The organism is Streptomyces sp. NPDC051180 (assembly GCF_040689545.1).
Taxonomy (GTDB): Bacteria; Actinomycetota; Actinomycetes; order Streptomycetales; family Streptomycetaceae; genus Streptomyces.
On the sequence record NZ_JBFBBC010000002.1, the window covers coordinates 336,479 to 704,502 of the forward strand.

Sequence of the window (368,024 nt, forward strand, 5' to 3'; positions counted from 1 at the left end):
GGATCGGCCTCGTCACCAAGTGCCGGCGATCCACGGGGCACCCCGCCGTTCTGCGGAATGACCATATTTTCTGCTGTGGTCCGACTTGCTTCGCGACGTTACCCGAGCTTCGGGCGGACGCCGAGTACCGCCGTACCGACGCGTACGTGTGTCGCCCCGGCCGCGACGGCGTCCTCGAGGTCCGCACTCATCCCTGCTGACACCATGTTCGCAGCCGGACGGGTCGCGCGCAGGGCAGTCGACAAATCCATGAGCCGGTCGAAAGCGGCACGTTGCCGCCCCGCGTACGGACCGGCGAGCGGGGCGACGGTCATCAGTCCGCCGAGCCGCAGTCCGGGGGCGGCATCGACCGCCGCCGCCAACTCCTCGATCCCGTCCGGCGAGACGCCGCCGCGGTCGCCGCGCTCCCCGGACTCCGCGTCGAGAGCGACCTGGATCAGACAGCCGAGCTCGCGCCCCTCCTTCTCCGCGGCCGCGGAGAGCGAGGAAACGAGCTTCGGACGGTCGACCGACTGCACCACATCGGCATAACCCACCACGGAACGGACTTTGTTGGTCTGCAACTGGCCCACGAAGTGCCAGGCCAGATCGAGGTCCGCGCAGGCGGCGGCCTTCGGGGCGGCGTCCTGGTCACGGTTCTCGGCGACGTCGCGCACCCCGAGCCCGTGGAGGATCCTGACGTCGCTCGCGGGGTAGGTCTTGGTGACCACGATGAGCGTCACCTCCTCGCGCGCGCGCCCGGCGGCCGCGCAGGCGGCGGCGATGCGCGCCTCCACCCGGGCCAGGTTCTCGGCCAGTTCCGAGGTGCGGTCCGTCATCGGTTCTTTCCTGCCGGGGATCCGGGGGTCTCCCCCGGGGCGGACACGGTGTCCAGCCAGACATATCCCGCGAGTCGCCCCGTGGTGCGGTCGCGGCGGTACGAGTAGTGGTCGCCTGATTCCCGGGTGCAGACCGCGTCGGCCTGCAGGTCCTCGACGCCGAGCCGTTCGAGCTGGGCGTGGACTCCGGCGGTGACGTCGACGGCCGGGGTTCCCCAGCTCGTCTCGGCCCAGGCGGCGGGTTCGATCTCGGCGACCTCGGCCCGCATGGCCTCCGGCACCTCGTAGCAGCGCCCGCAGACGGCGGGGCCGGTGCGGGCGACGATGCGGGCGGGGACGGCGCCGAGCCGGATCATGGCCTCGACCGCGGCCGGGACGACTCCCGCGACCATTCCGGGACGTCCGGCGTGGGCGGCGGCCACGACCCCGGCGACCGGGTCGGCGAGGAGGACCGGCACGCAGTCCGCGGTGAGGACGGCGAGACCGAGGCCGGGCCGGGTGGTGACGAGGGCGTCGACCGAGGGGACCGGGGCGGCGCCCCACGGCCCGTCGACCTCCGCGACGTCGGCGCCGTGGACCTGGTTCATCCAGACGACCCGCGCCGGGTCGAGCCCGAGGGCCCCGGCGGCGCGCGCCCGGTTGGTACGCACCGCCTCGGGGTCGTCCCCCACCGCTCCGCCGAGGTTGAGCTCCTCGTACGGAACGGCGCTCACCCCGCCCCACCGGTCGGTGAAGGCGAAGTGCGCGCCGTTCGCGTCGAAGCGATGTCCTATCACTTCAGGAAGTCCGGGACGTCCAGCTCCTCGGCCTGGCTGTCCGCGTACGGACGGGCCGGGGGGACGACCGGCTGAGCGGGCGTCAGCGGGACCTCGTTGACCGCCGGGGCGGGCTCGACGGGGGCGGCGACGGGCTCCTCGCGGGGGGCCACGGTGCCGAGTCCGCCGAGCGGGCGGGAGGACTCGACGTGGCGGGGGGCCGGGGCCGGCTCCTCGCGCTTGGCCGAGACCGAGCCGATGATGTTGTCCCGGCGGGCCGGCGGCTGGCCGCCGTCGAAGCCGGCCGCGATGACGGTGACGCGGACCTCGTCGCCCAGGGCGTCGTCGATGACGGCGCCGAAGATGATGTTGGCCTCGGGGTGGGCCGCCTCGCTGACCAGCTGCGCGGCCTCGTTGATCTCGAAGAGACCGAGGTCGCTGCCGCCGGAGATGGAGAGCAGCACGCCGCGGGCGCCGTCGATGGACGCCTCCAGGAGCGGCGAGGAGATCGCCATCTCCGCGGCGGCCACCGCGCGGTCGTCGCCGCGAGCGGAGCCGATGCCCATGAGCGCCGAGCCGGCCTCGGACATGACCGACTTGACGTCGGCGAAGTCGAGGTTGATCAGACCCGGGGTGGTGATGAGGTCGGTGATGCCCTGGACGCCGCTCAGCAGCACCTGGTCGGCCGACTTGAACGCGTCGAGCACGGAGACCTGGCGGTCCGAGATCGAGAGCAGTCGGTCGTTCGGGATGACGATGAGGGTGTCGACCTCTTCGCGGAGCTCGGCGATGCCGTCCTCCGCCTGGTTGGCGCGACGGCGTCCCTCGAAGGTGAACGGCCGGGTGACCACACCGATCGTCAGGGCGCCGAGCGAGCGCGCGATGTTGGCGACGACGGGTGCGCCGCCGGTGCCGGTGCCGCCGCCTTCGCCGGCGGTGACGAAGACCATGTCGGCCCCCTTGAGGACCTCCTCGATCTCCTCACGGTGGTCCTCTGCCGCCTTGCGACCGACGGCCGGGTTGGCCCCGGCGCCCAGGCCACGGGTGAGTTCACGACCGACGTCGAGCTTGACGTCGGCGTCGCTCATCAACAGCGCTTGCGCGTCGGTGTTGATCGCGATGAACTCGACGCCCTTGAGGCCGACCTCGATCATTCGGTTGATGGCATTGACACCACCGCCGCCGACACCGATGACCTTGATGACTGCGAGGTAGTTCTGCGGTGCTGCCACGTCGAAGGCCTCTCGCCTCGAGTTACGTGTCGTCGCCGCGCGTTGCTCGCGCCGCTCCGACGGATGCCGATTGGGACGGTCCGAAACGCCGACCCGAACCCTAACGTTGAAGTTTAGGGTTACCAGTGTCTCTGTTCGCTGGACTCTTCCGAACAGGACACTAAGTCGACAAGTGGCGCACGTTCAACGAACACGCCGAACCTCCCGTTTTTCTTTTCACCCTATGTGATCACCCGTAGCGCTGGCCAACCAGGGTGCTGGCCAGCGGTGATGCCCGTCAACTCCCGGACGAGGCAGGCGCCGTGGGGGCACTTACGTCGAAGTGCCCCGCTTTGGGCGTCGCCTTCATGAGAGCGTTCAGGACCCGGGCTTTCACGGGGCCGTGCTCGGCACTGCCCCAGAAGACGGTGCGCCCCTTGGTCAGCTCCAGAGTGACGGAGTCGTACGAGGTGACGCGCACGACACGAGTGTCCCGGGCGATTTCGGCCGGGAGTTCACCCCGGACGCGGACCGCCTCCCGGAGGAGACGGTCGGCGCCGAAGCGGCGCAGGCTCGGCGAGGCGGCTGCGTCGAGGACCAGGCGGGGCACCCCGCGCGGGGCGGTGTCGACCGTGGCGAACCGCAGCCCGGTCGCGTCCACTTCGATGAACTTTCCGCCCTTTTCGACGAGCAGGACGGGCTGCCGTTCCGTCACTTTCAGCCCGATTCCGTGCGGCCAGGACCGGACGACGTCGATCGACTCGATCCGGGGATAGGCGCCCCGGAGCCGGGCCTCGATCGCCTCGGTGTCGACGGAGACGAGCGGGGCCCCCAGCGGTACGGCGGCGGTCGCCTCGATCTCGCCGGCGGTCAGGACCCGGACGCCGGAAGTCTTCACACGTTCCACACGGAACCAGGTCGACCCGTAGAGCGCCCAGACGCCGCCGGCCGCGAGTGCGAGCAGTCCGAGCGCGACGAGGAGCAGCCGGGGTGCCGGCACCCGGAACCGACGGTTCCGGTCACCGGCACCGGAGGACCGGCCCGACGACCCCTTCGACTTGCTGGTGCCGCTCTTCTCCGCGGTCGTCGGTCCGGCTGCCACCTGGCGCTCCTGCCTCTCGCCGCCGCGCTACGCCTGTCGGCGGGCGGCGATCGCCTCGTACACCATGCCGACGAGCAGGTCGTCGGCGTCCCGGCGGCCGAACTCGGCCGCGGCCCGGGACATCTCGTACAACCGGTGCGGATCGGCCAGTACGGGCAGGACGTTGGCCTGCACCCACTGCGGCGTCAGCTCCGCGTCGTCGACGAGGAGTCCGCCGCCGGCCTTGACCACCGGCTGGGCGTTGAGCCGCTGTTCGCCGTTGCCGATGGGCAGCGGCACGTACGCGGCGGGCAGCCCGACGGCGGAGAGCTCGGCGACGGTCATGGCGCCCGCGCGGCAGAGCATCATGTCGGCCGCGGCGTACGCCAGATCCATCCGGTCCACGTACGGTACCGGTACGTACGGCGGCATACCGGGCATGTTGTCGACGCGCGGCATCTCGTTCTTCGGGCCGACCGCGTGCAGGATCTGGATGCCGGAGCGCTGGAGCACCGGGGCGATCTGCTGGACGACCTCGTTGAGCCGCCGGGCGCCCTGCGAGCCGCCGGAGACCAGCAGCGTCGGCAGGTTGGGGTCGAGGCCGAAGGCGGCGCGCGCCTCGGGCCGCACCCGCGCCCGGTCGAGGGTCGCGATCGTGTACCGCAACGGGATGCCGATGTAGCGCGCGTTGCGGAGCTTGCTGTCCGGGGTGGCCACGGCGACCCCGGCCGCGTACCGCGAACCGATCTTGTTGGCCAGGCCGGGCCGGGCGTTGGCCTCGTGGACCACGATCGGCACCCCGAGGCGCTTGGCCGCGAGGTAGCCGGGCAGGGCCACGTAGCCGCCGAAGCCGACCACGCAGTCCGCCTTGGTGCGCTCCAGGACCTGCTCGGCGGCCTTGATCGTGCCGCGCAGCCGCCCGGGGACGGTGATCAGCTCGGGGGTGGGCTTGCGGGGCAGCGGCACGGCCGGGATGAGCGCCAACTCGTAACCCCGCTCGGGTACGAGCCGGGTCTCCAGACCCTTCTCCGTGCCCAGCGCCGTGATCCCCACGCTGGGGTCCTGCCTGCGCAGGGCGTCCGCGAGGGCGAGCGCCGGCTCGATGTGGCCGGCGGTCCCCCCGCCGGCGAGTACGACATGCACCGAAATTCACCGCTCTCCGGACGGGCGCTTCTTGACGCGCCGTCGCATCGACTTCCATCTCACCCCGGCCCGCTTGCCCCAACCGGGGCGGCGCATGGCCAGGGCCGCTTTCGCGGCGGGTTCCTGTCGCGCGAAGGCGATGAGGAGCCCGACGGCGAACATGGTCGGCAGCAGGGCCGACCCTCCGTAGGAGAACAGCGGGAGGGGGACACCGGCGATCGGCAGCAGACCGAGCACCGCACCGATGTTGATCACGGCCTGCGCCGTGATCCAGGTGGTCACACCTCCCGCGGCGAACCTCACGAAGGGGTCCTCCGTGCCTCCGGCCACGCGGATACCCGCATAGCCTAGAGCCGCGAACAGGGCGAGTACCGACAGCGTCCCCGCGAGACCCAGTTCCTCACCGGTGACCGCGAAGATGAAGTCGGTGTGCGCCTCGGGGAGTTGCCCCCATTTCTCCACACTGGCGCCCAGTCCGGATCCGAACCATCCTCCGGACGCCAGGGCATAGATTCCGTGTGCCGCCTGCAGGCAGGGGGCACCCTCGCCGCCGGGGTCGGTCGCTCCGATGCAGTCGAAGCGCTTCATCCGGTTCGAGCTGGTCTTGATCAGGAGCACGCCGATCGCGCCGGCCACCGTGAGCACCCCGACGAAGAGCCGGGTGGGCGCTCCGGCCGTCCACAGCAGGCCGAAGAGGATCGCCGCGAGGATGATCGAGGTGCCCATGTCACCGCCGAGCATGATCAGACCGAGCAGCATGAAGGCGCCCGGGACCAGCGGCACCAGCATGTGCTTCCACTGGGTCAGCAGCCGCATGTCGTGCTTGCGGGCGAGCAGGTCGGCCCCCCACAGGATCAGCGCCAGCTTGCCGAACTCGCTGGGCTGGAGCTGGAAGGGGCCGCCGAGGGAGATCCAGTTCTGGTTGCCGTTGACCGCGTGCCCTATCCCGGGGATCTGCACCAGGATCATCAGGAACACCGCGCCGACCAGGATCGGGTAGGCGAGGGCCCGGTGGAGCTTCACCGGCATCCGCGAGGCGGCCAGCAGCAGCCCGGTGCCGAGGAGCGCGGCGAAGAACTGCTTCCGGAAGAAGTACGACGGCACCAGGTCGTAGGTGAGGGCCGTGATCATGGAGGCGGAGTAGACCATCACGAGGCCGAGCGTGGTGATGAGCATCCCCGCGCCGATGATCACGTAGTAGGCCGTGAGGGGGCGGTCCCATGCCTTCTGGGCCCGCTCGTAGAGCCCTCGGACGCCTCCGCCCCGGGGTCGCCGCGGGGATGCGGGGGCCCGCCCCCCGCCGCGTGCGGCGGAGGGCCGGCGTGCCCCGGCGATCTTGCTCGGCATGGTCGCTGCCCCCTCCAGTCGTGCCCGGTCCGGCCGGACCCTCCCGCTGGTCAGGTCAGGCGTCCCCGGTGGCGGCGAGGGCGCGGACCGCGTCCGCGAATGCCTCGCCCCGCTTGTTGTAGTTGGTGAACATGTCCATCGAGGCGCAGGCCGGGGCGAGGAGGACCGTGTCCCCCGGGCGGGCGAGCCGGGCCGCCTCGCGGACCGCCTCGGACATCGCCCCAGTGTCGGTCCGGTCGAGGTCCACCACCGGGACTTCCGGGGCGTGTCGCGCCAGGGCTTCGCGGATCAGCGCGCGGTCGGCGCCCATCAGGACGGCGCCGCGCAGGCGCTTCGCCGACGCGGCGACGAGGTCGTCGAACTCCGCGCCCTTGGCGAGGCCGCCGGCGATCCAGACGATCGGCTCGTAGGCGGCCAACGAGGCTTCCGCGGCGTGGGTGTTGGTGGCCTTGGAGTCGTCGATGTACGTGACCCCCTGGACCTCCTCGACCAGTTCGATGCGGTGCGGGTCGGGCCTGAAGGCCCGCAGTCCGTCCCGTACGGCCTTGGCGTCGACGCCGAAGGCGCGGGCCAGGGCGGCCGCGGCGAGCGCGTTGGCGATGTTGTGCGGGGCCGGCGGCTGGACGTCGGCGACCTCGGCGAGCTCCTGGGCGTTCTTCTGCCGGTTCTCGACGAAGGCGCGGTCGACGAGGATGCCCTCGACGACGCCGAGCTGGGACGGGCCGGGGGTGCCGAGGGTGAAGCCGATCGCCCGGCAGCCCTCCTCGACGTCGGCCTCGCGGACCAGGTCCTCGGTCACCCGGTCGGCGACGTTGTAGACGCAGGCGATCCGGTTGCCCTCGTAGATGCGGCCCTTGTCGGCGGCGTACGCCTCCATGGAGCCGTGCCAGTCGAGGTGGTCGGGCGCCAGGTTGAGCACGGCGGCCGAGTGGACGCGGAGGGAGGGCGCCCAGTGGAGCTGGTAACTGGAGAGCTCGACGGCGAGGACGTCGTACTCCTCCTCGCCGAGGACGGCGTCGAGGAGCGAGACGCCGATGTTGCCGACGGCGGCGGTCCTCAGACCGGCCGCCTCCAGGATGGAGGCGAGCATCCGCACGGTCGTGGTCTTGCCGTTGGTGCCGGTGACCGCGAGCCAGGGCGCGGCCCCGGGGCCGCGCAGCCGCCAGGCCAGCTCGACGTCGCCCCAGATCTCCACGCCCGCCTCGGCGGCGGCCGTGAAGAGCGGCTTGTCGGGCCGCCAGCCGGGGGTGGTGACGATCAGCTCGGTGCCGGTCGGCAGGGTGGCCCCGTCGCCGAGGCGGACGGTGATGCCCTCCGCCTCCAGCTCGGCCGCCTGGGCCCGGGAGCGCTCGTCGTCGCCGTCGTTGACGACGGTCACGAGCGCGCCGCGGGCGGCCAGGACGCGGGCCGCCGGGATGCCGGACACCCCGAGCCCCGCGACGGTGACCTTCTTGCCGTTCCAGTCGAGCTGTTCCGTCACTTTTCCGCTGCCCATCCCGCGTAGAAGAGGCCCAGGCCCACGATCACGCACATGCCCTGGATGATCCAGAACCGGACGACGACCAGGACCTCCGACCACCCCTTGAGTTCGAAGTGGTGCTGGAGGGGGGCCATCCGGAAGACGCGCTTGCCCGTCATCTTGAACGAACCGACCTGGATGACCACGGACATCGTGATCAGCACGAACAGGCCGCCGAGCAGGGCGAGCAGGAGCTCCGTACGGGAGCAGATGGCGAGACCGGCGAGCGCGCCGCCGAGGGCCAGCGAACCGGTGTCGCCCATGAAGATCTTGGCCGGTGAGGTGTTCCACCACAGGAAGCCGAAGCAGGAGCCCATCAGCGCGGAGGCCACGACCGCGAGGTCGAGCGGGTCGCGCACCTCGAAACAGGCGTTGGGGTTGGTGAGGGTCATGGCGTTCGCACAGGACTCCTGGAACTGCCAGAGCCCGATGAAGGTGTACGCGCCGAAGACCATCACCGACGCACCGGTGGCCAGGCCGTCCAGACCGTCCGTCAGGTTCACGCCGTTGGACATGGCGAGAATCATGAAGAGCGCCCAGACCACGAAGAGCACCGGGCCGATGGCCCAGCCGAAGTCCGTGATGAAGGAGAGCTTCGTGGAGGCCGGGGTCAGCCCGCGCAGGTCGGCGAACTGCAGCGACAGCACGGCGAAGGCGATGCCGACGATGAGCTGGCCGGCCATCTTCGCCTTGGCCCGCAGGCCCAGCGACCGCTGCTTGACGATCTTGATGTAGTCGTCGAGGAAGCCGACCAGGCCCATGCCGGCCATCAGGAACAGCACCAGGGCGCCCGAGTACGTCGGGTCCTCGCCGGTGATGACCTTGGCCAGGGCGTACGCGATGAGCGTCGCCAGGATGAAGGAGATGCCGCCCATGGTGGGCGTGCCCTTCTTCCCGGCGTGGCCGCGCGGGCCGTCGTCCCGGATGAACTGCCCGTACCCCTTGCGGGCAAGGAGCTTGATGAGCAGCGGCGTGCCGATCAGGGTCAGGAAGAGCCCGATGGCCCCCGCGAAGAGGATCTGCCTCATCGGCCGGTGACCTCGCCCTCGGTGTCGAGCAGTGCCAGGGCGACCTGTTCGAGACCGACCGACCTGGAAGCCTTCACAAGGACGACATCCCCCGGGCGCAGCTCACTGCGCAACAGGTCGACAGCCGCCTGCGCGTCGGACACGTGCACCGACTCCTCACCCCACGAACCCTCGTTATATGCGCCCAGTTGCAGCCAGGACGCTTCCCTGTCCCCGACCGCCACGAGCTTGCTGACGTTGAGTCGGACGGCGAGCCGTCCGACCGCGTCGTGCTCGACGAGCGATGCGTCACCGAGCTCGGCCATCTTGCCGAGCACCGCCCACGTGCGACCCCCTCGGGCCTGTGCGGCCCGGCCCATGGCCGCGAGCGCGCGCAGGGCGGCTCGCATGGACTCGGGGTTCGCGTTGTAGGCGTCGTTGACGACCGTCACGCCGTCCGGACGCTCGGTGACCTCCATGCGCCAGCGCGACAGGGTTCCCGCTTCGGAGAGCGCGGTGGCGATCTCTTCGACGGGCATGCCCAGCTCGTGCGCGACGGCGGCCGCTGCGAGCGCGTTCGACACGTGGTGCTCACCGTACAGGCGCAAGGTCACGTCGCTGCACCCGGTGGGTGTGTGAAGACGGAAAGAAGGCTGTCCGCCTTCTGTGAGGTGGACGTTCTCGGCACGTACGGCCGCTTCGTCCGCTTCGCCGAAGAGGACGACGCGGGCCTTGGTGCGGCTCGCCATCGCGCGGACGAGGGGGTCGTCGGCGTTGAGGACGGCGATGCCGCCCTCCTCGGCGGTCGGCAGGGACTCGACGAGCTCGCCCTTGGCCACGGCGATCTGCTCCCGGCCGCCGAACTCGCCGATGTGGGCGGTGCCGACGTTGAGGACGAGGCCGATGCGGGGCGGGGTGAGGCCGGTGAGGTAGCGGATGTGCCCGATGCCGCGGGCGCCCATCTCCAGGACCAGGTGCCGGGTCTCGTCGCTCGCGCGGAGCGCCGTGAGCGGCAGGCCGATCTCGTTGTTGAGCGAGCCGGGCGTCCACACGGTGGGCGCGTGCCGGTCGAGGACCTGGGCGATCAGGTCCTTGGTGGAGGTCTTGCCGGCGGACCCGGTGAGGGCGACGACGTCGGTGCCGAGCCGTTCCACGACCTCGCGGGCGAGGGCCCCGAGCGCGGCCTGGACGTCGTCGACGACGATGGCGGGGACGCCGACGGGCCGGGCGGCCAGCACGGCCGCCGCACCCGCCTCGACGGCGCGCGCGGCGTAGTCGTGGCCGTCGACGCGTTCACCGGCGAAGGCCACGAAGAGGCTGCCGTCCCGCACTTCGCGGGAGTCGATGACGACGGGCCCGGTGATCCGGGCGGCCGGATCCGGTATGTCGTGCGCCTGCCCGCCGACGATTTCGGCGACCTCGGCGAGGGAGAGGGCGATCACTGCTTCATCCCTGACTGTTCTGGTGGCTGTCTGTTCCGCCCGGCACGGGTGCCTGGGCGTCCTGCCGGGCGGCGATCGCCGCGCGCAGCACCTGGCGGTCGTCGAAGGGGCGTACCACTCCGGCGATCTCCTGGCCCTGTTCGTGTCCCTTGCCCGCGACGAGGACGGTGTCGCCGGGTCGTGCGCGGGCGACGGCCGCCGCGACCGCGGCGGCGCGGTCGGCGAGGACGAGCACCTCGCCGCGCTCCTCCGCGGGGACCTCGGCGGCGCCCGCGAGCATGGCGGCGAGGATCTTGAGCGGGTCCTCGGAGCGGGGGTTGTCGGAGGTCAGGACGGCCGTGTCGGCGAGCCGGGCCGCGGCGGCGCCCATCGGGCCCCGCTTCGTGGTGTCCCGGTCGCCGCCGCAGCCGATGACCACGTGGAGGCTGCCCTCGGTGACCTCGCGCAGGGAGCGCAGGACGGACTCGACGGCGTCCGTCTTGTGCGCGTAGTCGACGACCGCGAGGTACGGCTGGCCCGCGTCGACGCGCTCCAGCCGGCCGGGCACGCCCGGGACGGCGGCGACGCCGTCGGCGGCGGCCCGGGGGTCGAGGCCCGCGGTGGCGAGGGTGGCGATCGCGGCGAGGGTGTTGGCGACGTTGAAGGGGCCGGGCAGCGGGGCGGTGGCGGGGATCCGCACGCCCTCCGGGCCGACCGCGGTGAACGTCGAGTCGTGGGAGCCGAGGACGAGGTCCTCGGCGCGCCAGTCGGCGTCGGCGCGGCCCTCGGCGGAGAAGGTGACGACCGGGACGGTGGCCTCCTTGGTCAGCCGGCGGCCGTACTCGTCGTCGAGGTTGACCACGCCCAGGCGGCTGCGCTCGGGCGTGAAGAGCCCGGCCTTGGCCTGGAAGTAGTCCTCCATGTCGGAGTGGAACTCCATGTGCTCGGGACTCAGGTTGTTGAAGACGGCGACGTCGAAGACGCAGCCGTCGACCCGGCCGAGCACGAGGGCGTGGCTGGAGACCTCCATGGCGACGGCCTCGACGCCCCGCTCGCGCATGACGGCGAAGAGCGCCTGGAGGTCGGTGGCCTCGGGGGTGGTCCGCTCGGACTTGATGCGCTCGTCGCCGATGCGCATCTCGACGGTGCCGACGAGGCCGGTCCTCCGTCCCGAGCCGCGCAGTCCGCCTTCGACGAGGTACGCGGTGGTGGTCTTGCCGGAGGTGCCGGTGATGCCGATCTGCAGCAGGCCGGCACCGGGCCGGCCGTAGATCTCGGCGGCGAGTTCGCCCATCCGGCCGCGCGGGTTCTCGACGACCAGGACCGGCAGGCCGGTCGCGGCGGCGCGCTCCGCGCCCGCCGGGTCGGTGAGGATCGCGGCGGCGCCGAGGCCGGCGGCCTGGGCGACGAAGTCGGCGCCGTGCGTACGGGCGCCGGGCAGGGCCGCGTAGACGTCGCCGGGACGCACCGCCCGCGAGTCGTGGGTGATGCCCGAGATCTCGGCGTCACCGGGGGTGTCGACCCCCAGGTGTGCGGCCAGGTCGCCCAGGGGTGTCGGGCGGGCCTGCTCCGGCCGGGGCGGGGTGGTTCGGTACTGATCAGCGTGTGGCACGGCGGTGAGCGTACCGGGCGCACCCTCTGGGGGGCCAAAAGACCCCGGGGCGTCGTCGGAGTTCGATTTCCGGTTCCCGGAATGGGGGGTGATCGTTGTCACTGGTGCTCCCGGAGGGTCACGGGGTGCCGTCGGCGAAGACCGGCAGTCGGGCGGGTGCGCTGCCCGTAGGGGCGACGTGGAGGGTCTTGAGGGCGAACTCCATGACCTTCTTGTAGATGGGTCCGCAGATCTGGCCGCCGAAGTAGTTCCCCTTGGTGGGGTTCTGGATGGCGCAGTAGACGGTGATCCGCGGGTCGTCGGCCGGGGCGAAGCCGGCGAAGGAGGCGGTGTACCCCTTGTAGCGGCCGAGTTCGGGGTCGACGCGGTTGGCGGTGCCGGTCTTGCCGGCGACGCGGTAGCCGGGGATGGCCGCCTTGGCTCCGGTGCCCTCCCGGTCGTCGACGACGGATTCCAGCATCGTGGCGAGGGTCCGGGCCGTCTCCTCGCTGACGACCCGGGACTCCGCGGGCCGGGGAGCCGGGGCGAAGCGCCCGTCGGGCCCCTTGGTGCCGCGGACGAGGGTGGGTTCGATGCGTACGCCCTTGTTGGCGATGGTCGAGTAGACCGAGGCGGCCTGCATGGCGTTGATCGACAGGCCCTGGCCGAAGGGGATCGTGTACTGCTGCGAGGTGGACCAGTCCTCGGGCTTGGCGAGGATGCCGGCGGTCTCGCCCGGGTAGTCCAGGCCGGTGGGGCTGCCGATGCCGAACTTGCGCAGGTAGGAGTGGAGGATCCGGTTGGACTCGGGCTGGGTGGCGCCGAGCTGGCCGGTGGCGAGGATGGTGCCGATGTTGCTGGACTTGGCGAGGACGCCGTTGAGCGTCAGGTACCAGGTCTTGTGGTCGATGTCGTCCTTGAAGAGGCGGTCGCCGCGGTGGAGCCGGTTGGGGACGGTGACGTGGGTGTCGGGGGTCGCCTTGCCCTCCTCCAGGACGGCGGCCATGGACATGACCTTGCTGGTGGAGCCGGGCTCGTAGGCGTCCTGGAGGGCGGCGTTGCCCATGGCGGCCGCGTTGGCGGCGGAGAGGTCGTTGGGGTCGAAGCCGGGGGCGTTGGCCATGGCGAGGACCTCGCCGGTCCTGGTGTCCTGGACGATCACGTAGCCGCGGTCGGCCTTCGACTTCTTCACCTGGTCGGTGATGGCCTGCTGGGCCGCCCACTGGATGTCCCGGTCGATGGTGAGCTCGATGTCGGAGCCGGGGACGGCGGGGGTGCCCTGGGAGCCGGCGGTCGGTACCTGGCGGCCGCCGGACTGGGTGAAGCGGATCGTGCCGTCCCGGCCGGCCAGCTCGGGGTCGAGCATGGACTCGACGCCGCCGGCGCCGCGGCCCTCGGCGTTGACGTAGCCCAGTATCCCGGCGGCGAGCTCGCCGTTGGGGTACACGCGCTTGGTGCTGGGCTCGCTGAGGACGCCGCCGAGGAGGTTGACGCCGTTGCCGCCGGCGGAGCGCTGCGCCTTCTGCCCGTAGGCCCGCTTGAGGTCCTTGATCTGGTTCCAGACCTGCGGGGTCTGCTTGCGGGCGAGCAGGGTGTAGCGGGACTTGGGGGTGCGGAGCTTCTTGGCCAGCTCCGCGGGCTCCTTGCCCAGCAGGGGGGCGAGAAGCGCGGCGGCCTGCTCGGGGGCGTCGGGGAGCCTGGACTCCGCGGGCGTGAACAGCTTGGGGTCGGCGGTGATGTCGTACGCGTCGACGCTCGCGGCCAGCGCGATGCCGTTGCGGTCGGTGATCTCGCCCCGCTCGGCGGAGAGCGTGTACTCCTGGAAGCGGTACTTGTCGGCCTTGGCCGCGTACGCGGAGGCGTCTACCGCCTGGACCTGGAGGAGCCGCACCACGAAGGCAAGCATGACCAGGGTCAGGCCGAGGGCGACCAGGCGCAGTCGGGGCCGGGGGCTGCCGAGCCGGATGGTGCGGGGCCGGCGGGCCGGCGGCCGGGGCGGGGTGCGTTTCGCTGCCGGCCTCGGGGCGGGCCGGGAGGGGCGTGCCGTGGCTCCGGCCCGGGCCCCGGCTCCGGCGCGGGCTCCGGCACTCGCGCCGGCTCTGGCCCCGGCTCCGGCGGAGGCGGGCCGGGGGCGGGCGGGCCGTGCGGGTCCGGGGACGCGGCGGCGCGGGGGCTCCTTGGGGGGCACTGCTCGGTCACCTGCCCGGGGTCGGTGGGGTGGGGTCAGTCGCCGTGGACGCGGGCGCGCTCCGGGTCGGGCCGGCGCCGGAGGGGGTCGTGGTCGCCGGCTCCGGCGGGTTCTGCGCCCGGGTGCCGGTGGGGCCCTGAGCGGCGGTGGCCGAGGCGGTCGGGCCTGGCTCGGAGGTGCGGGGCCCGGGGGTGCCGGTCGGCTTCGGGGTCGGCTTGGGGGCGACGGCGACCGAGGGCTCGCCGAGGACCTTGCCGTCGGGACCGAGGAAGGCGGGGCTGCCGCCGGGGACCATGCCGAGTTCCCTGGCCCGCCGCTCCAGCGCGTCGGGCGCCGCGTAGTCGTCGACGTCCCGCTGGAGCGCCTGCTCCTCGTCGGTCAGCTCGGTGGTCCGGTTCTTGAGCTCGTTCAGCTGGAAGGAGCCCTGGTTGAGGGCCGAGTTCAGCAGCAGCAGGGAGATCAGGCCGCCGCCGAGGAGCACGACGACGAGCAGCACGAAGGGGGTCCGGGCGGCCGAGCTCGGCCCCGACGGCATGAGCCGTCCGAGCCGCGCGGCCCGCCCTTTGAGCGGCCCCTTCGCCGTGCTCACAGCACGTCCTCCCGGATGCGTTCGGCGCCCCGGAGCCGGGCGGGGGCGGCGCGCCGGTTCTCGGCGACCTCCTCCTCGGTGGGCAGCTCGGCGCCCCGGGTGAGCAGCTTCAGGCGGGGCTGGTACTTCTCCGGGACGACCGGCAGGCCGGGCGGCGCGGTGGTGGCCGCGCCGGCCGCGAAGACCTGCTTGACGATGCGGTCCTCCAGCGACTGGTAGGAGAGGACGGCGACGCGTCCGCCGACGGCGAGGGCCTTCACGGCCGCGGGGATCGCCTTCTCGACGCTGTCGAGCTCGTGGTTGACCTCGATGCGCAGGGCCTGGAAGGTGCGCTTGGCCGGGTTGCCGCCGGTGCGCTTGGCCGCCTGGGGCAGGGCGTCGCGGATCAGCTCGACGAGCCGGGCGCTGTGGGAGAACGGCTCCTTCTCGCGCTCGCGCACCACCGCGGAGACGATCCGCTTGGCCTGCTTCTCCTCGCCGTAGGCGCGGAGGATGCGGACCAGCTCGCCGGCCGGGTAGGTGTTGAGGACCTCGGCCGCGCTGATGCCGGTCGTCTGGTCCATGCGCATGTCGAGCGGGGCGTCCTGCGCGTAGGCGAAGCCGCGGTCGGCCTCGTCCAGCTGCATGGAGGAGACGCCCAGGTCGAAGAGGACGCCGTCCACCGCGGGGATGCCGAGCCGGTCGAGGACCTCGGGCAGCTCGTCGTAGACCGCGTGGACGAGGGTGGCCCGCTCGCCGTACGGGGCGAGCCGCTCGCCGGAGAGGCGCAGCGCCTCCTTGTCCCGGTCGAGGGCGACGAGCCGCACCTCGGGGAACCGCTTGAGCAGGGCCTCGCTGTGGCCGCCGAGGCCCAGGGTGCAGTCGACGACGACCGCGCCGGGGCGCTCCAGGGCGGGGGCCAACATGTCCAGGCACCGCTGGAGCATCACCGGGACGTGTCGGTCGTTGCTCAATGCGCCCTCTCAGAGCCGGCGCGGAGGCACGTACCGCGGGACGAGGCCGAGCCGGAGTACCGCCGCACACACGGGGAGAAACCGCGGAATCCGCTCGATGTCTCCGTTAACTTCGCGTCACTTTAGTCCACCGGACGCGCCGGTCAATCAACCGACTGGCGCGTCGCACGGCGCCGGCGGGCCTGGCGGACATTCCGGACGGCTCACTCGTTCGGGGTGTCCCCACCCCCACCTGTGGGGTAGCTCACAGGGCGGCTCATTGACGCTCTTTGTCCCGTCTCACAGCAGGCCCGGGCGCCGTGTGACCGTTAACGTCGGAATCATGTCGACCTCCGCGCACCCCCCTGCCGACGCCCTGGTCCCCGACGTCACGGTCGCCGACGCCACGGTCACCGACCGTCTCGTCGAGGCCAACGAGCGCTACGCCGCGGACTTCCGCGACCCCGGGATGGACGCCCGCCCCGTGCAGCGCGTCGCCGTCGTCGCCTGCATGGACGCCCGCCTCGACCTCCACGCGGCCCTCGGCCTCCACCTCGGCGACTGCCACACCATCCGCAATGCGGGCGGCGTGGTCACCGACGACGTGATCCGCTCCCTCACCATCAGCCAGCGGGCCCTGGGCACCCGCAGCGTGATGCTGGTGCACCACACGAACTGTGGCCTGGAATCGCTCACCGAGGACTTCCGGCACGAGCTGGAGGACGAGGTGGGCCAGCGTCCGGCCTGGGCCGTCGAGGCGTTCCGCGACGTCGACCAGGACGTACGGCAGTCGATGCAGCGGGTGCGGACCTCTCCCTTCCTGCTGCACTCCGACGACGTGCGGGGCTTCGTCTTCGACGTGACGACCGGCCTGCTGCGCGAGATCGACCCGGCTTAAACGTCGAAATCCCGGCATTTCCCCCGCACTTGTCCGCCCGCAAGTGACACGACCCGGCCACGCCAACAACAATGCTCGGGTGACACCCCCCGGCAGATCCCCTCGGGGGCAGGTGTCCGTGTTCCGGAAGGCCGAGGAGGGCCGGGTGACGACCTATGACGATCGAGCGAGCCTCACTGATCTGACCACCACCGCGGAGCGGGTCCGCAGGTCGGTGGAGAGCGTGATCGAGGGCAAGCCCGAGGTCGTACGGCTTTCGCTGACCGTGCTGCTCGCCGAGGGACACCTCCTGATCGAGGATGTCCCCGGCGTCGGCAAGACCATGCTGGCCAAGACGCTGGCCCGCTCCATCGACTGCTCGGTGCGCCGGATCCAGTTCACCCCCGACCTGCTCCCCTCGGACGTCACCGGCGTGTCGATCTTCGACCAGCAGCGCCGGGAGTTCGAGTTCAAGCCGGGCGCGATCTTCGCCCAGATCGTGATCGGCGACGAGATCAACCGCGCCTCGCCGAAGACCCAGTCCGCGCTCCTGGAGTCCATGGAGGAGCGCCAGGTCACCGTGGACGGCCAGACCTACGAGCTGCCCAGCCCGTTCATGGTCGTCGCCACCCAGAACCCGGTCGAGATGGAGGGCACCTACCCGCTGCCCGAGGCCCAGCGCGACCGCTTCATGGCCCGGGTCTCCATCGGCTACCCGAGCGCCGAGGCCGAGCTGCAGATGCTCGACGTCCACGGCTCGGCCTCCCCGCTGGACGACCTCCAGCCCGTCGCCCACGCCCACGACGTGATGAAGCTGATCGAGGCCGTCCGCGCCGTCCACGTGGCCGACGCCGTGCGCCGGTACGCGGTCGACGTCGTCGCCGCCACCCGCACCCACCCCGACCTGCGGCTCGGCGCCTCCCCGCGGGCCACGCTCCACCTGCTGCGGGCGGCCAAGGCGTCCGCCGCGCTGAGCGGCCGCGAGTACGTCCTGCCCGACGACCTCCAGGCCCTCGCCGCCCCCGTCCTCGCCCACCGGCTGCTGCCGACGGCGCAGGCACAGCTGAACCGGCGCACCGCCGAGCAGGTCGTCCAGGACATCCTGCAGCGCACCCCCGTCCCGGCGTCGGCACCGCCCGCCGGACCGCTCTACGGCCAGCAGCAGCCCGGCGCCCGGCGGCTGTGATGGGGGCCGCTCCCGGGCCGGACGGACAGTGGGGCGAGGACGACCGGGGCGGTCTGCGGGCCGCCTTCGGCGGTCTCACCACCCGCGGCCGGTCCTTCCTCGCCGCCGGCGTGGCCGCCGCGATCTGCGCGTACGTCCTCGGCCAGGCCGACCTGCTGCGCGTCGGACTGCTGCTCGCCGCCCTCCCGCTGATCTGCGTCCTCGCGCTGCACCGCACCCGCTACCGGGTCGCGGCCTCGCGCCGGCTCACCCCCCAGCGGGTGGCCGCGGGCGCCGAGGCCCGGGTGCAGCTGCGGATGGAGAACGTCTCCAAGCTCCCCACCGGGCTGCTGATGCTCCAGGACCACGTGCCGTACATGCTCGGCCCCCGCCCCCGCTTCGTCCTCGACCGGGTCGAGGCCGGCGGGCGGCGCGAGGTGTCCTACCGGGTCCGGTCCGACCTGCGCGGCCGTTTCCCGCTCGGCCCCCTCCAGCTGCGGCTCAACGACCCCTTCGGGATGTGCGAGCTGACCCGCTCCTTCAGCGCGTACGACACCCTGACCGTCATCCCCCGCACCGTGCCCCTGCCCCCGGTGAAGCTCACCGGCGAGGCCGCCGGATACGGCGACGGCCACCAGCGCTCCCTCGCCCTCACCGGCGACGACGACGTCATCCCGCGCACCTACCGGCACGGCGACGACCTGCGCCGGGTGCACTGGCGCTCCACCGCCCGCTACGGCGAGCTGATGGTCCGCCGGGAGGAGCAGCCGCAGCGGGCCCGCTGCACCGTCCTCCTCGACACCCGCAGGGTCGCCTACCAGGGCTCGGGCCCCGACTCCGCCTTCGAATGGGCGGTCTCCGGAGCCGCCTCCACCCTGGTGCACATGCTGGAGCGCGGCTACGCGGTCCGGCTGCTCACCGACACCGGCAGCGTGGTGCCCGGCGAGGGCTCCGAGGGCTTCGCCGGCTCGACCCAGGACGCGGCCGACTCGGCCGGCCTCCTCATGGACACCCTCGCGGTCGTCGACCACTCCGAGGGCGGCGGCTTCTCCCGCGCCTCCGACGTGCTGCGCGGCGGCAACGAAGGGCTGCTCATCGCCTTCGTCGGCGACCTCGACGAGGAGCAGACGGCCCTCGCCGCCCGGATGCGCGGACGCGGCGGCGGCGCCGTCGCCTTCGTCCTGGACTCCGGCACCTGGCTCACCGGCGGCGCCGTCGCCGGTCCCGTCGAGGACCGGGTACGCCGGCTCCGGGAGGCGGGCTGGACGGCCCTGGCCGTACCGGCCGGCGCCCGGCTCGCCGACCTGTGGCAGCAGGCTGCCGGAACCCGCGCGGAATCCGCCGCCGACACCTACGGAGGCTGGTCATGAGCGGCCGCGCACGGCTGACACTCGCCGCCTGGGGCGCCACCCTGATGGCCTCCGGAGCCCTGCTCCCCCTGGTGAAGCCGGCGACCTGGATCTTCACCGCAGCCTTCGTCCTCGCCCTGGTCAGCGGCGTCGGCACCCTGGCCCGACGGGTCCCGCTGGCCCGCCCGCTGACCTTCCTCGCCCAGACCGCCGTCGCGCTGCTCGCGCTGACCGTGATCTTCGCGCGCGAGCAGGCGGTCCTCTGGCTGATCCCCGGCCCGCAGGCCCTCACCCACGCCACCGAACTCTTCCGGGCCGGCGCCGACGACGTCAGCCGGTACGCCGTCCCCGCGCCGGACACCGAGGGCATCCGGCTCATGCTGGTCGGCGGCGTCGTCGCGATCGGCCTCCTCGTCGACACCCTCGCCGTCACCTTCCGGCGGGCGGCCCCGGCCGGTCTGCCGCTGCTCGCCCTGTACTCGGTCGCGGCCGGGCTCTCCGGCGGCGGCGCGGGCTGGCTGTGGTTCCTCCTCGCCGCCACCGGCTACCTGCTGCTGCTCCTCTCCGAGAGCCGCGACCGGCTCGCCGCCTGGGGGCGCGTCTTCGGCGGCGCCCAGCGGTCCGGCCGGCCCGGCTCCTCCGTGGCGGCCGGCGGCACGGCCGTCTCCGCCCCCGCCCGCACCGGACGCCGCATCGGCGTGATGGCCATGGGCATCGCGATGGTGGTGCCGCTCGCCCTGCCCGGCCTCGGCGGCGGGCTGTTCGGCGGCGGCGACGGGGAAGGCGGCGCGGGCGGCGGCAAGGGCGGCACGATCTCCGCCGTGAACCCGCTGGTCTCCCTCCAGGACAACCTGCGCCAGCCGGAGGACCGCGAGGTCCTGCGCTACCGCACCAACTCCCGCGACACCGGCGACCTCTACCTGCGGCTCGTCTCCCTCGACCAGTTCGACGGCACCTCCTGGAAGTCCTCGGTCCGCCCGATCGAGGACGTGCCCAAGCAGCTGCCGTGGCCGCAGGGACTGTCCCAGAGCGTCAAGATCACCGAGGTGACCAGCAACTTCGTCGCCTCCCAGGGATACGTGCAGAAGTGGCTGCCGATGCCCTACCCGGCCGGCCGGGTCGACATCAGCGGACGCTGGCGGTACGAGCCCGCCGGACGGATGATCGTCGGCGACGACAAGCAGTCCACCCAGGGCGCCCGCTACCAGGTCACCAGCCTGGACGTGCAGCCCACCGCGGACCAGCTGGCCGGTGCCGGGGCCGTCCCCGAGAAGCTCCGCAGCGAGTACACCAAGGTCCCCTCGTCGCTCCCCGAGGACGTGCGCGCCACCGCCCTGAAGGTGACCAAGGGCGCCCGCAACGACTACGAGCGCGCCGTGAAGCTCCAGGACTGGTTCGCCCGCGACGGCGGCTTCCGCTACGACGTCGACGTGGAGTCCGGCACCGGCGTCCAGGCCATCTCCCGCTTCCTCAAGGACAAGCAGGGCTTCTGCGTCCACTTCTCCTTCTCCATGGCGGCGATGGCCCGCTCCCTCGGTGTCCCCGCCCGCGTCGCCGTCGGCTTCACGCCCGGCACCACCCAGACCGACGGCTCGCTCTCCGTCGGCATCCGCGACGCCCACGCCTGGCCCGAGCTGTACTTCGAAGGGGTCGGCTGGACCCGCTTCGAACCCACGCCCTCGCGCGGCAGCACCCCCTCCTACACCCGGGAGAACACCCCGTCGGGCACCGCCACCGGGCCCGCACAGCCCGAGCAGAGCGCCTCGGCGCAGCCGTCCGCCGCGCCCAGCGCCTCGGAGAGCTGCACCCCCCAGATGCGGCGGCTCGGCGACTGCGGCCCCGACGCCGCCGTCGGCGACCTCGCGTCGGACGGTTCCGGACCCGACCCGCTGACCGTGGGCCTCGTCTCCCTGGCGGTGCTCGCCGCGCTCGTCGTACCGCTGCTCCCGCTGCTCTGGCGCACCCGGGTACGCGCCCGCCGGCTCGGCTCCGACGGCGGCCGCGGCCCCTCCGAGACGGCCGCGCGGACGCTCGCCGTCTGGCAGGAGATCACCGACACCGCCTGGGACTACGGCGTCGAACCCGACGAGTCCCGGACGCCCCGGAAGACGGCGGCCCGCATCGTCCTCCTGGGCGAGCTGCACGGCGAGTCCGCGGACGCGGTGCACCGGGTCGCGCGGGCGGTCGAAGAGGTCCTCTACGCACCCCGGCCCACCCCGGCCGCGGGTCTCGCCGACGAGGCCGGCCGGGTCCGTGCCGGATTCCACGCGGGCGCCGACCGCGCCACGCGGCTCCGCGCCCTCCTCGCGCCCCGCTCCGCGCTCCGCGTCCGCTGGGCCGTCTCCGCGTGGTCGTCCACCCTCGCCGCCCGCTGGGCCCACCACCGCCACACCCTCACCACCCGCCTCCGCCCGCGCAACACCCCCTGACGAACCGGGCCACCGCCCGCGTCCGGGCAGTGGGCCCGGGCCCACCAGTGCGGGCTCGCGCCCGGCCCGGGCGCGCCCCCCCGTGTGGGCAATCGTCCCGCTGGGGCGGGACGGGTGGGCACACGGGGACGGCGCGCCTGGCCGCGCCTCGCCCCCTTGTGCCTGGACCCGCGCCAGCGGGTGCGCCGCGCATGGGGTGCGGGCCCCGGGCGCGGAAGCCTAGGCCCGGCAGGGGCGCCGTTCCGTTGTGCCCACCCGTTCCGCCCCAGCGGAACGATTGCCCACAACGGGGCGGCACCGCCCGGGCGCGGGGGTGGGCATCGCCCCAGCGGAACGATTGCCCACAACGGGGGGGGAGCCGCCCCGGCGGAACAGTTGCCCGCAAGGCGGGTGGCAAGGCCGCGGGCTCATGGGGCGGCAGGCGCCGCGGGGCGGGAACGCGCGCGAGCCCCGCAGGGTGTGCGGGGCTCGGGGGCTAGGGGGGCGGGGCTGCCGCTCGGGGGGCCGTCAGTGGCCGCCGCCCTGCTGTTCGTCGCGGCGGCGCTGCCACCGGTCTTCGATGCGGTTCATCATGGAGCGTCGCTGCCGGGCCTGACGGCCTGCGGCAGCCGTCCCGCCCCGGGCCTGCTGCTCACCCGGCTTGGGCGCTTTGCGCCATCCAGTGACGGCCAGGACCGCGCAGCCCAGCATGACGAGGAATCCCACCACGCTGATCCAGATCTGCTGTGCGACCATTCCGGCCATGAGGAGCGCGATACCCACCAGGAAGCCGGCGACTGCTTGGTAGACCCGTCGTCGGGTGTACGTACGCAGTCCGCTTCCCTCGAGCGCTGTCGCGAACTTGGGATCTTCGGCGTACAGCGCTCGCTCCATCTGCTCGAGCATTCGCTGCTCGTGCTCCGAGAGCGGCACGGAGTCCTCCTAGTCGTCGGTCGCGGGGGCGACCGGTTTGCGGCCCTTTCAGGATAGGCAGGGAATCGCCCCCGTGAAACCCGCCCACAATGCCGAATAGCCAATCCGGGCCGCCATGCGGATCGGTTGCTGAGGCGTTGATTCCCCAGCCCCTCGTCCGTCATGCCGGATGGTGTCCCCCGATCATACGGGGCGGAACCGCTCACCGGGCGGGCTGTGGCGTACTCCATGGGGTGCCACGGCCCGCACCGCCGAACGGGTGGCCGTCCTGTTCAGGCCCGCTTCTCGCCCAGGAGGTGCAGCTGGGTGGCGATGGCCTGGAACGAGGGCAGCTCGGCCGCGGCGGCCTCCAGCTTGAGGAGGGCCTCCGCGGCGCCGGGCTCGGTGTCGACGAGGGCGCCGGGGACGAGGTCGGCGAAGACCCGGACCCCGTGCACGGCACCGACCCGGAGTCCGGCCTCGTCGGCCAGCTCGGCGAGCTGCTCGGCGCTGAAGCGGCGGGGGACCGGGTCGCCGGCGCCCCAGCGGCCCGCCGGGTCGGAGAGGGCGTGCCGGGCCTCGGTGAAGTGACCGGCGAGGGCGCGGGCGAGGACGGCGCCGCCGAGTCCGGCGGCGAGGAGGCTGAGGCTGCCGGCTGGGCGGAGCGCGGCGACCGCGTTCCGCACGCCTTCGGCCGGGTCGTCGACGTACTCCAGGACGCCGTGGCAGAGCACGGCGTCGAAGCCTTCGCGGGCGACCACGTCGAAGAGGCCCCGGATGTCGCCCTGGACGCCGGTGACGAGGTCGGCGACCCCGGCTTCGGCGGCCCGGCGCTCCAGCGCGAAGAGCGCGTTGGGGCTGGGGTCGACGACGGTGACGCGGTGGCCGAGGCGGGCCACCGGCACCGCGAAGTTGCCGGAGCCGCCGCCCGTGTCGAGGACGTCGAGGCTGTCCTTCCCGGTGGCCTCGATCCGGCGGTCGAGGGCGTCTTTGAGGACGTCCCAGACGACGGCGGTACGCAGGGAGGCGCGCGACGGACGCGACGACGCCTCTCGACCGAAGACAGGGGAAGGGTCCGGCACGGCTGTTGACTCCTCGGTGACGGGTACGGACGCTCCCCACCCTATGGCCTCGGTCCCGCCTTTCGGATCATCCTCCGGACTCACCGCTCACGGGCCGGCGGGGCTGGACCGGCTGGAGGACGAGGAGCCGCTCGACCAGGCGCAGGAAGAGCGCGGCGTCCCTCAGCAGGTCGTCGGCCTCGCGCCGGGTGGCGGCGCCGGCGATGCCGGCCTCCGCGCGGGCCCGGCGCGGGGCTCCGGCGGCGAAGAGGGCGCTCCACTCGGTCAGCTCGGGGGCCAGTTCGGCGAGGAGCTCCCAGGCGCTCCGTATCCGCTGCCGTCGGCGGGGGCCGGTCTCGGGTCTGGCGCGGGCGGCGAGGACGGCGGCCGCGGCACGGAGGGCGGCCAGGTGTGCGGCGGCGTACCGCTCGTGGGGGCGGTCGAGGGAGGCGGCCTCGACGAGGCCGGCCCGGGCCTTGGCGAGGAGGTCGAGGGCGGCGGGAGGGGCGGCGGAGCGGCGCGGGACGGGGTGGATGTCGGACGCGGGTCCGGACTGTGCGGGGGCGGGACGGCCTGCGGGGTGGCGCCGGGGCGCGGCGGATGAGGAAGGGCTGGCCATGACGAACCTCCTGTCGTCGCGTGACGGCTCCGTGGCCGTCTGTGTTCATCGTGCCCGCCCCCACTGACAATCACGCTGACCTGGGGTTTTGCCTGAAGCCCAACTCGGGGGTAACTTTTGAACTGACTGGTCAGTTTAAAAATGGGGAATGGGGGTGAGTCCGTGGGCACGGAAGCCGAGGAGCAGCCGCACGGCGCCGCCGTCGTCGCGGACGGCTTCGGACTGAAGGGTCCGCGCGGCTGGGTGTTCCGGGAGGTGTCCTTCCGGGCGGAGCCGGGGGCGCTGGTGGCGATCGAGGGGCCGTCCGGTTCGGGCCGCACCTGTCTGCTGCTCGCCCTCACCGGTCGGATGAAGTCCCACGAGGGCGGTGCCGAGGTGGGCGGTCTCCCGCTGCCCCGGAAGATGGCCGGTGTGCGCCGGATCAGCGGGCTCGGACAGGTCCCCGGCGTCAGCGAGCTCGATCCCGCCTTCACGGTCGCCGAGCACCTGCGCGAGCGGGCCCTGCTCCAGCGCCGGTACGACGGCTCCGTGCGGGCCCTCCTGCGGCGGCCCGCCGAGCGGGCGGCGACGTCCCGGGCCCGGATCGAGGAGGCCGTCGCGGCCGCGGGGCTGGACCTCGACGCCCTGCCGAAGGGCGAGCGGACCTCCGTGCGGGACCTGGAACGGCTGGAGGCCCTGCGACTCTCGATCGCGCTGGCGCTGATCGGCCGCCCCCGGCTGCTGGCCGTCGACGACACCGACCTGAAGCTCTCGGACGCCGACCGGGCCGAGGCGTGGGCACTGCTGCGCTCCGTGGCCGCGTCCGGGACGACCGTCCTCGCCGTGTGCAGCGAGGCACCCGCCGACGCCCTCCGCCTCACCACGCGCGCGGGCGGGACGCAGCCCGCCGAGACTCACGACGCCACGCAAGCCGGCAAGGCCCCCGAGGCCGGGACGACCACCGACGCGGACGCCGAATCGGACAGCGACCCGGACGCCGAAGCCGAGCCGGACACCACCACCACCGCATCCACGACCGAGGAGGGGGCGGCCGATGCGCTCGCCGAAACTGGCCGCGCTTGAGCTGAGGCGCTTCGGCAGGGGAAAGCTGCCGCGCGCCGCGCTCGTCGCGATCCTGCTGCTGCCGCTGCTCTACGGCGCCCTGTACCTGTACTCGTTCTGGGACCCGTACAGCAGGCTCGACAAGATCCCCGTCGCCCTGGTGAACGAGGACCGGGGGGCCACCGCCGGCGGCAAGCCGATCCACGCGGGTGACGACCTGACCGAGGGGCTGCTGAAGAGCAACACGTTCGCGTGGCACCGGGTGAGCGACGCCGAGGCACGCGAGGGCGTGGAGAACGGGACGTACTACCTGTCCCTGACCATGCCCGCCGACTTCAGCTCGCGGATCGCCTCCAGCTCCGGGGACTCCCCCGAGACCGGGGCGCTGCGGGTCCGGACCAACGACGCCAACAACTACATCGTCGGGCAGATCTCCCGGACGGTCTTCTCCGAGGTCCGCACCGCCGCCTCGACCAAGTCCTCCCGGACGTTCCTCGACAAGATCTTCATCTCGTTCTCCGACATCCACGACGCCACGGCGAAGGCCGCGAAGGGCGCCGACGACCTCAAGCAGGGCGCGGACAAGGCCAAGAAGGGCTCGAAGGAGCTGTCCGACGGTCTGAAGACGGCCAAGAACGGCAGCGGGGACCTGGCGGCCGGCCTGAAGAAGCTCGACAAGGGCGCCAAGGACCTGGAGAGCGGTTCGCGGAAGGTCGCGAACGGCACGCAGACCCTCGCCGACAAGGTGAACGGCACCGCCGACAAGGTCCGCCCCTACCTGGCGAACAACGGCAAGTCGATCCGCGACACCGCCCGTCTGGTCTCCGACTCCGCCACGGCGGTCCGGCACGACCTGGACGACCTGGTCCGGCGCGCGCCGCTGGTCCGCTCCGCCGCCCACAAGGCCGACGACGGCCTCGCCAAGCTCCACCGCGAGGCGTGCGTGGTCGCCCCGGCCCCCGACGCCAAGGTCTGCGAGGTGCTCAAGGAGGCGTCGGTCACCGCCGACGACGTGGCCACGATCGCCGACGACGTGCACGAGCTGACCAAGGGCCAGACCGCCGACCTGAAGACGCTGGACGCGCGCCTGGCCAAGCTCACCCGGCAGGCCGACGAGCTGGCGGCCCGCGCCCCGCACCTCGACGAGGACGTCGAGGGCGCGATCAGGAAGATCAACGAGCTCAACGCGGGCGCGAAGAAGGTCGCCGCGGGCGCGGACCGGCTGCACACCGGCATCACCGAGGCCAAGGCCGGCTCCGTGAGCCTGGACAGCGGCGTCGGCAGGCTCAAGAAGGGCGCGGGCGCGCTCGACGGCGGCCTGTTCAAGCTGGCGGACGGCTCGGGCCGGCTGGCCGGCGGTCTGCACGACGGCGTGGAGCAGATCCCGGACTACGACAAGCAGGACCGCGACCGGCGTACGGAGGTCATGGCCGACCCGGTGCAACTGGCCTCGCAGTCGCTGCACAAGGCGCCGAACTACGGCACCGGCTTCGCCCCGTACTTCATCCCGCTCTCCCTCTGGGTCGGCGCGATGGTGGCCTACATGATCATCCAGCCGCTGAACCGGCGGGCGCTCGCCGCCGGTGGCTCCGCCTGGCGGATCGCGCTGGCGGGCTGGCTGCCGGTGGCGGTGATCGGCGTCCTCCAGGTCGCGGCCCTGATGTCGGTCCTGCACTGGGGCCTCGGCCTCCAGATGGCCAGGGCCGCCGGAACGGTCGGTTTCCTCGCCCTGGTGACCTGCTGCTTCGCGGCGATCATCCAGTGGCTCAACGCCCGCTTCGGCGCGGCCGGCCGGATCCTGGTCCTCGCGGTCCTCATGCTCCAGCTGACCTCGGCGGGCGGCACCTACCCCGTCCAGACCAGCCCGGGCTTCTTCAACGCCGTCCACCCGTTCCTGCCGATGAGCTACGTGGTCGAGGCGCTGCGCCGGCTGATCACCGGCGGCGGGATCGGCCCCGTGTGGCAGGCGTGCGCGGTCCTGACCGCGTTCACCGTGGGCGCGCTGGCCCTGACCGCCGTCTCGGCCCGCAAGCGCCAGGTCTGGACGCTCGACCGGCTCCACCCCGAACTGACCCTGTGAGACGGGGCCGGTGACACCCGCGACACCTGTGAGAATCGACCCCATGGACAGCAGCAGCACCCGACGCCAGGCCACGCGCGCGAAGCTCTACGAGGCAGCGGTCACGCTCATCGCGGAGCAGGGCTTCTCGGCGACCACGGTGGACGAGATCGCCGAGCGGGCGGGCGTGGCCAAGGGCACGGTCTACTACAACTTCAAGAGCAAGACCGAGCTCTTCGAGGAGCTGCTGCGCCACGGGGTGTCGCTGCTCACCGCCTCCCTGCGCACGGCGGCCGAGGAGACCGCCGAGCGCGGCGGCAGCCGGGTCGACGCGCTCGACGCGATGATCCGGGCGGGCCTGGTCTTCATCGACCGCTACCCGGCCTTCACCCAGCTGTACGTGGCGGAGCTGTGGCGCACCAACCGGGCCTGGAACTCGACCCTCCTGGTGGTCCGCCAGGAGGCCGTCGCGGTGGTCGAGGGGGTGCTGCGGGAGGGTGTCGCGGCGGGTGAGCTGAGCGAGGAGATCGACGTGCAGCTGACGGCGGCGGCGCTGGTCGGCATGGTGCTGGTGGCCGCGCTGGACTGGCAGGCGTTCCAGAGCGAGCGGTCGCTCGACGACGTGCACGCGGCGCTCTCCCGGCTGCTGCACGGCCGCGTCGGGGGCCGCTGACGGCCTCGGGCACGCGCGCGGGGCGAAGGACGGCGTACGGCGGAAAGACCGGTGCGGCGAGGCTCGATCCCCCCGAGCCTCGCCGCACCGGCTTTCCTCACTCCCCCGTGACGTCAGGTGCACGACCCCGTTCCGCAGCCCCGTGCCGGCGGTGCCGGAGTCGCGCCCCTTCCGTGGACTCCACTCTTCCGTCCGGCGGGCCCCGGTCCCATCCGTGCCGCTACTCATCTCGCCCTCTAGGTACGCGTACTCAGTCCTGGTTACGATCGCGGGCGTGTCGGTACTCCCCCTGGTGTTCACCAGCGGCTGGGCGAGCGGGATCAACGCGTACGCGGTGGTCCTGCTGTTCGGCGTCTTCGGCGCGGCCGGGCTGACCGACGAGGTCCCCGAGTCGCTGCAGCGCACCGATGTCCTCGTCGTCGCCGGCGTGCTGTTCCTGTGCGAGGCGGTGGCGGACAAGATCCCGTACGTCGACTCGATATGGGACTCCGTCCACACCGTGATCCGGCCGATCGCGGGGGCCGTCGTCGGCGCCCTGCTGGCCGGGCAGAACGGTTCGCTGCCCGAGCTGGCGGCCGGTGCGGTGGGCGGCTCGACGGCCCTGCTGAGCCACTTCGTCAAGGCGGGGACGAGGATGGCGGTCAACACCTCGCCGGAGCCGTTCTCCAACGTCGCGCTGAGTCTGGCGGAGGACCTGGCGGTGGCGGGGATCGTCACCTTCGCGCTCTTCCATCCGGTGACGGCCGCCGTCATCGCGGGCGTGCTGCTGGTGCTCGGGCTGGCGATACTCGTCTTCCTGGCCCAGCGCATCCGCCGCTTCCTGCGCCGCAGGTCCCAGCGCCGCGAGGAGAAGCGGCTCGCCGAGGCGGGGGCCCGCACCCGGGTCCGTCCGCCGCCGGACGACGACGGGTCGGCGCACTTCTGACGTCCCGCGACCCGGACGCCGACCGGGCCCCGGGCGGTGTCCGACCGGCCGGATAGGCTCCCCGACATGGCACGGATTGTGGTGATCGGCGCGGGACTCGGCGCCATGGCGACGGCGGCCCGGCTGGCCGTGGCGGGCCACCGGGTGACGGTGTACGAGCGGGGGGCGACGTACGGCGGCGCGGTCGGCCGCTTCGCACGCGACGGGTTCGCCTTCGACACCGGGCCGGGGCTGCTGCACCTGCCCGCGGTCTACCGGGACCTGTTCGTGAAGACGGGCAAGGAGCCGCTGGAGGAGTGCGTCACGCTGACGCAGGTCGATCCGGCGAGCCGTCACGTCTTCGCCGACGGCACCCGCGTCGACCTGCCGAACGCCTCCCGGGCCGGCACGGTCTCCGCCCTGGACGCGGCGCTCGGCGCCGGCGCGGGCGAGCGGTGGGGCGACTTCCTGGTGCGGGCCCGTGACGCCTGGGACCGGACCCGGCGCCCGCTCCTGGAGGAGCCTCAGCCGGACGACCCGTCCCCGCTGGGCCGCGAGCCGTACCCGGCGCTCAGGGCGGGCCTGCTGCGCCGCCCGACGACGACGCTCGCCCAGGTCGGCGCGCGGGAGCTGCGCGACCCCCGGCTCGCCGCCCTGCTGGACGCGTACGCGTGGTCGTACGGCTTCGACCCGGCCACCGCCCCGGCCTCGGCCGTGGTCCTGCCGTACATGGAGCAGACGTTCGGCAGCTGGTACGTGGGCGGGGGGCTGCGGGCGCTGGCGGACGCGGTGTACGAGCGGTGCCGGCGGCGGCGGGTGGAGTTCGTCTTCGACGCGCCGGTCGAGGACGTGCGGGAGAAGGACGGCCGGGCGGTCGGCGTCCGGCTGGCCGACGGCACGATCGTCGAGGCCGACCACGTCGTCTCCGGCGCCCCCGTGCCCTCGCTCTACCGCGACCACGTCGTGGCATGGGAGCGGGAGGACGACCGGCCGCACCACCAGGCGACGGGGACGAGCCGGGTGACGGTCTGTCTGGCCCTGCGCGGCCCCCGTGAGGCGGGGGCGGTGCACCGGACCGTCGTGCACGCACAGGGCGGGCGCCCGACCGTGACCGTGCTGCGGCCGGACGACCCGGCGCTGCGGCCGGACGCCGACCACGAGTCGGTGACGGTGACGGCGACCGTGCGCACCTTTGGGGAGGAGGGCGGGGAGTCGTTCGCCGAGCGGATGACCGAGGCCGCCGGGCAGGCCGTGCCGGGCCTGGCGGAGCGGCTGCTGTGGCGGCACGTGCGCACTCCGGAGGACGTGCTGCGGGACACCGGGTCCGCCGAGGTGCCGGGGCCCGCGCTGGCCGGCGCCGGGGGCCTGCTGCTGCCGGCCGCCAACCGCTCTCCGCTGCCGGGGCTCTGGTTCGCCGGCGGCTGGTCCCATCCGGGCGGCGGGCTCGCCCACGCGGGCATGTCCGGCGCCCTGGTGGCGGGCCTGATCGTGGAGGGCGACGGCTTCCGCGGCTCCCGGTGAGGGGGGGACACGCGGCCGCGGGCCCCGGTCGGGGCCCGCGGGGCGGTCAGTACCGGTACTGCTGCTGGTCGTCCGGGTGCGGCTCGTAGCCGTAGGGGCCCGGGGCCTGCGGCTGCTGGTGGGGGTCCGGCTCGGTGTCCCGCTGCTGCGGCACCCAGACCCCGCCGGGCGGGGTGTCGTAGGTGTACGAGGGGGCGTAGGGGTCGGTGTAGTACGGGGCGTACTGCTGGCCGTCGGTGCCCGGGCCGATGTACGGGTCGGAGTAGGGGGCGTACTGCTGCTGTCCCGCGGCGGCGCCGTAGTCGTAGGCCGGCTGCTGCTCGTAGCCGGGCACGCCGTACGCGGACGGGTCGTAGCCGGTCTGGTCGTAACCGGACGCGTAGGAGTCGTATCCCGCCGGGTGGCCCGCGCCGGCGGCCTGGCCCGCGTCGTAGACCCCGTACTGGCCCGTGTCCTCGGGGAGCGGCTCGGGCTCGTAGACCGCGGCGGTGCCGATGTCGGTGGGCCGGGACGCGCCCGTGTCGTCCCCGTCGGTGAAGCCGGTGGCGTCGTCGCCGTAGGACAGCTCGGTGACCTCCAGGGTGGGTCCGGCCTGGACCGGCGCCCCGGACCTGCGGCGGCGGCTGGCCCCCGGGTTCCCGCCGATCGCCCAGCCGGTGGAGAAGCCGCGGCGGAAGGAGAGCGTCACATAGGTCTGGCCGACGGCGAAGGCGACGGCTCCGGCGACGATGACCGCGACCGAGGGCAGCAGGACGCCGAGGACCACGCCGAGGAAGCCGCAGAAGGCGAGCACGCGCCAGCGCAGCCGCGCCTTGTACTGGAGGAGGACCTCCCCCAGCAGCCAGAGCGCGACCACGCCGAACGCGATGTAGAGGACCGTCCACCCCATGCCCCGCCGCCCCTCTCCACGGTCACCGCCGCGGGTCGGGGCGGGTACGACCGGTCACGACTGCTGGTGCAGTCCGAGATTCTCGTAGATCTCGAGCGTCGCGGTGGAGTTGTTCAGCGTGATGAAGTGCAGTCCGGGGACACCCTCGGAGAGCAGACGCGCGCAGAACTCCGTCGCGAACTCGATACCGATGGAGCGTACAGCGGCGGGATCGTCCTTGACGGCGAGGATGCGGTCTTTCACATCCGCGGGGAAGGCGGCGTTGCTCAGCTGGGGCAGCCGGTCGAGGGTCCGCACGTTCACGACGGGCATGACCTCGGGGATGATCGGGGTCTCGCAGCCCGCCTTCACGACGCTGTCCCGCAGGCGCAGGTAGTTCTCCGGGTCGAAGAACATCTGGGTGATGGCGTAGTCGGCGCCCGCGCGGCACTTGTCCACGAAGTGCCGGATGTCCGCGTCCCAGTCGGTGGAGCGGGGGTGCATCTCGGGGAAGGCCGCGACGCCGACGCAGAAGTCGCCCGACTCCTTGATCAGCCGGACCAGGTCGGCGGCGTACTTCACGCCCTCCGGGTGCTCGACCCACTCCCCCAGCGGGTCGCCCGGCGGGTCGCCGCGGACGGCGAGCATGTTCCGGATGCCGGCGTCGGCGTACTGGCCGAGGATGTTGCGCAGTTCGGCCACGGAGTGGTCGACGGCCGTGAGGTGCGCGACGGGGGTGAGCGTGGTGTCGGAGGCGATCTTCTGGGTGGCCTTGACGGTGCCGCCGCGGGTGGTGCCGCCGGCGCCGTAGGTCACGGAGACGAAGCTCGGGCCCACCGCCTCGACCCTGCGCATGGCGTTCCAGAGGACCTGCTCACCCTTCTCGGTCCGGGGCGCGTAGAACTCGAAGGAGTAGGACGTGCCGCCGGAGGCGAGGATCTCGCGCACCGTGCGCGCGCGGTCCGATCGGACGGAAGCGGTACCTAGGGCCATACCGGCAGGTTAGACGTGGTGCGGTGGGCCGCGTATACGGCGTCCGAGTGGTGGACACCTTTTCGGACACCCGGGCAGGCGGGTCAGCCCTCCGCGCGCTCGCGGACCCGCTTGGCCAGGGCGGCGGTCGCGGCGGCCGGGTCGTCGGCCTCGGTGATCGCCCGGACGACGACGATACGGCGGGCACCGGCGTCCAGGACCTCTTCGAGGTTGGTCTCGTCGATGCCGCCGATGGCGAACCAGGGGCGGTCCTGGCGCAGGCCGGCGGCGTACCGCACGAGGTCGAGCCCCGGCGCGTACCGCCCGGGCTTGGTGGGGGTGGGCCAGCAGGGGCCGGTGCAGAAGTAGTCGACGCCGGGTTCGGAGGCGGCCGCGGCCACCTCGCTCTCGGCGTGGCAGGAACGGCCGATAAGGACCCCGTCGCCGAGGATCGCGCGGGCGGCGGGCACGGGCAGGTCGCCCTGGCCGAGGTGGAGCACGTCGGAGCCGATGGCGTGGGCGACGTCGGCCCGGTCGTTCACGGCGAGGAGCCGGCCGTGGCGGCGGGCGGCCTCGGCGAGGACGGCGAGGTGCTCCAGCTCCTCGCCGGCCTCCATGCCCTTGTCGCGGAGCTGGACGACGTCCACGCCGGAGGAGAGGACGGCGTCGAGGAACTCCGGCAGGTCGCCCTCGCGCTTCCGGGCGTCGGTGCACAGGTAGAGCCGGGCGTCGGCGAGCCGCTCACGAGGCGTGGGCATGGGTGGGTTCCCCCCGTTCGTGCGCCGGCGCCGCGGCGCCCGGCCCGCGAGGGGGCCGGGCGCCGCGACACCCGCGGGTGGTGTCTTCGGTGCGTCCGTACGCACCTCGGTGTGTGTGCGTCAGAGAGCGAGCGCCTGGGCGCGGCGCTTCACCTCCGTGCCGCGATTCTCGTTGAGCGCCTGCGCGGGCGTGCCCGGCAGGCTCTCGTCAGGAGTGAAGAGCCACTCCAGCATCTCCTCGTCGGTGAAGCCGTCGTCCCGCAGGACGGTCAGGAGTCCGACGAGGCCCTTGACGATCTTGTCGCCCTGGATGAAGGCGGCGGGAATCTGCAGGGCGTTGTTCTCACCGCGGCGCACGGCGATCAGCTGGCCTTCCTTGATCAGCTGTCGCACGCGCGTCACCTCGACATCGAGCATCTCCGCGATGTCGGGCACGTAGAGCCAGGCGGGGACGAGCGCATCGATCTTTACGTCAATCTCGGTCACGGGACAAGCCTGCCATCCCGGACCGACACCCGATAGCCGGGCCCTACCGGACTGCCGCCTTCAGGGGGACGGACGGGTCCGCGGCGCGGGCCGGGTCGACCGGCGTGGCGGCCTCGATGAGCCTGCGGCCCTGGGCCAGGTCGCGGGGTCGGCCGACGGCGAGCAGGGCCACCGGGGCGCCGTCGCGCAGCCAGAGCACGGACCACGCCTCGTCCGCCGGGTCGCCGCGCCAGAGCAGTTCGTCGGCTCCGGCGTGGTGTCCCGCGTACTGGACGAAGCGGCCGAACTGCTCGGACCAGAAGTAGGGCACGGGGTCGTACGGCCCGGGGTCGGCCCCGGCGATCGTCGTGGCGACCGTGCGGGGGCCCTGGAGCGCGTTGTCCCAGTGGTGGACGAGGAGCCGTTCGCCGTAGCGGGCGGAGGGGAAGGAGGCGCAGTCGCCGACGGCGTACACGTCGGGCAGGGAGGTGCGCAGCCGGTCGTCTGCGGTGACGGCGCCGCTCGGGTCCAGGGCGATGCCGGAGCCGGCGAGCCAGCCGGTGGCGGGGCGGGCGCCGATGCCGACGACGACGGCGTCGGCGGGCAGGGAGCGGCCGTCGGCGAGGACGACCCGGCCGGGTTCGACGGCGTCCACGCGCGCGTGGGTGAGGAGTTCGGCGCCGTGGGCGGCGTACCACCCGGCCATGGGGGCGGCGACCTCGTCGGGCAGGGCGCCGGTGAGGGGGAGTCCGGCCGCCTCGACGACGGTGACGGCGCAGCCGGCCTCGCGCGCGGCGGTGGCGAACTCGGCGCCGATCCATCCGGCGCCGACGACCACGACGGTGTGCCGCCGCTCCAGGACGGGCCCGAGGCGCACGGCGTCGTCGAGGGTCCGCAGCAGGTGGACGCCGGGGACGCCCTCGGTGCCGGGCAGGGTGACGGGGTGGGCGCCGGTGGCGACGACCAGGGTGTCGTATCCGACGGGTCCCGCCTCGGTGTCGACCTCGTGGTCGGCGGCGCGCAGGCCGGTGACGTCGAGGCCGAGGCGGAGTTCGATGCCGAGTTCCTCGAAGTCGACGTCGAAGGCCGAGCCCTCGGCCTTGCCGAGGAGGATCGCCTTGGACAGCGGGGGCCGGTCGTAGGGCTGGTGGGGTTCGGCCCCGATGAGGGTCACGGGGCCGGTGAAGCCCTGTTCCCGCAGGGCGACGGCGGTCTGGACACCCGCCATTCCCGCCCCCACGATCACGACGCGCTGCTGGGCCTGCTCTTGCTCGCTCACCCGACCACCTTACGTATCTGACGGACCATCAGGAAGGAGGGGTCTGTGACCCCTTCCACGGCGGAAGCTAGTCTGGCGGGCGTAAAGCACTCGCGGGAGCCCGGACGACCGGGCTGAGAGGGAGGCTGGAGCGGCCTCCGACCGTACGAACCTGATCCGGGTCATGCCGGCGAAGGGAGGGGCTGGACGCCCATGCGTTCTTCCGATGTCCTCGTGGTCGGGGGCGGCATCATCGGCCTGGTCACGGCCTGGCGGGCCGCGCAGCGCGGACTGCGCACCGCCGTCGTCGACCAGGACCCGGGCGGCGGGGCCGCGCGGGTCGCCGCCGGGATGCTCGCCGCCGTCACCGAACTCCACTACGGCGAGGAGACCCTGCTCGGGCTCAACCTCGCCTCCGCCGAGCGCTATCCCGCGTTCGTCGCCGAACTCGCCGAGGCCACCGGCCACGACGTCGGCCACCGCGCCTGCGGCACCCTCGCCGTCGCCCTGGACGCCGACGACCGGGCCCATCTGCGCGAACTGCACGCCCTCCAGACCCGCTGCGGCCTCACCTCCGAGTGGCTCAGCGGGCGCGACTGCCGCCGTCTCGAACCGATGCTCGCCCCCGGGGTGCGCGGCGGACTGCGGGTGGACGGCGACCACCAGGTCGACCCGCGCCGGCTCGCCGCCGCGCTGCTCGTCGCCTGCGAACGGGCCGGGGTGGTCTTCCACCGCACCCTCGCCGAACGGCTGACGGTGGTACGGGACCGGGCCCGCGGCGCCGTGCTCGGCGGCGGCGAGGAAGTGACGGCCGACCAGGTCGTCCTCGCCGCGGGCAGCCTCAGCGGGCGGCTGGCGGGCGTGCCGCCCGAGGCGGTGCCGCCCGTGCGCCCGGTGAAGGGCCAGGTGCTGCGGCTGCGGGTGCCGCCCGCGTACGCCCCCTTCCTCTCCCGGACCGTCCGGGCCGTCGTCCGCGGCAGCCACGTCTACCTGGTGCCCCGCGAGAACGGCGAGCTGGTCGTCGGCGCCACCAGCGAGGAGCTGGGCTGGGACACGACGGTGACGGCGGGCGGGGTGTACGAGCTGCTGCGCGACGCGCACGAGCTGGTCCCCGGCATCACCGAGCTGCCGCTCACCGAGACCCGGGCCGGCCTGCGCCCCGCGTCGCCGGACAACGCGCCCCTGCTCGGCCCCACCGTCCTGCCCGGCCTCCACCTGGCCACCGGCCACTACCGCAACGGGGTCCTCCTCACCCCCGTCACCGGCGACGTCATGGCCGAGGTCCTCACCACGGGCGTCCTCCCCGACCAGGCCCGCCCCTTCACCCCCCGCCGTTTCTCCTCCGTACGTCTGGAGCAGCCCGCATGAGCGTGCCCGTCACCGTGTCCGTCAACGGAGAACCCCGCGAGCTCTCCGGTCCCGTCTCCCTCGACGTCCTCGTCGCGAGTCTGAGCACCGCGCCCACCGGGGTCGCGGCGGCCGTCAACGAGACGGTCGTCCCCCGCGGCGAGTGGGCGGCGACGCTGCTCGGCGACGGCGACCGGGTGGAGGTCCTGACCGCGGTGCAGGGGGGCTGAGTGCGATGTCCGACGACGTGTTCCTGCTCGGCGGCGCCGAGTTCTCCTCCCGCCTGATCATGGGCACCGGCGGCGCCCCCAGCCTCGACGTCCTCGAACGCTCCCTGGTCGCCAGCGGCACCGAGCTCACGACCGTCGCGATGCGGCGCCTCGACCCGACCGTCCAGGGCTCGGTCCTCTCCGTCCTCGACCGGCTCGGCATCCGGGTCCTGCCCAACACGGCCGGCTGCTTCACCGCCGGAGAGGCCGTCCTGACCGCCCGGCTCGCCCGGGAGGCGCTCGGCACCGACTGGATCAAGCTGGAGGTCGTCGCCGACGAGCGGACCCTGCTGCCGGACGGGGAGGAGCTGCTGAACGCGGCGGAGACCCTGGTCGACGACGGCTTCACGGTCCTGCCGTACACCAACGACGACCCCGTCCTCGCCCGGAAGCTGGAGGACGTGGGGTGCGCGGCGATCATGCCGCTCGGCTCCCCGATCGGCTCCGGCCTCGGCATCCGCAACCCGCACAACTTCCGGCTGATCACCGAGCGGGCGGGGGTGCCGGTCATCCTCGACGCGGGCGCGGGCACCGCGTCGGACGCGGCGCTCGCCATGGAGCTGGGCTGCGCGGCGGTGATGCTGGCGTCGGCGGTGACCCGGGCGCAGGAGCCGGTCCTCATGGCCTCGGCGATGCGGCACGCGGTCGAGGCGGGCCGGCTGGCGCACCGGGCCGGCCGCATCCCCCGCCGCCACTTCGCGGAGGCGTCCTCCCCCGCGGAGGGCCGCGCCCACCTGGACCCGGAGCGTCCCGCGTTCTGAGCCGCGGCGGCTGCGGCGCTCGTCACAGCTGCGCTGCAGTACCGGCCCGTGGGCACGGGGGCCGTGTCCACGGCTCGTAGACTCGACGCCGTGGACACGACCCTTCAGGACCCCCTCGTCGGGCGGCTGCTCGACGGCCGCTACCGCGTCGACGCGCGCATCGCCGTCGGCGGGATGGCCACGGTCTACCGGGCCGTCGACACCCGCCTCGACCGGGTGCTCGCGCTCAAGGTGATGCATCCGGCCCTCGCGGCCGACGCCGTCTTCGTCGAGCGCTTCATCCGCGAGGCCAAGTCCGTCGCCCGGCTCGCCCACCCCAACGTCGTGGGCGTCTTCGACCAGGGCGCCGAGGGCGCCTACGTCTACCTGGCCATGGAGTACGTCGCCGGCTGCACGCTCCGCGACGTCCTGCGCGAGCGCGGCGCCCTCTCGCCCCGTGCCGCGCTCGACATCCTGGAGCCGGTGCTCGCCGCGCTCGGCGCCGCGCACCGGGCCGGGTTCGTGCACCGGGACATGAAGCCGGAGAACGTCCTGATAGGGGACGACGGCCGGGTCAAGGTCGCCGACTTCGGTCTCGTGCGGGCCGTGGGCTCGGCGACCGCCACCACCGGTTCGGTCCTCGGCACCGTCTCGTACCTGGCCCCTGAGCAGATCGAGCACGGCACCGCCGACACCCGCGCCGACGTGTACGCCTGCGGTGTGGTGCTGTACGAGATGCTGACCGGCGCCAAGCCGCACTCCGGCGACACCCCCGCACAGGTGCTCTACCAGCACCTCAACACCGACGTGCCCGCCCCCTCGGCCGCCGTGCCGGGCCTCGCCCTGGAGCTGGACGAGCTGGTCGCGGCCGCCACCGCCCGCACCCCCGACGTCCGCCCGCACGACGCCGTGGCCCTGCTCGCCCTGCTCCGGGAGGCCCGCGCCGCGCTCGGCGAGGACCAGCTCGACGCCGAGCCCCCGCAGTCCCGCTCCGCGGACCGGGACACCGCGGAGGACCGGACCAGCGTGATCGCCCGGCCGGTGCCCGCCGAGGGCGACGTCCGGCAGGTGCAGCACACGAACCGGCTGCCGGTCCCCGAGCCCCCCGCCACCCGCCGGCGACCGCCGCGCGGTCCCCTGCTCGCCGTGGTCGCCGTGCTGCTCGCGCTCGGCCTGGGCGGCGGGGTCTGGTACATCAACTCCGGCCAGTTCACGCGTGTCCCGGCCGTCCTCGGGCAGACCGAGGCCGCCGCGACCAAGCGGCTCGCCGAGGCCGGCCTGGACGTCGGCTCGACCGGGCGGGCGTTCAGCGACGCCTACGAGCGCGGCACCGTCATGGCCGTCGACCCGGCGCCCGGCGAGCGCGTCCGGGGCGCCGGCCCGGTCACCCTGACGCTCTCCCGCGGTCCCAGGATCGTGAAGGTGCCCAACGTCAGGAACAAGCCGCTCGCCGAGGCCAAGCGCCTTCTGGAGCGGGAGGGCCTGGTGCCCGGGGTGGTCACCACCGAGTTCAGCGACTCCGTGGCACAGGGCGCCGTGATCGGCTCGGACCCGGAGCCCGGCACCGACCGCTCCCCGGACTCCGCCGTCGCCCTGGTCGTCAGCAAGGGTTCCCCGGTCGACGTGCCCGACGTCACCGGCGAGACCGTCGCCGACGCCACGGCCGCGCTGGAGGAGGCGGGGCTCACCGTGCGGGTCGCCCCGGAGCGGGTCCACTCCCCCGAGGACGCGGGCGCCGTCGCGGCGCAGTCCCTCGCCGAGGGCAGCCGCGCCGCCGAGGGCGACACCATCACCCTCACCGTCTCCAAGGGCCCGAAGCTCGTCCCGGTCCCCGACGTCACGGGCGAGACCACCGCGGACGCGCGCGCGGCCCTGGAGGACGCGGGCTTCGAGGTGAAGGTCGAGAAGTCCTTCCCCTATCTCGGCGACACGGTGGCGGGCCAGTCCGTGAAGGGCGGCGCGACCGCCCCCGAGGGCTCCACCGTCACGATCACGATCAAGGGACTGTAGGAACACCTGATGCGCAACCCCGTCGGCGGCCATGTCCCCGTGGCCGGTGGCCTCGCCACGACCGGCCTCGGCTACGCCCGTGAACTCGGCGCCGAGGCCGTCCAGGTCTTCGTCGCCAACCCGCGCGGCTGGGCCACCCCGGTCGGCAATCCGGCCCAGGACGAGAAGTTCCGGGCCGGCTGCGAGGCGGAGTCGCTGTCGGTCTGGGTCCACGCCCCGTATCTGATCAACTTCGGCTCCCACACCGAGGCCACCGTCGAGAAGTCGGTGGAGTCGATGCGGCACTCCCTGCGGCGGGGCCGGGAGATCGGCGCCAAGGGCGTGGTCGTGCACACCGGCTCGGCCACCGGCGGCCGCCCGCGCGCGGAGGCGCTGGCCCAGGTGCGGGAGCGGATGCTGCCGCTGCTCGACGAGCTGACGCACGAGGACGACCCGTACCTCCTGCTGGAGTCGACGGCGGGCCAGGGCTTCTCGCTCTGCTCGCGCGCGGAGGACTTCGGGCCGTACTTCGACGCCCTCGACCGGCACCCCAAGCTCGGGATCTGCCTCGACACGTGCCACATCTTCGCCGCGGGGCACGACCTCGCGGAGCCGGGCGGGGCCGTGCGGACCCTGGACGAGCTGGTGGCGACCGTCGGGGAGGGGCGGCTCAAGCTCATCCACGCCAACGACTCCAAGGACGTCGTCGGCGCCCACAAGGACCGGCACGCGAACATCGGCGCCGGGCACATCGGCGAGGACGCCTTCCGCGCGCTGCTGCGGCACCCCGAGACCGACGGCGTGCCGCTGGTGATCGAGACTCCGGGCGGCAGGGAGGGTCACGTCGCCGACGTCGAGCTCCTGAAGAAGCTGCGGGGCTGATCCGGGCTCCCCCTACCCGTTGAGGAATACCCCAGGGGGGTATACGGTTGTTGTCATCGGCAGGAACCGCTACCCGACCTTGGGGGCAGCCATGCAGCACGAAGCGGGCCACCACACCGGCCACCAGGCACACACCGGCCACGAAGCGCACACGGGCCACCACGGGCACACCGGAGCCCCCCAGGGCCACGGCGAGGGCGGGGTCTCCTGGGCCATGGCCGCCAAGGCCACGCTGCACTGCCTCACCGGCTGTGCCATCGGCGAGGTCCTGGGCATGATCATCGGCACCGCGCTCGGGTGGAGCAACCTGCAGACGATGATCCTGGCGATCGTCCTGGCCTTCTTCTTCGGCTACGCGCTCACCCTGCGCGGCATCCTCGCCGCCGGCGTCGACTTCCGGACGGCCTTCAAGGTCGCCCTCGCCGCCGACACCCTCTCCATCGCGGTGATGGAGGTCATCGACAACGGCGTGATCGCCCTCTGGCCGGGCGCCATGGACGCGCACCTGTCCGAGCCGCTCTTCTGGATCGTGCTCGCCATCGCGCTCGCCGCGGCCTTCGTGATCACCACACCGGTCAACAAGTGGATGATCGGCCGCGGCAAGGGCCACGCGGTGGTGCACCGGTACCACCACTGAGCGGACGCACCCCGAGGCGGTCCGGAGCGGTCACAGCTCCGGGCCGTCTCCCGGTTCCTCCTGGTACGAGTAGCGCTGCTCCGTCCACGGGTCGCCGAGGTTGTGGTAGCCCCGCTCCTCCCAGAAGCCCCGGCGGTCGGCCGCCATGTACTCCACGCCCCGGACCCACTTGGGCCCCTTCCAGGCGTACAGGTGCGGGACGACGAGGCGCAGCGGGAAGCCGTGCTCGGCGGTGAGCAGCTCGCCGTCCTTGTGGGTGGCGAAGATGGTGCCGTCGGCGGCGAAGTCGGAGAGCCGCATGTTGGCGCTGTAGCCGTACTCGGCCCAGACCATCACATGGGTCACCGAGGGGGCGGGCGGGGCGAGCTCCAGGACCGTGCGGGCGGCGACCCCGCCCCATTCGGACCCCAGCATGCTGAACTTCGTGACGCAGTGGAGATCGGCCACGACCGTGGAGAACGGGAGAGCGGAGAACGCCTCGTGGTTCCAGCAGCGCTTGTCGCCGTCGGCCGTCGCCCCGAAGACGCGGAACTCCCAGCGGTCCGGCTTGAACTTCGGGACGGGTCCGTAATGGGTCACCGGCCAGCCGCGCTGGAGCCGCTGGCCCGGCGGAAGGTCCGGCGAACGATCCGGCTGCCCCGCTTCCCGGTGTACTCCGCTCTCCGGCTGAACCATGTCATCCATGGTGACAGACGGCGAGGGGTGGTCATGACCAGCCGACCTTCACCGCGATCCGATTCGGGCAACTGCCACTAAGCCTGCACTTACTGGACGCCCCCCATTCGGGGTGCGAGGATGCGGCCATCCTGCCCAGTGACGGCGTATACACACAGCGTGGAAGTGGAAGGAGCCTCTGCGATGCAGGGCGACCCCGAGGTCCTCGAGTTCCTCAACGAGCAGCTGACCGGCGAGCTGACGGCCATCAACCAGTACTGGCTGCACTACCGCATCCAGGACAACAAGGGCTGGACGAAGCTCGCCAAGTACACCCGCGAAGAGTCCATCGACGAGATGAAGCACGCGGACAAGCTGACCGAGCGCATCCTGATGCTCGACGGCCTGCCCAACTACCAGCGGCTCTTCCACGTGCGGGTCGGCCAGACGATCACCGAGATGTTCCAGGCGGACCGGCAGGTCGAGGTGGAGGCCATCGACCGGCTGCGGCGCGGGATCGAGGTCATGCGCGCCAAGGGGGACGTCACGTCCGCCAACCTCTTCGAGGAGATCCTCGCCGACGAGGAGCACCACATCGACTACCTGGACACCCAGCTGGAGCTGATCGAGTCCCTGGGCGAGGCGCTCTACATCTCGACGCTGATCGAGCAGCCCAGCTAGCCCCGAGGGCCCGCTACGCCGCTTCCCCGAGCTCCGCGACGGTCTCACTCTCGGAGACCAGGGCCGGCATGCCCTGGTCCAGGAGTTCGCGTCGCGGGCAGTTGCCGCGCCCGAGAATGGCCTGAATGCGACGGACGCAGGAACCGCAGTCCGTGCCGGCCTTGCAGGCGGAGGCGATCTGGCGGGGCGTGCAGGCGCCCGCGTCCGCGTGCTCCTTGACCTGCTTCTCCGTGACACCGAAGCATGAGCAGACGTACACGCGGTTCACCTCCCGCCGAGATCGATAAGGCTAACCTAACCTTACCCGGCGGGTGGGAGCCTCAAAAGCCCCGGCCACGACGTTGGGGCGCGGATCACATGGATCCGCGCCCCATCGTCGTAGGTACCTACTTACTGATCGCGGTACATCTCCGCCACCAGGAAGGCCAGGTCGAGCGACTGGCTCCGGTTGAGGCGCGGGTCGCAGGCCGTCTCGTAGCGCTGGTGCAGGTCGTCGACGAAGATCTCGTCGCCGCCGCCCACGCACTCGGTGACGTCGTCACCGGTGAGCTCGACGTGGATGCCGCCCGGGTGGGTGCCGAGCGCCTTGTGGACCTCGAAGAAGCCCTTGACCTCGTCCAGCACGTCGTCGAAGCGGCGCGTCTTGTGGCCGGAGGCGGCCTCGAAGGTGTTGCCGTGCATCGGGTCGGTGACCCAGGCCACGACCGCACCCGACGCGGTGACCTTCTCGACCAGCTCGGGGAGCTTGTCGCGGACCTTGTCGGCGCCCATGCGGACGATGAAGGTCAGCCGGCCCGGCTCGCGGTCCGGGTCGAGGCGGTCGATGTACGTCAGCGCCTCGTCCACCGAGGTGGTCGGGCCCAGCTTGATGCCGATCGGGTTCGCGATCCGCGAGGCGAACTCGATGTGCGCGTGGTCGAGCTGGCGGGTGCGCTCACCGATCCAGACCATGTGGCCGGAGGTGTCGTACAGCTTGCCGGTGCGCGAGTCCGTGCGGGTCAGGGCACCCTCGTAGTCGAGCAGCAGCGCCTCGTGGGAGGCGTAGAACTCGACGGCCTTGAACTCGGCCGGGTCGGTGCCGCACGCCTTCATGAAGTTCAGCGCGTTGTCGATCTCACGGGCGAGCGCCTCGTAGCGCTGGCCCGAGGGGGACGACTTCACGAAGTCCTGGTTCCAGGCGTGCACCTGGCGCAGGTCGGCGTAGCCACCGGTGGTGAAGGCGCGCACCAGGTTGAGCGTGGAGGCGGACGCGTTGTACATCCGCTTCAGGCGCTCGGGGTCCGGGATGCGGGCCTTCTCGTTGAAGTCGAAGCCGTTGACCGAGTCGCCGCGGTAGGTCGGCAGGGTCACGCCGTCACGGGTCTCGGTGCCCTTGGAGCGGGGCTTCGAGTACTGCCCGGCGATGCGGCCGACCTTCACCACGGGCACGGAGGCCGCATAGGTGAGGACGGCACTCATCTGGAGCAGCGTCTTGAGCTTGGCCCTGATGTGGTCGGCGGACACGGCGTCGAATGCCTCGGCGCAGTCGCCGCCCTGGAGCAGGAACGCCTCGCCACGGGCGACGGCTCCCATCCGGGCACGCAGCTGGTCGCACTCGCCGGCGAAGACGAGCGGAGGATACGACTCGAGGTCCGCGATCACATCGCGCAGAGCCTCGGCATCGGGGTACTCGGGCTGCTGCGCCGCGGGCAGGTCTCGCCAGGTCGCCTTGGCGACGGCGTGGGAATCAGCGTTCACGGTCACGTGCACCACAGTACGGGGTTCTTCGTCCGGTCCTGTCCCCCTGCCCAGTGACTGAGACACGCGCCCGAAATGTCACCCGGTGACATTCACCCGTTCGAGTGGTGTTACCCTCTGGCCCGTTTCACAAAAACACACTCAAAACCACAGGGGTGGGCGTGACCCAGAGGCACCGCAGGGACCGCAGGAAGAAACGTCTCCTGTACGGAGCGGCGGCCGCCGCCGTCGCCACCGCCACGATCGGCACCCTCGCGGTCGCCTCGCCGGGTCTTCTCGGATCGGGCGACGGCACGTCCGGGGGCGACCCTTCCCTCCAGGCGCAGTTCGCAAACGCGGCGCGCGAGTTCGACGTACCGCAGAGCGTGCTGATGGCGGTGTCGTACCAGCAGACCCGGTGGGAGTCGCACGACGGCGACCCCAGCACCACCGGCGCGTACAACGTCATGGGCCTGACGAAGGTCGACCCGGGCGACGTGGCCCAGCAGGTCACCGAAGAGCAGATCGAGCACTTCAACGGCAGCGGCCGCCCCGAGATCGAGAAGAACTTCGACCCCGCGAAGGTCCGGAGCATCCTGGAGAAGGCGGTCGTCGACACCGACGACCCCCGCCTCCACACCCTGGACAAGGCCGCCGAGCTGATCGACAGCTCGACCGACGCGGTCCAGAACGACACCACCGCCTCGATCCGGGCGGGTGCGGCGCTGCTCGCCGAGTACCAGAAGCAGGCGGGCGCCGAGCTGTCCGAGGAGCCGGGCGACTGGTACCCGGCCGTGGCCCGCTACAGCCAGTCTCCCGAGAAGAAGGGCGCCGACCTCTTCGCGAAGCGCGTCTTCGAGTCGATCAAGACCGGCGAGCGCGAGCTCACCCTGGACGGCGAGCAGGTCGCGCTGCCGGCCGACCCGTCGGTCGACCCGGTCAAGCCGGCGAACGTGCCGCTCGCCGCCACCTTCGCGAGCACGACGGAGACCACGCTCCCCGAGTGCCCCGCCGTCCTGAGCTGCAACGTCAAGCTGAGCGTCCCCTCGTCCACGGGCAAGAAGAACTACACCGCGGGCGACCGCCCCAACCAGGGCGTGGACATCCGGCAGATCGTCATCCACGACACCGAGGGCGGCTACGACGGCTCGCTCAAGGTGCTCACCGACCCGAACGGTGCGGGCAGCGCCCACTACCTGATCCGGGCCCAGGACGGTCTGGTCACCCAGATGCTCGAGAACAAGAACCTGGCGTGGCACGCGGGCAACTGGACCCACAACATGCACGCCATCGGCGTGGAGCACGAGGGCTACGCCATCAAGGAGGGCAGCTGGTACACCGAGTCCCAGTACCGCTCCTCCGCGGAGCTGGTGAAGTTCCTGGCGAACAAGTACGGCGTGCCGATCGACCGTGAGCACATCATCGGCCACGACGAGGTGGCGCTCCAGACGGACGGCAACGTCGCCAATCTCCACTGGGACGCCGGCCCGTACTGGGACTGGAACTACTACATGTCGCTCCTGGGCGCCCCGCAGGGCGACAAGGGCGCCGGCGGCCTCCTCCAGGCCGGCCAGGTCGTGCGCGTCGTGCCGCCCTTCACCACGGCGAACCAGCCGAAGCTGACGACCGGTGGCACCGCCGTCTCGGCGCGTCCGTCCAACTTCGGCTACCTGTACACGTCGCCTTCGTCGAGCGCGACGACGCTGAAGGACCCCTACTTCACCTCGGGCACGACCGAGGGCTCGAACTACGGGAACAAGGTCCGGGCCGGCGGTCTCTACGTCGTCGCCGGGGCGCTCAACGACTGGACGGCGATCTGGTACGCGGGCGAGAAGGCGTGGTTCTACAACCCGGGCGGCCAGTACACGGTGCCGGTGACCAACGCCACGACGGTGAAGCTGAGGTCGGACCTGGCCTCGACCAAGGTCTTCGGCCGCTCCTTCCCCGAGACCGCCGCCTACACGGCAGCCGGTCTCGAGGCGCCGGGCGACGAGAACGCCCCGCTGTCGAAGTTCGACTTCGCCGCCGGCCAGTCGTACGTGAAGGCCGGTCCCGCGGTGAAGGGGGACGACTGGTTCGGCAGCGCCCAGAAGAACGTCGTCGGCTCCACGCTGTTCGTGCCGATCCGCTTCCACCACAAGATCACCTGGGTGAAGCAGAGCGACATCGTGGAGGCGCCCGCGGCCGCGCCCGTCACGACGACCAACCGCTACAACCTCCTCGCCCGGGACACCGCCGGTGTGCTGTGGCAGTACCAGGGCACGGGGAGCGCGACGGCGCCGTTCCTGACGCGGTACCGGATCGGCGCGGGGTGGAACACGTACAACGCGGTGACGCCGATGACGGCGCTGCGGGCGGACGGCACGGGTGACCTGCTGGCGCGGGACACGACCGGTGTGACCTGGTACTTCCCGGGCAGCGGCAACCCGTCGATGCCGTGGAAGCCGCGCATCATGGTGAGCGGCGGCTGGCAGATCTACGACCGGATCTCGGGCGTCCGCGACATCACGGGCGACGGCAAGGCGGACCTGCTGGCGCGCGAGAAGTCGGGCGTGATGTGGCTCTTCAAGGGCACGGGCACGCCGTCGACGCCGTTCGCGCCGCGGGTGAAGATCAGCGCCGGCTGGAACATCTACAACGAGGTGATCGGCACCGGCGACCTGACCGGTGACGGCAAGCCCGACGTGATGGCCCGGGAGACCTCCGGCGCCATGTGGATCTTCAAGGGCACCGGCACCGCCTCGCTCTTCTCGCCGCGGGCGAAGATCAGCAACGGCTGGCAGGTGCACAACGCCATCGTCGGTCCGAGCGATCTGACCCGCGACGGCCGGGTGGACCTGACCACCCGTGACACCGCCGGTGTGCTGTGGACGTTCCCGGGCACGGGGACGAGCTCGCTCTTCACCCCCCGGGTGAAGGTCGGCGGCGGCTGGCAGATCTACAACATGATCTTCTGATCGGATGCCTCTCGGGGGCCCGGCTCGCACCGTCCACGGTGCGGACCGGGCCCCTTTCCGCGCCCGGCTGGGTTACAGTGCTCGCATGTTCGCGCCTCAGATCCAGAACTGGTGGTGGACCGCTCATCCGGCGGCCCACTGATCGCGCGTACACCGAACGCACACAGGCCGCCCCGAGGGGCGGCCTTCCTCGTATCCGGGGCCGTTCCTCTCCGCACTCCACCGGAAGGAACGACGCACCCCATGGACCTCTCCCGTCTCCTCGACGACTCCTGCCCTCCCTTCGCCCTGCTGCGCCGGCGCACCCCGGGCCGTGACCACGACACCGTCGAGGTGCTGATCGGCCCGGTCCACGAGGCCGAGCGGCTCGCGGAGCTGCCGGTGGGCCCGCTGCCGACGCTCGCGCTCGTGCCCTTCCGGCAGATCAGGGAGCGCGGCTTCGACGTGCGCGACGACGGCACCCCGCTCTCCGTGCTCGTCGCCGAGGAGACCTGCGAGCTGCCGCTCGCCGAGGCCCTCGAAGCGCTGCCCGCGCACGACGTGACGGTCGAGGGCGGCCGGTTCGACGTCTCCGACGAGGAGTACGCCGGGACCGTGCGCCGGGTCATCGACGAGGAGATCGGCTCGGGCGAGGGCGCCAACTTCGTCATCCGGCGGACGTACACCGGGGAGATCCCCGGCTTCGGACGGGCGGACGCGCTGGCCCTGTTCCGGCGGCTGCTGGCGGGCGAGCGGGGAGCGTACTGGACCTTCGTCGTGCACACCGGCGACCGGACGCTCGTGGGCGCGAGCCCCGAGGTGCACGTGCGGATGTCGGGCGGGACGGTCGTCATGAACCCGATCAGCGGCACGTACCGCTACCCGGCCGGCGCCGCCCCGACCACCGAGGGGCTCCTCGCCTTCCTCGCCGACCGCAAGGAGACCGAGGAGCTCTCCATGGTGGTCGACGAGGAGCTGAAGATGATGTGCACGGTCGGCGACCGGGGCGGGGTGGTGATCGGCCCGCGCCTCAAGGAGATGGCCCACCTCGCGCACACCGAGTACGAGCTGCGGGGCCGCTCCTCGCTGGACGTGCGGGAGGTGCTGCGGGAGACGATGTTCGCGGCGACCGTGACCGGTTCGCCGGTGCAGAACGCCTGCCGGGTGATCGAGCGTCACGAGACCGGCGGGCGGGGCTACTACGCGGGCGCGCTCGCCCTGCTCGGCACGGACGAGAGCGGCGCCCAGACGCTGGACTCGCCCATCCTCATCCGTACCGCCGACATCGACGCGTCGGGCGGGCTCCGGGTGCCGGTGGGCGCGACGCTGGTGCGGCACTCGGACCCGGCCGGCGAGGTCGCGGAGACCCACGCCAAGGCGGCCGGCGTCCTCACCGCGCTCGGGGTCAGGGAGGGCCGGCCCGTCGACGCCTCCGCCCCGGTGCCGCCCCGGCTCGCCGACGACCCGCGGGTCCGGGCCGCGCTGGACGCGCGCCGCGCGGACCTCGCGCCGTTCTGGCTGAAGATGCAGGTCCGGTCGGCGGAGCTGTCCGGGCACGCGCTGGTGATCGACGCCGAGGACACCTTCACGGCGATGCTGGCGCACGTGCTGCGCTCCTCGGGCCTCGGGGTGTCGGTGCTCCGCTACGACGAGCCGGGGCTGCGGGAGCTGGCCCTCGCCCACGAGGGGCCCGTCGTCCTCGGGCCCGGGCCCGGGAACCCCTCGGACGCCGCCGACCCGAAGATGCGCTTCCTGCGGGGCCTGACGGCCGAGCTGGTGCGGGACCACCGGCACGGACTGCTCGGGGTCTGCCTCGGGCACGAGCTGATCGCCGCCGAACTGGGGCTGGAGATCGTCCGCAAGCGGACCCCCTTCCAGGGGGCCCAGCTGCGGATCGACCTCTTCGGGCAGGAGCGGACGGTCGGCTTCTACAACAGCTTCACCGCCCGCTGCGACGACCGCGCCGCGACGGAACTCGCCCTCCACCGCATCGAGGTGAGCCGGGACGCGGAGACCGGCGAGGTGCACGCCCTGCGCGGGCCGGGCTTCGCGGGCGTCCAGTTCCACCCCGAGTCGGTGCTGACGCTGGACGGCGCCGCGCTGACCGCCTCGCTGCTCGCCGGGGTGCTGGTCTAGCGGACGGCCCTGGGGACCAGGACGTTCTCGCTGCGCCGCCCGGCGGTGTAGTCGAGGACGTTCTGGACGGTGGTGGCGATGATCTGGCCGACGGCGTCCGTGGTGTAGTACGCCTGGTGCGAGGTGACCACGACGTTCGGGAAGGTGACGAGCCGGGCGAGGGTGTCGTCCTCGACGACCTCCAGGGACCGGTCGAGAAAGAAGAGCCCGGCCTCCGCCTCGTAGACGTCCAGGCCGACGCCGGTGAAGCGGCCGGCCCGCAGTTCTCCGACCAGGGCCTCGGTGTCGACGAGTCCGCCGCGGCTGGAGTTCACCAGGATCGCGTCGTCCTTCATCGCCCTCAGGGCGGTGGCGTCGATGAGGTGGTGGGTCGACGGGAGCAGCGGCACGTGGAGGCTGATGAGGTCGGCCTCGGCGAAGAGGCGCTCCTTCTCGACGTACGTCATGCCGAGCGCGGTGCAGACCGGGTTCTCGGCGACGTCCCAGCCGAGCAGTTCCATGCCGAAGCCGTGGGCGATCCGGGTGAACGCCTCGCCGATCTTGCCGGTGCCGAGGACGCCGACGGTACGGCCCCGCAGGTCGCGCCCCATCAGCCCGTCGAGGCGGAAGTCGAAGTCGCGGGTGCGGTTGGAGGCGCGGACGATCCGCCGGTTGACGGCCATCGCGAGGGTCCAGGCGAACTCCGCGACGGAGTACGGCGAGTAGGACGAGACCCGGGCGACGGTGAGGCCGAGGCGTTCGGCCACCTCCAGGTCGATGTTGTTGAAGCCCGTGGAGCGCTGGGCGATCATCTGGGTTCCGCCGGCCGCGAGGGTCTGCAGGACGCGGTGGTCGAGGCTGGCGTTGACGCTGGTGGAGATCACCTCGTAGCCGGCGGCGATGGGGGCGGTGTCCTCGGTGAGGAAGACGTCCAGGCAGCGCACGTCGTGGTGCCCCTCGAACGCCTTCTCCATGAGGGGCTTCTCGTCCGCCTGCACGCCGAACGCCAGGATTTCCACGGGGTTCCCCTCGCCGTCTGATTGGGCCGCATATGCGTCGATAGCGCGAATATACGGCCCGTCGTCCGGCCCGGCCGCCTCACACGTCGTCGAGACCGCGCTCGATCGCGTACCGCACGAGCTCGACCCGGTTGTGCAGCTGGAGCTTGCCGAGGGTGTTCTGGACGTGGTTCTGGACCGTGCGGTGCGAGATCACCAGACGCTCGGCGATCTGCTTGTAGCTCAGCCCCTTGGCGACGAGCCGCAGGACCTCCGTCTCGCGTTCGGTGAGCTGCGGCGCCTTCGGCTCGTCGGCGCCGGCCGCCGGGGCGGGCTCGGAGGCGAGCCGGCGGTACTCGCCGAGGACCAGGCCGGCCAGCCCGGGGGTGAAGACGGGGTCGCCGACGGCGGTCCGCCGCACGGCGTCGGTCAGCTCCTCCGTACTGGCCGACTTGAGGAGGTAGCCGGTCGCGCCGGACTTCACCGCCTCCAGGACGTCGGCGTGCTCACCGCTCGCGGAGAGGACGAGGACCCGCAGCGCCGGCCGGGCGCCGACCAGCTCCTTGCAGACCTGCACGCCGGGCTTGACCGGCAGGTTCAGGTCCAGGACGAGGACGTCCGGCCCCGCCGCCGTGGCCCGGCGCACCGCCTGCTCGCCGTCGCCCGCCGTGGCGACCACGTCGAACCCCGCCTCGGTCAGGTCGCGGGCCACCGCGTCCCGCCACATCGGGTGGTCGTCGACGACCATCACCTTGATCCGGCGCTCGGCCTGCTGCTCGCTCACTTCTCCCCTGCCTTCCCCCGTGGGACCTTCAACTCGACTTCCGTGCCCTGGCCCGGGACCGAGATCAGCTCGGCCGTGCCGCCCAGATCCCGCAGTCTCCCCCGGATGGAGAGGGCGACGCCCATCCGGCCCTCGCCCTCGGCCTGCGTGAGACGGCCCTCGGGGATGCCGGGCCCGTCGTCCCGGACGGTGACGATCACCTCGTCCGTCCAGTCCTCGACCAGGATCCACGCGCGGGCGTCCTCGCCCGCGTGCACCCGCACATTGTCCAGGGCTGCGCCGACGGCCGCCGCCAGCTCCCGGGCCGCGGGGGCCGCCAGCAGCACCGGCGCGCCGGGCTCGGAGAGGGTGACGCGGGCCCCGGCGCGCGGGGCGAGCAGCAGGCGCAGGTCGACGGGGGTGTCGTCGTCGGGCTCCTCGTCGACCTCGACGACCCGGACCACCGCCCCCTCGGACTCGGCCTCGGAGACGAGGCTGGGGCGGGCGAGGCCGCCGGCGACGAGGGTGCGCAGCGCCACCTCCTGCTCCCCCGCCATCCGGCCCAGTTCGGCGGCCTCGCCGCCGAGGGCCGTGCCGCGCCGCTGCACCATGGCGAGGACCTGGAGGACGCTGTCGTGGATGTCGCGGGCGAGCCGCTCCCTCTCCCGGGTCGCGGCCTCGATCTCCAGGGCGCGGGCGAGGGTGCGCTCGGAGGCGCGGGCCACCTCGACGACGTAGCCGATGGCGATGGAGGCCACCCAGACGAGGAGCACGTTGTGGAGGGTGTCCCGGCTGGGGTGGCCTCGCTCGACGATGTTGGCGACGGCCACGAGGGAGGAGGCGAAGCCGGCCCACCGCCAGCCGCCCTTGATCGCGTACGCAAGGACGGATCCGGCGGTCCATATCGAGGGCAGGGTGGGGCCGTCGACCGACTGGGCCTGGGCGTCGGCGAGGGGGGTGAGCAGGATGCCGACGACGGCGACGGTGAGGTCGGCGCCGAGGAAGCGCTTGGTGCAGCTGGCCGCGCCGGCCACCCTGGGCAGGGTGGCGAGGGTCCAGACGCACATCACCGCCAGGTAGCCGACGGCGATCCACGGCCGTTCGTACGCCTCCCGGGAGGAGACGAACAACAGGACCGCGTACACCATGGTCAGGACGCGGTAGCCGGTCAGCGCCCGCCACAGCGGCTGCTCGACCGACATGCGCACGACACGCTCGCGCTTGGCCATCTCCCCCACCCCCGAACGCGTCCCTCGCGGGACCGCGCCGCTACGCTCCGGACTCTTCCCGGGCCGCGATCTCGGCCTTGACGGCCTCCTTGGCCGCCTTCTCCGCGTCCGCGATCTGCCGCTTGGCGGCGGTCGCGTAGATGTCGACGTACTCCTGGCCCGACAGCTTCATGATCTCGTACATGACCTCGTCGGTCACCGAGCGGAGGATGAAGCGGTCCCCCTCCATGCCCTGGTAGCGGGTGAAGTCCAGCGGCTTGCCGATGCGGATCCCCGGGCGCATGAGCTTGGGGACGAGCTTGCCGGGCGGCTGGATCTTCTCGGTGTCGATCATGGCGACCGGGATCACCGGCGCGCCGGTCGCCAGGGCGACCCGGGCCAGACCGCCGGGCTTGCCGCGGTAGAGGCGGCCGTCGGGCGACCGGGTGCCCTCGGGGTAGATCCCGAAGAGGCCGCCGCCCTCGATGACCTCGATGCCGGCCTTGATGGCCGCCTCGCCGGCGCCGCGGGCGCCCGAACGGTCCACCGGGAGCTGGCCGACGCCCTTGAAGAAGGCCGCGGTGAGCTTGCCCTTCACGCCGGGCGTCGTGAAGTACTCCGCCTTGGCGATGAAGGTGACCTTGCGGTCCAGGACGGCGGGGAGGAAGAAGGAGTCGGAGAACGACAGGTGGTTGCTCGCCAGGATCGCCGGGCCTTCGGCGGGAATGTTCTCCAGTCCCTCCACCCACGGCCGGAAGGCAAGCTTCAGAGACCCTCCGAGGGAGAACTTCATTGCGCCGTAGATCAACTCGCCATGCCTTCCGTGTGCCGTCGCCCAGACTTTATCCCGTACCGACGTACGCCCCCCGCTACGGCCCTGGTCGGTGTCGGTGCGGTCGCGTACCGTGAAGGTCCTTCACCGTTTTCCGTCGCTCCGGCCCACCCGAGGACGCCGGAGTCGCAACCGAACAGGAGACCCCGGTGCCGGTCCTTCCCGGAGCCGAGCCGTACCGCCATGACGGCGGAGAGGTCGGCGTCCTTCTCTGTCACGGATTCACCGGTTCCCCGCAGTCGATGCGTCCGTGGGCCGAGTATCTGGCCGAGCGCGGCCTGACCGTGGCGGTGCCGCTGCTGCCCGGCCACGGCACCCGCTGGGAGGACATGCAGCTCACCACCTGGCACGACTGGTACGCCGAGGTGGACCGGGCGCTGCGCGAGCTCCTGGAGCGGTGCTCGACCGTCTTCGTCTTCGGCCTGTCGATGGGCGGCGCGCTGACCCTGCGGCTCGCCGCGCGGTACGGGGACGCGGTGCGCGGCATCGTCCTGGTCAACCCGGGCAACAAGGTGCACGGCCTGGCGGCGCACGCCCTGCCGGTCGTCCGGCACCTGGTCCCCTCGACCAAGGGCATCGCGAGCGACATCGCCAAGGAGGGCGTGGCGGAGGTCGGCTACGACCGGGTGCCGCTGCACGCGGCCCACTCCCTGCGCGAGTTCTTCAGGACCGTCGACGGGGAGCTTCCGCAGGTCACGCAGCCGGTGGTACTGCTGCACAGCCCCCAGGACCACGTCGTCCCGCCCGTCGACTCGGCCCGGATCCTCTCCCGCATCTCCTCCACCGACGTGCGGGAGATCCTGCTGGAACAGAGCTACCACGTGGCGACGTTGGACCATGACGCGGAGCGCATCTTCGACGAGAGCCTGGCCTTCGTCGAGCGCCTCGCGCCGGGGCTGGTCGACGGAAAGGGGAGCAGGAGCGGTGGCTGAGCAGCAGGACGGCGGCGAGCGGGAGCCGCAGCCCATCGACGAGGAGGCGGCCTGGGCCGCGATCGTCGCCGGGTACGGCAAGGAGCCCGTGGACCCGCCGGGGGCCCAGCCGTTCCGGCCGATCGAGAACCTGGAGCTGCCGGAGCCCGAGGACGAGGCCGACGGCGGGGACGACGGGCCGGAGGGTTCCGCCGGGGAGACCCGGCCCGGGAAGCCGGGGCCGACGCTCGGCGAGGCCACGCCCTGGAAGCCGAGGCCGGCGGCCCGGGAGCCGCGGGCGGAGGACTCCGACGGGGCCGACGACGCCGGTGACTCCGACCCGGACGGGGAGCCGGAGGCCGGTCCCGAGCGGCCCGCGCTGGGCAGCTCGATCGTCTTCGCGCCGGGGGTGCGGCCCGCCGGTCCCCGGGACTACTCCCCCACCGAGCCCGACGACGGCCCGGGCGGCGCGGACGAGGGGCACTTCGTGCCGCCGGAGCCGCCGCCGCTGCCCGAGGCGGACGTGACGACCAGGTTCGCCTGGCTCGCCGTGGTCGGCGGCCCGGTCCTCATGCTGGTGGCCGTCCTGCTCCAGTGGGACATGACCTGGTGGCTGACGACGCTCTGCATCGGCGGCTTCCTGGGCGGCTTCGCCACCCTGGTGGGGCGGATGAAGCACGACGACGACGATGACGACGGCTTCGACGACCCGGGCCGCGGCGCGGTCGTCTAGCGGTCCTGGCTCCCGGCGCCCCTCCTCCTGTCGGGAGGCGGCGCCTCCCGGGGCCGTCACCGTCCCTCCGGCGCCGGACCCCGACCAGGGGTCCGGCGCTGGTGCGCTCCCCCGCCGTGAGCGGCCGCGGTGTCCGCCGGAACGGGGCGCGGGGACGGCACTCAGCCGGGCGCGGGGACGCGGACGGCCGCCAGCACCGGGAGGTGGTCGGTGGCGGCCCGCAGGTCCGCGGGGTCGGGCGTCGGAGGGACGCCGCAGCCGAGGAAGGCGACGCCCGGGGTCGCGAGGATCGCGTCGATCCGTCCCGTCGGTGCGGCGGCCGGAAAGGTGTGCTCGCCGCCCCAGGGGGCGGCCTCCCAGCCGTCCCGGAGCCGCCCGGTGAGCCGGGTGAAGGCGGGGCCGCCGGGGCGTTCGTTGAGGTCGCCGGCGACGAGGACGTACGGGGTGCCCAGGGCGGCGACCCGGTCCAGGACCATCCCGGCCTGCGCGTACCGCTCGTCGGCGCGCAGTCCCAGGTGGCAGCTGATCAGCCCGACGCGGACGCCCGCGAAGCGGACGACCGCGGTCGCCAGGCCGCGGCGGTGGAGCCCGGGGGTGAGCGGCAGGAGCACGTCCTCGGTGCGTTCGACGGCGGCGCGCAGGGAGCAGAGCAGCAGGGGCCCGGCCGCGGGGGCGCCGCCGCCGAGGAGGACGAGCTCGCTCCGGGCCGCGAGCCGGGCGGCGTGCTTGCGCCAGCGGAAGAAGCGCGGGGCCTCCTGGACGAGGACGACGTCCGGCGCGCAGGCGCGGATGACCCGGGCCAGGGCCTCCTCGTCGTCGCGCATCGAGCGGACGTTGTAGCTCATGACCCGGAGGACGACCGAGCCGTCGTCCTCGGTGCGGGAGTCGGGCAGCTCGCTGATCGCCATGCGGGGCAACATACGCCGACCGCCCGCCGGGTCCGGGAGGACGCGGCGGGCGGTCGGCGTGTGCTTCGTGCGGCGGTCAGCCCTGGCGTGCCAGGTCCGCGGCTCCGACGAGGCCGGCCTTGTTGCCGAGCTGGGCGGCGAGGACCTGGGCGTGCGGACGCCACTGTCCGCCGATCAGCCAGCGCCGGAAGGACTTGCGGATCGGGTCGAGGACGAGGTCTCCCTCGTCCGAGACGCCGCCGCCGACGATGAAGGCCGAGGGGTCGAAGAGCGAGGCGAGGTCGGCGAGACCGGCGCCCGCCCAGCGGGCCAGCTCGCGGAAGGAGTCGACGGCGACCGCGTCGCCGGCGCGGGCGGCCTGGCTGACGTGCTTGCCCTCGATGCCTTCCGGGGTGCCGTCGCCGAGTCCGAGCAGGATCTCCGCCCGCTCCGGGGTGGCGTTGGCGCGCTGCCGCGCGTAGCGGACGAGCGCGCGGCCGGAGGCGTACTGCTCCCAGCAGCCCTGGCTGCCGCAGCCGCACAGCAGGCCGTCCGGGACGACCCGGATGTGGCCGAACTCGGCGGCGACGCCGAAGCGACCGCGGCGCAGCTTGTTGCCGATGATGATGCCGCCGCCGAGGCCGGTGCCGAGGGTGATGCAGATGACGTCCTCGTGGCCCTGGCCGGCGCCGAACCGGTACTCGCCCCAGGCCGCCGCGTTGGCGTCGTTCTCCACGACGACGGGGAGGCCGACGCGCTGCTCGACCTTGTCCTTGAGCGGCTCGTGCCGCCAGTCGATGTTCGGCGCGAAGAGGACGGTGGCGCGCTTGTCGTCGACGTAGCCCGCGGCGCCGATGCCGACGGCCTCGATCGAGTGGCCCTTGCCGGCCTCGGAGACGGCCGCGCTGATCGCGTCGACGATTCCCTCGGGGGTCGGCGGGGTGGGCACCTTGTGGGTGTCGAGGATCTTGCCCTCTTCGTCGACCACGCCGGCCGCGATCTTCGTGCCGCCGATGTCGACGCCGATGGTGAGTCCCATGTGTCCCTCAGTTTTCGGTCGAGCCCCGCTAAGGCCCACCGTACCCGAGGGGGAGGTGCCTACTGATCAGTCAAGGTCGATGTGCTGGCCGGATCCAGGCCCTTCGTCGTCCTTCCGGGGCTCGTCGGCGTCCCGGCGCGGGTCGTCCTCGGCGACCGGTCCGCCCCGGGTCCAGCGGCTCTCGTGGCCCTCGACGGCGGAGCGGTAGGCGGCGAGCAGTTCGCTGCCGGCGGCGGCGAGGTGGTCGAAGACCTGCGGGTTGCGCTCGATGACGGGCTCGACGGCGGCCTTCGCCTGGTTGACGAGGTGCTGCACGGTCTGCGCGGCCTGGCCGGCGAGGAGGGGGTTCCCGAGTCCGCCGGAGACCTTGTCGGCGACGGCCTCGAAGAGCTTGCGGAACTCCTCGGCGGGAGAGCCCGGCTCGGTCCCGCGCTGCGCCCGGCGGCGGGCCTTCTCCGCCTCCAGGTCCTCGGCGCACGCCTTGGCCCAGGCGTCCGAATCGCTCATGGCGCACTCCTCACTGGCTGGTACTTCGACGGTACACGGACTCAGGGGGTGCGGGGCCAGAGTCCGGGGTCGGGGGTGAAGCGCACGCGGAGGTCGCCGTCGACGAGTCCGGCGCCGGTCACGGTGCAGCGGCGCAGGGCCCCGGGCAGGGGGACGTTGCGGCGGAACGGGCCGACGGCGAGGAGCAGTTCGTCGCCGCGGCGGACGAGGGACAGCTCTTCCTTGACGGCGCCGGGCAGGGCGATGTGCCAGACGAGGACGCCGTCCTCCTCCCGCCGGTCCTCGATGGGCCAGTGCGGCGCGGGGACGGGGTCGGTCCCGGGTCGGACGGGCGCGAGGAGGGCCAGGTCCTCGGTGCCGCGCGGGTCGCGGCCGAGGTGCGGCAGCTCGTACAGGACGCCGTCGGCCGCGGCGCGGAGTCCGGTCAGGTGCCGGTGCTGCTCGGCGGTGAGCCCGGCGAGCCAGGGGTCCTGCGAGTCGGCGGGGAGCAGCCGGTTGGCGACGACGGCGTCGAGGGTCAGGCGCTGGAGGGCGAGGCCGAGCCGGGCGGTGCGCAGGGCCCGGTCGGCGGCGGGGCCGGGTTCGAGGACGAGGCGGACGGTGGTGCCGGGGCTTTCGACGACGTCCTGGACGGCGGCGAGCTCGGCCTCCCAGCGGGCGGTCGTCTCGTACAGCCACTGGGCGGGCATGGGGACGCCGGCGAGTTGGGCCAGCATGGGGCGCAGGGCCCGGGCGGCCTGTCGTTCGGGCGGCAGGAGGCGGCGCAGGTAGCGGCGGAGCTGCTCGGGCAGGGCGAGGACGGCGAGCGCCTCGGTGAGCGGCGGCAGGTCGACGACGGCGAGGTCGTGGTCGCCGGCGGCGGTGTCGCGGAGGGCGCGCAGCAGGGCGAAGGTGCGGCTGCCGGGGAGCTCGGTCAGCTCGGCGTCCTCGAACGGCGCGGCGCCGAGCAGGTCGAAGGCGGCCGAGGAGCGGGCCTGGAGGGCGAGGAACTCGCGGCGGAAGTCGGCGGCGGCGTCGGGGCGCAGCACGCGCAGGCCGTCGGCGGCCGGGAGCGGGCCGGCGTCCTCGGTGACGAGCAGGACCCGGCGGCCGGCCCGCGCCTCGGCGAGGGCGGTCGCGGCGGCGACGGTGGTGCGTCCGGCGCCGCCGGGGCCGGTGACAAGGATGATCCGCATGGCCAGGACGTTACCTCCGCCCCGGTCGGGGTCACGCGCCGGATTCGACGCGCTTCTTCAGGCCGGCCAGGGCGCGGTCGATGATGACCTTCTCGGCCTTGCGCTTGATCATGCCGAGCATGGGGATCTTGACGTCGACGGTCAGTTGGTAGGTGACCTGGGTGCGGTCGCCGTCGAGCGGGGCGAGCCGGTAGGAGCCGTCGAGGGAGCGGAGCATCTGGGACTTGACCAGGGTCCAGCTGACCTCGTCGGCGCCGGTCCAGGTGTAGGCGAGGGTGTGGTCGTCCTTGATGGCGCCGGCGTCGAGGAGGAGGCGGACCTTCTCCGCGCGGCCGGAGGCGTCGGTCTCCAGGACCTCGGCCTCCTTCACCTCGCCCGTCCACTCGGGGTAGCGGGCGAAGTCGGCGATCACGCCCATGACGTCGGCCGGCGCCGCCTCGATGGTGATGCTCGAGCTGGTGTGTTCGGCCATCGCGGTGGCTCCTCCACGGTGCGTTCCGGCGGAAGTAGAAGGGCACGGACGTGCCGATGGCAGGCTATCGCGCCGCGGCTGCGCGCCCGTCACCACTCCAGGGCGAAGGGCTTGCCGGTCGAGGCGAAGTGGCCGACGTTCACGCACTCGGTCGAGCCGATCCGCATCCGGCGGACCAGCGGCTGGTGGACGTGGCCGAAGAGCGCGTAGCGGGGCCGGACGCGGTGGATCGCGTCGAGGAGGGCCCGGCTGCCGCGCTCGAAGCGGCGGGCGACCGTGTCGTAGGTCAGTTCCGGGACGTCCGGCGGGATGTGGGAGCAGAGGACGTCGACCTCGCCGAGTGCCTCGACCTTCGCCGCGTACTCCTCGTCGGAGATCTCGTACGGGGTGCGCATGGGGGTGCGCAGGCCGCCGCCGACGAAGCCGACGGTGAGGCCGCCGAGCTCGATCCGGGCGCCGTCGAGGACGGTCGTGCCCGGTCCGGCGAACTCCGACCAGAGCCGGGGGATGTCGACGTTGCCGAAGGTGGCGTAGGTGGGGGTGGGGAAGGCGGCGAAGAGTTCGGCGTACTGGCGGCGCACGGCGGCCTCGATGGCGGTGTCGCGGTCGACGTCGAGCCCGGCCCAGAGGCGTCGCCCCAGGTCACGGGCCTCGTCGAAGCGGCGGGCGGTGCGCAGCTCGACCAGCCGGTCGGCGTTCTCGGTGCCGAAGAGGTCGGGGAAGATCCCGCGGCTGTGGTCGGCGTAGTCGAGGAAGAGGACCAGGTCTCCCAGGCATATCAGGGCGTCGGCGCCCTCTCCGGCCCGGGCGAGGTCGCCGGAGTTGCCGTGCACGTCACTGACCACATGGACTCGCATGAGCCCACCTTAGGGGGTGTCACCTGCGGTTACTTGGGAGTCGGGAAACCGGTGGATTACTGTGCGGAGAGCACCGTCATATATGTGTGACGCACGGAACATCTGGCCGGGACCCCCTATCGGGAACCGTGTACTGGTGGGTAACGTCCGGGCAGTCCAGTCGTGCTCACCCCCACTGAGCACCTGCCCGATCATGGACTTCACCGGTGCATCACACAGAGCCGTGGCGCCGGCGCCCGATGAGGAGCAGCAGTCTTGCGCGAGTTCAGCCTTCCGGCCCTGTACGAGGTCCCCGCGGACGGCAACCTGACGGATCTCATCCGCCGCAACGCCTCCCAGCACCCAGACGTCGCCGTCATGGGGCGCAAGGTCGACGGTGCCTGGACCGACGTGACCGCCACGCAGTTCCTCGCGGAGGTCCGCGGGGCCGCCAAGGGCCTGATCGCCGCGGGCGTCGAGCCGGGCGACCGGGTCGCGCTGCTGTCCCGGACGCGGTACGAGTGGGTCCTCCTCGACTTCGCGATCTGGAGCGCCGGCGGCGTGACCGTGCCGGTGTACGAGACCAGCTCGCCGGAGCAGATCCAGTGGATCCTCGGCGACTCGGGCGCGACGCTCGCGCTGGTCGAGAGCGCGGCGCACCAGGCGTCGGTGGAGTCCGTGCGGGCGAACCTGCCGGGCCTCAAGGGCGTCCGCCAGATCGAGGACGACGCGGTCGCGCGGCTCACGGCCGAGGGCGCGGACGTCTCGGACGAGCTGCTCGACCAGCGGATGTCGGCGGCGAACGCGGACGACCCGGCGACGATCGTCTACACCTCGGGCACGACCGGCCGCCCCAAGGGCTGCGTCCTGACCCACCGGGCGTTCTTCGCCGAGTGCGGCAACGTGGTGGAGCGGCTGAAGCCCCTCTTCCGCACCGGCGAGTGTTCGGTGCTGCTCTTCCTCCCGGCCGCGCACGTCTTCGGGCGGCTGGTCGAGGTCGCGTCCGTGATGGCGCCGATCCGGCTGGGCTGCGTCCCGGACATCAAGAACCTCACCGACGAGCTGGCCTCGTTCCGGCCGACGCTGATCCTGGGCGTGCCGCGGGTCTTCGAGAAGGTCTACAACTCCGCGCGGGCCAAGGCCCAGGCCGACGGCAAGGGCAAGATCTTCGACAAGGCCGCCCACACCGCGATCGCGTACAGCCGGGCGATCGGCACCCCGCAGGGTCCCTCCCTCGGTCTCAAGCTCAAGCACAAGCTCTTCGACAAGCTGGTCTTCAGCAAGCTGCGGGCGGTGCTCGGCGGGCGCGGCGAGTACGCGATCTCGGGCGGGGCACCGCTGGGCGAGCGCCTCGGCCACTTCTTCCGGGGCATCGGCTTCACGGTCCTGGAGGGGTACGGCCTGACGGAGTCGTGCGCGGCGACCGCCTTCAACCCGTGGGACCGGCAGAAGATCGGCACGGTCGGCCAGCCGCTGCCCGGCTCGGTGGTGCGGATCGCCGACGACGGCGAGGTGCTGCTCCACGGCGAGCACATCTTCTCGCGGTACTGGAACAACGAGGCGGCGACGGCCGAGGCGCTGGCGGACGGCTGGTTCCACACCGGCGACATCGGCACCCTCGACGAGGACGGCTACCTCGCGATCACCGGCCGCAAGAAGGAGATCCTGGTGACGGCGGGCGGCAAGAACGTCGCCCCGGCGGTCATCGAGGACCGGATCCGGGCGCACGCGCTGGTCGCGGAGTGCATGGTGGTCGGCGACGGGCGTCCCTTCGTGGGCGCGCTGGTCACCATCGACGAGGAGTTCCTGGGCCGCTGGGCCTCCGAGCACGGCAAGCCGGCGGGTTCGACGGCGGCCTCCCTCCGTGACGACGCGGAGCTCGTGGCCGAGGTGCAGCGGGCGATCGACGACGGCAACGCGGCGGTCTCCAAGGCCGAGTCGGTGCGCAAGTTCCGCATCCTCCCCGCCCAGTTCACCGAGGAGGCGGGCCACATCACCCCGTCCCTGAAGCTGAAGCGGAACGTCGTGGCGAAGGACTTCGCGGACGAGATCGAGGCGATCTACCAGCACTGAGCCGGTGACGGCACGACGAAGGGGCCCCGGGCGATCGCACCGCCCGGGGCCCCTTTCGTCGTGCCGTCGCCCGGAGTCCCCGTCAGAGCAGCTCGCGCAGCCGCTCGGCCAGGAGGTCCCAGCGCCACTTCTCCTCGACCCAGGCGCGGCCCCGCTCGCCCATGCGGGCACGGAGCTCGGGGTCGAGCAGGAGGGTGGTGACGCGGTCGGCGGTGTCCTCGGCGGACTCCCCGCGGACGACCCAGCCGGTCTCGCCGTCGAGGACGGCGTCGGGGGCGCCGCCGGAGTCGCCGGCCACGACCGGGAGGCCGGTCGCGGACGCCTCCAGGTAGACGATGCCGAGGCCCTCGACGTCGAGGCCGCCCCGGCGGGTGCGGCAGGGCATGGCGAAGACGTCGCCGGCCCCGTAGTGCGCGGGCAGCTCCGACCACGGGACGGCGCCGGTGAAGCGCACGGATCCGGCCACGCCGGTCTCCTCGGCGAGACGGCGCAGGTCCTTCTCGTACGGGCCGCCGCCGACGATCAGCAGGACCGCGTCCGGCACCCGGCGCAGGATCCGCGGCATCGCCCTGATCAGGGTGTCCTGCCCCTTGCGCGGGACGAGCCGGGAGACGCAGACGACGACGGGCCGGTCGCTGAGCCCGAGGCGGGCGCGGACCTCGGCGCCGCCGGAGTCGGGGTGGAAGGTCTTCTCGTCCACGCCGGGCGGGAGCTGGACCATCCGGTCCGCGGCGGCGGGCGTGAGGGCGGCCGCGATCCGGGAGCGGGTGTACTCGCCGAGGTAGGTGATCGTGTCCGTGCCCTCGCCGATGCGGCGCAGCAGCTGCCGGGAGGCGGGGAGCTGGGCCCAGCCGGCCTCGTGCCCGTGGGTGGTGGCGACGAGCCGCCGGGCGCCCGCCCTGCGCAGCGCGGGGGCCATCAGACCGAGCGGCGCGGCCGCGCCGAACCACACGGACTCGCAGCCGTGCTCGCGCAGCAGCGCGGTGGCACGGGCGGTGACCCGAGGAGTGGGCAGCAGCATGGTGGTGCGATCCCGGACGACCGTGAAAGGCTGCTCGGCGTCGAACGCGGCCGTCGCCTCGACGCCCTCGCGGCTGCGCTTCCACGTGGAGGCGTAGACGACGATCCGATCGGGATCCAGGCGGAGCGCCATGTTGTGCAGGAAGGCCTGGATTCCGCCGGGACGCGGCGGGAAGTCGTTGGTTACGATCAGGGTCTTGTGCATCGTGGCCGACAGTACGCGATCGCCACCACCGCCCGGCAACACCACTCCCCCGCTCCCGCGGGCCCGACAGGACAAGGACGAGACAGTGACGACGGGTGCGGTGGGAAAGTGGTCACGCGCGAGCCTGCGGCTTCCGCTGAGTCTCTGGGGTCTGACCCGCGTCCTCCTGCTGCTGTGCGTCTTCAAGGTCGTGGTGATCCCCGGCCCGGACATCACCTTCGACGTCTCGAACATCTACCAGGGCTGGTACGAGGTCCTGCGGACGGGCACCTACCCGCTGGACGACGTCACCTGGCAGTACCCGCCGGCGGCGGCGCTCGCGATCCTCGCCCCCGCGCTGCTGCCGTTCCTCGGCTACGCGTCCGCGTTCTTCGTCCTCGCCTTCCTCTGTGACGCGCTGGTCTTCGGGCTCCTGGTGTACACGGGCCGCCGCGCGGGCCGGTCGGCGCACGGCGCCTGGCTCTGGCTCGCGGGCGTCCCGCTGCTCGGCCCGACCGCGTACGCCCGGTACGACGTGATGGTGACCGCCGTCGCAGTGGCCGCGCTGCTGGCGGCCGGCCGGAGCCCGCGCGTCCTGGGCGCCCTCGCCGGGTTCGGCGCGGTCCTGAAGGTGTGGCCCGTGCTGGTGCTGGCGGGCACTCCGAGGGGGCGTGCGACCTTCCGCTCCTGGACGACGGCGGCGGGCGCGGCGGCCGCGGTGCTGCTGCTGTGCGTGCTGTGGATGCCGGGGGCGCTGGCCTTCCTGGGCTTCCAGCGCGACCGGGGCACGGAGGTCGAGTCGCTGGGCTCCATGGTCTTCCACGTCGTCCGGCACTTCGGCTGGGAGGGCGAGGCGCGGATGAACTACGGCTCGATCGAGTTCCTCGGGCCGTACGTGTCGACGGTCTCCACGGCCGCGATGGTGCTCACGATCGCGGCGTTCGGCTGGCTGCTCGTGTGGCGGCTGAAGGCGCGCCTGTTCACCTCGTCGACGGCGGCGGACGCCGCGTTCGTGGCGGTGCTGCTGTTCACGGCGACGAGCCGGGTGCTGTCCCCGCAGTACATGCTGTGGCTGGTGGGTCTGGCGGCGGTCTGCATGGCGTTCCGGGCGAGCCGGATGCGGCGGCCCGCGCACCTGGTCATCTGGGCGACGGCGGTGACGCAGTTCGAGTTCCCGGTGTGGTTCTCGCACGTGACGCGGAGCGATCCGCTGGGTGTGGCGGTGCTGTTCACCCGGAACGGTCTGCTCATAGCCGCCGCGGTGATCGCCTGCCGCATCCTGTGGCGCCAGACGGTGACCGAGCCTCGGCTCGCGGAGCTCGCGGCGGAGGCCGCGACCGCTCAGCCGGAGCGCGAGAAGGCCCTGTCGGGTTCCTTCTGAAAAGTGACGACGGTCCGGCGGTGGAGCAGGCCGAGCGCCGCGCACTGGGCGGCCATGGCGAGCGCCATGGCCAGGCAGATCCCGCCGAGGCCCTGTCCTGAGAAGGCGTACGCCAGCGGGAGCTGGACCAGCACGCCGGCGATGGTGATCCGGGCGAGCCGCGGGCTCGCCCCGGTGCCCTCGAAGACCCCCGCGACCGCGATGTAGCCGGCCATGAGCAGCAGGTAGGGGCCGAGGCAGCGCAGGAAGAGCGCACCGGCCGCCGCCACGTCGGGCTCGGCTCCGAAGGCGCGCATGACGGGGCCGGCCGCGACGAGCAGCAGGGCGGCGGCGCCCGCGCCGATGACACAGCCGAGGAGCAGGGCCTGGCGGGCGACGGCCCGCCGTTCGTCCCGTCCCGCGCCGAGGAGGTGGGCGCTGTGGATGGCCGCGGCCTGCCGGACGGCGTAGAAGGCCATGGTGGCGACGTACATGGCCTTGGTGGCGATGCCGTAGGCGGCGATCTCGGTGACGCCGATCCGGGCGACCACGGAGACGAGCGCGAGGGCGCCGGCCATCCGGACCGTGAAGTCGACGGCCATCGGGAGTCCGGTGGCGGCGGTCCGGCGCAGGGCGGCGGCCGTGGGCAGGGCGGCGCGGGCCGCCCGCGCGGCCTTCAGCAGCGGGTCGCGGCGCAGGGCGAGCAGGCCGGCGGCGAGGGCGACGGAGCGTCCGACGACGGTAGCGAGGGCGGCGCCCCGCACTCCGTGGGCGTGGATGAGCAGCGGGTCGAGGACGAGGATCAGTCCGTTGGCGAGGAAGGCGAGCCGCATGGGGGTGCGGGTGTCGCCCGCGCCCTTGAGGACGCCGTCCAGGACGTGGGTGGCGAAGAAGACGGCCGTGCCGGGGAGCGCGATCGCGAAGTAGGCGGTGGCGAGGGCGTGGGCCGGGTGGTCCGGGCCGCCGAGCAGGAGGGCGGCGAGCGGATCGCGCAGCAGGTACCCGCCGACGGCGACGGGCGGCACGAGCAGCGCGCAGAGGGCGGCCCCGCCGCGGACGGCGGCGCGGACGGCTCCGGGGTCGTCGGCCCCGCGGGCCCGGGCGACGAGGACGGTGGTGCCGGAGCCGGCCATGAGGACGATGCCGAGGAGCAGGTTCTCGACGTTGGTGGCGACGGCGACGGCGGCGACGGCGTCCCCGCCGAGCGGGGCGACCCAGACCATGTTGACGACTCCGGCGGCGACACCGGCGAGCAGTTCGAGATAGACCGGGCGGGCGAGCCGGACGAGCGTCCGGCGGTGTGAGGACATGCGACGGTTCCCCCTCTTTTCGAGATACCTCGATTAGAGGCATCTCGAAAAGAGGTAGCATGACGACCGCTCCCCCGACAAGCGCGAAGGAGACCCGACCGGTGCTGGAACTGTCGATCCTGGGCTTCCTGTACGAGAAGCCGCTGCACGGGTACGAGCTGAAGGAGCGCATCCACGGACTCAGCGGGCACGTCCGTCCGGTCAGCGACGGAGCCCTCTACCCGGCCATCACCCGGCTGGTGCGCAACGGCCTGGTCGACAGCCGTACGGAGCCGGGCGCGAGCGCGGCCCCGCGCCGCACGCTCTCGCTCACCCCGGACGGACGCCGGGAGCTGCTGGCGCGGCTGCGCACCCCCAAGGACGCCGAGATCAGCGACGGCCAGCGGTTCTTCACCCTGCTCGCCTTCCTCGGCCACCTCCCCGACCCGGCCGACCAGGCCGCGGTGCTCCGCCGCCGCCAGGAGTTCCTCTCCGCCCCCGCCAGCTTCTTCTACGAGGGCGGCAGCCCCGTCACCGTCGAACGGGAGCCCGACCTCTTCCGGCAGGGCATGCTGCGGATCGCCCGCGCGACGGGCACGGCCGAGAAAGCCTGGCTGACGGAGGCCCTGCGGGAGCTCGACGCGGCGCCGAGCGCCCCGAACGGGGACGGGACGGCCTAGCCGAGCCGCTGCCCCACGTAGGCGCGCCAGTCGGCGGTGAACTGCTCGGGGGTGGTGCCCAGGACGTCGTGGAGCGCCTTCTCCAGCGCGCCCTCCCGGGCCGGGTGGGCGCCCACCGCCCGGTAGAACCCGGTCAGCGCCGGCGCGCCCCAGCGGTCCGCGATCATCTCGCAGGCGAGCCAGCCGCCCTCGTAGGCCCGGGCCAGCGCGTCCGCGTCGCCGCCGAAGCCGAAGTCGGCGTCCTCGGGGAGCCCGGCCGGCAGGTCGCCCGCGCGGACGGCGCGGGCGAGCTCGGGCGCGGCCTGGGCGGCGGTGCGGCCCGAGCCCCGGTAGGCGACCCAGTCGGCGAAGCCCTCCGAGAGCCAGACCGGGGTGGCCGCCGTGGTCCGGATCCGGGTGGCGACATGGGTGGTCTCGTGGGTGAGGACCATCTGCCGGCCGAACGCCCCGAGGACGGCGTACGCGTCCGGGTTCACGATCACCCGGTCGGCGGGGGCCTGCGGGCCGCCGCCCGCCTGCCCGGTGGTGACGGCGGCGATGCCCCGGTAGGAGGCGGCCGGGCCGCCGAGGAGGCGGCCCATCGCCTCGACCGAGGCGGGGACGAGGACCACGATCCGGCCCGCCCAGCTCCCGTTCCACGCCCGGCCGACCGCCGGCACCGCCCGGTCCGCCGCGGCCGCGATCTCCCGCAGCCGCTCCTCGCTCTGCCCGACCCCGAGGACGAGGCTGCGCCGGCCGGTCACCGACTCCACCGCGCCCTGCTGCCACAGCTGCTGCGGGGCCCCCTCGGCGGCGCGGTCGCCGGTGACGTACCAGCGGCCGTCCCGCTCGGCGAGGTCCAGGACCCGCGCGGTGGTGGAGGGCCCGGAGTCGTAGCCCTTGATCCGGTACCCGAGCTCGGCCTCGACGGTGGCCCGGCCCTCGCCGGCCGGGTCGACGTCGGTGACCCGGTAGTCCACCCCGCCCAGCGGGACCTTCGCGAGCCGGTCGAACTCGGTGCGGGCGGCCGGCGCGAGCGCGGGGTCCAGGGCCGCCAGATAGCCGGCCTCGTCCCGGTCGAGCAGGGCCTTGGCGTGGCCGTCCAGGAGGTTCTGGACCTCCTTGGACGACGGGCCGGCCGGGCCCGGCGGTCCGGCGGACGTGCAGCCGGTGAGGGCCGACAGGGCGGCCAGCAGGCACACGGCCGCGCCGCGCGCCACTCCACCGCTCCGACCTGCCACGCCCTCGATCGTACGGGCGCGGTGGCCGGACCGCGTCAGACCCGGGTGACCGTCACGTGCGACATCATGTTCACCGGGTCGTAGCGGACCCGGGCGCCCGGATAGGGGGCGTGGATGACCTGCCCGTTGCCGGCGTAGATCGCGACGTGGCTGGCGTCGCCCCGGTAGGTGACGAGGTCCCCGGGCTGCGCCTGCGACAGCGGCACCCGGCGGCCCGCGTTCCGCTGCGCCGAGGAGGTGCGCGGCAGGCTGATGCCGGCCTGCCGGTACGACCAGACCATCAGGCCCGAGCAGTCGAAGGCGGACGGCCCGGTCGCCCCCCACACGTACGGCTTGCCGATCGCACTGCGGGCGGCGATCACCGCGGCGGAGGCCCGTGAGGAGGCCGGGCCGAGGTCGGCGAGGGGCGGCAGCTCCTCGGCGGGGCCGCCGTCGCGTCCGCCACCGCGGGACGCGCGGTCGAAGTCGGCGCGCTCCTCGGCGGTGAGCGAGGCGAGCACCCGGCGGGCCTCGGCGAGCTTGCGCTCGACCGTGCGCTTGTGGCGGGCGACCTCGGCCCGGCTGCGCTCCAGCTCGACGAGGGCGGTCCTGGCCTCGGACCGCTTCTGGTCCAGCCGGCGCTGCTCCCGCCGCAGTTCGCCGAGCGCGGCGCCCTGCCGGACGGTGGCCCGGTCGAGCGCGGAGGCGCGGTCGAGGTAGCTGTCGGGGTCGGAGGAGAGCAGCAGCGCGAGGGCGGGGTCCATGCCGCCGGAGCGGTACTGGGCCCCGGCGACCGAGCCGAGCGCGCCCCGCATGCGGTTGATGCGCTCCTGGCCGCGGGCGAGGCCGTCTCGGGCCTCGGCGACCGTCCGGCGCAGCGCGTCGGCCTTCTCGTCCGCGCTGTTGTACCCCTCGGTGGCCTTCTCGGCCTCCTCGAAGAGGCGGTCGACGGTGGCGCGGGTGGCCGCGGTACCGGCGCCGGGGTCGGCGCTCGCGGGGACGGCCCCGAGGGACGCCGCCGCGGTCGCCGCGGCGGCGGCGGTGAGGACGGTGACCCTGGCGGGTCGGCGGTGGGACGCCACGGATCGCGCTCCGTTCGGCTCGACGCAGACTGGCGCGGCAGACAGTAGCCGCTGATCACTCCGCGTCCAACGAAGGCACCGGGCACACAAAGTGACGCCCCGCCGGAGAACACAGGTCACCGGCGGGGCGTCAGGTCAGCGCGCGTCGTGGCGAACCACCCGTTCGGGCGGCATGCCGCAGCGGGTCGCGGGGGGGCGTCAGCCCGCCACGCGGACTCCGAACTGGAAGCTGCCCAGGGTGTTCATCGACTCGTAGCGGACGTAGGCGCCCGAGTAGGGGGCGTGCAGGACGGTGTTGTTGCCCGCGTACAGGCCGACGTGCTGCAGGCCGTTGAAGAAGACCAGGTCGCCCGGCTTGAGCTGGCTGCGGCCGATCTTCGTGCCGTCGTTCTGCTGGGTGTACGTGGTGCGGGTGAGGTCGATGCCCGCCTTGCCGTAGGCCCACTGGGTCAGACCGGAGCAGTCGAACGAGCCGGGGCCCTCGTGGCCGGAGGCGTACGGCATGCCGACACGGGTGTCGGCGGCGGCGAGCGCCGCGGCGCCGAAGCCGTTCGCGGGGACCTCGTTGCCCAGGTCGACGCGCTCGCCGGCGTCGCGGCTGGCCCGCTGCTCCTTCTCCTGGATCTCGGCCTTCTCGGCCGCGGTCAGGGTGTTGAGGAGCTTCTGGGCCTCCGCCAGCTTGCCCAGGTACTTCTTCTTCTTGGCGGCGAGCGTCTTGCGGACGTCCTCGAGGTCGGCCAGCTTCGTGGTGGCCTCGGTCCGCTGCTGCGCGAGGGTGCGCTGCTTGGCCTGGATCGAGGTGAGCACGTCGGCCTGCTGGGCGCTCAGCTGGTCGATCGCGGACGCCTTGTCGAGGTAGGTGTCCGGGTCGGCGGAGAGGAAGAGCTGGAGCGCCGGGTCGATGCCGCCGGAGCGGTACTGGGCGCTGGCGACCGAACCGATCTGGTCGCGCAGGGCGTTGAGCTCCTGCTGACCGCGGGCCACCTTGTCCTGGAGGTTGCCGATCTCCGTCTGCAGCTTGCCGCGGCGCTCGTCGGCGAGGTTGTACTGCTCCGTGGCCTCTTCGGCCTCGTGGTGCAGCTTGTCGACCTTCGACTTGACCTCGTCGATCTTGGGCTGGGCGGGGGCCGCCTGCGCGCCGGACTGGGCGGTGAACGCCACGGCGGCGGCCGCGGTCACGGTGAGCACGGTCACACGGGCGCGGCTCGGCTGCTTGGGTCGACGGTGGGACGCCACGAAGGCGATCTCCTTCTTCCTCAGAGCCGCCCAACCGGTAAGGGGCAGGCGGTTCCTCCGCCGCCACCCCGGATGGGTGATCAACCGCGCGAAGGTTCGATGCCTGACCCTAGTGACCAACTTGTGATCAGTTCAAATCCCACCGGCAAAAATATCGCTCGCACGGCACTTTGTTCACACGCAGCACACGGGCAGTGATGGCCACTTGACCGTCCGCCCACCACAATTCGGTCATACGGCCCATGAGTTGCGATGCGCTACGAGAGGCGCGAAAGCCGCTTCAGCAACAAGACGGACGCGACCGGACGCGCACCCGCCTTGGCCACCCCGTCGGCCACCTCGCGGTCGGTCGAGACCACCACGACGGGACGCCCCGGCGGCTCGGCCCGCACCAGCTGGCGGATCAACTCGTCGGCGGTGACACCGGGCTTGGAGAACAGCACCCGCACCCCGCGCGGCGGCGCGAGCAGCACCGGCGCCGCCAGCTCCGCCCCGTCGAAGACGCAGGTGACCTCGGCGCCCGACCGGGCCGCCAGGGCCGAGAGGCCGCCCAGCAGCCGCAGCCGCTGCTTCTCCAGCGGCATCGTCGGATAGCCGGTCTTGGTGACGTTGTAGCCGTCCACGACCAGATGGGCCTGGGGCAGCGCGAGCAACTGGTCGAGGAGCGCCGGGTCGGTCTCCGACAGCGCCCGCGCCGCGATGTCCTTCGGCGACATCCGCCCCGGCTCCACCGCGTCGACGGTGTCCGCCGGGTGCACGGAGACGGGGGGCAGCGCCAGTTCGCGGCGCAGGCCCTGGGCGGCGTCGAGCACCGTGTCCAGGAGCAGCCGCAGCCGCATGTCCTCCACCGAGCGCCCCTCGCGGGCGGTCCTGCGGCTCGCCTCCAGGGCCGCCTCGACCTCGCCGAGCCGGGCCTTGAGCCGCCGGGTCTCGCTCTCGGCCGCCGACAACTGGGCGGCCCCCTCGGCCCGTACGGCGTCGATCTCGCCCTGGACGCGCCGCAGCGCGGCCTCGCCGCGCTTCACGTCGCTCTGGGCGCTGCGCAGCTTGCGGTGAAGCGATTCCGCTTCCTTGCGGGCCGCCTCCAGATCGTGCCGGAGCTGCTCGGTCTCGCCGCGGGAGCGGTCCCGGGCGCCGGCGAGCTCCTCGCGGAGCCGCTCCAGCTCCCGCCGCCCGGCCTCGTCGGCGCGCTCGGCGTCGGCCCGCTGGGCCTCCTCGCCCGCGGCGGCCACGAGCTTGACCCAGCCGGGCGGGCGCAGCACGTAGGCGGCCGCCGCCACGTCGACCGGGTCGGCGGCGGCGGGCGGGGTGCCGGTCTCCACGGCCCCCGCGAGCTCGGGCTCGGCCTGCTTGAACCGCTCGCCGATGCGCTGCCGGAACAGCGGGTCGCTCTCCAGGGCCGCCGCCATGGCGTTGCCGGCGAACTTGGCCCGCCGGCTCGCGGTGAAGCGCGCGTACTGGCGCAGGGGCGCGGGGAGCTCCGCGACGGTCAGTCCGCCGAAGGCGTCCGCGACCAGCGCGACGACCCTCCGCCGGACGCCTTCCGGCAGTGGGTGGTCGAGCGTCTCGGCAGCGTCACCTGCCGCGCCGGCCGGCTCTCCACCGTGCGCGGGCTGCTCCACGATCCGTCACCCCTATGTCGTCCGCGCCGTCCCTCAGGAGGCGGCGCCCGGCCTGTCCACCAGTTCGATCTGGTCCACCGCGTTGCACCAGCGGCAGCGGACCGACTCGATGGTCTCACTGACCACCTGCCGTTCCTCGACCGTCGGGTCGCCCGCGAGGTCCAGATGGACGTACTCGACGACCTTCGAGGAGCGCGTCACGTCGAAGCGGGTCAGGTTGCCGCAGAGGGTGCAGCGCCAGCGGGTCTCGGCGGTCGGCAGGGGAACCGTCGTCATCGAGCCGTCCTTCTTCCTGTTGCGTGGTACCAGGTGCGGGAGCCGCGGTGCGCCGTCGAACTGCGGTCGTCGTGCCCGTAACACTACGGCCTCCCCGGTACCCGGGGGCACGGCGAGGCACTCTGTCCACTTCGACCCCGGTACGCCATGATCTGTCCATGATCGACTGGCGAGGAGCGGGTCGCGGCGCCTGGCGGGGCGCGCGCAGGGGACCCACGGTGACGTACGGACTGATCGCCGCCTGCGTCCTCCTCTTCGTGGTCAGCCCCGTCTCCGGGCTCAACCCGGCCCACGGCACCGGGGATCAGCTCCTGGCGGCGCAGGGGGCGTACTTCCGCCGCTGGGGCGTCGTCCCCGCCGAGCTGACCGTCGGCGAGCCGCACGCCCTGCTCACCCCGCTGACCGCCCTCTTCGTCCACGGCAGCTGGCTCCATCTGCTGGGCAACATGCTGTTCCTCTACGTCTTCGGCGCCATGGCCGAGGAGCGCATGGGCCCGGCCGGATTCGCCCTCTTCTACCTGAGCACGGGCTATCTGGCGCTGCTCGGGTACGCGGTGGCGCACGCGGACAGCGAGCAGACCCTGGTGGGGGCGTCCGGGGCGATCTCCGGGGTGCTCGGGGCCTTCCTCTTCCTCTTCCCGCGCGCCCGGGTCACCAGTCTCTTCCCCTTCCTCCTCTTCCTGCCGCTGCGCTTCCCCGCCTGGATCGTGCTGATCTTCTGGTTCGTCCTCCAGTGGCTGGCCGCGCGCGCGGCGGGGCCGGGTCCGGGCGTCGCCTACCTCGCCCACGTCGTGGGCTTCTCGGCCGGCTTCCTGTACGCCTGGGGGTGCTACCGGGGTGGGGATAGAGTGAAGGCTCCAGCCGCGGCGACCGAGGGAGAAAGCCAGCCGTGATCACCGCGATCGTGCTCATCAAGACCAGCGTGGACCGGATCCCCGAGATCGCCGAGTCGATCGCCGCGCTCGACAGCGTCAGCGAGGTCTTCTCGGTGACCGGCACCTACGACCTCATCGCCATGGTCCGGGTCCCCCGCCACGACGACCTGGCGGACGTCATCCCCGGCCGCATCAGCAAGATCCCGGGCGTCGAGGCCACGGACACCCACGTGGCGTTCCGCACGTACTCCCAGCACGATCTGGAGGCGGCCTTCGCCATCGGCCTGGAGTCCTGAGACCCCAGGACCGCGAGACACAGGAAGGGGGCCTCCCGCCGGGGAGGCCCCCTTCACCCGTACGAGTGACCGATCAGCCGCGGTCGGGGACGCAGCGGCCGTCCTCGGTGCGGTACTTCCACTGAGCGCCGTCCCGGACGAGCTCCTTCACCGCGCGGACGAACCGCTCGACGTGCTCGTCCGGCGTGCCGGCGCCGAAGCTCACCCGGATGGCGTTGAGCGAGCGCTCGCCGGGCGCGGCCTCCGGGGCGCCGCACTCCCCCGGGTCCTGCGGGTCGCTGCCGAGCAGCGTGCGGACGAGCGGGTGGGCGCAGAACAGACCGTCGCGGACGCCGATGCCGTACTCGGCGGAGAGCGCGGCCGCGAAGTGGGAGCTGTTCCAGCCGTCCACGACGAAGGAGATGACGCCGACCCGGGGCGCGTCGTCGCCGAACAGCGACAGCACCCGCACCTCGGGTACCTCGGCGAGGCCCGCGCGGACGGTGTCGACGAGGTGCTGCTCGCGGGCGACGAGTCCCTCGAAGCCGGCCTCGGTGAGGGCCTTGCAGGCGGAGGCGATGGAGTAGACGCCGATGACGTTCGGGGAGCCGGCCTCGTGCCGGGCCGCCGTGGTGTGCCACTCGACGTCCACCCCGCCGTCGGCGCGGCGCGCCACCTTGCGGGAGGCGCCGCCGCCCGCGAGGTAGGGCTCGGCTTCCTGGAGCCAGTCGGAGCGGCCGGCGAGGACGCCGGAGCCGAAGGGCGCGTACAGCTTGTGGCCGGAGAAGGCGACCCAGTCCACGTCCAACTCCCTCACGGAGACGGGGTGGTGGGGCGCGAGCTGGGCGGCGTCGAGCACGATCCGGGCGCCGTGGGCGTGCGCGGCGGCGGCGAGCTCCTTCACCGGCCACAGCTCGCCGGTGACGTTGGAGGCTCCGGTGACGCAGACCAGCGCGGGGCCGTGGGGGTCCCGGTCGGCGAGGGCGCGCTCCAGGGTGGCGACGGCCTGCGCGGGGGTGCGCGGCGCGTTGAGGTAGGTGACGCGGGCGTCCCGCCAGGGCAGCAGCGAGGCGTGGTGTTCGGTCTCGAAGACGAAGACCTCGCAGCCGGCGGGCACGACCTGGGCGAGCAGGTTGAGCGAGTCGGTGGTGGAGCGGGTGAAGACGACCTGGTCGCCGGGGCGGCAGTCGAGGAACTCGGCGACGGTGACGCGGCTGTTCTCGAAGAGGTCGGTGGAGAGCTGGGAGAGGTAGCCGGCGCCGCGGTGGACGCTGCCGTAGTAGGGGGCGTACGCGGCGACGTCGTCCCAGACCCGCTGGAGGGCCGGCGCGCTGGCCGCGTAGTCGAGCGCCGCGTAGGTCACCTCGCCGCCGGTGACGAGCGGGACGGTGACGTCCCGGCCGAGCACGGGCAGCGGGGCGGCGCAGCAGGGGTCGGCGGACTCGTCGGCGACGGTGGCGGTGGCGGCGTTCGGGCGTGCGGACATGGCGGTATCTCCCGGCGGGCGGTGCGGATGGCTTCGGTGATCCCGTACGCGGCCGGACACGGCGGGGTACGGGTGATGCCTCGGAGGCGACGGGGGACGTCCGCGGGTGTGCGGGTACGCCGAAGTGACCCTGTTCCGAGGGTGAAGAAGGGGCGGATTCGCCCTATCGCATTCGCTTGCTCACGGAAAAAGCTCCTCGAGAGACCAGGACCCCTGGTGTTCGAGGGGTCCGCGCTTGCCGTAGACCTCGCTGCCTACGGCCTGGTCATCACCCGGGGCACCCCGCCACGGACGGAGGGTTGCCGGACAGCAAGCCGGGGCCAAAACGCTGTCACTCGTGACCTGTAGAGCATCCTGCCACATGATCGACGAAGCGCAAGACCCCGGTCCGGATGGTGGACCGGGGTCGTGCTCGGGATCGGGTGGAGGTCAGGCGTTGCTGGCGGCGATCCAGCCTTCCAGGGACCGCAGGGCCGCGCCGGAGTCGAGGGACTCGGCCGCTCTCGCGATGCCCGCGGCCAGCTGCTCCGCGAGGGTGCCCGTGCCGGGCTCCAGGGCGGTGAGCGCCGCCGCCGCGTTGAGCAGCACCGCGTCCCGTACCGGACCGGTCTCCCCGGCGAGCAGCCGCCGGGCGACGTCGGCGTTGTACGAGGCGTCCGCGCCGCGCAGCGCCTCCAGGGGGACGAGTGCGATGCCGACGTCGCGGGGGTCGAAGCGCTCCTCGGTCACCCGGCCGTCCCTGACCACCCACACCCGGGAGGTGGCGGTGGTCGTCAGTTCGTCCAGCCCGTCGTCGCCGCGGAAGACCAGGGCGGAGTTGCCCCGCTCGGCGAGGACTCCGGCCACGATCGGCGCCATGCGCGGGTCGGCGACGCCGACCGCCTGGGCCTTCACCTTGGCCGGGTTGGTGAGCGGGCCCAGGACGTTGAACGTCGTCCGGATGCCGAGCTGGCCGCGGGCCGCGGCCACGTGCCGCAGCGAGGGGTGGAACTTCACCGCGAAGCAGATGGTGATGCCGGCTTCCTCGGCGACCTCGGCGACCCGTCGCGGCGTCAGGTTGAGGTTGATGCCGAGCTTCTCCAGGACGTCGGAGGAGCCGGAGGCGGAGGAGGCGGCGCGGTTGCCGTGCTTGACGACCTTCGTGCCCGTGCCGGCGACCACGATCGACGCCATCGTGGAGATGTTCACCGTCTTGGCGCCGTCGCCGCCGGTGCCGACGATGTCGACGGCGGGGCCCGGCACGTCGATCACGTTGGCGTGCGCGTACATGGTCCGCACGAGGCCGGCGATCTCCTGCACGGTCTCGCCCTTGGCCCGCAGGGCCACCATGAAGCCGGCGATCTGGGCGTCGGTCGCCTCGCCGCTCATGATCAGGTCCATCGCCCAGGCCGTGTCGTCGGCGGAGAGGTCCTTGCCGTCCAGCAGACCGTTCAGCAGGACGGGCCAGGAGCGGCCCGCCGACGTAGGTCCTCCAGCGGGGGTCGCAGCGCTCATGGCAGCTCCTGGTGATCGTGACGGATACGCACCCACCCTATCGACCCCGGGGGACGGCAAAGAGCCCCGTCCATCGAATGGACGGGGCTCTCGCCGTGGCGACTCTCAGGAAGTCAGGAGTTCAGGGTGATCAGTGGTGGCCGTGGCCGCTCTGGATCTCCTTGTACTCCTCGACCGTGGGCTTGGCGATCTGGCTGTCGCCGCCGTAGTAGCCCTTGTTCAGCTTGACCCGGAGCTTCTCCAGTGCGCCGACCTTGCGCTCCACACCGTTCTCGTCGACGGCCGGCGGAAGCTCCGCGGCGTCGTACTGCTCGTGAGCGGTGAGGCGGTGCAGCTCGCCCTGGCTGAGCGGCTCGTGGACCTCGACGAACTCACCGTGCGGCAGGCGCTTGATGATGCCGGACTCGCGTCCGTGCAGCACCTTGTCCTTGTCGCGGCGCTGGAGGCCGAGGCAGATCCGCTTGGTGGCGATGAACGCGATGACCGGGCCCAGGAAGAAGAAGATCCGGACGAACCAGGTGATCGAGTTCAGCGAGAGGTGGAAGTGGGTCGCCCAGAGGTCGTTTCCACCACCGATGAGCATGACCATGTACGCGGTGATCCAGGCGACACCGAAGGCGGTGCGCGTCGGAGCGTTGCGCGGGCGCTGCGCGATGTGGTGCTCGCGCTTGTCGCCGGTGATCCAGGACTCGATGAACGGGTAGATCCCCATCGCGACCAGGACGGCCGGGAAGAGCACCAGCGGGATCATCACGCCCAGGACGAGCGTGTGGCCCCAGAGGTTGATCTCCCAGCCCGGCATGACACGGATCAGACCCTCGGCGAAGCCCATGTACCAGTCGGGCTGGGCACCGGTGGACACCTGGTCCGGGCGGTACGGGCCGATGGCCCAGATCGGGTTGATCGAGGCGATCGCCGCGATGATCGCGATGACGCCGAAGACCAGGAAGAAGAAGCCTCCGGCCTTGGCCATGTAGACCGGCAGCAGCGGCATGCCCACGACGTTCTTGTTCGTGCGGCCGGGGCCGGCGAACTGCGTGTGCTTGTGGAAGAACACCAGGATGAGGTGGGCCACCACGAGGCCGAGCATGATGCCGGGCAGCAGGAGCACGTGGGCCGAGTAGAACCGGGCCACGAAGTCGCCGCCGGGGAACTCGCCGCCGAACAGGAACATCGACAGGTACGTGCCGATGACCGGCACGGACAGGATCGCGCCCTGCATGAAGCGGACACCGGTGCCGGAGAGCAGGTCGTCCGGGAGCGAGTAACCGGTGAAGCCGGTGAACATGCCCAGGAAGAACAGCAGGAAGCCGAACAGCCAGTTGATCTCACGCGGCTTGCGGAAGGCGCCCGTGAAGAAGACGCGCATCATGTGCACGAACATGCCGGCGAGGAAGATCAGCGCCGCCCAGTGGTGGATCTGCCGGATGAGCAGACCACCGCGGACCTCGAACGAGATGTGCATCGTCGAGTTGAACGCCTCGGACATCAGCTGTCCCTGGAGCGGGACGTACGGTCCGACGTACTCCACCTCGTTCATCGACGGGTGGAAGAACAGCGTCAGGTAGACGCCCGTCAGGATGATGATGAGGAAGCTGTAGAGGCAGATCTCGCCCAGCATGAAGGACCAGTGGTCCGGGAAGATCTTCCGCATGTTGGCCTTGGCCAGCGTGTAGATCCCCAGGCGGCCGTCGGCCCAGTCGGCGACCCGCTCACCGGCGGGGGCTTTCTTCGTATCGGTCACGGTGCTCATCCGCGCTCCCAGAAGGCAGGACCGACGGGCTCGTCGAAGTCGCCGAGCGCCTCCAGGAAGCCCTTGGCGTTCACGCCGATCCGCAGCTGCGGAAGGGCGTGGCCGGCCGGGCCGAAGATGACGCGGGCGCCGTCGGAGAGGTCGAAGGTGGACTGGTGGCACGGGCAGAGCACGTGGTGCGTCTGCTGCTCGTACAGGGAGATCGGGCAGCCCACGTGGGTGCAGATCTTCGAGAAGGCGACGATGCCCTCGTGCGACCACTCCAGCTCGCGCTTGTCCTTGATGTCCTCCGGCTGGATCCGGACGATCATCAGGGCGGCCTTGGCGATCTGGGTCTGGAACTCGTGGTCGTGCTCCGAGAGGCCCTCGGGCATCGCGAACGTGAGCGAACCGACGGCGACGTCCTCGGGACGCAGCGGCTCGTTCGTGTTCATGTTGATGAGCTGCAGCCCCTTGGCCCACATGGTGGACCGGAGCTTCTTCTCGGGCAGCGGGCCCATGTCACGCAGCAGCACGAGGCCGGAGAGCGGGACGAGCGACAGCGCGCCGAACATCGTGTTGCGGATGAGCTTGCGGCGGCCCATGCCCGACTCGGCGGCACCGGCCGCGAAGTCCGACATGACCTTCGCCTTGGTCTCGGCGTCGGCCTCGATCGGGTGACGCTCGTCCGCGATCTCGACGTCGGACATCAGGGTACGGGCCCAGTGGACCGCGCCCGCGCCGATGAAGAAGAGCGCGAGACCCAGCGACCAGCCCAGGGCGAAGTTGAGCGCGGACACCCGGCCGAACGGCCAGATGTACACGATCTTGTCGACCGGGAAGATCACGTACGACGCGATGAAGCCGACGGTGGCCAGCATCGACAGCGTGAACATGAAGGCGACCGCGCGCTCGGACCGACGGGCGGCCCGCTCGTCGATGTCCTGGATGCGCGGCTTGTGGGGCGGAAGGCCCGGGTCGGCGAACGGGTCGCCGGCGACCTTCACCGCGCCGTGCGCGGTGTCCTGCCCTGCCGGCAGGTTCTCTTCTGGAATCTCTTGGCTACTCATGACTTCTTGGCCTTAGCGGTGTGGGCCGCGACCCAGATGGCAACTGCGATCAGCGCACCCAGACCGAAGACCCAGGCGAACAGACCCTCGCTGACGGGGCCGAGGCCACCGAGCTTGAGACCGCCCGGGTTGTCGGCCTTGTCGCTGTTGACGGCCTGGACGTACGCGATGATGTCCTTCTTCTCCTTCTCCGGCATGGTCGTGTCCGGGAAGGAGGGCATGTTCTGCGGGCCGGTCTGCATGGCCTCGTAGAGGTGCTTCGGGCTCACGCCTTCGAGGTTCGGGGCGTACTTGCCGTAGGTCAGCGCGCCACCCTCACCGGTGAAGTTGTGGCACTGGGCACAGTTGGTGCGGAACAGCTCGCCACCCTTGGCGATGTCCGCACCCTCGGGGCTGTACTGGCCCTCGGTCGGCGTGATCGGGCCGGCACCGAGAGAGGCGACGTACGCCGCGAGCTGATCGATCTCAGCCTGCGAGTAGATGACCTTCTTCTTCGGGACCTGGGCGCCCGGCTGCTGGGCCGGCATGCGACCCGTGCCGACCTGGAAGTCGACCGCGGCCGAGCCGACGCCGACGAGGGACGGGCCGTCAGAGGTGCCCTGACCGCCGGTTCCGTGGCAGCTGGCGCAGCCGACGGAGTAGAGCTTCTTGCCCTCCTCGATGGCGAGGGACTGGGCGGTTTCATCGGCCTTCGCCGTGCCCGCGGGCGCGAACGCGGCGTACAGCCCCCCCGTGGCCGCCAGCGCGAGAAGTAGGACGACGACCGCCGCCAGCGGATGGCGTCGTCGTGCGGAGAGCTTTTTCACGGATTACCCCGGTGTCAGGATCTTCTGCGTCGATGCTTGCTGGATGTCTCGGTCCGCCGTGTCGGCGGGACCGATTACTTGATCATGTAGATCGTGGCGAAGAGGCCGATCCAGACGACATCGACGAAGTGCCAGTAGTAGGACACGACGATGGCGGCGGTTGCCTGCTCGTGAGTGAACCTCTTGGCGGCGTACGTCCGGCCGAGGACCAGCAGGAAGGCGATGAGACCGCCCGTCACGTGCAGGCCGTGGAAGCCGGTGGTCAGGTAGAACACGGAGCCGTACGGGTCCGACGAGAGCGAGAGGCCCTCGTGCTTCACCAGCTCGGTGTACTCGAAGACCTGGCCGCCGATGAAGATCGAACCCATCACGAACGTGATGATGAACCACGTCCGGAGCTTCTTCACGTCGCCCCGCTCGGCGGCGAACACGCCGAGCTGACAGGTGAGGGAGGAGAGCACCAGGATCGTGGTGTTGGTCGCCGAGAACGGGAAGTTCAAGGCCGAAGCCTGTTCCGCCCAGAACTCGGCACCCGTCACCGATCGCAGGGTGAAGTACATCGCGAAGAGGGCCGCGAAGAACATCAGCTCGGAACTCAACCAGATGATGGTTCCGACGCTGGTGAGGTTCGGTCGATTGACCGACGGGTGCGCGTGCCCTGTTTCTACTGTCGTTACTGTCGCCACGACCGACATTATGTCGGTCGCTTATCCCGCCCTCACTCCGGGGGGTGCCGTTCGGAGTGTCCGGGGGCCGTGTCCAGCCCGAACGGCCCAGTGGAAGCGCCCCGGAGCACCCTTCGAACAGGTGTTGAACGGGTGTTGACGGGGTGTGGACCGGAGTAGCATCCGGCGCATCGATCGACGACCATCCCACGGACTTCCACGCGGAGGAACGATGCAGTCGAGTGCCACGGTCCTGCTCTACAGCGACGACGCGAACACCCGGGCGCAGGTACGCCTCGCGGCCGGGCGCAGGCCGGCGGCCGACGTTCCCCCGGTCGAGTTCGTGGAGTGCGCGACGCTGCCCGCCGTGCTCAAGCGCCTGGACGAGGGCGGCATCGACGTGTGCGTGCTCGACGGCGAGGCGGTGCCCGCCGGAGGCATGGGCGTCTGCCGCCAGATCAAGGACGAGGTCTTCCGGTGCCCGCCCGTGCTGCTGCTCATCGGGCGCCCGCAGGACGCCTGGCTGGCCACCTGGAGCCGCGCGGACGCCGCGATCACCCTTCCGGTGGAACCGGTGGAGTTCGCGGCGTCCCTGGCCTCGCTGCTGCGCGCCCGCCTGTCGATCGACGTGTGAGCTGATCAGATCGACGGCCTGAGGCGGGCCTTCTCGGTGGGGGCGACCGGGCTTCCGGCCGCTTCCACCAGCGCGCTGCCCTCGCGCCACTTGTCCCAGGACAGGTTCCAGTCGCCGAAGCCGTTGCCGAAGGTGTCCATCGTGTCGCCGATGCTGTTGACGACGCGGACGACGTCGCCGGCGCGGACGGTCTCGTAGAACCAGGCCGCGTTGCCGGTCGACATGCCGACACAGCCGTGGCTGACGTTCGCCACGCCCTGCGAGCCCACCGACCAGGGCGCGGCGTGGACGTACTCGCCGCTCCAGGTCACCCGGGTGGCGTAGTAGACGGGCAGGTCGTACGACTCGGAACTGCCCTCGGCTATGCCGATGCTGGTCCCCCGCATGCGGACGTAGTACTCCTTGCCGAGGATGACTTTGACCCCGTTTCGGGTGGAGAAGCCCGGTTTGCCGGTGGTCACCGGAATGGTATTGATCACTTCTCCGTTGCGCTTCACGGTCATGTAGTGGGACCCGGCGTCGGCGACGGCCTCGATCCGGTCGCCGATGGTGAGCTTCAGGGGCTTGGAGGCGCCGCCGTAGAGCTTGTCGCCGACCTTGAGGCCGTCCAGGTTGCCGGTGACCGTGACGAGCGCTCCGGCCGGCCAGTACTCCTTCGGACGGAAGTGCAGCTTCTTGTCGTCGACCCAGTACCAGGAGCCCTCGACGGCGGGGGTGGAGCGGACCTTGAGGGCCCGTTCGACGACGGAGCGGGCCTGCCGGTCCTTGACGGGGAGGCTGAGCTCCGCCGTGATGGGCTGTCCGACGCCGTAGGTGCCCGCCTCCGGCCCGAAGGTGGCGGTGAGCGCACGTTTGGCCGGAGCCGTCTCGAACGTGAACTCACGGGCTCCTGGAGCGCCGTCCTCGTCCTCGGTGGCCACCCGGACGGTGTAGCGGACGCCGGCCGCCAGGGCGGCCGTGGAGCGCCAGCGTCTGCCGTCCGCGGTGAGCTCGCCCGCGAGGTGGTGCCCGGCGGCGTCCGTGGCGGTGACGTCGGTGATCCGTCCGTCGTCGCCCTTGGCGGTGATCTCCAGCGGCTTCTCCGGGTCCACCCGGCCGCCGTCGGCGGGGGTGCTGACCGCGAGCTGGTCCGCCGCGTCGTACGCCTTCGCGGACAGCGGATGACCGTCGGAGCCCGCACACGACGTGGCGGCTGCGGTGACGGTGACGGCCAGAAGAGTGCAGCTCAGAACAGTCCGAATGCGCGGCGTGTCGTTCATGACTTCACGCTAAGGACACTCCTCGCGGACAGCGCGCCGAGTGCGGCAAAAGAGGGGCCCGGACACTTCGGTGACGAAGTGTCCGGGCCCCTCTGCGTGCTCCGGTGCGGAGCGGGGTACCGCTACTGGTTCTGGTTCTCGCCGCGGTAGAACTCGAAGACCCAGCCGAAGAGGCCGACCAGGATCAGCGGGGCGGAGAAGTACAGGATCCACCAGCCCATCGCGATGGCGAGGAAGGCGAGCGCGCCGCCGACCGCCAGCGAGAGCGGCTGCCAGCTGTGGGGGGCGAAGAAGCCCACCTCGCCGGCCTCGTCCGCGACGTCGGCCTCCTTGTCGTCCTGCGCCATCGCGTCGACACGCTTGGCCGTGAAGGCCAGGTAGTAGCCGATCATGATGGACAGGCCGAAGGCCAGGAAGAGCGCCGTCGTACCGACCGGCTCCTTGGACCAGACGCCATAGAGGATCGCCATGCCAAGGATGAAGACGCTCAGCCAGATGAACATCTTGCCCTGGATCTTCACTTGCCGGCCTCCTTGGCGCCCGTGAGGGCCTCGACCTCGTGGCCCTTGTTCTCGAGCTGGTCGAGAGCGGCGATCTCAGGGTGGTGCAGGTCGAACGCCGGGGACTCGGAACGGATCCGCGGCAGGGTGAGGAAGTTGTGCCGCGGCGGCGGGCAGGACGTCGCCCACTCGAGCGAGCGGCCGTAGCCCCACGGGTCGTCGACCTCGATCTTCTTGCCGTACTTGGCGGTCTTCCAGACGTTGTAGAGGAACGGCAGGATCGACAGACCGAGCAGGAAGGAGGAGATCGTCGAGATCGTGTTCAGCGCGGTGAAGCCGTCGGCGTCGAGGTAGTCCGCGTAACGACGCGGCATGCCCTCGGCACCGAGCCAGTGCTGCACGAGGAAGGTGCCGTGGAAGCCGATGAACAGCGTCCAGAACGTCATCTTGCCGAGCCGCTCGTCCAGCATCTTGCCCGTGAACTTCGGCCACCAGAAGTGGAACCCGGCGAACATCGCGAAGACCACGGTGCCGAAGACGACGTAGTGGAAGTGCGCGACGACGAAGTACGAGTCGGAGACGTGGAAGTCCATCGGCGGCGAGGCCAGGATGACACCGGTCAGACCACCGAAGGTGAAGGTGATCAGGAAGCCGATCGTCCAGAGCATCGGTGTCTCGAAGGACAACGAGCCCTTCCACATCGTTCCGATCCAGTTGAAGAACTTCACACCGGTCGGTACGGCGATGAGGAACGTCATGAAGGAGAAGAACGGCAGAAGCACGCCGCCTGTGACGTACATGTGGTGCGCCCACACCGTCACGGACAGACCGGCGATCGCGATGGTCGCGGCCACCAGACCGATGTAGCCGAACATCGGCTTGCGGCTGAAGACCGGGATGACCTCGGAGACGATGCCGAAGAATGGCAGCGCGATGATGTACACCTCTGGGTGTCCGAAGAACCAGAAGAGGTGTTGCCACAGCAGGGCGCCACCGTTGGCGGCGTCGAACACATGGGCACCGAACTTGCGGTCCGCCTCCAGGGCGAACAGCGCGGCCGCCAGGACCGGGAACGCGAGCAGGACCAGGACACCGGTCAGCAGCACGTTCCAGGTGAAGATCGGCATACGGAACATCGTCATGCCCGGAGCGCGCATGCAGATGATCGTGGTGATGAAGTTGACCGAACCGAGGATCGTGCCGAAGCCGGAGAAGGCCAGACCCATGATCCACATGTCGGCGCCGACACCCGGCGAGCGGACGGCGTCCGACAGCGGGGAGTAGGCGAACCAGCCGAAGTCGGCCGCACCCTGCGGGGTGAGGAAGCCGGCCACCGCGATGATCGAGCCGAACAGGTAGAGCCAGTAGGCGAACATGTTCAGCCGCGGGAACGCCACGTCGGGCGCGCCGATCTGCAGCGGCATGATCCAGTTCGCGAAACCGGCGAACAGCGGCGTCGCGAACATCAGCAGCATGATCGTGCCGTGCATCGTGAACGCCTGGTTGAACTGCTCGTTCGACATGATCTGCGTACCCGGACGGGCCAGCTCGGCGCGCATGAAGAGCGCCATGAGTCCGCCGATGCAGAAGAAGACGAACGACGTGACCAGGTACATCGTCCCGATCGTCTTGTGGTCCGTGGTGGTCAGCCACTTGATCACGACGTTACCGGGCTGCTTGCGCCGTACGGGCAGCTCGTTCTCGTACGAGTCCTCAGCTGCGGCGGCACCCTGGGTTTCGTTGGGGATGCTCACAGTTGGTTCTTCTCCGCATTCCTGGCCGGGTCCGTCTGCTCGATGCCAGACGGGATGTAGCCGGTCTGCCCCTTCTCGGCCAGCTCCTTCAGGTGCTGCTGGTAGCGCTCCGGGGAGACCACCTTGACGTTGAAGAGCATCCGGGAGTGGTCGACACCGCACAGCTCGGCGCACTTGCCGAGGAAGGTGCCTTCCTGCGTCGGGATCACCTCGAAGGAGTTGGTGTGACCCGGGATGACGTCCTGCTTCATGAGGAAGGGGACCACCCAGAAGGAGTGGATGACGTCACGGGAGGTCAGGACGAACCGGACCTTCTCGCCCTTCGGCAGCCACAGGGTCGGACCCGGGTTGCCGGTCTGCGGGTTACGGTCGCCGGGGATGCCGGCGTCGTAGACGCCACCCGCGTTCTCCGGGAAGTCCGCGAGGAACTTGTCCGGAATCGACGCGAGGTTCTTGTCCGTCTTGGCGTCACCCGTCACACCGGGCACGTTCTCGACGTAGTTGAAGCCCCAGCTCCACTGGTAGCCGACCACGTTGACCGTGTGAGCCGGCTTCGGGGTGAGCTCGAGGAGCTTCGACTCGTCACGCGCGGTGAAGTAGAAGAGCACCGAGACGATGATGAGCGGGGTGACCGTGTACAGCGCCTCGATGGGCATGTTGTAACGGGTCTGCGGAGGTACCTCGACCTTGGTCCGGCTGCGCCGGTGGAAGATGACGGCCCAGAGGATCAGGCCCCACACCAGGATTCCGGTGATGAGCGCGGCGGCCCAGGAGCCCTGCCACAGGGAGAGGATCCGAGGAGCCTCTTCCGTGACGGGGGTGGGCATGCCAAGGCGGGGGAAGTCTTCCCAGTTGTACGAGCAGCCCGTGGCTGTCGCCAGGATCAGGCCCGCAGTCAGCACCTGCGGCAGCTTCCGCCGCATCGGGCGCCGCGACGAGCGGTCGGAGCCGTTGGGACTCACGTAGCGCCTTCCCGAGAGTCTCGGCCCGCAGTGGTCGGCCACGGCCGTCCGTCTCGCTGGTCGGTCGCCGCCCCGGCCGCGGGCAGGGGTTTGGATGTTTATGCGGACCAAACCCTACTGGACGCTATTTGGGGTCGCGCGGGGAGGGTGCCCAACGCGCCGTCCGAGTCCCCGAAGGGGTGGACTCCGGCGTTCCGCAGGGGGGGCGGACGCGTCCGTTCGGCCGTCTGCCGGTGCGTCCCACCCCCCTCCTGACGCACCCTCATCCGCCTCGGGCCCCGGACTCCCGGAGGGGTGGCCGGAGGCTGTTCGGGGGCGGTGGACGGCGGCCGGGGAGAGGTGAGGAGAGAGGGGCGGGGGGGGAGTCGGTGGCCGGGGGGATCCGGCCGGGCGGCGGAGCGGCGGCCCGAGCCAGGTCGGTCGGGTCGGGTCGGGTGGCGAGCGGGACACGGGGCAGGTCGGGCGGTGGACGGGCCCGCGGCAAGGCGGGCGGCGGGTGGGGCCCGGGCCGGTGGAAGGGGACGGAGACGCCCGGGCGCGGGTGGGGCGGGGAGGAGGGCGGGGGCAGGGCCTACCGTGGGCGGATGCCGTACTTCGACGCCGCGTCCGCCGCTCCTCTGCACCCCGTCGCCCGCCAGGCGCTGCTGGCCTCCCTCGACGAGGGGTGGGCGGACCCGGCCCGGCTCTACCGGGAGGGGCGGCGGGCCCGGCTGCTGCTCGACGCGGCCCGGGAGGCCGCGGCGGACGCCGTGGGCTGCCGTCCGGACGAGCTCGTATTCACTCCTTCGGGGACACGCGCGGTTCACGCGGGGGTCTCAGGCGCGCTCGCCGGGCGTCGGCGTGTCGGGGACCGGCTCGTGGTGTCCGCGGTCGAACACTCCTCCGTCCTGCACGCCGGCGAGGTCCACGCGGCCGCCGGCGGCACGGTCGCGGAGGTGCCCGTGGACCGGTCGGGAGCGGTGGACCCGGCCGTCTTCGCCGCCGCCCTCGCCCCCGGCACCGCCCTGGCCTGCCTCCAGTCGGCCAACCACGAGGTGGGAACCGCGCAGCCGGTGGCCGAGGTGGCCGAGGCGTGCCGGGCCGCGGGCGTCCCCCTGCTCGTGGACGCGGCCCAGTCCCTCGGCTGGGGGCCCGTGGAAGGCGGCTGGTCCCTCCTCGCCGCGAGCGCGCACAAGTGGGGCGGGCCCGCCGGGGTCGGGCTGCTCGCCGTGCGCAAGGGAGTCCGGTTCGCGCCCCAAGGACCCACCGACGAACGGGAGTCGGGCCGGGCGCCGGGCTTCGAGAACCTCCCCGCCGTCGTCGCGGCCGCCGCCTCGCTCCGGGCCGTCCGCGCCGAGGCCGAGGCCGAGGGCGCCCGCCTGCGCGGTCTCGTCGACCGCATCCGGACGCGGGTGCCCGAGCTCGTCCCGGACGTCGAGGTGGTGGGCGACCCGGTGCGCCGGCTCCCCCACCTCGTCACCTTCTCCTGCCTCTACGTCGACGGCGAGACGCTGCTCCACGAACTCGACCGCGAAGGTTTCTCCGTTTCGTCCGGCTCCTCGTGCACCAGCTCCACCCTGACGCCCAGCCACGTGCTGCGCGCGATGGGCGTCCTGAGCGAGGGGAACGTCCGGGTCTCCCTCCCCGTCGGCACACCCGCCGAGGACGTCGACCGCTTCCTCGACGTCCTGCCCCGCGTCGTCGCCGCCGTCCGCGACCGCCTCGGCGCCCCCGCCGCGCCCTCCCCGGCCGCCGCCCCCGCCGCCGGCCCCCTCGTCGTCGACGCGCTCGGCCGCCGCTGCCCCATCCCCGTCATCGAGCTCGCCAAGATCTTTCCCACCGTCCCCCTCGGCGCCACCGTCACCGTCCTCTCCGACGACGAGGCCGCACGGCTCGACATCCCCGCGTGGTGCGAGATGCGGGGCCAGGAGTACGTGGGCGAGCGCGTCTCTCCGGGGGGCGGGGTCGCGTACGTCGTACGGCGCGTGGCCTGAGGGGGGGGCGGGGCGTTCGGCCTGCGGCTGGGGTGGGCGGGACCGCGCTCGCGCCTCGCCCTGTGCGCCCGCGCCCTTGGTGCGGGGATGGGGATGGCGGCGGCAGGTCGGGCCGGGGCTCTCCCCCGTGTGGGCAATCGTCCCGCTGGGGCGGGACGGGTGGGCACACGGGACGGCGCCCTTGGCGGGCGCCTCCGCCACCTGTGCCCCGGCCCGCACACATAGTGCCACGCGCATCCGGTGCGGGTCCAGGCGCGGAAGCCTAGGCCCGGCACGGGGCGCCGTCCGTTGTGCCCACCCGTTCCGCCCCAGCGGAACGATTGCCCACAACGGGGGGGACCCCGGTGTCCGGGGCCCCGTGGGGGGTATCTTACGGGAGGTGGGGGTGGATTTCGGCGGCGGCGGGGTGGCCGTATGCCTTGGTGAAGCGGTCGAGGAAGTTGGCGCGGGCGAGCGCGTACTCCTGCGTGCCGAGCGTCTCGATGACGAGCGTGGCGAGCATGCAGCCGACCTGGGCCGCGCGCTCCAGACCGACGCCCCAGGAGAGGCCGGTGAGGAAGCCGGCGCGGAAGGCGTCGCCGACGCCGGTGGGGTCGACCTTGGCGTTCTCCTCGGCGCAGCCGACCTCGATGGGGGTCTCGCCGACGCGCTCGATGAGGACGCCGCGCGAGCCGAGGGTGGTGATGCGGTGGCCGACGCGGGAGAGGATCTCGGCGTCGGTCCAGCCGGTCTTGGACTCGATGAGCCCCTTCTCGTACTCGTTGGAGAAGAGGTAGGTGGCGCCGTCCAGGAGGGTGCGGATCTCCTCGCCGTCCATGCGGGCGATCTGCTGGGAGAAGTCGGCGGCGAAGGGGATGGACCGGGTGCGGCACTCCTCGGTGTGGCGGAGCATCGCCTCGGGGTCGTCGGCGCCGATGAGGACCAGGTCGAGGCCGCCCACGCGGTCGGCGACGGCCTTGAGCTCGATCAGCCGGGCCTCGCTCATCGCACCGGTGTAGAAGGAGCCGATCTGGTTGTGGTCCTTGTCGGTGGTGCAGACGAAGCGCGCGGTGTGCAGGACCTCGGAGATGCGGACCGAGGTGGTGTCGACGCCGTGCCGGTCGAGCCAGGCGCGGTACTCGTCGAAGTCGAAGCCGGCGGCGCCGACCAGGAGGGGGCGGCTGCCGAGCTGGCCCATGCCGAAGCAGATGTTGGCGGCGACGCCTCCCCGGCGCACGTCCAGGTTGTCCACGAGGAAGGACAGGGACACCGTGTGGAGCTGGTCGGCCACGAGCTGGTCGGCGAACCGGCCGGGGAAGGTCATGAGGTGGTCGGTGGCGATGGAGCCGGTGACTGCGATACGCACGGCGGGGCGCTCCTGCGGGAAGGCGGTAATGACAGTTCACGCTACCCGCTGGGGCGGCGCCTGCCGAACAGTGGAAACTACCCCAGAGTAGGTCTTTTCTCCGGAGTGGTGCGGTGCATACGGTGCGCCCATGACCACGTACCCCGCTCCTCGCGAGCGACACGAGTCCGAGCTGAGCCTCGCGCAGCTGTGCGGAGACGGCGCCCGGATGGCCCCGCACTGGGTCGCTCCGGTCTCCCCCGTACCCGCGCCGGTCTCTCCCGCGTTGATCCACGGGGTGGTCGTGCCGGCCGCTTCGGCACGGCTGATCGCCGCCACCGCGGAGTACGGCGGCTGACGGACGGAACCGTCCGCGCGCCCGCTCCGTCCCACCCCTGTCCGATCGAGACGAGGGAGCGTTGCGGTGAGCGGTACGGAGAACGTACGGAGGCGACGGAACGTCCTCGCCGCCTCGGTGGCGGCGGGAGTGCTGATCGCCGGTGGCGGCGGGGTCTACCTCGCGGTGGCCGCGACGGCGGACGGCGTGGCGTCGCCGGACGCCGTGGCCGGCCGGTCCGGCGAGGCGGGCGCCCCGCCACCGCCGCTGCGGCTGGACGGCGAGAGCGGCGGTACGGGTGGCGGTGCCGGGATCGCACCCGGTGAGCCGGACCCGCACGGCGGCCCGAACGGGACCGTCTACACAGCCAAGGGCCCCCTCCCCCAAGGGCCCTCCTCGGCCGCGGTCCACCGGCCCGAGGGCCTGGTCACCTCGGCGGAGGTGACCAGGCTGGCCGAAGCGCTGGGCATCTCCGGCCGCCCCTCCCTGGAGGGGCAGGTGTGGACGATCCGGCCCGAGAAGGACGCTTCGGGGCCGCGGCTGGACGTGGCGCGCAAGGCACCGGGGAACTGGACCTACTCCTGGTACGACGGCGGCCCGGTCGGCGACTCCTGCCTGAAGGGCAAGGCGTGTCCGCCGCCCGGGGAGGCGAAGCCGTCGCGCGGCGGCACACCCCTGAGCGAGGCGGCGGCGAAGGCGGCGGCCGCCCCGGTCCTGAAGGCGCTCGGCCAGGACGACGCGAAGCTGACCGCCACCCAGGTGATGAACGGTTCCGTGCGGGTGGTCAACGCCGACCCGGTGGTCGGCGGGCTGCCGACGTACGGCTGGTCGACGGGGCTGCACATCGGCCCGGACGGGGTGCCGGTCGCGGGCAGCGGCATGCTCAAGGAGCCGGCCGAGGGGGCCACGTATCCGGTGGTGGGGGCGGCGAAGGCGCTCGCCCTGCTGAACGAGGACTCGAAGGGCACCGGTCCGATCGGTATCGGCGGCTGCGCGACCGATCCACCGGCCTCGGTCGACGGCAGCGGCAGGGTCGAGCCGCCGGTCGACGGGGGCGGGAAGCCCGACCCGGCCGTGCCGTGTCAGACGATCGTGGAGCGGGCGGCGCCGACGCAGGTCCCCGTGACGGGGGCGGTCTTCGGCCTGTCGGCCCGTGACGTGGCGGGCGAGCGGGTGCTCGTGCCGGCGTGGCTGTTCACGGCGGACCCGGTGGACGGGGCGCCGTACACGGTGGCGGAGGTCGCGGTGGCGCCGGAGCGGCTGGCGCCGCCGGAGCGGCCGTCGCCGCCGGACGAGGGCACGTCGCCGGCCCGCCAGGTGGAGTCGTACCGGACCGGGGACGACGGCCGGAAGCTGACGGTCACGTTCTGGGGCGGGGTGTGCAGCACGTACACGGTGACGGCGAAGGAGACCCCGGAGCGGGTGACGGTCCGGATCACGGAGGCGCCGACCGATCCCGACCGGGTCTGCGTCGCCATGGCGGTGGAGGTCACGAAGACGGTGTCGCTGGACTCCCCGCTGGACGCGCGGCCGGTGGTCGACGCGGCGAGCGGACAGCCGGTGCCGCGGCGCTGACGTCCCCCGCGCACGCGTGAGGGCGGCGGCCCGGGAGGTGATCCCGGGCCGCCGCCCTCATGCGCGTGCGGTCCTAGCTGAACGAGTCGCCGCAGGCGCAGGAGCCCGTGGCGTTCGGGTTGTCGATCGTGAAGCCCTGCTTCTCGATGGTGTCGACGAAGTCGATCGAGGCACCGCCGAGGTACGGGGCGCTCATGCGGTCGGTGACGACCTTGACGCCGTCGAAGTCCTTCACGACATCGCCGTCGAGCGAACGCTCGTCGAAGAACAGCTGGTAACGCAGGCCGGAGCAGCCGCCGGGCTGAACGGCGACGCGCAGGGCCAGGTCCTCGCGGCCTTCCTGGTCGAGGAGGGCCTTGACCTTGGCCGCGGCGGCGTCGGACAGGAGGATGCCGTCGCTGACAGTGGTCTTCTCGTCCGATACGGACATCTGCTTCTCTCCCGGTGTGTACGGAGACTGCTTGCCGACGGTTGCAACCGGCGGTGTCCCGGATTCATTCCGGGGCGAGCGTGGTCTTTCTCCTTTCATGCTCGCACACCATGTCCACGAGTGCGGACGGCGAATTCGTCACATCGACACTATGGACATCGTCAACGTGACGTGAAGCGGTTATGATAGATAGCGTCATTTAGACGAAAAGGTTTCCCCCGAAGACCCGAATGAAAGGGTGCGTGACGTGACCACCGCCCAGCCCCTGGATGTGCAGCCGACGCCGCTCGCCCTGCTCCTGCTCGGCCGCGAGGCCGACCCGAAGAGCGAGCGCGGCGTGGAGTGTCCCGGCGATCTGCCGTCCCCCTCCGACCCGGACCTGGTGGAACGCGCCCGCGCGGCCAAGGAGAAGCTCGGGGACAAGGTCTTCGTGCTCGGCCACCACTACCAGCGCGACGAGGTCATCCAGTTCGCCGACGTCACCGGCGACTCCTTCAAGCTCGCCCGCGACGCGGCCGCCAAGCCGGAGGCCGAGTACATCGTCTTCTGCGGTGTGCACTTCATGGCGGAGTCGGCCGACATCCTCACCGGCGACGACCAGAAGGTCGTCCTGCCCGACCTGGCCGCCGGCTGCTCCATGGCCGACATGGCCACCGCCGAGCAGGTCGCCGAGTGCTGGGACGTGCTGACCGAGGCCGGCGTGGCCGACCAGGTCGTGCCCGTCTCGTACATGAACTCCTCGGCCGACATCAAGGCGTTCACCGGCAAGCACGGGGGCACGATCTGCACCTCGTCCAACGCCGAGCGCGCCCTGGACTGGGCCTTCGAGCAGGGCGAGAAGGTGCTGTTCCTGCCGGACCAGCACCTCGGCCGCAACACCGCGGTCCGCGACATGGGCATGTCCCTGGACGACTGCGTGCTCTACAACCCGCACAAGCCGAACGGCGGGCTGACCGTCGAGGAGCTGCGCGCCGCCAAGATGATCCTGTGGCGCGGGCACTGCTCGGTGCACGGCCGGTTCTCGCTGGACTCGGTGAACGACGTCCGTGAGCGCATCCCGGGCGTGAACGTGCTGGTCCACCCCGAGTGCCGCCACGAGGTCGTCGCGGCCGCGGACTACGTGGGCTCGACCGAGTACATCATCAACACCCTGGAGGCCGCCCCGGCCGGTTCCAAGTGGGCGATCGGCACGGAGCTGAACCTCGTCCGACGGCTGGCGAACCGGTTCGCCGACCAGGACAAGGAGATCGTCTTCCTCGACAAGACGGTCTGCTTCTGCTCGACGATGAACCGCATCGACCTGCCGCACCTGGTCTGGACGCTGGAGTCGCTGGCCGAGGGCAACCTCGTCAACCAGATCCGGGTCGACGAGGAGACGGAGAGCTTCGCCAAGCTCGCGCTGGAGCGGATGCTGGCGCTGCCGTAACGGTTCTCCCCCGAACGACGCCGAAGGGCGCCCCGCACGGAGCGGGGCGCCCTTCGGCGTACGGACGGCGGGCCGGGCCGTCTCCTGCTGATCCCGCCCGGCCCGCGGGGGACGGCCTAGACGTCCAGGGCGTCCAGCAGGGACGTGTCCGTGTCGGTGTTCGCGTCGGTCGGCTGCTCGGGGATCTCCGCGCCGTCCCTCTTCGCCGCCTTCTTCCTCGCGCGGCGCTCCTTGCGGAGCTCCACCATCGCGTAGAGCGTCGGGACGAGCAGCAGGGTCAGCAGCGTCGAGGTGACCAGACCGCCGATCACCACCACGGCCAGCGGCTGGGCGATGAAGCCGCCCTCGCCGGTGATGCCGAGGGCCATCGGCAGCAGGGCGAAGATGGTCGCCAGGGCGGTCATCAGGATCGGGCGCAGCCGGTGCCGGCCGCCCTCGATCACCGCTTCGACGACCCCGAGCCCCTGTGCCCGGTACTGGTTGATCAGGTCGATCAGGACGATCGCGTTGGTGACGACGATGCCGATGAGCATCAGCATGCCGATCATCGCCGGGACGCCCATCGCCGTGCCCGTGAGCACCAGCAGGCCGAGGGCGCCGGTCGCGGCGAACGGGATCGAGACCAGCAGGATCAGCGGCTGGACCAGCGACCGGAAGGTCGCCACCAGCAGCATGAAGACGATCGCGACGGCCGCGAGCATCGCCAGGAACAGGTTGAGGAATGCCTCGCTCTGGTCCTCGGAGACGCCGCCGATGGTGGCGGTGGCGCCCTCGGGCAGGTCCAGCGCGGCGATCTCCGACTGGAGCGAGGCGCTCACGGCACCGGTGTTGTCGCCGACCGGCTTGGCCGTGATCGTGGCGGCGCGCGCGCCGTCGATCCGGGTCATGGAGACCGGGCCGGGGACCAGCTCGACGGTGGCGATGTCGCCCAGCCTGACCGGGCCCAGCGGCAGCGCCTTCAGCTCGGCCAGCGTGGTGGCCGGCCTGGCCGAGGTGATGAGGACGTCCCGCTCGCTGTCGTCGAGGATCGCCTTGGCGGCCGGGGTGCCGCGCACGGCCTGGGCGACGACCATGCCGAGCGAGCCGGAGTCGAAGCCGGCGTCGGCCGCCCGCTCGTTGGCCCGGACGGAGATGCGCGGGACGGACTGGGAGAGGTCGCTCTGGACGTCGGTGACGTCCTTCATGCCGGCGATCGCCGCGCGGACCTGCTCGGACGCCTTCTTGAGGACCTGCGCGTCGGCGGCCTTGACGACCACGCTCAGGTCCTGGCTGCCGAAGCCGTCGCCGGCGGCGATGGTGGTGTCGCCGATGCCGTCGAGGGCGCCGAGCGCCTTCTCGATGGCGTCGCGGGTCCTCTCGTAGGTGTCGGCGTTCTCCAGGCTGACCTTGTACGACGCCTGGTTGGAGCCGGTGCCGCCGCCGAAGGCCGCCATGAAGCCGGAGGAGCCGACGGTGACCTGGTAGTCCTTGACGCCCTCGGTCTCCGCGAGGACCTTCTCGATCTTCTTCGCGGCCTCGTCGGAGGCGCTCAGGCTCGTGCCGGGCGCCAGCTCCTGCTGGATGCTCAGCACCTCCTGCTCGCCCTGGTCGAAGAAGTTCGTCTTCAGGAGCGGGGCCATGCCGAAGGTGACGACCAGGACGACGAACGCGATGGCCAGGCTGGTGAGGCGGCGGCGGGTCGCGAAGCGCAGGACCGGCACGTACATCCGCTGGAGCCGGCTCTTCTCCTCCTTCTCCTCGGCCAGCCTGCGGGCCTCCGCCAGGTCGTCGGGCGTGCCCTTGGGGGCGCGCAGGAACCAGTACGACAGCACCGGGACGACGGTCAGGGAGACGAGGAGGGAGGCCAGCAGGGCCGCCGTGACCGTCAGCGAGAAGGAGCCGAACAGCTCGCCGATCATGCCGCCGGTCAGGCCGATCGGCAGGAAGACGGCGACGGTGGTGAGGGTGGAGGAGGTGACGGCTCCCGCCACCTCGCGGACCGCGGTGATGATCGCGCTCTGGCGCTCCTCGCCGTAGCCCAGGTGCCGCTTGATGTTCTCCAGGACCACGATCGAGTCGTCGACGACCCGGCCGATGGCGATGGTGAGCGCGCCGAGCGTCAGCATGTTCAGCGAGAGGTCGCGGGTCCAGAGCACGATCAGGGCCAGGACGACCGAGAGCGGGATGGAGACGGCGGTCACCAGGGTCGAGCGGATCGACGCGAGGAAGACGAGGATCACCAGGACGGCCATGACCAGGCCGAGCGCGCCCTCCGTGGTGAGGCCGGAGACGGCCTTGGCGACGGCCGGGCCCTGGTCGGAGACGACGGTCAGCTCGGCGCCCGCGCCGAGGTCGCGGCGCAGCTCGGGCAGCTTCTCCTCGACGGCGTCGGAGATCGCGACGGCGCTGCCGTCCTTGTCCATGGTGGCCATGACGGCCAGGCTGGCCTTGCCGTTGGTGCGGGTGAGGGAGACGCGGGGCGACTCCTCCTGCCGGACGGTGGCGACGTCGCCCAGGCGGACCGCCCTGCCCTTGCCGGGAACGGCCGCGGGGATGCGCAGGTCCTCGATCTGGCGCAGCGAGGTGTAGCCGCCGCCGACCTGGATCGTGCGGCTCTTGCCCGCCTCGGAGAAGGAGCCGGCCGGGACGGTGGCACCGCCGGAGCGGAGGACCTCGGCGAGCTTCATGGAGCTGAGGCCGGCCGCGGCGAGCTTGCGCTCGTCGGGGACGACGGAGACCTGGAGGTCCTGGACGCCGCTGACGGAGACCTGGCCGACGCCCTCGATGCCTTCGAGGGCGGGGACGACGGTCCGTTCCAGCTGGTCGGCCAGGGCCTGCGGGTCCTTGTCGGACGCGGCGGCCAGGACGACGGTCGGGATGTCGTCGGTGGAACCGGCGATCACCTGCGGGTCCACGGAGTCGGGCAGCTGCGCGCGGGCGCGGTTCACGGCCTGCTGGACGTCGGCCACGAGCTGCTTGGTCGACTCGTCGCCGTAGTCGAAGGAGGCCATGACGACGGCCATGCCCTCGGAGGCGGTGGAGGTGACCGACTTCAGGCCGTCGACGGCCTTGAGGTTGCTCTCCAGCGGCTCGACGACCTGCTTCTCGACCACATCGGGAGAGGCGCCCTGGTAGGGGGCGAGGACCGAGACCACGGGCAGCTCGATCGAGGGGAACAACTGCTGCTTCAGCTGCGGGATCGCGATCGCCCCGAACACGATCGCGACGATGGACATCAGCCCGATCAGGGCCCTTTGCGCGAGGCTGAATCTCGACAGCCAGGACATGGGGTCTCTCTTCTGTGGCGTACTCGTCGTCAGGCGGGAGCAGCCGAGACCCCGGCCCGGATCCGCCGGATCGGCCGGAGGCGCCCCCCGCCTATACGATCTGCCATCCGCGGCCGGAAGTCCTCGGCCCCCGGGTCCACATCCTTACGCGGCGCATACCGCGTCTGGAGTACGCCGGAGCGTCCGCTCACTCCACCCTCGGACGTACCAGTCCCGATTCGTAGGCCGTGACCACCAGCTGGGCCCGGTCGCGGGCGCCCAGCTTCGCCATGGCCCGGTTGACGTGGGTCTTCACGGTGAGGGGGCTGACGTCGAGCCGCTCGGCGATCTCGTCGTTCGACAGGCCGCCCGCGACGAGGACCAGGACCTCGCGCTCGCGGGCGGTCAGGGCGGCGAGGCGCTCGGAGCGGGCCCGGCCGCCCTCGCCGCCGGGATCCGCGCCGACGCCCGCGCCCTGCGCGAGGAAGCTGGCGATCAGCCCCTTGGTGGCGGCCGGGGAGAGGAGGGCCTCGCCGGCGTGCGCGATCCGGATCGCGCCGAGCAGCTCCTCCGGCTCCGCGCCCTTGCCGAGGAAGCCCGAGGCGCCGGCGCGCAGCGACTGCACGACGTACTCGTCGACCTCGAAGGTGGTCAGCATGACGATCCGCACGTCGGCGAGCGCGGGATCGGCGGTGATCATGCGGGTGGCGGCGAGTCCGTCCGTACCCGGCATGCGGATGTCCATCAGGACGACGTCGGCGCGCTCGGAGCGGGCGAGGGCGACGGCCTGGGCGCCGTCGGCCGCCTCGCCGACGACCTCCATGTCCGGCTCGGAGTTCACCAGGACCTTGAAGGCGCTGCGCAGCAGGGCCTGGTCGTCGGCGAGCAGTACCCGGATCGTCATGTGTCCTCCCCCGTGCGGGACGTCACCGGCAGTATCGCCTGCACGCGGAAGCCGCCGCCGTACCGGGGTGCGGCGGTCAGGGTGCCGCCGAGCGCGCCGACCCGCTCGCGCATGCCGAGCAGGCCGTGGCCGCCGGACGCGTCGGGGGTGCCGGACGGCGGGGCGCCGTTGTCGAGGACGGTGATCTCGACGGTCCGGCCGACCCGGACGACGCTCACCTCGGCCTCGGCGTCGGGGCCCGCGTGCTTGCGGACGTTGGTCAGGGCCTCCTGGACGATGCGGTACGCGGCCAGGTCGACGGTGGCGGGCAGCGGCTTCTCGCCGTCGGCGCGGGCGAGGGCGACCGGGAGGCCCGCCTTGCGGAAGCTGTCGAGCAGCCCGTCGAGGACGGCGAGGCCCGGGGCGGGCTCGGTGGGCGCCTCGGGGTCGCCGGACTGGCGCAGCAGGCCGACGGTGGCGCGCAGCTCGTCGAGGGCGGAGCGGCTCGCCTCGCGGACGTAGGAGAGGGCCTCCTTGGCCTGGTCGGGGCGCTTGTCCATGACGTGGGCGGCGACGCCCGCCTGCACGTTCACCAGGGCGATGTGGTGAGCGACGACGTCGTGGAGGTCGCGGGCGATCCGCAGCCGCTCCTCGGCGACCCGGCGGCCCGCCTCCTCCTCGCGGGTGCGTTCGGCGCGCTCGGCCCTCTCCCGTATCGCGTCGACGAAGGCCCGGCGGCTGCGGACGGCGTCCCCGGCCGCGGCGGCCATGCCGGTCCAGGCGAAGACGCCCAGGTTGTCCTGGGCGTACCAGTGCGTCGGGCCGAAGGCCATGGCGGCGGCGGTGAGCACGGCCATGGTGACGAGGCCGACCCGCCAGGTGGTGGGGCGGTCGGTGCGGGCGGCGACCGTGAAGAGCGCGACGACGGCGCTCATGGCGATCGGTGCCGGCCGGTTGTCGCTGACCAGTTCGAAGAGGCTGATCGTGACCGTGAAGCAGAGCACGGCGAACGGGTTGCGGCGGCGCAGCACCAGCGAGGCCGCCCCGAAGACCATGATCAGGACGCTCCACAGGTCCGGCGAGTGGTCGCCGAAGGTCGGTCCGTCCGGACTTCCGTGGGGGTCGGTGAACGATCCGGCGATCATGGAGACGAGCACGCCGAGGGCGAGCACGGCGTCGAAGGCCAGGGGGTGCGCGCGGAACCCGTCACGGACGCGGACGTACGGGGTCCCGGTGGCGGAGCCGGTGGGGGTCACGGGGCACCACGGTACGGGGCGCGCGGCGACGGGGGTACGGGGCCCGGAGGCACGCGCCCGCGGGCGCCGGACCGGCGGCCGCCGGGGACGCGGCGGCCCCGTCACCTCGGAGGGTGGCGGGGCCGGCGGGGCGGAGGGCGGGGCGCGAAGGGGTCAGCCCGGGATGAGGCCGTCGTCGGAGAGCATCTCCCGGACCTCCTCCAGGCTCGCGTCCGGAGCCGGGAGGATCAGCTCCGAGGGTTCGAGGGCGTCGTCCGGGAGTGGCTCGCCGAGCCGCCGCACGGCGTCGAGCAGGGCTCCCAGCGTGCGCCGGAAACCCTCCGTGTCCCCCGACTCCATCTCGGTCAGCAGCTCGTCGTCGAGCTTGTTCAGCTCGGCGAGTCGACTGTCGGCCAGCTTCCACTGGCCCTCCCCCATGATCCGTACGATCATGACGCGTCCTGTCTGTCGCCGTCGGCGGTCGCTACTTCTCGAAGCGCGGGTGGGACTGCTGGGTGCGGTCCTGCGGAGCGGCGGCGCCGCCGCCCTCGATGGCCTGCTGCTGCGCCGACGGGCCGCCGGCCAGCTCGGCCTTCATGCGCTGGAGCTCCAGCTCGACGTCCGTGCCGCCGGAGAGGCGGTCGAGCTCGGCCTGGATGTCGTCCTTGGCGAGCCCGGACTGGTCGTCCAGGGCGCCCGAGGCGAGCAGCTCGTCGATCGCGCCGGCGCGCGCCTGGAGCTGTGCGGTCTTGTCCTCGGCCCGCTGGATCGCCAGGCCGACGTCGCTCATCTCCTCCGAGATGCCGGAGAAGGACTCGGCGATCCGGGTCTGTGCCTGGGCCGCCGTGTACGTCGCCTTGATCGTCTCCTTCTTGGTGCGGAAGGCGTCGACCTTGGCCTGGAGGCGCTGGGCGGCGAGGGTGAGCTTCTCCTCCTCGCCCTGCAGCGTCTGGTGCTGCACCTCAAGGTCGCTGACCTGCTGCTGGAGCGCGGCGCGGCGGGACAGTGCCTCGCGCGCCAGGTCCTCGCGGCCGAGGGCGAGGGCCTTGCGGCCCTGGTCCTCCAGCTTGGCGGACTGGCCCTGCAGCTGGTTCAGCTGGAGTTCGAGCCGCTTGCGGGAGGTGGCGACGTCGGCGACGCCGCGCCGCACCTTCTGCAGCAGCTCCAGCTGCTTCTGGTAGGAGTAATCGAGCGTCTCGCGCGGATCCTCGGCCCGGTCAAGGGCCTTGTTCGCCTTCGCGCGGAAGATCATCCCCATACGCTTCATGACACCGCTCATGGGCTTCGCGCGCCCCCTTCTGACGGACTTCGGCTCCAGCTCTCCAACAGGATCCACAGTACGGGCCCTGTCTCCATTACCGCACTGTTCGGAGCGGGATGCGCTCCTCCCCAAGGACGACTGCGCCCGGTGTTCCTCAGGCCCAGGGTGGAGACGGATCTCGGGGGAGACCCTCTTCGTCCTCCGTACGTACCCCCCAGGACGCAGTCCGTTAGCGGATCGTTCCCGCCCGAGCTGGGGTCCATGCCCACCACCCCGTACCCTTGGGTTTTGTGTTCCGTAGCCGTTCGAAGGACGAGAAGGCCCCCACCGACAAGGTGACGGCGGACCTCTCCACCAAGCAGCCCCGCGACCCCGAGGCCCCCAAGGGCCGCCCGACCCCGAAGCGGAGTGACGCGCAGACCCAGCGCCGACGCGCCGCGTCGGTGCCGACCGACCGCAAGGAGGCCGCCAAGCGCCAGCGCGAGGCACGCCGCTCCGACCTGGCCCGTCAGCGCGAGGCGCTGGCCAGTGGCGACGAGCGTTACCTGCCGGCCCGCGACAAGGGTCCGGTCCGCCGCTTCGTGCGCGACTTCGTCGACTCCCGGTTCGCGATCGCCGAGTTCTTCCTGCCGATGGCCGTGGTGATCCTCGTGCTGTCGCTCTTCGGCAACGCCAACCGCGGTCTCCAGAACATCTCCCTGCTGCTCTGGCTCGGTGTGATCGTCCTGATCGTCATCGACTCGGTCGGCATCTGGATCCGGCTGCGCAAGCAGCTGAACGAGCGCTTCCCGAACGAGCCGAAGCGCGGCGCGATCGCCTACGGCCTCATGCGGACGCTTCAGATGCGCCGCCTGCGACTTCCGAAGCCGCAGGTCAAGCGCGGAGAGCGGCCCTGAGCGCCGACAGCTCGGAGCACGGCGGAACCACCCTCGGCGAGGGTGGTTCCGCCGTGGTGACCTGGCAGGCGGGCGGCCCGGTGCTGCCCGCCGTCGCCCAGCCCACCGGGCTCGGCGGCCTGCGCGACACCATCCGCCAGGAGATCGTCGCCCGCCAGCTCGACGAGCAGATATCCGGCCGCTACCCGGTGGGTCAACGGCTGAGGATCCTCGACGCGGGCATGGGGCAGGGCGCACAGGCGCTGCGCCTCGCCCGGGCCGGGCACACCGTGACCGGTCTGGAGGCCGACCCCGAGCTCCTCAAGGCGGCCCGCGAGTCGCTGGCGACGGAACCCGCGGGCATCCGCGAGCGGGTCCGGATGATCGAGGGCGACGGGCGCGAGACCGGCGTCCACTTCCTGCCCGGCAGTTTCGACGTGGTCCTCTGCCACGGCGTCCTCATGTACGCGGACGAGCCGGACGCGCTGCTCGCGGGGCTGGCCCGGATGCTGGCTCCCGGCGGTCTGCTCTCCCTGGTGGTCCGCAACGCCGAGGCCCTCGCCATGCGCCCGGGCCTCGCGGGTGACTGGTCGGGGGCCCTCGCGGGCTTCGACAGCGATGTCATGACCGACGACAACGGCGTGAAGACGCGGGCAGACCGGCTCGACGCGCTGACGGCGACGCTCGCGGGGATCGCGGCGCCGCTGCACGCCTGGTACGGCGTGCGGGTCTTCACCGACGGCCTCCCCGCCGGGGCGGGCCTGCCGGCCGCCGAGGAGCTGGAGCGGCTGCTCGCCGCCGAGGACCGGGCCGGGCGCACCGAACCGTACCGACGCATCGCGGCGCTGCTGCACCTCTGCGGGGTGCGGCGGGGCTAGGGGGTGTCTTGTCGAAGCCCGGTCCGAGCACTTCGGACGGGGCTTCTTCTCGTCGTGCGGACGGGGATTCCTCCCGTCGTGCGGACCGGGCTTCTTCCCGTCGTGTCCGCGGACGGCGCCCGCACCACGGTCCGCGACAGGGGGCGCGGGCTTCCCCGGCCCCCCGCCGGCCTCCGGGCGCTCGGGCCCGTCCGTTCCGGGTCGTGCCCGAAGCGGAGGGACTTCTAGCCTTCCGCGTCCAGGGGCATGGGGCCGTAGATCTTGGTGCCGTCCTCGGAGAGGGTCACCTGGTCGGCGCCGCCGCCGAGGAGGTCACGCCAGTGCTCGCCGATCCAGCTCTCGGCGTCGCCCTGGGTGGTGAACTCCTCGGGGGTCACCACCGGCTCGACCTGTGTGCCGTCGGACTTCTCGAACCGCCACGTCCATGCCATGTCCGCCTCCTGGAGCTCACCGGATGATCGGTTTCCTGCCCGCAGCGTAGCCGGGCGCGCACGCCTCGCGGCGGCGCGGGAGGATCTGAGGGTGGAACTGACTCTGCTCGGCACCGGAGCCCCGCTCGGGCTCCCCCGCCCCGAATGCCCCTGCGCGGTGTGCGCGCTCTCCCGCGGTACCCGTGCGCGGGCCGCGACCGCGCTGCTGGTGGACGGGGCTCTGCTGCTCGACCTGACCCCGGGGGCCGCGCTGGCGGCGGCCCGCTCGGGGCACTCGCTCGTGGGCGTGCGACAGGTCCTGCTCTCGCATCCGCACGACGGGCCGGCGGTGGAGGTGCCCGCGGGGCTGCCGACGGCGGGCCGGGTGCCGGACGGACGGGAGTTGACGCTGATCAGCGGACACACCGTGCGGGCGGTGTCGATGGACTCGCCCGGCACCGGGTACGAGGTGACGTCGGCGGACGGCGAGCGGCTGCTGTACCTGCCGCCCGGCGGCGCTCCGGCGGGCCTCCCGGAGGACCACCGGGTGCCGTACGACATGGTGATCGGCGATGTGACGGGGCGCCCGGACGCGCTGGCCCGGCTCCGGGCGACCGGGGCGGTCGGGCCGGCCACCGAGGTGATCGCGGCCCACCTGGACCACGACGTCCCGACCGGGGCCGAGCTGGACCGGCGGCTCGCGGCGGCCGGGGCGCGGGCGGTGCCGGACGGGACGACGCTGTACGTGGGCGACTACCACGAGGTGCCGGACGTGCCGCGGCGGACGCTGGTGACCGGCGGGGCCCGGTCGGGCAAGTCGGTCGAGGCCGAGCGGCGCCTGGAGACCTTTCCCGAGGTGCTGTACGTGGCGACCGGCGGGACACGCGAGGGCGACGCGGAGTGGGCCCAGCGGGTCGGGCTGCACCGGGAGCGGCGGCCCGGTTCCTGGCGTACCGCCGAGACCTGCGACCTCGTCCCGCTGCTGGCCGGGGAGGGGCCCGCGCTGCTGGTCGACTGCCTGTCGCTGTGGCTGACGGACGCCATGGACCGGGTGGACGCCTGGGACGACGAGCGGTGGGCGTCGGGCGGGCAGACGTCGCTGCGGGAGAGGACGGCGGAGCTGGTGGCGGCGGTGCGGGCGACGCGCCGCACGGTCGTCGCGGTGACGAACGAGGTGGGGTCGGGGGTGGTGCCGGGCACCGCGTCGGGGCGTCGCTTCCGGGACGAACTGGGGCGGCTGAACGCGGCCTTCGCCGACGAGTGCGAGCAGGTCGTCCTGGTGGTCGCCGGTCAGCCCCTGGTGCTGCGCGGGTAGGGTGCGATCACCGATGGCCACCGGCCTGGCCCCAGCTGATTGCCCCGAGGCGGACACCCGTGAACCTGGACGACTTCTCCGATCTGATCGAGCGCCCCGACGGCGGGATCCGGCGTGACGCCGAGGAGCGCCGGGAGCGGCTGAGCGTGCCGCCCGGCGCGCTGGGACGCCTGGACGAGCTGGGCGAGTGGCTGGCGGCGGCGCAGGCGACGGTCAAGGTGCGGGCGATCGAGCAGCCGCGGGTGGTGCTCTTCGCGGGCGACCACGGGGTGGCCTCGCTCGACGTCTCCGGGCGCGCCGCGGGGACCGCGCACGAGCTGGTGCGGGCGGTCCTGGACGGGGCGAGCCCACTGGCCGTGCTCGCCCGCTCGATGGACGTGCCGGTGCGGGTCGTGGACGCCGGTCTGGACTGCGAGCCGGAGCTGCTGCCCGCCGAGGTGGTGCGCCACCGGGTTCGGCGCGGCAGCGGCCGGATCGACGTGGAGAACGCGCTGACGGCGGAGGAGACCGAGGCGGCGGTCCGGCTCGGCATCGCGATCGCCGACGAGGAGGCGGACTCGGGCACCGACCTGGTGGTGCTCGGCGACCTGAGCGTCGGCGGGACGACGGCGGCCTCGACGCTGATCGCGGCCCTGTGCGGGACGGACGCCTCGGTGGTGACGGGCCGCGGCGGCGCGGGGATCGACGACCTGGCGTGGATGCGCAAGTGCGCGGCGATCCGCGACGCGCTGCGGCGGGCCCGGCCGGTCCTGGGCGACCAGCTGGAGCTGCTGGCCGCGGTCGGCGGGGCGGACCTGGCGGCGATGACCGGTTTCCTGCTCCAGGCGTCGGTGCGGCGGATGCCGGTGATCCTGGACGGTGTGGTGGGCGCGGCCTGCGCGCTGGTGGCGCAGCGGGCGGCGTTCCGGGCGCCGGACTGGTGGCTGGCGGGGCAGGTCAGCGGTGAGCCCGCGCAGACGAAGGCGCTGGACCGGATGGCACTCAACCCCCTGCTCGACCACGGCGTCCATGTGGGTGAGGGAACCGGTGCCCTGCTCGCACTTCCCCTCGTCCGGGCCGCGGCCGCGTTCGCCGCGGAGCTGCCCGAGCGTCCGGATCCGGCCGGGTCGGGCGCGGCGGACGAGGAGCACTGAGGAAGACGGACCGACCTGCTCCGGGGCGGCCGCGCGCCACGCACGCGTGGCCGCCCCGGCGTCTCGGCAGGGGAAGCGGTGCCCCATATGATCGCTTTTCATGGGAGAGGTCCGTTTGTCCACCGAAGCAGCGCCCCGGGGCAGCACCGTCCGCTCGCGGCGCAGCGCCGCGTTCGCCGTCTGGTACCTGCGCGTCGTCACGTTCATCAATTTCCTGAGCGCCGTCTGGGTCTCCTTCGGGCAGGACCTTCGACGGCACAACGAGGACGACTACTTCACTCCGTACATGCTCACCGCGGGCTTCGCCTCGGGGGTCTTCACCCTCTTCCTGGCGATCACCATGCGGCGGCGCAAGCGGGCGGCGTGGATCCTCAACATGGTCCTCGGCGGGCTGTTCCTGCTGCTCTTCGCACTGGTGATGATCTTCCCGGAGATCCGCGGGCACGCGCAGAACTGGGTCTCGCTCGCGCTGACCGCAGCCTTCGTGGTGGCGCTGCTGCTGGGCCGCAAGGAGTTCTACGCGAAGGGCGACCGCTCCAACCCGCTGCTCGCCGCGGCCGTGGCGGTCGGGGGTCTGCTCGTCACCTCGCTGCTCGCCGCCGTCCTGGTCACCGTCACCAACACGGCCACCGCCCACTCCACCTTCCTGGAGCGCTGGCGGTACGGCGTGATGCGGCTGATCACCCTGGCCGCCGACGACTCGCGCCTGCCGAACATCTCCACCCCGGGCTGGGTCGACGTCACCATCAACGTCCTGTCCACGCTGCTCCTGTTCGCCGTGCTGTTCGCGGCCTTCCGCTCCCGGCGGGCCACCGACCCGCTGACCGAGGAGGACGAGGAGCGCCTTCGGGCCCTGCTGGACAAGCAGGGGGACCGCGACTCGCTGGGCTACTTCGCGCTGCGCCGCGAGAAGAGCGTCGTGTGGTCGCCGAGCGAGAAGGCCGCCGTCACCTACCGGGTGGTGGGCGGGGTCTCCCTCGCCTCCGGCGACCCGATCGGCGACCCCGAGGCATGGCCCGGGGCCATCGAGCCCTGGCTCGCCGAGGCCCGCGCGCACGGCTGGATCCCGGCGGTGATGGGGGCGAGCGAGGAGGCCGGCACCGTCTACGCCCGGCACGGCATGGACGCCCTGGAGCTGGGCGACGAGGCGATCGTGGAGACCGACGAGTTCACCCTGGACGGCCGGGCGATGCGCACCGTCCGGCAGGCGTACAACCGGGTCAAGCGGGCCGGGTACGAGGTCCGGATCCGGCGCCACGAGGACATCCCGGCCGACGAGATGGCCGAACTGCTGCGCAAGGCCGACGACTGGCGGGACGGGGCCACCGAGCGGGGCTTCTCGATGGCGCTCGGCCGGCTCGGCGATCCGTGCGACGGCCGCTGCGTGATGCTGGAGTGCACCGACGACCAGGGCGAGCTGCGGGCGGTGCTGTCCTTCGTCCCCTGGGGCCCGAAGGGGCTCTCGCTCGACCTGATGCGCCGTGACCGGGAGTCGGAGAACGGCCTGATGGAGTTCATGGTCATCGAACTCCTCCAGCGCGCCAAGGAGATCGGGATCACTCAGGTCTCGCTGAACTTCGCCATGTTCCGCTCCGTCTTCGAACGTGGCTCGAAGCTCGGGGCGGGACCCGTGCTGCGCATGTGGCGTTCCCTGCTCAGCTTCTTCTCCCGCTGGTGGCAGATCGAGTCGCTGTACCGCGCCAACGCCAAGTACCGACCGATCTGGGAGCCCCGATACATGCTCTTCGAGAAGAGTGCGGACCTGCTGCGCATCGGCCTCGCGGCCGGGCGGGCCGAGGGCTTCCTGGAGGCCCCCGGCCTGCCCAGGTGGATGCACCGCAGACATCTGGCGAGCGGTCGTTGAACGAGCGCCTGAAGGACTTCGCCCGCCGCGAGTGGGGGCCGCTGTCCACCACCCTGCGGACCCGGCTGGCGACCGCGCGGTGGCGGGCGGTGCCGATGACGCTGGCGGCCGTCTGCCTCACCGCCGTGTTCCAGGTCGTCCAGAACCAGGACTGGGGGTACCGGCCGGTCCAGGACATCGGATTCGTGCGCGCCGAGGACCCGGTGTGGCTCGCGCTGCTGCGGACCCCGCTCTCGCTCTTCGTCCCCGCGCTCGACCTGCCCGTCTGGGGCGCCCTCGCCCAGGTGCTGCTGGTCTTCGGGATCGCCGAGATCTGCATCGGCCGGTGGCGGACGCTCGGCGTCGCCTACCTGGCGACGCTGGCCGGCACGCTCTACGCGCGCGTGGGCATCGCGATCGGACCGGACAGCCCGTTCGGGCTGCCCGCCTCCGACGCGCGGGTGGTGGACACCGGCCCCTCGGCGGCCGTGGTGGGCCTCGCCGTCTACGTCTGCTGGCGGTACGGGGCCCGGTGGACGGGCGCGGCCGTCGTGGTGGCGATGGTGGTCGAGGTGATCGTCAAGCCGAACCTGGCGGGCAAGGAGCACCTCGCGGCGATCGCCGCCGTCCTCGTCCTGATCGCGGTCCAGGCGCGGCGCGAGCGGGTCAGGAGGGCGGCGCGCCCCGTCCCGGCACCCGCTCCTGGAAGCCGCCGATGACGTCCTGGAACCGGCGCCGGACCTTGGTCCAGCGCTTGTCGTGGCGGTACGCGCGGAGCGCGGAGCGGGCCCTGGCCTTGTGGCGGCGCGCGTAGAGGTGCCGCGACCACCAGGAGCCGGGGCGGGCCAGCCGGACGGCGCCGACGATCGCCACGAACGGGATCAGGGTCCCGATCACCGCCAGCCGGACCTTCCCCTTCACCAGGGTGACCAGGACCAGGCCGAAGTTGAGCACGAGCGTCAGGATGAAGCTGGCCCGGTCCTGGCGCTCGTCCGCCGTCATGTCGTTGACGCCCAGCGGTGAGAAGCCGCTGAGCGCGAGTCCGACGAGCGCGGCGGTGAGGACGACCACCTCGACGCTCTGACGGCCCTCGTCCGTCCAGTAGACGTCGTCCAGGTGCAGGATGAGCGCGAACTCGTCCAGGACGAGTCCGGCGCCGACCCCGAAGACGACCGCGAAGACGGCCGCTCCCAGACCGTGCCGGTCGCTGGCCACCGCGCCGAATCCGCCGATGACCGTGAGGACGACGCCGGGCACGACGTGATGGATGTGGAGCCCTCCGGAGGAGACGTTCCGGAAGGGCCCCTTCCCCGCCCGGATGAGCCGGGTGACGGTGCGGGTGACCAGGAATGTCAGGACGAAGGAGGTCAGAGCGAGCAGCATCGGGACCTTGCCCGGCTCGACGAAGTTGCGGGAGAACCAGTGACCCATGCCACCCCGTTCCGATTTGCGCGATATGCGCAATCTACCGTTCGAGGGCGGCGATTACCCTGCCCGGATGGACGGCCTGCGTTTCGCCTTCGGCACCCTCACGGTGTTCCCCGCCCGCATCACCCGCTGGGACCGGGACGCGGCGCGCGCCGGCATGCTCTGCGCCCCGGTGGCCGGACTGGTCGTCGGCGTCTCCGCGGCCGCGTTCGGCGGAACGTTCCTGCTGCTCGGTTCCGGCCCGCTGCTCGCCGCCGTCGCCACCACCGCCGTCCCCGCCGTGCTCACCCGCGGCCTTCACCTCGACGGCCTCGCCGACACCGCGGACGGGCTCGGCAGTGCCAAGCCGGCCGAGGACGCGCTGCGCATCATGAAGCAGTCGGACATCGGGCCGTTCGGCGTCATCTCCATCGTCCTCGTCCTGCTCGCCCAGGTCGCCGCGCTCCACCGGCTGTACGAGGAGAGCTGGGCGCACGGCACGGTCGGCGCCGCGCTCGCCGCCACCGTCGCCCGCCTCGCCCTCACCCACGCCTCCCGCATCGGCGTCCCCGCGGCCCGCCCCGAGGGCCTCGGGGCGATCGTCGCCGAGACCGTCCCGGTCCGCTCCGCGACCCTCACCACCGCCGCCGTCCTGGTCGCCGCCGCCGGGGCCGGACTCCTCTCCTCCCCCCTCGACGCGGTCCGCAACGTGCTCGCGGCCGGCGCCGCCCTCGGCGCGGCGGCCCTGCTGCTGCGCCGCTGCGTACGCAGGTTCGGCGGCGTGACGGGCGACGTGTTCGGCGCGGTCGAGGAGACGGCGGCGACGGTGGCCCTGGCCGCGCTGACCCTGGGGTGACCGATCCGTGACCGGGGGGAGGGCAACCTTCCGCTCCCCCGCCCGGTCTTGGCACCGTGATCAGACATCTCGTCCGTACCTCCGCCGTGCTCGCGGCCGCGGTCCTGTCGCTCGCCGCGTGCGGCGGCGGTGACACCGCGAGCAAGGGCACCGCGCCCCACCCGGTCTTCTCCGAGCCACTGGCCCGGCAGGTCAACCTCGCCCTGCGGCACAGCCAGGAGACCGGCGGCGCCGACTTCCGGCAGACCGTCACCTTCGGCGCGGGCAAGGACACGGCCGTCCAGGACGTCACCGGGCGGCTGGACTTCGCGGGCTCGCGGGGCGAGGCGGCGCACCGCTGGAGCCTCACCCCCGGATTCCCCGAGGCGGCCCGGGAGACCCTCCTGGGCACCCTGCCCGGCCGTGCCACCGGCGACGCCGCCGGCCGCTACACCGTGGACACCCACGTCATCCACTACCGCGCCGAGTCCGCCGGCTACTGGCTCCGGTACGAGGGCGACATCAAGCCGCTGTGGGGCATCGACTCGATCAGCCATCTGCGGGGCACCGAGGGCGCGATCGGCGGCACGCTCCTGGAGGTGCTGAGCGGCGTACGGCCCGCCGCCGGGCGGCCGACGGCCGACGGCGGCCGGTCCTACCGGGCCGACATCGCGCTCGGCACGGCCCTGGACCTCTTCCCGTACGACCTGCGCACGGAGTTCGTCCCCCGCCCCCTGTACGCGACGGCGTCGAGCCCGCCGGTACCGGTCACGGTGGACGTCGACCGCGAGGGCCGGATCGTCCGCGCCCGGGCCGACCTCTCCTCGCTGCTCTCCCACGAGGAGGAGAGCCTGCTCGCCGGGGTGACCACGCTCCGCGCCGACCTGACCCTCGGCCGCTTCGGCGCGCCGAAGCCGGCGGTCCCGGCCGCCCCCGACGGCCGGGTCCTGGACGCCGCCGACACCGTCCGCCTCAGCTACGACCTCGCGGCCGGGGAGTGCATGGACTTCAACACCGGCATGCGGCACAGCCGCCTGGTGATCCGTGTGTCCTGCGCCGGCCCCCACGACGGGAAGGTGCTCGGACAGCACCCGCTCCGCGGTGCCTACCCCGGCGCCGAGGAGGCCATGGACCGGGCCGAGCGGGCGTGCGGGCGGTCCACGGGCGGCTCCCACTGGTACACCTGGTCGACCCGGGACGAGTGGTCGGACCGGGGTTCGGGCCGCGCCACCTGCTACACGGTCACCGCCCGACGCTCGACCGCCTGACCCGTTCGCCCGGCCGGGAGGGGACGGTCAGCACGCCTGGCGCCACACCCCCAGCTCGTAGCGCTTGCGCATCGAGCTGAGGCCCAGTTTCCGGGCCTGGGCGCAGAACCGGGAGGGCGCCAGCTCGTACTCGACGTGGAAGACCGCCTTGCCCGCCGCGACGAAGGGGGCGAGGCGGCCGCACTCGTCGTACTCGGCGCACTGCTCGTTGACCGCGAAGTCGAAGTCGGCGAGGAGCCCGGGGATCTGGTCCAGGTCGTTCTTGAGGCCGACGGCGAGGCCGCGGTCGTGGGCGAGGCGGGCGATCAGCCGGTTGTAGCGGAGCTGGTCGGCGGCGGTCAGGGGGAAGCCCGTGGTGTTGCGGTAGCCGTCCATGTTGTCGGGCTCGACGGCGTCGAAGCCCTTGTCGCGGCACATGTCGAGGCGGGCCGCCATGAGGGGTTCGAGGAGGTCGGTGCGGCGGATGTCGAGCCAGCGCTCGCCCTCCCAGCCGTTGCCCTTGCCGAGGAGCGACCGGGGGAACGTCGCCGCGTCCGGCCGGAAGTCCTCCCAGGCGCCGGTGGAGAGGTAGCAGATGACCTTCCGCCCGCGCGCGTGCAGGTCCTTCACGGTGGCCGCGGGGTGGTCGAAGCCGTCGATGTCGTACACGGGCACGTCGACGGACGGATCGAGGCGGCCGCTGAGCTGCCACTGCCAGGCGAGGCCGGGCTTCGGCCGCCAGCGGTCGTCCGCGGTCTTGGCGTCGTCCTGGCCGGGGGCCGACGTGCAGGCGGTGGCGAGCAGCAGCAGCCCCGCGAGCAGGGGAAGGAGGCGCCGCTTCGGGCGGGCGGGTCTCATCGGGCGGGCTCCAGGAGATGCGGAAGGGTGCCCCAGGGGTGCGCACCCGCGCCGGGGACGGCGCAGTGCACCGGGGTGGCCGGGCTGACCCCGGGCGGGGCCGCGTAGACGAGGTGGCAGTAGTGGGCGGCGACCGGCAGGTCGAGCGTCCGGTACGTGTCCCAGGGGCCCTCGAAGGTGACGAGGAGGTCGGCCTGGGCCTCGTAGCCGGGGTCCGGGTGGGCGCCGTGGTTGAAGACGAGGGTGGCGGCACCGGCGGCCCGTGCCGCCACCGCGATCCGCCGGTAGTGGGCGAGGGAGTCGGGAGCGGTCGTCACCTGGTCGAGGAAGGCCCCGTCGGCGCCGTACCAGTCGCGGTGCCGGAGCAGCTCGGTGACGACCTCGATGTGCGGGCGGCGGGCGTAGGCGGTGTCGACGTAGCCGAGGACCCGCACCCCGGCGGCCCGCAGCTGCCCGGCGGCGTCGATGAACGCCGGGTCGGGCGCCTGGCCGGCGCCGCTCGCCGGGTTGAGGACCACCCCGTAGAGGGAGGGGGCCGCGGCGACGAGCGCGGCCCACTCCTCGGGGCGTTCGGCGGGGTGCTCGTAGTACGGCACCAGCAGGGAGCGAGTCGTCACGGTCTCCCCCTAGACGCGGTGGACGGTCGGTCGTACCAGCAGAACACAGCTGAGGACGGTCAGCAGCGCCGCCGCTCCCCCGGCCGCCACCGGTCCGGCCGCCGGCACCGCCGTCTGGGCCGCCGCCGCGAGCAGGCAGACGGTCGCCGCGCTGACCACCGAGCCGAACGCCTGGAGCAGCAGCCCCAGCCAGAGGACGGTGCCGATCAGGAGCAGGCCCGTCAGGTGCGGGAGCGCCGGCCAGGGCGCGCCGGGCCACACCAGGGCGGCCGCGAGGGTGAGGCCGAGGAGGACGGTGAGGTACCCGCCGAGGCAGAGGACGAGGGTCCCGGTGACCGCCCGGCGGAACGCGCGGGCGGTGGTGAGGGTCCGCAGCCGGGTCAGGCTCTCGTCCCGGAAGCGGTGCAGCAGCCACTCGGCCGGCCCCATGGACAGGGTGAGCGCCATCACCGCCCCCACCCCGCCGACCAGGCTGTCGCCGACGCCGGCCCGGAGGACGAGCAGCCCGCTGCCGAGGCCGAACAGGCCGTACGGGAGGGAGACCGCGCGCGGTGGCCCGCCGCGGCCGGCGGCGCCGCGGGCCGTGCCCGGCCCGAGCACGAGCGCGGCGCAGCCGACGGACGCGGCGAGCGAGGCGAGGAGGAGGCCGGCCCGGAGCGGGTCGGGGAGGTCCCAGCGGAACGCGGGGAGCGCACCGGCGAGCGGCGACAGGGCGGCGATCAGGGCCCGTTCGCGGCCGAGGACCAGCAGGACGGTCGCGGCGGCGAGGTAGAGCGACTGGCCGGCGGCGAACACGGCGGCCGCGGCCTCGCCGGGCCCGGCGGCGGCGTACGCGACGGCCGTCCCGGCCAGTGCGCCGGCGGGGGCGCCGACGAGCAGGGCGCGGGCGGCGGCGGGCCGGTCCCCGAGCCCGAGCCAGGTGTACGCGCGGTGCGACAGCGCCTGGTTCCACACCCAGCCGGTGACCGCGCCGGCGAGGAGCGGGACCGTCCCCGGGGGGAGCCCGGCCCGGCCGTGCCCCCCGGCGAGGAGCGGCGCGGCCAGGACGTACGCCAGGCCCGGCAGCGCGAAGACGAGACCGCGCAGCAGACAGCCGGCGAGCCCGCTGAGCCAGACGCCGCCGGACCGTGCCTCCGGTTCGGGGTGGCGCCGCTCCACGCGCGCGTAGAGGTCCTCGGCGAGGGTGAAGGAGTCGGCCCGGCCGTAGGTGAGCCGGATGTGGTCGTCGGTCATCCCGTCGGACTCGAGGATCGCGGCGATCTCGTCGGGGTGCACGGCCGCGGCGACGAACCCGTCCAGCCGTTCGGCGAGTTCGTCCATCGGGTCGTCCGCGAGGGCGACGGCGGCGGGGGCCGGGGGTGTGGCGCGGGCCGCCGGCCGCTCGCGGCGGGGCCGCGGGATCGCGGGAAGGGTGGCGGGGCCGGTGGCCGGAGGCTTCAGCCAGAGGGAGCCGCTCATACCGGGGTGCCTCCGGGGACGAGGGTCGGGGAGGTGCGACGGGGGGACGGGATGCTGAGGCGGAGCGGGACGGGGGCGACGGCGGGGACCGGGCGCGCCGGACGGGCGCCGCCCAGTTCGAGGTAGATCTGGCGGAAGCCGTCCACGGAGCGGTTGAGGGTGAACCGGTCGACGACCCGCTGCCGTGCCCGGCGGCCGAGTTCGGCGCGCCGGGCCCCGTCCCGCAGGAGGGCGGTGACGGCGGCGGCCATGACGGCCGGTTCGCGGGGCGGGACGACGATGCCGGTCTCGCCGACGGCCTCGCGGACGCCGCCGACGTCCGTGGAGACGGTGGCGCGGCCGCAGGACATGGCCTCGATGAGGGAGAAGGGGAACCCCTCGCTGATGGAGGAGAGCATGACGACGCTGCCGGCCGCGTAGGCGGCGGGGACGTCGGAGACCCGTCCCTCGAAGGACACCCCGTCGGCGACGCCCAGTTCGGCGGCGAGCTTCTCCAGGCGGGTGCGGTAGTCCTCGTTGCCGGCCGGGACGGGGCCGAACAACCGCAGCCGCAGCTCGGGGAGTTCGGCGCGGCAGATCGCGTACGCCCGGACCAGGGTCTCCAGGTCCTTGATGGGGTCGACGCGGCCGCACCAGCTGAGGGTGGGCGTCTCGGGTTCGGGCCCGGCCTCGGGGAAGAGGGCCGGGTCGACGCCGTTGTAGACGGTGCGGATGCGTTCGACGGGGGCGCCGCCGCGCTCCTCCCAGCGCCGGTTGTACTGGTTGCAGGGGGTGATGAGGTCGGCCTTGCGGTACCCGAGGGTGTTGAGTTCGCGGTAGAAGCCGAGCATCAGGGCCTTGACGGGCCAGCGTTGGGCCTCGGTGCGGTAGCCGAGGTAGCGCTCGCGGAGGTAGATGCCGTGTTCGGTGAGCAGGAAGGGCACCCCTTCGAAGTGCTGCGCGGCGAGTGCGGGCAGGGTGGCGAGACCGCTGGAGACGGCGTGGGCCACGCTGCCGTCGGCTATCCGGGCGGCGAGCGGCCGCAGGGCGTGTTCCAGGAGGTCGGTGGCGGTGAGGGCGTCGTGGACGGTGGGCCCGGCCGCGACCGTCGGCAGGTGCGGCATGGTCCAGATCCACATGAGGGAGCGCAGGGCCGGTTCGGAGCGCAGGGCGGCGGTCAGCCGCCCCTGCCGGGCGAGGGCGGCCAGCGCATACAGGCTCGCGCCGAAGTCGCGGCCCGCCTCGGGGTCGAGGAGGGCGAGCAGGAGTCCTTCGTACGCGTCGAGGAAGGCCCGGCGTTCGCGCCCTCGCAGGGGCCGGCGCGCGCGGACGGGCGCCGGCCCCTGCGGAAGTCCCCAGAGGGGGTACGCGGTGTGCCGGGTGACGTTGGACGGCAGCTCCCAGGTGACGGGTTCGCGGCCGCTGCCGGTGAGGGCGAGGATCTCGAAGTCGACCTCGGGCATGCCGCGGACGAGCTGGTCGCACCAGGTGCTGACGCCTCCGTGGACATGCGGATAGGTGCCTTCGGTGAGCATGGTGACGTGGCGGCCACGGCTCGACATGTGCGTTCCCCCCGGAACGTGCTGGTCAGGCGCTCGGGAGCGTGAGGGTGACGGTGGTCTGGAGCGGTTCGGGCGCGGTCCAGGCGGAGCGGGTGCCGGCGTAGGGCGAGCCGAAGGCGGCGGTGCCGAGGACGAGGCGCTTGCGGGTGCCCTCGGGGGCGGTGAGGGGCACGGCGACGCCGGAGGGGGCCTTGACGGTGACCGCGGTGCCGATCCGGTAGGCGGTGACCTTGCCGGCGGCGAGGGCCTGGTCCCAGGCGGCGCGGCGGGTCAGCTCGGCGCCGGCGTCCCGCTGGGCGGGGTTGACCAGGGGCGCGGAGGGGGCGAACAGGGCGCGGTAGTCGGCCAGTACGCGGTCGAGGACGGGGTAGAGGAGCCGTTCCTCGGCGAGGTTGGACTGGTGCACGTAGTGCGGGCGGGGGTCGTTGGCCATCACGTGGGAGAGGGCGGTGCGCGCCTCCTGCGGGACGATCCGCGCGGCGTAGCCGGTGGCGGTGTCGAGGGGGGCGGGCAGGCAGGTGGAGGCCGGGTCGGACTCGCAGATGCCGCTGCCGCCGTCGGCGCGGGAGGTGTAGATCCAGTTGTACTCGTCGGTCATCTCGGCGGCGGTGCCCACGTTGTAGTACACGTTCATGGGGTGGCGGGGCACGGTCTTCGCGGCGCCGGAGCCGGTGCCGACGGCCCGCTGCTGCGGCTCGCGGGAGTTGTCGCTGCCGGTCCACTTCACCCCGTTGTCGGCGAGGGCGCCGGCCAGGTGGGGGTTGTCGACGGGCTGCTGGGGCAGGGTCCTGAGCCCGGAGTGCTCGCCGGTGACGAGTTCGCTCCGGTCGACGGGGATGCCCTTGGCCACGGCCCAGTTGTGGTTGTCGCGGATCTGGGCGGAGAGCTCGGAGCGGCCGACCCACAGGGTGTTCCCCGCGGTGTCCTGGGCGCACCGCCAGGGGACGACGGTGTTGTCCTGGACGCAGCCGAGGAAGGGGTGCGTGTAGGTGTGGTTGATCCAGCGGTACTGGGCGCGGTCGGCGACCAGCCGGTCGGTGAGCGGGTCGGTGCCGCCGTGCTCGGTCTTCCACTGCTCGCCCTGGCCGCCGTTGTAGACCATGTCGAGGGTGAAGCCGGACGCCTTCTGCCAGGCGGCGGCGTACTGCGCGTCGGCGACCGTCATGCGGATCGGGTCGGCGCCCTCGCCGTCGTCGCCGACGCAGTCGAAGTCGCCGGGGGTGCAGTTGCGGGCGGTGTCCCAGCGGGCGTCGGGGGCGAAGACGTCGTCGACGTGGACGGAGAGGTAGTTGCGGCTCTGGCCGAGGTGGACGCCCTGGGTGAGCCAGTCGACGATGCCGCGGGCCAGTGCCCGGAACTGCCGCTGGTAGCGGTTGTAGGCGAAGGTGACGACGAGTTCGCGGCGCCCGTCGGCGGCGTACTCGCCGACAAGGCTGGCCCGGCCGCCGCCGTCGACGGGCATGTCGAGGTAGCTGGTGTAGCCGGCCCTGGGGCGGCCCGCGTAGCCGTAGCTCTCGGCGACGGAGGCGTCGTTGTCCTCGAAGGCGAGCGCCCCGGCCAGGTAGCGGAAGGGGCCGGCCCGTCCGGCGGCGGTGACCCCGGCGGTGGCTCCGTCGAGGACGCCGGCGTAGCCGCCCGCGTCCGTGTAGTCGAGGCCGACGCCGGGATGGGACCAGGTGGAGGCGTCGACCTGCGGGATGCCGAAGGTCTTCTCGTAACTCAGGAGGGCGGTGTGCTCGGCGGAGTCGGGGCCGAAGGCGCTCTCGTGGGGCAGGACGACGCCCTGGTACTTGGCGCGGGGGCGGCCGTCGACGGTGTCGCTGAGGAAGGCCGCGTCGAGGACCGGCCGGTTCGGGTCGTCGAGGTCGATCCTGCGGAACGGGACGCCGGAACCCTTCAGCTCGTCGGCGATCGCCTCGACGGCGCTCCCGCCGTCGTCGACGACGAGGACGGTGAGGTCGATCCGGGGCACCGGGGCGGTCGCCGCCTGCGCCGACGGCATGACGGTCGCGAGGAGCGCGGCGGCCGCCAGGACCGCGAGCCGGGCGGTGCGGGGCGCGGTTTCGGGCGTACGGATTCGGTCGGAGTCCAAGGCTGGTGTCCCCCCTCGACGGGCGCCGGCCGGACAGGCGGGACCCGTGGAGATGTCGCAGATGAGGCGAAGGACGGTGTGTCGTCCTTGCGCGATTGAGGCGAGTGTGGCGGGGACGTGGAGGCCGAAACGGTAAACATGAAAGAGACACCACGGATGAGTGAACCAACGCCGCCGTGAGCGAACCGGGCGAGCGAGCGTAGGCTCGTTCTCGGCGCTCTCCGGGCCGAAATACGATGCGGCGGGCACGGTCGGCCCATCCCTCGACCGCCACAGAACTCAATGGAAGCGAGATTTCACCACCGTGACTGCTCTCACTCTCAGCACTGCCGGCGCGGCGACGCTGCGCGCCGACGTCCTCGTCGTCGGCGTCGCGAAGTCCGGCAAGGCGCTCGTCGTCGCCCCGGGCGCCGAGGCCGTCGACACGGCCTTCGACGGCCGGCTCGCCGCCGTCCTGGAGACCCTGGGCGCCTCGGGTGCCGAGGGTGAGGCGACGAAGCTGCCCGCCCCCGCCGGTCTCAAGGCCCCCGTCGTCCTGGCCGTCGGTCTGGGCGCGGCCCCCGAGGACGGCGAGTCCTTCGGCGCGGAGACCCTGCGCCGCGCCGCCGGCACCGCCGCCCGCGTCCTGACCGGCTCGAAGAAGGCCGCGTTCGCGCTGCCGATCGCCTCGCCCGAGGACGCCTCCGCCATCGCCGAGGGCGCCCTGCTCGGCGCGTACGCCTACACCGCGTACCAGGAGACCGGCAAGGACGCGAAGAAGCCCCTCGCCGAGGTGGCCCTGCTCGGCGCCAAGCCCCGCGACAAGGCGTTCAAGGCCGCCGCGGAGCGCGCCCAGGCCGTGGCCGAGGAGATCAACCGCGCCCGCGATCTGATCAACATGCCGCCGAACGACCTGACCCCGGCCGCCTTCGCCGCCGCCGCCCAGGCCGCCGGCAAGGAGCACGGCCTCAAGGTCCAGGTCCTCGACGAGAAGGCGCTCGCCAAGGGCGGCTACGGCGGCATCCTCGGCGTCGGCGTCGGTTCCGTGAACCCGCCGCGGCTGGTCCGGATCGCCTACACCCACCCGAAGGCGGAGAAGACCCTCGCCCTGGTCGGCAAGGGCATCACCTACGACTCGGGCGGCATCTCCCTGAAGCCGGCCGGCCACAACGAGACGATGAAGTGCGACATGAGCGGCGCCGCCGCCGTGTTCTCCACCGTCGTCGCCGCGGCCCGCCTCGGCCTCGAGGTCAACGTCACCGGCTGGCTCGCCCTCGCGGAGAACATGCCGTCGGGCTCCGCCACCCGCCCGGGTGACGTCCTGCGCATGTACAGCGGCAAGACCGTCGAGGTCCTGAACACCGACGCCGAGGGCCGGCTCGTCCTCGCCGACGCGCTGACCCGCGCCTCCGAGGAGCACCCGGACGCGATCGTCGACGTGGCGACCCTGACCGGAGCGATGGTCCTGGCGCTCGGCGACCGCACCTTCGGCATCATGGCCAACGACGACGACTACCGGACCGCGATCCACGAGATCGCCGAGGAGGTCGGCGAGCAGTCCTGGCCGATGCCGCTCCCCGCGGACCTGCGCAAGACCATGGACTCCCCCACCGCCGACATGGCCAACATGGGCGTCCGGATGGGCGGCGGCCTGGTCGCCGGTCTCTTCCTCCAGGAGTTCGTGGGCGAGGGCATCGCCTGGGCCCACCTGGACATCGCGGGCCCCGCCTTCCACGAGGGCGCCCCGTACGGCTACACCCCCAAGGGCGGCACCGGCTCCTCGGTGCGCACCCTGGTGCGGCTGGCCGAGCGCACGGCGGCCGGCGAGCTCTGACCGCCCCGCGAGGGGGACGGCCCCGGGCTTACCGCCCGGGGCCGTCCCCCTGCCCGGGCCGGTGGTCCCCACGACGGAATCCGTGGCTTCACACGCCGCGGCGATCCCTCCGTAAGGACGATCGGCCGTCTCAGAGCACGGCCCCGCGTCCCGTCAGCCGTCAACAAGTGCGAAGATGGGTTCTCGGCAGGACAGGGCCCCCACCACAGGGCCGAAATAAAGCGGCCGAACACCAGCCGCCGCCCGGTCATCGAAGACCGGCGACGAGCGCACATGCATGGAGGACGTGACGTGGCGAACGACGCCAGCACCGTTTTCGACCTAGTGATCCTCGGCGGCGGTAGCGGCGGTTACGCCGCGGCGCTGCGCGGAGCGCAGCTGGGCCTGGACGTCGCACTGATCGAGAAGAACAAGCTCGGCGGCACCTGCCTGCACAACGGCTGCATCCCGACGAAGGCCCTGCTCCACGCCGGCGAGGTCGCCGACCAGGCGCGCGAGGCGGAGCAGTTCGGTGTCAGGGCCTCCTTCGAGGGCATCGACATCAAGGGTGTCCACAAGTACAAGGACGACGTGATCTCGGGCCTGTACAAGGGTCTGCAGGGTCTCGTCGCCTCCCGCAAGGTGACCTACATCGAGGGCACCGGCCACCTGTCCTCCCCGACCTCCGTCGACGTCGACGGCCGTCGCGTCGAGGGCCGTCACGTCCTCCTCGCCACCGGCTCCGTGCCGAAGTCGCTCCCCGGCCTGGAGATCGACGGCAACCGGATCATCACCTCGGACCACGCGCTGACCCTGGACCGGGTCCCGGAGTCCGCGATCATCCTGGGCGGCGGCGTCATCGGCGTCGAGTTCGCCTCCGCGTGGAAGTCCTTCGGCACCGACGTCACGGTCATCGAGGGCATGAAGCACCTCGTCCCCGTCGAGGACGAGAACAGCTCGAAGCTTCTTGAGCGCGCTTTCCGCAAGCGCGGCATCAAGTTCAACCTCGGCACCTTCTTCCAGTCCGCCGAGTACACCGACAGCGGCGTCAAGGTCACCCTGGCCGACGGCAAGACCTTCGAGGCCGAGGTGCTCCTGGTCGCCATCGGCCGCGGCCCGGTCTCCGCCGGTCTGGGCTACGAGGAGCAGGGCGTCGCGATGGACCGCGGCTACGTCCTGGTCGACGAGTACATGCGCACCAACGTGCCGACGATCTCGGCCGTGGGCGACCTCGTCCCGACGCTCCAGCTCGCGCACGTCGGCTTCGCCGAGGGCATCCTCGTCGCGGAGCGCCTGGCCGGCCTGAAGGCCGTCCCGATCGACTACGACGGCGTGCCCCGGGTGACGTACTGCCACCCCGAGGTCGCCTCCGTCGGCATCACCGAGGCCAAGGCCAAGGAGATCTACGGCGCGGACAAGGTCGTCGCCCTGAAGTACAACCTCGCGGGCAACGGCAAGAGCAAGATCCTCAAGACCGCGGGCGAGATCAAGCTCGTCCAGGTCAAGGACGGTGCCGTGGTCGGCGTCCACATGGTCGGTGACCGCATGGGCGAGCAGGTCGGCGAAGCACAGCTGATCTACAACTGGGAGGCGCTGCCGGCCGAGGTCGCGCAGCTCATCCACGCCCACCCGACGCAGAACGAGGCGCTCGGCGAGGCCCACCTGGCCCTGGCCGGCAAGCCTCTGCACTCCCACGACTGACGCTCACGTCATCACAGGGCGCGACGACCACTTTCCGCAATTCGTTAGGAGCAACTGAAACCATGTCGGTTTCCGTAACCCTGCCGGCGCTCGGCGAGAGCGTCACCGAGGGCACCGTCACCCGCTGGCTCAAGGCCGAGGGTGAGCGTGTCGAGGCCGACGAGCCGCTGCTCGAGGTCTCGACCGACAAGGTCGACACCGAGATCCCCGCCCCCGCCTCGGGCATCCTGGCCTCCATCAAGGTCGCCGAGGACGAGACGGTCGAGGTCGGCGCCGAGCTGGCCATCATCGACGACGGCTCGGGCGCCCCCGCCGCGGCTCCGGCCCCCGCCGCCGAGGCCGCTCCGGCCCCGGCCGCCGAGCCCGCTCCGGCCCCCGTGGCCGAGGCCCCGGCCGCCCCGGCGCCGGTCGCCGAGGCCCCCGCCGAGGCTCCGGCTGCCGGTGGCGCCTCCGGTACGGACGTCGTGCTGCCCGCGCTGGGCGAGTCCGTCACCGAGGGCACCGTCACCCGCTGGCTGAAGTCGGTCGGCGAGACCGTCGAGGCCGACGAGCCGCTGCTCGAGGTCTCCACGGACAAGGTCGACACCGAGATCCCGGCCCCGGTCTCCGGCGTCCTCCTGGAGATCGTCGTCGCCGAGGACGAGTCCGCCGAGGTCGGCGCGAAGCTGGCCGTCATCGGTGCCGCGGGTGCCGCTCCGGCCCCCGCCGCGGCTCCGGCCCCGGCCGCCCCCGCCGCGGCTCCGGCCGCTCCGGCCGCTCCGGCTCCGGCCCCGGCCGCTCCGGCCCCCGCCCCGGCCCCGGTGGCGCCCGCCGCTCCCGTGGCCGCTCCGGCCCCGGTCGCCCCCGCCGCCCCGTCGATCGCTCCGGCCGTCGTGACGCCGGTTCCGGCCGCCCCCGCCGCGGCTCCGGCCGAGGACGGCGCGTACGTGACCCCGCTGGTCCGCAAGCTCGCCACCGAGAACGGTGTCGACCTGGCGGCCGTCAAGGGCTCGGGCGTCGGCGGTCGCATCCGCAAGCAGGACGTCCTCGCGGCCGCCGAGGCCAAGAAGGCCGCTCCGGCCCCCGTCGCCGCCGCCGCTCCGGCCGCCGCCGCGAAGGCCCCGGCCCTGGAGGTCTCCCCGCTGCGCGGTCAGACCGTCAAGATGACCCGCATGCGCAAGGTCATCGGCGACAACATGATGAAGGCGCTGCACGGCCAGGCCCAGCTGACCTCGGTCGTCGAGGTCGACATCACCAAGCTGATGAAGCTGCGCGCCCGTGCCAAGGACGCCTTCGCCGCCCGTGAGGGCGTCAAGCTCTCCCCGATGCCGTTCTTCGTGAAGGCGGCGGCCCAGGCGCTGAAGGCGTTCCCGGTCATCAACGCCCGGATCAACGAGGACGAGGGCACGATCACCTACTTCGACACCGAGAACATCGGTATCGCGGTGGACTCCGAGAAGGGTCTGATGACCCCGGTCATCAAGGGTGCGGGCGACCTCAACATCGCCGGCATCTCGAAGAAGACCGCGGAGCTGGCCGGCGCCGTGCGCGCCAGCAAGATCACGCCGGACGACCTGGCCGGTGCGACCTTCACCATCTCCAACACCGGTTCGCGCGGCGCGCTGTTCGACACGATCATCGTGCCCCCGAACCAGGTCGCCATCCTGGGCATCGGCGCCACCGTGCGCCGTCCGGTCGTCATCGACCACCCGGACCTGGGTGAGACGATCGCGATCCGCGACATGACGTACGTCGCGCTCTCCTACGACCACCGTCTGGTGGACGGCGCGGACGCCGCCCGTTACCTGACGGCCGTCAAGGCGATCCTGGAGGCCGGCGAGTTCGAGGTCGACCTCGGCCTCTGAGGCTTCGGCCTCCGAGGCTTCGGCCGACGAGGCGACACGGGGCCCGCACGGGCCCCGTGGAGGCCGTGTGAGGGCCGTCCGCCGGCCTGCAACGTAACGAGCCTCACCTGCGGCGCCCCCGTCCGGAAGTGTTTCCGGACGGGGGCGCCGCCGTATTGTCTAAGGGTCAACACTCCCCGAGGAGCCTTCATGACCGTCCCCGTCGTCCACTCGCTGCGCGAACAGATCCGCGAGCACATCGTGGAGGGGATCGTCAGCGGCCGCTGGAAGCCGGGCGAGCGGATCGTGGAGCGCCGGATCGCCACCGAGCTGGAGGTCAGCCAGACCCCGGTCCGCGAGGCGCTGCGCGAGCTGGAGTCGCTGCGGCTGATCGAGTCGGCGCCCAACAAGGGCGTACGGGTCCGCAATCTCACCGCCGCGGACCTGGAGGAGAGTTACCCGGTGCGGGCCGGTCTGGAGCAGATCGCGGCCGAACTGGCGGCGGGCCGGCTCGCGGCGGACTGCTCGGCCCTGGAGCCGCACGTCTCGGCGCTGTACGAGGCGGACGCGACGTCCGACGGGACGGCCCAGGTGCGGCACACGGTGGCCTTCCACCGGGAGCTGGTGAAGGCGGCGGGCAACGCCGTCCTGCTGCACACCTGGGAGACGCTCGGCATCGAGGTCTTCACGGCCCTGTCGATCCGCTGGCTCGGCACGGTCCAGAAGTCGTACGCCGAGGAGCACCAGGAGCTGGTGGAGGCGTTCCGCCGGGGCGACCCGAACATCGGCGCGCTGGTGAAGGCGCACGTCCTCGGCTGCGCGCCGCGCGCCTGACTTCTCCCGTCCCACACCTTTCGCGCATCGCGCCGGACGGCTGCCGTCCGGCGCTGCGCACTTGAACGGGCCCGCTTGAACGGGCCCGCTCATTCGTGCGTGCACCTCCTCAGAAAGTCGGTCCGACCTGCGAAAACGGCCCGAAACCGAGGCACCGGGTGCCCTTTTGCCTGGCACCCTGTGCCGACTTTCTCGATCTGAAGAGGTTTTCCCCTTCAACCCTTTGATCGATCATCGATCGTCGGTTTACAGTCTTCGGCGGGCCACACCCGGCCCTTCGCCCTGTCCTGCCAGACAAGGCCATCTCCACCCCACCTGTCCGGAAGGCGGCGATCATGACCGATCCCGTAGGCAAGATTCCGAGTGAGCTCGACCAGCTCCCGGACCGTGACACCGAGGAGACCGCCGAATGGGCGGCCTCCCTGGACGCCGTCACCAAGGCCGCCGGCCCTCACCGGGCCGCCTACCTGATGCGCCGCACGCTCCAGCACGCCGAGGGCGCGGGCCTGGCCCTGCCCAAGCTGCTGGAGACCGACTACGTCAACACCATCCCCACCTCCGCGGAGCCCTCCATCGGCGCCGCGGGCGGCGACGAGGAGATGGAGCGGAGGATCACCGCGTGGAACCGCTGGAACGCGGCCGCGATGGTCACCCGCGGTTCCAAGTACGGAGTCGGCGGCCACATCGCCACCTTCGCGTCGGCGGCCTGGCTCTACGAGACCGGCTTCAACCACTTCTTCCAGGGCAAGGAAGCCGACGGTTCCGGCGACCAGCTCTTCATCCAGGGCCACGCCTCCCCCGGCATCTACGCCCGCGCCTTCCTCGACGGCCGCCTCACCGAGGCGCACCTCGACAAGTTCCGCCAGGAGTCCGGCGGCGACGGCCTGCCGTCCTACCCGCACCCGCGCCGGCTGCCCTGGCTGTGGGAGTTCCCCACCGTCTCCATGGGCCTGGGCCCGCTCTCCGCGATCTACCAGGCGCGCTTCAACCGCTACCTGACGAACCGCTCCATCAAGGACGTCTCCGCGTCCCACGTGTGGGCGTTCCTCGGCGACGGCGAGATGGACGAGCCCGAGGCCACGGCGGCACTCGCACTGGCCGCCCGCGAGGGCCTGGACAACCTGACCTTCGTCGTCAACTGCAACCTGCAGCGCCTCGACGGCCCGGTCCGCGCCAACTTCAAGATCGTGCAGGAGCTGGAGGCCCAGTTCCGCGGCGCCGGCTGGAACGTCGTGAAGTCGCTGTGGGGCAACGCCTGGGACGAGCTGTTCGCGCTCGACACCACCGGCGCCCTCGTCCGCCGCCTCCGCGAGGTGCCGGACGCGCAGGTCCAGACGTACCAGACCCGCGACGCCGCCTACATCCGCCAGGACTTCTTCGGCAAGGACCCGGCGCTCGTCGCGATGGCGCAGCTGCTGAGCGACGACAAGATCCTGGAGTGCTTCCACCTCTCCCGCGGCGGCCACGAGCCCCGCAAGGTCTACGCCGCGTACAAGGCCGCCGTGGAGTTCAAGGGCGCGCCGACGGTCATCCTCGCGCAGACCGTCAAGGGCTTCACCCTCGGTGAGGGCTTCGCGTCGAAGAACGCGAACCACCAGATGAAGAAGCTCACGACCGACGAGTTCAAGAACATGCGTGACCTCCTCGAACTGCCGATCTCCGACTCGCAGTTCGTCGACGGCCAGGTGCCCTACGGCCACCCCGGAGCCGACGCCCCCGAGGTCCGCTACCTCCAGGAGCGCCGCGCGGCGCTCGGCGGTCCGGCCCCGGCCCGCCGCACCCACGCGCTGGCGCCGCTGCCGGCCCCGGCCGACAAGTCGTTCGCCGCGTTCGACAAGGGCTCCGGCTCGCAGTCGATGGCCACGACGATGGCGTTCGTCCGCCTCGTCAAGGACCTGGTCCGCGACAAGGAGACCGGCAAGCGCTGGGTCCCGATCGTCCCGGACGAGGCCCGTACCTTCGGTATGGAGTCGCTCTTCCCGTCGCTCGGCATCTACTCGCCGAAGGGCCAGACGTACGAGCCGGTCGACCGCGACCAGCTGATGTACTACAAGGAGGCCAAGAACGGCCAGATCCTCAACGAGGGGATCACCGAGGCCGGTTCGATGGCCGACTTCATCGCCGCGTCCACCGCGTACTCCACGCACGGTGAGGCGATGATCCCGTTCTACATCTTCTACTCGATGTTCGGCTGGCAGCGGACCGCCGACCAGATGTGGCAGCTCGGCGACCAGCTCGGCCGCGGCTTCCTCGTCGGCGCCACCGCCGGACGCACCACCCTGACCGGTGAGGGCCTCCAGCACGCCGACGGCCACTCGCCGGTGATCGCGGCCACCAACCCGGCGGCGCTCACCTACGACCCGGCGTTCGCCTACGAGGTCGCGGCCATCGTCAAGGAGGGTCTGCGCCGGATGTACGGCGAGGCCGCCGAGGGCGAGGACCAGAACGTCTTCTACTACCTCACGGTCTACAACGAGCCGATGCCGCAGCCGGCCAAGCCCGCCGGGATCGACGAGGGCATCGTCAAGGGTCTCTACCGCTTCAACACGGCCGAGTCCGCCGGTCTCGACGTGCCGGCGAACGCCTCGCGCATCCAGCTGCTCTCCTCCGGTACGGCCATCCACTGGGCCCTGGAGGCGCAGAAGCTGCTCGCCGCCGAGTGGGGCGTGGCCGCCGACGTGTGGTCCGCGACCTCCTGGACGGAGCTGCGCCGCGACGCACTGGAGGCCGACGCGGCCCTCCTGCGCGGCGAGGAGCAGGTGCCGTACATCCGCACGGCCCTGGAGGGCGTCGACTCGCCGGTCCTCGCCGTCTCCGACTACATGCGCCAGGTCCCCGACCAGATCGCGCAGTGGGTCGAGCAGGACTGGTCCTCGCTGGGCGCCGACGGCTTCGGCCTCTCGGACACCCGTGACGCGGCACGCCGCCACTTCGGCGTCGACCCCCAGTCGATCGTCGTCGCCGCCCTCGCGCAGCTGGCCCGCCGCGGCGCGGTCCGCGCGACGGCCGTGAAGGAGGCGCGCGAGCGCTACGGCCTGTAGGCCGGTGGGCCGCCGAGGCCCCGGTGTCGGTGCGGGCACGCATGATGGGTTCATGCGTGCCGCCCGGCTGATCAAGATGGTCCTTCTGCTCCAGTCCCGTCCGTCGATGACGGCGGCCGAACTGGCCGCGGAGCTGGAGGTGTCGGAACGGACCGTCACCCGCGATGCCCTCGCCCTCTCGGAGGCGGGGGTTCCGGTCTATGCGGAGCGGGGCAGGTCCGGCGGGTACCGGCTCGTCGGCGGCTACCGCACGCGCCTGACCGGTCTGGCGCGCGGCGAGGCCGAGGCGCTGTTCCTCTCCGGGCTGCCGGGCGCGCTGCGGGACATGGGGCTGGAGGACGCGGCCTCGGCGGCCCGTCTGAAGGTCTCGGCCGCGCTCCTTCCCTCGCTGCGCGACGCCCCCGAGTCGGCGGCGCGGCGCTTCCTGCTCGACGCCCCCGGCTGGTACCAGGAGCCGGAGACGCCGGAGTTCCTGCCGCCGGTCGCCGAGGCCGTCTGGGACGACCGGAGGGTCGCCGCCCGCTACCGCCGGGGCGACCGTGAGGTGGAGCGCGACCTCGCCCCGTACGGCCTCGTCCTGAAGGCGGGCGTCTGGTACCTGTGCGCGCGCTCGGGCACGGCCTTCCGCACCTACCGGATGGACCGCTTCACCGCCGTCGCCCTCGCCGACGAGCGCTTCGTCCGGGACGAGTCCTTCGACCTCGCCGCCTTCTGGGCCGAGCGCTCCGCCGAGTTCGCCCGCTCGATCCTGCGCGCCCAGGTCGTCGTCCGGCTCACCGAGGCGGGCGCCCGCCGCCTTCCGCACGTCACGGACCGCGCCGCCGCCGAGGAGGCCCTGGCCGCGGCCGCCTGCGACCCCGAGGGCCGGGTCACCGCGACCCTCCCGGTCGAGAGCGAGGACGTCGCCCTCTCGCAGCTCCTCACCCTCGGCGCGGACGCCGAGATCCTCTCCCCCGCCTCCCTCCGCACCCGGTTCGCCGACGCCGCCCGCGACCTGGCGGCGCTGTACGCCTGACCGAGGGTGCCCCGGACCTCTCCGGTGCCGAGGACCACCGGTCCGGTCGGAGCCCTCCCCGGCTCCGGACTCCGACCGGCCCCGGGGCTACCGGTAGTCGGCCGGGTCGGGCTTGCCGGTCTCGCCCGCGACGATGAACCCCCAGGCGTCGGGGCGGGAGCCGTCGGCGTCGGTGAAGTCGTACGCGCGTGCGAGCTGTCCGCTGGAGAGCGAGGCGCCGTTCCACCGGTGCCGGTCGGGGTCGGCGGCGAGGGCGGCGACGGCCCGGCCGACGTAGACCGGGGACTCGGAGACGGCGAAGTCGGGAGTGGCGGCGAGGGCGTCGCGCCAGTTCTCCTCGGTGACGCCGAAGGCGGCGAGCATCTGTTCGGACCGCAGCCAGCCGGGGGTGAGGGCGACCGCCGTGCCGCCGTACTCCGCCAGCTCCTTGCCGAGGCCGAAGGCCATCCGGAGGGGGGCGTTCTTGGCGAGGTCGTAGAAGAGGTTCTCGCGGAAGCGGGTGCCGTTGTACGCGGTGGTGCCGTCGGTGACCTCGACCACGAGGCCGCCCGGGTGGCGGATGAGCAGCGGCAGCGCGGTGTGCGAGGTGATGGCGTGCGTCCGTACGCCGAGTTCGAGCATCCGCAGCCCGCCGGTGAGGTCGTTCTCCCAGGTCTTGCGGCCGAAGGCCAGCAGGTGCTCGCCGCCCCACACGTCGTTGACGAGGACGTCGAGCCGGCCGCGCTCGCGGTCGACGCGCTCGACGAGGGCGCGGACCTGGTCCGGTTCCAGGTGGTCGGTGGGGACGGCGACGCCCTCGCCGCCGGCGGCCGTCACCAGTTCGGCGGTCTCCTCGATGGTCTCCGTGGCCCGGCCGACCTCGCTGATCCGGTCACGGGTGGTGCGCCCGGTGACGTACACGGTGGCTCCGGCGGCCCCGAGCTGGACGGCGATGGCCCGTCCGGCGCCCCGGGTGGCCCCGGCGACCAGGCAGATCCGTCCCCGCAGCGGTGTGGTCTCAGTCGTCATGACGCTCAGGCTGCCAGGAATGCCGGACACCTTCTGTCCGGATTCAATTCGGTCTTTCCGGGTGCGTCGGCCTCGCCGGGGCAGGATGCTGGTCCCGTGATGGACGAGACCGAGTTCTGGGAGATCATCGACGCCACCCGCGGGGAAGCCGAGGGCGACCCCGAGGAGCAGGCCGATCTGCTCGTGGAACGTCTGACGAAGCTGGACCCCGACTCCGTGCTCGACTACGCGCGCCATTTCGAGGCCCGCTTCAACCGCGCGTACCTGTGGGAGCTGTGGGGCGCGGCCGCCGTGCTCTTCGACGGGGCGGGCGACGAGGTCTTCGACTCGTTCCGGTGCTGGCTGATCGGCCAGGGCCGGGAGGTGTTCGAGGGGGCCGTGCACGATCCGGACGCGCTGGCGGAGCTCCTCGACGACTTCGACGTGGAGATCGACGGGGACGGCGAGGAGATCGGCTTCGCCGCGGACGAGGCGTACGAGGCGCTGACCGGCGCCGAGACGCCGGACCTCGGCATCCCGATGCCGGGCGGGGAGCCGCTGGGCGCCCCCTTCGACCTGGCGGACGACGACGTCCTCGCGGCCCGCTTCCCCCGGCTGTGGGAGCGCTTCGGGTCGACGTAGGGGCCATGCCCTCCGGGACGCGCGCGGACCCCGGGGCGGGTGCCCAGGGGTCCGCGCGCGTCCCGGGCGCAGGTGCCGCCGGGGCCGCGGAGCTCCGTCAGAAGTGGGTGCCGCCGTCGATGCGGACCTCGGTGCCCGTGATGAACTTCCCGTCCTCGCTCGCGAGCATGGCGACGACGCCGGCGACGGTCTCGGGGCCGGCGAAGCCCTGGCCGAGGGCGGGGGCCAGCTTCATGAAGAGGGAGAGGTCGGCGTCCTCGGGGAGGCCGGGGCCGACGCTCCGGCGGCTGGCGCCGGAGCCGTCGGTCATGCCGGAGGAGATGGAGCCGGGCTGCACGGCGGTGAAGCGGATGCCCCGGCCGGCGTACTCGGCGGCGAGCGCGTGGGTCATGGACTGGATGCCGCCCTTGCTGGCCGCGTAGGCCGACATGTAGGGGTGGGCGAACATCGCGGAGGTCGAGGAGAAGTTCACGACCGCGGAGCCGTCGCCCTCCAGGAGGGCGGGTATCGCCTCGCGGATCACGAGGAACGTGCCGGTGAGGTTGATCCGGATGACCTGCTCGAAGAAGTCCAGGCTCGTGTCGTGGGTGTGCGAGGAGCGCAGGATGCCGGCCGCGTTGACCAGCACGTCCAGGCCGCCGAGGGCCTCGACGGCGGCGGCGACCCCGGCCCGTACGGAGCCCTCGTCGGCGACGTCGAGGACGACGGTGGTGAGCCGGTCGGCGGCGTCGCCGGCCTTGGCGACCGTGTCCTTGAGGCCGTCCTCGCTGATGTCGGCGGCGACGACCCGGCCGCCCTCGGCGAGCACGCGCAGGACGGTGGCCTGGCCGATGCCGGAGCCGCCGCCGGTGATCAGGGCGCGGCGTCCTTCGTAACGGGTCAGGTGGTTCATGGCGGCAACCTCTCGAAGTCAAGCTTTCCGTGGAACGCTGCCACCGTACGCCCGGATGGCACGTTTTGCCATATGTGCATGTCGTGCATACCCGGCACCCGCGGGCGTAGGCTTCCTACGGTGAGCACCAAGCCCCCCTCCCCTTCGCTGACGGAGCGCCGCAAGGCCGCCACCCAGCTGGACATCGCCCGCGCCGCCGCCGAGCTCTTCACCGCACACGGACCCGACGGCACCACGGCCGAGGACATCGCCCAGCGGGCCGGGGTCGCCCTGCGCACCTTCTACCGGTACTTCCGCTCCAAGCAGGACGCCGTGGCCCCGCTCCTCGCGGGGGGCGCCGACCGCTGGCGGGAACAGCTCGCGGCGGCCGGCCCGGAGACCGGGACCGGCCTCGCCCGGGTCCTCGAACGCTCCGTCGCCGCCTCCCTGACCCCCGCGGACGAGGCCACCGCCGAGGGACTGCGCTGGACCCGCGGGCTGCTGCGCGCCGCCGCCGAGGACCCCGCCCTCCGCGCCGTCTGGTACCGGGTCAACCAGGAGTCGGAGGAGCGGCTCCGCGAGGTCGTCGCCGGACTCGCCGGGCCCGAGGCCGACCCCCTGGAGGTCCGGCTCGCCGCCGCTGCGGCCACGGACGCCATCCGGGTCGCCCTGGAGAGCTGGGCCGAGACGGACGCCCCCGCACACGGCGAGGGCGCACCGGCCGACCTCGCCGTCCGCTGCCTGCGCGAACTGACGGGCGGCCTGCGGCTGCTGCGCGACTCAGCCGAGTAGCGGACGCCCCATCAGGACGTCGTCCACGGCCGCCCCGTCCAGCACGAACTCCCCCGGCAGGACTCCCTCCACGACGAAGCCCTCCGCGGCGTAGAGCGCGCGGGCCGGCGCGTTGTGGCCGAGCACCCGCAGCGTGATCCGGGTGGCGCCGTCCTGCCGCGCCCGGTCCATCGCGGCCCGCAGCAGCGTCCTCGCGACGCCCCGCCCCCGTGCGGACTCGGCCACGACCAGGCCCTGGATCTGGCGGACATGGGCGTTGGCGGCCAGCGGCGTCGCCGGCACCACCCGCACGTATCCGACGAGCACGCCCCCGCGCACCGCGACGAGGTAGTCCTCCGGCCGGTGACGCTCGTCGAAGAAGGGCGGGTACGGCTCCTCCGGCGCGGGCAGCACCGCGTGCAGGGTCGACCAGGCGGCCCGGTCCAGGGCGCCCAGCGCGTCCGCGTCGTCGGGCCCGGCGGTACGTGTCTGCGTCTGCGGCACGATCATGCCCGCCACTGTGCCACCCGGGCGCCCCGGAAGGGCAGGATGGTGCCCATGCAGCGTTCCGCCACCCGCAAGCGTGTCGCCGTCACCGGCGCCTCCGGGCTCATCGGCTCCGCCCTCGTCCGCTCCCTGCGCGCCGACGGCCACGACGTCCTCCGCCTCGTCCGCCACCCGGCCAGGACCGCCGACGAGGTCGAATGGGACCCCAAGCGGCTGTACGTCGACGCCGCCGGGCTCGTCGGCGTCGACGCCGTCGTCCATCTGGCGGGCGCCGGCGTCGGCGAACGCCGCTGGACCGAGGCGTACAAGCGGGAGATCCGCGACAGCCGCGTCCTCGGCACCCGCGCCGTCGCCGAGGCCCTCGCCTCCCTCGCCCACCCCCCGGAGGCCCTCGTCTGCGGCACCGCCCTCGGCTGGTACGGCGACACCGGCGACCGCGCCGTCGACGAGAGCGCCCCCGCCGGCACCGGCTTCCTCCCCTCCGTCTGCGTCGAGTGGGAGGCCGCCGCCGCCCCCGCCGAGGCGGCCGGCATCCGCGTCACCTACGCCCGCACCGGCCTCGTCGTCGCCCGCGAAGGCGGCGCCTGGGGCCGCCTCTTCCCCGTCTTCCGCGCCGGCCTCGGCGGCCGCATGGGCGACGGACGCCAGTACTGGTCCCACATCTCCCTCCACGACGAGGTCGCCGCCCTGCGCCACCTGGTCGACACCTCCGGCCTCTCCGGCCCCGTCAACCTCACCGCCCCCGAACCCGTCACCAACCGCGAGGTCACCGCCGCCATGGGCCGCGTCCTCCACCGCCCCGCCCTCCTCGCCGTCCCCGCACCCGCCCTCCGGCTCGTCCTCGGCGACTTCGCCCAGGACGTCCTCGGCAGTCAGCGCGTCCTTCCCTCCCGACTCCTCGAATCCGGCTTCGACTTCGCCTTCCCCACCATCGACGACGCGATCCGCGCGGCGGCCCGCTGACGGGACGGCGCGGTCCTCCGCACCCCTGTGCTCCCCCGTGCCGCAGCCACCCCGGTACGCGCTGCTGGCACCGGTGGGAGCGCTGCCTAGGCTCGACCCGAACGGCGAACTCGGGCATTCCGGAGGCTCGTTGGGGGCATAGGCATCCCACCGGCCGCGCCGACCTGGGGAGGGGCACGTGCTCAGCAGCGCAGACAGCGCAAGGACCGCACAGCGTACGGACGTCGTGGAGAACGTCGACGTCGTGATCGTGGGAGCCGGGATCGCGGGGCTCGCGGCCGCCCACCGGCTGACCGGCACCGGAGTCTCCGTCGCCGTCCTGGAAGCGGAGCCGCGGATCGGGGGCCGGATGGCGACCGACTCCGTCGACGGCTTCCTCCTCGACCGGGTGGGGCCGCTGCTCACCCTGTCGCACGAGGAACTGCGGGCCCTGCCGGGCCTCGACGGCCTCGCCCTGCGGCCCTTCGGGCCCGGGGTGCTCGTGCACACCGACGGCCGGTACGCGCGCTGGGGCGCGCCGCACCCGCGGCGGGCCCCCGGCGTGCCCCGGGGCGGAGGCCACCGGAGCGTGGGGGGAGCGTTCAGCGTGGCACGCGCCCTCGCGAGCGCCCCCCGGCATCCGGCCGCCTCACTGGACCAGGCCCGGCTGAGCGCGTCCCTCGTCCGGCTCGCCGCGACGACGACCCAGCGGCTCCTCGCCCGCCCCGAGCGGACCGCCCGCGAGGCCCTCACCGCCCGGCTGCCCGCCCGGACCGTCCAGGGGGTGCTGCGCCCCCTGCTCGCGGCCCTCCTCGCCGACCCCGACCTCGGCACGTCGAGCCGTCAGGCGGACCTGGTGCTCCGCGCGTTCGCCCGCGGCCGGCTCTCCGCCCCCGAGGGCGGCTCGGCGGCGCTGCCCGAACGGCTCGCCGCGTCGCTGCCGCCGGGCACGGTCCGCACCGGCGTACGGGTCACGGAGGCGTCCGTCTCCCGGGTCACCACGGCCGAGCACGGCGTGATCGGCTGCCGCTCGATGATCCTCGCCACCGGCGCGCGGTCGGCGGCCGAGCTCCTGCCGGGTCTGCGCGTGCCGGCCTTCCACCCCGTGACCGTCCTCCACCACACGGCCCCGGCCGCCCCCACCACCGACCCCACGCTGCTCCTGGAGTCCGACCCCGGCGGGCCCGTGGCCCACACCGCCGTCATGAGCGCCGTCGACCCCGGCCGCGCCCCGGCCGGCCGGACCCTCATCACCTCGACGGTGCTGGGCGCCCCGCCCGACGACACCGAACGACGGGTCCGCAAGCACCTCGCCACGCTGTACGGCACGTCCACCGACGAGTGGGAACTGCTGGCCCTCCACCACACCCGCGACGCCGTGCCCGTCATGGCTCCCCCGCACGACGCCCGCCGCTCCGTCCGCCTCCTCGCGGGGCTCTACGTCTGCGGCGACCACCGCGCCACCAGTACCCCCTACGGCGCGCTGACCTCCGGTCACCGGGCCGCCGCGGCCGTCCTCTCCGACCTCGGCCTCACCCCGTCCCTCCCCACCCCCTCCACCGAATCCGCCGCCTGACCCTCCTCGCCCCGCCGCCCCACCGTCGCGGGCTCGGTGCCCCCGCACCGGATCTGGCCCCTGGCCGTGTGGGCAATCGTCCCGCTGGGGCGGGACGGGTGGGCACACGGGACGGCGCGCTCGGCCGCGCCTGCGCCGCCTTCGGCCTGACCCGCACCCACAGGGCGGTGCACAACGGGTGCGGGTCAGGGCGCGGAAGCCTGGGCCCGGCAAGGGGCGCCGTTCCGTTGTGCCCACCCGTTCCGCCCAGCGGAACAGTTGCCCACAACGGCGCGGCACCGGGCCCGCGCGGGAACACGGGGTGTCAGGTGAGGGTGGCTACGCGGTCTCGGTAGGTGCGGGCGGCGGCCGCGTCACGATAGGGCTCGAGGCGCCGCTCGAAGTCGCGGACGTACTCGACGGCCCGGGCGGACCGCATCTCGGACGCCTGCTGGGCGGCCTCCGCACCGAGCGCGCACGCCTGGTCGAGCTCGCCGAGGGCGAGGCGGGAGGTGGCGAGGACGACCCGGCAGAAGAGGCGGCTGCGGGCGTAGCCGGGGGCGCGGAGCTGGAGGGCGCGCTCGGCGTGCTGGGCGGCGGGCCGGTACTGCTGGAGGTCGCGGTGGCAGTGGCCGAGCTCGTCGGCGAGCTGGGCCTCGTCGAACATGCGGGCCCAGTAGGGCACGTCGTCGCCGGGGCGGGCGGCTTCGAGGGCGCGTTCGGCCCGGACGAGGGAGGCGCTGCACACCCGGGCCTCGCCGAGGACGGCGTGTCCGCGGGCCTCGATGGCGTGGAGCATGGCCTGGACGACGGGCGGCGCGGCGGGGCCGACGCCCTGCTGGGCGACCCGGGCGAGCTGGACGGCCTCGCGACCGTGGCCGAGGTAGACGGCCTGGCAGCTCATGGTGAGGAGCACGTACGAGCCGTAGGCGCGGTCGCCTGCGGCCTGGGCGAGGCGGAGGGCCTGGACGAAGTAACGCTGGGCGAGGCCGTGGGCGGCGATGTCGTAGGAGGTCCAGCCGGCGAGCCGGGTGAGGTCGGCGGCGGCGGCGAAGAGGCGGCGGCCGACGGACTCCCCGTAGGTGCCGCGCAGCATGGGCTCGGCCTCGTGCTCCAGGTAGCGGACGAGGGCCTGGCGGGCGTGGCCGCCGCCGTAGGCGTGGTCGAGGGTGCGGAAGAGTTCGCCGACGGAGCGGAGCGCGGCGATGTCGCCGGTGGACACCCGCTGGCCGGGCCCCCGGTCCGTGCCGCGCTGGCGTGGGACGGAGAAGCGGCCCTGGGCCGGGACGCGGGGGTCCTGCGGCGGTGCGGCGGTCGGCCGGTTCGCGCCGGGGGCGGGTTCGCCGCGGGCGACGCGGTCGTCGGCGCGGCCGATGAGCCAGTCGCGGCTGGGGACGACGAGGCCCGCCGGGGTGAAGGCGATCTTGCGGAGTTCGGCGTGGCTGCCGGAGTCCTTGCGCCAGAGGCCGCTGACGATGTCGACGGCCTCCTCGGGGGTGGCCGCGAACTCCAGGCCCGCGTAGACCGGGGCGCAGGCGTCGAGGCCGAGGTCCTGGGCGGAGAGCCGGCGGCCGAGGCGGCGGGTGAAGACCTCGGCGATGAGGGCGGGGGTGGTGCCGCGCGGCTGCTGGCCGCGGAGCCAGCGGGTCACGGAGGTCTTGTCGTACCGCAGGTCGAGGCCGTGTTCGAGACCGAGCTGGTCGACCCGTCTGGCGAGGCCCGCGTTGGAGAACCCGGCTTCCGCGATCAGTGCGGCGAGCTGGCGGTTCGGGATGCGCTGCGGTGGTCGTTCCGTCATCAGCTGTGCGGTCTCCTGCCTTCCGGGTCCCGGCGGCAGCCCCGTCGGACCCTCATGGAACGGCGTGAATTTAGCGGTCCGGACGGCCCGTACCGCCACCTTCGCCCCACATTCATCCGATCGTGTGAGGATTGATGGCATCGCTGACGTAGGCGCCCCCGGTCACCTGCCGGAGGTGCGCCCCGCCCGCCGCCGTACAGTGGCATGGGCGCGAATGACGCATGGTGCCGTACCGGCCCGGGATGATCCCCGGTCCCCGGTCCCGGCACTCAGGAGGAGGCATGGCCGTGAGTGAGCTGCGATTCGTCCGCCTGGGGTTCGGCGCGGACGCCGTCGAGTACCAGGTGGCCTGGGACAGGCAGCGCGAGGTGCACGCCGCGCGGTTCGCCGACGAGATCGACGACACCTGTCTGCTCCTGGAGCACCCGCCGGTCTACACTGCCGGCCGGCGCACGGCGGAGAACGAGCGCCCCCTCGACGGGACGCCGGTGGTGGACGTGGACCGCGGCGGCAAGATCACCTGGCACGGTCCGGGCCAGCTCGTCGGCTACCCGATCATGAAGCTGCCCCGCCCGGTGGATGTCGTCGCGCACGTCCGCCGTCTGGAGGACGCCCTGATCCGCACGGCCGCCGAGTTCGGCGTGGCGACGACGCGGGTCGAGGGACGCAGCGGGGTCTGGGTCCTCGGCGACCCGGTCGAGCAGCGGCCGTCGCTCGGCGGGCTGTCGCTCGACTTCGACCCGCGGCTGCACGACGAGGAGTTCGACCCGCGCCTGAACGGGCCCGAGTACGCCCCGTCCAACGCCGGCCAGCGCCGCGAGGACCGCAAGCTGGCCGCCATCGGCATCCGGGTCGCCAAGGGCGTCACCATGCACGGCTTCGCCCTGAACGTGAACCCGGACAACGCCTGGTTCGACCGGATCATCCCGTGCGGCATCCGCGACGCGGGCGTCACCTCGCTCGCCAACGAGCTGGGCCGCGACCTGTCGATCGAGGAGGTGCTCCCGGTCGTGGAGCGCCATCTGCGGGAGGTCCTGGAGCAGGCGGAGCTGAAGCCGCGCGAGATCGAGCGTCCGGTGGAACCGGCCTCGGCCTGAGGAGGGCCCTGAGGAATGCAGGGCCCTGGCCAGAGGTTGGCCAGACGTAGTAAGGCATGGGAAGCAACGGCGTACCCTGGTGTGCGCCGAAGAATCGAAGCTACAGGAGCCGATGTGTCCGCAGTCGCCCCCGACGGACGCAAGATGCTGCGCCTGGAGGTCCGGAACGCCCAGACCCCCATCGAGCGCAAGCCCGAGTGGATCAAGACCCGCGCCAAGATGGGTCCGGAGTACACGAAGATGCAGGGCCTCGTGAAGAGCGAGGGTCTGCACACGGTCTGCCAGGAGGCGGGCTGTCCCAACATCTTCGAGTGCTGGGAGGACCGCGAGGCCACCTTCCTCATCGGCGGTGACCAGTGCACCCGGCGCTGCGACTTCTGCCAGATCGACACGGGCAAGCCCGAGGCGCTGGACCGTGACGAGCCGCGCCGCGTCGGCGAGTCGGTCGTCACGATGGACCTGAACTACGCCACCATCACCGGCGTCGCGCGCGACGACCTGGAGGACGGCGGCGCCTGGCTGTACGCGGAGACCGTGCGCCAGATCCACCAGCAGACGGCGGACCGCGCCGACGGCCGCACCAAGGTCGAGCTGCTGGCCCCCGACTTCAACGCGGTGCCGGAGCTCCTGGCGGAGGTCTTCGCCTCCCGCCCCGAGGTCTTCGCGCACAACGTCGAGACGGTGCCGCGGATCTTCAAGCGGATCCGTCCCGGCTTCCGCTACGAGCGCTCCCTGGACGTCATCACCCAGGCCCGGGACTACGGTCTGGTCACGAAGTCGAACCTGATCCTCGGCATGGGCGAGACCCGCGAGGAGGTCAGCGAGGCGCTGCAGCAGCTGCACGACGCGGGCTGCGAGCTCATCACCATCACCCAGTACCTGCGCCCCTCCGTCCGGCACCACCCCGTCGAGCGCTGGGTGAAGCCGCAGGAGTTCGTGGAGCTGAAGGAGGAGGCCGACGAGATCGGCTTCTCCGGTGTGATGTCGGGCCCGCTGGTCCGCTCCTCGTACCGCGCCGGCCGCCTGTTCCAGCAGGCGATCGAGAAGCGCGGCGCCGTGGACAACGCCACGCAGGCCGTCTGAGACGGCGCGCGGTGCGCGCGGCGTCCGTGTGAATCCGCGCACAAGTAGTTACCGGTCAGTAGTGGCCGAATCCGATGCGGCCCGTACGGCCCCGCAGCTCAGCGGGGGCGTACGGGCCGCACCGGCGTTCCGGCACTCGCCCGACCGGGCTCATCAACGTTTCATCAGTGTTTGACCACCGGGTCACGCCCTGGTAACACCGATCTGTGAGCCTGGATTCACTCACCGCCACCACCCGCTCACACCCCCACCTCGTCTCACCCGCAATCGAGGGAGGACCCCGCATGCCGGCCGCATCGACGCATGTCCGCGTCACCGCGATCCCGTCCGTCACCGACGCCCTGAAGGCCGTGGAGGCGCTGCTCCTGGGCGCCGGGCAGCGCACCGCACGGCGCAACGCCTGGAACTCCGTCCTGGAGGACCGCCGCCGCGCCAAGGACCGGGTCGAGGCACACCATGTGATGGAGGCCGCGTCCGGGCGCACCTCGCGAGCCACGTAAACTTCAGGACATGGCGAGGAAGGCAAACACGGGCAGCGCTGACGCTGCGAACGCAGGGCGACTGAAGCAGATCGCCCTCACGTACCAGATGACCCGGAAGGCCGACCCGAAGGTCGGTCTGGTCGTCGCGGGCGTGGGCATCGTGGTACTCGGTGTCCTCCTCGGGATCGGCTTCCTCATCGGTCATCCGGTCTATCTGGGAATCCTGGGCTTCGTCCTGGCGCTCCTGGCGGCGGCCATCGTGTTCGGGCGGCGCGCGGAGCGCGCGGCCTTCGGGCAGATGGAAGGCCAGCCGGGCGCGGCCGCGGCGGTGCTCCAGAACGTCGGTCGGGGCTGGACCACGACCCCCGCGGTCGCGATGAACCGCAGCCAGGACGTCGTGCACCGCGCGGTCGGCCGGGCGGGCATCGTGCTGGTGGCGGAGGGCAACCCGAACCGGGTCAAGACCCTGCTCGCGGCCGAGAAGAAGCGGATGAACCGCGTCGTGGTGGACGTGCCGGTGCACGACATCATCGTCGGCGACGGCGAGGGCCAGGTGCCGCTGAAGAAGGTCCGTACGACCATGCTCAAGCTGCCCCGGGTGCTCACCGGCCCCCAGGTGACCGCCGCCAACGACCGGCTGCGGGCGATGGGCGACCTCATGAGCAACATGCCGCTGCCCAAGGGTCCGATGCCGAAGGGCATGCGGATGCCGCGCGGCGGAAAGACGCGCTGATCCCACACATCCCACGAGGAAGGCCCCGGACCGACGGTCCGGGGCCTTCCTCGTGTCCCCGTGCCGCCGGCGGCACGGGGGGCGGGTCAGATGCGGACCTGGACGGCGCCGGAGAGACGGTCGTGGAGGCCGCGGCCGTCGCGGTCCCAGATGAGGGCCGGCAGGGCGAGGCAGACCAGCACGGAGCGGACGGCGACCCGCGCCAGGCCCAGCCGGCCGCCGTTCACGGAGACGACCCGCAGCCCGAAGAGGCGCTTGCCGGGCGTCGAGCCGACCGTGCCGACCGTCAGCACGCTCAGGACCAGCAGGATGCCGAGGGCCCAGTTGCCCGTCGCCTGGTCATAGCCGTCGGTGATCAGGCCGTATGCGATCAGCATGCAGAGGGCCCAGTCCACGGCGAGCGCGCCGAGCCGCCGTCCGGGGCGGGCGATCGAACCGGGGCCCTCCTCGGGCAGCCCCAGCTGCTCGCCGCGGTAGCCGAAGTCGACGCCTGCGTCCTCGGCCGCCGCGCGGGGGCCGGAGAGCCAAGATCCGAGTGCTTGCCTGTTGTCCACCCGACCACGGTACTGTGCCCGTTTTTGATCAGTTCGGCCCGGGTACACGTACGGCGGCACCGCTCGCCCGGGGTGCGCCGCGGCACCCACCCCGGTTAACTTCGACGAAACAATTGGGTCACGCTTGAGAAATCCCGTCTGCCTATGGTCGGGTCCAGCGTGTGCCACCGCACTGGCCGCACGACCGAGCTGCAAACCCCGCCCCTCCCCGGGCCGGGAGTAGGAGGAGTTGGATGTCCGAGAAGCACGGGTTCCAGAACGCCGACGAGGTCCAGAAGTTCATCAAGGACAACGACGTCAAGATGGTCGACGTCCGCTTCTGCGACCTCCCGGGCGTGATGCAGCACTTCACGATCCCGGCGACGGCCTTCGACCCGGCGGAGGAGCTCGCCTTCGACGGCTCGTCGATCCGCGGCTTCCAGGCGATCCACGAGTCCGACATGGCGCTCCGCGCCGACCTGTCGACGGCCCGCGTGGACCCCTTCCGCCGCGACAAGACGCTGAACATCAACTTCTTCATCCACGACCCGATCACGGGCGAGCAGTACAGCCGTGACCCGCGCAACATCGCGAAGAAGGCCGAGGCGTACCTCGCCTCCACCGGCATCGCCGACACCGCGTACTTCGGCCCCGAGGCGGAGTTCTACGTCTTCGACTCGGTCCGCTTCGAGACCTCGGCGAACCAGGGCTTCTACCACATCGACTCCGAGGCCGGCGCCTGGAACACCGGCTCGGAGGAGAACAACCGCGGCTACAAGGTCCGCTACAAGGGCGGCTACTTCCCGGCCCCGCCGGTCGACCACTTCGCCGACCTGCGCTCCGAGATCTCCCTGGAGCTGGAGAACGTCGGCCTGCAGGTCGAGCGCCAGCACCACGAGGTCGGCACCGCCGGCCAGGCCGAGATCAACTACAAGTTCAACACGCTGCTCGCCGCGGCCGACGACCTGATGCTCTTCAAGTACATCGTGAAGAACGTCGCCTGGCGCAACAACAAGACCGCGACCTTCATGCCGAAGCCGATCTTCGGCGACAACGGCTCGGGCATGCACGTCCACCAGTCGCTCTGGGCCAACGGCGACCCGCTGTTCTACGACGAGACCGGCTACGCGGGCCTCTCGGACACCGCCCGCTACTACATCGGCGGCATCCTCAAGCACGCCCCGTCGCTGCTCGCCTTCACCAACCCGACGGTGAACTCGTACCACCGCCTGGTCCCCGGCTTCGAGGCCCCGGTCAACATGGTGTACTCGCAGCGCAACCGCTCCGCCGCCATGCGCATCCCGATCACGGGCTCGAACCCGAAGGCCAAGCGCGTCGAGTTCCGCGCGCCGGACCCGTCCTCGAACCCGTACCTCGCCTTCTCCGCCCTGCTCCTCGCGGGCCTCGACGGCATCAAGAACAAGATCGAGCCGGCCGAGCCGATCGACAAGGACCTGTACGAGCTCGCTCCCGAGGAGCACGCCAACGTCCAGCAGGTCCCGACCAACCTGGAGGCCGTCCTCCACGCGCTCGAGGACGACAACGAGTACCTCCAGGCCGGCGGTGTCTTCACCTCCGACCTCATCGAGACCTGGATCGACTACAAGCGCACCCACGAGATCGCCCCGATCCAGCTCCGCCCGCACCCCCACGAGTTCGAGCTCTACTTCGACCTCTAAGCCGTACCCCCCGGCCACCTCGGCCGGACACCGCACCACAGAGGGCCGCCGCCCCCGGATTCCCGGGAGCGGCGGCCCTCGCCGTCGTCGTGCGGCCGGAGACGGCCCCCGGCTCAGCGGCCGTAGCGGATGAGGGCGCGGACCATGCGGCAGGTGGTGTCGGAGGGCGGGTGGATGCCGATGGACTCGGCGGTGGTGCGTATGGTCGCGTTGGTCGCCTTCGACGGGAGGTAGACGCCCGCGTCGAGGAGGGCGATGGCGAGGCGCATGGCCTTGAGTCGGCGGTTGTGCGTCACGTACCACTCGCGGGGGCGGCCCGCGGGAAGCGGCCTCCTCTGGAGGGGCTTCCAGGGTTCGATGGACGGCGTCCGGATCGCGGCGAGAGCCATGGGCTACCTCCTGACGAACAGTGGGATGGGGGCCCTCCCCGGGACCCTCACCTTCACCCCTCATTTTAGTGGCCCCCACTGACAATCGCCCCTGGCCAGACAGGGTTTGGGGGGTGGTGGAGGGGGGCGTGGGGGGTACCGTGTGGGGTATGGAGATCTGGATCAATCCCGCCTGTTCCAAGTGCCGCGGCGCCCTCACCCTGCTCGACGCCGAGGGGGCCGACTACACGGTGCGGCGCTACCTGGAGGACGTGCCGTCGACCGACGAGATCCGCCAGGTCCTCGACCGCCTCGGCCTGGAGCCGTGGGACATCACCCGGACCCAGGAGGCCGACGCCAAGGAGCTCGGGCTGAAGGAGTGGCCCCGGGACGCGGAGCACCGCGACCGGTGGATCGAGGCGCTCGCCGGGCACCCCCGGCTCATCCAGCGGCCCATCATCACGGCGGAGGACGGCACCGCGGTCGTGGCCCGTTCCGAGGAAGCCGTGCGCGACGCGCTGTCCCGCTGAGACGGCGGGAAGGGGGAAGGGGGGCGCGGTGAGCGGGGTGGAGGACGCGGCGGCCGGCGTGCTCGGGGTCGATCTGCATCTGGAGCAGGCCGCGGTCGGAAGCCGGCGGGCGGCGTTGACCGAGGCACTGCGCGAGGCGGTCCGGAGCGGGCGGCTGGCTCCCGGAACGCGGCTGCCGCCGTACCGGTCGCTCGCGGCCGATCTCGGGGTCGCCCGCAACACGGCCGCAGACGCGTACGCCGAGCTGGTCGCCGAGGGGTGGCTGACCGCCCGCCAGGGATCGGGCACCCTCGTGGCCGACCGGGTCGCCGCGCCCGCCCCGGGGCCGGCGCGCACGGCCGCGCCGCCGCCTCCGCCGTACGACCTCGTCCAGGGCAAGCCGGATCCCGGCGCCTTCCCCCGCGGGGCCTGGCTGGCGGCGGCCCGGCGGGCCCTGACGGCGGCGCCGCACGAGGCGTTCGGCATCGGCGATCCACGCGGCCGCGTCGAACTGCGCCTGGCGCTCTCCGCCTACCTCGCCCGGGTCCGGGGGGTGCGGACCGACCCCGACCGGATCGTCGTCTGTTCCGGCGCCGCGCACGCGCTGCGGCTGCTGGCCCGGGTCGTCGGGGCGGGACCGTGGGCGGTCGAGGCGTACGGACTGCCGTTCCACCGGGGCCTCCTCGCCGAGGCCGGGGTCGGCACCCTGCCGGTCACGGTCGACGGGGACGGGGCCCGGGTCGCCGAGATCCCGTCCGGGGCGGCCGCGGTCCTGCTCACCCCCGCCCACCAGTTCCCCACCGGCGGGCCCCTGCACCCGGAGCGGCGCGCGGGCGTCCTGGAGTGGGCGCGGCGGTCCGGCGGGCTCGTGGTGGAGGACGACTACGACGGGGAGTTCCGCTACGACCGGCGGCCGGTGGGCGCCGTCCAGGGCCTCGATCCCGAGCGGACCGTCCTCGTCGGCTCCGTCAGCAAGAGCCTCTCCCCCGTCCTTCGGATCGGCTGGATGTGCCTGCCGGCCGCGCTCGTGGACGACGTCGTCGCGGCGAAGGGGGAACGGGAGCCGTACTCCTCGGCCACCGACCAGCTCACCCTCGCCGAACTCCTCGCCTCCGGCGGCTACGACCGGCACGTCCGACGCATGCGCCGGCGGCACCGGGGCCGCCGGGACCGGCTGACGGCGGCGCTGGCCGAGCGTGTGCCGGGGGTGCGGGTGACGGGCATCTCCGCGGGGCTGCACGCCGTCCTGGAACTGCCGCCCGGCACCGAGCCGGCCGCCCTCGCCGCGGCCGCCCGGCACGGGGTCGCGGTCGAGGCCCTGTCCTCCTACCGCCACCCCGACGCGCCCGGCCCCGCCCACCGGGACGGCCTGGTCGTCGGCTACGCCACCCCGCCGGAGCGCCTGTACGGGGCGGCGCTGAGCGCCTTGTGCGCCGCGCTGGCCGAGAGCGTCGGCGGGCTGCCGGGCGGGGCTACGGCCGAGGCCGCGCCGCCCGGGCCCTGGTTTCCGCCTCCGTCAGGATCTCGGTGAGGCGCAGGCCGAAGCGGGCGTCGCAGGGGTGGGGCGTGCCGGTGCGGGCCGCCGCGACGAGGGCGTCGACGGCCGCGCCGAACGCGCCCACCGCGCCGTCCCACGACGGCATCCCGGCGCGGCCGCCGGTGCCGTACAGGGTGAGGGCCGCCTCCGCCGCCTCCGGTGGGGCGCCGAGGGTGAGGGTGGCCGTGCTGCTCGCGCCCGACGCGTGCCGCAGGACCAGGTGGTGGGTGTCGCCCGGGCCGGGGGCGGCCGTGATCGCCGTGACGTCGCCGAGGACGGGCAGGTAGACCGAGAGGACGTGCGGGCCGACGTCCCAGAGGCCGCCCTTCTCGCGCCGCCAGGGGGAGGCCGCGTAGTCGCTGGCGGAGCCGGGGCCGTAGAGCGATCCCAGCCAGTGCGCCTCGCCGAGGAACCAGCCGCCCTCCGCCGCCCGCTCCTCGATCCAGCGCGCCGTCGGCTCCGCGAACCTCAGCGTGCAGAAGACGACGGAGGCGACCCCCGCGGCCTCGACCGCCTCGGCCACCGCGCGGGCGCCGTCCACCGTCGTGGCGACCGGCTTGTCCAGGAGGACGTGGCAGCCGGCCTCGGCGGCCCGCACCGCGAGGGGGGCCTGCACGTCCGGCGGGAGCGCCAGGGCGACGGCGTCGCTCGCCGCGAGGAGGGCGTCCACGTCGTCGTACGCGCGCGTGCCCGACTCGGCGGCGAGTGCGGCCGCCGCGTCGGGGCGCCTCCCCCACACGCCGCTGAACTCGACGCCGGCGTGTCCGGCGAGCGCCGGCGCGTGCGTCCGGGCGGCCCAGGGGCCGGTGCCGAGGAGACCGATACGGGGCTTCGCGCCCAGCTGCTTCGCCATGGGGCCAGTCTGCCAAGCGCCACCGACAGCCGGTCCGGGCGTCCGGCGGGCGGACCGGACGGCGCACCCGGCGCTTGACGAAATGCGCTGGCGGGGCTCCCCCACCCCGGTGTTAGCGTTCCGGGGCCGGCCGCGGGACTCCGGTGCGACTTCCGGAACCTGCCTCTGAAGCAACGTCTTCGCTGTTCGCGCCCTCATTCCCCGGCCGGCACCCAGGGGGAGGGAGAGGACCGTGTCCGAACGGGTCGCGGCAGAGGACGTGCTGCTCTTCGTGAACGCGGCCGTGACCGCCACCGGGCAGCGGGAGTTCCGCTCCTCGGCCGCGGAGCAGGGCTTCTCGCTGGCCTTCGTCCACGCGTACGTACGGATCAACTACCGGCCGGTGTACGCGGCGGCGCTCGCCCTGGACATCAACCACCACAACGCGGCGCTGATCGTCGAGTGGCTGCTGCGCACCGCGGACGAGGCCGGCGGGCCCGAGGAGAAGCGGGCCGAGGGCCGGCTGATCGCTGCACGGCTGGCGCTGCTGCCGCCGCAGCGGGTGTACCGGCTGTTCCGCGCGCTGCGGGCCGCCGGGGTCAACAACCGGCGGACACGCGCGATCGTGCGCGGGTGGCTCGCGGCGCGCCCCGATCCGGCGCTGGACGCGGTGAAGTACCGGACGGGCCTGAAGACGGCCGTGCGGCACGTCCACGCCCCACCGGCCGACCCCGAGACGGGCGACTTCCTCTTCGCGCCGGGCCGCCGGGTCCGGTACGACAGCCCGACGCTGGACGCGCACCGGAGGGCGCACTACGAGCAGTCCGCGCTGTACGAGCTGCCGTTCACGGTCGCCGAGGGGTTCGCGGCGAAGCACCGGGTGCCGCGCGCGCTCTTCCTGGAGCGGATCGCGCCCCGCATGACCCGGCTCGAACGGCTGCGGACGGAGCGGGCGGCGGGCGCGGGGGCCGATCTGTCGGTGATGCCGCTGACCCGGCTCGCGCTGTACGTCCTGGCGCTGCCGTTCGCCGAGCGGGTCGCGCGGCGGGCCGAGCTCACGCGGGCGCTGCGCGCCGCGGCGCGGCGGGCGGCGGGGCCGTACGCCGGGAGCTGGGGCCGGGTGGCGGCCGTGCTCGACGACAGCTTCTCCTCGTCCGGTTCGGCGGTGAAGCGGCGCCGTCCGCTGGCCGTGGCGCTGGGGTGCCACTTCCTCCTTGAGGCCCTCGCGGATCCGGGGGCGTTCACCGGGCTGTGGACCTCGGGCGGGGACGATCCGCTGATGGTGCGGCCGTCCGGGCCGACGCCGCTCGGGGCACGGATCCTGGACGCGCTGGAGACGGGGCCCGAGCGGCTGGTGGTCGTCTCGGACGGCTGGGACAACGCGCCGCCGGGGCTGGCGGGCGAGGTGCTGCGGGTGTGGCGGACGCGGCTCGATCCGGAGCGGCGGACGAGCGTGGTCCACCTCAACCCCGTATACGACGCCGGGGGCTTCGACGTGCGCCGGCTGGCGCCGAGCGTGCCGACGGCCGGCATCCGGGACGCGGAGGATCTCCCGGCGCTGGTGGAGCTGGCGCAGTTCGCGGAGGGGCGGACGGGCTTCGCCGAGCTGCGGGCGTACCTGGACCGCCGGGTGGAGCTGTTCCTGAAGGGGGCCGGGGCATGACCCGGATCGATCCGACCGGTCTCGACACGCGTCCGGCGCAGGTGTGGGGCGGGGTGCGACTCGTGCCGCTGGTGCGGTCGGAGCCGGTGGCCGGCCTGCGGCTGCACCGGGAGGTGTACGGGGGGTACGGCCCGGCGACGGTGGACCTGGGGGACCGGACGGTCTACACCTCGTACGTGCCGCACGGCTTCGTCGCCGACTGGACGGGCACCGGGAAGGGCGCCGAGCAGGCGGCGTACGGGACGCGGCTCGGCGTCGAGGGGGCGCCGCCGGGCGTGCCCGTGCGCCGGCTGCACCGGATGGCGAAGCGGCGCCAGGGCGAGCGGCGGCTGCGGTTCCTGCCGCTCCACCTCGCGCTGGAGGGGTATCTCGCGCTGCACTTCGGCGGGCCGTCCGTGGTCTGGGACGACTGGTCGCGGGAGGCGGTGCGACGCGGTCTTTCGCCGCGGGCGGAGGCGGCGTACGCCGGGTGGGCGGTGCCGGGGCTCGGCGAGGCGCTGCGGATCTTCGAGCTCCACCCGGGGCAGTGCGGGCTGCTGCTCTACGTGGCGGACGCGCTGGCCGCGGCCTTCGTGGTGCCGCACCCGGAGGACTACCGGCGGCTGCACCCGACGCTGGTGGAGGACCTGTACGGGGAGCTGGTGCACCAGTACGCGCACTACGGCGCGCCGGTGCCGGAGTTCACGGCGCGGATCCGGGACGGGGCCGGCGGCATCCGCAGCCTCGCGGACCTGCGGGCGGCGGCGCGGGAGCAGGAGCGGGCCTGGTCGGCGGCGCACGACGGGCTGATGGCACGGGACCTCCTGGAGACGCCGTACGCCTTCTCGCGCGTGCAGCGGATGGGGTCGTTCGCCCTGTACCGGTTCCTGCCGCCGTTCCTGCGCGGCGGGCAGGAGCAGCACATCGGGGAGCTGATCACCGACCACAAGGGGCGGACGGCGTACCTGAAGACGTTCCGGCTGTCGGAGAACCAGATCCGCAAGGGGTACCTGCTGCGGCGGCTCGACGCGCACGACTGGCACCTGGGGCGTACGGCGGAGGCGCTCGGCACCTCGTACGAGGAGGTCGTGCGCCGGATCCGGTCGGCGGGGCTCGGCGGGCTGCTCGACGCGCACGTGGTCGCACGGCGGGTGCGCGAAGATCGGGAAAGCTGAGTAACACGGGGTTCACAAACGGGCAACCGACGGGAAATCCCGTGTTGCGAAGCTGCGGTCGAACACAAACAGCGCAGTCAGCGCAGAGACCGCAGCTTCTCGCAGTGCCGCGAGCCGCAGCGGAACCCCGCAGCAGCACGCCAAAGGATGAGGCCCCGTGACCTTCAAGGCTGAGTACATCTGGATCGACGGCACCGAGCCGACCGCGAAGCTTCGCTCCAAGACGAAGATCATCGCCGGCGAGGGCCTCGCGCTCGACGAGCTGCCGATCTGGGGCTTCGACGGTTCCAGCACGAACCAGGCCAAGGGCCACGCCTCGGACCGCGTCCTCAAGCCGGTCTTCGTCTGCCCGGACCCGATCCGCGGCGGCAACGACGTCCTGGTCCTGTGCGAGGTCCTCAACACGGACATGACGCCGCACGAGTCGAACACGCGCGCCGCGCTGGCCGAGGTCGCCGCGACCTACGGCGCGCAGGAGCCGATCTTCGGCATCGAGCAGGAGTACACCTTCTTCGAGGGCACCCGCCCGCTCGGCTTCCCGGTCAACGGCTTCCCGGCCCCGCAGGGCGGTTACTACTGCGGCGTCGGCGTGGACGAGATCCACGGCCGCCCGATCGTCGAGGCGCACCTGGAGAACTGCCTGAAGGCCGGTCTCGGCATCTCCGGCATCAACGCCGAGGTCATGCCCGGCCAGTGGGAGTTCCAGGTCGGCCCGCTGTCCCCGCTGGAGGTCTCCGACCAGCTGTGGGTGGCCCGCTGGCTGCTCTACCGCACGTCCGAGGACTTCAACGTCTCCGCGACCCTCGACCCGAAGCCGGTCAAGGGCGACTGGAACGGCGCGGGCGCGCACACCAACTTCTCCACCAAGGCGATGCGCGAGGGCTACGACGCCATCATCACCGCCTGCGAGTCCCTCGGCCAGGGCTCGAAGCCGCTCGACCACGTCAAGAACTACGGCGCGGGCATCGACGAGCGCCTCACCGGCCTCCACGAGACCGCCCCGTGGGACGAGTACTCCTACGGCGTCTCGGACCGCGGCGCCTCGGTCCGCATCCCGTGGCAGGTCGAGCAGGACCGCAAGGGCTACATCGAGGACCGCCGCCCCAACGCGAACGTCGACCCCTACGTCGTGACCCGCCTCATCGTGGACACCTGCTGCGAGGCCCTCGCCAAGGCCGGCCAGGTCTGATCCGCGGATCCCGCGGCCGATCGGCGGCGGATCCGTCGACGGCCCGCCGCTGACGCGCCGTCGACCCGCGCACTGACGGAAGAGGCGCCCACCGTTCCACACGGTGGGCGCCTCTTCCGTCATGTGGGACGGATGACACGTGCTTCCGCAGTCGAAAGGCTCGTCGGGGGCATTCCCTTCTGGTTCAATAGGGATATGGCCAACACGAAGAACGACACCGCGACGGGTCGCCACGACCTCGAGCCGTTCTGGCCCTCCCGGCAGCATCACGACTTCGACCGGGTGTGTTGCCGCGCGATGAACGCGTCGGCCCTCTAAAGCCCCCGATCGGTACGGTCCGATCCGCGGCCTTCGGCCCACGCGCACGACGACTGACGCACGACGCCTGTCCGTCCTCCTCCTCGCGCGAAAGAGCTGAACTCCCATGGTGCACACCCAGACCGCCTCCGCCGCCCCCTCCCTGACCGCCGTCCGTCCGGGCCGGCACCGACTGCGGGCCGTCGATCCGAACGAGGTCGTCGACCTCTCCCACGTGGCGAGCTTCCTGCCGCCGGGCGCGACGCTGCTGCCGGCGCCGCAGCACACCCTGCCGACCCTGCCGGGCCGGCCGCCGATGGTCGGCTACCTGGTGCTCGTACCGGCCGACCAGCAGGCGCACCTGCCCGTGGCGCCCGTCCCCGCGCCGGCCGCGCCGGCGGCGGAGGAGCAGGGGCCGGTGAGCATCGACGACGTGCAGAGGGTCGCCGTCGTGGACGGGCAGGCGCTGGACCTGACGTACTTGGAGTTCGAGCTGCTGGCCCATCTGGTGGCACACCCCCACCGGGTGCACACCCGCGACCAGTTGGTCACCACGGTGTGGGGGTACGGCCACGTCGGTGACGGGCGCACGGTGGACGTGCACGTGGCCCGGCTGCGGCGCAAGCTGGGCGCCGAGCACCGCCACACGATCCAGACCGTGCGGCGGGTCGGCTACAAGTACACGCCCTGAGCCGGGCGTCCGTCAGACCGTACGGCCGGCCCTGGCCCTCACCTTCGCCACCGCGGCGAGGGTGAGGTCCACCGCGAGGAACAGCAGCAGGCTGAGACCGAGCAGCGGGACGAACCAGCCGACGACGGCCGTGGCCGCCGCGAGCGGCAGCATCAGGGTCACCGGGACCCTGCGCCACGCGCCGCGGGCCACCGGGCGGCCCGGACGGCGCAGCCACCACATGCGGTAGCCCCAGAGGATCAGCAGGATCAGGGCGAGCGCCAGGGCGGCGAGGGCCAGTTGGTTGAACAGGCCCAGGAAGACTCCGGTGTGGGCGTCGATGCCGACGCGGGTGAGTCGGGCGAGCAGCGGGTAGTCGGCGAAGGCGAGGCGGTCGAGCACGGCGCCGTCCGCCGGGTTCACGGCCACCGAGTCCAGCTGGACCGGGAACTGCGTGTCGGTCTCCTTGACCACGTAGCCCTTGCCCTCGGAGGGCAGGACGACCGAGATCCGCGGGCTGTCGATGCCGGCCTCGCGGGCCGCCGCCACCGCCGCGTCGAGGCCGATGTCGGTGCCGGGGGCGGTGCCGCCGGCGGTGTGGCCGGCGCCGTGGCCCTCGTGGCCGGTCGACGCGCCGGAGCCGCCGTCGAGCGTCGCCGAGAGCACGGGGGTCGCGCCGCCGAGACCGTCCTGGACGGTGCCGATGTTCTCGCCCGCGTACCGCGACCAGGTCAGGCCGGTCGCGGAGAGCAGGACCAGACCGGTGACCGCCCACAGCCCGACGGAGCCGTGCCAGGAGAGCGTGCGGCGGCGGGACTTCGGGCCCCGCTCGGGCAGGACCAGGGCGCGGCGGCCGGTGCGGCGGCGGCCGAGCCAGAGGAGCAGGCCGCCGAGGGCTATCACCCACAGCCAGCTGGCGGCGAGTTCGCTGTAGTTGCGGCCGAACTCGCCGAGGTGCAGATCGCGGTGGAGCTCGTCCAGCCAGGTGCGCAGCGGCAGGGCGCCCGAGCCGCCGTAGCTGGGCAGCTGTCCGCGGACCTCACCGGTGTACGGGTCGACGAAGACGGCCATCGAGGCGTCCTCGGGGACGTCCGGGTCGGCCATGAGGACGCGGGTGGTCGCGCCGGGTTCCGCGCCGGGCCAGACGGCGGTGACGGTGCCGTTCGGGTTGGCCGCGCGGGCGGCCTCCGCCTGCCGCGCGAGCGGCAGGACGTGGTCGCCGACGGGAACCTCCAGCTCGTGCGCGTAGTAGACCTTCTCCGCCTGGAAGGACAGCGCGTAGAGCAGGCCGCTGGCGGCGGCGACGAGGAGGAAGGGGGCGACGAGCACGCCCGCGTAGAAGTGGAGGCGGAGCAGGAGGGGCCGCAGGGCGCTCCAGGTGCCGGGCCGGCTCTGCGGGGTGGCGGCGGGAACGGGCGCCGGGGGCGTCGTCGCCGGGGGTGCTTCGGGGGTTTCGGGGCGTACGGGATCGTCGACGGTCATGGCGTGGCTGTCCTCGGAGTTCGGTGCAGACAGGGGAAGGGGACCCCCGGTCAGACGTGCGCTCCGAGGGCCGTGGCGCGGGGTGCGGACAGCCGGGGCGGGCCGCGCCGGGACAGGGTGTGCGCGAGGGCGACGGTGTGCGGGCGCGGGGCGTCGCGGCGCGCCCGGCGGACCGGAGGGCGGGGGGCGTCGGGGACCAGGACGCGCGCGAACCGTGCGCGCAGCGGCGTGAAGGCGTACGCGAGGGCCGCGCGGGCCACCGTGAAGAACGCGGCCTCTCCGTGTGCCAGCCAGAGCCCGCAGAGGAGCGCGGCCAGGAGGTGGACGGCGAGCATGCCGGCACCGGAACCCATGGTGACGGCGTCCAGGACGCCGGGCCCCATGGCGTCGAAGCCCATGACGTCGACGCCCGTGGTGTCCGCGCCCATGGTGGTGGCGTCCATCGCGGAGTGGCCCGTGGCAGAGGACCCCATGGAGTGATCCATGGGCATCGCCGCGCCGACCATGCCCTTCATGCCCGGCATGTCCTCCATGCCGTCGGAGCCCGGCACGGTGTGCCCGCCGTGGGCCCCGGTGGCCGAGAAGGCCAGGTGGAGCGCGCCCTGAAGGAGCAGCAGGGAACCCGCGACGGCCGGGGTACCCCTGCGGCGCCCGGCGGCGGTCCAGGCCAGGCCGGACGTCACGGCGAAGGTGACGAGCAGCGTGGACGCCGGAAGTCCGTGCGCAGACATGGACGAATGCCCCACCGCGGCCAAGGTCACGCACACCACCGCGAAAAGCGCGGCTCGGAGGGCGCGCAGGGGCGACCGGACGTCCGTCATCGCCGCCATGGTGTCATCTCGGCCGGATGGCCGAACACACCGGCCCGGACCGTACGGTTCCGGCACCGTTCCTCCCCTGGCGGAATCCTCCGGGAGCGGAACCGCTTCGCTCCGGCGGCCCCCGCCGGGCAGGCTTCGGATCATGAAGATGCTGATGCTCGGAGGTACGGAGTTCGTCGGTCGCGCGATCGTCGAGGAGGCGCTCGGCCGGGGCTGGGAGGTGACGGTCTTCCACCGGGGACGCCACACGCCCCCCGAGGGAGCGGCCTCGCTCCTGGGAGACCGCACCACCCCGGACGGGCTCGCCGCCCTGGCCACCGGGACGTGGGACGTCGTCGTGGACACCTGGTCGGCGGCGCCGTCCGCGGTGCGGGACGTGGCCCGGCTGCTCGCCGACCGCGTCGGGCGGTACGCGTACGTGTCGAGCCGTTCCGTGTACACCTGGCCCCCGGCAGCCGGACTCGCGGAGGACGGCCCGCTGGTGGAGGGATCGGCCGACGACGGGGACGTGCCGTACGCGGAGGCGAAGCGGGGCGGTGAGCTGGCCGCCACGGCCGCCTTCGGGGCGGACCGGACGCTGCACGTCCGCGCGGGCCTGATCATCGGCCCGTACGAGAACGTGGGCCGGCTGCCCTGGTGGCTGGACCGGATCGCGCGCGGCGGGCCGGTCCTGGCCCCGGGCCCGCGCGACCTGCCGCTCCAGTACGTCGACGCCCGCGACCTGGCCGTGTGGACGCTGGACGCGGTGGCGGCCGGCCTGTCGGGGCCGTACAACCTCATCTCGCCGGCCGGGCACACCACCATGGGCGGACTCCTCGACGCCTGCGTGCGGGTCACCGGGTCGGACGCCGAGCTGCGCTGGACCTCTCCGGAGGTGCTCGTCGCCGCGGGCGTGGAGCCCTGGTCGGAGCTGCCGGTGTGGGTGCCGCCGGGCGAGATGTACGACGCGCTGCACGCGGCCGACGTCTCCCGGGCGGTCGCCGCGGGGCTGCGCTGCCGGCCCGTGGAGGAGACGGTCGCCGACACCTGGGCCTGGCTGCGGTCGCTCGGCGGGGTCGCCCCGCAGCGCCCCGACCGGCCGCGGCTCGGCCTCGCGCCCGAGCGGGAGGCGGCCCTGCTGGCCGAGTTGCACGCGCCCGCGAAGTGATCCCTCCGGGCGGGAGCCGCCCGCGCCCGCGGACCGACTCCTCCCGACGGCGCCGTGCGCGTCGCCCGGAGGCGGTCCTCCGGGCCCGGGCGCGCCGCCCGAACGGACTCCTCCCGATCTCCCCCGGGCGGGGTGATCGCTTACGGTCGGCAGGAACGTGTACGAACCGGAGGAGTCGACGCCATGCCCGCCATCCCCGCCACCTCCGTCGCCAACCTCCGTGACCTCGGCGGTCTGCCGCTCGGCGGCGGGCGCTCGGTGCGGGCCGGTCTGGTGCTGCGCTCGGCCCAGCTCGACCGGCTCGACCCGCAGGAGCCGGCGGTGGCGGAGCTGGGCATCCGCACGGTCGTGGACCTGCGGACGGACCGGGAGCGCGGGGAGCGGCCGGACCGGCTGCCCGACGGTGCGCGGCTGCTCGTCGCGGACGTGCTCTCCGACCAGCTGGCGGGCAGCGGTCTGCCGCCGGCCGCCCGTCTGAAGACGCTGCTGGCCGATCCGGCGCTCGCGGAGGAGCACCTGGGCGGGGGCAGGATGCGGGCGGCGTTCGGGCGGACGTACCGGGCCTTCGTCTCGGGCGACTCCGCCCGCGCCTCGTACCGCGCGCTGCTCGGCGAGCTGGGCACGCCGGGGGCCGGACCGCTGCTCTTCCACTGCTCGGCGGGGAAGGACCGCACGGGCTGGGCGGCGACGGTCGTGCTGTCGCTGCTCGGGGCCGACGAGGAGACGGTGCGGGCCGAGTACCTGTCGGTGAACTCGGCGGTGCGGCAGGCGTTCGCGCCGATGATCGAGGGGTTCACGGCCCAGGGGGGCGACCCGCAACTGGCGCTCGACCTGATCGGGGTCCTGCCGGAGTACCTGGACGCGGCGCTCGACGAGGTGGCGGTGCGGCACGGTTCGATGGAGAAGTACGTACGGGAGGGGCTCGGCGTCCCGGACGAGGTGACGCGGCTGATCCGCGAGCGGCTGACGGTCACGGCGGCCTGAGGGTCCCCCCGGACCGGGACCGGCAGCACCCGGCGGCTGCGTGGCGGCGTCCTCGCGGCCCCGGACGCGCGCCTTCCGGGACCCGTGCCGCCCCGCGGGCCCGGGGTGACCATCGGAAGAATCGCTCGTTCTGCTGAACGTGAGCACCCAGGATCTCGTTCCCTCGCCCGTGGGCCCCGTCGACGTCGAGCAGGCCGAGGCCGCGCTCGTCGAGCGCTATCCGCGCCTCGTCCGCATCGCCTATCTCGTGCTGCCGCCGTCGCTGGGCCGCAACCGGCGGGTGCTGACCGCGCACGCGCTCGTGCAGCGCTCGCTGCCGCGCCGCCGGGTGCCGGGCCCCGCCGCCGTGCCGGAGCCGCGGCGCACCGAGGACGCGGTCGACCCCGGGTACGCGTACGTCCGGGCCGAGGTGCTGCGGCAGGCGCTCGTCGCCGGGCTCCCGCTGCGCCGGTTCGCGGTGCCGCGCCGGGCGCAGTTCCCACCGCTGCTGCCGCACGTGTGGGGGCTGCGGCTGTTCCCCCGGGTCGGCGGCGCCGACGAACTCGCCCTGGACCAGCGCCTGTCCCGGCTCTCCGGCCCCGGCCGGGCGGCCTACGTCCTGCGGGGCCTGGAGCGGCAGGGCGACCCCGAGGTGTCGCGCGTCCTCGCCGCCGTCGGTGTGGCCGACCCGGCGGGGGCCCTGGCCGAGGCGGACGCGGTGGACACGCCGGACGGGCCGGACGCGCAGGACGCGGACGGGACCGACGACCTGCCCGATGCCACGGGGCGGGGCAGGGTCAGCGGCGCCGCGCTCCTGGAGTCGGACGAGTTCGATCCGTGCGCGCTGCAGGCGCGGCCGACGGATCTGATGCGGCGGCGGCAGCACGGGCGGGCGGCGCTGGTGGCGGTGGCGGCGCTGACGGTGTGCGGGCTGCTGCTGGGACTGCCGGGGGACGGCTGGGGAAGAAACGGTGCTGCGGCGCCGTCGTACGCGCGCAATCCGGCGGCCCAGGCGGCGCTGGACCCGGCGGCCGTCAAGCGGGTGGCGCCGGCCGCGTGGCCGGCCTCGACGCGCCGGGACTTCTCGGTGTGGCCGGCGCGCGGCGGTCTGGTCGGGGACCGCGGGCTGGTGCGGCGGGCGCTGGCGGTGTGGGCGCGGCCCGGGCTCTCGGTGCGGTCGTCGGCGACGCCGGGGACGCCGGTGGGACCGCCGATGGGGCCGCCGCAGCTGCTGTTCGCGGGCGTGGTGGACGGCCTGCGGGTGGTGCTCCTCCACGACGGGCTGCGGGTGGTGCGGTACGCGGAGCCCCGGGAGGGCGCGGCCGGGGCGGCGCTGGACTTCGCGCGGACGGACGGGGCCGACGCGGTCGGTTCGGCGGCCCTGGTCGTCTCCAGGTCCTCGGGCAACGTCCGCTATCTGACGGCCCCCTGGGTGCAGGAGACGGCGGTGCGCGACCTGCTGGCGCCCGCGAAGGAGCCCTGGCCGCTGGCCAGGGACGCGTACGGGGTGACCGAGCCGATGCCGAGTCCGGCGGAGGCGAAGGGGTGCGTCCGCTGGAACACCCTCCAGGTGCGGGAGGGTTCGGGGGTGCGGCTCCTCACGGACCTCGGCGAGCTGGCGCCCGCGCGGCTGCTGTGGGGCGCGCCGGCGGCGCCGGGGGACGTGACGGGGACCGAGGCGCGGGAGGCGTGGGCGCGGACGGCGTGCGGGCTGGCGGCGGTGCGGGCGCACGGGGTGCGGTCGGTGAACGCCTGGCGGTTCGCACGGCAGCCGCTGCCGGAGGACGCGGGGCGGGGCACGTGGCTGTGCACGCGCGCGGAGACCTGGCGGGGTACGGGGAGCCGGGTCCTCGCCCAGTTCCTGGTCCCGTCGGCGAAGGTCCCGGCGGCGCTCGCGGCACGGTCCGAGGGGTCCCCCGCCTGCGGCGTGCGCGACCCCCGGGTGCTCGCCGGGGTGCTGTGGCGGGCGCCGGGCGGCGACTGGTACGTCCTGGCGGCGGGCAGCGCGGAGTTCACCTCGGTGGAGGTGTCCGGCGGGGTGAAGGGCCGGTCGGACGGCCCGGTGCTGGCGGTCCGCGCGAAGCCGGGGGCGCGGGCGGATCTGGACGGCACGCTGGCGGACGGGACCCGGCGGGGAGCGCTGCGCTGACCGGGTGGGGCGGGGGCGGGCGCGGGGCCGGAAAAAGGCGGCGCAAGGGCCTGTTGTCAGACCCCTACCCCTCAGTACATTGACGGCATGTCTAATACGCAGCCTGCACCGGTGGCGTCGGAACACGTCGAGCTCAAGGCGCGGAAGGTCTCCTTCGACTGGGAGGAGACCCCGCTCCACTGGGTTCCCGGCGACCCCTTCACCACGCACACGATCAACGTGCTGCACCTGCTGCTCCCCGCCGGCGAACGCTGGTTCGTCCACGTGTACAAGCAGGCGCTGCCGTACATCACCGACGACCGGCTGCGCGAGGACGTCATCGGCTTCATCGGCCAGGAGGCCATCCACTCCCAGGCCCACGACGACGTCCTCCCCCACCTGAGGAAGCTGGGCCTCGACCCCACGCCGTACACCGCGCAGGTCGACTGGTTCTTCGAGAAGCTCCTCGGGGACCGGACCCTGCCGCCCGGCCGGCCGCGCCGCTGGTGGCTGATGGAGCGGGTCGCGATGATCGCCGCGATCGAGCACTACACCGCCTTCCTCGGCAACTGGGTGCTCAACGCCGACGAGCTCGACCGGGTCGGCGCCGACCCGGTCATGCTCGACCTGCTGCGCTGGCACGGGGCGGAGGAGGTCGAGCACCGCTCGGTCGCCTTCGAGCTGTTCATGCACCTCGACGGCGGCTACCGGCGGCGCGCCCGCACCTGGGCGCTGGCCTTCTCCGCGCTGGTCTTCCTCTGGCAGCGGGGCGTCCGCTTCTTCATGGAGAACGACCCGGGCCTGCTCGACCCGAAGGCGTCGTTCGCGGACTTCGTCCGCCGGGGCCGGCGGGGCGTGCTGCCCTCCACCCCGGACATGCTGCGCTCGATCCCCCGCTACCTCTCCCGCTCGTACCACCCCTCTCAGGAGGGCGACACGGCGCAGGCGATGGCCTATCTGGCCTCCTCCCCCGGCGCCAACGGAGGCCGCTGATGCCCCGGTTCACCACCGTCGCCCTGGTCGCCGGGGCGGCGCTGCTGGTCCGCCGCGCCGTCCGCAGCCGGATGACCACGGCCCCGCTGTGGCCGATGCCCGCCCTCGACGTCCCCGTCTCCGGCTACGGCCGCGGCAACACGGTCCCGCGCAGGGTCCTCGTGGCCGCGCGGACCACCCCCGCCGAGGGCGTCGTCGAACTGCGCCTGGAGGGTGAGGGACTTCCCGCCTGGCAGCCCGGCGCCCACGTCGACCTGGTCCTGCCGTCGGGGCTCGTCCGGCAGTACTCGCTCTGCGGCGACCCGGCCGACACCGGGGCGTACACCGTCGCGACGCGGCTGATCGACGAGGCGCAGGGCGGCCGGGGCGGTTCGCGCGAGGTCCACGAGCAGCTGCACGCGGGCGCGGAGATCGGGATACGCGGCCCCCGCAACCGGTTCCCGCTGGTCGACGCCCCCGCGTACGTCTTCGTCGCCGGCGGCATCGGCATCACCCCGGTCCTGCCGATGGTCCGCGCCGCCGAGGCGGCGGGGGCGCAGTGGCGGCTCGTGTACGGCGGGCGCAGCCGGGAGACCATGCCGTACCTGGAGGAGCTCGGGCGGCTCGGCGGCGACCGGGTGACGGTCGTCCCCGAGGACGAGGCCGGCCACCCCGACCTCGCCTTCCTCGGCCTGCTGCCGGAGGAGACGGTCGTCTACTGCTGCGGCCCCGACGGGCTGATGGACGCGGTGGGCGCGGCGATGCCGGCGGGCCGGACGCCGCGGTACGAGCGCTTCTCCGCGGCGGCGACGACCGGCGGCACCGCCTTCGAGGTCGAACTGCGCCGCTCCGGGCGGACGGTGACGGTCGCGGCCGACCAGTCGGTCCTCGACGCGGTCCGCCGGGAGCTGCCGGACCTCACGTACTCCTGCCGGCAGGGCTTCTGCGGCACCTGCCAACAGCGGGTCCTCGAAGGAGAGGTCGAGCACCGGGACGAGCTGCTCACCGACGCCGAGCGGGACAACTCGATGCTGATCTGCGTCTCCCGCTGCGCGGGCGAGCGGCTCGTCCTGGACCTCTAGGGCCTGTCGTCACAATCCCCTCGTTGCCCGAAGGGCGGCCCTGCGGCGTCTGGTGCGTGCTCTCGGTGTGCCGGGTGGAAGTGCTCGTACGGGGCGTACTCGCGCTTTCGCCCGGTGCGGCGAGAGCGCGTGCCAGGCGTCGCGGGGCAGAGGGGAATGTGACGACAGGCCCTAGCGAGCAGGCGCTACGGCAGGATCAGCCAGTCGAAGGCGAGGGCGGAGGCGAGGCCGCCGACCAGGAGCCAGGTGGCCAGGCGGGTACGGCCGTTGCGGGAGAGTTCGATCACGACCCCGCAGAGGATCATCGCGAGGCCGTAGACGCCGACGACCAGGACGGACGTGCGGCTCGCGAGGCGGACGACCAGGACGACGGCGAGGGCGACGAGCAGGACGGAGGCGGCGGCGACGCGGAGCCGGCGCGCCTGCTTGGGGGTGAGCCCCGCCCCGGAGCCCTCGTCGTCCTCGTCGTCCTCGTCCTCCGGGTCCTCGTCGTCCTCCTCGTACGCGCCGTCTTCCTCGTCGTCGTCCTCGTCGTCGTCCTCGTCCGCGGACTCCCCGTCGTCCTCCCCGGGCCGGCCGGTGGGTTCGCCGTCCGCGGCCGGGCCGTCGAGGGCGTCGGCCGCGTCGAGTTCGCCGGTCTCGCCGGTCGCGGGAGCCTCGTCGGTCTGCGTGGCCGCGGGGGCCTTGGCCACCGGGGTGTCCTGGTCGGAAGCGCTCATGGAGCAGGAGCGTAACGGACCCCGTTAGGCTGTTCGTATGACGACCGGGGTACGCCGCAGGATGGGCGTCGAGGAGCGCAAGCAGCAGTTGATCGGGGTCGCCCTCGAACTCTTCAGCAACCGCTCTCCCGACGACGTGTCCATCGACGAGATCGCCGCGGCCGCGGGAATCTCGCGCCCGCTGGTCTACCACTACTTCCCGGGCAAGCAGAGCCTGTACGAGGCGGCGCTGCGGCGTGCGGCGGACGAGTTGGCGGCCCGGTTCGTGGAGCCGCCGCAGGGCCCGCTGGGGGCGCGGCTGCTGCGGGTGATGGGCCGCTTCTTCGACTTCGTGGACGACCACGGCCCCGGGTTCGCGGCGCTGATGCGGGGCGGACCTGCCGTGGGCTCCTCGACGACGAACGCGATGATCGACGAGGTGCGGCAGGCCGCCTACGAGCAGATCCTGGCGCATCTGGAGGTCCGGGAGCCCTCGGCCCGGCTGGAGTTGGTCGTCCGGTCGTGGGTGTCGCTCGCCGAGTCGACGGCGCTGCTCTGGCTGGACGGCCGCCGGGTCCCGCGCGCGGAGCTGGAGTTGCAGCTCGTGCACGACTTCGCGGCGCTCGCGGCGGTGAGCGCCGCCTACGACCCGGACATGGCCGAGGTGCTGGTCGGCATCCTCGCCGACGAGCCGGCCGACGGCCCCTTCGGGGAGCTGGTGGCACGGCTCGTCGGGCTGGTCCCCACCCTGCCCGGGGCGCCCTCGGTACCCGATCAGCGCTTGCGGTAGGACGCCTCCAGCTCACGGACCTCGGCGAAGAGCAGGACGCCGTCGGTGGTCTTGAGGTGGTGCGGCAGCAGGTCGAGGACGGCCTCGGCGAGCCGCGCCTTGGCCTCCTCGGTGCGGCCGGGCAGCAGGGCGATCTCGACGTGGACGCTCGCGGTCCCGGCGGCGCCGTCGCCGGTGACGGTCTCCTCGATTTCGCGGAAGCGGGTCTTGCAGGCTTCGACCTGCGTGTCGACGGTCTCCGCGACGAGCGGGTGGAGCGCGAGCGCGAAGCCGCGCCGGTCGAGGGGCGCGGAGTAGTCGACGGTGATCTGCGGCATGGGGGTCACTCCCGGTGGGACGGTTGTCTGGCCACACCTTTACGGTGTGGCCCATGGACGCACAAGTGACCTTCCGGCAGGCGGACGAACGCGATCTGGACCTCTTGGTGGAGCTGTTCGACGGGGTGGCGCGCTGGATGGTGTCCGGCGGCATCGAGCAGTGGAAGCCGGGCGCGCGCGGGGCCGGCCACTTCCGGGCCCGGATCGCCGAGGGCGAGGTGTGGCTCGCCGCGCGGGAGGGCCGGACCCTGGGCGCGTACGAGCTGTGGTGGGAGGACCGGGAGGTCTGGGGGGAGCAGCCGCCGGTGGCCGGCTACGTGCACCGGCTGATGACCGACCGGGAGGCGGCGCCCGCCGGGACGGGCCGGCTGCTGCTCGCCCACGCGGAGGGGCGGATCGCGGCCGGGGGCCGGACGCTGGCCCGGCTCGACTGCGAGGAGCGCAACCCGCGGCTGGGGACGTACTACCGGGCGGCGGGGTACGCGGCCGTCGCCCCGCCGCTGGTGAAGACGGGCGCGGACGGCCGGACGTACGCGGTGACGCGGATGGAGAAGGCCGTGGGGTGACGGGCGGGCCCCGGCACCGGGTGGATCCCGGTGCCGGGGCCCGTGGTCACTTCGCGGCCTTGAAGACCGCGACCGTGCGCGCGGGGACCGCGAAGGTGCCGGAGGCGGTCTCGTAGGAGGCGGTCTTCACCACGGCGTCCGAGCCGGCGGCCTGGACGGGGTGCAGGGCGTAGCCCCGGCCCGCCAGGTCGGCGACCTTCTGCGCGGTGCGCTGCGGGGTGGCGTTGAGGACGACGACGAGGTCGCCGAGGCGCATGGTGATCACGCCCGGGGTCTCGTCGGTGCCGGAGAGCGGGAAGCCCAGGGCCGACTGGACCTGTCCCGCGGTGCCGAGGGAGAACACCGGCTCGGTGGTGCGGATCCGCTGGAGGTCCCGGTAGGCGGCGGAGGAGCCGTCGATCTGCTCGCAGCCGACCGTGAGGGCCGGGTTCACGAGCAGCGGCTTGCCGTAGGACCACTTGGCCTTGTTGTCGGCGGCCGGGGGCAGGCCGCGGCCGAAGCCGTTGCCGTCGCGGCAGTCCCAGTGGATCGCGTTGAACCAGTCGCCGCTGTCGAAGGAGTTGCGGTCCAGGGACTTGGAGCGCAGCAGGTCGGAGCCGGCCTGGGAGAGCGCCGGGCCCTGCGAGAGGGTCGCCGTCGCCATGGCGAGGACCTGCATCCTGGCCCGGTCCGCCGGGCTGGTGCCCGCCGGCAGCTTGAAGGCGAGCGCGTCGTAGAGGGACTCGTTGTCGTGGGCGTCGACGTAGGCGAGGGCGTCGCCGGGTGCGGCGGCGTAGCCGGCCGGGGCGCCGTTGTAGTCGACCTCGGAGCCCTTGACCGTGCGCCCGGAGGTGTCGGTGAAGGTGTACGAGGCGAGGTTGCCGGTGAGGCCGACCTTGATGAGGTCCTGGTAGTGCAGGAGGCGGGCCTTCTGCTGCTCCGGGGTGCCGTTGGCGGTGGAGGTGTTGGGGTCGGTGAAGAGGCCGGAGGCGAAGCCCTGCACGCCGGGGTCCTCGTCGAAGGGGCCGCCGCCGCGGACGGCGTCGCGGGCCCGGTCGGAGAAGGTGGCGATGCCGGTGCCGGCCATGTTCCGCTGGGTGGCCTGGACGAAGCGGGCGTCGTCGGCGACCTCGCCGAAGTTCCAGCCCTCGCCGTAGAGGACGATCGCCTTGCCGTCGACGCCGTCGCGGGCGACGGTCAGCTCGTCCAGGGCCTTGCGCACGGCCAGGATGTTGGCCTTGGGGTGGTGGCCCATGAGGTCGAAGCGGAAGCCGTCGACCTTGTACTCCTTGGCCCAGGTGACGACCGAGTCCACGACGAGCTTGCCCATCATGGCGTTCTCGGTGGCGGTGTTGGCGCAGCAGGTGGAGGTGGCAACGGAGCCGTCGGCCTGGAGGCGCTGGTAGTAGCCGGGGACGATCCGGTCGAGGACCGACTTGTCGGCCTGGCCGGCGGCGACGGTGTGGTTGTAGACGACGTCCATGACGGTCCGCAGTCCGTCGCCGTTGAGGGCCTGGACCATCTGCCGGAACTCGACCGTGCGGCGGGTGCCTTCGGGGTCGGTGGCGTAGGAACCCTCGGGGACGGTGTAGTGCAGGGGGTCGTAGCCCCAGTTGTAGCCGTCCGCGGCGGCGGCCGCGGCGACGCATGCCTGCTGCTCCTCGGAGTCGGGGGCGTAGACCGACAGGTCGCAGGCGGGGGTCTTCCGGTCGGACTTCTTCTCGGGGACGGTCCCGAGGTCGAAGGCGGGCAGGAGGTGGACGTAGGAGGTGCCGGAGGCGGCGAGGGCCTTGAGGTGCTGCGAGCCCTTGCTGTCCTTGTCGGTGAAGGCGAGGTAGGTGCCCCGGTGGCCGGCCTGGGCCGTCGGGTCCGCGATGGAGAAGTCGCGGATGTGGAGTTCCTGGATCTGGGCGTCCCGCAGCGGTACGGCGGCGGGCTTCCTCAGGTTCTGCCAGCCCCGGGGGGCGAGCTTCGGGTCGGCGAGGTCGACGGCGAGGCTGCGGGCGGAGTCGGTGGTGAGGGCGGTGGAGTAGGGGTCGGTGACCCTGTTGACCACGACCTTCTGGACGGTGGGCGCCCAGACCTTCACCACGTAGCGGTACGCCTTGCCGGTCCAGGACTTCGGGCCGCTGACGGACCAGACGCCGGTGGCGTCGTCGCGCCGCATGGGCACGGTCCGGCCGTCGAGTTCGAGGGCGACCGACTGGGCGGTGGGGGCCCAGACGGAGAGGGTGGTGCGGCCGCCGCGGAAGGTCGGGCCGAGGTCCGCGCCGGTCGCCCTGGCCGCGTAGAGGTCGTCGAGGACGCCGGCGGTCTGGACGCCGGTGGCGGCGAGGAGGGCGCCGTTGGCGGCGCGCTGGGTGGCGATCAGCTGGCCGCGCAGGGAGTCGCGGACGCGGTCGGCGTCCCGCGGGTCGACGGTGAAGGCCGGGTACGCCGACAGGTGCGGGTACTTCGCCTTCTGGGCGTCGGTGAGCGCGGCGGGGGCGAGCCGGAGCCACTGGCCCTCGGTGTTCAGGGCCCCGTCGGTGACGGTGATGCCGCCGTCCTTCGCGTACACCAGCTGCTGGCTGGTGGCGTCGGTGGTCTTCACCTTCCAGACGACGGTGTCGCGGTCGATCCACTGGGCCTCGGCCTTGGCGAGGTCGAGCGCGGGGGTGCCTCCGACGGTCGGGAGGAGGTACTTCTGCTCTCCGGAGAGCGCCCAGATCTCGTGGCCGTAGGTGGCGAGGTCGAGGGACTGGTCGGTGGGCAGGTCCTTCTGGTCTCCCTTGTGGAGGATGTACGACAGGGAGGTCGCGCCCTGGGTGAGCGGCACCTCGTAGACGGCGCCGTAGGCGTCGAAGCGCGCCGGCATCAGGGGCTTGGACCAGTCGGTGGGCTGGGCGGCGCCGGTCCAGGTGTGCAGGCCCCAGCCGTCGTAGTTCCCGTCGGGGCGCTGGTAGTGGAGGACGGCCTTGGTGGTGTCCTGCGGGGTGGAGGCGGGGGCGGTGTCGGACTGGCCGTCCTGGCCCTGGGTGATCCAGACCTCGCCGGTGCGGCCGAGGACGACGCTGCGCTGCGGGCCGTCGGCGGTGCCGTTCCTCTCGACGGTGTAGGCGACGGTGGAGGCGCCCTCGGGGACCTTGACCCAGGCGAAGGCGCCGTGGGCGTCGCGGCCGGTGAAGGCGGCTTCCTGGCCGGCGGCCTTCAGGGTCCAGCCGTCGTAGTCGCCGTCCTCGCGCCGGTAGTGCACGACGGCGTGGGTGCGTTCGACGGCGACCGGCTTCTCGGGCGCCGGGGGCGCTCCGGCCGTGGTGGCGGCGGTGGCGCTCGCGGTGCGTCCGGCGCTGTCGACGACGACGGCCTTGTAGCGCAGGGCGGTGCCGGCGGGGGCGGTGACGTGCTGGGTGACCCGGTAGGGGGCGTGGTCGGCGGTGCCGAGGGTCTGCCAGGGGCCGTTGCCGACCTGGGCGGCGAAGACGACCCGGTTCAGCTGTCCGCCGGTGACGTCGGCACGGAGCTCGACGGTGCCGGTGGCTCCGGCGGCCGGGGCCTTGAGGACGAGGTCCGGGCGGGTGGCGGGGGCGGGGAGCGACCGGTCGGCCTTGAGGACGAGCGAGGAGAGGGCGGGGACGGTGACGGTGACGGTCCCGTTCTTCGCTACGACGGTGCCCTGACCCCCGTACAGGGTGCGGAAGTTCGCGGAGTCGACGGGGAGGGTGACGGTCCGGGGGGTGGTGGCGCCGTTGGCGGCGACGAGGTACTCGGTGCGGGCCGCGGCGTCGGTGCGGGAGAAGGCGTAGACGGAGCCCTCGGCGTACCGCTCCTGCTGGACGCCGTCGCGGAGGGCCGGGTTCTCGCGGGTCAGCTTCGAGAGCGCGGCGATCGACCGGTACACCGGGTGGGTGGTGTCGTAGGCGTCGCTCGCGTGGGTGCGGGCGGTGCCGATCTGGTCGTCGTCGAGGTAGTCGGCGGCCTGGGAGGCGAAGAGGGGCTGGCGGGCGTCCTTGTCGCCGCCGGCGCCGGTGTAGCCCTGCTCGTCGCCGGAGTAGACGACGGGGTTTCCGCGGGAGAGGAACATCAGCTCGTTGGCGAGCCGGGTCCGGTCGAGGAGTTCGGCGTCGGTGGCGTTCGGGTGGTCCTGCTTGAGGAAGCCTCCGAAGCGGCCCATGTCGTGGTTGCCGAGGAAGGTCACCTGCTCGTAGGCGTTGGCCTTGTCGGTGGTGTACCGGTAGTCCTCGGCGAAGACCTTGGCGAGGCGGTCGGCGCCGGCGCCCTGGGAGGCGAAGGCGCGGGCCGCGTCCTGGAAGGGGAAGTCGAGGGTGGCGTCGAGCCGGCCGCGGGTGACGTAGGGGGCGGTGACGGCGGTGTCGGCGGAGTAGACCTCGCCGAACATGAAGAAGTCCTCGCGGCCGCGCTTCCTGGCGTAGGCGTCGAGGGCCGTGGCCCACTGGGTCCAGAAGTCGAGGTCGACGTGTTTGACGGTGTCGATGCGGAAGCCGTCGATCTTGAAGTCGCGGACCCACTTCTCGTAGATCCGCTTCATGCCCTCGACGACCTCGGGGCGTTCGGTCCACAGGTCGTCCAGGCCGACGAAGTCGCCGTACTCGGCGGACTCCCCGGCCCAGGTGGAGTCGCCGCGGTTGTGGTACATCGTGGGGTCGTTGAGCCAGGCGGGGACCTTGGTGTCCGCCTTCTCGACGGGGGTGTACGGGAAGGAGTCGGCGTCGACGCGGCCGATCGCGTCGCGGTCGTCGAAGGGACGGCCGTCCTTGTCGAGGTAGGGGTAGGCGCCCTTGGGGCGGTAGCCGTACTTCTTCTCGGCGTAGTCGACGGTGTCGGCGGTGTGGTTGGTGATGACGTCGAAGAAGACCTTCATGCCCTTGGCGTGGGCGGCCGCGATGAGCTTCTCCAGGTCCTCGTTGGTCCCGAAGTGCGGGTCGACCTGGGTGAAGTCGGTGATCCAGTAGCCGTGGTAGCCGGCCGACGCGTCCTTGCCGGTGCCCTGGACGGGCCGGTTCTTGAAGATCGGCGCCATCCAGATGGCGGTGGTGCCCAGGCCCTTGATGTAGTCGAGCCGCTGGGTGAGGCCCTTGAGGTCGCCGCCCTGGTAGAAGCCCTTGTCCGTGGGGTCGAAGCCGGTCTCCGTGCGGCTGCCGACGAGGCCGCCCCGGTCGTTGGACGCGTCGCCGTTGGCGAAACGGTCCGGCAGCACGAAGTAGAACTGCTCGCGGGTGAGGTCCTGACGGGCGGGCTGCGCGGCGAGCGAGCGGTCCGACGGCGGGGCGGGGGGCCGGGGCGCGGCGGCCGCGGGGACGGCGGGCACGAGGGTCGCGCACAGGGCGGCGGCGATGGCCACCGCCGTTCTCTTGCGTGTCACGGAGTGCTCCCTGGAGGAGGGCGGGACGGGGGTACGGGTGGGAGGGCCGCCCCGGGTGGGGCGGCCCTGGCGGGGAGGAGGGGTCAGCTGCGGAAGGTGTCGTTCAGGACGACCTGGCCCGAGGCGGGCACGGTCGCGGTGCGGTTGGCACCGGACTCCCAGGTGACGTTCCCGGCCGCGTCCTTGCGGATGTACTTGTACTCGAAGGACGTTCCGGCGGGCAGGGAGACGGTCAGCTTCCACACCGGGTAGGCGGCGGGGTCGAGCTTGAGGGCGGAGGCCGGGGCCCAGTTGCCGAGCTCGGCGCGGTTGCCGGTGACGTAGATGTCCTGGCCGACGACCGTGGTGGCGTTGACGTTGAACGAGGCGCCCGCGGTGGCGGGCGGGGTCGTCGTCGGCGGCGTGGTGGGGGTGGTGCCGCCGCAGGTGGTGGCGTTCACGTGCAGGGCCAGGGCCGTGTTGGCGGCGAGGGTGGCCGTGAACTGGCCGGACGAGTTGACCGTCACGGCACTGCCGGACTGCACGTCGCAGTAGGAGCCGGCGGGCAGCGAGGTCTGGAAGGTGCGGGTGAGCGCCGAGGACTCGTGGTTGAGGGCCACGTACGCCTTGGAGCCGCGGCCGAACGCGATCGCGTTGCCGGCGTTGTCCCACCAGTTCGTGACGGCCTGTCCGCGCGCGGTGTTGCGGAAGGCGACCATGGAGGAGATCTCGCGCCAGGCGTGCTGGCACTTCCAGCCGTTGCTGTAACAGGCGTTCACCTGGCCGCCGTTGGGCGGTCCGGCATCCTTGTCGGTCCACTCGTAGCCGGAGTGGACGTCCGGGGAGCCGTAGGGCCAGGCGAGCATGAAGACGGAGGCGAGCGTGTAGGAGGCGCCGTCCTTGTAGGACAGGGTGTCGCCGCCGCGCTCGGTGTCGTGGTTGTCGACGAAGACGCCGGACTGGCCGGAGGGCATGTAGCCCCACGCCTCGCCGAAGTTCTTCAGGTAGGAGAGCTTCTCGTTCTGCAGCACGCGCTTGAGGTCGCGGGCGTAGCGGAACTCCTGGACGTCGCCGGTGCCGAGGTACTCGCTCGGGGAGACGGCCTCGCCCGCGCCGTGGATGGCCTCCTGCTTCCAGTAGACCCCGGGGTTGGTCAGCCGGGACTTGATGTTGGCGAGGTCGGCGGCCGGCATGTGCTTGGCGGCGTCGATGCGCAGTCCGTCGACGCCCAGGGAGAGCAGGTCGTTGAGGTAGCCGGCTATCTTGCCGCGGACGTAGTCCTCGCCGGTGTCGAGGTCGGGGAGCTGGACCAGTTCGCAGTTCTGGACGTTGGCGCGGTCCTGGTAGTTGGAGATCGAGGAGCGGCAGTCGTCCATGTCGGAGCCGGAGTAGAGGCCCGGGTAGTCGTACTTGGAGAACGGGGTCCCGCCCGTTCCCGTACCGGACCCGTTCGCCATGTGGTTGATGACGGAGTCGGCGACGACCTTGACGCCGGCCGCGTGGCAGGTGTCGATCATGTTCTTGAAGGCGGTGCGGTCGCCGAGACGTCCGGCGATCTTGTAGCTGACCGGCTGGTACGAGGTCCACCACTGGCCGCCCTGGAGGTGTTCCTGGGGCGGGGAGACCTGGACGTATCCGTAACCGGCGGGGCCGAGGCGCTCGGTGCACTCACGGGCCACCGAGGCGAAGTTCCATTCGAACATCACCGCGGTGACGTCCTTCTCGCCGGGCGGTGTGGCCTGCGCCGGGGCGTTTCCCGTGACGGCCACAGCGGCAGCTCCCGCCACGAGGGCGAGTGCAGCGGCCACGGTTCTTCTGGCCATGCTTCCTCCTGTACGACATCAGTGTCGCAAGAAGTTGCCGAAAACTTCAGCAACTGTTTTCAGCCGTGACCGTACGAGCGCCCCGACGCCCGGTCAACCCTCCGGACGCCCCTCCGCAACTTGTTACGAAAGGACTTGCGGAAACACCGCCGAAACCCTGGCGGGCGGCTGCGCCGTGGAGCCCCGGACCACCAGCTCCGGCTGGAAGACGAACTCCGTGCGCTGCACCGGGTTTCCCTCGATCTCCTCCAGGAGCGCGCCGACGGCGGCGGTCGCCATCGCCTGCACCGGCTGGCGCACGGTGGACAGCGGCGGGCTGGTGAAGGCGATCAGCGGGGAGTCGTCGAAGCCCACGACGGAGACGTCGTCGGGCACCTCCAGACCGCGTGCGCGGACCGCGCGGATCACACCGAGCGCCATCAGGTCGGAGGCGCAGACGATCCCCGTGCACCCCTCGCCCAGCAGGATCTCGGCGGCCGCGTGGCCGCCCTCGACACCGAAGAGCGTGGGTCTGATGAACCGTTCGGCGTCGGCCCGCTCCACGCCGAGGAGCTCGTACAGCTCGGCGGCGAAGCCCTCGGCCTTGCGGCGCGAGGGCACGTAGCGGGTGGGTCCGATGGCGAGGCCGATCCGCTCGTGGCCGAGCTCGACCAGGTGCCGGACGGCCATCCGGGCCGCGGCCCGGTCGTCGGGCGAGACGAAGTTGGCGTCGATGTGCTCGTTGTAGCCGTTGATGAGGACGAACGGCACGCCCCGGGCGGCCAGCCGGGCGTAGCGCGCCGGGTCGGCGGTCGCGTCCGCGTGCAGCCCGGAGAGGAAGACGATGCCGGCCACCCCGCGCTCCACGAGCTGCTCGACGAGTTCGTCCTCGGTGGCGCCGCCGGGCATCTGGGTGCAGAGCACCGGCGTGTAGCCGTGCCCGGCGAGGACCTGTTCGACGACCTGCGCGAAGGCCGGGAAGATCGGGTTGGTCAGCTCGGGCACGACGAGCCCGACGAGGCCCGCGCTGCGGCGTTTGAGCCGTACGGGACGCTCGTAGCCGAGCACGTCGAGCGCCGCGAGCACCTTGTGCCGGGTCGCGCCGGCCACCCCCGCCTTGCCGTTGAGGACGCGGCTGACCGTGGCCTCGCTGACCCCGGACTGGGCCGCGATGTCCGCGAGCCGCGGAGCGCCGTGTCCGGCGCCCCGCGGCAGGGGGATCGTCACACCGCCCACCAGACGGTGGTGTCGGCGGGGATCTCCGCTTCGTCGTCGACGACGCGGATCTCCTCGCTGGACAGGAGGTACCGGCCGGGCAGCGGGACGGTGATGGCCCGGCCGGTGGTGTTGGCGGTGCAGACGAAACCGTCGCGGCGGAAGGAGAGCACACCCTCGGGTGCCTCCAGCCACTCGACGGTCTCGCCCGCACCGAGTTCGGGGCGCTCGCGGCGCACGGCGAGCGCGCTGCGGTACAGCTCCAGGGTGGAGCCGGGGTCGCCGGCCTGGGCCTCGACGCTCAGCCCGCCCCAGGTGGCGGGCTGCGGCAGCCAGGAGCCGCCGTCGCCGAAGCCGTACGAGGAGCCCTCGACGGTCCACGGGATCGGCACCCGGCAGCCGTCGCGGAAGCCGTCCTGGCCGCTGGCGCGCCAGAAGGAGGGGTCCTGGCGGACCTCGTCGGGCAGGTCGGTGACGTCCGGCAGGCCGAGCTCCTCGCCCTGGTAGACGTACGCGGAGCCGGGCAGGGCCAGCATCAGCAGCGACGCGGCACGGGCCCGGCGCAGGCCGAGCTCTCGGTCGCCGGCGTCGCGGAGCTGGGTGCCGAGGCCCGCCGGGTTGGCGAAGCGGGTGGCGTGCCGGGTGACGTCGTGGTTGGACAGCACCCAGGTGGTGGGGGCGCCGACCGGGCGCATCGCGTCCAGCGAGGCGTCGATCACCGTGCGCAGCTCCGCCGCGTCCCAGTGGGTGCCCAGGTACTGGAAGTTGAACGCCTGGTGCATCTCGTCGGGGCGCACGTAGTGGGCGGTGCGGTCGACGGTGGGGGTCCACGCCTCGGCGACGAGGATCCGCTCGCCGTCGTACTCGGCGAGGACGGTGCGCCAGGTGCGGTAGATCTCGTGGACGCCGTCCTGGTCGAAGAAGGGCATGACGTCGTTGCCGAGCAGCTTCAGCTGGTCGTGGGCGCCGATGTCGGGCAGGCCGGCGGCCTTGACCAGGCCGTGGGCGACGTCCACGCGGAAGCCGTCGACGCCCATGTCGAGCCAGAAGCGCAGGATCGAGCGGAACTCGTCGCGGACGGCCGGGTGCTCCCAGTTGAAGTCGGGCTGCTCCGGGGCGAAGAGGTGGAGGTACCAGTCGCCGGGCGTGCCGTCCGGGTTCTCGGTGCGCGTCCAGGCCGGGCCGCCGAAGATGGACTCCCAGTCGTTGGGCGGCAGTTCGCCGTTCCCGCCCTTGCCGGCACGGAAGTGGTAGCGCTCGCGCAGCGGCGAACCGGGGCCCTCGCGCAGGGCGCGCTGGAACCACTCGTGCTGGTCGGAGGAGTGGTTGGGCACCAGGTCGACGATGATGCGCAGGCCCAGTTCGTGGGCCTCGCGGATCACCGCGTCGGCGTCGAGGAGCGAGCCGAACATCGGGTCGATGGCCCGGTAGTCGGCGACGTCGTAGCCGGCGTCGGCCTGCGGCGAGGCGTAGAACGGCGAGAGCCAGACGGCGTCGACGCCCAGGTCCCTGAGGTACGGCAGCCGGCTGCGGATGCCCTCCAGGTCGCCCATGCCGTCGCCGTTGCCGTCGGCGAAGCTGCGCGGGTAGACCTGGTAGATCACCGCGTCTCTCCACCAGCCCGTGTGCGTGCCGGTGGTGGGGGCGTCGGCCGGGGTGGCGAGGTGCTGGGTCATGTCTTCCCTGGGAGGTAAGGAGGTGCGTTCGGGCGGGGTGCTCAGGGCCGTCAGCCCTTGACGGCACCGGCCGACATGCCGGTGACCAGGTGCCGCTGGGCGAAGAGGAACACCAGGGCGGCGGGGACGGCGATCAGCACGGAGGCCGCGGCCATCGGGCCCCACTGCGCCCCGTACTGGTTGACGAACTTCTGCAGTCCGCCGGCGAGCGTCAGGTTCTCGTCTCCGACCATGAAGGCGGAGGCGTAGGCCACCTCGCCCCAGGCGGTGATGAAGGAGTAGAACGCGGTGACGGCGATGCCCGGCTTGGCCAGCGGCAGGATCAGCCGCCAGAAGGTGCCGAAGGGGGTGAGGCCGTCGACGTATCCGGACTCGTCGATCTCGCGCGGGATGGTGTCGAAGAAGCCCTTCATCATCCACGCGCAGAACGGGACGGCGATCGTCAGGTAGGTGACGACCAGGCCGACCGGCTGGTTGAGCAGGCCCATCGACGCCATGATGTTGTAGATCGGCACGATGAGGACGGCGACCGGGAACATCTGGGTGACGAGCAGGGTCCACATCAGTCCGCGCTTGCCGGGGAAGCGGAAGCGGCTGACGGCGTAGCCCGTGGTGGCGGAGACGAAGACGCCGATGACGGTGGTGAGTCCGGCGACGAGGAGCGAGTTCCCGAACCAGGTGAGGAACGGGGTGTCCCTCAGCAGGTTCGTGTAGTTCTCGAACGTCGTCTCCTTGAAGAAGTCCGTGGTGATCGCGTACTTCGCGGGCTTCAGCGAGGTCAGCAGCACCCACAGCACCGGGAAGACGGCGATGACGGACGCCGTGATCAGCGTGACGTGCAGCGCGACCGAGGCCAGCGGCGAGCGGCGGCCTCGGATCGGGGTGTTGGCGGGCGCGGCGTGACGGGCGGGGGTCGTGGTGGTCACCAGACTTCTCCCTGCTTGCGGAGGACTCGCCGGTAGACCGCGGCGAAGAGCATCAGGAGGACCAGGATGAGCACGCCCCAGGTCGACGACTGGGCGAAGTCGCGCGGACTGACCTCGAAGGAGAACTTGTACGCCTGGGTGACGAGGATCTGGGTCGCCTCGCCGGGCCCGCCCCGGGTGAGCAGGAAGATCACCGGGAACATGTTGAAGGTCCAGATGGTGGAGAGCAGGACCACCGTCGTCGACACCGAGCTGAGCCCGGGCATGGTGATGTGACGGAAGCGCTGCCAGGCGTTGGCGCCGTCCATCTCGGCGGCCTCGTACAGCTCGCCGGGGATGGACTGGAGCCCGCCGAGGAGGGCGACCATCATGAACGGGACGCCGAGCCAGACGTTGGTCGCGATGACCGAGACCTTGGCCCAGGTGGGGTCGTTCAGCCACGGCACGGCGTCGATGCCGCCGCCCGCGAGGATCTTGTTGAGGAGACCGTTGTCCTGGTTGTAGAGGAAGCGCCAGGCGAAGACGGAGACGAAGCCGGGTACCGCCCACGGCAGGATGAGCATCAGGCGGTAGGCGGAGCGGCCGGCGATCTTCCGGTTGAGGATGTTGGCCAGGGCGAGGCCCAGGGCGAAGGTCAGCGACACACAGGACACCGTCCACACCAGCGTCCAGCCCAGGGTGGAGAGGAACTGGCCGCCCGTCAGCGCGTCGGCGTAGTTGTCCAGGCCGACGAACTCGTAGCTGGACGGGATGTGGTTCACGCCGATGGAGCGCTCGACGTTCCGCTCGTTGGCGTCGGTCAGCGACAGGAAGATGCCGCGGACCAGCGGATAGCCGATGATCACGGCGATCACGACGGACACCGGGGCGACCATCGCCCAGGCGTACCAGTGGGTGGAGAGGGAGCGCTTCGCCCCGCCCCGGGGCTTACCAGTTCCGCGGCTCCGGCCGCGGGCGCTGTCGCCCGCGGCCTTCACCACCGACTGGCTGGGGGTGTCCACAGCCATCAGCCGGCCTGCCTTCCTTCCTCTTCCTGCTACTTCCAGTCCTTCAGGAGCTTGCGGTAGCCGTCACCGGTGGTCTTGGCACCCGCCTCGGGGGTGGTCTGGCCGGTCAGGACCTTGGTGTACTCGGTGACGAGCGGCGCGAAGAGGCTGCCGGTCTCCGGGATCCAGGGGCGCTCGACGGCCTTGTCGACGACCGGCTTGAAGAAGGTGATCATCTCGTTGGTCGCGACGTCCGGCTTGATGTAGACGGACTGACGGGTCGGGAGGAGGCTGAGCTCCTTCGCGATCGTCGCCTGGGTCTCGACCGAGGTCATGTACTCGGCGAAGGCGTAGGACGCGTCGAGGTTCTTCGAACCGGCGTAGACGGCGAGGTTGTGACCGCCCTGCGGGGCGCCCTGTCCGGCGGAACCGGCCGGGACCGGGGCGATGCCCAGGTTCGCCTTGTCCGCGAACTCCTTGCCGGCGTAGGTGTCGGAGACGGCCCACGGGCCGTTGATCATCATGGCGACCTTGCCGTCCTTGAAGGCCGTCTGCATGTTGTTCCAGCCGTCGGTCGCGTCCGTCTTGGCCGCGCCGGAGTCCACCAGGTCCTTGACCGTCTTGAACGCCTTCACGCCGGCGGGGCTGTCGACGGTGACCGTCTTCTTCTCGGCGTCGACGAGGTCGCCGCCCTCGCCGTAGAGGAAGGAGAGGAACCAGTAGGCGTCGTCGCCGCGCAGGTAGAGGCCGGTCTTGCCGGTCTTCTTCTTGATCGTGGCGGAGACGGTCTTCAGGTCGGCGATGGTCTTGGGGACCTCGACGCCGGCCTCCTTGAAGATCTTCTTGTTGTAGAAGATGCCCATGGAGTCGATGACCTGCGGGACGGCGTAGGTCTTGCCCTTGTACTGGGTGGAGGCCGACGCCTGCTTGAGGAAGTCGTCCGCGTCCTTGAGGGCGGGGGTGCCGTCGAGGGGGGCGAGGTAGCCGAGGTCCGCGAACTCGGGGGTCCAGGCGACCTCGGAGCGGATGACGTCGGGGGCGCCGGAGCCGGACTGCGCGGCGTTCTTGAACTTGTTCTGCGCCTCACCGAAGGGCACGTTGACGTACTTGACGGTGACCTTGGGGTGCTTCTTCTTGAAGTCCTCGGCGACCTTCTTGAAGACCTTGTCCTCGGAGCCGACCGTGGACGTGTCCCACCAGGTCACGGTGCCGGAGAGCTCGCCCGAGCCCTTCGCGCCGCCGTCGTTGGAACCGCCGTCACTACCGCACGCCGCCAGGGTCACGCCCAGGGCCGCGACCAGCGCGGTGGCCGCTATGCCACGCCGCATGTGAACTCCTTCGATGATCCCGGGGAGACGAGGGGCTGGAACCTTCCTCATGCGACCGCTCCCTCGCGGCGCTCCGGGTTGCCAGGAACGTAACAGGGATGAAAACGAGCCGAAAGAGCTTGCGTGGATTTTCTGCAAGGAACGGCGATCGTTACATCCGCGTGTCCCGAAGGTTGCCGACGGGCCGCTTGACAGGGTCCGTATCGGGCATCTCGCACGCGAATCGACCTCACTCGCCCCGGTCGCCCCCTCGAAAGGCACCCGCAAACCCTGCAAGACCTTGCGCAAAGGCTCGAACCTTGCGGTCGGGTCCGGGTGCGGGGAACCGGTGGGAAATACGCGCTGTGACCGGTACAGTCCTTTCCCATGACCGCGCGGCTCTCCGACATCGCAGCCCAGGCGGGGGTCAGTGAAGCCACGGTCAGCCGCGTGCTCAACGGCAAGCCCGGCGTGGCGGCGGCCACCCGCGAATCCGTCCTCGCCGCGCTCGACGTGCTCGGCTACGAGCGTCCCGTACGCCTCCGCCAGCGCAGCGCCGGCCTCGTCGGCCTGATCACCCCCGAACTGGACAACCCGATCTTCCCCGCGCTCGCGCAGGTGATCGGGCAGGCCCTGACCCGGCAGGGGTACACGCCGGTCCTCGCCACCCAGACCCCCGGCGGGTCCACCGAGGACGAGCTCACCGACATGCTGGTGGAGCGCGGCGTCGCCGGCATCATCTTCGTCTCCGGGCTGCACGCCGACACCACCGCCGACATGACGCGCTACGACCAGCTGCGCGGCAAGGGCGTCCCGTACGTCCTCCTCAACGGCTTCTCCCCCAAGGTCCAGGCGCCCTTCGTGTCGCCCGACGACCGGGCGGCGATGCGGCTCGCGGTGACGCACCTGGCGGCGCTCGGCCACACCCGGATCGGGCTGGCCGTCGGACCGAAGCGGTTCGTGCCGGTGCTGCGCAAGATAGAGGGCTTCCAGAAGGGCATGGAGGAGCGGTTCGGCCTCGGCCCGGAGGAGTCCGAGCAGCTGATCCAGCACTCCCTCTACACCCTGGAGGGCGGCCAGGCGGCCGCCGGAGCGCTCATCTCCCGCAGCTGCACGGCGATCGTCTGCGCGAGCGACATGATGGCGCTCGGCGCGATCCGGGCCGCCCGGCAGCAGGGGCTCGACGTGCCGAGGGACGTCTCCGTCGTCGGCTTCGACGACTCTCCGCTCATAGCCTTCACCGACCCGCCGCTGACCACCATCCGCCAGCCCGTGCAGGCGATGGGCCAGGCCGCGGTCCGGGCGCTGCTGGAGGAGGTCGGGGGCACCCCGGCCCCGCACTCCGAGTTCGTCTTCATGCCTGAGCTGGTCGTTCGCGGTTCGACGGCCTCAGCGCCGTCCCCCGCGCGCACTCCTTCCTGAGACGGAGGGGGTGCGCCCCGCACCCGACCGAGGGATGATCAGTCGGGGGGTGGGGATCTGGCAGACTCTCTCCCTATGGGTGAAACGACCGTGAAGAGTTTGGACGACCGGACGACCCCGTCGTCACCCATGGTGGCCGACGGCAGGCTGTCGCGCCTGCGCGCGCGCACGCCCCGGCGCCCCACGATCTGGTTCGAGATCCTGCTGATCGCGGTGAGCTACTGGACCTACTCCCTCATCCGCAACGCGGTGCCGGAGCAGAAGGCCCAGGCGCTCAGGAACGCCGACTGGATCTGGCGGGCGGAGGAGTCCCTCGGGCTCGCCTTCGAGCACGCCGTGAACCACGCCGTGAACTCGGTGACCTGGCTCATCGTCTCGATGAACTACTACTACGCGACGCTGCACTTCATCGTGACCATCGGTGTGCTGGTCTGGCTGTACCGGTGGCACCCGGGCCGCTACTCGGCGTTCCGGACCGTCCTGTTCGCCACCACCGGTGTGGCCCTGGTCGGTTACTACCTGTATCCGCTCGCGCCGCCCCGGCTCATGAACGGCCAGGACTTCGTCGACACGGTGCTCGTCCACCACACCTGGGGCTCGATGGCCTCGGGCAACCTGAAGCACGTCTCCAACCAGTACGCGGCGATGCCGTCGATGCACATCGGCTGGTCGCTCTGGTGCGGAGTGACGATCTTCCTGCTGGCCAAGGCGCCCTGGGCGAAGATCCTCGGCCTGCTCTACCCGGCGGCCACCCTCGTCGTGATCGTGTCGACGGCCAACCACTTCTGGCTGGACGCGGTCGGCGGCATGATCTGCCTGGCCTTCGGCTTCGGCGTCTCCTACTGCTGGTACGGCTCCCGGCCGCACCGGCTGCCGCGGCTGGTGGAGCCGGCCGGTCCCGTCCTGCGGGGCGGTCCGCCCCCGGCGGGGACGGACCGCGGGAGCGACGCCGAGCGGCAGGTCAGCTCCGGTAAGTGACGCGGCCGCCGGCGACGGTGAGGCGGATCGGGGCCTGGCCGGCCTCGTCCGCCGGGGCCTCGACCGGGTCCACCGTGAAGGCGGTGAGGTCGGCCCGGAAGCCGGGGGCGATCCGGCCGGCGAGCGTCTCCTCCCCCGCGGCGAGCGCCGCGTGCGTGGTCATCCCCTCCAGCGCCATCAGGCCGGTCAGTCCGTGGCGGGCCGAGGCGGCGCCGCGCGGGGCGCGGGCGGTGGCGAGGACCTGCCGGGCGTCGTAGTGGGCGATGGGCCAGTCGGAGCCGAGCGCGAGGTGCGCGCCGGCGTCCCGCAGGTCGCGGCAGCGCCAGGCGCGGGCGGCCCGCTCCTCGCCGAGGCGCCGTGACCACTCGTCGGTGTGGTCGGCGCGCGTGTACGCGGTGTGCGGGGGCTGCATCGAGGCGACGACGCCGAGCGCGGCGAAGCGGCCGAGCTGGTCGTCGGGGACGGTCTCGATGTGCTCGATCCGGTGGCGGGGGCCGCCCGTGCCGAGTCCCTCGACGGTGTCGAGGACGTGGCGGACGGCGGCGTCGCCGATGGCGTGGGTGGCGGTGCCGACGCCGGCGCGGTGGAGCCGGCCCACGGCGGCGGAGTACGTCTCGGGGTCCGGCCAGAAGGCGGCGGTGCCCTGTCCGTGGCAGTCGGCGTGCTCCAGCCAGGCGGTGCCGCCCTCGACGGTGCCGTCCATGAAGAACTTCACGCCGCCGACCCTCCACATGCGGCCGGCCCGCTCCTGGAGCCGTACCAGGGCGTCCAGCTCCTCCGCGGTCGCGCCGGGCATGCACCAGGGGGCCAGCCGGAGGCGCAGCGGCAGGTCGCCGTCCTCCTCCAGGGCGCCGAGCAGGCCGGGGACGTCGTGTCCGCCGAGGTCCATGACGTGGGCGGAGGTGAGGCCGGTGGCGGCCATGCCGGCGAGCAGTCCGAGGAGCCGGGCCCGGCGCTCGGCGTACGGCTGGGCGGGCAGGACCGGGGTCATCAGGTCCATGGCCGCGTGCTCGACGAGGTGCCCGGTGGGGCGGCCGTCGGGGCCGCAGACGATCTCGGAGTGCTGGGCGAAGGCGCGGGGGCCCTCGATGCCGGCGGCCTTGAGGGCGTTCGCGCTGGCGAGGACGGAGTGGCCGTCGTAGAGCCGCAGGTGGGCGGGGGCGCCGTCGAGGACGTCGTCGATCAGTTCGTGGTGGACGGGGCGTCCGCCGAAGGCGTTGTGGTCGAGGCCGAAGCCGAGGACCCAGCCCTCGTGGCGTTCCGCGGTGCGCAGGGCCGCCCGGAGTCCTTCGAGGTCGGCGACGCCGGACAGGTCGGTGCCGGTGAACATCTCCAGGCCCCACACGGGGTGGCTGTGGGCGTCGGTGAGGCCGGGGGTGAGGGTGGCGCCGGCCAGGTCGACGGTCTCGGTGCCGGGTCCGGCCCAGGCGCGGGCCTCGGCGTCGGTGCCGACGGCGGTGATCACTCCGCCATGGACGGCGACGGCGGTGTGGCCGGTGGGCCCGGGATCGCGGACGCGGGCGTTGACGAGGACGAGGTCGGGTGCGGACACGAGGGGTCTGCTCCTTCGGTGGCGGGTTCGGCGGCGAAGCGGGCGTAGGTCTCGGGGCGGGTGCGGCGGAGCCGGTGCGCGAGGACCAGGCCCAGGAGGAAGACGGCGGGGACGAGGGAGACGAGCACGGTGTTGACCGTGGTCGAGGCCCCGGTGAACAGGTCGACGTTGGCGGTGACCAGGCCGATCGCCCCGGCGAGCAGGACGAAGGCGACGACCGGGGCGACGACGGTGCGCAGGGCGCCCTCCCGGTGGTCGATCCGCCGGAAGAAGCAGGGCACGGCGAGCGCGGCGAGCAGCTGGAGGACCATCAGGCCGATCATGCCGGGGGTGTTCACCCAGAGCAGGAGCTGCTGGTAGGGGTCGGCGCCGGCCAGGGCGAAGGCGAGGACGACGGCGGCCCCGAGGACGGTCTGGAGGGCTCCGGCCACGTACGGGGAGCGGTGGCGGGGGTGGATCCGGCCGAGCGCCGGGGGCAGCACGCCCTCCTCGGCGAGGGAGAGGGTGTAGCGGTTGATGGCGTTGTGGAAGGCGAGGAGCGAGGCGAGGACGCTGGTGATGATGAGCAGGTGCATCAGGTCGGCGGCCCAGGCTCCGACGTAGGTGGTGATGGCGGCGAAGAAGAGGCCGCCAGGGTCGTCGGCCGCCGCCTGGACGACCTTGTCCTCGCCGAACGCCTGGATCACGGTCCAGACGACGAAGGCGTAGAAGAGGCCGAGGAAGGCGACCGCGATGTAGGTGGCGCGGGGGATGGTGCGCTCGGGGTTCCGGGCCTCGCGCCGGTATATGACGGTGGACTCGAAGCCGGTGAAGGCGGCGAAGGCGCAGGCCAGGACCGCGGCGGTGCCGCCGGTGAGGACGTGCCCGGGGGCGAGGCCGGCGAGGGAGAGGCCGTGGGCTCCGCCGTCGAGGAGGACGCCGCCGGCGAGGAGCACGAGGATGCCGGTCTCGGCGACGAGGAGGACGCCGAGGACCTTGGCGCCGAAGTCGATGGAGCGGTAGCCGCCGTACCAGACGAGCAGCAGGCCGGCGAGGGAGACGGGCAGCCAGGGGACGTCGTGGCCGAGGGAGGCGGCGGTGTCCGAGGTGGCGGAGCCGAGCAGGCCGTAGACGCCGATCTCCATGCCGTTGTAGCCGAGCATGGCGACGAGGGCGGCGGCGATCCCGATCGGGGTTCCGAGGCCGCGGGTGATGTACGCGTAGAACGCGCCGGCGCTGCGGACGTGGCGGCTCATGGTGGTGAAGCCGACGGCGAAGACGGTGAGGGTGAGGCCGGCGAGGAGGTAGCCGACGGGGGCGCCGATGCCGCCGAGCAGGATCGCGACGGGCGCGACGCCGGCCATGACGGTGAGCGGTGCGGCGGCGGAGACGACGAAGAAGGAGATGTCGGCGGTGGTGAGGGTGCCGGTTCTCAGCCCCGGGGGCTCGTCGGGGGTGGGTGTGGACATGGCGGGGGAAGCCTTTCCGCGACAGGAAACCTAAAGGCTTTCGGTTTGCGCAATGTAGCCTCGCGTTCATCGATTCGGGAAGACCTGGACAGGGAGTGACGCTTCATGGGCCGGCCGCGCAGACCCCTCCTCGACCGGGAGCGCATCGCCACGACGGCGCTCGACATCGTCGACGAGCAGGGCGAGTTCAGCGTCCCGCAGATCGCCCGCCGCCTCGGGGTGCAGACCGCCTCCGTCTACCACCACGTGGACGGCCGGGACGGGATCGTGGAGCTGCTGCGCGAGCGGGTGGCCGCCGGCATCGACGACGCCTCCCTCGACGCGGAGCCCTGGGACGCCGCCCTCACCGCCTGGGCCCGCTCCTACCGGGCCGCCTTCGCCGCGCACCCGCGCGCGATCCCGCTGCTCACCACCTCGCCGGTCCGCGCCCCGAAGGTCCTCCGCCAGTACGAGAAGGCCGTCCGCCGGCTGCTCGACACCGGGTTCGCGCTGCCGGACGTCATGCCCGTCATCATCGCCCTGGAGAACCTCGTCCTCGGCTCGGCCCTCGACCTGGCCGCCCCCGAGGCGATGTGGGAACTCCCCGACGAGACCGCCACCCCCCACCTCGCCCGGGCCCTCGGCGCGGTCCCCGAGGGCCGCGCCGACCAGGCGTTCGAGCTGGCGCTCACGGGATACCTGGCGCACGTCCGGACCCTGCTCGACGGCGCGTAGCCGACGGCGCCGCACCACCTCCCGGCGGCGGCTCCCCGCCCGGGCCGTGCACGTGCCCGGCCCGGGCGGCGGGCCTATCCTGGGGCTGTGCGGCCTCCCGGGCGCCTCGCCGATCACGCAGCGCAAGGGCACCGCACAGGACTCCGCACGGCTCCGGCCGCACCCGCAGGCACTCCTCACCCGGAGCGGGAGGCACAGGATGCGATTCCACCGGACAGGGGCGTCCGCCCTCGGCGCCGCGGTCCTCCTGGCACTCGGCGCCTCCACCGCCACCGCGGCACCGGCCGTCCCCGGCCCCGGAGTTCTCGTCGCCGGCTACGCGCCCGCCGAGACGGCGCCGGATCTGACGGAGCAGCGGTTCCTGGAGCGCAACGAGGTCCTCGAAGGCGCGGCCGCCCACGCGAACGCCCTCATCGGACTCCCCCGCGACGTACCGGTGACGGCCCAGAGCTGCGGCGAGATCAACGCCTTCTACGACCCCCGGAGTCAGGGCATCGCCTTCTGCTACGAACTCGTCGGCCACTACCGGGGGATCTTCGACGCGCAGAACACGGCCGGCACCGAGGCCCAGCGGAGCCGGGCCACCGAGGACGACCTCATCGGCATCTCCAACAGCGTCGTCTTCCACGAGTTCGCGCACGCCCTGATCGACATCTACGACCTGCCGGCCACCGGCCGCGAGGAGGACGCGGCCGACCAGCTCGCCACCCTCCTCCTCGCCGGCGACCCCGTGCACCAGGGGTACGCGGTGAGCGCCATCGAGGCATGGGGCGCCCTCGCCGCGAGCAGTTCGCAGGGCGAGCTCGGTGCGCAACTCCCCGACGAGCACTCGCTCGACGCCCAGCGGTACTACAACGCCATCTGCTGGCTGTACGGCTCCGACCCGGCCGCCTTCCAGGGCGCGGTGCGCACCGACGCCAACCCCGACGGTCCGCTCCCGCAGAGCCGGGCCGCCGGGTGCCCGGAGGAGTTCGCCAAGATCGACCGGGCCTGGAGCACCCTGCTCCAGCCCTATCTGAAGGGCTGAAGCGGTGCCCGGGGCCCGGGGCTACGCGCCGTAGAACAGCTCCTCGACGACGGCCCTGGCCCGGCGGGTGATGCGCCGGTAGTCGTCGACCATCTCGCCGACATGCCCGGGTGCATACCCCAAGTACCTTCCGACCGCCGCGAGTTCGCGCGGTTCGGAGGGGAAGGTGTCGCCGGGCCGGCCGCGCACCAGCATCACCGCGTTGCGGACACGGGTGGCGAGCACCCATGCCTCGTCCAGCGTCTGCGCCTCCTCGGTCGGGATCAGACCGGCCGCGTGCGCGGCGGCGAGGGCCTCGCGGGTGCGGGTCGTCCGCAGTCCGGGCTCCGCCCAGCCGTGCCGCATCTGGAGCAGCTGGACCGTCCACTCGACGTCGCTGAGGCCGCCGCGGCCGAGCTTGGCGTGGAGCGTCGGGTCGGCGCCGCGCGGCAGCCGCTCGGACTCCATCCGGGCCTTGAGCCGACGGATCTCGCGGACCGCGTCCTCGCCGAGGCCCTCCGCGGGATAGCGCAGCGGGTCGACGAGGTCGACGAAGCGGGCGGCGAGGTCCATGTCGCCCGCCATGGGAGCGGCGCGCAGCAGGGCCTGGCTCTCCCAGACCAGGGACCAGCGGCGGTAGTACGCCGCGTACGACTTCAGGGTGCGGACCAGGGGGCCGCTCTTGCCCTCCGGCCTGAGGTCCGCGTCGATGAGCAGCGGCGGGTCGGTGGTGGGGAGCTGGAGCAGCCGGCGCATCTCGGCGACCACCCGGTTCGCCGCCCGGGCCGCCTCCTGCTCGTCGACGCCCTCGCGCGGCTCGTGCACGAACAGGACGTCGGCGTCGGAGCCGTAGCCCAGCTCGTGGCCGCCGAAGCGGCCCATGCCGATGACCGCGAACCGGGTCGGCAGCGTCTCGCCCCACTCGGCGCGGACGGCGGCCCGCAGGGCGCCGGCGATGGTCGCCGCGTTGAGGTCGGTGACGGCCTCCCCCACCCGGTCGACCAGGGCGCCCGGGTCGGGTTCGCGGGGGCTGTCCTCGGTGCCGTACGAGCCGATGAGGTCGGCCGCGGCCGTGCGGAAGAGCTCCCTGCGGCGCACCCCGCGGGCCGCCGCGACGGCCTGTTCGGCGTCGTCCGCGCGACCCACCGCGGCCAGCACCTCCTGCTCCAGGTGGTCCCGGCCGCGCGGCTTCAGCCCCTCCGGGTCGCCGAGGAGCGCGACCGCCTCGGGGGCGCGCAGCAGCAGGTCGGGGGCGAGGCGGCCGGCGGAGAGCACCCGGGCGAGGTTCTCCGCGGCGGCGCCCTCGTCCCGGAGGAGCCGGAGGTACCAGGGCGTCTTGCCGAGGGCGTCCGAGACGCGGCGGAAGCCGAGCAGTCCGGCGTCCGGGTCGGCCGAGTCGGCGAACCAGCCGAGCAGCACCGGGAGCAGCGTCCGCTGGATGGCGGCCTTGCGGCTGACCCCGGAGGCCAGGGCCTCCAGGTGGCGCAGCGCGGCGGCGGGGTCCTGGTACCCGAGGGCTTCGAGGCGCTGGCCGGCCGCCTTCGTGCTGAGCCGGATCTCGCCGGGGGCGAGCTGGGCGAACGCGTCGAGCAGCGGCCGGTAGAAGAGCTTCTCGTGCAGCCGGCGGACGACGGCGGCGTGCCGCTTCCACTCCTTGTTCAGCTCGGCGACCGGGTCGGTGCGCAGGCCGAGGGAGCGGCCGAGGCGGCGCAGGTCGGACTCGTCCTCGGGCACCAGGTGGGTGCGGCGCAGCCGGTAGAGCTGGATGCGGTGCTCCATGGCGCGCAGGAAGCGGTACGCCTCGTCGAGCTGGGCCGCGTCGGCCCGGCCGACGTAGCCGCCGGCGGCGAGCGCGGCCAGCGCGTCGAGGGTGGTGCCGCTGTGCAGGGTGGCGTCGCTGCGGCCGTGCACCAGCTGGAGGAGCTGGACGGCGAACTCGACGTCCCGCAGACCGCCGGGGCCGAGCTTCAGCTCGCGCTCGACGTGGGCGACGGGGATGTTGTCGACGACCCGCCGGCGCATCTTCTGGACGTCGGGGACGAAGTTGTCGCGCTCGGCCGCCTGCCAGACGAGCGGTGAGACGGCGTCGATGTACTGGGCGCCCAGCTCCGGGTCGCCGGCCACCGCGCGGGCCTTCAGGAGGGCCTGGAACTCCCAGGTCTTCGCCCAGCGCTGGTAGTAGGCCAGGTGGGAGGAGAGCGTGCGGACGAGGGGACCGTTGCGGCCCTCGGGGCGGAGGTTGGCGTCGACCGGCCAGATGGTTCCCTCGACCGTGGTCTCCGAGCAGATCCGCATCAGGTGGGAGGCGAGCCGGGTCGCGGCCTGGATCGCCTTGCCCTCGTCGGCCCCGTCGACGGGCTCCCCGACGAAGATCACGTCCACGTCGGAGACGTAGTTGAGCTCGTGGCCGCCGCACTTGCCCATGGCGATCACGGCGAGCCGGCACTGGGCGGCGTCGGCGGGCGCGGCGGACCGGGCGATGGCGAGCGCGGCCCGCAGGGTCGCCGTCGCCAGGTCGGCGAGTTCGGCGGCGGCCTGGGCGACGTCGGTGGTGCCGCACACGTCACGGGCCGCTATGGCCAGCAGGCAGCGGCGGTAGGAGACGCGCAGCGACACCGCGTCGTCGGCGTCGGCGAGGCCCTGCTCGAACTCGGCGATGCCCGGGTGCAGGTCGACCGCCTCGTAGGTGACGAGGGACTCCCAGTCGCGGGGGTGCCGGGCCAGGTGGTCGGCGAGGGCTTCGGAGGCGCCGAGGACGCCGAGGAGCCGGTCGCGGAACGGCTTGGCCGAGAGCAGCGTGGTCGTGAAGGTCTGCCGCTCGGTCTCGGGCTGCGCCTCGGCCAGCCGGACCAGGCCGCGCAGGGCGAGGTCCGGGTCGGCGGTGGCCCCGAGGGAGTCGAGGAGGACGGAGTCGTCGCGCAGTGCGGAGAGCTCCGGCGCGTCGAGGAGCTCCTCGGCTCCCGAAGGGTCGGTGAACCCGTGCCGCAGCAGACGTGAGAACGTACTGCTCCTGCGTCCCGGCACCGTCATTCCGCCGCTCCCTCCGAGCAGGTCAGCCCCGAGGACCGAGCCTATCCGGCGCGGGGGCCGCGGGCGTCCCCGACCGACGGTCACCTCGCGTCGGAGTCCGGCCGGTCGGGCGCGGACGTGGCGCACGCCACGGCGTCCCACGCGTGAGATCGCGCACAAAGATCTCTTTCCGGGCGAATGAACCGTAAGTCTAGAAGGTCCGTCTTGCTGCACGCGGGAGCCTCCCGCCCTCGACGCGGGGTGTTCCCGTCGAGGCAGGCGGGACCACGCCTCGCCCAGCCCAGCCTCGCCCCGCCCCGCCCCGCCCCGCCCGTCAGTGAAAGCGCCGCCGCACATGTCTGTCCGCCCCCGCCGCCCCTCCCGCCGCAGAATCGTTTCTGCGGCCGTCGCCACCACGCTCGTCGGCGGCACCTTCGCCGGTCTCCTCTCGGTGACGACGGCGAAGCCGGAGGGACCCTCGGCGCCGCCCCCGGCCCACGAGGCCAAGGCGCCCGCCGCACCGGCGCGGACCCCGCAGCCCGCCACCTCCGTCGTCCAGATCGTCGCCCACCCCGACGACGACCTGTTCTTCATGAACCCGGACATCGCCCAGTCCCTCCACTCCGGCAGCCCCCTGGCCTCCGTCTACCTCACCGCGGGCGAGTCCGACGGCGTCAACGCCCGCCCCGTCGACGCCGCCGGCGCCGCCCCCGACAAGGCCGGCTACGCCGAAGCCCGGCAGAACGGCATACGCGCCGCCTACGCCGAGATGGCCACCGGAAGCCGCACCGCCGTCTGGGACCGGACCGCGATACCCACGGCCGGAGGCGCCACCGCCGAGCTGGACACCCTGCGCGCGCAGCCCCAGGTCAAGCTGGTCTGGCTCCAGCTCCGCGAGGCCGGCTCCATCAGCGACGACCGCCCGGAGAGCCTCAACGGCCTCTGGCACGGCCGGATCGACGCGCTCGCCTCCCAGCGCGCCGCGGGCACCCCCGTCACGGCCGACTTCACGTACACGAAGGACCAGGTCGTCGCCACCGTCGCCGGGCTCCTCCAGCGTTTCCGGCCGACCTTCGTCCGCATGCAGGACCCCACCCCCGGCACCTGGCCCGGGACCCGGGGCAAGCTCCGCGACCACCAGGACCACCTGTACGGGGCGCGGTTCGTCCAGGCCGCGCTGGCCCGGTACGCGGACACCCCCGGGCACCCCCACGTCGGCGTCCAGAACTACCTGGGCTACCCGACCAGCACCCTGCCGCACACCCTTGACCCCGAGACGGCCGGGGCGAAGCTGCGGACCCTGGAGACCTACGCCTGGACGGACGGCGTCAACGACTGCGGGACCACCGCCGGATGCGGCGACCTGAAGGTGGCCGCACGGCCCGGCGGACGGGGCTGGACCCAGACCGTCCGCTACGCCCGGTCCACCTCCACCTCCTGGGTGCAGCGCGACCCCGACGGCGGGCTCCACGCCTTCGCGGTCCTCGACGGACGCCTCGCCGCCTGGCGCAAGCCGGCCGGCGTCGGCGCCTGGCGCGGACCGGAGCTGCTGCCCGGCGACGGCCTCGACAGCGGCGTCACCTCCGTCGCCCTTCCCGACGGCCGTACGGCGGTCTTCGCCACCCGCACCACGCTCGGCGGCAGCGCCTCCGCCTACCAGCGCGAGGTCGTGACCGCCGAGCAGGGCGCCCCCGGCGGCGCCTTCGGCCCCTGGCGCTCCCTCGGCACCCCCGAGCACGACGACGCGGACGGCACCTCGGACATCAGCGCGCCCGCGGTCACCGTCGGCACCGACGGCCGGGCCACCCTGCTCCTGCGCGACAGCGACCACCGCCTCACCGCCCGCGAGCAGCGCGCCGACGGCGGCTGGGGTCCGTGGCGGACGCTCGGCGGCACCGAGGTCTACGGCGACCCGGTGGCGGCGACCGACGCCACGGGACGCGGGTACGTCTTCGCCAGCACCCCCGACACCGTGCTGACCTGGGCGCAGCAGCGGCCCGGCGGCCCCCTGACCGGACCGGTGCGGACGGGACTCCCGCCGACCACCCTGGCGCTGAGCGCGAGCCCCGCACCGGACGGCGACGGCGTTCGGCTCTGGTTCCGCAAGCCGGCCTCCGGCGACCTGCGCAGCGCCGACTTCTCCGGCGCCGGCCCGATCTCCCCGGTCACCGAGCTGCCCGGCTCCGGCGTCGCGGGCTTCGGCCCCGTCAGCGGCGGCGACGGCCTGCTCGCGGTCCGCTCCCGCACCGGCTTCCTGGCGACCGCCCCGCACGGCCGCGCCGCGGGCGCCCCTCCCGAGTGGACGCTGGAGAAGTTCCTCTTCGCCGGCGCGCCCGACGCGGGCACCGACGGGGTCGCCGCCATCGGCCTCGACGGCCGCCTCCACTGGACGCCCGCCGTCCGCTGACCCGTTCCGGGTGCGGACCGCCGTCCCGTGCGGGAGGGTGGCCCCCATGAACTGGACCCTGGAAGTCGTGCCCGTCCCCGTCACCGACCTGGACCGCGCCAAGGAGTTCTACGGCGGGAAGTGCGGCTTCACCATCGACCTGGACGACGAGGTCGCCCCCGGCGTCCGCATCGTCCAGGCCACGCCGCCGGGCTCCCGCTGCTCCGTCGCGCTGCTCGGCGGCATGCCTCCCATGCCCGGCACCAAGGAGATGGCGCCCGGCACCCTCCACGGCCTCCAGCTCTGCGTCACCGACATCGACGCCGCCCGCACCGAGCTCGTCGGCCGCGGCGTCGACGTCTCCCCCGTCATGCACGTCGGCGCCACGGGCTGGGAGGAGGGCAAGGGCGGCACCTGGAACTCCTTCATGACCTTCGAGGACCCCGACGGCAACGGCTGGGTCGTCCAGGAGGCCCCGACGGAGCTGTCCGAGCGCTGAGGGGGGCTTCTAGAACGCTCGGTAGAAGTGGCGCAGCGTCTCGGACACCGCGACACACGGCATCCCGGCGGCCTCCATCACCCGGTGCGAGGCCGCGTTGTCCAGGTCGGCGTCCCCCTTCACCCCGGCGACGCCGGCCACCCGGGCCACTTCGAGCAGCGCCCGCAGCGCCTCCGAGGCGTACCCCTTGCCCCGGGCCGCGGGCAGCAGGCCGTACCCGACCGTGACGACCCCGGTCGCGTCCGGCGGCCCGTGGAACCCGATCCCCCCGACGGTCACCCCGTCGACCCGTATCTCGTACGGCCGGAACACCCCCGGGTCACCCCGCTCGGCCACTCCCCGCAGGAACCCGGTGGCCGACCGCACGTCCCCGTCCCCCGGGTACCCCTCCGCCCACCGGTCCTCTCCCCCCGCCTCGCGGGCGACGACACGCTCCGCCCCCTCGACGCTCAGCGGACACAACAGGAGCCGCACCGTGGCGACAGACGCGATCTTCACGCCCGCAGTCTGAACGGCCCCCACCAGCGGGGCAACGCAATTCCCGCCGACGGCACTCCCCCACTCCGGTCCGGCCCTACGGCACCGGCCCTTGACGCACACTGATCGCATGACGCAGACCCAACACCCGGCCCTCCGGCGCATGGGACCTTTGGCTGTCCTGACGAAGGGCCGACGGTCCGCGACCGTCGGCCCTGAGTCTCGGTTCCGGGTTCTGCCCGGTCCGACCTGCGCTTACAGCACCGGCAGGTTCTTGCGGAGTTCGAAGGCGGTGACCTCGGAGCGGTACTCCTCCCACTCCTGCTTCTTGTTGCGGAGGAAGAAGTCGAAGACGTGCTCGCCGAGGGTCTCGGCGACGAGTTCGCTCTTCTCCATGAGGGAGATGGCCTCGCCGAGGTTCTGGGGGAGGGGTTCGATGCCCATGGCGCGGCGCTCGGAGTCGGAGAGGGCCCAGACGTCGTCGTCGGCGCCGGCGGGGAGTTCGTAGCCCTCCTCGATGCCCTTCAGGCCGGCGGCGAGGAGGACGGCGTAGGTGAGGTAGGGGTTGGCGCCGGAGTCGATGGAGCGGACCTCGACGCGGGAGGAACCGGTCTTGCCGGGCTTGTACATGGGGACGCGGATCAGCGCGGAGCGGTTGTTGTGGCCCCAGCAGATGTAGGAGGGGGCCTCGCCGCCCGAGCCGGCGGTGCGGGAGGAGCCGCCCCAGATGCGCTTGTAGGAGTTGACCCACTGGTTGGTGACGGCGGAGATCTCGCCCGCGTGCTTCAGGAGGCCCGCGATGAAGGAGCGGCCGACCTTGGAGAGCTGGTACTCGGCGCCCGACTCGTAGAAGGCGTTCCGGTCGCCCTCGAAGAGGGAGAGGTGGGTGTGCATGCCCGAGCCGGGGTAGTCGGAGAACGGCTTGGGCATGAACGTGGCCTGCACACCCTGCTCCAGGGCCACCTGCTTCATGACCAGGCGGAAGGTCATGATGTTGTCGGCGGTGGAGAGGGCGTCCGCGTAGCGCAGGTCGATCTCCTGCTGGCCGGGCGCGCCTTCGTGGTGGGAGAACTCCACCGAGATGCCCATCGACTCCAGCATGGTGATGGCCTGTCGGCGGAAGTCCATGCCGACGTTCTGCGGGGTGTGGTCGAAGTAGCCCGAGTTGTCGGCCGGAGTGGGCCGGCTGCCGTCGAGCGGCTTGTCCTTCAGGAGGAAGAACTCGATCTCGGGGTGGGTGTAGAAGGTGAAGCCGAGGTCGGAGGTCTTGGCCAGGGCCCGCTTGAGGACGTAGCGCGGGTCGGCGAAGGACGGCGAGCCGTCGGGCATGAGGATGTCGCAGAACATGCGGGCCGTGCCCGGGGCCTCGGCGCGCCACGGCAGGATCTGGAAGGTGCCCGGATCCGGCTTGGCGATCATGTCCGATTCGTATACGCGGGCGAAGCCCTCGATCGCGGAGCCGTCGAAGCCGATGCCCTCGTCGAATGCCTGCTCAAGCTCCGCGGGGGCCACGGCCACCGACTTGAGGAAGCCGAGCACGTCGGTGAACCAGAGGCGCACGAAGCGGATGTCGCGCTCCTCGAGCGTACGGAGCACGAATTCCTGCTGCTTGTCCATTTCCACACCCATCCTCGCTGGTCAGGCCGCCTGCTCCCACCGCCTCGGCTACATCGGGGGGCACCTGAGCATCCCACCACATGGTTTCGCGCACGTTGCACACCCATACTGCCCGCTCGGGTGTGACACAGGTAACGGGGAAAGGCCGAATGCGGGTCCCCGTTCCCCCGTCCGGTGCTCGGGGTGCGCTGCCCGGTGGTACCCCGTTCGGCCCACGGCGGCCCCGCGCCCACTACGATCTGCGCCCATGGGGGCCCCACGGCTCGTACGCCTGTCCCACGACGCGCGTCCCATGGCACTGGCGAGTGCCGTGGCGACGCTCCTCGCCGCGCTCTTCCTCTGTCTGGGGACGGGGCCGGACCGGGAGGCGGCCCACCACGAGGGCAACGGGACCCCGCGGGCGACGACGGTCGTGGGCGAGTACGTCTGCCCGTACGACCGCGGTGGCTGCTCCCTCTTCCCCTCCCTCTCCCCCGCGGTGCTCAGCGCGCCCCCGCTCGATCCGCCGCTGCAGGCGGAGGGCGGGCTCCCTCGCCTCACGCCGTTCGCGGGCGAGGGCCCCGCGCTCCGTTCCGGCGCCCAGCCGCGCGCTCCGGACCTGCACGTCCTTCAAGTTCTCCGGACGTGACGGCGGCGGGCGCACCGCCCCCGCACGTCACGTGCACCCCCGAACTCCACCCCACCCCTGAAGAAGGACGACACCACCATGGCCGCCACCCGCTCCTCCAACGCCGACCGCCGCGCCCGAATAGAGGAGATGCGCCGCGCCGAGCAGGCCCGTGAGCGCCGCAACCGCTTCGTCACCATCGGCGTCTCCGGCGTCGTCGTCCTCGGCCTGGTCGGCTTCGGCACGTTCGTGCTGATGAAGAAGTCCGACGAGCAGGACGCCAAGGACGCGGCCGCCAAGGCCCCCATCGCGGCCGAGAAGACCTGGGACGCGAAGAAGCTGGGCCGCAACCACGTCGAGACGGCCGTGAAGTACGACATGAAGCCGCCGGTCGGCGGTGACCACAACCCGGTCTGGATGAACTGCGACGGCGTGGTCTACAAGGAGAAGGTCGCCGACGTGAACGCCGTGCACTCGCTGGAGCACGGCGCCGTCTGGGTGACCTACAACAAGTCGGCCTCCCAGGCCGACGTGAAGAAGCTCGCCGACAAGGTCGGCAAGACGAAGTACACGCTGATGAGCCCGGTGGACGACCAGGCCGGCGCGATCATGCTGTCCGCCTGGGGCAAGCAGGTGACCGTGGACGGCGCCGACGACCCGCGGGTCGACGCGTTCTTCACGAAGTACGTACAGGGTCCGCAGACCCCCGAGCCGGGCGCGGCCTGCACGGGCGGCATCGGTGCGGACGGCCAGGGCGGTGCGGGGATGGGCCAGTGAGGCTCAACCGCACGCAGGGCGCGGCGGTCAGCGCCGTCGCCCTGGCGCTGCTGTTCGCCGGGGGCGCCGTCACCGTCGCCTCCGCCGACCGCGAGGAGGCGCCCCGCACGCCGGACGCCGCCTCGGCGGACGCCGGCTTCGCACGGGACATGTCGGTCCACCACCAGCAGGCCGTCGAGATGTCGTTCATCGTCCGGGACCGGACGAAGGACGAGGAGGTCCGCAGGCTGGCGTACGACATCGCCAACACCCAGGCCAACCAGCGGGGCATGATGCTCGGCTGGCTGGACATGTGGGGGCTGCCGAAGGTGCAGTCCGGCGTGGAGCCGATGACCTGGATGGGCATGGGCGGTTCCGGTGACACGGGCCCGCTGGACGGCGCGCTGATGCCCGGCATGGCGACCAACGCCGACCTGGACCGCCTGCGCAGGGCGAGCGGCCGGGAGGCGGAGGTCCTGTACCTGAAGCTCATGACCGAGCACCACAGGGGCGGTGTCCACATGGCCGAGGGCTGTGTGGAGAAGTGCACCGTGGACGTCGAGCGCGGTCTCGCGCAGGGCATGGTCGACGCCCAGAAGTCCGAGATGGCGCTGATGGCGGACATGCTGAGGAAGCGCGGGGCCTGACCCCGGGCGGTGCCACGGCCCCCGCGACCCGTTGCGGTCGCGGGGGCCGTGGCGTCCGCCGACAATGGGTGGGCTCGGGGACTTCGTACGACGACGTTCGACGAAAGGTACGACCCCATGACCACGGCGAAGGACATCATGCATCCCGGGGCCCAGTGGATCCCGGCACACGAGACGCTCGACCGTGCCGCGCAACTGATGCGCAACCTGAACGTGGGCGCCCTGCCCATCGCCGACGAGGACGAACGGCTCTGCGGCATCATCACGGACCGCGACATCGTCGTCGGCTGTGTGGCCATGGGCCATGACCCGTCCAAGATCACCTGTGGCGAGATGGCCAAGGGCACGCCGCGCTGGGTCGAGGCGGGCGCGGACGTGGGCGCGGTCCTGGAGGAGATGCAGAGCCACCAGATCCGGCGGCTGCCCGTCATCGAGGGCAAGCGGCTCGTCGGCATGATCAGCGAGGCCGACCTGGCCCAGCACCTGTCGGACGAGCAGATCAAGTCCTTCTGCGCGAGCGTCTACGCCGCTTCCTGACCGATGCCGAGCACCGCCCGGGCGACCGCGTCCGGGCGGTCCCGCATGACCAGGTGTCCCGCGTGCGCGACCACTTCGAGGACCCGGGCGGTGTACGCGAGCGCGCCGAGCCCGAGCAGGGCAGCGGCGCGCGTGTCACTCCGGGGCATGCCGGGTCGAACGCCGGGGGGGGGAAGGTTCCCAGCGGTCGGGATGGATCCGTCCGGGTTTGCGGCGGGTGAGGCGCGCGCAGGGGACGAGCAGGCGTGCGCGGGGTCGCGAGGCGGGTCACGGAGGGATGTCGACTGACCCTCGCGGGCCGGAAAATCGCTGGCCAGAGCCTCACGTTCGGCTAACGTCGGTCCTTCGGATCAGCTCGGAGGACCCCGCATGACCACGCCCGCAGACCAGCCCGCCACGGACCCCTGGGCTCCGCCGTCCACGGACGCCTCCGGGGGACCGGAGGCCGCCGGGGCGCCGGCGCACGGACCGGACGCGCTCCCCGGGCCGGACGCGCTCCCGGGGGCCGGGACGTGGTCGGGCGCGGGCACGCCCCCGACTCCCCCGTACACCGCGACGCCCCCGTACCCCGCGACGCCCGTCCGCACCGGGCTCGGGGTCGGCGCGCTCGTCATCGGCGTCGTGGGGCTGGTGTTCGCGGTGATCCCGTTCCTCTTCTGGCTCGGCGGGATCATGGGCGTCCTGGCGCTGGTCCTCGGCATCGTCGGGTACGGACGCGCCTCCAGGGGCGAGGCGACCGACCGGGGCCAGGCGGTCGCCGGCATCGCGCTGGGCACGGTGGCGCTCGTCGTCGCGGTGGCGTGGACGACGGCCCTGTTCTTCCTGGTGTGGACGGTGGACGACGACGAGCGCCCCACCGACCCCCTCTTCTCCGCCTCGCCGGAGTACGCGGAGCCCACGCCGGGGCCGACGACGCCGTCGCCGACGCCGACGACCCCGGCGCCGCTGGCGTTCGGCCGGACGCACACGTACCCGGACGGGGTGAAGGTCACCGTCTCGGTGCCCGCGCCCTACCGTCCGGACGGGTTCGCCGCCGGGTACGAGAAGGGCGACACCGCGCTCCGGGTGACGATCACGATCGTCAACGGCAGCGACCGGCCGCTCGACGTCACGACGGCGCTGCCGGACGCGCGCGACGCGGAGGGCGCCCAGGCGAGCACGATCTTCGACGGCAGCAGGGGGACGGAGATGTTCCGGGGCACGGTCCTCCCGGGCAGGCAGGCCAAGGCGGGCTACGCGTTCTCGCTGCCGGCGGACGCGGACGAGGAGCTCCAGCTGGAACTGGCGCCCAAGCTCCTGGAGTACGACCCGGTGATCTGGACCGGTCCGGTGAAGTAGGGCGGCGGCCGGTTGCCACGGACTCCCCGCCCCGGTTCCCAGGACATAGCGTCGGTCTGACGATTACACTGGGCGGGTGCCTCAACTACGCCTCGCCCTGAATCAGATCGACTCGACCGTCGGAGACCTCGCCGGGAACGCCGAGGCGATCGTGCACTGGACCCGGCACGCCGCCGGGCAGGGCGCGCATCTCGTCGCGTTCCCCGAGATGGCGCTGACCGGATACCCCGTCGAGGACCTCGCCCTGCGCTCCTCCTTCGTCGAGGCGTCCCGGGAGGCCCTGCGCGGGCTCGCCCGGCGCCTGGCGGACGAGGGCTTCGGGGAGCTGCCGGTCGTCGTCGGCTACCTGGACCGCTCGGAGCGCGCCGCGCCGAGGCTCGGCAGGCCGGCCGGTTCGCCGGAGAACGCGGCAGCCGTCCTGTACGGCGGCGAGGTGGCGCTGCGCTTCGCCAAGCACCACCTGCCCAACTACGGCGTCTTCGACGAGTACCGCTACTTCGTGCCGGGCGACACGCTGCCGGTCGTCCGGGTCCACGGCGTCGACGTGGCCCTGGCGATCTGCGAGGACCTCTGGCAGGACGGCGGACGGGTCCCCGCGGCGCGCGCCGCGCGGGCCGGGCTGCTGCTGTCGGTGAACGCCTCGCCGTACGAGCGGAACAAGGACGACACCCGGCTCGAACTGGTCCGCTCGCGGGCCCGCGAGGCGGGGTGCGTCACCGCGTACCTGGCGACGACGGGCGGCCAGGACGAGCTGGTCTTCGACGGCGACTCGATCGTCGTGGACGCGGCCGGCGAGGTCGTCGCGCGGGCGCCGCAGTTCGTCGAGGGCAGCGTGATCCTCGACCTGGAGCTGCCGGCGGCCGACGCCGACGCGCCCGAGGGCGTGGTCGACGACGGGCTGCGGATCGACCGGGTGGTCCTCTCCGGGGAGCCGCTGCCGGCGTACGAGCCGGAGCTGGCGGGCGGCAGCGCGCACCGGCTCGACGACGACGAGGAGGTGTACTCGGCGCTGGTGATCGGGCTGCGGGCCTATCTCGCGAAGAACGGTTTCCGCTCGGTCCTGGTCGGCCTGTCGGGCGGCATCGACTCGGCGCTCGTCGCCTCCATCGCCTGCGACGCGCTCGGCGCGGACCAGGTGTACGGGGTGTCGATGCCGTCGAAGTACTCGTCCGACCACTCGCGCGGCGACGCGGCCGAGCTGGCCCGCCGCACCGGTCTCCACTTCCGCACGGTCTCCATCGAGCCGATGTTCGACGCCTACATGGGCGCGCTCGGGCTCACCGGGCTCGCCGAGGAGAACCTCCAGTCGCGGCTGCGCGGGACGACCCTGATGGCGCTCTCCAACCAGGAGGGCCACCTCGTCCTCGCGCCGGGCAACAAGTCGGAGCTGGCGGTGGGGTACTCGACGCTGTACGGCGACTCCGTGGGCGCGTTCGGGCCCATCAAGGACGTCTACAAGTCGGACGTCTTCCGGCTCGCGCGCTGGCGCAACCGGGCCGCCGAGGACCGCGGCCAGGTCCCGCCGATCCCGGAGAACTCGATCACCAAGCCGCCCAGCGCAGAGCTGCGCCCGGGCCAGGTCGACACGGACTCGCTGCCGGACTACGAGGTCCTGGACGCGATCCTCGCCCTGTACGTGGACCAGGACCGGGGCCGGGAGGAGATCGTGGCGGCCGGCTTCGACGACGAGCTGGTGACGCGGACGCTGCGGATGGTGGACACGGCGGAGTACAAGCGGCGCCAGTACCCGCCGGGCACCAAGATCTCGGCGAAGGGCTTCGGCAAGGACCGGCGGCTGCCGGTCACGAACCGCTGGCGGGAGTCGACGACCGGCTGACCTCCGGCACGGCGCTCGTACGGGGGCCTCCGGCCACGACGCGGGAGGCCCCCTCCGCCGTGCCGCCGGTGCGGTCCAGCAGCCCGGCGACGGCCGCGATCACCAGGCCGACGACGGTGAGGCCCGCTCCGACCAGGGCCGGGGAGGTCCACCCCCAGCCGGCGGCGACCGCCGCCCCGCCCGCCCAGGCGCCCCCGGCGTTGGCGAGGTTGAAGGCGGAGTGGTTGGAGGCGGAGGCGAGCGTGGGGGCGTCCTTCGCCTTGTTCATCACCAGCATCTGGAGCGGGGTGGTCGTCATGAAGCCGACCGCGCCGAGGACGACGACCGTGACCAGGGCCAGCCAGGGCACGTGGACGGTGAAGCGGAAGGCGACCAGGGCGAGGACGAGGGCCGCGAGCGAGCCGTACAGGGTGGGGCGCAGCGCCCGGTCGGTCAGCGGGCCCGCGGCGAGCGCCCCGCCGGTCATGCCGAGGCCGAAGAGGGCGAGGACGATCGTGACGGTGGAGTCGCCGAAGCCCATCACCTCGGTCGTCATCGACGCCAGGTACGAGTAGACGGCGAAGACGCCGGCGAAGCCGAAGACGGCGGTGAGCAGCCCCAGCAGCACCTGCGGCCGGCCGAGGGCGCGCAGCTCGCGGCCGAGGCCCTGGCGTTCGTCGACGGGCACGACCGGGACGAGGCGGGCGAGCGCGGCCATGGCGAGCAGGCCGATCGCGGAGACCACGAGGAAGGTGGCCCGCCAGCCGAGGTGCTGGCCGAGCAGCGTGGCGGCCGGTACGCCGAGGATGTTGGCGACGGTGAGGCCGAGGAACATGGTGGCGACCGCGCGCGCCTGCCGGTCCTCGCGCACGAGCCGGGCGGCGACGACCGCGCCGAGGCCGAAGAAGGCGCCGTGCGGGAGGCCGGCGAGGACCCGGCCGGCGACGAGCCAGCCGAAGCCGGGAGCGAGCGCGGAGGCGAGGTTGCCGACCGTGAAGAGGGCCATGAGCAGGAGCAGCATCCGCTTGCGCGGGATGCGGGAGCCGAGGGCGGTGAGCAGCGGGGCTCCGACGACGACCCCGATCGCGTACGCCGAGACGAGGTACCCGGCGGTGGGGACGGAGGTGCCGAGATCGTCGGCGACCTGGGGCAGCAGGCCCATCATCACGAACTCGGTGGTGCCGATGCCGAAGGCGGAGACGGCGAGCGCGAGCAGCGCCAGGGGCATGGGGAGAGCCTTTCCAGAAGATAGTTCTTCGACGGAACAAAGGCTCTCAGGTGATTTCTTCCCGGTGGTCGCCGGGGGATGAAGGGAAGGTTTCGGCCGGGCGCCCTGGGCCGGCGGCCGTCAGAGCCTGACGCGGGCGGCGATCGGCAGGTGGTCGCTCTCCGTCGCCGGCAGGGCCCAGGAGGAGACGGGCTCGACGCCCTTCACCATGATCTGGTCGATCCGGGCCATCGGGAAGGACGCCGGCCAGCTGAAGCCGAAGCCGTCGCCCGCGGCGCCCTGGGTGGAGCGCAGCTGCGAGGTGACGGCGTTGAGTGCGCGGTCGTTCATGGTGCCGTTGAGGTCGCCGAGGAGGACGATCCGCTGGTGGGGGTCGTGGGAGATGGCCTCGCCGAGCGCGTTGGCGCTGGTGTCGCGCTGGTTGGCGGTGAAGCCGGCGTTCAGCTTGACCCGGACGGACGGCAGGTGGGCGACGTACACGGCCACCTCGCCCTTCGGGGTCACGACGGTGGCCCGCATGGCGCGGGTCCAGCCCATCCGGATGTCGACGGGCTGCGCGGCGCGCAGCGGCAGCTTGCTCCACAGTCCGACGGTGCCCTGCACGGAGTGGTACGGGTAGCTCTCCGCGAGGCCCCGCTCGTAGGTGTCGACCATGTCGCCCTTGAGCTCCTCCAGGGCGATCACGTCGGCGCCGGAGGCGGCCAGCTCGCGGGCGGTGCCCGCGGGGTCGGGGTTGTCGGCGTTCACGTTGTGGGTGGCGACGGTCAGGTCGCCGCCGTCGACCGACTTGTCGGCGACGAGGCCGCCGAAGAGGTTGAGCCACACCACGGTCGGCAGCAGCAGGGCGATCAGGGCGGTGGCGGAGCGGCGCACCAGGGCGAGGACCAGCAGCAGGGGCAGGAAGAGACCGAGCCAGGGCAGGAAGGTCTCGGTGAGGCTGCCGAGGTTGCCGATCTTGTTGGGCATCTCGGCGTGGAACACCATCAGGAGGGTGAGCGCCAGCGCCGCGAGGGCGAGCAGGATGCCGCGGCGCCAGATGCCCGGGTCGCGGCGGAGCCGGTCGAGGGCGGCCCTGAAACGGGACCCGGAGCGGTCGTTCCCCGCGCCGTCGAGTTCGGTCTCCGTCATGTCCACCCGCGCCATCGCACTGTCCTCACTGCTGCCTTGCCGTCTTGCGTGACCCGGTGTCGACACTAGGCGATCCCGGGTCCGTCGTACTCCCCCAGGGACGACGGAGGCGCGTGGCGGGTTCCTGCCGGTGGCGCGGGCGTCGACCCTGTGACAGAACGCGCACATTCGTACGGGTCGGTGCCGCTGTGCGACGGTCCGGTCTCAGACGCGGGGGCGCAGGCCCTCCATGACCGCGTCGACGACCCGTTCGGCCAGTCCGGGCTCCAGGGTGGCGCCGGGGCGGATCACGGTGCGCAGCAGCAGGGGGCCGGTGAGGAGGTCGTTGACGAACTCGACGTCGAGGTCGGCGCGGATCTCGCCCCGCTCCATGCCGCGGCGCACGGCGTCCAGGCCGATGCGGCGCCGCGGCTCGATCACGGTGTGGTGGTAGGCGTCCCAGAGCTTGGGGTAGCCCTGCATCTGCGCGAAGACGTGGTGGAGCACCGCCGAGCTGCGCTTGGCGAGACCGCGCCGGCGCAGCGACTCCAGGAGGGCGACGAGGTCGTCCCGGACCGAGGTGCCGGGGAGCACCGGGTCGGGGGGCTCCACCGAGCGCACCAGGTCGATCAGGAGCTCCTCCTTGCCGGCCCAGCGGCGGTAGATGGTCGCCTTGCCGACGCCGGCGGTGCGGGCGATCCGCTCGACGGACAGGTCCGCGAGCGGCACCCCCTCGGCGAGGAGGCCGGCGGCCGCGTCGAAGATCGCCTGCTCGACGGCCTCGCTCCGCGGCCGCCCCCGCCGGACGGGCTCGGCGGCGGATCCGGGCGGAGCGGGCGCGGCGGGGGTTCCCGCCGCGTCCGCCGCTCCGGCCTCCGGGCCCGTGCCGGGCCCCCCGTCGGCGCCGGGGCGCGGGCGCCCGGCGTCGTGGGGGTCCGGGGTTCCGCCGTCCTGCAGCGACACGTGCTCCGCCTCTCGTCCGGGTGCTGCCACCTGGCTATCGTCGGGCCGATTCTCCCGCCTCGCCGCCGGTCGCGGGGACCGCGGTCCGGGGGGCGCCGTCGGCCGGCCCCTCGCCGGGGGCGGCCGGGGTGCGGCCGGGGAGGAAGGCGGCGACGACGGCCGCGCCGGCCACGGCGATCGCCGCGGAGGCGACGGCGGTGACGTGCATGGCACCGAGGAAGGCGTCGTACGCGGGGGCGACGAGGTCCCGGCCCGCCGGGCCGAGCTTCTCGGCGACGGCGAGGGTGGCCTCGACGGACTCGCCCGCCGTGGCGCGCAGGGCGGCCGGGACGGCGCCGAGGTGGCCCTCGATCTCGCCGCGGTAGGTGGAGGAGAGCACCGAGCCGAGGACGGCCACCCCGAGGGCGCCGCCGACCTGGCGGAAGGTGTTGTTGATCGCCGAGCCGGAGCCGGCCTTCTCGCGGGGCAGCGTCTGCATGATCGCGACGGTGACCGGCGGCATGATGTGGGCCATGCCGGCGCCCTGGAGGAAGAACACGACCTCCAGGACCCACACCGGCGTCGAGGCGTCGAAGAGGGCGAAGGCGGCGAGGCCGAGGGCGACGAGGAGCATGCCCGCGGTGCAGACGGCCTTGGCGCCGAAGCGGTCGACGACGAGCCGGGCCCGGGGCGAGAAGACCATCTGCGCGACGGCGAGCGGCAGGATGAGCAGTCCGGACTGCAGGGCGCTGTAGCCGCGGACGCTCTGCAGGTAGAAGGCGGAGAAGAAGGTCACGCCCATGAGCGCGAAGAAGACGAGCGCGATCGCGGCGACGGCGGCGGCGAAGGCGGGCTTCTTGAAGTAGGTCATGTCGATGGCCGGGTGGTCGCTGCGCCGCTCGTGGAGCACGAAGCCGACGAGGACCGCGAGGCCGCCGAGGACGGGGGCGAGGACGGTGACGTCGGTGAAGTCGGCCAGTTCGCCGCCGCGGATGATCCCGTACACGAGGAGGACGAGGCCGACGACGGAGAGCAGCACGCCGGGGACGTCGACGCGGCCGGGGCGGGGGTCCCGCGAGTCGGGCACGAGCCAGGTCATCAGGGCGAGGGCGAGGATCACCACCGGCACGTTGACGAGGAAGATCGATCCCCACCAGAAGTGTTCGAGCAGGATGCCGCCAGTGATGGGGCCTATCGCGATGGCGAGGCCGACGCTGCCGGCCCAGATGCCGATGGCCTTGGGCTGCTCGTCGCGCTCGAAGACGTTCATGAGGACGGCGAGGGTGGCGGGCATGACGAACGCGGCGCCGAGGCCCATCACGGCCCGGTAGGCGATGAGCTCGCCCGGGGTGGCGGAGAAGGCGGCGAGGGCGGAGCCGATGCCGAAGACGGTGATGCCGAAGAGGAGCACCTTCTTGCGGCCGAGCCGGTCGCCGAGCAGTCCGGAGGTGAAGAGGAGTCCGGCGAAGACGAGCGTGTAGGAGTTGATCGACCACTCCAGCTCGCTCTGGGTGGCGCCGATGCCGGTGGGCGCGGGGGCGGCGATCGTCCTGACCGCCACGTTCAGGATCGAGTTGTCCAGGACGACGATCAGCAGGCTGAGCATGAGGACGCCGAGGACGGCCCAGCGGCGCCGGTGGACGGCTTCGGGCACGCGGGGCGGGGCGGGGGCGACGGACTGCGGTGACATACGGACCACCGTAGGGCCATTTTCGATACGAGACCGTCTCGTATCGAAAACCTGACCGAGGCTTTACGTTGCCGGGGTGTGAACAGCGCCACTCCGGCCCACTTCCCCGCCCGCCCGGCGAAGTGCCACCATGGATGTGGTCCGGGGACGCCGTGAGGGCGCCTCGAGATGACACAACAAGGAGCCGTTCACCATGACGCTTCAGGCTGCCCAGACGTCCGCCGACAGCAGCAAGGCGCTGTACGGCGGCAAGGGCACTCGCCGCATCACCGTCCACGACATCGCCGCCGCCAAGGTCCGCGGCGAGAAGTGGCCCATGCTCACCGCCTACGACGCGATGACCGCCTCCGTCTTCGACGAGGCCGGCATCCCGGTGATCCTCGTCGGCGACTCGATGGGCAACTGCCACCTCGGCTACGACACCACCGTGCCCGTCACGATGGACGAGATGACGTTCCTGTCCGCCGCCGTCGTCCGGGGCACCCGGCGCGCCCTCGTCGTCGGCGACCTCCCCTTCGGCTCGTACCAGGAAGGGCCCGTCCAGGCCCTGCGCAACGCCACCCGGCTGGTCAAGGACGCGGGCGTCCACGCGGTGAAGCTGGAGGGCGGCGAGCGCTCGCTGCCGCAGACCGAGCTGCTCGTCCAGGCCGGCATCCCCGTCATGTCCCACCTGGGCCTCACGCCGCAGTCCGTGAACACCATGGGCTACCGGGTGCAGGGCCGCAGCGACGAGGCCGCCCACCGGCTGCTCGGCGACGCCAAGGCGGCACAGGACGCGGGCGCCTTCGCCGTCGTCCTGGAGCTCGTCCCGGCCGAGCTGGCCGCCGAGGTCACCCGCTCCCTGCACATCCCGACCGTCGGCATCGGCGCCGGCGCCGCCACCGACGCCCAGGTGCTCGTCTGGACCGACATGGCCGGCCTGACCGGCGGCAAGGTCCCGCGCTTCACCAAGCAGTACGCGAACCTCCGCGAGACGCTCGGCGACGCCGCCCGCGCCTTCGCCGAGGACGTCTCCGGCGGGGCGTTCCCCGCCGAGGAACACACGTTCCACTAGCCCCGCCCCGGTCCGTCCGGCCCGGAAAGCCCCAGGGCCGGACGAACCGGCACAAGCCACTGCGGCACCACCTACAGCCCGCCGACATCCCCCATCGGCGGGCTGTAGGCCGCCTGTAGGGGAATTGTCGGTGGCCCCTGGTCTAGTAGCGACCATGACGCGATCACACACCAACGCCGTCGAGGTCCGGGGCCTCGTGAAGCACTTCGGCGAGACGAAGGCCCTCGACGGGGTCGACCTCGACGTACGGGAGGGCACGGTCCTCGGGGTCCTCGGCCCCAACGGCGCCGGGAAGACCACCCTCGTCCGCTGTCTCTCCACCCTCCTCGCCCCGGACGCCGGGACCGCCGTCGTCGCCGGCTTCGACGTGGTGAAGCAGCCCCGGCAGCTCCGCCGCACCATCGGCCTCACCGGCCAGTACGCCTCGGTCGACGAGAAGCTGTCCGGGTTCGAGAACCTCTACATGATCGGGCGCCTGCTCGACCTGTCCCGCAAGGACGCCCGGAGCCGCGCCGACGAGCTCCTGGAGCGCTTCTCCCTCACCGAGGCCGCCAAGCGGGCCGCGATGACCTACTCCGGCGGCATGCGGCGCAGGCTCGACCTCGCCGCCTCGATGATCGGCAAGCCCGCCGTCCTCTACCTGGACGAGCCGACGACCGGTCTCGACCCGCGCACCCGCAACGAGGTCTGGGACGAGGTCCAGCGGATGGTCTCCGAGGGCGTCACCGTCCTCCTCACCACCCAGTACATGGAGGAGGCGGAGCAGCTCGCGAACGAGCTGACCGTCATCGACCGCGGCCACGTCATCGCCAACGGCAAGGTCGACGAGCTGAAGGCCAAGGTCGGCGGCCGCACCCTGAAGATCCGCGCCGTGGACCCGGCCGACCTGCCGGCCATGGCGTCGGCGCTGCGCGAGACCGGGCTGGACGGTGTCGCCGGCTCGACCGTCGTGCCCGACGAGGGCGCGCTGTACGTGCCGATCCTCACCGACCAGCAGCTGACCGCCGTCGTCGGCCTGCTCGGCGCGCGCGGCTTCGGCATCGCCCACATCGGCACCCACCTGCCCAGCCTGGACGAGGTGTTCCTCGCGATCACCGGCCAGAAGTCGACCGCGTCCGACGCGCTTCCCGAGGAGGTCGCCGCATGAGCGCCACCACGACCACCACCCAGCTGTCCAAGTCCCCCGCCGACGAGGCCCCGGGTCCCGACCGGTCCCCGGCACGTCCGGCCGGCGGCGAGGGCCGGATCGGCGTGCGGGCCAACATCCGCCACATCGGCGCGCTGGCCCGCCGCAACGCCCTCCAGATCAAGCAGGACCCGGAGTCGATGTTCGACGCGGTCCTGATGCCGATCATCTTCATCCTGCTCTTCGTCTACGTCTTCGGCGGCGCGATCGCGGGCAAGGGCAACAACGACGCGTACGTCAACTACGTGACCCCCGGCCTGATGGCGATGATGGGCATGAACATCGCCATGGGCGTCGGGGTCGGCATCAACGACGACTTCAAGAAGGGGGTGATGGACCGGTTCCGGACGATGCCGATCGCCCGCTCCTCGGTCCTCATCGCCAAGATCGTCGTCGAGGTCGGCCGGATGATGATCGCCACCGCGATCCTGCTCGGCACGGGCTTCCTGCTCGGCCTGGAGATCAAGACCTCGTTCATCGAGCTGCTCGCCGCGATCGGCCTCGCGGTGGTCTTCGGCGCCTCGCTGATGTGGATCTTCATCCTGCTCGGCCTGACCATGAAGACGGCCCAGGCCGTCCAGGGCATGGCCATGCTCGTCCTGATGCCGCTCCAGTTCGGCTCCTCGATCTTCGCCCCGCCGACCTCGATGCCCGGCTGGCTGGAGACCTTCACCGACTACAACCCGCTGTCGAACCTCGCCGACGCGGCCCGCGGCCTCATCAACGGCGGTCCGATCGCCCACTCCGTGTGGATGACCCTCGGCTGGGCGCTGGCGATCACCGTCGTCACCGCGCCGCTCGCGGTCTCCAAGTTCCGCAAGAAGACCTGACCGGAGCGGGGGCTCAGGACTCGGCGCGCTCTCTGATCGCGTCGGCGGCGCGACCGAGCAGGGCGGCGGCCTCTCCCAGGGAGAGGCCGTCGCCTTCCGCGTGCGCCGCGGCGAACGCGTCCACGCCGAGCACGGCCCCGACGGCCTCCGTCGCCCGCTCCAGGTTCTGCCGCTCCAGCGGCGGCGCCAGATGCCCCGGCGGCACCAGTCGCTCCCGGGCACCGAGCAGCACCGCCCCGGTCCGCGCCGACGCACCGCCCAGCCCTCCCAGCGCCCAGGCCGCCGTGACCAGATGGACCGCCGGCATCTGCGGGGCGACCATCATCGACAGCGCACCGAGGGACCTCTCGTACGCCTCCGCCGCGTACTCCAGCGCGGACGCGTAGTCCCCGTCCAGGTTGTCCAGCCAGCCCAGGCTGCCGAGCGTGAAGCCCCCGAAGATGGAGAGCGTCTCGGAGTCGAACTCGCGCAGCAGGCGCTCGAGGTGCTCCCTCGCCTCGGCCGTCCGTCCGCTGCGGCCGAGTGCCAGCGCGAGGAACAGCCGTGCCCCGAGCAGGGGTTCGTGGCTCCAGGTGTGCCCGCCGTCCGCCAGGATCCCGCGCAGGATCGCCACCCCCTCGTCGAGCCGTCCCGTCTCCACGAGGATGTCCGCGTACCGGGCCCGCAGCAGCGCCATCTGCGACTGGGCGCCGATCCGCTCCGCGTAGCCGATGGCGGCCTCGAAGTCCTCGGCGGCCCCCTCGAACTCCAGCCGCCGCTCCCGGGCCTCGGCGCGGGAGGAGAGCGCCTCGGCCGCGCCCCAGGCGTCACCGAGGCGGACGAAGATCTCCAGGCTCTCCTCGGCGTCTGCGCCCGCCTCGTCGGCCCAGTCGGACCGGTTGGCGAACATGTTGGCGCGCATCTGGAGGGCGTTGGCCAACTCCCAGTCGTAGCCGTGACGGCGGCAGGCGTCGACGGTCGTGTCGAGGACTTCGCGCAGCCGGCCGGCTTCGCCGATGAGGAGGACGGCGAAGACGGCGAAGGAGCCGGGGAGCCGGCAGGTCTGGGGCAGCCCCGGCTCGTAGACGGCGGTCATCTCCCGGAGCCGGTGGACTCCGCTCGCGCTGGTCCAGCGCCCCGTCTCGTGGTCCATGTTCAGCAGTTCCACCAGCCGCACCCCGCGCCGCGCCTCCCAGCGCTGCTCCTCGGAGAGCGGCGGCGGCAGCGCGGTGCACGGCTCGTGCAGGGCGACGACGGGGGCGGCGGGCGGCGTGAACGGGTCGGGGCCGAGGGCGGCCGCGGCCCGCGCCCACTGCAGCGCGTCGACGCGCAGGTCGCGCATCTGCCAGTACCAGAGCAGCGAGTGGACGAGGACGAGCGCCTCGTCCTCGTCGCGGGCGGCGACGGCCCTGCGCAGCGCCGTGCGGAGGTTGCCGTACTCGGCCCCGAAGCGGGCGACGGCGCCGACCTGCCCGGCGCCCCGCAGCTCGGGGTCCAGACGGCGGGCCAGCTCGCGGTAGTACGTCAGGTGCCCGCGCTCGGTCGCCTCGCGCTCCCCCGCCTCGTCGAGCCGCTCCCCCGCGTACTCCGCGACGGTCTCCAGGAGCCGGTAGCGCATCCCCGCGTCGCCCGGCGCCGACACGACGAGCGACTTGTCGACCAGCGAGCCGAGCACGTCGAGGACGTCGGCATCGGCGTCGGGGTCGGCGCACACCGCTTCGGCCGCCTCCAGGTCGCTGCCGCCGGTGAACACCGACAGACGGCGCAGGACGGCCCGTTCGGGGGCGTCGAGGAGGTCCCAGGACCAGTCGACGACGGCGCGGAGGGTCTGCTGGCGCGGCAGGACGGTGCGGGCCCCGGAGGTCAGCAGCCGGAACCGGTCGTCGAGCCGGTCCGCGATCTGGCGCAGGGTCAGCATCCGCAGCCGGGCCGCGGCCAGCTCGATCGCCAGCGGCAGGCCGTCCAGCCGCCGCACGATCTCCGCCGCCGCCTCCGCGTCCTCCTCCGTCCGGAACCCCGGGCGGACGGCCGCGCCCCGCTCCCCGAAGAGCCGCAGCGCGGTCCGCGCGGGCAGCGGCCCGAGCGGGCGCAGCACCTCGCCCGGCACCCCGAGGGGCTCCCGGCTGGTCGCGAGGACCCGGAGGCCGGGGCAGCGGGCGAGGAGGGTCTCGGCCAGGGAAGCCGCGGCCGCCACCAGGTGCTCGCAGTTGTCGAGGAGCAGCAGCATCCGGCGGCCCGCGCAGTGCTCGACGAGCCGGGCGAGCGGGTCGTCGCCGGCCCGCAGCTCCTCGGCGCCGGCTCCGCGCAGGACGGTCTCGCGGGCGCCGACGGCCGCCAGGACGGCCTCGGGCACGGCCTCCGGGTCGCGTACGGCGGCGAGTTCGGCCACCCAGACGCCGTCCGGCCACGCCTCGGCCCCTCGCTCGGCGGCCTCCTGCGACAGCCGGGTCTTGCCGGCCCCGCCGGTGCCGAGGAGGGTGACGAGGCGGGCGCCCCGCAGGTCCTCCCGGAGCGCGGCGATCTCGTCGTCGCGTCCGACGAAGCTGGTCAGCCGGGCGCGGAGGTTGCCGGGGGTGCGCGGCCCCGCCGTGGCCCGGCCGGTCCCGGGCGGGGCGGGGGCGGGGGCGGGCTCCGGCGCCTGTTCCGGCGCGGGGGCCAGCAGTTCGGCGTGGAGCGCGCGCAGGGCCGGCGAGGGGTCGGTGCCGAGGCGGTTGGCGAGGGCGCGGCGGACCGACTCGTACGCGGCGAGCGCCTCGGCGGCCCGGCCGGTGTCCCGCAGGGCCCGGATCCGCAGGGCCTGGAGGGGTTCGTCCAGCGGGTGGGCCGCGCACAGCGAGGTCAGCTCGGGCAGGGCGGCGGGCGCCTTGCCGAGGGCGAGGGCGGCGTCGAGCCGGGCGCGGCGGGCGTCGAGCCGGCGGGCCTCCCAGCGGACGGCCTCCGCGTCCCGGTCGGGGAGGTCGGCGAGGGCGGGCCCGCGCCAGAGCGCGAGGGCGTCGTCGAGGACGGCGGCGGCGCGGACCGGATCGCCGGCGCCGAGCGCGGCGACCCCCTCGGCGGCGAGGCGCTCGAAGCACCGGGCGTCGACGTCCTCGGGGCGGGCGTCGAGCCGGTAGCCGCCGTCGGCGGAGACCACCCGGTCGCGGCCGACGGCCTTGCGCAGCCGTCCGACGAGGGCCTGGAGCGCGGCGACGGCGTCGACGGGCGGCTCGTCGCCGTGCCACACCTCGTCGACGAGGTCGGGCACGGGCACGGTCCGGCCGGCCCGCAGGGCGAGCACGGTCAGCAGCGCGCGGACCCGCGGGCCGCCGACGGTGACGTCGGTGCCGTCGGGCGCGTGGGCGAGGGTCGGGCCGAGCACGGAGTAGCGCACGGGTCCCATTCTCCGTGAGACGGTGCCCGGCGCAGGAACTCGCCCCGTCCCCCGGTACGTTTCCCCCGCACCAGTCCTCCGTCCCTGGGAGTTCCCGCGATGACCACGGCCACCACCCGGCGCCACGAACGGCGGATCAGCCCCGTCTTCCTGGCGATCCTCGCCGTCATGGCCGTCACCGGCTGGGCGGTGTGGACGGACTTCGCCGCCTCGACCGGCCTGGCGGTCTTCCTGTTCGTGACGTCGGCGTGGGTGGTGTCGCTCTGCCTGCACGAGTACGCGCACGCCAGGACGGCGCTGCACGGCGGGGACATCACGGTCGGCGCGAAGGGCTATCTGACCCTGAACCCGCTCGCCTACACGCACGCGGTGCTGAGCGTCGTCCTGCCGGTGCTGTTCGTGATCATGGGCGGGATCGGCCTGCCGGGCGGCGCGGTCTTCATCGAGCAGGGCCGGATCAAGGGCCGCTGGAAGCACAGCCTGATCTCGGCGGCGGGCCCGCTGGCGAACGTCCTGTTCGCGCTGGTCTGCACGGCGCCCTTCTGGCTGGGCGCCCTGGACGGCGTGCCGGTGGCCTTCCGGTACGCGCTGGCCTTCCTGGCGTTCCTCCAGGTCACGGCCGCGCTCCTGAACCTCCTGCCGGTGCCGGGGCTCGACGGGTACGGCGTGGTGGAGCCCTGGCTCTCGTACAAGGTGAAGCGGCAGATCGAGCCCTACGCGCCGTACGGCTTCTTCGTCGTGATCGCGCTGCTGTTCGTGCCGTCGATCAACGACGCCTTCTTCGACGCCATCGACGCGCTGATGCGGTCGCTCGGGGTGCCGGAGCTGAGCCGCTACTGCGGTTCGCAGCTGTTCCGCTTCTGGGAGGAGACCCCGGAGTTCTGCGGGGTCTAGGCGTCAGGCAGCGGGGCGCGGGCGTCAGGCGTCGGCGGCGGGCGCGGCGGCCTTCTCGGCGCGGGCGCGGCGGATGTAGTACCAGGCCATGTTCGAGGAGAGGCCCGCGAGGAGGACCCAGACCACGCCCAGGAAGTTGCCCTGGACGAAGGAGACGACGGCCGCGGCGACGGCCAGGGCGCAGACCACGAGGGCGTAGAGGGCGAGGCGGGGCATGGGGGACGGCTCCTGTCCGGGTACGGCCGATGTGCCCGTCCAGTGTCCCCCATGCCCGGATGCGTCCGGTCTCCGGCTCCGTCGCCCGGCCGGGGGGCGGCTCAGACGTCGGTGACCCGCAGCCCCGCGTGGGCCTTGTAGCGGCGGTTGACCGAGATCAGGTTGGCGACGAGCGACTCGACCTGGTGGGCGTTGCGCAGCCGGCCGGCGAAGACGCCGCGCATGCCGGGGATGCGGCCGGCGAGGGCCTGGACGAGCTCGACGTCGGCGCGCTCCTCGCCGAGGACCATCACGTCCGTGTCGATCTCCTCCAGGGCGGTGTCCTGGAGGAGGACGGCGGAGAGGTGGTGGAAGGCGGCGGTGACCCGGGACTCCGGGAGCAGCGCGGCGGCCTGCTCGGCGGCGGAGCCCTCCTCGGGCTTGAGGGCGTAGGCGCCCTTCTTGTCGAAGCCGAGCGGGTTGACGCAGTCGACGACGAGCTTGCCCGCGAGCTCCGTCCGCAGGGACTCCAGGGTCTTGGCGTGGCCGTCCCACGGCACGGCGACGATCACGATGTCGCTGCGGCGGGCGACCTCCGCGTTGTCGGCGCCCTCGACGCCGTGGCCGATCCCCGCGGCCACGTCCTGCGCCCGCTCGGCGGCCCGGGAGCCGATGACGACCCGCTGCCCGGCCTTGGCGAGCCGGTAGGCGAGGCCGCGGCCCTGGTCGCCGGTGCCGCCGAGCACGCCGACGACGAGGCCGGACACGTCGGGGAGGTCCCACGGGTCCTTGGGTGCGGCCTTCGGGGCGGCGGCGGGGTCCTGGGGTGCGCTGGTGGAAGTCATGGCCCCGACATTACCGACCGGTCGGGCCGGGAGGCTCCCGTACGGGTGGAACCCGGGCAACCGGCCACGCGGTGGGCGCGGCCGGGGCAGGATGCGGGGCATGGATGCCGTACGGGTCGCGTTGCTGCGGGAAGTGCTCGCCGGGACGGAGTGGCCGGCGGCGGCCCGCCGGTTCGCGGGGGCGCTGCGGTCCTCGGTCGTGCCGCACCGGGGCGGCCTGCTGCTGGTGGGCACCGCGGCGTACGAGCCCTGGCACCTGGCGGCCCACCTCGTCGACGAGGCCGCCTGGTCGGGGCTGGCCGAGCTGGCGCCGACGCTGGTGCGGCACCGGGTGCGGCCGGGCGATCCGGCGCACCTCGCGGTCGGCCTCGGGCGCCTGGAGGCGGCGGGGCGCGGGGCGACGCTGCTGATGGTGGCGCCGGAGCGGCCGGACCCGGGGCTGCTCCAGCGGGTGCACGACGCCCGGCGCGCGGGGGCGACGGTGTTCTCGCTCGACGGCGGCGACCCGGAGGTCCGGGGGCTGGCCCACGAGACGCTGGCGGTGACGGAGGGGGCGGGGGTGGACCTGGACACGGTCCAGCACCTGGTGAGCGCGGCGGCCGGGGAGAACAGCCTGCCGTCCCCGCGCGGGAGCCGTCGCCTCCGCGACCGGCTCTCGGGGCTCGCGGACCGGCTGACGGCCCCGCCGCCGGCCCGCTGGTGAGGCCGGTCGTTCCCTGTCGGACCGGCGGCGCGGCCGGTCGGCGGTGACGCGGGGCCGGCCTCCCGCCGACGGCTCGGGGCGCCCGACCGCTCCGTAATCCGGTTGCCTCGGGCACCTCGTCGACGGAACATGTCCCCTCGTGTCCTCCCCCCTCCTTTCCAGGCTCTCCGACCTGCTGCCCGACACGGCGCCGTGGCGGTCGTCCCGCGACTTCCGGCTCCTGTGGGTGCAGGGGCTCGTCACGTACTTCAGCAGCGCGATGGCGATGATCGCCCTGCCGCTGCAGATCAAGGAGCTGACGGGCTCGCCGCTGGCGGTCGGCGCGATGGGCGCGGTCGAGCTGGTGCCGCTGGTGGTGTTCGGCCTGTACGGCGGGGCGCTCGCGGACGCGGTGGACCGGCGGAAGGTGATCCTGGGGACGGAGGCGGGGCTCGGGCTGCTGGCCGGACTGCTGCTGCTCAACGCGCTGCTGCCGGAGCCGATGCTGTGGCCGCTGTACGTGGTGGCGGCCGGTGTCTCCGCGCTCGCGGGGCTCCAGCGCCCGGCGCTGGACTCGCTGCTCGCCCGGATCGTGCCGCACGAGCAGCAGACGGCGGCGGCCGCGCTGAACTCGCTGCGCTGGCAGATGGGCTCGATCGCGGGTCCGGCGATCGCGGGCCTCGTCGTCGCGTGGGCGGGCCACGCGCCCGCGTACGGGGTGACGATCGCCGGCTTCGCGGTCTCGGTGCTGATGTGCGTCCGGCTCTCCCCGGCACCGGCCGCGCAGGACGCGGAGAAGCCCTCGCTGCGGGGCATCGCCGAGGGAGCCCGGTACGCCTGGTCGAGGCCGGTGCTGCTGGGCACGTACGCGGTCGACCTGGCGGCGATGTTCTTCGCCTTCCCGAACACGATCTTCCCGTTCCTCGCGGACGAACTGGACGCCGACTGGTCGCTCGGCCTGATGTACGCGGCGGGCTCGGTCGGCTCGCTGGTCCTCGGGCTGACGAGCGGCTGGACCTCGAAGGTGCGGCGGCACGGGCTGCTCGTGGTCGGGGGCGCGGCCGGCTGGGGCCTGGCGATCGCGGCGGCGGGCTGGTTCGGGAACGTCTGGCTGGTGCTGCTCTGCCTGGCCTTCGCGGGCGCGGGCGACATGCTGAGCGGGCTCGGCCGGGCGACCATCTGGAACCAGACGATCCCGGAGGAGCTGCGCGGCCGGCTCGCCGGCATCGAGGTGCTGTCCTACAGCGTCGGCCCCCAGCTAGGCCAGGTCCGGGCGGGTCTGATGGCCGGCTGGACCGGCACCCGCGCGGCGGTCTGGTCGGGCGGCGTGGCCTGCGTCGCCTCGGTCGGACTGCTCTGTCTGGCCCTGCCGAAGCTCCTCACGTACGACTCCGCCACCGACGAGGACTCCCTGCGCCGCAAGGCCCAGCAGGAGGAGGCCCGGCGGGCCGCGGACGGACCGTGCGAGGACGGCCGGCGGGAGGCCGCCGGAGCCGCCTGAGCGGCCCCGGCGTGCCCCGGTCGTGCGCCGGCCGCGCCCCGGGCGGGGGCGCGCCCCTCAGTCGCCCGGGGTGTCGTTCTTCCCCGGGCCGTCGTGCCAGCGCGGGTCGGTCTCCCACTCCAGGTTCCGCTCGCGGGCGGACTCCATGGCGTGGGCGGCCTCCTCACGGCTGGCGTACGGGCCGAACCGGTTCTTCGCGGGGCACTCGGGGCCCTCCTCGACCTTCTTGTGCTCCAGGCAGTAGTACCACTCGCCCGGTTTGCCCACCGTGCGCTTCTTGAACAGGGCCATCGTCGTCGGCTCCTTCCTCCGAGACCATGCTGCCCCACACCCGGTCGTTAGACTCGCTGGCATGTCTGGCCAGTCGCTTCTCGTACCGGGGGAGCTCTCCCCCCACCGTTCCGTTCCGGGCTCCATCCGCCGCCCCGAGTACGTCGGGAAGCCCGCACCGGCTCCGTACACCGGACCCGAGGTGCAGGATTCCGACACCATCGAACGGATGCGGATCGCCGGCCGCATCGCCGCCCGGGCGATGGAGGAGGCCGCCAAGCACATCGCCCCGGGCGTCACCACCGACGAGCTCGACCGGGTCGCGCACGAGTACATGTGCGACCACGGCGCCTACCCCTCGACCCTCGGCTACCGCGGCTTCCCGAAGTCGCTCTGCGCGTCGATCAACGAGGTCATCTGCCACGGCATCCCGGACTCCACGGTGCTGCGGGACGGCGACATCGTGAACCTGGACGTCACGGCGTTCATCGACGGCGTCCACGGCGACAACAACGCGACCTACCTCTGCGGCGACGTCGACGAGGAGTCGAGGCTCCTCGTCGAGCGGACCCGCGAGTCCCTGAACCGGGCGATCAAGGCCGTGCGGCCGGGACGTCAGATCAACATCATCGGACGGGTGATCGAGTCCTACGCCAAGCGCTTCGGCTACGGCGTCGTCCGCGACTTCACCGGTCACGGCATCAACTCGTCGTTCCACTCCGGCCTGATCGTCCCGCACTACGACTCCCCCCACCACACCACCGAGATCAAGACCGGCATGACCTTCACCATCGAGCCGATGCTCACGCTCGGCACCCACGACTACGACATGTGGGACGACGGCTGGACCGTGGTGACCAAGGACCGCAAGCGGACCGCGCAGTTCGAGCACACCCTCGTCGTGACCGAGAACGGGGCCGAAATCCTTACGTTGCCCTGACCCCCCGACGGGGTAGCTTCTTTACCGACAGGACGTCGGGAACCAGTTGACTTAGGCAAGCCTAACTTGGCAGGATCGTCACTGGTTCCCGTCCCATCGGTCCCGGAGGCACGCCTTGGACACGCCCTTCTCCACGTTGATCCGTACGGCTTCGCACGAGCAGCACACGGAGGCGGAGACGTCGTCCTTCATGGGCGACCTGCTGGGCGGACGGCTGGGCGTCGACGCCTACGCGCGCTACACGGAGCAGCTCTGGTTCGTGTACCAGGCCCTGGAGGCGGGAGCCGAGGCGCTGCGCGAGGACCCGGTCGCCGGGCCCTTCATACAGCCCGAGCTCTTCCGCACGGCCGCCCTGGAGCAGGACCTCGCCCACCTGCGGGGCGCGGAGTGGCGCGCCGGCGTCTCCCCGCTCCCCGCCACCGTCGCGTACGCCGAGCGGGTCGCCGAGTGCGCCCGCGACTGGCCCGCCGGTTACGTGGCCCACCACTACACGCGCTACCTGGGCGACCTGTCGGGCGGTCAGATCATCCGCGACAAGGCGGAGCGCACCTGGGGATTCGACCGCAAGGGCGACGGCGTGCGGTTCTACGTCTTCGAGGAGATCGGCAACCCGGCCGCCTTCAAGCGGACCTACCGGGAGCTGCTGGACGGGGTGAACGCCGACGACCTGGAGAAGCAGCGGATCGTCGACGAGTGCAAGCGCGCCTTCGCCTTCAACAGCGCGGTCTTCCACCAGCTGGGCGGCGAGTTCCCGCTGAGCGCCTGACGCCCGCCTGCCTGCCTTCGGACCGCTCACCCGAACGGCCCGGAAGGACCGAAGGCCGAACCCATCCGAACGCGCCGGCGCCCTCGCGCCCGGCGCGTCCGGCGTTCCGTGTCCGGCCCTCGCGCCGTACCGTCCCCCGGGCCGTCGCTCAGAGGGTGAGCGTGCCCTCCAGACGGACCCGTCCGCCCAGCTCCACGATGCCGTCCGGGCCGGGCGCGGTCAGCAGCTGCGATCCCCGGCCCTGCGTGATGTTCAGGGCACGGCCCAGCTCGGCCGTGAGGAGCAGCGCGGCGGCGCCGGTCGCCTCGTCCTCGTCGATGCCGTCGCCGCGCCCCGGGAAGCCCCGCGCCCTGACCCGGCCGGCGGCCTCCTCCTCCCAGGCCCAGGCATAGATCCACTCGCCCGGCTCGGGCACGTCGAGCGCCTCCACCTCGGCGGCGGAGCCGTACTGGCGCAGCGTCCGGGGCAGCGCCCACTCGGCGCGCGCCTCGATCCAGGTGAACTCCCCGTCCCCGCGCACCCACACCTCGCCCGCCGGAGGGTGGACGACCTCCAGGTCGAGCAGCCAGGCGGCGCCGACGAGGGGGTGACCGGCGAAGGGCAGCCGGAGGCCGGGGGTGTAGATGTCGACGATCCCGCGCTCGGGGTCGTCCACGAACACCGTCTCGCTGAAGCCGAGTTCCTTGGCGAGCGCCTGCCGGGTGGACTCGTCGGGGTGCGTACGGGCGTCCCGTACGACTCCGAGCGCGTTGCCGTGCCGGCCGTCGCCCGCACAGAAGACCCGGAGGACGTCGATGTCAGTGGCCGTCGTGTTCATGCCGGAATTGAACCACCCGCGCGGGGACGGCGGCAGGGCCGCACCCGTGGATCGGGTGCGGCCCTGCCCTTTCGGGGGGGGGTGGCGGATCAGGAGTCCATGGCGCGGCGGCGCACGGCGACGACGACCGCCGCGCCCGCGGCGGCGGTCAGACCGGAGGCGGCGAGCAGGAGGCCGGTGGGGGCGCCCGAGCCGGTGGCGGCGAGCGCGGCGGACCCGCCGGCGGTGCCGGCGCCGCCGACCGTGGCGCCGCCGAACGAGCCGCCGGCGGTGGTGCCGGTGGCGCCGCCCGTCGTGCCGCCGGTGGTGGAGGGGGAGCCCGGGGCAGACGGGAGCGTGGTGTCCGCGTCGGAGGAGAGGACGAGGGTGACCGGGTCGACGGCCGTGCCGGGCCGGTAGAAGCTCGCGCCGTCGGGACCGGCGAACTGGGCGGCGCCGTCCGCGGTGAGCCGGGCCGGGATCGCGGCGAGGGTGACGACGCCCTTCTTCGCGGTCCAGTCGGCCTTCGACAGGTCCAGGTCGGCGAAGGCCACGTCGTCGCGGGTGCCGCCGGCGGTGGTGACGTCGGCGGTGGTGACGTCGGCGGTGAGCGTGCCGGTGGTGCCGTCGACCGTCACCTTGAGGTCGCCGATGGTCCAGTCGATGCCGTGGGCGGCGCAGCTGAAGGCGAGCTTTCCGGAGAACGCGGCCTCGGCCTTGCGGGCGTCGGCGTCGAGGTCGGCCTTGGCGAAGCCGAAGTCGTAGGAGGAGCCGTTCCTCCTCGCGCCGCCGGAGGGGGTGACCGTGCCGCCGCAGGTCTCGGCGACGTACGTCCGCCAGCTCTGCTTCACGGCCCAGGTGAGCCTGCCGTTCACGACGGCCACGGGGTCGGTCGTCGGAGCTGTTGTCGTGGGCGCCGTGGTGGGCGGGTTCGTGGTGGGCGGGGCGGTGGTCGGCGGGTTCGTGGTCGGGGGCGCCGTGGTGGGCGGGGCGGTGGTCGGCGGGTTCGTGGTCGGAGGCGCCGTGGTGGGGGGCACGGTGGTCGGCGGGGCCGTGGGCCTGCTGCCCGCCTTCACGGTGAGCGTGGCGGCGTCGAGGGCGTCGCCCTCCTTGTAGAAGCCGGCGAACGCCGCCGCGCCGTCCTTGGTCAGCTTCGCCGGTATGTCCTTGAAGACCATCGCGCCGCCCTCGCCCTGACCGGGCCGGACACCGGTCATGTCGAGCGCGGCGAAGACGATGTCGTCGCGGGTGGTGAAGGTGCCGTCCTTCTCCTTGGTGACGACGTCGGCGGTGATGGCGCCGGTCGGCGCGGCGGTGCCCGCCGTCGTCAGCCGGACGTCGGAGATCCGGATGTCGAGGACGCCCTCGTGGGCCTCGAAGTGGACGCCGCCCTTGAAGGAGTTGGCGGTGGCGTGGCTGCCGGTGTCGTAGGTGCCCGTGCCGTCGACGAAGGTGAAGACGCCGTTGCCCGCCGCCTGCCGTGCGCCGCCCTCGACGGTGGTCTTCCCGTGGGCGAAGGGCTGGGCGAGGTACGAGCGGAACGACTGCTATGCCCCAGTCCAGAGTGCCGTCCACGAGTGCCGTCGGCGGCGCGGCCGCGTCGGCCGCGGCGGCCGGCAGGGCGAGGACGACGGCGCCCGTGCCGAGGGCGGCGGCCGTGGCGACGGCGGCTGCCAGGGTGACGGAACGGCGCAAGGGGGTGGCCATGGCGGGTCTCTCCTAGGTGAGGCACGGGGGGGGGGTGCGCGGGGGTGCGCGGGAGCCGGCGCGGGGGGACGCGCCCGGGCGGGGAAGTCGGGGGTGGGGGTGCGGGAGGCACGGGTGGGATCGGCGGGACGCCGGGCGGGGAGGTCGGGGAGGCCGGCGGGCCGCGCCGGGGTCAGGGCGCGGTCGGTCCCGAGCGGCGGCGGCGTACGACGAGAAGGACCGCGGCGACGGCGACGAGCAGGGCCCCGGCGCCGACGGCGGTCCAGGTGCCGGCGGAGGAGTCGGCCGAGGCGACGGCCGGCGCGGGGGCCGTCGACGCCGGCGCGGGGGCCGCCGACTCGGGGGCGGCGGTGGCCGGCGGCGTGGACGTCGCCTCGCTGCCGAGGTCCGGGAGGGCGGGCAGCCGGGCCCCGGCGTCGACGGCGACCGCGAGCGAGACCGGGTCCATCGCCGTCCCCGCCTTGTACATGCCGCCGAAGGCGCGGGCGCCGCCCTCGGTGAGGGTGGCGGGGGCCTCGGAGACGGCGGCGAGGCCGTTCGCCGGGGTGAGTCCGGGGGCGGCGAAGGTCACGAGCGGGACGGCCTTCGTGGTCGTCCCGGCGCCGGTGACGTCGGCGCTGAGGGTGCCGGTGCCGCCGGTCACGCGCACCGCGACCCCGGCGATGGTGAGGTCGAGGTGGGCGCCGGTGAAGCGGACGCTGCCGGCGAAGGCCGCGTCGAGGGTGCCGGTCCTCCCGTCGTACGTGCCCGTGCCGCGGGGGAAGCGGAAGAGCGCTCCGCCGTCCTGGGCTCCGCCGGCGAGCGTCCAACGGCCCTGGGCGACGGAGCCGGTGACGTACTCGCGGAAGGTGCGGCGGACGCCCCAGTCGACGGCGGCGGTGGTGAAGCCGTCGGTGCGCGCGCGCTCGGCGGACGGACTCGCCGTGGCCGTCGGGCCCGGCGTCGCGGACGCGGTGGGGCGGGTGGTGTCGGTGGTCTTCCTCGGCGTGCGGACGTCGACGGTGAGGCTGACGGGGTCGAGCGGGGTGCCGGCCCGGTAGTAGCCGGCGAAGGCGGCGGCTCCCTGCGTGGTGAGGGTGGCGGGCACGCCGGTGAGGGAGAGGGGACTGCCGCCGCCGCGCATGTCGACGCCGCGGAGGTCGAGGGCGGCGAGCGGCACCTGGGAGGAGACGGTCGTCCGCCCGCTGCCCTTGGCCTTGCTCGTCATGTCGGCGTAGAGGGTGCCGCGTCCGCCCTGGACGCGGATGCGGGGGCGGCTGACGGTGAGGTCGAGTGCGTGGGTGCCGTTCGCGGCGCGGTGGCCGGTGAAGCGGACGCCGCCCGCGAAGGCGGCCTCGAAGGCGCCGGTCGCCGGGTCGTAGGAGCCCTGCGCGGAGTGGAAGCGGAACTGGCTGCCGCCGACCGTGGCGGCGCCGCCGGTGAGGCTCCAACCGCCCTGGGCGATGGGCCCGGTGACGTAGCTCTGGAAGGAGGTCTTGATGCCCCAGTCGAGCCGTCCGCCCTGCACCGCGCGGCTCTCCGCGTGGGCGGCGGAGACCGGGAGCAGGGCACCGAGCAGGGCCGTGAACAGGGTCACGGCGAGCGCGCGGGCGGGTCTGGACAGCAGCATGGAGCCCCTCCGAGGGCTAGTAACTAAGGTAAGGCTAACCTAAGCTACATCCCGTCCGGCCGGAACCCCGACCGCCGCCGGCACGGCAGAACGAACGACGGAACGAACGACAGGACGGTGTCCGGTGCGCAGAACCCGCCTCGTGGGAGCGCTGACAGCAGCACTCGCCCTCGCCCTCACGGCGACCGGCTGCGGCGGTACGGGCGGAGCCGGTGCCGCCGCCCCCGCCGCGAAGACGGCCGCCGCCCCCGACCGGGTCGAGCCGCTCGCCGCCCCGGCCGCCCCCCGACTGCCCGTCACCGTCCGCTCGGCCGACGGGCGGACGGTCACCGTCGCCTCCACGGAGCGGATCGTCCCGCTCAGCGGCTCCCTCAGCGAGATCGTCTTCACCCTCGGCCTGGGCGACCGGGTCGTCGCCCGGGACATCACCGCCACCTTCGAACAGGCCGCGGACCTCCCGGTGGTGACCCGGGCCCACGACGTCTCGGCCGAGAGCGTCCTCTCGCTGCGGCCGACCCTCGTCCTGGCCGAGGCCACCACCGGACCGGCGGAGGCCGTCGCCCAGATCCGGGACGCGGGGATCCCGCTCGTCGTCGTGGCGCCCGCGCGGGAACTCCCCGACGTCGACGCCCGCATCGACGCGGTGGCCGCCGCCCTCGGCGTCCCCGGCTCCGGCACCGAGCTGCGCCGGCGCACCCAGGAGCGGATCGCCGCGGTCCGCGAGGGCGTCCCGGCCGGCGGCGCCAGGCCCCGGGTGGCCTTCCTCTACGTCCGCGGATCGGCCGCCGTCTACCTGCTCGGCGGGGCCGAGTCCGGCGCGAGCTCGCTGCTGGAGGCGGCCGGCGCGATCGACGCCGGCAAGGAGTCGGGTCTGACGAAGGACTTCACCCCGATCACCAGCGAGGCCCTCGCGCAGGCCGCGCCCGACGCGCTCCTCGTCATGAGCAAGGGCCTCGCCTCCGTCGGCGGGATCGACGGCCTGGTGAAGATCCCCGGCGTCGCCGAGACCCCGGCCGGAGCAGCCCGCCGGGTCGTCACCGTCGACGACGGCGTGCTCCTCAACTACGGCCCGCGCACCGATCGCGTCCTGGCCTCGCTCGTCGACCAGCTCCACGGGGAGGAACGGTGACGGCGCCCCCGAAGACCCGGGAGGCGCGGGGCGACGCCCCGGCCCCCTCGGCCGTGGACGGTCCGCCCACCCCCGCGCGGCCCCCGCGCCCGGCGCGCGGCCGGGCCGCCACCCTGACCGCCGGCCTGCTCGCCGCCCTGCTCCTGCTCTGCCTGGTGTCCGCCGGGACCGGGGCGTACGGGATCCCGCTCGGCGACGTCCTCGCCTCCGCGCAGCACCGGATCGGGCTCGGCGGCCACGCGCTCGACCGCACGGCGGAGAGCGTCCTGTGGAACATCCGGCTTCCCCGGGTCGTCCTCGCCGTCCTCGTCGGCGCCTCCCTCGGCTGCGCGGGCGCACTCATGCAGGGCGTGTTCGGCAATCCGCTCGCCGAACCCGGCGTCATCGGCATCTCGGCGGGCGCGGCCGTCGGCGCGGTGGGGGCCATCGCGCTCGGCCTGACCTTCCTCGGGAACTGGACGGTGACGGTCTGCGCCTTCGTCGCCGGCCTGGCGACGGTGCTGCTGGTGTACGCGATGTCCCGCTCCGGCGGCCGGACGGAGGTGGTGACGCTGATCCTCACGGGCATCGCGGTCAACGCCTTCGCGGGCGCCCTGATCGGCCTCTTCCTCTTCTTCGCCGACAACGCGCAGGTCACCCAGATCACCTTCTGGCAGCTCGGTTCGCTCGCCCAGGCCACCTGGCCCAAGGTCCTCGCGGTGCTGCCCTGCGCGCTCCTCGGCCTGGCCGTCGCCCCGCTCCACTCCCGCCGGCTCGACCTGCTCGCCCTCGGCGAGCGGCCCGCCCGCCATCTGGGCGTGGACGTGGAGCGGCTGCGGGTCGCCCTGATCCTCGTGGTGGCGCTGCTGACCGCGGCCGCGGTCGCGGTGGCCGGGATCATCACCTTCGTCGGCCTGCTCGTGCCGCATCTGCTGCGGATGGCGAACGGCCCCGGACACCGCTTCCTGGTGCCGGGCAGCGCGCTGGGCGGAGCCGTCGTCCTCGCGGCCGGCGACCTGGCGGCCCGCACGGCCGCGGCCCCGGCGGAACTCCCCCTGGGCGTCCTCACCGCCCTCATCGGCAGCCCCTTCTTCTTCTGGCTGCTGCGCAGGACCCGTCGCAAGCAAGGTGGTTGGGCATGACATCCGTACGGCTCCGGGGGCTGCTGCCGCACCGGCGCGCCCGCGCGCTCCCCTCCCCCGCCGCGCCGGGCGCGCTCGTCGCCGAGGCCGTCGGCGTGACGATCGCCCGGGGCCGCCGGGCGGTGCTCGACGGGGCCCGAGTCGAGGTGCGGGCCGGGGAGGTCCTCGCCCTGGTGGGGCCCAACGGGGCCGGGAAGTCGACCCTGCTCGCCGCCCTCGCCGCCGATCTCGCCCCGGACGCAGGGGAGGTGCGGATCGACGGACGGGCGGCCGGCGACTGGCCGGCCGACGAACTCGCCCTGCGCCGCGCGGTGCTGCCGCAGGACGCGGCGCTCTCCTTCCCCTTCCCCGTGGCCGAGGTGGTGCGGATGGGCCGGGCCCCGTGGGCGGGGACCGCGCGGGAGGACGAGGACGACGACGCGGTCGCGGAGGCGCTGGCGGCCACCGAGGTCACGGAGTTCGCCGCGCGGCCGTTCTCCGCGCTGTCCGGCGGCGAGCGGGCGCGGGTCGCACTGGCCCGCGTGCTGGCCCAGCGGACCGGCCTGCTGCTGCTCGACGAGCCGACCGCCGCACTCGACCTGCGCCACCAGGAACTGGTCCTGGGGGTCTGCCGGGAGCGCGCGGCGGCCGGGGACGCGGTGGTGCTCGTGCTGCACGACCTCGGGCTCGCCGCCGCGCACGCGGACCGGATCGCCGTGCTGCACGAGGGGCGGATCGCGGCGGACGGCGCTCCCGGGGAGGTGCTCGGCGCCGAGTTGCTCAGCCGGGTCTACCGGCAGCCGGTGGAGGTCTTCCCGCACCCGCGCACGGGCGTCCCCCTCGTCGTACCCACCCGCACGGGCTCCGGGGCCCGTTCGGATACCGGAGAGTAAACCGAAACAGGACAATCCACCCCGCTTGACCTGCGCTTGACCAAGCCATGAGAACCCCATGGAGACCCCGTGATCCCGCCGTGTCCGGCCCGCCGGACCTGAGAGCTGAATCACTGGACGGGTGGGTATGGCTGAGGTAAGCCTCGGTTAAGTTAGGTCCGCCTCACCCACGTCCCCGCGTTCCTGGAGCCCTCATGCGAGCAGTCCGCCTCTCCGTCGTCACCGCCGCCGCGACCGCGGCCGCTCTGACCGCCGTCACGGGCTGCACCGAGAAGAGCGACGCCAAGGCCGACGACGGCACCATCACCGTCGTCGCCAAGGACGACTCCTGCGAGGTCTCCAAGAAGGAGTTCCCGGCCGGTCACGTGAAGCTGGCCGTCGAGAACCGCGGCTCCAAGGTCACCGAGGTCTACGTCCTCTACCCGGACGACCGGATCGTCACCGAGCGCGAGAACATCGGCCCCGGCACCAAGGCCACCGTCACCGCCGAGATCAAGGCCGGCGACTACGCCATCGTCTGCAAGCCGGGCATGACCGGCGCGGGCCTGCGCCAGCCGGTCAAGGTCGCCGGCGCCGGCGCCGCGACCGCCAAGCGCTCCCCCGAGATGGACGCCGCCGTCGCCGCCTACCGCCAGTACGTCCAGGCGCAGGCCGACGCGACCCTGCCCAAGGTGAAGGTCTTCACCGACGCCGTCCGCGCCGGTGACGTCGAGGCCGCGAAGAAGGCGTACGCCGAGTCCCGCATCGGCTGGGAGCGCACCGAGCCCGTCGCCGAGTCCTTCGGCGACATCGACCCCAAGGTCGACGTCCGCGAGGACGGCCTGGAGGAGGGCCAGGACCCCGCCAAGGACTGGACCGGCTGGCACCGCCTGGAGAAGGCCCTCTGGCAGGACAAGAAGATCGGCGCCGCGGAGAAGACCCTCGCCGACACCCTCGACGAGGACCTCGCGGACTGGGTGAAGCGCGTCGGCAAGGCCGAGATCACCCCCACCTCGATGGCCAACGGCGCCAAGGAGCTCCTCGACGAGGTCGCCAGCGGCAAGGTCACCGGCGAGGAGGAGCGCTACTCCCACACCGACCTCGTCGACTTCAAGGCGAACGTCGAGGGCGCGCAGAAGTCCTTCGAGCTGCTCAAGCCGGTCGCCTCGAAGAACGACGCCAAGCTCGTCGCCGAGCTGGACAAGCAGTTCGCCGCGCTCAACACGCTGCTCGACAAGTACCGCGCCGACAAGAGCAGCTACGTCTTCACCTCGTACGACAAGGTCGGCAAGCCCGAGCGCAAGGAGCTCTCCGACGGCGTCAACGCGCTCGCCGAGCCGCTCTCCAAGCTCGCCGCCGCGGTCGTCAAGTAGTCGTCGGATCGGCAGGGACGGGGACAGGGACATGCCCGAGGAGATACAGGAGCAGCCGGCGGCCGAGGCCGCCGCGCCCTCCCGCCGCACGGTCATCGGCTGGGGCGGAGCCGGGCTCGCGCTCGGTGCCGCCGCGGCCGGCGGCGCCGCCGCCGTGCTCACCCGCGACGGGGACTCCACCGTCCCCGTCGCCGACACCGGCGCGGCCGTCCCCTTCCACGGGGCGCACCAGGCCGGCATCGCCACCGCCGTGCAGGACCGCCTGCACTTCGCCTCCTTCGACGTGAAGACGAAGGACCGCGAGGAGCTGGTGCAGCTCCTCAAGGACTGGACGCGGGCGGCCGAGCGGATGACCGCCGGCGCCGAGGTCGGCGAGGGCGCCTACGGCGGCCTGCCGGAGGCGCCGCCGGACGACACCGGCGAGGCGCTGGGCCTCAAGCCCTCCCGTCTCACCCTCACCATCGGCTTCGGCCCCTCGCTCTTCGACGGGCGCTTCGGGCTGAAGGACAGGCGGCCCGGGGCCCTGGTGGACCTGCCCAGGTTCCCGGGCGACAACCTGGATCCGGCGCGCAGCGGCGGCGACATCTGCGTGCAGGCATGCGCGGACGACCCCCAGGTCGCCGTCCACGCCATCCGCAACCTCGCGCGGATCGGCTTCGGCAAGGTCGCGGTGCGCTGGTCCCAGCTGGGCTTCGGCAAGACGTCCTCGACGACCCCGGACGCCCAGACCCCGCGCAACCTCTTCGGCTTCAAGGACGGCACCCGCAACATCGCCGGCACCGAGACCGAGCGGCTCGCCCGGCACGTGTGGGTCTCCGGCAAGGACGCCGAGGGCGGCGCCGCCTGGCTGGACGGCGGCTCCTACCTGGTCGCCCGCCGCATCCGCATGAACGTCGAGACCTGGGACCGCACTCCGCTCGCCGAGCAGGAGGACATCTTCGGGCGCGACAAGCGCGAGGGTGCGCCGGTCGGCAAGGCCAAGGAGCACGACGAGCCGTTCCTCAAGGCGATGAAGCCCGACGCGCACGTCCGGCTCGCCCACCCGGACAGCAACCACGGGGCGACCCTGCTGCGCCGCGGCTACTCCTTCACGGACGGCACGGACGGCCTCGGCCGTCTGGAGGCCGGCCTGTTCTTCCTGGCGTACCAGAAGGACGTCCGCACCGGCTTCATCCCGGTGCAGACGTCACTGGCGTCCGACGCCCTCAACGAATACATCCAGCACGTGGGTTCGGCGCTGTTCGCGATCCCGCCGGGCGTCCGGGACAAGGACGACTGGTGGGGCAGGACGCTGTTCTCCTGACGGAGCTGACGGAGAAGGAGCACCGACGTGTTCGGTAACTATCTGATCGGCCTGCGCGAGGGCCTCGAGGCCAGCCTGGTCGTCTGCATCCTCATCGCCTATCTGGTGAAGACCGGCCGGCGGGACGCGCTGAAGCCGATCTGGATCGGCATCGGCGTGGCCGTCGGCGTCGCCCTGGCCTTCGGCGCCGGCCTGGAGTTCGGCTCCCAGGAGCTGACGTTCGAGGCGCAGGAGCTGCTCGGCGGCTCGCTGTCCATCGTCGCCGTGGTCCTGGTGACCTGGATGGTCTTCTGGATGCGGCGCACCGCGCGGCACCTCAAGGCGGAGCTCCACGGGAAGCTGGACGCGGCCCTGCAGATGGGCACGGGCGCGCTGGTCGCCACCGCCTTCCTGGCGGTGGGCCGCGAGGGCCTGGAGACGGCGCTGTTCGTCTGGGCGTCGGTGCGGGCCTCGTCCGACGGCACGTACGCGCCGCTGACCGGGGTGCTGCTCGGTCTGCTGACGGCGGTGCTGCTCGGCTGGCTGTTCTACCGGGGCGCGCTGAGGATCAACCTGGCGAAGTTCTTCACCTGGACCGGCGGCATGCTGGTCGTGGTGGCGGCGGGCGTCCTCGCGTACGGCGTGCACGACCTGCAGGAGGCGCGCTTCCTCGGCGGCCTCGCGGACAAGGCGTTCGACATCTCCGCGACGATCCCCCCGGACAGCTGGTACGGCACCCTCCTCAAGGGCGTCTTCAACTTCCAGCCGGACCCGACGGTCCTTCAGGTCACGGTGTGGGCGCTGTATCTGGTCCCGACGCTCGCGCTGTTCCTCGCCCCGATAGGGTCGGGTCCGTCCGTGCGGGTGAAGAAGCAGAAGGCGACCGATGACAAGGCTGAGGCTGCGGCGAGCGCCGAGACGGCCGGTTGAGCGACCGGCGGTACGACCGGCGAGGCTGCTCGCGGCGACGGCGGCGGCGACCGTCCTGACGCTGACGGCGAGCGGCTGTGTGACGGTGCACGGCGAGACCGCCCTGCTGCCGCCCGCGACGAAGGCCGAGGCCGCGCAGGCCGTCGCGGACTTCACCGCCGCGTACAACCGCGCCGACAAGGCGTACGACCCGGCCCTCGACGCGGGCCGGGTCACCGGTCCGCTCGGCGAGGTCAACCAGGCGGGGCTGCGCGCACGGTCGATCACCACGCCCGGCGGCAACAAGGACCACCGGCCCCTGGAGCTGACGGACACCCGGTTCACGCTGCCCCGCAAGGCGGGCTGGCCCCGCTGGTTCGTCGCGGACGCCGACCCCAACCGGGACGTCGACGGGGGCGCCGGCGACCAGCGCTGGCTCCTGGTCTTCGTGCGCAACGGACCGCAGCAGCTGTGGGAGGTCGCCTACCTCGGCATCCTCGACGCCGGCCGGGTACCGGAGTTCGCCGAGGAGGAGGGGTACGCGGTGCCGGTCGCCGCGGACTCGGACGCCCTCGCGGTCGCGCCCGGTGATCTCGGCAGGCGGTACGTCTCCTACCTGAAGGACGGGCAGCCGGGGCCGTTCGCGGCGGGCTCGCACACCACCGGCTGGCGGGCGGACCGGCAGAAGGCCGCCAAGCGGCCGGGCCTCGCCACCCAGTACCTCGACCAGGTCACCGACCAGGGCGACTTCGCACCCCTGGGGCTGCGCACCCGCGACGGCGGCGCGCTGGTCTTCTTCGCGACCCGGTACTTCGAGCGGCAGACCGCGGCGCCGGGCTACCGGCCCAAGGTCAACGCCGACGTCAAGGCGCTCATGACCGGCGAGATCAAGAACACCGTCACCCGCGAGTGGGTCTCCAGCCAGGCGGTCCTGGTGAAGCCGGCGGGCACGGACCGCGACGGCGTCTCGTTCCTCAGCCGCCTCCAGGGCGTGGTGTCCGCGGAGGGCTCCTAGGAGACCGCCCGGCGTGATCGGCGAGACGCCTCCCCGGGGAGTCGCCCGCCACCGGCGGGCCCGCGCCTCCCGGCGGAGGTCAGCGGGTCAGCGGCCAGGCGATCTCGTGGGCGGTGTGCTCGCCGTCGCCGTCGGCCCCCAGCGCGGCCGCGTGACGCGCGCAGGCGTCCTGGAGGGTCTCCAGGAGGTTCAGCGGGTCGGGCAGCGGGTGCTCGGGGCCGCGGACCCAGGCGACGACGGGATGGGCGTCCTCGTCCCCGGGGAGGCGGGCCGGCGGGACGAGGACGTAGCTGCCGCGGCAGTGCCAGCGGAGCCCGGGGTGCTCGTCCATGGTCTCGGGGTGGCAGTCCAGCTCACAGGGCCACCACTCGTCCTCGTCCTCGGGGGTGCCGCGGGTGGCGGTGAAGAAGAGCATCCGGCCGCCCACGGTGTCGACGTCGGCGGACTCGGCGACCGGCCCGACCTCCACGCCCTCGGCGAGGAGGCGGTCCAAGGCGGCGCGGCCGGCGGCGAAGGGGACGTCGAGGACGTCGTGGACCATGCCGGTGGCGGTGACGAAGTTCGCCGCGGGCTCGTTCCTGGCCCAGCGCTCGATCTGCGCGCGGTCGGTGGTCGACTGCGTCTGCCAGGCGAAGGAGACGGGGTGCCGGGCGGGGGTGGGACAGCCGATCCGCTCACAGGAGCAGCTGTAACCCACGGGGGACGCGGCGGGGGCCAGGGGCAGCCCTGCGGCGGCGGCGGCCAGGAGCAGCGACTCGCGTTCGTTCCCGTCGTCGGCCGCGGTGCGTTTGGGGCGCCTGCGCAGCCACTGTGCGAGCCTGCTCTCCGTGCCGCGGTAGCGGCCGATGCCGTCGCCCATCTATCCCCTCACACCTCATGCTCGCCCGTTCGGCTCTGCCCATGGTCCCACCATCCTGCGCCTCGGGTGACCGGAGTGCGGAACCGGGGTCCCCGGGGGCGGTTCCGGCGGGTGGTCGCGGCCGGTCAGCTCCTCGGCGCGAGACCGCGCAGGGCCAGGTCGACGAGGGCGTCGGCGTAGCCGTGGGTGAGCGGCAGGGTGCGGTGGAGCCAGCGGTGGTGGAGGGGTCCGACGAGGAGCTCCACGGCGAGGCGGGGGTCGGCGTCCGGGTCGGCGTCGCCCGCCGCCTGGGCGGCCTCGATGCGGCGGACGTAGAGCTGGAGCTGGGGTTCGAGCAGGGCCTCGGTGAAGCGGGCGCCGAGGTCGGCGTCGACGATCCCCTCGGCGGCGAGGGCGCGGGTGGGGGCGTCGAAGGCGGGGTCGTTCATCTCGTCGACGGTGGCGCGGAGCACGTACCGGAGGTCGGCGGCGAGGTCCCCGGTGTCGGGGATCTCACTCCGGGCGTCGCCGCCGAGGGCCTCGTTGGCGCGGGCGGCGAGGTCGAGGAAGGCGTCGAGGAGGACGGCCGCCTTGGAGGGCCACCAGCGGTAGATGGTCTGCTTGCCGACCCCGGCGCGGGCGGCGATGCCCTCGACGGTGGTCTTCGCGTAGCCGGCCTCGGAGACGAGGGCGAGGGCGGCGTCGAAGATGGCGCGGCGGGAGCGTTCGCTGCGGCGGGAGGCGTCGGGGGCGGCCTTCGCGGGCCTGGGCTCGGACATGGCCCCAATCTAGCAGCCGGACGAGACGTCGCGTCTCGTCGAGTCGGGTGGCATCGAACCACCCGAACGGTCCACTGCGCGAAGGGCCCCGAGGGCGGACCATGGGGTCCACCGATCTTCGGTTCTTCCGCCCACCCGTCCGTGAGGAGCCCTCTTTGCGCCCCACTCCGCGCGCGTCCTCGCCCCGCCGTTACCTGATGTGCCCACCCGCGCACTTCTCGGTGACGTACTCCATCAACCCCTGGATGGACCCCACCAAACCGGTCGACCTGCCGCTCGCCCTCGCCCAGTGGGAGGACCTGCGCGACCGCTACCGCTCGCTCGGCCACACCGTCGAGCTGCTGGAGCCCGACCCGGCGCTGCCGGACATGGTCTTCGCGGCGAACGGCGCCACGGTCGTCGACGGCCGGGTCCTCGGGGCGAAGTTCGCCCATCCGGAGCGTGCGCGCGAGGCCGACGCCCATCTGGCCTGGTTCCGCCGGAACGGCTGGACGGACGACGCCCTGGCGGAGCCGGAGCACGTGAACGAGGGGGAGGGCGACTTCGCCGTCACCGCCTCCTGGATCCTCGCCGGCCGCGGCTTCCGCTCCAGCCCGCTCTCCCACGACGAGGCGCAGGAGTTCTTCGGCCGCCCGGTCATCGGCCTGGAGCTGGTGGACCCCCGCTACTACCACCTGGACACGGCGTTCTGCGTCCTGGACGACGCCCGTGACGAGGTCATGTACTTCCCGGACGCCTTCTCACCCGGCAGCCGGGCGGTGCTCGCGCGGCTCTTCCCCGACGCCCTGATCGCCACCGCGGAGGACGCGGCGGCCCTCGGGCTCAACGCGGTCAGCGACGGCCTGCACGTCCTGCTGCCGCAGGCGGCGGTGGGCCTCTTCGAGCCGCTGCGCCGCCGCGGCTTCGAACCGGTCGGCATGGACCTCGGCGAACTCCTCAAGGGCGGCGGCAGCGTGAAGTGCTGCACCCAGGAGCTGCGGCCCTAGGGGGTGTCCCCGGGGGTTGCCTCGGGCGGCCACGGGTCGCCCCACTCCACGTCACGGGCCCGCTTGTACAGGGGCCCGTGCCGCTTGGTGACCGTGTCGCGGACCAGGCCGTCGGGGCCGCACAGGTCGAGCAGCACCTGACCCTTGCGGATCTGGGGCCTGCGGGTGACCCGGGAGACCGCGGGCGTCACCGGGAACCGGGTCGCGGCGACGTAGGCGTACTTCTCGTCCTCGTAGGGCAGCGAGCCGCCCTTGACCTGGCGGTGCAGCGAGGAGCGGCTCACCCGCGCCGAGAAGTGGCACCAGTCCTCGCCCGGCACGATCGGGCACGCCCCGCTGTGCGGGCAGGGCGCGGCGACGGTGAAGCCGGCCTCGACGAGCAGGGTGCGGGCCGCGATGATCCGCTCGTAGCCGTCGGGGGTGCCGGGCTCGACGATCACCACCGCCTGCGCCGCGCGCGCGGCCTCGGACACGAGCGCCGCCCGGTCGACTTCGGTCAGCTCCTTGAGCACGTACGAGACGGTGACCAGGTCCGCGTCCGCGAGCCGGAGCGCGGAGCCGATCCGGGCGGTGCGCCACTCTGCGTCCAGCGTCCCCGCCGCCAGCTCGCGGCCGAGCGCCAGCGCGGGCTCGGCCCAGTCCAGGACGGTGGTGTGCGGCGCCACGTCGGCCCACGCCTCGGCGACGGCCCAGCTCGCCGCACCGGTGCCGCCGCCCACGTCGGTGTGCGTCCCCGGCTCCCAGTCGGGCGCCGCGTCCCGCAGGGCGTACAGCGCGCCCCGTACCGCCTCGAAGGTCGCCGGCATCCGGTACGCGGCGTACGCGGCGACGTCGGAGCGGTCGCGCAGCACGGGGGCGTCGGTCGGGGTGGTGCCCCGGTAGTTGGCGATCAGCCGCTCGACGGCCTTGGCCGCCTGGCTGGGCGGCAGCCCGTCGAGGAGTCCGGCGAGGGCCGCGCGCAGGGACTCGGCGGAGGGAGGGGAGGCGTTCACCGCGACATTCTAGGCGGCGGTGCGGAGGGTCCCCTCCGGCCCGGCGCGCCCGCCGGGGTCACCGCGCGTGGACCGCCCTCCAGGCGTCGATGGAGCGGTCCCACTGTTCGCCGGTCAGCTCGGTCAGGGAGGCCGGGAAGAGGCCGTCCTCCTCCTTGGCGATGTGGTCGTGGAGTTCGTCGACGGCCCGGACGAACTCCGCCCGCCGGGCCTCGGAGGCGAGGTCGAGTCCGGCCAGGAAGGCGGCGAGCTCCCGGTGCTCGCGGGCGAGGGCGTCGACGTACGCCGTGTACTCCGGGTTCTCGCGCATCACGGCGAACAGGCCGCGCTCCTCGCCGGCCCAGTGGTCGAGCAGCAGCACGGCCATCCGCTCCACGAGCTCCCGCGCCCGCTCGTGGTCGCCCGAGTCGAGCGCGCGCACGGCGTCCCCGGCGACGTCGGTCACCGCCTCGTGCTCGGCGATGAACTCCTTGATCAGGGGGATCTCACGGCAGCCGCAGTAGTGACACATGCCGCAGATCGTCACATCACGGGCGCCCGGGCGGCCGGTGCCACACCGCCCGCCCGGCCGACTAGACGTCCGCCCGGGGGTTCCGCCAGGGGCGGCAGAGTCCGAGGAAGCAGGTGAGGGCGAGGACGGCGCAGCAGACCTGGACGACGGCCATGGGGACGGCGGTGTGCTCGCCCGCGACGCCGACGAGCGGCGAGGCGACCGCGCCGACGAGGAAGGAGGAGGTGCCGAGCAGGGCGGAGGCCGAACCGGCGGCGTGCGGGGTGCGCATCAGCGCCAGGGCGTTGGTGTTCGGCAGGGCGAGGCCCATCGCCGACATCAGGACGAAGAGCCCGGCGGCGATCGGGAACAGGCCGACCTCCCCGAAGGCTCCGGCGGTCATCAGGAGCAGCGCGGTCGAGGCGACGAGGATCGTCCCGAGGCCGATTCCGAGCACCTTGTCGAGGCGGACGCGGCCGACGAGGAGCTTGCCGTTGACCTGGCCGAGGGCGACGAGACCGATGGAGTTGAGGCCGAAGAGCAGGCTGAAGGTCTGGGGCGAGGCGCCGTAGATCTCCTGGACCACGAACGGGGAGGCGGAGATGTACGCGAAGAGGGCGGCGAAGCCGAACCCGCCGGCCAGCATGTACCCGGCGAAGACCCGGTCGGCCAGGAGGCCGCGCATGGTGCGCAGGGCCGCGCCCACACCGCCCTGCTGACGGCGCTCGGCCGGCAGCGTCTCGTCGAGGAACCGCCAGACGACGGCGGTGAGCAGGACGCCGATGGCGGTGAGGACGAGGAAGACCCCCCGCCAGTCGGTGACGCGCAGGATCTGGCCGCCGATGAGCGGGGCGACGATCGGCGCGGCTCCGGAGATGAGCATCAGGGTGGAGAAGAAGCGGGCCATCTCGACGCCGTCGTACAGGTCGCGGACGACGGCGCGGGCGATGACGATGCCGGCGGCGCCGGCGAGGCCCTGGAGGAGCCGGCAGCCGATGAGGAGTCCGGCGGTGGGCGCGAGGGCGCAGGCGGCGGTGGCGAGGACGTACACGACCATGCCGACGAGCAGCGGGCGGCGGCGGCCCCACTTGTCGCTCATGGGGCCGACGACCAGCTGCCCGAGGGCCATGCCGGCGAGGCAGGCGGTGAGGGTGAGCTGGACGGTCGCGGCGGGCGCGTGCAGCGCGCCGGTGACCTCCGGAAGGGCCGGGAGGTACATGTCCATGGAGAGCGGGGGCAGCGCCGTCAGGCCGCCCAGGACCAGGGTGACGAGCAGCCCCGCGCGCCGGGCGGCGACGACGGGGGCGGTTTCGGTTATGTGCCCTTGTGTTGTTGTCCGGCCGCTCTCGGGCATCGACTGCTCCATTTCGTTGAATCCTTGCCTATGCTCTCAGCTCGATCGGCATGGTCGAGACCTCTGTGGGACGGGTGGGCAACATGGGACAGACGGTGCGCTGGGGAATCCTGGCGACGGGCGGCATAGCGGAGCGGTTCACCACGGACCTCACGACGCTCGACGGCGCCGAGGTCGTCGCGGTGGCCTCCCGCACGGAGGCGTCCGCGAGGAAGTTCGCCGACCGGTTCGGCATCCCGCGGGCGTACGGCTCGTGGGACGGGCTCTTCGCCGACGACGATGTCGACGTGGTGTACGTGGCGACCCCGCACCACGCCCACCGGGAGGCCGCGGGCCTCGCCCTGCGGGCGGGCAAGGCGGTGCTCTGCGAGAAGGCTCTCACGCTCAACGCCCGGGAGGCGGAGGAACTCGTCGCCCTCGCCCGGGACCGCGGCCTCTTCCTCATGGAGGCCATGTGGACGTACTGCAGCCCGCTCGTCCGGCGGCTCGCGGAGCTGGTCCGCGACGGGGCGATCGGCGAGGTCCGCTCCGTCCAGGCCGACTTCGGCATCGCCGGCCCCTTCGACCCCGGCCACCGGCTGCGCGACCCGGCCGTGGGCGGCGGCGCGCTGCTCGACCTGGGGGTGTACCCGGTCTCCTTCGCGCAGCTGCTGCTCGGCGAGCCGGACACCGTCCACGCGCACGCGATGATCTCGCCGGAGGGCGTCGACCTGAACACCGGCATGCTGCTGGGCTGGGCGTCGGGCGCCTCGGCCCTGCTGTCCTGCTCGCTGGAGGCCGACACCCCGATGACCGCGTCCGTGACGGGCACGCTCGGCCGGATCGACGTCCCCCGCGGCTTCTTCGCCCCCGAGCGGTTCACCCTGCACCGGCACGACCACGAGCCGGAGGAGTTCGTGACGACGGACGCCCCCCACTCCCTCCGGCACGAGGCCGCCGAGGTGATGCGCTGTCTGCGGGCGGGCCTGACCGAGTCCCCGCTCGTCCCCCTCGACGGCTCGCTCGCCGTGATGCGGACGCTCGACGCCGTACGGAAGCGCGTCGGCGTCCGCTATCCGCAGGAGACGGGGCTCACGCCGGCGTGAGGCCCTGGTCGCCCACCTGCGTGACGAAGGAGGCGGCCGTGGTGACGGGGGCGCCCGGCCGCGTCACGTAGGGCACCGTGCGGAAGTCGGCGCGGGCGCTCTCCGTCCCCAGGGCGACCTTCACGTACCCGCGCCGGCCGTTGAAGAACTTCAGGTGCGGGTTGGCTCCCATGAGCTGGTCGTGATTGGACAGGCGGTCGGCTCCGTCCCGGCCGCTGGCGATCGAGGTGGCGACGATCTCGGTGCCCAGGGTCCGGGAGGAGGGGTCGCGGAAGTCGGCCTTGATGTCGAAGGCGTGGCCGACGTGGACGTCCCCGGTGAGCACCATCAGGTTCTCCACCCCGGCGGCCCGCGCCCCGGCGAGGATCCGCTGCCGGGCGGCGGGGTAGCCGTCCCAGGAGTCCATGGACAGCTTGAAGTCGGCGGTGGCGCGGTCGCGGCGCTCGGAGAGGACGACCTGCTGCGGGAGGACGTTCCAGCGGGCGCCCGAGGACCGCCAGCCGTCGAGCAGCCAGCGTTCCTGGGTCGCCCCGGTCATCGTCCGGGCCGGGTTCTCCGACTCGGGACCGGGGACCCGCCAGCCGTCGCCGTACGCCTGGTCGGAGCGGTACTGCCGGGTGTCCAGGATGTCGAACTGGGCGAGCCGCCCGAACCGCAGCCGCCGGTACAGCCGCATGTCGGGGCCGACGGGACGCTGGGGCGCGCGCAGCGGCTGGTGCTCCCAGTAGGCGCGGTAGGCGGCGGCCCGGCGGAGCAGGAACTCCTCCGGCGGGACGCCGTTCTCGGGGGTGTCGCCCGCGTAGTTGTTCTCGGTCTCGTGGTCGTCCCAGGTGACGACGAACGGGTGCGCGGCGTGGGCCGCGCGCAGATCGGGGTCCGACTTGTAGAGCGCGTAGCGCAGCCGGTAGTCCTCCAGGCTCAGCGTCTCCCGGTCGAAGAGCGCCGGCAGGACGCGGTCGGTGTAGGCCCGGGCGCCGCCGGTGGCGTTCACGGCGTACTCGTACAGGTAGTCGCCGAGGTGGAAGACGACGTCGACGTCCTCGGCGGCGAGGTGCCGGTAGGCGGTGAAGTAGCCGTCGTGGTACGCCTGGCAGGAGACCGCGGCGAGCGTGAGGGCCGTGTTGTGGGCGCCGGGGGCCGGGGCGGTGCGGGTCCGGCCGACGGGGCTGGTCCACGCGCCGACCCGGAAGCGGTAGAAGAACCCGCGGCCGGCGTCGAGGTGGTCGACCTCGACGTGGACGGTGTGCCGGAACTCGGGGTGCGCGGTGACGGTGCCGTGCCGCACCGGCCGGGTGAATCGCTCGTCGCGGGCGAGTTCCCAGTACACGGTGACGCGGTTGGCGGGCAGTCCGCCATCGGGTTCGAAGGGGCGGGGCGCGAGCCGGGTCCACAGGACCACGGAGCCGGGCAGCGGGTCGCCCGATGCCACCCCCAGGGTGAACGGGTACTCGCTCAGGCGCCGCCCGTCCAGCTGGGCGGCGGCCGCGGCGCCGGCGGCGGGAAGCTGGGTGGCGAAGGCGAGCGCGGCGGCGGCGCCGGTCGCCGTGAGGAACCGGCGGCGGCCGAAGTGGCGTGCGGCAGCGCGGAGTTCCTCGGAGTGCTCGTGTATGCGGTCCATGTGCCCCTCCCCAGACGGATGCTGTCCTTCCGTCATTCGAAGGGGGCGGGGCGACATCCCCTTGTCGAGTACAGAACATCCACGTGTCGGACGGATGAGTTCATGGGGCACGCGTCTCGCGTACGCTGCGCGCCCATGAGCATCGCAGTGGTGACGGGAGCGGGATCGGGCATCGGCCGGAGCGTGGCGCTGGCCCTCGCGGAGGCCGGCTGGTCGGTGGCCCTGGCGGGCCGCCGGGCGGACGCCCTGGCGGAGACGGCCGCGACCCTCCCCTCGGGCGACTTCCTGCCCCTCCCCACGGACGTGACCTCCGAGCGGGAGGTCGCCGCCCTCTTCGCCGCGGTCCGGGAGCACTACGGCCGCGTCGACCTGCTCTTCAACAACGCCGGCACCTTCGCCGGCGGGGGCGTCCCCGTCGAGGACCTCGACCCCGACACCTGGCGCGCCGTCGTCGACGTCAACCTGACCGGCGCCTTCCTCTGCGCCCAGGCGGCCTTCCGCGCCATGAAGGAACAGGACCCCCGGGGCGGCCGCATCATCAACAACGGCTCCATCTCCGCCCACGTGCCGCGCCCGCACTCCATCGCGTACACCGCGACCAAGCACGCGATGACCGGCCTGACGAAGTCCCTCTCCCTCGACGGCCGCCCCTACCGCATCGCCTGCGGCCAGCTCGACATCGGCAACGCCGCCACCGAGATGACCGCCCGCATGCAGACCGGCATCCTCCAGGCCGACGGCCGGCTGGCGGCGGAGCCCGTGATGGACGCGGCGGACGTCGCCGCCACGGTGGTCCACATGGCGGCCCTCCCGCTGGAGGCGAACGTCCAGTTCGCGACGGTCATGGCGACGGCCATGCCGTACATCGGCCGGGGCTGAGCCCCGGCCGACACGGCGGGGCGGCCGGGGGCCCGGAACGCGGCGCCGTCCGCCCGCGGACCGGGCGGGACGTTCCGGACGCCCCTACGCCTGGCCGGTCTCGAAGCGGGCCACCTTGCCGCCCTCGACGGTGAACTGCCACTTGGTGCGCATCTCGCCCCAGGTGTCGTTGCGGAAGCGGGCGACGAGCGCCAGCCCGTCGCCCTTCTCGGACTCGATCTCCATGTGCCCCCGCGAGGAGAACACCTCCTTCTCCGTCCACGCCTCCAGGTCGCGCTCCGACCCGTCGTCGGACATCGTGGCCCCCGGCGCGAGCGTCCCCCGGAACGCCTCCTCGTCGTTGGCGTTGAGAGCCGTCACGAACGCGCGCACGGCCGGGTCACTGAGCTGGTTCACGGAAATCGTCATGTCCCAGCCGTACACCCGGGGGGCGGCCCTCCCCGGGCGCCCCGGCCGTGAGGTCCCCCCGACAGCGGTCCCGATGCCCCTCAGGACCAGTCGCACGCCTTGCCGTCGCCGTCACGGTCGAGGCCCGAGCGGTAGCCGGGCTGGCCCCGGTAAATGGGGGCCCTGCCCGCGGCGCGGACGGCGTCGCAGTTCTTGTAGTAGGCCGATCCGCCGCCGGAGCCGCCCGAGCCCGAGCCGGAGCCGGAGCCGGAGCCCGAGCCCGATCCGGAGCCTCCGGAACCGTGGCGGTCCGGGTCGGGGTCGGGGTGCAGACGGGCGAAGTCCTCGGAGGGGCAGGAGAGACCGGGCCGGGCGAGGGAGAGCCGCACGGACAGGGACGCGGGCCGCTCGACGTCCTCGCCGGCCGCCGGGTCCTGGAAGCAGATCCGCCAGTCGTCGTGGTCGGCGGCCAGGTCGACGTCCGTGTGGACGGCGGCACCCCGGATCCGGGTCAGACCCGCCTTCCGGAGCTCGTCGGAGCCCCTCGCGAAGGTCTTCCCGACGACGTTCGGGACCTTGGGGAACACGACGGCCGCGCCGTCGCGCGCCGGGCAGGGGCTCTCCTTCTCGACGACCGCGAACTCCAGGCGGCCGCGCCGCCCTTCCTCGGCCGTGGTCGTCGTCCCGGCGGCCGGCTCCTGGAAGCACACCTTCCAGTTGCCGTCCACGAACTGCGCCTTGTCGTCCTCGGTCGCGTCGTGCGACCGCGTCCGGAACCCGGCGTCGTAGGCGGCCCGCGACGCCGTCTCCAGATTCTGGCCGGTGTAGTCGGCCACGACCCGCTTCACCAGCGGGGTCGGCGTGGGCGTGGGCGGGGTGTACGGCGCGAAGGCGGTCGGCAGCCCGGCGGTCCGGGGAACGGCGTCGGCCGCCGCGGGCTTCTCCGGCGGGTCGCTCGTCCCCACCGCCACGAACCAGACCGCGGACAGCACGGTGGCGAGCACCTTGCGGCCCGGCGACCACCGGGTCCGCCAGGCGAGCACCATGCCCGCCGGCGGCATGAGGACCAGGCAGAGGACGACGAACCCGGGCCGCCTCCACCATCGTTCCGCTTCCCGCGCCGGTCCCGGCGCGGACGGTGCCGTCGCGGCCCCGCCCGACGACACGCCGGGGCGGTCCTGCCCCCGGCCGCCGGGGCGCGCGCCCCGACCCTGATCGCGCTCGCGCGCGTACTCGTGCTCCATGGCGTGCGGAACCTTCCCTCCCCAGGCTGCATCCCACCGCCACACAGCCTATGACCTGCGTGTTCCCTGGCCCACCCCCGGGGTGACGGGGCACGATCGCCTCACTGTCGTACTCAGCCCGGGAGGATGCATGTCGGACATCGGCACGGTCGTGAAGCTGTACGCGAAGGGCGCACCGGTCGGCGTCGAGGAAGGGGCCCTGGTGGGCTTCCTCGTGGACCAGGGGCGGGCGGGCGAATGGCTGGTGACCCGGGCGCGCGGAGGATTCCGGTTCACCGCGAAGGGCACCGAGGAGACGATCGCCTCCGACGGCACCGACCGCGCGCCGGCCGTCGTCCGCCCCGACGACTCCGCCGCGTCCGTGTGGCGGATCCAGCGCGTCGACGGCGAGGGCACCACCACCGTCGTCTCCCTCGCCGACCTCCGCACCGGGACCCATGTGATCGACCAGCACGGCCTGGCCCTGGGCCGCGACCTGTTCGAGGACCGCTCCCTGCTCCCCAAGCGCGTCTTCGTCCGCACCGACGACCGCGACCCGCAGTGGACGATCGAGGTCCTCGACTGACCGCGCGGACCCGTCCCGGCCCCGGCCGGCACGGCGGAGAGGACCTCGCCCTCCGCGGTGCCGGCGGGAGCGCCGCCGGGAGCCGGGCCCCCGGGGAGCCGTGACCTCCGCGTCCGAATGCCGCCAGCGGACGCCCGGCCGCCCGCGCCACCCTGGCCCCATGGACACCGACACCCGCACGACCCGGTACCCCGCCCTGCCCATCCCGGCCGACGCCCTGGCCCGGCTCCGCGTCTCCGACGACGCCGGCCTGACGCGTACCCCGCACACCGCCACGGACGGCGGCGACCCCCTCCGCTGCTGCCTGCGCCCGTCCCTCCCCGGCGAGCGGATCGCCCTCGTCACGTACGCGCCCCTGCGGCGCTGGGCCGCCGCCACCGGAGCGGAGCCCGGGGCCTACGACGAGCAGGGCCCGGTGTTCGTCCACGCCGACTCGTGCGAGGGGCCCGCGCCCTCGACGGGCCACCCCTTCGCCCGCCCCGGGGCCCTGCGCGTCCTGCGTCGTTACGACGCCGGCGGCCGCATCGTCGGCGGCCGGCTCCTGGAACTGCCCGACGCCGCCGACGAAGCCCTCGACGACGCGTTCGCCGACGCCTTCGCGGACCCCGCCGTCGCCCTCGTCCACGTCCGCGCCGTCGAGTACGGCTGCTTCCAGTTCGAGGTCCGGCGCCCCGCGCCCTGACCCCTCCGGGAACGGGGAAGGGCCCCCGCACCGGCGCGAACCGGTGCGGGGGCCCTTCCCACGCGGGCCGACAGACGAGCCGGGCTGTACGCCGGGTTCTGTACCCCGGGACCTCGCGGTCGTCGGGGTGACGGCCATCCATCTAGGGCCGGCGTTGCCGCCGGCCTCGTGCGGTCTACCCGCGGACTCGGGCGAGCAGCCCTCGAACATCCGCGCAGGGACACCGAGGTGTCCCCTCTTGACCTTGCTCCGAGTGGGGTTTACCTAGCCGCCTGAGTCACCTCAGGCGCTGGTGGTCTCTTACACCACCGTTTCACCCTTACCGGGAACCGAAGTCCCCGGCGGTCTGTTTTCTGTGGCACTGTCCCGCGGGTCACCCCGGGTGGCCGTTAGCCACCACCCTGCTCTGTGGAGCCCGGACGTTCCTCGGGAAGATCCGAGGATCTCCACGCGGCCGCCCGCCCGGCTCGTCTGCCGTGCCGACCATGCTACCCGCCGACGCCGAGGCCGCTTGACCTTGTCGCAGCGTCAGGGTTTCTACTGGGCGCATGCGTATCGGCGAGATCGCCGCGCTGGTCGGGGTGACCCCTCGGGCGGTGCGGCACTACCACCGGACGGGGCTGCTGCCCGAGCCGGCGAGACGGGCGAACGGCTACCGCGTGTACGGGGTCCGCGACGCCGTGCTGCTGGCGCGGATCCGGCGGCTGACGGAGCTGGGGCTCGGACTGGACGAGGTGCGGGGAGTGCTGTCGGACGACGAGGGGCGGGGGCTGGTGGAGGTGCTGGAGGAGCTGGCCGAGGACCTGGCGCGCCAGGAGGCGGTGATCCGGGAGCGGCGGGGGCGGCTCGCGGTGCTGCTGACCGAGGCGCGGACGGGCCGGCTGCCCGCCGAGGGCCCGGTGTCCCCGGAGGCGGCGGCGCTCCTCGCGGGTCTGGGCGAGCTGCCGGATTCGCCGATGGCGACGAAGGACCGGGAGATCCTGGCGCTGCTCGACGTCGTCGTGCCCGACGGGGACCGGGCCCGGCTGATGGGGCTGATGGAGGAGTCGGCGGAGCACGCGCGCGAGGTGTACCCGCTGCTCGACGCCCTCGCCGACGCGGAGCCGGACGATCCCCGGGTCGCGGAGGCGGCGGTGGTGCTCGCGGCCTGTCTGCCGGACGGGCTGGGGGTGGACATCCCGGCCGCGGGGGCGGGCGACGGCTCCTCCGACGCCTCGCTGGCCGACACGTTCTTCGCGGAGCTCGCCCCGGCCCAGTCGGCGGCGGTCCGTCTGGCCGTCCGTCTGGTGCGGGACCGCGGACGCGGCGGGGAGCGGGAGCTGTGAGCGCTCGGCCTGCCGCCGGGGGCCGCACCCGTCTCACGCGGCTCCTGCGTCCCCTGGCCTACGTGGTGCTGCCCGCCGAGGTCGTCCTGGCCGTGCTGGTCGTCGGCGGGGTGCGGGTACCCGCGGCCGTGGGGGCGGTGGGCGAGACCCTGGTGCTCGGGCTGCTGCTCGCGGAGGGAGTGGCGTACCGGGGGCTCCGGCGACGGGGGTTCTCGCGCCGGGAGGCCCTGGCCGAGCTGGTGCCCGAACCGGTGCTGCGGCTGATGGGGCACGAGCTGCGGCTGATGGGGAGTCTGGGCCGGTGGGTGGCGCGGCGGCCGCACGGGGTGGCCGGGGCCGACGGGGTCTTCCCGCACGCCCGGGACCAGGCGGCGCTGATGTACGGCTTCGCGTTCGTGTGCGTGGTCGAGACCGTCGGGATGTCGTATCTGCTCGCCGGCCTGCCGACCCTGCACGCGGTGGTCCTCGTCCTGGACGTGTACACGGTGCTGTTCGTGCTCGGGCTGCACGCCGCCTCGGCGACCCGGCCGCACACGCTCGGCGGGGACGTGGTCCGGCTGCGGCAGGCCGCGCACGTGGACGTACGGGTCCCGCTGGACCGGATCGCGGCGGTCCGCCACGAGTCGCGGTTCTCGCACGAGAAGGCCGACGGCGAGCTGAACCTCGCCGTCGGCTCGCAGACCTCCGTCACGATCGAGCTGGCCGGGCCGGTCGACGTGCCCCGGCTGTTCGGCGCGCCCCGGCCGGTGACCGTTTTGCGCGTCCACGCCGACGACCCCCGGGAGTTCGTCCGCGCGCTCACGCGGGCGCGAACAGCACCTTCGACGACCCAGGGTCCGCCTCCGCGAGCCTGACCCGCAGCCACTCGCCCAGCGGCAGGCGGGAGGTGCCGCCCTGGATGCGGGCGACGACGGCCGGGTCGTCCAGGTGGACGGTGCCGACGGCGGGTTCGCGCTCCTTCACGTCGATGACGTACGCGTCGAAGATCTCGCCGACCCGGCCGCTCAGGAGCGCCGCCTCGACGATGTCGACGCTCTCGCGCTCGACGGTGTTGGCGCGGCGCGAGCCGGCGGCCATCTCGTCGGGGAGGGCGGGCAGGGCGGCCCGTACCCATTCGGGCGGCTCGTTCCCCGCGACGGCGGAGACGCAGAGCTCGCCCGCGTACCGGTCGACGAGCCGGCGCAGGGGCGCGGTGCAGTGGGTGTACTCGTCGGCGACGGCGGCGTGCACGGCCGGGGTGGGGACGTGGCCGTCGGTGAAGACGGTGTACCCGGCGCCGCGCAGGAGGGTGGTGCACTCCTGGAGGAAGGCGGCGTGGCGCGGCTCGGCCGGGTCGGCGGAGCGGACGACGTCGGCGTACGAGACGTGGTGGGGCCAGCGGACGCCGAGGGCCTGCGCGGAGCGGCGCAGCCGGGCGACGGCGCCGTCGGGGGCGGTGGGGAGGGTGCGCAGGATGCCGGTGCCGGCGGCGGTCATGAGGTCGGCGGCGGCCATGCCGGTGAGCAGGGAGATCTGGGCGTTCCAGGCGTCGGCGGGGAGCGGGGCCCGGTAGGCGAGGGAGTAGGTGTGGTCGGTCTCGACGATCTCCTGCTCGGGGACGTTGAGGGAGATCCCGCCGCGTTCGGCTTCGAGGGCCTCGCGGAGCCGCCCGATGTCCCGGAGCAGGGCCACCGGCTCCTCGGCGGTGCCGTCGTCGATCTGCCGCTGGACGGTCGCGTAGTCGAGTTTGGCGCGGCTGCGGACGAGGGCGCGGCGGACGTCGGTGGCGACCCGGCGGCCCTGGGCGTCGAGGTCGATGCGCCAGAGCAGGGCGGGGCGGGGTTCGCCGGGCAGGAGGCTGGCGGCGCCCTCGGAGAGGACGGCGGGGTGGAGGGGGACCTTGCCGTCGGGGAAGTAGAGGGTGAGGACCCGCCGGTGGGCCTCGGCGTCCAGCGCGCCGCCGGGGGTGACGAAGGCGGCGACGTCGGCGATGGCGTAGTGGACGCGGTAGCCGCCGTCGGCCCTGCGGGCCAGGTGCATGGCCTGGTCGAGGTCGGTGGAGGTGGGCGGGTCGATCGTGAAGAAGGGCAGGTCGGTGGCGTCGTGGGCGGGGAGCCTGGGGGCCTTCGCGGCGGCCTCGGCCTCGGCCAGGACGGCGGGCGGGAACTCCTCCGGGACGGCGAGCTCGGTCCGCAGGGCGCGCAGGGCGGCCCGCAGGGGAGCCTCGGCTGCGCCGGTCACGTGGATGTGGCGGCGGGGCATGGTCCCGAGCGTAGGGCCGGGTCCGGGGTGCGGCACGTCGGGCGCGCGGGGTGCCGGCCGGGAAGCGCGGGACGGGGCGGGGCCGCGCACCTCGTACGCTGGACGGCCGGGGCCGCACCCCCGTTTCCGTACGTACGAAGGAGAACCGCCGTGCTCGTGCTGTTGCCGCCCTCCGAAGGCAAGGCGTCCTCGGGGCGCGGGGCGCCGCTCAAGCCGGAGTCGTTGTCCCTGCCGGGGCTCGCGGAGGCGCGGGCGGCGGTCCTGGACGAGCTGGTCGAGCTGTGCGCCGCCGACGAGGAGAAGGCGCGCGAGGTGCTGGGCCTGAGCGAGGGGCTGCGCGGCGAGGTCGCGAAGAACGTGGAGCTGCGGACGGCCGGCGCGCGGCCGGCCGGGGAGATCTACACGGGCGTGCTGTACGACGCGCTGGGCCTGGCGACCCTGGACGCGGCGGCCCGCCGGCGGGCCGGGCGGTCGCTGCTGGTCTTCTCCGGGTTGTGGGGCGCGGTGCGGGTCACGGACCGCATCCCCTCGTACCGCTGCTCGATGGGGGTCAAGCTGCCGGGCCTGGGCGCGCTGGGCGCGCACTGGCGGGGCGCGATGGCGTCGGTGCTGCCCGAGGCGGCCGGTGCCGGTCTGGTCCTCGACCTGCGCTCGTCGGCGTACGCGTCGGCGTGGAAGCCGAAGGGCGAGGTGGCGTCGCGGACCGCGACGGTGCGGGTGCTGCACGCGCCGACCCGGAAGGTCGTCAGCCACTTCAACAAGGCGACGAAGGGCCGGATCGTGCGGAGCCTCCTGGAGGCGGGCGCGGAGCCGGGTTCGCCGGCGGAGCTGGTGGAGGTCCTGCGGGGGCTGGGGTACGTGGTGGAGGACGGGGGGAAGGCGGGGGCGCTGGACGTCCTGGTGGACGAGATCCACTGACCCCGACCCGCTTGCGTTGCGCAGGGCGCAACGCTCATTGCGACTGACGCTCACCCTGGGCAGGATGTGCCCATGACGAGCGTGTTCGACCTTGCCCCGGAATCCCCCGTCGTCCCCGTGGTGGTGATCGAGGACGCCGCCGACGCCGTTCCCCTGGCGCGCGCCCTCGTCGCGGGCGGGCTGCCGCTCATCGAGGTCACCCTGCGCACCCCGGCCGCGCTCGACGCCGTCCGGGCGATCGCCCAGGAGGTGCCGGAGGCGGTCGTCGGCGCGGGCACCGTCGTGTCGCCCGGCGGGGTCGCGGACGCGGTCGGCGCCGGGGCCCGGTTCCTGGTCAGCCCGGGGTGGACGGGGCGGCTGCTCGGCGCGATGCGGGAGTCGGGGGTGCCGTTCCTGCCCGGGGTCTCGACCACCTCGGAGGTCGTGGCCCTGCTCGAAGAGGGCGTGGAGGCGATGAAGTTCTTCCCCGCCGAGGCGGCGGGCGGCGTCCCGTACCTCAGGTCGCTCGCCGGACCGCTCCCCCGTGCCCGCTTCTGCCCCACGGGCGGCGTCTCCCTCGCCTCCGCCCCCGCCTACCTGGCCCTGCCGAACGTCGGCTGTGTCGGAGGTACCTGGATGCTCCCGCCGGACGCCCTCGCGGCCCGCGACTGGCCCCGGGTCGAGGCGCTGGCCCGCGAGGCGGCGGGGCTGCGCGGCGCACCGGCCGCCTGAGCCGCGCGCGACGGGTCACCCTGTGGGGGGATCGAACTCCACGCCGAGGTGGTCGGTCACCGGGCGGTAGCCCAGGCGCCGATAGAGGGCGTTGCTGGTGGGGTTGGAGAGGTCGGTGAAGAGGAGGACGTGGGCGGCGCCGGCGTCCAGGGCGGCGCGGCCGGCGGCGGCGGTGACTCCGGCGGCGTATCCCCGGCGGCGGTCGGCGGTCGGGGTGTGGACGAGGTGGACGCGGGCCTGGCCCTCCAGGGTGCGCGAGACGGCGGCCATCGAGACCGGGCGGCCCTCGGGCGTCTCCCAGAGCAGGAGGCGGCCCTCGGAGATCCGCTCGGTGACGAAGCCGGTGTGGTCCTCGTCGGGATCCTCTCCGACGGCCGCGGCGAACTCGCCCGCCCAGGCGGCGACGAGCGGGACGTCCGCCTCGGTGGCGACCCGGGACCGGCCGGCCGGAGCGGGGTCCGGCGGGGTCGGCGCGCCGAGCCGGAAGAGCCGCATCCGGACCGTGGGCGCCCACGGGCGGCCGGACGCCTCCGCGTACGCCTCGACGGCGGCCGTCTCGCCCCGCAGTGCGACCGGCTCCTGCCCGGCCGGGAACTCCAGGGCACGGGCCGCCTCGACCGTCACCGCCCCGAAGGCGGGCACGCGCGGCGGGGACACCGCCAGGACCCCGGTGACGCGGCCGTCGGGCTCGGTCCACCAGGCGAGCCGGTCGGCCCGGTCCATCAGGGTCAGCACGGCGGTGTTGCGGGCGGGCTCGGCGGCGAGGTGCCGCGCGGCCGCGGTGCGGAACGCGGTGGCGTCCCCGGTGAAGTGCCACGTCATGACGGGATGGTGGTACGGGGACGGGACCCCGCGCCACCGCTTTCTCGGCGTCAGCTCCGCAGGTGGGAGGTGTCGTTGAGAAGGCGCACGGAGGCGTTGCCGTCGGCGTAGTAGGCGACGGCCGAGATCGAGGCCGCCGCCAGCTCCATGCGGAACAGGGACTCCGGCGGTGCGCCGAGCGCGAGCCGGACCAGCGTCTTGATCGGCGTGACGTGGGTGACGAGGAGGACGGTCCGGCCCGCGTACGCGGCGGTGAGCCGGTCCCGGGTCGCCGCCACGCGCCGGGCGACCGTCGCGAAGCTCTCGCCCCCGCCGGTCGGCGCGGCCTTCGGCGAGGCGAGCCAGGCGTCGAGGTCGGCGGGGTACCGCTCGCGGACCTCTCCGAAGGTGAGTCCCTCCCACGCGCCGAAGTCCGTCTCGCGCAGCCCCTGCTCGATCCGCACGTCGAGCCCGAGCCGGGCGGCGACGGCGCCGGCGGTCTGCCGGCAGCGGGTGAGCGGGGAGCTGACGACCCCCTGGATCGTGCCCCGGGCGGCCAGCGCGTCGGCGACGGCGGCGGCCTGCCGCAGGCCGGCCGCGGAGAGCTCCGGGTCGGTGCCGCCGCTGCCGGAGAACCGCTTCTCGGGCGTGAGCGCCGTCTCGCCGTGCCGCAGCAGCACGAACGTCGCCGGTGCCCCCATGTCGGGCGCGCCCGGCGTCTGCCGCGGTGCGGAGGCGGGGGTCTCGGGGGCGACGGTCGCGGCGGCCGGCTCGGGGGCCTCGACGCCGGTCGCGGCGGCCGACGGGGCGGCCCCCGACGCCGTCGCGAGCGCGGCCCGGGCGCGGGCCGCGCCGGCGGTCGCGTCCCCGGGAGGTCCCGCCGGGGGCGGGGCCGCGGCGTTGCGGGCGGCCGAGGCGTCGAGGCCGGCGGTCGACGCGGCGGGTTCCCACGCGCGGCCGAGCTTGCCGGCGTCCATGGCCTCGTTGGCGAGGCGGTCGGCGTGCTTGTTGCGCTCGCGCGGGATCCACTCGTAGCGGACCCGGCCGGCCGGGAAGACGCGTCCGGCCTCGGCCGCGAGCGGCTTCATGTCCGGGTGCTTGATCTTCCAGCGGCCGGACATCTGCTCGACGACCAGCTTGGAGTCCATGCGGACGTGGACGGTGGCGTCCGGGAAGAGCTCCCGGGCGACCTTGAGGCCGGCCACCAGGCCCTTGTACTCGGCGACGTTGTTCGTGGCCACGCCGATGTACTCGGCCGCCTCCGCGAGCGTCTCGCCGGTGGCGGGGTCCAGGACGACCGCACCGTAGCCGGCGGGTCCCGGGTTTCCCCGGGAACCGCCGTCCGCCTCGACGATCAGCTCGCGCGAAGACGTCATTACAGCCCGGACTCCGCGGTGCGGACGAGGATGCGGCGGCAGTTCTCGCACCGGACGACCGTGTCCTTGGCGGCGGCGCGGACCTCGTTGAGCTCGGTGATGTTGAGCTCGATGTGGCAGCCCTCGCACTTGCGCTGGTAGAGCCGGGCAGCGCCGACGCCGCCCTGCTGCTCGCGCAGCTTCTCGTAGAGCTTCAGGAGGTCGGCCGGGACGGAGCCCGCGACGAGCTCGCGCTCCTTGGCGACCGTGGCGGACTCGGCGTCCAGCTCGCCCTGGGCCGTGTCGCGGCGGGTGGTGGCGTCGTCGCTCTTGGCCTGCACGGCGGAGACGCGCTCGGTCAGCTCGCCGACGCGCTCCTGGAGGGACTCGCGGCGCTCCATGACCTCCAGGACGATCTCCTCGAGGTCGCCCTGGCGCTTGGCGAGCGAGACGATCTCGCGCTGGAGGTTCTCCAGGTCCTTCGGGGAGGAGACGGCCCCGGAGTCGAGCCGCTGCTGGTCGCGGGCGGCCCGCTGGCGGACCTGGTCGACGTCCTGCTCGGCCTTGGTCTGCTCGCGGCCGCAGTCGCTCTCCTCGGTCTGCGCGGCGACGAGCAGGTCGCGCAGCTGGGTGAGGTCCTTGGTCAGCGACTCGATCTCGGCGTGCTCGGGCAGCGAGCGGCGCTTGTGGGCGAGCTGCTGGAGGCGCACGTCCAGGGCCTGGACGTCGAGGAGGCGGATCTGGTCGGCGGGCGCGGCGTTCAGTTGGGGGCTCCAGGAGAGGTGTGGTGGGAGGACCAGGGGTCGGTGACCGTCGTCGAGACGTGGACGCGCAGGTCCCAGCCGTGGCGGTCGGAAATCTCGTCGAGCTGGGCGGCGGCCTGCTCGCACCAGGGCCATTCGGTGGCCCAGTGGGCCGCGTCGACCAGGCCCAGCGGCCCGGACCGTGCCGCGCGCTGGGTGGCCTCGGAGACCGGGTGGTGGCGCAGGTCGGCGGTGAGGTAGGCGTCGACGCCCGCGGCCCGTACGGCGTCGAAGAGGCTGTCGCCCGAGCCGCCGCTGACGGCGACCCGGCGCAGGATCATGTCGGGGTCGCCGGCGACCCGGATGCCCTGCGCGGTGGCGGGCAGCCGCGCGGCGGCGCGGGCGGCGAACTCGGCGAGGGTCTCGGGGCGGTCGAGTTCGCAGATCCGGCCGAGGTTGTTCTCGGCGACGAGGGGGCCGGTGACCCGGAGGTCGAGCGCGCCGGCGAGGGCGTCGGAGACGCCGGGGTCGGCGGTGTCGGCGTTGGTGTGCGCGACGTGCAGGGCGATGTCGTGCTTGATCAGGCCGTGCACGACGCGGCCCTTGAAGTGGCCGGCCGCGACCGTCGTCGTCCCGCGCAGATAGAGCGGGTGGTGGGTGACGAGCAGGTCGGCGCCGAGGGCGATCGCCTCGTCGGCGATCTCCTGGACGGGGTCGACGGCGAACAGCACACGGGAGACCTCGGCGTCGGGGTCGCCGCAGACGGTGCCGACGGCGTCCCACGACTCGGCCCGCTCGGGCGGCCAGAGGGCGTCGAGCTCGGCGATGACTTCAGACAGACGGGGCACGGAGGAAAGGCTACCTGCCCTCCGTGCCCCCTTGCTCTGGCCGGAGTCCCGGCCTGTGGACAACCTCGTCCGGGCCTACTTGACCAGGTCCTCGCGCAGGTCGTCGAGGACGCTGTTCGCCGCCGTCACGCCGAGGCCGAGGTACCAGGTCTCGTCCGGGACGTCCTTCGCCCGGCCGGCCTTGACGGCCTTGAGGTTCTTCCAGAGCGGGTTGGTCTGGGCGGTGTCCTTCTTGGTGGCCTTGGCGTCGCCGTAGACGCCGGTGAAGATCCAGTCGGCGTCGGCCTCGTCGATCTTCTCGGGGCTGATCTCGGCCGCGAGCTCGTCGATCTGCTGGTTCTTCGGCCGGGGCAGGCCGGCGTCCTCCAGGATGGTGCCGATGAAGGACGCCTTGGCGTAGAGGCGGATCTTGCCGGGGAGGTAGCGGACCATCGAGACGGTCGGCTTGGCCGGGCCGACGTCCGTGCCGAGCCGCTTCGCCTTCGCCTCGTACGCGGCGAGCTTCGCCTTCGCCTCCGCGGTCCTGTCCAGCGCGGCGGCGTTGAGGAGGTAGTTCTCCTTCCAGGTGAAGCCCGGGCGGATGGAGAACACGGTCGGCGCGATCTTCGACAGCTCGTCGTACTTGTCGGCGGCGCGGAGCTGGCTGCCGAGGATGAGGTCGGGCCGGAGCTCGGCGATGGCCTCCAGGTTGAGGTTGTTGATGGTGCCGACGGACTTCGGGGTGCCGGCGTCCTTCGCGAGGTAGCCCGGGATGCCGTCGTCGCCCTCCGAGGGGGCGTAGCCGACGGGCTTCACCCCGAGGGAGACGACGTTGTCGAGCTCGCCGACGTCGAGCACGACGACCCGCTGGGGGGCGGCCTTGATCTCGGTCTTCCCGAGGGCGTGGGTCAGGGTGCGGGGGAACCGGCCCGGCTGCGCGTCGGTGCCCATGGCCGCGGTCTTGGCGGCGGCGTCGCCGAAGTCCTTGCCGCCGGTGGCGACGTCCTTCTTCTTCGCCGTGTCCTCCTTGGCGGCGGGCGAGCCCGTGTCGGAGCCTCCGCCCCCTCCGCAGGCCGCGAGCGAGAGCGCGGCGGCGAGTGCGACGGCGGCGGCGGTGCCGCGGCGGCGGAGGGACATGAGAAGGCTCCTGTACGGGTCGTCCTGGCGGGGACACGGGGCTGCCCGGCGGAGCCCGAGACTCCGCTTAGGGTCGCCTTACCTTACTCACCGTGCGCCACTCCAGCACAACCGCCCCCTTCCTCCCTGCCGAACCACCGCACGACCACCCTTATGTGTGAAGTGACCCGGCTCGTGTTGTTCGGCTGGAAGTGCGAAAACTAGCTTCGTGGCCGGAGGTGACGAGTCGATGACAGCGTGTGCCATCGAGACCGCGGCCGAGGACGACGGCCGCGACCGGGAACGCGGCGGAGACGCCGCGTGGCCGACGGGGTTCACGATCACGGCGAACGGCGCGTACGCGGCCAGGCTCGCGGGCGCCGGGAACGGCCTGTACGTCGAGCGGTGGACCCTCGACGGCCCGGAGCCGTACGCCGTGCCGCTCCCCCTCGGCCAGCCCGAGGAGGCGGGCACCCAGCTGCTGCCCCTCGCGGACGGCCGGGTGCTCGTCGCCCGCCGGGTGGACGGGCGGCGGAACACCTTCTCGCTGCTCTATCCCACGGGCCCGGCCACCGGCGAGCTCCCCCTCGGCGCGGTCGAGGCGCCCGGCTCCGAGCGGCTGGTCCTGCTGCCGCCCGCCCCCGACGGCATCCGGGCGTACGCGATGTGCGTGGGCCCCGACACGACCACGCTGTGGCTCGTGGCGGGCGGCGCCTTCGGCCCCGAACGGGTCGCCGAGGTCAAGGGCGGCTGCTCGGGCGGGGTGTGGCTCGACCGGGCGGGCCGGATGCTCGCCCTGGACCGGCGGATCGACGGCGGCCCCGTGAAGGCGGTCGCCGTCGACCTGGAACGGGGCGGGGAGGTCACGCCGCTGCTCCAGATCGCCGAGGAGAGCGACGACCGGCTGCTCCTCGCGGACCCCGACAGCGGGCTGCTCCTGATCCGCTCCGACGCCCCCTCCCCGGGGCACGACCGGCTCGGCTGGGGCGTGCTCGGCAGCCTGCTGCCGGTGCGGTTCCCCGAGTGCCTGCGGCTCGACGACGCGGCGGTGACGCCCTTCGCCGTCCAGCCCGGCCAGGTGCTGGTGCCGGAGAGCTGCTCGGTGGCGCTGCGGATCGACGCGGCGGCCGGAAGCTGGGTGGGCACGTGGCGGCCCTCGTCCCGCCGGATGGGCCAACTGGCCGCACCCGCGGGCTGGCTGCCCGGTGCCGGGCTGTGGACGACCGGGGGGCTGCTGCGGCTGCCGTACGCGACGGCCGAGGTGCCGTGCGGGCTGGCCGGCCTGGAACCGCCGCCGGAACCCGAGCCCGCGCCGGTGGCCGTCGACGCTCCGCGGGTGTGCCGCCCCGTGCCGCTCCAGCAGGCACCGCTCACGGACCGCAGGCCCGCTGACTAGAATCACGGGCCGCACGACAAGACCGATTCGTACGGGGTGAGTTCCATCATGGCCGAAGCAAGCACGGAGGGGCAGGAGCCGAACGGCTCCGGAAGGCATCGCGGCGAGGCGTCGCCGGCGGAGGACTCCGCGTCCTCGCCGCACGGGCGTCACCGGCGCGAACCCGACGGGCAGTGACCGGTTCGCACACAGGATGACGAAGGGCCCCGGGGTCGCCCCCGGGGCCCTTCGCCGTCCCCACCTCCGCCGTCCCGCCCCCACCGGGCGAGCGGCGTCGGTCCTTCCCCGCCCCCGCTCCGGGTCAGTCCTTCCTCAACCCCAGCACCTCCGCCGCCGCGAAGGTCTCGCCCGCCGGACGGGCCGCGTAGTGCGGGGTCAGCACGGCGTCCAGCTCCTCGTACGTGAACGCCTCCTTGGCCGTGTCGAACTTGGCCGAGACACGCGGCCTCTCCACGACCGCCACCATCCCGCCGTGCACGACGAGCAGCTGGCCGTTGACCCCGGCCGCCGCCGGCGAGGCGAGGTAGCCGACGAGCGGGGCCACGTGCTCCGGGGACAGCGGGTCGAGCTCGCCCTCCCCCGGCTCCCCGAACCCCGCGAAGACGTCCTCCGTCATCCGGGTCCTGGCCCGCGGGCAGATGGCGTTGGCGGTCACCCCGTACCGGGCGAGGGCGAGCGCCGTCGAGGTGGTGAGGCCGACGATGCCGCCCTTCGCCGCCGCGTAGTTGGGCTGACCGGCCGAACCGGCGAGGAACGCCTCGGAGGAGGTGTTGACGATCCGGCCGTACACCCCGGCCTCCCCCGCCTTCGCGCGTCCCCGCCAGTGGACCGCGGCGAAGTGGGTGGTGTTGAAGTGGCCCTTGAGGTGAACCCGTACGACGGAGTCCCACTCGTCCTCGGTCATCGAGAAGACCATCCGGTCGCGCAGGATGCCCGCGTTGTTGACGAGCACGTCCAGCTTGCCGAACTCGGTCACCGCCAGGTCCACCAGCGACCGTGCCGTCTCGAAGTCGGAGACGTCGCCGAGGTGGGCGACGGCCCGCCCGCCGGCCGCGCGGATCTCCGCGGCGACCTCCTCGGCGGGCGCGGCGGAGGCCGCGCCCGAGCCGTCCCGGCCGGGCTGCCCGTAGTCGTTGACGACGACGGCCGCACCGAGCCGGGCCAGTTCCAGCGCCTCGGCACGGCCGAGGCCGCGTCCGGCGCCGGTGACGATCGCGCTCAGCCCTTCCAGGGGGAGTGACATCTCGCGGGGGTCCTCTCGGATCTCGGGGCGGGTCTGCCTGCGGGGCGGGTCAGATCTCGATGCACGTGCGGAGGGCGACGCCGGTGCGCATCTGCTCCAGCGCCTCGTTGATGCCGGCCAGCGGCACGCGGTGGGTGATGAGCGACTCCAGGTCGATGCGGCCCGCCCGCCAGAGCGCGATGGCCCGCTCGTACGAACGGAGCACGTCCCCGCCGCCGTACATCGAGGGCAGGATCCGCTTCTCGTCGAAGAACAGCTCGAACATGCTGAGCTGGAGGTGGTCGTCGAGGGCGCCCGCTCCGACGACGCAGAGGGTGCCGCCGCGCCGGGTCGTCTCGTAGGCGGTGCGGGCCGTGGCGGACCTGCCGACGACCTCGAAGACGTAGTCGAAGCCCTCGCCGCCGGTGACGCGCTGCTTGGCGTCGGCGAGCGCGTCCGGGGCGACCGCCTCGGTGGCGCCGAAGCGGAGCGCGGCCTCGCGCCGGGACTCGACGGGGTCGACGGCGACGATCTGGGCGGCGCCCTGGAGCCTGGCGCCCTGGATGGCGGAGATGCCGACGCCGCCGCAGCCGATGACGGCGACGGACGAACCGGCCTCCACATTCGCGGTGTTGATGGCCGCGCCGAGGCCGGTGGTGACGCCGCAGCCGATGAGGGCGGCGATGTCGAAGGGCACGTCGTCCGGGATGGGCACGGCGCAGCCCGCGTCGACGACGACCTCCTCGGTGAAGGTGCCGGTGCCGGCGAAGCCGAAGACGTCGCCGCCGGGGCGCTTGAAGTTGGGCACGCCGGCGTTCATGAAGCCGGCCAGGCACAGCTGGGTCTGGCCGCGCTTGCAGGAGGGACAGCTGCCGCAGGCGGGCAGCCAGCAGAGCAGCACGCGCTGCCCCTGCGCGAGGCCGGTGACGCCGTCGCCGATGTCGAGGATCTCCCCCGCGCCCTCGTGGCCGGGGATGAAGGGGGCGGGCTGCGGCAGGACCCCGCTCATCGCGGAGACGTCGGAGTGGCACAGGCCGGTGGCCCTGACCCGGATCCGCACCTTGCCGGGGCCGAAGCCCACCGCCTCGACGTCGTCGACGACCTCGAGTTTGTCCTGGCCGATCTCGTGCAGTACGGCTGCGCGCATGGTGCGGATCCCCTCAGGAGTACGGATGGTGCGGGAGTGGGCGTCGGAGGTGTCAGGAGTGCTCGACGACGGTGTCGGCGAGCACGGGGGCGTCGTCGCGTTCGACGGCGGTGACCGTCACCTGGACGGAGCCCTCGCCGGCCCACATCCGGACGCGCAGGGTCTCGCCGGGGAAGACCACGCCGGCGAAGCGGGTGCGGTAGGCGCGGACCCGGGTGACGTCGCCGTCGAGCAGGGTGTCGACGACGGCCTTGAGGGTCATGCCGTACGAGCACAGGCCGTGCAGGATCGGCCGGTCGAAGCCGGCGAGCTTGGCGAACTCGGGGTCGGCGTGGAGCGGGTTCCAGTCGCCGGAGAGCCGGTAGAGCAATGCCTGTTCCTCGCGGACGGGCCGTTCGACGGTGGTGTCGGGCGCCCGCTCCGGGACGGGGAGGCGCTCGGAGGGCCCGCGGTCGCCGCCCCAGCCGCCCTCGCCGCGGACGAAGATCTGGGCGTCGCTGGTCCACAGCGGGCCGTCGTCGTCCGCGGCCTCGGTGCGCAGCACGAGGACGGCGGCCTTGCCCTTGTCGTGGACGGCGGCGACGCGCGAGGTCGAGACGGCCCGGCCGCTGGTGGGGACGGGGCGGTGGAGGGTGATCGACTGCCCGCCGTGCAGGACGGCGGCGAGGTCGATGTCGATGCCGGGGGCGGACAGCCCGCCGACGACCCCCATGCCGGCGCCCGCGACGGTGGCGAAGCTGGGCAGGACGTGGAGCCTGGACTCCAGGGTGTAGCGGAGCTCGTCGGGGTCGGTGGCCGGGCTGGGCTTGCCCTGGAACGAGCCGGCGCCGAGGCCGAGGTGGTAGAGCTGGACGTCCTTGTGGTCCCAGGTGATCTCGGCGCTGCGGGGTTCGGCGGCGACGGCCTTGGCGGGGTCGATGGGCATCGGGCTGCGGCTCCTCGTGGCGGTGAAAGACCTCGGCGCGACCGTCCGCACCGTCGGTCGCACCGAGGCCGTGCGGGACCGTCCCGGAACGCGGCCGTTCTAGAACGCGTTCCAGTTCGGTGGATCCCATGTATAGCCCAGGCGGCAGGAGTTGGGAACCCTCCCGGCGAGGCTCCCTGACGGTACGTCAGAACGTGGACTCCGCGCGGGACCCGGGACATTTGTCACGGCCGGCCGCGTACATCCACGCCTGCCGGGACCCCGCCCCGGACTCGTAGCGTCGTCCCCATGACGACAGACACCCCGCACGACCCGGCGGTCGCGTTCGAGGCCGCGACCAGGACGTTCGGCGCCGTCCGCGCCCTCGACGGCCTCGACCTCACCGTCCGGCGGGGCGAGACCGTGGCCCTCCTCGGCCGCAACGGCGCCGGCAAGTCCACCGCCATCGGCCTCCTCCTCGGCCTCGACACACCCGACGGCGGCCGGGTCTCGCTCTTCGGTGGCGCCCCGGACCGGGCCGTGGCCGCCGGCCTGGTCGGCGCGATGCTCCAGGAGGGCCGGCCCGTCCCCCGGGTCACCGTACGGGAGCTCGTCGGCTTCGTCGCCCGGACCTACCCCTCCCCCATGCCGGTCGCCGAGGCCCTGGCGCTCGCCGGACTGACCGACCTGGCGGGCCGCCGCGTCGACCGGCTCTCCGGCGGACAGGTCCAGCGGGTCCGCTTCGCCGTCGCCCTCTCGGGCAACCCGCGGCTGGTCGTCCTCGACGAACCGACCGCCGCCCTCGACGTCGAGGCCCGCAAGGAGTTCTGGGACTCCCTGCGCGGCTACGCGCACCGCGGCAACACCGTCCTGTTCTCCACCCACTACCTGGAGGAGGCCGACGCCCACGCCGACCGGATCGTCGTCCTCGACTCCGGCCGCGTCCTCGCCGACGGCACGAGCGAGGAGCTCAAGCGGGCCGCCGGCGGCGGCCTCGTCTCCTTCGACCTGGCCGGCGGCCCCACCGACCGGCTCGGCCTGCTGCCCGGCGTCACCTCCTACGAGATCCGCGGCGACCGCGCCCGGCTGCGGACCGGGGACTCCGACGCCACCGTCCGCGCCCTCGCCGCACAGGACGCCGTCCGCGGCCTGGAGGTCTCCCGGGTCACCCTCGACGACGCCTTCCTCGCCCTCACCCACAAGCCGCGCACCGCGCCCGAGGCCCTGGAGGCCACGCGATGATCACCGCGTACGTACGCCTCGAAGTCCGCCGCACCCTCCGCGACCCCGGATTCGCGATCTCCACCGTCGGCGTCCCGGTCATGATGTACCTCCTCTTCACCAACCTGGGCGGGGACGACAGCGGGTACAGGACGGCCGCCATGGTCGGCATGGCCGCGTACGGAGCGCTGGGCGCCGCCCTCTCGCTCGGTACCGGCGTCGCCGAGGACAAGTCCACCGGCTGGCTCCGGCAGCTGCGGATCACCCCCATGACGCCCCGCCAGGTCGTCACCGGACGCGCCCTGACCGGATCGGTCGTCGTCCTTCCCGCCATCGCCGGCGTCCTCCTCGCGGGCGGCCTCGCCAACGGTGTGCGGATGGCGGCGTGGCAGTGGCCGGTCGTCGCGCTCACCCTCTGGCTCGGCTCCCTCCCCTTCACCCTGCTCGGCATCGGCAACGGCTACCGGCTCACCGCCCAGACGACCGGCGTGGTCAACGTCGCCTGCAACCTCGGGCTCGCGGTCGTGGGCGGCCTCTGGTTCCCCGTCGTCCTCTTCCCCGACTGGCTGCGGACGCTCTCGTCGTACACCCCCACCAACCGGTTCGCCGAGCTGGGCGTGTCCGTGACCGACGGCACGGCCCCGGGCGCGGCGGCCCTGACGGTGATCGCCGTGTGGGCCGCGCTGTTCGGTGCGTACGCGGCGGTCTCGTACCGGCGTGCGGCGAGGACGGTGTAGGAAATGAGCATGACGAACGGGTGGCGCGGACGGCTCGGGGGCGCGCGGGAGCGGGCACGGGGACGCTCGGACCGGGGCCCGACCGGGCTGAGCCTCCTCCCCTGGCTGCTGATGGGGCTCGGCGCGCTCTCCCACCTCGTCGGCGGCGAGGCGCCGAACCCCTGGATCGGCGGCCTCGGCCTGCTCGCCTTCAACTCCCTCTACATCGCCGTCGTCTTCCGCGCCTTCCACCCGTGCGCCCGGGAGGCCCCCCTGACCTGGGTGCTCCTCGGCGCCCTCGGTGCGCTGACCTTCGCGCTCGCCATCGGCTACGGCCGGGAGTGGCTGCTCTTCTTCCCCCTCCTGGGCCTCGCCGTCGGCGCGGTGGTCCGCCGCGGCCGGCTCCTGATGAGGATCGCCGTCCCGCTGGTCGTGGCCGCCGGTCTGGTGACCTTCTGGCGGGACGGCTGGGACTCCTTCGGCATCGTGTACGGCACGTTCATCTCGGTCATGGTCACCGCGACGATCCTCGCCCTCGACGAGACGGTCCGGCAGCTGCGGGCGACCCGCGAGGAACTGGCCCGGACGGCCGTCGAGAAGGAGCGGCTGCGGTTCTCCCGCGACCTGCACGACCTGCTCGGCCACACCCTCTCGGTGATCGTGGTCAAGTCGGAGGTCGTCCGCCGGCTCGCCCCGCGGGACCTCGACGCCGCGCTCGACCAGGTCCGCGACATCGAGTCGGTGGGCCGCCAGGCCCTCACCGAGATCAGGGAGGCCGTCACCGGCTACCGCGAGGGCAGCCTCGCCACCGAACTGGACCGCGCCCGCGACGCGCTGACGTCCGCCGGCATCGAGCCCGTCGTCCGCCGCTCCGGTCCCCTCCTCGCCCCGCATACGGAGGCCCTCCTCGGCTGGGTCGTCCGCGAGTCCGCCACCAACGCCGTCCGCCACAGCGGCGCCTCCCGCTGCGTCATCGCCCTCGACGGCGGCCCCGACCGCGTCCGCCTCACCGTCACCGACGACGGCCGCGGGCCCGCCGCCGGTCCCGGCGAACCGGGCAGCGGCCTGCGCGGGCTGCGCGAGCGGGTCGCCGCCGCAGGCGGCACTCTTGATTCGGGACCGGCCCCCCGGGGCGGCTTCCAGGTCACCGCGGAACTCCCCGCGGAGACCTCCGACCCGCACCAGGGAGAGCCGACGCCATGATCAGAGTCCTGCTCGCGGAGGACCAGGGCATGATGCGCGGAGCCCTGGCGCTGCTGCTGGGGATGGAGCCGGACATCGAGGTCGTGGCGCAGGTCGCCCGCGGCGACGAGATCGTCGACGCGGCGCTGCTGTCCCGGCCCGACGTGGCGCTGCTCGACATCGAGCTGCCCGGGCGCTCCGGCCTCGACGCGGCGGCCGACCTGCGGACCGAGGCACCGGACTGCCGGGTCCTGATCCTCACGACCTTCGGCCGCCCCGGCTATCTGCGCCGGGCGATGGAGGCGGGCGCCGCCGGCTTCCTGGTGAAGGACGGCCCCGTCGAGGAGCTCGCCGAGGCCGTCCGCAAGGCCCTGCGCGGCGAGACCGTCATCGACCCCGCCCTCGCGGCCGCCGCTCTCGGCGCCGGCCCCAACCCCCTCACCGCCCGCGAGCGCGACGCCCTCGCCGCCTCCGTCGACGGCGCGACGATCGCCGACATCGCCGCCGGCCTGCACCTCTCCGAGTCCACCGTCCGCAACTACCTCTCCTCCGCCATCGGCAAGACGGGCACCCGCAACCGCATGGAGGCGGTCCGCGCGGCCCGGCAGCAGGGCTGGCTGTAGTCGGCGGGGGCCGTCAGAGCCCTTCGGCCAGCGCCGCCGCGCGCTGGGCCTCGAAGTTCCGCACGTAGGCGGCGAAGACCGAGGTGTCCTGGTTGTCCTCGTACTTGAGCAGCGCCTCGTCGTTGTACCGGAGCGCCGTCACCGTGTAGGTGTGGCTGCCCGTGAAGACGATCTTCTTGTCGACGCCGCCCAGGTACGTGCCTTCGATCAGCAGGTACTTCGTGTGCGAGTCGGTGCCGCCGCGGCCGTCGTTGTCCAGCTGGTGCAGGAGGATGCGGCCCTTGCCGGTCACCGGCCTGGTCAGCCAGTTGGCCACCTGCGACATGGGCTGGCCGTCGGCCGTCCAGTTGTCGAGCGACCGGTAGACGATCTCGACGTGGCAGCCGGCCTGGGCGAGTTCCCACAGCTGCCGGGCCACCTCGGGGCGGGTGATGTGGCCCTGGGCGATGCGGATCCTCGTACGGCCGTCGGAGGTGCCGAATCCGGGGCTGTTGCCCTGGCAGGGGGTGGCCGTGCCGGCCGGCGCGACCGTCTTGAGGATGTTGACGATCGTGTCGCTGCCCGCCTTCGGGAAGAAGTAGACCTTCGCCTTGCCGGCCTGGGTGTCCGGCCCGTACTCGGCGACCTGCGGCGCCTGGCCCGCCGCCGCGGCGGCCTGGGTCGTGAAGTACGCGGTGTAGGCGGCGGCGAGTTCCTTGTTGCCGGCGACCGTCAGGGCGTCGTTCCACCAACCGAAGTCCTGGCCGGTGAGGTTCCCCGAGGACTGCACCACCACGTCGTCCACGGGGACCGTGCCCTTGCCCCTGGTACGGGAGAACACGAAGAACTTGTTGTGGTTGACGTTGTCGTACCAGCCGTCGGGGTCCGCCGCTCCGGTGCCCGGGTCCAGGGCCAGGCACGCCTCCCGGTTCCCGCAGCTCCGCACCCAGGAGTCCGGGGCACCCGGCGCCGCCAGCTGGCTCGCCAGGCTGTCGGCCCCCGTGGACTTGCTGTCGTGGTCCAGGACCACCTGGACGGTGACGCCCCTGCGGTGCGCGGCGCCGAGCTTGTCGGCCAGGTACTGCGACTGGAACAGGTACAGCGAGATCCGGATGGACGAGCCCGGCTCCGCGCCGTCGACGAGGTCCGCCAGGTGGAAGAGGATCCCTCCCCTGGCGGCGGACTCCGCGCTGGCCGGGTCGTTGAAGACCGCTCCGGTGGTCACGGCGAGCACCGGTTCCGCCGACGCCGAAGGGGCGATGGTCAGCGCGGCACCCACGGCGAGTGCGGTCACGCCCGTCCTGAACTTGCTCTTGATCGATATCACTTGGGCATTCTCACCCACGGCCCCGTAGGCCCTGGGCGAGACCTAGGAGGCGCCGTCGGCGTCCCTCCGCAGGAGGGTGACGACCGCGGCGCCGCCCAGGCCGATGTTGTGGGCGAGGCCGACGCGGGCGCCGGGGACCTGGCGGGCGCCGGCCTCGCCGCGGAGTTGCCAGACCAGTTCGGCGGTCTGGGCGAGGCCGGTGGCGCCGAGGGGGTGGCCCTTGGAGATGAGGCCGCCGGAGGGGTTCACGACCCAGCGGCCGCCGTAGGTGGTGGCGCCGGACTCGACGAGTTTGCCGGAGGCGCCCTCCTCGCACATGCCGAGCGCCTCGTAGGTGAGCAGCTCGTTGACGGAGAAGCAGTCGTGGAGTTCGACGACGTCGACGTCCTCGATGCCGAGCCCGGAGCCCTCGTACGCCCGGCGGGCGGCGGAGCGGGACACGGGGCGGCCGACGGCGTCGATGCAGGAGCCGGAGGCGAAGGACTCCTCGGTGTCGGTGGCCATGGCCTGTCCGGCGATCTCCACCGCCCGCCCCCGCAGCCCGTGCGTGTCGACGAAGCGCTCGGAGACGACGAGCGCGGCCGCGGCGCCGTCGGAGGTGGGCGAGCACTGGAGCTTGGTGAGCGGGCGGTGGACGGTCTTCGCGGCGAGGATCTCGTCGACGGTGTAGACGTCCTGGAACTGGGCGTAGGGGTTGTTCGACGAGTGCCGGTGGTTCTTGGCGCCGACGGCGGCGAGCTGGACCTCCGTGGTGCCGTACCGCTCCATGTGCTCGCGGGCCGCGTTGCCGAAGATCTGGGCGGTGGGCGGGGACATCTCGAAGCCGTGCGCGGCGGCCATGATCCCGTAGTGGCGGGCGACGGGCGAGGTGCTGAAGTCGCCGGCGCCCGATCCGCCGCCGAGGGCGCCCCGGGTCATCTTCTCGAAGCCGACGGCGAGGACGCAGTCGGCGACGCCGCCCTCGACGAACTGGCGCGCGGTCATGAGGGCGGTGGAGCCGGTCGCGCAGTTGTTGTTGAGGTTGTAGACCGGGATGCCGGTGAGGCCGAGTTCGTACACGGCGCGCTGTCCGGCGGTGGACGCCTGGAAGCAGTAGCCGACGGCGGCCTGCTCCACGCGCGCGTAGGGGACGCCGGCGTCGGAGAGCGCCGCCGTGCCGGCCTCCCGGACCATGTCCCAGTACTGCCAGTCCCGGGTCTCGGGCTTCTCGAACTTCGTCATCCCGACACCGACGACGTACGCCTTGCCCATCTTCGGGTCCCCCTCAGTCTCTCGGCAGGCCGAGCAGGCGCTCGGCGACGACATTGAGCTGTACCTGTGTGGTGCCGCCCGCGATGGTGAGGCAGCGGGACATGAGCAGTCCGTGGACGGCCCGTTCGCCGGGTCCCTCGCGCACCGCGCCCTCGGGTCCGAGGAGTTCGAGGGTGAGTTCGGCGACCTTCTGCTGGTGGAGGGTCTGGACGAGCTTGCGGACGCTGGCGCCCGCGCCCGGTTCGAGTCCGGACACCTGCAGGAGGGTGGTGCGCAGGCCGATGCACGCGAGCGCGTGGGCCTCGGCGAGCAGGGCCCCGACCCGGGCGCGGACGGAGCCGTCCTGTCCCGCGGCGCGTTCGATGAGCGCTTCGAGGCCGGTGTCGAAGGCGACCTGGTCGGCCATGTGGACGCGCTCGTTGCCGAGGGTGTTGCGGGCGACGCGCCAGCCGTCGTCCACCTCGCCGACGACGGCGTCGGCCGGGAGGATCACGTCGTCGAACCAGACCTCGTTGAAGAGGGAGTCCCCGGTGATCTCCTTCAGCGGCCGGACGTCGATCCCCGGCGTGTTCCGCATGTCGACGAGGAAGTACGTGAGGCCCCGGTGCTTGGGGGCCGCGGGGTCGGTGCGGGCGAGCAGGATGCCGTGGTGGGCCCACTGGGCGGCGCTCGTCCACACCTTCTGGCCGTTGATCCGCCAGCGGCCGTCCTCCGTGCGTTCGGCGCGGGTCCGCAGGGAGGCGAGGTCGGAGCCGGCGCCGGGCTCGGAGAAGAGCTGGCACCAGAGGCGTTCGCCGCGCAGGGTCGGGCCGAGGTGTTCGGCCTGCTGCTCCGGGGTGCCGTGGGCGAGGAGCGAGGGGACGACCCAGGTGGCGATCCCCAGACCGGCGACGGTGATCCCGGCCTCGTCCAGCTCCCGCTGCACGGCGAGCTGCTGCACGGGGCCCGCGCCGAGGCCGTACGGCTCCGGGAGGTGCGGGGCCGCGTAGCCGGTGGGCGCGAGGGCGCGCCGGGCCGCGGCCGGGTCGAGTCCGACAGCGGGGGCGACGGCCTCGCGGGCGGCCGTCCGGTACGCGTCGGCCTCGGGCGGCAGGTCGAGGCGCAGGCCCCGCCGCACGCCGGCGGCCGCGTGCCGCAGGGCGGCGAGGCGGTGCCCGTCGCCGGTGCCGAGGAGCTGGCGGGCCACGAGGGCGCGCCGGAGCAGCAGATGGGCGTCGTGCTCCCAGGTGAAGCCGGTGCCGCCGAGGACCTGGATGCAGTCCTTGGCGCAGGTGAAGGCGGCGTCGAGGGCGGTGGCGGCGGCGAGCGAGGCGGTGAGCGGGAGGGCCTCGTCGCGGGCGGCGGCGGCGCGGGCGGCGTCCCAGGTGAGGGCGCGGGCCTGTTCGAGCCGGACGAGCATGTCTGCGCAGAGGTGTTTGACGCCCTGGAACCGTCCGATGGGGCGGCCGAACTGTTCGCGGGTACGGGCGTGTTCGGCCGCCGTGTCGACGGCGCGGGCGGCGGTGCCGCAGGCGTCGGCGGCGAACAGGACGGCGGCGAGGTCGTGGACGAGAGCGGTGGCGGACGCGGCGCCGTCCGAGGCGCCCCCGAGGGCGAGTTCCCGCGCGGCGGGGACGTGGACGGCGCGGGCGGTGACCTCGGCGGTGGGGCGGGTCGGGTCGGCGCTCTCGTGGGGCCGGACGGTGAGCCCGTCGGTGTCCACGGCGAGCCAGACGCTGCCGTCGGCGGTGGCCGCCCGCAGGACGATCAGATCCGCCTGGGCGCCGCCGAGGACCGGCGGCGCGGTGCCGTCGAGGAGGTGGCCGCCCGCCGTGCGCACGGCGGTCAGGGTGCCGGTCCCGCCGAGGGCGACGGCCGCGACGCGCTCCCCGCGGGCGATCTCGCCGGCCCGCTCCTCCCGGCCGGCGCGGTGGAGGATCTCGGCGGCGAGCACGGACGGCAGGTAGGGGCCCGGCAGCAGCGCCCGCGCCGCCTCCTCGACGACGACGGCCAGGTCCCCGAGTCCGCCGCCCCCGCCTCCGTGCTCCTCGGGGAGGTGCGGCCCGAGGAGTCCCTGTGCGGCGACGGTGTCCCAGTACGCGGGTCGGCCGGTGGCGGTGTCGGGGACGTCCAGGTGCTTGCGGACCGCCTCGGGCGGTACGGCGCGGGTGAGCAGGCCCCGGACGGATCGGGCGAGCTCCCGCTCTTCGTGCGTGATGGCGATGCCCATGCGGCGCAGACTAGAACACGTTCCAATCTGACGGAAGGTCAGAAACGAGACGAGAAAAATCTGCATGACGCAGGGGAATGGGCGGTAAGGTCTTCTGCGTGGCGCAGAGAATTCGTCGCACAGTCACCATGAACGGGGAATCCCATGCTCACCGTCGCCGTCACCGGGGCCACCGGCGCCCAGGGCGGAGCCACCGCCCGCAGCCTGCTCGCCGCCGGCCACCGCGTGCGCGCCCTCACCCGCCGCCCCGACTCCCCCGCCGCCGACGCCCTGCGCGCCCTGGGGGCCGAGGTGCGGTACGCGGACTTCGACGACCGACCCTCGCTCGACTCCGCCCTCGCGGGCGCCGACTCCCTCTTCGCCGTCACCGCCATCGAGGCCGGCGGCGAGGCCGAGGTCCGCCAGGGCACCGCGCTCGTCGACGCGGCGGCGGACGCCCGCCTGGGACACGTCGTCCTCACCTCCGTCGCCCACGCCGACCGTGACACCGGCATCCCGCACTACGACAGCAAGCGCGCCGTCGAGGACCGCCTCCGCGCCTCGGGCACCCCGTGGACGGTGATCGGACCCGCGGCGTTCATGGACAACTACGCCGGCGGCTGGACCGCCGACGGCCTGCGCGAGGGCACCTTCGCCTGGCCGATGCCGGCCGACCGGCCGCTCGCCCTCGTCTCCTCCCGGGACATAGGCGCCTTCGCGGCGCTCGCGCTCGGGCGCCGCGCCGACTTCACCGGGCGGCGCGTCGACATCGCCTCCGACGAGCGCACTCCGGGTGGCATGACCGCCGTCCTCGCCGCCGCCCTCGGCCGCCCGGTCTCCTACCGGGAGGTCCCGCTCGCCTTCGTGCGCGCCCGGTCCACGGATCTGGCCGCCATGTTCGCGTACTTCACCACGACCGGACTCGACGTCGACGTCACCGGGCTGCGCCGCGAGTTCCCCGGGGTCGGCTGGCAGGATTTCGGCGACTGGGCACGGGCCCAGGACTGGACGACGATACTGGCGGCCGGACCCGCACCGGCCGCGCACTGACCACCGACGCCACCGACGCCACCGACGCCACCGACGCCACCGACGCCACCGACGCCACCGACGCCACCGACGCCACCGACGGAGAGTCTCGTATGGAGCCCACGTCCAAGCCCATCGGCTACCTGCTCAACCGCACCGACGAGGCACTCACCCGGGTCATGGACGGCACGCTCGGGGAGTTCGGACTCACCCGCGTCGCCTGGCAGGTCCTCAACGTCGTCCGCGACGGTGACGGGGCCACGGACGCCGAGGTCCTGTCGACCCTCTCGGCCAACGCCGGCCCCACCGTCCTGACGGCCGCGGTCGACACCGTCCTCGCCGACGGCTGGGCGTCCCGCCCGGCCCCGGGGCGGCTCGCTCTCACCCCCGACGGCACCCGCCGTCTGGACGAGGTCGCCGCACACGTCGCGGCCTTCCGCAGAAGGTCCGTCGACGGCATCTCGACGGACGAGTACGGCACCGCCGTCCGCGTCCTGGAGCGCATGATCGCGAACCTCGAAGGGCCCGGCCGGCCCTGAACGGCACGGGCGGCCAGGAGGACCCGAAGGCCGTTGTCAGTGGCGGCTGCCACGCTGTCGGCACAGCAGAGCACGTGACCGAGAGAGCGAGTACGCCATGGGCACCTGGGACATCGGCCCCTTCGACAACGACACCGCGGCCGACTTCTCCTACCGCGTGGACGAGGCCCCCGAGGGGAAGCGGGCCGAAGTACTGCTCGCGGCCTTCCGCGAGGTGACCTCGACGGGCGAGGAGTACCTCGACGCGGACCTCGCGGTGGAGGCGATCGCGTCGGCCGCCCTGGTCGCGGCCCAGTGTCCGGGCGGCGATCCGGTCACCACCTCCTACGGCCCGAAGAAGCCGCTGCCCGTACTGCCGCCGGAGGCCCGCCCGCTGGCCGCCCGGGCCCTGGACCGGATCCTGGTCGAGCCCTCCGAACTCCTGGAGCTCTGGGAGGAGTCGGACGGCGAGGAGTGGAAGGCCGGGGTGCGCAGGCTCCGGGCGGTCCTGACGGGCGCGGGAGGCTGAACGACCCGGCGACGGGCGGGGACTCGGAGCGGAGCCCGAGGAGCGGTGGGCGCGGACCCCGGATCAGGAGCGCCGGCCCGCGGGTTCCGCGAGGTCGGCGTCGATCACGGCGCGCCCGCGGCGGCGCCTCGCCCCCGCCGCGGCCGCGGCCGCCCGCGCCACGCGAGAACGACGCTCGTGACGGTCGCCGCCACGGCGGTCGCCCCCAGCACGAGCAGCCCCGGGTTGACCCACCACGGCACGACCTCGAACCCGCGGCACACCAGACTCACGGGCAGCGCATTGCTGGAGTCCGGGTAGGTCTTCATCCCCGCCGCGAACCAGCACGCGTCCCCGGGGAAGAGGAACGGCAGGTACGACAGGCCGTACACGTGCAGTGCCCCGCCCGCGAGGTACGCGAGCCCCGCGATCCACGCCGCCTTCTTCGCGGGTGTCCGGCGCGGACGGGCCCGGGGCGGCAGACCGTCGCCCCGGCGCGCCCGCACCAGCCCGACGAACGTGATCCCCGCCCAGGCCGGCAGCACGACGGCGAGGATCGCCATCCCGATGAGGGTCGCCATGGTCAGCGGCCGGTACGGGCCTCGACGCGGTTGCCGCCCGCGTCGGGTCCGCAGGAGGGTCGGCGCCGCTGCGCGTCGACCGGGTTCGCGTCGCTCCCCATGACGTTCCCCTCACGTGCGGCGTCGGTTCCACGGAATCCTCCACGGACGGGCGGCGCGCCCGCAAGGCCGGGTGAGGCGGCGGGGCCTCCATCGGCGTCGCGGGACGGCCGTGGGGTGCCGGGCGACGGGGTCTCCCCCTGTGGTTCACGTGCGGCCGGTAGGGCACGATGGGCGCTCGATATCCGCGTACCCGCCAGTAGGAGTCAGCCATGTCCGTGCCCGAGCCCGAGATCCTTGCCGCCTTCGAGGCCGCGAAGGGCTTCATGCCCGTCGGGGAGGGGCTGGCGCTGTACGCGGCCGCCGCCGGTGCGGCCGAGCTGGGGCTGCCGCTGCTGGAGGTCGGGACGTACTGCGGGCGGTCGACGATCCTGCTGGCCGACGTGGCGCGGCGGGCGGGGACGGTCGCGGTGACGGTGGACCACCACCGGGGCAGCGAGGAGCAGCAGCCCGGCTGGGAGTACCACGACCCGACGGTGGTCGACCCCGAGGTGGGTCTCATGGACACGCTGCCGACGTTCCGCCGGACGCTGCGCAAGGCGGGCCTGGAGGAGCACGTGGTGGCCGTGGTCGGCCGGTCGCCGCAGGTGGCGAAAGTGTGGGGCGGGCAGCTCGGCCTGGTCTTCATCGACGGCGGACACACCGACGAGCACGCCACGAACGACTACGAGGGCTGGGCCCCCAAGGTGGCACCCGGCGGCGTGCTGGTCATCCACGACGTCTTCCCCGACCCCGAGGACGGCGGCCAGGCCCCGTACCGGATCTACCTGCGGGCCCTGGAATCGGGCGACTTCGAGGAGATCTCGGTCACCGACTCGCTGCGGGTGCTCCGCCGGCTGGGCTGAGCGGGCCGGCGGCCGCCACCGCGAGGGTTGACGGCCGCCGGTCGGGACGCGTGGCGCCGGGTCAGAACCCGGAGGTCACGTAGAGGCAGTTGGTGTAGCTGTAGCCGGGTTCGATCTTGGCCTTGCTCGACTTGGTGTCCCCGGACGTCGAGGTGCCGGTGGACGCACGCTTCTGGAGGAAGTGGTAGTCGCCGGCGGGCAGCAGCAGGGTCGCCTTGGGGTACTTCGAGGACGGCCCGGTGCAGGCTTTGACCTTCTGGTCGTTGGAGAAGATCGGGCTCGGGTACTTGGTGCAGGTGCCGCATGCCTTGAGGGTGACCTTGCCGGTCATCGGGCCGGTGTAGAGCAGCTCGACCTCGCCGGGGCCGTCGTTGCTGACCACCATGACCATCCGGCTGCCTCCGGGGACCTCCGCCGGGGGCAGGTTCTTGCCGGCGGCGGGCTCCTCGTCGGCGATCTCGGCGGCGATGGCGATCGAGCGGGCGTGCGCGGCCTGCGGGCTGGACGGGTACGCCGTGGCGTACTCGGTCATGGTCGTGATCGCGGCCGTGAAGTCCTTGCCCTTGAACTGGGAGGTGCCGCAGGCGAAGTGCCCCCTCTGGACCGCGTCGGCAGCCTCCTTCGCGGCGCCCTGGAGCGAGGGGTCCTTCATGTTGTCGAGGGAGGAGTCGAGCGCGCGGAGCTCCTCGGTGGTGTCGCAGGGCGCGGAGCCGCCGTCGAGGGCGGTCGTCCGGGTCTTGATCGCCGCGCGGACGGCCGGTTCGACCTGGGCGGCCTGGCCGGACTTCGGGAACGTGTCGAGGAGCTCGTTGAGGCTCTCGCTGGCGGTCGGGTCGGCGGTCCGCACCCCGAGGGCCGCCGTGCCGCACTCGTAGAGGGACTCGGCGAGCGGCTCGTCGGTCTTGGCGGGCCGGGAGCCGAGGAGTTCCTTGTCGACCGTGCCGGGCAACCCCCGCAGGTGCTTCAACGGCGGGACGGCCTCGCAGTACCGCTTCTGCGCGTACGGGGCGGAGACCGTCGCGTAGTAGGCGTCGAGCCGTTCGGGCACCAGCTTCCCGGCCCGGGAGCCCGCGTGCCGGGTGCCGAGGTCCTGGTAGGTGGCGAGGGCCTTGCGGAAGGTCGGCTCGGCCTTGTCGAAGGCGAGGCCGTCGGCGGACTTGACGAGCCCGTCCGCCGCGGCGAGCCGGTCGAGCAGCGCCTGCTCCCTCGCCTCGTCGCGGGCGGCCCCGTACGCGAGCGAACCGCCCGCGGGCACGGCCAGGAGGACGACGGCGAGCGGCAGCGCGAGGCGCCGGAGGGAGGCGCCGACCCGGAGCGTGGCGCGGAGCCCGCGCCGGGCGCCGTCGGCGGCCGCGGCGAGCAGGAAGACGCCGTAGCCGACGAGGACGCCGACGGGCACCCCGTCGACGTCGGCGGGGAGTGCGAGCACGAGCAGGGCGACGGTGGCGAGCCAGCAGACGGCGGCGCCGACCCAGTTGCGCAGCAGGACGTAGCCGAGGCCGAGGCAGGAGAGGTTGAGGAGGCCGATCATGGCGGCCTGCGCCCCGTTCGCCTCGCCGGGCGGCTGGGCGGGCGGCTGCGGTCCGAGGCCGGACGGCGGGCCGTAGCCGAAGGATCCGTGTCCCGGCGGCGGGCCGAACCCCGGCGGCGCCGCGGGCTGCGGCGGCACGGCGCCGCCTCCCGCCCAGCCGGGCGCCGGCGCGGAACCGGGCGGGGGCGCGGCCCCCGCGTCGGCTGCTCCGCCGGCACCGGAGGCGGGCTGCGGCCCTAAGGCGAGCGTGGGCGTGGCCGGCGGCGCCGGGGCGGGAGCCTCGGGAGCGGGCCTCGCCGGGGTCGGGGCCGCCCACGGCGGCTCGGCGCCTCCGGGGCCCGTCGGCTGCTGCGGCACCCCGGGGGCCGCCTGGACGCGCGGGTCTGACGGTCTGTCGCCCGGAATCCGGTCGGACGGCTCGGGACGTGCGTCGTTCGGTTCTTCCCCCACCACGGTTCCCCCTCGTGGGCCATTGCGCGGTGACACCCCACCGTCGCCTCTTGTCACCTACCCTTCACGGTCCGCGCACACGCGTCCACCGTTCGGCGAAGCGGTGACGAAGCTGCGACGTACGGGCTGCGGGCATTCGCCGCGCGCAGGCCCTAGAGTCGCGGGGTGCCGTACGACCACCGGAACACCGCCCGCCGTACTCTCGCCCTCGCCCTCGCCGCCGCGGGCTGCTGCGCCGCACTCGCCGGATGCGGGGCCTCCCAGGCATCTCCGTCCGCCGGAAAGGCGCAGGACGTCCCGGACGCCCAGGAGGCCCTGCGGACGTCCCAGTCCCGGCCGCCGCTCCCCGTCCCGACGCGGAGCCGCTCCCCGCTCCCGATCTCCCAGAGCCGGTCGCTCGCCGGCCGTACCGTCGTGATCGACCCGGGGCACAACTCGGGCAATTTCCGCCACACCACGGAAATCAACAAGAAGGTGAACATCGGGACGACTCGCAAGGAGTGCGACACCACGGGGACCTCCACCGACGGCGGGTACACCGAGGCGTCGTTCACACTCGACGTCTCCCACCGGCTGCGGGACCTGCTGACCGCGCGCGGCGCCAAGGTGGTGCTGACCCATGACGGCGACCGCCCCTGGGGTCCGTGCATCGACGAGCGGGCCCGCATCGGCAACGCCGCCCGTGCCGACGCCGTCGTCTCCGTCCACGCGGACGGCTCCGCCGTCGGCAACCGCGGCTTCCATGTGATCCTGCCCGCCCGGGTGAGCGCCGGAGCGGCCGACACCGCCGCGATCGTCGGGCCCTCCCGGCGGCTGGGCGAGCGCATCGCCGACACGTTCGCCCGCGCGACCGGTACCTCCCCCGCCAACTACCTCGGCGGAGGTACCGGGTTGGACGTCCGCTCCGACCTCGGCGGCCTCAATCTCTCAACCGTGCCCAAGGTCTTCGTCGAATGCGGCAATATGCGTGATCCCAAGGACGCACGACTGCTCACGTCGTCGACGTGGCGACAGAAGGCGGCACAGGGGATGGCCGACGGCATCGCGACCTACCTCAAGGGGTAGAACCGGCGGGCGATAGATTCGCTCCGTACGATGGGGCCGCCCCCGTGCCGTGAAGCCCCGAGTGCCACCCCCCGACGCGACGAACGACGACCGACGAAGGACTCTTACGTGAATATCCGCTCCCTCACCCGAGGCGATGGCGTGCTGATCGGCGCAGCGGTGGTGCTGTTCATCGCCTCGTTCCTGGACTACATCTCCTACAAGGGCCTCACGATCGACGCGCCGAACGCCTGGGACTCCCTGGGTAACGCCATCGGGGTGTACTTGGTGGGCGTGATCGGTGCCGCCCTGGTCGTGCTCAACCGTGCGCTGCCCCAGCCGCGGAAGGTCGTCGGCCTCGACCTCGGCCAATTCGGTGCCGCTGCAACGATCATCACCGCATGGTCACTCTTCTGGACGGTCATCGACCTCGGCGAGGTCGACGCGGGCGCCGGTCTCATCCTCGGCCTCATCGCCGCGCTGGTCGCGGCCGGCGCCGCGGTGGCCGGTCCGCTGGTGCCCGCCCTGAAGGCGCCGCTGATGGGCGCGCCGCGTCCGCAGGCCCCGCAGCCGTACGGCATGCAGCCGGGCCAGCCGGGCCAGCAGGGCGTTCCCGGCGGCTACGGCTACCCGGGCGCGCAGCACCCGCAGTACGGCGGACCTCAGGACCCGTCGCACGGCGCCGGCGCCCCGTTCGGCGCGCAGGCCGCCGCCCCGCAGCCGCACGCCCCGCAGCAGCCGGAGCCGCAGGCCCAGGCCCCGCAGCCGGCCGCGGACTTCGCCCCGTTCTGGTTCGCGGTCCCGGTCGCCCGTCCGCTGTACGCGGAGGACGGCTCGCAGGCGCCGATCGCCGAGCTGGCGCCCGGCACCTGGTACCTGGCGGTCGAGCAGCGCGGCGCGGCCCTGGTGGCCCAGACGCAGGACGGCCGCCGCGGCGTGCTGCAGGACACCACCGGCATCCAGCGCGGCTAGCGGCGCTCACGCCCGCACCTACGGCCCCCCGCCCGGAATCCCTTCCGGGCGGGGGGCCGTTGCCGTACAGTGCCCGCACTACCTGACGGATCGTCAGAAAGGTTGCGGGGCATGCGACTCGGACTCACCCTGGGCTACTGGGGCCGCGGCCCCTCCCCCACCCACCTCGAACTCGCCCGCGAGGCCGAGCGGCTCGGCTACGCCTCCGTGTGGACGGCGGAGGCATGGGGCTCGGACGCCTTCACCGCGCTGACCTGGATCGCCGCGCACACCAGCCGGATCAGGCTGGGCACGGCCGTCGCGCAGATGGCCGCACGCGCCCCGACGACGACGGCCATGCACGCGCTCACCCTGGACCACCTCTCCGGCGGCCGGATGCTCCTGGGGCTCGGGCTGTCCGGACCGCAGGTCGTCGAGGGCTGGTACGGCCGGCCGTTCCCCCGCTCGCCGCTGACCGCGACCCGGGAGTACGTGGACGTGGTCCGGCAGGTCCTGCGCCGCGAGGGCCCGGTGCGACTCGACGGACGGCACCACTCCCACCCGTACTCCGGCGAGGACGGCACCGGGCTCGGCAAGCCCCTCAAGCCGATCACCCATCCGCTGCGCGCGGACCTCCCCGTCCTGCTCGGCGCCGAGGGGCCCCGGAACATCGCGCAGACCCTGACGATCGCCGACGGCTGGCTGCCGCTCTACTGGACGCCGGACCGCTGGGCGGAGGTGTACGCGCTCCCCGAGCACCTCCCGGACGGCTTCCTCGTCGCCCCGATGGTCCGTGCGCAGCTGTGCGAGGACGTCGCGGCCGGACTGCTGCCGGTCAAGGCGATGCTCGGCTTCTACATCGGGGGCATGGGGCACTCGGCGCGCAACTTCCACGCCGACCTGATGGGGCGGATGGGGTACGAGAAGCAGGCCCGGCGCATCCAGGAGCTGTTCTCGGCCGGCCGGCGCGAGGAGGCCGTGCTCGCCGTGCCGGACGCCTTCGCCGACGAGATCTCGCTCGTCGGCCCGCGCCGCAGGATCGCCGAGCGGCTCGACGCATGGCGGCGGGGGCCGGTGACGGACCTGCTCGTCACCTCACCGGACCCCGCCACCCTCCGGGTGCTCGCGGAACTCGCCGACTGACGTCAGCCGCCCAGCTGCGAGGCGCTGGGCACCTTGTCGACGACCTCGGCGCCGGCGCTCTTGCCGGCGTCCTTGACGCTGTTGATGACGCTCTCGAAGGCGCCGACGTCCGCGTCGCCCGCCTCGCCCTTGCGGAGCTTGGTCCCGAGGTCCTTCAGCGAGTCGATCCCGGCCGTCAGCGGCACGACGGCCTTCGAAAGCAGCGGGTCGCCCTTGGCGTTGTTCACGGCCGCCTTCAGCCGGTTGTACGTGAACGCGCCCGCCAGGCCCGCCTTCACCAGGGCGAGGGTCCGGCCGTCGGCCCCCTTCGTGAACTTCCCCGCGCGGTAGGGCTTCACGATCCACTGGTACGCGGCCCCGGCCGCCAGGCCCGCGTTGGCCACGAACCGGGTCTTGGCGAGCTTCTGCTGCTCGACGGTGCTCGTGCTCGACGGGGTCGCCGCGGCGTTCGTGCTCTGCGCGTCCCCGTCACCGCCGCAGGCGGCGGTGGTCAGCAGCAGGGTGCAGGACAACAGCAGCGCCACGACGCCACGCGAAACGGTTCTGGGCACGGCACGACCTCCCTGGGGACTGTGGCGCCAGCCTTTCCCGGCCCCCTCCGACCCGCCACCGGGGTGGCTCCGAACGGGTTCCACGACCCCGCGCCGTGTGCGTGCCCATGCCACACATGGACACGCACCTCCTCAGGCGCCGGAGATCAGGAGCGGCAGCAGTCCGGTTCGAGGCCCTGCGGGAGGCGTTCGCCGCCGAAGACCGCGACCGTGGCCTCCTCGCCGCCGAGGGCCGCCACCGCGAGCAGCAGGGAGCCGGCGGTCCAACTGGTCCGCTCCTCGGGCCAGAACGCCTTGTCGGACTCCTGCTCGCCCTCGAAGACGTACCCCGTCCAGTACATGCCGTCGGCGGCGCGCAGGTGCGCGATGTCCTGGAGGATCGCCAGCGCCCGGTCCGACTCGCCCATCGCCCACAGGGTCAGGGCCAGTTCGCAGGACTCGCCGCCGGTGACCCACGGGTTCGGGACGACGCAGCGCACGCCGAGGCCGGGCACGACGAACGTGTCCCAGTCGGCGTCGATGCGGGCCTGCGCCTCGGGTCCGGTCACCGCGCCGCCGAGGACGGGGTAGTACCAGTCCATCGAGTAGCGGGACTTGTCGAGGAAGCGCTCGGGGTGGCTGCGGATCGCGTGGCCGAGGGAGCCGGCCGCCAGCTCCCAGTCCGGCTGCGGCTCCTCGCGCGCCTCGGCGATGGCGAGGGCGCAGCGCAGGGCCTGGTGGATCGACGAACTGCCGGTCAGCAGGGCGTCGCCCACCGCCGTGCCGTCGTCCTCCCGCTTCCAGCCGATCTGGCCGCCTGGCTGCTGGAGACCGAGGACGAACTCCACGGCCGCGTAGACGACCGGCCACATGCGGTCGAGGAAGGCGTCGTCGCCGGTGCACAGGTGGTGGTGCCAGACGCCGACGGCGATGTACGCGACGAAGTTGGACTCGCGGTTCCGGTCGGTGACCCGGTCCGCCTCGCCGTCGTGGTACGCCGCGTACCAGGAGCCGTCGCCGTTCTGGTGGCGGGCCAGCCACTCGTAGGCGCGGGCCGCGGCGGCGTGCTCGCCGGCCGCGTCCAGGGCCATGGCGGCCTCGGTGTGGTCCCACGGGTCGAGGTGGTGGCCCCGGAACCACGGGATGGCGCCGTCCTCGCGCTGCACGGCCAGGATCCCGGCGACGGTCTCGGCGGCCTGTTCGGCGGTGAGCACCCCGGGCAGGACGAGGTGCTCGGCGATCCGCTCGGGAGACGTCACTTGGCCGCGTCCGCGGTGTCGGCCTGGGGCAGGTGGGGCTTGGTCGCGTACGCCACGAAGCTCTTGCCGACGACCGGGTTGAGCAGCTGCTCGGCGACCCGGGTCAGGGCGGGCTTCTTCATGATGTCCCAGACCAGCAGCTTGTGGTACGCGCGGACCGGCAGCGCCTTGTCGTTGTCCACGCCGAAGGCGCACTTCAGCCACCAGTACGGCGAGTGGAGCGCGTGGGCGTGGTGGGTGCCGTACGGCCTGAGGCCGGCCTGCCGGATCTTGGCGAGGAGCTCGTCGGCCTTGTAGATGCGGATGTGGCCGCCCTCGACCTCGTGGTACGCGTCGGAGAGCGCCCAGCAGACCTTCTCGGGGCCGTAGCGGGGCACCGTGATCGCGATCCGCCCGCCCGGCTTGAGCACGCGGACCATCTCGGCGAGCACGCCCTTGTCGTCCGGGATGTGCTCCATGACCTCGGAGATGATGACGATGTCGAAGGACTCGTCGGGGAAGGGCAGGTTGAGGGCGTCGCCCTCCATCGCGGTCGCGGTCGCCCCGGCGGGGGCCTCCCCGGCCTCCTTCATCGCCGCGAACCACTTGGCGACCTCGCGGATCTCCTCGGCGTTCTGGTCGAGGGCCACCACCTGCGCGCCGCGCCGGTAGCACTCGAACGCGTGCCGACCCGCACCGCAGCCCAGGTCGAGCACGCGGTCGCCGGGGGCGAGCGGGAAGCGGGTGAAGTCGACGGTCAGCACGAGGTCCTGCTTTCGGGGTGGGAAGGTGGGGGTGGGCAGGCGTTCCGCGGGGCGAGGGGGGTCCTTCCCGCTCCGGCGGCGCCGAGGGCCCGGGAGAGGGCGGGCACGGCCCCGCCGCCGGTCCGCGCCGGGCGGCGACGGCCGGAGGTCACCGGCGGACTCCGGTCCCCTGAAGGGCGACCGCCTCGCGGTACAGCTCGGCGGTGCCCTGCGCGGCGCGCGCCCAGGTGAAGCGGGACAGCACCCGCTCGCGGCCGGCGGCGCCGAGCCGCGCCCGGAGCTCCGCGTCCCCCAGCACCCGGCCCAGGGCGGCGGCCAGCGCACCGGAGTCCCCCGGCGGGACCGCGAGACACGTCTCGCCGTCCGCACCCGCGACCTCGGGGATCGCGCCGCCGGTGGTGGCGACCAGCGCGGTGCCGGTGGCCATGGCCTCGGCGGCGGGCAGCGAGAACCCCTCGTACAGGGAGGGCACGCAGGACACCTGGGCGGAGCGCACCAGGTCCACGAGCTCGGCGTCGCTGATGCCCTTGACGAACTCGACGGCGCCTTCCAGGCCGTACCGCTCGATGGCCCGGGCGACCGGGCCGGCCTCGGCGCGCTTGCCGACGACGACGAGGTGGGCCTCGGGGTTCTCGGTGCGGAGCTTGGCCAGCGCCTCGATCAGGTGGATCAGGCCCTTGAGGGGGACGTCCGCGCTGGAGGTGGTCACGATCCGGCCGGGGACCTCGGCCACGGCCGGGTCCGGGGACCAGAGGTCGGTGTCGGCGCCGATGTGGACGACCCGGATGCGGTCCTCGCGGACGCCGAGGTGCTCGACGATCTCCTGGCGCGAGGTGCCGGAGACGGTCAGGACCGACTCGGTCCGGCGGGCGACCCGCTTCTGCATGCGGGTGAAGGCGTACCAGCGGCGGACGGAGGCCCGGCGCTTCCAGTCGGCGGCGGCGTCGAGCTCCAGCTGCCGGTCGACGGTGATGGGGTGGTGGATCGTGGTGACGAGCGGCGCGCCGAGGGCACGGGGGCCGCCGAGGAGTCCGTACCCCAGGGTCTGGTTGTCGTGGACGACGTCGAAGTCGCCGCGGCGGGCGGCGAGCATGCGCCGGGCCCGCAGCGAGAAGGTCAGCGGCTCGGGGAAGCCCCCGGTCCACATGGTGGCGACCTCCAGCGCGTCGATCCAGTCCCGGTACTCCTCGCGCTTCGGCGTGCGGAACGGGTCCGGCGAGCGGTAGAGGTCGAGGCTGGCGATCTCGGTGAGCGGCACCCCCTCGTCGAGGGTGGGGTACGGCTGGGAGCCGATGACCTCGACCTGGTGGCCGAGGCGGGCGAGCTCACGGGAGAGGTGGCGGACGTAGACGCCCTGACCACCGCAGAAGGGGTTCCCCTTGTACGTGAGGAGAGCGATCCGCAACGGTCCGTCACCGGCCGCGGTGACGCCCTGCCGGGGGCTTGCCTCTATGGCCTCAGCGGTCATGCGCGACCCCCTTCGAGCGTGCGTTTCGCCGGAGCGTAACCGCTCGCGCTAATCTAGAACAAGTTACAGACTTGATCGTTCTGGATCTTCTTGGCTGTCTTCTTGATCCTTCAAGGAGGACAGAATCTACCGGCAGGTAGCTCCGCCGTGAGAGCCGGAACAGGTGATTCGCGCCACGGCGGCCACGCCGCCATACTGTCGCTCCCCACCGCACGGAACGGGACCTCATGACCGCAGAGAACAGAGCGGACCACAGACCCGCGTCGCCGCCCCTCACGGAGCGCCAGGAGGCGCGGCGCCGCCGCATCCTGAATGCCAGCGCCCAGCTCGCCGCGCGGGGCGGCTTCGACGCCGTGCAGATGCGGGAGGTGGCCGAGGCGGCCGGCGTGGCCCTGGGCACGCTCTACCGCTACTTCCCGTCCAAGATCCATCTGCTCGTCGCGACGATGCAGGACCAGCTCCAGCACATGCACACCACGCTGCGGAAGCGGCCGCCCGCCGGCGCCGACCCGGCCGAGCGGGTCGCGGAGACCCTGATGCGGGCCTTCCGCGCGCTCCAGCGCGAACCGCAGCTGGCCGACGCCATGGTGCGGGCCCTGACCTTCGCCGACCGCAGCGTGAGCCCCGAGGTCGACACGGTCTCCCGGCTGACGACGGCGATCATCCTGGACGCCATGGGCACCGAGCACCCGACGCCGAGCCAGCTCTCGGCGGTCCGCGTGATCGAGCACACCTGGCACTCGGCGCTGATCACCTGGCTCTCGGGGCGTGCCTCGATCGCACAGGTGAAGATCGACATCGAGACGGTCTGCCGACTGATCGACCTGACGGCCCCGGCGCCCGCGGGGGCCGCGGGGGCCTGACGCCCCGCGACGGACCGGCGCCCCGCAGGTGGCTGCGGACCCGCGGCAGACCGACGACCCGCGACGCGCGGCCGCGTGGGCCGCGGTCCTCAGGCCGGGCCCGCGTCCGCGCCCCCGACGGACAGGCCGCCGGGAGCACGGACGGGACGGGGTCAGGAGCCCTGGGCCTTGGCGTTGTTCTCCGCGATGACCGCGGCGCACTCCGGGCCGCCGTCGACGGCCACGAACATGACCAGCTTCAGCGGACCCGCCGAGTGGTTGCTGGCCTGGAGCTGCCAACTGCTCTTCTTCAGCGACTTGATGACCGAGCCGCCCGCGCCGGAGCTGCGCGTCTCGGTCCAGCCGCCCTTGGTCAGCGTCGCGACCGTGTCCGCGTAGGACTTCGCCGGGTCGGCGGCCTTCTCGGCGTCGGCCGTCCAGCTGACCATGCAGTCCTTGGCCTCGGCGGGCACCTGCTCGCCCGAGGCGTCCTGCGTGAAGCCGGCCCCCGTGGCCGCGTCCGTCAACTCCTTGGTGACGGCGGCACCGTCCAGCCGCTCGCCACCCGAACCGCCCGAGCCGCCCGTCGAGGACGAACCGGCCGAGGACGAACCGCCGGACGCCGAACCGCCCTTGTCCGCCCCGCCCTCGCTCCCGCAGCCCGCGACCAGCAGAACCGCACAGGCGGCCGCGGCGGCCGCTCCCATCGCCTTGCGCACAGCACTCCCGAAAACGCACGCACGAAGGCCCGTTGCCCCCGCAATCAGGGGCACAGTTTTGCACGTGGGAACGACAGCGTGGCGCACCGGCGACCCGGGTCAGTCCCCCGAGTCCCCGTCCTCCCCGAACAGGACGTCCCACTCCCGCTCGCTGAACCCGTTCATGCACGCGTCCTCCGTAGCCTGGAAGGAGATGACGTCCATCTCCATCGCCTTCGGGGCATGGTGACGGGCGTACAGCGTCCAGCCGTTCTTCTTGAGCGTGACGCCGACCGAGGTCCCGCCGCTGTCGTCGATCTTCTCCTCGAACCGCTTCCCGGACTCCGCCCAGCCCTTCTCCGCGAGCGCGGCGACCGTCCGGTCGAACTTCCCCCGCGCCCCGTCCACCACGCGCCCGAAGTACCCCCAGCCCGCCGTGCAGGCGGCGGCGCGTGCGGCGAGCCGGTCCCGCTCGGTGCCGGCCGACGGCGAGGCGGCCTCCTCGCGCTTCAGGGACTCGCTCTCCGACAGCCCCGCCGCGGCCGCGGCCGTACGGATCTCGGACTGCGCGGCCTCCCGGCCGAACGCCCCGGGGCCCGCGCCCGTCCCTCCCCCGGCGCTCGCGCCCCCGACCCCGAGCAGCATCACCGCCACCGCGGCCCCCACGGCCCACTTCTTCCCGTTCACGATCGTCCCCTCCCAGGTCACGGGGGTGACGCCCCGTGATCGAGGGAGCAGTGTGCCATGGACGGAGGGCTACTCCTCCGGCGGATAGACCGGCTCGCCCCCGTCCGCGAGGGTGATCAGGATGGCCTCCACCGGACACCCCTCGGCGGCCGCGAGGAGCCGTTCACCGGCGTCCGCCTCGGTCTCCACCGGGTGCGACTGGCGGGCCGTGTCGAGCCGGAACCCGGCCGGCGCGTGGTTGACGCACATGCCCGAGCCGATGCAGACGCCGCGGTCGACCTCGACGTGCCAGCGGTCCCCCATCACGCGTCCCCGTAGCCGGCCGGCAGGTGGATCATCTTGTGCTCCAGGTACTCGGAGAAGCCCTCGGGGCCGAACTCGCGCCCCAGACCGGAGTTCTTGTAGCCGCCGAACGGGCCGAGCATGTCGAGGCTGAAGGTGTTGACGTTGAAGGTGCCGGTGCGCACGCCCCGCGCGAAGTCGATGCCGTGCTCCACGTCGCCGGTCCAGACACTGCCGCTGAGCCCGAAGTCCGAGTCGTCGGCGATCCGCAGCGCCTCGGCCTCGTCCCCGTACGGCAGCAGGCAGATGACCGGTCCGAAGATCTCCTCGCGGGCGATCCGCATGGAGTTGTCGACGCCGCCGAAGAGCGTCGGCTCGACGTACCAGCCGCGGTCGAGACCGGCCGGGCGGCCGCCGCCCGCCAGGACCTTGGCCCCCTCCTGCTGACCGATCCCGATGTAGTCGAGGGAGCGCTGCTGCTGACGGCGCGCGACCAGGGGACCGACCTGGGTGGCCGGGTCCAGCGGATCGCCGACGACGAGCGCGCCGGCCGCCGCCGCGAGGGCCTCGGCGACCTCCTCGTACCGCGAGCGGGGGGCGAGGATGCGCGTCTGGGCCACGCACGCCTGGCCGTTGTTCATCCACGCGGCCGGGACGATCCCCGCGACGGCCGCCTCCAGGTCGGCGTCCGGCAGGATCACGGCGGCCGACTTCCCGCCGAGTTCCAGGGTGACCCGGGTGAGGTTGCGGGAGGCGACCTCCATGACCCGGCGCCCGGCGGCGACCGATCCGGTGAACGACACCTTGTCGACGCCCGGGTGCCCGACGAGGTACTCGCTGACCTCGCGGTCGGCGGGCAGGATGCTCAGGACACCCTCGGGCAGCCCCGCCTCGGTGGCGATCTCCGCGAGGATGTACGAGTCGAGCGGCGACTCCGGCGAGGGCTTCAGGACCACCGTGCACCCGGCGAGCAGCGCGGGCCCCAGCTTCGCCGCGGCCGTGAACTGCGGCACGTTCCACGGGATGACCGCCGCGACCACCCCGACCGGCTCGCGCCGCACCAGCAGCGGACCGAGCACACCGCCGCGCCGCTCCTCGTACGCGAAGTCCCGCGCCACGGTGATCGCCGCGTCCCACACCATCATCGCGCCGAGCGCCTGCGCCAGCACCGACCACGAGTACGGCGAACCGTTCTGCGCGCTGATGGACCGCCCGATCTCCTCGTACCGCACCGCGATCGCGTCCTTGATCCGGCTCACGACGGCGATCCGCTCCTCGACCGTCATCCGCGGCCACGGCCCCTCGTCGAACGCCCGCCGCGCCACCGCCACCGCCCGGTCCACATCCGCCTCGGACGCGTGCGGCACCCGCCCGATGACCTCCTCCGTGTGCGGCGAGATCACCTCGATCACCCCGGACCCGAGCGGATCGGTCAACTCCCCGCCGATGAACAGCTTTCCGTGCTCCACAAGCTCGGTCATGACCGCCGCCTCCCGAGGAGATGGTTTCCCTGGACTTCCTGACGATGCCTCAGAACTGATACCAGTTCTACTTATAGGGATCAATGGCCCGGACGGAATGGGCCCCACCAGCCGATTCGCGAGCGGCAAGGATCCACTCACGCCGGTCGGGGCACGTGGGACGCCCCCGTTCCCGCGGCATGCCGACAGGCATCGGTCGACCGCCTTGGGTGCGAGTCCCGCGTCGGGCAGTGGAGCCGCGGAGGGCGAAGGCGGGAGGGGCGGCGGCCGGATGCGTGAAGTCGGTGGCCGCAAGAGGGGTCGGGGCCTGAAGCGGATGGCGTAGGCGATCTGGTGCGGCGGGCAGGAACCGCGACGGACGACTCAACCGTTCCGCACACGGAGAGTGTTGCGACACCCTGCGTTCAGTCACTTCCCGACGAGCACCCCGGAGGGGCCGTGAGTGCGGAGATCGTTCAGCTGATGGAGCAGGCCGGGCCGTTCCTGTCGGCGGCAGTGGCCGCGTACGGCGCGGGCATCCTGAGTCGAGCCGGGGAGGCGACACTGGACGCGGCGGTCGAGGACACGGCGGGGCTGGGGCGGCGGATCGTGCGACTGGTCTGGCGTCGGCGGGACGGTGACGGCCGGGCGGCACTCGCGCGGGCGGCGAGCGAGGCGGCGGACGAGTCGGGCGGTGGGGACGCGGCGGACGGACTGCGTCGCGAGATCGAACGGGCACTGCGTGAGGATCCGCTGCTGGCCCGAGAGGTCGCGGCACTGCTGCCGACACAGCGCGGGGCGACGGTGAGCATCTCGGGAGCCCGTCCGATCGGTGCGCAGCACATCGGCATCGCGCTTTCCGGCGACAACGCCACGATCCACCCGCCGAAGCCGTGAACGCACCGACCCCGGGGAAGCCGGCCGGAGTGAACGTGAACGGCGAGCGGCCCATCGGGGCCGAGTCCATCGAGGTCGCGATCAGCGGCGACAACGCGCGGTTCGTGGTGCTGCCGCCCGAGGCGGCGAACTGGGCCATGACCGTCGAGGCACCTCAGGGCGCCGGCTTTCTGCCGGAGTCCACATCGGGGGTCTTCATCGGCCGCAGGCGGGAACTGTCCGAACTGCGGAGCCTGCTGACGGGCGAGGGCTCGGCCGCGGTGGTCCCGTCACGGGTGCAGGCCGTCCACGGGCTCGGCGGGGTAGGAAAGAGCAGGCTGGCCCTGCACTACGCCGACCACTACCGCAGTGCGTACTCGTCGGTGTGGTGGATCACCGCCGAGTCTCCAGAATCGATCGTGACCGGCCTGGCGAGGCTGTGCCACCGACTGTGTCCGCAGTGGGCCGGGACGGCGAGTTCGGACGAGCAGGCGGCCTGGGCGATCACCTGGCTGCAGGCACACCCGGGCTGGCTGATGATCTTCGACAACGTCGAGGACCCCTCACATCTGCATCCCTACGTGGGCACCCTGGCCGGCGGCCATCATCTCGCCACTAGCCGCAGGGCCACCGACTGGCACGACATCAGCCCCACCATGCTCCTGGGCCTGCTCCCCCTGGACGAGGCCACCGACCTGCTGTGCACCATCGCCTTTCCCGACCGCACGCCGATGCACGAGGAGCAGCAGCAGGCTCGACGGCTGGCCGAGGTTCTGGGTTGCCTGCCGCTGGCCCTGGAGCAGGCCGGGGCCTACGTGCACAGGACCGGTATCGACCTGGAGAGTTACCGCCGGTTCCTGGGGCGCGTCCTGGACAAGGGCAGGGGCGCCAAGGACCCCGAGCGGACGATCGCCCGAATCTGGGATCGGACACTGACCGCCATCAGCCGCCGGGACCCGCTGGCCGTCACGCTCCTGCACACCATGGCCTGGCTGGCTCCCGACGACATCCCCCGCGCTCTCCTGGGCTCCCGCGCTCCCGATCCGATCGCGTTGGGCGATTCCCTCGGAGAGCTGCGCGCGTACAACATGATCGCCTTCACCGACTCCGGCCAGAGCATCAACGTCCACCGCCTGGTCCAGACCGTTCTGCGCACGCGAACCGCCGACCCGTCCGGTACCCACCGCCCCGGTCGGCAGGAAGCGGAGGAAGCGGTGAGGCACGCTCTGCCCGACGGAGACGGTCCGACAACAGACCACCCCCTTTCATGGGAGCGCCTGCTCCCCCACATCACCGCCCTGGCCGAGTCGACACCACCAAGCAGCCCCGCCTCAACGGCCACCGCCGACATCTACTACGAAGCCGCGCAGTACCTGATGGGGCTGGGACGCGACGCCCACACCATCCAGCTGCGCGCCGCCGCCCTCGCGCAGCGTGAAAAGGCTCAAGGTGAAACCCACCATGAAACGCTGGCAAGCCGCAACAACCTCGCCGGCGCCTACGCGTCCGCGGGGAAGGCGGACGAGGCCGTTTCCCTGTACGAGACCACTCTCGTCCAGTGCGAGCAGACCCTGGGCGAAACCCACCCTGACACCCTGGCCAGCCGTCACAATCTCGCCTACGCCTATCACGAGGCGGGGAGGATGGACGAAGCCATTCCCCTGTACGAAACCGCTCTCGCCCAGTGCGAGCAGACCCTGGGCGAAACCCACCCGGACACCCTTCAGAGCCTCGACAGCCTGGCCGCCGCCCACCGGGCAGCAGGGCATCCGGAGCGGGCCATCCCCCTCCACAGGGCCGCTCTCGCGCAATACGAACAGACCCTCGGCGACACACATGTCGAGACGATGAAGAGCCGGGAGAACCTCGCCTGCGCGTACCAGTCCGCGGGGAATCTGGACCTGGCGATTCCCCTGCACGAGACCACGCGCGACCAGCGGCTGGAAATCCTGGGCGAAACCCACACCGACACCCTGACCAGCTGCAACAACCTCGCGAGCGCATACCGGTCCAAGGGGCGCCTGGAGGACGCCATCGAACTGCACGAGGCCACTCTCGCCCGGTGCGAGCAGGTCCTGGGTGAATCCCACCCCCTCACGCTGGCGAGCGGGAGGAATCTCGCGAAAGCACGCCGGCAGGCCGAATCGGCGTTGCACGGAGCTTCGGCGACCCCGACGACCGGGAAGACGTCCGAGCCATGACCGTGCCCGGACACCGGCCCCAGCGGCGGCTCCGCCTGCGGCACCGAGCCGCGTACTGATCACGGACAAGGAGGGCGATCGCGCCGGCCACGACTGCGCTGATCGCCGGGAGCGCCGGTGCCGACATCAGCACCGGCACCGGCACCGGCGTGCTGATCACAGGCCACCCCACGGAAGGGAAAGCGCCGCACACGACTCTGACGGTTCGTCAGTTCTCGTTATAGTGGGCGGAGGTCGAGCAGGCTTCGTAGCTCCGCGAGAGACGAGGATCCATGACGCAGGTGACCGAGCACGGCGGAGGGGTCTGGTCGCTGCGGGTGCCGATCCCGGACAATCCGCTGGGGCACACGCTGGTGCACGTGTTGGACACGGACCGGGGGCCGGTGCTCGTGGACACGGGGTGGGACGATCCGGAGAGCTGGGCCGAACTGACTGCGGGCCTGGAGGCGTTGGGGAACGCGGCGCGGGACGTGCACGGGGTCGTCATCACGCACCACCACCCGGACCACCACGGGCTCTCCGGGCGGGTCCGCGAGGAGTCGGGGGCGTGGATCGCCATGCACGCGGCGGACACCGCGGTGGTGCGCCGGACGAGGGAGGCGGAGCCGGGGACCTGGCTCGACTACCTCGCCCGCAAGCTCGCGGCCGTGGGGGCGCCCGAGGATCACCTCGCGCCGCTGAGGGCGGCCCGGGCGTCGGGGCGGACGCGGACGCTGCCGGGGCTGCGGTCGGCGCTGCCCGACCGCGAGATCGTCCCCGGCGAGCTGCTGGACCTGGCGGGCCGGCGGCTGCGGGCGGTCTGGACGCCCGGACACACCCCCGGCCACGTCTGCCTCCACCTGGAGGAGGAGCACCCGGCGCGGCTGCCGGGCCACGGCCGGCTGTTCTCGGGGGACCACCTGCTGCCGGGGATCTCCCCGCACATCGGGCTGTACGAGGACCCGGACGACGCGACCGGGGCCGATCCGCTCGGCGACTACCTCGACTCCCTCGAACGCATCGGCCGCCTCGGCGTCGCCGAGGTCCTCCCCGCCCACCAGTACGCCTTCGCCGACGCCGCCGGCCGGGTGCGGGAACTCCTCGACCACCACGAGGAGCGCCTGACCGGCCTCCTCGCCCTCCTCTCCACCCCCCTCACGCCCTGGCAGCTGGCCGAGCGGATGGAGTGGAACCGGCCCTGGGACCGGATCCCGCACGGCTCCCGCAACATCGCCGTCAGCGAGGCCGAGGCCCACCTGCGCCGCCTGGTGAAGCTGGGCCGCGCGGAAGCCGTGGCCGGCACGGACCCGGTCACCTACATCGCGGTGTAGCCGGGCTCGTATCCCACGGACGGTCGGGCCGGCCCCCGTCGCGCACCCCGTGCCGCGGGCGGTGTGAGGCGTCTCGCACCGCCGGGGAGGAGGGCGTACGGGCCGGTAGAGTGAGCGGGTCGTCATCATGCCCGTTCGGGGGGAAGCCGGTGCGAATCCGGCGCTGACCCGCAACCGTGTGCCGCCCCGAGGGGGCGGTGAGTCGGAATGCCCCGCCCGGGACGTGACCGCCGGCACCGTCGAGGAATACGGAGCCGAGCCTGGTGCCCTGAGGCGTGCCGGTGCCCGGCCGCAGGAGAGGGCCCCATGAACACCGTCCGCCGCGGCGCCGCCGCGCTCGCAGCCGCCGCCGTCGTACTCGGCGCCGCAGCCGCCGTCCCGGCCGCCGCCGCGCCCTCTCCGACCCCCTCGACGGGTGCCCTCCCGGCCGGTCTGTACGGCACGAAGGACCCGACGTACGACGGTGTCTGGCGCCAGTCGCTGGCCTTCATCGCGCAGCGGAGCACCGGCTACCAGCCCGCCGACCAGGCCGTGGACTGGCTCCTCGGCCAGCAGTGCGCCGACGGCTCGTTCGCCTCGTACCGCGCGGACGCGACGACGCCCTGCGACGCCAAGACGATGCGGGACACCAACGCCACGGCCGCCGCCGTCCAGGCGCTCGGCTCCGTCCGCCGCCAGGCCGCCGCGCCGGAGAAGGTCGACCAGGCCGTCAAGGCCGCCACCGCCTGGCTGCGGACCGTGCAGAACAAGGACGGCGGCTGGGGCTACGGCGTCGGCGGTCCCAGCGACGCAAACTCCACCTCGATCGTCGTCGGCGCGCTCGCCGCGAACGGTCTGAAGCCCGGCTCGTACACCTCCGCCGACGGCCGCACGCCGTACGACGCGCTGCTCGCCCTCGCGCTCCCCTGCTCGGACAAGGACGGCGCGGGAGCCTTCGCGTACCAGCCGGACAAGGACGGCAAGCTGCTCGCGAACGCCGACGCGACCGCCGCGGCCACCCTCGCCGGGCTCGGCAAGAGCATCGCCGCCACGAAGGCGTCCCCCGAGCAGCCGCCGGCCTGCACCGACCTGACGAAGCCGACCGCCGAGCGGGCCGCCCTCAACGGCGCCTCCTACCTGGCGAAGGCCCTCGCGAAGACCGGCCACCTCACCACCCCGCCGATGCCCGGCTCCACCGACACCGCCGAGAAGCCGGACTACGGCAACACCGCGGACGCCGTCGTGGCCCTCGCCGCGGCCGGCGCGTCCAAGGAGGCGGAGCCGGCCCTCGCGTGGCTGGAGAAGAACTCCGCCGCCTGGGCGAAGGAGAGCGGCCCGGCCGCGTACGCGCAGCTGATCCTGGCCGCCCGCGCCACGGAGACCGACCCGCGCGAGTTCGGCACGGCGGACCTGGTCGAGCAGCTCAACGCCGCCGGTCCCGCGCCCAAGACCCCCGACACCTCGGAGTCGTCCACCAGCGACGACGAGTCCGGCTTCGACGTGTGGTGGATCATCGGCATCGGCATGGTCGTCGGCGTCGGCATCGGCTTCCTCGTCAGCGGCCGCAAGAAGTGAGAGCCACCCGCAGGACCGGCGCCCGGGCCGCGGGCGCCGCGGCCGGGGCGCTGCTGACCCTCACCGCCGTCGCGGCGGCCCCGGCGCAGGCCGCCGGCTACCGCTACTGGTCGTTCTGGGAGAGCGACGGCGGCGCGTCCTGGACGTACGCGACCCAGGGCCCGGCGACCGCCCGGCCCGCCGACGGCGACGCCATCGGCTTCCGTTTCGCGGTCAGCCAGGGCACCAGCGACACCTCCCGGCCGTCCGTGGCCCCCGATTTCGCCGGGATCTGCGGCGGGGTGGAGAAGAAGGACGGCGGCAAGCGGATCGCGGTCGTCGTCGACTTCGGCGGCCCGGCGGACGCCCCGCCCGGCGAGCACCCGCCCCGGAAGACGGTCAAGGTCGGCTGCGCGGAGGTGCGCGAGGACGCGACGGGCGCCGAGGCGCTGGCCGCGGTGGCGAAGCCGCTGCGGTACGACAGCGCGGCGATGCTGTGCGGGATCGCCGGGTATCCGGCGCGGGGCTGTGGCGAGCAGGTGGCGGAGAACGCCCCGGCGTCCGCCGCCCCCACCGGTGCCGCGACCACCGCCCCCGGCGACGGGGACGGCGACGGCGGTGGTCCCTCCTTCGGCGTGCTCGTCGGCGGCGCCGCGGTCCTGGCCCTCGGCGGCGCCGCGATCTGGAAGGCCCGCCGTCGCGGATGAGCCCCGCCCGTAGCCGTCGCACGCCCACGGACCCGCACACGGCCCGGCCCGCTGCCGACGACCGGCCGACGCCGGAAGAGCACCGGACGTCCGACCACCGGCGGCCCCCCGGCGGCCGGGCGACGTCGGCGGGCCGCCCCGCGCAGGAGTCGCGCCCCTCCCTGCTCTCCCGGCTCGCGGCCCCGACGGCGACACGGTCCAACGCGATGCACGCGGGCGCGTGGTGGCTGTGGGCCCTCGGCCTCGCCGTCGCCGCCTCCCGGACCACCAACCCCCTGCTGCTCGGCCTGCTCGTGGGGGTCGCGGGGTACGTCGTCGCCGCCCGCCGCACGGACGCGCCCTGGGCCCGCTCGTACGGCGCGTTCGTGAAGCTCGGGCTGTTCGTCGTCGCCCTGCGGGTGGTCTTCTCGCTGCTGCTCGGCTCCCCCATCCCCGGCACGCACCCGCTGTTCACGCTGCCCGAGGTGCCGCTGCCCGACTGGGCGCAGGGCGTGCGGATCGGGGGCCGGGTGACGGCCGAGCAGCTGGTGTTCGCGCTGTACGACGGCGCCAAGCTGGCGACGCTGCTGATCTGCGTGGGCGCCGCGAACTCGCTGGCCAATCCGGCGCGGCTGCTGAAGTCGCTGCCGGGGGCGCTGTACGAGGCCGGCGTCGCCGTCGTCGTGGCGATGACCTTCGCGCCGAACATGGTGGCCGACGTGGTCCGGCTGCGGACCGCCCGCCGCCTCCGGGGCCGCCCCACGGGCGGGGTGAGAGCGGTGCTCCAGATCGGCCTGCCGGTCCTCGAAGGGGCGCTGGAGCGGTCGATCGCCGTGGCGGCGTCGATGGACGCGCGCGGCTACGGGCGGACGGCGCAGGTCCCGGCACCGGTGCGCCGCACCACGAACGTGCTGACCCTCGGCGGCCTGCTCGGGATCTGCGCCGGCTCGTACGGGCTCCTCGCCGCGGAAGGCGCCGCGTACGGGCTGCCGCTCCTCGGCGCCGGACTGCTCGCCGCCCTCGGCGGCCTCCGGCTCGGCGGCCGCAGGACGCTCCGCACCCGCTACCGGCCCGACCACTGGGGCGTGCGGGCCTGGCTCGTCGCCGGCTCGGGGGTGGCGGTCGCCGTCCTCATGATCGGGGCGAACACCGTCGCGCCCGACGCCCTGCACCCCGGCGTCGTCCCGCTGGAGGCGCCCGAGCTGCCGCTCTGGCCCGCCGTGTCGGTGCTCGTCGGTCTGCTGCCGGCCTTCGTCGCGCCCGTCCCCAAGGAGAGCACGTGATCCGCTTCGAGAACGTCTCCGTGACGTACGAGGACGCCGCCGAACCCACCCTCCGGGACGTGCGGCTCACCGTCCCCGAGGGCGAGCTCGTGCTGTTGGTGGGTCCTTCCGGCGTCGGCAAGTCCACCCTTCTCGGCGCCGTCTCCGGCCTGGTCCCGCACTTCACCGGCGGCACGCTCACCGGCCGGGTCACCGTCGACGGCCGCGACACCCGCACCCACCCGCCGCGCGAGCTGGCGGACCTCGTGGGCACGGTCGGCCAGGACCCGTCGGCCCACTTCGTGACCGACACGGTCGAGGACGAGCTCGCCTACGGCATGGAGTCGCTCGGTCTCGCCCCGGCGGTCATGCGCCGCCGGGTGGAGGAGACCCTCGACCTCCTCGGCCTCGCCGAACTGCGCGACCGGCCCCTCGCCACCCTCTCCGGCGGCCAGCGCCAGCGGGTCGCGATCGGCTCCGTCCTCACGCCGCATCCCAAGGTCCTCGTCCTCGACGAGCCGACCTCCGCGCTCGACCCGTCCGCCGCCGAGGACGTCCTCGCGGTCCTCCAGCGCCTCGTCCACGACCTCGGCACGACCGTCCTCCTCGCGGAGCACCGCCTCGAACGGGTCGTCCAGTACGCCGACCAGGTCCTCCTCCTCCCGGACGGCGTGATGGGTCCGCCGGCCGAGATCATGGCCGTCTCGCCGGTGCACCCTCCGGTGGTGGCCCTCGGGCGGCTCGCCGGATGGGAGCCGCTGCCGCTCACGGTGCGGGACGCGCGCCGCCGGTCGGCACCGCTGAAGGAACGGCTGGAGGGGCGGGTGCCCACGGGGCTCCCCTCCGAGCTCCCCCGCACGGGGATCCCGCCGCACGGTCCCGGTCCGCGGGCCTCCGGAAAGGCGCGGGCCCGCGGGCTCTCCCTCTTCCGCCGGCACCGCAGCCGCTCCCCCCTGCCCACGGAGCCCACGGAGCCCACGGGCGCCACGGAGGCCACCGAAGGGACGGAGGCCACGGAAGCGAACGGCCCCGCCCCGTCCCCCCTGGTCCTGACCGACGCCCTCGGCGTGCGGCGCGGCCGGGTGGAGGCCCTGCGCCGTGTCGACCTCCGGGTCGACGCCGGCGAGACCGTCGCGCTCATGGGCCGCAACGGCGCCGGCAAGTCCACCCTGCTCTCCACCCTGGTCGGGATGGTCGAGCCGACCGCCGGCACGGTCCGGATCGCGGGCCGGGCCCCGCACACGACCGCTCCCCGCGAGCTGATCCGCCGGGTGGGCCTGGTCCCGCAGGAGCCGCGCGACCTCCTGTACGCCGACACGGTCGCCGACGAGTGCGCGGCGGCGGACGCGGACGCCGACGCGGCGCCCGGGACCTGCCGGGCGCTGGTGGAGGAGCTGCTGCCGGGGGTGGCGGACGGGACGCATCCCCGGGACCTGTCCGAGGGGCAGCGGCTGGCGCTGGCGCTGGCCGTGGTGCTGACGGGCCGGCCGCCGCTGCTGCTGCTCGACGAGCCGACGCGTGGCCTGGACTACGCGGCCAAGGCCCGGCTCGTCGCGCATCTGCGCGGGCTCGCCGCGGCCGGGCACGCGATCGTGCTGGCCACGCACGACGTGGAGCTGGCGTCGGAGCTGGCGCACCGGGTGGTGATCATCGCGGACGGCGAGGTGGTGGCGGACGGTCCGACGGCCGAGGTCGTCGTCTCGTCGCCGGCGTTCTCCCCGCAGGTCGCGAAGATCCTCGCCCCGCAGCCCTGGCTCACGGTCGAGCAGGTCGAGGCGGCGCTGTGAGCGGCGGCCCGGCGAAGGGCCGCCCGCGCGGCGGCCGGCCCGCGAGCATCCGGCCGGTCCGGTTCGGGCCGCGTTCGGTGACGGCGCTGGTCCTGGTCTCCGTGGTCGGTCTCCTCGGCATCTGCTGGCCGCTCTTCGCCGACGCGAGCTCGGCGGTGACCACGCACGCCGCGGACGCGCCCTGGCTCTTCGCGGCGCTCCTGCCGCTGCTGATCGCGGTGGTGGTCGCCACCATCGCCGACTCGGGGATGGACGCCAAGGCGGTCGCGATGCTGGGGGTGCTCGCCGCCGTGGGGGCCGCGCTGCGGCCGCTCGGGGCGGGGACGGCCGGCCTGGAGCCGATGTTCTTCCTGATGGTGCTGAGCGGCCGGGTCCTCGGGCCGGGGTTCGGTTTCGTCCTCGGCTCGGTGACGATGTTCGCGTCGGCCCTGCTCACGGGCGGTGTGGGGCCCTGGATGCCGACGCAGATGCTCGCGATGGGCTGGTTCACGATGGGCGCCGGGCTGCTGCCGGGCGCGACGGCGCTGCGGGGGCGGGCTGAGCTGGCGATGCTCTCGGCGTACGGCTTCGTGGCGGCGTTCGCGTACGGCACGGTCACCAACCTGTACGGCTGGGTGACCCTCGGCGGGGGCGCCGAGGGGGACGGGAGCGGCGGGATCTTCTTCGTGCCGGGCGCACCGGCCCACGAGAACCTCGTCCGGTTCCTCGCGTTCCTCGTGGCCACGTCCCTGGGCTGGGACCTCGGCCGCGCCGCGCTCACCGTCGTGCTCACCCTGACGGTCGGCGGCACCCTTCTGCGGGCCCTGCGCCGGGCCACGCGGCGGGCGAACTTCGAGGCCCAGGTCACATTCGAGGGCCCGGAAGGGGCTCTCCCGGGTGAGGCGCCCCACAGGACCCAGGTCACGTACGAGCCGGAATAGTAGACCTCCGATACCCGACCAAAGTACCCCACAGCAGGTGATGACCTGCGGAAACGTGGCGTACCCACCTGCCGGGACCTTCCTCCCGAGTCCGAACCTGCCTCGTACACGGGGTCCTTGCCCCACCCCCGCCGGCCCTGCTTGTCTGGTGGACGTCGCCAGGCAGCCGGTGCTCACCGCAGCACCTCGGACGGCCGGTTCCCCCCAGTTCCCGGGTCTCCCGGGCTCTGGTTCCGGCTTGCCGAAATCGCCCGGCGCGGCCCTTGTACCCGACGTTAGGTAGATACGTTGATCCGCTCGCTCACCACTCGTGTCGTTGCCCGCAAGAAGACCTTCGCCGCCTCCGCAGCCGTGCTGCTCGGCGCCTCGGGTGCGGTGCTCGGCACGACGGGCGCGGCCTCGGCCGCCAGCCCGCAGGAGCTCGCTCGTGAGATCGTCCCCGCCTCGCAGTACGCGTCCTTCAGCAAGATCGTCGAGCACGAGTCGCACTGGAACCACAAGGCGACCAACTCCTCCAGCGGCGCCTACGGCCTGGTCCAGGCCCTGCCCGCCTCGAAGATGTCGTCCGCCGGTTCCGACTGGAAGACGAACCCGGCCACCCAGATCAAGTGGGGCCTGAACTACATGAACGAGCGCTACGGCTCCCCGAACGCCGCTTGGGCGTTCTGGCAGGCCAACGGCTGGTACTAAGAGTCCCGCCGCCGCACAGCGCACCCGCAAGGCCCCGCCCTCCGCTCGGAGGGGCGGGGCCTGCGGCGTTTTCCGGACCGTGCGGGTCGGGCCGCCGGGTCGGGTGACCGGCGCGACTCAGAGCCGCTGGATGATCGTCCCCGTGGCGAGCCCCCCGCCGGCACACATGGTGACGAGCGCGAACTCCTTGTCGGTCCGCTCCAGCTCGTGCAGGGCCGTGGTGATCAGCCGGGCTCCGGTGGCGCCGACGGGGTGGCCGAGGGCGATGGCGCCGCCGTTGACGTTGACCTTCTCGAAGTCCTGGTCGAAGACCTGCGCCCAGCTGAGCACGACGGACGCGAACGCCTCGTTGATCTCGACGAGGTCGATGTCCCGGAGGCTCATGCCGGCCTTGCCGAGGACCGCGCGGGTGGCGTCGACCGGGCCGTCGAGGTGGAAGTGCGGGTCGGCGCCGACGAGGGCCTGGGCGACGATCCGGGCGCGCGGCCGGAGCTTGAGGGCGCGGGCCATGCGCTTGGAGGCCCACAGGATCGCGGAGGCCCCGTCGGAGATCTGGGAGGAGTTCCCGGCGGTGTGGACGGCGGTCGGCATGACGGGCTTGAGCCGGGCCAGGCCCTCCATGGTGGTGTCGCGGAGGCCCTCGTCCCGGTCGACGAGCCGCCACATGCCCTGTCCGGCGGCCTGCTCGGCCTCGGTGGTGGGGACCTGGACGGCGAAGGTCTCGCGCTTGAAGCGCTCCTCCGACCAGGCGATCGCGGCGCGCTCCTGGGAGAGCAGGCCGAGGGAGTCGACGCGCTCCCGGCCGAGGCCGCGGTGGCGGGCGATGCGCTCGGCGGCCTCGAACTGGTTCGGCAGGTCGACGTTCCACTCGTCGGGGAACGGCTTGCCGGGGCCGTGCTTGGACCCGGAGCCGAGGGGGACGCGGGACATGGCCTCGACACCGCAGCTGATGCCGATGTCGATGACGCCGGCCGCGATCATGTTGGCGACCATGTGACTGGCCTGCTGGGAGGAGCCGCACTGGCAGTCGACGGTGGTGGCGGCCGTCTCGTACGGCAGCCCCATGGCGAGCCAGGCGGTGCGCGCGGGGTTCATGGACTGCTCGCCGGCGTGGGTGACCGTACCGCCGACGATCTGCTCGACGCAGTCGGCGGGGATGCCGGTGCGGCCGAGGATCTCGCGGTAGGTCTCGCCCAGCAGGTAGGCGGGGTGGAGGTTGGCGAGCGCGCCTCCGCGCTTGCCGATGGGGGTGCGTACGGCTTCGACGATGACGGGTTCCGCGGCCATGGGCTCGTCCTCTCCTCGACCGGACGGGGCGTCCCGGCGCCCCGGTCGGTCGGCGTCACAGGGGAACTAGTACGCGTTCTAGTTCTGAGTGCAGTCTTATGACTGCTACCGCCGGTACGCAAGGGTCCGGGACGCAACAGTTCCCGCCCCGCCCCTTGCTACTTGTAGAACTCGTTACTAACTTTCCCGGCAACTTCTGATGGCCCATCAGATATGGAGAGTGTTGCCGATGCCCTGCCCCCATATCCCCGAAGGGTTCGACGCCACCGACCCCGATCTCCTCCAGGACCGCATCCCCTTCCCGGAGTTCGCCCGGCTGCGGCAGACCGCGCCCGTGTGGTGGTGCCCCCAGCCGGCCGGCGTCACCGGCTTCGGCGACGAGGGGTACTGGGCCGTCACGCGCCACGCGGACGTCAAGTACGTCTCCACCCACCCCGAGCTGTTCTCCTCGAACGAGAACACCGCGGTCATCCGCTTCAACGAGCACATCACCCGGGACCAGATCGAGGTCCAGAAGCTGATCATGCTGAACATGGACCCGCCCGAGCACACCCGGGTCCGCCAGATCGTCCAGCGCGGCTTCACCCCCCGCGCGATCCGGAACCTGGAGACCGCGCTGCGCGACCGCGCCCGCGCCATCGTCGAGGAGGCCAGGCACGGCGCGGACGCCGACGGCACCTTCGACTTCGTCACCCGCGTCGCCGTCGAACTCCCCCTCCAGGCCATCGCCGAACTCATCGGCGTCCCCCAGGAGGACCGCTCCCGCATCTTCGACTGGTCGAACAAGATGGTCGCGTACGACGACCCCGAGTACGCCATCACCGAGGAGATCGGCGCCGAGGCCGCCATGGAGCTCATCGGCTACTCGATGAACATGGCCGCCGCCCGCAAGGAGTGCCCCGCCGCCGACATCGTCAGCCAGCTCGTCGCCGCCGAAGGCCAGGGCAACCTCTCCTCCGACGAGTTCGGCTTCTTCGTGCTGCTGCTCGCCGTCGCCGGCAACGAGACCACCCGCAACGCCATCAGCCACGGCATGCACGCCTTCCTCACCCACCCCGACGAGTGGGAACGCTTCAAGCGGGAGCGGCCGGCGACCACCGCCGAGGAGATCGTCCGCTGGGCGACCCCCGTCGTCTCCTTCCAGCGGACCGCGACCCAGGACACCGAGATCGGCGGCCAGAAGATCCGCAAGGGCGACCGGGTCGGCCTCTTCTACTCCTCCGCCAACAACGACCCCGAGGTCTTCACCGACCCCGAGCGCTTCGACATCACCCGCGACCCCAACCCGCACCTCGGCTTCGGCGGCGGCGGACCCCACTTCTGCCTGGGCAAGTCCCTCGCGATCAAGGAGATCGAGCTGATCTTCAACGCCCTCGCCGACACCCTGCCCGACCTCACCCTCGCCGGCGAACCGCGCCGGCTACGGGCCGCCTGGCTGAACGGGGTCAAGGAGCTCCGGGTCCGCACCTCGGCGTGAACCGGGCCCTCGGAACCGGATCCTCCCCCGCCACGTCCCAGCTCCCATGCGGGGGACACACGGAAGAATCCTGACCACGGTCATCGCGCTGCTCGCGCTCCAGCTCGGCTCGCTCGTCGCGCCGGCGTACGCCTGCGGCTGCGGCGCGATGATCCCGTCCCGGGCGGAGCGGATCGGCGTCGACCGGGAGGAGTCGGCCGTCCGCTGGGACGGCCGCACCGAGACCGTCGTCATGCGCTTCGACGTCCACGGGAACGCCCGGCGGGCGGCCTGGATCATGCCGGTGCCCCACCGTGCCGACGTCACCCTCGGCGACCCGGCGCTCTTCGACGCGCTCGACCGCCTCACCACCCCCGAGCAGCGCGACCGCTTCCACTTCTGGCCGCGCGAGGGCGACTGGCCCTTCGACCACGACCACGGGGACGGCGCGGGCGCGGCCCCGCCCGGCGCGGGCGGCGTCGGCGTGGTCGGGCGCGAACGGCTCGGCCCCTTCGACGTGGCCCGGCTCACCGCCACCGACCCCGACGCCCTCGGCGACTGGCTGCGCGCGAACGGCTTCGAGCTTCCCGAGCGGCTCACCGGCGCGCTCCGGCCGTACGTGGAGCGCGCGTGGGAGTACGTCGCCGTCCGCCTCGCCCCGCAGGAGAGCGGCGCGACGCTCCGGGGCGAGCTGACCCCGCTGCGGATCACCTTCGCCTCCGACGAACTCGTCTACCCCATGCGCCTCTCGCGCCTCGCCCGCACCCCGCAGACCCTCGGGTTGTACGTGCTGGCCGACCATCGGATGGAACCCCGCTCGCCCATCGGCGGCGACCGCCCCGAGGTCACCTTCGCCGGCCGGATCGACCGGCCCGAGGGAGCGGTCGCCGACCTCGCCGGCGCCCGGCCGGTCCACCTGACCGTCCTGGAGCAGAGGTTCCCGCACCCGGACCGGATCGACGACGACCACCACCTGCGGGCCGTCGCCGACGTCCCCTACCGCGAAATCGCCTACACCGAGCGACTGTTGACCGTGGGCGGCGTCCCCGTCTGGCTGCTCACGGTCGCCGGCGGCACGCTGCTCGCGACCGTGGCGGCGCTCCTGGCCGTACGGGCGACCCGGCGCCGCGCACCGGACGACGCGGGCGCGCTCCCTGCCCCCTGACGACCGCCCGGGGCACGGACGGCGGTGTACGTTCGGCGTCATGACGAACCCTCAGTGGGACGCTGTCGACCACTACTTCACCGAGCTGCTCGCCCCCGGCGACGAGGCGCTCTCCGCCGCGCTCGCCGACTCCGCCGCGGCCGGCCTGCCCGAGATCGCCGTCGCCCCCAACCAGGGGAAGCTCCTGCACCTGCTCGCGTCCGTGCAGGGCGCCCGGAACATCCTGGAGATCGGCACCCTCGGCGGCTACAGCACCATCTGGCTGGCCCGCGCGCTCCCCGCCGACGGCCGGATGATCACCCTCGAGTACGACCCCGCCCACGCGGACGTGGCACGCGCCAACCTCGCCCGCGCCGGACTCGACAAGATCGTCGAGGTCCGCACGGGCGCCGCCCTCGACACCCTGCCGCTGCTGGAGGCCGAGGGCGCCGGGCCCTTCGACCTCGTCTTCGTCGACGCCGACAAGGCCAACAACCCGCACTACGTGGCCTGGGCCCTCAGGCTCTCCCGCCCCGGCACGGTCGTCATCGTCGACAACGTCGTGCGGGGCGGCAGGGTCGCCACCCCCCACCCCGACGACCCCGCCATCACCGGCACCCGCGAGATGTTCGACCTGGTCGCCCGCGAACCCCGCCTCGACGCGACCGCCTTCCAGACCGTCGGCACGAAGGGCCACGACGGACTGCTCCTCGCCCGGGTCGTCGGCTGAGGGGTGTCCTCACGCCGTCTTGACCGGCGGGTGTAAGAGACTGGCGTACGTGATCAGGGCGCGGGTCGGCGCCCGGCCCGCGTTCCCCGAGAGGTGTCCTGTGCCCAGCGTCGTAAAGATCAACGTCCTGACCGTCCCCGCCGAACAGCGCGAGGTCCTGGAGCAGCGGTTCGCCGCGCGGGCCGGGGCCGTGGAGAACTCGGACGGGTTCGAGTGGTTCGAGCTGCTGCGTCCGCTGGAGGGCACCGACCAGTACCTCGTGTACACGCGGTGGCGCAGCGAGGAGGACTTCCAGGCGTGGATGAGCGGTTCCATGAAGGGGGCGCACCAGGGCGGCGGCGAGGGCGGCGAGCGCCCGAAGCCGGCCGCGTCGGGGTCCGCCCTGTGGTCGTTCGAGGTCGTGCAGCAGGCGTCGCCGAAGTAGCCGCGGAGCGCTCCGCCCGGGAAAAACGGGCGGCGGACACGGTCGTGCGGGCAGCAGAATGGCCCGCATGACCTGGATCTTCTCTCCCGAACCCGTCGACGCTCCGGACGCGGTCGCGCTGCGACGGGACTACTACGGCGATGTGGCCGGCAGCTACTGGAAGCGGCTCGCGACCGAGGCGGAGATAGACGAGGGGCTGACGGACGACGGGGCCGGGCGGCTGGTGCCGCCGACGGGGCAGTTCCTGGTGGGGCGGTTCGGCGGGAAGCCGGCCGGCTGCGGCGGGGTGCTGATGCTGGAGGACGGCGAACGGGCCGAGCTGACCCGGGTGTTCGTCCGCCCCGCCTTCCGCGGCAAGGGCGGCGCCGATCTTCTGATGGCGGGCCTGGAGGACGCGGCCCGCGCGCTCGGCGCCCGCCGGATGGTCCTCAACACGCGTCTGGACCTGGTCGAGGCCCGCGCCCTCTACACGCGGCACGGGTACGGGGAGATCCCGGCGTACTGCACCGGCCCGTACATGCAGATCTGGTACGGCAAGGAGCTCTGAGGGCGCGCCGTCAGGGGTGGTGGTCGCCGGGCGGTTCGGGCGTGTGGGGGCGTTCCCCGTCCGATCCGCACAGCTCCGCCGTGAGCTCCTCCACGAGCTGCACGAGGTCGGTGGGCCGGTCGGGCCCCCACCAGTCGCCGAGCAGCTCGGCGAGGGACTCCTCGCGCGCCCGGGCGAGGGACACCGCGGCCCGGACGCCGTCCTCGGTGAGGGTCAGCTGGACGCCTTCGCGGGTGACCAGGCGCCGTTCCTCCACCTGGCGGGACGCCTCGGTGATCACCCGCAGCGGTACGGGGGTCGTCTCGGCGAGCCGGGCCGGCTCGACGGTGCCGTGGCGGCGGACGCGCAGCAGCAGCCAGCTCGCGGCGGGCAGCAGGTCGAGTCCGGCGCGGTCGGTGATCTTCACGTAGATCGCCTTGCGTCCCTCGCGGCTGCCGAGGACGGACAGGGCGCGGGCGCACTCGTCGCGCGAGGAGCGCTCGACGGGGTTGGAGGCGAGGGTCTGGCTCGTGTCGGGCGCGGTGACCGAGGCCCGCAGCTTGTCCTCCTTGAGGAACCAGGCGACGACGAAGGCGACCAGCACGACCGGGGCGGCGTACAGGAAGACGTCGGTGATGGACTCGGCGTACGCGTGCAGAACGGCCGGTCGAAGGTCGGGCGGGAGCGTGGCGATCGCCCGGGGGTCGGCGGCGACCTGCTCGGGACCGACGCCGGCCGGGAGGTCCTGTCCGGCGGAGGCGAAGACCTCGTCGAGCTTCCCGATGAGCCGGCTGGTGAAGATCGTGCCGAAGACGGCGACGCCGAACGAGGCCCCGATGGAGCGGAAGAAGGTGGCTCCGGAGGTGGCGACACCGAGGTCCTCGTAGGAGACGGCGTTCTGCACGACGAGGACGAGGACCTGCATGACCAGGCCGAGTCCGGCGCCGAAGACGAAGAAGCAGACGCTCATCTCCGCGTCGGAGCTGTTCTCGTCGAGCCGGTGGAGGAGGAGCAGTCCGACGCAGGTGATCGCGGTCCCCGCGATCGGGAAGACCTTCCAGCGGCCGGTGCGCGAGACGATCTGGCCGGACGCGGTCGAGGTGCTCAGCAGGCCGAGGACCATGGGCAGCATGTGGACGCCGGACATGGTCGGGGTGACGCCCTGCACGACCTGGAGGAAGGTCGGCAGGTAGGTCATCGCGCCGAACATGGCGAAGCCGATGACGAAGCTGATGACGGCGACGAGGCTGAAGGTGCGGATCGCGAAGAGTTTGAGCGGCAGCACCGGTTCGACGGCCCGCCGCTCGACGCGCACGAACCACACGAGGAGCACGCCGCCGAGGACGGCGAGGCCGATGATCTGCGGCGAGCCCCAGGCCCAGGTGGTGCCGCCCAGCGAGGCCACCAGGACCAGGCAGGTGGCGACCGAGGCGATGAGGAGGGTGCCGAGGTAGTCGATGGTGTGGCGGGTGGAGCGCGCCGGGATGTGCAGGACGGCGGCGATCACGAAGAGGGCGACGACGCCGATCGGCAGGTTGACGTAGAACACCCAGCGCCAGGACAGGTGCTGGGTGAACAGGCCGCCGAGGAGCGGACCGAGGACGCTGGTGGTGCCGAAGACGGCGCCGAAGAGCCCCTGGTACTTGCCGCGCTCGCGCGGGGGGACGAGGTCGCCGACGATCGCCATCGACAGCACGATGAGCCCGCCGCCGCCCAGGCCCTGGAGTGCGCGGAAGGCGATGAGCTGCGGCATGTTCTGGGCGAGGCCGCAGAGGGCGGAGCCGATGAGGAAGAGGACGATCGCGCCCTGGAAGAGCCTCTTGCGCCCGTACTGGTCCCCCAGCTTGCCCCAGAGGGGCGTCCCGGCGGTGGACGCGAGCATGTAGGCGGTGACCACCCAGGAGAGGTGCTCCATGCCGCCGAGTTCGCTGACGATCGTCGGCAGCGCGGTGGAGACGATCGTCTGGTCGAGGGCGGCGAGCAGCATGCCGAGCAGCAGCGCGCCGATCGCCACGAGGACCGTGCGGCGGCTCTGCCCCTCCCCCGGGCCGGGCGGATCGCCGCCGAGCCGGGGCGGGCGGATCTCCTGGGCCATGGGGGTCTCCGTCTCCGTCGCCGTCTGCAGCTTCTCCATCCTGGTCCGAATGTCCCGTTATGGCCTGCGGAAGGGCACGCCTGTTCACCCACCGGGAGGGGGGTGGCTGCATAATCGCTCGCAGTTGTCTCGGGGAGGGGACCCATCATGACCGGACACGTCTGTCCTGAATGCGGTGTACACAGACCTGGCTGCGCCTGCCTCCGGGCGGAGATCGCCGCGGCCGAGGACTTCGACCCCCTGCGGATCAGGCCGTACGTGACGCTCGACGCGTCCGACGGCCCGCAGGAGGCGCCGGGGGCGGACGAGCCGTACGGGGCGGGCTCCACCGGCACCGCGGGGCCCGCGACCGCCGGCCCGGGGGGCATGCGCGGCGCCGCACCCGCGGCGGACGCGACGGCCCACCTGCCCGCTTACACGACGGAGGACCCGCCGACCACCCAGCTGGCGGCGATCCGGCCGGAATCCGCCCCCGTCGGGACGCCGTCGGCACAGGGTCCCGCCGGGGCGCCGGCAGGCGCGTACGGGAGGGCCGGCGCGGCCGGAACGGGCACGTACGGCCGTCAGGGGGACGGCCGGTACGGGAACCCCGCCGCCGGCGCCGACGCCGGTCCCGGGGCGTACGGGAACGGCGTCGATCCGGGGGCTCACGGGACCGGCGGCGTCCTGGCGGGGCACCAGGGCGGCGGCTCGGGGGCGTACTCCGAGGCGGGCCCGGCGGGGGCGTACCCCGGCGCCGCGGGCGACGCGGGTGCGTACCCCGGCGCCGCGGGCGACCCCTCCGAGACGATGTCGCTGCTCCTCCGCGGCGTCGGCGACGTGCCGCCGGCGCGGGGCGAGAGGCGGGGCCGGCGGCGGGGCGCGGTGGTCGCGGTCGTGGCCGCCGTCGCCGTGGCGGGGACCGCGGCCCTGGCGGCGGCCGTCCTGGGCGGCGGCGACGAGACCGACGACCGGGCGGCGGTGCCCGAGGTCACCACGAGCGCGTCCCTGAACGCCGTGGTGTCCGAGGCTCCGTCCCCCTCCTCCGAGAGCCCCGAGCCGTCCTCCTCCTCGCCCACTCCGCACCGGTCGTCCGCCTCCCCCACACCCACCCCCTCCGCGAGCCGCACCACCACGAGCCCCAGCCCCTCGGCGTCCGGCGGCGCGGCCACCCCTCCGGCCACCGCCACCCCCACCGCCCCGACGACGGCGCCGACGACGACCGCCCCCTCCGCCCAGCCGCCGGCCACGGACGAGGCCGTGGTGACGCTGAGCTTCGGATCCACCGGGTCCGAGGTGCGGGAGCTCCAGCAGCGCCTGAAGGCCCTGTGGATCTACCACGGCCGCATCGACGGAAAGTTCGACGAGGAGGTCGAGGAGGCGGTCGCCACGTACCAGCAGTGGATCTACCCCCGGAAGGACCCCGAGGGCGTCTACGGGCCGTACACGCGCAGCAGTCTGGAGCAGGCCACCCCCGAGATCTGAGCCGCTCTCCGGTCCGCCAGGCGGACGGGTTGGCCAAGACCGCCCCCGTTTTTGTATCGTGGAAAAACAAAGTGGCCCCGCCCGCACTCCCTGACCGGTGGGCGGGACCGCTTCGTTCTCCGCACCACCCCTCCTGGAGACCAGATGGCTGCCACCACCCCGGCAACGCTCACCACCCGCGCCCTCCTCCTCGACATGGACGGCACCCTCGTCAACTCGGACGCCGTCGTCGAACGGTGCTGGCGACGCTGGGCCGACCGCCAGGGCCTCGACGGGGACGCGGTGCTCAAGGTGGTGCACGGACGCCAGGGGTACGCGACCATGGCCGTCCTCCTCCCGGACCGCCCCATGGCGGAGAACCACGCCGACAACCGGCTGATGCTCGCCGAGGAGACCGCCGACGTCGACGGCGTCGTCCCCGTCCCCGGCGCCCCCGCCTTCCTGGCCGCGATCGCCGCCCTCCCGCACGCCCTGGTGACCTCCGCCGACGAGGCGCTCGCCCAGGCCCGGATGGGCGCGGCCGAACTGCCCATGCCGATCACCCGCGTCACCGCGGAGCTCGTCGGCGCCAGCAAGCCCGACCCCGAGGGCTTCCTCAAGGGCGCGGCCGCCCTCGGCTTCAGCCCCGCCGACTGCGTGGTGTTCGAGGACTCCGAGGCCGGCATCCAGGCCGGCCGCGCGGCCGGCATGCCGATCGTGGGCGTCGGCCCGCGCGCCGCGGCCTTCGCGCCCGACCTCCACGTCCCCGACCTCACCCACCTGCGGGTCGAGGCGTCGGCCGACGGCACGATCACCCTGACCGTCCTGCCGTAGCCGCTCCCCCGGCCGACCCCGTGGTCCCGGCGAGGCCCCCTCGGGGCGCCCACGCCCCCTCACCCCCGCCGGGTGACCCCCTCCCCCTCCCCCGCGCGCGGCCGGACGATCCGGCCGCGCGCGACCAGTTCCAGGGTGGTCGCGGCGGCGACGGCCTGGACCGCGAGCAGCGCGATGAGGACGAAGAGCTGGACGGCGCCCGCGTGCAGCGGTGACGCGCCGCCGAGCAGCATGCCCACGAAGGCGCCGGGCAGCGTGACGAGGCCGACCGTGCGGGTCTGGTCCATGCCGGGGAGCAGCGCGTCCGCCGCCGCGGGGCGCGCCACCTCCAGCCGCGCCTCGCGTTCGATCAGCCCGATGGCCAGACCCGCCTCCACCTCGCCCCACCGCGTCGCCAGTTCGTCGAGCGCGCGCCGCCCCGCGAGGACGGTGGCGGTGAGCGCGCCACCGACGAGGATGCCGGTCACGGGGACGAGGGTGACGCCCTTCACCGGCACGAGCCCGGTGGCCACGAGCGCGAGGACGACCGGGGCCACGGCGGCGCCGATCGGGACAGCCGCCCACCACCAGCCGGGCCCCGGCGCGGGGACGACCCGGCGCCCGGCCGTCCGCACCGCGACCGCGTACATCAGCAGCAGGAAGCAGAGCAGCAGCGGTACGGAGCGCACCACCCACCCGATGACGAGCGAGACGGCCACCAGCTGGACGGCGGCGCGCGCCCCGGCGAGGAGGGTGTCCCGCGCCCGGCCGAGGCGGGTGACGGCGACGACGGCCGCGGCGAGCGCGAGCAGAACGGCCAGAACCGCCCCGAAGGTGACGTTCACGTCCAGAAGCACAGGTCAACCCTAGGACCCGGGACGGAATCTGGCACTCCATCAGACACGTCGCACCCCTTGATGTGACGTGCCCATGTCGCCACGCTGTTACCTGGCGCACCCCCCAAGGAAACCTCGCGCCGCCACGATGGCCGGGCCGCAGCCCGGCAGCCACCGGGGACGGCACACGCCAAGGTCCCCACACCTCAAGGGAGTTCCCATGCCCGTCGGCAAGATCTACGCGCGTCGACTCGCCGTCCTCGCCACCTCGGCGGCCCTCACCGTCACCGGCCTGCTCGCCACCGCGCCGTCCGCCCAGGCGGCCATGCCGACCCCGGTCAGCGCCTCCACGGCCCGCACCTACCTGGCCGCGCTCACCGTGAAGGCCGAGGGCACGACCTCGGGCTACAGCCGCGACCTGTTCCCGCACTGGATCACCCAGTCCGGCGCCTGCAACACGCGCGAGACCGTCCTCAAGCGCGACGGCGTGGGCGTCGTCACCGACTCCAGCTGTGCCGCCACCAGCGGCAGCTGGTTCTCCGAGTACGACGGCGCCACCTGGACGCTCGCCTCCGACCTCGACATCGACCACATGGTCCCGCTCGCCGAGGCGTGGCGTTCGGGCGCCAACTCCTGGACGACCACCCAGCGCCAGGCGTTCGCGAACGACCTGACCCGGCCGCAGCTCATAGCCGTGACGGACAACGTCAACCAGGCCAAGGGCGACCTCGACCCGGCGAAGTGGCTCCCCTCGCGGACCTCGTACCGCTGCACGTACACCCGCGCGTGGGTGCAGGTGAAGTACTACTACAACCTCAGCGTCGACTCCGCCGAGAAGAGCGCCCTCCAGTCCGTCCTCAACGGCTGCTGAGAGGGCAATCCCTGAGGCCCCGTCACGGGCCGACACCGCGACGGCCCGAGGGGCGGCCGGAGCGGAGGACGACATGACGGCCGCCGGGGAGTGAGCCTTCCCACACACTCCCCGGTGGCTGAATGTTGAACTTGCAAGCACAAGTGAGGGGTGCCTAACCTTACGGCCTCATCGGTTTCCGTCCCCCACGCCCCGTCCACCCCACGGACGGGTCAGGCCGAAGGAGTTCCCCCATGCCCCCCGCCCCCACCACTGCCCCGCTCGCGGGCCGTCTGAACCAGGCCCAGCCGTACGCGGTCGGCCTCTTCCGCATCGTCGTCGGCCTCCTCTTCGCCTGCCACGGCGCCGCCTCGCTCTTCGGCGTCCTCGGCGGCGGCATGGGCGGCGGCACCGTCCCGGCCGGCACCTGGCCCGGCTGGTACGCCGCCGTCATCCAGCTCGGCGCCGGCGCCCTGGTCCTCGCAGGTCTCGGCACCCGCAGCGCCGCGTTCCTCGCCTCCGGCTCCATGGCCTACGCCTACTTCAAGGTCCACCAGCCCGAGGCCCTCTTCCCCCTCCAGAACGGCGGCGAGACCGCCGCCCTCTTCTGCTGGTCCTTCGCCCTCCTCGTCTTCACCGGCCCCGGCGCGCTCGCCCTGGACCGCCTCTTCGGCGCCCGCGTCGCCGCCCGCACCACCACCGACGACCAGCAGGAGGCCCCCACCACCCCCGTCGCCGCCTGACCCCCGGCGGGCCCGGCGGCACCCGTCCGGCCCCACCGGACGGCCCCCTCGGGCCCGCTACCGCGACCGGCCGGGAACCGCAGCACGGTTTCCGGCCTTTCGGCGAGAGCCCCCCGGGATCGGGCCGGGACACGGCTCGGCCGGGGTACGTCTCCACCCGCGCGGTATACGGCCCGGCCGGGGGTGCGTCGCCGCCCCGGCGAGCCCGTACGGGCCGGGGGTGCGTCTCCGCCCGCTCGATACAGGGCCCGGCCGGAGGTACGCCCCTGCCCCGGCGAACCGGTACCGGCCGGGGGTACGTCTCCGGCCCGGCGGGCCCGTACCGGCCGGAGGTACGCCTCCGACCGGGCGCCCCGCCCCCGGCCCGCCACCCCGCCCCCTCGCGTCTCCCTCGGGTACCCCTGGAGGGTCGCTACGGGCGGCGCCACCCGCGCGGGGGTGGGGTGGCGGGCCCGCGTAGGCTCTTGGCCTGTGAATCTGCTCGACAGCCTCGGCTCGCTCCGGTCGTTGACCGCCGGCCCGTGGATCTACCCGGTGGTGGCGGCGTCGATCCTGCTCGACGTGTTCCTGCCCGTACTGCCGAGCGGTTTCCTGGTCATCACCGCCGCCACCGCGGCGGCGACGGCCACGGCGGCCACGCCGGACGTGCCGTCCCTGCTGCCGCTGCTGCTGTGCGCGGCCACGGCGTCGGTGCTCGGGGACTTCCTGGCGTACCGCCTGGCGCTGCGGGGCAGCGGAAGGCTGCACCGGACGCTGGCGCGCTCCCGGCGGCTGTCCCTGGCGCAGGAACGTCTCGGCACCGCCCTGGCAAGGGGTGGCGGCCTGCTGGTGGTCCTCGCGCGGTTCGCACCGGCCGGTCGCTCCGTGGTGTCGCTGGGAGCGGGCGCGGCGAAGCGACGGGTCGAGGAGTTCCTGCCGTGGTCGGCGCTGGCGGGGGTGACCTGGGCGTCGTACAGCGTGGGGCTCGGCTGGCTGGGCGGTCAGTGGCTGGGCGCGACCTGGTTCAGCGCGGGGGTGTCGGCCCTGGCGCTGTTCCTCGCGGGCGGCCTCGCCGCGTACGTCATACGGCGTCCGGCTGCGGCTGCGGCTCCGGCCGCCTGACGGCCGGGTGCGACCCGCGCACCTCCAGACCGTCGAGGAGTCTCGCGGTGGCGTCCGCGATCTCGTCCACGGCCCGCTCGAACACCTCGCGGTTGTGGGCGGCGGGGGCGCGGAAGCCGGAGACCTTGCGGACGTACTGCAGGGCGGCGGCCCGGATGTCGTCCTCGGTCGCCTCCTCGGGCAGCGCGGGCGGGCGGAGCGTCTTGATGCTGCGGCACATGCCTCCAGTGTTGCGCGCCCCACTGACAACCGCCCCCGCCGCGGTCACCCGCCGAAGCCGCGCCGGCTCCGTGCGTTGATCTCGGCGGCGCGGGCCCGTAGCTCGCGCAGAGGGGTGGCGGGCTGGACGTCGAAGGGCTCGGCCTCCCACTCGCCTCCGCCGTGGACGGCACGGATGAGAAAGCGCCCGGAGACGCTCTCCACATAGAAACCGACCCGCCCGGTGGCGGTGTCGCGGACGAGGTCACCGACCTCGGGCAGTGGCTGCACGCATCCCCTCCGTCCCGAATCCTGAATTCTGGGGAGAACCAGAGAAGCCCTCCGGCCCCGCCCTGTCAACGTATCTCTAGAGATGTCCCCCGATGGATGGATCGCACGGGTGGGACGGCGTACGCCTGTGGACCCCGGGCCGGGGGTCCGCCGTAGGGTGTCCCGCAGATGAAGGGAGTGGTCCACCCGTGACTGACCAGGACAGCGCTCGTCGACCCAAGTACCAGCGCATCGCGGACGAGTTGAGAACCGCGATCCAGTCAGGCGCCTTCGCGCCGGGCGACCGGCTCCCCGGCGAGAACGACCTCATGACCACGTACGAGGTGGCCCGGATGACGGCCCGGCAGGCCCTGGCCGTGCTGCGCGGCGAGGGGCTGGCCGAGGCCCGCAAGGGCGCCGGGGTCTTCGTCCGCGTCTTCCGGCCGCTGCGCCGCCGGGGCATCCCGCGCCTCGCCGGCGACCGGTGGGGCAACGGCCGTTCCGTCTGGTCGGCGGACGTCGAGGACCGCGACCTGGTCGTCGACCAGATCGAGGTGGGCGAGACGGAGGCCGGCACCCGGGTCGCCGACGCCCTCAACCTGTCGCCGGGCGCGCCCGTGTGCGTCCGCAGCCGCCGCTTCGTCCTGGACACGAAGCCGGTGCTGCTCTCGGTCTCGTACCTCTCCGCCGAACTCGTCCGCGGTACGCCGATCACGGAGCCGGACACGGGCCCCGGCGGCACCTACGCGCGGCTGACCGAACTCGGGCACCGCCCGGTCCGCTTCCGCGAGGAGATCCGCTGCCGCATGCCGACGGCGGACGAGACGGACCGGCTCTCCCTGGAGTTCGGGACGCCGGTGGTCCTCATCGGCCGCACGGCCTTCACCGGACCCGGCGTGGCCGTGGAACTCAACGAGATGACGCTGGACTCGTCCTCGTACGTCCTGGAGTACGACTTCGACGCGTGACCCCTCCACGGGCCCGCCCGCCGACCGGCGGGACGGACACCCCACGCCCGCGCGCTCCCCCACGCCCCCGCTCCCGGCCCACTCTCCCCACGCCCCCGCTCCCGGCCCGACCTCCCCTGGGCCGCTCTCGGCCCGTCGGCCCGCCTTCCCCCTCCTCGGTCGCGCGCCCGCCCTCACCCCACCCCTCGGCGGACGACCTCGAAACGCGCTCCGGGATCGGCGTGGACGACGTCCCCGGGGAACTCGGCGGCGGCGAGTGCGACGGCCTCGTCCGGTGCCGTACCGGGGCCGACATGGGTCACGACGAGCCGTCCGACGCGGGCTTCGGCCGCGCTCCGGCCGGCCTGGGCGGCCGAGTGGTGGCCCGGTACGTCGCCGTCGGCTTCGCAGACGAACAGGTCGCATTCGAGGGCGAGTTCGACCAGCGCGGGGCAGGGTGCGCAGTCGCCGGAGTAGACGAGCGAGCGCCCCTGTCCGTCCTCGACGCGCAGGGCGTAGGCATCGGGTCCGTCATGATCGACGGCGCGGGACCGGAGGGTGAGGCCGCCGATCCGGACCGCGTGACCGTCGTACAACTCCGTGATCGCGAAAGCCTTTTCGACCGGGCTGCGCGCGGCACCGTTGGTGAGGAATCCGGCGAGCCGGTCCGCGGTCCCGGGCGGCGCGAGGAGAGGGACGGGCAGCTCGACGTCGAGCCCCGCGTACAGCAGCCCGTAGTAGGCGGTCAGCAGGTCGGCGCTGTGGTCGGCGTGCAGATGGGAGATCCACACGGCGTCGATCTCACCGAGGCCGACGTGCCGCTGGAGCTCCGCGAGGGTGCCCGTGCCCGCGTCCACCCAGACCCGGACGCCGCCGCCCTCGACGAGGTGGCCGGAGCAGGCGTTGCCCGGCCGGGGGAAGGGCGTGGCGGACCCCAGGACCGTGATCCGCAGCGTGTCGTCGACCATGCGACGAGTCTAGTGAGACTTGTGTGGACGCGGTGAAGAACGTGCGTATTGTGTGTGCCCTCCGGGCCCCATCGGCGGGCGCCCGGAAGGAACTGAGGGACATTCATGCTTCGCACTCGCACGTTCGCGGCCGTCGCCGCGGCCGCCGCCTCCGGCGTGCTGCTGCTGCCTTCCCAGGCACAGGCCGCCGGTTCGGTCCACCTGTACAAGATCTACTACGACAGCCCGGGCACGGACAACCGCTCCACCGCCAGCCTCAACGCCGAGTACGTGCAGATACGCAACACCACGGGCGCCGGGGTCAACCTCCGCGGCTGGACCGTGACCGACGCGGCCAACCACAAGTACACCTTCGGGAACTTCGTGCTCGGCAAGGGCAAGATCGTGACGGTCCACACGGGCCGCGGCACGAACACCACCGCGCACGTCTACCAGAACCGCGGCGCGTACGTCTGGAACAACGACCGCGACACGGCGACGCTGCGCAAGGCCAACGGCGCCCGCGTCGGCGCCTGCTCGTACAACTCGACGCGCTACGACTACAAGTGGTGCTGACCCCGCCGACCGCCTCCGTCCCGGCCCGTCCGAGCACCTGACCGACGGACCGCGCGAAGGCAACGGGCCCCGGAACGCGCCGACTCCGGGGCCCCGCACACCACGACGGAGTCCCTGCCGCCGATTCCGCGCACCTGGGCGTGACCCTTGCTGCCGATCCCGCGCACCTCGGCGTGGCCCTGGCAGCCGATCCCACGCCTCGGAGTCGACCCCTGCCCGCGGCCGCCTCAGGACGCCTCGGCCTCGCGCCGGGCCGCCGGCACCTCGGACTGCTGCACGTCGGAGTTGACCTGCCCGCCGAGCGTCATCACGTTCAGCGTCGCCGAGTTCTCGTTGGCGATGGCCTTCTCGACGCGGGCGACGAGGGTGGTGAACGCCTCCCGCCTCGCCAGGTTCCGGTACGGACCCACCCCGGTCTCGAAGTACACCCGCTCGTGGCCCAGGAGTTGCTCGGTCGACCGGTAGTTCTTCCACTGCTCCCGATACCGGTACACGCTCTCCAGCGACACCGCCGCGACGACCACCACGCTCAGCACCGTCGCCGTGATCCGCGCGAACGCCAGGTCCAGGTTCACGAACACCGGTACCAGCGCAGCTCCGACGACGGAGACGGTCCGCATCCGCAGGTGCATCGTCTTCATGCGCGTCGCCTTGGCGTCGTACCACTCCCGGTACTGCTCCAGCCGACTCTCCAGATAGCGCTGCGCGGTCATCTCGCCGTTCTGCGTGCCCGCTTCGGCGCCCGTCTCGGGCGCGTCCCCCACCTCAGCCATGCCCGGAGTACATCCGCCCCGCCGGACGCCCGTCAACTCCGCTTCCGCCTCGCCCCTTTACGCGGGGACGCGGCACCCGCGACCCACGCGCCCGCCCCTACGCCCCTCCCACCGAGCGGCGTCCCCGCGCACCCCGCCAGGACGTCTCGGGCGCCCCGCGTACGCCCCGCCCACGCGCCCTGCGTACGCCCTGCCGACGCGCCGCGCACGCCCTCCCCGTACCCCCACGCGACCCCGTACGGTCACCGCGTGACCACCCTTCGCGACCGAAACCCCACCATCCCTCGACCGCGCGGTGAGATCCCTGTCCCGGCACGACTTCCCCACTGATCCCGTCGGAAAGTGCGGAAGGACCCGAAGGCGGAGCCATGCCCGGTCGGCTCCGCCGCCGATCGATGCCGGAGGATTACGTGAGTCAAGTCCGCGAGCCGAACACGCCGCACGTGCCGAACACGCCCACCACCCGGATCACGCCCACCACCCGGATCGCACCCCGCACCCGGATCGCATCCAGCACGGCGGACACGCCGAGCGCGGCGATCACGCCCAGCGCAGCGATCACGCCCAGTACGGCGAACGCCCCGGGCGCGGCGCACGCCCCCACCCCGCCCGACATGCCGTACACCGTGGCCGTCGTCGGAGTGGGGGCGGCAGGCACGCTGACCGCCGTCCACCTCTGTGAGACGGCGGCGCGCCGCCGCACACCCCTCGACCTGGTCCTGATCGACCCGGCGCCGGAGGCGGGCCGGGGCGTCGCCTACTCGACCCCCGATCCCGGGCACCGGCTCAACGTGCCCACAGGAGGAATGAGTTGCTATCCGGACGACCCAGGGCACTTCACACGCTGGCTGTGCCGCCACGGTGAACCGACCGTCACGTCGGCCGACTTCGCCACCCGGTACCGGTACGGCGCCTACCTCGCCGACACCCTCGCCCAGGCCATCGTGCGGGCGCACGGCGTGGTGTCCGTACGCCGGCTGCGCACCCGCGCCGAGGAGTGCGGCGAGACGCCGGAGGGGCGGGTGGAGCTGGGGCTCGCCGACGGGACGCGGCTCGCCGCGGACGCGGCGGTCCTGGCCACCGGCCCCGCCGGGCCGACCGGCGCCTGGGCACCCGCGGAGCTGCGTACGGCGCCCCGCTTCGTGGGGGCGCCGTGGACGAGCGGCGCGCTCGACGGGGTGCGGGGCGACACGAGCGACGTCCTCCTCGTCGGCACGGGGCTGACCGCCGTCGACCTCGCCCTCACCCTCGAACGCCCGGGACGCACGGTGCACGCCGTGTCCCGCAACGGTCTGCTGCCACAGCCGCACGCCCTCACCCCGGCCGGCCCGATGCCCGCGCCGAACGGGCTGTACGGCGCCTCGCTCGCCCAGCTGCGGCGCACCGTCCGCCACCATGTCGCCCGCTCCGTACGCCTGCACGGCGACTGGCGGCCGGCACTGGACAGCCTGCGACCGCACACCACCCGCCTGTGGCAGGGCCTCGTACCCGAGGAGCGCGCCGAACTCCTGGAAAGGGACGGGGCGTTGTGGAACACCCACCGCCACCGGATGGCGCCCGCCACCGCCGAGTCCGTGGAGCGCGCCCGCACGGCGAAGCGCCTGGTCCTCCACGCCGGCACCGTCACCCGGGCGGCCACCCTCGCCGACGGCTCGCTGACGGTCGGCCTGTCCGGCGACCGGGAGCTGAACGTGGGCTGGGTGATCGACTGCACAGGTCCCGGCCGGCGGCCCGACGGGCCGCTGTGGCACTCCCTGCTGTCGACCGGCAGGGCCGTGGCCGGCCCGCTCGACATGGGCGTCGCGACCCTCGACGGGCGGCTCCTGGCCGCGGCGGGGCACACCGCCCTGCCGCTGTACACGCTCGGCGCGCCGCGCCGCGGCGAGCTGTGGGAGACGACGGCGGTCCCCGAGATCCGCGTCCAGGCCGCCACCCTCGCCCAGACACTCCTCGCGCCGCTGGCGCCCAGACGCCGCAGCACGCGCCGCCCGCTCGACGGCCACGGCCTCGCGCTGTCCACCCATGCCGAGGCCGCCGCCGCCTACCGCTCCGGTCTCGACCGCATCCTGAAGGTCCGCTCGGGCGCCGTGGACGCCCTCCACCGGGCCGTCGGCCTCGACCCCGGTTTCGCCCTCGGGCACGCCGCCCTGGCCCTCCTGGGGCACGAGTGCGGCGCCGCCGTCGACGTACCCCGCGCGCTGGCGGAGGCGCAGCGGTGCGTCCGCGAACGCGCCGACGAGCGGGAGCGCTCGTTCGTCGAGGTCGTCACCCGCCGGGTGCACGGCGAGGACGGCGACGGCGCGCTGATGAAGCACCTCGAAGCGCACCCCGCCGACGCCCTGGCACTCGCGGCGGCCGTGCCGACCATCGCCTTCTCCGGGGTCGACGACCTCGACGACGACTACGCGCTCCGCCTCGTCGAGCGCACCTCACCGGCCTACGACGGCCACTGGTTCCACACGTCCCTGCTGGCCTTCCTCCGTCAGGAGCAGGGCCGCCTCCACGAGGCCGGCGAACTCGCCCACCGCGCGCTGGCCGCCGAGCCCGCCTCCGGGCACGCCGTCCACGCCCTCACCCACGTCCACTACGAGTCGGGCACCCACCAGGCGGGCCGCGACTGGCTCGAACGATGGGTCGCCGGCCGGGGCCGCGGAGCGGTCCACCGGGCCCACTTCTCCTGGCACATCGCGCTGCACGAACTGGCCCTGGACGACCCGGCCGCCGTCCGCCGCCGCTGGTTCACCCAGCTCGCCCCCGGCCGCGTCACCGGCGTCCGGGCCCTCGTCGACTCGGGCTCCCTGCTGTGGCGGGCCCGGCTCAGCGACAGCTGGCGCGGCGAGCTGCCCACCGCCGACGTCCTGGACTCCGTCGAGGCCGAGGTCCTCGAACGCCCCGCCACCGCCTTCACCGCCCTCCACTCCGCCGTCACCCTCACCGCCGCCGGCGACCTCGCCGCCCTCCGCCGCCTCCGCGACCACTCCGCCGGCGCCGACGAGGTCCAGCGCGAGGTCATCGCGCCCCTCTGCGACGCCTTCACCGCCCTCATCGAGGAGCGCTTCCACGAGGCCGCCCTCGGCCTCGACGCCCTCCTCCCCGTCCTCCGCCGGGTCGGCGGCAGCGCCGCCCAACGCGAGGTCGTCGAGGAGACCCTCCTCTACGCCCTCACCGCCGACGGCCGCTGCGACGCCGCCCGCCGCCTCCTCGACGCCCGCCTCTCCCGCACCCACGCCCCCCGCGACCGCCGCCTCCTCTCCCAACTCCCCGCCTGACCCCACCCACCCCCATCCCCCGAACCACCCCCTCCCCCCACGCAAAAGGCCCCTCGCCACAATCGGCGAGGGGCCTTTCCACTGGTGGGCGCGGACGGTTTCGAACCGCCGACATCTGCTTTGTAAGAGCAGCGCTCTACCCCTGAGCTACGCACCCGGGGAGGAAGCATCAGGGTACATGGAGCGGGGGCGGGTGGGGCAAACCGGTTGGGGTGGGGGGTGGGGGTAGCACCAGGGTGGGGTGGGTGGGCTGCCGGATCGTGGGTGGGGGTGGGGGCTCGTACGGTCGGGGGGAAGGGTCGGGCGAGGGGACGGGGATGGCTGTGGGGCGCGGGGTGCGGGTGTGGGCGGCGGTCGGTGGGGTGCTGGTGGCTGTGGTGGGGGTCGGGGGGTGTGGGGCGGCGGATGTGGCGGGGGCTCCGGTGGAGAGGAAGGTGTTCGCGTTCGAGGGGGAGGCGTTGACGGTCGACTCGGACGGCTCGGAGCTGGTGGTGACGGCGGCGGACGTGGACGAGGTGCGGGTGGAGCGCCAGGTGGACGGGTGGGTGTTCATGGGGTCGGGGCCGAAGGCGAGCTGGGGGCTCGAGGGTGGGCGGCTGACGCTGCGGGTGGACTGCTCGGGGGTGGCGTCGCACTGTGGGGCGGTGCACCGGATCCAGGTGCCGCGCGGGGTCGCCGTGACGGTGGAGGACGACGACGGCGACGTGACGGCGGAGGGGTTCGTGACGCCGCTGAAGGTGCGGTCGGACAACGGGGACGTGCGGGTGCGGAAGTCGGGTGGGGCGCTGGATCTGGGGAGTGACAACGGGGACGTGGTCGTCGAGGAGGGGGTGACGTCGGGGGAGGTCGTGGCCCGGTCCGACAACGGGGACGTGCGGATCGCGCTGGGGGTCGTGCCGCGCCGGGTCGACGTCGTCACGGACAACGGTGACGTGAACGTGGCGGTGCCGACCGCGACGTACGAGGTGACGGGGGCCAGCGACAACGGCGACGTGCGGGTCGACGTGCCGCGTGGGGACGGAGTCGGGCGTTCCGTGAGCGTGCGCACCGACAACGGCGATGTCGTGGTCCGTCCGGCGAACTGACCGGCCCGTGTGTTCGTCCTTACCGGGTGGGAGAATGAATCCGGACCGGGCACGGCGGACACAGCACGGGAGAGGTACGTGGCGGCGAGCGATACGAGGGACGGCGCGGCGCCCAGGAAGACGTCGACGTTCCGGCTGGCTCTCGCGTTGCCGCTGCTGACCGCGGCGCTGCTGCCGGGGGCTTTCGCGGGCGGGGGGACGAGGCGCTGGTTCGGCGGGCGCGGCGAGAGCCAGCGGGCCGAGGCGCAGGCGGCGAAGGACGCCGCCGCGGCGGCGTTCTACGAGCTGGACACGGCTCAGCGCGGGCTGCGGATCTCGATCGAGACGATCACGGCCGTGGACGGCTCCCCCGAGGCGCGCCGCGCCGTCGAGGGTTTCGAGGCCCTCGGCCGCCGGATCGACGAGGTCAGCCACGCCTACATCGAGGCGGTCGACGCCCACGACCTCGACCGGGACGAGCTGGACGCGGCGACCGCGAACCGGGCCCGCGGCGAGCTGAACCGCGCCAAGGAGGAGCTGGACCGGGTCAAGGGCGAGTTGGACCGCTTCGAGGAGGGTCTCGCGCCGCTCCTGGGGAGCGCGGAGACCCAGCTCGCGCGGCTCGCTCCGGCCGTCGAGCGGGCACGGCAGGCGCTGCGCGGGGCGAGCGGCGCCCTCGACGCCGTACGGGACGGCGGTCTGCGCGCCGACGACCTCGCGATGCGCCTGGCCCGGCTCGGGCCGGAGCTGACCCGGCTCAACGAGGGTGCGGGACGGCACGGTGTCGCCGAGACCCTCCAGCGTGCCGACGGTGTGCTGCGGGACGCCGAGGCGGTGCGTGCGGAGGCCGAGCGGCTTCCCGAGCGGGCCGCCGAGATCGACCGCCGCCTGGTGTCGCTCCGAACCCGCACCGAGGCTCTCACCACCCGTACCGGCGGCGTCGAGCCCGTCCTGTCCGAGTTGCGCCGACGGTTCTCGGCCGCCTGCTGGCAGGACCTCCAGCACGTCCCCGAGCAGGCGGCCGAAACGCTTCGCCAGGCGGGGGACCGGCTCGCCAAGGCCGGCCGGGCGCGGGCCGAGCAGCGCTGGCCGGACGCCACCTCGCTGCTGTCCACCGTGCGGGCCCTGCTCGACTCGACCGACGAGGCCGTCTCCGCCGCCGGGGAGCGGTTGCGCCGTCTGGACGCCGTCGCCAAGGACCCGACGGCGGAGGTCGACCGCACCCGGTTCGCGGTGCGGGACGCCCAGCGGCTGGCGATGGCGGGGCGCAGCACGCCCGATCCGCGCCACGCCCGGCCGCTCGACGAGGCGGTCGCGCGGCTCGACCGGGCCCTCGGCTCGCTGGAGGGCCGGCACCCGGACTACTGGCATTTCCTGACCGAGCTGGAGGCCGTCCGCGCCTCGGCCGCGCACGTCGTCGGCCTCATCCGGGAGGAGCGCGGCGCCGGACACTGATGCGGGGGCCGCCCCCGCCGTTAGCCTGTCCCCATGCCTCGTTACGAATTCCGCTGCCGCACCTGTGGTGACACCTTCGAGCTCAGCCGTCCGATGGCCGAGTCCTCCGACCCCGCCTCCTGCCCCGCCGGGCACGACGACACCGTGAAGCTGCTCTCGGCCGTGGCCGTCGGCGGCTCCGGCGGCTCCGCCCCTGCGCAGAGCACGGGTGGCGGCGGCGGGGGCGGCTGCTGCGGTGGGGGCTGCTGCGGCTGACCCCGCGGGAGCGGCCGCCCGGCCCGGCGCGCGGAAGGCCCGGGATCCCCGAGGGATCCCGGGCCTTCGTCATGCGCTCAGGCGGTGACGGCCGCCCGGAAGCGGCGGAGGATCTCCTCGCCGGCCGCGACGCCGCGTTCCGCGAGGACGTCGAGGTGGGGGGCGGTCCAGTCGCTGTCGGCGAGCTCGCCGTGGCCGGGGCGCCAGGCGCGGTCGGCGGCGAGGAGGAGGTCGGCGTCGAGGAGGGAGTCGCCGGCGGCGAGGGTGAGGGTGGCGCCGGTGCGGCGGGCGACCTCGCGGACGGCGGCGCTCTTGGTGAGCGGCTTGGGGACGGCGTACACCTTGCGTCCCTGGAGGGAGACGGTCCAGCCGCGCTCCCCCGCCCACTCGCCGAAGCGGCCCAGCCAGTCGGCGGGGAGGCGTTCCCGCTCGACGACGAGGTAGGCGAAGAGGTCCTCGGCCACCCGGTGCTTGCGCACCCAGGAGAGGTCCGTGGTGGCGGTGAGGTAGGCGCGGATCTCGGAGAGCGGCGCGCACTCGTCGGAGAGGCGGCGCAGCACGGAGGCGTGCCAGTCGCGGTCGGAGACGCCGTCGACGAGGATGTGCCCGCCGTTGGCGCAGATCGCGTACTTCGGTGCGGTGCCGGGGAGTTGGATGCGCTGGTACTGCTTGCGCGTCCGGGTGGTGGTGGGGACGAAGACGGTCTCGTCGGTGAGCCGCGCGAGGAGGTCGGCGGCGTCCTCGGTCATGTAGGAGAGCGGCTTGGACTCGTGGACCTCGACGCAGAGCAGGCGGGGCGCCTGGGCGTCGGGCATGCCGAGGGAGAGGGCCGCGGTCGAGTAGATCAGGGTGCGGTCGAGGTCGCTCGCGACCAGCGTCGTGGCGGGTGCCGTGCCCGTGGTGGTGGTCACTGGGACACCACCGCCTTGCCGTCCGCGCCTGTCGCACCCCTGGTGAACCGGGGGTGTATCAGGCCGACGCAGCTGTAGGGGAGTTCGTCGACCTCCTCGATGGGCACGCCGCGCTGCTCGGCGAGCAGGCGGATGTGCGCGAGGTCGGCGTCGGCGCCCCGCTTGGCGAGGATCTTCCAGGGGACGCGGCGGAGCAGGACGCGGGTGGTCTCGCCGACGCCGGGCTTGACCAGGTTGACGTCGTGGATGCCGTACTCCTCACTGATCCGCTCGACGGCCGCCCAGCCCTCCCAGGTGGGGGTCCGGTCGGTGGCGAGGAGTTCCTTGACGTCGGTGTCGACGGTCTCGGCGACCTCGTCGAAGCGGGCGGCGACGGCGTCGAGGAAGTCCACCGAGACGTCGGCGCCGGCCAGTTCGCGGTAGAACTTGGCGCCGTGGAAGTCGTCCGGTCCGACGAGGTCGGCGCGGAGCACGGTGCGCGAGATCAGGCCGGAGACCGTGGAGTTGAGGCAGGCGGAGGGGATGAGGAAGTCCTCGCGGGTGCCGTGGACGCGGACGCAGGAGCCGGGGTCGGCGAGGACGGCGATCTCCGGGTCGAAGCCGGTGATCCCCTCAATGGTCTCGAACTCCGCTATGGCGTCGGCGAGTTCGCGGGTGATCGCGCCCTTTCCGGTCCAGCCGTCGACGAAGACGACGTCGGCCGGGTCGTGGTGGGCGGCGAGCCAGCGCAGCGCGTTGGCGTCGATGCCGCGGCCGCGCACGATGGAGACGGCGTAGTGCGGGAGGTCGAGGCCGTGGCGGTACTGCGCCCAGCGGCGCATGAGGACGCCGACGGGGGTGCCGGCGCGGGCGAGGGAGACCAGGACGGGGCGGCGGCCGGACCGCTCTTCGAGGACGGTCTCGGTGACGACGCCGACGGCGCGGGCGATGCGGGTGGCGGAGCTCTCCAGGGCGCTCCGGAAGAGCTCCTGGTAGCGCTCGCTCGGCTGGTACTCGACGGGGAGCGACTCGGCGTAGTGCGCGCCGCCGCTCTGGATGGCTTCCTCGCGTTCCTCGGTGGGCGCCTCCAGCTCGACGTCCGAAAGGTCCTGGAGCAGCCAGCCGACCTCCTCGGGGGCGTACGAGGAGAAGGCGGGGCCGCGGAGGGGCTCGGGCAGCATGGAGCTCCTTTCGGGAGCTTCGGAGACCGTGGGCGCGTGCGGGGTGCCCGTGGACGTGTGCGGGGTGCCCGTGGGCTCGTACGAGGAGCTCGTGGGCGCGTGCGGGGTGCCCGTCGACGCGTACGAGGAGCTCGTGGGCGCGTGCGGGGTGCCCTGGGGCGTGTACGAGGGGACGACGGCGAGCACGACGCGCGGGATGTGCGCGGCGAGCCGGGCGAGCAGGCCGTCCGGGGCGTGCAGGGCCGGGGTGTCGGCGGTGGAGTCGACGACCGCGACGACGGCGTCGAAGCCCGCGCCGGCCACGTTGTACGCGTAGCGCTCGCCGGGGCCGTCGGCGGGGTCGTCGTGGGCGGGGAAGACGAGGCGGGTGCGTATCGCGTACCCGGGGTCGTCCACGGCGAGGACCGGGGACCGCGTGGTGGTGGAGTACCGGACGTCGTGTCCGGCCTCCTCCAGGGCCGTGCCGAGGCGCAGCGGCGCGTACATGAGCTCCTCGAAGCCGAGGACGAGCACCCGCGGCTTCGAGGAGGGAGCCGGACCGGACGCGGCCTGTGGGGGGCCGGCAGCCGCGGCGGGTTCGAAAGCGGCGGGCGCCGGACCGGGGGCCGCCGCCGGGGTGCGCAGGGCCTCCGCGATCCTTGCGGCCATGGCGGGCAGGGCCGCCTCGAGGTCGGTGCGGTGCTCGGGCGTGAAGCCGTGCCGGCCGCCGTCGGGGAGGCCCTCGGGCCAGTCGAGCGCGATGCGCACGGGGGCCGCGCCGGGGGCCGGGGTCGGGGAGACCGGCGCGGAGGCCGCCGCGGCGTCCTGCCGCTCCTGGGCGGCGACGAGGGCCTGGCCCTTCTCCAGGACGCCCTCGGGGAGGCGTACCGTGCCGGCGGCGGCGGAGACGAGGTCGAGGCGGGCGCCCGTCTCGGCGGCGAAGGCGTCGAGGCGGCCGAGGTCGGCGGCGGAGCGCATGTCGACCAGGGCGACGACGACGTACCGGTCGCGCGGGTAGCGCGCGTGGAGGGCGCGGACGGTGTTGAGGACGGTGTTGCCGGTGGAGAACTCGTCGTCGACGAGGACGAGCGGTCCGTCGCCGGCGAGGAGCTTCGGGTCCTCGGGAAGCAGCAGGTGGGAGGTGGCGTGGGAGTGGGACTCCTCGAAGCCGCCCGCGCGGGCGACGCCGGCCACGGGCCGCCGGGTGGAGTGGAGGTACGGGGCGAGGCCGAGGCCGTCGGCGACGGCGTGTCCGAGGGCGGTGGCGGTCTCCGCGTAGCCGAGGACGACGGCGCGGGCGGCCTCCTCGTCGCCGAGGAGGGCCCGCACGCGCCGGCCGAGGTCGAGGCCGGAGCCGTACACGACCGAGGGGCGCTGCGGCACGTGTTTGCCGAGCACGCTGGAGACCAGCAGATGCGCCCGCTTGGGGTTGCGGCGCAGTGCGAGGCCCAACAGGGCCGGCAGCTCCTCGTCGCCGATCAGTTCGACGCCCAGTCGCTCCGCGACCCACGTTCCGGTCCACACCACGTCGTCGACGTCCCTTCGTCAGCCGGCCAGGCCGGCGGTGAGCAGCTCCACGAAGCCGACGTCCTCCTTGGCGACGCCGAAGACCTCGGCGCGCTGGAGGATGCGTTCGGCCCACGCGCGGTGCGGCTTCACCTCGTTCATCTTGTTCGTGTAAGCGGAGCGGAGCACGCCGCCGCCGCCCTGTTCGGGCCGCAGGATGTCCTGGGCGTCGCTCCACTCCTCGTGGCTGACCACGGAGAGCGCGTGCACCGGCACCACGTGGGTGGGGTGGATGCAGGTCTTGCCGAGGAGCCCGTTGGCGCGGTCGAGCTCGATCTCGCGGAGGAGGCCGTCGAGGTCGTGCTCGATGAGCGCGGTGCGCAGGTCCTCGGCGCGGCCCTCCAGGAAGGGGCTGCGGCGCAGCTGCGGCTTGAACATGCGCTCGCCGGGCCGGAAGTACTCCCAGACGGGTCCGGTGACGGTGAAGCCGGTGCCGTCGGAGCGGCCGAGGACGTTGACGACGTCGGCGATGACGTTGGCGACGATCTTGACGTCGTAGGCGGTCATGTCCGGTGAGCGGCGCAGCCCGTAGGCGGAGCAGAAGTCGGTGACGCCGAGGCGGAGGGCCAGGACGCGGTCGCGGTACTTGCCGGTGATCGAGGCGATCCCGGCGAGGGTCTCGGCCCTGGTCTCCAGGTGGAGGAGCTCCGGGGATTCGAGGACGGGCATGGCGAAGAGGCGCCTGCCGCTGGTCCGCTCGGCCTGGGTGAGCGCTTCGAGGAAGGCGCGGCCGCGGTTCTCGTTGAATTTGGGCAGCACGAATCCGGACAGCAGGCGAACCGTTTCGCCGAGCCGGGAGACCAGCTCGGTGATCTGGCGCGGCTCGCGGACCCGGATGAAGAGCAGGGGCACGTCCGTGACGGTGTCGGCGTCCGTCACGGCACCCCCCGCGAGGTCGGCGAACTGCCGGACGAGGTTCTCCTCGCCCGCCTGTACGTCGCCGTCGCTGATGGAGTCCTCCAGGCAGAGCACCATGGAGACGACGCCGCGCGCGGCCTGCTTGCGCACGTCGTCGGCCAGCCGCGGCCGGGTGGCCGGGCTGTACAGCGTGGCCCCGAGCGCGACGGCGAGCGTCCGCGCGGGTGAGTCGGCCGTGAAGTCGGCCGGCTCGCGGTGGAACAGCCCGGCCCGTGTCGCGGGCGGGATGTGTCCGAAATGGCGCATATAAGTCCCCCTGGCTGCCTCTCTGGGCCCTGACGACATGTGGCCGGTAATAGTACGTAGGTGCGGGTGTCCGTAGTTCCCACGGTGCATGAAATTCAGGTAACTCGTCGGCTTCCGTCGTCTCGGCCCGGTATCGGTGACGCCCCCGCGTTGTCCGGGGGTCGACCGGGAGGGCAGGATGACGGTCATGACGCACGCGATGCTGAAGGGCTCCAACGTCCCTCTCGACACCGCGGCCGTACGGGCCGTGCTCCGCTGGACCCCGGGCCCCGGGGTCCCCGACGTGGACGCCTCGGCCCTGCTGCTGGGGCTCTCGGGGCGGGTGCGTTCCGACGAGGACTTCGTCTTCTACAACCAGCCGCGCCACCCCTCGGGTCTGGTGCGGCGGCTGCCGAAGAAGCGGGTCGCCGAGGGCCTGACGGACACCGTGGAGGCCGACCTGGGCGGCCTCGACGGCTCGGTCGACCGGGTGGTGATCGCGGCCTCGTCCGACGGCGGCACCTTCCGCTCCGTCCTGGACCTGCGGATCCTGCTGTACGACGCGACCGCCGGGCACGATCGCGAGCCGCTGGCCCTCTTCGACGTGACGGCGGAGACCGGCGAGGAGACGGCGGTCATCTGCGGCGAGCTGTACCGCCGCGGGGACGGCTGGAAGTTCCGCGCGGTGGGCCAGGGCTACCCGACCGGCCTCATCGGCCTCGCCACCGACTTCGGCATCTCGGTCGACGAGGACGCGGCCCAGGAGGCCGCGCAGAACGCCCCGGAGGCCCGGGAGGCCGCCCAGGGGTCCCCGGAAGCCTTCCCGGCCGCCCAGGAGGGCGGCGCCCCCGCCGGCGCCCCCGACCCCGACACGGACCTGACCGTGGTCCACACGCCGGCGCCCGTTCCCCCGCGGCCGACGGTGCCGCCGGTCCCGGACCGGGCACCCGCCTACGGCTACCCGCAGCCGCAGCAGCCCGCGAACCCGCCGGCTCCCGCCTACGGCTATCCGCAGCCCGTGGCCGCCGCCGAACAGAACCCGGCACCCGAATTCCGCATGCCGCCGATGGGCCCCCAGTTCGTCCGGTCGTCCTGAGGGCCGACCTGGCGTGCCCCCGGGCCACCGTGTGGGCAACGGCTACGCCTTGGTCTTGTAGCCGCGCCCCCACTGGAGTCCCCACCCGTACAGCCGGTCCAGCTCGGCCTGGAAGCCGTACACGAACCGCACCTCGCGGCGGACGGTCAGCTCGCCCTTGACGTTCTCCATCGAGAAGACCGCGCAGGAGCGGGCCTGCGGTGCGCGCTCGTCGAGCTCGATCTCGATCCGGGGGCCGCTGCTCGGGTAGAGCGTCACCTTGGCGTGCGTCCGGTCGAAGGCCGGCGTCTGGTCGTAGATGTACGCGAAGAAGAGCAGGCGCTTGATCTCGTCGCGGTGGTCCAGATTGACGAAGATCGTCTCGCCGGAGGAGCCCCCGAAGCGGTCGTCGCCGCTCAGCTTCACGTACGGGGCCGCGTTCAGGTCGCCGAAGAAGCCGCCGAGCGGCTGCACCACGCCCTTGCTGCCGTCGGTGAGCTCGTAGAGGCAGCCCAGGTCGAGGTCGACGTTGACCATGCCCTGGGTGTGGGCCTGGACGACCTCGGGCTTGAAGAGCTGGGCGGGGTTGCGCAGCAGCCGGCCGCTCTGCCGGGAGCGGCCCTCGATGTCGGAGGTCCGCATCCGCCAGGAGAGGTTCACCCGGAGGTTGCCGGTGGCGGCGCCCTGCTGGGTGAGCGAGACGGTCGGACGCCGTTTCGTCAGGTCGATCGCGTTGGACGCCGCGCTGCCCGAGTCGAACTGCGCCGCCCTCCCCGGAAAAAGGTTGTCCCAGAAGGCCATGACGCCTTCACCCCCCACTGGTCTCCACTTGCCCGCACATGCCTGCGGGGCGGTCGGGTGCACCCGACCGCCCCGCAGTGAAGCGTTCCTCGTTACCGGGGGTGTCACACCCCGGACGGCACCTCTGTCTTGTCGTCCGAGCCCGATCCGCCCTCGGCCGCCGCGAGCCGCTGGTTGCGCCGGACGGAGGACCAGAAGGACCAGCCGATGAGGGCGACGCCGATGCCGCCGGTGATGATCTCGGGGATCTCGTACTGGATGGTGATCATGAGGACCACGGCCAGCGCGCCGATCGCGTAGTGGGCGCCGTGCTCCAGGTAGACGTAGTCGTCGAGGGTGCCCTGGCGGACCAGGTAGACCGTGAGCGAACGGACGTACATGGCGCCGACGCCGAGGCCGAGCGCCATCAGGACGATGTCGTTGGTGATGGCGAAGGCGCCGATGACACCGTCGAAGGAGAAGGAGGCGTCGAGGACCTCCAGGTAGAGGAACATGAAGAAGGCGGCCTTGCCGGCCAGCTGGACCGCGGAGACCTTCTTGCCGCTGCGCTTGGCCTCTTCCTCGGCCTCGTGCTCGCGCTCCTCCTCCTCTTCCAGCTTGTTCTCGAAGTAGCCCGAGAGACCGCCGACGACGAGGTACGTGATGAGGCCGGCGATGCCGGAGATCAGGACCGTCTGCGCCTTGTCGACGTGCGCGCCGCCGTGCTGGTGGGCGTGGGTGGCGAAGGTCATGGCGGTGATGAGCAGGACGATCAGCGCGATGCAGACCGACAGCATGTCGACCTTGCCGAGCTTGGCGAGCGGGCGCTCGATCCAGCGCAGCCACTGGATGTCCCGGTCCTCGAAGATGAAGTCGAGGAAGATCATCAGCAGGAACATGCCACCGAACGCGGCGATCGACGGATGCGCGTCGGTGACCAGTTCCTGGTATCGGTCGGCGTCGTTCAGCGCGAGGTCGACAGCCTCGATCGGACCGATCTTCGCGCTGACGGCGACGATCACGACGGGGAAGACGAGCCGCATGCCGAAGACGGCGATGAGCACGCCGATCGTGAGGAAGATCTTCTGCCAGAAGGCATTCATCTTCTTCAGGATCCCGGCGTTGACCACCGCATTGTCGAAGGACAGCGAGATCTCGAGGACGCAGAGGATCGCGACGATCCCGAACGCCTCCCACCCCCCGTAGAGCACCGCTGCGACCAGACCGAGCGCAGTGATCGCGAACGACCAGCCGAAGGTTTTCAGAACCACTGTCTACCCCATCGTGAAATTACATGGCTTTACGAAACGTTGACCCCGAAGTCTAGAGCGATGCCCCGAAGCCCGGACGCGTACCCCTGTCCCACCGCCCGGAACTTCCATTCGCCGTTGTAGCGGTAGAGCTCGCCGAAGATCATCGCGGTCTCGGTGGAGGCGTCCTCGGAGAGGTCGTAGCGCGCCAGTTCCTGGCCGTCCGTCTGGTTCACGACGCGAATGAAGGCATTGCTGACCTGGCCGAAGCTCTGGCCACGATTGTCGGCGTCGTGGATGGAGACCGGAAAGACGATCTTGTCGCAGTGGGGCGGAACCCGGTCGAGGTCGACGATGAGGGACTCGTCGTCGCCGTCACCCTCACCGGTGAGGTTGTCACCGGTGTGTTCGACGGACCCCTCGGGGCTGCGCAGCTGGTTGTAGAAGACGAAGTAGTCGTCCCCGAGCACCCGTCCGGCCTGGCACAGCAGCGCGCTGGCATCGAGGTCGAAGGGGGCTCCGGTGGTGGAGCGCGCGTCCCAGCCGAGTCCGACGAGGACCTTGGTGAGGTTGGGTGCGGCCTTGGAGAGGGAGACATTGCCTCCCTTGGCGAGCGTGACGCCCATGATGCGGTTCCTCCCCGGTGGTGATGAGGCACGTCCGGCGCCGCACGGAAGGTGCGGCGCCGGACGGTTCGAACGATTCGGCTCAGACGTTGACGCCGAAGTCCTGCGCGATGCCGCGCAGGCCGGAGGCGTAGCCCTGGCCGACGGCGCGGAACTTCCACTCGGCGCCGTGGCGGTACAGCTCGCCAAAGACCATGGCGGTCTCGGTCGAGGCGTCCTCGGAGAGGTCGTACCGCGCGATCTCGGCGCCGCCGGCCTGGTTCACGACGCGGATGAACGCGTTGCGCACCTGGCCGAAGGACTGCTGGCGGTTCTCGGCGTCGTAGATCGACACCGGGAAGACGATCTTGGCGACGTCGGCCGGCACGGTGGCCAGGCTGACCTTGACCTGCTCGTCGTCGCCCTCGCCCTCGCCGGTGAGGTTGTCACCGGTGTGCTCGACCGAGCCGTCGGCGCTCTTCAGGTTGTTGAAGAAGACGAAGTCCTGGTCGTTGCGGACCTTGCCCTCCTCGCTCACCAGGATGGCGCTGGCGTCGAGGTCGAAGTCCGTACCGGTGGTGGTGCGGACGTCCCAGCCCAGACCGACGGTCACGGCGGTGAGGCCAGGGGCCTCCTTGGTCAGCGAGACGTTGCCGCCCTTGCTGAGGCTGACTCCCACGAGTCCCTCCATACGTTTTCAGGGGCAGCGCCCCAGTCGTGCGTTGGCATCGGATCAACGACTGGATCCTAGTGACGGGTTCCCGGTCGAAACAGTCGATTCGCCCGGTGATTCCGAGGGTGTCGGCCCCGGAACGCCTCAGATGGCGTCGAGGGCCTTCACGTAGTCGCCGAGGTCACGGGCGTCGGAGAGGGCGTTGACGACCGTCCAGCGGACGACGCCCTCCTTGTCGATGACGAAGGTGCCGCGCACCGCGCAGCCCTTCTCCTCGTCGAAGACGCCGTACGCGCGGGAGACCTCGCCGTGCTTCCAGAAGTCGGAGAGCAGCGGGAATTCCAGGTCCTCCTGGTCGGCGAAGACGCGCAGGGTGTGGATCGAGTCGTTGGAGACGGCGAGGAGCTGGGTGTCGTCGTCGGCGAACGTCGGGAGGTTGTCGCGCAGCTCGCGCAGCTCGCCGGTGCAGACACCGGTGAACGCGAACGGATAGAAGACCAGCACCACGTTCTTCTCGCCGCGGAAGTCGGTGAGCCGCACGGTGCGACCGTGGTTGTCCTTCAGCTCGAATTCCGGGGCCTTGGTGCCGACCTCGATCGCCATCGCGTACGCATCCCTTTCGACGGAACCCAGACCTTGGGCCGAATCGGTGAGCCCAGCCTACGGCCTGTGCACGAAAGCCCCCGACGGCGGACCGGCGGGGGCTTCTCGCAGCGTGGTGATCAGCGCTTGGGGGCGGTCAGGCGGGTGCCCGTCCAGTCCTTGGCGACGCTGATGCTCTTGGTCTGGGAGAGACCAGCAGTCTGCGCGGCATCGTTGATGTCGGACGGCTCGATGTAGCCGTCGCGGCCGGTCTTCGGCGTCAGCAGCCAGATGGTGCCGCCGTCCTCCAGAAGACCGATGGAGTCCACCAGGGCGTCGGTGAGGTCGCCGTCCTCGTCACGGAACCAGAGCACGACGGCGTCGGCGACGTCGTCGTAGTCCTCGTCCACGAGGTCGGCCCCGATGATGGACTCGATGCCTTCACGGAGATCCTGGTCGACGTCGTCGTCGTAGCCGATCTCCTGGACCACCTGTCCGGGCTCGAACCCCAGCCTGCCGGCCGGGTTGGTCCGCTCCTCCGCGTGGTCCGCGGTCGCGCTCACGGCTTGCCTCCTGCTCATTCGGAAAATGCTGTGGGCCACGCGTGGGCGCGTGGCGCTGGCCGTAGTCCACACGTGCCGGGGCTGATCGCGCAAGTACCAGGCCGCGGAGACCGCCGAAACGGTGACGTTTGGGGCCGTCTCGCCCCAACTTTCGGCAGGCTCGTACCCTCCTTCGTGATCAGGCACACATGCTTCGTCCCGGTTTACGGACTTCTGCGGTTTCAGTGTGCCGAACGCGCGGACGAAACGCATGCGCGACTTGGGCGTAAGGTTGCGATTTGACCGCACCCGAACACGTTGCCGGACAGGTGGGCGACACCCCCGGGGGGTTACCCCTCGGTAAATGTGACGTCTGGCGTCGGCGGGGTACACGATGGACATCCCGACCACTCCGTGGCCCCGTGGGCTCCACCGAACAGCGAAGGAAGAGCGTGGCTCCCGGATCCGATCGCAACCCGATCATCATTGGCGGCCTTCCCAGCCAGGTCCCGGATTTCGACCCGGAAGAGACCCAGGAATGGCTCGACTCCCTGGACGCGGCCGTCGACGAGCGGGGCCGTGAGCGCGCCCGCTACCTCATGCTCCGTCTGATCGAGCGGGCCCGCGAGAAGCGCGTGGCCGTGCCCGAGATGCGCAGCACGGACTACGTCAACACCATCGCCACCAAGGACGAGCCCTTCTTCCCCGGCAACGAGGAGATCGAGCGCAGGGTCCTCAACGCCACCCGGTGGAACGCGGCCGTGATGGTCTCGCGCGCCCAGCGACCCGGCATCGGCGTCGGCGGCCACATCGCGACCTTCGCCTCCTCCGCCTCGCTCTACGACGTGGGCTTCAACCACTTCTTCCGCGGCAAGGACGAGGGCGACGGCGGCGACCAGATCTTCTTCCAGGGGCACGCCTCCCCCGGCATCTACGCCCGCGCCTACCTCCTGGACCGGCTGGACGACGCCCAGCTCGACGGCTTCCGCCAGGAGAAGTCGAAGGCGCCGAACGGCCTTTCGTCCTACCCGCACCCGCGGCTGATGCCGGACTTCTGGGAGTTCCCGACCGTGTCGATGGGCCTCGGCCCGCTCGGCGCGATCTACCAGGCGCGGATGAACCGGTACATGGAGGCGCGCGGCATCGCCGACACCTCCAGGTCCCACGTCTGGGCGTTCCTCGGCGACGGCGAGATGGACGAGGTCGAGTCGCTCGGCCAGCTCTCCATCGCCGCCCGCGAGGGCCTGGACAACCTCACCTTCGTCGTCAACTGCAACCTCCAGCGGCTCGACGGCCCGGTCCGCGGCAACGGCAAGATCATCCAGGAGCTGGAGTCGATCTTCCGGGGCAACGGCTGGAACGTCATCAAGCTGATCTGGGACCGCTCCTGGGACCCGCTGCTGGCGCAGGACCGCGACGGCATCCTGGTCAACCGGCTGAACACCACCCCGGACGGCCAGTTCCAGACGTACGCCACGGAGACCGGCGGGTACATCCGGGACCACTTCTTCGGCGACGACCACCGGCTGCGGGCGATGGTCGAGGGCATGACGGACCAGCAGGTCCTGCACCTGGGCCGCGGCGGTCACGACCACAAGAAGATCTACGCGGCCTACGCGGCGGCAAAGGCCCACGCGGGCCAGCCGACCGTGATCCTCGCCCAGACCGTCAAGGGCTGGACGCTGGGCCCGAACTTCGAGGGCCGCAACGCGACCCACCAGATGAAGAAGCTGACGGTCGACGACCTCAAGCGCTTCCGCGACCGGCTGCACATCCCGGTGACGGACCGGCAGCTGGAGGACGGCCTGCCGCCGTACTACCACCCGGGCCGGAACTCCGAGGAGATCCAGTACATGCACGACCGCCGCAAGGCGCTCGGCGGGTACGTGCCGACCCGTGTCGTGCGGGCGAAGCCGCTGGCCCTCCCGGACGACTCGACGTACGCCGCGGCCAGGAAGGGCTCGGGTCAGCAGTCGATCGCCACCACCATGGCGTTCGTCCGCATCCTCAAGGACCTCATGCGGGACAAGGAGATCGGCAAGCGCTTCGTGCTGATCGCCCCCGACGAGTACCGCACGTTCGGCATGGACGCGTTCTTCCCGAGCGCCAAGATCTACAACCCGCTCGGCCAGCAGTACGAGGCGGTGGACCGCGAACTCCTCCTCGCCTACAAGGAGTCGCCGACCGGCCAGATGCTGCACGACGGCATCTCGGAGGCCGGCTGCACGGCCTCGCTGATCGCCGCCGGCTCGGCGTACGCCACGCACGGCGAACCGCTCATCCCGGTGTACGTCTTCTACTCGATGTTCGGCTTCCAGCGGACCGGCGACCAGTTCTGGCAGATGGCCGACCAGCTGGCGCGCGGCTTCGTGCTCGGCGCCACCGCAGGCCGCACCACGCTGACCGGCGAGGGCCTCCAGCACGCGGACGGCCACTCGCACCTGATCGCGTCGACCAACCCGTCCTGCATCGCGTACGACCCGGCGTTCGGCTTCGAGATCGCGCACATCGTCAAGGACGGTCTGCGGCGGATGTACGGCCCCGCCGCCGAGGACGTCTTCTACTACCTGACCGTCTACAACGAGCCGATCCAGCACCCGGCCGAGCCCGCGGACGTGGACGTGGAGGGCATCCTCCAGGGCATCCACCGCTTCAGGCCGGCCGAGGCCGGTGCCGTCCCGGCGCAGATCATGGCCTCGGGCGTCGCCGTGCCGTGGGCGGTCGAGGCGCAGCGGATCCTCGCCGAGGAGTGGAACGTGCGGGCCGACGTCTGGTCCGCCACCTCCTGGACCGAGCTGCGCCGCGAGGCCGTGGCCGTCGAGGAGCACAACCTGCTCCACCCGGACGAGGAGCAGCGCGTCCCGTACGTGACGCGCAAGCTCCAGGGCGCCGAGGGCCCGTTCGTGGCGGTCTCCGACTGGATGCGCGCGGTGCCGGACCAGATCTCCCGCTGGGTGCCGGGCCGGTACACCTCGCTGGGCGCGGACGGCTTCGGCTTCGCGGACACGCGGGGCGCGGCCCGTCGCTACTTCCACATCGACGCCCAGTCGATCGTGCTGGCGGTGCTGACCGAGCTGGCCCGGGACGGCCGGATCGACCGGTCGGCCCTGAAGCAGGCGGTGGACCGCTACCAGCTGCTCGACGTGGCGGCCGCCGACCCGGGCGCCGCGGGCGGCGACGCCTGAGCCCTGGGCACATCACGCCTGGTGAGGGGCGGTGGGACCGGATGGTCCCGCCGCCCTTCGGCGTTCTCTACGATGCCCGGCATGAGGGATCGCTGGGAAGAGCGCACGCAGGTGCCGCTGCTGGTGCTGGCCGTCGCGTTCGGCATCGCGTACGCCGTGCCGATCGTCGCGCCCGGCGCCGATCCGTGGGTGCACCGGCTGTGCACCCACGTGGAGTGGGCGGTGTGGGCCGCCTTCGCCCTGGACTACCTGGTCCGTCTCGCGCTCGCCCCGGCCCGCTGGGCGTTCGTCCGCTCCCATCCCGTCGACCTGCTCGCGGTCCTGCTGCCGATGGTGCAGCCTCTGCGGCTGCTGCGGGTCGTCTCCACGCTCCTCCTCGTGGGCCGGCGGGCCCGGATGGCTCCGCAGATAACGCTCACCACCTATGTGGCGGGCGCGGTGGTCGGGCTGATGATGTTCGGCTCGCTGGCCGTGCTGCACGTCGAGCGGGACGCCCCGAACGGCAACATCAAGACGCTCGGGGACGCGGTGTGGTGGTCGTTCACCACGATGACGACGGTCGGCTACGGCGACCACGCGCCGACGACGGGCCTCGGCCGGGTCCTCGCGGTGGGGCTGATGCTCTCCGGCATCGCCCTGCTCGGTGTCGTCACGGCCAACATCGCGGCCTGGTTCATCGCCCGCTTCGACCGGGACGACGCCGTGGAGCGCCGGCAGACGGAGCTCCTGGAGGCGCTGACCCTGGAGGTCCGCGAGCTGCGGGCGGAGGTGGCCCGGCTCTCCGCCCCGGTGCGGGCGCCCGCACCGGAGGGGGCGCAGGAGCTCCCCGCGCCTATCGCTCCCAGATCTTGAACGCCCGGACCTCGTACGGCGTCTGCGGCACCCAGGTCCCGCGGCCGGGATAGGTCTCGAACTCCCCCGCCTCCGCGCACTCGGCGGACTGGTACGTGGTGACGGGCCGCCCGGTGCGGTTGGCCAGCGACTGGGCCGAGGTCCCGGCCGGCAGCGCGACACAGCTGTCGAGGTCGGTGGTGGCCAGTTCGTGCGTCTGCGCCCTGCCCCTGAAGTCGGGCTTGGACCACAGGCAGAGGCGTCCGGGTCCGCACGCCCCGAGCACGGTCCCCGTGGCAGCGACGGCCACCGGGGCGGCGCGCCCCGGTGGGCCGGCCGGGGCCGCCTGGGCCGGGCGGGCGCCCGGAGCCGTCAGGAGGGTGGTGGTCAGGGCCGCGGTCAGGACGGCCGCCGCGGTGAGGACGGTCTTCGTATACATACTGAGGAACCCCCGTTTCGTCACTCTCTGTAATCACGATCATGACGGAGCTCCCCCGGCGACGGAAGAGGGGCCGCCCCCGTTCACGCGAACGGGTGACGGCCCCCTACGGGAACCCTGACGGGCGTCAGATGTGACCGCCCATGCCGCCCGCCTCCGCGTTCTCGCCGCGCTTGGTGAGCGTGGCGACGAGGGCGGCGACGACGGCGACGACGCCCGCGACGGTGAAGGCCAGGCCCATGCCGTCGAGGAAGGTGTCGTGGATGACTCCGGAGATCTTGTCGAAGAGGTCGGGGGTCATCCCCGGCGCCTTCGCCATCTCCGCCGGGGCCATGCCGAACTCGGCGGCCTGCTCCAGCCGCGGGTCGGCCGGGACCGGGATGCCGGCCTCCTTCCAGTTCTCCGCGAACGCGCCGGAGACCTTGGAGGACATGACGGCGCCGAGCACCGCCGTGCCGAGCGCGCCGCCGACCTGCATCGCGGCCTGCTGCAGGCCGCCCGCGACGCCGGAGAGCTCCAGCGGCGCGTTGCCGACGATGACCTCGGTGGCGCCGACCATGACGGGCGCGAGGCCCAGGCCGAGGAGGGCGAACCAGAGGGACATGACGAAGGTGCCGGTGCCGGCCGAGAGCGTGATCATGCCGAACATCGCGATCGCCGTGCAGACCATGCCGCCGACCAGCGGCACACGGGGGCCGAACTTGGTGATGAGCGCGCCGGCCAGGGGCGAGGAGACGATCATCATCGCGGTCAGCGGCAGCAGGTGCAGGCCGCTGTCGACGGGGCTGAGCCCCTTGACGCCCTGGAGGTAGAACGTCACGAAGAACAGGCCGCCCATGAAGGCGAAGGCCATCAGGACCATCAGCACCACACCGGCCGACAGCGGCACGGAGCGGAACATGCCGAGCGGGACCAGCGGCTCCTTGACCTTGGTCTCCCAGAAGGCGAAGACGGCGAAGAGCAGCAGCGCGCCGATCAGGCAGCCCCAGGTCTTCCCGCTGGTCCAGCCCCAGGACTCGCCGGCCTTGATGAGGCTCCAGACGAGGGAGGCCATGGCGCCGGAGAGGAGCAGGATGCCGAGGACGTCGAAGGAGCGCGGGGCGTTCTCGGCGCGGTGGTCCTTGAGGATGAGCAGGCCGAGGACGAGGGCCACGACGCCCACGGGCACGTTGACGAAGAAGACGGACTGCCAGCTGACGTGCTCGACGAGCAGGCCGCCGACGATCGGGCCGCCGGCCGTGGAGGCGCCGATGACCATGCCCCAGATGCCGATGGCCATGTTCAGCTTCTCGGCCGGGAAGGTGGCGCGGAGCAGGCCGAGCGCGGCCGGCATCAGCAGGGCGCCGAAGAGGCCCTGCAGGACGCGGAAGGCGATCACGGCGCCGATGGAGTCGGACAGGCCGATCGCGCCGGAGGCGGCGGCGAAGCCGGCGATGCCGATGAGGAAGGTCTGGCGGTGGCCGAAGCGGTCGCCGAGCTTGCCGGCGGTGATCAGGGCGACGGCGAGGGCGAGCAGGTAGCCGTTGGTGATCCACTGGACCTGGGCGAGCGAGGCGCCGAGGTCGGTCTTGATGGCGGGGTTGGCGATGGCGACGATGGTGCCGTCGAGGGCCACCATCATGACGCCGACGGCGACGCCGAACAGGGTCAGCCACGGGTGGCCGCGCAGTCCCTTCGCCGGGCCCTGGTCGGGTTCCCGGACGTCCCCCCGACCCTGCGGGGTCTTTTCCACTGTGGTCTGACTAGTCATGCGGACGAGGTTAGTGACAGTCGCTGACAATTGACAAAGCGGTTCACGCGTCGGTAACTGTCACGTAGCTCACAGGTACCCTGAGCCGGACTATTCGGCGGAAACGAGGACCCTGACGTGACCGTGCCCGGCCTGCGCGAGCGGAAGAAGCAGCGCACGCGCGACGCGCTGACCCGGGTGGCCCTGGAGCTGTTCACCACCCAGGGGTACGAGGCCACCACCGTCGACGAGATCGTCGACGCCGTCGAGGTCTCCCAGCGCACCTTCTTCCGCTACTTCTCCTCGAAGGAGGAGGTGGCCTTCGCCCTCCAGCAGATGGTGGAGGAGCGTTTCGTCCGCACCCTCGGGGAGCGGCCGCGGGACGAGGGCCCGCTCGACGCGCTGCGCAACGCCGTCCTCGCCTCCTGGGACTCCATCGGCGACGCGATCACCGAGGTCGTCCCGGTCGAGCTGTACCTGCGGACCTTCCGGCTGATCGAGTCGACGCCCGCGCTGCTCGCCGTCCACCTGCGCCGCTCCACGGAGATGGAGGAGACGATCGCCGGGATCATCGCCGACCGCGAGGGCGTCGACGTCGACGAGGACCCGCGCCCGCGGATCGCGGTGGCGGCGTTCAGCGGCGTGATGCGGGTCACGGGGCAGATCTGGGGCCGGGGGTCGGACCAGAGCCTGGAAACCATCCGCGCCCTCACCGAGGAGTACCTCGACCACCTCGGGCCGGCGCTCGCCCCGCGCTGGCGTGACCGGGACGACAAGGGGCGCGGCTCGGCCCCGTGACCCGCGCCCCGTAGGGTGGCGCCCCGTGACCTCAGCCGACGCCTCGCCCACCCTCACCGTCACGCGCGCCCTGCTCGCGCTCGTGGTGGTGTTCGTGCTCCTCGCGACGACCGGGTGGACCACGATCAAGCACCGGCCCGTCCCCGGGCCGTCCCGCGGAGCGGCGCTCGCCGCCTGGGCGCGCGACCGGATCGACCACCGCCCGCTGCCCGACCCCGGGGCCACGCCGGCCCGGGCGGTCGCCGCGTTCTTCGCCGGGCTGGGCACCGCGCGCGGGGTCCGGCTCGCGGAGCGGCATCCGCTGGTCGTCGGCAACCTCAACGGCGCCCCGGTCGGTCTGCGCTACCGCGCCAACCGGATCACCCTCGGCCGGGCGCTCGCCGCCGAGCGGGACCGGGTCGGCGACACCCGGCTGTCCGCCGAGGGCCGGCACGAGGCGCGCCGCCGGCTCGACCGCTTCGCCTCGCTGATGCGGCCGGACCGCCAGATCCTCTCCTTCGACCCGACCGGTACGGGGCGGACGGCCGAGGTCCTCGGGGACCTGGAGCGGGCCGGGAACGTCTCGGTGATCGTGCCCGGCGTCGACACCAACCTCCTCACGTTCCAGAAGACCCACGGCCGGTTCGGGGCTCCCGCGGGGATGGCCCAGGCCCTGTTCGCCGCCGAGCGCCGGGCCTCGCCGCGCGCCCGGGTCGCCGTCATCGCCTGGGCCGACTACACCGCGCCCGTCGGGGTCGGCGTGGACGCGGCGATCGGCCGGCTGGCCGAGCAGGGCGCGGTCCGGCTCGTGGAGCTGACCGAGGCGCTGCCGGGCGACGCGCGCGTGGCGCTCTTCTGCCACAGCTACGGCTCCGTGCTCTGCGGGGTCGCGGCGCCCCGGCTGCCCGCCCGGGTGACGGACCTGGCGGTGGCGGGGAGTCCCGGCATGCGGGTGGACCACGCGACCGAACTCGCCACCCACGCGCGCGTGTGGGCGATGCGGGACACCGACGACTGGATCGCGGGCGTGCCGCACCTGGAGGTGGGCGGGGTCGGGCACGGTGCCGACCCGGTGGCGCCGGAGTTCGGCGCGCGGCTGCTGTCCGCGGACGGGGCGCTGGGCCACAGCGGCTATTTCGAGCCGGGCACGGAGAGCCTCGGGAACTTCGCCGCGATAGGGGTCGGGGCCTTCCCGAGGCTGGTCTGCGCACGTGCCGACAGCGCCTGCCACGACGGAATATCCGGCGCGGAAGTGTCCTGACGCGCGTAGATCACGCGATTTCCGGACCTTTCGCAGGGGCGACGCAGCGGCACGCGCCGCATACGATGAGGCGTATGGGTGATGTGCTGGCCGGAATTCATGCCACCTGGGAGCTCGAGAGCGACGCCCTCCTCATCCGTTTCGAACGGGGGATCCGCACGCCGAGACTGTTCCAGGCGCTGCGCGAAAGACGAGTACCGCACGAGGCGTTGGCGTCCGTGACGCTCGCGCCCGGCAAGCGGGGCACCGTCGTGCTGCACGCCGTGCCGCGGCCGGGCGCCGATCCGCTGATGGAGGCGGCCGCCGGGCAGCTCAAGGACGCCAGCGATCCGTACCGGCTCGTGCTGCCGGCGGACCGCGAGACGCTCGCCGTGCTCTACCGGGACGAACTGCTGGCCCGTCTCCCGCCGGACGCGGCGGAGCCCGTCCGGGTGCCGGACGGCGTGGACCGTCCGGAGGGCGGGAGCCGGGGCGACGGGACGGACGCCGGGGCCGCGGGGGCCCTGGCGTACGCGGACCGCCTCCTGACGGCTCCGGCGCCCGTCGACCGCTTCCTGGTGGCGCCGCCGCAGGGGCCGCAGTCCTTCAAGACGTACGACGGGAAGGCGAGCTTCGACGGGACGTCGGAGGTGTCGTTCCGCTGGTCCTGGACGGGGGCGTCCACCGAGAAGTGGAAGGCGGGCGACCAGACGTTCTCCGTGCGGGACCTCTGCGGCGTCGAGTGGCGCTCGCCCGAGGGCCTCGACGGGTACCTGCGCCTGGTGCCCCGGGACGGCGGCCCGCGCGCCGCGCAGCCCGACCAGGACCCGGCGTCCGTCGTCCTCGGCCTCGGCTACGGCCCGGTGCACGTGTCCCTGCCGTTCGCGGCGGCGGTCCTCGCCGCGATCCGGGACCGCGGCGCCGACCGCGCGCCGGTCCCGGCCGCCGCCCCGGCCGGACTGCGGGACCTGACGGACCGCGACCCCGGTGCGGTCGCCGAGAGGATCCGGCACCTGGGCGAGCTGCACCAGGCGGGGCTCGTGACGGACGCGGAGTTCTCGGCGAAGAAGGCGGAGCTCCTCGCGGAGCTCTGAGCGGTCGCCCCGGCGTCATACCCGGGTATCAGGCCCGACCCCGGTCCCCGGTATGACGTCGGGGGCCGGGGTCGCTGCCTACCCTGGGCGGGTCATGGCTACCGAACAGCGGCCCGAGCCGCCCTCCTCACGCCCCCACGCCCCCGAGCGGCCCGGTGGCCGCGGACCGCGTCTCCGGCGGCTCGGCGCCCGGACGAGCGAGGTGTTCCAGGGGCTCGGGGCGGCGCTCACCACCCCGTCCGCGCCGGGGACCCCGCTCCTCGCCGACGCGTCCGCGCGGTGGGTGCGGCTGCTGCCGTACGCGGTCGCCCTCGCGTTCGTCTCCGCCCTGCTGCCCTCCACGGTCGTCCTGCTCATCGGGGACTACGGCGTCAACGGCGCCCTCGCCGGGGCCGTCGGCACCGCGCAGACCCTGCCGCTGCTGCTCGCCGTGGCCCGGCCCCTCCAGGCGTGGTGGATCGTCTTCACCGCCGACGTGCTCGGCGCGCTGGTGCTGCTCGGCGCGGACGGCACGCGCGCGGAGTACTGGCCGTGGCCCCCGCCGCTCCTCGTCGGCTACTGCGCGCTGATGGTCGCGCTCGGCCTGCGGGAGTCCCGCCGGGCGCTGTTCGGCGTGTGGCTCGCCACCGGGGTCGCCGGGTACGTCCTGGAGGCGTTCCGGCCGGCGGGGTACACCAGCGTCCACACCCTGCTGCTCGTCCTGAGCGGGGTGCTGCTGCTCCTCACCTCGGCGGTCCGCGCACGGGGCGACGTACAGCGCCGGCTCGCGGAGCAGGAGACGATCAGCGAGGCCGAACGGGCCCGGCGCACGCTCCTGGAGGAGCGGGCCAGGATCGCGCGCGAGCTGCACGACGTGGTGGCCCACCACATGTCCGTGATCACCGTGCAGGCCGAGTCGGCGCCGTACCGCGTCCCCGGGCTCCCGGACGCGGCCCGCGAGGAGTTCACCTCGATCGCGGCGAGCGCGCGCGAGTCGCTGACCGAGATGCGGCGGCTGCTGTCGGTGCTGCGCAGCGACGGCGGCGAGGGCGAACGGGCCCCGCAGCCGGGCCTCGACCGGCTGCAGCAGCTGGTCGAGGCGACGGTGCGGGCCGGGGTGCCGGCCGAGCTGCGGCTCGCCGCCGACGTCGGGGAGGTGCCCCAGGCGGTCGGCCTGTCGGCGTACCGGATCGTGCAGGAGGCGCTCGCCAACGTGGTCCGGCACGCGCCGGGCGCGTCGACCCGGGTGTCGGTCCGGGCGGACGACGGCCGGCTGACGGTCCTCGTCGTCAACGGGCCCGCGACGGAGGCGCGTTCCCCGGTGGAGCACGGCGCGGCCGGCACCGGGCACGGGCTCGTCGGCATGCGGGAGCGCGTACGGTTGACCGGCGGCACGCTCGACACCGGGCCGCTGCCGGACGGCGGCTTCCGGGTGGCCGCCCGGCTGCCCCTGGCGCCGGACCCGGTACCGTCCGCCACCCCGGCGCCGGCGACCGGCCGGGCCGGCGCCGCGGGCCCGGACACCGAGGGGCCGGCCGGCGGGCCGGTGCCCGCCACGACCAGCGAGGACCCCGAGTGACCATCCGCGTGATCATCGTCGACGACCAGGCCATGGTGCGGGCGGGTTTCGCCGCCCTGCTCGCCGCCCAGCCCGACATCGACGTCGTCGGCGAGGCCCCCGACGGGCGCCGGGGCGTGGAGGTGGCCCGCTCGGCCCACCCGGACGTGGTCCTGATGGACGTGCGGATGCCGGAGCTGGACGGGCTCGCGGCGGCCCGGGAGATCCTGCAGCCGCCGGCCGGGGTGGTGCACCGGCCGAAGGTGCTGATGCTGACGACCTTCGACGTCGACGACTACGTGTACGAGGCGCTGCGCGCCGGCGCGTCCGGCTTCCTCCTGAAGGACGCGCCGCCCGCGGACCTCATCGCGGCGGTCCGGGTGGTGGCGGCCGGCGAGGCGCTCCTCGCGCCCTCCGTGACCCGTCGCCTCATCGCCGACTTCGCCGCGTCCCGGCCCGCCCCGCGCCGGGACACCACCGCGCTGCGGCTGAACGGTCTCACCCCCCGCGAGACGGAGGTCCTGGAGCTGATCGCCCGGGGCCTGTCCAACCAGGAGATCGCCGACCACCTGGTCCTCGCGGAGCAGACGGTGAAGACCCACATCGGGCGGGTCCTCGCCAAGCTGGACCTGCGCGACCGGGCGCAGGCGGTGGTCTTCGCCTACGAGTCGGGCCTGGTCACGCCGGGGGACGCCGGCCGCTGACCCCGGGGCGGCGCCCGCCGCTCCGTACGCGCCCCGGGGGAAAACCCCACCCCCGCAGGGGGGTCCGCCGCTCGTCCACCCCCTACCCCGGTATCAGCCGGGAGTTGGCCCTCCGGTGTGACGTGCCGTCACCCCTCGTCTTCCTACCTTCCTCTCGCCGACGAACGAGCGAGTACCGGAGAGGGAGGGCGACCCATGGGCCGCTTTGCGAGGACCCTGACGACCGTGGCCCTGGTGGCCACCGCGATCGCGGGCACGGCGGGCTGGGCGTCCGGCGACGCCCAGGAGGCGGTGACCGGGGCGCCGGCCGGGGCGGGGGCGTGGCGGGCCGCCGGGCTGCCGGACCCGGAGCGGATGAGCCCTGCCGAGGTGGCGCGGTACTTCGCGGGCCTGAGCCCCGTGCGACAGCGGGAGCTGGCCCGCGCCCATCCGACGGTGGTCGGGAATCTGGACGGGGCGCCCCTGGAGCTGCGGTACACGGCCAACGGGCCGGTCGGGCAGGGGGAGTCCGGCGGGGCACGGGTGCTCGCCCGTGATCCGCGCGGCCGGGGCCAGGTGGCCCTGGTGTACGGGGACCTGGCGCGGGCCGACCACGTGGCCGTGATCGTGCCCGGGTCCGACGTCGACGCCGGACACGTCCGGCCGCTCGCCGACATGGCGACCGCCCTGCGCCGGGAGACCGGCGGCCGGACGGCGGTCGTCGCCTGGGTCGGGTACACGACCCCGGTCGGCGTCGGCCTCGACGCGGCCACCGGCCGGCTCGCCGAGGCGGGGGCGGACCGGCTGACCCGGTTCGTCGACGGTCTGGCGGCCGTCGGAGCCGCCGAGCCCTCGGTGTTCTGCCACAGCTACGGCTCCGTCGTCTGCGGTCTCGCCGCGCACGGCCTCAAGGCCCGGGACCTCGTGGTGTTCGGCTCCCCCGGGATGCGCGCCGAGAACGTCGCCGGGCTCGGCACCGCCGCCCGCGTCTGGGCGGCGAAGGACCCCACCGACTGGATCGACCGGATCCCGAACGTCGAGGTCGCCGGGTTGGGCCACGGCACCGACCCCACCGACCCGGCCTTCGGTGCCCGCCGGATCCCGGCCGACGACGCCGTCGGCCACGGCGGCTACTTCGCGCCCGGCACCGGCTCCCTGCGCGCCTTCGCCGCGATCGCCGAGGGGGACGTCCGATGAGCTCCCTCGCCACCCTGGCCCGCAGGACCGCCGCGACGATCGAGTCCGGCACGCCCGCCCACCGCGACCGGGCGATCGACGGGCTCCGCGCCCTCGCGCTGCTCGCCGTGCCGACCGGGCACTGGCTGCTCGGCGGCTTCACGCTCTCCTCCGACGGGGCGATCCACAACGCGAGCCCGCTCGGCGCCTTCGCCGGGCTCGCCCCGGTCAGCTGGGTCCTCCAGATGCTGGGGATCTTCTTCCTCGTCGGCGGCCACGCCTCCGTCCTCTCCTACCGGCGCCGCAAGGGCTCCACGGGCGAGTGGCTCAAGGGGCGGCTCGCCCGGCTCGGCCGGCCGGTGCTCGGCGTCACCGCCGTGTGGGCGGCGCTGCTGCCGCTGCTCCACTTCGGCGCCGGGGTGCCGGTGGACACCCTGCGGACGGCGTCGACGCTGGTGGTCCAGCCGCTGTGGTTCGTCGGCGTGTACACGGTGGTCACCGCCCTCACCCCGTACTGCGTCCGGGCCGCCCGCCGCCTCGGCGTGTGGGCCGCCGCGCCGCTGCTCGGCACGGTCGCCGTCGTGGACTTCCTGCGGTACGGGCCGTACGCCGACGCCGTGCCGTCCTGGCTGAGCCTGCTGAACATCCTGCCCGGCTGGCTCTTCGCCTACCAGCTCGGCGTGGCGTGGGGCGAGGGCCGGGTCACCCGGCGCCACGCCCGGTGGCTGCTGGTCGGCGGGGCCGCGCTCTTCGCCGCCCTGCTGCTCCTCTTCGGCTACCCCTCGTCGATGGTCGGCGTGCCGGGCGAGGCCCGCACCAACTCGCACCCGCCGTCGCTGCTGGTGCTCGCCCTCGCCGCCGCCCAGAGCGGCGCGGCGGTCCTGCTCCGCGACCGGCTCGGCCGGCTCCTGCGGCGCCCCGCGCTCTGGGCGCCCGTCGTGATCGTCAACCTGTCGGCGATGACGATCCTGTGCTGGCACCAGACGGCGATGCTCACCGCCGCGGTCCCCGCCTCGTACCTCGGGGAGGTCCCCGGTCTCGTCGGCGCGCCGGACTCGGTCGGCTGGATCGTCGCCCGGCTGGCGTGGATGCCGGTCTTCGCCGGCCTCCTCGTCCTGATCGGCCGGTTCGCGCGGGGCTTCGAGTCGCCGTGGGCGAAGACCGGCCCGGCCCGCCGCACCGCGGCGGGGCTGCTCGCGGCGGGCTTCGCGGTCTTCGCGCTGGGTCTGGCGTGAGCGGGCGGCCGGGAGCCGCCGCCCGCCCCCGGACCCGCGGGGGCAGCCGGCGCGGCTCAGACCTCCCGGTCGACCGAGGTGGACCGCATGTCCGGGTAGCGGTCGCCCGCGACCAGGCCGGCGATCGGCTCCAGCTCGGCCAGTTCGGCGGCGGTGAGGGTGATGCGGGTGGCCGCGGCGTTCTCCTGGAGCCGGGAGCGCTTGCGGGTGCCGGGGATGGGCACGACCGTGAGGCCGTGGACGGCGGCCCGCTGCTGGACCCAGGCGAGCGCGATCTGCGCCGGCGTCGCCCCGTGCGCGGCGGCGATCTTGCGGACCGGGTCGAGCAGCGCCGCGTTCCGCTCGGCGTTCTCGCCGGTGAACCGGGGCTGGTACTGACGGAAGTCGCCACCCGAGAGGTCCTTGGCCGCGTCCGCGAACGCGCCGGTGAGGAACCCGCGGCCGAGCGGCGAGTACGGCACGAAGGTCACGCCCAGCTCGGCGGCGGCGCCGACGGCGCTGCGCTCCACGTCACGGGAGAAGAGCGACCACTCCGACTGGAGGGCGGCGATCGGGTGCACCGCGTGGGCCTCGCGCAGTTCGGGCCCGGTGACCTCGCTGAGACCGAGGTGGCGGACCTTGCCCTCCCGGACGAGCTCGGCCATCGCGCCGACGGACTCGGCGAAGGGGATCTCCGGGTCGCGGCGGTGCATGTAGTAGAGGTCGATGGTCTCCACCCCGAGCCGCCGGAGGCTGTCCTCGGCGGCCTTGCGGATGTACGCGGGGTCGTTGCGGACGGCCCGGTAGGCGGGGTCGTCGGCGCGCCGCTCTATGGCGAACTTCGTGGCGAGGGTGACCTCGTCGCGGTGGGCGGCGAGGAAGGGCGCGAGGAACTCCTCGTTGGCGCCGCTGCCGTAGATGTCGGCGGTGTCGATGAGGGTGACGCCGGTCTCCAGCGCCGCGTCGAGCGTGTCGCGGGCCGCGGCCTCGTCGGTGTCTCCGTAGAACTCGCTGATGCCCATGGCGCCGAAGCCCTGGACGCCGATCTCGGGCCCGTCCTGGCCGAGACGTACGGTGTCGATCCTGTTCACGCTGGTCATGACGTGGTGCCTCCGCATGCAGTGCTGCCGTAGTGGCCGATCTTGACGTCGAGCACGGCGAGCGTTTCCTGGAGTTCGCCGATCCGGGCGAGGACGTCGCGCCGGGTGGTCTCCAGCAGCTCGCGCCGCGCGTCACGGGTGTGGTCGCCCTCGCGGACGAGCTCCGCGTACCGGACCATGTCGGCGACCGGCATGCCGGTCAGCCGCAGCTTGCCGACGAAGGCGAGCCATCCGAGGTCCCGCTCGGTGAAGCGCCGCTGGCCCGTGTGCGAACGGTCGACGTGCGGCATCAGACCGATCCGCTCGTACCAGCGCAGGGTGTGCGCCGACAGCCCGGTCAGGGCGGCGACCTCGCTGATGGTGTAGTGCGCCCGGGTGCCTTCCGGACGCGTGGCCGTGCTCGCGATCGCGCTCATACCCCCACGCTAAAACGTTGGAGTGCACTCGAAGCAAGTAGGCTCGGCCCCATGCAGAGCAGCGTGCCGAGCCTGGCGTCGATCGAGAACTGGCCCGTCCCCACCGCGGCCGCCGCCGTCGTCCGCGCGGACGGCACCCTGGCGGGGACGCACGGCCCCACGGACCGGCGCTTCCCGCTCGCCTCCGTCACCAAGCCGCTCGCGGCGTACGCCGTCCTCGTCGCGTACGAGGAGGGGGCGATCGACCTCGACGAGCCGGCCGGGCCCGAGGGCGCGACCGTGCGCCACCTCCTCGCCCACACCTCCGGGCTCGCCTTCGACGAGAACCGCGTCATGGCGGCGCCCGGCACCCGCCGCATCTACTCCAACACCGGTTTCGAGGCGCTCGGCGACCACGTCGCCAAGGCCACCGACATCCCCTTCGCCGAGTACCTGCACCAGGCCGTCCTCGAACCCCTCGGCATGGCCTCGACGACCCTGGAGGGATCGCCCGCCAAGGACGGCGTGTCGACCGTCGACGACCTGGTGCGCTTCGCCGCCGAGGTGCAGGCGCCGCGGCTGCTCGACGCCCGGACCGTCCTGGACGCCATGACCGTCACCTACCCCGGTCTCACCGGCATCCTGCCCGGCTACGGGCACCAGCGGCCGAACGACTGGGGCCTCGGCTTCGAGATCCGCGACGCCAAGACGCCGCACTGGACGGGCGCCACGTCCTCGCCGCGCACGTTCGGCCACTTCGGGCAGTCTGGCACCTTCCTGTGGATCGACCCGGACGCGCGCGCCGCGTGCGTCGCCCTCACCGACCGGCCCTTCGGGCCGTGGGCGGTCGAGGCGTGGCCCCCCTTCACGGACGCCGTCCTGGCGGAGCTGCGCGCGGGCTGAGAGGCGGCGCCGGGCTCACCGGGGGTGTGCGCCGGACTCGCCGGGGGCGGGCGCCGGACTCGCCGGGGGGGCTCCCTCGTCGCGGCCCGCTCCGGGTCAGACCTCGCAGCGAAGGGCGGGAAGCGTGCCGTCCGGGCCGGTCAGGGCCACCTCCAGGAGGCCGGCCGGGTCCTCGGCGAACGCGCTCGTGCACACCAGCTGCTGGACGGCCTCGTCCGACAGCCCCCCGACGGGGAACGGCGAGGTCAGCCGGAGGAGACGGCGCCCGTCGGCGATCCCGGCGGCCTTGTCGACCTCGGTGTGCAGGCCGGCCCCGAAGCGGGGAAGCCCCGTGGTCAGCCCCGCGGCCGTCTCGACACCGCTCGGGCCGTTCAGCAGCATGGCGAGGACCTTGTCCGTCGCGATCGGCCTGTCCGGCCCGGTGTGGACGACCTCGCCGCTGCCGCTCTGGTCCGGCGCCGACCACCCCGGGGAGAACGGACTGCTGAAGTCGCGGACCGAGGGCAGCACCCGGCCGTCCGGCCCCAGGAAGTAGAGCACCACCCGGCCCAGGCCGGGCGCGGGGGCGACCGCGACGGTGGCCGCCCCGCCAGCCTCGACGACGTCGCTCTTGCGGACGCCGCAGGCCGTGAGCGCCACCAGCCCGAGCACCGCCGCCGCGGCGGCCGCCGCCCGGCGGTTCACAGCGGCATCCGCACGGTGAAGACCGCGCCTCCCCCGGGGTGGGCGGCGGCCTCGACGGTGCCGCCGTGCAGCCGCACGTTCTCCTGGGTGATCGCGAGGCCGAGACCGCTGCCCGCCGAGCGGGTACGGGCCTGGTCGGCCTTGTAGAAGCGGTCGAAGACGTGCGGCAGGACGTCCGGGCGGATGCCCGGCCCCCGGTCGGCGACCTCCGTCACGAGCACGTCCCCCTCGGCGTACAGCCTGACCGTGACCGGCGCGGCACCGTGCCGCAGCGCGTTGCCGACCAGGTTGGCGACGACGACGTCGAAGCGGCGGGGGTCGAGGCGGGCCCGGATCCCCTCCTCCAGGTGGGGGACGACCTGCGCCGGATCGGTCCAGTGCCGGTTCTGGAGGGTCTTGCGCACGCAGTCGGCGGCGTCGACCTCGTCCGTGTGGAGCTCGGCGGCCCGCGCGTCGAAGCGGGAGATCTCCATCAGGTCCTCGACCAGCACCGCCAGCTTGCCGGTCTCGGCACTGATCAGACGGACCGCCCGGGCCGTGTCGCTGTCCAGGGAGTCGGCGTCCTCGTCGAGGACCTCGGTCACCGCGAGCATGCCGGCGAGCGGGGTCCGCAGTTCGTGCGAGACGTCCGAGGCGAAGCGGCGGGCGCGCGCCTCGGCCTCCCTGAGCTCGGTGACGGAACGCTCCAGCGCCGCGGCGGACTCGTTGAACGTACGGGCCAGGTCCGAGAGTTCGTCGCTCCCCTTGGCGTGGATACGGGTGTCGAGCCGGCCGCGCCCCATGCTGTGCGCCGCGTGCCTCAGCTCCCGCACCGGGCGGAGCACGCCGCGCGCCGCGATCAGCGCGGGGATCAGGGCCACGGCGAGCGCCGGGAGGGCCCCGTCGCGGGCCGCCGCGACCATGGCCTCGATGTTGGCCTCCTCCTCGTCGAGCTCCATCACCGCGTAGAAGACGAGGCCGGTCGGCTGGGCGGTTCCCGCCGTCGCGTGCGTCCGGAAGACGGCCGGGACCGCGATCGTCAGATACGGCGTGCCGCCCTTCACCACCCGCTGGAAGCTGCCGTGCGGGGTGGCCACCCGGGCCGTCGCGCGCTCCCTCAGTTCGGGGGTGATCACGGAGGAGGTGGGGCGGTCGGCGGACGAGACGCGGATCGTGCCGTACTCGGCGTAGACCCGCCACGGGCGCGGCTTGCCCTGCCGGGCGATGTGCAGGAGCGCGTCCCGCAGGGAGGCGCCCTCCACGGGCAGGGTGACGTTCAGTGCGTCGACCTGCTCGCGGAAGGCGGAGACGGCCGTGTCCTGCGTCTGCTCCAGGATCGCGTTCCGGGCGGCCCGGTACGTCAGCGCCGCCGTGGTCCCGCAGCCGACGGCCGCGACCAGCAGGAACGCCAGGACCAGCCGGGTCCGCAGCCCGAAGGGGTGCGGACGTAGACGGGGGGCGCGGGCCCTGCGGCGGCGGGTGGTGGTGGTCTTCTCGGGGGCCGCGGCCGCCTCGGTCTCCCTCCCCGGCCCCCGCCGGGCGTCCGGCGTCTCGGAGTCCGGGCCCACACACGCCTTCACAGCGGGCCGAAGCGGTAGCCGAAGCCCCGCAGGGTCTGGATGTAGCGCGGTTCGCCCGGAGTGTCCTCGATCTTGTTCCGCAGCCGGCGGACGCAGGCGTCGACCAGCCGGGCGTCACCGTGGTAGCTGTGCTCCCACACGTGCTCCAGCAGCTGCTGACGGCTGAACACCTGCTCCGGCGCGGCCGTCAGATGCAGCAGCAGCTTCATCTCGGACGGCGCCAGGGCGATCCGCTCGCCCGCCTTCGCCACCGTGAGGCCGGACCGGTCGATCGCGAGCTCCCCGTGGAACTCCACCGCCGAACGCCCCGTGCCCGGCTCCTCGATCCGGCGCAGCACCGCCCGGATCCGCGCCTCGATGACCTCCGTACGAGCGGGCTTCACGATGTAGTCGTCCGCGCCCGCCTCCAGCCCGATGACCACGTCGAAGTCGTCCCCGCGCGCGGTCAGCATGATGATCGGCAGCTGGCTGCTCTCCCTGACCCGGCGGCAGACCTGCACCCCGTTCATCCCCGGCAGCATCAGGTCCAGCAGCAGCAGGTCCGGCCGGAACTCCCCCAGCGCCGCGAGACCCGCCTCGCCGGTCGGCGCGGTGCGGACCTCGTGGCCCCGGCGGCGCAGGCCGAGTTCCACGCCCTCGCGGACGGAGGGGTCGTCTTCTATCAGCAGCACGCGGGGCATCCGTGAAGTATCCCAAGCTTGTTCGAACGGACGGGGAGTGGGGCCAGTTCCCCTTCGTTGTGGGCAATCGTTCCGCCGGGCCTGGGCCCACCCCGTTGTGGGCAATCGTTCCGCTGGGCGGAACGGGTGGGCACAACGGAACGGCGCCCCCTGCCGGGCCTAGGCTTCCGCGCCCCGGGCCCGCACCCATAGCGCGTCGCGCGGACGGTGCGGGTCCAGGCACAAAGGGCGGAGGCGCCGCCAAGGGCGCCGTCCCGTGTGCCCACCCGTCCCGCCCCAGCGGGACGATTGCCCACACGGGGGGGTCCGGGCCCGGGCCCGGACCGGGCGTGCCGGTCTGCGGCAGGGCACCGAGGCGCGGGCCCCGCACGGGCTGGGCCGCGCGGACGTCAGTGGCGGCGGAGGCGGGTGGTTGTGGTGGTGAGGAGGGTGTGGAGCTCGGTGAGGTGGAGGGGGCGGGCGAGGAGGGCGAAGGTGGCGAGGAGGGTGAGCGCACCGGCGAGCCCGGAGACGACGGGTCCGGCGACGTCGGCGAGGCCGACGGCGAAGAGCGCGTACCCGGTGGCCGGCACGGCGGCGACGAGGAGCCGTGCCAGCGCGGCGGTGGAGCCGCCGGAGGCCGTGCCCCGCAGCCGCCGCCGCAGGACGTACGCCGTGACGGCCCAGCCGGCCCAGAGGGCGAGGGAGTAGGCGGCGGCCATGCCGGCGACGGCCCACTGGGGCGGGAGGAGGCGGTAGGCGGCGAGGGAGAGCCCGGCGTTGAGGGTGACGATGACGAGGTTGAGGAGGAAGGGGGTGCGGGTGTCGCGCAGGGCGTAGAAGGCCCGGGTGCAGACGTACTGGCCGGAGAGGGCGACGAGTCCGGGGGCGAAGGCCATGAGGATCCAGGCCATGGCGCGGATGTCGTCGGCGCCGGTCGCGCCGTACCGGAAGACGACGGTCATCAGCGGGACGGCGAGGGCGAGGAGCGCGCAGGCAGCGGGGACGATGGCCGCCGCGCTGGTCCGCAGGGCGTACGAGATGTCGCGGCGGACGCCGGCGAGGTCGCCGTCGGCGGCGGCGCCGCTCATCCGGGGCAGCAGTGCGGTGACGAGGGAGACGGTGATGATGCCGTGCGGGACGGTCCACAGGAGGTAGGCGTTGTTGTACGCGGCGAGGCCCGCGCCGCCGTCGGTGCCGAGGCCCGTGGAGGTGGCGAGCAGGGTGGTCACCCAGTAGGCGGCCTGGTTGGTGAGGACGAGGAGCACGAGCCAGCCGGCGGCGCGCAGGGGTGCGGAGAGGCCGCTGCCGCGCCAGTCGAGGCGGGGGCGCCAGCGGAAGCGGGCGGCGCGCAGCGAGGGGACGAGGGCGAGTGCCTGCAGGGCGATGCCGGCGGTGGTGCCCCAGCCGAGGAGCGCGGACTCGCCGGGGGTGAGGGCGCCGTCGCCGCCGACGACGAGGAAGGTGGCGAAGACGGCGACGACCACGACGTTGTTGAGGACGGGGGTCCACATCATGGCGCCGAACCGGCCGCGGGCGTTGAGCACCTGGCCGAGCAGGGTGAAGAGGCCGAGGAAGAGGATCTGCGGCAGGCAGGCGCGGGTGAAGGCGAGGGTCATCTCGCGCTGGGCGCCCGTGTAGTCGGTGTAGACGTCGACGATGAGGGGGGCGGCCAGCACCGCGCCCGCCGTCAGCACGGTGAGGGCGAGCGCGCAGAGGGTGAGGAGGCGGTCGGTGTAGGCGACGCCGCCGTCCTCGTGTTCCTTGGCGGCCTTGACCAGTTCGGGGACGAAGACGGCGTTGAGCGCTCCGCCGAGGAGCAGCATGTAGACGATCGTGGGGATGGAGTTGCCGACCGCGTAGCCGTCGGCGACGTAGCCCGCGCCGAGGGCGGCGGCGACGACGGAGGCGCGGACGAATCCGGTGGCGCGGGAGACGAGCGAGCCGGCGGCCATGAGGGCGCCGCTGCGGAGCGGGGATGCCTTGCGCTCCGCCGGTGCGGCGGTGAGCGTCGCCGTCATCGACGGGTCAGGTAGGCGTGGAAGGCGCGGTAGAGCGCCTGGTTGGTCGTGCCCTGCATCGGAATCTCCCACTCCCCCAGCGTCTCGACGACCTGTCCGCCCGTGCCGAGCTTCCAGCGCAGCAGCCCGTGGGCGCGGTCGTCCGTATCGAGGGTGGAGGGTACCCCGCGCAGGTCGTAGACGGCGGCGCCGACGGCGTGGGCGTCGAGCAGCATGCGCCACTGGAGGGCGTTGGAGGGGCGGACCTCGCGGCGGTGGTCGGCGGAGGCGCCGGTCTGGTACCAGACGCGGCCGCCGACGGTGAGCATGGTGTGGGCGGCGAGTATCTCGCCCTCGTGGCGGGCGAGGTAGAGCTTCATGCGGCCGGGCTGTTCGGCGTTGAGGACGGCGTACTGGCGCTCGTAGTAGGCGAGGGAGCGGCCGAGGCGGAAGCCGTCGCGTTCCTCGGTGATGCGGAGCAGGCGGTAGAACTCGGGGAGGTCGGCGGCGGATCCGAGGGTGATCTCGACGCCGGACTTGCGGGCCTTGCGGACGTTGCGGCGCCATTCCTGGTTGAGGCCGGACCAGAGGTCGTCGGTGGAGCGGCCGGTGAGCGGGACCTGGAAGACGTGGCGGGGCTGGGCGTCGGCGCCGTCCTCGGAGTCGCCGCCGCACTTGCGCCAGCCGCGGGCGCGGAGGCGTTCGGCGACGGCGGTGCCGAGCGGGTCGACCCGGTCGGCGAGGACGTCGGCGAGGCGGCGGCCGGGCCCGGTGGCGGCCTTGACGGTGGCGGCGTTCCAGCGGCGGTAGGCGGGTGCGGGGCCGATGCGCACGGCGAAGGCGCCGGAGGCGCGAAGGTGGCCGAGGAGGGGTCCGAGCCAGCCGTCGAGGTCGGGGTCGGCCCAGTCGGCGACGGGTCCTTCGGGGAGGTAGGCGAAGTACTTGCGGGTGCCGGGGAAGGGGCGGAGCAGGACGAGGGCGACGCCGGCGAGTTCCCCGGACTCGGGTCCCCAGCCGATGAGCTGGTGGCACCAGCCGTCCTTGACCTGGGCCCAGGAGGGGAGTTGGAGGAAGCTGGGGCCGTCCGCCGTGGCGGGCCGGGACGCGAGGAACGCGCGGTACGCCTCGGGGGTCACGGGGCCGAGCCGGACCGGGCCCGCGGCGCGGCGGTCGGTGGGTGCGGCCGTCACGAGCAGCGCTGACACAACGGGAGCCTCCTGTTTCCGCCCCTCGGTCGTGGGGCGCACAGCAGGTTCACAGCCGAATTCGACGGGTGCGCGCGTCGTATGTGACCGGACGGTGACGGTTGTGACCCAGCCCCTGTCACATGGGGCCGCGGGCGCCCCGTGGCCGGCCGCGCCGTTCTAGAGTCCGGACATCCCACCTTTCTTCCTCTCCACGGAGGTCTTCCGTGCTGCCGATACGCACACGCCGTCCGCACGCTTCCCGTCCCGTCCTCGCGGCCGCCGCGCTCGTCGCCTCCCTGACCGCCTGTACGGCGCAGGCGGCCGACGGCGGCGGTTCCGGGGCGGGGGCCGCCGAGCCGGCGGCCCCGGCGAAGGTGACGGTGGCGGATCCGGCGGCCGGCACTCCGGTGAAGGTGACCGCCACGGGCGGGACGATCGCCGCGGTGAAGGTCGTCGACGCGGACGGCGGGACGCTCACGGGCCGTACGGGAGCGGGCGGCACGAGCTGGGTGTCGGACCGCAAGGCGGCGCCGGGGACGTCGTACTCGGTGGAGGTGACCTCGCGTTCCGGTGACGGCAAGGAGTCGACGACCCGTTCGTCGTTCACGACGCCGAAGCCGGAGAAGGTCAACAAGGTGACGCTCGCTCCCGGCAAGAACACGACCGTGGGCATCGCGCATCCGCTGTCGATCGTCTTCGACCTGCCGGTGACGCGGAAGGCGGACGTGGAGCGGCAGTTGAAGGTCACGACCTCGAACGGGACCGAGGGTTCCTGGGGCTGGGTGAAGGACTACTCGGGCCGGGACCGGGCCGACTGGCGGCCGAAGGACTACTGGAAGCCGGGGACGAAGGTCACCCTCGCGGCCGACCTGAACGGCACGGACTCGGGCGGTGGTTGGTTCGTGCGGGACTACCGCACCGGCTTCACCGTCGGCACCTCGCAGATCGTGAAGGTCGACCTGGACGCCCACCGGCTGACCGTGGTCCGCGACGGCCGGACCGTGCGGACGATCCCGGTCTCCGGCGGCACTCCCGGCGGCGACAAGCGGTCCTGGCGGGGCACGGCGGTGGTGATGGCGAAGGAGGGGACCATCAACATGAACTCGGAGACGGTCGGCCTCGGCGACGCCTACGACAAGATGGTCGACTACTCGATGCGGCTGACCTGGTCGGGCATGTACGCCCACGCGGCGCCGTGGAACGCGCCCTACTTCGGCCGGGCCAACAAGAGCTCCGGCTGCATCGGCATGAGCAACGAGGACGCGGCCTCGTTCTACGCCTCGGTGAACGTCGGCGACCCCTTCGAGATCAAGGGCGCCGAGACCAAGGGCGTCGTCGCCGAGGGCAACGGCTACGGGGCGTGGAACCTGAGCTGGGCGCAGTGGCAGGCGAAGAGCGCCCTGCGCTGACGCCTCAGCCCAGGGCCTTGCGCCAGTCCCGCATCTCCCAGACCAGCACCTCCGCGCCGGCCGCGGCGACCCCGCCCTCCGTGGCGGTCGCCGCGGCCGCGCCGTGTGCGTCCGGCAGGACGTGCGCCGTCGCCGTGTCGTGTGCGTGCGCCGGCGCCAGTTCGAGGGCGCCGGCGTCGGTGAGGCGGGCCGCGTCGCCGGGGCCGAGCACCTCGGCGAGCTCCCCGCCGCCGAGGCGCACGCTCCCCCGGACCACGTGGACGTAGACGAGATCGGCGTCCGGTACGGCGGACCGGTCGCCCGGTCCGAGACGGCGGACGTGCAGCCGGGCGTCCGCCGCCGGCAGCTCGTACGCGTCCCCGAGCCCGCGCACCACCTCGTACGAGGGCTCCCCGCCGGGCGTCAGCGGGGCCAGCCACATCTGGACGAAGACGAGGGGGACGGCGGCGTCGTTGCGCTCGACGTGCCGGACGCCGCCGGCGGAGCGCAGATGCTGGAGGTCGCCGGGGCGGACGACCGTCCGGTGGCCGGCGGAGTCGTGGTGGGTGAGCTCGCCCTCGACGACCCAGGTGACGATCTCGGTGTGGCTGTGCGGGTGCTCGTCGAAGCCCGCGCCCGGCGCGAGCCGCTCCTCGTTGCAGGCGAGGACCGCGCCGAAGCGGAGGTTGTCCGGGTCGTAGTGCGCCCCGAAGGACAGGGCGTGCCGGGTCTCGATCCCGGCCGCCGGGTCGCCGCCGGGGTACCGCTCCGCCGCGCGCTGGATGCGTATCACGCGTCCTACCGTATCCGGGCGGCCGCCGGGCGATTCCGGGGACCAAACCGCCCCGACCCCGCATGCCGGCGTCCCGATAAGGCAGTCTTGTCCCCGTGCCAGAACCCGTGAACGCCGCCCATCCGCACTCCGCGACCCTGAAACGCCTCGAACAGTCCTCCGGGCGGCTCGCCGCCGGCGCCATCGCCCGCATGGACGAGACGCTGCCGTGGTACCGCGCGATGCCGCCCGAGAACCGGTCGTGGATCGGCCTGGTCGCCCAGGCCGGTATCGCCGCGTTCACCGAGTGGTTCCGGCACCCCGAGACCCCCCAGGCGATCTCGACGGACGTCTTCGGCACCGCGCCCCGCGAACTGACCCGGGCCATCACCCTGCGCCAGACCGTGGAGATGGTCCGCACCACGATCGAGGTCATGGAGTCCGCGATCGAGGAGGTCGCCGCCCCCGGCGACGAGTCCGTGCTCCGCGAGGCGCTGCTCGTCTACGCCCGGGAGATCGCCTTCGCCACGGCCCAGGTGTACGCGCAGGCCGCCGAGGCCCGCGGCGCCTGGGACGCGCGCCTGGAGTCCCTCGTGGTCAACGCCGTGCTCTCCGGCGAGGCCGACGAGGGCGCCGTCTCCCGGGCCGCCGCGCTCGGCTGGAACTCGCCGGACCACGTCTGCGTGGTCCTCGGCACCGCCCCCGACGGCGACAGCGAGCTGACGGTGGAGGCGATCCGCCGGGCCGCGCGGCACGCCAAGCTCCAGGTCCTCACCGGGGTCCTCGGCAACCGGCTCGTCGTCATCGCGGGCGGCAACGACAACCCGCTCGCCGTGGCGAAGGCACTGATCGGGCCCTACGCGGCGGGTCCCGTCGTGGCCGGCCCCGTCGTCCCCGACCTGCTGGCGGCGACCCGCTCCGCGCAGGCCGCGGCAGCCGGACTCAAGGCGTGCTCGGCGTGGCAGGACGCCCCGCGCCCGGTCCTCGCGGACGATCTCCTGCCGGAGCGGGCCATCGCCTCGGACCCTGCGGCGCGCGAACAGCTGGTGGAGGAGATCTACAGACCACTGGAGGAAGCGGGCTCGGCGCTTCTGGAAACTCTCAGTGTCTATCTGGAGCAGGCGAGCAGCCTGGAAGGCGCGGCCAGGATGCTCTTCGTCCACCCGAACACCGTGCGCTACCGGCTTCGACGTGTGACCGACGTCACCGGTTGGTCACCCTCCGATGTGCGATCGGCCTTCACCCTGCGGATCGCCCTCATCCTGGGGCGCTTGGCCGACGGAGATCCGCAGTCCTAGACTTTTGTCGAACACCAACAATTCCCCCGACGGTTCTTCGTCCTTGTCCCCACGGGCGCCGGGAGCCGTCCCCAAGAGAGAGTGTGAGGGTGCTCGTACTCGTCGCTCCCGGCCAAGGCGCTCAGACGCCCGGCTTCCTGACCCCCTGGCTCGAACTCCCCGGCGCCGCCGACCGCATCGCGGCCTGGTCGGACGCCATCGGGCTCGACCTCGCCCACTACGGCACGAAGGCGGACGCGGACGAGATCCGTGACACCGCCGTGGCCCAGCCGCTCCTCGTCGCCGCCGGACTGCTGTCCGCGGCCGCGCTCGGCGACGTGACGCCCGGCGTCGTCGCCGGCCACAGCGTCGGCGAGTTCACCGCGGCCGCCTTCGCGGGCGTCCTCGACGACACCGCCGCGCTGCGCCTCGTGCGGACCCGTGGACTCGCGATGGCCGAGGCCGCCGCGATCACCGCGACCGGCATGTCGGCGCTGCTCGGCGGCGACCCCGACGTCACCGTCCCGCACCTGGAGAAGCTCGGCCTGACCGCGGCCAACGTCAACGGCGCCGGCCAGATCGTGGCCGCCGGCACCCTGGAGCAGCTGGCCGCCCTGGAGGCGGACAAGCCCGAGGGTGTCCGCCGGGTCGTCGCGCTCAAGGTCGCCGGCGCCTTCCACACCCACCACATGGCCCCGGCCGTGGCGAAGCTGGAGGAGGCGGCGGCCCTGCTGTCCCCGGCGGCCCCGACCACCCGCTACGTCTCCAACAAGGACGGGCAGGTCGTCGCCGACGGCGCCGAGGTCGTGGCCCGCCTCGTCGGCCAGGTCGCGAACCCGGTCCGCTGGGACCTGTGCATGGAGACCTTCCGGACGCTGGGCGCCACGGCGCTGATCGAGGTGTGCCCCGGCGGCACCCTGACCGGCATCGCCAAGCGTGCCCTGCCGGGGGTGGCCACGGTCGCCCTCAAGACTCCCGACGACCTCGACGCGGCCCGTACGCTCATCGCTGAGCACGCGGACGTCTGACAAGGAGTGTCGAGAAGCATGTCGAAGATCAAGCCCAGCAAGGGCGCCCCGTACGCACGGATCCTCGGTGTCGGCGGTTACCGCCCCACCCGGGTCGTGCCGAACGAGGTGATCCTCGAGAAGATCGACTCGTCCGACGAGTGGATCCGCTCGCGCTCCGGCATCTCCACCCGCCACTGGGCGTCGCCGGAGGAGACCGTCACCGCCATGTCGGTGGAGGCGTCGGGCAAGGCCATCGCGGACGCCGGCATCACCGCCGAGCAGATCGGTGCCGTGATCGTCTCGACGGTCTCGCACTTCAAGCAGACTCCGGCCGTCGCCACCGAGATCGCCGACAAGGTCGGCGCCGGGAAGCCTGCCGCGTTCGACATCTCCGCCGGCTGCGCGGGCTTCGGCTACGGCCTGACGCTCGCCAAGGGCATGATCGTCGAGGGTTCCGCGGAGTACGTCCTCGTCATCGGCGTGGAGCGGCTCAGCGACCTGACGGACCTGGAGGACCGCGCGACGGCCTTCCTGTTCGGCGACGGCGCCGGTGCCGTGATCGTCGGCCCCTCGGACGAGCCGCACATCGGCCCGACCGTCTGGGGCTCCGAGGGCGACAAGTCCGAGACGATCAAGCAGACCGTGCCGTGGAACGAGTTCCACGTCGGCGACGTCTCCAAGCTGCCCCTCAACGAGGACGGCGAAATCAAGTTCCCCGCCATCACGCAGGAGGGTCAGGCGGTCTTCCGCTGGGCCGTCTTCGAGATGGCGAAGGTCGCCCAGCAGGCGCTGGACGCCGCCGGAATCACGGCGGACGACCTTGACGTCTTCATCCCGCACCAGGCGAACATGCGGATCATCGACTCGATGGTGAAGACTCTGAAGCTGCCGGAGCACGTCACGGTCGCCCGCGACGTGGAAACCACCGGCAACACCTCGGCCGCCTCGATCCCGCTCGCCATGGAGCGGCTCCTGGCGACCGGGAAGGCGAAGAGCGGCGACACCGCGCTCGTCATCGGCTTCGGGGCGGGTCTCGTCTACGCCGCGACGGTCGTTACCCTCCCCTAGGCACACCGGATCCTTCCGGAAGCCGTTTATCTAAGCAATCACAGAAGGAGCGCCACCATGGCCTTCACGCAGGAGCAGGTCGTCGAGGGTCTCGCCGACATCGTCAACGAGATCGCCGGCATCCCCACCGAGGACGTCCAGCTGGACAAGTCCTTCACCGACGACCTGGACGTCGACTCGCTGTCCATGGTCGAGGTCGTCGTCGCCGCCGAAGAGCGCTTCGACGTCAAGATCCCGGACGAGGACGTCAAGAACCTCAAGACCGTCGGTGACGCTGCCGACTACATCCTGAAGCACCAGGCCTGATTCGGCCCTCGCTGACTCGGTCCGCCACCCGGCGGTGGCGCCGTATTCCGACCATCACACACATGGAGAACGAATTCCTGTGAACTCGACCAATCGCACCGTGGTCGTTACCGGTATCGGCGCAACCACACCGCTGGGTGGCGACTCCGCGTCGACCTGGGAGGGCCTGCTCGCGGGACGCTCCGGCGTCAAGCCCCTCGAGGGCGAGCGCTTCGCCGAACTGCCCGTCCAGATCGCCGCGACGGCCGCCGTCGACCCCGGCGACGTGCTGCCCCGCCCCCTCGCCCGCAAGCTGGACCGCTCGGCGCAGTTCGCGCTGATCGCGGCCCGCGAGGCGTGGGCCGACGCGGGCTACACCGCCCCGGCCGGTGAGGACGAGAAGGTCGTGCCCGAGCGGCTCGGCTCCGTCATCGCCTCCGGCATCGGCGGTGTCACCACCCTGCTCGACCAGTACGACGTGCTGAAGGAGAAGGGCGTCCGCCGCGTCTCCCCGCACACCGTGCCCATGCTCATGCCCAACAGCCCCTCCGCCAACGTGGGTCTGGAGGTGAACGCCCGGGCGGGCGTCCACACCCCCGTCTCCGCGTGCGCGTCGGGTGCCGAGGCGATCGGCTACGCCGTCGAGATGATCCGTACCGGCCGTGCCGACGTGGTCGTCGCCGGCGGTACCGAGGCCGCGATCCACCCGCTGCCGATCGCCGCCTTCGCCAACATGATGGCGATGTCCAAGAACAACGACGAGCCGACGAAGGCTTCGCGCCCCTACGACACCGGCCGTGACGGTTTCGTCCTCGGCGAGGGCGCGGGCGTCGTGATCCTGGAGTCCGAGGAGCACGCGAAGGCGCGCGGCGCGCGCATCTACTGCGAGGTCCTCGGCCAGGGCCTCTCGGCCGACAGCCACCACATCGCGCAGCCCGAGCCGACCGGCCGGGGCATCGCCGCCGCGATGCAGAACCTGCTCGACTCCACGGACCTCAAGCCGTCCGAGGTCGTCCACCTCAACGCCCACGCCACGTCGACGCCGCAGGGCGACGTCGCCGAGATCAAGGCGCTGCGCAAGGTCCTGGGCGACGACCTCGACCACGTCGCGATCTCCGCGACCAAGTCGATGACCGGTCACCTCCTGGGCGGCGCCGGCGGCATCGAGACCGTCGCGACGGTCCTGGCGCTCCACCACCGCCTCGCCCCGCCCACGATCAACGTCGACGAGCTCGACCCCGAGGTCGAGGCCGACATCGTCCGCGGCGAGCCCCGCGAGCTCCCCCACGGCACCATCGCCGCCATCAACAACTCGTTCGGCTTCGGCGGCCACAACGTCGTCCTGGCGTTCCGCACCGTCTGACCCGAACCACCCACGCGAGGCCCACCCCCCACCGGGGTGGGCCTCGCGCGTGTCAGCGGAGGGCGAAGGCTGCGGGTTCGGCGTCGGCCGCGAGGGTCCGGCGGCCGGGGGGGCACCGCCCGCTGCCAGCGCTGTTCGCCCGACTCGGTGAAGCGGGCCCGGGGTGTCGTCCGCATCGTCGCCGGCCGGGCGCGGCTCGGCGGCGCCGTCGGGGTCTCCGGGTCGGCCTTTTGGGTGCCCCGGCCCGGCCCGCGCGTGTCGGCGGTTCTCTCGACGGGGCGTCGGCGTGGCGCCGCGTCCCGCGGTTCCGGGCTCGCGCGGCGGCGTGTCGCGGGGACCGCGTGGCGCGCCGCACGCGAGGGCGCAGGCCGGCGCGGCCCGGCGCGTCGGCCGGGCTCCGGCGGCGACGCCAGCGGCGCCGCACAAGGCGCCCGGCACACTGTCACGGGGCATGTCCGTACCCCCTCCGGCGCGCCCCCTGCGCGCCCGGGCCGTCAGACGACCTGGTGCAGCCAGCGGACGGGGGCGCCCTCGCCGGCGTAGCGGAAGGGTTCCAGCTCGTCGTCCCAGGGCTTGCCGAGGAGTTTGGCGATCTCGGACTCCAGCTGGGTCTCGCCCTGCGCGGAGCGCGCGAGGGCGGCCCGCAGGCGGTCCTCGGGGACCAGGATGTCCCCGTGCATGCCGGTGACGGCGTGGAAGATGCCCAGGTCGGGGGTGGCGCTGTAGCGCTCGCCCTCGGCGGTGGGGCAGGGTTCGGCGGTGACCTCGAAGCGGAGCATCTGCCAGCCGCGCAGCGCGGAGGCGAGCTTGGAGGCGGTGCCGGTCTGGCCCTTCCAGGAGAACTCGGCTCTCCAGGTGCCGGGGGACGCCGGCTGGCGGATCCAGTCGAGCTGGACCCTCACACCGAGGACGCCCGCCACCGCCCATTCGACGTGCGGGCAGAGCGCGCGCGGTGCGGAGTGAACGTACAGGACTCCACGTGTCGTCACCGGGACCTCCAGTGTGGGACGAGGTTCGCCTTTCCCAGCGGCCTCAGTAAACAGCATCAGGAGTAAAACGTCACAAACCTCCCAAAAGAGGACAGGATGTGACGTGATGTAATTTACCGGAGCCGGTCGGCAAAGGCGCCTCTGGTTCGACGGGGGAAAAGCTACCGTGCCGCACCGTCGTCGGTGTGACGTACGGTCGGTCCGGGGGTGCGTGAACACCAAGCTTTCACTCGCCAGGACGTCGAGGGAGGGGGCCGGGGATGAGCGGCCGACACCGATTCCGTACCGCCGTCGCCGCCGGGGCGGCGGCGCTGCTGTGTGCGGGAGCGCTCGCGGGCTGCACGGCCGGGACCCCGGAAGCGGCGGCTCCGGTGCGCGGGCCCTCGGTGACGCCGAAGCCGGAGCCCTCGTGGGACGTCTCCCCCGCCTCGGTCGCCGCCGTCGGGGACTCCGTGACCCGTGCCTTCGACGCCTGTTCGGTGCTGTCGGACTGCCCCGAGGCGTCCTGGGCCACCGGCACGGACGCGGCCGTGAACAGTCTGGCGCTGCGGCTGCTCGGCCCGGCGAAGGTGACCACCCACAGCTGGAACCTCGCGCGGACGGGCGCCCGGATGGCGGAGCTGCCGGAGCAGATGGCGGGTGCGGCGGCCCGGAAGCCCGGGCTGGTGACGGTGATGATGGGCGCGAACGACGCCTGCCGGCCGACCCCCGGTCTGATGACCCCGGTCGCCGACTTCCGCGCCTCCTTCGAGACGGCGCTGGCCCGGCTGCGGGCGGGCGCCCCGAAGGCGCAGGTGTACGTGTCGAGCGTGCCGGACCTGAGGCGCCTGTGGTCGACGGGGCGGCTCAGCCCGCTGGGCCTGCAGGTCTGGAAGCTGGGGATCTGCGGGTCGATGCTGGCGGACGCGGAGGATCTCGGTCCCGCGGCGGAGCGGCGGCGGGCCGAGGTGCGGGACCGGGTGGTGGCGTACAACCGGGTCCTGGAGGACGTGTGCGCCGGGGACGCGCGCTGCCGGTACGACGGCGGGGCGGTCTTCGGCTTCCGCTTCGACGGGGGGCAGCTGAGCCCCTGGGACTGGTTCCACCCGAGCAGGGACGGGCAGGCGCGGCTCGCGGAGCTCGCGTACCGGCGGATCACGGCGGAGTAGAGGACCCCGGGGCGGCTGTCAGGTGCCGCCCCGGGGGCCGGTCGGGGGACCGCGGGGGTCAGATCTCCAGGGTCGTGGTCAGGCGGGCGTCGCCGAGGGAGTGCGCGGCCAGGACCTCGTACGTGCCGGTGACGCGGGTCCAGTTGTGCTTCTCCTCGTCCCAGATCTCGAAGGCCCGGCGGGGCAGGGCGATCTCGGCCGTGACGGTCTCGCCGGGCGCGGCCTCGACGCTCGCGAAGCCGGCGAGCCAGCGTGCCGGGCGCTCCACCGGGTCGGCGGTGGGGGCCAGGTAGATCTGCACGACCTCGCGGCCGGTGCGCTCGCCGGTGTTGGTGAGCCGGACGGTGACCGTGCTTCCCTCGCCGTCGGCGGGGGCGGCGGCGAGGGTGTCGTACGACCAGGTGGTGTAGCCGAGGCCGTGGCCGAAGGGGTACGCGGGGACGGCGCCGGCCCGGTCCCAGGCGCGGTAGCCGATGAAGACGCCCTCGCCGTAGACGAGTTCGCCGTCGGTGGGGGTGACCTCGGTGACCGGGACGTCGGCGAGCGCGACGGGCCAGGTGGTGGGGAGGCGGCCGCCCGGCTCCTCGGCGCCGGTGAGGACGTCGGCGAGTGCGGCGCCGCCCTCCTGGCCGGGGAACCAGCCGAGCAGGATCGCGGCGACCTCCTCGCGCCAGGGCAGTTCGACCGGGGAGCCGGCGTTGACGACGACGACCGTGTTCGGGTTGACGGCGGCGACGGCCCGGACGAGGTCGTCCTGGCGGCCGGGGAGGGCGAGGTCCTTGCGGTCGAAGCCCTCGGACTCGACGCGTTCGGTGGTGGCGACGACCACGACGGCGGTGTCCGCGACGCGGGCGGCCTCGACGGCTTCGGCGATCAGTTCGTCGGGGTCACGGCGCGGACCGAGGTGGACGAAGGAGAACATGACGGCCGGCAGGGGGGCCGCGAACTCCGGGTCGAGGGTGTGGAGCAGGGAGACCTCGACGGTCTCGCCGGCGGTGAGGGCGACCTTGGCGCGCTCGACCGGGGAGCCGAAGAAGGCTTCGAAGGGGTCGGCCTCGGAGCCCATCGCCTGGACGCCCTCGAAGACGGTCCGGCCGCCGACGGAGAGGGCGAAGGCGCCGAGGCCGCGGGTGCCGAAGGAGTGCTCGCCGGTCTCGCGCGGGGTGAAGGTGCCGACGACCTCGATGGAGGCGAGGGCCTCGTGGGTGACGCCGGCCGGCAGGTCGTCGCCGATCCACTGGACCTGGCCGTTGGGCAGCGAGCCTTCGCCGAGGAGGCGGCCCTCGGCGTCGCGGCAGCGGGCGCGGAGGGTGAAGCCGCGGTCGGCGGGGGCGAGTTCGTCGCTGGGGTCGGCGCCGACGGTGTAGGTGAGGGCGGACCCGTCGGGCCGGGCCGCGAGGGCGTCGGTCAGACCGTCGAGGGGGGAGACGACGTGGGCGGGGAAGACCTGGGCGGAGCCGCCGCCGAGGACGCGGGCGTCGCGGGCGGCGGCGCCGGAGAGGGCGACGGTGCCGCCCTTCAGGGGCAGGGCCCCGCGCTCGTTGCGGACGAGGACGACGCCGCGGCGGGCGATCTCCCGGGCGAGGGCGTCGCCGTCGATGGCGGCCGGGTGTTCGGTGACGGCCGGCGGCGCGCCTTCGAGGGCGCCGACGCGGGCGGCGAGCCGCAGCACGTTGCGTACGGCGTCGTCGACGAGGGACTCCTCGACCTCGCCGGCGCGGACGGCGGCGGCGAGGGCCTCGCCGTACACGGTGACGGGGCCGGGCATGGCGACGTCGAGGCCGCCCCGGATGTCGCCGACGGTGGACCGGGCTGCCACCCAATCCGAGACGTTGGCGCCGTCGAAGCCCCATTCGCCGCGCAGGACCTCGTTGACGAGGTGGTGGTGCTCGGTCATGGTCACGCCGTTGACCTGGTTGTAGGCGGTCATGATGCCCCAGGGGCGGGCGTTCTCGACGATGGCCTCGAAGGGGGCGAGGTAGAGCTCGCGGAGCGGGCGCGGGGCGACCCTGTTGTCGACGGTGAAGCGGTCGGTCTCGGCGTCGTTGGCGACGAAGTGCTTGACGGTGGTGCCGACACCGCCGTCCTGGACGCCCTGGACGTAGCCGGTGCCGATGGCGCCGGTGAGCAGGGGGTCCTCGCTGTACGCCTCGAAGTGGCGGCCGCCGAGCGGGGTGCGGTGCAGGTTGACGGTGGGTGCCAGGAGCACGTGGACGCCCTTGCGGCGGGCCTCCTGGGCGAGGAGTCGGCCGGCCCGGCGGGCGAGCGCGGGGTCCCAGGCGGCGGCGAGGGCGGTCGGGGACGGCAGGGCGACGGACGGGTCGTCGGCGGTCCAGCGGACGCCGCGGACGCCGATGGGTCCGTCGGACATGACCAGGGACGTCAGGCCGATCTCCGGCAGGGCGGGCAGGGACCACATGTCCTGGCCGCCGAGCAGCCGGGCCTTGGTGTCCAGGTCGAGCTTGCCGAGCGCCGTCTCGACGGCCGCGTTCCTCGCGGTCTCCGCGCTGTTCTCCGCCATGGCCGCACCTCCTCGTTGACGTACCGATGACCCCGATGCGCCCATCGTGCACCCACCTACCTGTAGATCGGTAGGTTACGTTACGAGTCTGTTATTTTTTGAGGGAGTACGGTCCTGTCGCAAGGACGTCAGGAAAGGGGGCCGCGGCGATGGTGCGGGCCAGGAGCGAGGAGCGGCGCGCGGAGATCCTGCGCGCCGCCCTCGAGGTGATCGCCGAGCGCGGCTACCGGGGAGCCACCCTCGGCTCGGTCGCCGAGCGCGTCGGGCTGACCCAGCAGGGACTGCTGCACTACTTCCCGACCAAGGAGGCGCTGCTCGTCGCCGTCCTGGAGGAGCGCGACCGCTGGGACACGAGCGGCGGCCGGGACCGCGAGGGCTGGCGGCTCGACCTGCTGGAGTCCCTCGTCGAGTACAACGCGATGCGGCCGGGGATCGTGCAGACCTTCTCCGCGCTGCTCGGCGAGAGCGTCACCGACGGCCATCCGGCGCGGGCGTTCTTCACCGAGCGGTACGCCCAGGTCAGGGAGAACATGACGGACGTGCTGCGGCTGGAGTTCGGCGAGCGGCTGCCCGGCGGGCTCACCCCGGAGCGGGCGGCGCCGCTGCTCACGGCGGTGATGGACGGCCTCCAGTACCAGTGGCTCCTGGACCCGTCGGCGGTGGACATGCCCGGCGCCTTCCGGGACTTCCTCCGGCTGCTGCACGGCGAGGCGGACCGGGGCGGCCGGGCGGGCCCGCCGGATCCGGTCGAGGGCCGCTAGGTCGTCTCTTTCGGATCTTGCCGGTCAAGCCCGTGTCGTCCGGTGCCGTGCATCGCAAGGCGGAGGGGCTCCCGCGTACTGGATGTACTCGGGTGCCTCGACAACGCGGCGAGGTGCGGTGCCGGGCGGCACGGGTCAGGCAAGATCCGAAGGAGACGGCCTAGCGGGCGAGGGCCGCCAGGTCCTCGCCGAGCAGGGCCGGGTCCGCGGTCAGGGCCGCGTGGACGGCCTCCAGGACGGGCAGCTTCGCCGCCGCCGTCGCCAGGGCGACGTCCTTCGCGGCGAGGGCGAGCGGGAAGTGCGAGCCGGTGGCGGTGGCCCGGCCGACGGCCCCGGCCAGCGGGCCGGCGCCGAGGAGCCGGAGGGCCGGCTCCCGGGCCACGCCCAGGGCGTCGGCGAGGGCGAGGGCCTCGGCGACGAGGGCGACCCCGCCGATGGCGGCGTTGATGAGGACGAGCTTGACCGCGGCGCCCGCGCCGGGCGCCCCGCAGGGGGTGACGGCGCCGAACCGGGCGAGGACGTCGGCGACCGGCGCGGTGTCGCCGCCCGCCAGGACCAGCAGGTCGCCGGAGGCCGCCCGGTCGACGCTGCCCATGACGGGCGCGTCGATCAGCGTGACCCCCGCGGGGAGTCGGGCGGTCAGGGCGGCGACGGTGTCCGGGCCGACCGTGGAGGTGTCGATCCAGTGGGTGCCCGGGCGCAACGCCGGGAGGATCTCGTCCGCGACGGCGAGGGCGGCGGCCGGGTCGGCCAGCATCGTCACGACGACGTCGGCGTCCCGGACGGCCTCGGCGGGGGTCGCGGCCCGGACGGCGCCGGCCGCCACGAGGGCGTCGGCCTTGGCGGCCGTGCGGTTCCAGACGGTCAACGGGTGCCCGGCGTCGAGGAGTCGGCGGGCCATGGGCAGGCCCATGGAGCCGAGGCCGAGGAAGGCGGTCTTCTGGGGCGTGGTGTCCATGGCGTCGACGCTAGGCCCGCCCCCGCCATGCGACAAGCGAATGTCTAGCATGGCCGCCATGCCTGTCTCGCATGGTCTGTACGAGGCGTTCCTCGCGGTCGCCCGCACGGGTTCCTTCACCGCCGCGTCCCACGCCCTCGGCTACACCCAGTCCGCCGTCTCGCGCCAAGTCCGCTCCCTGGAGGAGGAGATGGGGGCGGAGCTGTTCGAGCGGCTGCCCCGCGGGGTGCGCCTCACCGAGGCGGGCCGGGTGCTGCTGCCGCACGCCGAGGCGGTACGGGACCGGCTGTCCGCCGCCCGGGCCGAACTGGCCTCGCTGCGCACGCTCGACGGGGGGCTGCTGCGGCTCGGGGCCGTCTCCAGCGCCACCGCCTCCCTGGTGCCGCGCGCCCAGGCCGCTTTCCGGGAGCGGCATCCGGGGGTCGTGGTCAGCCGGGTCGAGGGGCCGTCGGCGAAGCACCTCGGGCTGGTGGTGGCCGGGGAGGAGGACCTCGCGGTGGTCGCCCCGGCGTCGGCTGCTCCCCCGCCGCCCGGTGTGACGCTGCACCACCTGCTGGACGAGCCGATGCTGGTGGCCCTGGAGCGGGGGCACCCGTACGCGGGGCGGCGGGCGGTGCGGCTCGCGGAGCTGGCCGGCGAGGAGTGGATCACCGGCAGCGAGCGCCTGGAGGACACGCTGTTCCGGCCGGCCGTCGCCGCCGGCTTCCGGCCCCGGACGGGGCTGCTCGCCCATGACTGGATCGCCAAGCTGGGGGCGGTCGCGGCGGGGCTGGGGGTCACGCTCGTGCCCGCGCTCGCGGCGGCCTCCGTGCGCCGGGACGTCGCGCTGGTCACGCTCCACCCCGACGACGTGCCGTACCGCAGGGTCTGCGCGGCCGCCCCGGCCACCCCGACGGCGGCGGCGACGGCCTTCCTCGCGCTGCTCCGCTCGACCGCGACGGAGCTAATACCCCCTGAGCCCTCTTGACCCTTACACCGCGAGGCGGGAGGATGGCGGTCATGATCCTCGCCGCCACCCAGTTCGCCCCGGTCGCCGGGGACCTCGACGCCAACGTCCGTACCGTCGCCGGGCTCGTCCGGGCCGCCGGAGCCGAGGGGGCCCGGGTGGTCGTCTTCGCCGAGCTCTGCCTGAGCGGGTACGAGCCGTCGCTGATCCGCGACACCCCCGACCTGATCCTGGCCGAGGACGACCCGCGCCTGGAGCCGGTCCGGGAGGCGTGCCGCGCGACCGCGGCGGCGGCCGTGGTCAACGGGCCGGTGCGGACGGCGGACGGGCGGCCCGCGGTGACCACGCTGGTCATCGGCCCGGACGGCTCGCTGCTCACCCGCTACGACAAGCGGCACCTCTACGGGATCGAGGCCGAGGTCTTCGCCCCGGGCACGTCCGACGGGCGGTTCGAGCTCGACGGCGTCCGGTTCGCGACGGCCACCTGCTACGACAACCGCTTCCCCGATCTGGCCGAGCGGGCGGCGGCCGACGGCTGCACGGCCTACCTGGCCAGCTCGGTGCTCTCCGCCGACAACGACTCGTTCGAGAAGGTCTATCCGGCGCGGGCCCGGGACTTCGGTCTGTACGTGGTCCTCGGCAACGTCCTGGGGACCAACGAGGACGGGGTGGGCGCCGGCCGGGCCGGGGCCTGGGGCCCGGACGGCGAGCGGATCGCCGACGCGGGCGAGGCGGGGCCGGGCTTCGTGCTCGCCGAGCTCCGCTGACCGTCCCGACGGCCGGGCGCGGACGCGGGGAAGCCGGGCGGCCGTGGGACATACGGCCGCCCGGCTCGGGGAAGTGCCGTCGCGGAACCCCCTGGTCCGCGACGGCGCCCCGCCCCCGTTACGGGGCGCTCACACCCAGCGTGTACGCGCCGGAGCCGCTGTACGCGTGGACCACGTACCGGTAGTAGCCCGCGGTGCCGTAGTAGCTGGTGTTCTCGTCGGCCGTCGCGGTGCCGCCGACCGCCACGTCCGTCCAGGCCGACCCGTTCCACTTCTGCAGGTACAGGTCGAAGTCGGCTCCGGCCGGGCCGCGCAGGCAGCCCGTGTGGGTGCCGGCGGTGGCGGAGTAGTAGTACGAGCCGTCCGGCTGGGCCTGGGCCTGACCGGAGGTCAGGGTGCCCTGGTAGGTGTTCTCGGCGCCGGTGCAGCCGGTGGGCGGGGTCGTGGTGCCGACCGACAGCTGGTAGGTGACCGTGTGGGTGGCGGAGCCCGTACCGGTGACGGTGATCGGGTACGTGCCGTTGGCGGTGCCCGACGCGACCTGGACCGTCATGGTGGACGAGGAGCCCGAGGTCACCGAGGCGGGGCTGAAGGAGACCGAGACACCGCTCGGGGCGCCGCTCGCGGAGAGCTGGACGGTCTGCGCGCTGCCGCCGGTGGTGGAGGTGTTCACCGTGGAGGTGACGGAGGCGCCGGCCTGCACCGAGCCCGAGGACGGGTTCAGGGCGAGGGAGAAGTCGGGCGTGGTGGTGCCGCCGCAGTCGGTCTCACCGGACTGGGCCGGGACGCCGATCGCGTTCCAGGCGGCCTTCACCGCGTTGCACTCGACGCTGCCGTAGGTGTTCTTGGCGCTGGTCAGCGTCGCCTTGCGGGCGGCGAGGTGGTTCCAGGAGGAGGTCTTCATCAGCAGGGCGCCCATGAAGATCTTGCCGGCCTTCTGGATGCCGATGCCGGTCACGGAGGACGGACCGCCGGAACATATGGGGCTGTTGGGCTTGCCGCCGCCCGGGTTGGAGCCCTCGGCCAGCAGGTAGAACCAGTGGTTCTGCGGGCCGGCGGCCGCGTGCACCTCGGTGTTGGACGTCAGCTGCGGGTAGCAGTTGGGGTCGTTGCCGACGAGCGAGGGGTTGTACATGTTCCGGATCGGCTTGCCGTCGCCGAAGAAGTTGACCTTCTCGCCGACCGTGTAGTCCGGGGTGTCGTTCGGGTTGTTGGCGTAGTGCTCGGTGAGCGCGCCGAAGATGTCGCCGGTGGACTCGTTCATGCCGCCGTTCTCGTTGGACGAGCCGGCGGAGCCCGGGGTCCGGTCGAATATCTCGTGGCCGTACTCGTGGGCCACGACGTCGATGCCGGTGAGCTGGTTGGAGCCGGTCTGGGCCCGCCCGTACGTCGTCTTCGTGCCGTCGTAGTAGGCGTTGACCTCGGAGAGTCCGGCGCGGGCCGGGACCATGCCGCCCTGACCGTTCTGGCCGTTGTAGCCGAACCACTCCTTGAGCATGGAGTGTTCCTTCTGCGCCGCGTACATGATGTCGACGCAGGCGGTCACCAGGTCGTTGGCGCCGCTGTTGCCCCACGGCGAGGAGCCGGTGTAGGCGCTGCCGTTCTGCCCGCCGCACTTGAAGCCGCCGCGGCTGGTGTCGGTCATGGAGGAGGCGGCGGTGTCGATGGTGACGTTGCCGTTGTGGTAGCCGCGGCCGTCGGCGTGCAGGATCTTGTCGGTGGACTGCGTGACGGACCCGCTGCGCGCGTCGACGTAGGTGTCGAGGGAGCTGGGGGCGTTCTGCGCGGTCCGGCCGATGACCAGGGTGTGCCAGGCGAGGACGGCCTTGCCGCCCTTGAGGAGCACGGTCAGCTCGGGGGCGCTCGCGCTCTCCACCGACGCCAGCTGCCGGCGGGCGGTGGCGAGGGCCGCGTCGGCGGTCACCTTGGCCTTGGTGGAGAGCTTGATGGCGGGGGCGGGGGCACCCGTGACCTCGCGGACCTTGCCGGAGCTGTCGGAGACGACGACCGCGTCGCCGCCGACGACCGGGAGGCCGCGGTAGGTGCGCTCGTACGCCGCGTAGTAGAGGCCGTTCGTCCACGGGGTGACCGACGTCCGGACGAGATCCTCGTCGGCGCCGTGCCGCAGCTCGTCGAGACCGCTCGCCGCGGCGCCGTCGGCGGCCGCCAGCGCGAGGGACTTGCCGTGGCCCGGGGGGACGGGCTGCGCCTGCGGAACCGCGGTGGCGGTGCCGGCGAGGGCGGTCGCGAGGCTCGCCGACAGTGCCAGGGCGGCCACGGTCGCCGTGAGTCTGGTGGGGTGCAACGTCTGCTCCGATCAGGGTGGGGATCGTCGTGGGGGAGACGGATCGTCGCGCCGAGTATGGGCGTGGACATGGCCAGTTCGGGACATCTCACGCGGCATAAGACGCGGGTTATGGTGCGCCTGTGCGGTGCTGCGTACGCTGCTGAAATGCAGCTGGAGTTGAGGCATCTAGAGGCCGTCTGCCGGATAGCGGAAGCGGGCAGTCTGGGGCGCGCGGCCGGCCGGCTCGGGGTCTCGCAGCCGGCGCTCTCGGCGCAGTTGCGCCGCATCGAACGGGTCGCCGGCGGGGAGCTGTTCCTGCGCGGCCGGCACGGTGTGGAGCCCACCCCGCTGGGCGAGTTCGTGCTCTCCAAGGCCCGTCTCGTACTCGGCGAGATGGACGCGTTGGCGGCCGGGGCGCGGGCCGTCGCCCCGCACACCCCGCTGCGTCTGGGCTGCATCCTGCTGGTCCTCGTCGACCGGTTGCTCGGCGAGCTGGAGCAGTTCATGGCGGGGCAGGACATCGCGGTGACGGTCGAGCAGTCGGCGACGACCCTGACCCGGCAGCTCGGCGCGGGCCGGTACGACGCCGTCCTGTACGGGGAGGTCAACGACCACGAGGTGGCGCTGCCGGAGGGCACCGTGGCCCGCACCCTGATCCCCAAGGAGCCGTTCTGCGTGCGGCTTTCGGCGGCGCATCCGCTCGCCGGAAAGGAGCGGATCGCGCTGGCCGAGCTGGCCGGGGAGTCCTGGATGACGCTGGTGGAGGACGACGACGGCGGCCCCGAGGCGCTGGTCGCCGCCTGCACCAAGGCGGGCTTCGCCCCGGTGCTGCGGCACCGGGTGGCCGACCGGCAGATGCACTACGGGCTGATCGCCTCGGGCCGGGCGATCTCGATGAGCCAGCCGACGGCTCCGGCGGCCGAGGGTACGGTGCTGCGGCCCCTGGAGGGCGACCCGGTGACGGGGCGGATCAGGCTCGCCTGGAACCGTGCCGCGGTCACCGCCCCGCAGGCCGAGCTGCTCTACCGGGCGGCGGCCCGGGCCTATCTGGCGAACGTCGGCAACAACGCCTTCCACCGGGCCTGGTGGGACGCGCGCCCGGAGCTGCACCCCGCCCTCGACGGCTGAACCCGCCGGGGGCGGGGCGCGGTGCGGGGATCAGTCGTAGGACAGGTCCCCGGCCGAGTAGCGGCAGGTGGTGCCGTCGGGACCGGTGCCGGTCTCCTTGGGCTCCTTGCCGGTGTTGTTGCCGGTGAAGCGGGTGCACGGCTTGATCTTCTTCTTGGCGTCGCCGTGGACACGGATGTTCCGCAGGGTCGCGGTGTCGCCGTAGTTGGCGTTGACGCCGACGAGGGACTTGCCGGGAGCGGTGACGTCCACGTCCTCGACCAGGATCGTCCGCGGGTACTGCTTCCTGCAGTTGCCGCAGGAGCGGACCAGCTTGCCGAAGTCGGAGACCTGGAACCCGGTGACGACGAGCTTGCCGGCGCCGTTGAACTGGAAGACCTTGTCGGAGGCGCCCTTCGCGCCGCCGCCGCGCACCGTGTAGACCGCCGAGGCCGAGGTGCCCTTGAAGGTGGCGGCGTCCTCGCCGACGTTCTCCCACCAGACGTTCTGGAGGGTGCAGCTGCCGAGGCAGTGGACGCCGTCGGCCGCCGGGGTCCCGAGGATCACGTTCTTGAGCACGGCGCCGTCCTTGAGGACGAAGACCGGCTTCTGGCTCTCGCTCTGGCCGTCGGAGCCGAGGTCGCCGGTGCCGTGGAAGCGCCGGAGCCTGCCGTCGTACGTGCCGGAGACCTCGATCGTCGTCGCGACCGGCTGGTCGCCCTTGGCCCGGGGCCAGGAGGCGACGGCGCTCGCGGCGCCGGCGGGGGCGAGCAGGGAGCCGGCGACGACGGCCGTCCCGGTGACCGCGAGGGCGCTCAGGCCGCCGATGACCGCGCGGCGGCGGCCCGTCTTCCGCTGGTGTGACGTCATGGGTTCCTTCTTCAGTGGGGGAGGTGGTGCACCTCCTGGTCGCCACCGGCCGAAGGAAGGTTGCCGCGTTCCCGGTCGTTCTTCCGGAGGCGGACGCGGCCGTCGTCGCCGTCCCGGTCCCCGTCGTTCTCTCCGCGCAGGTCACGCACCATCAGGGTGGCGCCGGCGACCGCTCCGGGCATCAGGAAGACGGCGACGAACGGCACCAGGAAGGAGAGCGTCAGCGGTACGCCGAAGCCGAGGGCCGCCAGCCGTCGGCCCCGCAGCAGCCGCAGCCGTTCCTTGAGCTCGACGCCCCGGCGCTGGAGCGCCACGGCGGTCAGCTCCTCGGCGAGGAAGAAGCCGGAGACGCAGAAGCCGAGCACCGGCACCACGGTCTGGCCGACGACGGGGATGAAGCCGCAGGCGAAGAGCAGGACGCCGTAGAACGCGACCCGCAGCACGACCCGCAGGCTGTCCCGGGCGGAGATCCACAGCTCGCGCCAGAGCGGCAGCCCGGACTCGGGCGCCTCGCCGCCCTCGCTGCGGTCGACCTCCTCGGAGAGGGACTCGTAGAAGGGCTGGCCGACGAGCAGGGTGACGGCGGTGAACGTGATGACCGCGAGGAAGAGCCCGAAGGCGAAGACGAGCGCGGTCAGGGTGCCGCGGAAGAGGTCGAGCCAGGGCGAGGTCCAGTCGTCGGCGAACGGCGTCGCCCAGGCGGCCAGGTCGTCCGCGCCGTAGCCGAGGCCGACCAGGGCGCCCACGTAGAGGACGAGGGTCACGAGGCCGGGCAACAGCCCGAAGCCGAACCACCGTCCGTGCCGGCCCACCCACTTCTGGCCTTCTACCAGGTACCGGAAACCCACCCCGAGATCACGCATGGCGCCAGTTTATCGGGGGTGGGCCGGTCAGCCGCCCGACGTCCGGCCGGACGTACGGAAGGAACCGAGCGCCGTGTCGAAGTACCCGCGGGCCTCGTCGGCCCGGTCCACCGGCGCCGACGCCCACACGTCGTACAGCGTCCCGGCCTGCTCCCAGCAGAGGTCGACGGTGTGCCGGGGGCCCTCGGCGGCCGTGAAGCCGTCCCAGGTGAACTCCCAGCGGGCGGCGGGCAGTCCCTTGTGCCGGATCTCCTCGACCGTCGCGTCGCGGTACCCGCGGTTGGTGCCCGGGCCGCTCTCGTCGGCGTAGCGCATCGCCCCGATCGCGCCGCCGGGCGGGATCGCCCTGATCCGGATCCCGACCCAGACGGCCCCGTCCCCCGTCGTGTAGAAGACCCGGTCCCCGTCGGTCGAGCGCCGGGCCCCGGCGGGGACGGCCAGGGTGAAGCCGCGCTCGTCGGAGACGGCGGTGTACCCGGCCGGTACGGGCCCGGGCGCGGCCGCGGGTCCGGTGGAGGAGCTCCCCGGGGCGGTCGGCGCCCCCGTGTCCGTCGTCCGCCGGTCGCCGGCGAGGAGCACCGCCACGGTCACCGCCGCGACGCAGGCCGCGACGGCCGCCGCCACGAGGGGCAGCGCGAGTCCGCCCCGCCGCCCCGCGCCGGCGGCCCCTCGCTCCCGCGCCCCGCCGGGGTCGTGGGCCTCGGGCGGCGTGGGCTGCCGGGGGGTGGGCTCCGGGTGCGCGTCGGGGACCGGGCGGGCGTCCTCGGCGCGGGAGGCGGCGATCGACGGGGTGTCCGCCTCCGGGCCGTCGGCCTCCTGCGCCGCCGCCAGGCAGTCGGCGAGCATCCGGCGGGCCCCGGCGGCGCCGAGGCGCCGGTCCGGATCGCGTTCGAGGAGGCCGCGGACGACGGGGACGAGGGGTCCCATCACTTCGGACGGCCGGATCTCGTCGTAGACGACGGCGTGCAGGACGGCGCCGAGGGAGTCCCGGCGGAACGGTGACGTGCCGGTCGCGGCGGCGCACAGCAGCGCGCCGAGCGACCACAGGTCGGACGCGGGGCCCGCGTCGTCGCCCCGCATCCGCTCGGGGGCCGTGTACTCGGGGGTGCCGACGAAGACGCCGGTGCCGCTGAGCGTGGTGGCGCCGGGCAGGCTGGCGATGCCGAAGTCGGTGAGCACCGCCCGGCCGCTGCCCTTCTCCAGGAGGACGTTGGCCGGTTTGACGTCGCGGTGCAGGACGTCGAGGGCGTGCGCGGCGCCGAGCGCGTCGAGCAGGTCGAGGCCGAGGCGCGCGGTCTCCCGGGGGGACAGGACGCGGCCGGTGGCGAGCCGGTCGGCGAGCGAGCCGCCCTCGACCAGCTCCATCACCAGGGCGGGCCGTCCGTCGTGCTCGACGACGTCGTGGACGACGATGACGTGGGGGTGCCGGATCCGGGCGACGACCCGCGCCTCCCGCAGGGCGCCCGCCGGGTCGGCGCCGTCGTCGAGCGCGAGGGTCTTGACCGCGACCGGGCGTCCGAGCAGTTCGTCGGTGGCCCTGCGGACGATGCCCGTGCCGCCCCGTCCGAGCCGCTCCCCCAGGCGGTAGCGCCCGCCGATCAGCCCGTGGCCGGCCTGCTCCGGCCCGTTGTGCGACGACACCCGACTCCCCCGTCCGCTGGACACGGACATGATGCCGCAGTCGCTTCGGACGCGGCGAGGGCCGCACCCCGGTCGGTCGGGGTGCGGCCCTCGCCTCGGTCCGCGCGTCCGGGAATCAGACGGCGAGCTCGACCGTGATGTTGCCGCGGGTCGCCTTGGAGTACGGGCAGACCTGGTGGGCCTTCTCGATCAGGCTCTTGGCGGTCTCGGCGTCCACGTTCGGGATGGTCGCCGAGATCTTGACGATGATGCCGAAGCCGTCGTCGTTCTTGCCGATGCCGACCTCGGCGGTGACCGTCGAGCCGGAGACGTCCGCGTTCTCGTTGCGGGCCACGACGCCCAGCGCGCCCTGGAAGCAGGCGCTGTAGCCGGCCGCGAAGAGCTGCTCGGGGTTGGTGCCGGCGCCGGAGCCGCCCATGGCCTTGGGCGGGTTGACGACGACGTCGAGCTGACCGTCGTCGGTGGCCACGCGGCCGTCACGGCCGTTCTCGGCGGTGGCGACGGCGGTGTAGAGGACGTCGGAGTGCTGGATGGACATGCGGGGTACTTCCTTCTGCGGTTCGCCGCGACTCGCGCCCACGATCGCGACGGCTGAGGGAAGACTAACGGTTCACCGAGACGATCATCTTTCCGGTGTTGTCCCCGCGGAGCAGTCCGAGGAAGGCGTCCACGCCGTTCTCGATGCCCTCGGCGAAGGTCTCGCGGTGCTTCAGCTCGCCGGAGGCGAGCCAGCCGCCGACCTCCTGGACGAACTGGTTCTGCAGGCCGTAGTGGTCGCCGACGAGGACGCCCTGGAGGCGCAGCCGCTTGCCGATGATCATCGCCATGTTCCGCGGGCCGGGGACCGGCTCGGTGTCGTTGTACTGGGCGATCATGCCGCAGATGGTGGCGCGGCCGTGCACGTTGAGCGAGGAGATCGCGGCTTCGAGGTGGTCGCCGCCGACGTTGTCGAAGTAGACGTCGATGCCGTCGGGGGCGGCCTCGCGGAGCTGGTCCCTGACCGGGCCGTTCTTGTAGTTGAAGGCGGCGTCGAAGCCGAGCTCCTCGACGAGGAACTTGACCTTCTCGTCGGAGCCGGCGGAGCCGATGACGCGCGAGGCGCCCCTGAGCCGCGCCATCTGGCCGACCTGGCTGCCGACGGCCCCGGCGGCGCCGGAGACGAAGACGGCGTCGCCCTCCTTGAAGGAGGCGACCTCGAAGAGGCCGGCGTAGGCCGTGAGGCCGGTCATGCCGAGCACGCCGAGGTAGGACGAGAGGGGGGCGAGCGCCGGGTCGACCTTGGTGGCGTGCTGGGCCGGGACCTCGGCGTACTCGCGCCAGCCGAGCCCGTGCAGCACGTGGTCGCCGACGGCGAAGCCCTCGGCCGCGGAGGCGACGACCTCGCCGACCGCGCCGCCGTCCATCGGGCGGTCCAGCGCGAACGGCGGGATGTAGGACTTCACGTCGTTCATCCGGCCGCGCATGTACGGGTCGACGGAGAAGTGCAGGTTGCGCACCAGGATGCGGCCCTCGGCGGGCTCGGCGACCGGGGTCTCGCGCAGGGCGAAGTCCGCGGGGACGGGCCAGCCGTGCGGACGGGCGACGAGGTGCCACTCACGGCTGGACGCGGGAAGAACGGACATGAGCACGGCCTCCAGGGGGAAGCTCGGAAGAGCTTCAGATCAAGAAAGGTTCACTTGCTGAAACAACCATGCTCCTGAATATTTCATGTTGTCAAGTAAATGGGTAGGATGTGCCCCATGGCCACCACACGCACGGACCCCCTCACCCTCGAAGTCGTCGAGCTGATCGGCACGGTCGTGGCGCGCTACTACGAGGAGTACGAGCAGGCGGCCGCGCAGCACGCGCTGACCGGCGCCCAGGCCCGCGTCCTCGGCCTCCTCTCGCTCGACCCGCTGCCGATGCGCCGCATCGCCCAGAAGCTGAAGTGCGAGCCGTCCAACATCACGGGGATCGTCGACCGCCTGGAGGCCCGCGGCCTGGTCGAGCGCCGACCCGACCCGGACGACCGCCGGGTCAAGCTCGCCGTCCCCACCGACGAGGGCCGGGACACCGCCCGCCGGCTGCGCGAGTCGCTGGACTTCGCCCGCGAGCCGCTCGGCGAGCTCACCGAGGCCGAGCGGACCCTGCTGCGGGACCTGCTCCGCCGGATGCTGGGCACGGACGTGGCCTGACCCCCGCGGCGCCCGGCCCGCCCCGGCGCCGGGCGCGCGGCCTGAGAAGCGGGCACACCGGAGCAGACGCGGACGCGGCGCCGGGGACTCAGCCGCACCACCAGCGGACGCGGCGCCGGAGGCTCAGACACACCACCAGAGGAAGCGCGTGCAGGTCGGCGTCGGGCTGGGCGTCGGAGTCCCGCTCGGCGTGGGACCGGTCGTGGAGGGCGCGGGACCGCCGGGCGTGCCCGAGCCGGTCGGCGCCGGGTCGCCCGGGGACGGAGTAGCGGTGGGCGTGGCGGTCCCGGTGGGCGAGTCGCTCGACGACGGCTGCCCCGGGGCCTCGCCGCCGCCCTGGCCCGTGGCGGGCCCCTGACCGGACCCGGCGCCGGAGCCCGGGCCCGGCGTCGCACCGGCGCCGGACGCCGACCCCGCTCCGCCGCGCGGACCCGTCGCGGAGCCCGCGCTGACCTGGCGGGGGCGGGAGGTCGGATCGCCCGGCCCGTCCGCGGACGGCGAGGGTCCCTCGCCGTCCGGAGGGCCGGTGGTGTCGACGGGTTCGGGCACGAGCGGGCTCGCGGTGACCTCGAGCTCCTCGACGGCCGTGGCGGCGCCGCTCGGCGGCGGGTCCTCCAGGGCGAGCCGGGCCAGGCCGAGCGTTCCGGCCGCGAGGACCAGACCCACCGTCCCGACCAGGACCGTGCGGCCCCGCCGCGAGCGGGAGCGCCTTCCTCTGCGGGCGGCGCCACGGCCCCGTCCCGCCTGGCTGCGGGCGGCGACGCGGGCGGCACGGCGCCCCCCGTCGGCCGGGCGGGGCGGCTCGACGACGTCCAGTTCGTAGACGTGGTCGGGCTCGGCCGGCGGGCGGACGGGCAGGTGGGGGGTCTCGTACCGCAGTTCCTCGACGGGAGTCCCGCACCCGGCACAGGCGAGGGCCCCGTTGAGATGCCGCCGGCACGCGTGGCAGTAATCCATGGGGCCCGCAGGCTATGCGTCCGGGTACGGCCACAGGTAGCCGCGAACGTGAGGATCCTGTGAGGAAACCGCAGGTCGTCGGCGGTGCGTCGCGATTCTCCCGCTTCGGGAAGGATCGCCTCCGGGTCACCCCCGGCCGCGCCGGACGCCCGGCGGACCCCGCCCGCGGCCCCCGCCGGAGGGCCCCGGGCGGCTCAGCCCAGCGCGCGCCGGGCCCCGGACGGCCGGACGATGCCAGGAGGACCGCGCTTCGCGTGCCGCCTCGCCCGTGCCAGCACCGCACTCCGGAGGATCCGCCGTGACCGTCAGCCTCGAACAGCTGCGCCGTTGCCATGTCGCCGTCGACCTGGGTGCCGCCCGCACCCGGGTCTTCGTCAAGGGCGCCGGACTCGTCGTCGACGAGCCGAGCGTCGCCGCCGTCAACACCCGTACCGGAGCGCTGATCGCCGTCGGCGCGCTGGCGGAGAAGATGACCGGCCGCACCCCGGACTACATCCGGGTCGTCCGCCCCGTCTCGGGCGGCACCGTCGTCGACATCGAGATGGCCCAGCGGATGCTGCGCCACCTCCTCGGCGAGAAGCTGCGCCGCCAGCTGCGGCGCAAGCCCCGGCTGCGCGCGGCCGCGTGCACCCCGCACGACAGCGATCCGCTGGCGCAGCGCGCCGCCGTGGAGACCCTCGTCGGTCTCGGGGCGCGCCGGGTCGAACTGGTGGACACCCTGATCGCGGCGGCGGTGGGCTGCGGCCTGCCGGTCGAGCAGCCGACGGCGACCATGATCCTGGTGTGCGGAGCGGCGACCACGCAGGTAGCGGTCCTCTCGCTCGGTTCCATCGTGACGGCCGAGCGGATGCCGGTCGGCGGCGACGCCATCGACCACGCCGTCATCCAGCACCTGCGCCACCACCACGAGCTGATGCTGCCGAGCCAGTCGGTCCGGCCGCTGCAACTGGCCCTGAGCGGCAACGGCCTGACTCCGCACGGGCCGGCCTGGACGGAGATCCACGGCCGGGACGTCGCGACGGGCCTGGCCCGTTCGGTCACGGTCGACACGGCCGCGGTGCGGGAGGCGATCCACACCCCGCTGACCGCGGTCCTGGACGGCATCGGGAAGGTGCTGCGGGACTGCCCGCCGGACCTGGTGGCCGACCTGGCGGACCGCGGGATCATGATGGTCGGCGGCAGCGCCCTGCTGCCCGGGCTGGACCAGATGCTGCGCGAGGCGACCGGGATGCCGGTGCACATCGCCGAACGCCCGGACGTCTGCGCGGTCCTGGGGCTCGGCGCGATGCTGGAGGGCAAGGTCCAGCCGATGGTGCTCGACCCGCTCGCGGTGCGGAGCCCGTTCGACGAGGACGAGTGACCCCGGGGCGTACACAACCCGGCCAAACCGCCTGATTCGTACGACAATGAGACCATGACGATCATGGATGAGGACACGGACGAGGACACCCCCCGCCTGCCCATGCTGCTCGAAGCGGTCCTGAGCGTCGGCACGGATCTCGAACTCCGCACCACACTCCAGCACATCGTGGACTCCGCCACCGAGCTGACCGGGGCCCGCTACGGGGCGCTCGGGGTCGTCGACCCCGAGCGCCCCCGCCTCACCGAGCTCTTCACCTCCGGCATGACCGACGAGGAGCGCCGGCGCATCGGCCGCCTCCCCGACGGCCGCACCGGTCTCCTCGGGGTCCTCGTCGGGGACCCGCAGCCGCTGCTGCTCGACGACCTGACGGCCGATCCGCGCTCCGCCGGAGTGCCCGAGGGCCATCCGGTGATGCGCACCTTCCTGGGAGTCCCGATCCGGGTCCACACCCAGGTCTTCGGCAACCTGTACCTCACCGAGAAGCGCGAGGGCGGCTTCACGGAGGAGGACCTGGCCCTGCTGCGGGTCCTCGCCTCCCAGGCGGGCATCGCCATCGGCAACGCCCGGCTGTACGAGACGGCCCGGCAGCGGGAGCGCTGGATCGAGGGGGCGGCGGCCGTCACCACCGCCCTGCTGACCGGCCGGTCCGCCGAGGACGCCCTGATGGCCGTCGCCGAGCAGGCCCGCATCCTCGCCGGCGCCGCGGCCGGCGTGGTCCTCCAGCCGACCGCCGAGGGCGGGATGGAGATCGTCTCCGCCTCGACCGGCGGCGACCCCGGCGACCTGGTCGGCACCACGATCGCGCCCGGTTCCGCCGTCCTCGTCCAGCTCCTGGGCGGGGAACCGGTCTTCGTCGAGGACTCGGCGAACGATCCGAGGATGACGACCGCGGTGCGCTCCCGCTTCGGCCCGTCGATGATGCTGCCGCTGCAGAGCGGCGGGAAGCTCATCGGCACGCTCGCCCTGCCCCGGCGGCGCGGCGACGAGCCGTACTCGGCGGTGGAACGGCTCCTGGCCTCGCAGTTCGCCTCGCAGGCGGCGCTCGCGCTGGTCCTCGCCGACGCGCGGCACGACCGGGAGCGGCTGGCGGTCTACGAGGACCGGGACCGGATCGCGCGGGACCTGCACGACCTGGTCGTGCAGCGGCTGTTCGCCACCGAGATGATGCTGGAGTCGACCCGCCGCAGGGGCACCGGCTCGTCCGAGGAGGACGCGCTGCTCGGCCGGGCCGTGGACGAGCTGGACTCGACGATCCAGGAGGTCCGCACGACCATCTTCGCGCTCCAGCAGCCGCCCGCGGAGGCGCCCGCCTCCTTCCGGGGACGGGTGCTGCGCGAGACCGGCGGGGCCGCCGCCCTGCTCGGTTTCCAGCCGTCGGTGCACTTCTCCGGCGCGGTCGACACGCTCGCCGAGGAGGAGGACACGGGCAAGCTCCTCGCCGTCCTGCGGGGGGCGCTCGCGGCGGCCCACCGGCGGCCCGGGGTGACCGCGGTGACGGTCGAGGTGACGGCCGGGGACGGCGGCGTGCGGCTGCGGGTCGAGGACGACGGGGCGCCGCCGGCCACGGTGACCTGGCCCTAGGGCCTGTCGTCACAATCCCCTCGTTGCCCGAAGGGCGGCCCTGCGGCGTCTGGTGCGTGCTCTCGGTGTGCCGGGTGGAAGTGCTCGTAC

At 73.3% G+C, this 368,024-nt stretch carries 335 protein-coding genes, 1 tRNA gene, 1 other RNA gene, 1 pseudogene and 3 riboswitches; of the genes and pseudogenes, 168 read left to right on the forward strand and 170 right to left on the reverse strand.

Annotated elements, in window-relative coordinates; translation table 11 throughout:
- Nucleotides 1-98: 98 nt before the first annotated feature.
- The 13 genes from AB0424_RS04970 to rsmH all read right to left on the reverse strand — a co-directional run bounded on the left by AB0424_RS04970 (nucleotide 99) and on the right by rsmH (nucleotide 15,623).
- Nucleotides 99-818 carry a YggS family pyridoxal phosphate-dependent enzyme gene (locus tag AB0424_RS04970; protein ID WP_366302331.1) on the reverse strand — a complete coding sequence of 240 codons (720 nt, stop codon included), beginning with the start codon at nucleotides 816-818 and terminating at the stop codon, nucleotides 99-101.
- Nucleotides 815-1,594, reverse strand: a complete 780-nt coding sequence (gene pgeF / locus AB0424_RS04975; protein WP_366302332.1) for a peptidoglycan editing factor PgeF — start codon at nucleotides 1,592-1,594, stop codon at nucleotides 815-817. Before pgeF ends, AB0424_RS04970 begins: the two co-directional genes overlap by 4 nt.
- A complete protein-coding gene (gene ftsZ / locus AB0424_RS04980) occupies nucleotides 1,591-2,805 on the reverse strand; it encodes a cell division protein FtsZ (protein WP_366302334.1) in 1,215 nt (404 codons plus the stop codon). The genes pgeF and ftsZ overlap by 4 nt, the downstream gene beginning before the upstream one ends.
- 277 nt (nucleotides 2,806-3,082) lie before the next feature.
- A complete protein-coding gene (locus AB0424_RS04985) occupies nucleotides 3,083-3,886 on the reverse strand; it encodes an FtsQ-type POTRA domain-containing protein (RefSeq protein WP_366302335.1) in 804 nt (267 codons plus the stop codon).
- Nucleotides 3,887-3,913: 27 nt separating this feature from the next.
- Nucleotides 3,914-5,008, reverse strand: a complete 1,095-nt coding sequence (murG, locus tag AB0424_RS04990) for an undecaprenyldiphospho-muramoylpentapeptide beta-N-acetylglucosaminyltransferase (RefSeq protein ID WP_366302336.1) — start codon at nucleotides 5,006-5,008, stop codon at nucleotides 3,914-3,916.
- A gap of 6 nt (nucleotides 5,009-5,014) precedes the next feature.
- The gene (gene ftsW / locus AB0424_RS04995) at nucleotides 5,015-6,355 is read right to left on the reverse strand and encodes a putative lipid II flippase FtsW (protein WP_366302338.1); all 1,341 of its coding nucleotides are present in this window, start codon (nucleotides 6,353-6,355) and stop codon (nucleotides 5,015-5,017) included.
- Nucleotides 6,356-6,410: 55 nt separating this feature from the next.
- Complete coding sequence (murD, locus tag AB0424_RS05000) at nucleotides 6,411-7,850, reverse strand: UDP-N-acetylmuramoyl-L-alanine--D-glutamate ligase (protein WP_366302340.1); 1,440 nt, start codon at nucleotides 7,848-7,850, stop codon at nucleotides 6,411-6,413.
- Nucleotides 7,832-8,902 (reverse strand): phospho-N-acetylmuramoyl-pentapeptide-transferase, encoded by a 1,071-nt coding sequence (gene mraY, locus AB0424_RS05005; protein ID WP_366302342.1) that lies wholly within the window; start codon nucleotides 8,900-8,902, stop codon nucleotides 7,832-7,834. Before mraY ends, murD begins: the two co-directional genes overlap by 19 nt.
- Nucleotides 8,899-10,323 (reverse strand): UDP-N-acetylmuramoyl-tripeptide--D-alanyl-D-alanine ligase, encoded by a 1,425-nt coding sequence (gene murF, locus AB0424_RS05010; protein WP_366302344.1) that lies wholly within the window; start codon nucleotides 10,321-10,323, stop codon nucleotides 8,899-8,901. The genes mraY and murF overlap by 4 nt, the downstream gene beginning before the upstream one ends.
- 4 nt (nucleotides 10,324-10,327) lie before the next feature.
- Entirely contained in the window at nucleotides 10,328-11,914 is a 1,587-nt protein-coding gene (locus AB0424_RS05015) for a UDP-N-acetylmuramoyl-L-alanyl-D-glutamate--2,6-diaminopimelate ligase (RefSeq protein WP_366302345.1), read from the reverse strand.
- Nucleotides 11,915-12,032: 118 nt separating this feature from the next.
- Nucleotides 12,033-14,081 carry a penicillin-binding protein 2 gene (locus tag AB0424_RS05020; RefSeq protein WP_366302347.1) on the reverse strand — a complete coding sequence of 683 codons (2,049 nt, stop codon included), beginning with the start codon at nucleotides 14,079-14,081 and terminating at the stop codon, nucleotides 12,033-12,035.
- A gap of 7 nt (nucleotides 14,082-14,088) precedes the next feature.
- Nucleotides 14,089-14,670 carry a hypothetical protein gene (locus AB0424_RS05025; RefSeq protein ID WP_366302349.1) on the reverse strand — a complete coding sequence of 194 codons (582 nt, stop codon included), beginning with the start codon at nucleotides 14,668-14,670 and terminating at the stop codon, nucleotides 14,089-14,091.
- On the reverse strand, nucleotides 14,667-15,623 hold the full coding sequence (gene rsmH, locus AB0424_RS05030; RefSeq protein WP_366302351.1) for a 16S rRNA (cytosine(1402)-N(4))-methyltransferase RsmH: 957 nt from the start codon (nucleotides 15,621-15,623) through the stop codon (nucleotides 14,667-14,669). Before rsmH ends, AB0424_RS05025 begins: the two co-directional genes overlap by 4 nt.
- Nucleotides 15,624-15,945: 322 nt before the next feature.
- On the opposite strand from rsmH, the gene AB0424_RS05035 reads away from it, so the two are divergent.
- The 4 genes from AB0424_RS05035 to AB0424_RS05050 all read left to right on the forward strand — a co-directional run bounded on the left by AB0424_RS05035 (nucleotide 15,946) and on the right by AB0424_RS05050 (nucleotide 21,422).
- A complete protein-coding gene (locus AB0424_RS05035; protein WP_366302352.1) occupies nucleotides 15,946-16,500 on the forward strand; it encodes a carbonic anhydrase in 555 nt (184 codons plus the stop codon).
- Nucleotides 16,501-16,645: 145 nt separating this feature from the next.
- Nucleotides 16,646-17,665 (forward strand): MoxR family ATPase, encoded by a 1,020-nt coding sequence (locus AB0424_RS05040; RefSeq protein ID WP_366302354.1) that lies wholly within the window; start codon nucleotides 16,646-16,648, stop codon nucleotides 17,663-17,665.
- Nucleotides 17,665-19,014: a DUF58 domain-containing protein gene (locus AB0424_RS05045; RefSeq protein ID WP_366302355.1), complete on the forward strand. Its 1,350-nt coding sequence runs from the start codon at nucleotides 17,665-17,667 to the stop codon at nucleotides 19,012-19,014. Before AB0424_RS05040 ends, AB0424_RS05045 begins: the two co-directional genes overlap by 1 nt.
- Nucleotides 19,011-21,422, forward strand: a complete 2,412-nt coding sequence (locus AB0424_RS05050; RefSeq protein ID WP_366302357.1) for a DUF3488 and transglutaminase-like domain-containing protein — start codon at nucleotides 19,011-19,013, stop codon at nucleotides 21,420-21,422. Before AB0424_RS05045 ends, AB0424_RS05050 begins: the two co-directional genes overlap by 4 nt.
- A gap of 507 nt (nucleotides 21,423-21,929) precedes the next feature.
- On the opposite strand, the gene AB0424_RS05055 is transcribed toward AB0424_RS05050, so the two are convergent.
- The 3 genes from AB0424_RS05055 to AB0424_RS05065 all read right to left on the reverse strand — a co-directional run bounded on the left by AB0424_RS05055 (nucleotide 21,930) and on the right by AB0424_RS05065 (nucleotide 23,993).
- A complete protein-coding gene (locus tag AB0424_RS05055; protein WP_366302359.1) occupies nucleotides 21,930-22,334 on the reverse strand; it encodes a DUF3040 domain-containing protein in 405 nt (134 codons plus the stop codon).
- A 272-nt stretch (nucleotides 22,335-22,606) separates the two neighbouring features.
- Nucleotides 22,607-23,395 (reverse strand): methyltransferase, encoded by a 789-nt coding sequence (locus AB0424_RS05060; RefSeq protein WP_366302360.1) that lies wholly within the window; start codon nucleotides 23,393-23,395, stop codon nucleotides 22,607-22,609.
- Nucleotides 23,396-23,462: 67 nt separating this feature from the next.
- Complete coding sequence (locus tag AB0424_RS05065; protein ID WP_366302362.1) at nucleotides 23,463-23,993, reverse strand: SAV_6107 family HEPN domain-containing protein; 531 nt, start codon at nucleotides 23,991-23,993, stop codon at nucleotides 23,463-23,465.
- A 141-nt stretch (nucleotides 23,994-24,134) separates the two neighbouring features.
- Between AB0424_RS05065 and AB0424_RS05070 the strand changes: the two genes are divergently transcribed.
- The 5 genes from AB0424_RS05070 to AB0424_RS05090 all read left to right on the forward strand — a co-directional run bounded on the left by AB0424_RS05070 (nucleotide 24,135) and on the right by AB0424_RS05090 (nucleotide 30,191).
- Nucleotides 24,135-25,055 (forward strand): ATP-binding cassette domain-containing protein, encoded by a 921-nt coding sequence (locus tag AB0424_RS05070; protein ID WP_366302363.1) that lies wholly within the window; start codon nucleotides 24,135-24,137, stop codon nucleotides 25,053-25,055.
- Complete coding sequence (locus AB0424_RS05075; protein ID WP_366302364.1) at nucleotides 25,027-27,114, forward strand: YhgE/Pip domain-containing protein; 2,088 nt, start codon at nucleotides 25,027-25,029, stop codon at nucleotides 27,112-27,114. Before AB0424_RS05070 ends, AB0424_RS05075 begins: the two co-directional genes overlap by 29 nt.
- A gap of 43 nt (nucleotides 27,115-27,157) precedes the next feature.
- On the forward strand, nucleotides 27,158-27,766 hold the full coding sequence (locus AB0424_RS05080; protein ID WP_366302365.1) for a TetR/AcrR family transcriptional regulator: 609 nt from the start codon (nucleotides 27,158-27,160) through the stop codon (nucleotides 27,764-27,766).
- A gap of 274 nt (nucleotides 27,767-28,040) precedes the next feature.
- On the forward strand, nucleotides 28,041-28,691 hold the full coding sequence (locus tag AB0424_RS05085) for a DUF4126 domain-containing protein (protein ID WP_366302367.1): 651 nt from the start codon (nucleotides 28,041-28,043) through the stop codon (nucleotides 28,689-28,691).
- Between the two features lie 66 nt (nucleotides 28,692-28,757).
- Nucleotides 28,758-30,191: an NAD(P)/FAD-dependent oxidoreductase gene (locus AB0424_RS05090; RefSeq protein ID WP_366302368.1), complete on the forward strand. Its 1,434-nt coding sequence runs from the start codon at nucleotides 28,758-28,760 to the stop codon at nucleotides 30,189-30,191.
- Between the two features lie 46 nt (nucleotides 30,192-30,237).
- Here the strand turns inward: AB0424_RS05090 and AB0424_RS05095 are convergent, their stop codons facing one another.
- The 5 genes from AB0424_RS05095 to AB0424_RS05115 all read right to left on the reverse strand — a co-directional run bounded on the left by AB0424_RS05095 (nucleotide 30,238) and on the right by AB0424_RS05115 (nucleotide 34,533).
- On the reverse strand, nucleotides 30,238-31,080 hold the full coding sequence (locus AB0424_RS05095; RefSeq protein ID WP_366302370.1) for a hypothetical protein: 843 nt from the start codon (nucleotides 31,078-31,080) through the stop codon (nucleotides 30,238-30,240).
- A gap of 54 nt (nucleotides 31,081-31,134) precedes the next feature.
- Nucleotides 31,135-32,052: a methylenetetrahydrofolate reductase [NAD(P)H] gene (gene metF / locus AB0424_RS05100; RefSeq protein WP_366302371.1), complete on the reverse strand. Its 918-nt coding sequence runs from the start codon at nucleotides 32,050-32,052 to the stop codon at nucleotides 31,135-31,137.
- A gap of 83 nt (nucleotides 32,053-32,135) precedes the next feature.
- Nucleotides 32,136-32,789: a thiamine phosphate synthase gene (gene thiE / locus AB0424_RS05105; protein WP_366302372.1), complete on the reverse strand. Its 654-nt coding sequence runs from the start codon at nucleotides 32,787-32,789 to the stop codon at nucleotides 32,136-32,138.
- Nucleotides 32,790-32,909: 120 nt separating this feature from the next.
- Nucleotides 32,910-33,275 carry an Rv2175c family DNA-binding protein gene (locus AB0424_RS05110; protein ID WP_030219572.1) on the reverse strand — a complete coding sequence of 122 codons (366 nt, stop codon included), beginning with the start codon at nucleotides 33,273-33,275 and terminating at the stop codon, nucleotides 32,910-32,912.
- A 43-nt stretch (nucleotides 33,276-33,318) separates the two neighbouring features.
- On the reverse strand, nucleotides 33,319-34,533 hold the full coding sequence (locus AB0424_RS05115; protein ID WP_366302373.1) for an FAD-dependent oxidoreductase: 1,215 nt from the start codon (nucleotides 34,531-34,533) through the stop codon (nucleotides 33,319-33,321).
- A gap of 82 nt (nucleotides 34,534-34,615) precedes the next feature.
- A riboswitch (TPP riboswitch) is annotated at nucleotides 34,616-34,728 on the forward strand.
- Here AB0424_RS05115 and thiO point away from each other — a divergent pair.
- From thiO to AB0424_RS05145, 6 genes are all read left to right on the forward strand, one after another.
- Complete coding sequence (gene thiO / locus AB0424_RS05120; RefSeq protein ID WP_366302375.1) at nucleotides 34,726-35,880, forward strand: glycine oxidase ThiO; 1,155 nt, start codon at nucleotides 34,726-34,728, stop codon at nucleotides 35,878-35,880. (Overlaps the previous riboswitch by 3 nt.)
- A complete protein-coding gene (gene thiS, locus AB0424_RS05125; RefSeq protein ID WP_366302377.1) occupies nucleotides 35,877-36,089 on the forward strand; it encodes a sulfur carrier protein ThiS in 213 nt (70 codons plus the stop codon). Before thiO ends, thiS begins: the two co-directional genes overlap by 4 nt.
- A gap of 5 nt (nucleotides 36,090-36,094) precedes the next feature.
- Nucleotides 36,095-36,889: a thiazole synthase gene (locus AB0424_RS05130; protein WP_366302378.1), complete on the forward strand. Its 795-nt coding sequence runs from the start codon at nucleotides 36,095-36,097 to the stop codon at nucleotides 36,887-36,889.
- 90 nt (nucleotides 36,890-36,979) lie between these two features.
- Nucleotides 36,980-38,878, forward strand: coding sequence for a Stk1 family PASTA domain-containing Ser/Thr kinase (gene pknB / locus AB0424_RS05135; RefSeq protein WP_366302379.1), 1,899 nt, complete (start codon nucleotides 36,980-36,982; stop codon nucleotides 38,876-38,878).
- 9 nt (nucleotides 38,879-38,887) lie between these two features.
- Entirely contained in the window at nucleotides 38,888-39,739 is an 852-nt protein-coding gene (locus tag AB0424_RS05140) for a deoxyribonuclease IV (protein WP_366302380.1), read from the forward strand.
- Between the two features lie 91 nt (nucleotides 39,740-39,830).
- Nucleotides 39,831-40,376: a DUF4396 domain-containing protein gene (locus AB0424_RS05145; protein ID WP_366302382.1), complete on the forward strand. Its 546-nt coding sequence runs from the start codon at nucleotides 39,831-39,833 to the stop codon at nucleotides 40,374-40,376.
- 30 nt (nucleotides 40,377-40,406) lie between these two features.
- Here AB0424_RS05145 and AB0424_RS05150 read toward each other — a convergent pair whose 3' ends face one another.
- Nucleotides 40,407-41,051 (reverse strand): sulfite oxidase-like oxidoreductase, encoded by a 645-nt coding sequence (locus AB0424_RS05150; RefSeq protein WP_366302383.1) that lies wholly within the window; start codon nucleotides 41,049-41,051, stop codon nucleotides 40,407-40,409.
- A gap of 183 nt (nucleotides 41,052-41,234) precedes the next feature.
- Here AB0424_RS05150 and bfr point away from each other — a divergent pair, with 183 nt between their 5' ends.
- Nucleotides 41,235-41,711, forward strand: a complete 477-nt coding sequence (bfr, locus tag AB0424_RS05155; protein ID WP_360783200.1) for a bacterioferritin — start codon at nucleotides 41,235-41,237, stop codon at nucleotides 41,709-41,711.
- A 13-nt stretch (nucleotides 41,712-41,724) separates the two neighbouring features.
- Here bfr and AB0424_RS05160 read toward each other — a convergent pair whose 3' ends face one another.
- Nucleotides 41,725-41,979, reverse strand: coding sequence for a (2Fe-2S)-binding protein (locus AB0424_RS05160; RefSeq protein WP_366302385.1), 255 nt, complete (start codon nucleotides 41,977-41,979; stop codon nucleotides 41,725-41,727).
- Nucleotides 41,980-42,101: 122 nt separating this feature from the next.
- Nucleotides 42,102-43,448: a class II 3-deoxy-7-phosphoheptulonate synthase gene (locus AB0424_RS05165; RefSeq protein ID WP_366302671.1), complete on the reverse strand. Its 1,347-nt coding sequence runs from the start codon at nucleotides 43,446-43,448 to the stop codon at nucleotides 42,102-42,104.
- Between the two features lie 161 nt (nucleotides 43,449-43,609).
- Here AB0424_RS05165 and AB0424_RS05170 point away from each other — a divergent pair, with 161 nt between their 5' ends.
- The 3 genes from AB0424_RS05170 to AB0424_RS05180 all read left to right on the forward strand — a co-directional run bounded on the left by AB0424_RS05170 (nucleotide 43,610) and on the right by AB0424_RS05180 (nucleotide 48,499).
- Entirely contained in the window at nucleotides 43,610-46,384 is a 2,775-nt protein-coding gene (locus AB0424_RS05170) for an N-acetylmuramoyl-L-alanine amidase (RefSeq protein ID WP_366302387.1), read from the forward strand.
- An 85-nt stretch (nucleotides 46,385-46,469) separates the two neighbouring features.
- Complete coding sequence (locus tag AB0424_RS05175; protein ID WP_071892416.1) at nucleotides 46,470-46,526, forward strand: trp operon leader peptide; 57 nt, start codon at nucleotides 46,470-46,472, stop codon at nucleotides 46,524-46,526.
- Between the two features lie 101 nt (nucleotides 46,527-46,627).
- Complete coding sequence (locus tag AB0424_RS05180) at nucleotides 46,628-48,499, forward strand: anthranilate synthase family protein (protein WP_366302388.1); 1,872 nt, start codon at nucleotides 46,628-46,630, stop codon at nucleotides 48,497-48,499.
- Here the strand turns inward: AB0424_RS05180 and AB0424_RS05185 are convergent.
- The 4 genes from AB0424_RS05185 to AB0424_RS05200 all read right to left on the reverse strand — a co-directional run bounded on the left by AB0424_RS05185 (nucleotide 48,496) and on the right by AB0424_RS05200 (nucleotide 52,255).
- Entirely contained in the window at nucleotides 48,496-49,497 is a 1,002-nt protein-coding gene (locus AB0424_RS05185; RefSeq protein WP_366302390.1) for a 2-hydroxyacid dehydrogenase, read from the reverse strand. The two genes, AB0424_RS05180 and AB0424_RS05185, sit on opposite strands and share 4 nt — an antisense overlap.
- A gap of 79 nt (nucleotides 49,498-49,576) precedes the next feature.
- The gene (locus AB0424_RS05190; RefSeq protein ID WP_366302672.1) at nucleotides 49,577-50,224 is read right to left on the reverse strand and encodes a response regulator transcription factor; all 648 of its coding nucleotides are present in this window, start codon (nucleotides 50,222-50,224) and stop codon (nucleotides 49,577-49,579) included.
- A gap of 32 nt (nucleotides 50,225-50,256) precedes the next feature.
- Complete coding sequence (locus AB0424_RS05195; RefSeq protein WP_366302391.1) at nucleotides 50,257-51,468, reverse strand: DUF5931 domain-containing protein; 1,212 nt, start codon at nucleotides 51,466-51,468, stop codon at nucleotides 50,257-50,259.
- 40 nt (nucleotides 51,469-51,508) lie between these two features.
- On the reverse strand, nucleotides 51,509-52,255 hold the full coding sequence (locus AB0424_RS05200; protein ID WP_363292991.1) for a lysophospholipid acyltransferase family protein: 747 nt from the start codon (nucleotides 52,253-52,255) through the stop codon (nucleotides 51,509-51,511).
- Between the two features lie 173 nt (nucleotides 52,256-52,428).
- Between AB0424_RS05200 and AB0424_RS05205 the strand changes: the two genes are divergently transcribed.
- Both AB0424_RS05205 and AB0424_RS05210 read left to right on the forward strand, forming a co-directional pair.
- Nucleotides 52,429-53,211: an alpha/beta fold hydrolase gene (locus AB0424_RS05205; protein ID WP_366302392.1), complete on the forward strand. Its 783-nt coding sequence runs from the start codon at nucleotides 52,429-52,431 to the stop codon at nucleotides 53,209-53,211.
- On the forward strand, nucleotides 53,204-53,923 hold the full coding sequence (locus tag AB0424_RS05210; protein ID WP_366302393.1) for a hypothetical protein: 720 nt from the start codon (nucleotides 53,204-53,206) through the stop codon (nucleotides 53,921-53,923). The genes AB0424_RS05205 and AB0424_RS05210 overlap by 8 nt, the downstream gene beginning before the upstream one ends.
- A 161-nt stretch (nucleotides 53,924-54,084) precedes the next feature.
- Here the strand turns inward: AB0424_RS05210 and AB0424_RS05215 are convergent, their stop codons facing one another.
- The 6 genes from AB0424_RS05215 to AB0424_RS05240 all read right to left on the reverse strand — a co-directional run bounded on the left by AB0424_RS05215 (nucleotide 54,085) and on the right by AB0424_RS05240 (nucleotide 58,860).
- Nucleotides 54,085-54,831: an endonuclease/exonuclease/phosphatase family protein gene (locus AB0424_RS05215; protein WP_366302395.1), complete on the reverse strand. Its 747-nt coding sequence runs from the start codon at nucleotides 54,829-54,831 to the stop codon at nucleotides 54,085-54,087.
- 76 nt (nucleotides 54,832-54,907) lie between these two features.
- On the reverse strand, nucleotides 54,908-55,849 hold the full coding sequence (locus tag AB0424_RS05220) for an ROK family glucokinase (protein ID WP_366302397.1): 942 nt from the start codon (nucleotides 55,847-55,849) through the stop codon (nucleotides 54,908-54,910).
- Between the two features lie 66 nt (nucleotides 55,850-55,915).
- Nucleotides 55,916-56,356, reverse strand: a complete 441-nt coding sequence (locus tag AB0424_RS05225) for a DUF5304 domain-containing protein (RefSeq protein ID WP_366302399.1) — start codon at nucleotides 56,354-56,356, stop codon at nucleotides 55,916-55,918.
- Nucleotides 56,357-56,397: 41 nt separating this feature from the next.
- Nucleotides 56,398-57,531, reverse strand: a complete 1,134-nt coding sequence (locus tag AB0424_RS05230) for an ArsA-related P-loop ATPase (RefSeq protein ID WP_366302400.1) — start codon at nucleotides 57,529-57,531, stop codon at nucleotides 56,398-56,400.
- A 31-nt stretch (nucleotides 57,532-57,562) separates the two neighbouring features.
- The gene (locus AB0424_RS05235; RefSeq protein ID WP_366302401.1) at nucleotides 57,563-58,003 is read right to left on the reverse strand and encodes an SRPBCC family protein; all 441 of its coding nucleotides are present in this window, start codon (nucleotides 58,001-58,003) and stop codon (nucleotides 57,563-57,565) included.
- 89 nt (nucleotides 58,004-58,092) lie between these two features.
- Nucleotides 58,093-58,860, reverse strand: a complete 768-nt coding sequence (locus AB0424_RS05240; protein ID WP_366302402.1) for a metallophosphoesterase — start codon at nucleotides 58,858-58,860, stop codon at nucleotides 58,093-58,095.
- Nucleotides 58,861-59,115: 255 nt separating this feature from the next.
- Between AB0424_RS05240 and AB0424_RS05245 the strand changes: the two genes are divergently transcribed.
- Nucleotides 59,116-60,912: an AMP-dependent synthetase/ligase gene (locus AB0424_RS05245; RefSeq protein ID WP_366302403.1), complete on the forward strand. Its 1,797-nt coding sequence runs from the start codon at nucleotides 59,116-59,118 to the stop codon at nucleotides 60,910-60,912.
- An 82-nt stretch (nucleotides 60,913-60,994) separates the two neighbouring features.
- On the opposite strand, the gene AB0424_RS05250 is transcribed toward AB0424_RS05245, so the two are convergent.
- Nucleotides 60,995-62,137, reverse strand: a complete 1,143-nt coding sequence (locus tag AB0424_RS05250; protein ID WP_366302404.1) for a glycosyltransferase family 4 protein — start codon at nucleotides 62,135-62,137, stop codon at nucleotides 60,995-60,997.
- 85 nt (nucleotides 62,138-62,222) lie between these two features.
- Between AB0424_RS05250 and AB0424_RS05255 the strand changes: the two genes are divergently transcribed.
- On the forward strand, nucleotides 62,223-63,497 hold the full coding sequence (locus AB0424_RS05255; RefSeq protein WP_366302405.1) for a glycosyltransferase 87 family protein: 1,275 nt from the start codon (nucleotides 62,223-62,225) through the stop codon (nucleotides 63,495-63,497).
- On the opposite strand, the gene AB0424_RS05260 is transcribed toward AB0424_RS05255, so the two are convergent.
- Nucleotides 63,458-64,786, reverse strand: coding sequence for an MATE family efflux transporter (locus AB0424_RS05260; protein WP_366302406.1), 1,329 nt, complete (start codon nucleotides 64,784-64,786; stop codon nucleotides 63,458-63,460). The genes AB0424_RS05255 and AB0424_RS05260 overlap by 40 nt on opposite strands.
- Nucleotides 64,787-64,887: 101 nt before the next feature.
- Here AB0424_RS05260 and AB0424_RS05265 point away from each other — a divergent pair, with 101 nt between their 5' ends.
- Nucleotides 64,888-65,445: a PadR family transcriptional regulator gene (locus AB0424_RS05265; protein ID WP_366302673.1), complete on the forward strand. Its 558-nt coding sequence runs from the start codon at nucleotides 64,888-64,890 to the stop codon at nucleotides 65,443-65,445.
- Here AB0424_RS05265 and AB0424_RS05270 read toward each other — a convergent pair.
- From AB0424_RS05270 to AB0424_RS05290, 5 genes are all read right to left on the reverse strand, one after another.
- On the reverse strand, nucleotides 65,442-66,665 hold the full coding sequence (locus AB0424_RS05270) for a hypothetical protein (protein WP_366302407.1): 1,224 nt from the start codon (nucleotides 66,663-66,665) through the stop codon (nucleotides 65,442-65,444). The genes AB0424_RS05265 and AB0424_RS05270 overlap by 4 nt on opposite strands.
- Before the next feature lie 35 nt (nucleotides 66,666-66,700).
- Entirely contained in the window at nucleotides 66,701-67,726 is a 1,026-nt protein-coding gene (locus tag AB0424_RS05275; RefSeq protein WP_366302408.1) for an NlpC/P60 family protein, read from the reverse strand.
- Nucleotides 67,727-67,924: 198 nt separating this feature from the next.
- Nucleotides 67,925-68,962 (reverse strand): NlpC/P60 family protein, encoded by a 1,038-nt coding sequence (locus tag AB0424_RS05280; protein WP_366302409.1) that lies wholly within the window; start codon nucleotides 68,960-68,962, stop codon nucleotides 67,925-67,927.
- 257 nt (nucleotides 68,963-69,219) lie between these two features.
- Nucleotides 69,220-70,584 (reverse strand): NYN domain-containing protein, encoded by a 1,365-nt coding sequence (locus tag AB0424_RS05285; protein ID WP_366302410.1) that lies wholly within the window; start codon nucleotides 70,582-70,584, stop codon nucleotides 69,220-69,222.
- Between the two features lie 33 nt (nucleotides 70,585-70,617).
- The gene (locus AB0424_RS05290) at nucleotides 70,618-70,860 is read right to left on the reverse strand and encodes a hypothetical protein (RefSeq protein WP_017238847.1); all 243 of its coding nucleotides are present in this window, start codon (nucleotides 70,858-70,860) and stop codon (nucleotides 70,618-70,620) included.
- A gap of 158 nt (nucleotides 70,861-71,018) precedes the next feature.
- Here AB0424_RS05290 and AB0424_RS05295 point away from each other — a divergent pair, with 158 nt between their 5' ends.
- Nucleotides 71,019-71,753 (forward strand): rhomboid family intramembrane serine protease, encoded by a 735-nt coding sequence (locus AB0424_RS05295; protein WP_366302411.1) that lies wholly within the window; start codon nucleotides 71,019-71,021, stop codon nucleotides 71,751-71,753.
- On the forward strand, nucleotides 71,750-72,031 hold the full coding sequence (locus tag AB0424_RS05300; RefSeq protein ID WP_017238849.1) for an Lrp/AsnC ligand binding domain-containing protein: 282 nt from the start codon (nucleotides 71,750-71,752) through the stop codon (nucleotides 72,029-72,031). Before AB0424_RS05295 ends, AB0424_RS05300 begins: the two co-directional genes overlap by 4 nt.
- Nucleotides 72,032-72,104: 73 nt before the next feature.
- Here the strand turns inward: AB0424_RS05300 and AB0424_RS05305 are convergent, their stop codons facing one another.
- The 6 genes from AB0424_RS05305 to AB0424_RS05330 all read right to left on the reverse strand — a co-directional run bounded on the left by AB0424_RS05305 (nucleotide 72,105) and on the right by AB0424_RS05330 (nucleotide 79,293).
- On the reverse strand, nucleotides 72,105-73,496 hold the full coding sequence (locus tag AB0424_RS05305) for an aminotransferase class V-fold PLP-dependent enzyme (RefSeq protein WP_366302412.1): 1,392 nt from the start codon (nucleotides 73,494-73,496) through the stop codon (nucleotides 72,105-72,107).
- 226 nt (nucleotides 73,497-73,722) lie between these two features.
- A riboswitch (SAM riboswitch) is annotated at nucleotides 73,723-73,839 on the reverse strand.
- A gap of 86 nt (nucleotides 73,840-73,925) precedes the next feature.
- Complete coding sequence (gene trpD / locus AB0424_RS05310; protein ID WP_366302413.1) at nucleotides 73,926-74,990, reverse strand: anthranilate phosphoribosyltransferase; 1,065 nt, start codon at nucleotides 74,988-74,990, stop codon at nucleotides 73,926-73,928.
- A 130-nt stretch (nucleotides 74,991-75,120) separates the two neighbouring features.
- Complete coding sequence (locus AB0424_RS05315) at nucleotides 75,121-76,743, reverse strand: cytochrome bc complex cytochrome b subunit (RefSeq protein ID WP_366302414.1); 1,623 nt, start codon at nucleotides 76,741-76,743, stop codon at nucleotides 75,121-75,123.
- Entirely contained in the window at nucleotides 76,740-77,792 is a 1,053-nt protein-coding gene (locus AB0424_RS05320; protein WP_366302415.1) for a Rieske 2Fe-2S domain-containing protein, read from the reverse strand. The genes AB0424_RS05315 and AB0424_RS05320 overlap by 4 nt, the downstream gene beginning before the upstream one ends.
- Nucleotides 77,789-78,598: a c-type cytochrome gene (locus AB0424_RS05325; protein WP_366302416.1), complete on the reverse strand. Its 810-nt coding sequence runs from the start codon at nucleotides 78,596-78,598 to the stop codon at nucleotides 77,789-77,791. Before AB0424_RS05325 ends, AB0424_RS05320 begins: the two co-directional genes overlap by 4 nt.
- Nucleotides 78,599-78,672: 74 nt before the next feature.
- On the reverse strand, nucleotides 78,673-79,293 hold the full coding sequence (locus AB0424_RS05330) for a heme-copper oxidase subunit III (protein ID WP_366302417.1): 621 nt from the start codon (nucleotides 79,291-79,293) through the stop codon (nucleotides 78,673-78,675).
- A 202-nt stretch (nucleotides 79,294-79,495) separates the two neighbouring features.
- On the opposite strand from AB0424_RS05330, the gene AB0424_RS05335 reads away from it, so the two are divergent.
- Nucleotides 79,496-79,897 (forward strand): hypothetical protein, encoded by a 402-nt coding sequence (locus tag AB0424_RS05335; protein ID WP_366302418.1) that lies wholly within the window; start codon nucleotides 79,496-79,498, stop codon nucleotides 79,895-79,897.
- Nucleotides 79,898-79,902: 5 nt separating this feature from the next.
- Here AB0424_RS05335 and AB0424_RS05340 read toward each other — a convergent pair whose 3' ends face one another.
- The 4 genes from AB0424_RS05340 to coxB all read right to left on the reverse strand — a co-directional run bounded on the left by AB0424_RS05340 (nucleotide 79,903) and on the right by coxB (nucleotide 84,372).
- The gene (locus AB0424_RS05340) at nucleotides 79,903-81,156 is read right to left on the reverse strand and encodes an Ig-like domain-containing protein (protein WP_366302419.1); all 1,254 of its coding nucleotides are present in this window, start codon (nucleotides 81,154-81,156) and stop codon (nucleotides 79,903-79,905) included.
- A gap of 122 nt (nucleotides 81,157-81,278) precedes the next feature.
- On the reverse strand, nucleotides 81,279-81,677 hold the full coding sequence (locus tag AB0424_RS05345) for a cytochrome c oxidase subunit 4 (RefSeq protein ID WP_366302420.1): 399 nt from the start codon (nucleotides 81,675-81,677) through the stop codon (nucleotides 81,279-81,281).
- Nucleotides 81,674-83,410: a cytochrome c oxidase subunit I gene (gene ctaD / locus AB0424_RS05350; RefSeq protein ID WP_366302421.1), complete on the reverse strand. Its 1,737-nt coding sequence runs from the start codon at nucleotides 83,408-83,410 to the stop codon at nucleotides 81,674-81,676. The genes AB0424_RS05345 and ctaD overlap by 4 nt, the downstream gene beginning before the upstream one ends.
- Nucleotides 83,407-84,372 (reverse strand): cytochrome c oxidase subunit II, encoded by a 966-nt coding sequence (gene coxB, locus AB0424_RS05355; RefSeq protein ID WP_366302422.1) that lies wholly within the window; start codon nucleotides 84,370-84,372, stop codon nucleotides 83,407-83,409. The genes ctaD and coxB overlap by 4 nt, the downstream gene beginning before the upstream one ends.
- A 584-nt stretch (nucleotides 84,373-84,956) precedes the next feature.
- Between coxB and AB0424_RS05360 the strand changes: the two genes are divergently transcribed.
- Complete coding sequence (locus tag AB0424_RS05360; RefSeq protein ID WP_366302423.1) at nucleotides 84,957-86,345, forward strand: aminotransferase class V-fold PLP-dependent enzyme; 1,389 nt, start codon at nucleotides 84,957-84,959, stop codon at nucleotides 86,343-86,345.
- Between the two features lie 370 nt (nucleotides 86,346-86,715).
- Here the strand turns inward: AB0424_RS05360 and AB0424_RS05365 are convergent, their stop codons facing one another.
- The gene (locus AB0424_RS05365; protein WP_366302424.1) at nucleotides 86,716-87,690 is read right to left on the reverse strand and encodes a carbohydrate kinase family protein; all 975 of its coding nucleotides are present in this window, start codon (nucleotides 87,688-87,690) and stop codon (nucleotides 86,716-86,718) included.
- Between the two features lie 130 nt (nucleotides 87,691-87,820).
- Here AB0424_RS05365 and AB0424_RS05370 point away from each other — a divergent pair, with 130 nt between their 5' ends.
- Together AB0424_RS05370 and AB0424_RS05375 are read left to right on the forward strand one after the other, a co-directional pair.
- Nucleotides 87,821-88,027: a hypothetical protein gene (locus AB0424_RS05370; protein ID WP_366302425.1), complete on the forward strand. Its 207-nt coding sequence runs from the start codon at nucleotides 87,821-87,823 to the stop codon at nucleotides 88,025-88,027.
- 66 nt (nucleotides 88,028-88,093) lie between these two features.
- Nucleotides 88,094-89,581, forward strand: coding sequence for a hypothetical protein (locus AB0424_RS05375; protein WP_366302426.1), 1,488 nt, complete (start codon nucleotides 88,094-88,096; stop codon nucleotides 89,579-89,581).
- A 73-nt stretch (nucleotides 89,582-89,654) separates the two neighbouring features.
- On the opposite strand, the gene AB0424_RS05380 is transcribed toward AB0424_RS05375, so the two are convergent.
- A complete protein-coding gene (locus AB0424_RS05380) occupies nucleotides 89,655-90,011 on the reverse strand; it encodes an iron-sulfur cluster assembly accessory protein (protein ID WP_015033024.1) in 357 nt (118 codons plus the stop codon).
- Nucleotides 90,012-90,258: 247 nt separating this feature from the next.
- Here AB0424_RS05380 and nadA point away from each other — a divergent pair, with 247 nt between their 5' ends.
- Nucleotides 90,259-91,437 (forward strand): quinolinate synthase NadA, encoded by a 1,179-nt coding sequence (gene nadA / locus AB0424_RS05385; RefSeq protein WP_366302427.1) that lies wholly within the window; start codon nucleotides 90,259-90,261, stop codon nucleotides 91,435-91,437.
- A gap of 116 nt (nucleotides 91,438-91,553) precedes the next feature.
- On the opposite strand, the gene AB0424_RS05390 is transcribed toward nadA, so the two are convergent.
- From AB0424_RS05390 to AB0424_RS05410, 5 genes are all read right to left on the reverse strand, one after another.
- Nucleotides 91,554-94,703 carry an efflux RND transporter permease subunit gene (locus AB0424_RS05390; RefSeq protein ID WP_366302428.1) on the reverse strand — a complete coding sequence of 1,050 codons (3,150 nt, stop codon included), beginning with the start codon at nucleotides 94,701-94,703 and terminating at the stop codon, nucleotides 91,554-91,556.
- A gap of 187 nt (nucleotides 94,704-94,890) precedes the next feature.
- Entirely contained in the window at nucleotides 94,891-95,586 is a 696-nt protein-coding gene (locus AB0424_RS05395; RefSeq protein ID WP_366302429.1) for a response regulator transcription factor, read from the reverse strand.
- Nucleotides 95,583-96,821 carry a sensor histidine kinase gene (locus tag AB0424_RS05400; protein WP_366302430.1) on the reverse strand — a complete coding sequence of 413 codons (1,239 nt, stop codon included), beginning with the start codon at nucleotides 96,819-96,821 and terminating at the stop codon, nucleotides 95,583-95,585. The genes AB0424_RS05395 and AB0424_RS05400 overlap by 4 nt, the downstream gene beginning before the upstream one ends.
- Nucleotides 96,822-96,974: 153 nt before the next feature.
- Nucleotides 96,975-97,253: a hypothetical protein gene (locus AB0424_RS05405; RefSeq protein WP_366302431.1), complete on the reverse strand. Its 279-nt coding sequence runs from the start codon at nucleotides 97,251-97,253 to the stop codon at nucleotides 96,975-96,977.
- 31 nt (nucleotides 97,254-97,284) lie between these two features.
- The gene (locus AB0424_RS05410) at nucleotides 97,285-98,079 is read right to left on the reverse strand and encodes a PspA/IM30 family protein (RefSeq protein ID WP_017238869.1); all 795 of its coding nucleotides are present in this window, start codon (nucleotides 98,077-98,079) and stop codon (nucleotides 97,285-97,287) included.
- A 272-nt stretch (nucleotides 98,080-98,351) separates the two neighbouring features.
- On the opposite strand from AB0424_RS05410, the gene AB0424_RS05415 reads away from it, so the two are divergent.
- Together AB0424_RS05415 and AB0424_RS05420 are read left to right on the forward strand one after the other, a co-directional pair.
- Complete coding sequence (locus AB0424_RS05415; protein ID WP_366302432.1) at nucleotides 98,352-98,957, forward strand: DUF3043 domain-containing protein; 606 nt, start codon at nucleotides 98,352-98,354, stop codon at nucleotides 98,955-98,957.
- An 80-nt stretch (nucleotides 98,958-99,037) separates the two neighbouring features.
- A complete protein-coding gene (locus AB0424_RS05420) occupies nucleotides 99,038-99,814 on the forward strand; it encodes a methyltransferase domain-containing protein (RefSeq protein WP_366302674.1) in 777 nt (258 codons plus the stop codon).
- 224 nt (nucleotides 99,815-100,038) lie between these two features.
- Here the strand turns inward: AB0424_RS05420 and AB0424_RS05425 are convergent, their stop codons facing one another.
- Complete coding sequence (locus AB0424_RS05425; protein ID WP_366302433.1) at nucleotides 100,039-100,245, reverse strand: hypothetical protein; 207 nt, start codon at nucleotides 100,243-100,245, stop codon at nucleotides 100,039-100,041.
- A 91-nt stretch (nucleotides 100,246-100,336) separates the two neighbouring features.
- On the opposite strand from AB0424_RS05425, the gene AB0424_RS05430 reads away from it, so the two are divergent.
- From AB0424_RS05430 to AB0424_RS05445, 4 genes are all read left to right on the forward strand, one after another.
- Complete coding sequence (locus tag AB0424_RS05430; protein ID WP_366302434.1) at nucleotides 100,337-101,539, forward strand: bifunctional adenosylcobinamide kinase/adenosylcobinamide-phosphate guanylyltransferase; 1,203 nt, start codon at nucleotides 100,337-100,339, stop codon at nucleotides 101,537-101,539.
- Nucleotides 101,540-101,598: 59 nt separating this feature from the next.
- The gene (gene cobT / locus AB0424_RS05435; protein ID WP_366302435.1) at nucleotides 101,599-102,672 is read left to right on the forward strand and encodes a nicotinate-nucleotide--dimethylbenzimidazole phosphoribosyltransferase; all 1,074 of its coding nucleotides are present in this window, start codon (nucleotides 101,599-101,601) and stop codon (nucleotides 102,670-102,672) included.
- 100 nt (nucleotides 102,673-102,772) lie between these two features.
- Nucleotides 102,773-104,536 (forward strand): phosphatidylglycerol lysyltransferase domain-containing protein, encoded by a 1,764-nt coding sequence (locus tag AB0424_RS05440; protein WP_366302436.1) that lies wholly within the window; start codon nucleotides 102,773-102,775, stop codon nucleotides 104,534-104,536.
- Nucleotides 104,533-105,234, forward strand: coding sequence for a hypothetical protein (locus AB0424_RS05445; protein WP_366302437.1), 702 nt, complete (start codon nucleotides 104,533-104,535; stop codon nucleotides 105,232-105,234). Before AB0424_RS05440 ends, AB0424_RS05445 begins: the two co-directional genes overlap by 4 nt.
- Here AB0424_RS05445 and AB0424_RS05450 read toward each other — a convergent pair.
- Nucleotides 105,182-105,946, reverse strand: a complete 765-nt coding sequence (locus tag AB0424_RS05450) for a hypothetical protein (RefSeq protein ID WP_366302438.1) — start codon at nucleotides 105,944-105,946, stop codon at nucleotides 105,182-105,184. The genes AB0424_RS05445 and AB0424_RS05450 overlap by 53 nt on opposite strands.
- Before the next feature lie 25 nt (nucleotides 105,947-105,971).
- On the opposite strand from AB0424_RS05450, the gene AB0424_RS05455 reads away from it, so the two are divergent.
- The gene (locus AB0424_RS05455) at nucleotides 105,972-106,778 is read left to right on the forward strand and encodes an adenosylcobinamide-GDP ribazoletransferase (RefSeq protein ID WP_366302439.1); all 807 of its coding nucleotides are present in this window, start codon (nucleotides 105,972-105,974) and stop codon (nucleotides 106,776-106,778) included.
- A gap of 56 nt (nucleotides 106,779-106,834) precedes the next feature.
- Nucleotides 106,835-108,025 (forward strand): hypothetical protein, encoded by a 1,191-nt coding sequence (locus AB0424_RS05460; RefSeq protein WP_366302440.1) that lies wholly within the window; start codon nucleotides 106,835-106,837, stop codon nucleotides 108,023-108,025.
- A 27-nt stretch (nucleotides 108,026-108,052) separates the two neighbouring features.
- Here the strand turns inward: AB0424_RS05460 and AB0424_RS05465 are convergent, their stop codons facing one another.
- The 5 genes from AB0424_RS05465 to AB0424_RS05485 are packed head-to-tail and all read right to left on the reverse strand — an operon-like array spanning nucleotide 108,053 to nucleotide 114,480.
- Nucleotides 108,053-108,862, reverse strand: coding sequence for an endo alpha-1,4 polygalactosaminidase (locus AB0424_RS05465; RefSeq protein ID WP_366302441.1), 810 nt, complete (start codon nucleotides 108,860-108,862; stop codon nucleotides 108,053-108,055).
- Nucleotides 108,859-109,479 (reverse strand): spherulation-specific family 4 protein, encoded by a 621-nt coding sequence (locus AB0424_RS05470; RefSeq protein WP_366302442.1) that lies wholly within the window; start codon nucleotides 109,477-109,479, stop codon nucleotides 108,859-108,861. Before AB0424_RS05470 ends, AB0424_RS05465 begins: the two co-directional genes overlap by 4 nt.
- Nucleotides 109,480-109,488: 9 nt before the next feature.
- A complete protein-coding gene (locus AB0424_RS05475) occupies nucleotides 109,489-110,937 on the reverse strand; it encodes a hypothetical protein (RefSeq protein ID WP_366302443.1) in 1,449 nt (482 codons plus the stop codon).
- Nucleotides 110,934-112,478, reverse strand: a complete 1,545-nt coding sequence (gene pelF / locus AB0424_RS05480; protein ID WP_366302444.1) for a GT4 family glycosyltransferase PelF — start codon at nucleotides 112,476-112,478, stop codon at nucleotides 110,934-110,936. The genes AB0424_RS05475 and pelF overlap by 4 nt, the downstream gene beginning before the upstream one ends.
- A 25-nt stretch (nucleotides 112,479-112,503) precedes the next feature.
- The gene (locus AB0424_RS05485; protein ID WP_366302675.1) at nucleotides 112,504-114,480 is read right to left on the reverse strand and encodes a hypothetical protein; all 1,977 of its coding nucleotides are present in this window, start codon (nucleotides 114,478-114,480) and stop codon (nucleotides 112,504-112,506) included.
- Nucleotides 114,481-114,874: 394 nt separating this feature from the next.
- On the opposite strand from AB0424_RS05485, the gene AB0424_RS05490 reads away from it, so the two are divergent.
- The 6 genes from AB0424_RS05490 to AB0424_RS05515 all read left to right on the forward strand — a co-directional run bounded on the left by AB0424_RS05490 (nucleotide 114,875) and on the right by AB0424_RS05515 (nucleotide 124,776).
- A complete protein-coding gene (locus tag AB0424_RS05490) occupies nucleotides 114,875-116,383 on the forward strand; it encodes a leucyl aminopeptidase (RefSeq protein WP_366302445.1) in 1,509 nt (502 codons plus the stop codon).
- Nucleotides 116,384-116,674: 291 nt separating this feature from the next.
- Nucleotides 116,675-118,063, forward strand: coding sequence for a dihydrolipoyl dehydrogenase (gene lpdA / locus AB0424_RS05495; RefSeq protein ID WP_366302446.1), 1,389 nt, complete (start codon nucleotides 116,675-116,677; stop codon nucleotides 118,061-118,063).
- Nucleotides 118,064-118,125: 62 nt separating this feature from the next.
- Nucleotides 118,126-119,907 carry a 2-oxoglutarate dehydrogenase, E2 component, dihydrolipoamide succinyltransferase gene (gene sucB / locus AB0424_RS05500; RefSeq protein WP_366302447.1) on the forward strand — a complete coding sequence of 594 codons (1,782 nt, stop codon included), beginning with the start codon at nucleotides 118,126-118,128 and terminating at the stop codon, nucleotides 119,905-119,907.
- 189 nt (nucleotides 119,908-120,096) lie between these two features.
- Entirely contained in the window at nucleotides 120,097-120,720 is a 624-nt protein-coding gene (locus tag AB0424_RS05505) for a GntR family transcriptional regulator (protein ID WP_366302448.1), read from the forward strand.
- A 335-nt stretch (nucleotides 120,721-121,055) separates the two neighbouring features.
- The gene (aceE, locus tag AB0424_RS05510; RefSeq protein ID WP_366302449.1) at nucleotides 121,056-123,761 is read left to right on the forward strand and encodes a pyruvate dehydrogenase (acetyl-transferring), homodimeric type; all 2,706 of its coding nucleotides are present in this window, start codon (nucleotides 121,056-121,058) and stop codon (nucleotides 123,759-123,761) included.
- A gap of 52 nt (nucleotides 123,762-123,813) precedes the next feature.
- A complete protein-coding gene (locus AB0424_RS05515) occupies nucleotides 123,814-124,776 on the forward strand; it encodes a WYL domain-containing protein (RefSeq protein WP_366302450.1) in 963 nt (320 codons plus the stop codon).
- Nucleotides 124,777-124,863: 87 nt separating this feature from the next.
- On the opposite strand, the gene AB0424_RS05520 is transcribed toward AB0424_RS05515, so the two are convergent.
- Nucleotides 124,864-125,784, reverse strand: a complete 921-nt coding sequence (locus AB0424_RS05520) for an SDR family oxidoreductase (RefSeq protein ID WP_366302451.1) — start codon at nucleotides 125,782-125,784, stop codon at nucleotides 124,864-124,866.
- A 99-nt stretch (nucleotides 125,785-125,883) separates the two neighbouring features.
- Here AB0424_RS05520 and AB0424_RS05525 point away from each other — a divergent pair, with 99 nt between their 5' ends.
- Nucleotides 125,884-126,405 (forward strand): DUF4240 domain-containing protein, encoded by a 522-nt coding sequence (locus tag AB0424_RS05525; RefSeq protein WP_366302676.1) that lies wholly within the window; start codon nucleotides 125,884-125,886, stop codon nucleotides 126,403-126,405.
- A gap of 97 nt (nucleotides 126,406-126,502) precedes the next feature.
- Here AB0424_RS05525 and AB0424_RS05530 read toward each other — a convergent pair whose 3' ends face one another.
- On the reverse strand, nucleotides 126,503-127,297 hold the full coding sequence (locus AB0424_RS05530) for an SDR family NAD(P)-dependent oxidoreductase (RefSeq protein WP_366302452.1): 795 nt from the start codon (nucleotides 127,295-127,297) through the stop codon (nucleotides 126,503-126,505).
- A 120-nt stretch (nucleotides 127,298-127,417) separates the two neighbouring features.
- On the opposite strand from AB0424_RS05530, the gene AB0424_RS05535 reads away from it, so the two are divergent.
- Nucleotides 127,418-128,068, forward strand: coding sequence for a TetR family transcriptional regulator (locus AB0424_RS05535; RefSeq protein ID WP_366302453.1), 651 nt, complete (start codon nucleotides 127,418-127,420; stop codon nucleotides 128,066-128,068).
- Here AB0424_RS05535 and AB0424_RS05540 read toward each other — a convergent pair.
- Nucleotides 128,057-128,557 carry a GNAT family N-acetyltransferase gene (locus AB0424_RS05540; protein WP_366302454.1) on the reverse strand — a complete coding sequence of 167 codons (501 nt, stop codon included), beginning with the start codon at nucleotides 128,555-128,557 and terminating at the stop codon, nucleotides 128,057-128,059. The two genes, AB0424_RS05535 and AB0424_RS05540, sit on opposite strands and share 12 nt — an antisense overlap.
- A 39-nt stretch (nucleotides 128,558-128,596) precedes the next feature.
- Between AB0424_RS05540 and AB0424_RS05545 the strand changes: the two genes are divergently transcribed.
- Entirely contained in the window at nucleotides 128,597-129,517 is a 921-nt protein-coding gene (locus AB0424_RS05545; RefSeq protein ID WP_366302455.1) for a TIGR01777 family oxidoreductase, read from the forward strand.
- A gap of 178 nt (nucleotides 129,518-129,695) precedes the next feature.
- The gene (locus tag AB0424_RS05550; RefSeq protein ID WP_366302456.1) at nucleotides 129,696-131,072 is read left to right on the forward strand and encodes an NAD(P)/FAD-dependent oxidoreductase; all 1,377 of its coding nucleotides are present in this window, start codon (nucleotides 129,696-129,698) and stop codon (nucleotides 131,070-131,072) included.
- 304 nt (nucleotides 131,073-131,376) lie between these two features.
- Here the strand turns inward: AB0424_RS05550 and AB0424_RS05555 are convergent, their stop codons facing one another.
- Complete coding sequence (locus AB0424_RS05555) at nucleotides 131,377-132,849, reverse strand: regulator (protein WP_366302457.1); 1,473 nt, start codon at nucleotides 132,847-132,849, stop codon at nucleotides 131,377-131,379.
- Between the two features lie 287 nt (nucleotides 132,850-133,136).
- Here AB0424_RS05555 and lipB point away from each other — a divergent pair, with 287 nt between their 5' ends.
- The 4 genes from lipB to AB0424_RS05575 all read left to right on the forward strand — a co-directional run bounded on the left by lipB (nucleotide 133,137) and on the right by AB0424_RS05575 (nucleotide 136,244).
- Entirely contained in the window at nucleotides 133,137-133,946 is an 810-nt protein-coding gene (gene lipB, locus AB0424_RS05560) for a lipoyl(octanoyl) transferase LipB (protein ID WP_366302458.1), read from the forward strand.
- 114 nt (nucleotides 133,947-134,060) lie between these two features.
- Nucleotides 134,061-135,029: a lipoyl synthase gene (lipA, locus tag AB0424_RS05565; RefSeq protein ID WP_366302459.1), complete on the forward strand. Its 969-nt coding sequence runs from the start codon at nucleotides 134,061-134,063 to the stop codon at nucleotides 135,027-135,029.
- Nucleotides 135,030-135,313: 284 nt separating this feature from the next.
- Nucleotides 135,314-135,529, forward strand: coding sequence for a hypothetical protein (locus AB0424_RS05570; protein WP_366302460.1), 216 nt, complete (start codon nucleotides 135,314-135,316; stop codon nucleotides 135,527-135,529).
- A 10-nt stretch (nucleotides 135,530-135,539) separates the two neighbouring features.
- Nucleotides 135,540-136,244 carry a DUF4191 domain-containing protein gene (locus AB0424_RS05575; protein ID WP_366302461.1) on the forward strand — a complete coding sequence of 235 codons (705 nt, stop codon included), beginning with the start codon at nucleotides 135,540-135,542 and terminating at the stop codon, nucleotides 136,242-136,244.
- 86 nt (nucleotides 136,245-136,330) lie between these two features.
- Here the strand turns inward: AB0424_RS05575 and AB0424_RS05580 are convergent, their stop codons facing one another.
- Nucleotides 136,331-136,798 carry an RDD family protein gene (locus AB0424_RS05580; protein WP_366302462.1) on the reverse strand — a complete coding sequence of 156 codons (468 nt, stop codon included), beginning with the start codon at nucleotides 136,796-136,798 and terminating at the stop codon, nucleotides 136,331-136,333.
- 233 nt (nucleotides 136,799-137,031) lie between these two features.
- Here AB0424_RS05580 and glnA point away from each other — a divergent pair, with 233 nt between their 5' ends.
- The gene (glnA, locus tag AB0424_RS05585; protein WP_366302463.1) at nucleotides 137,032-138,456 is read left to right on the forward strand and encodes a type I glutamate--ammonia ligase; all 1,425 of its coding nucleotides are present in this window, start codon (nucleotides 137,032-137,034) and stop codon (nucleotides 138,454-138,456) included.
- Nucleotides 138,457-138,569: 113 nt separating this feature from the next.
- Here the strand turns inward: glnA and AB0424_RS05590 are convergent, their stop codons facing one another.
- Nucleotides 138,570-138,845 carry a hypothetical protein gene (locus AB0424_RS05590; RefSeq protein WP_366302464.1) on the reverse strand — a complete coding sequence of 92 codons (276 nt, stop codon included), beginning with the start codon at nucleotides 138,843-138,845 and terminating at the stop codon, nucleotides 138,570-138,572.
- A 149-nt stretch (nucleotides 138,846-138,994) separates the two neighbouring features.
- On the opposite strand from AB0424_RS05590, the gene AB0424_RS05595 reads away from it, so the two are divergent.
- Together AB0424_RS05595 and AB0424_RS05600 are read left to right on the forward strand one after the other, a co-directional pair.
- Entirely contained in the window at nucleotides 138,995-139,354 is a 360-nt protein-coding gene (locus AB0424_RS05595; RefSeq protein ID WP_366302465.1) for an ArsC/Spx/MgsR family protein, read from the forward strand.
- 28 nt (nucleotides 139,355-139,382) lie between these two features.
- On the forward strand, nucleotides 139,383-140,864 hold the full coding sequence (locus tag AB0424_RS05600) for a PLP-dependent aminotransferase family protein (protein WP_366302466.1): 1,482 nt from the start codon (nucleotides 139,383-139,385) through the stop codon (nucleotides 140,862-140,864).
- Here AB0424_RS05600 and AB0424_RS05605 read toward each other — a convergent pair.
- Nucleotides 140,806-141,723: a Gfo/Idh/MocA family oxidoreductase gene (locus tag AB0424_RS05605; RefSeq protein ID WP_366302467.1), complete on the reverse strand. Its 918-nt coding sequence runs from the start codon at nucleotides 141,721-141,723 to the stop codon at nucleotides 140,806-140,808. The two genes, AB0424_RS05600 and AB0424_RS05605, sit on opposite strands and share 59 nt — an antisense overlap.
- 232 nt (nucleotides 141,724-141,955) lie before the next feature.
- Between AB0424_RS05605 and AB0424_RS05610 the strand changes: the two genes are divergently transcribed.
- The 5 genes from AB0424_RS05610 to AB0424_RS05630 all read left to right on the forward strand — a co-directional run bounded on the left by AB0424_RS05610 (nucleotide 141,956) and on the right by AB0424_RS05630 (nucleotide 146,696).
- Entirely contained in the window at nucleotides 141,956-143,365 is a 1,410-nt protein-coding gene (locus tag AB0424_RS05610; RefSeq protein WP_366302468.1) for a hypothetical protein, read from the forward strand.
- Nucleotides 143,362-144,519: a hypothetical protein gene (locus AB0424_RS05615; RefSeq protein ID WP_366302469.1), complete on the forward strand. Its 1,158-nt coding sequence runs from the start codon at nucleotides 143,362-143,364 to the stop codon at nucleotides 144,517-144,519. Before AB0424_RS05610 ends, AB0424_RS05615 begins: the two co-directional genes overlap by 4 nt.
- A 157-nt stretch (nucleotides 144,520-144,676) precedes the next feature.
- Complete coding sequence (gene glnII, locus AB0424_RS05620) at nucleotides 144,677-145,708, forward strand: glutamine synthetase (protein WP_366302470.1); 1,032 nt, start codon at nucleotides 144,677-144,679, stop codon at nucleotides 145,706-145,708.
- Between the two features lie 132 nt (nucleotides 145,709-145,840).
- Nucleotides 145,841-146,026: a hypothetical protein gene (locus tag AB0424_RS05625; RefSeq protein WP_366302471.1), complete on the forward strand. Its 186-nt coding sequence runs from the start codon at nucleotides 145,841-145,843 to the stop codon at nucleotides 146,024-146,026.
- A gap of 106 nt (nucleotides 146,027-146,132) precedes the next feature.
- A complete protein-coding gene (locus tag AB0424_RS05630; RefSeq protein ID WP_366302472.1) occupies nucleotides 146,133-146,696 on the forward strand; it encodes a winged helix-turn-helix domain-containing protein in 564 nt (187 codons plus the stop codon).
- A 12-nt stretch (nucleotides 146,697-146,708) separates the two neighbouring features.
- On the opposite strand, the gene AB0424_RS05635 is transcribed toward AB0424_RS05630, so the two are convergent.
- Together AB0424_RS05635 and AB0424_RS05640 are read right to left on the reverse strand one after the other, a co-directional pair.
- Entirely contained in the window at nucleotides 146,709-148,157 is a 1,449-nt protein-coding gene (locus AB0424_RS05635) for a PepSY-associated TM helix domain-containing protein (RefSeq protein ID WP_366302473.1), read from the reverse strand.
- A 50-nt stretch (nucleotides 148,158-148,207) separates the two neighbouring features.
- Nucleotides 148,208-148,888: a hypothetical protein gene (locus AB0424_RS05640; RefSeq protein WP_366302474.1), complete on the reverse strand. Its 681-nt coding sequence runs from the start codon at nucleotides 148,886-148,888 to the stop codon at nucleotides 148,208-148,210.
- Between the two features lie 232 nt (nucleotides 148,889-149,120).
- Between AB0424_RS05640 and AB0424_RS05645 the strand changes: the two genes are divergently transcribed.
- The 5 genes from AB0424_RS05645 to AB0424_RS05665 all read left to right on the forward strand — a co-directional run bounded on the left by AB0424_RS05645 (nucleotide 149,121) and on the right by AB0424_RS05665 (nucleotide 155,270).
- Nucleotides 149,121-150,125 carry an NAD-dependent epimerase/dehydratase family protein gene (locus tag AB0424_RS05645; RefSeq protein ID WP_366302475.1) on the forward strand — a complete coding sequence of 335 codons (1,005 nt, stop codon included), beginning with the start codon at nucleotides 149,121-149,123 and terminating at the stop codon, nucleotides 150,123-150,125.
- Nucleotides 150,126-150,308: 183 nt separating this feature from the next.
- Nucleotides 150,309-151,109 (forward strand): tyrosine-protein phosphatase, encoded by an 801-nt coding sequence (locus AB0424_RS05650; protein ID WP_366302476.1) that lies wholly within the window; start codon nucleotides 150,309-150,311, stop codon nucleotides 151,107-151,109.
- 139 nt (nucleotides 151,110-151,248) lie between these two features.
- A complete protein-coding gene (locus tag AB0424_RS05655) occupies nucleotides 151,249-153,237 on the forward strand; it encodes a hypothetical protein (protein WP_366302477.1) in 1,989 nt (662 codons plus the stop codon).
- Nucleotides 153,238-153,324: 87 nt separating this feature from the next.
- On the forward strand, nucleotides 153,325-154,209 hold the full coding sequence (locus AB0424_RS05660; protein ID WP_366302478.1) for a metal-dependent hydrolase: 885 nt from the start codon (nucleotides 153,325-153,327) through the stop codon (nucleotides 154,207-154,209).
- Nucleotides 154,209-155,270 (forward strand): PDR/VanB family oxidoreductase, encoded by a 1,062-nt coding sequence (locus AB0424_RS05665; RefSeq protein ID WP_366302479.1) that lies wholly within the window; start codon nucleotides 154,209-154,211, stop codon nucleotides 155,268-155,270. Before AB0424_RS05660 ends, AB0424_RS05665 begins: the two co-directional genes overlap by 1 nt.
- Nucleotides 155,271-155,455: 185 nt before the next feature.
- Here the strand turns inward: AB0424_RS05665 and AB0424_RS05670 are convergent, their stop codons facing one another.
- The gene (locus AB0424_RS05670) at nucleotides 155,456-155,989 is read right to left on the reverse strand and encodes a hypothetical protein (RefSeq protein ID WP_366302480.1); all 534 of its coding nucleotides are present in this window, start codon (nucleotides 155,987-155,989) and stop codon (nucleotides 155,456-155,458) included.
- A gap of 37 nt (nucleotides 155,990-156,026) precedes the next feature.
- Here AB0424_RS05670 and AB0424_RS05675 point away from each other — a divergent pair, with 37 nt between their 5' ends.
- Complete coding sequence (locus tag AB0424_RS05675) at nucleotides 156,027-156,758, forward strand: TetR/AcrR family transcriptional regulator (protein ID WP_366302481.1); 732 nt, start codon at nucleotides 156,027-156,029, stop codon at nucleotides 156,756-156,758.
- On the opposite strand, the gene AB0424_RS05680 is transcribed toward AB0424_RS05675, so the two are convergent.
- Nucleotides 156,743-157,075 (reverse strand): isomerase, encoded by a 333-nt coding sequence (locus AB0424_RS05680; RefSeq protein ID WP_366302482.1) that lies wholly within the window; start codon nucleotides 157,073-157,075, stop codon nucleotides 156,743-156,745. The genes AB0424_RS05675 and AB0424_RS05680 overlap by 16 nt on opposite strands.
- 53 nt (nucleotides 157,076-157,128) lie before the next feature.
- Here AB0424_RS05680 and AB0424_RS05685 point away from each other — a divergent pair, with 53 nt between their 5' ends.
- On the forward strand, nucleotides 157,129-157,641 hold the full coding sequence (locus tag AB0424_RS05685; protein WP_366302483.1) for an N-acetyltransferase: 513 nt from the start codon (nucleotides 157,129-157,131) through the stop codon (nucleotides 157,639-157,641).
- Nucleotides 157,642-157,687: 46 nt separating this feature from the next.
- On the opposite strand, the gene pulA is transcribed toward AB0424_RS05685, so the two are convergent.
- The 7 genes from pulA to AB0424_RS05720 all read right to left on the reverse strand — a co-directional run bounded on the left by pulA (nucleotide 157,688) and on the right by AB0424_RS05720 (nucleotide 170,894).
- Nucleotides 157,688-162,982 (reverse strand): pullulanase-type alpha-1,6-glucosidase, encoded by a 5,295-nt coding sequence (pulA, locus tag AB0424_RS05690; RefSeq protein ID WP_366302484.1) that lies wholly within the window; start codon nucleotides 162,980-162,982, stop codon nucleotides 157,688-157,690.
- A gap of 83 nt (nucleotides 162,983-163,065) precedes the next feature.
- Nucleotides 163,066-164,784 (reverse strand): carbohydrate-binding module family 20 domain-containing protein, encoded by a 1,719-nt coding sequence (locus tag AB0424_RS05695; protein WP_366302485.1) that lies wholly within the window; start codon nucleotides 164,782-164,784, stop codon nucleotides 163,066-163,068.
- A 123-nt stretch (nucleotides 164,785-164,907) separates the two neighbouring features.
- A complete protein-coding gene (locus AB0424_RS05700) occupies nucleotides 164,908-165,999 on the reverse strand; it encodes a LacI family DNA-binding transcriptional regulator (protein ID WP_366302486.1) in 1,092 nt (363 codons plus the stop codon).
- Nucleotides 165,987-167,654: an alpha-amylase family glycosyl hydrolase gene (locus AB0424_RS05705; RefSeq protein ID WP_366302487.1), complete on the reverse strand. Its 1,668-nt coding sequence runs from the start codon at nucleotides 167,652-167,654 to the stop codon at nucleotides 165,987-165,989. Before AB0424_RS05705 ends, AB0424_RS05700 begins: the two co-directional genes overlap by 13 nt.
- A gap of 50 nt (nucleotides 167,655-167,704) precedes the next feature.
- The gene (locus AB0424_RS05710) at nucleotides 167,705-168,583 is read right to left on the reverse strand and encodes a carbohydrate ABC transporter permease (protein ID WP_366302677.1); all 879 of its coding nucleotides are present in this window, start codon (nucleotides 168,581-168,583) and stop codon (nucleotides 167,705-167,707) included.
- Nucleotides 168,577-169,587 (reverse strand): sugar ABC transporter permease, encoded by a 1,011-nt coding sequence (locus tag AB0424_RS05715; RefSeq protein WP_366302488.1) that lies wholly within the window; start codon nucleotides 169,585-169,587, stop codon nucleotides 168,577-168,579. Before AB0424_RS05715 ends, AB0424_RS05710 begins: the two co-directional genes overlap by 7 nt.
- Before the next feature lie 29 nt (nucleotides 169,588-169,616).
- Nucleotides 169,617-170,894, reverse strand: coding sequence for an extracellular solute-binding protein (locus AB0424_RS05720; RefSeq protein ID WP_366302489.1), 1,278 nt, complete (start codon nucleotides 170,892-170,894; stop codon nucleotides 169,617-169,619).
- A 366-nt stretch (nucleotides 170,895-171,260) separates the two neighbouring features.
- Between AB0424_RS05720 and AB0424_RS05725 the strand changes: the two genes are divergently transcribed.
- Together AB0424_RS05725 and AB0424_RS05730 are read left to right on the forward strand one after the other, a co-directional pair.
- Nucleotides 171,261-172,295 (forward strand): LacI family DNA-binding transcriptional regulator, encoded by a 1,035-nt coding sequence (locus AB0424_RS05725; RefSeq protein WP_366302490.1) that lies wholly within the window; start codon nucleotides 171,261-171,263, stop codon nucleotides 172,293-172,295.
- Nucleotides 172,296-172,370: 75 nt separating this feature from the next.
- Nucleotides 172,371-173,273, forward strand: coding sequence for a phosphatase PAP2 family protein (locus tag AB0424_RS05730; protein WP_366302491.1), 903 nt, complete (start codon nucleotides 172,371-172,373; stop codon nucleotides 173,271-173,273).
- Here AB0424_RS05730 and AB0424_RS05735 read toward each other — a convergent pair.
- A complete protein-coding gene (locus tag AB0424_RS05735; protein ID WP_366302492.1) occupies nucleotides 173,257-174,825 on the reverse strand; it encodes an amidohydrolase in 1,569 nt (522 codons plus the stop codon). The two genes, AB0424_RS05730 and AB0424_RS05735, sit on opposite strands and share 17 nt — an antisense overlap.
- Nucleotides 174,735-176,273 (reverse strand): APC family permease, encoded by a 1,539-nt coding sequence (locus AB0424_RS05740; RefSeq protein ID WP_366302493.1) that lies wholly within the window; start codon nucleotides 176,271-176,273, stop codon nucleotides 174,735-174,737. Before AB0424_RS05740 ends, AB0424_RS05735 begins: the two co-directional genes overlap by 91 nt.
- Nucleotides 176,274-176,378: 105 nt before the next feature.
- Here AB0424_RS05740 and AB0424_RS05745 point away from each other — a divergent pair, with 105 nt between their 5' ends.
- Together AB0424_RS05745 and AB0424_RS05750 are read left to right on the forward strand one after the other, a co-directional pair.
- On the forward strand, nucleotides 176,379-176,987 hold the full coding sequence (locus AB0424_RS05745; RefSeq protein ID WP_366302494.1) for a TetR/AcrR family transcriptional regulator C-terminal domain-containing protein: 609 nt from the start codon (nucleotides 176,379-176,381) through the stop codon (nucleotides 176,985-176,987).
- Nucleotides 176,988-177,186: 199 nt separating this feature from the next.
- A complete protein-coding gene (locus tag AB0424_RS05750; RefSeq protein ID WP_366302495.1) occupies nucleotides 177,187-178,014 on the forward strand; it encodes a DUF4344 domain-containing metallopeptidase in 828 nt (275 codons plus the stop codon).
- 21 nt (nucleotides 178,015-178,035) lie between these two features.
- Here the strand turns inward: AB0424_RS05750 and AB0424_RS05755 are convergent, their stop codons facing one another.
- Nucleotides 178,036-181,023 (reverse strand): bifunctional [glutamine synthetase] adenylyltransferase/[glutamine synthetase]-adenylyl-L-tyrosine phosphorylase, encoded by a 2,988-nt coding sequence (locus AB0424_RS05755; protein ID WP_366302496.1) that lies wholly within the window; start codon nucleotides 181,021-181,023, stop codon nucleotides 178,036-178,038.
- 334 nt (nucleotides 181,024-181,357) lie between these two features.
- Between AB0424_RS05755 and AB0424_RS05760 the strand changes: the two genes are divergently transcribed.
- A complete protein-coding gene (locus tag AB0424_RS05760; RefSeq protein ID WP_366302497.1) occupies nucleotides 181,358-183,409 on the forward strand; it encodes a PIG-L family deacetylase in 2,052 nt (683 codons plus the stop codon).
- 46 nt (nucleotides 183,410-183,455) lie between these two features.
- The gene (locus AB0424_RS05765) at nucleotides 183,456-183,887 is read left to right on the forward strand and encodes a VOC family protein (protein WP_366302498.1); all 432 of its coding nucleotides are present in this window, start codon (nucleotides 183,456-183,458) and stop codon (nucleotides 183,885-183,887) included.
- A gap of 9 nt (nucleotides 183,888-183,896) precedes the next feature.
- On the opposite strand, the gene AB0424_RS05770 is transcribed toward AB0424_RS05765, so the two are convergent.
- Both AB0424_RS05770 and AB0424_RS05775 read right to left on the reverse strand, forming a co-directional pair.
- Complete coding sequence (locus AB0424_RS05770) at nucleotides 183,897-184,385, reverse strand: GNAT family N-acetyltransferase (protein ID WP_366302499.1); 489 nt, start codon at nucleotides 184,383-184,385, stop codon at nucleotides 183,897-183,899.
- A gap of 234 nt (nucleotides 184,386-184,619) precedes the next feature.
- A complete protein-coding gene (locus tag AB0424_RS05775; protein ID WP_073806877.1) occupies nucleotides 184,620-185,981 on the reverse strand; it encodes a glutamine synthetase family protein in 1,362 nt (453 codons plus the stop codon).
- 247 nt (nucleotides 185,982-186,228) lie between these two features.
- Here AB0424_RS05775 and AB0424_RS05780 point away from each other — a divergent pair, with 247 nt between their 5' ends.
- The 4 genes from AB0424_RS05780 (at nucleotide 186,229) to AB0424_RS05795 (ending at nucleotide 188,528) form a co-directional block, all read left to right on the forward strand.
- Nucleotides 186,229-186,609: a hypothetical protein gene (locus AB0424_RS05780; protein WP_366302500.1), complete on the forward strand. Its 381-nt coding sequence runs from the start codon at nucleotides 186,229-186,231 to the stop codon at nucleotides 186,607-186,609.
- Between the two features lie 78 nt (nucleotides 186,610-186,687).
- Entirely contained in the window at nucleotides 186,688-187,365 is a 678-nt protein-coding gene (locus tag AB0424_RS05785; RefSeq protein ID WP_366302501.1) for a DUF3105 domain-containing protein, read from the forward strand.
- Nucleotides 187,362-187,991: a DUF305 domain-containing protein gene (locus AB0424_RS05790; protein ID WP_366302502.1), complete on the forward strand. Its 630-nt coding sequence runs from the start codon at nucleotides 187,362-187,364 to the stop codon at nucleotides 187,989-187,991. Before AB0424_RS05785 ends, AB0424_RS05790 begins: the two co-directional genes overlap by 4 nt.
- 117 nt (nucleotides 187,992-188,108) lie before the next feature.
- A complete protein-coding gene (locus AB0424_RS05795) occupies nucleotides 188,109-188,528 on the forward strand; it encodes a CBS domain-containing protein (RefSeq protein ID WP_366302503.1) in 420 nt (139 codons plus the stop codon).
- On the opposite strand, the gene AB0424_RS05800 is transcribed toward AB0424_RS05795, so the two are convergent.
- Nucleotides 188,513-188,677 carry a hypothetical protein gene (locus AB0424_RS05800; RefSeq protein ID WP_366302504.1) on the reverse strand — a complete coding sequence of 55 codons (165 nt, stop codon included), beginning with the start codon at nucleotides 188,675-188,677 and terminating at the stop codon, nucleotides 188,513-188,515. The two genes, AB0424_RS05795 and AB0424_RS05800, sit on opposite strands and share 16 nt — an antisense overlap.
- Nucleotides 188,678-188,897: 220 nt before the next feature.
- Here AB0424_RS05800 and AB0424_RS05805 point away from each other — a divergent pair, with 220 nt between their 5' ends.
- Entirely contained in the window at nucleotides 188,898-189,866 is a 969-nt protein-coding gene (locus tag AB0424_RS05805; protein ID WP_366302505.1) for a DUF4190 domain-containing protein, read from the forward strand.
- A gap of 76 nt (nucleotides 189,867-189,942) precedes the next feature.
- Nucleotides 189,943-191,703: an NAD+ synthase gene (locus tag AB0424_RS05810; protein ID WP_366302506.1), complete on the forward strand. Its 1,761-nt coding sequence runs from the start codon at nucleotides 189,943-189,945 to the stop codon at nucleotides 191,701-191,703.
- Here AB0424_RS05810 and AB0424_RS05815 read toward each other — a convergent pair.
- The 4 genes from AB0424_RS05815 to AB0424_RS05830 form a co-directional block, all read right to left on the reverse strand.
- Nucleotides 191,669-192,910: an MFS transporter gene (locus tag AB0424_RS05815; RefSeq protein ID WP_366302507.1), complete on the reverse strand. Its 1,242-nt coding sequence runs from the start codon at nucleotides 192,908-192,910 to the stop codon at nucleotides 191,669-191,671. The genes AB0424_RS05810 and AB0424_RS05815 overlap by 35 nt on opposite strands.
- A gap of 120 nt (nucleotides 192,911-193,030) precedes the next feature.
- Nucleotides 193,031-194,053, reverse strand: coding sequence for an endonuclease/exonuclease/phosphatase family protein (locus tag AB0424_RS05820; RefSeq protein WP_366302508.1), 1,023 nt, complete (start codon nucleotides 194,051-194,053; stop codon nucleotides 193,031-193,033).
- A gap of 189 nt (nucleotides 194,054-194,242) precedes the next feature.
- The gene (locus AB0424_RS05825; protein WP_366302509.1) at nucleotides 194,243-195,010 is read right to left on the reverse strand and encodes a TetR/AcrR family transcriptional regulator; all 768 of its coding nucleotides are present in this window, start codon (nucleotides 195,008-195,010) and stop codon (nucleotides 194,243-194,245) included.
- A gap of 4 nt (nucleotides 195,011-195,014) precedes the next feature.
- Nucleotides 195,015-196,649 (reverse strand): MFS transporter, encoded by a 1,635-nt coding sequence (locus tag AB0424_RS05830; protein ID WP_366302510.1) that lies wholly within the window; start codon nucleotides 196,647-196,649, stop codon nucleotides 195,015-195,017.
- A gap of 193 nt (nucleotides 196,650-196,842) precedes the next feature.
- On the opposite strand from AB0424_RS05830, the gene panB reads away from it, so the two are divergent.
- The 3 genes from panB to AB0424_RS05845 all read left to right on the forward strand — a co-directional run bounded on the left by panB (nucleotide 196,843) and on the right by AB0424_RS05845 (nucleotide 199,719).
- Entirely contained in the window at nucleotides 196,843-197,703 is an 861-nt protein-coding gene (gene panB, locus AB0424_RS05835) for a 3-methyl-2-oxobutanoate hydroxymethyltransferase (RefSeq protein WP_366302511.1), read from the forward strand.
- Nucleotides 197,704-197,857: 154 nt separating this feature from the next.
- The gene (locus tag AB0424_RS05840; protein WP_366302512.1) at nucleotides 197,858-198,850 is read left to right on the forward strand and encodes an ATP-binding cassette domain-containing protein; all 993 of its coding nucleotides are present in this window, start codon (nucleotides 197,858-197,860) and stop codon (nucleotides 198,848-198,850) included.
- Nucleotides 198,847-199,719 carry an ABC transporter permease gene (locus AB0424_RS05845; RefSeq protein WP_366302513.1) on the forward strand — a complete coding sequence of 291 codons (873 nt, stop codon included), beginning with the start codon at nucleotides 198,847-198,849 and terminating at the stop codon, nucleotides 199,717-199,719. Before AB0424_RS05840 ends, AB0424_RS05845 begins: the two co-directional genes overlap by 4 nt.
- A gap of 13 nt (nucleotides 199,720-199,732) precedes the next feature.
- Here the strand turns inward: AB0424_RS05845 and AB0424_RS05850 are convergent, their stop codons facing one another.
- A complete protein-coding gene (locus tag AB0424_RS05850; RefSeq protein WP_366302514.1) occupies nucleotides 199,733-203,068 on the reverse strand; it encodes a BTAD domain-containing putative transcriptional regulator in 3,336 nt (1,111 codons plus the stop codon).
- Between the two features lie 99 nt (nucleotides 203,069-203,167).
- Here AB0424_RS05850 and AB0424_RS05855 point away from each other — a divergent pair, with 99 nt between their 5' ends.
- Complete coding sequence (locus AB0424_RS05855; RefSeq protein WP_366302515.1) at nucleotides 203,168-203,962, forward strand: site-2 protease family protein; 795 nt, start codon at nucleotides 203,168-203,170, stop codon at nucleotides 203,960-203,962.
- 24 nt (nucleotides 203,963-203,986) lie between these two features.
- On the opposite strand, the gene AB0424_RS05860 is transcribed toward AB0424_RS05855, so the two are convergent.
- Nucleotides 203,987-204,178 (reverse strand): hypothetical protein, encoded by a 192-nt coding sequence (locus AB0424_RS05860; protein ID WP_366302516.1) that lies wholly within the window; start codon nucleotides 204,176-204,178, stop codon nucleotides 203,987-203,989.
- 101 nt (nucleotides 204,179-204,279) lie between these two features.
- Nucleotides 204,280-205,002 (reverse strand): NADPH-dependent F420 reductase, encoded by a 723-nt coding sequence (gene npdG / locus AB0424_RS05865; protein ID WP_366302517.1) that lies wholly within the window; start codon nucleotides 205,000-205,002, stop codon nucleotides 204,280-204,282.
- A 100-nt stretch (nucleotides 205,003-205,102) separates the two neighbouring features.
- On the opposite strand from npdG, the gene AB0424_RS05870 reads away from it, so the two are divergent.
- Nucleotides 205,103-205,705: a hypothetical protein gene (locus AB0424_RS05870; protein ID WP_366302518.1), complete on the forward strand. Its 603-nt coding sequence runs from the start codon at nucleotides 205,103-205,105 to the stop codon at nucleotides 205,703-205,705.
- Between the two features lie 139 nt (nucleotides 205,706-205,844).
- Nucleotides 205,845-207,185, forward strand: a complete 1,341-nt coding sequence (locus AB0424_RS05875; protein ID WP_366302519.1) for an MFS transporter — start codon at nucleotides 205,845-205,847, stop codon at nucleotides 207,183-207,185.
- A 57-nt stretch (nucleotides 207,186-207,242) separates the two neighbouring features.
- On the opposite strand, the gene AB0424_RS05880 is transcribed toward AB0424_RS05875, so the two are convergent.
- Nucleotides 207,243-207,476 (reverse strand): hypothetical protein, encoded by a 234-nt coding sequence (locus AB0424_RS05880; protein ID WP_366302520.1) that lies wholly within the window; start codon nucleotides 207,474-207,476, stop codon nucleotides 207,243-207,245.
- Nucleotides 207,477-207,537: 61 nt separating this feature from the next.
- On the opposite strand from AB0424_RS05880, the gene map reads away from it, so the two are divergent.
- On the forward strand, nucleotides 207,538-208,395 hold the full coding sequence (gene map / locus AB0424_RS05885; RefSeq protein WP_366302521.1) for a type I methionyl aminopeptidase: 858 nt from the start codon (nucleotides 207,538-207,540) through the stop codon (nucleotides 208,393-208,395).
- Nucleotides 208,396-208,510: 115 nt separating this feature from the next.
- Complete coding sequence (locus tag AB0424_RS05890) at nucleotides 208,511-209,161, forward strand: biliverdin-producing heme oxygenase (protein WP_366302522.1); 651 nt, start codon at nucleotides 208,511-208,513, stop codon at nucleotides 209,159-209,161.
- Nucleotides 209,162-209,309: 148 nt separating this feature from the next.
- Here the strand turns inward: AB0424_RS05890 and AB0424_RS05895 are convergent, their stop codons facing one another.
- From AB0424_RS05895 to AB0424_RS05905, 3 genes and pseudogenes are all read right to left on the reverse strand, one after another.
- Nucleotides 209,310-209,978 carry a PhzF family phenazine biosynthesis protein gene (locus AB0424_RS05895; protein ID WP_366302523.1) on the reverse strand — a complete coding sequence of 223 codons (669 nt, stop codon included), beginning with the start codon at nucleotides 209,976-209,978 and terminating at the stop codon, nucleotides 209,310-209,312.
- A gap of 89 nt (nucleotides 209,979-210,067) precedes the next feature.
- A complete protein-coding gene (locus tag AB0424_RS05900) occupies nucleotides 210,068-211,033 on the reverse strand; it encodes an HtaA domain-containing protein (RefSeq protein WP_366302678.1) in 966 nt (321 codons plus the stop codon).
- Nucleotides 211,034-211,093: 60 nt separating this feature from the next.
- Nucleotides 211,094-211,444 (reverse strand): annotated as a pseudogene (locus AB0424_RS05905) (HtaA domain-containing protein); the annotation flags it as partial.
- 62 nt (nucleotides 211,445-211,506) lie between these two features.
- Here AB0424_RS05905 and AB0424_RS05910 point away from each other — a divergent pair.
- On the forward strand, nucleotides 211,507-211,680 hold the full coding sequence (locus AB0424_RS05910; protein WP_366302524.1) for a hypothetical protein: 174 nt from the start codon (nucleotides 211,507-211,509) through the stop codon (nucleotides 211,678-211,680).
- A 156-nt stretch (nucleotides 211,681-211,836) separates the two neighbouring features.
- Here AB0424_RS05910 and AB0424_RS05915 read toward each other — a convergent pair whose 3' ends face one another.
- The gene (locus AB0424_RS05915) at nucleotides 211,837-213,273 is read right to left on the reverse strand and encodes an HtaA domain-containing protein (protein ID WP_366302525.1); all 1,437 of its coding nucleotides are present in this window, start codon (nucleotides 213,271-213,273) and stop codon (nucleotides 211,837-211,839) included.
- Nucleotides 213,274-213,397: 124 nt separating this feature from the next.
- Between AB0424_RS05915 and AB0424_RS05920 the strand changes: the two genes are divergently transcribed.
- The 7 genes from AB0424_RS05920 to AB0424_RS05950 all read left to right on the forward strand — a co-directional run bounded on the left by AB0424_RS05920 (nucleotide 213,398) and on the right by AB0424_RS05950 (nucleotide 220,953).
- A complete protein-coding gene (locus AB0424_RS05920) occupies nucleotides 213,398-214,402 on the forward strand; it encodes an ABC transporter substrate-binding protein (protein ID WP_366302526.1) in 1,005 nt (334 codons plus the stop codon).
- 53 nt (nucleotides 214,403-214,455) lie between these two features.
- Nucleotides 214,456-215,523 (forward strand): iron ABC transporter permease, encoded by a 1,068-nt coding sequence (locus AB0424_RS05925; RefSeq protein WP_366302679.1) that lies wholly within the window; start codon nucleotides 214,456-214,458, stop codon nucleotides 215,521-215,523.
- A complete protein-coding gene (locus tag AB0424_RS05930) occupies nucleotides 215,520-216,395 on the forward strand; it encodes a heme ABC transporter ATP-binding protein (protein WP_366302527.1) in 876 nt (291 codons plus the stop codon). The genes AB0424_RS05925 and AB0424_RS05930 overlap by 4 nt, the downstream gene beginning before the upstream one ends.
- A gap of 194 nt (nucleotides 216,396-216,589) precedes the next feature.
- On the forward strand, nucleotides 216,590-217,747 hold the full coding sequence (efeO, locus tag AB0424_RS05935) for an iron uptake system protein EfeO (protein WP_366302528.1): 1,158 nt from the start codon (nucleotides 216,590-216,592) through the stop codon (nucleotides 217,745-217,747).
- Nucleotides 217,748-217,778: 31 nt separating this feature from the next.
- Nucleotides 217,779-219,050: an iron uptake transporter deferrochelatase/peroxidase subunit gene (efeB, locus tag AB0424_RS05940; RefSeq protein WP_366302529.1), complete on the forward strand. Its 1,272-nt coding sequence runs from the start codon at nucleotides 217,779-217,781 to the stop codon at nucleotides 219,048-219,050.
- A gap of 27 nt (nucleotides 219,051-219,077) precedes the next feature.
- On the forward strand, nucleotides 219,078-219,959 hold the full coding sequence (gene efeU / locus AB0424_RS05945; RefSeq protein ID WP_366302530.1) for an iron uptake transporter permease EfeU: 882 nt from the start codon (nucleotides 219,078-219,080) through the stop codon (nucleotides 219,957-219,959).
- Nucleotides 219,916-220,953, forward strand: a complete 1,038-nt coding sequence (locus AB0424_RS05950; protein ID WP_366302531.1) for a hypothetical protein — start codon at nucleotides 219,916-219,918, stop codon at nucleotides 220,951-220,953. Before efeU ends, AB0424_RS05950 begins: the two co-directional genes overlap by 44 nt.
- A 79-nt stretch (nucleotides 220,954-221,032) precedes the next feature.
- Here AB0424_RS05950 and AB0424_RS05955 read toward each other — a convergent pair whose 3' ends face one another.
- Together AB0424_RS05955 and AB0424_RS05960 are read right to left on the reverse strand one after the other, a co-directional pair.
- Complete coding sequence (locus AB0424_RS05955; protein WP_366302532.1) at nucleotides 221,033-221,812, reverse strand: bifunctional DNA primase/polymerase; 780 nt, start codon at nucleotides 221,810-221,812, stop codon at nucleotides 221,033-221,035.
- A gap of 125 nt (nucleotides 221,813-221,937) precedes the next feature.
- The gene (locus AB0424_RS05960) at nucleotides 221,938-222,570 is read right to left on the reverse strand and encodes a TetR/AcrR family transcriptional regulator (RefSeq protein WP_366302533.1); all 633 of its coding nucleotides are present in this window, start codon (nucleotides 222,568-222,570) and stop codon (nucleotides 221,938-221,940) included.
- Nucleotides 222,571-222,725: 155 nt separating this feature from the next.
- Between AB0424_RS05960 and ddaH the strand changes: the two genes are divergently transcribed.
- Nucleotides 222,726-223,556: a dimethylargininase gene (gene ddaH / locus AB0424_RS05965; protein ID WP_366302534.1), complete on the forward strand. Its 831-nt coding sequence runs from the start codon at nucleotides 222,726-222,728 to the stop codon at nucleotides 223,554-223,556.
- On the opposite strand, the gene AB0424_RS05970 is transcribed toward ddaH, so the two are convergent.
- The 3 genes from AB0424_RS05970 to AB0424_RS05980 all read right to left on the reverse strand — a co-directional run bounded on the left by AB0424_RS05970 (nucleotide 223,553) and on the right by AB0424_RS05980 (nucleotide 226,392).
- Nucleotides 223,553-224,548, reverse strand: coding sequence for a small ribosomal subunit Rsm22 family protein (locus tag AB0424_RS05970; protein WP_366302535.1), 996 nt, complete (start codon nucleotides 224,546-224,548; stop codon nucleotides 223,553-223,555). The genes ddaH and AB0424_RS05970 overlap by 4 nt on opposite strands.
- Nucleotides 224,549-224,606: 58 nt before the next feature.
- Entirely contained in the window at nucleotides 224,607-225,059 is a 453-nt protein-coding gene (locus tag AB0424_RS05975; protein WP_366302536.1) for a hemerythrin domain-containing protein, read from the reverse strand.
- A 61-nt stretch (nucleotides 225,060-225,120) separates the two neighbouring features.
- Nucleotides 225,121-226,392 (reverse strand): multidrug effflux MFS transporter, encoded by a 1,272-nt coding sequence (locus AB0424_RS05980; protein WP_366302680.1) that lies wholly within the window; start codon nucleotides 226,390-226,392, stop codon nucleotides 225,121-225,123.
- Nucleotides 226,393-226,475: 83 nt separating this feature from the next.
- Here AB0424_RS05980 and AB0424_RS05985 point away from each other — a divergent pair, with 83 nt between their 5' ends.
- Nucleotides 226,476-227,477, forward strand: a complete 1,002-nt coding sequence (locus tag AB0424_RS05985) for a Gfo/Idh/MocA family oxidoreductase (protein WP_366302537.1) — start codon at nucleotides 226,476-226,478, stop codon at nucleotides 227,475-227,477.
- On the opposite strand, the gene AB0424_RS05990 is transcribed toward AB0424_RS05985, so the two are convergent.
- On the reverse strand, nucleotides 227,464-229,095 hold the full coding sequence (locus tag AB0424_RS05990) for an alkaline phosphatase D family protein (protein ID WP_366302538.1): 1,632 nt from the start codon (nucleotides 229,093-229,095) through the stop codon (nucleotides 227,464-227,466). The genes AB0424_RS05985 and AB0424_RS05990 overlap by 14 nt on opposite strands.
- A gap of 102 nt (nucleotides 229,096-229,197) precedes the next feature.
- Between AB0424_RS05990 and AB0424_RS05995 the strand changes: the two genes are divergently transcribed.
- Nucleotides 229,198-229,974 (forward strand): SDR family oxidoreductase, encoded by a 777-nt coding sequence (locus AB0424_RS05995; RefSeq protein WP_366302539.1) that lies wholly within the window; start codon nucleotides 229,198-229,200, stop codon nucleotides 229,972-229,974.
- Between the two features lie 84 nt (nucleotides 229,975-230,058).
- Here AB0424_RS05995 and AB0424_RS06000 read toward each other — a convergent pair whose 3' ends face one another.
- Nucleotides 230,059-230,382, reverse strand: coding sequence for a nuclear transport factor 2 family protein (locus tag AB0424_RS06000; RefSeq protein WP_366302540.1), 324 nt, complete (start codon nucleotides 230,380-230,382; stop codon nucleotides 230,059-230,061).
- Between the two features lie 80 nt (nucleotides 230,383-230,462).
- Nucleotides 230,463-231,605, reverse strand: coding sequence for an excalibur calcium-binding domain-containing protein (locus tag AB0424_RS06005; RefSeq protein ID WP_366302541.1), 1,143 nt, complete (start codon nucleotides 231,603-231,605; stop codon nucleotides 230,463-230,465).
- A gap of 130 nt (nucleotides 231,606-231,735) precedes the next feature.
- Between AB0424_RS06005 and AB0424_RS06010 the strand changes: the two genes are divergently transcribed.
- Both AB0424_RS06010 and AB0424_RS06015 read left to right on the forward strand, forming a co-directional pair.
- Complete coding sequence (locus AB0424_RS06010) at nucleotides 231,736-232,170, forward strand: hypothetical protein (protein WP_366302542.1); 435 nt, start codon at nucleotides 231,736-231,738, stop codon at nucleotides 232,168-232,170.
- Nucleotides 232,171-232,330: 160 nt separating this feature from the next.
- Nucleotides 232,331-232,852: a DUF1203 domain-containing protein gene (locus AB0424_RS06015; protein ID WP_366302543.1), complete on the forward strand. Its 522-nt coding sequence runs from the start codon at nucleotides 232,331-232,333 to the stop codon at nucleotides 232,850-232,852.
- Nucleotides 232,853-232,923: 71 nt separating this feature from the next.
- Here the strand turns inward: AB0424_RS06015 and rnpB are convergent.
- Nucleotides 232,924-233,322: RNase P RNA component class A (rnpB, locus tag AB0424_RS06020), an RNA gene on the reverse strand.
- 78 nt (nucleotides 233,323-233,400) lie between these two features.
- Between rnpB and AB0424_RS06025 the strand changes: the two genes are divergently transcribed.
- On the forward strand, nucleotides 233,401-234,177 hold the full coding sequence (locus AB0424_RS06025; RefSeq protein WP_366302544.1) for a MerR family transcriptional regulator: 777 nt from the start codon (nucleotides 233,401-233,403) through the stop codon (nucleotides 234,175-234,177).
- Nucleotides 234,174-235,031, forward strand: coding sequence for a hypothetical protein (locus AB0424_RS06030; RefSeq protein ID WP_366302545.1), 858 nt, complete (start codon nucleotides 234,174-234,176; stop codon nucleotides 235,029-235,031). The genes AB0424_RS06025 and AB0424_RS06030 overlap by 4 nt, the downstream gene beginning before the upstream one ends.
- Here AB0424_RS06030 and AB0424_RS06035 read toward each other — a convergent pair.
- Nucleotides 234,976-236,418: an RNB domain-containing ribonuclease gene (locus AB0424_RS06035; protein WP_366302546.1), complete on the reverse strand. Its 1,443-nt coding sequence runs from the start codon at nucleotides 236,416-236,418 to the stop codon at nucleotides 234,976-234,978. The genes AB0424_RS06030 and AB0424_RS06035 overlap by 56 nt on opposite strands.
- 150 nt (nucleotides 236,419-236,568) lie before the next feature.
- Here AB0424_RS06035 and yaaA point away from each other — a divergent pair, with 150 nt between their 5' ends.
- Together yaaA and eda are read left to right on the forward strand one after the other, a co-directional pair.
- Nucleotides 236,569-237,336, forward strand: coding sequence for a peroxide stress protein YaaA (gene yaaA, locus AB0424_RS06040; RefSeq protein WP_366302547.1), 768 nt, complete (start codon nucleotides 236,569-236,571; stop codon nucleotides 237,334-237,336).
- Nucleotides 237,337-237,408: 72 nt separating this feature from the next.
- Nucleotides 237,409-238,047, forward strand: a complete 639-nt coding sequence (eda, locus tag AB0424_RS06045) for a bifunctional 4-hydroxy-2-oxoglutarate aldolase/2-dehydro-3-deoxy-phosphogluconate aldolase (protein WP_366302548.1) — start codon at nucleotides 237,409-237,411, stop codon at nucleotides 238,045-238,047.
- 15 nt (nucleotides 238,048-238,062) lie between these two features.
- Here the strand turns inward: eda and AB0424_RS06050 are convergent, their stop codons facing one another.
- From AB0424_RS06050 to AB0424_RS06070, 5 genes are all read right to left on the reverse strand, one after another.
- Nucleotides 238,063-238,869 carry a GNAT family N-acetyltransferase gene (locus AB0424_RS06050; RefSeq protein WP_366302549.1) on the reverse strand — a complete coding sequence of 269 codons (807 nt, stop codon included), beginning with the start codon at nucleotides 238,867-238,869 and terminating at the stop codon, nucleotides 238,063-238,065.
- A 50-nt stretch (nucleotides 238,870-238,919) separates the two neighbouring features.
- Complete coding sequence (locus AB0424_RS06055) at nucleotides 238,920-240,224, reverse strand: bifunctional RNase H/acid phosphatase (RefSeq protein WP_366302550.1); 1,305 nt, start codon at nucleotides 240,222-240,224, stop codon at nucleotides 238,920-238,922.
- The gene (locus AB0424_RS06060; RefSeq protein ID WP_366302681.1) at nucleotides 240,224-240,967 is read right to left on the reverse strand and encodes a C4-type zinc ribbon domain-containing protein; all 744 of its coding nucleotides are present in this window, start codon (nucleotides 240,965-240,967) and stop codon (nucleotides 240,224-240,226) included. The genes AB0424_RS06055 and AB0424_RS06060 overlap by 1 nt, the downstream gene beginning before the upstream one ends.
- Entirely contained in the window at nucleotides 240,964-241,794 is an 831-nt protein-coding gene (locus AB0424_RS06065) for a Nif3-like dinuclear metal center hexameric protein (protein ID WP_366302551.1), read from the reverse strand. The genes AB0424_RS06060 and AB0424_RS06065 overlap by 4 nt, the downstream gene beginning before the upstream one ends.
- A gap of 75 nt (nucleotides 241,795-241,869) precedes the next feature.
- The gene (locus AB0424_RS06070; RefSeq protein WP_366302552.1) at nucleotides 241,870-242,910 is read right to left on the reverse strand and encodes an iron-siderophore ABC transporter substrate-binding protein; all 1,041 of its coding nucleotides are present in this window, start codon (nucleotides 242,908-242,910) and stop codon (nucleotides 241,870-241,872) included.
- A gap of 229 nt (nucleotides 242,911-243,139) precedes the next feature.
- Between AB0424_RS06070 and AB0424_RS06075 the strand changes: the two genes are divergently transcribed.
- Nucleotides 243,140-244,285, forward strand: a complete 1,146-nt coding sequence (locus tag AB0424_RS06075; protein ID WP_366302553.1) for a hypothetical protein — start codon at nucleotides 243,140-243,142, stop codon at nucleotides 244,283-244,285.
- Between the two features lie 301 nt (nucleotides 244,286-244,586).
- On the opposite strand, the gene AB0424_RS06080 is transcribed toward AB0424_RS06075, so the two are convergent.
- Genes AB0424_RS06080 through AB0424_RS06090 form a run of 3 tightly spaced genes read right to left on the reverse strand, consistent with a single transcriptional unit; the run spans nucleotide 244,587 to nucleotide 247,579 of the window.
- A complete protein-coding gene (locus tag AB0424_RS06080) occupies nucleotides 244,587-245,528 on the reverse strand; it encodes a 3-oxoacyl-ACP reductase (RefSeq protein WP_366302554.1) in 942 nt (313 codons plus the stop codon).
- Nucleotides 245,529-245,577: 49 nt separating this feature from the next.
- A complete protein-coding gene (locus AB0424_RS06085) occupies nucleotides 245,578-246,654 on the reverse strand; it encodes a Zn-dependent alcohol dehydrogenase (RefSeq protein ID WP_366302555.1) in 1,077 nt (358 codons plus the stop codon).
- 52 nt (nucleotides 246,655-246,706) lie between these two features.
- The gene (locus AB0424_RS06090) at nucleotides 246,707-247,579 is read right to left on the reverse strand and encodes a MaoC/PaaZ C-terminal domain-containing protein (protein WP_366302556.1); all 873 of its coding nucleotides are present in this window, start codon (nucleotides 247,577-247,579) and stop codon (nucleotides 246,707-246,709) included.
- 288 nt (nucleotides 247,580-247,867) lie between these two features.
- Here AB0424_RS06090 and AB0424_RS06095 point away from each other — a divergent pair, with 288 nt between their 5' ends.
- The 4 genes from AB0424_RS06095 to AB0424_RS06110 are packed head-to-tail and all read left to right on the forward strand — an operon-like array spanning nucleotide 247,868 to nucleotide 251,300.
- Nucleotides 247,868-248,800 (forward strand): ABC transporter ATP-binding protein, encoded by a 933-nt coding sequence (locus AB0424_RS06095; protein WP_366302557.1) that lies wholly within the window; start codon nucleotides 247,868-247,870, stop codon nucleotides 248,798-248,800.
- Nucleotides 248,800-249,516 (forward strand): ABC transporter permease, encoded by a 717-nt coding sequence (locus AB0424_RS06100; RefSeq protein WP_366302682.1) that lies wholly within the window; start codon nucleotides 248,800-248,802, stop codon nucleotides 249,514-249,516. Before AB0424_RS06095 ends, AB0424_RS06100 begins: the two co-directional genes overlap by 1 nt.
- A gap of 9 nt (nucleotides 249,517-249,525) precedes the next feature.
- Nucleotides 249,526-250,698 carry a sensor histidine kinase gene (locus AB0424_RS06105; RefSeq protein WP_366302558.1) on the forward strand — a complete coding sequence of 391 codons (1,173 nt, stop codon included), beginning with the start codon at nucleotides 249,526-249,528 and terminating at the stop codon, nucleotides 250,696-250,698.
- Nucleotides 250,695-251,300: a response regulator transcription factor gene (locus AB0424_RS06110; RefSeq protein ID WP_366302559.1), complete on the forward strand. Its 606-nt coding sequence runs from the start codon at nucleotides 250,695-250,697 to the stop codon at nucleotides 251,298-251,300. The genes AB0424_RS06105 and AB0424_RS06110 overlap by 4 nt, the downstream gene beginning before the upstream one ends.
- Nucleotides 251,301-251,313: 13 nt before the next feature.
- Here the strand turns inward: AB0424_RS06110 and AB0424_RS06115 are convergent, their stop codons facing one another.
- Genes AB0424_RS06115 through AB0424_RS06125 form a run of 3 tightly spaced genes read right to left on the reverse strand, consistent with a single transcriptional unit; the run spans nucleotide 251,314 to nucleotide 256,066 of the window.
- The gene (locus tag AB0424_RS06115) at nucleotides 251,314-252,606 is read right to left on the reverse strand and encodes a phospholipase D-like domain-containing protein (protein WP_366302560.1); all 1,293 of its coding nucleotides are present in this window, start codon (nucleotides 252,604-252,606) and stop codon (nucleotides 251,314-251,316) included.
- A 42-nt stretch (nucleotides 252,607-252,648) separates the two neighbouring features.
- The gene (locus tag AB0424_RS06120; RefSeq protein WP_366302561.1) at nucleotides 252,649-253,857 is read right to left on the reverse strand and encodes a lipid-transfer protein; all 1,209 of its coding nucleotides are present in this window, start codon (nucleotides 253,855-253,857) and stop codon (nucleotides 252,649-252,651) included.
- A 13-nt stretch (nucleotides 253,858-253,870) separates the two neighbouring features.
- Nucleotides 253,871-256,066, reverse strand: a complete 2,196-nt coding sequence (locus AB0424_RS06125) for an acyl-CoA dehydrogenase (protein ID WP_366302562.1) — start codon at nucleotides 256,064-256,066, stop codon at nucleotides 253,871-253,873.
- Between the two features lie 144 nt (nucleotides 256,067-256,210).
- Here AB0424_RS06125 and AB0424_RS06130 point away from each other — a divergent pair, with 144 nt between their 5' ends.
- The 3 genes from AB0424_RS06130 to AB0424_RS06140 all read left to right on the forward strand — a co-directional run bounded on the left by AB0424_RS06130 (nucleotide 256,211) and on the right by AB0424_RS06140 (nucleotide 258,121).
- The gene (locus tag AB0424_RS06130; RefSeq protein WP_366302563.1) at nucleotides 256,211-257,095 is read left to right on the forward strand and encodes an NmrA/HSCARG family protein; all 885 of its coding nucleotides are present in this window, start codon (nucleotides 256,211-256,213) and stop codon (nucleotides 257,093-257,095) included.
- A 92-nt stretch (nucleotides 257,096-257,187) separates the two neighbouring features.
- The gene (locus AB0424_RS06135; RefSeq protein ID WP_366302564.1) at nucleotides 257,188-257,613 is read left to right on the forward strand and encodes a MarR family winged helix-turn-helix transcriptional regulator; all 426 of its coding nucleotides are present in this window, start codon (nucleotides 257,188-257,190) and stop codon (nucleotides 257,611-257,613) included.
- A gap of 97 nt (nucleotides 257,614-257,710) precedes the next feature.
- A complete protein-coding gene (locus AB0424_RS06140) occupies nucleotides 257,711-258,121 on the forward strand; it encodes a DUF4259 domain-containing protein (protein ID WP_366302565.1) in 411 nt (136 codons plus the stop codon).
- Nucleotides 258,122-258,225: 104 nt separating this feature from the next.
- Here AB0424_RS06140 and AB0424_RS06145 read toward each other — a convergent pair whose 3' ends face one another.
- On the reverse strand, nucleotides 258,226-258,681 hold the full coding sequence (locus AB0424_RS06145; protein WP_366302566.1) for a hypothetical protein: 456 nt from the start codon (nucleotides 258,679-258,681) through the stop codon (nucleotides 258,226-258,228).
- 311 nt (nucleotides 258,682-258,992) lie between these two features.
- Between AB0424_RS06145 and AB0424_RS06150 the strand changes: the two genes are divergently transcribed.
- The gene (locus AB0424_RS06150) at nucleotides 258,993-259,625 is read left to right on the forward strand and encodes a class I SAM-dependent methyltransferase (protein WP_366302567.1); all 633 of its coding nucleotides are present in this window, start codon (nucleotides 258,993-258,995) and stop codon (nucleotides 259,623-259,625) included.
- A gap of 61 nt (nucleotides 259,626-259,686) precedes the next feature.
- On the opposite strand, the gene AB0424_RS06155 is transcribed toward AB0424_RS06150, so the two are convergent.
- The gene (locus AB0424_RS06155) at nucleotides 259,687-261,294 is read right to left on the reverse strand and encodes a hypothetical protein (protein ID WP_366302568.1); all 1,608 of its coding nucleotides are present in this window, start codon (nucleotides 261,292-261,294) and stop codon (nucleotides 259,687-259,689) included.
- Nucleotides 261,295-261,771: 477 nt separating this feature from the next.
- On the opposite strand from AB0424_RS06155, the gene AB0424_RS06160 reads away from it, so the two are divergent.
- The 3 genes from AB0424_RS06160 to AB0424_RS06170 all read left to right on the forward strand — a co-directional run bounded on the left by AB0424_RS06160 (nucleotide 261,772) and on the right by AB0424_RS06170 (nucleotide 264,744).
- Complete coding sequence (locus AB0424_RS06160) at nucleotides 261,772-262,671, forward strand: N-acetylmuramoyl-L-alanine amidase (protein WP_366302569.1); 900 nt, start codon at nucleotides 261,772-261,774, stop codon at nucleotides 262,669-262,671.
- Between the two features lie 108 nt (nucleotides 262,672-262,779).
- Complete coding sequence (locus tag AB0424_RS06165; RefSeq protein WP_366302570.1) at nucleotides 262,780-263,622, forward strand: DUF5336 domain-containing protein; 843 nt, start codon at nucleotides 262,780-262,782, stop codon at nucleotides 263,620-263,622.
- A 111-nt stretch (nucleotides 263,623-263,733) separates the two neighbouring features.
- Nucleotides 263,734-264,744 carry an LLM class F420-dependent oxidoreductase gene (locus AB0424_RS06170; RefSeq protein WP_366302571.1) on the forward strand — a complete coding sequence of 337 codons (1,011 nt, stop codon included), beginning with the start codon at nucleotides 263,734-263,736 and terminating at the stop codon, nucleotides 264,742-264,744.
- A 2-nt stretch (nucleotides 264,745-264,746) separates the two neighbouring features.
- Here AB0424_RS06170 and AB0424_RS06175 read toward each other — a convergent pair whose 3' ends face one another.
- The 4 genes from AB0424_RS06175 to AB0424_RS06190 form a co-directional block, all read right to left on the reverse strand.
- Nucleotides 264,747-265,295, reverse strand: coding sequence for a hypothetical protein (locus AB0424_RS06175; protein WP_366302572.1), 549 nt, complete (start codon nucleotides 265,293-265,295; stop codon nucleotides 264,747-264,749).
- 146 nt (nucleotides 265,296-265,441) lie between these two features.
- A complete protein-coding gene (locus AB0424_RS06180; protein WP_366302573.1) occupies nucleotides 265,442-266,533 on the reverse strand; it encodes a prenyltransferase in 1,092 nt (363 codons plus the stop codon).
- Nucleotides 266,530-267,276 carry a class I SAM-dependent methyltransferase gene (locus AB0424_RS06185; RefSeq protein ID WP_366302574.1) on the reverse strand — a complete coding sequence of 249 codons (747 nt, stop codon included), beginning with the start codon at nucleotides 267,274-267,276 and terminating at the stop codon, nucleotides 266,530-266,532. Before AB0424_RS06185 ends, AB0424_RS06180 begins: the two co-directional genes overlap by 4 nt.
- Before the next feature lie 148 nt (nucleotides 267,277-267,424).
- Nucleotides 267,425-268,744, reverse strand: a complete 1,320-nt coding sequence (locus AB0424_RS06190; protein ID WP_366302575.1) for a glycosyltransferase family 4 protein — start codon at nucleotides 268,742-268,744, stop codon at nucleotides 267,425-267,427.
- Between the two features lie 227 nt (nucleotides 268,745-268,971).
- On the opposite strand from AB0424_RS06190, the gene AB0424_RS06195 reads away from it, so the two are divergent.
- A complete protein-coding gene (locus AB0424_RS06195; protein WP_366302576.1) occupies nucleotides 268,972-269,607 on the forward strand; it encodes a TetR family transcriptional regulator in 636 nt (211 codons plus the stop codon).
- A gap of 152 nt (nucleotides 269,608-269,759) precedes the next feature.
- Here AB0424_RS06195 and AB0424_RS06200 read toward each other — a convergent pair whose 3' ends face one another.
- From AB0424_RS06200 to AB0424_RS06215, 4 genes are all read right to left on the reverse strand, one after another.
- On the reverse strand, nucleotides 269,760-270,305 hold the full coding sequence (locus tag AB0424_RS06200; protein ID WP_366302577.1) for a hypothetical protein: 546 nt from the start codon (nucleotides 270,303-270,305) through the stop codon (nucleotides 269,760-269,762).
- 99 nt (nucleotides 270,306-270,404) lie between these two features.
- Entirely contained in the window at nucleotides 270,405-270,971 is a 567-nt protein-coding gene (locus AB0424_RS06205) for a hypothetical protein (RefSeq protein ID WP_366302578.1), read from the reverse strand.
- 69 nt (nucleotides 270,972-271,040) lie between these two features.
- Complete coding sequence (locus AB0424_RS06210) at nucleotides 271,041-271,274, reverse strand: ferredoxin (protein ID WP_366302579.1); 234 nt, start codon at nucleotides 271,272-271,274, stop codon at nucleotides 271,041-271,043.
- On the reverse strand, nucleotides 271,274-272,734 hold the full coding sequence (locus AB0424_RS06215) for an aldehyde dehydrogenase (protein ID WP_366302580.1): 1,461 nt from the start codon (nucleotides 272,732-272,734) through the stop codon (nucleotides 271,274-271,276). The genes AB0424_RS06210 and AB0424_RS06215 overlap by 1 nt, the downstream gene beginning before the upstream one ends.
- 438 nt (nucleotides 272,735-273,172) lie before the next feature.
- On the opposite strand from AB0424_RS06215, the gene AB0424_RS06220 reads away from it, so the two are divergent.
- From AB0424_RS06220 to AB0424_RS06260, 9 genes are all read left to right on the forward strand, one after another.
- Nucleotides 273,173-273,610 carry a hypothetical protein gene (locus AB0424_RS06220; protein WP_366302581.1) on the forward strand — a complete coding sequence of 146 codons (438 nt, stop codon included), beginning with the start codon at nucleotides 273,173-273,175 and terminating at the stop codon, nucleotides 273,608-273,610.
- A gap of 29 nt (nucleotides 273,611-273,639) precedes the next feature.
- Nucleotides 273,640-275,790, forward strand: coding sequence for a tetratricopeptide repeat protein (locus AB0424_RS06225; protein ID WP_366302582.1), 2,151 nt, complete (start codon nucleotides 273,640-273,642; stop codon nucleotides 275,788-275,790).
- A 272-nt stretch (nucleotides 275,791-276,062) separates the two neighbouring features.
- Nucleotides 276,063-277,100: an MBL fold metallo-hydrolase gene (locus AB0424_RS06230; protein WP_366302583.1), complete on the forward strand. Its 1,038-nt coding sequence runs from the start codon at nucleotides 276,063-276,065 to the stop codon at nucleotides 277,098-277,100.
- A 139-nt stretch (nucleotides 277,101-277,239) separates the two neighbouring features.
- A riboswitch (cobalamin riboswitch) is annotated at nucleotides 277,240-277,313 on the forward strand.
- 93 nt (nucleotides 277,314-277,406) lie between these two features.
- Entirely contained in the window at nucleotides 277,407-278,654 is a 1,248-nt protein-coding gene (locus AB0424_RS06235; RefSeq protein WP_366302584.1) for a prenyltransferase/squalene oxidase repeat-containing protein, read from the forward strand.
- Nucleotides 278,651-279,340, forward strand: coding sequence for an SCO2322 family protein (locus AB0424_RS06240; protein ID WP_366302585.1), 690 nt, complete (start codon nucleotides 278,651-278,653; stop codon nucleotides 279,338-279,340). The genes AB0424_RS06235 and AB0424_RS06240 overlap by 4 nt, the downstream gene beginning before the upstream one ends.
- A 206-nt stretch (nucleotides 279,341-279,546) precedes the next feature.
- On the forward strand, nucleotides 279,547-280,602 hold the full coding sequence (locus AB0424_RS06245; RefSeq protein WP_366302683.1) for an energy-coupling factor transporter transmembrane component T: 1,056 nt from the start codon (nucleotides 279,547-279,549) through the stop codon (nucleotides 280,600-280,602).
- Nucleotides 280,599-282,368, forward strand: a complete 1,770-nt coding sequence (locus AB0424_RS06250; RefSeq protein WP_366302586.1) for an ATP-binding cassette domain-containing protein — start codon at nucleotides 280,599-280,601, stop codon at nucleotides 282,366-282,368. Before AB0424_RS06245 ends, AB0424_RS06250 begins: the two co-directional genes overlap by 4 nt.
- A complete protein-coding gene (locus tag AB0424_RS06255; RefSeq protein ID WP_366302587.1) occupies nucleotides 282,365-283,288 on the forward strand; it encodes an ECF transporter S component in 924 nt (307 codons plus the stop codon). Before AB0424_RS06250 ends, AB0424_RS06255 begins: the two co-directional genes overlap by 4 nt.
- 288 nt (nucleotides 283,289-283,576) lie before the next feature.
- Nucleotides 283,577-283,978, forward strand: coding sequence for a transglycosylase SLT domain-containing protein (locus AB0424_RS06260; RefSeq protein ID WP_366302588.1), 402 nt, complete (start codon nucleotides 283,577-283,579; stop codon nucleotides 283,976-283,978).
- Nucleotides 283,979-284,095: 117 nt separating this feature from the next.
- Here the strand turns inward: AB0424_RS06260 and AB0424_RS06265 are convergent, their stop codons facing one another.
- On the reverse strand, nucleotides 284,096-285,265 hold the full coding sequence (locus tag AB0424_RS06265) for a steroid 3-ketoacyl-CoA thiolase (protein WP_366302589.1): 1,170 nt from the start codon (nucleotides 285,263-285,265) through the stop codon (nucleotides 284,096-284,098).
- Between the two features lie 229 nt (nucleotides 285,266-285,494).
- Between AB0424_RS06265 and AB0424_RS06270 the strand changes: the two genes are divergently transcribed.
- From AB0424_RS06270 to AB0424_RS06290, 5 genes are all read left to right on the forward strand, one after another.
- Complete coding sequence (locus AB0424_RS06270; RefSeq protein WP_366302590.1) at nucleotides 285,495-286,742, forward strand: cytochrome P450; 1,248 nt, start codon at nucleotides 285,495-285,497, stop codon at nucleotides 286,740-286,742.
- A 46-nt stretch (nucleotides 286,743-286,788) separates the two neighbouring features.
- Complete coding sequence (locus tag AB0424_RS06275) at nucleotides 286,789-287,886, forward strand: DUF2330 domain-containing protein (RefSeq protein WP_366302591.1); 1,098 nt, start codon at nucleotides 286,789-286,791, stop codon at nucleotides 287,884-287,886.
- A gap of 40 nt (nucleotides 287,887-287,926) precedes the next feature.
- Nucleotides 287,927-288,595, forward strand: coding sequence for an O-methyltransferase (locus AB0424_RS06280; protein ID WP_366302592.1), 669 nt, complete (start codon nucleotides 287,927-287,929; stop codon nucleotides 288,593-288,595).
- A 100-nt stretch (nucleotides 288,596-288,695) separates the two neighbouring features.
- Complete coding sequence (locus AB0424_RS06285) at nucleotides 288,696-289,019, forward strand: antibiotic biosynthesis monooxygenase (RefSeq protein ID WP_366302593.1); 324 nt, start codon at nucleotides 288,696-288,698, stop codon at nucleotides 289,017-289,019.
- Between the two features lie 58 nt (nucleotides 289,020-289,077).
- Nucleotides 289,078-289,566: a GNAT family N-acetyltransferase gene (locus tag AB0424_RS06290; protein ID WP_366302594.1), complete on the forward strand. Its 489-nt coding sequence runs from the start codon at nucleotides 289,078-289,080 to the stop codon at nucleotides 289,564-289,566.
- Between the two features lie 10 nt (nucleotides 289,567-289,576).
- Here AB0424_RS06290 and AB0424_RS06295 read toward each other — a convergent pair whose 3' ends face one another.
- Nucleotides 289,577-291,640 (reverse strand): MFS transporter, encoded by a 2,064-nt coding sequence (locus AB0424_RS06295; RefSeq protein ID WP_366302684.1) that lies wholly within the window; start codon nucleotides 291,638-291,640, stop codon nucleotides 289,577-289,579.
- Nucleotides 291,641-291,787: 147 nt separating this feature from the next.
- Here AB0424_RS06295 and AB0424_RS06300 point away from each other — a divergent pair, with 147 nt between their 5' ends.
- On the forward strand, nucleotides 291,788-293,104 hold the full coding sequence (locus AB0424_RS06300; protein ID WP_366302595.1) for a peptidoglycan-binding domain-containing protein: 1,317 nt from the start codon (nucleotides 291,788-291,790) through the stop codon (nucleotides 293,102-293,104).
- A 144-nt stretch (nucleotides 293,105-293,248) separates the two neighbouring features.
- Complete coding sequence (locus tag AB0424_RS06305; RefSeq protein ID WP_366302596.1) at nucleotides 293,249-293,917, forward strand: HAD-IA family hydrolase; 669 nt, start codon at nucleotides 293,249-293,251, stop codon at nucleotides 293,915-293,917.
- A gap of 59 nt (nucleotides 293,918-293,976) precedes the next feature.
- On the opposite strand, the gene AB0424_RS06310 is transcribed toward AB0424_RS06305, so the two are convergent.
- Nucleotides 293,977-294,753, reverse strand: coding sequence for an ABC transporter permease (locus AB0424_RS06310; protein ID WP_366302597.1), 777 nt, complete (start codon nucleotides 294,751-294,753; stop codon nucleotides 293,977-293,979).
- Nucleotides 294,754-294,952: 199 nt separating this feature from the next.
- Between AB0424_RS06310 and AB0424_RS06315 the strand changes: the two genes are divergently transcribed.
- The 3 genes from AB0424_RS06315 to AB0424_RS06325 all read left to right on the forward strand — a co-directional run bounded on the left by AB0424_RS06315 (nucleotide 294,953) and on the right by AB0424_RS06325 (nucleotide 297,426).
- Nucleotides 294,953-295,603 carry an HNH endonuclease family protein gene (locus AB0424_RS06315; RefSeq protein WP_366302598.1) on the forward strand — a complete coding sequence of 217 codons (651 nt, stop codon included), beginning with the start codon at nucleotides 294,953-294,955 and terminating at the stop codon, nucleotides 295,601-295,603.
- 233 nt (nucleotides 295,604-295,836) lie between these two features.
- A complete protein-coding gene (locus tag AB0424_RS06320; RefSeq protein WP_366302599.1) occupies nucleotides 295,837-296,325 on the forward strand; it encodes a DoxX family protein in 489 nt (162 codons plus the stop codon).
- Between the two features lie 477 nt (nucleotides 296,326-296,802).
- On the forward strand, nucleotides 296,803-297,426 hold the full coding sequence (locus AB0424_RS06325; RefSeq protein WP_366302685.1) for a VTT domain-containing protein: 624 nt from the start codon (nucleotides 296,803-296,805) through the stop codon (nucleotides 297,424-297,426).
- Here the strand turns inward: AB0424_RS06325 and AB0424_RS06330 are convergent.
- Nucleotides 297,386-297,646, reverse strand: a complete 261-nt coding sequence (locus AB0424_RS06330) for a DUF2277 domain-containing protein (protein WP_366302600.1) — start codon at nucleotides 297,644-297,646, stop codon at nucleotides 297,386-297,388. The two genes, AB0424_RS06325 and AB0424_RS06330, sit on opposite strands and share 41 nt — an antisense overlap.
- 44 nt (nucleotides 297,647-297,690) lie before the next feature.
- Entirely contained in the window at nucleotides 297,691-297,915 is a 225-nt protein-coding gene (locus AB0424_RS06335; protein WP_366302601.1) for a hypothetical protein, read from the reverse strand.
- A gap of 188 nt (nucleotides 297,916-298,103) precedes the next feature.
- Between AB0424_RS06335 and AB0424_RS06340 the strand changes: the two genes are divergently transcribed.
- Complete coding sequence (locus AB0424_RS06340) at nucleotides 298,104-298,862, forward strand: GntR family transcriptional regulator (protein ID WP_366302602.1); 759 nt, start codon at nucleotides 298,104-298,106, stop codon at nucleotides 298,860-298,862.
- Nucleotides 298,863-299,035: 173 nt separating this feature from the next.
- Here AB0424_RS06340 and AB0424_RS06345 read toward each other — a convergent pair whose 3' ends face one another.
- The gene (locus AB0424_RS06345; RefSeq protein WP_366302603.1) at nucleotides 299,036-299,809 is read right to left on the reverse strand and encodes an MBL fold metallo-hydrolase; all 774 of its coding nucleotides are present in this window, start codon (nucleotides 299,807-299,809) and stop codon (nucleotides 299,036-299,038) included.
- 105 nt (nucleotides 299,810-299,914) lie between these two features.
- Between AB0424_RS06345 and AB0424_RS06350 the strand changes: the two genes are divergently transcribed.
- Entirely contained in the window at nucleotides 299,915-300,364 is a 450-nt protein-coding gene (locus AB0424_RS06350; RefSeq protein WP_366302604.1) for a lamin tail domain-containing protein, read from the forward strand.
- A 227-nt stretch (nucleotides 300,365-300,591) separates the two neighbouring features.
- On the opposite strand, the gene AB0424_RS06355 is transcribed toward AB0424_RS06350, so the two are convergent.
- Together AB0424_RS06355 and AB0424_RS06360 are read right to left on the reverse strand one after the other, a co-directional pair.
- Nucleotides 300,592-301,137, reverse strand: coding sequence for a DUF4231 domain-containing protein (locus tag AB0424_RS06355; protein ID WP_366302605.1), 546 nt, complete (start codon nucleotides 301,135-301,137; stop codon nucleotides 300,592-300,594).
- Nucleotides 301,138-301,552: 415 nt separating this feature from the next.
- Nucleotides 301,553-301,753: a hypothetical protein gene (locus AB0424_RS06360; protein WP_366302606.1), complete on the reverse strand. Its 201-nt coding sequence runs from the start codon at nucleotides 301,751-301,753 to the stop codon at nucleotides 301,553-301,555.
- On the opposite strand from AB0424_RS06360, the gene AB0424_RS06365 reads away from it, so the two are divergent.
- Nucleotides 301,752-304,406, forward strand: a complete 2,655-nt coding sequence (locus AB0424_RS06365) for an FAD/NAD(P)-binding protein (RefSeq protein WP_366302607.1) — start codon at nucleotides 301,752-301,754, stop codon at nucleotides 304,404-304,406. The genes AB0424_RS06360 and AB0424_RS06365 overlap by 2 nt on opposite strands.
- An 82-nt stretch (nucleotides 304,407-304,488) precedes the next feature.
- On the opposite strand, the gene AB0424_RS06370 is transcribed toward AB0424_RS06365, so the two are convergent.
- Nucleotides 304,489-304,563 (reverse strand) — tRNA-Val (locus AB0424_RS06370).
- A 277-nt stretch (nucleotides 304,564-304,840) separates the two neighbouring features.
- Here AB0424_RS06370 and AB0424_RS06375 point away from each other — a divergent pair.
- The 3 genes from AB0424_RS06375 (at nucleotide 304,841) to AB0424_RS06385 (ending at nucleotide 307,180) form a co-directional block, all read left to right on the forward strand.
- Nucleotides 304,841-305,491 carry a DUF4097 family beta strand repeat-containing protein gene (locus AB0424_RS06375; RefSeq protein WP_366302608.1) on the forward strand — a complete coding sequence of 217 codons (651 nt, stop codon included), beginning with the start codon at nucleotides 304,841-304,843 and terminating at the stop codon, nucleotides 305,489-305,491.
- Between the two features lie 135 nt (nucleotides 305,492-305,626).
- Nucleotides 305,627-306,925 (forward strand): hypothetical protein, encoded by a 1,299-nt coding sequence (locus AB0424_RS06380; RefSeq protein ID WP_366302686.1) that lies wholly within the window; start codon nucleotides 305,627-305,629, stop codon nucleotides 306,923-306,925.
- A gap of 33 nt (nucleotides 306,926-306,958) precedes the next feature.
- Nucleotides 306,959-307,180 (forward strand): zinc ribbon domain-containing protein, encoded by a 222-nt coding sequence (locus AB0424_RS06385; protein WP_366302609.1) that lies wholly within the window; start codon nucleotides 306,959-306,961, stop codon nucleotides 307,178-307,180.
- Between the two features lie 77 nt (nucleotides 307,181-307,257).
- On the opposite strand, the gene AB0424_RS06390 is transcribed toward AB0424_RS06385, so the two are convergent.
- The 3 genes from AB0424_RS06390 to AB0424_RS06400 are packed head-to-tail and all read right to left on the reverse strand — an operon-like array spanning nucleotide 307,258 to nucleotide 311,960.
- The gene (locus AB0424_RS06390; RefSeq protein ID WP_366302610.1) at nucleotides 307,258-308,091 is read right to left on the reverse strand and encodes an HAD family hydrolase; all 834 of its coding nucleotides are present in this window, start codon (nucleotides 308,089-308,091) and stop codon (nucleotides 307,258-307,260) included.
- Nucleotides 308,088-310,757, reverse strand: a complete 2,670-nt coding sequence (locus AB0424_RS06395; protein WP_366302611.1) for a phosphoribosyltransferase — start codon at nucleotides 310,755-310,757, stop codon at nucleotides 308,088-308,090. Before AB0424_RS06395 ends, AB0424_RS06390 begins: the two co-directional genes overlap by 4 nt.
- An 18-nt stretch (nucleotides 310,758-310,775) precedes the next feature.
- Complete coding sequence (locus tag AB0424_RS06400) at nucleotides 310,776-311,960, reverse strand: HpcH/HpaI aldolase/citrate lyase family protein (protein ID WP_366302612.1); 1,185 nt, start codon at nucleotides 311,958-311,960, stop codon at nucleotides 310,776-310,778.
- Nucleotides 311,961-312,138: 178 nt separating this feature from the next.
- On the opposite strand from AB0424_RS06400, the gene AB0424_RS06405 reads away from it, so the two are divergent.
- A complete protein-coding gene (locus AB0424_RS06405; protein ID WP_366302613.1) occupies nucleotides 312,139-313,035 on the forward strand; it encodes a TerD family protein in 897 nt (298 codons plus the stop codon).
- Nucleotides 313,036-313,077: 42 nt separating this feature from the next.
- On the opposite strand, the gene AB0424_RS06410 is transcribed toward AB0424_RS06405, so the two are convergent.
- From AB0424_RS06410 to AB0424_RS06435, 6 genes are all read right to left on the reverse strand, one after another.
- Entirely contained in the window at nucleotides 313,078-313,815 is a 738-nt protein-coding gene (locus AB0424_RS06410; protein ID WP_366302614.1) for a Tellurium resistance, read from the reverse strand.
- 104 nt (nucleotides 313,816-313,919) lie between these two features.
- Nucleotides 313,920-315,065, reverse strand: a complete 1,146-nt coding sequence (locus AB0424_RS06415) for a DUF475 domain-containing protein (protein WP_366302615.1) — start codon at nucleotides 315,063-315,065, stop codon at nucleotides 313,920-313,922.
- 29 nt (nucleotides 315,066-315,094) lie between these two features.
- Entirely contained in the window at nucleotides 315,095-315,670 is a 576-nt protein-coding gene (locus AB0424_RS06420; protein ID WP_366302616.1) for a TerD family protein, read from the reverse strand.
- An 82-nt stretch (nucleotides 315,671-315,752) separates the two neighbouring features.
- On the reverse strand, nucleotides 315,753-316,328 hold the full coding sequence (locus AB0424_RS06425; protein ID WP_026058190.1) for a TerD family protein: 576 nt from the start codon (nucleotides 316,326-316,328) through the stop codon (nucleotides 315,753-315,755).
- A 138-nt stretch (nucleotides 316,329-316,466) separates the two neighbouring features.
- The gene (locus AB0424_RS06430; RefSeq protein WP_366302617.1) at nucleotides 316,467-316,925 is read right to left on the reverse strand and encodes a peroxiredoxin; all 459 of its coding nucleotides are present in this window, start codon (nucleotides 316,923-316,925) and stop codon (nucleotides 316,467-316,469) included.
- A 119-nt stretch (nucleotides 316,926-317,044) separates the two neighbouring features.
- Complete coding sequence (locus AB0424_RS06435) at nucleotides 317,045-317,467, reverse strand: DUF3052 domain-containing protein (protein ID WP_366302618.1); 423 nt, start codon at nucleotides 317,465-317,467, stop codon at nucleotides 317,045-317,047.
- A 431-nt stretch (nucleotides 317,468-317,898) separates the two neighbouring features.
- Here AB0424_RS06435 and aceE (AB0424_RS06440) point away from each other — a divergent pair, with 431 nt between their 5' ends.
- On the forward strand, nucleotides 317,899-320,631 hold the full coding sequence (gene aceE, locus AB0424_RS06440; RefSeq protein ID WP_366302619.1) for a pyruvate dehydrogenase (acetyl-transferring), homodimeric type: 2,733 nt from the start codon (nucleotides 317,899-317,901) through the stop codon (nucleotides 320,629-320,631).
- 72 nt (nucleotides 320,632-320,703) lie between these two features.
- The gene (locus AB0424_RS06445) at nucleotides 320,704-321,483 is read left to right on the forward strand and encodes a potassium channel family protein (protein WP_366302620.1); all 780 of its coding nucleotides are present in this window, start codon (nucleotides 320,704-320,706) and stop codon (nucleotides 321,481-321,483) included.
- On the opposite strand, the gene AB0424_RS06450 is transcribed toward AB0424_RS06445, so the two are convergent.
- Nucleotides 321,464-321,901 carry a peptidase inhibitor family I36 protein gene (locus AB0424_RS06450; RefSeq protein WP_366302621.1) on the reverse strand — a complete coding sequence of 146 codons (438 nt, stop codon included), beginning with the start codon at nucleotides 321,899-321,901 and terminating at the stop codon, nucleotides 321,464-321,466. The genes AB0424_RS06445 and AB0424_RS06450 overlap by 20 nt on opposite strands.
- Before the next feature lie 127 nt (nucleotides 321,902-322,028).
- Nucleotides 322,029-323,651 (reverse strand): MFS transporter, encoded by a 1,623-nt coding sequence (locus AB0424_RS06455; RefSeq protein WP_366302622.1) that lies wholly within the window; start codon nucleotides 323,649-323,651, stop codon nucleotides 322,029-322,031.
- Between the two features lie 117 nt (nucleotides 323,652-323,768).
- Between AB0424_RS06455 and AB0424_RS06460 the strand changes: the two genes are divergently transcribed.
- The 7 genes from AB0424_RS06460 to AB0424_RS06490 all read left to right on the forward strand — a co-directional run bounded on the left by AB0424_RS06460 (nucleotide 323,769) and on the right by AB0424_RS06490 (nucleotide 331,372).
- Nucleotides 323,769-324,428 carry a TetR family transcriptional regulator gene (locus tag AB0424_RS06460; protein ID WP_366302623.1) on the forward strand — a complete coding sequence of 220 codons (660 nt, stop codon included), beginning with the start codon at nucleotides 323,769-323,771 and terminating at the stop codon, nucleotides 324,426-324,428.
- 25 nt (nucleotides 324,429-324,453) lie between these two features.
- The gene (locus AB0424_RS06465) at nucleotides 324,454-325,668 is read left to right on the forward strand and encodes an alpha/beta hydrolase (protein WP_366302624.1); all 1,215 of its coding nucleotides are present in this window, start codon (nucleotides 324,454-324,456) and stop codon (nucleotides 325,666-325,668) included.
- 74 nt (nucleotides 325,669-325,742) lie between these two features.
- Nucleotides 325,743-326,741 carry a DUF4429 domain-containing protein gene (locus AB0424_RS06470; RefSeq protein WP_366302625.1) on the forward strand — a complete coding sequence of 333 codons (999 nt, stop codon included), beginning with the start codon at nucleotides 325,743-325,745 and terminating at the stop codon, nucleotides 326,739-326,741.
- 52 nt (nucleotides 326,742-326,793) lie between these two features.
- On the forward strand, nucleotides 326,794-328,299 hold the full coding sequence (locus AB0424_RS06475; protein WP_366302626.1) for a sensor histidine kinase: 1,506 nt from the start codon (nucleotides 326,794-326,796) through the stop codon (nucleotides 328,297-328,299).
- Nucleotides 328,296-328,982, forward strand: a complete 687-nt coding sequence (locus AB0424_RS06480; protein ID WP_366302627.1) for a response regulator transcription factor — start codon at nucleotides 328,296-328,298, stop codon at nucleotides 328,980-328,982. Before AB0424_RS06475 ends, AB0424_RS06480 begins: the two co-directional genes overlap by 4 nt.
- Nucleotides 328,983-329,177: 195 nt before the next feature.
- Entirely contained in the window at nucleotides 329,178-330,158 is a 981-nt protein-coding gene (locus AB0424_RS06485) for an alpha/beta hydrolase (RefSeq protein WP_366302628.1), read from the forward strand.
- Nucleotides 330,155-331,372: an acyltransferase gene (locus AB0424_RS06490; RefSeq protein ID WP_366302629.1), complete on the forward strand. Its 1,218-nt coding sequence runs from the start codon at nucleotides 330,155-330,157 to the stop codon at nucleotides 331,370-331,372. Before AB0424_RS06485 ends, AB0424_RS06490 begins: the two co-directional genes overlap by 4 nt.
- Nucleotides 331,373-331,428: 56 nt before the next feature.
- Here AB0424_RS06490 and AB0424_RS06495 read toward each other — a convergent pair whose 3' ends face one another.
- The gene (locus tag AB0424_RS06495; protein WP_366302630.1) at nucleotides 331,429-332,451 is read right to left on the reverse strand and encodes an aldo/keto reductase; all 1,023 of its coding nucleotides are present in this window, start codon (nucleotides 332,449-332,451) and stop codon (nucleotides 331,429-331,431) included.
- On the reverse strand, nucleotides 332,448-332,867 hold the full coding sequence (locus AB0424_RS06500; RefSeq protein ID WP_366302631.1) for a MerR family transcriptional regulator: 420 nt from the start codon (nucleotides 332,865-332,867) through the stop codon (nucleotides 332,448-332,450). Before AB0424_RS06500 ends, AB0424_RS06495 begins: the two co-directional genes overlap by 4 nt.
- A gap of 51 nt (nucleotides 332,868-332,918) precedes the next feature.
- On the opposite strand from AB0424_RS06500, the gene AB0424_RS06505 reads away from it, so the two are divergent.
- Complete coding sequence (locus AB0424_RS06505) at nucleotides 332,919-333,749, forward strand: serine hydrolase domain-containing protein (protein WP_366302632.1); 831 nt, start codon at nucleotides 332,919-332,921, stop codon at nucleotides 333,747-333,749.
- A 96-nt stretch (nucleotides 333,750-333,845) separates the two neighbouring features.
- On the opposite strand, the gene AB0424_RS06510 is transcribed toward AB0424_RS06505, so the two are convergent.
- The 5 genes from AB0424_RS06510 to AB0424_RS06530 form a co-directional block, all read right to left on the reverse strand.
- Complete coding sequence (locus tag AB0424_RS06510; protein WP_366302633.1) at nucleotides 333,846-334,433, reverse strand: hypothetical protein; 588 nt, start codon at nucleotides 334,431-334,433, stop codon at nucleotides 333,846-333,848.
- Entirely contained in the window at nucleotides 334,430-335,842 is a 1,413-nt protein-coding gene (locus tag AB0424_RS06515) for a HAMP domain-containing sensor histidine kinase (RefSeq protein WP_366302687.1), read from the reverse strand. The genes AB0424_RS06510 and AB0424_RS06515 overlap by 4 nt, the downstream gene beginning before the upstream one ends.
- A 146-nt stretch (nucleotides 335,843-335,988) precedes the next feature.
- A complete protein-coding gene (locus tag AB0424_RS06520; RefSeq protein ID WP_366302634.1) occupies nucleotides 335,989-336,672 on the reverse strand; it encodes a response regulator transcription factor in 684 nt (227 codons plus the stop codon).
- Between the two features lie 389 nt (nucleotides 336,673-337,061).
- A complete protein-coding gene (gene murJ, locus AB0424_RS06525) occupies nucleotides 337,062-338,672 on the reverse strand; it encodes a murein biosynthesis integral membrane protein MurJ (protein WP_366302635.1) in 1,611 nt (536 codons plus the stop codon).
- On the reverse strand, nucleotides 338,669-339,856 hold the full coding sequence (locus AB0424_RS06530; protein WP_366302636.1) for a peptidoglycan bridge formation glycyltransferase FemA/FemB family protein: 1,188 nt from the start codon (nucleotides 339,854-339,856) through the stop codon (nucleotides 338,669-338,671). Before AB0424_RS06530 ends, murJ begins: the two co-directional genes overlap by 4 nt.
- A 206-nt stretch (nucleotides 339,857-340,062) precedes the next feature.
- Here AB0424_RS06530 and AB0424_RS06535 point away from each other — a divergent pair, with 206 nt between their 5' ends.
- Nucleotides 340,063-341,247 (forward strand): Ig-like domain-containing protein, encoded by a 1,185-nt coding sequence (locus AB0424_RS06535; protein WP_366302637.1) that lies wholly within the window; start codon nucleotides 340,063-340,065, stop codon nucleotides 341,245-341,247.
- A 4-nt stretch (nucleotides 341,248-341,251) separates the two neighbouring features.
- On the opposite strand, the gene AB0424_RS06540 is transcribed toward AB0424_RS06535, so the two are convergent.
- On the reverse strand, nucleotides 341,252-342,019 hold the full coding sequence (locus tag AB0424_RS06540) for a pirin family protein (protein WP_366302638.1): 768 nt from the start codon (nucleotides 342,017-342,019) through the stop codon (nucleotides 341,252-341,254).
- A gap of 95 nt (nucleotides 342,020-342,114) precedes the next feature.
- Between AB0424_RS06540 and fasR the strand changes: the two genes are divergently transcribed.
- From fasR to fabF, 5 genes are all read left to right on the forward strand, one after another.
- Nucleotides 342,115-343,296 carry a fatty acid biosynthesis transcriptional regulator FasR gene (fasR, locus tag AB0424_RS06545; RefSeq protein ID WP_366302639.1) on the forward strand — a complete coding sequence of 394 codons (1,182 nt, stop codon included), beginning with the start codon at nucleotides 342,115-342,117 and terminating at the stop codon, nucleotides 343,294-343,296.
- A gap of 89 nt (nucleotides 343,297-343,385) precedes the next feature.
- Complete coding sequence (locus AB0424_RS06550) at nucleotides 343,386-344,303, forward strand: ACP S-malonyltransferase (RefSeq protein WP_366302640.1); 918 nt, start codon at nucleotides 343,386-343,388, stop codon at nucleotides 344,301-344,303.
- A gap of 18 nt (nucleotides 344,304-344,321) precedes the next feature.
- Nucleotides 344,322-345,353 (forward strand): ketoacyl-ACP synthase III, encoded by a 1,032-nt coding sequence (locus tag AB0424_RS06555; protein ID WP_366302641.1) that lies wholly within the window; start codon nucleotides 344,322-344,324, stop codon nucleotides 345,351-345,353.
- 57 nt (nucleotides 345,354-345,410) lie between these two features.
- Nucleotides 345,411-345,659, forward strand: a complete 249-nt coding sequence (locus AB0424_RS06560) for an acyl carrier protein (protein ID WP_366302642.1) — start codon at nucleotides 345,411-345,413, stop codon at nucleotides 345,657-345,659.
- 79 nt (nucleotides 345,660-345,738) lie between these two features.
- Nucleotides 345,739-347,001, forward strand: a complete 1,263-nt coding sequence (gene fabF, locus AB0424_RS06565; RefSeq protein ID WP_366302643.1) for a beta-ketoacyl-ACP synthase II — start codon at nucleotides 345,739-345,741, stop codon at nucleotides 346,999-347,001.
- A 494-nt stretch (nucleotides 347,002-347,495) separates the two neighbouring features.
- Here fabF and AB0424_RS06570 read toward each other — a convergent pair whose 3' ends face one another.
- Nucleotides 347,496-347,990 carry a DUF3145 domain-containing protein gene (locus tag AB0424_RS06570; RefSeq protein ID WP_366302644.1) on the reverse strand — a complete coding sequence of 165 codons (495 nt, stop codon included), beginning with the start codon at nucleotides 347,988-347,990 and terminating at the stop codon, nucleotides 347,496-347,498.
- 260 nt (nucleotides 347,991-348,250) lie between these two features.
- On the opposite strand from AB0424_RS06570, the gene AB0424_RS06575 reads away from it, so the two are divergent.
- Nucleotides 348,251-349,138 (forward strand): SGNH/GDSL hydrolase family protein, encoded by an 888-nt coding sequence (locus AB0424_RS06575; RefSeq protein WP_366302645.1) that lies wholly within the window; start codon nucleotides 348,251-348,253, stop codon nucleotides 349,136-349,138.
- A gap of 58 nt (nucleotides 349,139-349,196) precedes the next feature.
- On the opposite strand, the gene AB0424_RS06580 is transcribed toward AB0424_RS06575, so the two are convergent.
- Nucleotides 349,197-351,659 (reverse strand): glycoside hydrolase family 3 C-terminal domain-containing protein, encoded by a 2,463-nt coding sequence (locus AB0424_RS06580; protein WP_366302646.1) that lies wholly within the window; start codon nucleotides 351,657-351,659, stop codon nucleotides 349,197-349,199.
- Nucleotides 351,660-351,808: 149 nt separating this feature from the next.
- Between AB0424_RS06580 and AB0424_RS06585 the strand changes: the two genes are divergently transcribed.
- Entirely contained in the window at nucleotides 351,809-352,420 is a 612-nt protein-coding gene (locus tag AB0424_RS06585; protein WP_366302647.1) for a TetR/AcrR family transcriptional regulator, read from the forward strand.
- Nucleotides 352,421-352,580: 160 nt separating this feature from the next.
- On the opposite strand, the gene AB0424_RS06590 is transcribed toward AB0424_RS06585, so the two are convergent.
- Nucleotides 352,581-353,378, reverse strand: a complete 798-nt coding sequence (locus AB0424_RS06590) for an NAD(P)-binding domain-containing protein (RefSeq protein ID WP_366302648.1) — start codon at nucleotides 353,376-353,378, stop codon at nucleotides 352,581-352,583.
- A gap of 58 nt (nucleotides 353,379-353,436) precedes the next feature.
- Here AB0424_RS06590 and AB0424_RS06595 point away from each other — a divergent pair, with 58 nt between their 5' ends.
- A complete protein-coding gene (locus tag AB0424_RS06595; RefSeq protein WP_366302649.1) occupies nucleotides 353,437-354,345 on the forward strand; it encodes a LysR family transcriptional regulator in 909 nt (302 codons plus the stop codon).
- Between the two features lie 23 nt (nucleotides 354,346-354,368).
- Nucleotides 354,369-355,091: a carbon-nitrogen hydrolase family protein gene (locus tag AB0424_RS06600; RefSeq protein WP_366302650.1), complete on the forward strand. Its 723-nt coding sequence runs from the start codon at nucleotides 354,369-354,371 to the stop codon at nucleotides 355,089-355,091.
- 118 nt (nucleotides 355,092-355,209) lie between these two features.
- Here AB0424_RS06600 and AB0424_RS06605 read toward each other — a convergent pair whose 3' ends face one another.
- Nucleotides 355,210-357,396 carry a M4 family metallopeptidase gene (locus AB0424_RS06605; protein ID WP_366302651.1) on the reverse strand — a complete coding sequence of 729 codons (2,187 nt, stop codon included), beginning with the start codon at nucleotides 357,394-357,396 and terminating at the stop codon, nucleotides 355,210-355,212.
- 147 nt (nucleotides 357,397-357,543) lie between these two features.
- Between AB0424_RS06605 and AB0424_RS06610 the strand changes: the two genes are divergently transcribed.
- Nucleotides 357,544-358,506: a LysR family transcriptional regulator gene (locus AB0424_RS06610; protein ID WP_366302652.1), complete on the forward strand. Its 963-nt coding sequence runs from the start codon at nucleotides 357,544-357,546 to the stop codon at nucleotides 358,504-358,506.
- Nucleotides 358,507-358,536: 30 nt separating this feature from the next.
- Here AB0424_RS06610 and AB0424_RS06615 read toward each other — a convergent pair whose 3' ends face one another.
- The 5 genes from AB0424_RS06615 to AB0424_RS06635 all read right to left on the reverse strand — a co-directional run bounded on the left by AB0424_RS06615 (nucleotide 358,537) and on the right by AB0424_RS06635 (nucleotide 363,481).
- The gene (locus tag AB0424_RS06615) at nucleotides 358,537-359,355 is read right to left on the reverse strand and encodes a pectate lyase (RefSeq protein WP_366302653.1); all 819 of its coding nucleotides are present in this window, start codon (nucleotides 359,353-359,355) and stop codon (nucleotides 358,537-358,539) included.
- An 11-nt stretch (nucleotides 359,356-359,366) separates the two neighbouring features.
- A complete protein-coding gene (locus AB0424_RS06620) occupies nucleotides 359,367-360,218 on the reverse strand; it encodes an EI24 domain-containing protein (RefSeq protein WP_366302654.1) in 852 nt (283 codons plus the stop codon).
- A 27-nt stretch (nucleotides 360,219-360,245) separates the two neighbouring features.
- Entirely contained in the window at nucleotides 360,246-361,859 is a 1,614-nt protein-coding gene (locus tag AB0424_RS06625; RefSeq protein ID WP_366302655.1) for a serine/threonine-protein kinase, read from the reverse strand.
- A gap of 115 nt (nucleotides 361,860-361,974) precedes the next feature.
- Nucleotides 361,975-362,397, reverse strand: a complete 423-nt coding sequence (locus AB0424_RS06630; protein ID WP_030693363.1) for an organic hydroperoxide resistance protein — start codon at nucleotides 362,395-362,397, stop codon at nucleotides 361,975-361,977.
- 64 nt (nucleotides 362,398-362,461) lie between these two features.
- Nucleotides 362,462-363,481, reverse strand: coding sequence for an NADP-dependent oxidoreductase (locus tag AB0424_RS06635; protein ID WP_366302656.1), 1,020 nt, complete (start codon nucleotides 363,479-363,481; stop codon nucleotides 362,462-362,464).
- A 117-nt stretch (nucleotides 363,482-363,598) separates the two neighbouring features.
- Between AB0424_RS06635 and AB0424_RS06640 the strand changes: the two genes are divergently transcribed.
- Nucleotides 363,599-364,033: a MarR family transcriptional regulator gene (locus tag AB0424_RS06640; RefSeq protein ID WP_366302657.1), complete on the forward strand. Its 435-nt coding sequence runs from the start codon at nucleotides 363,599-363,601 to the stop codon at nucleotides 364,031-364,033.
- Nucleotides 364,034-364,156: 123 nt separating this feature from the next.
- Here AB0424_RS06640 and AB0424_RS06645 read toward each other — a convergent pair whose 3' ends face one another.
- On the reverse strand, nucleotides 364,157-364,990 hold the full coding sequence (locus tag AB0424_RS06645; protein ID WP_366302658.1) for a hypothetical protein: 834 nt from the start codon (nucleotides 364,988-364,990) through the stop codon (nucleotides 364,157-364,159).
- Nucleotides 364,991-365,288: 298 nt separating this feature from the next.
- Between AB0424_RS06645 and AB0424_RS06650 the strand changes: the two genes are divergently transcribed.
- The gene (locus AB0424_RS06650) at nucleotides 365,289-366,350 is read left to right on the forward strand and encodes a rod shape-determining protein (protein WP_366302659.1); all 1,062 of its coding nucleotides are present in this window, start codon (nucleotides 365,289-365,291) and stop codon (nucleotides 366,348-366,350) included.
- A 54-nt stretch (nucleotides 366,351-366,404) separates the two neighbouring features.
- Nucleotides 366,405-367,934 (forward strand): GAF domain-containing protein, encoded by a 1,530-nt coding sequence (locus tag AB0424_RS06655; protein WP_366302660.1) that lies wholly within the window; start codon nucleotides 366,405-366,407, stop codon nucleotides 367,932-367,934.
- Nucleotides 367,935-368,024: the final 90 nt, after the last annotated feature.

What these genes read in the sequence shown, in the direction of transcription:
- AB0424_RS04970 (WP_366302331.1), bottom strand. Translation starts at nt 818, where the DNA reads ATGACGGACCGCACCTCGGAACTGGCCGAGAACCTGGCCCGGGTGGAG.
- ftsW (WP_366302338.1), bottom strand. Translation starts at nt 6,355, where the DNA reads ATGCCGAGCAAGATCGCCGGGGCACGCCGGCCCTCCGCCGCACGCGGC.
- murD (WP_366302340.1), bottom strand. Translation starts at nt 7,850, where the DNA reads ATGGGCAGCGGAAAAGTGACGGAACAGCTCGACTGGAACGGCAAGAAG.
- mraY (WP_366302342.1), bottom strand. Translation starts at nt 8,902, where the DNA reads ATGAGGCAGATCCTCTTCGCGGGGGCCATCGGGCTCTTCCTGACCCTG.
- AB0424_RS05035 (WP_366302352.1), top strand. Translation starts at nt 15,946, where the DNA reads ATGTCGACCTCCGCGCACCCCCCTGCCGACGCCCTGGTCCCCGACGTC.
- AB0424_RS05045 (WP_366302355.1), top strand. Translation starts at nt 17,665, where the DNA reads ATGGGGGCCGCTCCCGGGCCGGACGGACAGTGGGGCGAGGACGACCGG.
- AB0424_RS05050 (WP_366302357.1), top strand. Translation starts at nt 19,011, where the DNA reads ATGAGCGGCCGCGCACGGCTGACACTCGCCGCCTGGGGCGCCACCCTG.
- AB0424_RS05065 (WP_366302362.1), bottom strand. Translation starts at nt 23,993, where the DNA reads ATGGCCAGCCCTTCCTCATCCGCCGCGCCCCGGCGCCACCCCGCAGGC.
- AB0424_RS05070 (WP_366302363.1), top strand. Translation starts at nt 24,135, where the DNA reads ATGGGGAATGGGGGTGAGTCCGTGGGCACGGAAGCCGAGGAGCAGCCG.
- AB0424_RS05075 (WP_366302364.1), top strand. Translation starts at nt 25,027, where the DNA reads ATGCGCTCGCCGAAACTGGCCGCGCTTGAGCTGAGGCGCTTCGGCAGG.
- AB0424_RS05080 (WP_366302365.1), top strand. Translation starts at nt 27,158, where the DNA reads ATGGACAGCAGCAGCACCCGACGCCAGGCCACGCGCGCGAAGCTCTAC.
- AB0424_RS05090 (WP_366302368.1), top strand. Translation starts at nt 28,758, where the DNA reads ATGGCACGGATTGTGGTGATCGGCGCGGGACTCGGCGCCATGGCGACG.
- AB0424_RS05095 (WP_366302370.1), bottom strand. Translation starts at nt 31,080, where the DNA reads ATGGGGTGGACGGTCCTCTACATCGCGTTCGGCGTGGTCGCGCTCTGG.
- metF (WP_366302371.1), bottom strand. Translation starts at nt 32,052, where the DNA reads ATGGCCCTAGGTACCGCTTCCGTCCGATCGGACCGCGCGCGCACGGTG.
- thiE (WP_366302372.1), bottom strand. Translation starts at nt 32,789, where the DNA reads ATGCCCACGCCTCGTGAGCGGCTCGCCGACGCCCGGCTCTACCTGTGC.
- thiO (WP_366302375.1), top strand. Translation starts at nt 34,726, where the DNA reads ATGCGTTCTTCCGATGTCCTCGTGGTCGGGGGCGGCATCATCGGCCTG.
- thiS (WP_366302377.1), top strand. Translation starts at nt 35,877, where the DNA reads ATGAGCGTGCCCGTCACCGTGTCCGTCAACGGAGAACCCCGCGAGCTC.
- AB0424_RS05130 (WP_366302378.1), top strand. Translation starts at nt 36,095, where the DNA reads ATGTCCGACGACGTGTTCCTGCTCGGCGGCGCCGAGTTCTCCTCCCGC.
- AB0424_RS05140 (WP_366302380.1), top strand. Translation starts at nt 38,888, where the DNA reads ATGCGCAACCCCGTCGGCGGCCATGTCCCCGTGGCCGGTGGCCTCGCC.
- AB0424_RS05145 (WP_366302382.1), top strand. Translation starts at nt 39,831, where the DNA reads ATGCAGCACGAAGCGGGCCACCACACCGGCCACCAGGCACACACCGGC.
- AB0424_RS05150 (WP_366302383.1), bottom strand. Translation starts at nt 41,051, where the DNA reads ATGGTTCAGCCGGAGAGCGGAGTACACCGGGAAGCGGGGCAGCCGGAT.
- bfr (WP_360783200.1), top strand. Translation starts at nt 41,235, where the DNA reads ATGCAGGGCGACCCCGAGGTCCTCGAGTTCCTCAACGAGCAGCTGACC.
- AB0424_RS05180 (WP_366302388.1), top strand. Translation starts at nt 46,628, where the DNA reads ATGGACCTCTCCCGTCTCCTCGACGACTCCTGCCCTCCCTTCGCCCTG.
- AB0424_RS05190 (WP_366302672.1), bottom strand. Translation starts at nt 50,224, where the DNA reads ATGGTCGTCGACGACCACCCGATGTGGCGGGACGCGGTGGCCCGCGAC.
- AB0424_RS05195 (WP_366302391.1), bottom strand. Translation starts at nt 51,468, where the DNA reads ATGGCCAAGCGCGAGCGTGTCGTGCGCATGTCGGTCGAGCAGCCGCTG.
- AB0424_RS05215 (WP_366302395.1), bottom strand. Translation starts at nt 54,831, where the DNA reads ATGGCGATCAGCGAGCTGCCCGACTCCCGCACCGAGGACGACGGCTCG.
- AB0424_RS05220 (WP_366302397.1), bottom strand. Translation starts at nt 55,849, where the DNA reads ATGGGACTCACCATCGGCGTCGACATCGGCGGCACGAAGATCGCGGCC.
- AB0424_RS05225 (WP_366302399.1), bottom strand. Translation starts at nt 56,356, where the DNA reads ATGAGCGATTCGGACGCCTGGGCCAAGGCGTGCGCCGAGGACCTGGAG.
- AB0424_RS05230 (WP_366302400.1), bottom strand. Translation starts at nt 57,531, where the DNA reads ATGCGGATCATCCTTGTCACCGGCCCCGGCGGCGCCGGACGCACCACC.
- AB0424_RS05235 (WP_366302401.1), bottom strand. Translation starts at nt 58,003, where the DNA reads ATGGCCGAACACACCAGCTCGAGCATCACCATCGAGGCGGCGCCGGCC.
- AB0424_RS05240 (WP_366302402.1), bottom strand. Translation starts at nt 58,860, where the DNA reads ATGCGAGTCCATGTGGTCAGTGACGTGCACGGCAACTCCGGCGACCTC.
- AB0424_RS05250 (WP_366302404.1), bottom strand. Translation starts at nt 62,137, where the DNA reads ATGCACAAGACCCTGATCGTAACCAACGACTTCCCGCCGCGTCCCGGC.
- AB0424_RS05260 (WP_366302406.1), bottom strand. Translation starts at nt 64,786, where the DNA reads ATGTCCTCACACCGCCGGACGCTCGTCCGGCTCGCCCGCCCGGTCTAT.
- AB0424_RS05290 (WP_017238847.1), bottom strand. Translation starts at nt 70,860, where the DNA reads ATGACGACGGTTCCCCTGCCGACCGCCGAGACCCGCTGGCGCTGCACC.
- AB0424_RS05295 (WP_366302411.1), top strand. Translation starts at nt 71,019, where the DNA reads ATGATCGACTGGCGAGGAGCGGGTCGCGGCGCCTGGCGGGGCGCGCGC.
- AB0424_RS05305 (WP_366302412.1), bottom strand. Translation starts at nt 73,496, where the DNA reads ATGTCCGCACGCCCGAACGCCGCCACCGCCACCGTCGCCGACGAGTCC.
- trpD (WP_366302413.1), bottom strand. Translation starts at nt 74,990, where the DNA reads ATGAGCGCTGCGACCCCCGCTGGAGGACCTACGTCGGCGGGCCGCTCC.
- AB0424_RS05315 (WP_366302414.1), bottom strand. Translation starts at nt 76,743, where the DNA reads ATGAGCACCGTGACCGATACGAAGAAAGCCCCCGCCGGTGAGCGGGTC.
- AB0424_RS05320 (WP_366302415.1), bottom strand. Translation starts at nt 77,792, where the DNA reads ATGAGTAGCCAAGAGATTCCAGAAGAGAACCTGCCGGCAGGGCAGGAC.
- AB0424_RS05330 (WP_366302417.1), bottom strand. Translation starts at nt 79,293, where the DNA reads ATGTCGGTCGTGGCGACAGTAACGACAGTAGAAACAGGGCACGCGCAC.
- AB0424_RS05335 (WP_366302418.1), top strand. Translation starts at nt 79,496, where the DNA reads ATGCAGTCGAGTGCCACGGTCCTGCTCTACAGCGACGACGCGAACACC.
- AB0424_RS05340 (WP_366302419.1), bottom strand. Translation starts at nt 81,156, where the DNA reads ATGAACGACACGCCGCGCATTCGGACTGTTCTGAGCTGCACTCTTCTG.
- AB0424_RS05360 (WP_366302423.1), top strand. Translation starts at nt 84,957, where the DNA reads ATGCCGTACTTCGACGCCGCGTCCGCCGCTCCTCTGCACCCCGTCGCC.
- AB0424_RS05370 (WP_366302425.1), top strand. Translation starts at nt 87,821, where the DNA reads ATGACCACGTACCCCGCTCCTCGCGAGCGACACGAGTCCGAGCTGAGC.
- AB0424_RS05380 (WP_015033024.1), bottom strand. Translation starts at nt 90,011, where the DNA reads ATGTCCGTATCGGACGAGAAGACCACTGTCAGCGACGGCATCCTCCTG.
- AB0424_RS05390 (WP_366302428.1), bottom strand. Translation starts at nt 94,703, where the DNA reads ATGTCCTGGCTGTCGAGATTCAGCCTCGCGCAAAGGGCCCTGATCGGG.
- AB0424_RS05395 (WP_366302429.1), bottom strand. Translation starts at nt 95,586, where the DNA reads ATGACGATCCGGGTACTGCTCGCCGACGACCAGGCCCTGCTGCGCAGC.
- AB0424_RS05405 (WP_366302431.1), bottom strand. Translation starts at nt 97,253, where the DNA reads ATGATCGTACGGATCATGGGGGAGGGCCAGTGGAAGCTGGCCGACAGT.
- AB0424_RS05410 (WP_017238869.1), bottom strand. Translation starts at nt 98,079, where the DNA reads ATGAGCGGTGTCATGAAGCGTATGGGGATGATCTTCCGCGCGAAGGCG.
- AB0424_RS05425 (WP_366302433.1), bottom strand. Translation starts at nt 100,245, where the DNA reads ATGGCATGGACGTGGCGGTTCGAGAAGTCCGACGGCACACAGGTCGAG.
- AB0424_RS05440 (WP_366302436.1), top strand. Translation starts at nt 102,773, where the DNA reads ATGGGAGAGGTCCGTTTGTCCACCGAAGCAGCGCCCCGGGGCAGCACC.
- AB0424_RS05450 (WP_366302438.1), bottom strand. Translation starts at nt 105,946, where the DNA reads ATGGGTCACTGGTTCTCCCGCAACTTCGTCGAGCCGGGCAAGGTCCCG.
- AB0424_RS05455 (WP_366302439.1), top strand. Translation starts at nt 105,972, where the DNA reads ATGCGCAATCTACCGTTCGAGGGCGGCGATTACCCTGCCCGGATGGAC.
- AB0424_RS05465 (WP_366302441.1), bottom strand. Translation starts at nt 108,862, where the DNA reads ATGAGACCCGCCCGCCCGAAGCGGCGCCTCCTTCCCCTGCTCGCGGGG.
- AB0424_RS05475 (WP_366302443.1), bottom strand. Translation starts at nt 110,937, where the DNA reads ATGAGCGGCTCCCTCTGGCTGAAGCCTCCGGCCACCGGCCCCGCCACC.
- pelF (WP_366302444.1), bottom strand. Translation starts at nt 112,478, where the DNA reads ATGTCGAGCCGTGGCCGCCACGTCACCATGCTCACCGAAGGCACCTAT.
- AB0424_RS05485 (WP_366302675.1), bottom strand. Translation starts at nt 114,480, where the DNA reads ATGCCGTCGGCGCAGGCGGCGACCGCCCCGGTGCCCCGGATCGACCTC.
- sucB (WP_366302447.1), top strand. Translation starts at nt 118,126, where the DNA reads ATGTCGGTTTCCGTAACCCTGCCGGCGCTCGGCGAGAGCGTCACCGAG.
- AB0424_RS05505 (WP_366302448.1), top strand. Translation starts at nt 120,097, where the DNA reads ATGACCGTCCCCGTCGTCCACTCGCTGCGCGAACAGATCCGCGAGCAC.
- aceE (WP_366302449.1), top strand. Translation starts at nt 121,056, where the DNA reads ATGACCGATCCCGTAGGCAAGATTCCGAGTGAGCTCGACCAGCTCCCG.
- AB0424_RS05515 (WP_366302450.1), top strand. Translation starts at nt 123,814, where the DNA reads ATGCGTGCCGCCCGGCTGATCAAGATGGTCCTTCTGCTCCAGTCCCGT.
- AB0424_RS05520 (WP_366302451.1), bottom strand. Translation starts at nt 125,784, where the DNA reads ATGACGACTGAGACCACACCGCTGCGGGGACGGATCTGCCTGGTCGCC.
- AB0424_RS05525 (WP_366302676.1), top strand. Translation starts at nt 125,884, where the DNA reads ATGGACGAGACCGAGTTCTGGGAGATCATCGACGCCACCCGCGGGGAA.
- AB0424_RS05530 (WP_366302452.1), bottom strand. Translation starts at nt 127,297, where the DNA reads ATGAACCACCTGACCCGTTACGAAGGACGCCGCGCCCTGATCACCGGC.
- AB0424_RS05540 (WP_366302454.1), bottom strand. Translation starts at nt 128,557, where the DNA reads ATGATCGTGCCGCAGACGCAGACACGTACCGCCGGGCCCGACGACGCG.
- AB0424_RS05545 (WP_366302455.1), top strand. Translation starts at nt 128,597, where the DNA reads ATGGTGCCCATGCAGCGTTCCGCCACCCGCAAGCGTGTCGCCGTCACC.
- AB0424_RS05555 (WP_366302457.1), bottom strand. Translation starts at nt 132,849, where the DNA reads ATGACGGAACGACCACCGCAGCGCATCCCGAACCGCCAGCTCGCCGCA.
- AB0424_RS05570 (WP_366302460.1), top strand. Translation starts at nt 135,314, where the DNA reads ATGCCGGCCGCATCGACGCATGTCCGCGTCACCGCGATCCCGTCCGTC.
- AB0424_RS05575 (WP_366302461.1), top strand. Translation starts at nt 135,540, where the DNA reads ATGGCGAGGAAGGCAAACACGGGCAGCGCTGACGCTGCGAACGCAGGG.
- glnA (WP_366302463.1), top strand. Translation starts at nt 137,032, where the DNA reads ATGTCCGAGAAGCACGGGTTCCAGAACGCCGACGAGGTCCAGAAGTTC.
- AB0424_RS05590 (WP_366302464.1), bottom strand. Translation starts at nt 138,845, where the DNA reads ATGGCTCTCGCCGCGATCCGGACGCCGTCCATCGAACCCTGGAAGCCC.
- AB0424_RS05595 (WP_366302465.1), top strand. Translation starts at nt 138,995, where the DNA reads ATGGAGATCTGGATCAATCCCGCCTGTTCCAAGTGCCGCGGCGCCCTC.
- AB0424_RS05605 (WP_366302467.1), bottom strand. Translation starts at nt 141,723, where the DNA reads ATGGCGAAGCAGCTGGGCGCGAAGCCCCGTATCGGTCTCCTCGGCACC.
- AB0424_RS05615 (WP_366302469.1), top strand. Translation starts at nt 143,362, where the DNA reads ATGACCCGGATCGATCCGACCGGTCTCGACACGCGTCCGGCGCAGGTG.
- AB0424_RS05625 (WP_366302471.1), top strand. Translation starts at nt 145,841, where the DNA reads ATGACACGTGCTTCCGCAGTCGAAAGGCTCGTCGGGGGCATTCCCTTC.
- AB0424_RS05630 (WP_366302472.1), top strand. Translation starts at nt 146,133, where the DNA reads ATGGTGCACACCCAGACCGCCTCCGCCGCCCCCTCCCTGACCGCCGTC.
- AB0424_RS05635 (WP_366302473.1), bottom strand. Translation starts at nt 148,157, where the DNA reads ATGACCGTCGACGATCCCGTACGCCCCGAAACCCCCGAAGCACCCCCG.
- AB0424_RS05640 (WP_366302474.1), bottom strand. Translation starts at nt 148,888, where the DNA reads ATGTCTGCGCACGGACTTCCGGCGTCCACGCTGCTCGTCACCTTCGCC.
- AB0424_RS05645 (WP_366302475.1), top strand. Translation starts at nt 149,121, where the DNA reads ATGAAGATGCTGATGCTCGGAGGTACGGAGTTCGTCGGTCGCGCGATC.
- AB0424_RS05650 (WP_366302476.1), top strand. Translation starts at nt 150,309, where the DNA reads ATGCCCGCCATCCCCGCCACCTCCGTCGCCAACCTCCGTGACCTCGGC.
- AB0424_RS05660 (WP_366302478.1), top strand. Translation starts at nt 153,325, where the DNA reads ATGTCTAATACGCAGCCTGCACCGGTGGCGTCGGAACACGTCGAGCTC.
- AB0424_RS05665 (WP_366302479.1), top strand. Translation starts at nt 154,209, where the DNA reads ATGCCCCGGTTCACCACCGTCGCCCTGGTCGCCGGGGCGGCGCTGCTG.
- AB0424_RS05670 (WP_366302480.1), bottom strand. Translation starts at nt 155,989, where the DNA reads ATGAGCGCTTCCGACCAGGACACCCCGGTGGCCAAGGCCCCCGCGGCC.
- AB0424_RS05675 (WP_366302481.1), top strand. Translation starts at nt 156,027, where the DNA reads ATGACGACCGGGGTACGCCGCAGGATGGGCGTCGAGGAGCGCAAGCAG.
- AB0424_RS05680 (WP_366302482.1), bottom strand. Translation starts at nt 157,075, where the DNA reads ATGCCGCAGATCACCGTCGACTACTCCGCGCCCCTCGACCGGCGCGGC.
- AB0424_RS05685 (WP_366302483.1), top strand. Translation starts at nt 157,129, where the DNA reads ATGGACGCACAAGTGACCTTCCGGCAGGCGGACGAACGCGATCTGGAC.
- AB0424_RS05695 (WP_366302485.1), bottom strand. Translation starts at nt 164,784, where the DNA reads ATGGCCAGAAGAACCGTGGCCGCTGCACTCGCCCTCGTGGCGGGAGCT.
- AB0424_RS05705 (WP_366302487.1), bottom strand. Translation starts at nt 167,654, where the DNA reads ATGACCCAGCACCTCGCCACCCCGGCCGACGCCCCCACCACCGGCACG.
- AB0424_RS05715 (WP_366302488.1), bottom strand. Translation starts at nt 169,587, where the DNA reads ATGGCTGTGGACACCCCCAGCCAGTCGGTGGTGAAGGCCGCGGGCGAC.
- AB0424_RS05720 (WP_366302489.1), bottom strand. Translation starts at nt 170,894, where the DNA reads ATGCGGCGTGGCATAGCGGCCACCGCGCTGGTCGCGGCCCTGGGCGTG.
- AB0424_RS05725 (WP_366302490.1), top strand. Translation starts at nt 171,261, where the DNA reads ATGACCGCGCGGCTCTCCGACATCGCAGCCCAGGCGGGGGTCAGTGAA.
- AB0424_RS05730 (WP_366302491.1), top strand. Translation starts at nt 172,371, where the DNA reads ATGGGTGAAACGACCGTGAAGAGTTTGGACGACCGGACGACCCCGTCG.
- AB0424_RS05740 (WP_366302493.1), bottom strand. Translation starts at nt 176,273, where the DNA reads ATGTCCACACCCACCCCCGACGAGCCCCCGGGGCTGAGAACCGGCACC.
- AB0424_RS05745 (WP_366302494.1), top strand. Translation starts at nt 176,379, where the DNA reads ATGGGCCGGCCGCGCAGACCCCTCCTCGACCGGGAGCGCATCGCCACG.
- AB0424_RS05750 (WP_366302495.1), top strand. Translation starts at nt 177,187, where the DNA reads ATGCGATTCCACCGGACAGGGGCGTCCGCCCTCGGCGCCGCGGTCCTC.
- AB0424_RS05755 (WP_366302496.1), bottom strand. Translation starts at nt 181,023, where the DNA reads ATGACGGTGCCGGGACGCAGGAGCAGTACGTTCTCACGTCTGCTGCGG.
- AB0424_RS05760 (WP_366302497.1), top strand. Translation starts at nt 181,358, where the DNA reads ATGTCTGTCCGCCCCCGCCGCCCCTCCCGCCGCAGAATCGTTTCTGCG.
- AB0424_RS05765 (WP_366302498.1), top strand. Translation starts at nt 183,456, where the DNA reads ATGAACTGGACCCTGGAAGTCGTGCCCGTCCCCGTCACCGACCTGGAC.
- AB0424_RS05775 (WP_073806877.1), bottom strand. Translation starts at nt 185,981, where the DNA reads ATGGACAAGCAGCAGGAATTCGTGCTCCGTACGCTCGAGGAGCGCGAC.
- AB0424_RS05780 (WP_366302500.1), top strand. Translation starts at nt 186,229, where the DNA reads ATGGGGGCCCCACGGCTCGTACGCCTGTCCCACGACGCGCGTCCCATG.
- AB0424_RS05785 (WP_366302501.1), top strand. Translation starts at nt 186,688, where the DNA reads ATGGCCGCCACCCGCTCCTCCAACGCCGACCGCCGCGCCCGAATAGAG.
- AB0424_RS05795 (WP_366302503.1), top strand. Translation starts at nt 188,109, where the DNA reads ATGACCACGGCGAAGGACATCATGCATCCCGGGGCCCAGTGGATCCCG.
- AB0424_RS05800 (WP_366302504.1), bottom strand. Translation starts at nt 188,677, where the DNA reads ATGCCCCGGAGTGACACGCGCGCCGCTGCCCTGCTCGGGCTCGGCGCG.
- AB0424_RS05805 (WP_366302505.1), top strand. Translation starts at nt 188,898, where the DNA reads ATGACCACGCCCGCAGACCAGCCCGCCACGGACCCCTGGGCTCCGCCG.
- AB0424_RS05815 (WP_366302507.1), bottom strand. Translation starts at nt 192,910, where the DNA reads ATGCCCCTGGCGCTGCTCGCGCTCGCCGTCTCCGCCTTCGGCATCGGC.
- AB0424_RS05820 (WP_366302508.1), bottom strand. Translation starts at nt 194,053, where the DNA reads ATGGCGCGGGTGGACATGACGGAGACCGAACTCGACGGCGCGGGGAAC.
- AB0424_RS05830 (WP_366302510.1), bottom strand. Translation starts at nt 196,649, where the DNA reads ATGTCACCGCAGTCCGTCGCCCCCGCCCCGCCCCGCGTGCCCGAAGCC.
- panB (WP_366302511.1), top strand. Translation starts at nt 196,843, where the DNA reads ATGACGCTTCAGGCTGCCCAGACGTCCGCCGACAGCAGCAAGGCGCTG.
- AB0424_RS05840 (WP_366302512.1), top strand. Translation starts at nt 197,858, where the DNA reads ATGACGCGATCACACACCAACGCCGTCGAGGTCCGGGGCCTCGTGAAG.
- AB0424_RS05845 (WP_366302513.1), top strand. Translation starts at nt 198,847, where the DNA reads ATGAGCGCCACCACGACCACCACCCAGCTGTCCAAGTCCCCCGCCGAC.
- AB0424_RS05855 (WP_366302515.1), top strand. Translation starts at nt 203,168, where the DNA reads ATGACCACGGCCACCACCCGGCGCCACGAACGGCGGATCAGCCCCGTC.
- AB0424_RS05860 (WP_366302516.1), bottom strand. Translation starts at nt 204,178, where the DNA reads ATGCCCCGCCTCGCCCTCTACGCCCTCGTGGTCTGCGCCCTGGCCGTC.
- npdG (WP_366302517.1), bottom strand. Translation starts at nt 205,002, where the DNA reads ATGACTTCCACCAGCGCACCCCAGGACCCCGCCGCCGCCCCGAAGGCC.
- AB0424_RS05870 (WP_366302518.1), top strand. Translation starts at nt 205,103, where the DNA reads ATGGATGCCGTACGGGTCGCGTTGCTGCGGGAAGTGCTCGCCGGGACG.
- AB0424_RS05880 (WP_366302520.1), bottom strand. Translation starts at nt 207,476, where the DNA reads ATGGCCCTGTTCAAGAAGCGCACGGTGGGCAAACCGGGCGAGTGGTAC.
- map (WP_366302521.1), top strand. Translation starts at nt 207,538, where the DNA reads ATGTCTGGCCAGTCGCTTCTCGTACCGGGGGAGCTCTCCCCCCACCGT.
- AB0424_RS05895 (WP_366302523.1), bottom strand. Translation starts at nt 209,978, where the DNA reads ATGAACACGACGGCCACTGACATCGACGTCCTCCGGGTCTTCTGTGCG.
- AB0424_RS05910 (WP_366302524.1), top strand. Translation starts at nt 211,507, where the DNA reads ATGCCCCAGTCCAGAGTGCCGTCCACGAGTGCCGTCGGCGGCGCGGCC.
- AB0424_RS05915 (WP_366302525.1), bottom strand. Translation starts at nt 213,273, where the DNA reads ATGCTGCTGTCCAGACCCGCCCGCGCGCTCGCCGTGACCCTGTTCACG.
- AB0424_RS05930 (WP_366302527.1), top strand. Translation starts at nt 215,520, where the DNA reads ATGACATCCGTACGGCTCCGGGGGCTGCTGCCGCACCGGCGCGCCCGC.
- efeO (WP_366302528.1), top strand. Translation starts at nt 216,590, where the DNA reads ATGCGAGCAGTCCGCCTCTCCGTCGTCACCGCCGCCGCGACCGCGGCC.
- efeB (WP_366302529.1), top strand. Translation starts at nt 217,779, where the DNA reads ATGCCCGAGGAGATACAGGAGCAGCCGGCGGCCGAGGCCGCCGCGCCC.
- AB0424_RS05950 (WP_366302531.1), top strand. Translation starts at nt 219,916, where the DNA reads ATGACAAGGCTGAGGCTGCGGCGAGCGCCGAGACGGCCGGTTGAGCGA.
- AB0424_RS05955 (WP_366302532.1), bottom strand. Translation starts at nt 221,812, where the DNA reads ATGGGCGACGGCATCGGCCGCTACCGCGGCACGGAGAGCAGGCTCGCA.
- AB0424_RS05960 (WP_366302533.1), bottom strand. Translation starts at nt 222,570, where the DNA reads ATGTCCGAGCCCAGGCCCGCGAAGGCCGCCCCCGACGCCTCCCGCCGC.
- AB0424_RS05975 (WP_366302536.1), bottom strand. Translation starts at nt 225,059, where the DNA reads ATGTGTCACTACTGCGGCTGCCGTGAGATCCCCCTGATCAAGGAGTTC.
- AB0424_RS05980 (WP_366302680.1), bottom strand. Translation starts at nt 226,392, where the DNA reads ATGCCCGAGAGCGGCCGGACAACAACACAAGGGCACATAACCGAAACC.
- AB0424_RS05985 (WP_366302537.1), top strand. Translation starts at nt 226,476, where the DNA reads ATGGGACAGACGGTGCGCTGGGGAATCCTGGCGACGGGCGGCATAGCG.
- AB0424_RS05990 (WP_366302538.1), bottom strand. Translation starts at nt 229,095, where the DNA reads ATGGACCGCATACACGAGCACTCCGAGGAACTCCGCGCTGCCGCACGC.
- AB0424_RS05995 (WP_366302539.1), top strand. Translation starts at nt 229,198, where the DNA reads ATGGGGCACGCGTCTCGCGTACGCTGCGCGCCCATGAGCATCGCAGTG.
- AB0424_RS06000 (WP_366302540.1), bottom strand. Translation starts at nt 230,382, where the DNA reads ATGACGATTTCCGTGAACCAGCTCAGTGACCCGGCCGTGCGCGCGTTC.
- AB0424_RS06005 (WP_366302541.1), bottom strand. Translation starts at nt 231,605, where the DNA reads ATGGAGCACGAGTACGCGCGCGAGCGCGATCAGGGTCGGGGCGCGCGC.
- AB0424_RS06010 (WP_366302542.1), top strand. Translation starts at nt 231,736, where the DNA reads ATGTCGGACATCGGCACGGTCGTGAAGCTGTACGCGAAGGGCGCACCG.
- AB0424_RS06015 (WP_366302543.1), top strand. Translation starts at nt 232,331, where the DNA reads ATGGACACCGACACCCGCACGACCCGGTACCCCGCCCTGCCCATCCCG.
- AB0424_RS06025 (WP_366302544.1), top strand. Translation starts at nt 233,401, where the DNA reads ATGCGTATCGGCGAGATCGCCGCGCTGGTCGGGGTGACCCCTCGGGCG.
- AB0424_RS06035 (WP_366302546.1), bottom strand. Translation starts at nt 236,418, where the DNA reads ATGCCCCGCCGCCACATCCACGTGACCGGCGCAGCCGAGGCTCCCCTG.
- eda (WP_366302548.1), top strand. Translation starts at nt 237,409, where the DNA reads ATGACGAGCGTGTTCGACCTTGCCCCGGAATCCCCCGTCGTCCCCGTG.
- AB0424_RS06050 (WP_366302549.1), bottom strand. Translation starts at nt 238,869, where the DNA reads ATGACGTGGCACTTCACCGGGGACGCCACCGCGTTCCGCACCGCGGCC.
- AB0424_RS06055 (WP_366302550.1), bottom strand. Translation starts at nt 240,224, where the DNA reads ATGACGTCTTCGCGCGAGCTGATCGTCGAGGCGGACGGCGGTTCCCGG.
- AB0424_RS06070 (WP_366302552.1), bottom strand. Translation starts at nt 242,910, where the DNA reads ATGTCCCTCCGCCGCCGCGGCACCGCCGCCGCCGTCGCACTCGCCGCC.
- AB0424_RS06075 (WP_366302553.1), top strand. Translation starts at nt 243,140, where the DNA reads ATGACAGCGTGTGCCATCGAGACCGCGGCCGAGGACGACGGCCGCGAC.
- AB0424_RS06080 (WP_366302554.1), bottom strand. Translation starts at nt 245,528, where the DNA reads ATGTCACTCCCCCTGGAAGGGCTGAGCGCGATCGTCACCGGCGCCGGA.
- AB0424_RS06085 (WP_366302555.1), bottom strand. Translation starts at nt 246,654, where the DNA reads ATGCGCGCAGCCGTACTGCACGAGATCGGCCAGGACAAACTCGAGGTC.
- AB0424_RS06090 (WP_366302556.1), bottom strand. Translation starts at nt 247,579, where the DNA reads ATGCCCATCGACCCCGCCAAGGCCGTCGCCGCCGAACCCCGCAGCGCC.
- AB0424_RS06095 (WP_366302557.1), top strand. Translation starts at nt 247,868, where the DNA reads ATGACGACAGACACCCCGCACGACCCGGCGGTCGCGTTCGAGGCCGCG.
- AB0424_RS06105 (WP_366302558.1), top strand. Translation starts at nt 249,526, where the DNA reads ATGACGAACGGGTGGCGCGGACGGCTCGGGGGCGCGCGGGAGCGGGCA.
- AB0424_RS06110 (WP_366302559.1), top strand. Translation starts at nt 250,695, where the DNA reads ATGATCAGAGTCCTGCTCGCGGAGGACCAGGGCATGATGCGCGGAGCC.
- AB0424_RS06120 (WP_366302561.1), bottom strand. Translation starts at nt 253,857, where the DNA reads ATGGGCAAGGCGTACGTCGTCGGTGTCGGGATGACGAAGTTCGAGAAG.
- AB0424_RS06125 (WP_366302562.1), bottom strand. Translation starts at nt 256,066, where the DNA reads ATGGGCATCGCCATCACGCACGAAGAGCGGGAGCTCGCCCGATCCGTC.
- AB0424_RS06130 (WP_366302563.1), top strand. Translation starts at nt 256,211, where the DNA reads ATGCTCACCGTCGCCGTCACCGGGGCCACCGGCGCCCAGGGCGGAGCC.
- AB0424_RS06135 (WP_366302564.1), top strand. Translation starts at nt 257,188, where the DNA reads ATGGAGCCCACGTCCAAGCCCATCGGCTACCTGCTCAACCGCACCGAC.
- AB0424_RS06140 (WP_366302565.1), top strand. Translation starts at nt 257,711, where the DNA reads ATGGGCACCTGGGACATCGGCCCCTTCGACAACGACACCGCGGCCGAC.
- AB0424_RS06145 (WP_366302566.1), bottom strand. Translation starts at nt 258,681, where the DNA reads ATGGCGACCCTCATCGGGATGGCGATCCTCGCCGTCGTGCTGCCGGCC.
- AB0424_RS06150 (WP_366302567.1), top strand. Translation starts at nt 258,993, where the DNA reads ATGTCCGTGCCCGAGCCCGAGATCCTTGCCGCCTTCGAGGCCGCGAAG.
- AB0424_RS06170 (WP_366302571.1), top strand. Translation starts at nt 263,734, where the DNA reads ATGCGACTCGGACTCACCCTGGGCTACTGGGGCCGCGGCCCCTCCCCC.
- AB0424_RS06190 (WP_366302575.1), bottom strand. Translation starts at nt 268,744, where the DNA reads ATGACCGCTGAGGCCATAGAGGCAAGCCCCCGGCAGGGCGTCACCGCG.
- AB0424_RS06195 (WP_366302576.1), top strand. Translation starts at nt 268,972, where the DNA reads ATGACCGCAGAGAACAGAGCGGACCACAGACCCGCGTCGCCGCCCCTC.
- AB0424_RS06210 (WP_366302579.1), bottom strand. Translation starts at nt 271,274, where the DNA reads ATGGGGGACCGCTGGCACGTCGAGGTCGACCGCGGCGTCTGCATCGGC.
- AB0424_RS06215 (WP_366302580.1), bottom strand. Translation starts at nt 272,734, where the DNA reads ATGACCGAGCTTGTGGAGCACGGAAAGCTGTTCATCGGCGGGGAGTTG.
- AB0424_RS06230 (WP_366302583.1), top strand. Translation starts at nt 276,063, where the DNA reads ATGACGCAGGTGACCGAGCACGGCGGAGGGGTCTGGTCGCTGCGGGTG.
- AB0424_RS06235 (WP_366302584.1), top strand. Translation starts at nt 277,407, where the DNA reads ATGAACACCGTCCGCCGCGGCGCCGCCGCGCTCGCAGCCGCCGCCGTC.
- AB0424_RS06245 (WP_366302683.1), top strand. Translation starts at nt 279,547, where the DNA reads ATGCACGCGGGCGCGTGGTGGCTGTGGGCCCTCGGCCTCGCCGTCGCC.
- AB0424_RS06265 (WP_366302589.1), bottom strand. Translation starts at nt 285,265, where the DNA reads ATGGCCGCGGAACCCGTCATCGTCGAAGCCGTACGCACCCCCATCGGC.
- AB0424_RS06270 (WP_366302590.1), top strand. Translation starts at nt 285,495, where the DNA reads ATGCCCTGCCCCCATATCCCCGAAGGGTTCGACGCCACCGACCCCGAT.
- AB0424_RS06275 (WP_366302591.1), top strand. Translation starts at nt 286,789, where the DNA reads ATGCGGGGGACACACGGAAGAATCCTGACCACGGTCATCGCGCTGCTC.
- AB0424_RS06280 (WP_366302592.1), top strand. Translation starts at nt 287,927, where the DNA reads ATGACGAACCCTCAGTGGGACGCTGTCGACCACTACTTCACCGAGCTG.
- AB0424_RS06290 (WP_366302594.1), top strand. Translation starts at nt 289,078, where the DNA reads ATGGCCCGCATGACCTGGATCTTCTCTCCCGAACCCGTCGACGCTCCG.
- AB0424_RS06295 (WP_366302684.1), bottom strand. Translation starts at nt 291,640, where the DNA reads ATGGCCCAGGAGATCCGCCCGCCCCGGCTCGGCGGCGATCCGCCCGGC.
- AB0424_RS06300 (WP_366302595.1), top strand. Translation starts at nt 291,788, where the DNA reads ATGACCGGACACGTCTGTCCTGAATGCGGTGTACACAGACCTGGCTGC.
- AB0424_RS06305 (WP_366302596.1), top strand. Translation starts at nt 293,249, where the DNA reads ATGGCTGCCACCACCCCGGCAACGCTCACCACCCGCGCCCTCCTCCTC.
- AB0424_RS06315 (WP_366302598.1), top strand. Translation starts at nt 294,953, where the DNA reads ATGCCCGTCGGCAAGATCTACGCGCGTCGACTCGCCGTCCTCGCCACC.
- AB0424_RS06320 (WP_366302599.1), top strand. Translation starts at nt 295,837, where the DNA reads ATGCCCCCCGCCCCCACCACTGCCCCGCTCGCGGGCCGTCTGAACCAG.
- AB0424_RS06330 (WP_366302600.1), bottom strand. Translation starts at nt 297,646, where the DNA reads ATGTGCCGCAGCATCAAGACGCTCCGCCCGCCCGCGCTGCCCGAGGAG.
- AB0424_RS06345 (WP_366302603.1), bottom strand. Translation starts at nt 299,809, where the DNA reads ATGGTCGACGACACGCTGCGGATCACGGTCCTGGGGTCCGCCACGCCC.
- AB0424_RS06350 (WP_366302604.1), top strand. Translation starts at nt 299,915, where the DNA reads ATGCTTCGCACTCGCACGTTCGCGGCCGTCGCCGCGGCCGCCGCCTCC.
- AB0424_RS06355 (WP_366302605.1), bottom strand. Translation starts at nt 301,137, where the DNA reads ATGGCTGAGGTGGGGGACGCGCCCGAGACGGGCGCCGAAGCGGGCACG.
- AB0424_RS06365 (WP_366302607.1), top strand. Translation starts at nt 301,752, where the DNA reads ATGCCGTACACCGTGGCCGTCGTCGGAGTGGGGGCGGCAGGCACGCTG.
- AB0424_RS06360 (WP_366302606.1), bottom strand. Translation starts at nt 301,753, where the DNA reads ATGTCGGGCGGGGTGGGGGCGTGCGCCGCGCCCGGGGCGTTCGCCGTA.
- AB0424_RS06385 (WP_366302609.1), top strand. Translation starts at nt 306,959, where the DNA reads ATGCCTCGTTACGAATTCCGCTGCCGCACCTGTGGTGACACCTTCGAG.
- AB0424_RS06400 (WP_366302612.1), bottom strand. Translation starts at nt 311,960, where the DNA reads ATGCGCCATTTCGGACACATCCCGCCCGCGACACGGGCCGGGCTGTTC.
- AB0424_RS06405 (WP_366302613.1), top strand. Translation starts at nt 312,139, where the DNA reads ATGACGGTCATGACGCACGCGATGCTGAAGGGCTCCAACGTCCCTCTC.
- AB0424_RS06410 (WP_366302614.1), bottom strand. Translation starts at nt 313,815, where the DNA reads ATGGCCTTCTGGGACAACCTTTTTCCGGGGAGGGCGGCGCAGTTCGAC.
- AB0424_RS06420 (WP_366302616.1), bottom strand. Translation starts at nt 315,670, where the DNA reads ATGGGCGTCACGCTCGCCAAGGGAGGCAATGTCTCCCTCTCCAAGGCC.
- AB0424_RS06430 (WP_366302617.1), bottom strand. Translation starts at nt 316,925, where the DNA reads ATGGCGATCGAGGTCGGCACCAAGGCCCCGGAATTCGAGCTGAAGGAC.
- AB0424_RS06445 (WP_366302620.1), top strand. Translation starts at nt 320,704, where the DNA reads ATGCCCGGCATGAGGGATCGCTGGGAAGAGCGCACGCAGGTGCCGCTG.
- AB0424_RS06450 (WP_366302621.1), bottom strand. Translation starts at nt 321,901, where the DNA reads ATGTATACGAAGACCGTCCTCACCGCGGCGGCCGTCCTGACCGCGGCC.
- AB0424_RS06455 (WP_366302622.1), bottom strand. Translation starts at nt 323,651, where the DNA reads ATGACTAGTCAGACCACAGTGGAAAAGACCCCGCAGGGTCGGGGGGAC.
- AB0424_RS06470 (WP_366302625.1), top strand. Translation starts at nt 325,743, where the DNA reads ATGGGTGATGTGCTGGCCGGAATTCATGCCACCTGGGAGCTCGAGAGC.
- AB0424_RS06475 (WP_366302626.1), top strand. Translation starts at nt 326,794, where the DNA reads ATGACGTCGGGGGCCGGGGTCGCTGCCTACCCTGGGCGGGTCATGGCT.
- AB0424_RS06485 (WP_366302628.1), top strand. Translation starts at nt 329,178, where the DNA reads ATGGGCCGCTTTGCGAGGACCCTGACGACCGTGGCCCTGGTGGCCACC.
- AB0424_RS06490 (WP_366302629.1), top strand. Translation starts at nt 330,155, where the DNA reads ATGAGCTCCCTCGCCACCCTGGCCCGCAGGACCGCCGCGACGATCGAG.
- AB0424_RS06495 (WP_366302630.1), bottom strand. Translation starts at nt 332,451, where the DNA reads ATGACCAGCGTGAACAGGATCGACACCGTACGTCTCGGCCAGGACGGG.
- AB0424_RS06500 (WP_366302631.1), bottom strand. Translation starts at nt 332,867, where the DNA reads ATGAGCGCGATCGCGAGCACGGCCACGCGTCCGGAAGGCACCCGGGCG.
- AB0424_RS06505 (WP_366302632.1), top strand. Translation starts at nt 332,919, where the DNA reads ATGCAGAGCAGCGTGCCGAGCCTGGCGTCGATCGAGAACTGGCCCGTC.
- AB0424_RS06520 (WP_366302634.1), bottom strand. Translation starts at nt 336,672, where the DNA reads ATGCCCCGCGTGCTGCTGATAGAAGACGACCCCTCCGTCCGCGAGGGC.
- murJ (WP_366302635.1), bottom strand. Translation starts at nt 338,672, where the DNA reads ATGACGGCGACGCTCACCGCCGCACCGGCGGAGCGCAAGGCATCCCCG.
- AB0424_RS06555 (WP_366302641.1), top strand. Translation starts at nt 344,322, where the DNA reads ATGTCGAAGATCAAGCCCAGCAAGGGCGCCCCGTACGCACGGATCCTC.
- AB0424_RS06560 (WP_366302642.1), top strand. Translation starts at nt 345,411, where the DNA reads ATGGCCTTCACGCAGGAGCAGGTCGTCGAGGGTCTCGCCGACATCGTC.
- AB0424_RS06575 (WP_366302645.1), top strand. Translation starts at nt 348,251, where the DNA reads ATGAGCGGCCGACACCGATTCCGTACCGCCGTCGCCGCCGGGGCGGCG.
- AB0424_RS06580 (WP_366302646.1), bottom strand. Translation starts at nt 351,659, where the DNA reads ATGGCGGAGAACAGCGCGGAGACCGCGAGGAACGCGGCCGTCGAGACG.
- AB0424_RS06585 (WP_366302647.1), top strand. Translation starts at nt 351,809, where the DNA reads ATGGTGCGGGCCAGGAGCGAGGAGCGGCGCGCGGAGATCCTGCGCGCC.
- AB0424_RS06590 (WP_366302648.1), bottom strand. Translation starts at nt 353,378, where the DNA reads ATGGACACCACGCCCCAGAAGACCGCCTTCCTCGGCCTCGGCTCCATG.
- AB0424_RS06595 (WP_366302649.1), top strand. Translation starts at nt 353,437, where the DNA reads ATGCCTGTCTCGCATGGTCTGTACGAGGCGTTCCTCGCGGTCGCCCGC.
- AB0424_RS06600 (WP_366302650.1), top strand. Translation starts at nt 354,369, where the DNA reads ATGGCGGTCATGATCCTCGCCGCCACCCAGTTCGCCCCGGTCGCCGGG.
- AB0424_RS06610 (WP_366302652.1), top strand. Translation starts at nt 357,544, where the DNA reads ATGCAGCTGGAGTTGAGGCATCTAGAGGCCGTCTGCCGGATAGCGGAA.
- AB0424_RS06615 (WP_366302653.1), bottom strand. Translation starts at nt 359,355, where the DNA reads ATGACGTCACACCAGCGGAAGACGGGCCGCCGCCGCGCGGTCATCGGC.
- AB0424_RS06620 (WP_366302654.1), bottom strand. Translation starts at nt 360,218, where the DNA reads ATGCGTGATCTCGGGGTGGGTTTCCGGTACCTGGTAGAAGGCCAGAAG.
- AB0424_RS06630 (WP_030693363.1), bottom strand. Translation starts at nt 362,397, where the DNA reads ATGTCCATCCAGCACTCCGACGTCCTCTACACCGCCGTCGCCACCGCC.
- AB0424_RS06635 (WP_366302656.1), bottom strand. Translation starts at nt 363,481, where the DNA reads ATGTCCGTTCTTCCCGCGTCCAGCCGTGAGTGGCACCTCGTCGCCCGT.
- AB0424_RS06640 (WP_366302657.1), top strand. Translation starts at nt 363,599, where the DNA reads ATGGCCACCACACGCACGGACCCCCTCACCCTCGAAGTCGTCGAGCTG.
- AB0424_RS06645 (WP_366302658.1), bottom strand. Translation starts at nt 364,990, where the DNA reads ATGGATTACTGCCACGCGTGCCGGCGGCATCTCAACGGGGCCCTCGCC.
- AB0424_RS06655 (WP_366302660.1), top strand. Translation starts at nt 366,405, where the DNA reads ATGACGATCATGGATGAGGACACGGACGAGGACACCCCCCGCCTGCCC.